The organism is Gordonia sp. CPCC 205333, from assembly GCF_048537885.1.
Classification (GTDB): domain Bacteria; phylum Actinomycetota; class Actinomycetes; order Mycobacteriales; family Mycobacteriaceae; genus Gordonia.
On record NZ_JBCLVI010000001.1, the window covers coordinates 741,620 to 1,201,875 of the forward strand.

Annotated in this window: 395 protein-coding genes, 2 pseudogenes and 1 riboswitch; of the genes and pseudogenes, 259 read left to right on the top strand and 138 right to left on the bottom strand. The window is 62.7% G+C overall.

Annotated elements, in window-relative coordinates:
* The first annotated feature begins 131 nt into the window (after positions 1–131).
* From rplK to AAFP29_RS03575, 3 genes are all read left to right on the top strand, one after another.
* Positions 132–566 (top strand): 50S ribosomal protein L11, encoded by a 435-nt coding sequence (rplK, locus tag AAFP29_RS03565; RefSeq protein ID WP_419215924.1) that lies wholly within the window; start codon positions 132–134, stop codon positions 564–566.
* Positions 567–697: 131 nt separating this feature from the next.
* A complete protein-coding gene (rplA, locus tag AAFP29_RS03570; RefSeq protein WP_419215925.1) occupies positions 698–1,414 on the top strand; it encodes a 50S ribosomal protein L1 in 717 nt (238 codons plus the stop codon).
* Between the two features lie 153 nt (positions 1,415–1,567).
* Positions 1,568–2,485, top strand: coding sequence for an LLM class flavin-dependent oxidoreductase (locus tag AAFP29_RS03575; protein WP_419215926.1), 918 nt, complete (start codon positions 1,568–1,570; stop codon positions 2,483–2,485).
* 8 nt (positions 2,486–2,493) lie between these two features.
* On the opposite strand, the gene AAFP29_RS03580 is transcribed toward AAFP29_RS03575, so the two are convergent.
* Entirely contained in the window at positions 2,494–2,904 is a 411-nt protein-coding gene (locus tag AAFP29_RS03580) for a hypothetical protein (protein WP_419215927.1), read from the bottom strand.
* A 166-nt stretch (positions 2,905–3,070) separates the two neighbouring features.
* Here AAFP29_RS03580 and AAFP29_RS03585 point away from each other — a divergent pair, with 166 nt between their 5' ends.
* The 7 genes from AAFP29_RS03585 (at position 3,071) to AAFP29_RS03615 (ending at position 9,566) form a co-directional block, all read left to right on the top strand.
* Complete coding sequence (locus tag AAFP29_RS03585) at positions 3,071–3,889, top strand: SDR family oxidoreductase (protein WP_419215928.1); 819 nt, start codon at positions 3,071–3,073, stop codon at positions 3,887–3,889.
* 47 nt (positions 3,890–3,936) lie between these two features.
* The gene (locus AAFP29_RS03590; RefSeq protein ID WP_419215929.1) at positions 3,937–5,142 is read left to right on the top strand and encodes an acyl-CoA dehydrogenase family protein; all 1,206 of its coding nucleotides are present in this window, start codon (positions 3,937–3,939) and stop codon (positions 5,140–5,142) included.
* Positions 5,139–6,299 carry a phosphotransferase family protein gene (locus AAFP29_RS03595; protein ID WP_419215930.1) on the top strand — a complete coding sequence of 387 codons (1,161 nt, stop codon included), beginning with the start codon at positions 5,139–5,141 and terminating at the stop codon, positions 6,297–6,299. The genes AAFP29_RS03590 and AAFP29_RS03595 overlap by 4 nt, the downstream gene beginning before the upstream one ends.
* Positions 6,300–6,444: 145 nt before the next feature.
* Positions 6,445–7,119: a TetR/AcrR family transcriptional regulator gene (locus AAFP29_RS03600; protein WP_419216332.1), complete on the top strand. Its 675-nt coding sequence runs from the start codon at positions 6,445–6,447 to the stop codon at positions 7,117–7,119.
* A 101-nt stretch (positions 7,120–7,220) separates the two neighbouring features.
* Positions 7,221–8,051 (top strand): DUF2786 domain-containing protein, encoded by an 831-nt coding sequence (locus tag AAFP29_RS03605; RefSeq protein WP_419215931.1) that lies wholly within the window; start codon positions 7,221–7,223, stop codon positions 8,049–8,051.
* A complete protein-coding gene (locus tag AAFP29_RS03610) occupies positions 8,048–8,758 on the top strand; it encodes a TIGR04338 family metallohydrolase (protein ID WP_419215932.1) in 711 nt (236 codons plus the stop codon). Before AAFP29_RS03605 ends, AAFP29_RS03610 begins: the two co-directional genes overlap by 4 nt.
* Positions 8,759–8,813: 55 nt before the next feature.
* Entirely contained in the window at positions 8,814–9,566 is a 753-nt protein-coding gene (locus AAFP29_RS03615; RefSeq protein ID WP_419215933.1) for an ABC transporter permease, read from the top strand.
* 13 nt (positions 9,567–9,579) lie between these two features.
* Here the strand turns inward: AAFP29_RS03615 and AAFP29_RS03620 are convergent, their stop codons facing one another.
* The 4 genes from AAFP29_RS03620 to AAFP29_RS03635 are packed head-to-tail and all read right to left on the bottom strand — an operon-like array spanning position 9,580 to position 13,444.
* Positions 9,580–10,557, bottom strand: a complete 978-nt coding sequence (locus tag AAFP29_RS03620; RefSeq protein WP_419215934.1) for a hypothetical protein — start codon at positions 10,555–10,557, stop codon at positions 9,580–9,582.
* 17 nt (positions 10,558–10,574) lie between these two features.
* Entirely contained in the window at positions 10,575–11,375 is an 801-nt protein-coding gene (locus AAFP29_RS03625) for a hypothetical protein (RefSeq protein ID WP_419215935.1), read from the bottom strand.
* On the bottom strand, positions 11,372–12,427 hold the full coding sequence (locus AAFP29_RS03630) for a hypothetical protein (protein WP_419215936.1): 1,056 nt from the start codon (positions 12,425–12,427) through the stop codon (positions 11,372–11,374). Before AAFP29_RS03630 ends, AAFP29_RS03625 begins: the two co-directional genes overlap by 4 nt.
* A 9-nt stretch (positions 12,428–12,436) precedes the next feature.
* On the bottom strand, positions 12,437–13,444 hold the full coding sequence (locus tag AAFP29_RS03635) for a hypothetical protein (RefSeq protein WP_419215937.1): 1,008 nt from the start codon (positions 13,442–13,444) through the stop codon (positions 12,437–12,439).
* 333 nt (positions 13,445–13,777) lie between these two features.
* Between AAFP29_RS03635 and AAFP29_RS03640 the strand changes: the two genes are divergently transcribed.
* From AAFP29_RS03640 to AAFP29_RS03690, 11 genes are all read left to right on the top strand, one after another.
* Positions 13,778–14,635, top strand: coding sequence for an MlaE family ABC transporter permease (locus AAFP29_RS03640; protein WP_419215938.1), 858 nt, complete (start codon positions 13,778–13,780; stop codon positions 14,633–14,635).
* A gap of 4 nt (positions 14,636–14,639) precedes the next feature.
* Positions 14,640–15,674: a hypothetical protein gene (locus tag AAFP29_RS03645; RefSeq protein ID WP_419215939.1), complete on the top strand. Its 1,035-nt coding sequence runs from the start codon at positions 14,640–14,642 to the stop codon at positions 15,672–15,674.
* Positions 15,671–16,684: an MlaD family protein gene (locus AAFP29_RS03650; protein WP_419215940.1), complete on the top strand. Its 1,014-nt coding sequence runs from the start codon at positions 15,671–15,673 to the stop codon at positions 16,682–16,684. Before AAFP29_RS03645 ends, AAFP29_RS03650 begins: the two co-directional genes overlap by 4 nt.
* Positions 16,672–17,736: an MCE family protein gene (locus AAFP29_RS03655; protein ID WP_419215941.1), complete on the top strand. Its 1,065-nt coding sequence runs from the start codon at positions 16,672–16,674 to the stop codon at positions 17,734–17,736. Before AAFP29_RS03650 ends, AAFP29_RS03655 begins: the two co-directional genes overlap by 13 nt.
* 3 nt (positions 17,737–17,739) lie before the next feature.
* Entirely contained in the window at positions 17,740–18,858 is a 1,119-nt protein-coding gene (locus AAFP29_RS03660) for an MlaD family protein (protein WP_419215942.1), read from the top strand.
* Positions 18,855–19,889: an MlaD family protein gene (locus AAFP29_RS03665; RefSeq protein ID WP_419215943.1), complete on the top strand. Its 1,035-nt coding sequence runs from the start codon at positions 18,855–18,857 to the stop codon at positions 19,887–19,889. Before AAFP29_RS03660 ends, AAFP29_RS03665 begins: the two co-directional genes overlap by 4 nt.
* A complete protein-coding gene (locus AAFP29_RS03670; protein ID WP_419215944.1) occupies positions 19,886–20,860 on the top strand; it encodes an MlaD family protein in 975 nt (324 codons plus the stop codon). Before AAFP29_RS03665 ends, AAFP29_RS03670 begins: the two co-directional genes overlap by 4 nt.
* Positions 20,861–20,930: 70 nt before the next feature.
* On the top strand, positions 20,931–21,680 hold the full coding sequence (locus AAFP29_RS03675; RefSeq protein WP_419215945.1) for a hypothetical protein: 750 nt from the start codon (positions 20,931–20,933) through the stop codon (positions 21,678–21,680).
* 3 nt (positions 21,681–21,683) lie between these two features.
* A complete protein-coding gene (locus AAFP29_RS03680) occupies positions 21,684–22,523 on the top strand; it encodes an MlaE family ABC transporter permease (RefSeq protein ID WP_419215946.1) in 840 nt (279 codons plus the stop codon).
* A 34-nt stretch (positions 22,524–22,557) separates the two neighbouring features.
* On the top strand, positions 22,558–23,898 hold the full coding sequence (locus tag AAFP29_RS03685; RefSeq protein ID WP_419215947.1) for a TetR/AcrR family transcriptional regulator: 1,341 nt from the start codon (positions 22,558–22,560) through the stop codon (positions 23,896–23,898).
* A gap of 55 nt (positions 23,899–23,953) precedes the next feature.
* A complete protein-coding gene (locus AAFP29_RS03690) occupies positions 23,954–24,385 on the top strand; it encodes a hypothetical protein (protein WP_419215948.1) in 432 nt (143 codons plus the stop codon).
* Positions 24,386–24,392: 7 nt separating this feature from the next.
* Here the strand turns inward: AAFP29_RS03690 and AAFP29_RS03695 are convergent, their stop codons facing one another.
* Together AAFP29_RS03695 and AAFP29_RS03700 are read right to left on the bottom strand one after the other, a co-directional pair.
* Complete coding sequence (locus AAFP29_RS03695; RefSeq protein ID WP_419215949.1) at positions 24,393–26,423, bottom strand: CocE/NonD family hydrolase; 2,031 nt, start codon at positions 26,421–26,423, stop codon at positions 24,393–24,395.
* Positions 26,424–27,739: 1,316 nt separating this feature from the next.
* Positions 27,740–28,927, bottom strand: coding sequence for a glycoside hydrolase family 76 protein (locus AAFP29_RS03700; protein WP_419215950.1), 1,188 nt, complete (start codon positions 28,925–28,927; stop codon positions 27,740–27,742).
* A gap of 263 nt (positions 28,928–29,190) precedes the next feature.
* On the opposite strand from AAFP29_RS03700, the gene rplJ reads away from it, so the two are divergent.
* The 15 genes from rplJ (at position 29,191) to AAFP29_RS03775 (ending at position 50,870) form a co-directional block, all read left to right on the top strand.
* A complete protein-coding gene (gene rplJ / locus AAFP29_RS03705) occupies positions 29,191–29,718 on the top strand; it encodes a 50S ribosomal protein L10 (protein WP_419215951.1) in 528 nt (175 codons plus the stop codon).
* Positions 29,719–29,832: 114 nt separating this feature from the next.
* Positions 29,833–30,219, top strand: a complete 387-nt coding sequence (rplL, locus tag AAFP29_RS03710; protein WP_419215952.1) for a 50S ribosomal protein L7/L12 — start codon at positions 29,833–29,835, stop codon at positions 30,217–30,219.
* 376 nt (positions 30,220–30,595) lie between these two features.
* On the top strand, positions 30,596–31,861 hold the full coding sequence (locus AAFP29_RS03715) for an ABC transporter ATP-binding protein (RefSeq protein WP_419215953.1): 1,266 nt from the start codon (positions 30,596–30,598) through the stop codon (positions 31,859–31,861).
* On the top strand, positions 31,858–32,664 hold the full coding sequence (locus AAFP29_RS03720) for an MlaE family ABC transporter permease (protein WP_419215954.1): 807 nt from the start codon (positions 31,858–31,860) through the stop codon (positions 32,662–32,664). Before AAFP29_RS03715 ends, AAFP29_RS03720 begins: the two co-directional genes overlap by 4 nt.
* A gap of 5 nt (positions 32,665–32,669) precedes the next feature.
* Complete coding sequence (locus AAFP29_RS03725; RefSeq protein WP_419215955.1) at positions 32,670–33,542, top strand: MlaE family ABC transporter permease; 873 nt, start codon at positions 32,670–32,672, stop codon at positions 33,540–33,542.
* A gap of 3 nt (positions 33,543–33,545) precedes the next feature.
* Entirely contained in the window at positions 33,546–34,883 is a 1,338-nt protein-coding gene (locus tag AAFP29_RS03730; RefSeq protein ID WP_419215956.1) for an MCE family protein, read from the top strand.
* Entirely contained in the window at positions 34,880–35,965 is a 1,086-nt protein-coding gene (locus tag AAFP29_RS03735) for an MCE family protein (protein ID WP_419215957.1), read from the top strand. The genes AAFP29_RS03730 and AAFP29_RS03735 overlap by 4 nt, the downstream gene beginning before the upstream one ends.
* 2 nt (positions 35,966–35,967) lie before the next feature.
* Positions 35,968–37,131: an MlaD family protein gene (locus AAFP29_RS03740; protein WP_419215958.1), complete on the top strand. Its 1,164-nt coding sequence runs from the start codon at positions 35,968–35,970 to the stop codon at positions 37,129–37,131.
* Complete coding sequence (locus tag AAFP29_RS03745) at positions 37,131–38,471, top strand: MCE family protein (protein WP_419215959.1); 1,341 nt, start codon at positions 37,131–37,133, stop codon at positions 38,469–38,471. Before AAFP29_RS03740 ends, AAFP29_RS03745 begins: the two co-directional genes overlap by 1 nt.
* Positions 38,471–39,796: an MCE family protein gene (locus tag AAFP29_RS03750; protein WP_419215960.1), complete on the top strand. Its 1,326-nt coding sequence runs from the start codon at positions 38,471–38,473 to the stop codon at positions 39,794–39,796. The genes AAFP29_RS03745 and AAFP29_RS03750 overlap by 1 nt, the downstream gene beginning before the upstream one ends.
* On the top strand, positions 39,796–41,040 hold the full coding sequence (locus AAFP29_RS03755; RefSeq protein ID WP_419216333.1) for an MlaD family protein: 1,245 nt from the start codon (positions 39,796–39,798) through the stop codon (positions 41,038–41,040). Before AAFP29_RS03750 ends, AAFP29_RS03755 begins: the two co-directional genes overlap by 1 nt.
* Before the next feature lie 142 nt (positions 41,041–41,182).
* Positions 41,183–41,896 carry a hypothetical protein gene (locus AAFP29_RS03760; RefSeq protein ID WP_419215961.1) on the top strand — a complete coding sequence of 238 codons (714 nt, stop codon included), beginning with the start codon at positions 41,183–41,185 and terminating at the stop codon, positions 41,894–41,896.
* Positions 41,896–42,978 (top strand): hypothetical protein, encoded by a 1,083-nt coding sequence (locus AAFP29_RS03765; RefSeq protein ID WP_419215962.1) that lies wholly within the window; start codon positions 41,896–41,898, stop codon positions 42,976–42,978. Before AAFP29_RS03760 ends, AAFP29_RS03765 begins: the two co-directional genes overlap by 1 nt.
* 351 nt (positions 42,979–43,329) lie before the next feature.
* Positions 43,330–46,821, top strand: a complete 3,492-nt coding sequence (locus AAFP29_RS03770) for a DNA-directed RNA polymerase subunit beta (protein ID WP_419215963.1) — start codon at positions 43,330–43,332, stop codon at positions 46,819–46,821.
* A 92-nt stretch (positions 46,822–46,913) separates the two neighbouring features.
* Positions 46,914–50,870, top strand: a complete 3,957-nt coding sequence (locus AAFP29_RS03775) for a DNA-directed RNA polymerase subunit beta' (protein ID WP_419215964.1) — start codon at positions 46,914–46,916, stop codon at positions 50,868–50,870.
* Positions 50,871–51,019: 149 nt separating this feature from the next.
* On the opposite strand, the gene AAFP29_RS03780 is transcribed toward AAFP29_RS03775, so the two are convergent.
* From AAFP29_RS03780 to AAFP29_RS03815, 8 genes are all read right to left on the bottom strand, one after another.
* On the bottom strand, positions 51,020–52,081 hold the full coding sequence (locus AAFP29_RS03780; RefSeq protein WP_419215965.1) for a threonine aldolase family protein: 1,062 nt from the start codon (positions 52,079–52,081) through the stop codon (positions 51,020–51,022).
* The gene (locus AAFP29_RS03785) at positions 52,078–54,165 is read right to left on the bottom strand and encodes a DUF6421 family protein (protein WP_419215966.1); all 2,088 of its coding nucleotides are present in this window, start codon (positions 54,163–54,165) and stop codon (positions 52,078–52,080) included. The genes AAFP29_RS03780 and AAFP29_RS03785 overlap by 4 nt, the downstream gene beginning before the upstream one ends.
* A 128-nt stretch (positions 54,166–54,293) precedes the next feature.
* A complete protein-coding gene (locus tag AAFP29_RS03790; RefSeq protein WP_419215967.1) occupies positions 54,294–55,547 on the bottom strand; it encodes an MFS transporter in 1,254 nt (417 codons plus the stop codon).
* Positions 55,544–56,875 carry an LLM class flavin-dependent oxidoreductase gene (locus tag AAFP29_RS03795; protein WP_419215968.1) on the bottom strand — a complete coding sequence of 444 codons (1,332 nt, stop codon included), beginning with the start codon at positions 56,873–56,875 and terminating at the stop codon, positions 55,544–55,546. The genes AAFP29_RS03790 and AAFP29_RS03795 overlap by 4 nt, the downstream gene beginning before the upstream one ends.
* A gap of 138 nt (positions 56,876–57,013) precedes the next feature.
* Positions 57,014–57,910 (bottom strand): ABC transporter permease, encoded by an 897-nt coding sequence (locus AAFP29_RS03800; RefSeq protein WP_419215969.1) that lies wholly within the window; start codon positions 57,908–57,910, stop codon positions 57,014–57,016.
* On the bottom strand, positions 57,903–58,727 hold the full coding sequence (locus AAFP29_RS03805; protein WP_419215970.1) for an ABC transporter ATP-binding protein: 825 nt from the start codon (positions 58,725–58,727) through the stop codon (positions 57,903–57,905). The genes AAFP29_RS03800 and AAFP29_RS03805 overlap by 8 nt, the downstream gene beginning before the upstream one ends.
* On the bottom strand, positions 58,724–59,797 hold the full coding sequence (locus AAFP29_RS03810; protein ID WP_419215971.1) for an ABC transporter substrate-binding protein: 1,074 nt from the start codon (positions 59,795–59,797) through the stop codon (positions 58,724–58,726). The genes AAFP29_RS03805 and AAFP29_RS03810 overlap by 4 nt, the downstream gene beginning before the upstream one ends.
* A 193-nt stretch (positions 59,798–59,990) precedes the next feature.
* On the bottom strand, positions 59,991–60,758 hold the full coding sequence (locus tag AAFP29_RS03815; protein WP_419215972.1) for an IclR family transcriptional regulator: 768 nt from the start codon (positions 60,756–60,758) through the stop codon (positions 59,991–59,993).
* A 229-nt stretch (positions 60,759–60,987) separates the two neighbouring features.
* On the opposite strand from AAFP29_RS03815, the gene AAFP29_RS03820 reads away from it, so the two are divergent.
* The 6 genes from AAFP29_RS03820 to AAFP29_RS03845 all read left to right on the top strand — a co-directional run bounded on the left by AAFP29_RS03820 (position 60,988) and on the right by AAFP29_RS03845 (position 67,481).
* Positions 60,988–61,941, top strand: coding sequence for a TauD/TfdA dioxygenase family protein (locus AAFP29_RS03820; RefSeq protein ID WP_419215973.1), 954 nt, complete (start codon positions 60,988–60,990; stop codon positions 61,939–61,941).
* A 43-nt stretch (positions 61,942–61,984) separates the two neighbouring features.
* A complete protein-coding gene (locus AAFP29_RS03825; protein ID WP_419215974.1) occupies positions 61,985–62,914 on the top strand; it encodes a TauD/TfdA dioxygenase family protein in 930 nt (309 codons plus the stop codon).
* Positions 62,915–62,955: 41 nt separating this feature from the next.
* Complete coding sequence (locus AAFP29_RS03830; RefSeq protein WP_419215975.1) at positions 62,956–64,005, top strand: ABC transporter substrate-binding protein; 1,050 nt, start codon at positions 62,956–62,958, stop codon at positions 64,003–64,005.
* A 157-nt stretch (positions 64,006–64,162) separates the two neighbouring features.
* Positions 64,163–65,791, top strand: a complete 1,629-nt coding sequence (locus tag AAFP29_RS03835; RefSeq protein WP_419215976.1) for an acyl-CoA synthetase — start codon at positions 64,163–64,165, stop codon at positions 65,789–65,791.
* A gap of 66 nt (positions 65,792–65,857) precedes the next feature.
* Complete coding sequence (locus AAFP29_RS03840) at positions 65,858–66,367, top strand: nitroreductase family deazaflavin-dependent oxidoreductase (RefSeq protein WP_419215977.1); 510 nt, start codon at positions 65,858–65,860, stop codon at positions 66,365–66,367.
* A gap of 76 nt (positions 66,368–66,443) precedes the next feature.
* Positions 66,444–67,481: a hypothetical protein gene (locus AAFP29_RS03845; RefSeq protein ID WP_419215978.1), complete on the top strand. Its 1,038-nt coding sequence runs from the start codon at positions 66,444–66,446 to the stop codon at positions 67,479–67,481.
* Between the two features lie 3 nt (positions 67,482–67,484).
* On the opposite strand, the gene AAFP29_RS03850 is transcribed toward AAFP29_RS03845, so the two are convergent.
* The gene (locus tag AAFP29_RS03850; protein WP_419215979.1) at positions 67,485–67,862 is read right to left on the bottom strand and encodes a VOC family protein; all 378 of its coding nucleotides are present in this window, start codon (positions 67,860–67,862) and stop codon (positions 67,485–67,487) included.
* A 225-nt stretch (positions 67,863–68,087) separates the two neighbouring features.
* Here AAFP29_RS03850 and AAFP29_RS03855 point away from each other — a divergent pair, with 225 nt between their 5' ends.
* The 6 genes from AAFP29_RS03855 to AAFP29_RS03880 all read left to right on the top strand — a co-directional run bounded on the left by AAFP29_RS03855 (position 68,088) and on the right by AAFP29_RS03880 (position 73,231).
* Positions 68,088–68,975, top strand: a complete 888-nt coding sequence (locus AAFP29_RS03855) for an endonuclease domain-containing protein (RefSeq protein ID WP_419215980.1) — start codon at positions 68,088–68,090, stop codon at positions 68,973–68,975.
* 94 nt (positions 68,976–69,069) lie between these two features.
* Positions 69,070–69,858 carry a DUF427 domain-containing protein gene (locus tag AAFP29_RS03860; protein WP_419215981.1) on the top strand — a complete coding sequence of 263 codons (789 nt, stop codon included), beginning with the start codon at positions 69,070–69,072 and terminating at the stop codon, positions 69,856–69,858.
* 25 nt (positions 69,859–69,883) lie between these two features.
* Positions 69,884–70,966, top strand: a complete 1,083-nt coding sequence (locus tag AAFP29_RS03865; RefSeq protein ID WP_419215982.1) for a DNA polymerase IV — start codon at positions 69,884–69,886, stop codon at positions 70,964–70,966.
* Complete coding sequence (locus tag AAFP29_RS03870; protein WP_419215983.1) at positions 70,963–71,910, top strand: esterase/lipase family protein; 948 nt, start codon at positions 70,963–70,965, stop codon at positions 71,908–71,910. Before AAFP29_RS03865 ends, AAFP29_RS03870 begins: the two co-directional genes overlap by 4 nt.
* An 86-nt stretch (positions 71,911–71,996) precedes the next feature.
* On the top strand, positions 71,997–72,422 hold the full coding sequence (locus AAFP29_RS03875) for an anti-sigma factor (protein ID WP_419215984.1): 426 nt from the start codon (positions 71,997–71,999) through the stop codon (positions 72,420–72,422).
* 2 nt (positions 72,423–72,424) lie between these two features.
* On the top strand, positions 72,425–73,231 hold the full coding sequence (locus tag AAFP29_RS03880) for a SigB/SigF/SigG family RNA polymerase sigma factor (protein WP_419215985.1): 807 nt from the start codon (positions 72,425–72,427) through the stop codon (positions 73,229–73,231).
* A 44-nt stretch (positions 73,232–73,275) separates the two neighbouring features.
* Here AAFP29_RS03880 and AAFP29_RS03885 read toward each other — a convergent pair whose 3' ends face one another.
* On the bottom strand, positions 73,276–73,812 hold the full coding sequence (locus AAFP29_RS03885; protein WP_419215986.1) for a Dps family protein: 537 nt from the start codon (positions 73,810–73,812) through the stop codon (positions 73,276–73,278).
* Positions 73,813–73,962: 150 nt separating this feature from the next.
* Here AAFP29_RS03885 and AAFP29_RS03890 point away from each other — a divergent pair, with 150 nt between their 5' ends.
* Both AAFP29_RS03890 and AAFP29_RS03895 read left to right on the top strand, forming a co-directional pair.
* Positions 73,963–74,385, top strand: coding sequence for a ChaB family protein (locus AAFP29_RS03890; RefSeq protein WP_419215987.1), 423 nt, complete (start codon positions 73,963–73,965; stop codon positions 74,383–74,385).
* Positions 74,386–74,556: 171 nt separating this feature from the next.
* Positions 74,557–74,796, top strand: coding sequence for a CsbD family protein (locus tag AAFP29_RS03895; RefSeq protein WP_419215988.1), 240 nt, complete (start codon positions 74,557–74,559; stop codon positions 74,794–74,796).
* A 66-nt stretch (positions 74,797–74,862) separates the two neighbouring features.
* On the opposite strand, the gene AAFP29_RS03900 is transcribed toward AAFP29_RS03895, so the two are convergent.
* Together AAFP29_RS03900 and AAFP29_RS03905 are read right to left on the bottom strand one after the other, a co-directional pair.
* On the bottom strand, positions 74,863–75,717 hold the full coding sequence (locus AAFP29_RS03900; RefSeq protein WP_419215989.1) for an SDR family oxidoreductase: 855 nt from the start codon (positions 75,715–75,717) through the stop codon (positions 74,863–74,865).
* A gap of 149 nt (positions 75,718–75,866) precedes the next feature.
* Positions 75,867–76,544, bottom strand: coding sequence for an ANTAR domain-containing protein (locus tag AAFP29_RS03905; protein WP_419215990.1), 678 nt, complete (start codon positions 76,542–76,544; stop codon positions 75,867–75,869).
* Between the two features lie 120 nt (positions 76,545–76,664).
* Here AAFP29_RS03905 and AAFP29_RS03910 point away from each other — a divergent pair, with 120 nt between their 5' ends.
* Both AAFP29_RS03910 and AAFP29_RS03915 read left to right on the top strand, forming a co-directional pair.
* Positions 76,665–77,198, top strand: coding sequence for a DUF6328 family protein (locus tag AAFP29_RS03910; protein ID WP_419215991.1), 534 nt, complete (start codon positions 76,665–76,667; stop codon positions 77,196–77,198).
* A 459-nt stretch (positions 77,199–77,657) separates the two neighbouring features.
* Positions 77,658–78,065, top strand: coding sequence for an STAS domain-containing protein (locus AAFP29_RS03915; RefSeq protein WP_419215992.1), 408 nt, complete (start codon positions 77,658–77,660; stop codon positions 78,063–78,065).
* A gap of 64 nt (positions 78,066–78,129) precedes the next feature.
* Here AAFP29_RS03915 and AAFP29_RS03920 read toward each other — a convergent pair whose 3' ends face one another.
* The 3 genes from AAFP29_RS03920 to AAFP29_RS03930 form a co-directional block, all read right to left on the bottom strand.
* Entirely contained in the window at positions 78,130–78,813 is a 684-nt protein-coding gene (locus AAFP29_RS03920; RefSeq protein ID WP_419215993.1) for a methyltransferase domain-containing protein, read from the bottom strand.
* The gene (locus AAFP29_RS03925; RefSeq protein ID WP_419215994.1) at positions 78,794–79,108 is read right to left on the bottom strand and encodes a hypothetical protein; all 315 of its coding nucleotides are present in this window, start codon (positions 79,106–79,108) and stop codon (positions 78,794–78,796) included. The genes AAFP29_RS03920 and AAFP29_RS03925 overlap by 20 nt, the downstream gene beginning before the upstream one ends.
* Positions 79,109–79,215: 107 nt before the next feature.
* Positions 79,216–79,701, bottom strand: coding sequence for a SixA phosphatase family protein (locus tag AAFP29_RS03930; RefSeq protein WP_419215995.1), 486 nt, complete (start codon positions 79,699–79,701; stop codon positions 79,216–79,218).
* A gap of 125 nt (positions 79,702–79,826) precedes the next feature.
* Between AAFP29_RS03930 and AAFP29_RS03935 the strand changes: the two genes are divergently transcribed.
* Both AAFP29_RS03935 and AAFP29_RS03940 read left to right on the top strand, forming a co-directional pair.
* Positions 79,827–80,345, top strand: a complete 519-nt coding sequence (locus tag AAFP29_RS03935; RefSeq protein ID WP_419216334.1) for an OsmC family protein — start codon at positions 79,827–79,829, stop codon at positions 80,343–80,345.
* Positions 80,346–80,429: 84 nt separating this feature from the next.
* Positions 80,430–81,353 carry a DMT family transporter gene (locus AAFP29_RS03940; RefSeq protein WP_419215996.1) on the top strand — a complete coding sequence of 308 codons (924 nt, stop codon included), beginning with the start codon at positions 80,430–80,432 and terminating at the stop codon, positions 81,351–81,353.
* A gap of 18 nt (positions 81,354–81,371) precedes the next feature.
* On the opposite strand, the gene AAFP29_RS03945 is transcribed toward AAFP29_RS03940, so the two are convergent.
* Positions 81,372–81,824 carry a flavodoxin domain-containing protein gene (locus AAFP29_RS03945; RefSeq protein WP_419215997.1) on the bottom strand — a complete coding sequence of 151 codons (453 nt, stop codon included), beginning with the start codon at positions 81,822–81,824 and terminating at the stop codon, positions 81,372–81,374.
* Between the two features lie 210 nt (positions 81,825–82,034).
* Between AAFP29_RS03945 and AAFP29_RS03950 the strand changes: the two genes are divergently transcribed.
* The 4 genes from AAFP29_RS03950 (at position 82,035) to AAFP29_RS03965 (ending at position 86,566) form a co-directional block, all read left to right on the top strand.
* Entirely contained in the window at positions 82,035–83,579 is a 1,545-nt protein-coding gene (locus AAFP29_RS03950; protein ID WP_419215998.1) for a CoA-acylating methylmalonate-semialdehyde dehydrogenase, read from the top strand.
* A 29-nt stretch (positions 83,580–83,608) separates the two neighbouring features.
* On the top strand, positions 83,609–84,784 hold the full coding sequence (locus AAFP29_RS03955; RefSeq protein WP_419215999.1) for an acyl-CoA dehydrogenase family protein: 1,176 nt from the start codon (positions 83,609–83,611) through the stop codon (positions 84,782–84,784).
* Between the two features lie 175 nt (positions 84,785–84,959).
* Complete coding sequence (mmsB, locus tag AAFP29_RS03960) at positions 84,960–85,829, top strand: 3-hydroxyisobutyrate dehydrogenase (RefSeq protein ID WP_419216000.1); 870 nt, start codon at positions 84,960–84,962, stop codon at positions 85,827–85,829.
* Positions 85,830–85,984: 155 nt separating this feature from the next.
* Positions 85,985–86,566: a GNAT family N-acetyltransferase gene (locus tag AAFP29_RS03965; protein WP_419216001.1), complete on the top strand. Its 582-nt coding sequence runs from the start codon at positions 85,985–85,987 to the stop codon at positions 86,564–86,566.
* Positions 86,567–86,584: 18 nt separating this feature from the next.
* On the opposite strand, the gene AAFP29_RS03970 is transcribed toward AAFP29_RS03965, so the two are convergent.
* Positions 86,585–88,027 carry an MFS transporter gene (locus AAFP29_RS03970; protein WP_419216002.1) on the bottom strand — a complete coding sequence of 481 codons (1,443 nt, stop codon included), beginning with the start codon at positions 88,025–88,027 and terminating at the stop codon, positions 86,585–86,587.
* A 113-nt stretch (positions 88,028–88,140) separates the two neighbouring features.
* Between AAFP29_RS03970 and AAFP29_RS03975 the strand changes: the two genes are divergently transcribed.
* Positions 88,141–88,758 carry a TetR/AcrR family transcriptional regulator gene (locus AAFP29_RS03975; protein WP_419216003.1) on the top strand — a complete coding sequence of 206 codons (618 nt, stop codon included), beginning with the start codon at positions 88,141–88,143 and terminating at the stop codon, positions 88,756–88,758.
* A gap of 11 nt (positions 88,759–88,769) precedes the next feature.
* Here AAFP29_RS03975 and AAFP29_RS03980 read toward each other — a convergent pair whose 3' ends face one another.
* Positions 88,770–89,636: a helix-turn-helix domain-containing protein gene (locus AAFP29_RS03980; RefSeq protein WP_419216004.1), complete on the bottom strand. Its 867-nt coding sequence runs from the start codon at positions 89,634–89,636 to the stop codon at positions 88,770–88,772.
* Positions 89,637–89,688: 52 nt separating this feature from the next.
* Complete coding sequence (locus AAFP29_RS03985) at positions 89,689–90,183, bottom strand: MarR family transcriptional regulator (protein ID WP_419216005.1); 495 nt, start codon at positions 90,181–90,183, stop codon at positions 89,689–89,691.
* A 184-nt stretch (positions 90,184–90,367) separates the two neighbouring features.
* Here AAFP29_RS03985 and AAFP29_RS03990 point away from each other — a divergent pair, with 184 nt between their 5' ends.
* The 4 genes from AAFP29_RS03990 to AAFP29_RS04005 all read left to right on the top strand — a co-directional run bounded on the left by AAFP29_RS03990 (position 90,368) and on the right by AAFP29_RS04005 (position 93,814).
* A complete protein-coding gene (locus AAFP29_RS03990; protein WP_419216006.1) occupies positions 90,368–92,029 on the top strand; it encodes a hypothetical protein in 1,662 nt (553 codons plus the stop codon).
* A gap of 148 nt (positions 92,030–92,177) precedes the next feature.
* Positions 92,178–92,372 (top strand): hypothetical protein, encoded by a 195-nt coding sequence (locus AAFP29_RS03995; RefSeq protein ID WP_419216007.1) that lies wholly within the window; start codon positions 92,178–92,180, stop codon positions 92,370–92,372.
* Between the two features lie 9 nt (positions 92,373–92,381).
* Complete coding sequence (locus tag AAFP29_RS04000) at positions 92,382–93,260, top strand: DUF3558 family protein (protein WP_419216008.1); 879 nt, start codon at positions 92,382–92,384, stop codon at positions 93,258–93,260.
* On the top strand, positions 93,257–93,814 hold the full coding sequence (locus AAFP29_RS04005) for a DUF3558 domain-containing protein (RefSeq protein WP_419216009.1): 558 nt from the start codon (positions 93,257–93,259) through the stop codon (positions 93,812–93,814). Before AAFP29_RS04000 ends, AAFP29_RS04005 begins: the two co-directional genes overlap by 4 nt.
* On the opposite strand, the gene AAFP29_RS04010 is transcribed toward AAFP29_RS04005, so the two are convergent.
* Entirely contained in the window at positions 93,777–94,655 is an 879-nt protein-coding gene (locus AAFP29_RS04010) for an acyl-[acyl-carrier-protein] thioesterase (protein ID WP_419216010.1), read from the bottom strand. The genes AAFP29_RS04005 and AAFP29_RS04010 overlap by 38 nt on opposite strands.
* A 101-nt stretch (positions 94,656–94,756) precedes the next feature.
* Here AAFP29_RS04010 and AAFP29_RS04015 point away from each other — a divergent pair, with 101 nt between their 5' ends.
* From AAFP29_RS04015 to AAFP29_RS04035, 5 genes are all read left to right on the top strand, one after another.
* Complete coding sequence (locus tag AAFP29_RS04015) at positions 94,757–96,433, top strand: FAD-dependent oxidoreductase (RefSeq protein ID WP_419216011.1); 1,677 nt, start codon at positions 94,757–94,759, stop codon at positions 96,431–96,433.
* A 42-nt stretch (positions 96,434–96,475) separates the two neighbouring features.
* Entirely contained in the window at positions 96,476–97,720 is a 1,245-nt protein-coding gene (locus AAFP29_RS04020; RefSeq protein WP_419216335.1) for a glycosyltransferase family 4 protein, read from the top strand.
* A gap of 56 nt (positions 97,721–97,776) precedes the next feature.
* The gene (locus tag AAFP29_RS04025) at positions 97,777–98,505 is read left to right on the top strand and encodes a class I SAM-dependent methyltransferase (protein WP_419216012.1); all 729 of its coding nucleotides are present in this window, start codon (positions 97,777–97,779) and stop codon (positions 98,503–98,505) included.
* Position 98,506: 1 nt separating this feature from the next.
* Positions 98,507–99,550, top strand: a complete 1,044-nt coding sequence (locus tag AAFP29_RS04030) for a prenyltransferase (RefSeq protein ID WP_419216013.1) — start codon at positions 98,507–98,509, stop codon at positions 99,548–99,550.
* 542 nt (positions 99,551–100,092) lie between these two features.
* Positions 100,093–100,938: an LLM class F420-dependent oxidoreductase gene (locus tag AAFP29_RS04035; RefSeq protein WP_419216014.1), complete on the top strand. Its 846-nt coding sequence runs from the start codon at positions 100,093–100,095 to the stop codon at positions 100,936–100,938.
* A gap of 93 nt (positions 100,939–101,031) precedes the next feature.
* On the opposite strand, the gene AAFP29_RS04040 is transcribed toward AAFP29_RS04035, so the two are convergent.
* Positions 101,032–101,715, bottom strand: a complete 684-nt coding sequence (locus AAFP29_RS04040) for an MspA family porin (RefSeq protein ID WP_419216015.1) — start codon at positions 101,713–101,715, stop codon at positions 101,032–101,034.
* Positions 101,716–101,936: 221 nt separating this feature from the next.
* Here AAFP29_RS04040 and AAFP29_RS04045 point away from each other — a divergent pair, with 221 nt between their 5' ends.
* Positions 101,937–105,794: an AAA family ATPase gene (locus AAFP29_RS04045; protein ID WP_419216016.1), complete on the top strand. Its 3,858-nt coding sequence runs from the start codon at positions 101,937–101,939 to the stop codon at positions 105,792–105,794.
* Positions 105,795–105,797: 3 nt separating this feature from the next.
* Here AAFP29_RS04045 and AAFP29_RS04050 read toward each other — a convergent pair whose 3' ends face one another.
* Positions 105,798–106,214: a pyridoxamine 5'-phosphate oxidase family protein gene (locus tag AAFP29_RS04050; protein ID WP_419216017.1), complete on the bottom strand. Its 417-nt coding sequence runs from the start codon at positions 106,212–106,214 to the stop codon at positions 105,798–105,800.
* An 87-nt stretch (positions 106,215–106,301) separates the two neighbouring features.
* Positions 106,302–106,961 (bottom strand): class I SAM-dependent methyltransferase, encoded by a 660-nt coding sequence (locus AAFP29_RS04055; RefSeq protein ID WP_419216018.1) that lies wholly within the window; start codon positions 106,959–106,961, stop codon positions 106,302–106,304.
* A 98-nt stretch (positions 106,962–107,059) separates the two neighbouring features.
* Here AAFP29_RS04055 and AAFP29_RS04060 point away from each other — a divergent pair, with 98 nt between their 5' ends.
* From AAFP29_RS04060 to AAFP29_RS04070, 3 genes are all read left to right on the top strand, one after another.
* On the top strand, positions 107,060–108,028 hold the full coding sequence (locus tag AAFP29_RS04060) for an NADPH:quinone oxidoreductase family protein (RefSeq protein ID WP_419216019.1): 969 nt from the start codon (positions 107,060–107,062) through the stop codon (positions 108,026–108,028).
* 83 nt (positions 108,029–108,111) lie between these two features.
* Positions 108,112–108,387, top strand: coding sequence for a DUF2277 domain-containing protein (locus AAFP29_RS04065; protein ID WP_419216020.1), 276 nt, complete (start codon positions 108,112–108,114; stop codon positions 108,385–108,387).
* A gap of 187 nt (positions 108,388–108,574) precedes the next feature.
* Positions 108,575–109,771, top strand: a complete 1,197-nt coding sequence (locus AAFP29_RS04070; protein ID WP_419216021.1) for an RtcB family protein — start codon at positions 108,575–108,577, stop codon at positions 109,769–109,771.
* A 73-nt stretch (positions 109,772–109,844) separates the two neighbouring features.
* Here AAFP29_RS04070 and AAFP29_RS04075 read toward each other — a convergent pair whose 3' ends face one another.
* Genes AAFP29_RS04075 through AAFP29_RS04105 form a run of 7 tightly spaced genes read right to left on the bottom strand, consistent with a single transcriptional unit; the run spans position 109,845 to position 116,616 of the window.
* On the bottom strand, positions 109,845–110,858 hold the full coding sequence (locus AAFP29_RS04075; RefSeq protein WP_419216022.1) for a TIGR03617 family F420-dependent LLM class oxidoreductase: 1,014 nt from the start codon (positions 110,856–110,858) through the stop codon (positions 109,845–109,847).
* 13 nt (positions 110,859–110,871) lie between these two features.
* Positions 110,872–111,819, bottom strand: coding sequence for an amidohydrolase family protein (locus AAFP29_RS04080; protein ID WP_419216023.1), 948 nt, complete (start codon positions 111,817–111,819; stop codon positions 110,872–110,874).
* Positions 111,816–113,141: an alpha/beta hydrolase domain-containing protein gene (locus tag AAFP29_RS04085; protein WP_419216024.1), complete on the bottom strand. Its 1,326-nt coding sequence runs from the start codon at positions 113,139–113,141 to the stop codon at positions 111,816–111,818. Before AAFP29_RS04085 ends, AAFP29_RS04080 begins: the two co-directional genes overlap by 4 nt.
* Position 113,142: 1 nt before the next feature.
* On the bottom strand, positions 113,143–113,529 hold the full coding sequence (locus AAFP29_RS04090) for a carboxymuconolactone decarboxylase family protein (protein ID WP_419216025.1): 387 nt from the start codon (positions 113,527–113,529) through the stop codon (positions 113,143–113,145).
* A 1-nt stretch (position 113,530) separates the two neighbouring features.
* Complete coding sequence (locus AAFP29_RS04095) at positions 113,531–114,397, bottom strand: NAD(P)-dependent oxidoreductase (protein ID WP_419216026.1); 867 nt, start codon at positions 114,395–114,397, stop codon at positions 113,531–113,533.
* A complete protein-coding gene (locus AAFP29_RS04100; RefSeq protein WP_419216027.1) occupies positions 114,394–115,122 on the bottom strand; it encodes an SDR family oxidoreductase in 729 nt (242 codons plus the stop codon). The genes AAFP29_RS04095 and AAFP29_RS04100 overlap by 4 nt, the downstream gene beginning before the upstream one ends.
* A gap of 30 nt (positions 115,123–115,152) precedes the next feature.
* Positions 115,153–116,616, bottom strand: coding sequence for an aldehyde dehydrogenase (locus AAFP29_RS04105; protein WP_419216028.1), 1,464 nt, complete (start codon positions 116,614–116,616; stop codon positions 115,153–115,155).
* Between the two features lie 60 nt (positions 116,617–116,676).
* Between AAFP29_RS04105 and AAFP29_RS04110 the strand changes: the two genes are divergently transcribed.
* The 8 genes from AAFP29_RS04110 (at position 116,677) to AAFP29_RS04145 (ending at position 123,780) form a co-directional block, all read left to right on the top strand.
* The gene (locus AAFP29_RS04110; RefSeq protein WP_419216029.1) at positions 116,677–117,297 is read left to right on the top strand and encodes a TetR/AcrR family transcriptional regulator; all 621 of its coding nucleotides are present in this window, start codon (positions 116,677–116,679) and stop codon (positions 117,295–117,297) included.
* Positions 117,298–117,366: 69 nt separating this feature from the next.
* On the top strand, positions 117,367–118,596 hold the full coding sequence (locus AAFP29_RS04115) for a cytochrome P450 (protein WP_419216336.1): 1,230 nt from the start codon (positions 117,367–117,369) through the stop codon (positions 118,594–118,596).
* A complete protein-coding gene (locus AAFP29_RS04120; protein ID WP_419216030.1) occupies positions 118,596–119,390 on the top strand; it encodes an SDR family oxidoreductase in 795 nt (264 codons plus the stop codon). Before AAFP29_RS04115 ends, AAFP29_RS04120 begins: the two co-directional genes overlap by 1 nt.
* On the top strand, positions 119,387–120,841 hold the full coding sequence (locus AAFP29_RS04125) for a cytochrome P450 (protein WP_419216031.1): 1,455 nt from the start codon (positions 119,387–119,389) through the stop codon (positions 120,839–120,841). The genes AAFP29_RS04120 and AAFP29_RS04125 overlap by 4 nt, the downstream gene beginning before the upstream one ends.
* Positions 120,842–120,843: 2 nt before the next feature.
* The gene (locus AAFP29_RS04130; protein WP_419216032.1) at positions 120,844–121,035 is read left to right on the top strand and encodes a ferredoxin; all 192 of its coding nucleotides are present in this window, start codon (positions 120,844–120,846) and stop codon (positions 121,033–121,035) included.
* A 30-nt stretch (positions 121,036–121,065) separates the two neighbouring features.
* Positions 121,066–121,611 carry a nuclear transport factor 2 family protein gene (locus AAFP29_RS04135; RefSeq protein ID WP_419216033.1) on the top strand — a complete coding sequence of 182 codons (546 nt, stop codon included), beginning with the start codon at positions 121,066–121,068 and terminating at the stop codon, positions 121,609–121,611.
* On the top strand, positions 121,608–122,897 hold the full coding sequence (locus tag AAFP29_RS04140; RefSeq protein WP_419216034.1) for a hypothetical protein: 1,290 nt from the start codon (positions 121,608–121,610) through the stop codon (positions 122,895–122,897). The genes AAFP29_RS04135 and AAFP29_RS04140 overlap by 4 nt, the downstream gene beginning before the upstream one ends.
* Positions 122,898–122,901: 4 nt before the next feature.
* Positions 122,902–123,780 carry an SDR family NAD(P)-dependent oxidoreductase gene (locus AAFP29_RS04145; RefSeq protein ID WP_419216035.1) on the top strand — a complete coding sequence of 293 codons (879 nt, stop codon included), beginning with the start codon at positions 122,902–122,904 and terminating at the stop codon, positions 123,778–123,780.
* Here AAFP29_RS04145 and AAFP29_RS04150 read toward each other — a convergent pair.
* On the bottom strand, positions 123,764–124,408 hold the full coding sequence (locus AAFP29_RS04150; protein ID WP_419216036.1) for a class I SAM-dependent methyltransferase: 645 nt from the start codon (positions 124,406–124,408) through the stop codon (positions 123,764–123,766). The two genes, AAFP29_RS04145 and AAFP29_RS04150, sit on opposite strands and share 17 nt — an antisense overlap.
* A 9-nt stretch (positions 124,409–124,417) precedes the next feature.
* Positions 124,418–125,275 (bottom strand): PaaI family thioesterase, encoded by an 858-nt coding sequence (locus AAFP29_RS04155; protein WP_419216037.1) that lies wholly within the window; start codon positions 125,273–125,275, stop codon positions 124,418–124,420.
* Positions 125,276–125,584: 309 nt separating this feature from the next.
* Here AAFP29_RS04155 and fadD1 point away from each other — a divergent pair, with 309 nt between their 5' ends.
* Positions 125,585–127,156 carry a fatty-acid--CoA ligase FadD1 gene (fadD1, locus tag AAFP29_RS04160; protein WP_419216038.1) on the top strand — a complete coding sequence of 524 codons (1,572 nt, stop codon included), beginning with the start codon at positions 125,585–125,587 and terminating at the stop codon, positions 127,154–127,156.
* A 16-nt stretch (positions 127,157–127,172) separates the two neighbouring features.
* Here fadD1 and AAFP29_RS04165 read toward each other — a convergent pair whose 3' ends face one another.
* From AAFP29_RS04165 to AAFP29_RS04175, 3 genes are read right to left on the bottom strand one after another with little or no spacing between them, the layout of a single operon-like run.
* Positions 127,173–127,439 (bottom strand): F0F1 ATP synthase subunit C, encoded by a 267-nt coding sequence (locus AAFP29_RS04165; RefSeq protein WP_419216039.1) that lies wholly within the window; start codon positions 127,437–127,439, stop codon positions 127,173–127,175.
* Entirely contained in the window at positions 127,436–128,698 is a 1,263-nt protein-coding gene (locus tag AAFP29_RS04170) for a glycosyltransferase (RefSeq protein ID WP_419216040.1), read from the bottom strand. The genes AAFP29_RS04165 and AAFP29_RS04170 overlap by 4 nt, the downstream gene beginning before the upstream one ends.
* Positions 128,695–129,333, bottom strand: a complete 639-nt coding sequence (locus tag AAFP29_RS04175) for a TetR/AcrR family transcriptional regulator (protein WP_419216041.1) — start codon at positions 129,331–129,333, stop codon at positions 128,695–128,697. Before AAFP29_RS04175 ends, AAFP29_RS04170 begins: the two co-directional genes overlap by 4 nt.
* Before the next feature lie 116 nt (positions 129,334–129,449).
* Here AAFP29_RS04175 and AAFP29_RS04180 point away from each other — a divergent pair, with 116 nt between their 5' ends.
* The 11 genes from AAFP29_RS04180 (at position 129,450) to AAFP29_RS04230 (ending at position 142,613) form a co-directional block, all read left to right on the top strand.
* Entirely contained in the window at positions 129,450–130,238 is a 789-nt protein-coding gene (locus AAFP29_RS04180) for a TIGR03084 family metal-binding protein (RefSeq protein ID WP_419216042.1), read from the top strand.
* Positions 130,238–131,956 (top strand): acyclic terpene utilization AtuA family protein, encoded by a 1,719-nt coding sequence (locus AAFP29_RS04185; RefSeq protein ID WP_419216043.1) that lies wholly within the window; start codon positions 130,238–130,240, stop codon positions 131,954–131,956. Before AAFP29_RS04180 ends, AAFP29_RS04185 begins: the two co-directional genes overlap by 1 nt.
* Positions 131,957–131,977: 21 nt before the next feature.
* Positions 131,978–133,138, top strand: a complete 1,161-nt coding sequence (locus AAFP29_RS04190) for an acyl-CoA dehydrogenase family protein (protein ID WP_419216044.1) — start codon at positions 131,978–131,980, stop codon at positions 133,136–133,138.
* Positions 133,135–134,733 (top strand): acyl-CoA carboxylase subunit beta, encoded by a 1,599-nt coding sequence (locus tag AAFP29_RS04195; RefSeq protein WP_419216045.1) that lies wholly within the window; start codon positions 133,135–133,137, stop codon positions 134,731–134,733. Before AAFP29_RS04190 ends, AAFP29_RS04195 begins: the two co-directional genes overlap by 4 nt.
* Positions 134,734–134,738: 5 nt before the next feature.
* Entirely contained in the window at positions 134,739–136,772 is a 2,034-nt protein-coding gene (locus AAFP29_RS04200) for a biotin carboxylase N-terminal domain-containing protein (protein ID WP_419216046.1), read from the top strand.
* Positions 136,773–136,785: 13 nt separating this feature from the next.
* Positions 136,786–137,946 (top strand): acyl-CoA dehydrogenase family protein, encoded by a 1,161-nt coding sequence (locus tag AAFP29_RS04205; RefSeq protein WP_419216047.1) that lies wholly within the window; start codon positions 136,786–136,788, stop codon positions 137,944–137,946.
* Between the two features lie 10 nt (positions 137,947–137,956).
* Positions 137,957–138,751, top strand: coding sequence for an enoyl-CoA hydratase family protein (locus AAFP29_RS04210; RefSeq protein ID WP_419216048.1), 795 nt, complete (start codon positions 137,957–137,959; stop codon positions 138,749–138,751).
* The gene (locus tag AAFP29_RS04215; RefSeq protein WP_419216049.1) at positions 138,752–139,357 is read left to right on the top strand and encodes a TetR/AcrR family transcriptional regulator; all 606 of its coding nucleotides are present in this window, start codon (positions 138,752–138,754) and stop codon (positions 139,355–139,357) included.
* A 59-nt stretch (positions 139,358–139,416) separates the two neighbouring features.
* Positions 139,417–139,594, top strand: a riboswitch (cobalamin riboswitch).
* A gap of 57 nt (positions 139,595–139,651) precedes the next feature.
* Positions 139,652–140,683 (top strand): ABC transporter substrate-binding protein, encoded by a 1,032-nt coding sequence (locus tag AAFP29_RS04220; RefSeq protein WP_419216050.1) that lies wholly within the window; start codon positions 139,652–139,654, stop codon positions 140,681–140,683.
* Entirely contained in the window at positions 140,680–141,729 is a 1,050-nt protein-coding gene (locus AAFP29_RS04225) for a FecCD family ABC transporter permease (RefSeq protein WP_419216051.1), read from the top strand. Before AAFP29_RS04220 ends, AAFP29_RS04225 begins: the two co-directional genes overlap by 4 nt.
* A gap of 80 nt (positions 141,730–141,809) precedes the next feature.
* Positions 141,810–142,613 (top strand): ABC transporter ATP-binding protein, encoded by an 804-nt coding sequence (locus tag AAFP29_RS04230; protein WP_419216052.1) that lies wholly within the window; start codon positions 141,810–141,812, stop codon positions 142,611–142,613.
* Between the two features lie 40 nt (positions 142,614–142,653).
* Here AAFP29_RS04230 and AAFP29_RS04235 read toward each other — a convergent pair whose 3' ends face one another.
* On the bottom strand, positions 142,654–143,325 hold the full coding sequence (locus AAFP29_RS04235; RefSeq protein WP_419216053.1) for a class I SAM-dependent methyltransferase: 672 nt from the start codon (positions 143,323–143,325) through the stop codon (positions 142,654–142,656).
* Between the two features lie 93 nt (positions 143,326–143,418).
* Entirely contained in the window at positions 143,419–144,051 is a 633-nt protein-coding gene (locus AAFP29_RS04240) for a Pr6Pr family membrane protein (RefSeq protein WP_419216054.1), read from the bottom strand.
* 166 nt (positions 144,052–144,217) lie between these two features.
* Here AAFP29_RS04240 and AAFP29_RS04245 point away from each other — a divergent pair, with 166 nt between their 5' ends.
* The gene (locus tag AAFP29_RS04245) at positions 144,218–145,546 is read left to right on the top strand and encodes an ammonium transporter (RefSeq protein WP_419216055.1); all 1,329 of its coding nucleotides are present in this window, start codon (positions 144,218–144,220) and stop codon (positions 145,544–145,546) included.
* A 97-nt stretch (positions 145,547–145,643) separates the two neighbouring features.
* Positions 145,644–146,186 (top strand): dihydrofolate reductase family protein, encoded by a 543-nt coding sequence (locus tag AAFP29_RS04250; RefSeq protein ID WP_419216056.1) that lies wholly within the window; start codon positions 145,644–145,646, stop codon positions 146,184–146,186.
* Positions 146,187–146,484: 298 nt separating this feature from the next.
* Here the strand turns inward: AAFP29_RS04250 and AAFP29_RS04255 are convergent, their stop codons facing one another.
* The 4 genes from AAFP29_RS04255 to AAFP29_RS04270 all read right to left on the bottom strand — a co-directional run bounded on the left by AAFP29_RS04255 (position 146,485) and on the right by AAFP29_RS04270 (position 152,537).
* Positions 146,485–147,594: an NDMA-dependent alcohol dehydrogenase gene (locus AAFP29_RS04255; RefSeq protein ID WP_419216057.1), complete on the bottom strand. Its 1,110-nt coding sequence runs from the start codon at positions 147,592–147,594 to the stop codon at positions 146,485–146,487.
* A 42-nt stretch (positions 147,595–147,636) separates the two neighbouring features.
* Positions 147,637–149,136, bottom strand: coding sequence for an aldehyde dehydrogenase family protein (locus tag AAFP29_RS04260; protein ID WP_419216058.1), 1,500 nt, complete (start codon positions 149,134–149,136; stop codon positions 147,637–147,639).
* Positions 149,137–149,611: 475 nt separating this feature from the next.
* Positions 149,612–151,246: a helix-turn-helix domain-containing protein gene (locus AAFP29_RS04265; RefSeq protein WP_419216059.1), complete on the bottom strand. Its 1,635-nt coding sequence runs from the start codon at positions 151,244–151,246 to the stop codon at positions 149,612–149,614.
* 37 nt (positions 151,247–151,283) lie between these two features.
* Positions 151,284–152,537 (bottom strand): CynX/NimT family MFS transporter, encoded by a 1,254-nt coding sequence (locus AAFP29_RS04270; RefSeq protein ID WP_419216337.1) that lies wholly within the window; start codon positions 152,535–152,537, stop codon positions 151,284–151,286.
* Between the two features lie 61 nt (positions 152,538–152,598).
* On the opposite strand from AAFP29_RS04270, the gene AAFP29_RS04275 reads away from it, so the two are divergent.
* The 6 genes from AAFP29_RS04275 (at position 152,599) to tuf (ending at position 159,194) form a co-directional block, all read left to right on the top strand.
* Positions 152,599–153,288, top strand: coding sequence for a FadR/GntR family transcriptional regulator (locus AAFP29_RS04275; RefSeq protein ID WP_419216060.1), 690 nt, complete (start codon positions 152,599–152,601; stop codon positions 153,286–153,288).
* Between the two features lie 30 nt (positions 153,289–153,318).
* Positions 153,319–154,212, top strand: a complete 894-nt coding sequence (locus tag AAFP29_RS04280) for an exodeoxyribonuclease III (RefSeq protein ID WP_419216061.1) — start codon at positions 153,319–153,321, stop codon at positions 154,210–154,212.
* A 587-nt stretch (positions 154,213–154,799) separates the two neighbouring features.
* The gene (rpsL, locus tag AAFP29_RS04285; RefSeq protein WP_419216062.1) at positions 154,800–155,171 is read left to right on the top strand and encodes a 30S ribosomal protein S12; all 372 of its coding nucleotides are present in this window, start codon (positions 154,800–154,802) and stop codon (positions 155,169–155,171) included.
* A gap of 2 nt (positions 155,172–155,173) precedes the next feature.
* Complete coding sequence (gene rpsG / locus AAFP29_RS04290) at positions 155,174–155,644, top strand: 30S ribosomal protein S7 (RefSeq protein WP_170194679.1); 471 nt, start codon at positions 155,174–155,176, stop codon at positions 155,642–155,644.
* A 113-nt stretch (positions 155,645–155,757) separates the two neighbouring features.
* Entirely contained in the window at positions 155,758–157,863 is a 2,106-nt protein-coding gene (fusA, locus tag AAFP29_RS04295) for an elongation factor G (RefSeq protein WP_419216063.1), read from the top strand.
* A 140-nt stretch (positions 157,864–158,003) separates the two neighbouring features.
* On the top strand, positions 158,004–159,194 hold the full coding sequence (tuf, locus tag AAFP29_RS04300) for an elongation factor Tu (RefSeq protein ID WP_419216064.1): 1,191 nt from the start codon (positions 158,004–158,006) through the stop codon (positions 159,192–159,194).
* A 450-nt stretch (positions 159,195–159,644) separates the two neighbouring features.
* On the opposite strand, the gene AAFP29_RS04305 is transcribed toward tuf, so the two are convergent.
* Complete coding sequence (locus tag AAFP29_RS04305; protein WP_419216065.1) at positions 159,645–160,400, bottom strand: amino acid ABC transporter ATP-binding protein; 756 nt, start codon at positions 160,398–160,400, stop codon at positions 159,645–159,647.
* Positions 160,397–161,860 carry an ABC transporter permease subunit gene (locus AAFP29_RS04310; RefSeq protein WP_419216066.1) on the bottom strand — a complete coding sequence of 488 codons (1,464 nt, stop codon included), beginning with the start codon at positions 161,858–161,860 and terminating at the stop codon, positions 160,397–160,399. Before AAFP29_RS04310 ends, AAFP29_RS04305 begins: the two co-directional genes overlap by 4 nt.
* Before the next feature lie 141 nt (positions 161,861–162,001).
* Between AAFP29_RS04310 and AAFP29_RS04315 the strand changes: the two genes are divergently transcribed.
* On the top strand, positions 162,002–162,895 hold the full coding sequence (locus tag AAFP29_RS04315; protein WP_419216067.1) for an SHOCT domain-containing protein: 894 nt from the start codon (positions 162,002–162,004) through the stop codon (positions 162,893–162,895).
* Between the two features lie 187 nt (positions 162,896–163,082).
* A complete protein-coding gene (locus tag AAFP29_RS04320) occupies positions 163,083–164,018 on the top strand; it encodes an alpha/beta hydrolase (protein WP_419216338.1) in 936 nt (311 codons plus the stop codon).
* Positions 164,019–164,072: 54 nt separating this feature from the next.
* Here the strand turns inward: AAFP29_RS04320 and AAFP29_RS04325 are convergent, their stop codons facing one another.
* A complete protein-coding gene (locus AAFP29_RS04325; RefSeq protein WP_419216068.1) occupies positions 164,073–165,086 on the bottom strand; it encodes an EamA family transporter in 1,014 nt (337 codons plus the stop codon).
* Positions 165,087–165,117: 31 nt separating this feature from the next.
* Between AAFP29_RS04325 and AAFP29_RS04330 the strand changes: the two genes are divergently transcribed.
* Positions 165,118–165,672, top strand: coding sequence for a CGNR zinc finger domain-containing protein (locus tag AAFP29_RS04330; RefSeq protein ID WP_419216069.1), 555 nt, complete (start codon positions 165,118–165,120; stop codon positions 165,670–165,672).
* 18 nt (positions 165,673–165,690) lie between these two features.
* Positions 165,691–166,440: an alpha/beta fold hydrolase gene (locus tag AAFP29_RS04335; RefSeq protein WP_419216070.1), complete on the top strand. Its 750-nt coding sequence runs from the start codon at positions 165,691–165,693 to the stop codon at positions 166,438–166,440.
* A gap of 94 nt (positions 166,441–166,534) precedes the next feature.
* Here AAFP29_RS04335 and AAFP29_RS04340 read toward each other — a convergent pair whose 3' ends face one another.
* On the bottom strand, positions 166,535–167,440 hold the full coding sequence (locus AAFP29_RS04340) for an oxygenase MpaB family protein (RefSeq protein WP_419216071.1): 906 nt from the start codon (positions 167,438–167,440) through the stop codon (positions 166,535–166,537).
* Positions 167,441–167,532: 92 nt separating this feature from the next.
* Here AAFP29_RS04340 and AAFP29_RS04345 point away from each other — a divergent pair, with 92 nt between their 5' ends.
* The 11 genes from AAFP29_RS04345 (at position 167,533) to AAFP29_RS04395 (ending at position 176,917) form a co-directional block, all read left to right on the top strand.
* Positions 167,533–168,492, top strand: coding sequence for an o-succinylbenzoate synthase (locus AAFP29_RS04345; RefSeq protein ID WP_419216072.1), 960 nt, complete (start codon positions 167,533–167,535; stop codon positions 168,490–168,492).
* 117 nt (positions 168,493–168,609) lie between these two features.
* Positions 168,610–169,947, top strand: coding sequence for a cytochrome P450 (locus AAFP29_RS04350; RefSeq protein ID WP_419216073.1), 1,338 nt, complete (start codon positions 168,610–168,612; stop codon positions 169,945–169,947).
* Positions 169,947–170,537: a TetR/AcrR family transcriptional regulator gene (locus AAFP29_RS04355; protein ID WP_419216074.1), complete on the top strand. Its 591-nt coding sequence runs from the start codon at positions 169,947–169,949 to the stop codon at positions 170,535–170,537. Before AAFP29_RS04350 ends, AAFP29_RS04355 begins: the two co-directional genes overlap by 1 nt.
* Positions 170,538–170,561: 24 nt before the next feature.
* A complete protein-coding gene (locus AAFP29_RS04360; protein ID WP_419216075.1) occupies positions 170,562–171,443 on the top strand; it encodes an SDR family oxidoreductase in 882 nt (293 codons plus the stop codon).
* A 186-nt stretch (positions 171,444–171,629) separates the two neighbouring features.
* Complete coding sequence (locus AAFP29_RS04365) at positions 171,630–172,211, top strand: hypothetical protein (protein ID WP_419216076.1); 582 nt, start codon at positions 171,630–171,632, stop codon at positions 172,209–172,211.
* Positions 172,208–172,735, top strand: coding sequence for a hypothetical protein (locus AAFP29_RS04370; protein WP_419216077.1), 528 nt, complete (start codon positions 172,208–172,210; stop codon positions 172,733–172,735). Before AAFP29_RS04365 ends, AAFP29_RS04370 begins: the two co-directional genes overlap by 4 nt.
* A complete protein-coding gene (locus tag AAFP29_RS04375) occupies positions 172,735–173,355 on the top strand; it encodes a hypothetical protein (RefSeq protein WP_419216078.1) in 621 nt (206 codons plus the stop codon). Before AAFP29_RS04370 ends, AAFP29_RS04375 begins: the two co-directional genes overlap by 1 nt.
* The gene (locus tag AAFP29_RS04380) at positions 173,352–173,879 is read left to right on the top strand and encodes a hypothetical protein (protein ID WP_419216079.1); all 528 of its coding nucleotides are present in this window, start codon (positions 173,352–173,354) and stop codon (positions 173,877–173,879) included. Before AAFP29_RS04375 ends, AAFP29_RS04380 begins: the two co-directional genes overlap by 4 nt.
* Positions 173,880–173,934: 55 nt before the next feature.
* Complete coding sequence (locus AAFP29_RS04385) at positions 173,935–175,131, top strand: NAD(P)/FAD-dependent oxidoreductase (protein ID WP_419216080.1); 1,197 nt, start codon at positions 173,935–173,937, stop codon at positions 175,129–175,131.
* The gene (locus tag AAFP29_RS04390) at positions 175,128–175,850 is read left to right on the top strand and encodes a DNA alkylation repair protein (RefSeq protein WP_419216081.1); all 723 of its coding nucleotides are present in this window, start codon (positions 175,128–175,130) and stop codon (positions 175,848–175,850) included. Before AAFP29_RS04385 ends, AAFP29_RS04390 begins: the two co-directional genes overlap by 4 nt.
* Before the next feature lie 113 nt (positions 175,851–175,963).
* Positions 175,964–176,917, top strand: coding sequence for a hypothetical protein (locus tag AAFP29_RS04395; RefSeq protein ID WP_419216082.1), 954 nt, complete (start codon positions 175,964–175,966; stop codon positions 176,915–176,917).
* A 31-nt stretch (positions 176,918–176,948) separates the two neighbouring features.
* On the opposite strand, the gene AAFP29_RS04400 is transcribed toward AAFP29_RS04395, so the two are convergent.
* The 3 genes from AAFP29_RS04400 to mftR form a co-directional block, all read right to left on the bottom strand.
* Positions 176,949–177,332, bottom strand: a complete 384-nt coding sequence (locus AAFP29_RS04400; protein WP_419216083.1) for a hypothetical protein — start codon at positions 177,330–177,332, stop codon at positions 176,949–176,951.
* 18 nt (positions 177,333–177,350) lie between these two features.
* Positions 177,351–178,409: a 2Fe-2S iron-sulfur cluster-binding protein gene (locus AAFP29_RS04405; RefSeq protein WP_419216084.1), complete on the bottom strand. Its 1,059-nt coding sequence runs from the start codon at positions 178,407–178,409 to the stop codon at positions 177,351–177,353.
* Positions 178,410–178,509: 100 nt separating this feature from the next.
* On the bottom strand, positions 178,510–179,136 hold the full coding sequence (gene mftR, locus AAFP29_RS04410) for a mycofactocin system transcriptional regulator (RefSeq protein ID WP_419216085.1): 627 nt from the start codon (positions 179,134–179,136) through the stop codon (positions 178,510–178,512).
* 114 nt (positions 179,137–179,250) lie between these two features.
* Between mftR and mftA the strand changes: the two genes are divergently transcribed.
* The 6 genes from mftA (at position 179,251) to AAFP29_RS04440 (ending at position 184,077) form a co-directional block, all read left to right on the top strand.
* Positions 179,251–179,346: a mycofactocin precursor MftA gene (gene mftA / locus AAFP29_RS04415; protein WP_083837347.1), complete on the top strand. Its 96-nt coding sequence runs from the start codon at positions 179,251–179,253 to the stop codon at positions 179,344–179,346.
* On the top strand, positions 179,346–179,759 hold the full coding sequence (gene mftB / locus AAFP29_RS04420) for a mycofactocin biosynthesis chaperone MftB (RefSeq protein ID WP_419216086.1): 414 nt from the start codon (positions 179,346–179,348) through the stop codon (positions 179,757–179,759). Before mftA ends, mftB begins: the two co-directional genes overlap by 1 nt.
* Positions 179,756–180,991, top strand: a complete 1,236-nt coding sequence (gene mftC, locus AAFP29_RS04425) for a mycofactocin radical SAM maturase (protein ID WP_419216087.1) — start codon at positions 179,756–179,758, stop codon at positions 180,989–180,991. Before mftB ends, mftC begins: the two co-directional genes overlap by 4 nt.
* Before the next feature lie 45 nt (positions 180,992–181,036).
* Positions 181,037–182,254, top strand: a complete 1,218-nt coding sequence (mftD, locus tag AAFP29_RS04430) for a pre-mycofactocin synthase MftD (protein WP_419216088.1) — start codon at positions 181,037–181,039, stop codon at positions 182,252–182,254.
* A 123-nt stretch (positions 182,255–182,377) separates the two neighbouring features.
* A complete protein-coding gene (locus AAFP29_RS04435; RefSeq protein WP_419216089.1) occupies positions 182,378–183,178 on the top strand; it encodes a mycofactocin-coupled SDR family oxidoreductase in 801 nt (266 codons plus the stop codon).
* Between the two features lie 35 nt (positions 183,179–183,213).
* Positions 183,214–184,077: a hypothetical protein gene (locus AAFP29_RS04440; RefSeq protein WP_419216090.1), complete on the top strand. Its 864-nt coding sequence runs from the start codon at positions 183,214–183,216 to the stop codon at positions 184,075–184,077.
* Between the two features lie 88 nt (positions 184,078–184,165).
* On the opposite strand, the gene AAFP29_RS04445 is transcribed toward AAFP29_RS04440, so the two are convergent.
* A complete protein-coding gene (locus AAFP29_RS04445) occupies positions 184,166–185,278 on the bottom strand; it encodes a CaiB/BaiF CoA transferase family protein (protein WP_419216091.1) in 1,113 nt (370 codons plus the stop codon).
* 238 nt (positions 185,279–185,516) lie between these two features.
* Between AAFP29_RS04445 and mftE the strand changes: the two genes are divergently transcribed.
* The 7 genes and pseudogenes from mftE (at position 185,517) to AAFP29_RS04480 (ending at position 193,381) form a co-directional block, all read left to right on the top strand.
* Entirely contained in the window at positions 185,517–186,227 is a 711-nt protein-coding gene (gene mftE / locus AAFP29_RS04450; protein ID WP_419216092.1) for a mycofactocin biosynthesis peptidyl-dipeptidase MftE, read from the top strand.
* The gene (mftF, locus tag AAFP29_RS04455; protein ID WP_419216093.1) at positions 186,224–187,654 is read left to right on the top strand and encodes a mycofactocin biosynthesis glycosyltransferase MftF; all 1,431 of its coding nucleotides are present in this window, start codon (positions 186,224–186,226) and stop codon (positions 187,652–187,654) included. The genes mftE and mftF overlap by 4 nt, the downstream gene beginning before the upstream one ends.
* Positions 187,655–187,657: 3 nt before the next feature.
* Positions 187,658–188,986, top strand: coding sequence for a mycofactocin system GMC family oxidoreductase MftG (gene mftG, locus AAFP29_RS04460; RefSeq protein WP_419216094.1), 1,329 nt, complete (start codon positions 187,658–187,660; stop codon positions 188,984–188,986).
* A 32-nt stretch (positions 188,987–189,018) separates the two neighbouring features.
* Positions 189,019–190,383 carry an FAD-binding oxidoreductase gene (locus tag AAFP29_RS04465; protein ID WP_419216095.1) on the top strand — a complete coding sequence of 455 codons (1,365 nt, stop codon included), beginning with the start codon at positions 189,019–189,021 and terminating at the stop codon, positions 190,381–190,383.
* Positions 190,380–190,808, top strand: coding sequence for a PPOX class F420-dependent oxidoreductase (locus AAFP29_RS04470; protein WP_419216096.1), 429 nt, complete (start codon positions 190,380–190,382; stop codon positions 190,806–190,808). Before AAFP29_RS04465 ends, AAFP29_RS04470 begins: the two co-directional genes overlap by 4 nt.
* A gap of 34 nt (positions 190,809–190,842) precedes the next feature.
* A complete protein-coding gene (locus AAFP29_RS04475) occupies positions 190,843–192,045 on the top strand; it encodes a lipase family protein (RefSeq protein WP_419216097.1) in 1,203 nt (400 codons plus the stop codon).
* A 101-nt stretch (positions 192,046–192,146) separates the two neighbouring features.
* Positions 192,147–193,381 (top strand): annotated as a pseudogene (locus tag AAFP29_RS04480) (hypothetical protein).
* A gap of 8 nt (positions 193,382–193,389) precedes the next feature.
* Here the strand turns inward: AAFP29_RS04480 and AAFP29_RS04485 are convergent.
* The 3 genes from AAFP29_RS04485 to AAFP29_RS04495 form a co-directional block, all read right to left on the bottom strand.
* The gene (locus AAFP29_RS04485) at positions 193,390–193,872 is read right to left on the bottom strand and encodes a hotdog fold domain-containing protein (protein WP_419216098.1); all 483 of its coding nucleotides are present in this window, start codon (positions 193,870–193,872) and stop codon (positions 193,390–193,392) included.
* Positions 193,873–193,923: 51 nt separating this feature from the next.
* The gene (locus AAFP29_RS04490) at positions 193,924–195,573 is read right to left on the bottom strand and encodes a DUF4153 domain-containing protein (protein ID WP_419216099.1); all 1,650 of its coding nucleotides are present in this window, start codon (positions 195,571–195,573) and stop codon (positions 193,924–193,926) included.
* Between the two features lie 123 nt (positions 195,574–195,696).
* On the bottom strand, positions 195,697–195,897 hold the full coding sequence (locus AAFP29_RS04495) for a hypothetical protein (RefSeq protein WP_419216100.1): 201 nt from the start codon (positions 195,895–195,897) through the stop codon (positions 195,697–195,699).
* A 453-nt stretch (positions 195,898–196,350) separates the two neighbouring features.
* Between AAFP29_RS04495 and rpsJ the strand changes: the two genes are divergently transcribed.
* From rpsJ to rpsQ, 11 genes are read left to right on the top strand one after another with little or no spacing between them, the layout of a single operon-like run.
* Positions 196,351–196,656, top strand: a complete 306-nt coding sequence (gene rpsJ, locus AAFP29_RS04500; protein ID WP_007318892.1) for a 30S ribosomal protein S10 — start codon at positions 196,351–196,353, stop codon at positions 196,654–196,656.
* 15 nt (positions 196,657–196,671) lie between these two features.
* Positions 196,672–197,331 carry a 50S ribosomal protein L3 gene (rplC, locus tag AAFP29_RS04505; RefSeq protein WP_419216101.1) on the top strand — a complete coding sequence of 220 codons (660 nt, stop codon included), beginning with the start codon at positions 196,672–196,674 and terminating at the stop codon, positions 197,329–197,331.
* Positions 197,328–198,041, top strand: a complete 714-nt coding sequence (gene rplD / locus AAFP29_RS04510; protein WP_419216102.1) for a 50S ribosomal protein L4 — start codon at positions 197,328–197,330, stop codon at positions 198,039–198,041. Before rplC ends, rplD begins: the two co-directional genes overlap by 4 nt.
* 2 nt (positions 198,042–198,043) lie before the next feature.
* Positions 198,044–198,349: a 50S ribosomal protein L23 gene (gene rplW / locus AAFP29_RS04515; protein WP_419216103.1), complete on the top strand. Its 306-nt coding sequence runs from the start codon at positions 198,044–198,046 to the stop codon at positions 198,347–198,349.
* Positions 198,350–198,383: 34 nt separating this feature from the next.
* Positions 198,384–199,223 (top strand): 50S ribosomal protein L2, encoded by an 840-nt coding sequence (rplB, locus tag AAFP29_RS04520; protein WP_419216104.1) that lies wholly within the window; start codon positions 198,384–198,386, stop codon positions 199,221–199,223.
* Positions 199,224–199,241: 18 nt separating this feature from the next.
* A complete protein-coding gene (gene rpsS / locus AAFP29_RS04525) occupies positions 199,242–199,523 on the top strand; it encodes a 30S ribosomal protein S19 (protein ID WP_007318897.1) in 282 nt (93 codons plus the stop codon).
* Between the two features lie 2 nt (positions 199,524–199,525).
* Positions 199,526–199,930 (top strand): 50S ribosomal protein L22, encoded by a 405-nt coding sequence (rplV, locus tag AAFP29_RS04530; RefSeq protein ID WP_419216105.1) that lies wholly within the window; start codon positions 199,526–199,528, stop codon positions 199,928–199,930.
* Positions 199,931–199,932: 2 nt separating this feature from the next.
* Positions 199,933–200,748, top strand: coding sequence for a 30S ribosomal protein S3 (rpsC, locus tag AAFP29_RS04535; RefSeq protein ID WP_419216106.1), 816 nt, complete (start codon positions 199,933–199,935; stop codon positions 200,746–200,748).
* A 2-nt stretch (positions 200,749–200,750) separates the two neighbouring features.
* Entirely contained in the window at positions 200,751–201,167 is a 417-nt protein-coding gene (gene rplP, locus AAFP29_RS04540; RefSeq protein ID WP_419216107.1) for a 50S ribosomal protein L16, read from the top strand.
* Positions 201,167–201,397, top strand: a complete 231-nt coding sequence (gene rpmC, locus AAFP29_RS04545; protein ID WP_007318901.1) for a 50S ribosomal protein L29 — start codon at positions 201,167–201,169, stop codon at positions 201,395–201,397. The genes rplP and rpmC overlap by 1 nt, the downstream gene beginning before the upstream one ends.
* Positions 201,394–201,693, top strand: coding sequence for a 30S ribosomal protein S17 (gene rpsQ / locus AAFP29_RS04550; RefSeq protein ID WP_419216108.1), 300 nt, complete (start codon positions 201,394–201,396; stop codon positions 201,691–201,693). The genes rpmC and rpsQ overlap by 4 nt, the downstream gene beginning before the upstream one ends.
* A gap of 257 nt (positions 201,694–201,950) precedes the next feature.
* Here the strand turns inward: rpsQ and AAFP29_RS04555 are convergent, their stop codons facing one another.
* The 8 genes and pseudogenes from AAFP29_RS04555 to AAFP29_RS04590 form a co-directional block, all read right to left on the bottom strand.
* Entirely contained in the window at positions 201,951–202,328 is a 378-nt protein-coding gene (locus tag AAFP29_RS04555) for a PPOX class F420-dependent oxidoreductase (RefSeq protein WP_419216109.1), read from the bottom strand.
* Positions 202,329–202,364: 36 nt separating this feature from the next.
* Positions 202,365–202,640 (bottom strand): pentapeptide repeat-containing protein, encoded by a 276-nt coding sequence (locus AAFP29_RS04560; RefSeq protein ID WP_419216110.1) that lies wholly within the window; start codon positions 202,638–202,640, stop codon positions 202,365–202,367.
* A gap of 78 nt (positions 202,641–202,718) precedes the next feature.
* Positions 202,719–202,973: pseudogene (locus tag AAFP29_RS04565) on the bottom strand (pentapeptide repeat-containing protein); the annotation flags it as partial.
* Positions 202,958–203,305, bottom strand: a complete 348-nt coding sequence (locus AAFP29_RS04570; RefSeq protein ID WP_419216111.1) for a GNAT family N-acetyltransferase — start codon at positions 203,303–203,305, stop codon at positions 202,958–202,960. The pseudogene AAFP29_RS04565 and the gene AAFP29_RS04570, both read right to left, overlap by 16 nt.
* A gap of 79 nt (positions 203,306–203,384) precedes the next feature.
* Positions 203,385–203,810 (bottom strand): aspartate 1-decarboxylase, encoded by a 426-nt coding sequence (gene panD / locus AAFP29_RS04575; protein WP_419216112.1) that lies wholly within the window; start codon positions 203,808–203,810, stop codon positions 203,385–203,387.
* A gap of 114 nt (positions 203,811–203,924) precedes the next feature.
* A complete protein-coding gene (locus AAFP29_RS04580) occupies positions 203,925–204,761 on the bottom strand; it encodes an ABC transporter permease (RefSeq protein ID WP_419216113.1) in 837 nt (278 codons plus the stop codon).
* Positions 204,758–205,540: an ABC transporter permease gene (locus AAFP29_RS04585; RefSeq protein WP_419216114.1), complete on the bottom strand. Its 783-nt coding sequence runs from the start codon at positions 205,538–205,540 to the stop codon at positions 204,758–204,760. The genes AAFP29_RS04580 and AAFP29_RS04585 overlap by 4 nt, the downstream gene beginning before the upstream one ends.
* A 23-nt stretch (positions 205,541–205,563) precedes the next feature.
* The gene (locus AAFP29_RS04590; RefSeq protein ID WP_419216115.1) at positions 205,564–207,156 is read right to left on the bottom strand and encodes an ATP-binding cassette domain-containing protein; all 1,593 of its coding nucleotides are present in this window, start codon (positions 207,154–207,156) and stop codon (positions 205,564–205,566) included.
* Positions 207,157–207,536: 380 nt separating this feature from the next.
* On the opposite strand from AAFP29_RS04590, the gene AAFP29_RS04595 reads away from it, so the two are divergent.
* The 5 genes from AAFP29_RS04595 to AAFP29_RS04615 all read left to right on the top strand — a co-directional run bounded on the left by AAFP29_RS04595 (position 207,537) and on the right by AAFP29_RS04615 (position 266,745).
* Positions 207,537–215,564, top strand: coding sequence for an amino acid adenylation domain-containing protein (locus AAFP29_RS04595; RefSeq protein ID WP_419216117.1), 8,028 nt, complete (start codon positions 207,537–207,539; stop codon positions 215,562–215,564).
* Positions 215,561–249,103 carry a non-ribosomal peptide synthase/polyketide synthase gene (locus tag AAFP29_RS04600; protein ID WP_419216118.1) on the top strand — a complete coding sequence of 11,181 codons (33,543 nt, stop codon included), beginning with the start codon at positions 215,561–215,563 and terminating at the stop codon, positions 249,101–249,103. Before AAFP29_RS04595 ends, AAFP29_RS04600 begins: the two co-directional genes overlap by 4 nt.
* Entirely contained in the window at positions 249,096–265,883 is a 16,788-nt protein-coding gene (locus tag AAFP29_RS04605) for an amino acid adenylation domain-containing protein (protein ID WP_419216119.1), read from the top strand. The genes AAFP29_RS04600 and AAFP29_RS04605 overlap by 8 nt, the downstream gene beginning before the upstream one ends.
* Before the next feature lie 33 nt (positions 265,884–265,916).
* Positions 265,917–266,156, top strand: a complete 240-nt coding sequence (locus AAFP29_RS04610) for an MbtH family protein (protein WP_419216120.1) — start codon at positions 265,917–265,919, stop codon at positions 266,154–266,156.
* Between the two features lie 283 nt (positions 266,157–266,439).
* The gene (locus tag AAFP29_RS04615; RefSeq protein ID WP_419216121.1) at positions 266,440–266,745 is read left to right on the top strand and encodes a hypothetical protein; all 306 of its coding nucleotides are present in this window, start codon (positions 266,440–266,442) and stop codon (positions 266,743–266,745) included.
* A 67-nt stretch (positions 266,746–266,812) separates the two neighbouring features.
* Here the strand turns inward: AAFP29_RS04615 and AAFP29_RS04620 are convergent, their stop codons facing one another.
* Complete coding sequence (locus AAFP29_RS04620) at positions 266,813–267,586, bottom strand: SGNH/GDSL hydrolase family protein (RefSeq protein ID WP_419216122.1); 774 nt, start codon at positions 267,584–267,586, stop codon at positions 266,813–266,815.
* A gap of 77 nt (positions 267,587–267,663) precedes the next feature.
* On the opposite strand from AAFP29_RS04620, the gene AAFP29_RS04625 reads away from it, so the two are divergent.
* Positions 267,664–271,002: a GH92 family glycosyl hydrolase gene (locus AAFP29_RS04625; RefSeq protein ID WP_419216123.1), complete on the top strand. Its 3,339-nt coding sequence runs from the start codon at positions 267,664–267,666 to the stop codon at positions 271,000–271,002.
* Here AAFP29_RS04625 and AAFP29_RS04630 read toward each other — a convergent pair.
* Both AAFP29_RS04630 and AAFP29_RS04635 read right to left on the bottom strand, forming a co-directional pair.
* The gene (locus tag AAFP29_RS04630) at positions 270,932–271,420 is read right to left on the bottom strand and encodes a DUF4190 domain-containing protein (RefSeq protein WP_419216124.1); all 489 of its coding nucleotides are present in this window, start codon (positions 271,418–271,420) and stop codon (positions 270,932–270,934) included. The genes AAFP29_RS04625 and AAFP29_RS04630 overlap by 71 nt on opposite strands.
* Before the next feature lie 153 nt (positions 271,421–271,573).
* Positions 271,574–272,080, bottom strand: coding sequence for a DUF4878 domain-containing protein (locus tag AAFP29_RS04635; protein ID WP_419216125.1), 507 nt, complete (start codon positions 272,078–272,080; stop codon positions 271,574–271,576).
* Positions 272,081–272,261: 181 nt separating this feature from the next.
* Here AAFP29_RS04635 and AAFP29_RS04640 point away from each other — a divergent pair, with 181 nt between their 5' ends.
* Together AAFP29_RS04640 and AAFP29_RS04645 are read left to right on the top strand one after the other, a co-directional pair.
* Positions 272,262–273,356 (top strand): LLM class flavin-dependent oxidoreductase, encoded by a 1,095-nt coding sequence (locus AAFP29_RS04640; RefSeq protein WP_419216126.1) that lies wholly within the window; start codon positions 272,262–272,264, stop codon positions 273,354–273,356.
* A 5-nt stretch (positions 273,357–273,361) separates the two neighbouring features.
* Positions 273,362–274,012 carry a CE1759 family FMN reductase gene (locus tag AAFP29_RS04645; RefSeq protein ID WP_419216339.1) on the top strand — a complete coding sequence of 217 codons (651 nt, stop codon included), beginning with the start codon at positions 273,362–273,364 and terminating at the stop codon, positions 274,010–274,012.
* 6 nt (positions 274,013–274,018) lie between these two features.
* On the opposite strand, the gene AAFP29_RS04650 is transcribed toward AAFP29_RS04645, so the two are convergent.
* The 3 genes from AAFP29_RS04650 to AAFP29_RS04660 form a co-directional block, all read right to left on the bottom strand.
* Positions 274,019–274,729 carry a cutinase family protein gene (locus tag AAFP29_RS04650; protein WP_419216127.1) on the bottom strand — a complete coding sequence of 237 codons (711 nt, stop codon included), beginning with the start codon at positions 274,727–274,729 and terminating at the stop codon, positions 274,019–274,021.
* A 146-nt stretch (positions 274,730–274,875) separates the two neighbouring features.
* The gene (locus AAFP29_RS04655; protein ID WP_419216128.1) at positions 274,876–275,103 is read right to left on the bottom strand and encodes a hypothetical protein; all 228 of its coding nucleotides are present in this window, start codon (positions 275,101–275,103) and stop codon (positions 274,876–274,878) included.
* A complete protein-coding gene (locus tag AAFP29_RS04660) occupies positions 275,103–276,116 on the bottom strand; it encodes a pirin family protein (RefSeq protein WP_419216129.1) in 1,014 nt (337 codons plus the stop codon). Before AAFP29_RS04660 ends, AAFP29_RS04655 begins: the two co-directional genes overlap by 1 nt.
* Positions 276,117–276,129: 13 nt before the next feature.
* Between AAFP29_RS04660 and AAFP29_RS04665 the strand changes: the two genes are divergently transcribed.
* Positions 276,130–276,399: a hypothetical protein gene (locus tag AAFP29_RS04665; RefSeq protein WP_419216130.1), complete on the top strand. Its 270-nt coding sequence runs from the start codon at positions 276,130–276,132 to the stop codon at positions 276,397–276,399.
* Positions 276,400–276,515: 116 nt separating this feature from the next.
* Positions 276,516–276,866, top strand: coding sequence for a LuxR C-terminal-related transcriptional regulator (locus tag AAFP29_RS04670; RefSeq protein WP_419216131.1), 351 nt, complete (start codon positions 276,516–276,518; stop codon positions 276,864–276,866).
* Here AAFP29_RS04670 and AAFP29_RS04675 read toward each other — a convergent pair.
* From AAFP29_RS04675 to AAFP29_RS04685, 3 genes are read right to left on the bottom strand one after another with little or no spacing between them, the layout of a single operon-like run.
* Positions 276,844–277,626 carry an acetoacetate decarboxylase family protein gene (locus AAFP29_RS04675; protein WP_419216132.1) on the bottom strand — a complete coding sequence of 261 codons (783 nt, stop codon included), beginning with the start codon at positions 277,624–277,626 and terminating at the stop codon, positions 276,844–276,846. The two genes, AAFP29_RS04670 and AAFP29_RS04675, sit on opposite strands and share 23 nt — an antisense overlap.
* Positions 277,627–277,634: 8 nt before the next feature.
* Positions 277,635–278,474 (bottom strand): SDR family oxidoreductase, encoded by an 840-nt coding sequence (locus tag AAFP29_RS04680; RefSeq protein WP_419216133.1) that lies wholly within the window; start codon positions 278,472–278,474, stop codon positions 277,635–277,637.
* A 32-nt stretch (positions 278,475–278,506) separates the two neighbouring features.
* A complete protein-coding gene (locus AAFP29_RS04685) occupies positions 278,507–279,391 on the bottom strand; it encodes an alpha/beta fold hydrolase (RefSeq protein WP_419216134.1) in 885 nt (294 codons plus the stop codon).
* Positions 279,392–279,445: 54 nt separating this feature from the next.
* On the opposite strand from AAFP29_RS04685, the gene AAFP29_RS04690 reads away from it, so the two are divergent.
* A complete protein-coding gene (locus AAFP29_RS04690) occupies positions 279,446–279,868 on the top strand; it encodes a MerR family transcriptional regulator (RefSeq protein WP_419216135.1) in 423 nt (140 codons plus the stop codon).
* A 143-nt stretch (positions 279,869–280,011) separates the two neighbouring features.
* Here AAFP29_RS04690 and AAFP29_RS04695 read toward each other — a convergent pair whose 3' ends face one another.
* A complete protein-coding gene (locus AAFP29_RS04695) occupies positions 280,012–280,998 on the bottom strand; it encodes an alpha/beta hydrolase (RefSeq protein WP_419216340.1) in 987 nt (328 codons plus the stop codon).
* Between the two features lie 287 nt (positions 280,999–281,285).
* Between AAFP29_RS04695 and AAFP29_RS04700 the strand changes: the two genes are divergently transcribed.
* The 8 genes from AAFP29_RS04700 to AAFP29_RS04735 all read left to right on the top strand — a co-directional run bounded on the left by AAFP29_RS04700 (position 281,286) and on the right by AAFP29_RS04735 (position 288,646).
* Positions 281,286–281,594 carry an urease subunit gamma gene (locus AAFP29_RS04700; protein WP_419216136.1) on the top strand — a complete coding sequence of 103 codons (309 nt, stop codon included), beginning with the start codon at positions 281,286–281,288 and terminating at the stop codon, positions 281,592–281,594.
* Positions 281,594–281,944, top strand: a complete 351-nt coding sequence (ureB, locus tag AAFP29_RS04705; RefSeq protein ID WP_419216138.1) for an urease subunit beta — start codon at positions 281,594–281,596, stop codon at positions 281,942–281,944. Before AAFP29_RS04700 ends, ureB begins: the two co-directional genes overlap by 1 nt.
* Positions 281,944–283,647 carry an urease subunit alpha gene (locus AAFP29_RS04710; protein ID WP_419216139.1) on the top strand — a complete coding sequence of 568 codons (1,704 nt, stop codon included), beginning with the start codon at positions 281,944–281,946 and terminating at the stop codon, positions 283,645–283,647. The genes ureB and AAFP29_RS04710 overlap by 1 nt, the downstream gene beginning before the upstream one ends.
* Positions 283,648–283,656: 9 nt before the next feature.
* Positions 283,657–284,346 (top strand): urease accessory protein UreF, encoded by a 690-nt coding sequence (locus tag AAFP29_RS04715; protein ID WP_419216141.1) that lies wholly within the window; start codon positions 283,657–283,659, stop codon positions 284,344–284,346.
* Complete coding sequence (gene ureG, locus AAFP29_RS04720) at positions 284,339–285,103, top strand: urease accessory protein UreG (protein WP_419216142.1); 765 nt, start codon at positions 284,339–284,341, stop codon at positions 285,101–285,103. Before AAFP29_RS04715 ends, ureG begins: the two co-directional genes overlap by 8 nt.
* Positions 285,103–285,831 (top strand): urease accessory protein UreD, encoded by a 729-nt coding sequence (locus AAFP29_RS04725; RefSeq protein WP_419216143.1) that lies wholly within the window; start codon positions 285,103–285,105, stop codon positions 285,829–285,831. Before ureG ends, AAFP29_RS04725 begins: the two co-directional genes overlap by 1 nt.
* Entirely contained in the window at positions 285,821–286,861 is a 1,041-nt protein-coding gene (locus tag AAFP29_RS04730; protein WP_419216144.1) for a HoxN/HupN/NixA family nickel/cobalt transporter, read from the top strand. The genes AAFP29_RS04725 and AAFP29_RS04730 overlap by 11 nt, the downstream gene beginning before the upstream one ends.
* 99 nt (positions 286,862–286,960) lie before the next feature.
* Positions 286,961–288,646, top strand: coding sequence for a purine-cytosine permease family protein (locus AAFP29_RS04735; protein ID WP_419216145.1), 1,686 nt, complete (start codon positions 286,961–286,963; stop codon positions 288,644–288,646).
* A 135-nt stretch (positions 288,647–288,781) separates the two neighbouring features.
* On the opposite strand, the gene AAFP29_RS04740 is transcribed toward AAFP29_RS04735, so the two are convergent.
* A complete protein-coding gene (locus AAFP29_RS04740) occupies positions 288,782–289,612 on the bottom strand; it encodes a hypothetical protein (RefSeq protein WP_419216146.1) in 831 nt (276 codons plus the stop codon).
* Between the two features lie 280 nt (positions 289,613–289,892).
* Between AAFP29_RS04740 and rplN the strand changes: the two genes are divergently transcribed.
* From rplN to pucL, 9 genes are all read left to right on the top strand, one after another.
* On the top strand, positions 289,893–290,261 hold the full coding sequence (gene rplN / locus AAFP29_RS04745; RefSeq protein ID WP_419216147.1) for a 50S ribosomal protein L14: 369 nt from the start codon (positions 289,893–289,895) through the stop codon (positions 290,259–290,261).
* Position 290,262: 1 nt separating this feature from the next.
* Positions 290,263–290,580, top strand: coding sequence for a 50S ribosomal protein L24 (rplX, locus tag AAFP29_RS04750; protein WP_007319190.1), 318 nt, complete (start codon positions 290,263–290,265; stop codon positions 290,578–290,580).
* A 1-nt stretch (position 290,581) separates the two neighbouring features.
* Positions 290,582–291,160: a 50S ribosomal protein L5 gene (gene rplE / locus AAFP29_RS04755; RefSeq protein ID WP_419216149.1), complete on the top strand. Its 579-nt coding sequence runs from the start codon at positions 290,582–290,584 to the stop codon at positions 291,158–291,160.
* 1 nt (position 291,161) lies between these two features.
* Positions 291,162–291,347 (top strand): type Z 30S ribosomal protein S14, encoded by a 186-nt coding sequence (locus AAFP29_RS04760; protein WP_007319192.1) that lies wholly within the window; start codon positions 291,162–291,164, stop codon positions 291,345–291,347.
* Between the two features lie 121 nt (positions 291,348–291,468).
* Positions 291,469–292,029: a nucleotidyltransferase family protein gene (locus AAFP29_RS04765; RefSeq protein ID WP_419216150.1), complete on the top strand. Its 561-nt coding sequence runs from the start codon at positions 291,469–291,471 to the stop codon at positions 292,027–292,029.
* Positions 292,030–292,142: 113 nt separating this feature from the next.
* Positions 292,143–294,119: a 2-oxo-4-hydroxy-4-carboxy-5-ureidoimidazoline decarboxylase gene (gene uraD, locus AAFP29_RS04770; RefSeq protein ID WP_419216151.1), complete on the top strand. Its 1,977-nt coding sequence runs from the start codon at positions 292,143–292,145 to the stop codon at positions 294,117–294,119.
* A gap of 50 nt (positions 294,120–294,169) precedes the next feature.
* Positions 294,170–294,700: a 2-oxo-4-hydroxy-4-carboxy-5-ureidoimidazoline decarboxylase gene (gene uraD, locus AAFP29_RS04775; protein ID WP_419216152.1), complete on the top strand. Its 531-nt coding sequence runs from the start codon at positions 294,170–294,172 to the stop codon at positions 294,698–294,700.
* The gene (gene uraH / locus AAFP29_RS04780; RefSeq protein ID WP_419216153.1) at positions 294,697–295,020 is read left to right on the top strand and encodes a hydroxyisourate hydrolase; all 324 of its coding nucleotides are present in this window, start codon (positions 294,697–294,699) and stop codon (positions 295,018–295,020) included. The genes uraD (AAFP29_RS04775) and uraH overlap by 4 nt, the downstream gene beginning before the upstream one ends.
* A 12-nt stretch (positions 295,021–295,032) precedes the next feature.
* Positions 295,033–295,941: a factor-independent urate hydroxylase gene (pucL, locus tag AAFP29_RS04785; protein WP_419216155.1), complete on the top strand. Its 909-nt coding sequence runs from the start codon at positions 295,033–295,035 to the stop codon at positions 295,939–295,941.
* Here pucL and AAFP29_RS04790 read toward each other — a convergent pair.
* The gene (locus tag AAFP29_RS04790) at positions 295,938–297,335 is read right to left on the bottom strand and encodes a guanine deaminase (RefSeq protein ID WP_419216156.1); all 1,398 of its coding nucleotides are present in this window, start codon (positions 297,333–297,335) and stop codon (positions 295,938–295,940) included. The genes pucL and AAFP29_RS04790 overlap by 4 nt on opposite strands.
* A 59-nt stretch (positions 297,336–297,394) precedes the next feature.
* Between AAFP29_RS04790 and AAFP29_RS04795 the strand changes: the two genes are divergently transcribed.
* From AAFP29_RS04795 to AAFP29_RS04815, 5 genes are all read left to right on the top strand, one after another.
* Complete coding sequence (locus AAFP29_RS04795) at positions 297,395–298,195, top strand: FAD binding domain-containing protein (RefSeq protein ID WP_419216157.1); 801 nt, start codon at positions 297,395–297,397, stop codon at positions 298,193–298,195.
* On the top strand, positions 298,192–300,936 hold the full coding sequence (locus AAFP29_RS04800; RefSeq protein ID WP_419216158.1) for a molybdopterin-dependent oxidoreductase: 2,745 nt from the start codon (positions 298,192–298,194) through the stop codon (positions 300,934–300,936). The genes AAFP29_RS04795 and AAFP29_RS04800 overlap by 4 nt, the downstream gene beginning before the upstream one ends.
* Positions 300,933–301,922, top strand: a complete 990-nt coding sequence (locus AAFP29_RS04805; RefSeq protein ID WP_419216159.1) for an XdhC family protein — start codon at positions 300,933–300,935, stop codon at positions 301,920–301,922. The genes AAFP29_RS04800 and AAFP29_RS04805 overlap by 4 nt, the downstream gene beginning before the upstream one ends.
* An 86-nt stretch (positions 301,923–302,008) precedes the next feature.
* Positions 302,009–302,299 (top strand): hypothetical protein, encoded by a 291-nt coding sequence (locus tag AAFP29_RS04810; RefSeq protein WP_419216160.1) that lies wholly within the window; start codon positions 302,009–302,011, stop codon positions 302,297–302,299.
* Positions 302,299–304,266 (top strand): ATP-binding protein, encoded by a 1,968-nt coding sequence (locus tag AAFP29_RS04815; RefSeq protein WP_419216161.1) that lies wholly within the window; start codon positions 302,299–302,301, stop codon positions 304,264–304,266. The genes AAFP29_RS04810 and AAFP29_RS04815 overlap by 1 nt, the downstream gene beginning before the upstream one ends.
* Here the strand turns inward: AAFP29_RS04815 and AAFP29_RS04820 are convergent.
* The 7 genes from AAFP29_RS04820 to AAFP29_RS04850 form a co-directional block, all read right to left on the bottom strand.
* A complete protein-coding gene (locus AAFP29_RS04820) occupies positions 304,247–304,996 on the bottom strand; it encodes an anti-sigma factor domain-containing protein (RefSeq protein WP_419216162.1) in 750 nt (249 codons plus the stop codon). The genes AAFP29_RS04815 and AAFP29_RS04820 overlap by 20 nt on opposite strands.
* Positions 304,993–305,559 (bottom strand): sigma-70 family RNA polymerase sigma factor, encoded by a 567-nt coding sequence (locus tag AAFP29_RS04825; protein WP_419216163.1) that lies wholly within the window; start codon positions 305,557–305,559, stop codon positions 304,993–304,995. The genes AAFP29_RS04820 and AAFP29_RS04825 overlap by 4 nt, the downstream gene beginning before the upstream one ends.
* Before the next feature lie 107 nt (positions 305,560–305,666).
* Complete coding sequence (locus AAFP29_RS04830) at positions 305,667–306,449, bottom strand: ABC transporter permease (protein WP_419216164.1); 783 nt, start codon at positions 306,447–306,449, stop codon at positions 305,667–305,669.
* Positions 306,439–307,452 carry an ABC transporter ATP-binding protein gene (locus tag AAFP29_RS04835; protein ID WP_419216165.1) on the bottom strand — a complete coding sequence of 338 codons (1,014 nt, stop codon included), beginning with the start codon at positions 307,450–307,452 and terminating at the stop codon, positions 306,439–306,441. Before AAFP29_RS04835 ends, AAFP29_RS04830 begins: the two co-directional genes overlap by 11 nt.
* Positions 307,430–307,705: an MbtH family protein gene (locus AAFP29_RS04840; protein ID WP_419216166.1), complete on the bottom strand. Its 276-nt coding sequence runs from the start codon at positions 307,703–307,705 to the stop codon at positions 307,430–307,432. The genes AAFP29_RS04835 and AAFP29_RS04840 overlap by 23 nt, the downstream gene beginning before the upstream one ends.
* Position 307,706: 1 nt before the next feature.
* A complete protein-coding gene (locus AAFP29_RS04845) occupies positions 307,707–321,245 on the bottom strand; it encodes an amino acid adenylation domain-containing protein (protein WP_419216167.1) in 13,539 nt (4,512 codons plus the stop codon).
* Between the two features lie 387 nt (positions 321,246–321,632).
* On the bottom strand, positions 321,633–322,397 hold the full coding sequence (locus tag AAFP29_RS04850; protein ID WP_419216169.1) for an LppX_LprAFG lipoprotein: 765 nt from the start codon (positions 322,395–322,397) through the stop codon (positions 321,633–321,635).
* Between the two features lie 234 nt (positions 322,398–322,631).
* Here AAFP29_RS04850 and AAFP29_RS04855 point away from each other — a divergent pair, with 234 nt between their 5' ends.
* The 3 genes from AAFP29_RS04855 to AAFP29_RS04865 all read left to right on the top strand — a co-directional run bounded on the left by AAFP29_RS04855 (position 322,632) and on the right by AAFP29_RS04865 (position 327,592).
* Positions 322,632–324,200 (top strand): fatty acid desaturase, encoded by a 1,569-nt coding sequence (locus AAFP29_RS04855; protein WP_419216170.1) that lies wholly within the window; start codon positions 322,632–322,634, stop codon positions 324,198–324,200.
* Between the two features lie 122 nt (positions 324,201–324,322).
* Positions 324,323–325,690 (top strand): 3-oxoacyl-[acyl-carrier-protein] synthase III C-terminal domain-containing protein, encoded by a 1,368-nt coding sequence (locus AAFP29_RS04860; RefSeq protein ID WP_419216171.1) that lies wholly within the window; start codon positions 324,323–324,325, stop codon positions 325,688–325,690.
* 21 nt (positions 325,691–325,711) lie between these two features.
* Positions 325,712–327,592 carry an ATP-binding cassette domain-containing protein gene (locus tag AAFP29_RS04865; protein WP_419216172.1) on the top strand — a complete coding sequence of 627 codons (1,881 nt, stop codon included), beginning with the start codon at positions 325,712–325,714 and terminating at the stop codon, positions 327,590–327,592.
* 69 nt (positions 327,593–327,661) lie between these two features.
* Here the strand turns inward: AAFP29_RS04865 and AAFP29_RS04870 are convergent, their stop codons facing one another.
* Entirely contained in the window at positions 327,662–328,432 is a 771-nt protein-coding gene (locus AAFP29_RS04870) for a DUF2127 domain-containing protein (protein ID WP_419216173.1), read from the bottom strand.
* Between the two features lie 41 nt (positions 328,433–328,473).
* Here AAFP29_RS04870 and AAFP29_RS04875 point away from each other — a divergent pair, with 41 nt between their 5' ends.
* Both AAFP29_RS04875 and AAFP29_RS04880 read left to right on the top strand, forming a co-directional pair.
* Positions 328,474–329,145: a hypothetical protein gene (locus tag AAFP29_RS04875; protein ID WP_419216174.1), complete on the top strand. Its 672-nt coding sequence runs from the start codon at positions 328,474–328,476 to the stop codon at positions 329,143–329,145.
* Positions 329,142–329,825: a trimeric intracellular cation channel family protein gene (locus AAFP29_RS04880; RefSeq protein ID WP_419216175.1), complete on the top strand. Its 684-nt coding sequence runs from the start codon at positions 329,142–329,144 to the stop codon at positions 329,823–329,825. Before AAFP29_RS04875 ends, AAFP29_RS04880 begins: the two co-directional genes overlap by 4 nt.
* Here AAFP29_RS04880 and AAFP29_RS04885 read toward each other — a convergent pair whose 3' ends face one another.
* A complete protein-coding gene (locus AAFP29_RS04885) occupies positions 329,826–330,683 on the bottom strand; it encodes a mycofactocin-coupled SDR family oxidoreductase (protein ID WP_419216176.1) in 858 nt (285 codons plus the stop codon).
* A 766-nt stretch (positions 330,684–331,449) separates the two neighbouring features.
* Here AAFP29_RS04885 and rpsH point away from each other — a divergent pair.
* From rpsH to AAFP29_RS04935, 10 genes are all read left to right on the top strand, one after another.
* Complete coding sequence (gene rpsH, locus AAFP29_RS04890; protein ID WP_419216177.1) at positions 331,450–331,848, top strand: 30S ribosomal protein S8; 399 nt, start codon at positions 331,450–331,452, stop codon at positions 331,846–331,848.
* A 15-nt stretch (positions 331,849–331,863) separates the two neighbouring features.
* On the top strand, positions 331,864–332,400 hold the full coding sequence (gene rplF, locus AAFP29_RS04895) for a 50S ribosomal protein L6 (RefSeq protein WP_419216178.1): 537 nt from the start codon (positions 331,864–331,866) through the stop codon (positions 332,398–332,400).
* Positions 332,401–332,403: 3 nt separating this feature from the next.
* Positions 332,404–332,805: a 50S ribosomal protein L18 gene (gene rplR, locus AAFP29_RS04900; RefSeq protein ID WP_419216179.1), complete on the top strand. Its 402-nt coding sequence runs from the start codon at positions 332,404–332,406 to the stop codon at positions 332,803–332,805.
* A gap of 46 nt (positions 332,806–332,851) precedes the next feature.
* Positions 332,852–333,508 (top strand): 30S ribosomal protein S5, encoded by a 657-nt coding sequence (gene rpsE / locus AAFP29_RS04905; RefSeq protein ID WP_419216180.1) that lies wholly within the window; start codon positions 332,852–332,854, stop codon positions 333,506–333,508.
* The gene (gene rpmD, locus AAFP29_RS04910) at positions 333,508–333,687 is read left to right on the top strand and encodes a 50S ribosomal protein L30 (RefSeq protein WP_419216181.1); all 180 of its coding nucleotides are present in this window, start codon (positions 333,508–333,510) and stop codon (positions 333,685–333,687) included. Before rpsE ends, rpmD begins: the two co-directional genes overlap by 1 nt.
* 3 nt (positions 333,688–333,690) lie before the next feature.
* Entirely contained in the window at positions 333,691–334,131 is a 441-nt protein-coding gene (gene rplO, locus AAFP29_RS04915; RefSeq protein ID WP_419216182.1) for a 50S ribosomal protein L15, read from the top strand.
* A gap of 251 nt (positions 334,132–334,382) precedes the next feature.
* Positions 334,383–335,717, top strand: coding sequence for a preprotein translocase subunit SecY (secY, locus tag AAFP29_RS04920; RefSeq protein WP_419216184.1), 1,335 nt, complete (start codon positions 334,383–334,385; stop codon positions 335,715–335,717).
* Positions 335,714–336,265, top strand: a complete 552-nt coding sequence (locus tag AAFP29_RS04925; RefSeq protein WP_419216185.1) for an adenylate kinase — start codon at positions 335,714–335,716, stop codon at positions 336,263–336,265. The genes secY and AAFP29_RS04925 overlap by 4 nt, the downstream gene beginning before the upstream one ends.
* Positions 336,266–336,279: 14 nt before the next feature.
* Complete coding sequence (map, locus tag AAFP29_RS04930) at positions 336,280–337,074, top strand: type I methionyl aminopeptidase (protein ID WP_419216186.1); 795 nt, start codon at positions 336,280–336,282, stop codon at positions 337,072–337,074.
* Positions 337,071–337,853, top strand: a complete 783-nt coding sequence (locus tag AAFP29_RS04935) for a TetR/AcrR family transcriptional regulator (RefSeq protein WP_419216187.1) — start codon at positions 337,071–337,073, stop codon at positions 337,851–337,853. Before map ends, AAFP29_RS04935 begins: the two co-directional genes overlap by 4 nt.
* Here AAFP29_RS04935 and dtd read toward each other — a convergent pair whose 3' ends face one another.
* Entirely contained in the window at positions 337,854–338,312 is a 459-nt protein-coding gene (gene dtd / locus AAFP29_RS04940) for a D-aminoacyl-tRNA deacylase (protein WP_419216188.1), read from the bottom strand.
* Positions 338,313–338,368: 56 nt separating this feature from the next.
* Between dtd and AAFP29_RS04945 the strand changes: the two genes are divergently transcribed.
* Positions 338,369–339,214, top strand: coding sequence for an LLM class F420-dependent oxidoreductase (locus AAFP29_RS04945; RefSeq protein WP_419216189.1), 846 nt, complete (start codon positions 338,369–338,371; stop codon positions 339,212–339,214).
* 75 nt (positions 339,215–339,289) lie between these two features.
* Here the strand turns inward: AAFP29_RS04945 and AAFP29_RS04950 are convergent, their stop codons facing one another.
* Together AAFP29_RS04950 and AAFP29_RS04955 are read right to left on the bottom strand one after the other, a co-directional pair.
* On the bottom strand, positions 339,290–340,051 hold the full coding sequence (locus AAFP29_RS04950) for an SIMPL domain-containing protein (RefSeq protein ID WP_419216191.1): 762 nt from the start codon (positions 340,049–340,051) through the stop codon (positions 339,290–339,292).
* A 34-nt stretch (positions 340,052–340,085) separates the two neighbouring features.
* Positions 340,086–340,469, bottom strand: a complete 384-nt coding sequence (locus tag AAFP29_RS04955) for a phage holin family protein (RefSeq protein WP_419216192.1) — start codon at positions 340,467–340,469, stop codon at positions 340,086–340,088.
* 122 nt (positions 340,470–340,591) lie between these two features.
* Between AAFP29_RS04955 and AAFP29_RS04960 the strand changes: the two genes are divergently transcribed.
* The 8 genes from AAFP29_RS04960 (at position 340,592) to rplQ (ending at position 345,010) form a co-directional block, all read left to right on the top strand.
* Entirely contained in the window at positions 340,592–340,873 is a 282-nt protein-coding gene (locus AAFP29_RS04960) for a hypothetical protein (protein WP_419216193.1), read from the top strand.
* A 148-nt stretch (positions 340,874–341,021) separates the two neighbouring features.
* Positions 341,022–341,243: a translation initiation factor IF-1 gene (infA, locus tag AAFP29_RS04965; RefSeq protein WP_007616247.1), complete on the top strand. Its 222-nt coding sequence runs from the start codon at positions 341,022–341,024 to the stop codon at positions 341,241–341,243.
* 97 nt (positions 341,244–341,340) lie between these two features.
* Positions 341,341–341,454: a 50S ribosomal protein L36 gene (gene rpmJ, locus AAFP29_RS04970; RefSeq protein ID WP_005207978.1), complete on the top strand. Its 114-nt coding sequence runs from the start codon at positions 341,341–341,343 to the stop codon at positions 341,452–341,454.
* 177 nt (positions 341,455–341,631) lie between these two features.
* On the top strand, positions 341,632–342,000 hold the full coding sequence (rpsM, locus tag AAFP29_RS04975) for a 30S ribosomal protein S13 (protein ID WP_419216194.1): 369 nt from the start codon (positions 341,632–341,634) through the stop codon (positions 341,998–342,000).
* Complete coding sequence (gene rpsK / locus AAFP29_RS04980; protein WP_007319244.1) at positions 342,000–342,407, top strand: 30S ribosomal protein S11; 408 nt, start codon at positions 342,000–342,002, stop codon at positions 342,405–342,407. Before rpsM ends, rpsK begins: the two co-directional genes overlap by 1 nt.
* Positions 342,408–342,430: 23 nt before the next feature.
* The gene (rpsD, locus tag AAFP29_RS04985) at positions 342,431–343,036 is read left to right on the top strand and encodes a 30S ribosomal protein S4 (RefSeq protein WP_419216195.1); all 606 of its coding nucleotides are present in this window, start codon (positions 342,431–342,433) and stop codon (positions 343,034–343,036) included.
* An 82-nt stretch (positions 343,037–343,118) separates the two neighbouring features.
* Positions 343,119–344,171 (top strand): DNA-directed RNA polymerase subunit alpha, encoded by a 1,053-nt coding sequence (locus AAFP29_RS04990; protein ID WP_419216196.1) that lies wholly within the window; start codon positions 343,119–343,121, stop codon positions 344,169–344,171.
* An 80-nt stretch (positions 344,172–344,251) separates the two neighbouring features.
* Positions 344,252–345,010, top strand: coding sequence for a 50S ribosomal protein L17 (gene rplQ / locus AAFP29_RS04995; protein WP_419216197.1), 759 nt, complete (start codon positions 344,252–344,254; stop codon positions 345,008–345,010).
* Between the two features lie 43 nt (positions 345,011–345,053).
* Here the strand turns inward: rplQ and AAFP29_RS05000 are convergent, their stop codons facing one another.
* Positions 345,054–345,347 (bottom strand): response regulator transcription factor, encoded by a 294-nt coding sequence (locus tag AAFP29_RS05000; protein ID WP_419216198.1) that lies wholly within the window; start codon positions 345,345–345,347, stop codon positions 345,054–345,056.
* Between the two features lie 125 nt (positions 345,348–345,472).
* Here AAFP29_RS05000 and truA point away from each other — a divergent pair, with 125 nt between their 5' ends.
* Positions 345,473–346,306 (top strand): tRNA pseudouridine(38-40) synthase TruA, encoded by an 834-nt coding sequence (truA, locus tag AAFP29_RS05005; RefSeq protein WP_419216199.1) that lies wholly within the window; start codon positions 345,473–345,475, stop codon positions 346,304–346,306.
* A gap of 16 nt (positions 346,307–346,322) precedes the next feature.
* Here truA and AAFP29_RS05010 read toward each other — a convergent pair whose 3' ends face one another.
* The gene (locus tag AAFP29_RS05010) at positions 346,323–346,907 is read right to left on the bottom strand and encodes an NINE protein (protein WP_419216200.1); all 585 of its coding nucleotides are present in this window, start codon (positions 346,905–346,907) and stop codon (positions 346,323–346,325) included.
* Positions 346,908–346,944: 37 nt separating this feature from the next.
* On the bottom strand, positions 346,945–347,958 hold the full coding sequence (locus AAFP29_RS05015) for an alpha/beta fold hydrolase (protein WP_419216201.1): 1,014 nt from the start codon (positions 347,956–347,958) through the stop codon (positions 346,945–346,947).
* A gap of 155 nt (positions 347,959–348,113) precedes the next feature.
* On the opposite strand from AAFP29_RS05015, the gene AAFP29_RS05020 reads away from it, so the two are divergent.
* The gene (locus tag AAFP29_RS05020; protein ID WP_419216202.1) at positions 348,114–348,785 is read left to right on the top strand and encodes a DedA family protein; all 672 of its coding nucleotides are present in this window, start codon (positions 348,114–348,116) and stop codon (positions 348,783–348,785) included.
* On the opposite strand, the gene AAFP29_RS05025 is transcribed toward AAFP29_RS05020, so the two are convergent.
* A complete protein-coding gene (locus AAFP29_RS05025) occupies positions 348,735–350,006 on the bottom strand; it encodes an AAA family ATPase (RefSeq protein ID WP_419216203.1) in 1,272 nt (423 codons plus the stop codon). The genes AAFP29_RS05020 and AAFP29_RS05025 overlap by 51 nt on opposite strands.
* A gap of 211 nt (positions 350,007–350,217) precedes the next feature.
* Between AAFP29_RS05025 and AAFP29_RS05030 the strand changes: the two genes are divergently transcribed.
* From AAFP29_RS05030 to AAFP29_RS05075, 10 genes are all read left to right on the top strand, one after another.
* Positions 350,218–352,017, top strand: a complete 1,800-nt coding sequence (locus tag AAFP29_RS05030) for a long-chain-acyl-CoA synthetase (protein WP_419216342.1) — start codon at positions 350,218–350,220, stop codon at positions 352,015–352,017.
* 89 nt (positions 352,018–352,106) lie between these two features.
* On the top strand, positions 352,107–352,427 hold the full coding sequence (locus AAFP29_RS05035) for a hypothetical protein (RefSeq protein ID WP_419216205.1): 321 nt from the start codon (positions 352,107–352,109) through the stop codon (positions 352,425–352,427).
* A 21-nt stretch (positions 352,428–352,448) separates the two neighbouring features.
* Positions 352,449–352,775: a YbaB/EbfC family DNA-binding protein gene (locus AAFP29_RS05040; protein ID WP_419216206.1), complete on the top strand. Its 327-nt coding sequence runs from the start codon at positions 352,449–352,451 to the stop codon at positions 352,773–352,775.
* Position 352,776: 1 nt separating this feature from the next.
* Positions 352,777–353,082 carry a type VII secretion target gene (locus tag AAFP29_RS05045; RefSeq protein WP_419216207.1) on the top strand — a complete coding sequence of 102 codons (306 nt, stop codon included), beginning with the start codon at positions 352,777–352,779 and terminating at the stop codon, positions 353,080–353,082.
* Positions 353,082–354,419, top strand: coding sequence for a hypothetical protein (locus AAFP29_RS05050; RefSeq protein ID WP_419216208.1), 1,338 nt, complete (start codon positions 353,082–353,084; stop codon positions 354,417–354,419). Before AAFP29_RS05045 ends, AAFP29_RS05050 begins: the two co-directional genes overlap by 1 nt.
* 44 nt (positions 354,420–354,463) lie before the next feature.
* On the top strand, positions 354,464–354,778 hold the full coding sequence (locus AAFP29_RS05055) for a WXG100 family type VII secretion target (RefSeq protein WP_419216209.1): 315 nt from the start codon (positions 354,464–354,466) through the stop codon (positions 354,776–354,778).
* A gap of 22 nt (positions 354,779–354,800) precedes the next feature.
* Positions 354,801–355,094 (top strand): WXG100 family type VII secretion target, encoded by a 294-nt coding sequence (locus AAFP29_RS05060; protein WP_419216210.1) that lies wholly within the window; start codon positions 354,801–354,803, stop codon positions 355,092–355,094.
* A 112-nt stretch (positions 355,095–355,206) separates the two neighbouring features.
* Entirely contained in the window at positions 355,207–356,127 is a 921-nt protein-coding gene (locus AAFP29_RS05065; RefSeq protein ID WP_419216211.1) for a cation diffusion facilitator family transporter, read from the top strand.
* Positions 356,128–356,346: 219 nt separating this feature from the next.
* Complete coding sequence (locus tag AAFP29_RS05070) at positions 356,347–357,891, top strand: amino acid permease (protein ID WP_419216212.1); 1,545 nt, start codon at positions 356,347–356,349, stop codon at positions 357,889–357,891.
* Positions 357,892–357,961: 70 nt separating this feature from the next.
* Positions 357,962–359,233, top strand: a complete 1,272-nt coding sequence (locus AAFP29_RS05075) for a hypothetical protein (RefSeq protein WP_419216213.1) — start codon at positions 357,962–357,964, stop codon at positions 359,231–359,233.
* 333 nt (positions 359,234–359,566) lie between these two features.
* Here AAFP29_RS05075 and AAFP29_RS05080 read toward each other — a convergent pair whose 3' ends face one another.
* Positions 359,567–359,794: a hypothetical protein gene (locus AAFP29_RS05080; RefSeq protein ID WP_419216214.1), complete on the bottom strand. Its 228-nt coding sequence runs from the start codon at positions 359,792–359,794 to the stop codon at positions 359,567–359,569.
* Between the two features lie 637 nt (positions 359,795–360,431).
* On the opposite strand from AAFP29_RS05080, the gene AAFP29_RS05085 reads away from it, so the two are divergent.
* The gene (locus tag AAFP29_RS05085) at positions 360,432–362,963 is read left to right on the top strand and encodes a LuxR C-terminal-related transcriptional regulator (protein ID WP_419216215.1); all 2,532 of its coding nucleotides are present in this window, start codon (positions 360,432–360,434) and stop codon (positions 362,961–362,963) included.
* Positions 362,964–362,974: 11 nt separating this feature from the next.
* On the opposite strand, the gene AAFP29_RS05090 is transcribed toward AAFP29_RS05085, so the two are convergent.
* A complete protein-coding gene (locus tag AAFP29_RS05090) occupies positions 362,975–364,810 on the bottom strand; it encodes an alkyl/aryl-sulfatase (protein ID WP_419216216.1) in 1,836 nt (611 codons plus the stop codon).
* A gap of 158 nt (positions 364,811–364,968) precedes the next feature.
* On the opposite strand from AAFP29_RS05090, the gene ahcY reads away from it, so the two are divergent.
* The 3 genes from ahcY (at position 364,969) to AAFP29_RS05105 (ending at position 368,477) form a co-directional block, all read left to right on the top strand.
* Positions 364,969–366,444: an adenosylhomocysteinase gene (gene ahcY, locus AAFP29_RS05095; protein WP_419216217.1), complete on the top strand. Its 1,476-nt coding sequence runs from the start codon at positions 364,969–364,971 to the stop codon at positions 366,442–366,444.
* A gap of 46 nt (positions 366,445–366,490) precedes the next feature.
* Complete coding sequence (locus AAFP29_RS05100; RefSeq protein ID WP_419216218.1) at positions 366,491–366,871, top strand: VOC family protein; 381 nt, start codon at positions 366,491–366,493, stop codon at positions 366,869–366,871.
* 70 nt (positions 366,872–366,941) lie between these two features.
* Positions 366,942–368,477: a DHA2 family efflux MFS transporter permease subunit gene (locus tag AAFP29_RS05105; RefSeq protein ID WP_419216219.1), complete on the top strand. Its 1,536-nt coding sequence runs from the start codon at positions 366,942–366,944 to the stop codon at positions 368,475–368,477.
* A gap of 492 nt (positions 368,478–368,969) precedes the next feature.
* Here AAFP29_RS05105 and AAFP29_RS05110 read toward each other — a convergent pair whose 3' ends face one another.
* Positions 368,970–369,605, bottom strand: coding sequence for a dTMP kinase (locus AAFP29_RS05110; RefSeq protein WP_419216221.1), 636 nt, complete (start codon positions 369,603–369,605; stop codon positions 368,970–368,972).
* A 32-nt stretch (positions 369,606–369,637) separates the two neighbouring features.
* Here AAFP29_RS05110 and AAFP29_RS05115 point away from each other — a divergent pair, with 32 nt between their 5' ends.
* The 4 genes from AAFP29_RS05115 to AAFP29_RS05130 all read left to right on the top strand — a co-directional run bounded on the left by AAFP29_RS05115 (position 369,638) and on the right by AAFP29_RS05130 (position 374,251).
* A complete protein-coding gene (locus tag AAFP29_RS05115; protein ID WP_419216222.1) occupies positions 369,638–370,084 on the top strand; it encodes a YdeI/OmpD-associated family protein in 447 nt (148 codons plus the stop codon).
* Positions 370,085–370,167: 83 nt separating this feature from the next.
* Positions 370,168–370,845 (top strand): MtrAB system response regulator MtrA, encoded by a 678-nt coding sequence (gene mtrA / locus AAFP29_RS05120; protein ID WP_040524131.1) that lies wholly within the window; start codon positions 370,168–370,170, stop codon positions 370,843–370,845.
* A complete protein-coding gene (gene mtrB, locus AAFP29_RS05125) occupies positions 370,842–372,497 on the top strand; it encodes an MtrAB system histidine kinase MtrB (RefSeq protein WP_419216223.1) in 1,656 nt (551 codons plus the stop codon). The genes mtrA and mtrB overlap by 4 nt, the downstream gene beginning before the upstream one ends.
* Entirely contained in the window at positions 372,494–374,251 is a 1,758-nt protein-coding gene (locus AAFP29_RS05130; RefSeq protein WP_419216224.1) for an LpqB family beta-propeller domain-containing protein, read from the top strand. Before mtrB ends, AAFP29_RS05130 begins: the two co-directional genes overlap by 4 nt.
* Before the next feature lie 11 nt (positions 374,252–374,262).
* On the opposite strand, the gene AAFP29_RS05135 is transcribed toward AAFP29_RS05130, so the two are convergent.
* A complete protein-coding gene (locus tag AAFP29_RS05135; RefSeq protein ID WP_419216225.1) occupies positions 374,263–374,922 on the bottom strand; it encodes a ComF family protein in 660 nt (219 codons plus the stop codon).
* Between the two features lie 397 nt (positions 374,923–375,319).
* On the opposite strand from AAFP29_RS05135, the gene hpf reads away from it, so the two are divergent.
* Positions 375,320–376,081, top strand: coding sequence for a ribosome hibernation-promoting factor, HPF/YfiA family (gene hpf / locus AAFP29_RS05140; protein ID WP_419216226.1), 762 nt, complete (start codon positions 375,320–375,322; stop codon positions 376,079–376,081).
* A gap of 83 nt (positions 376,082–376,164) precedes the next feature.
* Here the strand turns inward: hpf and AAFP29_RS05145 are convergent, their stop codons facing one another.
* Positions 376,165–376,401 carry a helix-turn-helix transcriptional regulator gene (locus AAFP29_RS05145; RefSeq protein ID WP_419216227.1) on the bottom strand — a complete coding sequence of 79 codons (237 nt, stop codon included), beginning with the start codon at positions 376,399–376,401 and terminating at the stop codon, positions 376,165–376,167.
* Between the two features lie 192 nt (positions 376,402–376,593).
* Between AAFP29_RS05145 and secA the strand changes: the two genes are divergently transcribed.
* From secA to AAFP29_RS05180, 7 genes are all read left to right on the top strand, one after another.
* Positions 376,594–379,422 (top strand): preprotein translocase subunit SecA, encoded by a 2,829-nt coding sequence (gene secA / locus AAFP29_RS05150; RefSeq protein ID WP_419216228.1) that lies wholly within the window; start codon positions 376,594–376,596, stop codon positions 379,420–379,422.
* Between the two features lie 58 nt (positions 379,423–379,480).
* On the top strand, positions 379,481–380,029 hold the full coding sequence (locus AAFP29_RS05155; RefSeq protein ID WP_419216229.1) for an Rv3235 family protein: 549 nt from the start codon (positions 379,481–379,483) through the stop codon (positions 380,027–380,029).
* 41 nt (positions 380,030–380,070) lie between these two features.
* The gene (locus AAFP29_RS05160) at positions 380,071–381,531 is read left to right on the top strand and encodes a wax ester/triacylglycerol synthase family O-acyltransferase (protein WP_419216230.1); all 1,461 of its coding nucleotides are present in this window, start codon (positions 380,071–380,073) and stop codon (positions 381,529–381,531) included.
* Between the two features lie 12 nt (positions 381,532–381,543).
* On the top strand, positions 381,544–382,041 hold the full coding sequence (locus AAFP29_RS05165; protein WP_419216231.1) for a DUF6912 family protein: 498 nt from the start codon (positions 381,544–381,546) through the stop codon (positions 382,039–382,041).
* A 99-nt stretch (positions 382,042–382,140) separates the two neighbouring features.
* Positions 382,141–383,262, top strand: coding sequence for a ferredoxin reductase (locus AAFP29_RS05170; protein WP_419216233.1), 1,122 nt, complete (start codon positions 382,141–382,143; stop codon positions 383,260–383,262).
* A 90-nt stretch (positions 383,263–383,352) separates the two neighbouring features.
* Entirely contained in the window at positions 383,353–384,621 is a 1,269-nt protein-coding gene (locus AAFP29_RS05175) for a fatty acid desaturase family protein (RefSeq protein ID WP_419216234.1), read from the top strand.
* A 33-nt stretch (positions 384,622–384,654) separates the two neighbouring features.
* Entirely contained in the window at positions 384,655–385,878 is a 1,224-nt protein-coding gene (locus AAFP29_RS05180) for a fatty acid desaturase family protein (protein WP_419216235.1), read from the top strand.
* 14 nt (positions 385,879–385,892) lie between these two features.
* Here AAFP29_RS05180 and rsgA read toward each other — a convergent pair whose 3' ends face one another.
* The gene (rsgA, locus tag AAFP29_RS05185; RefSeq protein WP_419216236.1) at positions 385,893–386,948 is read right to left on the bottom strand and encodes a ribosome small subunit-dependent GTPase A; all 1,056 of its coding nucleotides are present in this window, start codon (positions 386,946–386,948) and stop codon (positions 385,893–385,895) included.
* A complete protein-coding gene (gene aroA, locus AAFP29_RS05190) occupies positions 386,945–388,228 on the bottom strand; it encodes a 3-phosphoshikimate 1-carboxyvinyltransferase (RefSeq protein ID WP_419216237.1) in 1,284 nt (427 codons plus the stop codon). Before aroA ends, rsgA begins: the two co-directional genes overlap by 4 nt.
* An 88-nt stretch (positions 388,229–388,316) precedes the next feature.
* On the opposite strand from aroA, the gene AAFP29_RS05195 reads away from it, so the two are divergent.
* On the top strand, positions 388,317–388,799 hold the full coding sequence (locus AAFP29_RS05195; RefSeq protein WP_419216238.1) for an NUDIX domain-containing protein: 483 nt from the start codon (positions 388,317–388,319) through the stop codon (positions 388,797–388,799).
* A gap of 45 nt (positions 388,800–388,844) precedes the next feature.
* On the opposite strand, the gene AAFP29_RS05200 is transcribed toward AAFP29_RS05195, so the two are convergent.
* From AAFP29_RS05200 to AAFP29_RS05250, 11 genes are all read right to left on the bottom strand, one after another.
* Positions 388,845–390,023, bottom strand: coding sequence for an ABC transporter ATP-binding protein (locus AAFP29_RS05200; protein ID WP_419216239.1), 1,179 nt, complete (start codon positions 390,021–390,023; stop codon positions 388,845–388,847).
* A gap of 71 nt (positions 390,024–390,094) precedes the next feature.
* The gene (locus AAFP29_RS05205; protein ID WP_419216240.1) at positions 390,095–391,576 is read right to left on the bottom strand and encodes a PH domain-containing protein; all 1,482 of its coding nucleotides are present in this window, start codon (positions 391,574–391,576) and stop codon (positions 390,095–390,097) included.
* Positions 391,563–392,063, bottom strand: a complete 501-nt coding sequence (locus tag AAFP29_RS05210) for a PH domain-containing protein (protein WP_419216241.1) — start codon at positions 392,061–392,063, stop codon at positions 391,563–391,565. Before AAFP29_RS05210 ends, AAFP29_RS05205 begins: the two co-directional genes overlap by 14 nt.
* Before the next feature lie 22 nt (positions 392,064–392,085).
* Positions 392,086–393,072, bottom strand: coding sequence for an ABC transporter substrate-binding protein (locus AAFP29_RS05215; protein ID WP_419216242.1), 987 nt, complete (start codon positions 393,070–393,072; stop codon positions 392,086–392,088).
* A 49-nt stretch (positions 393,073–393,121) separates the two neighbouring features.
* A complete protein-coding gene (locus tag AAFP29_RS05220; RefSeq protein WP_419216243.1) occupies positions 393,122–394,231 on the bottom strand; it encodes a hypothetical protein in 1,110 nt (369 codons plus the stop codon).
* Positions 394,228–394,782, bottom strand: coding sequence for a TerD family protein (locus tag AAFP29_RS05225; protein ID WP_419216343.1), 555 nt, complete (start codon positions 394,780–394,782; stop codon positions 394,228–394,230). The genes AAFP29_RS05220 and AAFP29_RS05225 overlap by 4 nt, the downstream gene beginning before the upstream one ends.
* Before the next feature lie 5 nt (positions 394,783–394,787).
* Positions 394,788–395,249, bottom strand: a complete 462-nt coding sequence (locus AAFP29_RS05230; protein WP_419216244.1) for a hypothetical protein — start codon at positions 395,247–395,249, stop codon at positions 394,788–394,790.
* A gap of 60 nt (positions 395,250–395,309) precedes the next feature.
* Positions 395,310–396,575 (bottom strand): toxic anion resistance protein, encoded by a 1,266-nt coding sequence (locus tag AAFP29_RS05235; protein ID WP_419216245.1) that lies wholly within the window; start codon positions 396,573–396,575, stop codon positions 395,310–395,312.
* A 21-nt stretch (positions 396,576–396,596) separates the two neighbouring features.
* Positions 396,597–397,535: a TerD family protein gene (locus tag AAFP29_RS05240; protein WP_419216246.1), complete on the bottom strand. Its 939-nt coding sequence runs from the start codon at positions 397,533–397,535 to the stop codon at positions 396,597–396,599.
* A gap of 8 nt (positions 397,536–397,543) precedes the next feature.
* Positions 397,544–398,731 carry a DUF475 domain-containing protein gene (locus AAFP29_RS05245; RefSeq protein WP_419216247.1) on the bottom strand — a complete coding sequence of 396 codons (1,188 nt, stop codon included), beginning with the start codon at positions 398,729–398,731 and terminating at the stop codon, positions 397,544–397,546.
* The gene (locus AAFP29_RS05250) at positions 398,724–399,302 is read right to left on the bottom strand and encodes a TerD family protein (RefSeq protein ID WP_419216248.1); all 579 of its coding nucleotides are present in this window, start codon (positions 399,300–399,302) and stop codon (positions 398,724–398,726) included. Before AAFP29_RS05250 ends, AAFP29_RS05245 begins: the two co-directional genes overlap by 8 nt.
* A 281-nt stretch (positions 399,303–399,583) precedes the next feature.
* Between AAFP29_RS05250 and gdhA the strand changes: the two genes are divergently transcribed.
* Both gdhA and AAFP29_RS05260 read left to right on the top strand, forming a co-directional pair.
* Positions 399,584–400,933: an NADP-specific glutamate dehydrogenase gene (gene gdhA, locus AAFP29_RS05255; RefSeq protein WP_419216249.1), complete on the top strand. Its 1,350-nt coding sequence runs from the start codon at positions 399,584–399,586 to the stop codon at positions 400,931–400,933.
* Positions 400,934–401,008: 75 nt separating this feature from the next.
* Positions 401,009–401,371, top strand: coding sequence for a PLD nuclease N-terminal domain-containing protein (locus AAFP29_RS05260; protein WP_419216250.1), 363 nt, complete (start codon positions 401,009–401,011; stop codon positions 401,369–401,371).
* Between the two features lie 15 nt (positions 401,372–401,386).
* Here the strand turns inward: AAFP29_RS05260 and AAFP29_RS05265 are convergent, their stop codons facing one another.
* From AAFP29_RS05265 to AAFP29_RS05275, 3 genes are all read right to left on the bottom strand, one after another.
* Positions 401,387–402,607 carry a serine hydrolase domain-containing protein gene (locus tag AAFP29_RS05265; RefSeq protein ID WP_419216251.1) on the bottom strand — a complete coding sequence of 407 codons (1,221 nt, stop codon included), beginning with the start codon at positions 402,605–402,607 and terminating at the stop codon, positions 401,387–401,389.
* Between the two features lie 15 nt (positions 402,608–402,622).
* Entirely contained in the window at positions 402,623–402,910 is a 288-nt protein-coding gene (locus tag AAFP29_RS05270) for a hypothetical protein (RefSeq protein ID WP_419216252.1), read from the bottom strand.
* A 66-nt stretch (positions 402,911–402,976) separates the two neighbouring features.
* The gene (locus tag AAFP29_RS05275; protein ID WP_419216253.1) at positions 402,977–403,366 is read right to left on the bottom strand and encodes a hypothetical protein; all 390 of its coding nucleotides are present in this window, start codon (positions 403,364–403,366) and stop codon (positions 402,977–402,979) included.
* A 167-nt stretch (positions 403,367–403,533) separates the two neighbouring features.
* Here AAFP29_RS05275 and AAFP29_RS05280 point away from each other — a divergent pair, with 167 nt between their 5' ends.
* Positions 403,534–405,414: a propionyl-CoA synthetase gene (locus AAFP29_RS05280; RefSeq protein WP_419216254.1), complete on the top strand. Its 1,881-nt coding sequence runs from the start codon at positions 403,534–403,536 to the stop codon at positions 405,412–405,414.
* 10 nt (positions 405,415–405,424) lie between these two features.
* The gene (locus AAFP29_RS05285) at positions 405,425–405,946 is read left to right on the top strand and encodes a methylated-DNA--[protein]-cysteine S-methyltransferase (RefSeq protein ID WP_419216255.1); all 522 of its coding nucleotides are present in this window, start codon (positions 405,425–405,427) and stop codon (positions 405,944–405,946) included.
* A 51-nt stretch (positions 405,947–405,997) separates the two neighbouring features.
* Here the strand turns inward: AAFP29_RS05285 and AAFP29_RS05290 are convergent, their stop codons facing one another.
* Both AAFP29_RS05290 and AAFP29_RS05295 read right to left on the bottom strand, forming a co-directional pair.
* Positions 405,998–406,708, bottom strand: coding sequence for a T3SS (YopN, CesT) and YbjN peptide-binding chaperone 1 (locus AAFP29_RS05290; RefSeq protein WP_419216256.1), 711 nt, complete (start codon positions 406,706–406,708; stop codon positions 405,998–406,000).
* Between the two features lie 54 nt (positions 406,709–406,762).
* On the bottom strand, positions 406,763–407,704 hold the full coding sequence (locus AAFP29_RS05295; protein ID WP_419216257.1) for an NADP-dependent oxidoreductase: 942 nt from the start codon (positions 407,702–407,704) through the stop codon (positions 406,763–406,765).
* Positions 407,705–408,031: 327 nt separating this feature from the next.
* Between AAFP29_RS05295 and AAFP29_RS05300 the strand changes: the two genes are divergently transcribed.
* From AAFP29_RS05300 to AAFP29_RS05310, 3 genes are all read left to right on the top strand, one after another.
* The gene (locus tag AAFP29_RS05300) at positions 408,032–408,505 is read left to right on the top strand and encodes a hypothetical protein (protein ID WP_419216258.1); all 474 of its coding nucleotides are present in this window, start codon (positions 408,032–408,034) and stop codon (positions 408,503–408,505) included.
* Between the two features lie 62 nt (positions 408,506–408,567).
* Positions 408,568–408,765 carry a hypothetical protein gene (locus AAFP29_RS05305; protein WP_419216259.1) on the top strand — a complete coding sequence of 66 codons (198 nt, stop codon included), beginning with the start codon at positions 408,568–408,570 and terminating at the stop codon, positions 408,763–408,765.
* Between the two features lie 35 nt (positions 408,766–408,800).
* On the top strand, positions 408,801–409,421 hold the full coding sequence (locus AAFP29_RS05310; RefSeq protein WP_419216260.1) for a hypothetical protein: 621 nt from the start codon (positions 408,801–408,803) through the stop codon (positions 409,419–409,421).
* Between the two features lie 17 nt (positions 409,422–409,438).
* On the opposite strand, the gene AAFP29_RS05315 is transcribed toward AAFP29_RS05310, so the two are convergent.
* Positions 409,439–409,888 carry a MarR family winged helix-turn-helix transcriptional regulator gene (locus AAFP29_RS05315; RefSeq protein WP_419216261.1) on the bottom strand — a complete coding sequence of 150 codons (450 nt, stop codon included), beginning with the start codon at positions 409,886–409,888 and terminating at the stop codon, positions 409,439–409,441.
* A gap of 167 nt (positions 409,889–410,055) precedes the next feature.
* On the opposite strand from AAFP29_RS05315, the gene AAFP29_RS05320 reads away from it, so the two are divergent.
* The 6 genes from AAFP29_RS05320 (at position 410,056) to AAFP29_RS05345 (ending at position 416,663) form a co-directional block, all read left to right on the top strand.
* Positions 410,056–410,328, top strand: a complete 273-nt coding sequence (locus tag AAFP29_RS05320) for a GlsB/YeaQ/YmgE family stress response membrane protein (RefSeq protein ID WP_419216262.1) — start codon at positions 410,056–410,058, stop codon at positions 410,326–410,328.
* Between the two features lie 108 nt (positions 410,329–410,436).
* Positions 410,437–411,123, top strand: a complete 687-nt coding sequence (locus tag AAFP29_RS05325; RefSeq protein WP_419216263.1) for an NAD(P)-dependent oxidoreductase — start codon at positions 410,437–410,439, stop codon at positions 411,121–411,123.
* Positions 411,120–412,223, top strand: coding sequence for an NADH:flavin oxidoreductase (locus AAFP29_RS05330; protein ID WP_419216264.1), 1,104 nt, complete (start codon positions 411,120–411,122; stop codon positions 412,221–412,223). The genes AAFP29_RS05325 and AAFP29_RS05330 overlap by 4 nt, the downstream gene beginning before the upstream one ends.
* Entirely contained in the window at positions 412,223–413,584 is a 1,362-nt protein-coding gene (locus AAFP29_RS05335; RefSeq protein WP_419216265.1) for an FAD-binding oxidoreductase, read from the top strand. The genes AAFP29_RS05330 and AAFP29_RS05335 overlap by 1 nt, the downstream gene beginning before the upstream one ends.
* A gap of 68 nt (positions 413,585–413,652) precedes the next feature.
* Positions 413,653–414,993, top strand: a complete 1,341-nt coding sequence (locus AAFP29_RS05340; RefSeq protein ID WP_419216266.1) for an MFS transporter — start codon at positions 413,653–413,655, stop codon at positions 414,991–414,993.
* 71 nt (positions 414,994–415,064) lie between these two features.
* The gene (locus AAFP29_RS05345; protein WP_419216267.1) at positions 415,065–416,663 is read left to right on the top strand and encodes a serine hydrolase; all 1,599 of its coding nucleotides are present in this window, start codon (positions 415,065–415,067) and stop codon (positions 416,661–416,663) included.
* A gap of 8 nt (positions 416,664–416,671) precedes the next feature.
* On the opposite strand, the gene AAFP29_RS05350 is transcribed toward AAFP29_RS05345, so the two are convergent.
* Positions 416,672–417,115: a hypothetical protein gene (locus tag AAFP29_RS05350; protein WP_419216268.1), complete on the bottom strand. Its 444-nt coding sequence runs from the start codon at positions 417,113–417,115 to the stop codon at positions 416,672–416,674.
* A 132-nt stretch (positions 417,116–417,247) separates the two neighbouring features.
* Here AAFP29_RS05350 and AAFP29_RS05355 point away from each other — a divergent pair, with 132 nt between their 5' ends.
* Positions 417,248–418,726: a flavin-containing monooxygenase gene (locus AAFP29_RS05355; RefSeq protein WP_419216269.1), complete on the top strand. Its 1,479-nt coding sequence runs from the start codon at positions 417,248–417,250 to the stop codon at positions 418,724–418,726.
* Between the two features lie 5 nt (positions 418,727–418,731).
* Here AAFP29_RS05355 and AAFP29_RS05360 read toward each other — a convergent pair whose 3' ends face one another.
* From AAFP29_RS05360 to AAFP29_RS05370, 3 genes are all read right to left on the bottom strand, one after another.
* A complete protein-coding gene (locus AAFP29_RS05360; protein WP_419216270.1) occupies positions 418,732–419,355 on the bottom strand; it encodes a DUF1345 domain-containing protein in 624 nt (207 codons plus the stop codon).
* Positions 419,356–419,517: 162 nt separating this feature from the next.
* A complete protein-coding gene (locus AAFP29_RS05365; RefSeq protein WP_419216271.1) occupies positions 419,518–420,324 on the bottom strand; it encodes an SOS response-associated peptidase in 807 nt (268 codons plus the stop codon).
* Positions 420,325–420,395: 71 nt separating this feature from the next.
* The gene (locus AAFP29_RS05370) at positions 420,396–420,878 is read right to left on the bottom strand and encodes an aminoacyl-tRNA deacylase (RefSeq protein WP_419216272.1); all 483 of its coding nucleotides are present in this window, start codon (positions 420,876–420,878) and stop codon (positions 420,396–420,398) included.
* A gap of 96 nt (positions 420,879–420,974) precedes the next feature.
* Between AAFP29_RS05370 and AAFP29_RS05375 the strand changes: the two genes are divergently transcribed.
* A complete protein-coding gene (locus AAFP29_RS05375; RefSeq protein WP_419216273.1) occupies positions 420,975–421,754 on the top strand; it encodes a sigma-70 family RNA polymerase sigma factor in 780 nt (259 codons plus the stop codon).
* Complete coding sequence (gene rsrA / locus AAFP29_RS05380; protein WP_419216274.1) at positions 421,751–422,089, top strand: mycothiol system anti-sigma-R factor; 339 nt, start codon at positions 421,751–421,753, stop codon at positions 422,087–422,089. Before AAFP29_RS05375 ends, rsrA begins: the two co-directional genes overlap by 4 nt.
* A gap of 257 nt (positions 422,090–422,346) precedes the next feature.
* Here the strand turns inward: rsrA and AAFP29_RS05385 are convergent, their stop codons facing one another.
* The gene (locus tag AAFP29_RS05385) at positions 422,347–422,421 is read right to left on the bottom strand and encodes a 50S ribosomal protein bL37 (protein WP_369758845.1); all 75 of its coding nucleotides are present in this window, start codon (positions 422,419–422,421) and stop codon (positions 422,347–422,349) included.
* A 146-nt stretch (positions 422,422–422,567) separates the two neighbouring features.
* Between AAFP29_RS05385 and AAFP29_RS05390 the strand changes: the two genes are divergently transcribed.
* Positions 422,568–422,804, top strand: a complete 237-nt coding sequence (locus tag AAFP29_RS05390; protein WP_419216275.1) for a biotin/lipoyl-binding carrier protein — start codon at positions 422,568–422,570, stop codon at positions 422,802–422,804.
* Between the two features lie 33 nt (positions 422,805–422,837).
* The gene (locus AAFP29_RS05395; RefSeq protein ID WP_419216276.1) at positions 422,838–424,319 is read left to right on the top strand and encodes a sensor histidine kinase; all 1,482 of its coding nucleotides are present in this window, start codon (positions 422,838–422,840) and stop codon (positions 424,317–424,319) included.
* A 122-nt stretch (positions 424,320–424,441) separates the two neighbouring features.
* On the opposite strand, the gene AAFP29_RS05400 is transcribed toward AAFP29_RS05395, so the two are convergent.
* Together AAFP29_RS05400 and AAFP29_RS05405 are read right to left on the bottom strand one after the other, a co-directional pair.
* Positions 424,442–424,696, bottom strand: coding sequence for a WhiB family transcriptional regulator (locus AAFP29_RS05400; protein WP_007315962.1), 255 nt, complete (start codon positions 424,694–424,696; stop codon positions 424,442–424,444).
* A gap of 316 nt (positions 424,697–425,012) precedes the next feature.
* Positions 425,013–425,969, bottom strand: a complete 957-nt coding sequence (locus tag AAFP29_RS05405; protein WP_419216344.1) for a diacylglycerol/lipid kinase family protein — start codon at positions 425,967–425,969, stop codon at positions 425,013–425,015.
* A 107-nt stretch (positions 425,970–426,076) separates the two neighbouring features.
* Between AAFP29_RS05405 and AAFP29_RS05410 the strand changes: the two genes are divergently transcribed.
* Entirely contained in the window at positions 426,077–426,517 is a 441-nt protein-coding gene (locus AAFP29_RS05410; RefSeq protein ID WP_419216277.1) for a hypothetical protein, read from the top strand.
* Between the two features lie 70 nt (positions 426,518–426,587).
* Positions 426,588–427,388, top strand: a complete 801-nt coding sequence (locus AAFP29_RS05415; RefSeq protein ID WP_419216278.1) for a ParA family protein — start codon at positions 426,588–426,590, stop codon at positions 427,386–427,388.
* Between the two features lie 4 nt (positions 427,389–427,392).
* Here the strand turns inward: AAFP29_RS05415 and AAFP29_RS05420 are convergent, their stop codons facing one another.
* Together AAFP29_RS05420 and AAFP29_RS05425 are read right to left on the bottom strand one after the other, a co-directional pair.
* Entirely contained in the window at positions 427,393–428,658 is a 1,266-nt protein-coding gene (locus AAFP29_RS05420; RefSeq protein ID WP_419216280.1) for a hypothetical protein, read from the bottom strand.
* 33 nt (positions 428,659–428,691) lie between these two features.
* Positions 428,692–430,353 carry a DEAD/DEAH box helicase gene (locus tag AAFP29_RS05425; protein WP_419216281.1) on the bottom strand — a complete coding sequence of 554 codons (1,662 nt, stop codon included), beginning with the start codon at positions 430,351–430,353 and terminating at the stop codon, positions 428,692–428,694.
* Positions 430,354–430,681: 328 nt separating this feature from the next.
* Between AAFP29_RS05425 and AAFP29_RS05430 the strand changes: the two genes are divergently transcribed.
* Together AAFP29_RS05430 and AAFP29_RS05435 are read left to right on the top strand one after the other, a co-directional pair.
* Positions 430,682–431,359, top strand: coding sequence for a ferritin-like fold-containing protein (locus AAFP29_RS05430; RefSeq protein WP_419216282.1), 678 nt, complete (start codon positions 430,682–430,684; stop codon positions 431,357–431,359).
* Positions 431,360–431,424: 65 nt separating this feature from the next.
* Complete coding sequence (locus AAFP29_RS05435) at positions 431,425–431,658, top strand: DUF3107 domain-containing protein (RefSeq protein WP_419216283.1); 234 nt, start codon at positions 431,425–431,427, stop codon at positions 431,656–431,658.
* A 48-nt stretch (positions 431,659–431,706) separates the two neighbouring features.
* Here AAFP29_RS05435 and AAFP29_RS05440 read toward each other — a convergent pair whose 3' ends face one another.
* On the bottom strand, positions 431,707–432,375 hold the full coding sequence (locus AAFP29_RS05440; RefSeq protein ID WP_419216284.1) for a TetR/AcrR family transcriptional regulator: 669 nt from the start codon (positions 432,373–432,375) through the stop codon (positions 431,707–431,709).
* A 109-nt stretch (positions 432,376–432,484) separates the two neighbouring features.
* Here AAFP29_RS05440 and AAFP29_RS05445 point away from each other — a divergent pair, with 109 nt between their 5' ends.
* The 3 genes from AAFP29_RS05445 (at position 432,485) to AAFP29_RS05455 (ending at position 435,894) form a co-directional block, all read left to right on the top strand.
* Positions 432,485–433,597 (top strand): DUF3152 domain-containing protein, encoded by a 1,113-nt coding sequence (locus AAFP29_RS05445; protein ID WP_419216285.1) that lies wholly within the window; start codon positions 432,485–432,487, stop codon positions 433,595–433,597.
* A gap of 71 nt (positions 433,598–433,668) precedes the next feature.
* The gene (gene moeZ / locus AAFP29_RS05450; RefSeq protein WP_419216286.1) at positions 433,669–434,844 is read left to right on the top strand and encodes an adenylyltransferase/sulfurtransferase MoeZ; all 1,176 of its coding nucleotides are present in this window, start codon (positions 433,669–433,671) and stop codon (positions 434,842–434,844) included.
* Positions 434,845–435,039: 195 nt separating this feature from the next.
* Complete coding sequence (locus tag AAFP29_RS05455) at positions 435,040–435,894, top strand: TIGR02569 family protein (protein ID WP_419216287.1); 855 nt, start codon at positions 435,040–435,042, stop codon at positions 435,892–435,894.
* Here AAFP29_RS05455 and AAFP29_RS05460 read toward each other — a convergent pair.
* Complete coding sequence (locus AAFP29_RS05460) at positions 435,891–436,193, bottom strand: MGMT family protein (RefSeq protein ID WP_419216288.1); 303 nt, start codon at positions 436,191–436,193, stop codon at positions 435,891–435,893. The two genes, AAFP29_RS05455 and AAFP29_RS05460, sit on opposite strands and share 4 nt — an antisense overlap.
* Positions 436,194–436,196: 3 nt before the next feature.
* Positions 436,197–436,982, bottom strand: coding sequence for an alpha/beta fold hydrolase (locus tag AAFP29_RS05465; RefSeq protein WP_419216289.1), 786 nt, complete (start codon positions 436,980–436,982; stop codon positions 436,197–436,199).
* A gap of 213 nt (positions 436,983–437,195) precedes the next feature.
* On the opposite strand from AAFP29_RS05465, the gene AAFP29_RS05470 reads away from it, so the two are divergent.
* The 4 genes from AAFP29_RS05470 to nudC all read left to right on the top strand — a co-directional run bounded on the left by AAFP29_RS05470 (position 437,196) and on the right by nudC (position 446,033).
* The gene (locus tag AAFP29_RS05470) at positions 437,196–440,573 is read left to right on the top strand and encodes an ATP-dependent helicase (protein ID WP_419216345.1); all 3,378 of its coding nucleotides are present in this window, start codon (positions 437,196–437,198) and stop codon (positions 440,571–440,573) included.
* Positions 440,566–443,958, top strand: coding sequence for a UvrD-helicase domain-containing protein (locus tag AAFP29_RS05475; protein WP_419216290.1), 3,393 nt, complete (start codon positions 440,566–440,568; stop codon positions 443,956–443,958). Before AAFP29_RS05470 ends, AAFP29_RS05475 begins: the two co-directional genes overlap by 8 nt.
* A 90-nt stretch (positions 443,959–444,048) precedes the next feature.
* Positions 444,049–445,119, top strand: coding sequence for a potassium channel family protein (locus AAFP29_RS05480; RefSeq protein ID WP_419216291.1), 1,071 nt, complete (start codon positions 444,049–444,051; stop codon positions 445,117–445,119).
* Positions 445,116–446,033, top strand: a complete 918-nt coding sequence (nudC, locus tag AAFP29_RS05485) for an NAD(+) diphosphatase (RefSeq protein WP_419216292.1) — start codon at positions 445,116–445,118, stop codon at positions 446,031–446,033. Before AAFP29_RS05480 ends, nudC begins: the two co-directional genes overlap by 4 nt.
* Before the next feature lie 19 nt (positions 446,034–446,052).
* Here the strand turns inward: nudC and AAFP29_RS05490 are convergent, their stop codons facing one another.
* Both AAFP29_RS05490 and AAFP29_RS05495 read right to left on the bottom strand, forming a co-directional pair.
* Complete coding sequence (locus AAFP29_RS05490) at positions 446,053–446,277, bottom strand: mycoredoxin (RefSeq protein ID WP_419216346.1); 225 nt, start codon at positions 446,275–446,277, stop codon at positions 446,053–446,055.
* A gap of 23 nt (positions 446,278–446,300) precedes the next feature.
* Positions 446,301–447,593: an esterase/lipase family protein gene (locus AAFP29_RS05495; protein ID WP_419216293.1), complete on the bottom strand. Its 1,293-nt coding sequence runs from the start codon at positions 447,591–447,593 to the stop codon at positions 446,301–446,303.
* A gap of 108 nt (positions 447,594–447,701) precedes the next feature.
* On the opposite strand from AAFP29_RS05495, the gene AAFP29_RS05500 reads away from it, so the two are divergent.
* The 3 genes from AAFP29_RS05500 (at position 447,702) to AAFP29_RS05510 (ending at position 450,603) form a co-directional block, all read left to right on the top strand.
* A complete protein-coding gene (locus AAFP29_RS05500; RefSeq protein WP_419216294.1) occupies positions 447,702–449,765 on the top strand; it encodes an ATP-dependent helicase in 2,064 nt (687 codons plus the stop codon).
* Between the two features lie 175 nt (positions 449,766–449,940).
* Positions 449,941–450,147, top strand: coding sequence for a hypothetical protein (locus AAFP29_RS05505; RefSeq protein ID WP_419216295.1), 207 nt, complete (start codon positions 449,941–449,943; stop codon positions 450,145–450,147).
* Between the two features lie 150 nt (positions 450,148–450,297).
* On the top strand, positions 450,298–450,603 hold the full coding sequence (locus AAFP29_RS05510; RefSeq protein ID WP_419216296.1) for a WhiB family transcriptional regulator: 306 nt from the start codon (positions 450,298–450,300) through the stop codon (positions 450,601–450,603).
* A 103-nt stretch (positions 450,604–450,706) separates the two neighbouring features.
* Here AAFP29_RS05510 and AAFP29_RS05515 read toward each other — a convergent pair whose 3' ends face one another.
* The 3 genes from AAFP29_RS05515 to AAFP29_RS05525 all read right to left on the bottom strand — a co-directional run bounded on the left by AAFP29_RS05515 (position 450,707) and on the right by AAFP29_RS05525 (position 454,496).
* Complete coding sequence (locus AAFP29_RS05515) at positions 450,707–452,029, bottom strand: ABC1 kinase family protein (RefSeq protein WP_419216297.1); 1,323 nt, start codon at positions 452,027–452,029, stop codon at positions 450,707–450,709.
* 57 nt (positions 452,030–452,086) lie between these two features.
* Complete coding sequence (locus tag AAFP29_RS05520) at positions 452,087–452,977, bottom strand: hypothetical protein (protein WP_419216298.1); 891 nt, start codon at positions 452,975–452,977, stop codon at positions 452,087–452,089.
* Positions 452,978–453,080: 103 nt separating this feature from the next.
* Positions 453,081–454,496 (bottom strand): zinc-dependent metalloprotease, encoded by a 1,416-nt coding sequence (locus AAFP29_RS05525; protein WP_419216299.1) that lies wholly within the window; start codon positions 454,494–454,496, stop codon positions 453,081–453,083.
* Positions 454,497–454,612: 116 nt separating this feature from the next.
* On the opposite strand from AAFP29_RS05525, the gene AAFP29_RS05530 reads away from it, so the two are divergent.
* A complete protein-coding gene (locus tag AAFP29_RS05530; protein WP_419216300.1) occupies positions 454,613–455,713 on the top strand; it encodes a PDZ domain-containing protein in 1,101 nt (366 codons plus the stop codon).
* Between the two features lie 16 nt (positions 455,714–455,729).
* On the opposite strand, the gene AAFP29_RS05535 is transcribed toward AAFP29_RS05530, so the two are convergent.
* Positions 455,730–456,359 (bottom strand): PPA1309 family protein, encoded by a 630-nt coding sequence (locus AAFP29_RS05535; RefSeq protein ID WP_419216347.1) that lies wholly within the window; start codon positions 456,357–456,359, stop codon positions 455,730–455,732.
* Positions 456,360–456,598: 239 nt separating this feature from the next.
* On the opposite strand from AAFP29_RS05535, the gene AAFP29_RS05540 reads away from it, so the two are divergent.
* Entirely contained in the window at positions 456,599–459,568 is a 2,970-nt protein-coding gene (locus AAFP29_RS05540; RefSeq protein ID WP_419216348.1) for a UPF0182 family protein, read from the top strand.
* 48 nt (positions 459,569–459,616) lie between these two features.
* Here AAFP29_RS05540 and AAFP29_RS05545 read toward each other — a convergent pair whose 3' ends face one another.
* Positions 459,617–459,907 (bottom strand): hypothetical protein, encoded by a 291-nt coding sequence (locus AAFP29_RS05545; RefSeq protein ID WP_419216301.1) that lies wholly within the window; start codon positions 459,905–459,907, stop codon positions 459,617–459,619.
* Positions 459,908–460,256: the final 349 nt, after the last annotated feature.

Sequence of the window (460,256 nt, forward strand, 5' to 3'; positions counted from 1 at the left end):
AACCGGCGCCGGAAACGAAGCGAGCGAAGCCGAACTACTTCGGTCGCGACGAATTTAAGACTTTCGTGTCTCCAGCGGGCACGAAACTGGCTGGCAACAGCCGCACACAAGAACACCAAAGGAACTAGAAGATGCCTCCCAAGAAGAAAAAGGTCGCCGGGATCATCAAGCTCCAGATCGAGGCAGGCAAGGCCAACCCGGCTCCGCCTGTAGGTCCGGCGCTTGGTCAGCACGGCGTGAACATCATGGAATTCTGCAAGGCGTACAACGCCGCGACAGAAACCCAGCGCGGCAATGTCGTGCCGGTTGAGATCTTCGTTTACGAAGATCGCTCCTTCGACTTCAAGTTGAAGACCCCGCCGGCAGCCAAACTCCTCCTCAAGGCCGCAGGCCTGCAGAAGGGTTCGGGCGTTCCGCACACTCAGAAGGTCGGCAAGGTCACCATGGACCAGGTCCGTGAGATCGCCAAGACCAAGGCCGAAGACCTCAATGCCAATGACATCGACCAGGCCGCGAAGATCATCGCCGGTACTGCACGGTCGATGGGTATCACTGTCGACGGCTAGAAAGCTGCTGATCGAGTAGTCACGTTCGAGCGAAGCGAGAGCGCGGCGTATCGAGATCACTCGTGGGAGGGCCGGCTCGGTCCACAAACCACTAACCCGAACTCAGTTGTAAACGGAGAAAGAACAGAGCAATGGCACAACATAGTAAGAAGTACCGCGAAGCTGCGGAAAAGATCGACAAGTCCAAGCTGTACAGCCCGCTGGAGGCTGCGAAGCTGGCCAAGGACACCTCGTCGCGCAACGCTGACTCCACCGTTGAGGTCGCGATTCGACTGGGCGTCGATCCCCGCAAGGCTGACCAGATGGTGCGTGGCACCGTCAACCTGCCGCACGGCACCGGTAAGACCGCTCGCGTCATCGTGTTCGCGGTCGGCGACAAGGCCGCCGAGGCTGTCGCAGCCGGAGCCGACGAGGTTGGCGCCGAGGATCTGATCGAGAAGATCCAGGGTGGCTGGCTCGACTTCGACGCAGCGATCGCGACCCCGGATCAGATGGCCAAGGTCGGCCGCATCGCCCGCGTGCTCGGCCCGCGTGGTCTTATGCCCAACCCGAAGACCGGCACGGTGACCCCCGACGTCACCAAGGCTGTCAACGAGATCAAGGGCGGCAAGATCAACTTCCGCGTCGACAAGGCTGCTAACCTGCACTTCGTCATCGGTAAGGCTTCGTTCGACGCCGAGAAACTGGCGGAGAACTACGGTGCTGCGTTCGACGAGATCATGCGTGCGAAGCCGTCGGCTGCTAAGGGGCGCTATGTCAAGAAGGTCACCGTGTCGACCACGACGGGTCCGGGCATCCCGGTTGACCCTTCGGTGACGCGTGACTTCGCCGAGGAGGCGCAGGCGTAAGCCTCGCTTTCACGCGAACTACATAGGTTCAGGCCCGACGTCGATTACGGCGTCGGGCCTGAACCTTTCTGGTGGGTTGTGAGTGTCGTAACGTTATTCGGATGACGAAACCTCGGCGAAGACATCCGCGAGCGAGCATAGGTAGGTAATCCCATGTCGGACAACGGAATTCGAATCAGTGTCTCCGTCCGCACCGGATTCGGTGCGGGGGATGGCCGGGCTGGGATGGCCGCGCTGGTCAATCGGGTTCGTGCCTCGCGCGACGCTGGGCTGGCCGGACTCTATGTCGGTGACCATCATTCGCAGGCGCCGGATAGGTATTACCAGAACGTGCCGACGCTCGCCCGGCTGGCGGCCGAATGGCCCGACGCCGACCTTGGCGCGTTATTCCTTGTGCCACTGTGGAATCCGGTGCTGTTGGCTGAGCAAGTCGGCGTCCTATCGACGATGACCACGGGGCGGTTGTCGATCCAGCTCGCAGTTGGCGCGGGCGAGGCACAGTTCGCCGCGATGGGTAAGTCCCTGGAAACGCGACGTCGGGATCTGGAAACGTCGATGCGGATTATCCGCGGACTGCTGGCCGGTGAGACCGTATCGGTCTCGGGCGTGACGACCGGCGCGTCGATTGCACCGATCCCGCCGGAGCCGGTCGAGATGTGGATGGCCGGGCATGCGCAGCCGGTACTTGATCGGGCCGCGAGGGCCGACGGCTGGCTCGCCGGACCGGGAGCGTCGGATGCCGAGCTGGCGCGGATGCTCTCGCTCTACCGTGACTCGTGTGAGCATCACAGGCGGCCGATCGGTCGGATCGCGCTACGCCGCGACGTCCATATCGGGGTCGATGATGCTGACGCCGGGCGAGTCGCAGACCCCATCCTGACGCAGGGATATCGCGGCTTCGATCCTGCGGTGACCGTGGTCGGCGGTCCGCAGCGGGTCGCCGACCGGGTGCGCTCGTATCAAGACATGGGTTTCACCGATATCCTGATCCGGCATCTGGCCGGAGATGAGTCGCAAGTGTTGGCGTCGACGGCGCGTTTCGCGAAGGTACGAGAACTGTTGGGGCAGTAGGCCCGAACTCACCGGCCTCGGACGCTTGCGACCTTCTGCTTCTCGTCGAACCACACGTGATTCTTCTTGCCGGTGATCACCAGTGACGTCTGATCCACCACGTGATAGGTCAGATCCCATTCGTCGGCGTAGGTGATGTAGACGGTTTTGCCGCCGGCTTTGGTCACCTTCGCGATCGGGACACTGTTTCCGGCGCGCTTCTTATTGTCGAAGCCGCGGTATTGCAGCCGGCCGTCGCTCTCGAATTTGCAGATCGATGCCGACTTGCTCTTGGTCTCCACCGAGGCGATTTCGGTCTGGTAGAGGCTGCATCCGGTACCGGTCGCCGCCGCCGGACCTGCGGTAATGGTGGCAACGCCGATGACGGCGATACCCGCGGCCAGTGCGCCCGACGCAGCGCGGCGCAGAGAAGTCTTCACGTTGTGCACTCCTTAGATGTGGTTGGGGTCAAGTGTCTCATTTCGAGGTTAGGTGACACTAACCAGCCCGGGTCGAGCAGGAGAATTCTGGGAAACAGTCGAACTTGAAGTCGGATTCAAGTACTGTTCGTCCTGTGAATAGAACGCGATCGGCAAGGGGCGAGCAGTGGACGTAGCGGGGAAGGTTGCCATCGTCACCGGAGGTGCGGGCGGCATTGGTGCGGCAATCGCACGCCGGCTGGTCGCCGATGGAGCCAAGGTGCTCGTCGTCGACCTCGACGCCGCGCGAGTGCGGGCGACGGCTGACGAGATCAATGCGGTGCACCCCGATTGCGCGGCGTCGGCGGCCGGCGATGCCTCCGACGCGGAGGCAATCGATCGGTGGATCGCCTTGGCGGAGAAGGCGTTCGGTCCGGTCGGCATGTATTTCGCCAATGCGGGTATCGGCGGCGCCCCCGGTCTCGAGTTGTCCGACGATCAGTGGGCCCAAGTGATCGACATCAATCTGCTCGCCCACGTACGCGCTGCACGTGCGCTCGTTCCAGCCTGGGAGGAGCGTGGTGAGGGCTACTTCGTCTCGACGGCGTCGGCGGCCGGCCTGCTCACCCAGATCGGGTCGGCCGGCTACTCGGTTACCAAACACGCCGCCGTCGGATTCGCGGAGTGGCTGTCGATCACTTATGGCGACAAGGGAATTCGTGTCAGCTGCCTGTGTCCGATGGGCGTCGACACCAAGTTGCTGCGGCCGGACGAAGGCGCCGAAGACGGTATCGGCAAACTCATGCAAAATGCGGTCGAAACCGCTGGACGTGTGCTGAGTCCAACACAGGTAGCCGACGACGTTGCCGCGGCCATCGTCGACGAGCGCTTCCTGATTCTGCCGCACCCCGAGGTGCTAGATATGTACCGGCACAAAGGCTCTGACTACGACCGCTGGCTTTCCGGTATGCGTCGCTATCAGCAGACGCTATTGGGCGCCGAGTAACACGCCAGCTGACTTTACTTCAAACCCCAACCCACACAGGAGGATCCGTGACGATTCCTGAGTTTTCCGATCGTAGCAAGGCCTATCGCGAGGACCTGCTCGATTTCATGGACAAACATGTCTACCCGGCCGAAGTCGTCTACCACCAGCAGATGCGCGAAGCCGGCAACCCACATTTCCACCCGCCGATCCTCGAAGAGCTTAAGGCGGAAGCGAAGAAACGCGGGTTGTGGAATCTCTTCACCCCCCATCCTGATTTCGGTCCGGGGCTGTCGAATCTCGACTACGCTCCGCTCGCGGAAATCATGGGTCGCAGCGAACTCGGGCCCGAGGCGTGCAATTGCAATGCTCCCGACACCGGCAATATGGAAGTCCTGATGCTCTTCGGCAGCGATGAGCACAAAGAGAAGTACCTCAAGCCACTGCTCGACGGTGAGATCGCATCGGCCTTCGCGATGACCGAACCCGCGGTCGCCAGCTCCGATGCGTCCAATATTGAGTTGCGGATGGTCCGCGACGGGGACAGTTATATCCTCAACGGCCGCAAGTGGTTTGCCTCCAATGCGATGCATCAGCACTGCAAGGTGCTCATCGTAATGGGGAAGACGGACCCGGAGGCGTCCGCGCACCAACAGCAATCGATGATGGTTGTGCCGATCGATGCCGCTGGCGTCACCGTCGTACGCAACCTTCCGGTATTCGGCTACCAGGACCGAGAGGGTCACGCCGAGATCACCTTCGAAGACGTCCGAGTGCCAGCGTCAGATGTGCTCAAAGGTGAGGGGGAAGGCTTTGCCATCGCGCAGGCCCGTCTCGGGCCGGGGCGGATCCACCACTGTATGCGCACCATCGGAATGGCCGAGCGCGCACTGGAACTCATGTGTAAACGTGCGGTCGAGCGGGTCACCTTCGGTAAGCCGCTCGCCACTCGGGGGAATATCCAGGATTGGATCGCCGAGGCTCGTATCGAAATCGAGATGGTTCGCCTGCTGACGCTCAAGGCCGCGCACATGATGGACACCGTCGGCAACCGTGAGGCAGCAACCGAGATCGCCGCGATCAAGGTCGCGGCACCCGAGATGGCGCTCAAGATTCTCGACCGAGCCATTCAGGTGCACGGCGGCGGCGGAGTTACCGACGACTTCCCGTTGGCGTCGGCTTACGCTCATATTCGTACGCTGCGGTTGGCCGATGGACCCGACGAGGTCCACAAGCGGACCATCGCCAGAAGGGAACTGAGGGCTCACGCATGACCGATGCCGCCAACGGCTTGTCCATCCCCGACGTCGACTCGTCGGCCTTCCTGAATTGGCTTGGCGGACAAGGTGTTCACCTCGCCGCGCCGATCACCGCGAACCGCGTCGGGATGGGGCAGTCGAATCTGACCTATCGGATCACCGGGGCGAGCGGAGCGACGGGGAATGGTAGCGGGGCGAGCGAAGCGACGGGGAATGTAACCGGGGCGAGCGAAGCGACGGGGAATGTAACCGGGGCGAGCGAAGCGACGGGGAATGTAACCGGGGCGAGCGAGAGCCTGGTTCTGCGTCGTCCGCCGCAAGGGCATCTGCTGGCATCGGCGCATGACGTGGCCCGTGAGGCGAGGATCATGTCGGCGCTCGGACCGTCGGCGGTTCCGGTGCCCAAGATCATTGGTGTCTGCGATGACGGTGCCGTCGCGCCGGTGCCGCTGGTGGTGATGGAGAATGTCGACGGGCTAGTGCTCGATAGCGTCGATGTCGCGCGGGCGCTCAGTGAGAAGACACGTAATCAGGTCGGTACCAACATGATTGCGGCGCTTGCCGCAGTTCACGACGTCAATCTCGACGAGGTCGGGTTATCCGATTTGGCCAGTCATAAGCCGTATGCGCAGCGTCAGCTCAAGCGGTGGACCGCCCAGTTGGCGGCGTCCAAGACGCGGGATATCCCGGCACTAGACGATCTGACTGCCAAGTTGACCGCGAATATCCCTGAGCACCAGTCAATTTCACTAGTGCATGGCGATTTTCACATTCGCAACGTTATCGTCGGCGGCGAGGACGGAGAGATCCGCGCAATCCTCGATTGGGAGTTGTCGACGCTGGGCGACCCGCTGGCCGACATGGGCAGCATGCTCGCGTATTGGACCGAGGCCGGCGAGGAGTTGCTCGGTCCGTCGGCGGATACGTTGCCCGGCTTCCCCAATCGGGCCGAATTGTCGAAGTTGTATCTCGATGCGACCGGCCGCTCGCCGGAGTCGTTGTTGTACTGGCATTGTCTTGGCTTGTGGAAGTTGGCGATCATCGCCGAGGGGGTGCTGCGTCGGGTCACCGACGTCGCGGAGAACGCGGCGCAGGCCGGTGTTCCGACGGCTGATCTCGTCGACCGCGTCGTCGAGCGTGCCAGGGCGGTCGCCGCGCAGGCGGGGTGGTAGTACCGAGGTGACCGGGGCGAGCGGAGCGACGGGAGATGTCGCCGGGGCGAGCGGAGCGACGGGGAATGTCGCCGGGGCGAGCGGAGCGACGGGGAATGGTAGCGGGGCGAGCGGAGCGACGGGAGATGTCGCCGGGGCGAGGTCGCTGACGCCGCGTGGGGAACGTACCCGCGCGGCGCTGGTGGCTGCGGCGCGAGTGATCTTCGAGCGGGACGGATTCGCCGAATCGCGGTTGATCGACATCACCGGTCAGGCCAACTGTGCCGCCGGATCGTTCTACACGTATTTCGCGAGCAAGGAAGAAATCCTGCGGGCGGTGCTCGCAGATGCCCAGGAAGACATGCTGCATCCGGGGGAGCCGCATGTGGAGGTCGATGAGGATGATCCGACCGAGGTGATTGCTGCGGCCAACCGCGCATATTTTGAGGCGTATGCGCGTAACGCGCGGCTGATGGTGGTCTTCGATCAGGTGGCGGCCACCGATCCCCGGTTTCGGCGGTTGCGTCGCGAGCGGACCGAGTTGTTTGTGCGTCGCAATGCCAAACGTATCGAAGATCTGCAGGTGCGCGGTCTGGTCGACCCGGAATTGCAACCGGAGATGGCGGCAAGTGCGCTTTCGGCGATGGTGTCGCGGATGGCTTATCACTACTTCACGCTCGAGGACGCCGATCTGTGGGATGAGATCGCTGGCCAGCCAGCGTTGGACGGTCTGGTCTTCACCGCGACCCGGTTGTGGGTCAACGCGATCGGGCTACGGGACTGGCGCCGTTCCCCGGGAAAATCTGGAAATAGTCACCCAGGCAAGGGCATATTGCCCTAGCCGGGCAACTATTCGGACGAATTTCTCGGGGTGGCGGGGGCACATGCCGAAATCCTCTTGCCGGCGCGGAACCGATTGGTGGGTTTCGTAGTCTAAGACATATGCGCGACGACAAACTTCTCTCTCGGATCTCTGCCCTGCTTCGCCAGGCGGAGGGCACCGACAATGAGCATGAGGCGCAGACCTTCATGCAGGCGGCTCAGCGATTGGCCACTGCCGCGTCGATCGATCTGACGCTGGCCCGCGCACACGATCCGGCGGCTCGTAGGAATATGTCGCCGGTCTCGCGGCAGATCACCATCGGGGAGCCGCGTAAACGCGGACTCAAAACCTACGTGCAGCTATTCGCGGCCATCGCATCAGCCAATGATGTGACCGTCGACGTCGCGCATAACGCCACTTTCGTCCTGGCCTACGGTTTCGAATCTGATATCGACACCTGTGAGGCGCTCTACACATCCCTGATCATCCAAATGGTCGCGGCATCGGATGCGTATCTGAAGTCGGGCGCATACAAGGCTGGAACCGCGCAGCGGGTGGTCACCAAGGACTACGGCTGGCGTTCGCGCAAGGTGGTCGAACAGACCCAGCTGTCGCCGATCACGGCGCGACTCAACTTTCAGTCCGCGTTCGCGGTGCGGATCGGGACCCGGTTGTCGCAGGCGCGCGACGCCGCTCGCGATGAAGCCCTGGCCGCACAGTCCGACGGACCGCGAACGTCGGTGTCGACCGCATTGGCATTGCGCAATAAAGAGATTGAGGTACAGGACTTCTACTCTGAGCAGTCGACGGCGCGGGGGAGCTGGCAGCCGTCGAGTGCGTCCGCCGGCTATTCCGAGGCGGCCCGACGCGCGGGCGACCGGGCTGGCCGACGCGCGAAGATTGGTCCCGGCCGTGAATTCGGCGGCAGTGCGGGTGCGTTGAAGGCGTGAGCGAGATCGACACTGGCCGCAGCGCGTTCTATGCGGCGGAGAAGTTGGTGCTCAACCTCTTCGATCGTGCCGGGGCGAGCGCAGCGACGGGAAATGTCACCGGGGCGAGCGCAGCGACGGGAAATGTCACCGGGGCGAGCGCAGCGACGGGAAATGTCACCGGGGCGAGCGCAGCGACGGGAAATGTCACCGGGGCGAGCGCAGCGACGGGAAATGTCACCGGGGCGAGCGCAGCGACGGGAAATGTCACCGGGGCGAGCGCAGCGACGGGAAACTTAACAGCGACCTTGGCCGGTACCACCGTCACACTGCCGCCGGAAGCGAAATTCGCGTCCGTCGAATCGATTTCGCGTTATGTCGACGATGTGTTGGCTATGCGGCCGGTTCGCGAAGCTTTCGCGCGTGCGGATGTGCCGCTGACAGTGCGCCCCCGCAACGGATTTCGGGCCGCTGAATATCGGCGAGTGGCCGACGACGACGCGGCCGGCGGCGAGATCGCCATCCCGCATCGTGGTGCCGGGTCGTGGGCGCTTCGCGAACTGGTTGTCCTGCATGAGGTTGCCCATCACCTCGACGACACCGGTGGGGCTGCGCATGATGCCGGCTTCGCCAATACATTGATCGCCCTGGTTGGTCTGGTTCTCGGACCGGAGGCAGCCTTTGTGTATCGAGTGATTCTGCACGACGCGGGTGCGGTGCGTCGGTGACACGTCCGACGGCGTGACGCCGCTAAGCTGGCGGGCGGACGAAAGGTGATAACCGATGACGCCGCTCGCGACAGTCAACTCCGAGTACATCAAGCTGACCTCCACGCGGTCGCCCTATTGGTGCGTCGCGATCGTCGTCGTGCTCTCCATCGGCATCTCGACGCTGATCGGTGCGGTGCTCGCGAGTACGCCGGACACGGGTTTGGGGATTTCTGATTATCTGCTGGGGCTCAATCAGTTCGGCGTTGTGGTGTTGATGATTATGGCGGTTCTCGGGGCGACCAGTGAGTACCGCTTCGGCACCATCCGTGCGACCTTCATCGCGACCCCCCGGCGCGCGCGGGTGTTGATCGCGAAGGCCGTGGTCTTCGGCGGTCTGGCCGTTGTGCTCAGCGCCGTTCTCGCGGTGATCAGCCTCGGTGCGGTGAAGGCGCTGGCCGGCTCGTCGAGCAAGTTCTCCTTCGGTGATGCCGATGCGCTGCGGCAACTCTGGGGAACTCCGATCTGGGCGTTGCTCTGCGTCATCGTCGGATTGGGCGTTGGCGCGCTGGTGCGTCACACCGCCGGGGCCGTGGTGATCATCCTGGTGTGGATGCTGGTTGCGGAATCGATTCTGGCGGTATTGCCGAAGGTTGGTTCGGCGATTGGTCCATTCCTACCGTTCCGCAATGGTTCGCGGTTCCTGAGTTCCACCGCGTCATCGCCCGACTACCACTGGAATTCTTATGTGTCCCTTGGGTATTTCGCGCTATTCGCGGTGCTGGTGTTCGTCGCCGCGATAGTCGTTGTGGAGCGCCGGGACGCCTGAGCCGCCGGAGCGGCTACTCGTAGGTGTTGAACTGGCCCGGCCTGCTCAGGGACGCCGTCTTGACCTTCTTTCCCTTTGCGGCACTGATGATCTGACCCTGCCATGCGACCAGGCAGGCGGCCTGGGGTGACTGGTAGATCCGGGTGAGAATCGGGGCCAGCACCTTGGCTAGATTGCCCTCGGCGGCCAGGAACTGCGACCGATAGGGCCCATAGAATGGGAGTATCGCTTCCAGCACAACGGTTTCGGCGCCCTGCACCTGCTTGATGATGGGGTTGATCCAGGAGATGTTGGCGTTGATCACCGGTTCGATCTCGGCCAGGATCGGACCAGCCAATTGCATCAGTGGCTGGTACACCGAACCTAGTGCGAAGGCTTCGGAGGAAAACGGTCCGGCCGCGGGTGCCAGCAGAATCATCGACGCCAGCCCGCCACTCTTTTCCGGCTTGGGCCAGCCCAGGGGGCAGGCGGCCTGGCCGGTCAGCGGCTCGGCGGATAGTCCAGCGATGCCAGTCGAGTTGGGATCGATGGCCACCGAGTTACCCGGTTTGGCGGTGCCAGAGGGAACTGTTCCGCTCGGCGAGCCGCCGATCGGGACGGTGCCAGTGGGCGCGGTCCCGGTTGGTGAGTTACCGATCGGAACCGACGCCGCCGGGGCGGGGCCGGTTGCCTTGGGAACAGTCACCGGCGCACCGGGTTTGGCTATCGGACCGGTGTTGGGGGTCTGGGCTTGATTCAGTGCGGCCGGGGTACTGGTGACAACGTAATGCGTCGGTCCGCTGGTCGCATACCAGGTTGAGACGAACAATGCGACGAGGATTGCCAGGGTGCCCCCGGCCCGAACGGCCGGGATCAGCGGCCGACGCCGATGGATCTGCTCGGCCGGACTGTCCTCGACGGCGTCGAAAGCTGTTGCGGCACCGGCCACTTCACCAAGATCCAATTGATCGGTATCGGTGTCGTCTGTTGCGCTCGGGGTGATGTTGGTCATGAGAGTCCTTGCGTGAGTTACGAAGTGCTCGACGGCCCAGCGGCCTCGGGACGATAGGTGCCGGTCAAATGCCAGACTCCGGTGAACCCGTTGAACGGCCCGCCGACAATGAGGCTGGTCCATTGCAGGGTGTAGGTCTTGGTATCCGAATCGAGAGTTCCGGTAGCTGCCGGGCCGGTGCCCGCGACGGTGGCGTCTTGACGTTCCCACTGGTTACGAACCCAGTCCCAGGCCCGTTTCGCCTCCGCGGCGCCGGGCACCTGTGCGCTGGCTTTCGCCGGCGGCTTGGGCGCGCCCTGGTTGAATTCCTGGTTGTTCCAGGATGCCGCCCAGGACACCAATTGCCCGGTGAGTGTACCGCCCGCGTTCGTCACCGTCGGTGGTGCGAGCTTGTGTTTCGTCTGCGGGTCAACGGGATTGGTTGACGTACCGAATAGTACGCCGAAGAATCTCGTGGGCTTCATGATCGAACCGGCCAACGAATCACCATTGCGGAAAGCGGGTTTCGGCTCGGACTGATAGCCGCCGAGACGAACTCCGCGTTCGCTACCGGGCTCCAGTAGTGTGACGCTGCCGCCGTCGACTGGCGAATCACCGTTGGGCATATAAGGACCCGCGTCGGCGGTGCCACCTGGCTGCACCATCTTGAACCACGAACCGCCCAATTTACCGTCCTTGAACGATCCAGGGCTCAGTTCCAACAGGCCGGTCAATTCGCCGTCGGCGACCGGGGTGGACGACGAACACGACGTCAGCCCGACGGCCAGCAATGCGGCACACAACGTCGCGCAGAAGGTGTGTCGAATGGAAATACTCACGTGGATAGAACCTTTCGCGATGAATCTGGGGTGAGTGCCGCGACACCGACGGCGAGGCCGATCAGGCCTGCCGCGAATAGCAACCAGGGCAGGGCGGCGAAGGCGCCGAAACCCAGTGGGCGCGTGCGATTGTCGAGGGAAGCGACGCCGTCGAAGTTCTTGAGGTTGTCGTTCATCACGCCGATCAGGCCAGCGAAATCCGACGACATCGGCTGCCACCGTTGATTGAGCTGGCCGACCTGGGCAACCGCGACATCGGGAGCTTTCGATGAGGCGCGAACCGCTGGAAGGTAGCGGCTGTCAACGTCGCCGACCGCGCCGACCAGCACGACGAAGTAGCCCTGCACCTCCCGAACCTTCTCGGTGGTCATGATCGGCTGTAGCGATTTCAATAGTGCCCCACCGGAATTCGCGTTCGATGCCAACCCGGTGAGGAATGGTGATGCGGCAAGTACCACGGCAACCGCGATGATTGCCGCGCCTACCCGCCGTGTCCCAGCCTTCCGGCTGCGGCGTAGTCCCCACACCCCCAAACCGATGAATAGTAGCCCGGCGCCGACCGGAATGAACGGCACACCCGCGATCGAACGGATCGCCGCGAGATGATCGTAGTCATCTCGCGCGGAATCGATCTGGTCGATCATCGCTGACATATCGGCATGGATTGCCGGGTACTGCTTGACGAATTTCTGTAGTTGGGGATAGCGCGCGGTGTCGATGCCGGTGGCGTCGTCGATGGCGACGACGCCACCGCGTACCGTCTCCAAGGTCGCTAGATCCGATTGAAACTGTTGCAGCGTAGTAGATTTCGTGTATGGCGCGAAGTCGGTGATCATTGCTTGGGCTTGGGCTGCCGGATAGAAGAATCCACCGGCAATAGGGGCGATGACTAGTGCGAGTCCCACGACGATTGCTGCGAAGAACGGCCAGCGGCGCCGCGGCTGGTTCGGAGAGTTGACCGGAGTCGGTGTTGACTCCGTGGCGTCAGCGGCTGATTTGTCCGTCGGCGCACCTGGATAGGCGGATAACTCGATACTACGGTCGACACTCATCGGTCTCCTTTAGTCGGAGCCGCGGCGGCGGGAGAACAGTCGATCAGCATTGGTCAGCAAAGCCGCTGCCACCGCGGTGATTACCACCAGGACAGGCAGCAGCCAGCGCGGTTGTCCGCTGGATGCGGGCACGTCCAGTGACTGCACTGTCGTCTGCGGGTTGCCTGCCACCTGAGTCACCGTAGCGTTGGGATTGCCCGCCGGCTGCGCGCCGGGCACTGCCGGCGCGGTGGTGGCACCCGGTGCGTTGGTCTGTCCCGGTACTGGAGCCGGCGTGGCGGCCGGATTAGCTGGTGCCGCAGCAGAATTCAGCCCGGTGCCGCGGAAGGTTCCGGTGAGATGCCAAAGCCCGGTGAAGTTGTTGAATGGCCCGCCGACGATCTGCGAGGTCCATTCCAAGACGAACGCACCGCTTGCGGGATCGATGGTGCCTCGCACCGGGGTGGTCTTGCCTGGTAGACCGCCGCCGGGCTTGGGGGCACCTTGATTGAAGACCTGCCGATTCCAGGTGACACCGAAACTGGACAGGTCCCCGGAGAGGGTTGTGCCGTCGGCATAGATCTGCGGTCGAGACGTACCTCGGGCGGTCTGCGGGTCAGTCGGGTTGGTGGCGGTGGCAAAGCCGACGCCGTAGAACTTCACCGGTCGCGTGACGCTGCCCGATATCGCGTTACCCGAACCGTCGAAAGCATTCGACGGCTGCGCCTGGTAGGTGCCGCTTGTGAGTCCTCCCGCGGTCCCGGGTGCCAGCGGCGTGACGGTCTTATCTGAACAGGTCGAGTCGCTATTGGATAGGAATGGGCCGCTGGTATTGCCGGCCGGCAGGATCATGCGGAAGAAGGAGCCGGTGACTGAGCCACCCGAGCAGACACCGGATTGCAGAGCGAATGATCCCTGCAATGCCGACGGTGCGGCATCGGCCGGTGCCGCGGCGAAGAGTGCGGGTGCGGCGATGATGCCGACGGCCGCGGTCAGCCGGGCGAGCCGGTGACGGGATGAGGTAAGGACGGACTTCACTAAAGGCTCCAAGATCACGGCGCACCAATGGATTGAAATGCGCATTCGTTGTCACAAACTAGCCGGTCGACCGGCCAGCGGGAGGTTTAGAACCTGGGTGATTCTGGCAGCCTCCCCAGGGGCCTTTCATAAACCGAATTGGTCGTCAGTCCTAACCTGGCAGCGGCCATCTACTGCGCGAACGTTCGGTCGGCAAGGCTCAATTTATGCGCTGTGAACTGTATGGAAGGTGATCATATGAGATATATTTCTCGGTTTTTACCCGTTCAGGGTGTCACTCGTGTAGCTTTCGCTGAGACGTAAATCACTGCGGAAATCGAACGAGGGATGTGGATGGGAAGTCCAGCGGCATATCGCCCTCGTGGGCTCGGTTGGCTATACCGCGGTGCCGACGACGCGGAAACGGTACTAGCCGACATCGGCCATCTCGTTTCGTTCGTCTACTACGCGCTCCGCTACGCGCCATCCGCGATGTGGAGGTTTCGCGCGCAGACTGTTCGTACGGTCACCGACCTCGCATGGGGTCGTGGCGCGATTATCGTCGGCGGCGGCACCGCGCTGGTGATGGCGGTATTGGGACTCGCGGCCGGTGCGACGGTCGCGATCGTCGCGCACGGCACGCTGAACATGCTTGGACTTGGCTCAGTCGCCGGATCGGTGTCGTCCTTCGCGATCACCCGTGAGTTCGCGCCGCTGCTGGCCGCACTCGGATTCGCCGTCCAGGCCGGCTGCCGAATGACCGCGGAGATCGGATCGATGCGGATCAGCGAAGAGATCGACGCCTTGGAAGTGGTCGGGGTGCATTCGATCGCATTTGTGGTGTCCACCAGAGTCATCGCCGGAGTCATTACCATCATCCCGACCTTCCTGGTCGCCGTCATCGCCAGCTATCTCAGCAGTTCACTGGTGGTTCGTATGCGGGGTGAGTCGCCAGGTGCCTACGCACATTATTTCAACCAATTCGTGAACTTCCCCGATTTGGCGCTCGCGACGTTGAAGGTGACGATCTTCGTGATCGCCGTCATCGTCATTCATTGCTACAAGGGCTATTTCGCGGCCGGCGGTCCAGAGGGTGTCGGGGTGGCATCGGGTCGCGCGATCCGCGCGAGTCTAGTGGCGATTGTCGCACTCGACCTCGTTCTCACCGTCGCGTTCTGGGGCATCAACTCGCCCTTCACATTCCGAGGATGAGCTGATGCCAGACTTTCGTGCACCCGGTATGTCCGCGCCTCGGCGGGTATTCGCTCGCCGTGCGGTGTTCTTCCTTGCCGCTTCGGTGGTAATTCTCCTGGCGACGATCCTCGTGGTAAAGCTGTTGCCCGACAACAAGACTGTAGTCACTATGCATACCGACACTCTGGCCGGTGGCATCGTCGACGGGGCGGCGGTGGTGCTCAATGGCGCCGAGGTCGGCACGGTTACCTCACTGACAAAGGTATCGCCGGGCAAATACGAGATCGCGCTGGCGATCGACAACAAGTTTCTCGGAAAGCCAGGTTTATTGAGCAGCGCGACCCTAGTCTCGTATGCACCCAAGAATCTCTTCGGCATTGCCGCCGTGGTACTCAAGTCGCAGCCCGGCGGTGACCCGATCGGCAACGGTGATGACTTCTATCCCGACCAACCGGTTGACGCCACGCTGACGACGTTGTTGCGCAACCTGAATGACTTGCAGACCGATGCCTTCGCGCCGTATATGGGCGACATCCTCAGGTCGGCCAACCAGGCGACGATGGGGCTGCTGCCGATCATCGGCGTTCTCGGCAAACTCGCGAGCGATATCGCCGACACCCAGAAGATTCCGACGGCGAAATCGCTGCCGAGGTTCAAAGAATTGATCGCACGACTGCGCGACACCACCGGGTTGGTGTTCCCGTCGCTGGTGAGCCTCGTTCACTGGGACGCCCCACAGCAGCCCGGCTACGTCGAAAAGCAGCACAGGGGATTGAGCTATGTCAGCACCACCACGATGGAAGACGTCGGAAATCTTTTGTCCAACAAGGAACTCGGCGGAGTTCTCGTCGTCGCGCCGACCGGAGTGCAACTTCTCGACCGAATCATGAAAACCTTTCCCGAGGCGCGCAAGAACGGCATCCAGATCGCGACCCTGATCGATCGGATCAACGCCGCGCTTCGGCCCGGCCCACAGGGGCCGGTGATGACCGTCGACGTGGTGCTCGCCGGTATTCCCGGCGTCGCCGCCGCACTCGGAATCGGAGGGAAGCGATGAAATCACCGCTACGATCGCTCATCTATCTGATCGTGTTCGCGATCGTCGCGGTTGGCGGCGGCCTGTTCATCGCGAATGGCATCTCACGTCCGGTCGCCGGTCAAACAGTCACTTACACAGCCGAATTCACCAATGTTTCGGGGCTGCGCGTTGGCAACGACGTCCGCTTGCTCGGGACCCGGGTCGGCAAAGTGACCGGCGTCGAACTGTCGTCGGATGACACGATGGCGTTGGTTACCTTTACCCTGCTCGGCGACCAGCACGTATACGGCGACTCAAAGCTCGCGATCCGCTATCTCAACCTAACCGGTATCCGCTATCTCGACTTGCAACAGCGGTCCGGGCAGGGAACGCCACGATCTCCGCAAGTGCCGATCGGCGTGGAATCGACCACGCCGTCATATGACATAACGACGGTATTCCACGGTCTCGCACCGGTTTTCGCGGTAATGGACCCCGCCGACATTAATCATTTCTCGGAAAGTCTGCTGGCCCTGATCCAGGGTGACGGCACCGGTTTCGGTGAGGTCATCGACTCGTTGACTCGCGTGTTGCAATTCGTCGACAACCGTTCTGCCCTGGTGAACACCTTGATAGACAACCTCTCTCAGGTGTCCGGGGCGATCGGTGGCCGCGCGGGATTCGTCGGCCAACTGATCGGTTTTCTGAAGGAATTCGGCTTCGCCGTCGCGAAGGCGATTCCCTCGGTCCGTGAGTATGCCGACTCGACCGGCAATGTCATCATCGCGATCGATCGGCTGTTCGCGGCGATGGGATTGCGGCCCAATAACACCCCCGACGCCAACGCGGTGGTGCGCCAGGTGATGCCGATCGCTCGCAGCGTGGTCGGGGTGATGTCGCTCGCGCCAGGCCTGCTGAACGCGCTGAACAATATTCTGCCCGCTGGCGGGCCGACGGCGCCGCTGACGTGCTCCAAAGGCCGTGCCCAACTGCCAGCCAGTGTTGCTGTCTTTCTTCGGGGAACGCAGGTGACGTTGTGCAAGAAGTGAATTCGAGCGCATGGTCCAAAGTCGTGGGATCGCCGGGCCGTGTACTCGCACGCATAGTCGACAAGCCGGCGCTCACCAACGCGCAGCGTGAGCGCGGCGAAGTACGTTGGGGCATCGCGGCAGTTGTGCTTGCAGCCGTGATCGGGTTGGTCGCCGTCGGGATCTATGTCCTGACCCCTGGCCAGTACCGAATCACCGCCCGATTCGCCGAGGCTGGCCAAATCCGAGTCGGCGACAATGTGCGGGTCGCGGGTATCCCGGTCGGTTCGGTGCACCGGGTCACCCTCGCCGATGATCATGTCGACGTCGAGATGTCGGTCAGCAACGATGTACGGATCGGGTCCGAATCGAGGGCGGACGTCAAGATGCTCACAATTGTCGGCGGATCCTTCGTGGATATCACCTCCAGCGGAGATATGCCGTTGGGGGATAAAGCTATTCCCGTCGATCAGACCTCGATCCCATATTCGCTGATGGAGACCTTTCAGATCGCGCAGCCCAAGCTCGCGCGTATCGACGCGGCGCCGCTGCGTGAGGTCCTGGTACAGATGCAGACCGGCCTGTCGGACAACCCTGGAGCACTGCGGCGCGACTTGACCACCATGTCGTCGATGCTGCGCAACGTCAACGCACGCCAGGATGAGTTCGGGGCGCTGCTACGACTGGCCGCTCAGTACACGCGCGAACTGAATGTCAACGGCGATGTGGTGACGGCGGTCGTCCGCAATCTCAGTGCGTTCATCTCCGAACTCGAGTCGGTTGGCGTTCGCGCTGCCTACGGTGTTGGTGCACTCGCCGGCATGCTTGAACGCGTCAAGGGCCTGGCGATCGAATATGCGAAGGATATCGATCCTCTTGTCCGGCAGGTCGATTCCATCGGCCGTGAATTCGGGCCGGCGCTGCGGCGCTACACCCCGATGATCGATTCGGCACGTGCGCTCATCAAACGTCTGGAAGGCATGGTCGGTCCGGATGGCAGTGTCAAGCTCAGCTCGGCACCGTTGGTGTTGTCGTCGGATATCTGTGTCCCCTTGCCGGGAATGGGGTGCTGAGCGATGTTGAGCAGAATTCTCGGCTCCAAGTGGCTGGTCACCGGCGCAGTGCTAGTACTGGCAATCGGGGCTGTTGCCGTCGGTACCTTCGGCGGCAAGCTGACTCGGTCCGCGACCACCTATTGTGCCGAGATGAGCGACGCCGTCGGCATGTTCGTGGGCAATCCGGTGACCAAACGAGGCGTGTCGATCGGTGAGGTGACCAAAGTCGAGTCGGTCGGTGATCACGCGGTGATCACCTTCACTGTTCAAGACGGCCAACGTATTCCGGCGAATATCAAGGCCGCGACGGTATCCCCGTCGATTATCGCGGTTCGTCAATTGGCGCTACTCGACGGTGACGCTGGCGGGCCGTCGCTCGCAGACGGGGCCTGCATCGCCCGCGACAACACCAGCACTCCCGTATCGATCAGTAAGGCGCTGGAGAGCGTATCGAAACTAGGGCAACAACTGACCACCGGTGGCGGCGTGGAACAGATGGTCAAGGTCTTCGGCAGCATCCGCACCGTGAATACCGAGCTGGCCGGCACCGGGCCATTGCTTAACTCGATCATCAAACAGTTGGCAGTGCCCGGCCGTACCCCGATCAACGGCGCACTTGCCGACCTGGCAACCGTCATCGACAACACCAGCGGATTGACGAAAGGCCTGGCCGGCAACCTGCCGTTGATGCGTGAATTCGTCGAATCGATCAACCCCACCTTTGTATCGTCGGTCGGAATCCCGCTGTTGGACAACATCAGTCGGGTCGTGCTCGCGTTGCCAGAGACCGTCAACGTCGCAGCCGACGTACTTTCGCGCTACCAACATTTCGCGTGGCCCGCACTCGACGTCGTGGTACCCATAGCCAGGTTGGTCGGCGCAGGTATGCGCAACTTTGGCGATCTGCTCGGCATCGTGCCAGTGCTGATCCGGGCCTTCAACATCTCCTTCGATCAGCAATCCCTCGGGGTGCGGATCTCGTACACACCGCCGAAAACTCGTGTCCCCGCAAAGAATCCGTCATTGACCTGTGCCAATGTCAACCGGATCTTCCCCGGACAATGCCATGTCATCGACCCCGGTCATCTCGAGGTCGACGCATTGCGACTCGCGCTATTGCTGACGGGGGTGGCACGATGATCGCGCTGCGAAATCGACTGACGCAGATGTTGATCGGGGTCATCGCCGTAGTGAGTCTGACCGGATGTTCGGCGGCCTTCTCGCCCGAGCGGCTACCGACCGCGGCGGGTATGCGGGACGGCTGGACGATGCATATCCGATTTGGGACGGTGATGAACCTGCCGAACCAATCGAAGGTAATGGTCGATGGCATCGATGCCGGTGTGGTGTCGGCGATCCGGCCCGATCACGACGCGGCCGTCGCGACCCTCACCATCAATCGCGGAGTGGTAGTCGGCGCGAAAGCCGTTGCCGAGCTTAGGCAGGACACCCTGCTGGGGGACACTTATGTGTCGTTGGCCAACCCGTCCGATGCCTACTCCCAGCCCCTCGCGTCGGATGCGACACTCGGTCCCCAGCAGGTCAAGGCGCCGGTGCAGATCGAAGATCTATTCGTCAGCCTGTCCAATTTCCTTGGCGGCGGCGCGCTACCCGAACTCGGCAGCTCATTCGCCAAGGTCAATGGACAGTTCCCCGACGATCCAGCCGTAGTGCGAAGGCTCACTGCAACTTTCGCGGAAACGCTCACCGCCTGGGGCGACAATATCGGCGACCTCAACGGCACCTTGCAGCAGCTCACCGAGATGACAGCGACTTTGGCGAATTACTCGTCGACGTTGAGTTTCGCCCTCAGCCCGCCGGGAATGACCCAGGTCAAGGGACTCACCGATCCACGCCTGCTCGGTGATCTGGTAGTTGGGTTATCGCGCAGCATGCGGCCGATGGTCCCGGCGATTCCCCTGTTGAAGTCGTTGACCCGGATGATCGACAGCGTTGTCATTCCGTATCTCGTTCCCGGCTGGCCGCAGTACGCGGGACAAGACTCCAATGCGACACGGCTGGTGGATCTGTTGACCAACAAGGTGATTCCGTTCCTGAAGAATATTCCCGCGGTGAATGTGCGTAGTGTCGCGATTGAGGGAGGGGTTACCGATCGCGAGTTGGCCGATCGGTTGGTCAAGGTTTTCCGGACGATGGGGATGGTTCGATGAAGTCGCGGGTCGCGCGTGAGTTCTCGGTCAACGTCGCGGTGTTCGCCGTGGTGATCATTCTGGGTGGCGTATACCTGGCGGTCAATGTCTACGAATGGCGGCCGGGAACCCGATACCACTCGGTGACGATGTCGATGACCGACACCGACTTGGTAGCGGTCGGTACCGGGGTATTCGTCAACGGGATGAACGTCGGAGAGGTGTCGGCCGTCGAGCTGGAACCAACGGGTGCCCGGTTGACGATGAAATACCCAAGTAGTCAACAGATTCCGGCCGATACCTCAGTGGAGGTTGGCATGCAGTCAGCGCTGGGCGAGCCGTATGTGAATTTTGTGCCGAAGACATCGAAGGGCCCGTTCCTCTCCGATGGTGCGGTGATCTCGGCTGACCGGATTGCCGAACCGGAGTCGATTCCCGGCATTTTCGAGATGATTTCCGACCTGTCGAGTGTCACTGCCGCCGATCCCCTTTCTGGAGTATTGAAGACGGTCTCGCAGGCACTTGCCGGTACGGACGACGCGATGGGCCGGATCAGTGACGGCAGCCGACTTATCGCCGGCGTCTTGATGTCTCGGTCAGCGCAACTGAGGTCGATGTTCGCCAATACCCAGATCTACACCGGCGATATCGAATGGCTGGTGGACGCGCTACCCGGGTTTGGCAGCGCGGTGGACACCATTTTCGTGCGCTATCTCGGCACGCTTCACGCGCTGGAATCCACCTTCGCCAAATCCGATCTCCACCAGAAATTCAGTGAGGTCATCGACCCGTTCCTGGTGAAGCTCAACGGGTACCTCACCGACGTCATCCCGAATGTTGTCGACGCCATCGGCCCGATGATGCCAATAGCGACAGCTCTCAACGAGACTCTGCCGATGATTGACGTCAGCGAATTGCTCTCGCGCGCATTGCAGATGATGGGGTCGGGCGACAGCGCGCGATTCGTGATCAGACCCTCGGCGCCCAACTAGCCTGGCGCCCAAGTATTTCGGTGACGCGGCCTCCGGTTGCCGCACCCGCGAACCTATGGAAGGGAAGCACATGATTGATCTCGACAAGCCGACTGCACAGGACGAGGCTGACATCGACGAGGCTGCGGACAACGCCACCGTCGAGGTCCAAGCGGATACTGCTGAGTCGCCCGCCGCGAAGACTGAGCTGGTGAAAGCCAGACGCCAGCTTACGGTTTCGTTGAGTGGGTTGGTTGCCGGCGTGGTTGGCACCGCGATCGTCGCGGCCCTGGTCGCCGCATTGGTGATCTTCATGGTTCGCGACTTTTCCGCACGTGATGACTTGGACGCCATGCGGGCGGATATCGCCGGTCGCGCCAATGCGGAGAAGATCGCCGGACAGTATGCGGTGACCGCCGCGACTCTCGACTACCGCGACCTCACGCCGTGGATCGCGAATATGAAAAAGGGCGTGAGCGACGATCTGCGCAAACAGTATGACGTGATCGGACAGGCGATGGAGCAGGTACTCACCCCGCTGCGAATGCAGACCACCGCCGATCTGGTGGTGGCCAAAACCGTTGCGGTGAACGGGAATATGTATCGGGTGCAGGCCGTGGTGAATGTGAACACGAAAACTGTCCAGACTCCGAACGGCGGGTCTACGACCGCTGTCTACGCATTGACTCTCGACAAGGGCCGCGACTGGACCATCACATCGGTCGGTGACCCGACATCGGCGATCGGAAATATCAACCCCAACGCCAATCCCGGTGGCAACCAAGCAAATCCGGTGCCGAGCGCGACGTCGTCGCCGACCACCCCGCCCGCCGGGGGTTAACCGATGACCACTGTCGCGGCGGGAGCGCTGAACAACCGGGAAATCCTGCTGACTAACCTGCGGGACAACGCTGTGGGACCGGTGCGGACCCTCGGTCGTACCTTTTCGCTCGCCGTCACCGCCGTCGCGCAAATGGTCATCGATGTTCTCCGTGGTCGACTGAAAGTCAAAGAGACGGTGGTGCAGGCTTGGTACATGGTGAGCGTCACCGCGCTGCCCGCCTTCCTGATGGCGATCCCGTTCGGTGTCATCGTGACGATCCAGATCGGCAATGTGATCAATCAGCTTGGCGCCCAATCACTTCTCGGAGCCGGCAGCGGTTTCGCGGTGATCCAGCAGGCCGCGCCGCTGGCATCGGGGATGTTGCTCGGCGGCGCCGGAGCGTCGGCGATCGCGGCCGACCTGGGTGCGCGGACGGTACGGGAGGAAATCGACGCGATGCGGACGATGGGGATCGACCCGGTACAGCGTCTGGTGGTGCCGCGCATTATCGCGTCAGTGATCGTGGCACCTCTACTCGCTCTGTTCATTATCGGCGTCGGGGTGATCGCAGCGTTCTATCTGGCGATTACGCTGCAAGGCGTCGGTCCGGGCAGTTACTGGCAGTCGTTCGGTGCGTTCGCCTCGCTCCGCGACATCTGGCTCGCGATGATCAAAGCTGTGGTGTTCGGGTTTATGATCGCGGTGATCGGCTGTCAGCGGGGACTGGAAGCGCGTGGCGGCCCCCGTGGCGTAGCCGACGGCGTGAATGCGACGGTGGTGGTGTCGACGGTGGCGATCATAGGCGTGAATCTGGTGATGACTCTGGTCTATTCGGTATTCTTCCCACTGCAATTGGGGTGAGGGGACTAACTTTCGGAGAGGTGGTCGCAGAACTGTGACGCAGGTGTCGGGGAGTCATACCGAGCTGCCACGCGGCCGCGGCCGGCCGCCGGTTCAGGGATTGTGGGACCGCCGACGCGAGGAGATCGTGACTGCCGCAATCGAAGTCATGTCATCGGTGGGTTATGAAGAAGCGTCGATGGCAGAGATCGCCCGGGTGGCCGGGATTGGCTCGGCCACCATTTATCGATATGTCGGAAGTAAGCGGGAACTACTCGACGACGTCTTTGAAGCGGTGACCCGACAGGTGGTGGCAGCCCTGCTTCCCGCGCAGCCATCTGTCGATTCCACGGACCTGGACATCATCGACCAGGCGAGTATTGTCGGCGGACGACTCTACGATCTGATCGAATCGGATCGCGCTCTCGTCAAACTGCTTGCGGTACAAGCAAGTGCCGTCGACAAGGGGTTGCAAGAACGGGTGCTGCGGATCAACGCATTGATCAACGCGCAGATTTCGGCCTCGCTCGGACGGGTCACCATCGGTGCGGCCCGACCCAGGTCGAAGGCTGAGCGTGACCTGTTCGCCCGGCTGATCGTCGGGCTTGGCGTGCCCGGTGCGGTTGTCACCACCAGAGGAACGACAACGCCCAGGCATCGGCGCGGATATGTTCGGTCGATGAAATCGATTGCGCTGCAAGGGATGCTCAATCCAGACGAGCGAGTCACGGCCGTGGTCCTCGCGCGACTGTCGAGGCGACTTGCCGATTCCGGAACGGCCCGGGCGGTGGAAGCGTCAACTCGACCGGTGTCACGTCGGTCGGAGATTCTCGACGCGGCGCTGGAATGTTATGCGGCGCAGAGTTATCGGGAGACGGGAGCGTCGGCGATCGCCGAACGCGCCGGAGTGAGTCACGGAACCTTCTACAATTATTTCGACAACCGGCGCGAAGTGGTCGATCAACTGATCGCCCGTGAGACGCGAAATCTTATGGCGCTGATCGAGTTCCAGCGACCCCGGCCACGTACCGCCGTCGAATTTCAGATCGGACTGGCCGCCATCGTACGACGACTGGGCAGCTACGCGGCCAAGCATCGTACCGCCCTCGAATTCATCATCCTGGAGGCGCCAGGCGTCGACGACCGTGCGCTGAACGCGCTGCTCGAGCTGTGGGAACAGTTGCTGTGGCTATGCGAGGCATATGTGCGATCGGGTGTCGCCGATGGCTATCTGCGCGCCGACGTCGAAGCGGATTTCCTCGCCGAAGCCTTACTGGCGGTGCTGTATACGTCGATCACCGCCACGGTGGTTCGGCCGACGGCGTCGGTCGACTTCGACACGCGGGTGGCGACGACTGTGGCGTTTGCCTGTCATGGTTTGCGTTCGCATGGCTAGTGTGGAGTTAACCTGGGCGCCGCGTGCGCCATGTCACCGACGAAAGGCTTGAGATATGTCCTTATTGTCCGTCCGCCGCCGCAACACTCCCGTGCCGGCCGCTGAGCCGCCGGTAGTCGTCGAGGCGCCGGAATCAGAGTCATCGCGCGGAATCGAAGGCTGGACCCGTATCGGTGGAGCCGGCCTCGCGGGTACCGGACTACTGCATTTCGCGGCGCCGAAACTGTTCGTGCCACTGACGCGAGTCGCGTTTCCCGAGCAGACTGAGCGTTTCGTGACCGTGAACGGCACGCTGGAGACTCTGATCGGTACCGCGTTGCTCTCGGCGCGCACCCGCCTGTTCGGCTATATCGGACTGCTGGTCTACCTGTTCTACTTGGGCTTCAACGCGAAGACCACTCGCGAAGAGGCTGCGGTCGCCAAGGCCACGCAGCCGAATGTGGTGCCCAGCGTGGTCCCGGCGCCGACAGTCGCCGACACGGCGTAGTCAGCGACTACGTCAGCGGAGCGCTCGCCAGCAGCGTCAGGTAGCTCGGTTGATCGGGATCGAGGACCAGGCGCTGATGGCGCCCGCGTGCTTTGACCAGATCGGGGATGACCGTCAGATATCGCGGGACACTCGCGGCATAGACGTCGACTCTCAACCGGTGGCCAGCTTCGATGATGGCATCGGTTGGTACCAGGTCGACGTCGATCTCGACGGGCCGATCGGCGGGGACCGGAAGTTTGGCTTCCCGCGTCAAATAATGGTGAGCCGCGATGAGTACGCCGTTGTCGTCGTAGGTCGACTGCGTCTCGTCAATCGCACGGTTGGAGACGGTGAGTGCGCCGTTGGTCAACACGGTCGAACAGCCATCGGGGGCGACGTCGTTGACCGTGACCGCCCAGATCCCCTCGTGACCGCTGGTCTCGACATTGAGGTGCAGGTTCATCGAGCCGCTAATGGAAACCGAATCGGTCAGTGGCGCGGTGCTGAAACTCAGGCCGCCGCGCTCCTGCGCGCGAGCGTCGACACTGAAGGATTTGCCGAGGGCGATGGTAGCTCCGGCGGTGACCTGCGATGTGTCGCGGGAGGCGATGCTATGCCGGTTGGGGCGAACACTGTGCGACGAGAAACGTTGCGTCGCATTGGAATCCAATGAGCCATCGAAGTGGCTGTGCGGCGCCGACGCGGATGTCGTCGACGTCAAGAACACCTGCTGGGTGCTGACGCCCGGTCGGGGGAAACTCTCGCCCGACGTCCATGAACCGCCCTGTTGCATCATCGTCACCGGGCCGTAGTGCTCGACGCCGTTCTCGGTGTCTTTGAGCCAGCGGTCAAACCAGGCGCGTTCGAGGACGTCGAGGCGCGGCGGGGCGAACTTGCCGTCGAAGCCTGAACCTACGTCGAGGTGATAGCCGTCGCCGACGATCACCTGTTTGCGTCCGGGAGCGACTTTGAGCCGGTTGTAGACGTTGGTCGCGCTGTGTCCGAACAGGTCATGCCACGCGCCGACGGTGAACGTCGGGACGTCAATCTGGTCGACTTTGGGGTCGCGTTCGTCGAAATACGGATCGTCGAAGATGCGGTCATCGCGCGCGGTGAGGAATCCCCAAGCGAGCGAAGGTAGTTCGGTGGCCGGGGACTTGATGCGATCACGTAGCCAGCGGGCGGTGTCGCCGCGGACGAGGTCGCGGACCGGCGTCGCGGGGTTGGGCACCCACTTGAGCAGGTTGACCGCGGAGAGCCAGACCGGGATGAAGGCGGACGGCATGCCGCCGGTGATGTAGATGTCGCGGACGATGTCGTCGCAGCCCTCGATGGCGAAGACCGCGCCGAGTGCCGGGGGGCGTTTGTCGGCGGCTTGCAGCGAGTTGATCGCCGAGTATGACCAGCCGGCCAGGCCGACTTTGCCATTCGACCAGGCCTGCGTCGCGGCCCAGTCGATGACCTCGACCGAGTCCTGTTGCTCACGAGTGCCGAGGATCTGCCATTTGCCCTGGGACGCGCCGGTGCCGCGAACATCGACGATGACCTGTGCGTAGCCGCTGCGCACGAGATTGCGGTTGATGCCGAAGACATCGAGGGCGCCGCCGGCGACCGTGCGGGTGAGCTGGGTGAGACCTTCGAGTGCGGTGCCGGTGCCGTCGATCGCCGCCGACGCCGAACTGATCGCGTGACCGATGACTGGTGCGTGCAGTGTTTTGTCGATGCCGCCGATGACCGCCCGGTTGTATGGATTGATGTTGACGATCACCGGGTAAGGCGTGGTGATCGCCTGACCAAACCGATTGGCCGGGCGGACCACTGTCGCGCGCAGGCGGATGCCGTCGCTCATGGTGATGATGGCGGAACGGTCGATGTTGACGCGTGGATACCGCTGCTTGCCGTCGACCAGCTTGCGCCAGTCGCGGGCGTTGGCCCCGCCGGTCGGATCGCCGAGGGGGAGCGCCTGAATGGCGCCGCGCGGGCTGGATTGGGCAGACGCGCGACGAGCCTTACGCGCGGTCGCGCGTCGGCCGGGCGTATCGAGTTGATACGTCATCGGATCATCACCTCGTTGTGTCGGATCGAGTTTGGCGAAGCCTATTCAGTCCCCTGAAGAATGGCTGTGGCATGCGTCACTCGACTGCTTGTAGCGAAATCTACCCCAGGGCTCATAAAGGTCCGCTAACTAGGGGGTCGCATTTTGGTGTTGATCCGCCAACGAGAATCGGCGATATTGGCACTAGCTGCAGCTTTGGACAGTTGGACAAATGACTATGTGGGCTGCGGTGATGTTGCGGGCGTCAGTCAGGTGACGTAGGGGATGTTGGGTTGGTTGGTGGTGTCTGGCACTGCTAGCTGGGTGCTTGCTGGGTGCTTGCGAGCGTGGGACTGATGAGGTTGTTGACTCCGATGGTGTGTTGACGGCGTGTCGTATGTTGAACCGATACCTGCGTACCTGCGCATGTAGCTGGCTATGACTGTCGGACGTCGAGAAAGGGTGTGCGTGGTGAATCGCATTTACGGCTTGGCCTACAAGCTAGGAGTGACGCCGTGGGAGGACGCTGGCCCGCAGTCGGGCTTCCGTAGGCAACTCGCAGCGTTCCTCGATGAGGAAACGAGCCGAACGTCTTTTCCCCGAGCTCTCGATATCGGTTGCGGCACAGGAGATCACAGCATTGAAATGGCATTGAGGTTGGCGCGCCACCGGCCTGGATGTGGTGCGGCCGGCCATCGACCAAGGGCGGAGGAAGGCGCGCGATGCGGGAGTTGATGTCGAATTCGTGGTGGGTGACGTGACCGACTTACCCGACTCGAGAAGGTGTTCACCGGGTGGCGACTCGCGGCGAGCGAGGCTGCCAATACGGACGGTCTGGCGAGGCCGATCAGAAGGGCCAATCCGAGCTGGTTCCGGCTGATTCGGAATTGAGGCCGATGGATAGCCTGCTGTGTCAGGAACGCTGCAACAACGGTACGCACCAGCGCATCGTCTGCGTTGATCGATCAGGCCACATGTCGACCGTCCTTCTGGGAGCGACGCCTCTATGAGTCGTTTCGTTGACAACCGCCCATTCTTGAGTGAACCTTCCGGCCCGCCACGAACCCTGTCGATCGTTCTGAACAGGCTGGGCGTCGAGTTTGAGTCGGAAGATGTGCCTCGCAAGACTGTTGCCGCCTGGCTGCACACTACGAGCCCACCGCCCACCTCGAGGAGTCAAGGAGCGCATTGACCGACGAGATCCTTCGAGCTGAACTGATCGTGCACAAGACGCGCAGGAGGCGACCGACGCCCGACGTCGGGCGAGAAGCCGCTGGGGGGGCATTAGCTACCGGTCACCGAACATGAAGCCAAGCTTTACCGCGCTGCTGGCCCGACTAACCCCCAACCTCCGCCCGCCCCAACTCAACCGCGGCCGCCGCTTCCAGCACCATCCAGCCACTGAGCTGCACCGACAGATCCCGCTCGGGAATCTTCGATGAATGCACCGCGCCCTCGATGAATTCGGCGTCGCCGCCACCAGTGGTCGGCACCTGCGCGGGCTTGGCCCAGTCCGGGCCGAAGAAGATACGCCCCGACGCGTCGACAGTCCGGTTGGCCCACGCGGCATCGGCATTGACACGCACAATCGCAGCCGCCCGCTCGCGCAGCGCGGGAATATCCGCGTGATCACCGCGCAGGTCGGTCGCGACCAGCGCTAAGTACCTGGCGAAGACTCCGCTGAACAGCCCGCCATCCCCGCCGCCCGACGACGGAATGATCCCGTCGCGCAGATGATGTTGTTCGATGGCGTCGAGTAGTCGGGCGATCCGCTCGACGTGCCGCGCCTCGCCGGTCAGCCGATACGCCTCCACTTCGGCGCCCAGCACGACGCCCTGGCAATAACTGTAGATGGCCGTCACGCGCTCGAATTTCGAAGTGTCCGAACCGGATTGAGCAGCCGGCTTGATTCCGTCGATGACCAAATGCGTCGTCGGGTCGATGAGGTTGGCATCGAGCCAATCGCACATGGCAATGGTGCGCTCGGTATGTCCGGTGCGTGCCACCAGGATCGCGGCCGGGCCATTCGCTGGCGCGTTGAAGAATAGATCCATTGTGCGCCAGGGGATTCCGCCACCACGCTGAGGTATCCACGACGACAGCATGCGGTCGGTCAATACGCGAACCGCGCCCTCGCGGCCGAGGTGGAAATGTCGGTCGGCACGTTCGGCGGCGAGTCCGAGCCAGGCCATATCGTCGTAGTAGTTATTGGTCCAGCGCCCGAGGTTGCGGATCCTGATGCCACGCAACATGCGATTGACGGTGAGCGCACCATCGGGGGAGGGGCGGTGCAACTCGGCGTCAATCAATAGGTCAGTCAGATGCGCCTGCCACCAGTAATGCCACATGCCCTTACGCTGCCGATACGTGGGCATCGGCCAGGCGATTCGGCTGATCCGGGTCAACGGAAGCCCGAACGCTCGCGCCAGATTGCGGTCGACGATCGACTCCTGGGCGAGTGCGGCCCGCTCGTTCGCGGTCTGCTCCGACGGCGTTGGTGACGACGATTTGGATACGTTCGGCATGGTCCGGTAGCCTATCTCCTTGCTGCGTCATGCATCCGCGTGCCGCTGCGGGTTCACCAAAGACCGTTGGTCAACAGATCTCACGATCTGTACGAAGGTTCGGCAATGCCGACGACCCACGCAGGATGAACGAGGATCTGCGATGAATTCATCGCCTACGCCCCGTGCCTCCTGTGCATGGGGCGTTTTGCATTTCGCTTCCTCTTCGACGCCGGCGGAAATCTGGCGGACCACTCACTTCGAGATATGAGAGGAGGCGAAGTATGGCCAAGTCCGAAAAAGTCACCGCAGTCGCGGAGATCACCGAGCAGTTCAAGGGATCCACGGCAGCAGTCGTCACGGAATACCGTGGTCTGTCCGTTACCCAGATCAGCGAGCTGCGCCGGTCCCTCGGCGAGGGCGCAACCTACTCCGTCGCCAAGAACACCCTCACCAAACGTGCCGCTGCCGAAGCGGGCGTGGAGGGACTCGACGAGCTGTTCACTGGCCCGACCGCGATTGCCTTCATCGAAGGTGAGCCGGTGGTGGCTGCCAAGGCGATCAAGAACTTCGCCAAGGAGAACAAGGCTCTGGTCATCAAGGGCGGTTATATGGACGGCCGCGCGCTGTCCATCGCCGAGATCGAGCAGATCGCCGACCTGGAGACCCGAGAGGTTCTGCTGGCCAAGCTCGCCGGTGCCATGAAGGGCAACTTGGCAAAGGCCGCAGGGCTGTTCAATCAGCCCGCATCGCAGGTCGCGCGTCTCGCCGCGGCTCTGCAGGACAAGAAGGCGGCTGCGGGCGAGGAGTAAATCCTCACCTAGTCATCTGCCACCCAAACCCACATCCCCGCTCCGCGTGGGGATGACTCCCCAACAAGGGGAATCACCACAGCCCTGTTGGGGCACTAACGGAAGGACGCCACCATGGCGAAGCTCACCGCTGACGAGCTCATCGATCAGTTCAAAGAACTGACTCTGCTGGAGCTCAGCGATTTCGTGAAGAAGTTCGAAGAGGTCTTCGAGGTCACCGCAGCCGCTCCGGTTGCCGTCGCCGCTGCCGGTGCTCCGGCTGCCGGTGCCGAGGCCGCTGCTGAGCAGGACGAGTTCGACGTCGTGCTCGAGTCGGCTGGCGACAAGAAGATCCAGGTCATCAAGGTCGTCCGCGAGGTCGTCGCTGGTCTGGGCCTCAAGGAAGCCAAGGATCTCGTCGAGGGTGCTCCCAAGGCACTCCTGGAGAAGGTCGACAAGGACGCCGCCGAGGCTGCCAAGGCCAAGCTCGAAGAGGCCGGCGCCAAGGTCTCGCTCAAGTAAGACTGAGTTCGTAAGAACTTCTTTGCGGGACTGCCCGCAATCTGCGCCCCGAGCGAATCAGATCTGATTCACTCGGGGCGTAGTGTTTTCCTGGGAACTAGCAGGTCACGAGTGGTTTTGAGTCTTGGTCTTAGGCAAAAGTTCACATTTGTCACTGTGAGCTTGGCCGCAGGCCGGACATGGGTTAGTCTTAGGCCTCGTTAAGGTGCTACCCGCGAGTAACGTCACCCCGGCGGTGGTCGCGGACTTTACCGAACTTAAGTATTGGCGAGGTGCGCCAGTGGGCTAGAGTGACTCCAACCACAATGGTTCATGCATAACAAGTGCACCACACTCAGGACAATGGTCCCGGGGAAGATCGTCTGGAGGAAAAGCAGTGGGTGTTGAGGTCAGCGTTACCGGGCTAACAAAATCGTTCGGGTCACAGAACATTTGGCGGGATGTCTCTCTGACAATGCCAGCAGGTGAGGTGAATGCCCTGCTGGGTCCGTCGGGTACCGGTAAGTCGGTGTTCTTGAAGACCCTGATCGGTCTGCTGCATCCCGAACAGGGATCGGTCTTCATCGACGGTACCGACATCACCCAGTGTTCGGCCAAGGAACTCTATGAGATCCGCAAGCTGTTCGGTGTGCTGTTCCAGGACGGTGCACTGTTCGGTTCGATGAGCCTCTACGACAACATCGCCTTCCCGCTTCGTGAGCACACGAAGAAGAAGGAAACCGAGATCCGTCGCATCGTGATGGAGAAGGTTGAGATGGTCGGTCTGCTTGGTGCCGAGGACAAACTCCCCGGTGAGATCTCCGGTGGTATGCGTAAGCGTGCCGGCTTGGCCCGTGCGCTGGTGCTGGACCCACAGATCATCCTCTGCGACGAGCCCGACTCCGGTTTGGACCCGGTCCGTACCGCCTACATCTCCCAGTTGCTGATCGATATCAACGCGACCATCGACGCGACGATCCTCATCGTGACGCACAACATCAACATCGCTCGTACCATCCCGGACAATATCGGCATGCTCTTCCGTAAGGAACTGGTCATGTTCGGTCCGCGTGAGGTCCTGCTGACCTCCGAGCAGCCCGTCGTCAAGCAGTTCCTGGCCGGCGACCGCTTCGGCCCGATCGGCATGTCCGAAGAAAAGGACGAAGCCGTCGCCAAGGCCGAGGCAGAGATGCAGGCAGCCGGTATCTCCGGTGGCGGTACCCAGGACGACTTCTCCGAGATCATCGCGCAGGTTCAGCCCAACCCGGGAATGCCGGTTCGACATGCCGCGGTACGTCACCGCCGCAACGTCGAGCACATCCTGCACACCTTGCCGCATAACGCGCAGGAAGCCATCCGAGGCAACTTCGCGCAAGACGAGGCCGACGTCGCCGAAGGCATCGCTTCCACGACGACGGTCGCCGCAGTCGAAGCGTCACGCAACGGCTACGCCGAATACGGTGGCTTCGACGTCCCAGCGATGACGGTGACCGGCAACGCCGTCGAGAGCGCACCCGCGCAACAACCCGCACACGCGGGCGTCGGCCAGCAGGCCGTCGCGCCGTCGGATGCGCCGACCGAAACTTGGATCACTCCGGCCGCGGGTGATTCACCGACTCAGCCAATCTCCACCACCAAGGACACTAGGGGTTCTGCAGGATGACCAGTGCCACCACGCGTGGCATCGACAAGGTAGCTAAAGCGGGCAGCGGAGCGCTTGAGCAAACCGGCAACATTGTTCAGTTGTTCGTCGATGTCGTACGTCAGTCTGCGGTGCGCCCATTTCAGTGGCGTGAGTTCATTCAGCAGGCATGGTTCATCGCAAGTGTGACCATCCTGCCGACCGCACTCATCGCGATCCCCTTCGGGGCGATCGTGTCTTTGCAGACCGGCTCACTGATCAAGCAGATCGGTGCCGAGTCCTACACCGGCGCGGCCAGCGTGCTCGTCGTCATCCAGCAGGGTTCACCGCTGGTGACGTCGTTGCTGGTAGCCGGTGCCGCCGGTTCGGCGGTCGCGGCCGACCTCGGTTCACGAACCATTCGTGAAGAGATCGACGCGATGGAAGTACTCGGTATCAACCCGATCCAGCGTTTAGTCGTGCCACGCGTGTTGGCCATGGTGCTCGTCGCCATCCTGCTCAACGGCCTGGTCGCCGTCGTCGGCATCGGTGGTGGTTACTTCTTCAACGTGGTGGTGCAAGGCGGAACGCCGGGCGCCTACCTCGCTTCATTTGGTTCGCTCGCCCAGCTGCCCGACCTCTATATTTCGACGTTGAAGGCAGCCATCTTCGGTGTGATCGCCGGCATCGTGGCAGCCTATAAAGGCCTTCACCCCCGTGGCGGCCCCAAGGGAGTCGGTGACGCGGTCAACCAGAGCGTTGTCATCACCTTCCTGTTGCTGTTTTTCGCAAACCTGATCATCACCGCGGTCTACCTGCAGATCGTCCCGGCGAAGGGATCGTAGACTTCATGACCGGAGGCGCGACAATCGCGAAGTCTCGGTCCGAATACATCGGATACGAGGCGAAAAAGCAGCTCGGCAAACCACTCAAGGTGCTCGACGGCGCCGGCGAGCAGATGTCCTTCTACGGACGGGCGCTGCTGTGGATCCCCCGCACCATCACCCACTACTACCGCGAAGTCCTGCGACTTCTGGCAGAGGTGGCATTCGGTTCGGGCGGTCTAGCCGTGATCGGCGGAACCGTCGGCGTGATGGTGCTGATGTCGGGCTTCACCGGCGTTGTCGTCGGCCTGCAGGGTTATGCGGCGCTCGACCAGCTCGGTTCGCAAGCATTGACCGGATTCCTCTCGGCCTATGTGAACACCCGCGAGGTCGCACCGCTGGTCGCCGGCCTATCGCTGTCAGCGACGGTTGGTTGCGGTTTCACCGCGCAGCTCGGCGCGATGCGGATCTCCGAGGAGATCGACGCGCTGGAAGTCATGGCTGTGCCGTCGGTGCCGTATCTGGTCACCACTCGCGTGATCGCCGGTTTCGTCGCCGTCATCCCGCTGTACGTCCTGGGCCTGCTCGCCGCCTATCTGGCGTCGAGGACCATTAATACGGTCTTCAACGGTCAATCCAGCGGCTCTTACGACCACTACTTCAACCTGTTCCTACCGCCCGAGGACGTCTTATGGTCCTTCGGCAAGGTCCTGATATTTGCCTTCGTCATCATCCTCGTCCACTGCTACTACGGTTACTACGCCTCCGGCGGCCCGGCCGGCGTTGGCGTGGCAGTCGGTCACGCGGTGCGAACAGCGCTGGTGCTGATCGCGGTACTCGACTTCTTCCTCGGTCTCGCTATCTGGGGAACTTCGACGACGGTTCGGGTGGCGGGCTGATCTATGGCGATAATTCGACGCAGACTTCTGGGCCTTGCGTTCTTCCTGGTCATCGCGCTGTTCCTGGGCGGGACGATCATGAAGTTCCAAGGTGCCTTCACCACCACCGACGATGTGACCCTCAAGACCGACTCGGCGGGTAATTCGCTCTCCCCGAACGCCGACGTCAAGGCGCGCGGCATGGTCGTCGGCACGGTGAAAGAGATCAAGCAGAGCGACGACGGCAACGTCGAGGTGGTACTGGCCATCAGCCCGGACAAGATCTCGCTACTGCCGGCGAACACCACGGCGCGAGTCCTGCCCAAGACGCTGTTCGGCGAGCGCTATGTGGCCTTGCAGGTTCCGCAGGACGCGTCATCGACGCCCGCGCTGACCGGCGGCTCTATCATCCAGACCGATGCCAGCGGCAATGCCAAGGAAGTGCAGGATCTGTTCGATCGCCTGCTGCCGCTGCTCAAGGCGATTCCGCCGCAGGACCTCAATGTCACGCTGACGTCGCTGTCGCAAGCACTGTCCGGACGCGGGGAACAGCTCGGCACGACGTTCGAAGAGCTCAGCCAGATCTTCTCCAGGATCAACGACAACACCGATGAACTGCAGGGCACCTTGCGTGGGTTGGCGAGCTTCTCGCAGACCTACTCCGAGGCGTTGCCCGACGTTATCGACGGTCTGGACAATCTGCGCATCACCGGCAACACGCTGGTTGAGCGGCAGGACGACCTGCGGACGCTGATCGCGACGCTCGGCGTCGCGGCCACCGACACCACCGCATTCCTGCGGACCAACCGGGTTGATCTGATCAACCTGTTCATCGGGTCGAAGGACTACCTGTGGGGTTTGGCTAACCAGTCGCCGGTATTCGGCTGCACCTTCAAGAACTTCGCCGACTTGATTCCGGAGTCGCGCAAGATCGTCGGTGAAGGTACCCCCAATCCCGGTGTCCGAGTTGGACTTCAGTTCGTCAATCCGCGTGGTCGGTACTTGCCGAACCAGGATGAGCCACGCAACTTCGAGGTCAATCGTGGCCCGACCTGCTACAAGCCGCCGACCAACGGTCGCCCGTTCCCGCAGTATCCGGGTGGCGGTCTGGCCGACGGCTCGTATCAGCCGCCGTCGCGCAATCCCGGACCGCGCAATATTCCGGGTATGCCGCGGGCTCAGTTCTCGGCGACCCCGGCCGGAAATATCAAGGCCACCAACCCATTCGATGACCCCACTTACCGTGCCCAGCTTCAGGTGATCTACGGCGGCGCTGCCGGTGTCGAGCCCGGCAAGGTCCCCGCCTGGGTGACGCTGATCGGCGGCACGGCACTGCAGGGAGCGCAGGTCACCATCAAATGAAGTCCCTATTCTGGCCGTTGTTCAAGCTGATCACCTTCGCGGTGATCACCGTGTTGGCGACGAGTGCCCTGGCACTTACGATCGCCAACTCCGGTGCCGGCGGCGACAACGACTACAAAGCTGTCTTCTCCGAAGCGCAGATGCTCAATCCGGGCGACGACGTCCGCATCGCGGGTGTGCGCGTCGGACAAGTCAACGACGTCGCGGTATACGACCGCAATCGCGCGATGGTGTCATTCAGCATCGACCGTAACAATCTGCCCGAAGGCACTCAGGTCTACATCCGCTACCGGAACTTGACCGGCCTGCGTTACCTCGCCCTGGACAAGGGAGCCGGCAACTCGACGAAGTCCCTCGCTCCCGGATATACCTTTGGCGCGCTGCCGGGGGAGAATGACACACATCCGGCGGTGAACCTCACCGAACTCTTCAACGGATTCAAGCCACTGTTCCGGCAGCTTCAGCCGTCGGACGTAAACAAGTTGGCGGACTTGATCATTCAGGTTTTCCAGGGCGAAAGCGGTTCGATCAGTTCGTTGGTCTCCAACACCTCCGAGCTGACGAACGCACTGGCCGACAAGGACAAGGTGATCGGCGATCTGATCACGAACCTGACCACGGTCCTCGACACGGTCAACACCCACGACCAACAGTTCACCGATCTGCTCACCAATACCGAGAAATTGGTGACCGGCCTTGCCGCGCAACGTGGTTCGGTCGGCTCGGCAATCACCTCGGTGTCGAAGCTGACCTCGGTGACCGGTGACATCCTGTCCAAGACGCGGCCCGCGATCCAGGGTGATATCGCCGGACTGAAATCACTCTCCGATCAGATCACCGCACGCGACAAGGACGTCGAGGCGATTCTGACGAACTTGCCGGTCAAACTCGAAAGAATCGGCCGCGCAGCGACATTCGGTTCGTGGTTCCAGTTCTATCTCTGCGGCGTCGACGTCGTCGCGGGTAATGGTAAATCGACGCTGCTTACGCAGCCGTTGATCCCGCTGCCCGATATCAACCATGTCCTCTACACCAGTGCCGCGACGCGCTGCTGGCGTAACAACGACCGACCGGGAGGGTGAAGATGAGCGACAACACACCTTCGCCCGACGACGCGACCCAGCCGATCGAGATTCCCTCGAACGCTGCGGGACCGACACAGGGTGCACAGACAACAGCGGAGCCGGCAACCGCTCCGGTGAATCAGCAGCATAAGAGCCGACGTTTCGGCGGTCGGCGCAGCCCGGTCAGCATCGGCGCCATGGGCATCATGATCCTGCTGATGGTCGCGCTGTCATCGTTCTATCTGACGCAGCTTCCGCTTATCGGAGCCGGCGCGCGCTACACGGCGAAATTCACCGAGGCGGCCGGACTCAAGTCGGGTAACGAAGTCCGCGTAGCGGGCATCAAGGTCGGCAACGTGGAAAGCGTGAGCCTCAACGGCGATCGCGTCGACGTGAAATTCCGCGTCTCGAATACCTGGATCGGTAATCAGACTCAGGCGTCGATTCAGATCAAGACGGTTCTCGGCCAGAAATACCTTGGGCTAACGCCGCGCGGTTCCACGCCGCTCGATCCCGATGACGCGATCACCGACACCATCTCGCCCTACGACGTGATCGACGCGTTCTCCGACGCCTCCGATCAGATCGAAGAACTCAACACTGATCAGGTGGCGAAGTCGCTGACCACGCTGTCGGAGGCCTTCTCCGGCACCGCCGGTGATATCGGCCCGTCGCTCAAGGGCATCAGCCGGTTGTCGCAGACGATCGCCAGTCGTGACCAGGAAGTCCAGAAACTGCTCAGCGCGACCAAGAAGACCTCGAAGATCCTCGCCGATCGCAACGAGGAGTTCACCCGGTTGATCGCCGGCGCGGGCCAGTTGCTCGACGAACTGAATAACCGGCAGAAGTCGATCTCCGCACTGCTGTCGTCGACGACGACGCTGAGTACGGCGCTGTCCGGGATCGTCAAGGACAACCAGGAGCAGATTGGCCCGGCGCTGCAATCAGTTCAACAGGTCGGGGCACTGCTGACCAAGCAGAATGCCAACCTGCGCAAGACAATTCAGTATATGGCGCCGTTCTATCGGATTTATGCGAACGTGCTCGGAAATGGCCGCTGGTTCGAATCCGCGGTCACCAACCTGCTGCCCCCCGCGTTGCCGCAGCAGAACACGACACGTCCGCCGAATATGAACAAGTCCGGCGCGCAGCAGCAAAACAACGGTGGAACGGCGGCCGGATGATGAGTACTCCCGACCTGACCCAAACCCAAGGTCCAGGCCGCTGGTTCACTCCGCGGCATATCGTGGTTCTGGTAATCGGACTGATCGTCGCGCTCGTCGTGGCTTCGGTCCTGTGGTGGCTGTTCAGCGGCATCGGCACGACGAAGATCAATGCCACCTTCAAGCGGGCCGTCGGCATCTACGCCGGCTCCGACGTGCGGGTGCTCGGCGTGAAAGTCGGCGAGGTTGACGAGGTCACCCCCGACGGTGACGTCGTGCGGGTGAAGATGACCGTCGACCGCGGCGTGAAACTGCCGACCGACGTGCGCGCGCTGGAAGTCGTGCCGTCGATCGTCGCCGACCGGTTCGTGCAACTGGCACCCGCCTACTCGGGCGGTGAACAGGCAGGTCGCGACATCACCCTCACCAAGGATCAGACGATGGTCCCGGTCGAGGTGGACGATCTGTACGCGAATCTGCAGAAGCTGTCCCAATCGCTCGGCCCCAACGGTGTGAATAAGCAGGGTGCGTTGAGCGATGTCGTCAAAACCGGCGCCGACAACCTCAAGGGCAACGGCGCGCAGCTCGGCGAGGCCATCACCAATCTGTCGAAGGCATCGACCACGCTGAGTGATTCACGCGGCAATCTGGTCGACACCATCAAGAATCTGAATGTCTTCGTAGGTGCGTTGCGCGCCAACGACACTCAGGTTCGTCAGTTCAACTCGCAGATGGCGTCGTTCACCTCCTTCCTCGCCGGTGAGCGTCAGCAACTGGGACTGTCGCTGAACAAATTGTCGATCGCGCTGGGTGATGTCGCCGGATTCGTCGAAGACAACCAGCAGGCGTTGGGGGATACGGTGCGTTCGCTGCAGCCGACCACCAAGGCGCTTGCTGACAACAAGGAACACCTGAAGGAAATCTTCACGGTGCTGCCGGTGACTATCAACAACCTGATCAACGCGTATGACGCGGAGTCGGGCACATTGGCTATGCGATTGACGCTGACGGACCTGCAGGATCTGATCGGCGCTCAGTGCCGCCTGCTCGACCTGGGCAAGCTAATGCCGGGTAACCCCGCATTCACCCAGTTCAGCAACACCCTGCGGCCACTGATCTCGCAATGTGAGGCGATCGGGCAGCAGATCAACAAGGGTGTGCTCCAGCCGCTGCTTCCGGTACTGCCTTTCGGCATCATGAGCAACGACAAGACACAGCGTTATCCGGTGCCCGGCACTCGCGGTTCCAACCCGGACCCGAATGCACAGGTCGGACCGGGGGCTACCAAGAAGCCGTCGGCCTCGACGACGAAGACACCGTCGTCGACGACCAAGAAGCCCTCGCAGCGAGGTGGAAACTGATGCGCTTACGTGCTCGCCTAGTCGCCCTCGTTGGCGCGTTGACGGTCGTCGCGACGGTTGCCACCGGCTGTGGTGGCATCCAGTCGGTGCCGCTGCCCGGCGGCGTCGACACCGGGTCGAATCCGCGGACCTACCTGATCAAATTCGACGATGTGCTTGACCTGGTTCCGCAGTCCACGGTCAAACGTGATGGCGTGACCGTCGGCCGCATCGTCGACATCTCGATCCCCAAGGATCAGTGGCAGGCCGTAGTCAAGATCGAGGTCCGCAACAATGTCGACCTGTCGAATCAGTCGCATGCGGCGATTCAGCAGACCGCATTGCTCGGTGAGAAATTCGTCGGACTGAGTGAGCCGGACGGATCGGCCAGTGCGCCGCGTCAGGACGAGTCGGTGCCGATCAGCGGGCTCGACGACAAGGGGCAACCGCGAACCCGTACCGCGACCGACATCGAACAGGTGCTCGGCGCGCTGTCGATGCTGCTCAACGGCGGTGGCCTCAATCAGCTCGAACCCATTGTCCGCGAACTCAACAAGGCGATGGGACATACCAACTCCTATGGCGGCGACGACAAGGGTAAGAACAGTCTCAAATCGCTGATCGGCAACGCCGATCAGCTGATCGCCAATCTGAACAAGCAGCGCGACGACATCATCTCGGCCATCGACGGTCTCGATAAATTGTCGGGCCGCGCGGCCAATCAGAAGGCGCAGATCAGTCGCATTCTTGAACAGTTGCCCGGTGCGGTAGCCGTCCTGGAAGAGCAGCGGCCGCAGTTCGTCGATTTGCTTACCAAGCTCGACAAACTCGGTCAGGTCGGCGTGGACGTGCTCGGCAAGTCGCGTGAAGCGATCATCGCCGATCTCAAGGCGCTGCGCCCGGTTCTGTCGTCGTTAGCCAAGGCCACACCTGATCTGATCACCGCGGCCCCGCTGATGCTGACGGTGCCGTTCCCGGACTGGTTGACCCCTGCGGCGCACGGCGACTCGGTCAACCTGTTTATGACGCTGGATTTGCGGTTGCTCAACCAGCTCGAGGCGCTCGGCGTCGGGCAGGGCAACCCGATCTATTCGCCGCCGAAGGCCAAGAACATTCCGGTCGATCCGAATAATCCGTATTACAAGGGCAGCGGCGCCCGATGGGGCTGGCCGACGATCAGTTTGCTGCCGCCGGCGCCGAACTCTCGGCTGGGGCCGAATACGCCACCGTCGGGCGGGCGTTACCCGGCAGCCAAGCGTAAGCAGCAGTACTCGCTACTGCCGCCGCCGATCCCCGGTCAGACCTATCTCGACGGTCCGTTCGCGATGATCGGGGCGCGTCGATGATTCTCACTCGCCTGGTGAAGATCCAGCTGATCGTGTTCGTGATCATCGGCGTCATCACCCTCGTCTACGTGGCTGGCAAATACGCGAAGGTCGATCGCCTCACCGGGTTGAGCGAGTACACCGTGACCGCGCAATTGCCCGAGTCATCCGGTGGCATCTTCACCAACGCCGAGGTCACCTATCAGGGTGTGCCAGTCGGCCGGGTGTCGAAGCTCGATCTGACCAAAAGTGGCGTCAACGTGGTGATGCGGCTCAACAAGCGCGGACCCGACGTTCCGGCGTCGGCCGTCGCGGTGATCTCCAACCGTTCGGCGATCGGTGAGCAATTCGTCGACCTGCAACCGACGTCGGCGTCGGGGCCTTATCTTTACGACGGATCGGTGATCACCAAATCGTCGATCCCGCCGCCGCTGGAGGATGTGGTCAATTCGGCCCTCGACTTCGCGGAGTCGGTGCCGGTCGAAGACTTGCACACCGTCATCGTCGAATTGGGTAAGGCATTCAATGGGCAGGGTGAGAACCTCACCCGGCTGGTCACGTCGTTGGGCAACCTGTCGAAGGCCGGTGTCGAGAGTCTGCCGGATACCATCTCGCTGATCCAGGATTCCAACGTCGTACTGGCGACGCAGGCCGAGCAGTCAGATCAGATTCTCACCTGGTCGCGCAGCCTGGACTTGGTGACCGCGACGCTCGCCGCTGCCGACCCCGACATTCGACGGCTGCTGACCACCGGCACCGCGACATCGACCCAATTGTCGAATCTCTTGCAGAAGCAGGGTGCCGACATCACCAAGGTGGTGCACGACCTCGGTTCGACGTTCAAGACCATCGAACCCGCGGGCTGGGCGACCAACTCGGCTGTCGCGATGTTGTCCGCGCTGTCGGCCGGTTCGCATTCGCCTGCGCGCGGTGACGGCCAGATCCACTTCGGCATCGTGCTGGAGACCAATAACCCGGCGGCATGTACGCAGGGTTATGAGAGTACCAAGGCGTTGATCGCGAAGATGAAGGTAAACAACCCCAATTTCGACATCAACAACGATGATTTCCCCTTCAATACGAAGGCCGAATGTACTGTGCCGCAAGGTTCGCCGACCGGCGTACGCAGCGCACGGCGGGCGGCATTGGGCAACCCGGCGTATCCGCAGCCGTGGGATAACAAGCCTAAGAAGGATCCGGACAAGTTGAATCTCAACCCGCTCGCGACCCAGTTGGCATTCCTGTTGGGTGTTCACGCTAAGTGAGTGATCCGATGATGCACCGGGCGGCGGCATCGCCCGGTGCATCGACATGTGGGCCGATGGCCTGCGATTTTGACAGTGGCCGGCGGTCGACGCCGGTCAGCGATTCGACCCGGGTCAGCTCGGGTCGCTACAGTGGCGGCCGATGAGTTCAGCACGAAAGAAGCAAACGTCGATACGGCGTGAGGAAGGTACACCCGAGGCGGGTGACGGCACGCGAACTGGTGTGACGCCCGGTCCCGACGGCACGCCGTCGAAGGGTGTCGTCGTCGGGTTTGCGGTTGCGGCATTGGCGTTGATTGTGGCGATCATCGCGCTGGCCGGGTTCGGATACCGCGCGTACGACGTGTACTTCAACGAGAAGCCTGCGCAGTCCGCGCGCGATGCGGCGGTGGACTCGGCCGAGCTGGCGATCCTGAATGTGCTGACCATCAAAACTAGTGATCTCAAGGATTGGCAGCAACGGATCGACTCGTCGCTGACCGGTGATGCGCGTTCGCAGGTCACCGGTGATCAGATCTCCGCGCTCACGGCGCAGTTCCAAAAAGGTGGCCAGAACGCCGCGTCTCTCGAAGCGCGCCTCGTTCGCAGCGCGCCGGTGGAAGTGAACGCCGACGAGGGCACCGGGAAGGTGCTGGTGTACGTCAACGCGACGTCGAAGATTCCCAATCAGGCCGGCGTGACCAAGTTGATGGGCTTCGAGGTGTCAGTACTGCGTGGCGAGGGCGACGTATGGAAGGCAAACGTGATTCGGTCGCTGGACTCGCTGGCACTGACCGATCAGACCGGCACCGATCAGACCGGCACCGATCAGACCGGGCAGGCACCTGCCGCTACGACAACTCCGGGTGGTAACTGATGGCGGTACGTCGGCCCAATAAGAAATCCGCGTCGACCGCCGCGAATCGTAAGACCGTCGCGGGACGCAAGCGTCCGACGGCTCCGGCCACCGAATCTGGCGTCGAGCGGGAGGCCGAGGGCACGCCGGCGCAGGTTGCGCCCGAGCCGCTTGCGGCTGAGCAGGCTGAGCCGGAGCAGGTTGAGCTAGAGCAGGCTGAGCCAAAGCCCACGACGTCAGAGCCGATCGAATCGGCGGCGGCTGTCGAGGCGGCCGACGACTTCGTGTCGGTCGACGAACCAGCGACCGACGAAGCTGAAGCCGACACCGAAGCCGCCGACGAGACCGGAACCGACGACGACACCGACACCGACGCCGAGTCGACTGCGGAAACCGTTGTCGCCGAAAAGGTTTCATTGGGCAAGCCGGACAAGTCCGAGGACCTTGACGCCGCTAAACCCACCGGGAAGCCTCGACGTCCCGTCTCGCGGGTATCGACGATCAAGGCCGACGCGAACCGTTCGGCAACACCGTCGGACGACGCCGCGACGTCGACGACCAGCTGGGCCACACGGGTCACACCGACTTCGGTGCCGTCATTCATCAATGCCCGGTTGGCGGTGCGGCTCGCAGTAGCCGCCGTCGTGATCGGTCTGTTGGCATTGCTGCTGGCATTCACGCCGGGTGCGAAGATCGGCGACAACAAAGCATTCGTCGACCAGTCGGCAACCGATGAATTGATGGGCCAGGCGCGCGGCAAGGTCTGTTTGCCGGTCGCGGTGACCTCGAAGAATTTCGAGGGTTGGTCCGGTCAGGCCCGCGCGGTACTGGTCGGCACCGCGTTGAAGAATTTCAACGAATATTTGCCGACGCAGAAAAAGGTCATCGAGCAATCCAAAATGGTCGCCGACTGCAAGGTGGATTCGATCGGTGTGCGCGAGCTCACCGGCTCGGGCGACGACTCTCGGGCCAAGGTTTTGGCGAACATTCTGGTCAGTCAAAACCTCGATCAGCAGGTGCTCAACAGCGCATCGGTGCGAGTTGACTACACCTTGGAGAAACACGGTGACGACTGGAAGATCAGCGGCATCGAACCGTTCTGAGTCACGGTCAGGTGAGGCAATTTCGGTAAAAACTGCGCGTAGCGCTTGACGCGGAGCGCTCGGGGGGCCACGCTATTGCCAACGATGTGTTGGGTCAGCATCCACCACCTCCGAGGTCGCCAGCCTGGGGTGAAGAGTGATACGAGACGGGGCTTGGTGTTCCCGTCTTTTTTCTGATATCGTTGGACGTTGCGCTGGCTGCCTCCTGTCCAAACTACGATCCGCCACTTTCGGCCACTATTGTGTGCTGCGAGATGTGTTTCTCCCTTAGCAGGTTGCCACCAGCCAAACGATGAGCTACGAGCGAGACGTTCGCAGCAGTAGACACCATAGTGTTTGGAAGGACGCATCTTGGCACTCGACCGCCAGTCCACCTCAGCCACCATTCCCGGCGCGCCTACCCGCGCATCGTTCGCAAAGATCAGCGAACCTCTGCCCGTTCCCGGTTTGCTCGATTTGCAGCTGGATTCGTTCCAGTGGCTGATCGGCTCGTCGGAGTGGAAGGCAAAGGCCGCAGCCCGCGGCGTCGACAACCCCACCGGTGGTCTCGAAGACATCCTGCATGAGCTGTCCCCGATCGAGGACTTCTCTGAGTCGATGTCACTTTCGTTCTCCGATCCGCGCTTCGACGAGGTCAAGGCCTCCGTCGATGAGTGCAAGGACAAGGACATGACGTACGCGGCTCCGCTGTTCGTCACCGCCGAGTTCATCAACAACAACACCGGCGAGATCAAGTCGCAGACCGTCTTCATGGGCGACTTCCCGATCATGACCGACAAGGGCAGCTTCATCATCAACGGCACCGAGCGTGTCGTGGTGAGCCAGTTGGTGCGTAGCCCCGGCGTGTACTTCGACGCCTCCATCGACAAGGCCACCGAGAAGACCCTGCATTCGGTCAAGGTCATTCCGGGCCGTGGCGCTTGGTTGGAATTCGACGTCGACAAGCGCGACACCGTCGGTGTCCGCATCGACCGCAAACGCCGTCAGCCGGTCACCGTGCTGCTCAAGGCGCTCGGCATGACCACCGAGGAGATCACCGAGCGGTTCGGCTTCTCGGAGATCATGATGTCGACGCTGGAGAAGGACAGCACCAGCAACCAGGACGAGGCGCTGCTCGAGGTCTACCGCAAGCTGCGTCCGGGCGAGCCGCCGACCAAGGAGTCGGCCGAAGCGCTGCTGGAGAACCTGTTCTTCAAGGAGAAGCGTTACGACCTGGCCCGCGTCGGTCGTTACAAGGTCAACAAGAAGCTGGGTCTCACCGAGAACCCGATGAACGGTCCGTCGGTGCTGACCACCGAAGACATCATCACCACGGTCGAGTACCTGGTCCGTCTGCACGACGCCGACCCGCATGTGCTGACCGAGATGGCCGGCCCCGGTGGGGTACAGGTGCCCGTCGAATCCGACGACATCGACCACTTCGGTAACCGTCGTCTGCGTACCGTCGGCGAGCTGATTCAGAACCAGATCCGCGTGGGTCTGTCGCGTATGGAACGTGTCGTTCGTGAGCGTATGACCACCCAGGACGTCGAGGCGATCACCCCGCAGACCCTGATCAACATCCGTCCCGTCGTGGCGGCGATCAAGGAATTCTTCGGAACCAGCCAGCTGTCGCAGTTCATGGACCAGAACAACCCGCTGTCGGGTCTGACGCATAAGCGTCGTCTGTCCGCGCTCGGCCCCGGTGGTCTGAGCCGTGAGCGTGCCGGCCTCGAAGTGCGCGACGTGCACCCGAGCCACTACGGCCGCATGTGTCCGATCGAGACTCCGGAAGGCCCGAATATCGGCCTGATCGGTGCGCTTTCGGTGTACGCGCGGGTCAACCCGTTCGGCTTCATCGAAACGCCGTACCGCAAGGTCATCGACGGTGTGGTCTCCGATCAGATCGAGTACATGACCGCCGATGAAGAGGATCGTTACCTCATCGGTCAGGCCAACACGAACTACGACGCCGACGGCACCATCACCGACGAGCGTGTGCTTGTTCGCAAGCGTGGCTCGGAGGTGGAGTTCGTCTCCTCCGAGGCGGTTCAGTACATCGACGTCAGCCCGCGCCAGATGGTGTCGGTCGCGACCGCGATGATTCCGTTCCTCGAGCATGACGACGCCAACCGCGCCCTGATGGGTGCCAACATGCAGCGTCAGGCGGTGCCGCTGGTCCGCAGTGAGTCGCCGCTCGTTGGTACCGGCATGGAACTGCGTGCCGCCGTCGACGCCGGTGATGTCATCGTTTCGACGAAAACCGGTGTGGTGGAAGAGGTTTCGGCCGACTACATCACCGTTATGGACGACGATGGCACCCGCGAGACCTACCGGATGCGCAAGTTCGCCCGCTCGAATCACGGCACCTGCGCCAACCAGCGTCCGATCGTGGACGAGGGGCAGCGCGTCGAAACCGGCCAGGTGCTGGCCGACGGTCCGTGCACCGAGAACGGTGAGATGGCGCTTGGCAAGAACCTGCTTGTCGCGATCATGCCGTGGGAGGGTCACAACTACGAGGACGCCATCATCCTGAGCCAGCGGCTCGTGGAGGAAGACGTACTCACCTCGATCCACATCGAAGAGCATGAGATCGACGCCCGCGACACCAAACTTGGTGCCGAGGAGATCACTCGGGATATCCCGAACGTCTCCGACGAGGTCCTTGCCGACCTCGACGAGCGTGGCATCGTGCGAATCGGTGCCGAGGTCCGCGACGGCGACGTCCTGGTCGGCAAGGTCACCCCGAAGGGCGAGACCGAGCTGACCCCGGAAGAGCGTCTGCTCCGCGCGATCTTCGGTGAGAAGGCCCGGGAGGTTCGCGACACGTCGCTCAAGGTGCCCCACGGCGAGACCGGCAAGGTCATCGGCGTGCGCGTCTTCAGCCGCGACGATGACGACGATCTGGCTCCCGGCGTCAACGAGCTCGTACGCGTGTACGTCGCTCAGAAGCGCAAGATCCAGGACGGCGACAAGCTGGCCGGCCGCCACGGCAACAAGGGTGTTATCGGCAAGATCCTCCCCGCCGAGGACATGCCGTTCATGCCCGACGGCACCCCCGTCGACATCATCCTGAACACCCACGGTGTGCCGCGTCGTATGAATATCGGCCAGATCCTGGAAACCCACCTCGGGTGGGTCGCCAAGGCCGGTTGGAATATCAACGTCGCATCCGGTGTGCCGGACTGGGCGTCGAAACTGCCGCAGGACATGTTCTCGGCTGAGCCCGACACCAACACCGCGACCCCGGTGTTCGACGGTGCCAGCGATGACGAGCTGACCGGACTGCTGTCCTCGACGCTGCCCAACCGCGACGGCGACGTGATGGTCAATGGCGACGGCAAGGCAACCTTGTTCGACGGCCGCTCCGGCGAGCCGTTCCCGTACCCGGTGTCGGTCGGCTACATGTACATCATCAAGCTGCACCACCTCGTCGACGACAAGATCCACGCGCGTTCGACCGGTCCGTACTCGATGATCACCCAGCAGCCGCTCGGCGGTAAGGCCCAGTTCGGTGGCCAGCGCTTCGGTGAGATGGAGTGCTGGGCGATGCAGGCTTACGGTGCCGCCTACACCCTGCAGGAACTGTTGACGATCAAGTCTGACGACGTCGTCGGCCGCGTCAAGGTCTACGAAGCCATCGTCAAGGGCGAGAACATCCCGGAACCGGGCATCCCCGAGTCGTTCAAGGTGTTGCTGAAGGAACTTCAGTCGCTCTGCCTGAACGTCGAGGTGCTGTCCTCCGACGGTGCCGCCATCACGATGGCCGACAGTGACGACGAGGATCTGGAACGCGCTGCGGCCAACCTCGGTATCAACCTGTCGCGTAACGAGTCGGCCACCGTCGACGACCTCGCCAACTGATTGCGCGGGGGCCACATCTCCACTGTGCTGTGGGGCCCCCGTGCTCGCTATCAACTTTCTACTTTTCATAGAGTTCCTCAGGAAGGCATCGAGTGCTCGACGTCAACTTTTTCGACGAACTGAAGATCGGTCTGGCTACGGCCGACGACATTCACAACTGGTCCTACGGCGAGGTCAAGAAGCCGGAGACCATCAACTACCGCACGCTCAAGCCAGAGAAGGACGGCCTGTTCTGCGAGAAGATCTTCGGACCTACTCGCGACTGGGAGTGCTACTGCGGTAAGTACAAGCGCGTCCGCTTCAAGGGCATCATCTGCGAGCGTTGCGGCGTCGAGGTCACTCGCGCCAAGGTGCGTCGTGAGCGGATGGGTCATATCGAGCTGGCTGCTCCGGTTACCCATATCTGGTACTTCAAGGGCGTCCCGTCACGCCTGGGTTACCTGCTCGACCTGGCGCCGAAGGATCTGGAAAAGATCATCTACTTCGCCGCTTATGTCATCACCACGGTCGACGACGAGCTGCGTCATAACGAGCTCTCGACGCTGCAGGCCGAGATGGAGGTCGAGAAGAAGACCGTCGCCGATCAGCGCGATGCCGACCTCAACGAGCGTCAGCAGAAGCTGGAGGCCGACCTGGCCGAGCTCGAGGCCGAGGGTGCCAAGGCTGATGCGAAGCGCAAGATCCGCGATGCTGGCGAGCGTGAGATGAAGCGTATGCGCGACGCCTCGCAGCGTGAGATCGACGCCCTGGAGAACCTCTGGGATACCTTCGTCAAGCTCAAGCCGCGCGACCTCATCATCGACGAGCGCGTGTACCGCGACCTGCAGGATCGCTACGGTGAGTACTTCACCGGCGCGATGGGTGCCGAGTCGATCAAGAAGCTCCTGGAGACCTTCGACATCGACGCCGAGGCCGAATTGCTCCGCGAGACCATTCGTAGTGGCAAGGGTCAGAAGAAGCTGCGCGCGCTCAAGCGACTCAAGGTCGTGGCCGCGTTCCAGCAGTCGGGTAACTCGCCGCTGGGTATGGTCCTCGACGCCGTGCCGGTGATCCCGCCGGAGCTGCGCCCGATGGTTCAGCTCGACGGTGGCCGCTTCGCGACGTCGGATCTCAACGATCTCTACCGTCGTGTCATCAACCGCAACAACCGCCTCAAGCGACTGATCGATCTGGGTGCGCCTGAGATCATCGTCAACAACGAGAAGCGGATGCTGCAGGAGTCGGTCGACGCCCTGTTCGACAACGGTCGTCGTGGACGTCCGGTCACCGGACCGGGTAACCGCCCGCTGAAGTCGTTGAGCGATCTGCTCAAGGGCAAGCAGGGTCGTTTCCGTCAGAACCTGCTGGGTAAGCGCGTCGACTACTCGGGCCGTTCGGTCATCGTCGTCGGTCCGCAGCTCAAGCTGCACCAGTGTGGTCTGCCCAAGCTGATGGCTCTCGAGCTGTTCAAGCCGTTCGTGATGAAGCGTCTGGTCGATCTGAACCAGGCGCAGAACATCAAGTCGGCCAAGCGCATGGTCGAGCGTCAGCGTCCGGCCGTGTGGGATGTCCTCGAAGAGGTCATCGCCGAGCATCCGGTTCTGCTGAACCGTGCACCTACCCTGCACCGCCTGGGTATCCAGGCCTTCGAGCCACAGCTCGTCGAGGGTAAGGCCATTCAGCTGCACCCGCTGGTGTGTGAGGCCTTCAACGCCGACTTCGACGGTGACCAGATGGCTGTGCACCTTCCGCTGTCCGCTGAGGCGCAGGCCGAGGCACGCATCCTGATGCTGTCGTCGAATAACATCCTGTCGCCCGCGTCGGGCCGCCCGCTGGCTATGCCGCGTCTGGACATGGTGACCGGTCTGTTCTACCTGACCACTCAGAAGGACGGGAAGGTCGGCGAGTACACGCCTGCGTCGAAGGATGACGTCGAGCGTGGTGTCTACAGCTCCCCGGCCGAGGCCATCATGGCCGTCGACCGCGGCGCGTTGACCGTGCAGTCCAAGATCAAGGTGCGGCTGATCGATCAGCGTCCGCCGGCCGAGATCGAGTCCGAGTTGTTCCCGGATGGCTGGAAGTTCGGTCAGCCGTGGGATATCGAGACGACGCTGGGTCGCGTGCTCTTCAACGAGTTGCTGCCTGCTGAGTACCCGTTCGTCAACGAGCAGATGCCGAAGAAGCGTCAGGCCGTGATCATTAACGATCTGGCCGAGCGCTACCCGATGATCGTGGTCGCGCAGACCGTCGACAAGCTCAAGGATGTCGGCTTCTACTGGGCGACCCGTTCGGGTGTCACCGTGTCGATGGCCGACGTGCTCGTGCCGCCGGCGAAGGCGGAGATCCTCGAGCGTTACGAGGAGCGGGCCGACGGACTGGAGCGCAAGTTCCAGCGTGGTGCCCTCACCCCGGACGAGCGTCGCGACGCATTGGTGGAGATCTGGAAGCAGGCCACCGAAGAGGTCGGTAAGGCCATGGAGGATTACTACCCCGAGGACAACCCGATCACGATGATCCCGAAGTCGGGTGCGACGGGCAACATGACCCAGGTTCGTAACCTGTCGGGCATGAAGGGCCTGGTGACCAACCCGAAGGGTGAGTTCATCCCGCGTCCGATCAAGTCCTCGTTCCGTGAGGGCCTGACCGTTGCCGAGTACTTCATCAACACGCACGGTGCCCGTAAGGGTCTGGCCGACACCGCGCTGCGTACCGCCGACTCGGGTTACCTGACCCGGCGCCTGGTGGACGTGTCGCAGGACGTCATCGTGCGCGAGACCGACTGTGGCACCGAACGCGGCATCTTGGTCTCGCTTGGCGAGAAGCAGGCTGACGGTTCGATCATCCGCGACGCGCATGTCGAAACTTCGGCATACGCCCGCACCCTGGCCGCCGACGCGGTCGACGCTGACGGAAACGTCGTCGTTGAGCGCGGTCACGACCTGGGCGATCCGGCCATCGAGGCTCTGCTCGGAGCGGGTATCGACCAGGTCAAGGTTCGTTCGGTCCTCACCTGCGGCACCGGCACCGGCGTCTGCGCCATGTGTTACGGCCGTTCGATGGCGACCGGCAAGCTCGTCGACATCGGTGAGGCCGTCGGTATCATCGCGGCTCAGTCGATCGGTGAGCCCGGTACCCAGCTGACGATGCGTACCTTCCACCAGGGTGGCGTCGGTGACGACATCACCGGTGGTCTGCCGCGTGTCCAGGAGCTGTTCGAGGCCCGTGTCCCCAAGGGCAAGGCCCCGATCGCCGAGGTCTCCGGCCGGATCCGTCTCGAGGACGACGATCGGTTCTACAAGATCACGATCATCCCTGACGACGGTTCGGAAGAGGTTGTCTACGACAAGATCTCCAAGCGTCAGCGTCTGCGTGTCTTCAAGCACGAGGACGGCAGCGAGCGGTTGCTTGCCGACGGTGACCACGTCGAGGTCGGCCAGCAGCTCATGGAAGGTGCTGCCGATCCGCACGAGGTGCTGCGCGTGATGGGTCCCCGTCAGGTGCAGGTGCACTTGGTCAACGAGGTCCAGGAGGTCTACCGCAGTCAGGGTGTGTCGATCCACGACAAGCACATCGAGACGATCGTTCGTCAGATGCTGCGTCGCGTGACGATCATCGACTCCGGTGCAACCGAATTCCTGCCCGGCTCGCTCACCGAGCGCGCCGAGTTCGAAGCGGCCAACCGTCGCGTCGTATCCGAGGGCAACGAGCCCGCGGCCGGACGTCCGGTGCTGATGGGTATCACCAAGGCATCGTTGGCGACCGATTCGTGGTTGTCCGCGGCGTCGTTCCAGGAGACCACTCGTGTGCTTACCGATGCGGCTATCAACAGCCGTAGCGACAAGCTCATCGGTCTCAAGGAGAATGTCATCATCGGTAAGCTCATCCCGGCTGGTACCGGTATCAACCGTTACCGCAACATCCAGGTGCAGCCGACTGAAGAGGCGCGGGCCGCGGCATACGCCGTCCCGAACTACGACGACACCTACTACAGCCCGGACGGCACCTTCGGTGCTCCGGCCGGCGCTGCGGTGCCGCTCGACGACTACGGTTTCAGCAACGATTACCGGTAGTTTCTAGCTGATCTCGGCCCCGACACCGTAAGGTGCCGGGGCCGATGTCGTCTGTCCCGCAAACCCCACCCTGTCCGCAAACCCCACCCGCGCGGACATTCCCGACCCACTTTTCGGGTCGGGGATGTCCGCGTGAGTCGGGCTTGCGATTAGGCCCCGACGCCGAGTTCGCGCCGCACCAGCTCGGCGAACCCGCGCACGTCTTCCTCGGTGGTATCCCACGAGCACATCCAGCGCACCTCGCCGCGCGTCTCGTCCCAGAAATAGAACGGCACCTGCTCCATCAACCGCCGCGACACCTCATGAGGCAGCGTTGCGAATACCGCGTTGGATTGCACGACCTGAGTCACCTCGATGCCGGTTAGTTCACGAACTGACCCGGCCAGCAGCGCCGCCATCGCGTTTGAGTGTCGCGCCACCCGCAGGTAGAGGTCGTCGTCGAATAGGGCCAGAAATTGGGCTGCGATAAACCGCTGCTTAGATGCCAACTGCATCAACGTCTTTCGCGAATATTCGACGCCTCGGACCGCGTCGGCATTGAGGACCACTACCAATTCCGCAGCCAGTAGTCCGCTTTTGGTACCGCCGACACTCAATACATCCGCCCCGACGTCGGCGGTCAATTCTCCCAACCCAACGTTGAGATGTGCTGCGGCATTTGCCAATCGGGATCCGTCGAGATGCACCGACCATCCTCGCCCGTGTGCGTACGCGGCAAGTTCGGTCAGTTCGGCTATCGAATACACCGTCCCCAGCTCCGTCGCCTGCGCCACCGACAGCACCCGTGGCTGCGCCCAATGCTGATCACCCGCGCGATCGGGTATCGCGGCATCGATGCCGGCTGGTGTCAGCTTCCCATCCGACGTCGGTACGGTGAACAGTTTGAGGCCGGACACTTTTTCCGGGGCACCGCCCTCGTCGACGTGGATATGCGCTGACTCCGCGCATACCACCGACTCCCAGCGGTCGGCCATCGCGGACAACGCGAGCACATTTGCGCCAGTCCCGTTGAATACCGGAAATACTTGCGCCGCAGGCGAAAATAGCTCGTAGACCCGTCTTGTCAGTGCCTCGGTATATAGGTCCGCACCATAGGACGACTGGTGCCCGACGTTCGCGACCGCGATGGCTTCGAGTGCTTCGGGCAGTATGCCAGCGTAGTTGTCGCTGGCGAATCCTCGACGCTGCTCATCGTGCAGCCGCTCAATCATGCTGCCTCCGAGGTGATTCCACGTGTTGAGTCGACGACGGCCTGCATCTTTCGTTTCAGTGCCTCATAGAAGACATTGAGGGGGAACTCGTCCGATGCGACCAGGTCGACCAACTCGCGGGGCGGACCGCTCAGTGGCAGTTCGCCTTTCGCCCATGCTGATCCGGCGGCGGGCTCCACAAACGAGCTCACGAAGCGGTAAGTGGCCAGCCATTGCCCTACCTTCGAACGGTCGATGCCGCTGCGATATAGCTCCTCGATCTGTTCGCCGAGCGAAATCACTTGTGGTCCAACCTCTTTCCAGTCGAATGACAATCGGTTATCCCGCCAGTGCAAACTTCCGTTGCGGTGCAGATACCCGAACAGCAGTTGCCCACCCAGTCCATCGTAGTTGCGTACCCGATCACCGGTGATGGGGAATCGGAATAGACGGTCGAAGAGTATTGCCTGTTGGACGGGTTGTCCGTATGGATGGCCTTGCTGCTCAAGTTCATTCGCGATCCGGTAGGTAGACAGATCGCAGCGTAGTTCCTCCAGCGAGTATAACCAGTACGGCATTCGCTGCCGGATCATAAACGGATCAAATGGCAATTCACCCCGGCTGTGCGTTCTATCGTGCAGCAGATCCCACATCGCGAAGGTGGACTGTGCCAGAGTTTGGGACGCGACCAACCGCTCGCCGGTTGGTGGCAGTTCCAGCGACAGCAGCTTCGACGCCTCGCCGACCACCCGCCGGAAACGAGCAGCCTCTCGATCGCAGAAGATTGCGCCCCAATGGAATTCAGGTTTCTCTGCTACTGACACGGTCTCCGGGAACAGTACCGCCGAGTTGGTGTCGTAACCCGAGGTGAAATCTTCGAATTGGACGGGCAGAAACTGAGGGTTGTCATACGACGCCTCGACATCAGCGAGCCATTGCGGCCACATCACCCGCGTCAGCACCGCTTCGAAGGCGCGTCCGGCGTGGCCATTCTGGGTGTACATCGGAAACACCACCAGATGTTCGACGCCGTCGGCGCGCTGGAGATCGGGGCGAAACGCTCGTAACGACTCGCCGAAGTCGGGTCTGCCGAAACCGCCTGCGGCCCAGCGTTCGAGGTCACGACGCACGGTGTCGAGATAGTCGGCGTCGTGCGGAAACAGGGGCGTGAGGCTTGTGATCGCGACGTCGATCTCACCGCAATATCCGGCCGCCTGAGTATGCGACTCCAGTTGGCCGATGCTGCCGTCGTCGTCTTGCAAACCGCGGAGCGATTCGATCGAAGCCTTGAGGGACGACCATTCCGGCCGCGCGGCGGCAGAGGTGGCTCCGACAGTGACTATCTCCTGTCTTACCCCGCTGCCGGCCCAGGTGACGACATTCGACCATAGCTGCCGGTGGTCGAACTCGTCGATGGAATCGTCGCCGAACAGATCGGAGTCGGCGAAAATGACGACCCGGCCGAGGCCCGCGCGAATAGATACGGCGAGCGCGGCCCCGGCTGGCCAGGCCGACGTGCTCGTCCGCGCCAACACGGTCGCGTCCGTTTCCGCTTCGACCTCCAGCACGCCGGTGCGATAGAAACATGCCGAATCCACCGCAGACAGAATGCCCTGCCCGTCGATGAGGTCGGCCCGTACCCACGTTGCGTTCCCGCTGACACGTCGGTCGCCTGGTGACTCCTGCACCACCAGCGACCGAATCCCGATGCCGAATCGCGCCGCCAGGTCGGCGAGGTTGTTGCCCGACGTCGCGGTATCGCACTCAGCCAGCATCACCAGACCGCCACCGGCCCGTACGTACCCGTCAATCGCGTCGAGTTCGTCGGTCGAATATACCGGCGGTAGATCACCTGTTACGTGTTCGACCTCCGGCGACGCGAGATGCGGAATCACGTATACGTCGACGTCGTCGAGTATCTCCCGAGTCAGTGTGATCGGTGCGGAGTCGCGCACCGAGATCCCTCGCCGTCGAAGTACCTCGACGGCGAGGGATAGCGACGAGTCGCCGGGGTTGACGGGCGACATCTCGCGCGCGCGGGCAACGGTCGTGGCCCATGCACAACTTCGAGCCTGTTCGATCAGCACCACCGGAAAATTCGACATCGCGCCTCCTCACCTGATGCCGCCATTGTCCCCCTCGGCCTCCACACGCGCAGCCCAGCGCGCCAGCCGTCACCGAAAATCTGGAGACTACTGCCCAGCGCGAGGGCAAACTGCCCTCCTGAGGGTGGCTATCGTCCCGATTTTCGGGGATCGGCGGTGCCGCTCGGATGCCGATCGGGCGGCCGCGTGTACTCCGGGACGTATCGTGCCAGTACTCCCGCACCGATTCCAGATAGTCCGGCGACCGTGAAGACCGCCGCTGCCAAGGGGAATAGCGCCGCCGCCAACGCGATCGACAGTGGGCCGGCGAGGAACCCGGCATCGTGGGTCAATCGCCACACAGCCAGGAACTCAGCTCGCCCGGTTGGCGGCGCGACATCCGCGCCGATGGTCATGATCACTCCGTTGCCGAATCCGTTGCCAACCCCCAGAATCACCGCGACGACGGTGAACGTGGCGACGGTCGCGGTGAACGGCAGGATGAGGTAGCCGACGGCCAGCACGACGATTGACGGCACGGCTACAAAGGTCCGGCCGAATCGATCCATCAGGTGCCCGGCGGGATACGCGCACAACACATCTGCCGCCGCACCGACACCGAATAGTAGACTTGACGTCGCGGGTGAGAGCCCGATGTGGTTGGCCCACAACGGAAGAATCGCGTCGCGTGTGCTGCGCGCGATACCCAACAGCAGTGAACCCGCGCCGAGTGTGGCAAATAGTCGGGCGTGATCCCGGCATACCGTCGTCAGACCGAGTGGCGATGCCACCGCCCCGGCCCCTGGTGGGTCGGCTAACCGGGCCATCAACGATCCCGCGACTACGATCGCGATCAGTTGCACCACGAATCCGCCGCGGGTTCCGATCACCAGGATGGCCGCGGCGCCGATCAGCGGTCCGACGAAGAATCCGAACCGCATGGCTCCACCGAATAGCGACATCGCTCGGGCCCGCCAGGCGAATGGCACGCTCAGTGACAGGTAATTCTGCCTGGCCAAGCCCCACACCGCGTTAGCGAGGCCGACGGCGAAGATCCCCGTGCACAGCATCCATACCGTCTGTGCGGCAAGGCAGGTCAGCGATCCGACGGCCGCGAGACTGCTTGCGGCGATGATAGATTTGCGTTCGCCGAGCCGAGCGACAATCTGGCCCGAGCAGGTGTCGCCGACGACCTGACCCAGCCCGATCAGCGCCACCGTCAAACCGGCCAACGCGGGCGATGCCCCCAGATTCAGTGCGGCCAACACCATCACCGGGGCGGCCGCGCCCTGACCGACGCCGTATGCCGCCGCGGGCAGATATACGGTGCCGATCAGGGAGCGGAGCGGATGGTCAACTCCCGCTTGGACTTTCTGGGATTGCTCGTCATCGACCGATGTCATGCGGACGCGGGAACCGCTTCCGCACGATGCGCTGGCAATTCGATGCCGTAGTGGCCGCGCAACGTCGACGCCGAGTAGTCGGTACGGAAGCGGCCGCGTTTCTGCAGAATGGGTACTACCTGATCGACGAAATCTTCAAGTCCGCCAGGCAGATACGGTGGCATGACGTTGAAACCGTCGGCCGCGCCGGCATCGACCCATGCGATCAGGTCGTCGGCGATCTCCTCGGCGGTGCCGGCGATGGTGCGATGGCCACGACCGCCGCCTAGTTTTCCCAGGAGTTCTCGGGTGGTCAGGTTGTCATTCGCCGCCAACTGCCGTACCAGAGTCGAACGACTCTTTTGCCCCTCGATCTCCGATTCGGGTGGCAGATCGGGTAGCGGCGCGTCCAATGACAGTTCGGTCAAATCGACATTGAACACATGTGAGAGCTGCCGCAGCGCGTAGTCGGGGGAGATCAGTTCGGTGAATTCTCGTTCCAGCGCAACGGCTTCGGCGTGCGTTGCGCCGATGAAGGGGACGATACCGGGCAAGATTTGCAGGTCGTCGACGTTGCGGCCGAAGCCGATCAGTCGACCCTTGAGGTCGTCGTAGAACTCCCGGCCTTCGGTGATCGTTCGTTGCGCGGTGAACACCACTTCCGCGTGTCGTGCGGCGAGATCCTTCCCCGGCTCGGAGGACCCGGCCTGAACCAGTACCGGCCGACCTTGTGCGGATCGAGGCGAGTTCAGCGGGCCGCGAACCGAAAAGTGCTCTCCCACATGGTCGATGGTGCTGATCTGATCGGCGTCGGCGAATATCGCCTGCTCGACGTCGAGTACCACTGAGTCATCACCCCAGCTGTCCCACAGCTGGTTGGCGATGTCGACGAACTCTTCGGCTCGACGGTACCGCCCGGCGTGATCGGGAATCGAGTCGTAGCCGAAGTTCGCGGCTTCTTCTTTGCCGGCGGACGTGACGATATTCCATCCGGTACGACCGCCACTGATGTGTTCGAGCGACGCGAAGGCGCGAGCCAGCGTAAAGGGATGGTTGTATCCCGTTGACGCCGTGGCGATTAGGCCGACGCGGCTGGTTCCGCCCGCAATGGCCGCGAGCAGGGTCAACGGCTCGAATATGGCTGCGACGTTTCGCCGAGGATTGGGTCCGATGGCCAATGTGTCGGCGAAGAACACCGAGTCAAGTCTCCCTCGTTCGGCGATCTGACCCAGCCGGACAAAGTGATTGATGTCGAGGACGTCATGCTCATTGGTGCGCGGATGACGCCACGCGGCCTCGTGATGTCCGACGCCCATCAGAAATGCGTTGAGATGTAATTGTCGAGCCACAGTTATTTCCTTCTCTTTCAATCGAATTAATGCATGCCACCCACTGCTCGTCGAGTGCCGTCGTCCGAGCTTGCGAGGTCGCCGGTGTATCGAGACGCCGTGAGCCGTTCTCGATACCCGGCCACGCCACCTACCAGCTCAGTTCGACGGCACGCGCCACCGCGAGAAGCGCCGTTCTATCGTCACCAGAACCAGGTTGAAAACCAGCCCTACCAGCGCGATGGTGACGATCCCCGCGTACATTTGCGGGATCTGGAAGTTCAACTGGCTGGCCATGATCCAGTACCCGAGCCCCGACCTCGCCCCGACCATCTCGGCCGCGATGAGCACGAGGATCGACGCTGCGGCGGCCAACCGGATACCGGTGAAGATCGTTGGCAACGCGGCGGGTAGTACGACCTTCTGGAACAGTCGCCAGGCGGGAAGTCCAAGGGACCGAGCCGATTTGATCAGTAGCGGATCGACGTTGCGTACACCGGAAATGGTATTGAGCAGGATTGGGAAGACGCACGCGTAGATAACCAACGCCACCTTCGACGTCTCGCCGATACCGAGGATCAGTACGAATACCGGCAGCAGTGCCAGTGCGGCGGTGTTGCGGAACAGTTCGAGGGCCGGATTGAGGTATTGCGCAACAGGTTTGTACCAGCCGATGGCGATGCCGAGCGGTACCGCGATAATCACCGCAACGACGAATCCTTGCACCGCGCGTGACACGCTGGCCCAAATATGTTCCTGCAGTTGACCACTGGCGGCTGCATCACCCAAAGCGCCGATTACCGAAGAGAATTCGGGCAGGAACGTCCGGTCGACCAAACCGAGACGCGGAGCCACCTCCCAGAATGCCACGAGGGCGGCTAACACCACCGAAGATCGCAGCAGCCACTTTCCGCCGTTGCCGACTCGCCCGGCCAGCACTCGGGTCCGTTGGCGTGCGGGTGTACTCGGCGCCGGGGTATCCGACGCCGGAGGCGTCGGAACTTTCGCGGGCTCAACGGAAATCGAATTTGGTGGAGCCAGAGTGCTGCTAGACATGGGACGCTCCGATCAACGTGGCCGATGCAGGGCTTTCGGGAGTGTTGGACTGTGCGCCTGGCCGCAGTGACAGCCAGATGCGATGCCGGTAGTCACGGAACTGCTCGGAGGAACGCAGGTCTTCGGCACTGTCGCGATCGATCTCGATCGGCAGTACCTCTTTGATCCGGCCAGGGCGTTCGGATAACACCGCGACTCGATTGCCAAGATAGATCGCTTCGTCGATGCCGTGGGTGATGAACAGGATTGTCTTTCCGGTGGCCTTCCAGATCCGCAAGAGCTCGTCTTGCAGCGACTCACGAGTCTGGGCGTCGAGGGCGGCGAACGGTTCGTCCATTAACAGTACTTCTGGGTCATACGCGAGGCTTCGAGCGATTGCCACTCGTTGTTTCATGCCGCCGGACAGTTCGTGTGGATAGTGCTCGCCAAATCCATCGAGACCGACGAGGGCCAGATACTCGTCAGCTACTGCACGACGTTGTCGTCGAGCGATACCTTTTGCCTCCAAACCGAATTCGACGTTGCCGCGTGCGGTACGCCACGGGAGCAGCGCGTATTGCTGGAATACGACGCCGCGATCGAGTCCCGGGCCGGTGATGGGCCGGCCGTCGAGGAGTATCTCGCCCGACGTCGGGGTGGTCAGTCCGCCGATTAGGTCGAGTAGCGTCGACTTCCCGCTTCCGCTTGGCCCGACCAGTACGAGAAATTCTCCTTCAGGTGCCGAGATAGTGATGTCATCGATTGCCACGAAGTCGGGTTTTCCACTGGTGGAGAACACTTTTCGAACATTGCGCAGTTCCAGCTTCGGGGCGGTCATGATGCGGCCTTCGCGGGTTTGCCATCCGGGCCGGACGTCGGGGGATAGGTCCCGTTGTCGAATGGGTTGAATTCGTTGGTGTAGAGATCAGCAGGTTTGAGCTGCCCCTGTTTGAGCTCGCCGTTACGTACCAGCCAATCGATCCACAGCTGGAATTCAGCCGGTTTGATTACGCCGCCCGGCGTGGGGATCGACGAGCTCTTCCAGTACTCGGCCAACTCGGGGTCTTCACCGCGTCCACGCTCGGCGAGGATCTTCTTGAATCGTGCGACTACCTCGGTTCGCGGAGTTACCTGCAGCCAGCGAATGGCGCGGGCTGTGCCTTGAGTGAAATCCTTCACCGCATCGGGATGTTTGGTGATGAGGTCGGTGCGCACGACAACTGTGCCGTAGCTGAAGTCGCCGAAGACGGCGTCGGTGAACAAGACCCGCAGTCCGCCCTTGGTCAGCGCACGGTCGCGGAAGATGCCGCTGAACGCACCGACATCGATCTGACCTTGGCGCAGAGCAGATTCGGCGTTGATCGGTGGCACCACCAGTAGCTGTACCGACGCGATCTCGTCCTTGGAGAGCCCCTCACGCGAAAGCCATTCGCGAATCACGAACTCGCTATGCGCGCCGAGTGTGTTGATGCCGACCTTCTTGCCGATCAGGTCCCGCGCCGTGCGGATCGGGGAGCCGTCGAGCACGTAGAAGCCGTTGAATGTCTGCGAATCGGCACCATAGGAGTCGACGATCGCCTTGATCGGCGATCCTGCCGAGGCGAGTTTGACGATCGCACCGTTGAAGGCCGCACCAAAGTCGGCATCGCCGGTTGCGGCTGCCTGGATTGACGTCGGTCCGCTGCTGGTTTCACCGACAGACTTCAGCGCAACTTTCGAGAAATAGCCGAGGTCGGCGGCGAGTTCGGGAGTCGTCACCACCGATGGCTGACTCAGGTAGCGAAGTTCGGTTTTTCCGTCGGCATTGACCGTGGTCTCGTCGGACGAGCCGCAGGCTGCGATCGTCGTCGCCAGGGCAAGTACGAGGGAGGCGGCGGCATAGTGGCGCCACCTGCGGGTGGTCTTCATGTGTTCCTCTCGAGCATGGTGAATGCGGGGTAAGTCAAATAGACATTTTCGAGTTCCTTGAATCGAGATAGAATTAAGTGCGTTTGAATGTCAACGCATCTGCAGTCCGGCTTAGATCCAATGACGAATATTGTCGGTCGTCCTCGACTCGGTCTGCTAAGACCATTCCACAATGTGAAAAGCCCAGTGGTGATTAAATCGTGGCGCGTAAAACCGCTTCCACTGAAGAATCGATGTCTGCGACATCGCGAAGGAATTCTGCGGTATTCCGCATCATCGGATGAATGGCACTGATCAAGTTCTGGTTGAGCCGCACGCTGCGAGCCTGAACGCCGATGGAGGCCCGGACCTGACCGTCGGCGCCGAATACCGGCACGGCAATCGCGGTGACACCGTCGGCGGTCGCGACCGAGTAGCCGCGGCGCCTGGATTCGGGAATGTCGGGAAGCGGCGAGAGTTGCCGCTCGCGGCGTTGGCCGAATGCGACGATCGCCTGCCCCATTGCACTGTGTTCGATGGCGCTTCGCCGGCTCGGCAACTGATGGTCGCAGAACATCGACGGTGGCCGCGCCGAGTAAACGGTGACGGCTTCGCCGTCTTCGACGACGCCGAGACTGGCCGTGATTCTGATCTCGGAAGACAATATATGCAGGTGAGGGGCCATTGCGTCGATGTCGACCCGGCGCGATGCTGCGTGGGCGAGGGCGGCGATGCCGTCACCGATCAGGTATGAGTTGTGGCCGTCGCGGGCAAGGAGTCGACCGCGCACCAATGCCTGTGCGATGCGATGTGCCGTACTCACCGGCAATCCGACCCGCCCGGCGACCTCGCTGATTGACAGGGACCGGCTCTCGCCCTCGAATGCGTACAACACATTGATCGCGCGCTCGACCGACTGTGAGCCGGTGCGGGGCTGACCGTCGACTCGCGGCGCTCGCTGCGGGCTGCGCGGAATGGTCATGGCTGTACCTCCAGGGCGGATGCAGGTTGACGAAATGATCCCGTTAGCCACTCGATCGACCTATATTTCGACGCGCGCTGAACATATCTCGGCTCGAATTGCCGTGAACAAATACAAATTTGTGCCGAGTTCTCACATTGTGGAAGTGGATATTGCGGCGTGTTGTGCGGACTGATGATCATTTCTCTGGTCACCGAACGAACATGATTACCTAAAGATTGGAAAAGCCATGACCGCATTGATTGATAATTCAGCGACTACCGTCGAGTTGGCCGTTGAGCCTATCGCGGGCTACCTGGGGGCGGAGATCTCTGGCGTGGATCTTGCGAAGCCGGTCGACGAACCGACCGCGCAGCGACTGCGTGATGCGTTGTACGCGCACAAGGTGTTGTTCTTTCGCGATCAGCCGATCGACCATGCGCAGCAAGTCCGATTCACCCGGTACTTCGGTCCGGTGACCGACGCACATCCGCTTGGCTACACCGATAAGTCGCCCGCAGGCTTCCCGGAGATTCTGGAAGTTGACTCACGCACCTATGCCAGCCGCGGGGGAGCGCGCAAGTACAGCTACGCCAGCTTCTGGCATAGCGATGTCACCGCGTTGATCAATCCGCCCGCAGTGACGGTGCTGCGGGCCGAATTGGTGCCCGACGTCGGGGGCGACACGAGTTGGGCAGACCTCGGTGCAGCATACGATCGGCTGCCGGCGTCACTGCAACGCTTCCTCGAGGGGTTGTACGCCGAGAACCGCTTCGGTGGACGCGAAAAGCGTTGGGAGAGTGCGTCTGAAGCCGAACGCCTGACTGCCGAGACCCCGATCGTCAGCGAGCATCCGGTGATCCGGGTGCATCCGGTCACCGGCCAGAAGCTCATCGCCGTCAACCCCGGTTTCACCAGCCGAATCCTGGGAGTCAGTGCGCGACAAAGTGATCGACTCCTGGACCTGCTGTTCGACGAGATCACCGATCCCTCGCTCACGGTTCGGGTGCGCTGGACTCCCGACAGCATCGGCGTCTGGGATAACCGCGCGACCGTGCACCAGGCACCGACCGATCTCGACCACCTCGATGTCGTACGGGTGCTGCATCGCACGACCGTCGAAGGGGAAATCCCGGTCGGCGTCGATGGCTTGAAATCCCGATCCGTCTCCGGCGCACCGTTTTACGCCCGCACAACCGCCTGAATTCACCGACCGCTCCAGCCCACTTATCGAGAAGGATATTGACATGACCGTCACCGATCACATCGCAACCGACCTGAGATTCGCACCCGTCGCCGGCCATATCGGCGCTGACGTCGGCGGAGTTGACTTGCGAGAGCCGTTGAATCCCGAACAGGTTCAGGCTATTACCGATGCACTGCATCGGCACAAGGTGCTGTTCTTCCATGATCAGCAGATCGACCACGCCCAGCAGATCGCGTTCTCGCGGACCTTCGGCCCGGTGACGGCTTCACATCCCTATGATGACGACGCGCCGACCGAATTCCCGGAGATCCTGCAGATCGACAATCGGAACTACGAACGCAAGTTCGGTGTCAAGGCGGCGAGTTACACCAACCATTGGCATACCGACGTCACGCCGTTGGTCAACCCGCCGGCGGTAAGTGTGTTGCGGGCCAATGAGGTTCCCGACTTCGGCGGCGACACCAGCTGGACCAACCTCGCCGCCGCGTACAACGGCCTGCCCGATTCGCTCAAGAGACTTGTCGAGACTCTGCGCGCCGAGCACCGCTTCGGCGGTCGGAACCCGATCTTCAAGGCGGACAGCAGTTATGGCGAGAAGATCCGCAAGGATCCGTTGGTCAGTGAGCATTCGGTCGTGCGCGTGCATCCGGTCACCGGGGAGCGTTTGCTTTTTGTGACACCGGGTTTCACCAGCCGGATCGTCGGATACTCGCAGCGCCAGAGTGACGCGCTGCTCAACCTGCTTTTCGAAGAAGTGGCCAATCCCGCGTACACGGTGCGTTTCCGCTGGCGCGCGGGAAATATCGCGGTGTGGGATAACCGGGCCACTGCCCACTTGGCACCCGGAGATATCAATCATCTCGATGTGACGCGCACGCTGTTCCGGACCACCATCGAAGGCGAGGTGCCAGTCGGGGTCGACGGCAGGCCGTCGGTAGCTGTCTCCGGTGAACAGTTCACCGGCAAATAGTCGGCCACTGACCAAATACTAAGGAGCACAAGGGAACTATCATGACTAGAACACGATTTTCCGTCTCGATCGCCCTGGCCGTTGCTGTCCTAGCGCTCTGGACGACGTCGTGTTCGAGTGCATCGGACGGCGATGTCACCGCCGACGGCAAGACGATCATTCGGTACCAGGGGTCACCGGCATCGGTTCAGTGGTCCGAACTCGCGGAATCCCTCGGCTACTACAGCAAGATCAAGCTGAAGTGGTTGGGGGACACCACGAGTGGACCGCAGGATATCCAATCGGTTGCAACGGGCGCGACCGATACCGGCGCCGCGTTCAACGGTTCGGTCGCGAAGTTGGTGCACGCCGGATCGAAAGTGACCGCGGTCGTGTCCAGCCAGGGCTCGGACGACAAAACCTTCTTTGGCTACTACTCGCTGGCTGGAAGTGGAATCAATACCGCACGCGATCTCGTCGGGCGCAAGGTCGGGATCAATACGCTCGGTGCGTATCACGAGTACACCATCAAGGCGTGGCTCCAACGCCAAGGCGTTTCCGCTGCCGACATCGACAAGGTGAATCTGACTGTGGTGCCGCCGATCAACACCGAGGCCGCGTTGCGACAGCGACAGATTGACGTCGGCAATCTGGGTACCGTCTTCAAGGATGTCGCAGTTGCCAGTGGCGGGTTGCACGAGGTCTTCCGTGATACCAGTCTGGTCGGAAATATCGCGATCGCGACCCAAGTGTTCCGCGACGACTACATCGCCGAGCATCCCGATGCCGTCGCCGACTATGTGCAGGGGTACGCCCGCGCGATTCGGTGGGCCCAACTGCACCCACGACAGGAAGTGATCGACAAGTTCGTCTCGATCATTTCTGCTCGCGGACGCAACGAGGACACCAAATTCGTCAAAACCTGGAAGAGTGCCGGAGTTTCGGTGCCGGGCGGGGTCGTCGCGCCAACTGAGTTCAGCCTGTGGCTCGACACTTTGTCGCGCCTCGGCGACCTCCCGTTCGGTATCAAGGCCGAAAGCCTCTACACCAACCGGTTCAATCCGTACGCGAACGGCACCTACCGGGCGACCGCGAATGAGCAGGGGGTGTAGGCAGGTCTGAGAAAATCGTCCGAATAGTTCCGCACCGAGGGCAATCTGCCCTCGACAGCCAACTATTCAGACGATTTTCTCAGTCGCGGGCGGCCTCAGCACATACCCTGAGATATCAGACAACCGATGTTCTCAGACTTGTGGAGGGCGCACGCCGATGGCGATTCGCGATGCATACGAAATGGTTTCCGACGCGGTCGGCGCGATCAAGGTCTTGCAGCGGTCAGGAGCGATCGACCTGCGTCGACCACTTGAAGTGGTGCAGGCGGCCAAACGAGCGAAAACGATCGGACCGGCGTCGACGGTGATATTGCACGGTGCGGAGAATTATCCGGACGCACCGGCGATCACCGACGAGCGCGGCACCCTGACCTTCGCCGAAGTCGACCGGCAGTCCAACGCCCTCGCCCACGAATTGCTAGCCTCCGGACTCACCCCCGGCGATGTCGTGGCCGTACTCGCCCGCGATCACCGTGGACTCATCGTGGCGCTGAGCGCTACTGGTCGGGCTGGATTTCGGCTGGCAATGATGAACACCGGATTCGGCAAGACCCAGTTCGTCGAAGTCGTCGAACGCGAGCGGGTCCGGGCGGTTCTCCACGACCAGGAATTCGCCGAACTCGTCGACGCACTTCCCGCGATGCCGCGTGTTCTCACCTGGGTGGACGATGACAGGGCGGCGCCCGCCGGAGTCAAGAATCTCGACGAGATCGTCGATACGGGGGATACCTCGATGCCGCCGACCCCCAACGCCTTCGGCGGCTTCGTCATTCTCACCAGCGGTACCACCGGATTGCCGAAGGGCGCACAGCGGTCCAAGATGTCGCCGTTTACCAGTGCACTGCTGTTGGATCGAATTCCATTGCCGCAGAACGAAACTATGGTTATCGTTTCGCCGATCTTCCACTCCACGGGGTTCGCGGTGTGGGGCGTCGGCACGGCGCTGGGGAACCAGACGGTGGTGATGCGACGTTTCGATGCCGAGAAGACCCTTGCCGCGCTGGCCGAGTACCGCGCGCAGACGCTGGTCGCGGTCCCGACCATGTTGCATCGCATGATCGCGCTCGGTCCCGACGTCATCGCGAAATATGATCTGTCCGCTCTGAAGATCATTGTCATTGCGGGATCAGCACTTTCGCCGACCCTCTCCGAGGCGGTACAGGACACCTTCGGTGATGTCCTGTACAACATGTACGGCTCAACCGAAGTGGCTGTTGCATCGGTTGCCCAGCCACATGAGCTGCGACAGGCTCCCGGCACCGTCGGCCGTCCGCCGGTGACAAGTCGGTTGGCCCTCTACGACGACAATGATCAGCCGATCTCTGGAATCGATGTCCGCGGAAGGCTTTTCGTGCGCAATGGCGCACCGTTCGAGGGATATACCGACGGACGTAACAAACAGATCATCGACGGCTACATGGCCACCGGCGATATGGCCCGGTTCGACGCCAACGGACTGATGTTCATTGAGGGCCGCGACGACGACATGATCGTGTCCGGCGGAGAGAATGTCCATCCGCTCGAAGTGGAGAATCTGCTCGCCGAACATCCCGGCGTCGCCGACGTGGCCGTGATCGGCGTCGATGACGAGCAGTTCGGGAAACGACTGCGCGCCTTCGTCGTTCGTAACCCCGACGCCGATCCGCAGGCCGACGAATTGCGGCTGCATGTCAAGGTCCACCTGGCGCGGTACAAAGTGCCGCGTGACGTTGTCTTCGTCGACGACTTGCCGCGCAATCCGACTGGGAAACTGGTACGCCGCGAACTGCCGACCGGCCCCCTGTGAGCGCGACTGTCGAACGATCTGGACAAAGTACGCGGTGCGGCGGGAGTCACCGTCTACCGTGGAGGGGTGACTCCTCAACGCCCATTCCCCGACGTCCGGTGGGGTAGCGAAGCCAGCTTTCTGCGCACACCCTTGGTCAAATTCGCCGCCACCGCGCCGGGGTCGGCAGCAATCCGCGCGTTGGCTCCCGCCGACCGATGGTTGCTGAATAAGTCCCGTGGTCGGATGACGGTGCTGGGACCGATTGGCGCACCGACGCTATTGCTCGCGACGACCGGTGCCAAATCGGGTGCGCGTCGCGTACAACCATTGCTGTACTACCGGGAGGATCCGGACATCTTCGTCATCGGATCCAACTTCGGCGGTGACCATCATCCCGCCTGGACCCATAACTTGTTGGCCGGTGGCGCGGCGTCGGTGATCATTGGCGACGAGATTCCGGTAACCGCAACGCTTCTCGACGACTCGGAACGCGAACGTATCCTCGGCGAGTTCGTCAAGATGATCGACGTCTACCAGACCTACCTCGGCCGCACCGACCGGAAGTTGCGAATCTTCCGACTCTCCGCTCAGTAACAACCCGGAGGATCGCCGGAGTCGATCCACCGGTAATCTCCCTGTTCGAACTATCAAACATCGAGCAGGGGGATCTATGAGAGCCGCCGGATTTCTGAAGTCGGCCGCGATTGCGGGCGCTACGGTCGCGGTACTGGGAGTCGTAGTCGGTTGCGGCGGCGGTGACGAGAAGCCGTCGACCGCGGGCGCGAAGTACAACTTCTCGCAAGCCTGTGATGTCGCATTTGGCTCGGCTGCCAAACTCGCCACCCCGCTGAGCGCCTATGTCTACGATCAGCCGATGTCGGAGCCCATCCAATCTTCTTCAAACCCATTGCAGTACATCGATCCCGCGGACCCGAAACAAGTCGAGTTGAAGGCGATGGCTCAGGATATCGATGCGCAGGTGGAACCGCTCAGCGCCGCGGTCAAAGCCAAAGATGTCACCACCATCAACCGACTCCGGACTGAACTGAAGAAGCCGTACGACGGGATCATCGCCCTGTGCAAAGACTCCGGCTCGAAAAGCACCGAGACCGTCGGCGGCCTGCGCAAACTACTCGATCAGCAGCCCGTGTCGTCGTCCGGCGTTCCGACAACGACGACACCGACCTCGAGTGCACCGCCGTCGTCGAGTGCCGCGCCCAAACCCGTGGTGATCACCAAGGCCGGCACCCGAGTGAAATTCGGTCAGCCGGTGACGCTCGAACTTACGAAAAATGGACAGAAGACCGCGTTCACCTTCCGGGTGACCAGTGTCGACAAGGCGACCGCCGCAGATCTAAAGCTGCTGTCAGCGGACACGCTCAAGAATGTGAAACAGCTGGTCTACGTCAGAGCTGAGGCAAAGACGGTCAAGCAAGACGAGTCGTACGTCGCCGGTAAGCCGTCGCTGAGCGATCTCGAGCCGAGTTTCGACATCGCAACTTCGGACGGTAGCCAATACGGACCGATGATTCTCTTCGGCACCTTCAAGCCGTGCGATGACGGTCCCGCGCTTCAGGCCGATTCGCGGACCTATTGCGCTCCGTTCGGTCTCGTCGCAGACTCGGCGACTGTCCCGGTCGTCGGCCTCACCGGCGTGCAATCCGGTAAGTCCGACCGCGACAAGCCGCTCTATATCTGGACGCGTTGAGTCTTAGCCCTGGCCGTAGCGGTAGGGCAGGTATTGCACCGACCACTGGTTGTCGTCGGGATCGGCGAAGTAGACGAAATGGCCCCACGCTTGCTCGTCTACTTCGCTGACTTCGGCACCCGCGGCCAGCAACTGGTCGCGGGCCGCGTTGATATCGGAGACGCAGACGATGAGTCGGTTCTTGGTACCGGGCGCGGCGTCGGTCAGACCCTTGCCGAACGCGATGGAACAGTTCGATCCGGGCGGCGTCATCTGAACGAAGCGGACCTCGTCGCTGACGGTGTGGTCGTGGTCGGCATTGAACCCGATGGACTCGTAGAACGCCTTGGTGCGGTCGACGTCGGTGACAGGCAAGATGGCGACTTCGATGGTCCAGTCCATAGTGATCTCCGTGTTGGTGTGAGTGTGTCCCACTAGTTGTATCGGTTCTACCGGTCGCGACTTGTCCGCTTTGCAAAATCGCGAGGAATTGGCTACGCGCGAAATCTCATCCCCGTGAGCGTGGTCAAAGGGCATATTGCCCTTGAAAGCTGTTGAGGGGGAAGAGATTTCATCTTCCGTCTAGTTGGATGAAACCGTTTGTCTTCCGGCCGCGTCCAACTAAGTATGACCGCGGACTCAGGTGTTTTCACGCTGCAGGAACTACTGACGCTGGGCTGGTCGATGGACCAAATCAGGCGGGCCACGCGTGCGAAGACGCTGATCCCCCTCGCACACGGTTGGGTGAGTTCGGTGGGCGCCGACCCCCGCGTCGTCGCCGCGGTCTCCGCCGGAGGTGCGCTGACCTGTGTCGGTGCACTGGCCTTCCACAAAAGCCACGGTGTCCCGGCGATCTGGATTCCACCCGGATATCCGGAGACCCATGTCCGCCTGAGCAAACATCAGAAGACGAAAGCTCGACCGACCGGCCCGTTTCGTTGGTGCCAGGGCTTTGGGCGTCCGTTGCCGGTTCTCACCGCCGTCGACTCGATTCCGGTGGCCCTCGGATGCGCGGCACGGTGTCTGACACCCGAGCAATGGATTGCTGTCGTGGACTCCGTCCTGAACACGACGTCGCTCACCATCCCTGATATCCAGGCGGGGATGGGGGTGGTGACCAAGTCGATCATGGCGAAATTCGATCGCTGCGACGCACGGTCACAGTCGGGGACCGAGACGGTGGCGCGCCTGCGCCTGATCGCCGCGGGGTTCGACGTCGTGGTTCAGCCGGAAATTAACAGACACCACCACGCCGATCTGGGGGTCGGCGCATTGCTGATCGAATGTGACGGCAGGCTCTATCATTCCGACGAGCAGTCCTACCGCAATGATCGCGCCCGTGATCGTGTGACGCTTATCGATCGGTGGTTGACCATGCGGCTCACCTATGACGACGTGCTTTACGGCTGGGATCAAGCGCTGGAAGACATCCGCGCGGTCACGCGAGCGGACCGGCACCGCATCCGTCGCAAGAATGATCCACGGCTCGAAATGAAATCTCGTCCCCCTCAGTGACATGGAAGGGCAATATGCCCTCCTGCCCTATTGAGGGGGACGAGATATCGCAGGCAAGGTTGAAAAGCCGTTCGGCCGAGCGGAGGATCGACTCATGGCCACCCAATTGGACAATCTGCTCCGACTCGCGCTGGGGGACACCCGATTCCAACCGACCCGCAAGCGAGTGCGCGTGATGATCGACGGCGAGGTCGCCGCCGACGGCCTGGGGGTGCTGGTCTGGGAGCCGAGACGCGTTGTGCCGACTTATTCGCTGCGGGACTCTGACGTGATCGCGACGCTTGACCTCGCCGACGTCTCTCCGGTTGCCGTGGACCGTTCGATTCTGTATCCGAGCGACCCATTCAGCGCGCATACGTCCGCAGGCCAGCCGCTCGACGTCGTCACTAACTCCGGGCGCCGCGAGGCCGCTGCGTTCGCGCTCACCGACCCCGACGTCGCCGGCCTGGTTGCTTTCGACTTCGGGGCCTTCGACTGGCTCGAAGAAGACGAGGAGATCTTCGGACACCCACGGGATCCGTTCCACCGCATCGATATTCGACGCGGTTCGCGGACCGTCCGCGTCGAAGCGGCCGGTGTTGTTCTCGCCGAATCCAGTCGTGCGCTGGCATTGTTCGAGACGTCGATACCCGTTGTCCGCTACTACTTCCCGCCAGATGACGTGACCGTCGAACTGACCCCGACCGATACGAATTCCTATTGCGCCTACAAAGGCAGCGCGTCGTATTTCTCCGCGACCGCGGCCGGCACCGAACTGCCCGACGTCGCCTGGGCATATCCCGATCCGCTTGTCGACGCCACTGTGATCGGCGGCTTGATCGCTTTCTATCAGGAGCGTCTGGAGGTTTTCGTCGACGGTCAACTGCAAGGCGGCGCCGATTGAACAGTCACCCGACTACCCTGACACCGTGACCGCCGCGCGCCGATTCGACGACATCCTGCACGTGGACCTGGATCAATTCCAGGTCTCCGTGGAGCGTCTGCGATCCCCCGAACTCGTCGGAGTTCCCGTGATCGTCGGTGGCAACGGCGACCCGACCGAGGCCCGCAAGGTGGTCACCTGCGCGTCCTATGAGGCGCGCGCCGTCGGCGTCCGCGCGGGTATGCCACTGCGCGTGGCTCACCGTAAGATGCCCGAAGCCGTGTACCTCCCGCTCGACGCCCCCGCCTACGACATCGCCTCGGCCGATGTGATGGATACTCTGCGCAGCTTCGGCCACCCGGTCGAAGTGTGGGGCTGGGATGAGGCATATCTCGGTGCCGACGTCGACGATCCGAGGGCACTCGCGTCGCGAGTCATCACCGAGATCGCGGGCCGTAATGGACTGCGCGCTTCCGTCGGGGTAAGCGATAACAAGCAGCGTGCCAAGATGGCCACCAATTTCGCGAAGAGGCAAGAGGTGAAAAGTGCTGAGACCCAACGTGTTTTCCGCCTCAACGCCGACAATTGGATCGACTTGATGGGCGACGGTCCGACGAAAGAATTGTGGAGTGTCGGTCCCAAGACCGCGAAGAAGCTCTCCGACAACGGTATTGACACAGTCAACCAGCTGATCGCCGTACCGAAGGAATCCCTTATCGAAGTCTTCGGTCCGCACCAAGGGAACTGGCTCTATGTGCTCTCCCGCGGTGGCGGCGATTCGACCATCACCGCCGAACCGTGGCTCGCCCGATCACATTCCAAGTCCCGAACCTATGCCACCGACATTTCCGATCGGGACGAACTCCACTCCGCGATTTCGGAGTTGACCCGCGAAGTCCTCCGTCAGGTACTTGCCGAGGCGCGAGTCGTCTTTCGAATCGGAATCACGGTGCGCACCAAGACCTTCTACACGCGGACCAAGTCTCGCAAACTGCCGGCGCCAACGATCGCCCTCGATCACATCGAACCGGTCTGTCATGCTCTGCTCGACCAATTCGAGCTCGATCGCCCGGTCCGGCTGCTCGGGGTGCGATTGGATCTGGTCACCGATGACGAGGATCGGCGATGAGAATCCTGCGAGTTGTCGCGGCCATACTATTCGGTGGTGCGATTGCGGTATCGGCGGCACCAGCTCACGCAACTCCCGCGAAGCTGCCAGTCACCTACAACTTCCTCGCCGGCATCGACGCTGAGTTGCGTGATCCGGGTGGATCTCTGCCGGGCAGCAATGACTACTCATGCCGCCCGTCGGCCGCGCATCCGCGTCCGGTGATTCTGGTCCACGGCAGCGGGGGTGGACGGCAGACCAATTGGGGCACATTGGTGCCGGTGCTGCGCAACGAAGGATATTGCGTCTTCGTCCCTACCTATGGCGAGCTGAGTAACGTATGGCCGGCTTCGGCGATCGGTGGGATGGGGCCAAAGCTCGCAAGCGCCTGGCAGGTCAAGTATTTCGTCGACGACGTGCTCGCCCGCACCGGTTCGGATCAGGTCGACATCGTCGGGCACTCCCTCGGCACCGAGATACCGACGTACTGGATCAAATATCTAGGCGGAAAAGGCAAAGTGCGACACTATGTTTCGCTCGCTCCGTACTGGCAGCAGGGACCTGACGAGGATGACGCACGCAGTGACTTCGTCGCGTCCATCCAGCAGAGGTTGGGCATCAGTCAGCCGCCGACGTCATGCATGGGCTGCGCCGAACCCGCTACGAATCTGAACTTCAATCGGGCAGTCCGCGAGCCCACGCCATATGTACTCGGCATCGCGTATACGAATATCTCGACCCGTGACGACGAGGTTGTCACTCCGTACTCGGTCGGCCAACTAGCTGGTCCGCCGGGTATCGACGTCAACAACATCGTTGTGCAGCAGGGGTGTCCGCTGGATCGGTCCGACCATGCATCGATCACGTCCAACAGACGTAGCGCGGCGTTGGTGTTGAACGCGTTGGATCCCGCTCATCCCAGAGCGACTCCCTGCATTGCGGTGGCACCGTTCACGGGCGGCTGAAATGTCTGGGAGTTCTGAGGTTTGACGAGTTATTGGCCGGGGTAGCCTGAGTTCACCGCATTGTAGAACGCGTCGAAGGCGACCAAATGAACCAGACAGACCGAGACGGGGAGCGTGGGATGGCGAGCGAGGTAGCGGTTGACGACGTCGTTGAGCTGACGGTGCCCGCGCAACTCGGACGTGTGCCGATTGTGCGCAGCCTGGTGGAGAATGTCTTGCTGACCGACGATTTCAGCCTGGACACGGTCGCGGACCTCAAGGTCGGCGTTGACGAGGCCTGCGGCGAACTCATCGCCCGGACGTCGCCGAGTGCGCGGCTGAAGGTCATCATTGCCACCGCGCCGCAGGACGTGCGGATAGAAATCTGCTGCGAGGTGGGCAGCGATGTTCTGGATGAAATGAGTTTCGGCTGGTACGTCATCAAGTGTGTCACCGACGATGTGACGGTCACCTACATCGACGGTGATCGACGCCGCGAAGCGCAGATCGTCCTCACCGCGCTGAGGTCCTAGTCTTGGCCGTATCCGCACGGGATAACGCAGCCGACGATGAATATGCTGTTGTCGCAACACTTCTCGCTGAATCCGCGGCGTCGGGCAGTCCGACTCGTCGAGACGAGCTTCGTGATGAGGCGATTGCCCATTGCCTACCGCTGGCCGACCATATCGCCCGACGGTTCGCCGGTCGCGGCGAGCCGTTCGATGATCTGGTTCAGGTCGCTCGAGTCGGCGTCGTCAACGCGGTCAACCGTTTCGATCCCGGTCTCGGGGCCGACTTCCTCTCGTTCGCGGTACCGACCGTTATGGGTGAGGTCCGACGACATTTTCGAGACAACACCTGGTCGGTCCGCGTTAGTCGGCGTGCCAAGGACACCGCCCAGGCGATCGCGCGGGGTACCGATGAGTTGGTTCAGAAACTGGGCCGATCGCCCAAACCCAGTGAACTCGCAACACATCTCGACTTGCCGCAACAGGAGGTAGTCGATGGATTGCTGGCACGTTCGGCGCATACCACCACATCTCTCGACGCGGGATCCGATGAAAGTGCGGAATTCGTCGGCCGGCCGCTAAGGGAAACGCTCGGCGACGACGATCAGCAACTGTCGCGGATCGATGATTTCGCCACCCTCGGCCCGGCCCTGCAAGCGTTACCCGAGCGTGAACGCACCATCATCGAGTTGAGATTCTTCGAATCGAAGTCCCAGAGCGAGATCGCCAAACACGTTGGTGTGTCTCAAATGCATGTCTCCAGATTGTTGTCGAGCACCCTGCGCAGACTCCGTGACGACGTTTCCGGTGTCTCGAGCGAAGAGGAGAAATGAGGGCGGCTGTCGAATGACAGCCGCCCCCTGATCTCTTCGCGTGTCTACCTCGCGGCGGCCGCCGCGCTCACCTCGGTATGCGTCTCGCCGTGCGGCAAACCGCCGGCGGCGCTCTCCAGGTGAGCCCGCACGAACCATTGGAATTTCTCCAGTTCGGCGGTCTGTCCGATCAGAATGTCTTCGGTGACCGGGTCGATCGACCCGGTGGCGGCGATCGCTTCGCGGTGAGATGCGACGAATCCGTCGTAGACGAGGTCAACGGCGGCGAGATGTGCTTGCACGGTATCCCGACCGATCGAGTAGTCGTCCCATGACCGTTCGCTCTCGATGGCGCGCGCGGTGCCCTTGGGTGAGCCGCCAAGTGTCGCGATCCGTTCGGCGACCACATCGGCATATCCACGCACCAATGCCACCTGTGGATCGATCATCTCGTGTACGCCAATAAAGTTGGGACCCACCACATTCCAGTGAATATGCTTGAGGGTGAGGTGGAGGTCGTTGAGTGCGCTTAGCCGCTCTTGAAGCGTCCTGATGAGCGTCGCGGCGTCGTTGTCGCTGATTCCCGGTGCTGTAAATGTCATAAGTGAGGCAATACCCGTGCGGCTGCGCCGCGAAACATCGGCCCCTCGGGATCGCGCCGGTCAAACTCCCGCCGCATATGACGTTTGGGCGGTCGTTGAGTCGGGAATCCCGACTCTGGTCGGTGACACCCGTTTCGAGGAGTTGATGACATGCCGAAAACAACCGCAACCGGATCGGCGAAGAAGTCCGAGCTGCCGTCGACTATCGCGCGCTCGTCGAAGAAGGCGCAGCGGACCTTCGCCAAGGCTCACGACTCCGCGCTCGGTGAGTATCACGATGAGAAGCGCGCACACCGAGTGGCGTATAGCGCGTTGAAACATTCTTACGAGAAGGTCGGCGATCATTGGGAGGCCAAGACATCGGCAGGACCATCGGATCAACGGGCGCGCAGCGGCGGCCCCAATCCGTCCGGCGAGACTGCGGAGGGCGTCAACGCCGAGGCGACAAAAGATCACCTCTACGAGGTGGCGCGTCGGCTCGAAATTCCGGGGCGATCGAAGATGACGAAGTCGGAACTTGTATCGGCAATAGAACGCGCCAACCGGCGTCGTACGGCCAGCAGCAGATCGTGACGACACAGCTCGGCCGTCCGGCAGCCGCCCACGAAAATCTTTGCAGCACAACAGATTTATTGTGATGTGTCCCACCGCATGTTTGAGGTTCGGATTGGTGGGAACCCTAAGTCCAGATGGGTCGATCACTCATCGGACGAGATCTTTGACACGAAAGGAAGTGAGGTTGGCATGAGCGAGAACAATGCACCCTCCGACACGCTCAAGGGAGCCGTGGAGCAGGTGAAGGGAAAGGTCAAGGAGGCCGTCGGCACCGTCACCGGTCGTGATGACGTTATCGATGAGGGGCGCGCCCAGCAGGAAAAGGGCGAGGCCACCACTGAGGCTGGCAAGGCCGACCTTGAAGCGGCCAAGGAACGAGCGAAGGCCGAAGCCGCGCGTGAGCGCGAAGAGTTCCACCAGGACAAGTAGAGACTGCCTGTCGAGTACGGCCCGCCGGATACCCCCGGCGGGCCGTGCGCTGTGCTCGCGGCTGGCTCAGCCGGGAACGATTTCACCGCCAACCGGTGCCAGCACCTGTCCGGAGTAGTACGAGGACAGGGAATCGGCGGCGAAGAATACATACGACGGCGCGATCTCGTCGGGCTGGGCGCTGCGGCCAATCGGAGCTTGCGTACCGAAGTCTTCCACGAGGTCAGCTGGCATCGTCCCCGGTGTGAGAGGAGTCCAAACAGGACCGGGGGCAACACAATTCACTCGAATGCCATCGTCGAGGAACGCCTGCGCCAGCGAGTAGGTCAATGCGGTGACGGCCCCTTTGGTGGCCGAATAGTCGATGAGTCTCGCGTTGCCGCGCAAGCCGTTGATCGAGCCGGTATTGATGATCGCATCACCTTTTTCCAGATATGGGAGCGCGGCGCGGATGGTGTGAAAATAGCTGTCGATGTTGACCTTGAACGTGTGCGTCCACTGTTCGGGGGTGATATCGGCGAAGCTGTCGACGGGGGACTGGAAGGCCGCGTTGTTGACGAGGATATTCAGGCCGCCGAGATCGCGGGTCGCTTTATCGACCAGCGCGGTGCAGTTGTCCGGCTGGGACAGATCGATGCGATATGCGTGGCCGCGTTTACCGGGCTTCTCGATCAGTTCGCGGGTGTGATCCGCATCGGGGGTTTCGCGTTCGTCGAGGTAGGCGAAGGCGACGTCGGCTCCCTCTTTGGCGAACGCGATCGCGACGGCACGGCCGATCCCGGAGTCACCGCCGGTGATCAGGGCCTTCTTTCCGGCGAGGAGATCGCGGCCGACGTAATCATGCATTTCGTCGCGCGGACGTGACGGCATTTCCTCGGTCCGACCAGGGTAGGGAATGGTGTGGTTCTGAGGTTCGGGCATGTCTATCGCTCCTTTAGGTCCCGCGTCTATGGCGGATCGCCACAGAAATAACCGGGTACCCGATCTGCCGGGTCCTACACATCTCAGTGAAATATGCTGCTAGACAACATATGTGGAGCCTGCATTGGAGACGTGACCGCTAGCGCCGATCAGCCCGACGCGGGCTGGTCGGTGTGTTCGTGAACGGTGAGCAGCACATGATCGAAACGGGCGCGGGCCTCCGGTGATACCGAGGTCGACGCGAGCTGATCGACCAGCGCCGCGGCCAATTCGCGCAGCTTGGTATTCGTCTCCTGTGAGCGCCAAGTCAGCAGGTCAAAGGCCTGTTCATCGTCGAGCTGGTAGATGACCCGTAGCGCGCCCTTCGCCTGTTCGATAGCCGCGCGGTCCTCGACGACCTCACTCACCCGCTGTTCGACGCTGCGCCGCACCTCGGGCGTGCTAGCTGTGGGCGATGGGCGATGGTCGCTCAGTGCGATGTAGAACCCCGACGTTCCTGCGCCGCCGTCGATGGTGTCAGCTACAACGACCACCGGGACTACCTTGCCCGACAGGTGCACGATTCGGTGCTGACCGCTAAACGGTGCACGGGCGTCGCGTACCCGCGTGATCAACTCTTCCACTCGCGCTTTGTCTTCTGGATGTTTGTGTCGCAGTAGGAGACTCGTAGTCGGGTCAACCGCATCGGCGTTCTGGTAGCCGTGCATTTGGGCGAGTTCGTCAGACCACACCCAACGGTCGTCGTCGAAGTAATACCAGAATCTGCCAACGCTGACCGTGCGTGGAAGCGTGGAGTCGGCCATGATCGAATCTCGACCGTTTGTCATTGACTCAGGATACCGGCTCCCGTATGTGGCCCACCATGTTTGGATCGCCTTGACCGTGGGAATTTACGATGCGGGGAAGCAAAGTTATACCTCGGGGCGATGCCGCGAAGCAGGTGGAATGTGGGAATACTGAGTGATCTGTTGCGGCTGCATCCTGTTGCCGCCGACCGGGACGACGTGCGTTGGAATGAACGAGCGCGCGGAGAGACGGAAATCCAGCGCCTCGACCGCAACTGGGCGTCATTGGTTCAGGAATTGCGCGTGCTCCAGACCGGAGTGCAACTACTGGCCGGCTTTCTGATGATAGTTCCATTCCAGCCGAGTTTTAGCTCGCTCGGCAGTGGCGGAAGAGTCCTGTATATGGTCACCGTCGGCGCTGCGATGCTGGCGGTGACAGTGCTGCTTGCTCCAATCGCTATGCACCGCTTGCTATTTCGTCGCCATCAGCTGGCCACGGTGGTAGTCGCGGCCCATCGGTATGTATTGGTGGGGATGGCGATGGTCGCGGTCTCGATCGCGGGTGCGGCCTCGATGATCGCCCTGGTTGCCCTCCGCTCGGCGTGGGCAGCCGTAGCGGCAGGTGGTGGCATCTTGACCGTCGTCATCGTGTTGTGGGCGTGGATACCTGTGCATATGGCACGAATGACTCGATAATCCCCGCCTGCCGCCATGCTCGATGTGGATACCGAAAGTGCTGTGCGGCAAGGGGAGTTAGCCGAGTTAGCCAGGAATTACGGTCGGACGTGACGGATCGGGGCTGGGGTCGGGTTGTCCAGGTGGCGCGGGGCGGGGAACGGGCGAGGGTATTGGTGGCTGGGGCGGCGGAATGGCGGGATCCGGTTGTGGCACAGCGGGTTCAGGTGGCAGCGGCGGTTCCGTTGGCCGTGGTCGCGGTATCGGGCCACCGCTGTACGGGTCAGTGAGCAGTGTGTGATCCATGTCAAAGCTCCAATGTCGGTTCCGCGAGAGTTTCGCGACTTGGATACCCGCGGTGGGCCAGCGTGAAACCTCTCAGCACTCGCCATCGAGCGTTGACGTTGCTAGGCTCGAGATCGCGGTTGAACACCACAGCCGCCCGGGCGACTCGGTCGCCACAAAGACGGAGTTACCACTGTGTCTGATCTCAAATCTCTTCTTGTACAGGACGCCGCAGCGCATCGGCCCAGGTCATGTGCCGCGCATATCGCCACTTTCGATGGGATCACTGTACTGAGCGTGACTGGCGTCATTGATGCGTGCAGCATCGACAAGTTCAGTGATCGCCTGTCCGCGGCTCGCGCCATCGGTACTGAACGCCTGGTGCTGGATATGAGCGGAGTTGAATTCCTCGGCGTCGGTGGTCTTGCGCTTCTGCAGGACGCCGCGCAAGCGTTGATCAACGCTGGCGGCGCCTTCGCGGTGTACGGTGACCGTCCGGTCACCCGACCGTTGCGTCGTATCGGCTTAACTCGGCTGATTCCGGTATTCGATTGGTTGCCAATGGCATTCGACGCCGTCGGTGGTCGGGCACCAGCGGCGTGATGGTTGGGAACGTTTCCTGCATCGGTACCTGAGACCGGTGAGATCGAGCGCCACGGCCGCCGGGCTACGGTGCCGTGGCCTCGATCACCACGAGTAATTCGGTCCGACACCCGTGCTCTAAAAGTTCCTGCGCTTCAAGCCATTTCGCGCGAGCGATCAATACCGGGCCAAACGGTATCCGCGCTTGCGTTACGATTCGCACGGCCATACCCGCCGCGATCAATTGGCGTGATGTGGCCGCGACGTCGGCGAACTCGGATTGCACAATCAACATTGCGCCCCCGGGCCGTAGAAGTCGTGGACCGATAGAACAGACCGCGTCGAGCACCAACCGACCGTCTGGGCCGGCATCCCAGCTGTGACTGGGACCGGGCGGGTGTAGTGCGGGGTCGGCGTTCGGCGGCGTCGGCACATACGGCGGGTTGCATGTGACCAGGTTGAATGTGGGCCGTGCCGGGAGAGTGCTGATATCGCCGCAGATTGTAGTGATGTGATCGCTCAAGCCGGTGCGGTCGTTGACGCGTTTGGCGTGGGCGATGGAATTCGGGCAGTCATCGACCGCGACGACGATTCCGGCGCCGTTGCGAGCGGCTTGCCTCGCGATGACACCCGAGCCGGTACATAAGTCGGCCACTGAGTCGTCTGCTGTGAGCCGACAGTGTGCAAGCGCTTCGAGCAGGAGCAACGTATCGGCCTGAGGCCGATAGACCGCCTGCTCACGCGCTGGCTCAGTGATCGGTGTGGTCATCACGTCGGATGTCGCGTCCGTGGTAATGCGCCTCGTATTCGGCCGCCTCGTCCGGTGTGACCTCTGGCTGGAGTGGATCCTGCTCCGGGCGATTGTCGATCGGCCGTCGGATCAAGATGAGCCTGCTCACCGTAAGCGCGCCGGCGGCCACGATGAGCACACATGCTGCGGCGATCCCCGCCCACATGCTATTCGAGTGGTCACTCGCTGCCATCCCGATCCACAGCACCAGTAGGGCCACTCCGATAAGTAGTGCGGCATATCCGCATAAGCCCAAGAACTTTGGAAATCGCATGTCATTCTCCTCGGTTGGCGTCGACCATCGAGCAGCCGCCGGGACGGTCACTCACCTTTCGGGTACCCGGCCACGGCTCTGGATAAACCCGATCCGACGGGGGCGCGCTAACGCGGAATGCGCATCGCCCGCAACGACGCCGACGAATCGGGAGCCAATCCGATCTGCGCCCACGGCACCTCGACATCGACGACCGCATACGCCGACGTCGGGAACCGTTCGATGTAACACAGGGGGTCGAGCGTCAGGGCGGTCTCCGGCATTCCTGGTTCGTGCCCGATGACGAGCACGGTCGTCGCGTCGGTTGGCGCGTGAATCCGCAGAGACTCGAAGACTTCGTCCGGGGTGCCACCGTAGATATCGTCGAGGAAGGTAGTCGGTGCTTTGATTCCGGTGCGCTGCAACGTTTCCCGCGTTCGGGTGGCCGTCGAACACAACACCGCGTCGACGGTCAGCCCGTCCTTCGCGATCCACTCGCCGGCAAGCGCAGCCTCGCGCCGACCCCGGCCGGCCAGCGGCCGCTCATGGTCGGTGACCCCGGCCGGATAACCGGACTTTCCGTGGCGCATGAGTATCAGTGTCCGTGCGGTCATTGCGTATCCCTGGCTCGACGATGGCTCGCCATTACACTCGCACCAATTCAAACCCTGTGCCACCCTTGCGCCCGGTTCTAGCGTCGAATCCCATGACGACAACTGTTTCTTCTGCCACCTACCCCCTGCCATCGGCGGACCTCCCGCTCAATGCCATCACCACCGCGACATCGGCGGCGGTCGAGGCCAATGTTGCCAACGCGCAGGTGCTCTTCACCGGCACGGTGCGGCCGCAGGGAACCGTCGGCAGCGATATCACGCTGGGGAGCTATCACGTCCAGGTCGATGAGCCGCCAGCACTCGGTGGCGAAAACACCGCTCCCAACCCGGTCGAGTACTACCTGGCGTCGCTGCTGTCCTGTCAGGTGGTGACCTACCGATTCTGGGCGCAGCGGCTGGGCGTCGAAGTCGATTCACTCTCTGCCCGCGCCGAGGGCGACCTCGACGTACGCGGCTTCTTCGGCCTCGACGATTCCGTTCGGCCGGGCTTCACCGGCGTGCGTGTGATCGTCGACGTCGCGGGGCCCGAATCCGAAGAGCGGTACCGCGAGTTGCAGCGTGCCGTCGACGCGCATTGCCCGGTCCTGGATCTGACAACCCGTCAAACCCCGGTCGTAACCACACTGAACGTTGAGGCCCGCTGACTGCATCGTCGGGCTGATCCCGTCGGCCACGCCGCATGACGATGCGATTCGTCGCTATCGGCTATGGCCGTTAGCCTTGACGACGTGGAAACGTGGCTGCCGGCCGTACTCGCGGTGAGTGCGGCATTTCTGATCGCCGGCGGCACCGTTCTGCGCCAACGGGCATCGGCGGCCTCGGGCGCGATTACCCGCGGTTGGTGGGTTGGCGCGATCATCGCCATCGCCGGGTTCGGATTGCAGGCTGCTGCGCTCGGTCTCGGGACCATCCTGTTGGTCCAGCCGCTGGTGGTGCTGGCCGTCCTCTTCTCGTTGCCATTCGAGGCGTGGGCCGACCATCGCCATCCCGAACTGCGTGAATGGGCCTGGGGCGCGGTGCTGGTGGCCTGCGTCGTCACCTTTCTCTTAATCGCTCGGCCGACGCCCTCCCTGCGTCGACCCGACCTCACCCTGATCGGTATCACCGTCGTCTCGGTGATCGGTGTGGTCATCGCGTTCGTGATAATCGCTGAACGCTCCAGTCCGCATTATCGGGCGCTGTTCTACGGTTTGACGGCCGGCGTGCTGTTCGGAGTTTCGGCGTTGCTGATCAAGACCGTGATTTATCAGGCGATCCATTTTCCGCTCGAGATGTTTCGCCATCCCGAGGTCTATCTGCTGGTTATTGTCATCGTCGGTGCCATCTCCGCTCAGCAACGTGGATTCGGAGCGGGCGATTTGCAGACGTCGTTCCCGGCGATGGTGGTGATGGAACCGGTGGTCTCGATGATCCTGGGCATAGTACTTCTGGGCGAGGATTTGAAGGTCAGCACAATGACTGCGCTCTTCCTCGGCGTCATTCTGGCCATCCTGGCGCGCTCGGTCATCGAACTCGCGAAGACATCCGCGTTCCGCGGCCAGCCGGTAGCAGAATCGGCAGAAGCTCTACTGGCGGCCGATGCCGATCCGGTGGCGCCGTACCGCTTGACGGCCGAATATGACGATGAACCCGGTCGCGACCGGTGGCCGTGACCGGAGACTAGGGAGAGGTCAGCCTTCGTCGATGACCGACGTCAACTCTTCGGCCCATTCCTTGGCTTGTACCTGTGGTTTGACCTTGCCGGAGAGGTCGTGACGGCCGTGGTGGCCGACCTGAGTGGCGCCAAGCGCGGTCAGTCTTTCCGCCATGATTTCCCCGCCGCGGTTGAAGGTTTCCCCGTAGACCGTGTCGCCGAGACCGAAGACCGCGAACCGCAGACCGGTGAGGTCGGGTTTGACTTCGTCGAGTTCGTCGGCGAAAGGTTCTGCGCCAGTGGGGAGTTCACCTTCGCCGTAGGTCGAGCAGACCACCACGAGGAAGTCCTCGGTGTCCAGATCCTCGACCGCGAACTCCGTCATGTCGTAGATCGACGGGTCGTGTTCGGCGGCGAGCACATCGGAAATCGCATCGGCGACGAGTTCGCCGGTGCCGGTTTCAGTGCCATAGAGGATGACGGTGGACATGGTTTCCTTTCGGGTGATTGCTAAGGGTCACCTTAGTTCGCGGGCTATTTTACGGTCTTGGGCGGGTGGATGACGAATCCGGTGCACAATGGGCCCGCCGTGGGGCCGAAAGTGCGCGGGTCAGCCCGGCGCAGAAACTAGGGGTTGCAACTAATTACTAGGAGGTCCTAGAATGGTGTTGTCCGCCTCACAGCCGTGTCCATGTAAAGGATGATCCTCGCCGTGACTACCGCAGCACCCCGTATTCCGCATTTCCTCGATGGTCGCCGCGTCGACGCGCCCGCCGACTCACGTACCTCAGACGTCTTCAATCCAAGCACCGGCGAAGTCCAAGCGGTAGTCCCATTGGCCACCGCCGCCGAGGTCGACGCTGCTGTCGAGTCAGCGCAGGCCGCCCAGCGCGAGTGGGCCGCGTGGAACCCGCAACGTCGAGCGCGCGTGCTGATGAAGTTCGTCCAACTCGTCGCCGACAACTCCGACGAGCTTGCCGAGAAACTATCCCTAGAACACGGCAAGACTTTCGAAGACGCCAAGGGAGACATTCAACGTGGCATCGACGTCATCGAATTCGCGGTAGGTATTCCGCACCTCATCAAGGGGGAGTTCACCGAAGGCGCGGGCGCAGGCATCGACGTTCACTCGATCCGTCAGCCCCTGGGCGTCGTGGCGGGTATTACCCCGTTCAACTTCCCCGCGATGATCCCGCTGTGGAAGATCGGTCCCGCGCTCGCCTGCGGCAACGCTTTCATCCTCAAGCCATCCGAACGCGACCCGTCAGTGCCGGTCCGTCTCGCCGAACTCTTCGTTGAAGCCGGCCTGCCGGCCGGCGTGCTGCAGGTGGTCCACGGCGACAAAGAGTCAGTCGACGCACTGCTCAACAACGACGATGTGCATGCCATCGGGTTCGTCGGCAGCTCCGACATCGCGCAGTACATCTACGAGAACGCAGCGCGAAACGGCAAGCGCGCCCAGTGTTTCGGCGGTGCCAAGAACCACATGATCATCATGCCCGATGCCGACCTCGACCAGGCCGTCGATGCGCTGATCGGTGCTGGATATGGCAGCGCCGGAGAGCGCTGCATGGCGATCTCCGTCGCGGTCCCGGTTGGCGAGGAGACCGCGAACCGATTGCGCGCCAAGCTCATCGACAAGGTCGAAGGTTTGCGCGTTGGACACAGCCTCGATCCCAAAGCTGACTACGGGCCGCTAGTGACAGCGGCCGCGCTGGAGCGAGTGAAGAGCTATATTGGCAAGGGTGTCGAAGAAGGTGCCGAACTGGTCATCGACGGCCGGGACCGCGCCAGCAACGACCTCACCTTCGCAGACGCGAGCCTGGAGAAGGGATTCTTCGTCGGCCCAACGCTTTTCGATCACGTCGGCAAGGATATGACAATCTATACCGACGAGATCTTCGGCCCGGTACTGTCGATCTTCCGCGCCGGCGACTACGAGGAGGCGCTCGCGCTGGCCACCGATCATCAGTACGGCAACGGGGTCGCCATCTTCACCGCCGACGGAGACACGGCCCGCGACTTCACCAGCCGGGTCCAGGTCGGCATGATCGGCGTGAACGTGCCGATCCCGGTGCCGGTGGCATACCACAGTTTTGGTGGTTGGAAGCGTTCGGGATTCGGTGACCTCAATCAGCATGGGACCGCAGCGATTCAGTTCTACACCAAGGTCAAGACCATCACCACCCGCTGGCCGCGCCAGGGCGATCAGCCCGGAGCGTCCTTCATCATGCCGACGCACTGACGCGCGGGCATCGAGAACGACGGGCGACTATGACTCAAACTGTTCCGACGTCGACGCCGACCGGTCTGGACGAGACCGATCGGGTGATCGTCGAGACCGCTGCGGCTTTCGCCGCCAAACACCTTGCGCCACATGCGGATGAGTGGGACGAGACCGGACATTTCCCGGTCGACGAATTGCGGATCGCCGCCGAGCTGGGCATGGGAGCAATCTACTGTGCCGAGGAATTCGGGGGCTCCGGCCTGCGTCGTATCGACGGTGTACGCATCTTCGAGCAATTGGCCCACGCGGACCCGACGACGGCTGCGTTCCTGTCCATCCACAATATGTGCACCTGGATGGTCGACAGTTACGGGACCGATGAGCAACGCGCTCAATGGATCTCGCGGCTCGCGTCGATGGAGACGATCGCCAGCTACTGCCTCACCGAGCCGGGTGCCGGGTCCGATGCCGCCGCGCTCACCACCAAGGCGGTTCGCGACGGTGACGACTACGTCCTTACCGGGATCAAACAGTTCATCTCCGGTGCCGGCTCGTCGGATCTCTACGTCGTGATGGCGCGGACCGGCGGACCGGGGCCCAAGGGCATTTCGACCTTCCTAGTCGAAAACGGTACGCCCGGACTGAGTTTCGGTGCGCAGGAGAAGAAGATGGGTTGGCACGCTCAGCCGACCGCGCAGGTGATTCTGGACGAGGTTCGCGTGCCGGGCGCCGCGCTGCTCGGTGCACAGGAGGGGCTTGGTTTCGGAATCGCGATGAACGGACTGAACGGTGGCCGTATCAATATCGCGGCCTGCTCGCTCGGCGGCGGCCAAGCGGCATTCGACCGGGCCGCTACCTACATCGCGCAACGAGAAGCGTTCGGCGGCAGTCTGATCGACGAGCCGACGATCCGGTTCACCCTGTCGGATATGGCAACTGGCCTGCATACATCGAGACTGACGCTGTGGGACGCGGCAGCGGCCTTAGATGCCGATGCGCCGGATAAGGTGGAGAAGTGTGCGATGGCCAAGCGCTATGTCACCGACACTTGTTTCGCCGTCGCCGATCAAGCCATCCAGTTACACGGCGGCTACGGATATCTCCGCGAATACGGTGTGGAGAAAATCCAGCGAGATCTGCGGGTGAACCGCATCCTGGAAGGTACTAACGAGATCATGCGAGTGGTCCACGGTCGGGCCATCGCCGCGCGGTACAAGGTTTGACCGTCGACTATGCGCGAGAGAACCGCGGGTAGAGGTGAGAGTACTGGGTGGTCGAGTGCACCGCGAGGCGCTAGCCGGGTAGAGGTGAGAGTGCTGGGTGGTCGAGTGCACCGCGAGGCGCTAGCCGAGCGGTGTGTATCGAGACCCCGATCCACAACAACGAAAAGGAGTCTCGATGACGACAATCGCTTTCCTCGGCCTCGGCCATATGGGCGGACCGATGGCAGCCAACTTGGTGAAAGCCGGCCACACCGTGCGCGGCTTCGACCCTGTGCCAGCCGCGGTCGACGAAGCAAAAGCCAACGGTGTCACCATGTTTCCCGCGGGGATCGAAGCTGTCGCTGGTGCTGAAGTCGTCATCACCATGCTGCCCAATGGCGCGTTGGTGAAGCAGTGTTACGAGGAGATCCTGCCTGGCGCGCAAACCGGTGCCCTATTCATCGATAGCTCGACCATCGCGGTCGATGACGCACGTGCGGTCAACGCGCTGGCGGCCGATCACGGTCTGGCGCAGATTGACGCGCCGGTGTCCGGCGGCGTCAAGGGCGCGGTTGCGGGAACCTTGGCCTTCATGGTTGGCGGCTCCGACGAGGCAGTCAATGCCGCGCGATCGACGCTGGAACCGATGGCCGGCAAGGTGATTCATTGCGGCGGCGCCGGAGCGGGGCAGGCGGCCAAAGTCTGCAACAACATGGTCCTCGCCGTGCAGCAGATCGCCATTGGTGAGGCTTTCGTCCTTGCCGAGAAGTTGGGCCTGTCCGATCAGGCGCTATTCGACGTCATCACCGGGGCGACCGGTAATTGCTGGTCGGTGCACACCAACTGTCCGGTGCCCGGGCCGGTTCCGACTTCTCCGGCAAATAACGACTTTCAACCGGGCTTTGCCACCGCCCTGATGAATAAGGATCTCGGGTTGGCGATGGATGCGGTACGGAGCACCCATTCGAACGCACCGTTGGGCACGCATGCCGCCCAGCTGTATGCGAAATTCGCCGAGCAGAACTCCGGTCTCGACTTCAGCGCGATCATTCAGACACTGAGATAGGCAGCAGGGCAGCAGTCGCCCCGTTGTGTGAAAATTTCGTCCCCATCACCTTGCCCCAAGGGCATATTGCCCTTCAATCCCCTTGAGGGGGATGAGATTTCATGCGCTGGCTGTTGGCGTGTCGGTTGGCGTGCCAATCCGGCTAGGATGGCGGAATGGGATCTGAACTCCGTATCGTCCCGATCGACGACGGCAACCGCGAAGAGTCCTACCGAGTGCTCGCCAGAGCGTTCGCCGACGATCCGGTCATCCGTTGGCTGGTCTCCGACCCGGCCCGCGACGTCGGCATGTTTCGCTTCCTCGATCGCGCCACACATGGAGCGCCCGATAGCGCCGACCTTGTGTTCGACGCCAACCGCGCCGTGGGTGCCGCCTACTGGGATCCGCCTGGGCATAAGCAATCGGCGTGGACTATGTTCCGTGAGTTTCCCTTGTTATTCAACGTCTTTCGCACGAGACTGCGCCGCGCCGGCGAACTTGAGCAAATCTTCGGCAAGCTCCGTCCCAAAGAACCGCACTGGTACTTGTCGACGATCGGCGCGGTCGAGTCGGGCCGGGGAATTGGCACCTCGTTGCTGCGCCACCGTCTGGACACCTTGACCGGGCCGGCCTATCTGGAGAGTTCGAAGCGGGAGAACCTACCGCTCTATGAGCGGTTTGGCTTCGAGGTAACCGATGTGGTGACGCTGCCCGGTGGTGGCCCCCAGGTGTGGCCGATGTACCGACGGGCACGTTAGGCCACACCTGTGGTCGGACTACACCCGAGCAGGTTCCTCGACGGCTCGCTCGACCGCAGTTGTGTCGTCAACGGACGCTCGACGTCGCAGACTGACCGCGACGGTGCCAACCAACGCGATCGCTACGGCGACGCCGCACATGATCGCCGAGGTTGTGAAACCTTGGGATAGCCCTGGAACGACTTGTCCGGCAACGCCGTGTGAGGTGTAGACCGACACGATGATCGCCAGCCCGACGGCACCGCCGAGTTGTTGCATGGTCTGTAGCAAACCCGACGCCGAGCCGGCATGTTCGGGATCCACCTTCGACAGGACGATGACCGTTGTCGGCATGAACGCCAGACCGGCGGACAAGCCGTTGAGGACCATCGGGCCGAGCATTCCGGCAGCGTAGGACGTTGACGTGTCGATACCGCTGATCCACAGGAATGAAACGACCATGCCAGCCGTTCCGGCGAGCAACAGTGGCCACGCACCGAACCGGGACACTAGGCCGGCGCTGATTCGGGAGCTGGCGAAAATCGCCAATGATAGTGGGAGGAAGGCGAATCCGGCTTGCAACGGACCGAAGTCCAGCACTCGCTGTACGTACAGGATCGCCAGGAAGAACATGGAGAACTGCGAACCGACGAGTAGTGCGATTACCGCGAGAGCACCGGCCCGCGACGGCAGTTTCAGCAGACTCAACCGGAGTAGGGGATGTTCGACGCGCGTTTCGGCGACAACGAAGATAACGAGTAGGGCCGCTGCGCCACCGAGAAGGCCGAGGGTCGTGGCCGACGTCCAGCCGTGGTCGGGCGCGGTGACCAAAGCGTAGACCGCACCGACTGCCGCGCCAGTGACGGTTATCGCACCGAGGAAGTCGAAACGTCCTGCACGCCTGGGGGTTTCGTCGAGGAATCGTCGAGTGAGAGCGAGTACCGCCAATCCGATCGGCACATTGATCAGTAGCGTCAGGCGCCACGATCCGAGGTCGGTCAAGATACCCCCGACGATAAGTCCGAGTGAGGCTCCGGCCGACGACACCGCCGTGAACAGCGCCAGTGCGCGGTTGCGCGCCCGATCATCCGGAGCTGACGTCGTGAGCAGCGCCAGCACACTCGGTGCCGCGAGGGCTGCGCCGATGCCCTGAAGCGCCCGCGCGACAATGAGGAAGGCGCCGTCGGTCGCGAATGCGCCGGCCAGTGATGAAACGGTGAATAGCGCGAGCCCGATCTCGAAGACGCGGCGCCTACCAAAAACGTCGCCCAGTCGTCCGCCGAGCAACAGCAGGCCGCCGAACGCGAGTGTGTAGGCATTAAGTACCCAGGAAAGATTCGCGGCGGAAAAGTCGAGATCTTCCTGGATATGTGGCAGGGCCACGTTAACCACGGTGGCGTCCAGCACAAGCATGAGCTGGGCGACGAGCACGATGGCGAGACCAACCGTGCGCCGCCGTTCGGCGGGAATTCGGATCGACATGAGTGTCCTTCGCAAGAAGAGGTAGGCTTATGTGGAGTGGTCCTCCGATTAATAAAGCGGAGAGTCCTTCCGGTTAGGAACGATACGGAGACTATCTCCGTTTAGCAACAGGGATGGTGTTTGCAGTGGGTACGACGTCGTCGGCGACCGAACGGCCGATGCGCGCCGACGCGCGCCGCAACCGGGACAAGCTGATCGAGGCCGCGCGAGAGATCTTCCGGGAGCGGGGTTCGGAAGCATCGCTCGATGACGTCGCAAAACGAGCCGGCGTCGGACCGGGCACGCTGTATCGGCATTTCCCCACTCGCGACGACCTGATCGACGCGGTTATGCGTGATTGGTCGATCCGCATCGAAGCCGACGCCGAATCTGCGGCGGCTGATACGCGCCCGGCGCCCGAGGTCTTGCGGGACTGGTTCGGCCGGTTCGTCGACAATGTCGGCATCTACCGCGGCGCGGCGGCCAAACTCATGTCGGCGATGGACGACGAATCGTCGCCGATCTATCGCAAGTGCCAGGTGCTGGTGGCCGCAAATGCGAATGTCCTTGGCCGCCTTGCGGATCGGGGGGAGTTGCGCGAGGGTGTCGACGACCGCGAGGTGATGCGCTTGATCAGCGGGGTGGCTTCGGTCGCCGACAACGTCGGCCTGAGTACCGTCGAGGCGTCAGGCATGCTCGACATCGTCATCATCGGCATCGTCAAACCGGGTGATATCGCCGACGGAGACTAGGCCGACGCGCCCTACCGCTCGGACGAGAAACGCACCGCTGCTTTCAGTTGTGCCGCGACCGACGATCCGACTCGCAGTGGCCACCTGTGCATCACGTATTCCGCTGCCTGGTCGACGTGTAGCTGGCGGGTGGAATTGCCTGAGCGGACCCAGAATTCGCTCGGTGCGTTCTTGCTCGGCGATAAGTACACCGGCCGCGGTGACGCCGACACTCGCACCCGGCAGACCGGCCGGGTCACGCCGGCGGGATCGGTCAACGCTTCAACTGCGATGAGGACTTCGGCCGCCGTGGTCTGCCCCAGGCTGGTGGTCAGCAGGTCGCGTAGCCAGAGTTCGAATCGGTCCGCATCGGGCACTTTCAGTGTCTGGTAGTCGGCGTCGAGGCCGAGGGGCGCGCCACCGTCGTCGACGCCGATGAGCAACGTTCCGCCGTCGGCGTTAAGGAATCCGGCAACGGTCTTGACGATCACCTGCTCCATGCGCGGATCCTTGTCGCCGGATCGAAGATTAACGCGCGCAGTAGATTTGAACTCGATGCGGTCCGATTCCCCGGCCGCGATCAGATCTGCCAGCGTCTCTCGCTGCGGCTTCTGGAAATGTGCGACGACGGCGCTGTATGTCGCAATGGTCGCTACCGAAAGTGCCAGGCATAGCAGGATCGACAGCGGATCACGAAGGTGCGCAACGGGTCTGATCACGCTCGCCAGTAGTAGGCCGAGTGACGAGCCGAAGATCGACAACACGATCGACGTCGACATCTGCAGGTGCGCGCGACCGCTCAGGACCCACCGGGCAATCGCGCTGAAAGCCAGCGCGAATGCGAGGATGATCAGCAGCGCTACCGCGATCATCCACAGTGGTTCACGTAGTTCGTCCATCAAAGGCCTTCTCGCCGATACGTTTTCGCGGGTAAGTGCGCAACTTTCGTTCTCAAAAATCCCCGTTGTGATGTCGCAGCGAATGGATTGCGGAGACAAGTCCGTTGATCTCCCCATCGTTCATTCCGACGTCGGAGAACACGTCTCGATTCAGCGTCGTCGTCGCATCCTCGACAGTCGATCGGCCGATATCGGTGATGGCAACCAGCGTTGTTCGTCCATCGGTCGGATGCGGCACTCGGCGTACCAATCCGTTGGTCTCCAGTCGTCGAATCGCGTGGGTCACCGACGTGACGTGGACTTGGAGACGATCGCTGGCTTTGGTGATTGGCATTGAGCCGGTTCGAGAGAATGCGAGCAGGCGCAGCAATTCGTATCTCGAGAAGCTCAGGTCGTAGGGACGCAGGGAACTCTCCACCCGGGCGAGCAGGATCTGATGCGCGCGCATCACCGAGGTGACCGCCACCATTCCGTCCGCGACGTCGCCCCAACCGGAGTCTGTCCAATTGTGGCGGGCGAGGGCGATCGGGTCCACGCGGTCGTTCATAGCGGTAACCCTATCGGGTCAATTCGGAGGAAGAGGTTCGCTGGGATAACGAAATAGCTTCTGACTTGGACAAATGACCTAAGAAAAACCTGAGAGGAGTTCGGTGATTTAGATCTCATAGTGCCGATGTGACGTGGTTAACTACTCGGCGAATTCACTTTTCTGTTCGAGAGGCAGGTGCCACATGAGCGCCGGACGTCATCGTCAAGGACCGGTCCCATTGATAGATCGACCGATCGCGGCCAAACCGCGAAAGCCGCAGCCGCGATGGATGGCCGGTTTCCTGGCCATCGTGGTGACCGCGGCCGTGAGCATGGCTCTGGTCGGGGGGCAAGGGCAGGCGCGGGCAGCGCTGGACCCGGGGAACAGTTCGGGCTCATCGCTTTCCGACATCATCAACAACATCGCCAACGGTGTCCTGCAACCGGTCGCCGATCAATGGCGAATCCAGATGTGCTCGTCCGGTGGTTCCAACGGCGGCGCGGATTGCTCCCAGTCGACGAATGTCGGTATCGCGATGGTAGTTCCCGGAACCATCGAATTGGTCCCGCGATTGCCATACGACCTCGCTCAGGCGGCGACCGTGTTCCCGATCGACCTGCTGGGAATCATTCCTGATCTCCCCAATGCCCCTGAGGCACAAGGCACGGCCAAGGTCATCGGCGACGGCGTGAAGTTCGCACTCGCCTCGACCGGCGGCAATGCGACGGCGATCGCGTTACTTCCGTTGAGCGTGGCCACTGCCGGGGCGAGCGGTGGCCGCACCGCAATCGCGTTCGCGGTTCTCGGCATTGCCAACGCCTGGACAACCGACGAGATCAAGACGTCAATCCTGAGCATCGAAACGCCGATCTCGATCCCCGGCATCGAGCGCGTCGACTGCTTCGGGGTTGTCACCGCGGCATACGCGGAAAAGGTTGGCGCCTGCGCGAATATCCTCGGTACCTTTGACGCGAAACTGGATCTCAAGAAGAACCAGCTGCAGTTCGGGCTCACTAACCCGGCCGGCCTCGCTGACGATCCGACGAGTATCTTTTCCGAGCTGATCTCATCGCTGCTGACGACGGGCAACCTGCCGGCCCTCAGCACGCTTCTCACCGAAGACTTCGGTCGGCTCTACCTCGGCGGCGACGAATTGCTCGGCTTCACAAGCGATTACGGATTTTCCGAGCCGGTCACCGTCAATTGGCTCGGTCAAAAGGTCACCCTCTTCCCGAAGATGACCGCGGCGAATGGTGAACAGCGGCCGAATTATCTGGGCCTGCCGACCTTCACCGCAGGCGCCTTTGACGCCACGCAGCTCCTGCCGACCATCACCGCCGGACCGTTCAAAGTACCGTTCCTCGACAGCCCGTTGAACCCGACTAATCTCACCTCGACGTCGGACAGTGCGACGACCATCCTCGCCGCGAAGAAGTCATCCCCGACAACGTTGACGGCCAAGGTTGACGAAAACAAGGCCGACGAAGACAAGGCAGACGAAGAAGGGGTTACCCCGACGTCGTCGGATCAGCCGGCGACCGAGACGCCGGCCGCGTCGGAGAATCCGGTCGACGACACGTCGACCGCGAAGTCAGGCGACGGAATCTCGGCGTGGAAGGCGCGTCAGCGCGAGAAATTCGGCAACGGCGGCAAGTCCGGCAACAGCTTCGGGTCGACACTCGACAAGTTGCGCAAGAATCAACAGCCCGGCGGCTCGACGACCGGCTCCACTGGCAACACTGAATCCGAAGGTGACAAGCCCGGCGGCACCAAGACCGAAGGTGACGAGAACGGCGGCGACAACGCCGAGTCCGGTGACTCGTCGAGTGCGGATTCGTCGGCATCTGACGGCGGCGATAGCTAAACTCCGCCAACATCATTCGGCGTCGCATTCGTTCGCGGATGCGGCGCCGAGTGCGATTCCAGGCCGCCGATGAGCGTCCGTACACTCCCTTTGTCATAGCATTTCGCTACAGTGTGGGCAGACCGCACCGCAGTTAAGGAGTCCGGCGATGGGGGTTGATCCCGCCAAAAGCAAGGCCGTTTCGCAAGTCGTTCGACAGCATCCGGTGATGAGTGTGGCCGCGGTGTCGCCGGCAATCGTCATTTTTCTGTTGCTGTGGTGGCTGACCAACCCTCCGGTCGCGATCGTCGTTGGGCTAGTCGCAGCGGGTGTGGGCTACTACCTGTTAGTCCGGCAGAAGTAGCAGGCGCAGATGGGGACCCGCGTCGATAGCTGGATCTGGGCGATCCGCCTGACCAAAACCCGTTCGGCCGGCGGTGCCGCGTGCCGCGCCGGGCATGTGCGAGTCAACGGGGCAACAGCCAAGCCCGCTCAGCTAGTCGGTATCGGCGACACGGTGGAGGTACGCCTGAGTGGGACCGTTCGCATCGTCGAAGTGACGCAGTTGATCAGCAAGAGAGTTTCGGCTCCGCTGGCCGCTGCAGCCTATATCGACAAGTCACCCCCACCGCCACCCCGCGAGATCGTCGCCAGCGCGCCCCGCCGTGATCGCGGCGCTGGACGTCCGACCAAACGTGAACGTCGTGAGCTGGAAAAGTTTCGCGGTGCTCTCGTCACGATGCTTCTTGTCGTCGCGGCATTGTTGGTGGCCGGTTGCGGTTCCAATGACGTCGATGATTCGACCACGCCGGTCACCAAGACTCAGGCGAAGTCTGGGCCATTCTTCGGTGAGTGCGGCGGTGTCACCATCGAAGAAGTCAAGAAAGAAACCGGCTTCACCGGGCTGACCGCGACTGTTGACAACGCATCGGTGTGCGAATGGGCCAGCGACGACCTGCGCCTCGGTGCGACTGCGTCATTCAACTGGTACCGAGGTTCGCCGATCGACCGGGAGTACGCCACCGAGAGACTCACCCGGGACGTTGCCAAGGACATCGAGATCAATGGGCATAGCGGGTTCATCGCCTACGTCGCCGGGATCTGCGAGGTCGGCATCCAGTTCGATGACGACTTCTTCGAATGGTCCGTCAGCGCGGGCAGCGTGATGACATCGTCGGTGCCGTCAACCGAAAGTCTTTGCGCGGCAGCGAAAAATCTGTCCCGAATGTCGATCGAGAGGTCTACCTCATGATCCGCCGATTCCGGGCAGGCAAGTTGGCTACTTTCCTCGCGATGGTCGCCGCCGTCTTGTTGAGTATCAGCAGTTGCACCGTCGACGGAACGGCACATCCCATCGGCGGTGGCAGTGCCAATCAGTCAGGTGGATTGCAGACCGATCGCTTCGAACAACTCCTGCTCGAATGCGACATCCTCACTCCCGCGCTGGTCGCCAAGTCGGTCGGCGGCAGTTTTGCCAGCCGTAACTTCAATGGCGCGATCTGCCGCTGGACGGTGTCGGGGAGCACCACCACGGCGGTCACCTTCAACTGGTTCGAGTGGGGTTCGATGGCTGTCGAACAGCGCACCGCGAAGAAGCTCGGCTACACCACCGAGAACATCAAAATCGCCGACACCTACACGGCGTTCACCCAACGCGACCCCAAACGTCCGGCGATGTGCGGAGTCACCTCTAAGGCGCCGGGGCGCGGTGTGTACACGTGGTGGGTCGAACCGCGCGTGGTCTCGGGGGATTCGTGCGCGGCCGCCGTCAAGCTGATGACACTGGTCTTACGCGGCGCGGCGTAGTCACTGAAGCTAGTGCGGTTTGCGACTCGGCCGCGGGCAACAACGTCACCGACACGGTCGACGCAACCTGCTGGTCGTCGCCGATGAGAATCCACACTTCGAGCCTGTCGCCGGTCCGACGACGGCGCAGCGTCAACTCGGTACCCGGCACGATGGGGCGAAGGTATTCGATGACCAGGCGGTGTGGTTTGTCGACCAGGTCGGGGTGATCGACGAGTTCGTCTTCGATCGCCTCGAGATAGGCGGCGTTGTTCAGGTGTTTGAACGGGTCGAAGTCGGTGATACGCAACGGATGTGGACGGTCGGGGAGTTCGACCTCGTCAGGTGCCTTGTCCGTGTTCATCGATTTCCAGCGCAGGCGATGTTCGTCGGTCATCTGCGCCAACATCTCGAATGCCTCGTCGGATAGCCGCGATGGCATGCCCTGGTCGTTCACATTGATCCAGAACGCTTCGGTCTCGATCAACCCGGTGGGCCGATCCTCCGGGTTGAAGCGGTTGGTCTCATGCGTGGCGGTCAGCCGCACTCGCATATTGGTCCAGCGGGTCGACAGAGCACCGCACCACCGCTGCGCGTTGACGGTGCCCGGCCATGAGATCGGTTCGATGACATCGATGATCGTGCGCCGAACGATCCAGAACGGGTCGGTGTCGGAAAACTCCGTAGCCTCGATGTTGTCGTTGGCGACGTCTTGTAGATAGCGCGCGACGGCATCGAGCCGCACCCGCATTTCCTGGTCGACGTCGTCGGTGCGGATGCGGTAATCGACCTCGAAGAACCGCGCGTTTTCGTTGCGGTCGCCGAGCGGTTCGAGCGAGACAGGAGTATCGATTGTGCTCACCGAGCGTCCTCACTGTGGGCGATGATGGGATTTGAAGTTAAGGTACAGTTAAACGGCGAAGTAGAACGCGTTCTACAAGACGAACTGCGAGGTAAGGCCTGATGGCGCACGTAATTACGCGGCCCTGCTGCAACGATGGTAGTTGTGTCAGCGTTTGTCCGGTGAACTGCATCCACCCGACACCCGATGAACCCGAGTTCATGACCGCGGAGATGCTCTATATCGATCCGGAGACCTGCATTGACTGCGGTGCGTGCATAGACGAATGCCCCGTCGAGGCAATCTTGCCTGATGACCAGCTCGAGGATAAAGACGAGCCGTATCTGCAGATCAACGCCGACTACTACAACGATCACGACGTGGACGGCGGGCTCGTGCCGCCGCGCAAATCGCCACCGCTGCCGGATAAAGAGCTCCATGTCGCGATCATCGGCGCGGGTCCGGCGGCCTTCTACGCCGCGCAGCATCTGGTCACCAAGCAGTCGGTGAAGGTCGACATGTTCGACCGGCTCCCGACGCCGTACGGTTTGGTACGCGCCGGCGTCGCTCCCGATCATGCCGCGACCAAGGGGGTTGAACGCACCTACGCGTCGACCGCCAGTAAGCGCAATTTCGACTACTTTCTCAATGTCGAGGTGGGTAAACATGTCACCCACGAGGAGTTGACCGAGCGCTACCACGCGGTGGTGTACGCGGTCGGCGCTGCCACCGACAAACGCCTCAGCATCGATGGTGAGGATTTGCGAGGTTCGATTTCGGCTACCCAATTCGTCGCCTGGTACAACGGTCATCCTGATTACGCCGACTTCGAGGTGGACCTGTCCGGTGAGCGCGCGGTGGTCGTCGGGAACGGGAATGTCGCTCTCGATGTCGCCCGGATCTTGGTTTCCGATCCGGACGTTCTCGCCAAGACGGATATCGCCGACCACGCGCTGGCACGACTGCGTGAGTCCAACATCAGCGAGGTGGTGTTGCTCGGTCGGCGCGGTGTCGCGCAAGGCGCTTACACGAACAGTGAATTCCTGGCCCTCGGTGATGTCGAGGGGGTCGACGTCATCATCGACCCGGACGAGCTGATACTCGATCCAGCGTCGGCCGCCGCCGAAGCCGACGGAACCCTCGATTCGACGATCGCCACCAAGGTACGGTTGGCTCGCGAATTCTCCGAGCGGTCGGCCACGGCCGGAAATAAGCGAATCGTATTCCGCTACTTGGCATCTCCGCTCTCGATTGAAGGCGACGGTGCGGTCGACAAGATCATCTGTGTCCGCAACGAATTCGTCGACGACGCCGATCGGGCCGCCGTCACCCCCTCTGGTGACGCCTTCGAACTGGCGGCCGGCCTCGTTCTGCGCTCCATCGGATATCGCGGAACGCCGATGGGGGACTTGCCATTCGACGCGAACCGGGGCGTCGTACCCAACGACGCCGGGCGGGTGACCACCGAGGCAGGCGGCGATGTGGTACCAGGGCTGTATGTCACCGGCTGGATAAAACGTGGCCCGACCGGCGGCATCGGCCGAAATCGCTTGTGCGGGGAGGAAACCGCCGCCGCGGTACTCGCCGACTTCATCGCCGGTTCGTTGACCGATCCGATCAAACCGCGCGACGACGTGGACGCCCTCGTCGCGGGCCGGGGTGCGCATCGCATCGCGCTCGCGGGCTGGAAGGCGATTGATGCCGCCGAAAAATCGGCGGGACGAACTGCCGGACGACGCCTGCTGAAGATCGTGTCGGTTGAGGAATTCGAAAAGACCGCTGCCGCGGCGGAGGGCTGAGTGCGCATGTCAGAATCGAATGGCATGTCGGACAAGAGAATACTGCGCATCGCGTTGCTCTCCTATCGGAGCAAGCCGCATTGCGGCGGACAGGGCGTATACGTCCGCCATCTCTCCCGCGAACTCGCGTTGCTCGGACATAGCGTCGAAATCCTGTCCGGGCAGCCATATCCGGAACTGGATCGGTCGGCGATCGACGCCGGCGTAACCATCACCAAGGTGCCAAGCCTGGACCTCTACAACGACGCCGATCCGTTCCGGACGCCCAGGCTCCGTGAATTCCGCGACTGGATCGATCTCCTAGAGGTCGGCGCGATGTGGACGGCTGGCTTCGGTGAGCCGTTGACCTTCAGCCTGCGCGCCGCGCGTCTTTTGAAGAGTCGTCGGGCCGACTTCGACGTTGTGCACGACAATCAGTGTCTGGGCTACGGGCTGTTACGAATTCAGAAGTTCGGTTTTCCGCTGATCGCGACGATCCACCACCCGATCACCCGAGATCGGAGTCTGGCCGTGCGAGCGGCCAAGGGGTTCAAGAAGGTTACCGCCTGGCGCTGGCATTCGTTCTTGCGGATGCAGGGCATCGTCTCCAGACGGATACCCGAGCTGCTGACTGTTTCGCGCAGCAGTGAAGTAGATATCCGCAAGGCATTCGACATCCCCGACGGCCGAATCACCACCATTCCGTTGGGGGTCGATACCGACATATTCTCTCCGTCGGCGGACCGGATACCCGGACGAGTGGTGTGTGTGGCCAGTGCCGATGCGCCCCTCAAGGGAGTTGGCTATCTGCTGGAGGCGATTGCCAAAGTGGGTGCCGAACGCCCGATCGAGTTGGTACTGGTGTCGAAACTGGATCCCGATGGCCCGTCCGCCAAGCGAATCGACGATCTGTCGATCGCCGAGAAGGTGAGTGTGGTGTCAGGGATCGATGACGACGAACTGGCAAATCTGCTCGCAACGGCTGAGATAGCTTGTGTGCCTTCGCTGTACGAAGGGTTCTCATTGCCGGCGGTCGAAGCGATGAGTTGCGGAACTCCGCTGGTCGCGACGAGAGCAGGGGCGATCCCTGAGGTCGTCGGCGAAGACGGGCAGGCGGCAATCCTTGTGCCGCCACAGGATTCGGGCGCGATTGCCGTTGCGCTCACTACGCTGCTCGATGATGCCGCGTTGCGTCAACGTTTGGGCGACGCCGGCCGACGCCGAGTCGAGGAGAACTACAGCTGGGCCGCGGTGGCCGCCAAAACGGCGGCACACTATCAGTCGGTCTTGGAAAAGCAACGCGAGTAAAACCGCCTCGCACCCCGACAATCCAATAGCTATTACCCCCAACTGGAGGAAACTCAATGCTCACAGTGGATTTCGACCGCCTCGGCGTCGGCCCCGGCACCACGGCTATCGATATCGGTGCTGGGCAGGGGCGCCACTCCTTTGAGATGTTCCGTCGTGGTGCCGACGTCGTCGCCTTCGACATGTCGGAATCAGATATGGCCGATGTCGGCGAGATGTTCGATGCCATGATGGCCGAGAATCAGGTTCCCGCGTCGGCGAAGGCGCGGGCGGAAGTCGGTGACGCACTACGACTTCCGTATGCCGACGACTCTTTCGACGTAGTGCTGATGTCGGAGATCCTTGAGCACATCCCGTCCGACGAGGCGGCGATCTCGGAGATGGTACGGGTGCTCAAGCCAGGTGGTATCGCAGCCGTCACCGTGCCCAGATACTGGCCGGAAAAGGTATGTTGGGCGCTGTCGGATGCGTATCACGAGGTCGAAGGTGGTCACGTCCGGATCTACAAGGCGTCGGAGCTGTCGGGGAAGTTGCGCGACGCCGGACTCGAAGTCACCGGAACTGACCACGCCCATGCCCTGCACGCTCCGTACTGGTGGCTGAAATGTGCTGTGGGCGTTGAGAATAATGACAATTTTTTGGTGAAGGGTTATCACCAAATGCTGGTCTGGGACATGATGAGCAAGCCGTGGCTGACCGTGCGCGGTGAGCAGTTGCTCAACCCTCTGATCGGCAAATCTGTTGCGCTGTATCTGCGTAAGCCGTCGGAGAATGCGGACGCCTGAGGTGACCCGCCAGCCCGCGGTGCCCGGAGTCTTGTCTGCACAGCAGGCGGCCGCCACTGGTTCGGCGATCGTCGGTATGCAGACCGATTCCGGTGCGCTGCCGTGGTTTCCGGGCGGAAAGACCGATCCGTGGGATCACGTCGAATCCGCGATGGCACTGTCGGTGACCGGCTTCATCAACGAAGCCGAGGCTGCGTACGGGTGGTCACGTCGTATGCAACGCGCCGACGGATCGTGGCCGATGGAGTTCCGTGGCGACGATGTGGTTGATGCCAACACCGATAGCAATTTCTGTGCGTATATCGCGGTCGGCGTATGGCACCACTATCTGATCACCGATGACGACTCTTTTCTCCGGGCCATGTGGCCAACGGTGCGTCGGGCGATCGATTTGGTCTGCATGTTTCAACGGCCCGACGGTGCGTTCCGCTGGGCTCAGGACTTCACCGGCCGGACGATGTTTGACGATGCGCTGCTGACCGGCAACGCCAGCATCTACCACGCCTTAGACTGCGCGATCAGCATCGCGGAAAACCTTGGGCACCAACCCGATCGGTGGATACTGGCGCATACCGAGCTAGGCGAGGCATTCGCCAACTCGATGAATGTGTTCAAGCCGCCGTCGGAGCATTCGATGGATTGGTATTACCCGGTGCTGGGTGGCGCGCTGCGCGGTGCGGTCGGGATGCGGCGGATCGACGAGCGATGGTCGGAATTCGTGGTGGCGGATAAGGGGATTCGGTGCGTGAACCACCGGCCGTGGGTGACTGGCGCGGAGACGAGCGAGTTGGTGCTGGCACTTGACGCGTTGGGTGACACCGAGCGGGCGGTTGAGCTGTTGGCGTCGATACAGCATCTCCGCGATCCGGACGGATCGTATTGGACCGGACTGGTTTTCGCCGACGGCAAGCGCTGGCCGGTGGAGAAAAGTTGCTGGACCTCGGCGGCGGTCGTACTCGCTGCGGATGCGGTTAGTCGGACGTCGTCGGGTAACGGAATCTTCCGGGACGTCACGCAACGTCAAGTGACAGTACCGGTCCACTGAGTTCCCAAGTGGTGCAGAGGTTTCGCGTGGAGGTTGCGGGGTCTCGATACACCTCGTCGCTAGCGCTCCTCGGCACTCGACCGGCGATGGTGGCTTGCGGGGTCTCGATACACCTCGTCGCTAGCGCTCCTCGGCACTCGACCGGCGATGGTGGCTTGCGGGGTCTCGATACACCTCGTCGCTAGCGCTCCTCGGCACTCGACCGGCGATGGTGGCTTGCGGGGTCTCGATACACCTCGTCGCTAGCGCTCCTCGGCACTCGACCGGCGATGGTGGCTTGCGGGGTCTGGATACACCTCGTCGCTAGCGCTCCTCGGCACTCGACCGGCGATGGTGGCTTGCGTTGGCCTGCTGCTGGTCGAGTGCCGACGAGCTTGCGAGTCGGTGTATCGAGACCCCGCAACCCGACCTCGAAAAACCTTCCACCGCAACATATCCACCACCCGGCCCGTACATTCGCGGGGAAAATCGCCGAAACCCTGGACCGTGCGAAACCAGCCACCTAGACTAGTGTCCAGTCAAATGTCTGAGAGGTCATGGGAATGGAATTCGGAATCGTTCAGTTCACCAGCGATCGGGGGTTGAAGCCGCATGTGCTCGCGCCGATGATCGAGGAGGCTGGCTTCGCGGCCTACTATGTGCCCGAACATAGCCACATTCCGACCAAACGCGAGGCGGCCCACCCGGGTACCGGTGATTCGTCGCTGCCCGACGATCGCTATATGCGCACCCTCGACCCGTGGACGTCGTTGGCGTCGGCCGCGGCGGTGACCTCACGGATTCGCCTTGCGACCGCCGTCGCGCTCCCTGTTCAGTCGGATCCGCTGACCCTCGCCAAAACACTCGCCACCCTCGACCACTTATCCGACGGCCGCGTAACCCTCGGCGTCGGATTCGGCTGGAACCTCGACGAATTGTCCGATCACCATGTCCCTGCGGGGCGTCGTCGCACCATGCTGCGTGAGTACCTGGAAGCGATGCGTGCGCTGTGGACGCAGGAGGAAGCCTCGTTCGACGGTGAGTTCGTGAAATTCGGCCCCAGTTGGTCGTGGCCGAAGTCGACTCAGGCGCATATTCCGGTCCTCGTCGGCGCGGGCGGTACCGAAAAGAACTTCGCCTGGATCGCGCGCAGTGCCGACGGGTGGATCACCACCCCTGGTGAAGCCGATATCGACGGGTCGGTCACACTGCTCAACAAAGCTTGGGCCGATGCGGGCCGCGAGGGTAAGCCGCAGATCGTCGTCCTTGATACCCGGCCCGACGAACAGCGTCTCGCACACTGGCGCGAACTCGGTGTCACCACGGTGCTCTACGGCGTCCCCGACGACGACGTCGAGAAGGCCGGGGCATATCTCGCCAAGCGGGCCATCCAGCTCGGGCTGGGCTAACAAACGAAAGAGCGGTCGGTTGCGGCGCCCCCCGACGGCACCGCAACCGACCGCACCCCTCGTGGGGTTCCCATTCTCAGTTGAGTCTGGGGCCTACACCCGGCGGGTATTTCCGTAAGCGTTGAGCACATACAGTCCCTTGGCGGTAGTGACTGTGATCGTCGCGAACGGGCGTACCGATACCGGTCCCACAGCGCCGGTGACCGAGAACTGCACTCCGTCGAGGAACAGTTCGATCTCCGGTTCGGTCATAGTGATCTCCCCGGTTTTGACTTCGGAGATCTTGCCCGGGGCGACCTTGAATTCGAAGTCGGCTGCCGGGATGATCGTCGATTCCGCGCCGACGTCGGCACCGATATCGGTTCCGATCTTGGCGGTGGGTCCAGCCGCGGCGATATCAACAGACGGCGACACCTTCGCGTTCAGCCCGCCCTTCAGTTTCAGGTCAGGTGTGTGCAGCGTGACCGTCACGCCGTCGGGTGCGACGGACACCGGGTAACCGAACTGATAGCCGACGACGACCTTCGCACTCAGCTTCTTGGCCTTGGCGATGTCGGAGATGCGGGCGCGGAAGTCGGAGGTGATGAACGCTTCTTTGGTCAGCGGGTTGGAGTCGAGCGGTGCGCCGGCCCGCACCTTCGATGTCTCCGCGGTGATCGAGACCCGGTGCCCGTCCGTGGTGGTCTTCGTCGCACCGACGGCTGGCGCCACAACCACGACCCCCGTGGCGATCGTCGCGGCTAGCGCCAAGACCGCCGACGTCACTAATCTCTTCATGTCAATTCCCGTGTCTTCCCGATGTCTATGCGGCCGATCCCGCAGAATTCCGGCCCGGCGTCGATGCCGAGCGATGTGCCCACAGCAAACATCAAGAAACCTCCAAGTGCCGCATCGAGAATTCCGGATCAGCATCTTTGCGCAGGTCAAAGCTCCGATCCGGAATTCCGGACCGGAAAGAGAAGTTGGCCCAATCCTGGTCTGGACCTATTCTGACGCGTGTGACCCAGAGTTTTGACGCCGATCCGGTCGGCCGGTTCGGCGATCAACTGATGGCACTATTCGCCGTCGCCGGGTCGCCGACGCTGGCGGCTGTCGCCGTGGGGGCGGCAAAGGTCGCGCCGGGCCGGCCATCGGTGTCGGTCCAGCGAATCAGCGACTGGCGTCGCGGTCGGCACCTGCCAGCCAATTTCGAAGTACTCGAGCCGGTCCTCACTTGGTTGACGCTGCAAGCGCAAATGCGTCCGGAGGCGCCCGACCTTCCGTCGCTTCCGCAATGGCGCGAGTGGTGGGACCGGACGCGCATATCGACACCCGCACAACCGCAGGCTGTGCCCGCGGTCGTGCTGCCCGACGAACCGTATGCCGGTCTCGCCGCGCTGACTTCCGATGATCGCGCGGTGTACTTCGGCCGGGACGAGGTGCTCGCCGACTTGGCTGAATTGATCGAACTCGCGGCAGTCGAATCCGGTACCCCCGCGCTTGTCGTCGTCACTGGAGTTTCCGGTGCGGGTAAGTCCTCGCTCCTCGGCGCGGGCCTCGCCGCGCTCGCCGATGATCCGTCTCGCCGCTGGACCGCCCATGCCACGACCGCGGCCGAGCTCACCGGCGACGACCAGTCCGACGTCGATGAGAATCAGCTCCGGATCGTCGCCGTCGACCAACTCGAAGCTGTCCTAGTCGGCGCCGATGATGCGGGTGCCGGTGATCTCGTCGACTCACTCGCCGCATTGGCCACCCTGCCGCGAACCGTCGTGGTACTCGGCATCCGCGCCGATATGTACGAACGCTGCGCGGCGTTGACGCCGATTGCCCGCGCGTGGCAACGCCGATCATTAATCGTGCCGCCAATGACTGATGCACAGCTGGAAGAGGTCATCAGCAAACCGGCCCGCGCCGCCGGACTCCGAGTGGAGAAGGGGCTAGCGGCCACAATGATCGCCGACCTGCACGCCACGACGTTGCAGTCGGCGACGGGTGAACCGGTGACAACGCGCGCCGGTCAATTGCCGTTGCTCGCGCAGGTGCTCTCGGTGATGTGGACCCGGCGGCGAGGCGGAGCGCTCACAATCGCCGGGTATCGCGCGACCGGCGGCGTCGAATCCGCGATCGCTGACGTCGCGGAGCGCGCCTGGGCCGATCTCTCGCCGCGAGCGCAACACGTTGCATGCCGGCTGTTGTTGGCAATGGTGCATATAGACGAACACACGGTGGTCCGCGTACAGACCGACGGTGGCACGCTCTCATCGGTCATCGCCGACGCCGCGCTGGTCACCGAGGTCGTCGAAACCTTTGCGCAGGCACGGTTAATCACGATCGGTCAGGGACATGTCGAACTCATCCACGACGCGGTGCTGACGGCCTGGCCGCGGATGGTCAAGGTGATTGATGGAGTGCGTAGCAGCGCGCCGCTATTGCAACGCGTGAGCTCTGACGCGCGCGAATGGGATGAGGCCGGCCGTAGTGCCGCATTGCTCTATCCGGCCGAGCGCTATCACCGCGCCACCGTCTTGGCCGACGATCCGCTACTTGGAGATCTGGCCGAGCGTTTCCTCGCCGCGACGGGTGAGCACCTGGAAACCCGGCAGCGTCGACGCCGGGTCGCGCTGGTGTCGGTGGTGGTGCTCGCAGTGGTGTCGGTGGTGGCGGCGGTCTTGGCGATCGTGTCCAACGTCGCGTTGAGTTCTCAGCGCGACGACGCGCGGTATTCCGCGCTGATGGCGACCATCGGCCGCCTCAGCTACACCGATCCTGGGCTGTCCGCGCAGTTGGCGGTGGCGGCTCTGCATATGCGACCCGACGATCAGCGAGCGCAGCTTCGAGTGCTGCAGACTCAACAGTTGCCGTTGCCCGCGTCGGCACCTAAGGGGCATACCGCGGCCGTCTATGATCTCGCTACTAAGCGGTCCGGTCCTAAGACGATGGTCGCGACTGCGAGCAACGATCGTACTGTTCGTCTCTGGGATGCCTCCGTTCCACGCGAAACAGCCAGCTACCCAACTGCTTTGACGGGATATCAAAGTTTTGTCACCTCGGTGGCCTTCGCCCCCGATACGTCGCTGCTGGCTACCGCGTCGGGGGACGGTACGGTGCCGATCTGGGATGTCGTGGATCCGGCCGCACCTGTACGACGCGGTGTGCTGCGGGCGCCGGACGGGGTGGGTGCTACCTATATTGTCCGGTACAGCGCGGATGGCGCTCTGTTCGCCACCACCTCGGACAGTGGGGCGGTTACGTTGTGGGACACCAGGAATCCCGGAGTCGGTGGCGAGCCGTATCGGCCTCTCGGCGTGGTGAAGGAACACAAGCGGCCGGTTCGCTCGGTCGCGTTCAGTCCGACGGCGCCGTTACTCGCCCTCGCGAGCGATGATGCGACCATGTCGCTCGTCGATATATCGAATCCCAACGCGCCGTTGACGATTGCCACCCTCGACGATGGCGGCGAGGCTGGCTGGCATTCGGTGTCGATCTCGAGCAACGGTCGGTTTCTCGCAGCGGGCCGCGACGACGGTGCGGTCGCCGTTTATGACATCGCCGATCCGCGTCGTCCAACTTTGATCGCGCTGCGTTCCGAAGCGCATCTGGCGGCCGTGTGGTCGGTCGGATTCTCGGCCGATAGCGCCACGATGCTGTCCGCATCGCTCGACGGGACGGCGCGCCGGTGGGATATCGATGGTGCGGGGCGCCGAGCGTCACCCGCGCGACTCGACAGTATTGGTGAACCCATCCGGACCGGCAACGGTGCCATCAATACTGCTCATTACCTGAGCGACGACGTAGTGCTCACGGCGGGAGCCGCCGGACTCTTACAGGCGTGGTCGGTCCCGGTCTCGCCGATACCAGCTCACCCGCTGCCTATCATGCGGCCCGCGGTGACCCCGGACCGTAGGCTATTGGCAACTGGCTCGGCGGATCAGTCAATTGACCTGTGGGACACCAGTGATGCGCGCCGACCGGTGCATCGGTCGACTATCGAGCGGCGAGTGGGGACCAGCGGTGGGTATTACGCGGCATTTGATCGGACCGGTCGGATTCTGGCGGTCGCCTTCGGCGGTGGCCGGCATATTCAGCTATTCGACGTTGCTGATCCGACGCGGCCGCGGCCATTGGTCGAGCTGACGGTAGCAACGAGATATACAGCACCGCTTGCCTTTTCGCCGACGCGCGATGAACTGATCACCGGCGATACCGATGTGTCGCTCACCAGATGGAATGTGACCGACCCGGCCAGGCCGGTGCGGATAAATGGATCGCTATCGGGGCCAACGGGTTTCATTCAGCGGGCGATCTTCAGTCCCGATGGCGGCCAGCTGAGCGCCGCCAGCGCCGACGGTCGGGTGTATCAGTGGTCGACGCCCGATACCGGCGCGGTGAAGGCCTCGACTCCGCTCGACGCGCATCGACGCGGGGTGAACGACATCGCCTATGCCAAATCGGGCAGATATCTGTACGCGGCGTCGGATGACGAGACGATCTCCGTGCACGATCCGCAGGGTAACCAGGTGTATTTGGCGCAGGTTGGCAATCGTGTTGCGGCGCTGTCGGTTTCCGACGATGGCAGCACCCTCGCAGTCGGGACCGACCAGGGGCTGGAGATCTGGGATCTGCACGATCCGGCCCGACCGCAGCGTCGAGGCGACGGCGGTCCACTGTCGTTGACGTCGGCGATGACGAGGTTCACGACCTTCGTCGGGAATCAGACAATCTATACCGGTGGGCAGTCGATGCTGCAGTGGTGGAATACCGACGTCGAGTCGGACGTGCGGCGGGTGTGTGAAACCACTAACGGGACTTTGAGTCCGGCACAGTGGCAAGCGGTCGCGCCAGACGTTAGGTATGAGCGACCCTGTACGAGCTGATCGTTACCCGATAAGAGCGCCAAGCCAATGTGTCGGCTCCATCCACACCGTCACATGCTCCCCCAATTGGTCGTGGGCGAAGGATAGGTAGCTGGCCAACGCATCGCCCCCCAGGTACCGCGCGGCAACCTCTTCGATCTGTGCATCGGTTGACGGTGCGACGTCGGCGACGACGCCTTCGACAGACACGTATTTCACTTGCGGCACAACGGTATCGACCATCAGACTGAACCGCCCGGCGGCGTTGATGGCGGCCATCTTCTGTGACGACGGCAATGTGGTGATCCACGGTTGTTCGCCAGGTGTGTAGGCGTACCAGATCGGCACGGTGAGCGGGCCGCGCCCGGCTAGGCTGACGGACAAGGCGGCCACATGTGGCTGCGCGAGAAATTCTTGCTTTTCAGTGTGGGTGAGGGCCATCTGCCCATGATGACAGTCGAACCGCTGGAAGTGTCCCGCTCACGCGATCACGCGGCGATATAGCGCCTGCTCCCCCAGGGGGCAGTTTCAGCGCCGCTGGAGCACCCGTAGCGATCGGTGACCGCCGACCTCGCTGAAGTCTCCGGATTCCAAAGCCTGGCAATAGATTTCGTATGGCGGTCGTCCGCCGTCGGCTGGGTCGGGGAATACATCGTGAATCAGCAGCGCTCCGCCGGGGCGCACCCACGGTGCCCAGCCGAGGTAGTCGGCCTGTGCTGCCTGCGAACTGTGACCGCCGTCGATGAATACGAAGTCGGCAGGTGCGCCCCACACTCGCGCGGCGTCGGTTGACTTGCCGAGTAATCCCAGGACAGTGCCCTCCAGATTGGCGTCGTAGATGGTGCGGCGAAAACGAGCGGAGGTGTCCAGGGTGCCGGTGTGCGGATCGACGAGCGAGGTGTCGTGGTACTCCCAACCGGGCTGATGTTCTTCGGAGCCGCGGTGATGGTCGACCGTCACGATCAGTGCATCCGCCTCGAGTGCCGCGGCACCGAGAAATACCGTCGACTTTCCGCAGTAGGTACCGATTTCGACGCCGATGCCGACCGAATCCGGTCGGCCGAGGTAATCCTGCGCGACGTGATAGAGGGCCATAGCCTCGTCGGTCGGCATGAATCCGGGGGCCGCATCGGCGGCGGCGAGACGAACCGGGGTCAGCTCGGAGGCGGTGGACGGGGCTGTCGACATGCGCCCGATCTTACCTGTAACGCGTTCTACTTCCGCGTCGAGTCGGTATCGCTGGTTGTCGACGAATCGGTGTCGCGGCGCGCGTAGGGTCGAAAACTATGAAGGCGCAGCTGCTCACCGAAGAATCCGGCCCAGCCGGTTTGTCCCTGACCGAGGTCGATGATCCGACACCCGGTGCCGATCAGGTGCTCGTCGACATCAAGTCATGCGGTATCTGCTTTCCCGACTTGCTGATGAGCCAGGGCAAGTATCAGTTACGCCCGCCGCTGCCGTTTACGCCGGGTACCGAGGTAGCCGGGGTAGTGCGTACCGCCCCGGCCGATTCGAAATTCCAGGCCGGCGACCGAGTTATCGTGGCGTCGATGGTCGGCGGGTTCGCCGAGCAGGTTGTCGCGCACCCGGCGCAGCTGTTGCCCATCCCCGATGTCATAACCTTCGACGAAGCGGCGGCGATGGGAATCAACTTCCAGACCGCGCTATTCGCGCTGAAGATGCGAGCACAGACCGCGCCGGGCGAGATCGTGGGCGTGCTGGGTTCTGCCGGCGGTGTGGGAATCGCATCGATACAGGTTGCAAAAGCTATGGGCACCAAGGTAATTGCCGTCGTGCACCGCACCGGTGCCGAAGAGATGCTGCGCGCGGCGGGCGCCGACGAGGTGGTGCAGCTCACCGAGGGCTGGGGCAAGCGGCTCAAGCAGTTCGCGCCCGAGGGCGTCGACGTAATGATCGATCCGGTTGGCGGCGACGTCTTCGACGAGGCGCTTCGGCAGGTGGCTCCCGACGGACGATACGTGGTGATCGGGTTTGCCGCGGGCGGCATTCCAACCGTCAAGCTCAATCGAGTTCTGTTCCGAAATATCGCTGTGACCGGCGCAGCCTGGGGTGAGTATGTGCGGACCCACCCGGATGTTCCGGCGCTCTTGCACGACGAGTTGGTGGAGATGGTCGACGCCGGCATGCGCCCGCCGGTGAACGTCACCTACTCATTGGCAGAGTTGCCGCAGGCACTCACGGATTTGGCCGAAGGTCGGGTTCGCGGCAAAGCGGTCGTCCGCATCGCCGATTAGTTTGGTACCAGGAACTGGTCTGTCTTGTGAGTCCGGCCTTGTGAATCCGGCCTTGTGAAACATAGTCAATTTGGAGGTTAGCCATGTGTCGCAATATCACTGAGCTGCGTGGACTTGAGCCGCCGGCCACCGAGGATGAGGTGGAGGCCGCCGCGCGCCAATACGTGCGAAAGATCAGCGGAATCCGTCATCCGTCGGCGGCCGTCGAGGAGGCATTCGAGAAGGCCGTGGCGGAAGTTACCGCGACGACCCGCGAGTTGCTTGGACAGATGCCCGCACGGCGCCAGCCGCCGAAGACGGTGCCGCCGTTGCGTAGGCCCGAGGTGCAGGCGCGGATCGCAGCCAGGGCCGGCGGCTGACGGGCACGTAGCTCGTCGTCGTAGTCTCGTCCCCGCGAGTATGCCCGGAGGGCACTATGCCCTCCGATGCTCCTCAGCTGGACGACATTTCATCAGCATCGATCTGGTGGCGGTAAATCGATTGTCCGCCAACTCATTACCCCGTACTGTCCTGCAGGCAAACAATTCGTCAAGGATAGGAAAGGTAATGAATGGCTACCCGGTGCAGTTGTCCGGCGCACCGAATACGTTGATGTGGGCACACGAGTATGAGATCGAAGCTCAGGCTCTCCAGCAACTACGAAATATCGCCACACTCCCGTGGATTCACGGGCTCCGCGTCATGCCCGACGTGCACTTCGGCAAGGGGGCAACAGTCGGTTCGGTCATCGCCATGCGTGACGCGGTCTCGCCATCGGCGGTTGGCGTCGACATCGGCTGCGGTATGGAAGGTGTACAGACATCGCTGACCGCCGCAGACCTGCCAGATAACTTGCGTGCGTTGCGTTCGCGCATCGAGACGGTTGTCCCGGTTGGATTTCGGATGCACGACAATCCGGTTGATCGCCACAAGATGTCGACTGCCACCAAGTGGCATCTGAACGAGTTGTGGGACTCTTTCGCCGATCTCGACGAGAAGGTCCACAATCGTCGTACCCGTGCGGCCAAGCAGATGGGCAGCCTCGGCGGCGGCAACCACTTCATCGAAGTGTGCCTCGACGAGAACGACCGCGTGTGGTTGATGCTGCACTCCGGATCGCGCAATATCGGCAAGGAGATCGCCGAGCGGCATATCGGCGTGGCAAAGACGTTGCAGCACAACGTCGACCTTCCCGATGCCGAGTTGTCGGTATTCCTCGCCGGTACGCCGGAGATGGACGCGTACCGTCGTGATCTGACGTGGGCGCAGAACTATGCCGCCAAGAATCGTGCGGTGATGCTTGACCTGGTGAAGCAGGCGGTACTCGATGAATTCCCCACCGCCGGAGTAAGTTTCGGCGAGCAGATTTCCTGTCACCACAACTATGTGGCCGAGGAGGTCATCGACGGCGAGAAGATGTACGTGACCCGTAAGGGGGCGATCCGTGCGGGTGCGGGAGATCTTGGCTTGATTCCGGGCTCGATGGGCACCGGATCGTATGTCGTACGCGGGCTGGGTTCGGTGGACTCCTTCGCCAGTGCGTCACACGGAGCGGGCCGAAAGATGTCGCGTAACAAGGCGAAACGATCGTTCACCGTCGAAGACCTGATCGCTCAGACCGTCGGTGTCGAGTCCCGTAAGGACCAGGGGGTTCTCGACGAGATCCCAGGTGCGTACAAGGACATCAACGAAGTTGTCGCCGCACAGAACAATTTGGTCGAGGTAGTCGCTTTCCTGCGCCAGATAATCTGCGTCAAGGGATAGTGACGCCGCTGAAATATGTCCCCTCGTGAACTGAGATGCCCTATTGCCATCTCACCTGCGCACAGGGCATATTTCAGCGGATCGCGGCGGCCAAAGCGGCCAGGATCGCATCATCTGCTTGATATGGGGTGTTGAAACCCAGTCGATCGACCACCCCGCCGAACCGCCGCGCCAGTTCTGTCGCGCCCGAGGCCGGATCAGTCACTGTCACCGCGATGGTATCCACTAGCCCGTCGTCAACGAGATCTGCCATCTCAATCCACTTGCCCTGTTTCGATAGCTCGCGCAGTTGGGGACCGATCGCTGCCCGGTCGTGTAATTCCAGGATGGGCCAGTACGCGGGAGTCGACGCATAGAACGAGATCTGTTTGCGAATCGCCTCGCGTGCCGCCGCCCGGTCGTCCGCGCTCGCGCCGACGATGACCATCGCCGAGTGGTGAATGTCGACGACGGTCTCGCGATCACGCGAGGCCGCCCCCGTGCCCAGCGTCGGGACCGTGACCTCCCGGAGGAAATCGCCGGTGGCCAGCGGATGTGACAGGAATCCGTCGGCGACCGCACCGGCCGTTCGCGTCATTTGCTCGCCTATTCCCGCCAACCATATTGGGGGAGTGCCGCTTTCAGCGACGACGGTCGGATCCGGCATGAACAGCGGTGTCATCAACGTGTGCTGATAGAACTCGCCGCGATGGTCGAGCCGTCCGCCAGTGAGCCAACTGTCCCAGATCGCACGAACGGCGTCGATCATATCCGCGATCCGCGCGGCCGGTCGACTCCACGGCATGGAATAGCGGCGCGTGATATGCGGTTTGATTTGGGTGCCGAGCCCCATGATGAACCGTCCGCCGGAATAGGCCTGCAGATCCCAGCCCATCGTCGCCAACAGCATCGGGTTACGCGCGAACGCCACCGCGATCGACGTTCCCAGCGTCACCGTCCGGGTATGTTCTGCGGCGAGCAGTAGTGGCAGGAACGGGTCGTGGGACCCCTCGAAGGTCCAAATACCTTGGTAGCCAGCGGATTCAGCTTTCGATGATGCGGCGGCCATATCTCGAAGGTCGCAGGTCAGCGTGACATCGACCTTCATGAGCCGGTGACCCTCACGACTCGACGCCGAACACCCGGGCCGCGTTGGCATACAACACGCCACGCAGCCAGTCGTCACCGAACTCCAGCCGCACCAATGCGTCGAGGGCATGGCGGTAACCGTATGGAATATTAGGGTAATCGCTGCCGAATAGAATCCGGTCGCCCAGGTCGACCAATCGTGGGTATGCGTCGTTGGGGAATGGGACCAATTCCTCACTGAAGTCGGTGAACGACATAGTCGTATCGAGCAGGACTGATGGGTACCTGTCGGCGAGGTCGAGGAATTCGACGAATTCCGGGGTACCCATATGAGCGATGATCAGCCGTAGCGATGGAAAGCGGTGCAGCACATCGGCTATCGGGCGTGGTCCGGTGAATCGTCCTGGCGCGGGGCCGGATCCGCAATGGATCACCACTGGAATCTGTGCATCGGCTAGCTGCGCCCAGACTCCGTCGAGGAGCGGGTCGGTCGGGGAGTAGTCGCCGACCTGGATATGCGATTTGAATACTCGCGCACCCGATTCGATGGCTTTGCCGACATACGCCGGCGCCGATTCCTCGGGATAGAATGTCGACGTTTGCAGGCAATCGCGGTGGCGTGTGGCGAAATCTGCAGCCCAGCCGTTGAGCCATTCGCCCATATTGGGCTTGTGCGGGTAGATCATCGACGTGAACCGTCGAACTCCGAACGCGGCAAGGCCTGCGACGCGTACATCCTCGTCGGCGCGATAGTTGATCGGCCACTCTCGGCCTACCATCGGTCCGACCGAATCGAAGTAGGCCCAGACCTTGTCCATGACATTTCGCGGCATGAAATGCGTATGGACATCGATCAATCCGGGCAGGCCAAGGCCCTGCCACACCGCGGTGACCGAGCGTGCCTCTTCGTCGCTGAAGGGTTCGTGATTCGTCACGTTGGTCAGACTACGCCCGAGATGCGGATGCGGAGGTGATGTCATGAGCCAAGCAGCTCAGGATGTGCGTCTGCGATGACCTCCGCTCGATCAGCTTCTAGCACAAAGCCTTCCGCGATCGCGTTGGCTGTCGCCGCGCCATAGGCGTCGAGATAACTCTCCTGACTGCCGTACCGAGCGAGGAGATCGCCGGGCTCGATCGCACCGGTCGCGCCGAACAGCAGGCAAATCCTCGATACCGGATTTCTCACCACGCCGGTGAGTATTTGTGTCGGCACGTCAACACAGGGCGTACGAACTCCGCCCCGTACATTTCCAACCTCGTCGGTGACGAAGGTCTGCTGGTCGTCGGCGAGTTCCAGAGGTGCCGCATGTGGTGGCGCGGTGCCGTCAGTGACCCATATTCGCAGATGAGACAGCGCGGCGCGCAGTACGAAACGTTGCTGTCCGCGGTTGACCGGGTCCGGGCAGCCAAGGTACTCCTCGTATTGCCCGATCTGAAAGTGGTCGGCATGTGCGCTCCCGGTGACTTCCCACGTCCGCAGGCGATCGGTGTCGGCCTGTCGCGCGCGGTGAAACTGGAAATTGGTCAGGACGTCGGTCTCGGATTGGACGATGAATACCGGTGATCCGACCTCGTCGGGAATGGTGACTGGGTTACCTGAGAATGTCGCATCCACGTCGATTCCCGTTCCGACCTCGCCGAGTGGCAACTGCGATGCGGCCCGACTGTGTATGAGGAAGCCATCGAATGTGTGGTCGGGGAATGCCGTCACAAAGGTCGTCAACGCCATCGCCGACTGTGATTCGCCCACCGCGAGGACCCGTTGGACGGCTAAGCCCGCGAGCGGATGTGCGGTGGTGTCGGTGTTCCGCAGTTGCCGACCGATCAGCTCAAAGATGTTGTAACAGTATGCATCGCCAGGGTGGTGCAGTTGGCCGTAGCGGTCCGGATCTTTGCCTGCCAACGACTTTGGTCCGGCATGGCTCAAGCCGACCGATCCGACACCTCCCTCCACACCGTCGTACTGGGCCGATACGCCGACCCATGCGTATCCGCCACGCACCAATTCCTCGGCGAGGTAGGTGTATTCGGGTGCGCCATCGGCACCACTGCTGACGTTGAGCCATTCCACGACGGTCGTACCGTTGAAGTCGGTGCCGTCCAACGGACGTCGTGCGACGATCCGCGTGGTGAACTGCGCATTCTGCACCGGACCATCGGCGGTGCGGCCCACTGTAAAACCGTGAACCGCGAACTCGGTATCGGAATAGCCGGCAGCGGCTAGATCCGGGGCAGGAGCCGCCGACAGTAGCGAGCAGCCATTGCCACCCGACAGTTCGGTGAATGCGACGGTCGCCACCATCTTAGGACTCCTTGTCGTGGTTAGTCTTCCGATACTTCTTGCTTACACCCCCGAACATCATCGTGAGTTTGCTGCCCAGCGGCCAGCCGATGTAGTAACACAGGAATAGGCCGATCTCGTCGAGATCGTCGGGGGTCAGCTCCCCGTTGCCCAGTGCTGCTCCCGCTTGAATTTCGGCGACATCGACTTGGTTGGTCGCCGCCAACGCACCTAAGAGCAGCAGACGTCGATCTCTGATCGACAGGCCATCCCTGGCCCATACCTCGCCGAATACATGGTCGGCGGTATGAGCGAAGAAGTCGCCCGGGCCGTCGGCCATCTCCCAGCCATAGACCTTCGACATCATCTCGAGGCCCTTGCGGCGCTGCGGTGTCATCTCGTCGGTCATCTTAGGGAGAGCCTTTCTCGATATGTGGAACGCCAAGCCATTGAGCGAGATTCGGCAAGACAATGTTGCCGAGCGGTGTGTCGACGCCAAGTTGCGTACCCAATCCCGTTGCCAGGAGGAGGTCTTTCTCGCCGAGGTCGCGCACATGCGTGAAGACGTCGTACCAGAAGTCATCCTGCTCGATCGGAGCAGTATTGTCGCGCAACATGATCGCGCCCGCACCGCCGGTGATCGCATCGGTATGGCGAACGACCCGTCCCAGCTTGCCGAGGTCGATCCCGGCCGCCTCGGCTAACCGCGCGGCTTCGGTGGTGGCGGCGAAGGAGATGAAGTGCAAGAGATTGCGCGCCAACTTCATCTCGGTGCCCGCGCCGACGCGGTCGCCGGCGTGCACCACCATATTGGACACCGGCTCGAATGCGGGTTTCACTCGCTCGTATGCCGCGCGGGGGCCGCCGACCATGATCGCCAGGCGTCCCTCCGAGGCGCCTTGTGCCCCACCGGAAATCGGTGCGTCGAGCACCACCACTCCGCTGGCCGACGCGGTTGACGCCAATTCCACCGCGGTTTCCGGGCTGATGGTCGAATGGATCGCGATGACGGTTCCCGCTGGTGCGGCGGTAAGTAATCCGTCGACTACGGTTCGCACCTGTGCGTCGTTGAGCACGCAGATGGATATGACGTCGGCATTCGTACCGAGGTCGGCGAGTGAATGCGCTGCTGACGCTCCGGCGTCGACCAGTTTGGCCACCGCAGCATCGTCAAGGTCGAAGACAGTCACCGGATGGCTGCCGGAGACCAGCTTTTCGGCCATCGGGCCGCCAATATTGCCCAGCCCCACGTAGCCCAGACGAATGTTGGCCGTCACGATCTAATCACCTGTCCGCCATCGACATTGAAGATCTGGCCGGTAATCCACTGGGCTTCGTCGGACAACAGGAAAAGGCACATGCCCACCAGGTCCTCGGTCGTGCCCATTCGCTTCAGCGCGAGCCCGTTGACGATATCTTTGACCATATTCGACGGCGTGGTGGTGCGGGTCGCCTCGGTGTCAATCGGTCCGGGAGCGATCGCGTTGACTCGGATATTCTGTCCGCCCAGTTCGACGGCGAGTTGTTGCGTCAGACCATTGATGCCGACCTTGGCCAGGCCGTAGAAACCGCTGTAAAGCCATGCTGCGGTGGAGGATTGATTGATTATTGCGCCGCCGGCGTTCATCTCGGCGTACGCGGCGCGGGTCACGTTGAGCGCACCGTCGAGGTTGACGCTCATGAATTTCTTGTAGTAGTCCCAGGGGACCGTGATCAGGAAGTCGAGTTTCATTCCACCGTAGATGGCGGCATTGTTGACCAGGTAGTCGATCTTGCCGTAGGTCTCGACCGTCTGTGCGACAAGGTGTTTCGCTGAGTCCTCGTCGGCGACATCGGTGTGGATATATGTGCCGCCGATGTCGGCGGCGACCTTCTCGCCGAGCTCATCGTTGACGTCGGCGACGACAACGCGTGCGCCCTCGGCGGCGAGCCCGCGTGCGTAGGCCTCGCCAATACCGCCGGCGGCGCCGGTCACTATAGCTGTCTTGTTTTCGAATCGCATTGGGGGAGTGTCCTTCTCGTGTTGTGGGTACTAGGCGGGGTAGGCGACGGCTTTCGTTTCCAGGTACTCTTCGAAGCCGGCCACACCCATCTCGCGGCCGATCCCGGAGGCTTTGTATCCGCCGAACGGGATATCGGCGGAATACCAAATGCCGCCGTTGACTCCCAGTGTCCCTGTGCGAATACCGTTGACCACCTTGTTGATTCGTGTCTCGTCGGTGCCGTACACCGCTCCGGACAGGCCATATGGCGAATCATTCGCGATCCGAATCGCGTCGGTATCCCCGTCGTAGGGGAGGATGACCAAGACGGGCCCGAACACCTCCTCTTGAGCGATGCGCGCGGAGTTGTCGACGCCGGAGATTAGGGTGGGTTCGACGAAGTACCCGGTTCTTTCCGGCGCTTTGCCGCCAGTCTCGATCACCGCGCCGTCGGCGCGGGCATCGTTGATGTACTTCAGGACGCGGTCGCGTTGACGGGCCGAAGCGACTGGGCCGCAGATGGTTCCGGGTTTGGTTGGATCGTCGGCAGCAAACCCGGCCAGTGCGGTCCGGGTCAACTCCACTGCCTGCTCGTACTGGTCCCGCGAGACGAGCAGTCGGGTGGTGATCGCGCACCCCTGTCCCGCGTGGGTTACGACAGTGAAAGCAGCCATCGAGCATGCTCCGGCCAAATCGGCGTCGTCGAGAATCACGAAGGCTGATTTTCCGCCAAGTTCCAGGAATACCTTCTTCAACGTCTCCGATGCGGCGGCCATCACTTGGCGGCCGGTCGCGGTCGAGCCGGTAAATGAGATCAGGTCTACCCGCGGGTCGGTGGTCAACTGGGTGCCGAGCGCGTGGTCGGTCGAGGTGACGATATTGATCACGCCCGGCGGAATGTCGGTTTCCTCGGCGATGACTTTGCCGACCAACGCCGCGCACCAGGGAGTGTCCGGGGCGGGTTTGAGAACCACGGTGCAACCGGCTGCCAACGCCGGTCCGATCTTGGCGAAATTGATCTGGTGGGGGAAGTTCCACGGTGTGATCGCTCCGACTACGCCGATGGCTTCGGACCGCAATTCTCGTCGGGTGTTAATACCCATCGGCGATGCCTCGCCGAGATCGGTTGTCCACGAATAGGATTCGGCCAGGTCGGCGAAATAGCCCAGATCACTGACAGGCCCCTCCAATTGGGGGCCGTGCGTGAGAAATATTGGGCAGCCGACTTCGGCGACAGTCAACTCGCGCATCTCGTCAGTATGTGACTGCAGCGCGTCGCGCAGTTGCCGTAGGCAGTTGGCGCGAAAGGCGTGATCGCGTGACCAACCGGTGGTGTCGAACGCGTTGCGCGCGGCGGCGATCGCGGCATCCATGTCGGCCGCGGTGGCGTTTGCGGCGTATCCGATGACCTCTTCGGTCGCCGGGTTGACGACATCGAATACTCCGCCGGAACCGGCTACAAGCTTGCCGTCGATCAGCAGTTCGGAACTGTCGGTTGGGCGTAAAACACTCACTGGACCTCCATCTGGACAGGTGTCTGGACTCAGGTTCAAACGTAGTGTAGCGTCGCTCACATGTCCAGCACGCAACAGACATCGATCGGCATAGCTACTCCCAGCGCTTCCCTCGCACAGGAATCGACACGCCGCCGCCTCTCAACGCAGCAGGCCGAGACAGTCGCCAAGTTGACCGATGCTGCGGTAGACGTCCTCAACGACGTCGGCTTCGACGGCCTGACCGTTCGGGCCGTCGCCAAACTCGCGGGTGTGGCCCCGGCTACGGCGTACACCTACTTCTCGTCGAAGAGTCATCTCGTTGCCGAAGTTTTCTGGCGACGTCTGGCCGACGGCGTTCCCGAACCCGACCCGGCAAGCGCACCCGGCGAACGGGTGGCTCAAGTGTTGCGGGCCGTCGCGCTCGTGGTGGCGGGTGAAGGGCAACTCGGCGGTGCGGTCACGGTCGCGCTGCTCGGCACCGACCCCGACGTCGAACACCTACGGCTACGGATCGGCGGCTTCATCCGGGTCCGGCTCGCGCAGGCCCTCGACGTCGATCCGGAAAGCCCAGGCCCGGTCGTGGACACCCTCGAACTTCTCTACGCGGGAGCGCTCGTGCACGCCGGGATGGGACATCTCAGCTACGAGGCGACCTCGGAACGACTCGTTGCCGCCGCGCTGCGAGTACTCGACAACTGACATTTCTTGTGCAACAGCCCAGATGATCTGAAGGAGTCCGGCGTGTCCGACATCGCCACCGCGACCGGCATGGAACACCTCATTCCATTCGACCCGTATGCCTACGATTTTCACGACGATCCGTACCCGACGTATCGGCGACTGCGTGCTCAGGCGCCGGTATACCGAAATGCCGGAATGGATTTCTGGGCGCTCGCCCGTCACGCGGATGTGCGTGCCGCATTCCGCGATGCCACAAGGCTTTCCAACAGCTGGGGCGTCTCGCTGGACCCGGCTTCCTATACGCCCGATGCTCATCGGTCCATGTCGTTTCTCGCTCTCGATGATCCCAAACATCTGCGGATACGCAAGCTGGTCTCGAAAGGGTTCACGCCGCGACGCGTCAACGAATTGTCCGGCCGGATAACGGCTTTGACCCATGAGCACTGGAGTAAATGTCTCGACGCCGGTGAATTCGACTTCGTCGGCGACTTCGCCGGCCTGCTGCCGATGGACGTCGTGAGCGAATTGCTCGATGTGCCGTCGTCGGATCGTGCGTTTCTGCGCGAACAGTCGGACCTGCTTATCCATCGCGAAGAGGGAGTGCTCGACGTTCCCGAGGCCGCGGTGCACGCCTATATCGCGCTATTCCAATACTATTCGGACCTACTCGGTGGACGTCGAAAGCAACCTGGCGACGATCTGGTGTCCGCGCTCCTCGGCGCCGAGATCCACGACGATGCGACTGGCGAACTCATGCGCCTCACCGATGACGAAATTATCGGTTTCATGATGCTGATGGTCGTCGCGGGCAATGAGACGACCACCAAACTCCTTGCCAATTCGATCTACTGGGGGTGGCGATTCCCCGATCAGCTGGCCAAACCGCTGTCCAATGTTGACGTCGTGCCAGAGTGGACCGAAGAAACCTTGCGCTATGACAATTCGACGCAGATGCTGTTGCGCCGGGTCCTGGAGGATGTCGAATATGGCGGATATACGATTCCGGCCGGTGACCGGGTGCTGCTGCTCGTCGGTTCGGCCAACCGCGACGAAGAGGTCTTCGGGCCCGATGCGGAAGAATATGTCGTCGGACGTTCCGGCACGGATGGTTCGGTTGGTCAGGCACTGACGAGTTTCGGTCTGGGAACGCATTTCTGCCTTGGCGCGCATCTGGCCCGGCTGGAGGCGAATGTGGGTCTCACCGAGGTTGCCCGGTCGATTCGTGACATTGACATCGACATCGATAGGGCCGAGCGGGTGCATTCGGTCAACGTGCGTGGATTCGCAACCCTCCCGGTGAAAGTGACGGTGCGCTGATGCCTCGTTTTGGACCCCACCCCGTTCGCCGCCCGGTTCTGATCGCTGGTGCGTCGTCGGGTATCGGTGCCGCGACAGCGCAATTGCTCGGCGCCGCAGGCTATCCGGTTGCACTCGGCGCTCGCCGAGTAGAGAAGTGTCAGGAGACCGCGGAGCAGATCAGTGCGGCCGGCGGCGAAGCGGTCGCGGTTCCGCTGGACGTCACCGACACGGCCTCGGTGCTCGAAGCGGTCGCGAAATCGCAAGCGGCACTTGGTGCTTTGGAGGTCGTCATCTCCGGTGCTGGCGACCTCGCCGTTGGCCGTGCCCATGAGATGGACTCCGCGGCATGGGCCGAACAGATCGACATCCACTTGGTAGGTGCACACCGGCTCTATCGAGCAGCAGTACCGGATATGATCACTCGCCGTCGCGGTGACTTCATCTTCATCGGCTCCGACGTTGCGATCCGCCCGCGCCCGTGGTCGTCGGCATATGTGGCGGCGAAGACCGGCATCGAAGGCTTGGTAGCCACCGCCCAGATGGAACTCGAAGGAACTGGTGTGCGCGCGAGCGTGATTCGGCCCGGACAGACCCTCACCGGGATGGGGATGAACCTGGACCCGACCGAAACCGAGGCGATGCTAGGCGACTGGGTCCGATTCGGCCTGGCCCGACACGGCAACTTCATGACCCCCGACAACGTGGCCCAAGCCGTCAGCTCGGTCATCGCCATGCCGCCGGGAGCGCATATCCGAGTGCTCGAAGTCGAAGCCGAGGGCAAACTGACCACGATTGAGGAGGAACGCAGATGACATCAGCAGCCGCAGAACAGCTTTCGACGCCGCGCCGGGTATCCGGCGGTGAAGTCGAATACGGTCACCTCGATGAACTGGCGACCGACCCGATCGGACTGTTCGCACGAGTTCGGAACGAATGCGGCGACGTCGGGCAGTTTCAGCTCGCCGATCGTGAAGTTGTCCTGGTATCCGGTGCCGCGGCGAATGAGGAATTCTTCCGCGCATCCGATGAAATCCTTGATCAGGCAGCGGCTTACCCGTTCATGACCCCGGTCTTCGGTGAAGGCGTCGTCTTCGACACCAGTCCCGAGCGTCGTTCGGAGATGTTGCACAACCAGGCCCTCAAGGGCGCACATATGAAGCAGCACGCGATCACCATTCCCAATGAGGTGGAGCGGATGATCGCCGAGTGGGGTGAATCTGGCGAGATTGACTTGCTGGAGTTCTTCGGTGAATTGACGCTCTACACGTCATCATCGTGTCTGATCGGCCGCAAATTTCGCGAAGAATTATCCAAACACGTCTCCGAGCTCTACCACGATCTGGAAAAGGGGACCGATCCGCTCGCCTATGTCGACTACAACGCCGATATCGAGAGCTTTCGGCGTCGCGATGCGGCTCGGGCCGAATTGGTCGAATTCATCGCGGGTGTGTTGGATGGTCGAGTCGCGAATCCCCCTGAGAATAAAGAGGATCGAGACCTGCTTGATGTGCTCGTCTCGCTGAAGAATGATGACGGCACACCGATGTTCAGCGCCGACACCGTAACTGGGATCTTCATCTCGATGATGTTCGCCGGCCATCACACGACACAGGGTACGGCCGCATGGACTTTGATCGAACTGCTGCGCAATCCCGACTATCTGGATCAGGTCGTCGCCGAATTGGATGAGATCTATCGACCGGGTGCAGATGCCGATGTCGAGACCGTAGATGGACGGGTGCCGTACAGCTTCGCGGCGATGCGTCAGATCCCCAAGTTGGAGTCGTCCCTGAAAGAGGCCTTGCGGCTACATCCGCCGCTTATCATTCTGATGCGAGTTGTGCAGGAGGACTTCCATATTCACGGTGAGGGGCCGGACGGTTCGTCGACCGAGTACACGGTGAAAGCCGGACAATCGATCGCGGTCTCACCAGCCGTGTCTAACCGGCTGCCCGCCGACTTCCCCGATCCGAACGAGTTCAACCCAAATCGCTATTTCGAACCGCGCCAAGAGGATCTGGTCAATCGCTGGACTTGGATTCCATTCGGCGCGGGCCGGCATCGGTGCGTCGGAGCGCAATTCGCGATCATGCAACTGAAGGCCATCTTCTCGGTCCTTCTGCAAAACTACGAGTTCGAGATGGCCCAGCCCGCCGATTCCTATCACAACGACCACTCGAAGATGGTTGTACAACTGGCTCAACCGTGCCGAGTGCGCTACCGCCGTCGCAGCGAACCGGGTCCGCGCTGCGCGGAGGTGTGATCATGCGAGTCGTCGTCGACTTGGACCTATGCCAGGGGCACGGTATGTGCGAACTGGAGGCGTCCGACGTATTCGTAGCCGATCGTGATCACGTCGAGGTCCTCGACGATCACCCCGATGAGAGTCATCGATCCGAAGTTGTTGCCGCCGTGCGGTATTGCCCTACCCAAGCCCTCAAGATCGTCGAAGACTGACGGTCGACCACACCTTCTTAGGAGCTGATGATGTCATTCGATCGTGCTGAATTGGAAGAGATGAAACAACGTTGGCTGGCAGCCAACATCGAGTGTGAGAAGGCTGGTGACTGGAAACCGTTGGCGCAGTTCTACACCGAAGATGCGACATACGGCTGGAACTACGGGCCGACCAAGGATTTCATGGCGGTTGGGCGCGACGAGATCCGTGAACTTGCGCTGGGCCAGGAGATGGAGGGGCTCGAAGGCTGGACCTACCCGTATCAACAATGGGTGATCGACGAGAAGTCCGGCGATATGCTCGGGTTATGGAAGCAGGTGTACGAGCGTACGCGCCCGGACGGCTCGCACTACGCCCTGGACGGCATCCAGGGTAGCTGGTTCAAGTATCGTGGCAACTTCCAATTCGGTTGGCAGCGAGACTTTTTCGACTACGGAAACGTCTCCGCGCTCTTCCTGGAGATGCTTACCGACAAGGTGTGCAGCGATGGGATGCTCAAGCGAATAGAGAAGTCGGCGCCGGGTGATCTGCCCGGTTGGTACCCCTATGGCAAGGCTCCGGTGAAGATCTGGTGAGCGGCAGCGCCGGGTCATCCGCCGGGGCGATATCCGGGCGGGAGTCATATACGGAATTGACGCAGGAGCAGTTGGCGACGATTCTGCCGGAGTTGCTGCTTTCGGGTCAATTGATCGACCGCAGCGGGATGGCTCATCTGATCAGTGCGTTCGGACGAGATGTGATGGCGCAGATCGCGATTGAAGAATGGATGGCGGCCAGTCCGGTATATACCCACCGGATGCGGACCGCGTTGGGGATTGCCGGCGATGGTGTCGAGGACATGTTCAAATGTCTGCAACTCGACATTGGCGCGCCCCCGCAGTTCATGGATTTTCGATACGAGATCACCGACAAGTACCACGGGTCATTCGTGCTGGCGCACTGTGGGGCGCTGATGGATGTCGAGCCGATGGGCGACGACTACGTCACCGCGATGTGTCATGACATCGAAGATCCGACTTTCGACGCTACCGCTATCGCGACGAATCGGAGGGCGCGGATCAGGCCGGTGCATCGGCCACCTCGGCTACCGACAGATCGCTCGCCGCACTGCGCGTGGACTGTAACCATCGAACCGGACCGTGACGAGCTTCCGTTGCCACCAGATGCGGAGTGGATGTTCGGAATGGCCATCGCCGCAACGGAATTGACGCCTATCGATGAATTGGCGACCGACGGTGTCGTCGACTATCGAGGGCCGTTGTTCGAAGATCTTCAATTCCGCCAATGGTCGCGCTCGGCCCTGGTGCGGATCGCGCAGGAAGTCGCGCTGCAACACCAATTGCTGGCACTGGGTTTCGAGCGTGCCCTGGCGCGGCGGGCCGTCGACAGCAAGCAGCGTGACGACGTGTTTCGGAAACAGCTCACCGGTATCGCGGGGATAACCGCTGAACGACTAAGTGCTGCTTTGGGGCTCCCCGGCGATGCCGAAGGTCTGGCGACCGTCCTCACTTTGCACCCGGTTCTTGGACCGGCGCAATATACCGGTGTGCTCGCCGAGGTCGTGAATGATCAGGTGCGGGTGCGTATCCCGCAAGATTCCGCGGCGATGCGCGACGGCGGGTGGATGACACTCCTGACTGCCGACCACCTTGAGCCACTACAGGCCGCGGCAACCGCGGTCGAGTCGCACTGGACCGTCGGTGACGCAACTATTCGTGACGGTGCATTGGAAGTCGTTATCGCACCGGGGGACTCGCATCAAGAATCGGGAGAAGTGGCGATTGTGCGCTTCAGTTCGGGGGCGACCTTCGAATTCGTCAACCGCGGCATTCCGCTGTCGATCACCCCCGTGAGCGGATAGCGCAATGTCGTTGGCGGGCAAGGTCGCAATTGTAGCCGGTGCGAGCAGAGGTATCGGACTAGCCGTGGCGCACGCCCTCGCCGGGCGCGGTGTAAGCGTGGTGGTGAACGGTCGAGACGAAGATGCGGTCTCCCATACCGTCGCCGAGATCACCGGCGGCGGTGGCTTCGCGGCCGGCGTGGTTGGTTCGGTTGCCGACGACGGTGTCGCCGACGAGTTGGTCGCGGTTGCCATGACGCGGTTCGGCGCACTGGATATCGCGATCAACTGTGCCGGTATTGCTGAACCGGTGTCGTCGACCGTACTGACCATTACGCCGCCCCAGTTTCGCGAACAGCTGGACGCGCATCTGGTCTCGTCGTATCAGCTATTGCACAGTGCGGGCAAGCATTTCGCCGAGCAGCGGTCGGGAGCTGTCGTGCTGACCGGATCGGCCGCATCGACTGGAGTATTCGGTGGTAGCGGGTATCCAGCGGGCAAGGGCGGCGTGAACGCATTGGCCCTCGCCGCCGGAGCCGACTTGCGGGAGTTCGGCGTGCGGGTGAACGTAGTGATGCCCGGAGCGCGATCTCGACTGTCCTCAGGTGATGACTACATCAGCCATATCGAGGAGTTGCATCGTCGGGGGCTTCTCGATACGACAGTCCGCGACGCGGCTCTGGATCCGGCGCCAGCGGAGTACGTCGCCGCGTTGTACGTCTACTTGGCGAGTGATCGAGCGGCGGCGATCACCGAGCAGATCTTCACCGCCAGTGGCGGATTCATCGGGAGATACGAACAATCGGCGCCGACCCTCGTGGCCTATCGCGATCACCGGGACGCGCCGCCGTACACGCAGGATGAGCTTGCGGAGCTGTTGAGCAGGGCTACGTCTGCGAGGTAGTCGTCGAACTCTTGCGCACGATGACAAATGCCTGTGGTGTCCGCTCGTTGTGAGCTGCCCGTACCGTCGTCGCGAACTCGACGAAGCCGGATTCTTCCAGCAGTGCGACGACCTGTTGCGGCTGCCGGCGGTGGAATACCAAGCTAAATTCGGCCCCGAACGCACCGTCGAGCACAAAGGGGTCATCGCCCACTTGGAAGCCAAGTAGCGCAACGCCATTCGGTCGGAGGACCCGATTGAATTCGGCGAACGCGAGGGGGAGGTCGGCGTCCTCGAGATGAATAGTCGAGTACCAGGCGAGGACGCCGTTCAGTGATTCGTCGGGGATATCCAGCGCCAGCATCGATCCCACCCGGAAGTCCAGGGCGGGACGGCGGGTGCGGGCCTCCGCTACCAGGACCGGTGACAGGTCGACGCCGAACACCTCGGCCCCGGCGTCGCTCAGCATTTCGGTGACCACGCCCGAGCCGCAGCCGATGTCGGCCACCGGGCCGTTCGCCAGTTCGGCGAAGGTGACAATCAGCGCTCGGTCGAGTGGACGGGTGTCAAATACCGTCTCGAAGAGGTCGGCGAATCCCGCCGCGCCGGCATCGTATCCGCTGCGGGTCGCGTCCTCATTCGATGGCACCCTGTGAGGCTACCTTGGGGTGAACCGTACGTCCGCGGTGGCGCGGGCGAGCAAGGTCCGATCATCGGTGCGCATATTGGCCTCGAAGGAACCTATTCGACGTCCGACCTTGATCGGCGTCACATCGACGTGGACGGGAGTGCCGTCAACCGCCGGAGAGCGATAGAAACCGATGTCGAAGTCGAGGATCTGGTAATCACTGCCCGGCTGGGTATGTGCTTGTGCGCCAAACGAACATGCCAACGCCCCGATGGTACCGATCATGCCGCCGTGCATTGTGCCCATCATATTGGCCATCCACGACGCGGTGATCGAGGTGAAGCGAGTCGCGCCGTCGCGGACGGATACCGAGCCGTCGACAAGTTCGGCGATCGGTCCGATCGGATGGTCGCCGTGGGCGATGGCTTCGATAATCTTGTGCCCGGCCAGGTTCGGATCCGTTGCCGGCAGTTGCCGGGGTGCAGGATCTGTGAGTGTCCCGATCTCGTCCCGGCTATTACTGGTGCGTCCGACCCGCACATTGCGGGTCAGGCCGGTGGTGACCAGAAGGCCGGCAGTGGTGGTGATGTCGGCGGTCGTGGTGCCGTATCCGTCGTCGCTCATGCGGATTTCCGCCGAGCCAACGAGTCGATCGGTTACCGCCGGTCGATGCAGCGCGGACATGATCACCCGGGCCTGTAGTGACGAAGCCGATTCGTCCAGGTCATAGAAGGGGCGGCCACCAATGGTGTCGAATAGGACCGCGAGAGCCGACAACTCGATGAGGCCGCGATGGTCGGCGAGTGCGCCGCTGAGCTGCTGGCGAAGCTGCTTGCCGTCGGCGATGCCGATTCCGAAAGCGTCGAATGGGTTGCGCGGAGTGTTCATCTATCCGTCCTATCAGGGCGGATGAGTGCGCAGCGAATCGGCGGGAGATGGTGAGAGTGAGGTCACACCGGGGCGGTCCACAGTCCGTACAGGGTGTATCTACCTTGTGTCGCGGGGTGGGGACATGTGGGGGAGCTTTCGCAGATGCTCGCGTCGGCGAATCCTCGCAAGAATCGCCACCACAGCTGAAAAGGGTTACGCGACAATAATTGTCGTGTAACCCGAACTAGTTGTCGGGAAGTTTCCGGCAGTCCCGGTGTGCGTGGTGAACATGCCGCGCGGACCTGCAACGGGTTCTAATATTGGGTTATGGCCAACACCGTAACCCAGCTCTTACAAGCTCGAGCTGACGACGACACCACAGCGATACGATTCGCCGACGACTCGTGGACCTGGCGTGAATATATCGCCGCAGCGGCGCGCCAGGCCGCCGCTGTAATCGGCGTCGCAGATCCCGCACGCCCGATGCACGTTGGAGTATTGCTGCCGAATACGCCCGCGCTGCTGACCGCGTTGGCCGCGGGCGCTCTCGGTGGCTATGTCACGGTGGGGATCAACAACACCCGCCGAGGAGTGGCTCTTGAGGCGGATGTACTTCGCGCCGATTGCCAGATACTACTCACCGACCCCACGCAGAAACCAATACTTGACGGGTTGAGCCTGCCCGGCGTGCGCGTGATAGACGTCGAGTCAGCCGACTGGACCGAACTTCTGCGATCCGCGGGAGAACTTGTGCCGCACAGCATTCCGACGGCGATGGACACCTTTATGCTCATCTTCACCTCGGGCACGAGCGGCAATCCCAAGCCGGTCCAGTTGGCGCATATGATGATTCCGTTCGCCGGGCCAGTGTTGGTGGAGAAACACCACATCGCCACCGACGATGTGTGTTACCTCTCGATGCCGCTGTTTCATTCCGCGGCGATCCTAGGCGGCTACTGTGTCGCGCTGTGCAGTGGTGCTGCGATGGTGCCGGCTACATTTTCCGCGACCGGCTTTCTCGACGACATTCGTCACTACGGCGTGACCTATATGAACTATGTGGGCCGACCGTTGTCCTACATCCTTGCCACCCCGGAGAAGCCCGACGACGCCGACAATCCGCTGCGGACGGCATTCGGAAATGAAGCCACCGATCGCGACATCGAAGACTTTAGCCGTCGATTCGGTTGTACCGTCGCCGACGCATTCGGCTCAACCGAACTCGCCATCATCATCACCCGCGAGCCCGGAACGCCGGCGGGGTCTATCGGCAAGGGCTACCCGGGTGTCGCTGTCTACCACTCGGAGACCGGGAAGGAGTGTGCCCCAGCGAAATTCGACGAGACAGGGGCGCTGACCAATCCTAACGACGCGATCGGTGAAATCGTCAACACGCAGGGAGCAGGACTTTTCGTCGGCTACTACAACGACTCCGACGCAACCGCTGAGCGAGTTCGTGACGGCAAGTACTGGTCCGGCGACCTCGGCTATCGTGACGAGAACGAATGGATCTACCTCGCCGGGCGCGCTGGAGATTGGATGCGTATCGACGGCGAGAATATCGCCGCAGGCCCAATCGAGCGAATCCTGATGCGTGAGCCCAAGATCAGCCGCGTCGCGATCTACGGTGTTCCCGACGATCACGTCGGAGACGCGGTGATGGCCGCGATCGTGTTGCGTGACAACGAGATTCTGACTCCGGGGGAGTTCGCCGAGTTCCTCACGGCGCAGGCGGACCTGTCGCCGAAGGCCTGGCCAAGCTATGTCCGGATCGACGCCGACCTGCCGTCGACGGCGACCAATAAGATCCTCAAGCGGGAGCTGAAAGCGGACGGCGTTGCGGGTGCGGCGTTGTGGCACCGGGTGTCTCGGTCACGGGAGTATCAATCATTGAACTGATTCGGTGCACATCGAACTACAGGTGCGGGGTCGCGAATACGAAAAGCGCCATGAAAGCCAAGTTGATGAAGTAGGCCGCCTCAACCAGACTCACCGTAATGAAGAATGGCACCAGGAGGCGCTTTTGAGCTTCCGGCTGTCGGCCGATGCCTTCGACGAGTTTCGACCCGGCCATTCCGTCGCCGATACCGGCACCGACCGCCGCACCGGCCATGATAAGTCCACCGCCGATCAACGCTCCCGCCGAGATGATGGCGTTGACGAGGTCGGGATCCGCGTTCATCGCAGCACGTTCGAATCGGAGTTCAGCAGCCGCTCTACGACGGACGCAGCGGCCCGAATACCGTCCTCCGTTGCCAGTCGGGCGGCGATCTCCTTACTGCGAATCTCGTGCTGCTCGGTCAGATCAGAGAGCGCGGCGGTAAGCCCATCGGCCGAAAGTGAATGCCGGGGAAGCGGATTCGATGCCACGCCGAGTCGGTGCAACCGCTCGGCCCAGAACGGCTGATCCATGATCCCTGGGACCGGAATGGTTGGAATACCGGCACGCAGGGTCGCTGCGGTGGTACCGGCACCGCAGTGATGTATCGCGGCCCCGACACGGGGAAACAGCCACGAATGCGGTACGTCGTCAATGGTCAGAATGTCATCACTCGATCCGGCGTCGAGGTTAGCCCAGCCGCGTTGGACGATCCCGCGCCGACCCGACGAGCGAAGGGCTTCCACAACAATCGCGCTCACTGATTCACCATGAGCGGTGGCGGTACTGCCGAGCCCGACGAATACCGGCGGTTCGCCTGCGTCGAGGAAGGCGACCAGTTCAGGTTCCGGTGTGAAGGCTGCCTCGGTAGGCCACCAGTAGCCGCAGATGTGCGTGTTCGCCGGCCAGTCGGCCGGTGCCGGCAGCACGGCTTCGCTGAAACCGTACAGCGTGCTCCAGCTGTTCATGCTGCGGCGCAGCGCCTTTCGCGTCTTCGTTGGCAAACCGAGTTCGGCTCGCAGGCCATCGACTAGTGGGTCGAATACCTTCGCCCCCGACGCCGCCAACCGCCACACCAGCCGGTTTCCGAGGCCTCCGAACGAACGGGTTCCCAATGCCGGTGGTGCGAACGTGCCGGTGGGCGTTGCCGGCTGCAGGTGGACAAGCGCACTGTCGACTTCGAGTGCTTCAGCCACGTGGGCGCTCAGTAGCGAACCGACCGGGCCCTCGAAAAGAACCAGGTCGGCATCATGGGCCGCGGCCGCCATCGCCTCGCCGACACCGGACAACTGGTCGCGCATCTCGGCGAGTGCATTCTTATCGGGTCGCATCCTCGCGCCATCTACGAGTCCTTGTCCGAATGTCGATGAGCGCGTTTCGGATTCGGTGTCGTGGGGGAGCTGACGGAATTCGAGACTGGCATCGGTGACCATCGCTTGGTAGGTTTGCTGCGCGGCGATCACGACATGGGCACCGAGCCGCGACTTCAATCCGGCGCCCAGTCCGGTCAGCGGGGCGACGTCGCCTCGGGTGCCGAATGCCTCGATGACGACAGTGGTCATATCTGAGCTCCAATCGAGTTGAGAAACAGTGTTTTCAGGGTCTCGGTGAATGCGAGAACGTCGTAGCCGGGATCGCGGAACAGATCCCTGACCGCACCGTCGAGCGCGCCCCGCAGTGCGTTTTTTACTAGCGCCGGATTCAGGTCACTTCGGAATTCCCCTGTGGCGACGCCCATTTCGATGATCGCCTGAGGGTCGAGCATCGCGAATTCCGGTGGAATGCCGTCGGCGTCGACCGACTTCTGTGCCTGCTGATCAAGTCGCAGCCCCTCCGATGATCGGAAGCTCAGTGAGATTTCGAACAGTGTGACGGCGGCATGGCGATGCTTGCGAAGGAACTCGCCGTTGGAGTCGATATATGCCGCGAGCTTCGCGGTGGCCGAGTCGGCCCGAATGATCGCCGGGATCATGATTTCGGCGGCCTGTGTGAAGACCGACGTCACGATTTCTGCCACCAGTTCGTCCTTGTTGGTGAAGTGGTACAGAACCACACTCTTGGCGATGCCGGCGCGTTCGGCGATCTTGGCCTGCGATGCCTGCGGGTACCCGATCTCGGCGATCAGGTCGATGGCGCAGTCGACGATCTGGCGACGCCGAGCGTCTTCGGTGAATGTTCGAGATTGCTTAGACCGCATGGACCAAAATTAGACCGCTCGGTCGAAATATGCAACGGTGCTGGTACCGTGGCTGTAGGTGGGCAAAACAATCATGCACGCTTGCTTTTTCTGAGGCCCTGTGTGACGCTGGCCCAATGGCTGTAGTCGACAACCTGGTAGCAGACCTCGCGACCGAATCCGATGTCCTCGACGACGTGGTCGCTTCCCTCGACGATCCCGCGTGGGCAACGTCGACACCCGCGCCGGGCTGGACCGTTGCGCATCAGATCGGTCATCTCCTGTGGACCGACCGGGTGTCCCTGATCGCGGTCACCGACCCGCAGGGTTTCAGCAGGATCGTCGAAGAGGCCGCGCAGAATCCGCTCGGCTTTGTCGACGAAGGCGCCGAACTCGAGGCTAAGCGTCCGCCGGCCGAACTCCTCGCCGACTGGCGCGCCACCCGCGCGAAACTCGGCGGTGCGCTGATCGCCGTGCCGCCGGGTACCAAGCTCGACTGGTTCGGTCCGCCGATGTCGGCCGCGTCGATGGCGAGCGCACGCATGATGGAAACCTGGGCGCATGGCCTCGACGTGTTCGACGCGGTAGGAGCTACTCGTGCCGAAGGCGATCGGATCAAGGCGGTCGTCAACATCGGTGTGCGCACCCGCGACTTCTCCTACCTGGTCAACGGTAAGACCGCCCCCGCACAACCGTTCCGATACGAGATCACCGCGCCGTCGGGTGAGCTGTGGTCCTGGGGGCCAGCAGACGCGACGAATATCGTGCGCGGACAGGCCGTAGATTTCGCTGAACTTGTCACGCAGCGACGCAACCTCGCCGATCTGAGGGTCGAGTTGATCGGCGACGACGCTCTCGAATGGTCAACCATCGCACAGGCTTTCGCCGGAGCGCCGGGCGCGGGCCGCGAACCGAAAGGGCAGTGATGCCAACAAATCGATCAGTCGTGCGCATCGGCAATGCGTCCGGCTTCTACGGTGACCGTTTCGCGGCCGTGCGCGAAATGCTCGACGGCGGCGACCTCGACTATTTGACCGGCGATTATCTCGCCGAACTCACCATGCTCATCTTGGGTCGAGACCGCCTCAAGGACCCAAATCTGGGTTATGCCAAGACCTTTCTGCGTCAGATGGAAGGCAGTCTCGGCCTGGCGATGGATAAGGGGGTGCAGATCGTCGTCAACGCCGGGGGCCTCAATCCGCACGGCTTGGCCGTCGCCCTGCGGGAACTCGCAGCGAAGCTCGGTCTCGACACCCAGATCGCCTTTGTCGACGGCGACGACTTGGTATCGCGCGCAGAAGAACTCGGCCTCGGCACCCCACTGACCGCCAATGCCTATCTCGGAGCTTTCGGGATTAAATCCGCTCTCGACCGTGGCGCAGACGTTGTGGTCACCGGCCGCGTCACCGATGCCTCCCTCACCGTCGGCCCGGCGGCATCGGCCTTTGACTGGGGTCATCGCGATCTCGACGCACTCGCCGGAGCAGTGGTCGCTGGTCACATCATCGAATGCGGCGCCCAGGCCACCGGCGGCAACTACTCCTTCTTCAACGAGTTGAAGAGCATGGGCCACTTAGGGTTTCCCATCGCCGAGATCAGCGCCGACGGGTCTTCGGTCATCACAAAACATGAGCAGACCGGCGGTGCGGTGACAGTTGGCACCGTAACCGCGCAGTTGCTCTACGAGATCGGCGGACCTCGCTATCTCGGTCCCGATGTGACCACCCGAATGGACAGCGTCAATCTGGCCCAGGTCGGCGACGACCGCGTTTCCGTTTCCGGCGTGCGCGGAGAAAATCCGCCATCGACGCTAAAAGTGTCACTCAACCACCTTGCCGGCATCCGCAACGAGGTCGACGTGGTGCTCACCGGTCTCGACATCGAAGCGAAAGCTGCTCTGTTCCAAGAACAATTCACCGCGGCGCTGCCCGCGAAACCGGAGCAGCTGGATTGGGAACTCTCCCGTCTCGACCGCCCCGATGCCGATACTGAGGAAGGCGCGAGCGCGCTTCTGCGCTGCGTGGCCCGAGACACCGACCCCAAGAAGGTCGGCCGCCCGTTCTCCGCGACCGCGGTCGAACTGGCGCTGGCCACCTATCCCGGATTCACCCTTACCGCGCCGCCCGGAAACGGCATGCCGTTCGGCATATTCGTGCCCGGTTACGTCGATGCCGCGCTCGTCGAACACCGCGTCACCCAGCCCGACGGAGTATCGGTCCGAATCGAACCCTCGCCACTACGCGGCGTTGTGGAATCCGACGTCAGCGAACCGGGCAGGCCATCCCAAACAGACTGGGGCCCAACTCGAATCGCACCGCTCGGTGAGATCGCCGGAGCTCGCAGCGGAGATAAGGGTGGCACCGCCAATATCGGCGTATGGGTACGTTCCGACGACGAGTTCGCCTGGCTCGATGAGACTCTCACCGTCGAGCGAGTGAAAGCACTGCTCCCCGAAGTCGCCGGCCTCACCGTTCACCGTTACCGTTTACCGAACTTGCGGGCCATCAACTTCGTCATCGAAGAAGTGCTCGGCCGGGGTGTCGCCGACAATGTCCGGTTCGACCCACAGGCAAAAGGCATGGGCGAATGGTTGCGCTCACGCCACGTCGCACTACCTACTCGCTTCGCCCGCGCAGCGAACTGACTCTCACAGGAAGGTCCACCAGTGCCGATCGCCAGCCCCGTCTGGGACTCACCCGAACGCACCGAATTACGTTCCACCATCCAAGGATTCGTCAAACGACATATCCTCCCGTATCAGGATCAGTGGGAAGCAGACGGACTGATTCCCCGGGAACTTCACAAAGAAGCCGCACAACTTGGACTCTTCGGTCTCGGCGTCGATGAATCGATCGGTGGCAGCGGCGGCAATCTCATCGACGCGTCGATTCTCGGCGAGGAGTTGCACTACAGCGGCGCCGCGGGCGGGATCTTCGCGTCATTGTTCACGCATGGCATTGCGTTGCCGCACTTGATCGCAGCCGGTGACCAGGCGCAAATCGATCGCTGGGCCAGGCCAACACTGGCCGGCGAGAAGATCGGTTCTCTCGCGATCACCGAGCCCGGTGGCGGCAGTGACGTCGGCCACCTGCGAACCACCGCCGTTCTCGATGGTGACGAATACGTGGTCAACGGGTCGAAGACGTTTATCACCTCGGCATACCGAGCCGATTTCGTGGTCACCGCCGTCCGTACCGGCGGTCCCGGTGCGTCCGGTGTCTCGCTACTCGTAATCGAAAAGGACACACCGGGGTTCACTGTCGCCCGGAAACTCGACAAGATGGGCTGGCTCTGTTCCGATACCGCTGAGCTGTCCTTCGTCGATGCTCGCGTACCCGCTACCAACCTCGTCGGACCCGAGAACTCCGGATTCGCTCAGATAGCCGCTGCTTTTGTCACCGAGCGCTCGTCGCTCGCGATTCAGGCATATGCCAGTGCGCAGCGTTGCCTCGACCTCACCCTCGACTGGGTGCGTGAGCGGGAGACCTTCGGAAAGCCGCTGATCGCCCGACAATCGGTACAGGACACCGTAACCGAGATGGCACGACGCATCGACGTGGCGCGTACGTACACCCGGTCGGTTGTCGAGCGGAAGGTCGACAGTGGCGACGACCTGATCGCCGAAGTCTGCTTCGCGAAGAATACTGCGGTGGAGACCGGCGAGTGGGTGGCAAACAAGGCCGTTCAGCTCTTCGGCGGGATGGGCTACATGCGCGGGACCGAGGTGGAGCGGCAATACCGCGACATGCGCATCATCGGTATCGGTGGCGGCACAAACGAGATCCTTCTCGGCCTGGCAGCAAAACGATTGGGGTATCAGTCATGACAGTCCTGCGTTCCATCATCGACACCTCCACGGACGAATTCGGAGCCAACGCAGCTGCGATGAACGCGAAACTCGACGAACTGCAAGCCGAATTCGACAAAGCGCTCGCCGGGGGCGGCGAAGCCAAGGTCGAGCGGCATCGCAAGCGCGGCAAGCTGACCGCGCGTGAACGTATCGAACTGCTCGTCGACCGAGATAGCCCGTTCCTGGAACTATGCCCGTTGGCGGCATACGGCTCGGCTTTCCAGGTCGGCGCCTCGGTGGTCATCGGTATCGGCGTCGTGGAAGGTATCGAATGTATGATCGTCGCCAACGATCCCACCGTGAAGGGCGGGACGTCTAATCCGTGGACTCTCCGTAAATCGTTGCGCGCCAACGCGATAGCGATGGAAAATCGGTTGCCGTGTATCGCCCTCGTTGAATCGGGTGGTGCGGATCTGCCGACTCAGAAGGACGTGTTTGTGCCCGGTGGCCAGATGTTCCGGGATATCACCCGGCTCTCGGCGGCTGGAATCCCCACCATCGCATTGGTTTTCGGCAACTCTACCGCAGGTGGCGCCTACATCCCGGGGATGAGCGATCACACTGTGATGATCGAAAATCAGTCAAAGGTATTCCTCGGCGGACCGCCCCTGGTCAAAATGGCGACCGGTGAGGAGAGTGATGACGAGTCATTGGGGGGAGCGTCGATGCACGCTCGCCAGTCCGGCTTAGCGGACTACTACGCACAGGACGAGCAGGACGCGGTACGTATCGGACGCCGCATCGTCGCGAGATTGAACTGGCGTAAAGGGGGACCCGGTCCGGTTGCGAAATCCCTTCCGCCACGGTATGAACCAGACGAATTGCTGGGCATCGTGCCGCCCGATCTCAAGATTCCATTCAACCCCCGTGACGTGATAGCCCGCGTCGTAGACGACAGTGACTTCGACGAGTTCAAGCCGGAATACGGTAACTCGCTCTGCACCGGATGGGCCCGGATCAACGGCTATCCAATCGGTATTCTGGCTAATGCGCAAGGCGTGTTGTTCAGTGCGGAATCGCAGAAGGCGACCCAGTTCATTCAACTGGCGAACCGATCCAATACGCCACTATTGTTCTTGCACAATACAACCGGCTATATGGTTGGCAAGGAGTACGAGCAGAACGGCATCATCAAACACGGTTCGATGATGATCAACGCGGTGTCCAACTCCAAAGTCCCGCATATTTCGGTTCTGGTCGGTGCGAGCTACGGCGCCGGACACTACGGAATGTGTGGTCGCGCGTTCGATCCTCGCTTCCTGTTCGCATGGCCCAGTGCCAAATCCGCGGTGATGGGCGGTGCGCAGTTGGCTGGTGTCATCTCGATTGTTTCCCGTGCCGCGACCGAGGCGCGCGGCGGCACTGTCGACGAAGATGCCGACGCCGGCATGAGAGCCATGATCGAAGCTCAGATCGAGAAGGAATCGTTGCCCGCGTTCATGAGTGGCATGCTCTACGACGATGGGGTGATCGACCCCCGCGATACCAGAACGATTCTGGGGCTGTGTCTTTCGGCGATCGACAATGGGCCCGTCGAGGGTACCGACAGCTTCGGCGTCTTCCGGATGTGATTGATATGACCACAGTGCTCCAAACCGATGGGAACGAACCAACAGTGATCACCTCCGTGCTGGTGGCGAACCGTGGCGAGATCGCCTGCCGGGTTTTCCGGACGTGCAAAGATATGGGAATCGCGACCGTCGCGGTGTATTCCGACCCCGATGCCGACGCTCCACATGTCCGGGCCGCCGACGCGGCCGTACCTCTACCCGGCTCGTCTTCGGCGCAGACATACCTGCGCGGTGACCTGGTGATCGCGGCGGCGCTCTCGGCGGGTGCCGACGCCATCCATCCCGGGTACGGATTCCTCTCGGAGAACGCCGAATTCGCGCAGGCGGTCATCAACGCCGGGCTGACCTGGATCGGGCCGCCGCCGGCCGCGATCACCGCGATGGGGTCGAAGATCAACGCTAAGGAGTTGATGTCTGCCGCCGGTGTGCCGGTACTCGGCGATATCGATCCGGATTCGGTGACCCCGGACGATCTGCCACTGCTGATCAAGGCTTCCGCCGGTGGTGGCGGGCGTGGCATGCGTATCGTGCGCGACGTCTCCGAACTCGCCGATCAGGTATCGGGCGCCAAACGTGAAGCCGAATCGGCATTCGGCGACCCGACGATCTTCTGCGAACCCTACGTGGAACGGGGTCATCACATCGAAGTGCAAGTGATGGCCGATCAACATGGTGCGATTTGGGCTGTGGGGGAACGGGAATGCTCAATCCAGCGCAGGCACCAAAAGGTGGTCGAAGAAGCACCGTCTCCGTTGGTCGAATCCCTCGGCGGTAATCTGCGTGAGCGGCTGTTCGATGCGGCCCGGAAAGCGGTCGCGGCTATCGGCTACACCGGAGCGGGAACGGTGGAGTTCCTGGCAGACGGTCAGGGGCGCTTCTATTTCCTGGAAACCAATACCCGTCTGCAAGTGGAACATCCGGTCACCGAGGAGACCACCGGACTGGATCTGGTTGAGTGGCAACTGCGGGTGGCTATGGGGGAACACCTCGATAGCGAAACGCCGGTAACGACCGGCCACTCGATCGAGGTTCGACTCTATGCCGAGGACCCGTCGGCCGACTGGCAGCCGCAGTCGGGCACCGTGCACCGATTCGCGATTGATACGCGGCCCGGCATCCGGGTGGACTCGGGTATCACCGATGGTTCGGAGATCACGACCTTCTACGACCCGATGCTGGCGAAGGTCATCGGTACCGCACCGACCCGGACACGCGCTGCTCGACTATTGGCAGCGGCACTGGCCGATGCTCGGTTGCATGGGCCGGTGACCAATCGAGACATGCTGGTGAACACCTTGCGTAGCAAAGAATTTCTTTCGGGCGACACCGATACCGGATTTATTGACGAGGTCGGCTTGGATGTGCTCGGCGCCTCGGTCGCCGACGCTGGTGATCGACGGCTGGCCGCCATCGCCGCCACCCTGTCGGACTCAGCCGAGCAGCGGTTGCGGGCAACCGTGTTGGGCGACCTGCCATCGGGATGGCGGAACCTGGCGTCGGGATACTCGACACGCAGATTCCTCCCCGGGATAGCGCAAGCATCGCCAACCGAAGACGCCGGTCAACTCGAAGTGCGCTACCGGCACAGCCGTCATCGTGTCGAATTACCGGATGACGCAACGATTTCGATCACCTCGACGACTTCGTCGGAGGTCACGGCCGAAGTCGACGGCGTGCGGCGGACGCTGAGTGTAAACCGCTACGGCACCAGCGTATTCGTGGATTGGCCGGGTAAATCCGTTGTGCTGAGCGATGTTCCGCGATTCGTCGATCCATCGTCGGTACAGCGCCCCGGATCGCTGCTGGCGCCCATGCCCGGCGCGGTTATCCGGGTTGCTGTCGCCGAGGGGGACCGGGTGGCCGCCGGACAGCCGCTGCTGTGGCTGGAGGCGATGAAGATGGAGCACACCATCGCGGCACCCTCCGACGGCGTGGTCGCGACATTGTCGGTGGCTCCCGGACAGCAACTCGCGGTGGGCGAAGTGCTCGCCGTGATTGTTGGCGAAGACACCGAAGAATCCGCAAGTTCCGAGAACTGAAGAAGGACAACGCATGACATACACACCGGAAACTCCAGAACGCGCCGCACTGCGCGAGGCGGTCTCGGCATTCGCCAAGAAGTATGGCCATTCGTATTTCGCCGAGTGCGCCCGCAGCGGTCGCAAGACCGACGAGATGTGGCTGGAGGCAGGCAAACTCGGCTTCATCGGCGTGAACCTGCCCGAAGAATACGGTGGCGGCGGCGCCGGCATGTACGAGTTGTCGATCGTGATGGAAGAGATCGCCGCCGCCGGAACCGGCTTGCTGATGCTGGTGGTCTCACCAGCTATCTGCGGCAACGTCATCGCACGATTCGGAACCGACGAGCAAAAGCAGTCGTGGCTACCGGGGCTCGCCGACGGCACCAGAACGATGGCGTTCGGTATCACCGAACCCGATGCCGGCTCGAACTCGCATAAGATCACCACCACCGCTCGACGTGACGGGTCGGATTGGATCCTCAACGGACGCAAGGTGTACATCTCGGGCGTCGACCAGGCAGACGCCGTCCTCATTGTCGGCCGGACCGAAGACTCGAAAACCGGCAAGCTCAAGCCGGCGCTTTTCATAGTGCCGACGGACGCGCCCAATTTCGAATACACCCAAATCGAGATGGAACTGGTCAACCCGGAGAAGCAGTTCCAGTTGTTCCTCGACGATGTGCGGCTACCCGCCAATGCCCTCGTCGGTTCGGAGGATGCGGCACTATCGCAGCTCTTCGCGGGGCTGAACCCCGAACGCATCATGGCGGCGGCCTCCGCGATCGGCATGGGTCGCTACGCACTCGACAAGGGAATCGCCTACGTATCGGAGCGGACAGTCTGGAAGGTACCGATCGGCGGGCATCAAGCCATCGCACATCCATTCGCGCAAGGCAAGATTCAGTTGGAAATGGCCAAGCTGATGATGCAGAAGGCAGCGTCACTCTACGACGCGGGGGACGATTGGGGTGCGGCCGAGCCGGCCAATATGGCCAAATACGCGGCCGCGGAGGCGGCCGTCGCGCTGGTCGATCATGCTGTTCATTCGTTGGGCGGCAATGGGTTGACTACCGAATACGGTCTTGCTCCGATGCTGAGCTTGGCGCGAATCGCGCGAGTGGCACCGGTCAGCCGCGAGATGATCCTCAACTTCGTGTCGCAGACCAGCCTCGGCCTGCCCAAGTCGTACTGAGGTACCGATCATGGCTGAACAACTCGTCCACGCCTCGGTCGAGACCGGCGTAGCGACCATCACGCTCGACTCGCCGACGAACCGGAATGCGCTGAGTGCGACGCTCGTCGGACAACTCGCCGCGGCATTGGAAAGTGCGCGCGACGACGAACAGGTCCGGGCGGTGAAGCTGACGCATACCGGCGGAACCTTCTGCGCCGGAGCGGATCTGGGGGAAGCGTTGAAACGCGGGCTATCGCCCGAACAGGCGACGGCCGAGGGGACGTCGGCGATGAGCGCCCTCATGCGGACGATCCTCACATTGCCCAAGCCGGTCCTGGTGGTGGTCGACGGTCATGTGCGTGCCGGTGGATTCGGCATTCTCGGTGCGGCCGACATCGTGCTGGCCGGCCCGGCGTCGACTTTCGCACTGACCGAAGTACGGCTGGGATTGGCCCCGGCTATGATTTCGGTCGTGTTGCTGCCCAAGATGTCCGCGCGTTCGGCCGGTCGGTACTTCCTCACCGGAGAGATGTTCGATCAGCGGGCCGCCGAACGTATCGGCCTCATCACCGTCGCGGCGGATTCGGCCGAAGAGCTAGCGGCACGTACAGATTCGATCCTGGACGGAATCCGCAAGGCATCGCCACAGGGGCTGGCCGCGTCGAAGTCGCTGACCACCGCCGATATCCTCACCGATTACGACACACGAGCGGCGGCGCGGGCCGAACAATCCGCGGGATTGTTCGCCAGTGTTGAAGCACGCGAGGGTATGACCGCGTTCTTCGCCAAACGCAAACCGAGCTGGGATGTCAGTGGTGAGTAGATGACGTCGGTGCGTGAACCGCAGCAAGATCGCTCGCGAGCGACCCGCGAGCGGTTGCTGGGGTCCACTATCGAGATGTTGGCGGCGAATGGCTGGGCGGCCACTACCGTCGCCGCAGTCGCCGAATCGGCTGGGGTTTCTCGCGGTGCGGCACAACATCATTTCCCCACCCGCGAGTCGCTGATCACCGCGACCCTGGACGCGATGTTCGAGCAATTGACGGTCAGCATCGCAGAACCGATGGCGCACTTGCCATCGGGTGCCGAACGCATCGACGCGGTGGTCGGCCGTGCGGTCGAGATCTACACCGGGGTGCCGTTCAAGGCGGCATTGCAGGTGTGGGCGGCAGCGGCTTCCGATGCTGTTCTGCGCGAGCAGATCTTGCCCCGGGAGGAGAAGTTCGCCCGTGCCGCGCATCGCATTACCGTCGCCGGGCTGGATCCGACCGGCGACAATCCGAACGCGCATCGACTGGCGCAGGTGACACTTGACCTCGCCCGTGGACTGGGCCTGGCCGACACGTTGTCGGATGACTCGCGTCGCCGAGCGCAGGTGGTGGCGACCTGGTGTGCGCAGTTGAAGCTGGGTCTGGGGCTGGGACTGTAGAGAGTGCGGCGGACGCGCGGTGATCGACGGCTCCGGCGCGAGAGTGCCGCATCCCCGCTGGTAGAGTCAGGCACGCCAGCCAACCCGTGGGGTAGGGAACCCGGCGCGAATCCGGGACTGACGCGCAGCGGTATGGGTGAGGGCGTGCACTTGTGAGCCACTGGACTTGAGGTCCGGGAAGGCGTGTACGCCCGGCGAACCCGAGTCCGAAGACCTGCTGGCGCTCTCGGCCAGCACGGCCGCAGAGGTACATCGCGGGCTTCGCGTGCCAAGTCCCGGCCTCGAAGGAATACCGTGTTTCGTCGTCGAATGACGTTGGCCTATTTGCTGTCCGCGGTCGCGACACTGTCGATCGCCGCCTGTGGCGCAGAGACTGTGGATGATCCGGCCGCAAGCGAGGCGTCGGGGTACCCGATCACCGTTGCCAACTGCGGACGGGACGTCACCGTCAGATCCGCACCGCAGCGCATCGCGTCGCTCAATCAGTCCTCGACCGAGATTCTGCTGTCGCTGGGACTGGCCGATCGAATCGCTGGCACGTCCACCTGGACCGATCCGGTGCTGCCAACGCTTGCCGCAGCCAATTCCAAGATCAACCGGATATCGGATAACTGGCCGTCGTTGGAGGCTGTGCTGAATGTCGAGCCTGACTTCGTCACGAGTTCGTTCACCTCAACCATCGGGCCGGCCGGAACGGTGACCACTCCAGAGCGTTTGCGCGGCTTCGGAATCGAGTCCTACACCTCGCCGTCGGATTGTGACGACAAGATCGCCGACGATGGCGATGGCAGTCGGAGCAAAGCGCTCACTCTGGATATCGTCTACCGCGAGATCACCGAACTGGCGAGGCTCACCGGTGTGCCGGCTGCCGGGGTGAAACTCATCGCTTCGCTGAAAGAGCGTGCTGCTAACGCCTCCAGCACCAAGGCCGCGGGGCAATCCGCATTGTTCTGGTTCGCGAATTCCGAGTCGCCGTATATGGCCGGATGCTGCGGTGCCCCGGGGATCATCGCCAACGCGGTTGGTCTACGCAACGTTTTCGAAGACACCAAACAGGAATGGCCGCAAATCAATTGGGAGGAAGTCGCTAGCCGTAACCCCGACGTGCTGGTACTCGGTGACCTGACCCGGCGTGATCAATCAGCGGAGTCGGCCGAAACGAAGATAAAGTTTCTCGAGTCCCATCCGGTCACGAAGCAGATGGATGCGGTACGCAACAAGCGCTACATCATCGTGACCGGTGCTGAACTCAATCCTTCGCTACGGACCGTGTACGGCATCGAGAATGTCGCGGCGGGGCTGTCGCGCCTCGGCCTCAGGCGGTGAGCCTGGTCCTCGCTCGGCGGATGCCGTCGGTGCTGGCATTCTGGACTATTGGGATCGCGACACTCGTGTTGTCGATGGCCGTAGCGGTGACGATCGGTTCGTCGTCGGTTGGGGCGCGGGATGTGTGGCAATTGGTCTGGGCCGAAATCAGCGGTGGTAGAACCACTCTCGGACCGATTCAACGAGGCATAGTCTGGGACCTGCGGCTCCCCCGGTCGTTGCTCGCAGCGGTATGCGGTGCGGGGCTCGCGCTGTGCGGCGCGGTATTGCAATCATTGCTGCGCAATCCGCTGGCCGATCCGTTCGTGCTCGGTGTGTCCTCTGGTGCATCTACCGGCGCGGTGAGTGTTGTCGTCCTCGGGATCGGCGTTGGAGCGGTCGGTATGGCTGGCGGCGCGTTCATCGGTGCGATGGCGGCGTTCGGTTTGGTTCTGTTGCTCGTCAGGCTGACGGGCACGGGGGCCGCGGATACCGTGATCCTCGCCGGAGTGGCTGCTACCCAGTTGTTTTCAGCGTTCACCTCGTTCATCGTGTATACCTCAGCCGATCCGGAACAGACCCGAGGAGTGTTGTTCTGGCTACTCGGGTCCCTGGCGTCGGCGCAATGGTCGCAGGTTGTGGTCTGCGCGGTCGTCGTCGGATTCGGGTTGTTGGTTTGTGTGCTCCATGCCGGCAATCTAGACGCTCTGACCTTCGGCAACGACTCCGCCGCATCACTGGGTGTGCGGGTCGCGCGTACCCGGACAGTCCTGCTGATGATGACCGCGCTGATGACGGCGGTCATCGTTAGTACTTCGGGCGCAATCGGTTTCGTCGGGCTGGTGCTGCCACATATCGCTCGCGCCGTGGTCGGAATGGGGCATCGGATATTGTTGCCCACCGTCGCCCTACTCGGCGCGATTTTTCTGGTGTGGGTTGACGCCGCGGCCCGCGTCGTCATCGCACCGCAGGAATTGCCGGTCGGGGTGGCCACCGCACTAATCGGTGTCCCCGTATTCATCGCGATTTTCGCGATGCGCGGGCGGTCGATGGGACGGCAGCGATGAGACTGCGGAAACCGGCGAAACGGCCGAAACATAGCGTGGCAGTGCCTTCCGGGGCGGTGACGGGCATCTCGGTGCGAGACGTGGGATTGAACACTTCTGGTGTACGCATCCTCGACGGAGTCTCAATGGAGGTCCGGCCTGGTCGCGTGACCGGCATCATCGGACCCAATGGCGCCGGTAAGTCGTCGCTCATGCGGATCCTCGCCGGCATCAGGCCACCAACTTCAGGTGAGGTCATCTTCGACGGCATGCCCGTCGCGAAGGTCGGGCGACGCGCGATGGCACGGAGGGTTTCCTTTGTGGCACAAGAAGAGTCGACTGAGCTAAGTCCAACAGTCCGAGAAGTGATCGATCTGGGCCGGCTCCCGCATCGGCGGTCATGGTCCGGCGCTTCCGCGGACGACGTCGAGGCATTGATGCGAGCCGCGTCTGTCACTGGCCTTGTCGACCGACTCGATCAGCGGTACGCGAGCCTGTCCGGCGGGGAACGGCGGCGCGTGCAGATCGCGCGTGCGTTCGCGTCTGCGCCGGAAGTGCTGATACTCGATGAACCGACGAATCACCTTGATGTGCAATACCAATACGAGGTACTTCGGTTGTCGACGTCGTTGGCGGCGACCACCGTGGTGTCGTTACACGACTTGAATCTCGCCGCGGCGTTCTGCGACGACATAGTGCTGCTGGACGCCGGCTGTATTCGCGCCGCCGGGTCGGCGACGGATGTGCTAACCGAATCACTGATCGGCGAGGTGTACGGCATGCGCGCGCGGGTTTCCAGCGACGAACATGGGCTGTGGGTACGGATCTTGCGCGATACCGACAAGTCGCGCTGGCCGTCCGATCGCGATAGCGCGCCCGTCCAGTGGGGAACGAACGCCAGCTAGCGCTGGCTGCTGGCCGGTGTCGCCGCGGGTATCGATGAACTCACCTGCGTCGCAATACAATCAAACTGTCGGTTCGGTCGATTTCCTGGCCGTCGGGGCGGCCGATCGTTATCGGCACCAGATCCCGCCGGGCGACCGTCCACTCGCCGTCGAGGTTCAGCTCAGTCAGGACCTCGTCGACCGACGGGAAGTTGAAGTCATCGGGTGCATCGGCATTCCAGTGCGGGACGCCGTCGTGGCCGATGATTATCAGCACGCCGCCGGGGTTGACGGCTGCGGCTGCCTTGCGCAAGATCTGTGATCGACCCAGGTCGACCGGTGAGTGGAGGTAGCTGGTGGTGACGAGATCCCAACTGCCGGTAGGGAACGCGGTGTCAAGGTCGGCTTGTTGCCAGTGGATACGGTCATCGACGCCTGCCGCGCAAGCGGATTCGCGACCGTGCTGCAACGCCGCGGTGGAGATATCGACGGCGGTGACGCGTAGGCCCTGTTGGGCGAGAAAGATGGCGTCGGCACCTGACCCGCAACCGAGATCGGCTGCGGTGGTTCCGGTGACGTGGGGTAGGGAGGTGATGGCGTCGACCAGAACCTCGTTCGGATTTCCGGTCCACGGTCGAGTGTCCGTCGAGTAGAACTCTTCCCAGAATTCGGACGGTGTGGCATCCCCGGCGTCGGGAGCGGTGTGCTGATGCTGATGGGTGGATGAAGACACGATGCTGGCACTCCTGCGGTCGCGGAAACTGGACTGTCTCCATTGAACGGTCAGATCGCGTTAGGCGCAATAGGTATTGCTGCATTGGCAAGATCACTTCGCGGTGCGACCCCAGGTGCCAACCCAGTACACCCCGACAGCCAGGCCCACCATGCCAACGAAGACCACGACCAACGAAATCGTCATCGAGGCATATCCCTGCACACGCGGATCGATGAACGGATACGGATACCAGTCGACGAACGCGCCGCGCGTCAGCGTGTAGACGCCATAGACGAGAGGGGCGAGAAGCCAGGTGAGCCAACTGCGGTCAGGAAGATTACGGGGGCGGATAAGCACCCAGTCGAGCAGGACCAGGAGCGGCATATAACGGTGCATGGTGTCGTTGATCCACTGGGTCTGAAGCTGTACGTCAATATTCGCCAGCAATAGCGCGTACACGATGCCGGTGATGATCATGCACGTCGTCGTCAGGCCCCGAACCCAACCGAACCAACCGGTATTCGGCGCCAGGAGAGCGCCGACGACGAATACCGCGACTGCGAGCACATTGCTCAACACGGTGAAATAGCTAAAGAAATTGGCGATCGAGAAGGTGTCGCCGGACTGGACGATCGTCGCGATCAGCGCACTGGTTCCCAGGGCGGCGGCCGCGAACCGCAGTAGGCGGAACCACCATGACCGCGCCGTTGAATCGGTGCCGGCGGACTCGGCGTCGACGATCATGGTGCACAGTCTGGCACGCGGATCGAGACGGGAGTGCCGGAATTGCCGTAGTCCACCGCTCGGTCGCACAACTTCGCGATTCGGACACTAGCGGTGTGCGCTGCGTAAACGGTATCGGCATGCCGTTAGACTTTCGTCGCTCAACTGGCGAAGGAGTGCGCACAACATGTTTCCGAAAATCGGCCCACCCGACGGTGCTGACACCGCGTGGATGCTCGTCGCGTTCGCATTAGTACTGCTGATGACGCCCGCGCTCGGTCTCTTCTACGGCGGGATGGTGCGCTCGAAGAGTGTGCTGAACATGATGATGATGTGCCTGTCGGCCATTCCCATTGTGTGGATCATCTGGGTGGTCTTCGGATACTCGCTGGCCTTCGGCGCCGACGAGGGCGGAGTCATCGGCAATCCGTTCACCTTCGCGGGTCTTCGCGGACTATTCGGCGACTACGGGCCCGCCGGTGCCGACACTGTGCATATGCCGCTGGTCGGCGACATCCCCGCGGTACTCTTCGTCGCGTTCCAAGCAGGTTTCGCGATGGTCACCGTCGCGCTCATCGCGGGTGCGGTCGCAGACCGAATGCGGTTCGTCTCGTGGCTGATCTTCGCGGGGTTGTGGGCGACCCTGGTATACATTCCCGTCGCGCACTGGGTTTTCAGCGCTCCCGGTGTGACAAGCGAGAATGGTGGCTGGATCGTCTCGCATCTCAAGGCGATCGATTTTGCCGGCGGCACCGTTGTCGAAATCAATTCGGGTGCTTCGGCTTTGGTGATAGCCCTACTCCTGGGTCGCCGTGCGGGCTGGCCCAAAGACCCGATGCGGCCGCATAACCTGCCGTTCGTCATGCTCGGTGCTGGCCTGTTGTGGTTCGGATGGTTCGGATTCAACGCCGGATCAACACTGGCCGCGAATGGTTCGGCCGCCCTGATCGCGGTGAATACGCTTGGCGCGGGCGCGATCTCGATGGTCGCCTGGCTTGTGGTGGAGAAGGTTCGGCACGGTCGGCCGACGTCGTTCGGTGCGGCGTCGGGTGTGATCGCCGGGCTGGTCGCCATCACGCCGTCCTGTTCGGCGGTGACCCCGATCGGCGCGCTCGCTGTCGGCGCCGTCGCGGGCGCGGTGAGTTCCTATGCGATCGAACTCAAATACCGTTGGCGCTATGACGATTCGCTCGATGTGGTGGGTGTGCACTTCGTCAGCGGCGTGGTCGGCACGTTGATGATCGGTCTGGTTGCCAGTTCGTCGGCTCCGGCAGGTGTGGACGGACTCCTCTACGGCGGCGGATTCGACCAACTGTGGCGGCAGGCCGTCGCGGTGATCGTGGTCTGTGCGTATGCCGCTGGCGTCACCGCGATCATTGGCCTTGCCCTGAAATACACCATCGGTTTGCGTGCTGATCGCCAGCACGAAATGGACGGTATCGACGACGGCCAGCACGCCGAGACCGCCTACGACTTCCACAGCCCACGCGGCGGTCGGGTGGATTTGCCGGGCTAGGTGGCCGGTTCGAACCTGAAGCCGCACAGTCAGCGATTAGTTTTCCGGGCGAGGCGAGTCAATATGGGCGACAACAGTCCACTCGAAAGGAAACCTCATGTCTCGGAAAGTCATCGCCCACCTGTTCAACTCGGTGAACGGCGTCGTCGAGTCGCCTGACCAATGGCAATTCGATCAGTTCGGCGCCGAGGAAGGCGAGCTGATGGGGGCGTCGATCGGTGGCGTCACCGACGTCATCATCGGCCGCAAACTCTGGGACGAGTGGTCGCAGTACTGGCCCGGCAATGACGATCCCTTTGCCAATTTCATCAATCCAGTGCGTAAGCACGTGGTGTCGTCAACGTTGAGCGGCGAACTCGACTGGAATAGCGTCGCGATCGACGGCGATCCGGTGGACTATGTGAAAGCGCTGCGCGACAACGGTTCCGACGGTGGGATCTCGGTCACCGGAGGTATTGAGACGGTCCGCGGTCTATTCCTCGGCGGTGCGATCGACACGTTGACGCTCACCACGCATCCCGCAGTCGGCGTCGGGCGGCGGTTGTTCGACGAGACCGTACCGATCACCCGTCTGACGCTGGTCGATTCGACGGTGACGTCGTTGGGCAATGCGGTGCTGACATATTCGTTGCGCGACTGAGTCTTGGCTGGTTGTCGACGTCGGGTTGCGTGGTCTCGATACACCGACTCGCAGGCTCGTCGGCACTCGACCATCGGGGGTTGGTCGGCACTCGACCATCGGGGGTTGGTCGAGTGCCGGTGGTCGAGCTTGCGAGGCCGCCGGTGTATCGAGACCTGGTGAGGTGGACTTCGGTCGTGACCACGTCGGGTTGCGTGGTCTCGATACACCGACTCGCAGGCTCGTCGGCACTCGACCATCGCGGGCTCGTCGGCACTCGACCATCGGGGGTTCGTCGGCACTCGACCGGCGAGTTTTCTCAGCTGTGGATGAGTACACCTCGAATGTTGTTGCCATCGCGCAGATCCTGGTAGCCCTGATTGACCTGCTCCAGTGAATACTCCTGCGTCACAAGCTCATCGAGCTTGAGCTGTCCGGCATCGTAGAGTCGCAATAGGCGGACGATGTCGTACTGCGGGTTCGACGATCCGAATAGCGCACCCTTGATGGTCTTTTCGTTAAGGGTCAGATCGGTGCCGGAGACGTGGACGGTCAGCTTGGTCGGGTCGGCCAAGCCGGTGATGACGACCGTGCCGCCTTTGCCGATAACTGCGGTCGCCGCCGAGACGACTTCCTCGTCGACGGTGCCGACCAGAATAAGTGCGGCATCGGCACCTTGACCCCAAGTCAGTTCAGTGACCTTCGCCTGAGCCTCGGCCGCGGTCGCAAACGCATGTGTCGCACCGAATTTCAGCGCGGTATCGCGTTTGAGTGCAACCGGATCGACGACGACGACATATTTACATCCCGCCGACACCGCGCCCTGGACGGCGTTGATACCCAGGCCGCCGATGCCATAGATGACTGCGGTGTCGCCGGCTCGAAGATTGCCCGAGTTCACCGCGGTACCCCAGCCCGACGGCACCCCGCAACCTACCAAGACTGCCTTCTCCAGTGGCAACCAGTCGTCGACCTTGACTACCGAATGCTGGCTGATGGTCGCACGTTCGGAGAAGGTGCCCAGCATGCACATGGCGCCGAAATCCATTCCGTTGCCGTGGAATCGGAAGGAGCCGTCGGGCATCGAACCCTCCAGAATGGTGGCTCCCATATCGCATAGATTCTGGCGCCCTGTCGAACAGTAGCGGCAGGTGCCGCAGTTCGGGATGAAGCTACAAACGACATGGTCGCCCGGCTTTACCTTGGTGACGCCAGGGCCAACTTCTTCGATGATGCCCGAGCCTTCGTGACCGCCGACGATGGGATAGCGGGGCGGAAGATCTCCGTCGGTGAGGTGCAGGTCTGAATGGCACAGACCCGCCGCGGTGTATTTGATCAGTACTTCTCCGTCGCGCGGGCCGTCGAGGTCGAGTTCCATGATCTCGAATGGTTTGCCGGCCTCGAGAAGTACGGCTGCTTTGGTCTTCATTGTTACTCCTTGGTGGGAAATGTTTTCCGGTGGAAGTGATTGTCAGAGTGCGATATTGACGGCTTTGACCTGTGTGTAGAGGTCGATGGCGGAACCGCCGAGCTCACGACCCCAACCGGATTGCTTGAATCCGCCGAAGGGGAGCGCCGTGTCGAAGCCGTTGTACTGGTTGACCCACACCGAGCCGGCCTTGACCGCTCGTGCGGTGCGGTGTGCCTTGGAGATGTCTTTGGTCCAAATGCCAGCTGCCAGACCGTAAATGGAGTTGTTGGCTGCCTTGGTGACATCCTCCTCGCCGTCGAACGGCAGGGCCGCTACGACCGGTCCGAAGATCTCCTCCTCGACGATGGAGAACTCGGGCTTGACGTCGACGAAGACAGTCGGCTCGATGAAGTAGCCCTCGCTGCCCCAGCGGTTGCCGCCGGTGAGCGCGCGAGCGCCGTCGGCGAGACCCTGCTGGATGTAGCTGTTGACTCGATCGAATTGTTCTTGGGAGACAAGCGGTCCCAGTTCCGTTGACGGATCGAGTCCGGGACCGATCTTTGTCTTCGCCGCCGCCTCGGCGACCGCGGCGGTGAACTCGTCGAAGATCGGCCGCTCGACGAAGAGTCGGGTGCCGGCGACACAGCACTGGCCGTGGTTGAACATCCACGCGGCGACCGAACCGGCGACTGCCGCCTCGATGTCGGCGTCAGCGTAGACGATATTGGGGCTCTTGCCACCCAGTTCCAACGACACCTTCTTGAGGTTGCCCTTCGCGGCGTCGACGATGAGTTTGCCGACTTCGGTCGAACCGGTGAACGCGACCTTGTCGACGTCCATATGCGCGGACAGTGCGGCACCGGCATCACCGTATCCGGGGACGATGTTCACGACACCCGGCGGGAAGCCGGCCTCCTCGAAGAGTTCGCCGAGCATGAGTGCCGAAAGTGGTGTCTGCTCAGCGGGTTTGAGGACGACGGTGTTGCCAGCGGCCAAGGCCGGCGCGATCTTCCAAGTAGCCATCAGAATCGGGAAATTCCACGGCACAATCTGGCCGCAGACACCGACCGGCTCCCGCAACGTGTAGGCATGGAATTGACCACCGGGCGCGAACGGCATCGACACATTGACGCTGTCTCCGTTGATCTTGGTGGCGAGCCCGGCGTTGTAGCGGAAGACATCTGCCGACCACGCGACGTCGACCGCGGTCGCGATTGTCGCGGCTTTGCCATTGTCGAGGGCCTCGAGTTGGCCGAAGATCTCCGCGCGCTCGCTGAGTAGATCACCGACCCGCCAGATTAACCGTTCCCGTTCGTTCGGCTTCATCCGTGACCACGGACCTTCTTCGAAGGCGATGCGCGCGGCCTTGACGGCCTTGTCAACGTCGGCAGCAGTGCCATGTGCCACGCCGGTTATTCGCTGACCATTCGACGGGTCGAAGGTGTCGAAGGTCCGGCCAGACTCGGCGTCGACCCATGCTCCGCCGATCAGCATCCTGCGGTCACGGGAGATAAAGTCACGCACAGCGGGTAGCAGTGCCGTATCGGCGGTGATTGTCATGGTGCCTCCAGGCGAATCGACGAGGTTAATCTGATGTGAGCGGGGCCACAATGTGGTCCATGTCATTTTTCGCATGTACCCGGCGGACTGAACTGTCCAGAAACTGAACAGTGCTCGGAACCGGGCATAGTCGAGAGCATGGTTCTACGCGCGCCCGACGATGTTGTCGCCTACCTTCGACGGCCGCGCGATTGCGCCGATCGGCATTTCGCGCAGCCGCTTCGGTTGTAGCTACTGGTCTCGGTTGCGGGGGATGAGCGAGTACCACTTCCATCGGTTATTCGTGGCGACCAATGGCGTGTCGCCAGCCGAGTGCCTCTCCCGGCGGCGGATCGAGCGCGCGCGGAATCTACTTCGGGCGGCCAATCTGACTGCCGCCGGAAATCTTTGTGACAGTGTGCTTTTCGAGGCTAGGATCATTCAGTTCGCGATTCACCGACTTCGTCGGTGAATCCCCGTCGCAGTTTTGTCAACGCTATGGCAACGGTGCCCCGCGGATGCCGAGTGCGCGAATGCGGGAATAGAGCGTCGTCCGGCTGACTCCGAGAGCCTTGGCGGCATGCACTTTGTTGTGACCGGCCGCGTCGAGGGCGTCGATGATGGCCTGTCGCTCAGCCTGTTCGCGTCCGGTCAGGCGTGCCGCGCGAGTAATACTTCGATACTGCGAGGGGAGGTCATCGACGTCGACTTGGCGCGCGGCGCGGTGCAATGTTGATGTGGCGGCGTGGTCGATCACCACGTGCAACTCGCTAAGGTTACCCGGCCACTCAGCTGACGCCAGAGCATCGGCTGCGGCTGTTGACAAATCTAGACCCGGGTTGACGTCGGCGAGCATCTGTTGAGCCAATGACACGATCTCACCGACTCGTTGACGCAGTGGCGCCAGGTCGATTCTCTTGCGGCACACCGAGATCAACGCGTTGACCGATGGTCGTGCGATTGTGCCGGGGCCGGTCACAACCACCAGCGACGGACCCGACTGGCCGGCTTGGGTAATCAATTTGTGTAGCAGCAGGATCGAGTGGTCGTCGAGCATGTCGGCGTCGTCGATCACGAGGGTCTGGCCTAGTTGCCGGGCGTTGGCGATCAGATGAGGGAGGTCCACACGACGTCCGGTGATGAGGCTATCGGCGACATCGACAAAAAGGTGCTCGGACATTCCGGTGGATGTGGCGGTGGTCCGGCCGGTACCGGGTTCGCCGGTGATGGCGAGCGAATCGACGGTTGGTGCGATCGATGTCCGCGTCGTTGACGATAAGCCCTGTGGTGCAGAAGATTCCACTGGGCGCAGTCGAAACAGTGCGGCGTCGCGTACCCCGGGTACCCGCTCGATGACAACCTCGGCGATGCTGCCGGTGCTCAGTGTCAGCTGCAGGCGGTTCGCCGATGTCGGAGTCTCGGCGGCGACCATCCGGAGTGTGCCGAAGTCTGCCGGGCTCAGTAGTTGCGCGGCAAGGGAATTGGTGAGTTGTAGGTCGTCGCCGATGGCGGCCACGGCGATATCGCGACGGGGCGCAGCGCGGCCGAACGCGTCGATCAGGGCGCGTTGCTCGGCGCGTGAGCGGTCGAGTAAGCGGTCCTGGATATCGTCGACCAGACCGTTGACGAACGGCGTCGAGAGGGGATTGGAGCGCGGCCCGACTTCGGTCATGCAAACAGTGCCGACGAGACGTCGGGTCGCGGGGTGCACGATCGGCCGACCGAAACAACTCAACTTCTTGAACTGTTCGAGGTAATGCTCTGAGCCGTTGATGACTATTCCATCGCGCGTCTCGCTCGGGGTACCCAGCGCTGTGGTGCCCATGATGTCTTCGGCGAACATCGCCCCGGTGGTCGCGCCCAAGCCGTCGAGCGCGCGCTCGACGGCAACACCGGAAACCACCCGTGAGACCAGTTGGCAGTTGTGGTCGACGAGTAGCAACGCGGTTCCGGTGTCGGCGAGTTCGTCGCCGGCCTTACGGAGAATCGGGCGCGCGGCATCGAGCAGCGGATCTGCCGACGTGATGTCGGAGATGACGGGCGTCGGGCGACAGTCGGGAGTCAGGCCCGACATCTCCGATCGACGCCACGACGCGGCTATGACATTTCGACGGGGTATTGCCTGGGGCATGGTTGAGGTGCACCTCCACCACACACTGTGGCATACATCACTGCCGGGAGGCGAGGCTGTCTTCGAGGTACCTCGGCTTGCATGCCGCATAAGCGCCGACGATCAGAACCACGGTCGTAGCCAAGAGGAATGCAAACGGCACCGTCCACCCATGTGTCCAGGTGTGCAACAGGCCGAAGAATAATGGCCCGCTGCACGCCAGCAGGTAGCCGACGCCCTGGGTGAAGCCTGACAGCGACGCCGATCCACTCGGGGTGCGGGTCCGCAGATTGATGAGGGTCAGTGCCATCGGGAATGTTGTCGGGCCAAGGCCAAGCAATGCCACCCACAACACGGTCGCGTGCAACGGCGCCCACAGCAGGCCCGCGAAACCGGCGAGCATGCATGAAACGAACACCAGCACCCAGCCGAATGGGTTCGCGAAGCGAGCGGTCACCGTCGGCGCGAACAGAGTTGCAGCGAAACCGACCGCGGAGAACACGGCTACCATCGCGCCGCCGAAACTCTCCGAGGCACCGGCGTCGGTGAGGATCCGCGGAACCCACGCGAACATCGAATAGGTCACCAGGGATGTCATGCCGAACATCAAAGACATTCCCCAGGCCAACGGCGCGCGCCAGACCGGTAGGGACGGCCCGCTTGATTCGCCTGTGCGGTCGGCGACGTCGTGGCCGCGTCGCGCGCGGACCACCCACACCCACGGAAGTAGCGCGGCTAACGGAACCAGCGCCCAGATGGCGAGTGAGGCGCGCCAGCCATGGGCGTCGGCCAGTGGGACCGCGATCGCGGCTGGTACGGCCGTGCCGAGCTGCACGCAGGTGATGTAAACCGTGCTCATCATCGCGACCCGGTCTCCGAAATAGCGTTTGACCAGTGGCGGGATGACGATATTGCCAACGCCCATGCCGGCCAGAGCGACTCCGGACAGGATCAGTAGCGCCCACGTACTCGACACGACAGATCGTGCCGCGATACCGATCACGGTCGCGGCGACGGCGACGAGGGTGAAGCGCTCGAGGCCGAACCTGCGCCCGAGGGCGGGGGAGACGATGCCCGCGATACCGAACATCGCGGTAGGCATCATGCCGAACACACCGATCATCGCGTCGCCGAAGCCGATTTCGGTGGATATGCGCGACAGCAATGGCGCCATCGATGTGACCGCCGAGCGAAGACTCAGCGAGAACAGGACGATCGCTACGAGAACGATCGCGCGGCCGACGAATAGGGACTGTTTCGTCGGCGTGGACGGAGCGGACTCTCGTGCGGCTATCGGCGCACTGGATGTCATCGACATTGGGAAATCATAGGATGAATGGTCGTATCTGCACAACGTGATTTAGACTGGTCTGGTGCAGACGGTTAAGAAGCAAAGTCTCATCGCGCAGGTCACCGAACAGTTGCGAGGGGAGATTACCGCGGGACGGTGGGGTGTTGGCGAACGAATTCCCACCGAGCCCGAGTTGTGTGAGATCACCGGGACGGCGCGCAACACGGTGCGCGAAGCGGTGCAGTCGCTGGTCCACGGGGGGTTGCTAGAACGTCGTCAAGGTTCTGGGACCTACGTGATCGCCACCGACGAGCAAGAGGTCCTGCTCGGCGGATATTTCGGAGCCGCTCGACGTCAGGACCTGCTGGAGTTGCGCGAGGCGCTCGACGTCACCGCGGCGGTGCTGGCGGCCCAACGACGCGACGCCGACGACATCGCGGCGCTCAACCAGATACTCGACAATCGCAACCGACTCTGGCGTCGCGACGGCATCGACGATCCGGTCGAGCGTGACGAACTCATCTCCGCTGATCTCGAATTGCATCGGGCGATCGTTGTCGCCAGCCACAATGCGATCTACCTCTCCTTCTACGACTCCCTGCTCCCGACTGTGCGCACGTTCATCGCCGAGAACGGGGTCGGGTCCGACTTGTCACACGAGGCAAGCCACACCGGCCTGGTGCGGGCGGTAATAGCTGGCGATGAGATCGGAGCGGCCGCCTCCGCGCGGTCCCTGCTGCGATGCCTGGCGGCGCGGCCCGTCGGAGAGTAGGTACCGGACCCGCCGACTACGGTTGTCGCCATGCGCATCGCCACCTGGAATGTGAACTCGGTGACCCCACGTGTCCCACGGCTGCTGCCGTGGCTTGACCAGCGACAGCCCGACGTCGTCTGTCTGCAAGAGACCAAACTCGGGGCCGACGCGTTCGGGGACTTGCTCGGTGCCGAATTAACCTCTCGCGGTTATCAATTCGCACACAACGGCCAAGGGCAATGGAACGGGGTGGCGTTGTTGAGCAAGGTCGGCCTCGACGATGTGCGGCACGGATTGCGGAACGGCCCGGGCTTTCCTGAGGCGGATGGGCCGCAGGAGGCCCGGGCTATATCCGCACTTTGCGGAGCGGGTGACTCGCAGGTGCGCGTCTACTCCGTGTATGTGCCCAACGGTCGGGAACCTGATTCAGATCACTACCGTTACAAGCTGGCCTGGCTGGCGAAGCTCAAGGGCGACGTCGCGCAACACGCGGCGACGTCATTGATTTGCGGCGATGTGAACATCGCGCCGTCCGACGCCGATGTATTCGATCCCGGCGCATACGTCGGACACACGCACGTGACCGAGCCTGAGCGCTCGGCGCTCGCGGCGATCGAAGCCGAAGGGCTGGCCGACGTCGTACGGAACCGCTGGCCGTCCGAGCGGGTATTCAGCTACTGGGACTACCGCGCCGGCATGTTTCACAAGGACCTCGGCATGCGTATCGACCTGATCCTGGCCGGCGAATCGGTGACCCCGCGTGTCAAGGCCGCGTGGGTCGATCGCCAGTCGCGCAAAGGAACCAAGCCAAGCGATCATGCGGCTGTCGTCGTCGACCTCGACGTCGCGCCCGACGGCGACGTCGGGCCGATGGTTCCGCCACCGTCGAATCCGGCCAAGCGTGGCGGCGCGAGAGTGAAGTTGCCCCAATCGGCGGACTGAAATCTCGTCCCCGTGAGAGTGCTCGAAGGGCAATATGCCCTCTGCGGCCCGTGACGGGGACGAAATATTCAGGCATTGCCGGGTGTTGGATAGTTGTGGCCAGCGGGGGGCGACTGCGCGTTCACCCCAAGCCAGGCCACACCCATTTTTGGAACAACCGGGATGCGATCGCCTCCCGTGCGGTGCGGGTACTCGCGGTGCGCCAACGGGCAGGCCGGATTCGCCTGTTGTTCATGTTGTGTTCGCCCTGCCTGACGGCGATTTTGACCTGTGCATTCGGGGTCGGTAGAGTGTTTCGGCGGTGCCCGGCAAATGCCGGGCCAGTCTGCATGCTTTTGGCAAGGGTTGGAATCATTTCGATTCTCGTGCCCGAAACCACGGGCGTGATCAGGCTGACATGTGATGCCGGGGCTGGTCGTGTGACACGCCCGACCCCGGGGTGGCAATAGATGTACTGACCAGTGCGAAAGCTCTGGTGGGGCGAGTTGTAGAGGTAGCCGAAACACCGTTTGGTGCACGTCGACTACTTGCCCGGAGCAACAACTGCAACGACTTGAGAAGTTCGAGACCAAGGAAGAAAGAACTCAGTGCCAACTATTAATCAGCTAGTCCGTAAGGGCCGTCAAGACAAGGCGACGATCAAGAAGACCGCCGCACTTAAGGGCAGTCCGCAGCGTCGTGGCGTGTGCACCCGCGTGTACACAACCACCCCGAAGAAGCCGAACTCCGCTCTGCGTAAGGTCGCCCGTGTGCGTCTGACCAGTGGCGTCGAGGTCACCGCCTACATTCCCGGTGAAGGCCACAACCTGCAGGAGCACTCGATGGTGCTCGTGCGCGGTGGTCGTGTGAAGGACCTCCCCGGTGTTCGTTACCGCATCATCCGTGGTTCGCTCGACACCCAGGGTGTCAAGGATCGCAAGCAGGCTCGCAGCCGCTACGGCGCCAAGAAGGGAAGCTAGTCATGCCACGTAAAGGACCCGCTCCCAAGCGCCCGCTGATCAACGACCCGGTCTATGGTTCGCCGCTGGTTACCCAGCTCGTGAACAAGATCCTGCTTGACGGCAAGAAGTCGACCGCCGAGCGCATCGTGTACCAAGCCCTCGAGCAGGCGCGCGAGAAGACCGGTACCGACCCGGTTCTGACGCTCAAGAAGGCGCTCGACAACGTCAAGCCGACCCTCGAGGTCAAGAGCCGCCGCGTCGGTGGCGCCACCTACCAGGTGCCGATCGAGGTCAAGCCGGGCCGTGCGAACACTCTCGCGCTGCGTTGGTTGGTCACCTTCAGCCGTCAGCGTCGTGAGAAGACCATGACCGAGCGTCTGGCCAACGAGTTGCTCGACGCCAGCAATGGCCTTGGTGCCTCGGTGAAGCGTCGTGAAGACACGCACAAGATGGCCGAGGCCAACCGTGCGTTCGCTCACTACCGCTGGTAATTCGCTAGAACTGCTGCCGGCGGGCGCGGAACACCCGCGCTCGCCCGGCAAGCGGGAATCCTTCCCGCTGACACAAACAGACTTAGTCCAAAGCCTTTCCCGAAGGGAACCGAATGGCACAGGAAGTGCTCAGCGACCTGAACAAGGTTCGCAACATCGGCATCATGGCGCACATCGATGCTGGCAAGACCACCACCACCGAGCGGATTCTGTTCTACACCGGTGTGAACTACAAGATCGGTGAAACCCACGACGGTGCATCGACCACCGACTGGATGGAGCAGGAGAAAGAGCGCGGCATCACGATCACGTCTGCCGCCGTGACTTGCTTCTGGAACAAGAACCAGATCAACATCATCGACACCCCCGGCCACGTCGACTTCACCGTCGAGGTGGAGCGCAGCCTCCGCGTCCTCGACGGCGCGGTTGCGGTGTTCGACGGCAAAGAGGGTGTTGAGCCGCAGTCCGAGCAGGTGTGGCGGCAGGCCGAGAAGTACGAAGTTCCGCGTATCTGCTTCGTCAACAAGATGGACAAGCTCGGTGCGGACTTCTACTTCACCGTGCAGACCATCAAGGACCGCCTCGGTGCCAAGCCGCTGGTCCTGCAGCTGCCGATCGGTGCCGAGGACGAGTTCGACGGCGTCGTCGACCTGATCGAGCAGAAGGCCATCACCTGGCGCGGCGTCGTGCCGACCGGTGCCGAGCCGACCATCGAAGAGATCCCCGCTGATCTCGTCGACAAGGTTGCCGAGTACCGCGAGCAGCTCCTCGAGACCGTCGCCGAAAGCGACGAAGCACTCATGGAGAAGTACTTCGGTGGCGAAGAACTCACCGTCGAGGAGATCAAGGGCGCGATCCGCAAGCTGACCGTCACCCGCGAGCTCTACCCGGTGCTGTGTGGCTCCGCGTTCAAGAACAAGGGCGTTCAGCCCATGCTCGACGCGGTCATCGATTACCTGCCGTCGCCGCTCGACGTCCCCTCGGTCGAGGGTCACGCCGTCGGCAACGAAGAAGAGATCCTGTCGCGCAAGCCTTCTGCTGATGAGCCGTTCGCGGCGCTGGCGTTCAAGATCGCTTCGCACCCGTTCTTCGGCAAGCTGACCTTCGTGCGTGTCTATTCGGGCCACATCACCGCGGGCACCCAGGTGCTCAATGCGACCAAGGGCAAGAAAGAGCGCATCGGCAAGCTGTTCCAGATGCACGCCAACAAGGAAATGCCGGTCGAGGACGCGACTGCGGGCCACATCTACGCGATGATTGGTCTGAAGGACACCACCACCGGTGACACCCTGTGTGATTCGGCTGCGCCGATCGTGCTGGAATCGATGAGCTTCCCGGACCCGGTCATCAACGTCTCGATCGAGCCGAAGACCAAGTCCGACCAGGAGAAGCTGGGTACCGCGATCCAGAAGCTCGCCGAAGAGGATCCGACCTTCTCGGTGAAATTGGATGACGAGACCGGCCAGACCGTCATTGGCGGAATGGGCGAGCTCCACCTCGACATCCTCGTCGACCGGATGAAGCGTGAGTTCAAGGTCGAGGCCAACGTGGGCAAGCCCCAGGTGGCCTACCGTGAAACCATCCGCAAGACGGTTGAGAAGCACGATTACACCCACAAGAAGCAGACGGGTGGATCGGGCCAGTTCGCGAAGGTCATCATCAAGCTTGAGCCTCTCGTGGATGCCGAAGACGGCGCGACCTACGAGTTCGTCAACGCTGTCACCGGTGGTCGCGTACCGCGCGAATACATCCCATCGGTCGACGCCGGCGCGCAGGACGCTATGCAGTATGGCGTTCTCGCTGGCTACCCGTTGGTGAACCTGAAGGTCAGCCTGCTCGACGGTCAGTACCACGACGTCGACTCTTCGGAAATGGCCTTCAAGATTGCAGGATCGGCAGCCCTCAAAGAGGCTGCGAGAATGGCGAGCCCCGTCATCCTCGAACCGATCATGGCCGTCGAGGTCACGACACCCGAGGACTACATGGGTGAAGTGATCGGCGACCTGAACTCCCGCCGTGGCCAAATCCAGGCCATGGAGGAGCGCAGCGGTGCGCGTGTCGTCAAGGCACTGGTTCCGCTGTCGGAGATGTTCGGCTACATCGGAGACCTTCGGTCGAAGACCCAGGGCCGGGCAAACTACTCCATGGTCTTTGACTCGTACGCCGAAGTTCCGGCGAACGTGTCGAAGGAGATCATCGCAAAGGCAACGGGCGAGTAATTCCGTCCGCTGTCTGCGCCGGGAGCGCAGCGAGCGGGCCGCGTAGAGTTGCGGGGTCCGCGCCACGGCGCGAAAACAACCAATAAACACAACACTGTCGGGATCCACTCGACAGCGACAACAGTCCAGGAGGACATCAAGTGGGCAAGGCGAAGTTCGAGCGGACCAAGCCGCACGTGAACATCGGCACCATCGGTCACGTCGACCATGGCAAGACCACCACCACGGCAGCTATCACCAAGGTGCTCGCCGATCAGTACCCGGATCTCAACGAGAGCTTCGCGTTTGATCAGATCGACAAGGCTCCTGAGGAGAAGGCTCGTGGTATCACGATCAACATCTCCCACGTCGAGTACCAGACGGAGAAGCGCCACTACGCGCACGTTGATGCGCCGGGTCACGCCGACTACATCAAGAACATGATCACCGGTGCTGCTCAGATGGACGGCGCGATCCTCGTCGTCGCCGCAACTGACGGTCCGATGCCGCAGACTCGCGAGCACGTGCTGCTCGCTCGTCAGGTGGGTGTTCCTTACATCCTCGTCGCACTGAACAAGGCCGACATGGTCGACGACGAAGAGATCATGGAGCTCGTCGAGATGGAGGTCCGCGAACTGCTGGCCGCTCAGGAATTCGACGAGGATGCCCCCGTCGTGCCGATCTCGGCGCTCAAGGCTCTTGAAGGTGACGAGAAGTGGGTCAAGTCGATCCAGGACCTCATGCAGGCCGTCGACGATTCGGTGCCGGACCCAGTCCGCGAGACCGAGAAGCCCTTCCTCATGCCTGTTGAGGATGTCTTCACCATCACCGGTCGTGGCACCGTTGTCACCGGTCGTGTGGAGCGTGGCGAGGTCAAGGTGAACGAGGAAGTCGAGATCGTCGGCATCCGCGAGAAGAGCACCAAGACCATCGTCACCGGCATCGAGATGTTCCACAAGCTCCTTGACTCGGCTCAGGCTGGCGACAACGCCGGTCTGCTGCTCCGTGGCCTGAAGCGTGAGGACGTCGAGCGTGGCCAGGTCGTCGTGAAGCCGGGTACCACCACCCCGCACACCGACTTCGAGGGCCAGGCGTACATCCTGTCGAAGGATGAGGGTGGCCGTCACACCCCGTTCTTCAACAACTACCGTCCGCAGTTCTACTTCCGTACCACCGACGTGACCGGCGTCGTTACCCTCCCCGAGGGCACCGAAATGGTCATGCCGGGCGACAACACCGAGATGGTCGTCAAGCTCATCCAGCCGGTCGCCATGGACGAAGGCCTGCGCTTCGCTATCCGCGAGGGTGGCCGCACCGTTGGTGCCGGCCGGGTCACCAAGATCATCGCCTGATCTCTAGATAACAGCGCGAGGGGCGCCCAACCACGAAAGTGGTTGGGCGCCTTTTGTTTTGGTCGGCCTAGCGGTATCGCTAGCGATCGGGGCGGGCTTCGTCGGGCGTGGACGAGGTTCGGTTGAGCGGTTGGTGGCTGGATTGAAACTGCGTTGTAAGGCCGTGCGGGGGAGACCTTCCTCCGTCGGACGTCGGGCCGCAGGGTTCAGTCGCGCAGGATGAAGTCTGCGCCCACGCTGAGGGCAGGGTGGTTGCTCCCTCGTCGGACGTCGCGCCGCAGGGTTCAGTCGCGCAGGATGAAGTCTGCGCCGACAGATTGCGCGGAGTAGATAACCCCTTGCCCGACGTCGCGCCACATGTTTCAGCCGACTGAAGCCTGCGCCCGGGAGACAGGCGAGGTGAATCTTCCTTCGCGTGCGTTCCATCGGCAGTTTCAGCCGACACCCTTCCTACAGCGGATTCAGAATCCGGTCGAGGAACTGCCGGGTCCGCTCCTCCCGAGGGTTGTCGAGTACCTGGGCGGGTGTGCCGCGTTCCAGGATCACCCCTCGGTCGGTGAACAGCACTTGATCGGAAACCTGTCGCGCGAATTGGATCTCATGCGTCACGATCACCAAAGTCCAGCCTTCGACGGCGAGGTCGCGGATCACCGCGAGGACTTCACCGACCAACTCTGGGTCCAACGCCGACGTCGGCTCATCGAACAGAACGACCTTGGGTTGCAACGCAAGCGCCCGTGCAATGCCGACGCGCTGCTGCTGTCCGCCCGACAACTGGTCGGGGTACTGATCGCGCTTATCGGCCAGGCCCACCCGATCGAGCAAGTCGATGGCTTCTGCGCGCACCTTTTCGGCCGATCGCCGCTGTACGACGAGCGGGCCCTCGGTCACGTTGCCGAGTACCGTCTTGTGCGGAAAGAGGTTGTGCGACTGGAAGACCATGCCACTTTGCGCCCGATACTCACGCAGCTTGGCATCGCTCACGTGGCTGTCGAAATCAATCTCGACGTCGCCGACGCGCACTACTCCGGCGTCTGGACGATCGAGTGCGTTGAGCGATCGCAGCAGAGTGGTTTTTCCTGACCCCGACGGTCCGACGATGGTGGTCACGGTGCCGCTCGGCACCGTGAAGGAGATCCCTTTCAGAACATCGTTGTCGCCGAACGACTTTCGGATGTCGCGTGCGTCGATGCGGTTGTCGGTCATCGGGCCACATGCCTTTCCAGTCGGGTTTCGAGTCTGTTCTGCGCGAAGGAGAGGATCATGCAGATTACCCAGTAGTACGCTGCGGCCGTCGCGTAGAGCGCGAAGAATTCGTAGGTTGGGGCGGCGGCGATCTGAGCCGTACGCAGCAACTCGGTCACCAGGATCGTCGACGCCAGCGAGGTGTCTTTGACCAGGGCGATCAGGGTGTTCGACAGCGGCGGCACCGCGACGCGCGATGCCTGCGGAAGGATGATCCGGCGGAGTGTCGTCGCGTATCCCATGCCGATGGTGCCGGCAGCTTCCCACTGCCCCTTGGGAATTGACGTGATAGCGGACCGAATGATCTCGGCCGCGTAGCCACCGACGTTGAGACTGAATGCGATCACCGCCGCCGGGAACGGGCTGATCTTCACGCCCAATTCGGGCAGTGCGAAGAAGACGATGAACAGCTGAACCAACAGCGGTGTGCCACGAATGATCGAGATATAGAAGCGCGCGAACGCCCGCGGGATTCGCTTCGACGACATCCGACCCAACGCGACCACCAAAGCGATTGCCAGGCCGACGATGAAGCTGATGACGGTGAGCGGGATGGTCATCGTAAGTGCCGCCTTGGCCAGCGGCCACAGATTATCGGCGATGAGCTGCCACGTCGAGCGGGAGGTTTTCGCGGACTGCTGGTCACCAGCGGCGTTGGCTTTCAAGTACTTATTGGAAATGGCGGCGAGAGTGCCGTCGGCGCGCAACTCGTCGAGAGCCTTGTTGATGCCCGGCAGTAGGCCACTGTTCTTGCGCGCCGCGAATCCTTGCTCGCTGCGCTCATCGGTTTGTGCGGCGATATGCACGGATTTGTCGCCGGTTTCGGCGAGGTACGCGTAGACCGCGATGCTGTCGTTGATGATCAGGTCGATACGCCCCTGGTTGAGCAACTTGATCGCCTGAGTGAACCCGTCAACACTTTGGACTTTCGCACCCCGAGCGGCAGCGAGTTGTCCCCAATTGCTGGTGACCGTCTGGCCGGCGGTCTTGCCGCGAATATCGTTGAGCGACTTGATGGAACTGTCTTCGGTCCGGGTGACGACGACACCTTCGCCGATCGCGTACGGGTTCGACAGATCGTATTTCTCTTGTCGCTCCGGAGTGATGGTGACCTGATTTGCGACGACGTCGAATCGGTCGGCGTCGAGGGCGGCGAAGATCGAATCCCACGGTGTTTCAACGAATTCGACTTTGCGGCCAAGCTTCTTGCCGACAGCTCGGGCAACCTCGACGTCGTAACCGGTGAGCCGATTGGTAGCCGGGTCGTGAAAGCTGAACGGCGCGTACGTACCTTCAGTGCCGACGCGCAGGACTGAGTTGTCAGAGCCTCCAGAACCGGTAGTGCTTGAGCATCCGGCCAGGGAAACGAGAGCGAGAACCGCGAAGAAGATCAACGGCAGCCGCCGGAATCGGTGAGTCACCGCCAGAACTTAGCAACGACCGATGCCGGGATGAAGGATTAACGTCGGCGTGGTCGAGTGTCCGCGTGCGGCGTGTCGTTGACGTGGAATCCCGCCCAACCCGTGATCGGTAGCGCCCGAATAGTCGTAATCTTCGTAGTTATGACGACAATGTTCGGCGAGGCCGGCGCCAAATCGACCGGTGGCAGCGGTTTCCTCGGTGCGTTCCTGAAATCATTGGCGTTCATCATGGTGTGCGGCATCGTCGGACCGATCTTCCTCGTTATGTATTTCGTGATTGATGAGCCGGGTATCGGATGGATGCTGTGGACCGGATTGGGCGTCACGATTCTCAACGTGGTGATCGCCTTTTTCGTGGCTCGGGGGTCGGCTAACTTCACAGCGAAGATGACGCGAATGCAGGCGACGGGTCATATGGCCCTGGCCGACATCACGTCGCTACGCCAGACCAATATGCAGATCAACGACCAGCCGGTGATGCAGTTGGGTTTGCGGATCCACGGCGACGGAATCCCGACTTTTGACGTCGACATCCGCAAGACCGTGCCGATCGTCGCACAGGCGATGCTGCACCGTCGGGTGCTGGCGGTGTTGGTGGATCCGGCCACCCGTGAATTTGAAATCGATTGGCAGGCAACGGGAATGATCACTGGATCGGTTCCGGCACAGTTCACCTCGAGTGAAGACGGCCGTACCTATGATCTCACCGGGCAGCCCGAACCCCTCATCAAGATTCTCGAAGTGCTCCGCAAATACGGAGTGGGTAACAGTGGCACAATCGACCTGCGCGGCAACCCCCTCGCCCGCGCTGAGGTAATGGCGATCGTGCGGCAATACGGCGCTGGCGCGCAATCGGCGACGTCGCCGTATGGCGGTGCGGGGCAGGCAGGTGTTGCGCCGACGTCGTTGACCAAGCCGACGCCGCACCGGTCGCTGACCGAACGGCTCGCCGAGCTCGACAATCTCTATTCCGCGGGGCGGATCGACGCGGCCGAGTATCAGCAGGCGCGCCAGCGTGTGCTGGGCGATCTCTAACTGACTCAAGCGACCGCAGACCCCAAAAACCTCATACACCACTTGAGTAACATCAGTCACTTTGGTAACTGGATGGTATCGAACCGATTCTCGTTGCGACACAAGCGTTGTCCCACGTCAAGAGGGCGATTAGGTTTCGTTCGTGCCCAGTCATTACCCCTCGCCGCTTCGTGCGCGGCGCCGCCGCATGTTCGGTATCGCTGTCGTCGGTCTTTCCTTAGTGCTTGCCGCGGTAACTATCAGTGCGGTCGGAGCGGGGGACGGTGACGCCGCTACACGTCAGCGGTTCTATGTAAGCGGCTGCGGAATGCCGACCAGCCCCGTCGACATGTGGACCCGCGGCGGCAACTACAAGACGGCGATCGCGCTCGACGGCCTCCGTGCGACCAACGACATGAGCGGCTGGCGACACAACACCCGCATTCAGAACATGGCCGACCACGGTGTGAATGTCATTGAGCCCGTTGGTGGTTTGGGCAGTTTCTATACGAACTGGGATAAAGCGAGCAAGCTGAGTAAGGTCAAATACCGCTATCGGTGGACTTGCCGACTGGACACCATCGTCCGCGAACTCGACGCTCGCGGTCTCGCGGTGGGCAAGTGGGGCAAATACGCCCTGATGGGCATCTCGATGGGCGGCAACGCCGCGATGATCTACGCGGTCAACCATCGCAAGCGGATCTCGCACGCGTTCTCGATGTCGGGGTACCTGAATCTCTCGGCTCCCAGTATGCGCGAGGGAATTCGCGCCGCACTGGTCGACGCTGGCGTCCAGGCCGGAGTTGGTCCACTCGACGCCGATTCGATGTGGGGGCCACCGTGGAGTAAGCGGTGGCTCGACAACGATCCCTTCTTGCAAACGCAGCGGATGAAGGGCATGAAACTACGAATCGGCGCCTCAACTGGGCTGTGGGGTGTTCACGACCGTGAGCCGGTGTCGGCGGTTAAGGGCACTCCGCTGGAGTTGCTGGCGCTCGCTCAGACGCGAGCTTTCGAAGTATCCGCGTTACGCGCCGGCGTCGATGTCTCCAGTGATTACCCGACACAGGGGACCCATGACTGGGGTTACTGGAACGACATGGTCTGGCGCGCCAAGAACAGCGGCTGGTTCCGGGACCGATAGGTCACCGATCCGACCGCGGCCGGGGAAGGCGCACAGGTACCGGGGCTCGAACCGTCAAATATCAACCGCGAGCGGTGTATTCGACGGTGACCCCGGTATCTGAGCGTGGCCGACCTCGTCCGGCGCACCCTTCGGCTCACCAAGCTTCACCACGATCACACCGGCGAGAATCAATGCGCCGCCGAGCAATTGAACTGCTGCCGGCACCTGGCCGAGTAGTAACCAGGCGAAAACTATCGCCGCCACGACCTCGGCGAGTGCGACAAACGAGGCTAGTCGGGATCCGAGGCGTCGGGCTGCGGCAATGCCGGTTACATATGCGACCGACGCGGTGATCACTCCCAGCGTCAGAACTGCTGCCCACCAGTCGAATTGGAGCCGCCCCAACGTGACGTCGGCTGTGCTGGTCGACATCGGCAGAATGCCTACAGCGCCCAGTGCGCCCAGCCCGATGGCTGCGGTGAACAGTCCGCCGCCGGCCAAAGTCACGGCTGGAACTGGTGTGCGCAGTGTGCCCGACATGATGAAGTATCCGGCCGCTCCGATAGTTGCTCCCAACGCCCATGCGACGCCAACGGCGTCGAGCCGAATTCCGCCGAAGAGTTGTAACACCAGCGCCAGTCCGGCTGCGGCTACCGCGGCACCGACCAGTGTGCGCCAGGTGGGGCGCTGCCCGTGCCGCAACCACATCCATCCGACGACCACCACCGGCGCAAGGTACTCGATCAACAGCGCCACACCGACCTGCAGCGTTTCGACGGCGTAGAAATAGCACAACTGCGGCGACGCGACCGCTACCGCGCCATATGCGGCCATTGCGCCGAGGGTTTTGGGGCGGACCAACTCACGTATTCGCCCGGTCATCTGACCGATGGCGAGCGGTGCAAGAACTAGCGCGGCGATGGCGATGCGGATTGTGACCGCGGCTGGCGCCGACCAACCGGTGTCGAGGAGTGCGCGGGCGATCGGCCCTGACAGGCCGAATGACGACGCCGAGATTAGCGCGAAGACGAGGCCGTTTCGGGTGACGTGACGTGCGCTGTCATTGGCTAAAGTCTTCACGGCCATTACGCTAGAGGGGGCGATGTAAGGTGTCAACATGTTCAACGCTGATGACACCGTGAGTTCGCTCGAGTCGGCGGTCGCGCTTGTCAACGGCGCAGTCGGCGATACCGATCCCCTCGCATCGATCGATACCCTCGCAGAGCATTACGCTTCCTTCGGGTACACCGGCCGTCACGATCGCACCGTGACCGAGCTCGACGCGGTTCGCGCCGTGCGCCCACGACTGCGGGAACTGCTGACCAGCGACCGCGATAGTGCGGCACTGATCGTCAACGACTTGCTGGTTCAAGTGCGCGCGGTGCCGCGGCTCGCGCGCCACGGCAGCGTCGACTGGCATCTCCACGCGGTGTCACCCGAAGCGTCGCTGGCCGACCGGATCGTCGGTGAGACCGCCTTGGCGATGATGGATCTGATTCGCGCACAGGAAGTTTCGCGACTCGGAATATGCGCGGCCGATGACTGCGACGACATCGTCCTGGATCTGTCGCGTAATCGATCAAAACGATTCTGCTCGACGCGGTGTACCAACCGCGTTGCGGTCACCGCATATCGAGCGCGCCAGACGCGCGCACAGGACCGCGGGGAATGATCGGCTAGGGTCGGGATCATGCGAATACTTCACCGGCACACCGACGGCGGGAGTCTTCGTCTTGCTGCCGCCTGTTCCGGTGATCTATCCAGTCGGCCCGTCGTGCTGGTACACGGCATGGCCAGCGATCACACGACTTGGGCCCCGCTGCACCGGGAACTTCGCACGGTCGGGCGGTCGGTGGTGTCGGTGGATCTACGTGGACATGGACGTAGTGGGCGCGCTACGAGATACCGCCTCAACGACTTTCGTGACGATCTCGCTTTCGTCGCCGACGAACTCGGTCTCGACGAATTTGATCTCGTCGGCCATTCGCTCGGCGCGCACACCGCGCTGCGGCTGGCGATGGAGCTGCCGGGGCGGGTGAGAAGGCTTGTGCTGGAAGAGTGTCCGCCGATGCCGAGAGATCAGGCTGATGTTGACGAGAAGATTGTCCCCACCGCGACACTCGGCGAGAAGATTCGCGGCGTTTCAGCGCTCGTCGCAAACCCGTTGCCGCTGTTGCGATTCGACCGTTCGTTGCCGAATATGGTCGGGCGGGAGTTCGAAGTCGCCGCTCCGCGATGGTGGGCCGATCTTGCCGAGTCGCCGGCCTCGACTCTGGTGATATCCGGCGGCGACCGGAGTTTCCTGCCGCCCCGGCATCTGAGATCACTGGCAAATGCGTTGCCGGAAGCTTCTTTTCGAACAATCGAGGCTGGGCACAGTGTGCACCGCGACCGCAGTCGAGAGTTCACCCGGGCGGTATTGGATTTCCTCGCCGAGTGACGGTTGTCGGCGGCTGGTCGAGTGCCGTCAGTGGTTGGTCGAGTGCCGAGGAGCGCTAGCGGCGAGGTCTATCGAGACCACCCAAGCCGTGGGCCTACCCGTTGTGCAGCGGTCGCGGATCGACGCCCATCGCCTTCCAGCCTTCGTATGCCCACGGCACGTACAGCCACTTGAGCGGAAGCCGGTTGATCGCCGGATTGATTAACCGCATGAACGCGGCGAAGCGATCGAACCTCTTCTGTTTCCCCTCGTCCCACTCCAGGTCGCAGACGTCGCGCATCTGTTGGGGCAGCGTCCCGACGACAACTGTGCGAATGAAGCCGTTCAACGGTGCAGAAGCTATGCGCCACAGCGGTTTCGGAATCTGCTTCGGGCCGGGGATACCTAGGCGGATGTACCCGGTCGCGTAGAGGATGGTCCGCGTTGGGACGAACTGGTCGAGCATCGAGTCCCAGTATTCGACGAACTCGTCATATGTCTGCGGTTGATTTCGCGAACTCACGCCGTAAAGCTCGTACCAGACTTTGGATTCTTCGAAGATTTGCACCTTCTCGTCGTAGGAGAGTCGTCGGATGAAGGTGTCGGTGATATAGAGGACCTGGTCGACGAATGTCGCGTGCGCCCAGTAGAACAACTCGGGATTCAGTGCGTGATAACGGGATCCGTCACTGATAGTGCCTTTGATGTCGCGATGGAAGTCGCGCACTTTGCGGCCCCAACGGTGCGGGTCGGTGCTATAGACCGTCCGCATGATGGGCGGTCCACTGCGTCTGGCTCGTCCCAGGAAGTCGCTGAAGATGATCGAGTGATCTTCGACCGCTTTGCCGAGTTGTTCGATGCAGTTCTCGGTGCCGGCGAGTCGTTGGAATCCGAGCACGCCGCGGGAGTCGCCGTAGAACTTCCACACGAGCGAGTCGGCGCCCAGGCGTGGTTTCGCGTCGGCGACGTCGTCGGCGACGACCATCGGGATTGCTTCGCGCATGCCTTCTTGCACTGTCATGAGTCGAGAGTAGCCCACATTGAAACAAAAGTGGATATGTGTTCCAAACTCGCCACGAGGCCTGCGCCGCGCCCGACTTCTAGAGTTGGGGAATGACCCCGCTGCCCGACGTTGCCGACCTGCTCTCCTCCGCCCGCGTCTGTGCATTGCCGATGCGGATGAGGTTTCGCGGAATCACCACCCGCGAGGTGGTTATCTTCGAGGGGCCGGCGGGCTGGGGCGAGTTCTCTCCCTTCGTCGAGTACGACGACCTGGAGGCGTCGTCGTGGCTGGCCGCAGGTATCGAATCGGCGTATCAGGGGGCACCGCCGCCGGTGCGCGACGTCATCGAAGTCAATGCGACCGTGCCCGCCGTACCCGCGGACCAAGTCGCCGCGGTTCTCGCGCGATATGGCGGTGCGACCACGGCGAAGGTCAAGGTGGCCGAGCCGGGGCAATCGTTGTCCGACGACGTTGACCGGGTGGCGGCCGCACGCGAGCTGGTATCGAATGTCCGCATCGATGCCAATGGCAAATGGACTGTGCCGCAGGCGATTGAGGCGATCGCCGCGATTGGTGACGTGCAGTATGTCGAGCAGCCATGTGTCAGCGTCGAAGAACTCGCACAGGTGCGACGGGCGGTGTCGGTGCCGATTGCAGCCGATGAATCGATTCGCCGCGCCGACGATCCGATGCGCGTCGTGGCGCTCGCCGCCGCCGACATCGCGGTGCTCAAAGTTGCTCCGTTGGGTGGGATGCGCACGGTACTTCGGCTCGCCGAGCAGATGGCTATGCCGGTGGTGATCTCGAGTGCGTTGGATTCGGCGATCGGCATCTCGGCCGGTGTTGCGGCGGCGGCGGCGTTGCCCGCCCTGGAGTTGGCATGCGGCCTTGGTACGGGTGCGTTGTTTGTCGACGACGTAGCCGAATCGTTCCGGCCGGCGGGCGGAATCGTGTCGCCGCGTGCGGTAAACCCGTTCGACGAGTTGCCCTTGGCCTCGACTGACCGCGACGCGTGGTGGCGTGAACGGATCGCGCGATGCCATCGAATCTTGTCGGAGCTTCCTCGCTGAATCCGCCAACTCGCCGGATTGAAACAGATCTCGACATTTGTTCCAATGCGCGCTACGGTGAGGTATGTCACTGGCAGCCCTGAGCCGTGCGACCCCTCGTGAACTGGAGTTTTTCTGATGACCGCAGTCTTCGCCAAAGCGCCCGAAGGTAGTGAATTGCGGGAGGTCCCCAAGTCCGATCGGAACGGCATTCTGGAGATCATGCAGATGCGCCGCGACCCATTCGGGTACTCGGACGAGAAGCTCGCCCAATACGGAAAGACGTCCGCGCTCAACGCATTCGGTATCAAGATCGTCACCGCGAGTGGTGCTCGCGCGGCCGAACAGATTTTGATGAACAAGGACAAGGCGTTCGCCAACGGTCCCGCTTGGAGCTATTTTATCGGCCCATTCTTCAACCGTGGCGTGATGCTCCTCGATTTCGACGAGCATCGCCACCATCGGCACATCCTGCAGCAAGCCTTCACTCCGAAGGTTCTCAAGGGCTACATGGACGAGATGCAGCCGATGGTCGAAGATCGTATGTCGCGTTTTCCGACTGGAGAAGTGAAGCTGTTCAGCGAGTTCAAAGAGCTCACCCTCGACGTCGCGCTGGAAGTTTTTCTCGGTCTGGAATTGCCGAAGGACGAGGCCGACAAGCTCAACAAGGCATTTATTGAGACCGTCCGGGCGGGTGTCGCATTCGTACGCAAGCCGGTTCCGGGCGGACGCTGGTGGAAGGGTTTGCGTTCGCGCAAGATCCTCGAGGAATTCTTCTATGCCAACATCGCGGCGAAGCGTGCGACGCAGACGCCCGATCTCTTTTCGGTGCTATGCCACGCGGAAAGCGAAGAGGGCGATCGCTTCACGGACGAGGACGTCGTCAACCACATGATTTTCGTATTGATGGCCGCACACGACACCTCCACCATCACGATGACCCAAATGGCCTACCGGATGGCCAAGTCGCCGGAGTGGCAGGACAGCGCGCGAGCCCAGTCGATGGAACTCAACGCACAGCTCAGCTACGACGACCTAGCCAGTCTCGATATCCTCGACGTCGTCATGAAGGAATCGTTGCGGATGTGTCCGCCGGTGCCGGCGCAACCTCGAATGGCCATCAAAGATACTGAGGTACAAGGCTTTTACATCCCCAAGGGCACGCTCGTCAGTGTGCCGCAGTTGACCAATCACCGCGATCCGGAGTTCTATACCAACCCCGACATCTTCGATCCGGAGCGGTTCAGCAAGGAGCGCAAAGAAGATAAAGGCCATCGAATGGCCTGGATCCCGTTCGGAGGCGGTGTGCATAAGTGCATTGGCTTGTACTTTGGACAGATGGAAATCAAGACGATCATGCACCATTTGCTGCGCGGCTACGAGTGGTCGGTCCCCGCAGGTTACGAGATTCCGATGGACTACAGCTCATTGCCGGTGCCCAAAGATAAACTGCCCGTCACCATTCGGCGTCGTTGATGGCAGCGACCCGGAAAGCTCGCAGTACCGCGACGCCCGAAAATCAGGAGGCATCAATCCTGTCGGCCGCCGCCGCAGAATTCGCTGCCGTCGGCGTGCGTCGCGCGAATATGGACGAGGTCGCCGCCAATGCCGGCGTCAGTCGCTCAACGCTCTACCGTCGTTTTCCGAATAAGGACAACCTGCTCATCGCCGTCGCCACTCAGATATACGAGGTCGGAATGAAGCAGTTGGAGGAAGCGGTCGAGGGCTTGTCTGCCCAAGACGCGCTTATCGAGGCGTTCGCCGTTGGCGCGCAAATGATTTCCGAGGACCCGCTGCTTAACCGCATGGTGCTCGAAGACTATGAGGTGCGCAGTGTCACCGCGTCGATGAGTTCGCTGTTTATTGATATGGTCACCGCCCGAGTCGCTGACACACTGCGCGCCGCGGGAGCAACTATGCCCGACGCCGACTTGACGCAAGCTGTGGAACTTCATGTGCGCCTGGTGATTTCCTACCTCGAAGTGCCGGGTTCGGACCCAGCGGCCCGGACCCCGGATGGCGCACGGGAGTTGGCGTCGAAATTCCTAGCCCCGATGATCTGGTAATTCATTCCTACCCAGGAGTTTTCAATGGCACTGCGTGACCTTCCTCGATCCCTGACGCCCTCGGCACGAGCCGATGCGCGACTACGTACGATACGAGAATCATTGGGCGGCAAGGTTATCGCGGTGACGGGTGGAGCTCGGGGGATAGGTTTCGAGACGGCTACCCAGTTGCTCGCGGCCGGTGCGAAGGTGGCGATCGGCGATATCGACGAGGACGCGGTCGGCAAGGCTGCCGCCGATCTCGGTGTCGAGGGACTGCATCTCGACGTGACGGATCCGGCGTCGTTCGAGAAGTTTCTCGATGGTGTCGAGAAGGCGTACGGACCGGTTGATGTGTTGATCAACAACGCCGGAATCATGCCGGTCGGGCCGTTCCTGCAGTACAGCGAGGCGCTGGTGCGACGCACCTTCGACATCGACACAGTCGGCGTGATCTTCGGCGCCCAGGCGGCTGGACGTCGGATGTCCGCTCGGGGCAGAGGGCAGATCCTCAACATTTCTTCCGTCGCCGGACGCCTGCCGATGCCCGGGCTGTCGATCTACAATGCTGCCAAGGCCGCCGTCATCGAACTCACCGAAGCGCTCGACGCCGAATTGTCGCCGTCCGGGGTGCGAGTCAGCACCGTGATGCCAACCTTCACCAACACCGGACTCATCACTGGGTTGTCGACCAACAAGTTCATCGCGACCGTTGAGCCGAAAGATGTAGCTGCCCAGGTCTTGTGGACCATCGCCAGGCCCAAGGTGCGCGCGGCCGCGCCACGGTCGATGGCATGGGTGCACGCGAATACGCTGACGCCGCAGCCGGTTAAGCGAGCGGTGCGGCGAATGACCAAGCTCGACACCATCTTCCTCACCTACGACGAAGCAGCTCGCGGCGAGTATTCCAAGCGGATCGGGCAGTAGCTTTGTTGGAGGCGGGGGAGGCAGCCGCGACTTCCGGGTGACTGTAAGTTGACGACGGGCAGTCGCTACTCCGATCGGGCGGTGCGTGCCTCGGACGCCTGCGTCGGGCACACTCTATGGTGTACCTCACACAAACTAGAACGTGTTCTAGTTTGTCGGTAAGGTGGCCGCACCAGAAAGAGGGTTATGACCGACGACCGCGCACTGCTCGCCGCCTACCGATCGGCGCGCGCCGACCAGGCGCGTGCGTCGTCGGCTCTGGCTGACGTCGAAGTTCTCGCAGGTCGCCGCAAGCCGCTTCGGCGCTGGCCTATTCGGATCGCGGCACTCGCCGCAGTAGCGGCCATCGTGTTCGCGGTTATCGGAATCGTCGGTTGGCTGCGCTCCGACGACGGCTACTCCGATGCCGACTACGTCGATGCCGCCACCAAACGCATCGAGCTTCTGCTTAGCCCCGACTATCGGCAGCCCGAACGGGTCAAGCGCGTACTGGCGGGAGCCACTGGTTCGTTCTACGACGAGTTCGGCCAATCTGCCGACGCGTACACCACCTTCGTGACTAAGGCCGGAACGATGTCGACCGGTCGGGTGGTCGGTGCCGGGGTGTCGCGCCGAGTCGGCGACGACGCCGAAGTGCTAGTTGCCGCAACGGTAGATCTTGCCGCTCAAGCCGAGCGGCCGGCATCGTCACGTGAATTCCGGTTGCGAACGGTAGTCACTCCCGAGGATGGAGTTCTCAAGATTTCAATGGTGCAGTACCTGCCATGACCGATGACATTGTCCGGTCAACTCGATCGGCGCGAGCCGATGCTGCCGCGTCGACCTCGGACCGACGCAGGGCGACTCTGCTCGCCGCGCTTGTCGTCATCACTCTGGTGCTCGCCGGATTGGTGGCCTGGCAGTGGACCCGGCTGGCAGGGGAGCAGGCGATAGACGATGCCAGATCGCAGCTACGTGCCCAGGCGGGAATCGTTGTGTCACAGGTGCTTTCCCGTGGATTTGAACGGGAAGCTGACCGACGTCGAGCCCGCGGTCTGGTCACCGATGCCTATGCGCGGCGCACTGAACTGGATAAGACCCCTCTCGTGGCGGTCGGTGACCTCGAGGTGCGCTGGGAGTCCACGACGGTGGCAGTCGTAGCCGCCGACGCTAACTCCGGGACGATGCTGATCGACGGGAATTCGATCAGGGTAAATCACGGCTCGCCGACGTCGACTCCGCAAACTCTGACCGTCCAATTTGTGTCACTCGATCACCGCTGGCTCGTAGATCAAATCGACGTGGTGCGCTGATGGCAGCCGAAGTTGATGCCTCGCAGCGGTTGATCGCCGCCCGCGTCGATCTGGACAAGGCAACGCGCACAACGCGGTTGGCCGCCATCAATGCCGGGGATGCGCTCCGGCGACGGGCCCGGCGTCGGCGCCGGCGAATGATCGTAGCCACCGTCGTGACAGCCATGGTCGTACTGGCTCTTCTGATCCTTGTGGTGCTGTTGCCTCTTCGGGTCTCCGCCGAGCAGGAGGTGGCGCAGCGTAACGACGATGTGCTGAACGCGGCATCTGCTGCGGTGACCTCGATGCTCACCGCCGACCCGAAACAAGCTGAGCGATACGCGGATTCGGTGATCTCGGTTAGCGTCGGAGAACAGCGGGAGCGGGTATCGGGTACCCGACGAGAACTGATCGACGAGATCTCGCGGCAGGATGCGGCAAGCACGGGAGTTGTATTATCCGCGGGTCTCCTGACCGACCCATCCGATGCTGCTGACGCCACCGCTGATGTCCTCCTCGTCGCCGAAGCCACCAATCCAGCGATCATCGGCGGTGATCCGGCACGCAGGCGGATGCCGATTGTCCTCACTATGCGCTTGGTTGACCAGGTGTGGAAAGTTGCGAAGGCGAGACTGGGATGAGTCGATCGATCTACCGATGGCGAGTCGTTTGCACACTTGTCGCACTCGCGCTTGTGCTCGCGGGGGTCGGTGTCGCGGGATTGGTCGCGGCACATCGCAACAATGCCAGCCACCCAACCGCGATTGAGCGGACCGGCGTGCAGCAGGCCGCAGCCGACGCCGTCGTCGCGTTAATGACATTTGCCCCCAATGACCCTCCGACCCGACCGGCGGTTCTGGCGCAGCTGACCGGACGTCTGGCCGCCGAATATCGAACGCAGGGACCGGATCTCATTTTGCCCAACGCCGTGGACTCGCGAACGTCCATGTCCGCCAAAATTGTCGGCGCGGCCGTCAATTCCTATTCGGCTGATGCCGCGCGGGTGCTGGTATTCGTCGATCAACAGGTCGAGGTACCGGGGCTGACTCGCGCCGACGACGGGAGCGGGAAGGTCGCGGTGTCGCGGTGGGCGGTGATGCATCGAGATGGCGGTGTGTGGCTGCTCAGTGATCTGACCCTGGTGGACGCGGGCGGCGACTCGTGACCGGCACGGATAGAGAACCAATTACACTGCGTAACAACGAAACAAGGGAATTCTTGTGAGCGAAGAAAAGGGCGTAATCATCGTCGGGGCCGGACTCGGCGGCATCCGAGTGGCCGAGAACCTGAGGTCAGGTGGATACACCGGACCGATCACCCTCATCGGTGACGAGATCCATCCACCGTATGACCGTCCGCCGCTGTCGAAGTCGGTGCTGTTGGGCAAAGACGACCGAGTCGACCTGAAGCCGGCAGAATTCTTCGCGGAGTCGACGATCGCCCTCCGCACCGGCCAGCCGGTTGTCTCGGTGTCACCGGCCGAGCGCACCGTGGCACTCGGATCCGGCGACGACGCACAGACATTGGAATACGACAGTTTGGTGATCGCGACCGGCCTTCGGCCACGGACCTTTCCCGGCGCTCCCGCAGAGGGCGTGCATGTCATACGCACTGTCGATGACGCGCTGGCACTGCGAGCCGAGTCGGAATTCGCGTCGAATGCGGTAGTCATCGGTGCGGGCTTCATCGGCTGCGAGGCGGCGGCGAGCTTGCGAACCCGTGGACTCGCGGTCACCCTGGTCGAACCGGCGCCCACCCCGCTGGCGGCAGCGCTCGGTGCGAAGATCGGCGATCTGGTGACCCGGCTGCATGTAGCGAACGGCGTCGACGTGCGGAGTGGCGTCGGCGTGGATGCGATTGTCGCGCATGGTGATCGGGTGTCGGCGGTCCGATTGTCAGATGGTGTCGAAGTACCGGCCGACCTCGTCGTCGTCGGCATCGGGTCGACGCCGGTCGTCGAATTTCTCGACGGGTCCGGCATCGAATTGGCCGCGCGCGAGAACGGTGGCGGCATCGCCTGTGACGAGGTCGGGCATACGGTAGTCGATGATGTGTATGCAGTTGGCGACGTCGCGAATTGGCGTAATCCATCAGGTGTTCCGGTGCGCGTGGAACATTGGAACCACACCGTCGAGCAGGCGGCGATCGTGGCGGGCCAGATCCTCGGCAACGACGCCGACGTGGCACCTGCGGTGCCGTATTTCTGGAGCGATCAGTACGACGTCAAGGTGCAGGTACTTGGCTGGCCGAGGGCGACTGACGACGTGCATATCGTCGATGATGATGGAAAGAAGTTCGTCGCGTACTTCAGTCGTGACGGCGTGCTGACTGCGGTTGCCGGTGGTGGCAAAGCAGGTGCGGTGATGAAGATGAGGGCTAAGTTGCTCAATTCGACGCCGATCGCGGAGTTGCTATGACCACGGAACTTAGTGCGGCAGCGGTACAAGAAGCGTTGGCGGAGTTGGCCGATCCGCAGCGCGCGGTGTCCTCGGCCGGATTCTTCAAAACGGGCCCCGGTCAGTACGGTGCGGGCGACGAATTCATCGGAATCACGGTTCCGGCACAACGTAAGGCGGCCAAGCGCTTTCGCGGACTTGCCGCCGACGAGATCGATCTATTGCTCGACAGTCCGATTCACGAACATCGGCTCACCGCCTTGATCATCATGCGGACGGAATATGAGAAAGCGACTCTCGGCGACAAACCGTTGTGGATTGAGCGATACCGCGCGGCGGTCGACCGAGGCCGTGTGAACAATTGGGATTTGGTTGACTCGTCGGCGAATATTCTCGGGGATTGGTCTCTGGCACAAGGCAATTCGACGATCTTGTGCGACTACGCGGTCCAGCAGGACCTGTGGCGTCGGCGGGTGGGCGTCGTCGGGACCTATGCATATCTGACGGCTAGTGACGCGTCCGCGACGCTGGCGGTCGCCCCCATCGTCATCGACGATCGCCGCGACCTGATTCAGAAAGCCCTCGGCTGGATGTTGCGCGAGATGGGCAAGAGGGTGGATCGGGCGGTGCTCACCGAATATCTGGACGGTCATGCTGCCGAACTGGGGCGGACGGCCCTGAGCTACGCGACCGAACATCTAACGCCCGAGCAGCGCAAGGCGTATCGGTCGATGCGGTAGCGAATTCACCTCGTTCCCTCGAATCCACCTCACTCACCGCGCGAGGTGGATTCGGGCAAACGAGGTGAATTTCTGGGCGGAACCGACTGTCGCGCCATTTCGTCTAATACGTCATGACGTTCCAGATTGCCATCGACGTCAATCAAACCCGGCGCGAGTTGAATGCGCTTGGATTTAACGATGATGCCATCGCCCGCGCACTCGTCCGCGGCGACGTCGACCGGATCGGGCCGGGCCTCTATGGTCCGCCACGCGGACAACTGCCCTCGCGAGAAGAGAAGCATCGTGAGCGCGCCGTCCTCGTCGCGCGCAAAGCACGGCTTCGAATCGATGGAAGCAGAGCGCTTGCTGATGTCTCGGCAGCCGCTGCATTCGGGCTTCCGTTGTGGGGCTTGCCCATACAGCGCGTTGTCGTCCACGACTTTACCCGGCCGCCTGGTACTCGGCAGAGCGGCGTCATGCGGCTGGTAACCGATCTGCGTGCGCCGGATCTGGTCTCGCTCGACGACGTCGAGTTGCCGCTAACCACGCCGGCCAGGACCGTAGTCGACATCGCACGCCGGCATGCGCGGATACCAGCGATTGCGCTGGGTGACGCAGCGTTGCACGCGAAGTTGTGCAACGTCGAGGACCTCAATAGGGAACTCGGCCGCGCACGCGGAATGACCGGGATTCGTCGGGCTCGCGTTGCCGTAACCCTGATGGACGGGCTGGCCGAGTCGGTCCTGGAGTCTCGGAGTCGCATCGAAATGCTGGATCTCGGGTTGCCCATACCGGTTCTCCAACACCAGGTTTACGACGCGGCCGGCGAGTTTGTCGCACGTATCGACTTCTATTGGCCTGATTGTCGATTGATCGGCGAAGCCGATGGCGAACTCAAATACGAGAGCGATCCCACCGCCGTCCGGAGGGAAAAGGCGCGCACGGATCGTCTACACGAGTTGGGTTTTCGAGTGGTGAGATGGGGATGGTCGACGGTCAACCGCCCCGAAGAACTACGCGAGAAGATCGCACGAATGATGGGTAGCGGATCCACCTCATTCCCTCGAATCCACCTCGCCGGATGAGTGAGGTGAATTCGGGCAAACGAGGTGGATGTCAGGCGCGCTCGGCGGGTGCCGAACCTCGGTACACCTTGACCGCGGCCAGCACCATTGGAATCTGTAGCGGCAGACGCAGCCAGGCGATGGTCTTCATCCACGCCGGTTTGTCCTGCCACAGACGGACCATGTTGATATTCGCGGGGAAGACCGCGATGAATAGCGCGGCCGCGCCCGCCGCAGCGAGACGGCGGGTTCGCGGAAACAGCAATCCGCCGCCGATCGCGGCTTCGGCCACACCGGACGCGTAGGTCAGTGTGCGCTTGTCGCCGGGGATCTCATCGGGGATCAACGCATCGAATGGTTTGGGCGCGACGAAGTGCAACACGCCCATGAAGATCAGGGGGAAGGCCATGATGTGGGAGAGGCGTTGAGTGCTCACGATGCAGAGCCTACGTGATCAGAACTCGATTTTGAGGGTGTCCGATGTCGGACGTGCCTGACAGCCGAGGATGTAGCCGTCGGCGATGTCGTCGGGATCGAGAGCGCCGGAGTTCTCCATGTCGACACTACCCTCGGTCAAAGTGCAAGCGCACGAACCGCATTCGCCCTCCTGACAGGAGTAGGGAGCGTCCAATCCGGCGGCGAGCATGATGTCGATGAGGGTTCGTTTACGCGGCCAGGAGAGTTTATGTGTTTCGCCGTCGAGTTCTACTTCGACGCTGGCAGCGGTGGCTTGATCCTCTTCGGATACTTCCTCGAGTTCGACATTCTCGAATGGATCACCAGATAGCGAGTTGTACACCTCCGAGTGCACATTGTGATGGTCGAATTTGGCTTTGGCCGCGGCGGCGTGAACGGCGTCCATGAATGGTCCGGGGCCGCATACGTAGAGGCTGTGGGTCTGACTCATCGGCGCGAACAGAGTCGCCAGCGCCTTTGTCGAGGGCAACCCTTGGACCGATTCCAGCCAGTGAATGATGGTCAGTCGGCCGGAGTGCGCGGCATGTAGCTCGCGGAGTTCGTCGGCGAAGATGACGTCGTTCTCGCTGCGATTGGCGTAGAAGAAGGTGATCGGTCCGGTGCCCGTGCGTAGCGCCGTCTTAAGGATCGACATCACCGGGGTGACACCTGAGCCGGCCGCGATGAGCAGCAGCGGTAGGTGAATATTGTGCGGCGTGAATACGCCGGATGGGGGCAACGCCTCTATTTGCGAACCCGCAGTTAGGTTGTCGCACATCCAGTTTGAGCCGTAGCCGGCCGACGTGCGTTTAATCGTCACCTTGGGTAGCTTGTCGGCTCCAGGCGACGACGACAGGGAATAGCAACGTGCGACGGAACCCGTTTGATCGCTGGGGATTCGCAGTGTCAAGAACTGGCCGGGAAGGTAGTCGACGAATTTATCGGTGTGGTCGGTCGGTATGTCGAAGATGACCGAGCGCGCATCAGCAGTCTCATCGACGACGTCGTTCACCGTCAAAATGACGCTGCGCGCACTATGCGGAGTCAGGTCTGTCATCACATCGACTTTCTGGCGAATGAGAACGTGTTCTAGTTTCTAGATTAGCCTACCTGGCGCGGCGTCGAAACTCGCGGACCTCCGCATTCTGCTCGTCGGGTTAGCCGAGGGCTGCGACTCCCTCGGACAGGATACGACTCCCTTCGGTTAGTAGGGCGTTGAGATCGCCGTCGGGGGAGTCGAGCCATTGCTCATAGGCTGCTAACGCGGTGCCCAGAGTCATCCAGGCGATGGTCTGCGGCACCGGTGCGGTGGCGTCGACGCGCAGACGCCGCGCGCAGAACTGTGCGATGACCTGACGCCACTCGGCGTACATCAGCATCGAATGTGCCTGTAGCGCAGGAACTCCCAGAAGGAGCGCCATTCGTCGCCGATGTCGTGGCAATTCGGTTCCGGGAACGTTGTTGAAGTCGATGAGCGCGCGTTGGAGGGCGTCGGCGATAGGCAGTTCGGCCGGTATCGCGTCGAGTAGCGCGCGCAGTTCGTCGAGGTAGATATCGAAGTCGCCCCAGGCGATGGCGTTCTTCGACGAGTAGTACCGGAAGAGGGTGCGGCGCGCGATCCCGGCGGCCGCGGCGATGTCGTCGACACTGGTGTCGTCGAATCCGTCGCGAGCGAACAGGTCAATGGCGACTTCGGCGATATGAGTCATCGTCGTGACGCGTTTCCGTCCGACCGGGGCGGCGCGCGACTCTGGTGAAACATGCTGGTCATTGCCGGGCACCAAATGTGTCCTTCCCCTGGTTTTCGACCGATTGTGATGTAGGTCTAGCTTTTATGCACTGAGTGCCATTATAGTCTTTGGTGATCCACATCACTATAGGAAACAGGAGGTTGGATCATGGCAGATCACGCGGCAGAGGTCGTTGAAACCGAACTCGTTGGCGAGTCCCTCGTAGAAGAGGTGTCGATCGACGGGATGTGCGGGGTCTACTGATGTCGACCGCGACATCAACCGTGCCCGGCGGCCGCGCTGCGCCGGCCGCCGGGGGCGCACCCGCCCAAAACTCCGGGACCAAGGCGGCGCGGCCCGCCGCCGACGTCCCCGCCGCAGCAGCGTCTGGCTTCGACTCGACGCTGGCCTGGCAGCTCAATTCGAAGGTCGCCCTGCGACCCGAACCGTTCGGTGCGTTGCTGTACCACTTCGGCACCCGGAAGCTGTCCTTCCTCAAGAACCTCACGGTGGTCGGCATCGTCGCATCGCTGGCCGAGCATTCCAGCGCCGACGCAGCGCTGTCGACCGCCGGAATTGACGTCGTCGAACGCCCGCTGTACCTGCAAGCCCTTGGTGCACTGGCTGATTCGGGGATGATCGTGCGACAACCAGACCCAACGGAGGCATCGATATGACCACCATCGAACGTCCGCGCACTGACGCGCCAGCCAAGGTCGGTCGGCTGGTCGACCAGTTCGAGAAGGGGCTCGACGCGCCGATCTGCCTCACCTGGGAACTGACCTACGCGTGCAACCTGTCGTGTGTGCATTGCCTGTCGTCGTCGGGTAAACGCGACCCGCGGGAACTGTCCACCGATCAGTGCAAGGCGATCATCGACGAGCTGCAGCGCATGCAGGTCTTCTACGTCAATATCGGCGGCGGTGAACCGACCGTGCGTCCGGACTTCTGGGAACTCGTCGACTACGCGACGAGCCACCAGGTGGGAGTCAAGTTCTCCACCAACGGTTTACGCATAGATCAGAAGGTGGCGCAACGACTCGCGGAGTCGGACTACGTCGATGTGCAGATATCCCTCGACGGCGCGACCGCAGAGGTCAACGACGCCGTTCGCGGTCGGGGATCCTTCGACATGGCTGTGCGCGCGTTGGAGAATCTGCGCGACGCCGGGTTCAAAGACGCCAAGATCAGCGTAGTGATGACGCGTCACAACGTCGACCAGCTTGATGAGTTCAAGGCACTGGCCGACCGATACAACGCGACGCTGCGCATCACTCGCTTGCGTCCATCCGGACGTGGTGCCGACGTCTGGGATGATCTACATCCTCGGCCCGAGCAGCAACGAATCCTGTACGAATGGCTTGTCGCACACGGTGATCGGGTGCTGACCGGCGATTCGTTCTTCCATCTGTCCGCGTTCTCCGGTGCCAGCGGTGGTGGCGCGCTCCCAGGTCTGAACCTATGCGGAGCGGGGCGCGTGGTGTGCCTGATCGACCCGGTCGGCGACGTATACGCCTGCCCGTTTGCGATCCACGAGAACTTCCTCGCCGGAAATATCGAGTCCGACGGTGGCTTCCGAGAGATCTGGCAGCGCAGCGACCTATTCACCGAATTGCGTGAACCCCAGAGTGCCGGTGCCTGCACCAAATGCAATCACTTCGACGCCTGCCGGGGCGGTTGCATGGCAGCCAAGTTCTTCACCGGTCTGCCGCTCGATGGCCCCGATCCCGAGTGTGTGCAAGGCTTTGGAGAGCAGCTGCTTGCCGGTGAGCGGTCGAAACCCACTGCGAACAAAGACCATTCGCGTGGCATTCCACTCAAGCTTATGACTCGGCCCCCCTCCCGCAACTGCGACGAGGATCCCCTCGCCGGGTTCACCCCGTCGTCGTTGACCATCACGCCGGTCTGAACCACCACCGAGCACGATCAGAAGTACCAGAGGAGTAGTAACACCATGTCCAAATTCGCCGAGCTGTTGGAGCAGAATCCGTGGCGCCGCAACCCGTGGTTCGAGACGGTGCTCGAGGCGCAGCGTCGAGCAAAGAAGCGGTTGCCGAAGTCGGTCTACTCCTCCCTGATAGCGGGAACGCAGGAAGGGGTGACGATCCACGACAATGTCGAAGCGTTTTCCGAACTCGGTTTCGCACCGCATGTCGTCGGTGCCACTGCCGAACGAGATCTTGCCACTTCGGTTATGGGACAAGATATTTCGTTTCCAGTTCTGATCTCGCCGACTGGTGTGCAAGCCGTCGACCCAGACGGTGAAGTTGCGGTGGCGCGTGCCGCCGCAGCGCGCGGCACCGCAATGGGGTTGTCGAGTTTCGCCTCCAAGCCGGTCGAAGAAGTCACAGCGGTGAACGACAAGATCTTCTTCCAGATCTATTGGCTGGGTAGCCGCGAAGACATCCTCAATCGTGCGCAGCGCGCCCGCGAAGCGGGGGCCAAAGGTCTGATCGTCACCACCGACTGGGTGTTCAACACCGGCCGCGACTGGGGTAGTCCGGAGATTCCGGAGAAGGTCGATCTGCGCGCGCTGGCGAAGCTCGCGCCGGAGATCGTCACCAAACCGCGGTATGCGCTCGACTGGATTCGTGACGGCAAGATTCTGATCCCGGATCTGTCGGCACCCAACCTGGTGCATAGGGGCGAACAGGGGCCGACGTTCTTCGGTGCCTACGGTCAGTGGATGGGAACCCCCCCGCCCACGTGGGAGGACTTGGAGTGGCTGCGCAAGGAATGGGGCGGCCCATTCATGGTTAAGGGGATCACCCGTCTCGACGATGCCAAGCGTGCGGTCGACATTGGTGCAACCGCCATCTCAGTGTCGAACCACGGGGGCAACAACCTCGACGGCACGCCGGCATCGATCCGCGTACTCGGCCCGATCGCCGACGCAGTCGGGGGTGACATCGAAGTGCTGCTCGACGGCGGCATCCGTCGCGGAAGTGATGTCGTCAAGGCACTTGCGTTGGGCGCCAAGGCCGTAATGATCGGCCGCGCCTACCTGTGGGGTCTGGCCGCCAATGGACAGACCGGCGTCGAGAACGTTCTGGACCTGCTTCGAATGGGTATTGACTCGTCGCTAATGGGGCTCGGTCGGGGCAGCGTCCACGAATTGTCGCGTGACGACCTGCTCATCCCGGACGAGTTTGAGCGGAGTTTCGGGGGATAGCCCGACCAGGCCCGCGAGAGGCCCGACACCGAATAGGTGCCGGGCCCGCCGAGGTCTGATTCGTCGAACCAGCCCACTAGAACGTGTTACAGTTTTGTCAAACTCGTCTATTGGGAGATGCGCATGGGAACCTTCGACGGCCAGGTCGTCTACATCACTGGTATCGCGCGCGGACAGGGCCGCAACCATGCAATTCGCTTCGCCGCCGAAGGTGCGTCGATCATCGGCCTGGACATCGCGGGACCGGTCGCTGATCACATGACCTATCCGTCCGCGACGTCCGACCAACTGGCCGAGACTATCCGTCTGGTGGAGGAGGTCGGCGGCAAAATACTTGCGCGCCAGGGCGATACGCGCGATCTTGCCTTTCAGGCACAGTTGGTCGCCGATGGCGTTGAGCAGTTCGGGCGGCTCGACCACGTGGTCGCGAACGCTGGCATCCTCTCGTGGGGACTCACCTGGGAGCAGTCGGAGGAACAGTTCGCCGACGTGATCGACGTCAATCTGATTGGCACCTGGAAGACGCTCAAGGCCACCATTCCGGCGATGCTGGAAGCTGGTAACGGCGGGTCCATCACCGTGATCAGTTCGGTCGCCGGCCTTAAGGCGATGCCGGTGCAGTCGGGTTACGCGGCGTCGAAATTCGGTCTCCGAGGGTTGGCGCAAACAGTCGCGAAAGAGTTGGGCGACAAGCGTATTCGTGTCAACACGGTTCATCCGTATGCGGTGAATACGCCGATGGGTATGGGGGATTCCACGGCGTTCAAGGTCTTCGAAGAGTATGGTCGCCATTTCCCATCGCTGATGGACCACTACCCGGTCGCCAGCGTCGACGACTTGACCGATGCGGTGGTGTATCTGGCGACGGCGAAAGCGGTGACCGGAGCGGAATTCCAGATCGATATGGGCAGTTCAAAAGTGTAGTTTCCTTCGGCGTGAATTTGCGATAGCGTATCTGCGTGGAAATGACCTGGCAGGACCTTGAACTACGCGCCGAGGCCGGTCTGCGATTGCCGATCACCGGGACGGTCGTTACCGAACCGGACTACCAGGAAGGCATCTTCGGCTTATGGGGGCGTGTCCCGGTCAGGCTGACCGAGCGTCGAGGTGCGCATCGACTGTGGCGCTCCGATGGAAACCTACGGTTGGATTCGGTTGAATCGGATTGGCAGCTGTGGATTGACGACCAAGATGTTCATATCCGCAATGATGGAGTGGTGCAACAGTTTTCCAGTGTCGGGTTCGTCGGAGCGCCGGCGGCGATGATGCGCCCCGGCTTCAAGACGATCTTCGACGCCAGCCCGATCGAAATCGTCGAGGTCGACTACCGTGGGCGACACTGTTGGCAGGCAAGCCAAGGGCATCGGCACCTCATGGTCGACGTCGACTCGGAGGTGCCGATCGCGCTGCGTGATTCCGAAGAGTGTGTGGACCTGGAAGGTATTGATTTTCCGGCCGCTATCGATCCAGATGTGTTCCGGCACAATGCCAGCGAACCGCTCACGCCTGCGCAGTGGCTTCGGCGTAATGTCGCCCGGCGAGTCACTGCGCCGCACGAGGATGCCGCCGGGGCCTGGAACTACCCTGTGCTGGATGCGCTATCGGTCGAGGAGGGGAAGACGACGAAAGTCGAGTTACAAACCTCCGACGGTATCCGGCTTACGCTGTGGCGGATAGACAAGGGAACTGTGTCGAGTATTCCCGCAGCTGCCACCCGCTTCTCGACCACGGACTACGACTGGGCGATGCTGGCGATCACGCCACCCAATTTGGATCTCGCTTCGATAATCGCGCAGATACGAGACAGTTCAGCCCGACAATGAATTCTCGTCCCCCTCAATGGTATTCGAGGGCATATTGCCCTTCGACCACGCTGAGGGGGACGAGAATTTCGCGTGCTCTCGCTAGCGCTCAGTCTTGCCAGACCGTCGCCGGATCCGTGGCGGTGCGGGCCGGCCCGGTCGGCGTCTCGGTGACTGACCGGGAGAAACGCGGAGCAACCTGCGCCTGTGTCACGCCGTCGATCTCAACGAGAGTGCCGCGAGCGGCGAGGTGCGGATCGCTGGGGGCCTCGGTGAAATCGAGGATGCCCGAGGTGCACGAGTCCGTTCCGTCGAAGATGGCCGACCACTCGTCGCGAGTCTTGGTCTTGAACTTGTCGACGAAAATCTGCTTCAACTCATCCCAGCGTCCAAAGTCGTTCTGCGCCGGGATATCTGCGTCGGTGAGCTCGAGTCCGGTGAGCAGTTCGGCATAGAACTGCGGCTCGATGGCGCCCACTGCCATGTATTTGCCGTCGGAGGTTTCATAGACCTCGTAATAGGGTGCGCCGGTATCAAGGAGGTTCACTCCTCGACGGTCTTGCCATAGCCCAGTGCCTCGGAAGGCCCACATCATCTGGCCCAGGACTGACGCGCCGTCGACCATCGCGGCGTCGACGACCTGCCCCTTACCCGACGTCTGGCGCTCGATGATCGCGGCGAGAATGCCGAAGACGAGGAACATCGAACCGCCACCGAAGTCGCCGACGAAGTTCAGTGGCGGCGTCGGCTTCTCGTCGCTGCGGCCGATCGCGTGCAGCATGCCGGTCAGCGAGATGTAGTTCATGTCGTGCCCGGCGAGGTTGGCGCGTGGGCCTTCCTGGCCCCAGCCGGTCATGCGGCCATAGACCAGCGCCGGATTGACCGCGGCCAGGTCATCCGGGCCAAATCCCAAGCGCTCCATGACTCCTGGCCGGAAACCCTCGATGATTGCATCAGCCTTCGAGATGAGATTGAGGATGGTCTCCCGGTCCGCCGGGTTCTTCAGGTTGGCTTCGACGACGCGACGGCCCCGAAGTAGCGCGTCCGCGTTGCGGCCCTCGGCGGGCAGTGTGCCCGGCCGTTGTACCCGGATGACATCGGCACCCAGGTCGGCGAGCAGCATGGCGGCGTGCGGTCCCGGCCCAATGCCGGCGAACTCGATGACTCGTACGTTGTGCAGTGGCCCTTTTCGGCCGGAATCGGCTCGATTCGAACTGGTCATTTCTGAAGCCTCCTGGTCTGAGCTGGCCGCGGCGTAGACGCGGTCGCAGCCCCGCACGACGCGGGGGAACGTGTCGAAAGCGTGGTCGCTATCACAATCCGCATCCAGCATTACACAACCGATCGAGCGCTCGTACAACCGGCCCTGAGCGACATGTACCGAGACTTTTACCGCGGTGGCAAGGATTAGCCTGATTTTGGGGTTAACACCGTCGAGCGAACTGACTACAGTGGTGCGAATGACACGTTCGGCGCAGCTGGGTCATCGCACCTGGCCGGAGTTCGACGGCGCAGGGGTGATCGTGCTGGTGCCGATCGGCGCCACCGAGCAGCATGGTGAACATCTCCCGCTCGGCACCGACACTCAGGTGGCACAAGCCGTCGCCGACGCCGTGGTGGCTGGTGCGCAGCTCGATTCGCTCGTCGTCGCCCCGGCGATCAATTACGGAGCTAGCGGTGAACACGAAGGATTTCCCGGCACGATCTCGGTCGGGCGGGACGCACTGAAGATGATGCTCGTCGAATATGGTCGCAGCGTCTGCCGGTGGGCGTCGCAGGTGGTCTTCGTCAACGGTCATGGGGGCAATGTGTCGACATTGATCGACGCGGTAGGCCTACTCCGCTATGAAGGTCGCGATGTCGCGTGGTTTCCCTGTGCTCCGGCGCGTGGCGATGCTCATGCGGGGCGCACCGAGACTTCGCTGCTGTTAGCCATCTCGCCGTCGCTGGTGGTTACCGAGCGCGCACGCGCCGGTAACACGACGCCGATTGGCGATTTGATGAAAGACATTGCAGAACAGGGGGTTTGCGCGGTGAGCGCGAATGGTGTGCTCGGCGACCCGGCCGGCGCGACCGAGGCTGAAGGCCGCCAGTTGATCGGCGGAATGACTGCTGCGCTGTCCCGCCGCATCGATGTGTGGCAGGTCGATGAGCGGGGCATGCTCGCATGACGACCGTTGCGGGGTCGGAGCCTGACGTCGACGCGACGGACACGACGGAACTGCCAGACGGCTTCCAGGTGCAAATCGATTCGGCCTGCATCCGCGGTGACTTGCGTTATCTGGTTGGCGGATCGCCGACGCGGTTGCTGCGGATGAGCGACCGCGCGTTGGGTATGACTTCGGCCGATGGCCGGATCGAAGTCTGCGACGCGGCGACCCGCCAGCTCGCGCGCACTCTGCTCGCGTCCGGCATCGCCAATCCGCGCCCGATGTTCGGCCCGTCGAGCGATCAGGTCACGGTGGTAATTCCGGTGCGCGGCAACCAATCCGGCGTCGATCGCCTCATTGCCGCCCTGCCCGTCGGCGCTCCGGCGATCATCGTTGACGACGGATCGCAGGTGCCGATCACCGCGGACCGGGCGGGTACCACCGTGCTGCGACTCCCGGAGAATCGTGGCCCGGCCGCCGCCCGCAATGCCGGTGCGGCCGCCGCGACGACCGACTTCGTCGCATTCGTCGACTCCGACGTCGTGCCCTCGGCGGACTGGTTGACCATGCTGATGGGACATTTCTCCGACCCCTTGGTGGCGATCGTCGCGCCGCGGATCGTCGGCCTACGGCGAAATACGCGGTCGCCTATCGAGCGCTACGAGAACGGCTACTCATCGCTTGACATGGGACCGCATGAGGGGGCAGTGATTCCCGGCACCCGTGTTCCATATGTGCCCAGTGCGGCGATGATTGTGCGGCGCAACGCATTTGCAGGTTTTGATGAGTCGCTGCGGGTCGCCGAGGATGTCGACCTGTGCTGGCGGACCCACCGATCCGGCCAACTTGTCCGCTACGACCCGGTGGCGACTGTGGCGCATGATCACCGGACAACCCTGCGCGCGGTACTTGATCGACGTCGCTTCTATGGCACCGGAGCGGCATCGTTGGCCCAGCGGCATGACGACCTCGCCGCACCGGTGGTTATGCGCATTCCACTGGCGCTCGCCGTGGTCGCACTACTGTCACGCACTCGGATCGGATTGACGATCGCCGTCTTCTGTATCGCACAGATGAGCTGGCGGCTGCGTCGTCGGTTGGGTGAGCTGCCGTCGGGCGAATTGGTCACCGCCGAGATGATGAGTAAGGCAATCGGTTTCGGTCTGCTCCAGACCGCAGGTGCGGTCTGTCGGCACTATTGGCCGGTGACCGTGGCTGGTGCGCTGATTTCCAGTAGGTTCAGATTGCTGGTGCTGCAGATCGCGGTCGCCGAATCCCTAACGCTGTGGATTCGATCGGCGCTGGTCGAAGACCATGCGCCAACGGTTGGCCCGCTGACCTACTTCGTATTGCATCGCTTGGACGATTTGGCCTACGGTGCCGGACTCTGGCAGGGCGCGGCCCGCGCGGGTGACTTCTCCGCTCTTCGGCCTCAATTGATTCCCTAACGCGTGCTGACAACCGACCGCGCCGACGTCGTCATCGTCGGTGCGGGAAGTGCCGGAAGCGTATTAGCGGAACGGCTTTCGCGGGATTCCCGACGGCGGGTGCTGCTGCTTGAACGCGGACCGTCGACTCCGCCTCGCGACGCCGGGCTATCCCGACTACCAATCGGTCCCGGAGCGAGGCATACCCGCGGATATGAGACCGCCGACCCGACGCTGTCAGTGGTGCGTGGTCAGGGGCCCGGTGGTTCATCGGCGGTGAACGGTGGCTATTTCATGCGCTGGCACGACGATGATCTTCGTGACCTGGTCGCATCCGGGCCGTGGTCGGCCGCCCGGATCGCCAGCGCGTACAGCGAACTCGACTCTGTGGCCGGCACCATGCGGGTCAGGCCCTGGCGAGACGACGAACTCACCGATGTCGCGTCGGCTTTCGAGGAGTACTGGGCCGCGCGGATGCCAGTCCGGGCGGCAACGGGCCGACGGCCGATCGTCGGGGTGAATCGTGTACTGAGTAATCAACTTGGTGGACAACGGGTTTCATCGTTCGACAGTTACCTGCAACCGGTGCTGGATCGGGAGAATCTCACCGTCGTTTTCGACGCCGAGGCCCGCGCGCTGCGGACCGTCGGTGGCCGGGTGGCCGACGTGGAGGTACTGGTCGACGGCCGACTCGAGTCGGTCCAGGTGGGAGAGGTGATCTTGTGTGGCGGGACGTTGGGCACCGCCGAAGTACTGTTCCGATCAGGGCTGTTCGCTGGCGAACTGACCTTGATCGAACACCGGGAGGTGCTAGTCCGCTACCGGCGACGTCGGGCGGCGAGCGCCGCCCCGGCCTTGTTGCAAACAGTGGTCCACGATGATGGCGGATGTGAAATACGTTGCTACTCAGATGATTTCGCCCGATTCATCGATTGGATACCGGCATCGGGCCCCGCGGTAGGCGTCGCCGCGATGACGCCAGGGGTGTCCGGCCGGCTGAGCTGGGCCAATGATGCCCTGATGATCGATCTGGGATCCCGGAACCCAGCGGACTGGCCCGGCGGCGACGCGGTGGTACGCAGCGTGGACTCGGTGGTGCGAATGCTCGGGTCACCCGAGTTTGATCCCATCGTCGAGCCGAATTCCGTTGCAGTGTCTGAGGTTTCGTCGACATCGCAGCATGCGTGTGCGACGCTGCCGATAGGTACGGCGACTGATTGGTCTGGCGCCGTCAAGGCTATCGATGGACTACGGGTGATCGATGGGTCCATCCTTCCACGCGCGGGTCGTAGCGGCCCCCACGAAACCGTGATGATGCTCGCGTGCCTGATCGGCGATGGACTCATCGGCTGACGCGAGGTGATTCGGTAGGGCAGTATCGGGGGATGGCCGTCGATATTTCAAGCCTTGTGTCCGCCCTGCCGTCGGGGCGCGTCGTCACCGATCCCGATGTGCTCGGGGCCTATCGTTTCGATCGTGCCAACGACCCGGACGCCGGTACGCCCATCGCGCTCGTCCGGCCGGCCGACACCGACCAGGTCCAAGCCGCAGTGCGATGGTGCGCGCGGAATTCGGTGCCGATTGTCATTCGCGGCGCCGGCACCAGTCTGTCGGGTGGGTCGACCGCGGTCGACGGCGCGGTGACGATTTGCACCGAACTGATGACGTCCATCAGCGTCGACGTGGCGACCCGTACGGCGGTAGCACAGCCGGGTGCGTTGAATGTCGATGTGAAAGCTGCTGCCGCAGAACATGATCTGTGGTATCCGCCGGATCCGTCGTCATTTGAGATCTGTTCGATAGGCGGCAACGTCGCGACGAACGCCGGCGGGTTGTGCTGCGTCAAATACGGTGTCACGGTTGAGTATGTGCTCGGTCTGGAAGTGGTGTTGGCCGATGGTCGTGCGGTGCGGCTTGGCGGACGACAGCTCAAGGACTCGGCTGGTCTGCCGCTCACCAAATTGTTCGTCGGCAGTGAGGGAGTGCTCGGCATCGTCACCGAAGTGACTCTGCGGTTGCTGCCGCGCCAGGCGACGCCCGCGACGGTGGTCGCGAGTTTCCCGTCAGTCGTCGAAGCCACTCGCGCTGTCCTGGATATCACCGCGCAGATTCGACCCGCGATGCTGGAGTTCATGGATTCGGTGGCGATCAACGCCGTCGAAGACATGCTGAAGATGGACCTCGATCGATCTGCCGGAGCGATGCTCGTGACGCAGTCCGATGCCGCCGGGGCGGCGGCAGATCACGAGCTGTCGATTATCGAGGCCGCGTTCGGTAGATACGGCGCCACGGAGTGTTTCGCGACGACCGACGCCGCGGAAGGCGAGGCGTTCACCGCGGCACGTCGTGCGGCCATTCCTGCGGTCGAACGGCTTGGCCCGCTACTGCTCGAAGATGTGGGGGTACCGCTGCCGCAACTGCCGGATCTGGTTGCCGGTGTAGCGCGGATAGCCGAACGGAACGACGTAACAATCTCGGTGATCGCGCATGCCGGGGACGGAAACACGCATCCGCTGATTGTGCACGATCCGAGTGACGCCGACGAAACCCGAAGGGCTAATGAGGCATTCGGTCAGATCATGGATTTGGCGATCGAACTCGGCGGCACGATCACCGGTGAACACGGCGTCGGGCGGTTGAAGAAGGGATGGCTGTCGAATCAAGTCGGTGCCGACGTCATGGAGATGACTAGAAGTATCAAGAATGCCTTGGACCCGCAAGGCCTACTGAACCCAGGAGTGGTGTTATGAGCTACGCATTCGACGACCCGGCGATCCAGGCATTTCTCGCGGAGGGAACCAGGACCGGGCACCTTGCCTATAAGGCTTCCGACGGGCGGCCGCTGACCGTTCCGATCTGGTTTGTCGTCGACGGTGATCGTCTTGCCTTCAACACTGGCGCGACAAGCGCGAAAGCTCGTGCCATGCAGCGTGATTCGCGAGTCGCGCTTTGCGTGGACCTGCAGGAGCCGCCCTATGGCTTCGTCACCGTGCAGGGAACCGTGGAGCTATCCGAAGACTTGGCCGAGGTCGGGCGGATTGCCACTGCCTGCGGCGGTCGCTACATGGGGGCTGATCGAGCGTCGGAGTTCGGCACCCGCAACGCGGTACCGGGTGAGTTGGTCGTGTGGATCACGCCGACCAAGGTAATCGCGCAGCTGGACGCCACCGCATAATTAGTTAGCTTATCCTTGGTGTACCGTTTTCGGTATGTTGAAACCAGGCCCGAGGACGAATTGTCGTCGTGCGGTGTGCCGGGCGGCGACGCGGCTCGGGTTGCTGACCGTTGCGGTCGCGACGCTGGTGTCGATGGGTTCGGTGGCCTCTGCCGCGGCGCGCCCGACCGCTGGCGCCGTGATTGCGTCGGAAGATATTACTGCGCAACCGAACTCGCGCATCGTGAACGCCCGGCGGGTGGTCGCGATGACCTATCTTTCCGAGGGGCCGCACGGGAATCTGGTGCCGGTGCGCGGCTCGGTGTCCATCCCCGCCAGACCCGCCGGAGGGTGGCGGCTGGTGGCTTTCGGACACGGCACCACCGGCCTCGGGGATAAGTGCACGACTACCGATCGGATGGGCAGCAAGGTCGGCGGCAAGGGAGTATTCGACGACTGGTTCGGGCAGTGGCTGGGGAGTGGATATGTCTTTGCGACAACGGAATACGCTGGAATTGGCGGTCCGGGCGTGCATGCCTATTCGGATGGCAAAGTGGCTGGCAAGAACCTACTCGATGCCGCTCGCGCGGCTCGCGCAATTGTCAAGAAGTACACCGGCGGCGATGTCGGCAAGGGGTTTGTCACCGTCGGCGGATCCCAAGGCGGGCAGACCTCGCTCTGGGCCGGGCGGCAAGCCCCCTCGTATGCTCCCGAGTTAAAGAATGTCGGCACCGTCGCTCAATCGGTGCCGACTGAGATTGCGTCGATGTTGTCGGTGATCCGGCCGGGTATTCCGCCGGTCCCGGTTCCCGACTACGTCACCTATGTGTCCTATATCCTTGCCGGCGTCAAGGTGGTGCGCCCCGACGTCGATGTCGACTCCTATCTGACCCCCTTGGGCAGGCGCGTTGTCGAAGACGCCAAGACGCTCTGCTATCCGAATCAAGGGCGCGCGACCAAGGGACTTGGTGTGGGCCAACTGGTCTCGAGGCCGCTCGCTCAGGGCAATTTGATCGACGCCATTCGGCAGATCACCAGTGTGCCCAACTCGGGTTATCGCGAACCAATTCTCATCTACCAGGGACTCTACGATCCTGTTGTGCCCATGCCGTTTACGGACGACTTCGTCGAGATACTGCGACGCAACAACGCGGTCCCGGTCGACTATCGCAAGGTGCCGACGTCCCATGGATTGGAGAGCTCGGTTGAGACGCAAGCACTCCGGTGGGCGAATAGTTTGCGCTGGCCCGCGCGGTAGGAGAATTTGCGGTCAGGCGATACGCCCGGCTAAGTAACCTTCCCGTTGGGGACGGCACGCCATAACCTCGGTCTATGGGCGCTCCAGAATTCTCGAAGGTCATGCGACGCTTGATGATACTGATTGCGGCGGTCGCGATGCCGACGCTGTCGATCGCCGCCCCCGCTTCGGCGGCGCCGCAGGGATATGCGCCACCACCGGGGTGCGCCTGGCAACTGATGTCGAACAGCACTGACCTCAACGTTGCGTTTCCCGACGCCAACGCCACCTATTGGATCTTGCCGTATGTGCTGGCCGGCGGTGATTCAATCAGCCTATCCGGCACCTATCCGACGGCCCGATACTTTTCGCTGAATACCTATGGAACCGACTTCAATACGGTTGATACGTTGCGCGACAACCAAATTAGACCAATCTCCGGCGGGAATCCCTATGCGTCAACAGCTGCGGCGTCGAGACTGGGGTGGGGAAGTGGCAAGCGACGGTCGTCAACCGCCCGGCCGATCACTCGCGAAACGAGATACGTGGTCTACCGGCCGCGGGCAAACAGCGGATTCCGTTGGGGTTCCTGATCATTCGGGTATATGTTCCGCGTAACGCGGTGTCGGCGAACGGGGGTGTGACGCTGCCCGACGTAACGATGCACCTGGGCGGAGCCGCAGTGCATTTGCCACCGTGTGCGGTTCCATTTAACCCGCGCGCTTATCGCGGTCCGATCGCGGCGGCACTGACGTCGGTCTTCGACAAGGCGATCGGGAATGCCGCGGCCAATTCATTTCCGGCGAACTCACCGGAGGCGACCTTTGTGAATCCGGCGAGTACGGCGGGGCTATTTCCCAACGGGGACAACAAATATATCGGCGCTGCGCTGACCTACCGCCCCGGCCGCGTCGCAGTGGTCCGCGGCAAAGCTCCGAGCTTTCCCAACACCCGCGCCGGCGCGTCACCGGCACAACCTGGCGTCGACTTGCGGTACTGGTCGATGTGCCAGAACGACAAAGTCAGTCCGTATCCGGTCGTCGCGTGTGCGGCGGATTTCCAGACGCGACTTGACGCTGCTGGCTACTACACGTATGTCGTTGCGGCACAGCAGGATATGGCGGCTACGTCGAATCCGGCGTTGACACTGGTCCCCTGGGGCTCGACGTCGGTCCCGAAGAAGGTGGTCTTCCTCAGGTACATGCTGCCATCGTCGTCGTTCTACCCGTCGACGGTGCAGGCCGAACAGGCCAATCGAACCGACCCGGCATCGACTATGGGTGCCTACTACCCGCGGGCGACGTATTGCGATGTGACAGTGCTGCGCAGCCGGGGCTGGCAGGCGTGTTTCGAGTAACGGAGCCGTCAGGCCGGGGTCACCCAGGTGGTGATATCGCAGTGCACGACCTCGGTTCCGGCCGTGTCGCGAATCGCGATATTGACCACGACGTCGGTGCCGGTGGTGATGGCGTCGAAGTCGATATCGTCCAGGCGGGCCTCGGCGGTGAGTCGTGTGCCGGCCTTGGCGAGATATTGAGTGTTCATCGCCTTGGGGATCCAGCGGTGGGTCGACGGGGTGGTGGCCTCCATGAGCATGCCCATCGCGGCTTCGGCGAGATTACACGCGGCAATCGCGTGGAACGTGCCGATGTGGTTGTGTACGCCGAACCAGTTTGGGGCGGTGACCTTGCAGTAGCCGGGTTCCATATCGGTGACCAGCGGCAGGACGGTGCCGAAATAGGGGACGCGAGCGACCATACCGATGGAGAACAAGGTGTTTCCGAGGGCGTTGTTCGGCAGCTTCTTGCGTAGTGCGTAGGTGGCGCTGGTGGTGCGCTTGTCAGACATGCCCACTATCTTACCGCACAGTAAGATAGTGGGCGATGTCGCCGATCGGCCCTACCGATAACCGCGGTGAATACTGCAGTTCGTTTGGTAGTACGACCGGTCGTCGATCGTCGGAGCCGCTGGGGTATGCCTCGCGAAACTGAACTCGCGCCAACTTTGATTGTCTGGCTTTTGGGCGTAGCGCCATTCGGCGCACTTGCGCAAATCCGTTGGGAGACGGTCGAATTGGCTGGCCGCATCGGCGGAAAGGCCGCCGAGGAAGTAGGCGTCGACTTTGCCGGTGGACTCATACCGCTCCACGTTGTAGTGGGCGATATACCGCTCGGGATTGAACAGTGCGAAGCCGAGCGTCGCGAATATGCCCAGGGCGACCAGTGTCCGGGTGAGGCCGGCGATGTTCATCCGAGCGCCCGCGACCAGGAAGCCGATCATCACCATGCCGACCAGAAGTTCGACGAAGATGCCGAAGATTCGGTCCTCGGTCATCCCATAGGCGTTGATATACCGCGTCATCCGATGGATAGCCGAGGCTCCAACGGCGAGTGTCGCGACACAGAGTCCGCCGAGGAGGACTCGCGCCGAAATGCGTGAGCGCGGGTCGTCGACGTCGACGAAATACCACGCAATGATCGCGACCCCGATTACCAGGATGCCGACGACGAGCAATTGCCAGAAGCCCTGGACCGCGTACTGCGAATAAGTGAGGCCCGCGGTTTTCTGGACGAAGTCGTCGCCGCCGAACATCGCGGTCGCCTGAACACCGAGAAACAGTACGAACATCGCCAGCAGTGCACCGACGGGTACGGCCCACGCCCATGGCGGCGGCAGGTCTCGTTCGGGGCGGCTCGGATAGCGGGTGCCCTGGGCGGTAAGGAATGCGCCGCCCAGGGTGAACAGCGCGATAACTACGCCGGCGATCAGCGCTGCGGCAAGGTCGGGGCCGACCGGATTTGTGAGGTCGAAGTCGAAGAGGGAGCCGAAAGTGGCGTCGGCGCTTGCGAACAACGCGCCGAACACGATCAGCAGCAGGATTGTCGTGACCGCGACGAACAAGATCAACGCGGAATGCTGCCGAGCGTCGGGCCGGGGTGGCTTGGGTGGTCGTCGGAACAGTGCCGCGAAGCCCGCGACCGGCGCGAAGAGCGGGCTTAGCGCGGCGAGCCACAGCCCGCGAAGGCCATGTGCCTCGACGAATAACACCGCACCCGCCGCGATCGCCGCGACTATGCACAGCGCGCTGACCCAATCGGCGTCGCGGAACGTCGGTACCGCCACCAACCCGAGAATGCCGACGGTGATGACGACCCAGTAGGGCGAATTCCGCGTGCGAAAATCGGCGGGTGCGGTGGCGAGTACGGCCGCCAGTGCGGCGATGCCGGTAAGAGTTGTGCCGATGCCCGTTTCATCGATACGCCAACAGACTGCGCCGACGATCCCCATCGCGGCGACCACCAGGAGCGTCGTTCGGGGGAAGATGACGTTGGATTCGTACCATGTCCACCAGCGGAGACGTGGCGGCAACGTTGGTATCGGAGCTGGATAGGGCGGGATGGGTCCCGGCTTCAGCACGGGCGGGGTCGGAGATGTGGTCGGGGTGGGTGATGCGGTCGGGGTGGTGTCCGACGGGGATGTTTGCGATTGCGTCGAATCGTCGGATGCGGATCCCGGCGTCGAAGGGCCGGGCTCAGAGTTCTCGGGCATATCGGGATGGACCTTTCTGGATCCGAAAACGGTGAAACCCGTTAACGACGGCCACATCGATCTGGTTCCCGAAAGTGAATTATAAGAATTCCTTAGTAAACTGGGGTGGGTCTGGGGTTAGGTTTAGCCGTCGGGTTGGCGGCCGTCGGGTTGGTGGCGGCTGAAATCTGCGATTTGGCGGAGGCTGCGGGGCGCGGGCGCCTCGCTGCCGTCGACTACGCAGAAACTAGCCGGGTCGGTGTCGTCGATGACTGAACTCTGACGCGTGACCGCCGTCGAGGGAAGGTGGCCCTCGCCGACGTTGAGCGCGCAGACTTCAGCCACGTCCTGCCGCCGGCTGAATCCTGCGGCTCACCCCTCGCTGAGGGGGCAGTTCCCTCGCCGACGCCCACCGCGGGAGGAACCAGCGTCACGCGCGCGGCCGATGAGGTCTGTCGACCCCAACAGCGTCGATTTGGCCTGTCGCGCCAGATGGTGCATACTTGTCGGGTTGCCTTGATGGGGTAGTCGCTATTTCGCGGCCTCGATCAGGTAGGTGACTGCCAGCCCGAGATACTCGGATTGAGCGTGAAACGCGCTGAACCAGCTTCAGCGGACCGACACGCCCGACCGCGTGGACCGGAGCCCGCCGGGGTGAACCCGGCAACGTACAACGACAGATGAACAGCGTAGATCTTCGGAGTTGCCCGAGGTCATGTGCACCCACCCGAGTGTGTTCGGGCCAGGTCACGCGGTGTTTGTCTGTCGAGAGATTAATCTGACGGAAGAGGACACAGCGTGGCGGGACAGAAGATCCGCATCAGGCTCAAGGCCTACGACCACGAAGCGATCGACGCATCTGCGCGCAAAATCGTGGAGACCGTGACCCGTACCGGGGCACGGATCGTTGGCCCGGTGCCGTTGCCCACTGAAAAGAACGTGTATTGCGTCATCCGCTCGCCGCATAAGTACAAAGACAGCCGCGAGCACTTCGAGATGCGCACTCACAAGCGACTCATCGACATTCTCGACCCCACGCCGAAGACGGTTGACGCGCTTATGCGCATCGATCTTCCGGCGAGCGTCGACGTCAACATCCAGTAGGCGAGGGTTGCAGCTATGACTACACAGAATGCTACGAAGGGCATCTTGGGTACCAAGCTTGGTATGACCCAGGTGTTCGACGAGAACAACCGCGTTGTCCCGGTGACGGTTATCAAGGCCGGCCCCAACGTGATCACCCAGATCCGCACCGCGGAGCGCGACGGCTACACCGCCGTTCAATTGGCTTATGGCGCAATCGATCCCCGCAAGGTGATCAAGCCGGTTGCCGGCCAGTTCGCCAAGGCGGGCGTGACCCCGCGTCGCCACGTCGCGGAGATTCGCGTCAACGACGCGGCTGAGTTCGAGGTCGGCCAGGAGCTGACCGCCGAGATCTTCGCCGACGGCGCGCTCGTCGACGTGACCGGCACCAGCAAGGGCAAGGGCTTCGCCGGCGTTATGAAACGCCACGGCTTCGCCGGCCTGGGTGCCAGCCACGGCGTGCACCGCGTGCACCGTGCACCCGGCTCGATCGGTGGCTGTGCCACTCCGGGTCGCGTGTTCAAGGGCATGCGCATGGCGGGTCGCATGGGTAACGACAAAGTGACCACGCAGAACCTCACCGTCCACAAGGTGGACGCTGAAGCAGGACTGCTGTTGATCAAGGGTGCGATCCCCGGCCGCAAGGGCGGCATCGTGGTCGTGCGTGATGCAGTGAAGGGTGGTGCCCAGAAATGAGTGATGCAGTGAGCACCGATCTGGCCAAAACTAACCTCAAGCTGGACGTCAAGACCGCCGACGGCAAGACCAACGGAACCGTTGAGTTGCCCGCCGAGATCTTCGACGCACCGGCAAATATCGCCCTGATGCACCAGGTCGTCATCGCCCAGCAGGCGGCGGCTCGGCAGGGTACCCACGCGACCAAGACTCGCGCTCAGGTTTCCGGCGGTGGCGCAAAGCCTTACCGCCAGAAGGGAACCGGTCGTGCGCGTCAGGGTTCGACTCGTGCGCCGCAGTTCGCCGGTGGTGGCGTTGTGCACGGTCCGCAGCCGCGTGACTACAGCCAGCGCACCCCCAAGAAGATGAAGGCAGCGGCCCTCCGTGGCGCGCTGAGCGACCGTGCTCGTAACGATCGCATCCATGTCATCGACGAGTTGGTTGCCGGCCAGGTGCCGTCGACCAAGGTGGCGCGCAAGTTCCTCGACGTTCTGTCCGAGCGCAAGAAGTTCCTCGTGGTCCTCGGCCGCGAAGATCTGACCGCGTGGAAGAGCGTCGCGAACCTCGAGTTCGTTCTGCCGATCGCTCCCGATCAGCTGAACACCTACGACGTCCTCGATTCGGATGAGGTTGTGTTCAGCGTCGAGACGCTGAACGCGTTCATCGAGGCGAACACCAAGCGGTCGACTGAGCCGACGGCTCCCGTCGCAGACGAAACGAAGGAGGCCTAGGCATGGCTACGCACGCAGATCCGCGTGACATCATCCTGGCGCCGGTGATCTCCGAGAAGTCCTACGGGCTTATCGAAGACAACGTCTACACCTTCGTGGTGGCGCCTACCTCGAACAAGACCGAGATCAAGATCGCGATCGAGAAGATCTTCGATGTCACTGTCACCAGCGTTAACACCGCCAACCGCCAGGGCAAGCGCAAGCGCACCCGCACCGGTTACGGCCGACGTAAGTCGACCAAGCGCGCAATCGTGACGCTGGCCGCCGATTCCAAGCCCATCGAGATCTTCGGAGGACCGGTCGGCTGACGCCGATTGGACCTTCAGATAAGGACTAAGACTCATGGCTATTCGTAAGTACAAGCCGACGACCCCCGGTCGTCGTGGCAGCAGCGGCTCGGACTTCGCCGAAGTCACCCGTAACCATCCGGAGAAGTCGCTTGTTCGCCCACTACACGGTCGTGGTGGACGAAATGCGCACGGACGCATCACCACTCGTCACAAGGGTGGCGGCCACAAGCGTGCCTACCGTCTGATCGACTTCCGTCGTCACGACAAGGACGGCGTCAACGCCAAGGTCGCTCACATCGAGTACGACCCCAACCGCACCGCACGCATCGCACTGCTGCATTACCTCGACGGCGAGAAGCGCTACATCATCGCGCCGAAGAACCTCAACCAGGGCGACATCGTGGAGAGCGGCGCAGGCGCCGACATCAAGCCAGGCAACAACTTGCCGCTGCGCAACATCCCGACCGGTACCACCGTGCATGCGGTGGAGCTGCGTCCGGGTGGCGGTGCCAAGATGGCCCGCAGCGCGGGTGCCGGCATCCAGTTGCTCGGTAAGGAAGGCGCTTACGCCACGCTGCGTATGCCCTCCGGCGAAATCCGTCGTGTCGACGTGCGCTGCCGCGCAACCGTCGGCGAGGTGGGTAACGCCGAGCAGAGCAACATCAACTGGGGCAAGGCCGGCCGTATGCGGTGGAAGGGCAAGCGCCCAACCGTCCGTGGTGTCGTGATGAACCCGGTTGACCACCCGCATGGTGGTGGTGAGGGTAAGACCTCCGGTGGTCGTCACCCGGTCAGCCCGTGGGGTCAGCCGGAAGGCCGTACCCGCAGTAAGAACAAGGCGAGCGACAAGCTCATCGTCCGGCGCCGTCGCACCGGCAAGAACAAGCGATAACAAGGAGGGAGTTAGAGAATGCCACGCAGCCTCAAGAAAGGCCCGTTCGTCGACGACCACCTCCTTGCGAAGGTGGACACGCAGAACGAAAAGGGCACCAAGCAGGTCATCAAGACCTGGTCACGCCGTTCGACCATCATCCCCGACTTCATCGGACACACCTTTGCGGTGCACGACGGCCGCAAGCACGTCCCGGTGTTCATCTCGGACAACATGGTCGGCCACAAGCTGGGCGAGTTCGCCCCGACACGTACCTTCAAAGGTCACATCAAGGATGACCGGAAAGCGAAGCGTCGGTAACCATGAGTACACAAACCGAGAATCCGACCGCTAAGGCAATTGCCAAGCACGTCAGCGCGACGCCGATGAAGGTACGTCGTGTGCTCGCACTCGTGCGCGGCAAGAACGTCGACGAGGCACTGGACATCCTGCGGTTCGCTCCGCAGGCTGCCAGCGAACCGGTCTACAAGGTGCTCGCCAGCGCGATCGCCAACGCGGAAAACAACCTGGGTCTGGATCGTCGCACCCTGGTCGTCTCCGAGACGTTCGCCGACGAAGGCCCGACGCTCAAGCGGTTCCAGCCGCGTGCGCAGGGTCGCGCATTCCGCATCCGTAAGCGCACCAGCCACATCACCGTGATCGTGGAAAGTGTCGCCAAGGCCGAGGGTGGCCGCGCTCGTTCGCGCCAGCCCAAGAAGGGAGCCTAGTAGTGGGCCAGAAAATCAACCCGCACGGCTTCCGTCTGGGCATCACCACCGACTGGAAGTCGCGGTGGTACGCAGACAAGCAGTACGCGGAATACGTGAAAGAGGATGTCGCCATCCGCAAGCTCCTGGCCACCGGCCTTGAGCGTGCCGGCATCGCCAAGGTGGAGATCGAGCGCACGCGTGACCGCGTCCGCGTCGACATCCACACCGCCCGACCGGGCATCGTCATCGGTCGCCGTGGCGCCGAGGCTGACCGGATCCGTGGCGACCTGGAGAAGCTGACCGGCAAGCAGGTGCAGCTGAACATCCTCGAGGTGAAGAACGCAGAGTCCGAGGCCCAGTTGGTGGCCCAGGGCGTCGCTGAGCAGCTGAGCAACCGGGTGGCATTCCGTCGCGCGATGCGTAAGGCGATTCAGTCGGCGATGCGTCAGCCGAATGTGAAGGGCATCCGGGTTCAGTGCTCGGGACGCCTGGGTGGCGCAGAGATGAGCCGCAGTGAGTTCTACCGCGAGGGACGCGTGCCGCTGCATACGCTGCGCGCCGACATCGACTACGGACTTTACGAAGCCAAGACCACCTTCGGCCGTATCGGTGTGAAGGTCTGGATCTACAAGGGCGACATCGTCGGTGGTAAGCGTGAGTTGACCGTGGCCGCAGCGCCTGCCGACGACCGTCGTTCGCGTCGCCCCAGTCGGCCGCGTCGCAGTGGTGCTTCGGGCACCACCGCGACCAGCACCGAGGCAGGACGTGCCGCTGAGGCACCTGCCGCGGTCGCGACCGACGCACCGGCGTCGACCGAAGCGAATCAGGAGAGCTAGCCATGTTGATCCCACGTCGGGTTAAACACCGCAAGCAGCATCACCCCAGCCTGAAGGGCCAGGCGTCGGGCGGCACCAAGGTGACGTTCGGCGAGTACGGCATCCAGGCTCTGCAGGGTGCGTACATCACCAACCGTCAGATCGAGTCGGCACGTATTGCCATCAACCGGCACATCAAGCGTGGTGGCAAGGTGTGGATCAACATCTTCCCGGACCGCCCGCTGACTAAAAAGCCCGCCGAGACCCGCATGGGTTCCGGTAAGGGTTCGCCCGAGTGGTGGGTCTCGCCGGTCAAGCCGGGGCGCGTGCTATTCGAGCTGAGTTATCCCGATGAGGCAGTCGCTCGCGAGGCCCTGCGCCGCGCGCAGCACAAACTGCCCATCAAGACCCGCATCGTGACTCGAGAGGAGCAGTTCTGATGGCATTGGGAACCGCCGCTGCCGAGCTCCGTGAGCTCGGTGATACCGACCTCGTCGATCGCCTCAAGGAGTCGAAGGAAGAGCTGTTCAACCTTCGTTTCCAGATGGCTACCGGCCAGCTCGACAACAACCGCCGTCTGCGCACCGTGCGTCGCGAGATTGCCCGGATCTACACGGTCATGCGCGAGCGTGAGCTCGGCTTGGCTGCCGGACCGGAGGCTGACGCATGAGTGAGGACCAGAAGGTGACAGTTAATACAAGCGATACCACTGAGGAGCGCGCCCGCCGTAAAGAGCGGATCGGGTACGTCGTCAGTGACAAGATGCAGAAGACCATCGTGGTCGAGCTGGAAGATCGTAAAAGCCACCCGCTCTACGGCAAGATCATCCGCACGACCAGCAAGGTCAAGGCACATGACGAGAATGGTGACGCCGGCATCGGCGACCGCGTTCGTCTGATGGAGACCCGTCCGCTGAGCGCAACCAAGCGCTGGCGTCTGGTCGAGGTGCTGGAGAAGGCCAAGTAGGTCTGTCCGGCTCTCAAGCCTAAGCAAACAAGCGGCCCAGTCCCGAAAGGGATTGGGCCGCTTTGTTTTTGGGGCGATGCCGACGTCGCCGGCCTGTCCGTCAGTCTTGTCCGTCGGTCCGTCGATCTGTCGGTCCGTCCGTCCGTGCGTCTGTTGAAAATCGTCCGAATAGTACCCAGCCAAGGGCAACTTGCCCTTGCCGAGACACTATTCGGACGATTTTCACGGGCAGGGCAGGGCAGGGCAGGGCAGGGCAGCTACGCGGCCGAAATCTCCAGCCCCACATTCTTGTTCATGCCGCCGCGCAACTTGCTGAACACGTTGAACACTTTCCCGACGATGCCGTACCGACGACCGATGGCGTCGTAGACCTCGCCGTTGCGGGATTTGTCGAGAATTACCGCGGTGGCTTCGACGGCGTCGCCTTTGACATTGCCGCGGGCATCGCAGACAGCGACGGTGACCCGTGGAGTGTTGCGGATGCGTTTGACCTTCCACGCCGACCCCTCGGTGATGACGAGGAGTTTGTCGCCGCTGGGGGCGGCCCAGATCGCGGTCGGCTTGGGCCGGCCGTCCTTGGTGAAGGTGGTGAGCGAGATGTACTTGGCTTTGGCGACGTCAGCGAAAGTTGGCATGTACCAACTGTAGTTGTGCTGCGACATCGGCGTCGATCAGTCGCCGATCCGCAGCCCGTACGCCATCGCGAACTCCAGTGCGTGGTGCGGGTCGACGCGCGCGCCGTCGACCTTGGCCTGGCGCCACAGCGTCGGGTCGATGCGGGCGCCGTGCAGGGTCGTATCGCGCAAAATGGCACCGATGGCACGGACCGACGACAGGTCCGCACCCGACAGGTCCGCACCGGTGAGGTCGGATTCGCCGAGGTTCGCTTCCCGCAGCCGGCAGCCGGTCAGCTCGGCACGGAGCAATCGCAACCCTGCGAGCGACACGAGTGTCAGGTCGCAATCGGTGAGTTTCCAACGCTGCGTTCGTGATTCGGAGATTACCGACCCGACGAGCGAGCAGTCCGACATCGTGATGGCAGAGAGTTGAGTGCGCCGGAATATGCAATTGCGAAACGCGCTCGACCGATGCGTCGAATCCGCGAGGTTGGCGCCGGTGAAGTCGCAGCCGTCGAATACGACGGAGGTTGTCGTCAGGTCGGAGAGGTCGGCGTCGAAGAACGTACAGTCGGTGAACGCCCGCTCGGTCCAGGTCTCACCGGCGAAATTCTCATCGGCGAAATTCTGGCCGATCGCGTCGTCGGCTATGGCTGCAGCCAGGTGAGGACTTCGTCGGTTACCGGACGCGACGCCTCGGCATAGTCAGGATTGTTGGTCAGGAACATTGCGACGAGGGGACATACCCCGACGATCAGTTTGTTCTCGGCCCGTGTGGCGTCGAGCGCTTCCTTGACGAGAATCGTGGCGAGGCCGCGTCCGCCGAAGGCTTCGCCGACTTCGGTGTGGTAGAAGATTCGTTCGGCGGCGCCGTCGTAGTCGCGATCGCGATAGACGGTAAATCCGGCAAGCTCACCATCGGCGTAAACCTCGTAACGACGGAGGTCGGGGTTTGCCGAAATGGTGACTTGGGCGCCTGTTTTGTCGGTGGTCACTCGGATGAGTGTAGTAGTGGCAAGCCGACATTGAACGGCGAGGCATTACCTCGACGTGTCGGCAGAGATTGCGGGGGAGTTAGGCGTTGACCAGACTTGGGCGGCGCGGATCGAGCAGATCCGACCCAGCTGGCACGTCCGCGGGGTCGTTGCCCTCGGTCAGTACGCGGTTGTCAGCGTCTACAAATACGACATGCGGCGAATATTCGCGGACCTCGGCCTCGTCCATGATGCCGTAGGCGATGATGATCACGAGGTCGCCGGGGTGGACGAGGTGGGCAGCCGCACCATTGATGCCGAGTACTCCAGATCCGCGTTCACCGGCAATGACGTAGGTTTCCAGTCGCGCACCATTGTCGATATCGACGATGGTCACCTGTTCGCCCTCGCGCAGGTCCGCTGCATCGAGGAGATCGGCATCGATAGTCACGGATCCGACGTAGTGCAGGTCTGCCTGTGTCACGACCGCTCGGTGGATTTTCGATGTCATCATGGTTCGAAACATGGGTTTCGCGCCCTTCCGTTTGCCTGCTTCCTCGATGCTACATCGGGAGCAGGGCGGTATTCGTTACGATTTTCGGCCGATCAGTGTCCGTAGTCAACCCGCCCGACGTCGGATCTAGCGGTCGGTTGCGGCCTTGCGGTAGCCGCGCAGCGCCGGGTAGGTGGTGAGCGCGAGGATCGCGACCGCCCAGATCGCGACGATAATCAGGTTCTTGGTGATTGGACCGCCGATGGCGAGTGATCGCATGACCTCGATGGCCGGCGTCATCGGCTGGTATTCGACGATCGGCTGCACCCAGGTCGGATACGACTTCAGCGGAACGAAACCGGAATTGAAGAACATCATGAAACTCGACAGCAGCGAAAGCAGTGGGACCAAAGGGGCACCCGGTTTGGCGCTGACCGCAAGGGCGAGCACCAACATCGAGAATGATGCCCCGTAGAGCAATGCGACACCGACGATGCCGATTGCCGGTAGCACGCCCTGGGTGAAGCGGAATCCGATGAGGTGGCCGGCCGCCAGCAGCACCAGGGTCGTGACGAGGACTCGGAACAGTTCGGCGACGAGCCGCGAGGTGATATCCGCGCCACGATTGATCGGCATCACGTACAGCCGGCCCAAGAGCCCTGAGCCGCGTTCCTGGTTCAGTCGGACGGCGGCGGCCATCGAGCCGAACATCGCGCCGACCAGAATCACTAGCGGCACGGTGCCGTAAGCGCTGTTCTGCCCGGTGGTTTGGGCGATGGAGTCGCCGAGGACCACCTTGAACATGATCATCGACACCGCGGGCATCAGCAGGCTCTGCATCATCGTGACCGGATCGCGGAACCAGACCATCAATTGCCGCCCGACCAGCGGCCCCGATTGGGTGAACCAGGCGCGAATACTGCCTTCACGCGGGGTGTCGGGGTTGGGGAATCCGGCGGGATCCAGGTATTTCGGCGCTGTCATCGTCGCACCCTCCGGTTTCCGAGAACAACCACGATGACCGCGAAAATGCTGAGACCGATACACCACCACACCGTCGGCCCGACGTTGTACCAGGTGATGTCACCTTCGTCGAAGGCGCGCATCGCGTTGGTGATCTGCGAGACGGGTTGGTTACGTGCGAACGGTTGGATCCAGTCGGGGAACTGGTCCTCGGTGACGAATCCGGTGGAACACATCCCCAGGATGAGTAGCGGCAACGCGAGTGCCTGGCTGGTCGCTTCCGGGCTACCCGACAGCAGGCCGATTCCGTCGCAGAGCAAGCTGACGATCACGCCGACGCCGATAGCGACGCCGTATAGGCCGACGATCCCGACGATGCCGCCCTGCGGTCGCCAGCCGATGACCAGGCAGATGATCGACGCGAACACCACCGACACCGTCAACAGGGCGGTGTTGGTGGTCAGTCGGGCGAAGGTCGGCACGGTCGCGTTCATCGGGAGCACGCGGAACCTGGTGTTGATGCCCTTCTGGCCGTCGATCGACGCGCGCATCGCGGCCGCCGACGCCGTGAAGGCGATCGACTGCAACACGATGACCGGCATCAGGTACTGCGCGTAGTCGATGCCGCGGGTTTCCATGATCGACCGCAGGGGGAGATAGAAACAGACAGCCAAGAACAACGGCGAGACGATAGCGAAGATGAATTCGCCGTTCTTGATGATGCTGGTTATCCCGCGCCACGACAACGCACGCCACTGTTCGAGTGTGCTGATCCGAAGTTCACGCGCGGGTGTGATCAACGGTTGCGAGGATGAACCCAACGTCAACTCCCGTCCCTGGCCGGATCGGTCAGATGCAGGAAGACTTCGTCGAGTGAAGGTCGGCGCATGGTGATGTCGGAGAGTTCAAGACCTGCCTCGGTGGTTCGTCGAACCACTTCGACGAGGGTATTCGCTCCATCGGGGGCCGGTACCGAGATCGTGAGGTCGTCGGGGTTGGAGATCTGATCGCCCACCAGATCGGCCAGCAGATGCCGCAGCCGGGGGAGGTCGGCTCCGTGTTCGGGTGTGACATCGCAATACGCCGCACCGGTTCGGGTCTTGAGATCGTCGGAGGTGCCCTCGGCGATGACACGGCCTTTGTCGATGACGACGATATTGTCCGACAGCATGTCGGCCTCTTCGAGGTATTGCGTAGTGAGCAGGGTCGTCACGCCGGTGGCCTTGAGGCTTTGGATCAACGCCCAGACATCCTGGCGGCTGCGCGGATCGAGGCCGGTTGTCGGTTCGTCCAGAAATACGACCTTGGGCGATGTCACCAGTCCGCAAGCGATGTCGATCCGACGGCGCATTCCGCCGGAATACTGGCCGACGCGTTTACCGCCGGCCTCGGTCAGCGAGAAATGGTCCAGGAGTTCATCGGCGCGGGCCTTGGCCTCCGACTTGCGCAGGCCCAAGAGTCGACCGAACAGGATTAGGTTTTCCCGTCCGGTGAGCGACTCGTCCAATGCGGCGAATTGCCCGGTCAGCATGATCGACTTGCGGACGTCGGATGCCTGTTTGACGATGTCGTGTCCGCCGACGACGGCATGGCCGCCGTCGGGGCGCAGCAGTGTGCACAACATATTGACGGTCGTCGTCTTGCCCGCACCGTTGGGGCCGAGTAGCGCGACAATACTTCCGGTCGGAACCCGGAAACTCACATCTTCGACGGCGACCATGTCTTTGAAGCGTTTGTGCAGATTGACTGCTTCGATGGCGTAGTCGCTCGATGCCGCGAATCTTTCTTCGGCTCGCGGATCGGGTAACCAGGAGGCCGCTAGCGGCCCGTCTCGAAGTGATTGATCCGCGGTTTCATATTGCGCCGCAAAGGGTTCGGGTCGTCTCGGTGGAGCCGACGCGAGTGGTGGAATCGGGACCGCTGGCGCAACCGGCGGCGCCGGTTCGAAGGTTTGCCACGACGTAGTGGGAGCCGGTGACTCGGCAAGGTGCTGGGTAGCCGAGCCGGTCGACGCCCCGGCAGGCGGTTGCGGCGGGGGCGAGTATCTGTCAGGTGCGTGCGCCGATCGTGCGCCGATTGTGCGCCGCGGGCGGGCGGGCTCAGAGTCCAGAGGTGCCAACACCGGCATACTGTGCCGGCCCGCGTGAGTGGTGAACCGATCAACTGGATCGGCATCGCGCGCGCGGCCGGGTGCCGGCGTCCACGGATTGTGTTTCGGATTCGACGCACGAGGGGAGGTGGGTGTGGCCTGACGCAGATTGGCCGGAGGCGTGGGTATGGGTCGTGGGCGCGGTATGGGGCCGCCGTCGGCGATGCGCTGATTGGACTCCCGCCACAGCTGAAGTTGCGCTGCGATCGGATCGTCGAACGCGTCGTCGCCGGGAGTCGATTGGCGCCTGACATTCACGTCCGACACAGTCGCACTCCTTCTCGATGATTCGTTGGCGAGGCACCAGTGCCGCGAAAAACGTGCCCAGTGTAGTCAATGTAAAACCTACGCAGTCCATCGCTCGAAAGCGACGCGCAGTTACTTTTCGATCCCGCCGATACAGTTGAACAGGGATGGTAACGCTGTGAGTACTGCCCGCGAAATAACTATGCGGCGCTGGCCTGGACCGTGTATTTACAGTGGTCAAGACACAATTCGATATGGAGATGATTACGACCTGATCAGTACTCGGCCCGCGGTTAGGAAACACGCGGATACTCGCAGGGTTCGAGTTGCCGGTCAGGTGATTAGATTTCGACAGTCGGCGCGATAATCGTTACTGACTAGACCATTGGGAAAGGGAATCAATGACAACGGCGGATCAGTCAGTCGGTCCCTCCGACGGTGCTCCGACGGTTCTGCCGCTCACCGCCGCCCAGCGCGGCATGTGGTTCGCCGAAACCCTCTCCGCCGACTATTCGGTCAACATCGCGCAATACCTCGACATCCGGTACGCGCCGGGCGAACTCGATCACGACCTGTTCGCCCAATGTAATGAGGCGGCGGGCAAGGCCGCCGAGTCGCCGTATCTGCGTATCGTCGAAAACGACGGAATACCCGGTCAAGTCGTCGACGTCGACTATGACCAGCACGTCGACATCATGGACCTCCGATCCCATGCCGATCCGGTTGCGGCCGCCCTCAAATGGATGCGGGCCGAGTACAAGCGCCCGGTCGATCTACTCAACGACCAGCTCGTGGTTTGCGTGCTGCTCCGCGTCGCCGACGACCGTACCTTCTGGTACACACGCGGCCATCACATCATCATCGACGGATTCGCCGCGCTCACGCTGACCCGGATGACCGTCGAGCGCTACAACGCGGCGCGGCGAGGCACCGAACTGGCGGAGAAGCCCGGTGCGACGATGGCCGAAATCGTCGCCGACGAGCACAAATATCTCGACAGCACTCGCCGAGTCTCCGACGCTGAGTACTGGCAAGAGCGTGTGCGCGGCATGCCCGAACGAGTCACCCTGTCAAAGGTCGCCGGTACCGCCCCGGTTTCGCCCGACAACGTGGTCGCCGGAAGTGTGCTCGACGCCGAGCTGCAAGGGCGGATCGAACAGCTCGCCGCCGACGCGAATTCATCACTCGCGGTCATCCTGACCGCGGCGTTCAGCGCGTTCCTCGGTCGGATGGCCGCTACCGACGATGTGGTTCTCAGCCTCCCGGTGACCGGCCGCTCGACAGCGAAGATCAAACGTGCTGGTGGCATGCTGTCCAATTTGTTACCGGTCCGCGTCACCGAGCTGGCCGAACGCAGTGGACGTGACCTCATCGCGGCGACCCAACTGGAGCTGACCGGCGCGCTGCGTCACCAGCGTTATCGCTCCGACGATATTCGGCGGGACGCTGGATTCGACGGTGGCTCTTATGCTTTCGGCCCGTCGATCAACATGGTGTTCTTCGATGAGCCGGTCGAGATCGACGGCGCGACGGTCGACTATCGCATCCTCGCCTCGGGCATTTTGGAAGACCTGCTGATCAACCTCTACCAGGCGAGCCCCGGTGCGCCGCTGGTGGTCGACCTGCATGGCAATCCGAATCTCTATACGCCGGGTGAACTGCAAACGCACCACCGACGTTTCATCGCCTTTGTCGACCGGTTCGTCGCCGATCCCGACCGGACCATCGCCGACATCGACCTATTCCTCGACGGTGAACGTGACGTCGTGGAGAAATTCTCCGTCGGCGAGCCGCCCGCGGTGAGCAGGGTCGCGCCGGCCACGGTGGTCGGGGCGTTCGTCGCGGAGGTCGCGACTCATCCCGATCGAGTGATGGTCACCGACGGCGGGAAGAGCTGGACCTTCGCGCAATTCGATTCGCTGGCAAGGGATTTCGCGCAACGACTGGTCGGCGAAGGCGTTGCTCCCGGTGATCGTGTCGTCGTACAGCTCGATCGCGGGATCGCGCAGATGGTCGCGATTTACGGAACCTTGTACGCTGGCGCGGCTTATGTCCCACTTGATCCCTCGGCGCCGCAGTCTCGTCGGGCAGCGGTCATCGAAACGGTGTCGCCGCGTCTGATCGTCGATGCGAGATATGTCGAGAGCGAAACCTTCGACGCGGCGAACGCGACAGGTTCTTTTGTGCCGCAACGAGTAGCGTCGTCGATGCCAGCCTATGTTCTGTTCACGTCGGGGTCGACCGGAACGCCGAAGGGTGTGCAAGTATCCCACGCGGCCCTTACCGCGTTTCTGCGCTGGCACCTCGCGACTTTCCCGATGGAATACCCCGAGGTGATGCTGCAGAAGGCGCCGTTCATCTTCGACGCATCCGTCCCGGAAATCTTCGGCGGAGCAATCGCGGGCTGCCGAACGGTGCTGGTCCGCCCCGGCGGCCATGCCGATCCCGCATATCTCGCCGATTTGATTGCGGCAGAGCATGTTACGTTCGCTCAGTTCGTCCCGTCGTTACTAGATGCCTTCTTTGATGTTGCTGAGGCCGAGCAACTGAGCCGACTCGATTCGCTGCGGTATCTGATTCTCGGCGGTGAGGCGTTCGACGCCAAACTCGCCGCTCGCGCGACCGCAGCGCTGCCCGGCACCGTTGTCGTCAACGCCTACGGGCCAACCGAGGCGACGGTCGACATCACCGCCCATCGAATCGGCGACCATCACGGCGCGACGGTGCCAATCGGCCGACCGGTCAATAACGCGGTCGCCCGAGTACTCGACGCCCAACTGGGGCCGGTGCCGGTTGGCGTCGCGGGCGAACTCTATGTCAGCGGGGTGCAGTTGGCAGATGGCTACCACGGCCAGTGCGCACTGACTGCGGAACGGTTCGTCGCCGATCCCACATCCGTTGGCGGACGGCTGTATCGGACGGGTGACCGAGCCAGGTGGAATGCCGACGGCACACTGGAATACCTTGGGCGCGAAGACTTTCAGGTGAAGATTCGCGGACAGCGGGTGGAACTGGGTGAGATCGAGGCGGTGCTGCGCGCCCATTCGGCGGTGGACACCGCAGTCGTGGTGGTTCGCGCCGATGGTGCCACCAACGTGCTGGTGGGATACGTCAAGAGCCTGCGCGATACCCACGAGTTATCCGGCGACGATCTGCGCACCTGGAGCGCGCAACATCTGCCGTCGCATATGGTGCCCGCGACGATTGTGGTACTCGCCGAGATGCCGTTGACGCCCACCGGCAAACTTGATCGGGCAGCGTTGCCCAATCCGGAACTGACCCAGGCGGCCTACGAGTTCGTCGCGCCGCGATCGGAAATCGAACTCACGTTGGCCGCGATGCTTTCTGAATTGCTCGGTGTCGAGCGGATCGGTATGCGCGACAATCTGTTCACACTCGGCGCCGATTCGCTTGTCGCCGCGCGGCTGGCCTCGCGCCTGCGCACGAGTGAGAAGATCAACCTGCCGCTGACCGATGTGTTCGCCAGTCGGGATATCGGTGAACTGGCTCGTGCCGCCGAGGCGGCGGGCGCGGCTCCTGACCGAATTCCGTTGGCGCCCATGCGTCGTGGTGATTCGATCCCGTTGTCTTATCCGCAGACCCGACTCTGGTTTATCAACCGGATGGACCCAACGTCGTCGACCTATAATATGCCCGGCGCAGTGCGCCTGGGTTCTGATACCGATTCGGCGGCGATGACCTCGGCGGTGGCCGACCTGCTGATCCGCCATGAATCGTTGCGTACGCGGTTTCCAGCGGTCGACGGTGAGCCGGTGCAGGAGATTCTCGACGTCGAGGAACTCGGTCCCGAGACCGCGTTGCGTGTAGTCGCCGTCGCCGAAGCCGAACTCGCGGCGAAGGTGGACGAGGAGGCCAAGGCCGGCTTCGATCTCATCGGGTCTACACCGATGCGGAGCACCCTGTTCGTAGTGACGAATACCGCTGGTGTGCAGGTAGATTCGGTGCTGATGGTGGTCCTGCATCACATCGCCGGCGATGGTGCGTCGCTCCGTCCGTTGATCACCGACTTGCTGACGGCCTACGCCGCTCGTCGCAATTCGCTTGCGCCGGACTGGGATCCGCTACCCATTCAATATGCCGACTTCGCGATCTGGCAGCGGGATATGCTGGGCGCCGCCGACGACCCAACATCGCGCCTTGGTACGGAGATCTCGTTCTGGGAACGCGAATTGGCAGGCATGCCTGACATTCTCGCGCTGCCGACTGATCGACCGCGACCGCGCGTCCCCTCCGGGGTCGGCGCCTATTTCGACACCGAGTTGCCCGCCGAACTGGTGCCCCGCATCCGGGGATTAGCCGCCGCGGCGGGGGTCACTACATTCACCGTCCTGCACGCGGCGCTGTCGCTGGTGCTGAGCCGGCTCGCCGACACCGACGATGTGGCGATCGGCACGGCTGTCGCTGGCCGCGATGAGCCGGAGACCGCCGATCTAGTTGGCATGTTCGTCAATACGGTGATCCTGCGCAGCGCGGTGACGCCCTCGGCGACGGTCGCCGACGTCATCGCCGACGCCCACCGCGTCCGGACCCGTGCCCTGGAACATTCGAACGTGCCGTTTGAGCAGGTGGTCGATGCGGTCGCGCCGTATCGTTCGCGGTCGCATAGCCCGCTCTTCCAAGTGGCGCTTATCCTGCAGCGGGACAGTATCTCCGCGCTGACCGGCGGGGACACGATAACGTGGCTTGACGCACGCCCCGACGCCGCGAAGATGGATCTGGAGATCTCGGCAACCGAAGTCGTGGGTACCTGCAACGACGCGTTGTCCGTGCAATTCTGTTATGCGACAGATATTTTCGACCGTTCCACGATCGAGGAGATTTCCGGTCAGCTCACCCGGATGATCACCGCGATGGTCACCGACCCCGGGCAGATCGTCGGTCGGATCGACATCGTTGATGACGCCGAGATCGGTCGGCTCACCGCCGCGCCGGCGACCGTTGAGTCGGCTCAGACGGTGCGTGCGCTCATCGCTGCGGGAGAGGCTACCGCGGACCCGATGGCCGCGGCGATCATGGGTAATGGCTCGATGACCTACGGGCTATTCACCGCTCGCACGAATCAGCTTGCGCGCGAGTTGATTTCGCGAGAGATCGGTGCCAACGACGTCGTCGCGATCAGCATTCCGCGATCGCATCACTCGGTAGTAGCGATGGTCGCGGTTGCCAAAACAGGTGCCGCATTCGTCATGATCGATCCGCGTCATCCCGCCGACCGTCGTGCCGAGTTGATCGCCGAAGGTGGTGCGGTCCTTGGGCTTACCGTCGCCGAGGTATCCGAACCGGCGTCGACGCTGAGTTGGCTGGTCCTCGACGATGCGAATGACGAACTTCAGCTCGCGGGCCACAGCGGCCGAACAATCGCCGACGACGAACTTGTCCGCCCGCTGCATCCCGACGACATGGCCTACATCCTGTTCACGTCGGGATCGACGGGTAAGCCGAAGGCAGCCGTCGTCAACAATCGCGCGATCAGCCACCTCGCGGCCAATGCGGTGGCGAAGTGGGGTTTAGACACCTCGTCGCGAATGCTCCATGTCGGCGCACCTAGTTTCGACGGTGCGATGGGCGAATTGTGGCCGGCGATGTTCGCGGGCAGCGGCATCGTCGTCGCGGATTTCGACAGTTATGCCGGTGAGAGTTTGGAACACCTCATCGCTGAACACGGTGCCACTCACGCCTGTATGACGCCCGCGGTCGTCGCGACGCTCAACCCGCTGAATATCCCGACCTTTCGCGATGTGGCATGCGGCGGTGAGGCACTGCCGCCTGAACTCGTGCATCGCTGGGTTGAACTTGGCGATCGTCGGATCTACAACATTTACGGGCCAACCGAAGTCGCGGTGTGGGCGACCTGTGGTGGTCCATTCGAACTGAATGAGGACGTCACCATCGGGATGGCGGGTCGGGGCGTCGGCGCATTGGTCCTTGATCGCGGCCTGCGCCCGGTACCGGTCGGAGTGGTCGGCGAGTTGTACCTAACCGGCGATCAGGTCGGACTGGGCTACTTCAAACGCCACGATCTCACGGCCGGGCGCTTCGTCGCCGACCCCTTCACGGTCGGTCAGCGCATGTACCGCACCGGTGATCGCGTCACGCGACGGGCAGACGGCAGATTCGACTATCACGGCCGCAACGATTTCCAGCTCAAAATACGCGGGCAGCGCATCGAGCCGGGGGAACTCGACGCGGCGTTGATGAAACATCCGGATGTCACCAACGCGGTCAGTGTCGGCGTACCCGGCCCAGCGGGGGATAAGGTCCTCGCGTCGTATGTGACTGTCGTACCCGGCGCGATCGTGAACAACACCGATCTCGTCGACTACATCGCGACGCATCTGCCGGAGTTCTTGGTGCCGCGGGCCATCAAGATCGTTGACGAATTTGCGCGGACACCGATCGGAAAGATCGACCGTAAGCAACTGCCGCCGATCGACTTCACCTCGACCGACGCGTTCGTCGCGCCGCGTACGCAGCTCGAGGCGGTCGTCGCCGACATCTTCGCTCAGGTCCTCGGCCTAGACACGGTCAGTGTCAACGAGAGCTTCTTCGACCTCGGCGGAAACTCGTTGTCGGCAACCAAGGTCACCGCGCGAATCGCCGCGGCGGTCGATCGCGAGGTTCCGGTCGCCGCACTTTTCGAGGCGGAAACAGTCGCACGGCTGGCCGAATACATCTCCGGGCTGATGGCAGGTCATCCGTCAGTGCCGCTCGGTCCGCGTCCGCGTGCCGAAGTCGTACCGCTGGCTGGCGTCCAGCGCGGTATGTGGCTGCTCAATCGGGCCGACCCCGCGTCCCCCGCCTACAACGTCGCACTGGCGCTGCGCCTGACCGGCGATCTGCGGGTCGACGCATTGGCCGAGGCGATTGGCGACCTGGTGCGGCGCCACGAAACGCTGCGCACCAGCTATCCGATGATCAACGGTGAACCGGTTCAGGTGATAAGCCCGGCTGATGCCGTCCTGGCCGATCTCGACGTCGCACCGGTGACGGTCGAGGGTGACATGAATGCGGCGATCATGGCAGTCACCGGCCAAGGCTTCGACGTCACCGAGGCCGCACCGGTACGGCTGGCCCTACTCGACGTTGCCGACGACGACCACGTACTGGTTTTCGTCGTACACCACATCAGCGCCGACGGTTCGTCGATGGCGCCGCTGGCACGGGATCTGATGATCGCCTACGCGGCGCGCTCGGCAGGACATGCGCCGCCCTGGTCTGCTTTGCCGGTGCAGTACGCGGATTTCACGCTCTGGCAGGCCGAGCGGCTGGCCGCGGTTGATCACGACGGCCGCACCGAAGCCCGACGGCAACTGGACTATTGGAAGCAGCGACTGTCCGGTGTGCCGGAGACGATCGACCTGCCGACTGACCGGCCGCGTGGCAAGAATCCAAGTTTCCGCGGCGGCCAGATTGATTTCGAAATCTCCGCCGATCTGGTGGGATCGCTGGAATCGATTGCGCGCGAGCATAATACGACGCTATTTATGGTGACGCAGGCGGCCTACGCGGTACTCCTCGCGCGGTTGGCAGGCCGTACCGATCTGGTGATCGGAACGCCGTATGCGGGCCGCGGTGAACAGGCTCTCGACGGTATCGTCGGCATGTTCGTCAACAGCCTCGCATTGCGTACCCGCGTCGACGCCGGAGCATCGTTCACCGAACTTCTCGCGCAGGTTCGTCGAGACGATCTGGCGGATATGGCCAACGCCGAGATCGCATTCGATTCGATTGTCGCGGAAACCGTGAGTGCTACCGCCACTTCCCATAATCCGCTGTTCCAGGTCATGTTCTGGTTCCAGAATATCGACTTCCCGACGCTACGCCTTGGCGACCTGGAGGTTTCGCCGATAGCGGAGGAGTTCGTCCCGGCCAAGGTCGACCTGCAACTGACCTTGTATCCCAATGATCCGGCCAGCGAGTCCGGCAAGGGGGAGCGTGCGATGAAAGCGCAGCTCATCTATGCCACGGACCTATTCGACGAGTCCACCGCGGCCACGATCACCCAGCGGTATCTGCGTGTGCTGGAGGCCGTTGCCGCCGACACCGAATGTATCGTGGGCGACATTGTGATTCTCACCGCCGAAGAGCAGATCACGGCCGTCGCGCCGACGGCCGATATCGCTCTGACCGATCTGGTGGCCGCGGCGACGAACGCGGATCCGACGGCCGAAGCGCTGAGTCCGGGGATCACGTTCGGGGCGTTGTCCGCGATGATCACGGCGATGGCCGCGGCACTTCCGGGGTCCGACGCCGACGCCGCACTCACGATGGCTTTGATGAGCACCGTCCCCGGTCTCGCGGCCGGCGGTCCGGCCGCCCTCGACGACGCCCTCGGCAACTTGCGATCCAATGCCGCCGCACTTACCGGAATGACCGCCGACCTGTCAGAAGGAAATAATCGAACGTGACCGCTGTCGATTCTGGTGCTGCCGATTTCTCGCGTGGCTGGGGTAAGAATCCGTCGACCGTAGATCTGATCGCGTTCGCCGCGGCGAACGATCCGCTGGCCGTTGCATTCATCTCGGCGTCGGGCGCGGTGTCCTTCGGACAGTTACACGATCAGGTATCGATGACCGCGGGGGTGCTCGCGGCGCAAGGGTTGGATACTGAGGCCGCGGTGGGGGCCAGCGTGACCGGGCAGCTCGACAACGCGGGTAAGTCGCCGGAACAAATCGCCGCCGGTATGCGCGGCGCACTCGATCAGATTCGCCGGGGCGCCTTCGAGTTCGTCGGTAGCAGCGATGTCGGATCACTGTCAGGTCTTTTCCGTTCTGCGGCATACCGATTCGGCACTCGGACGGCGCTAACCGACCTGCGCGGATCGTCGCTGACGTACGCCGAACTCGACGTTCGCTCGACCCAGCTGGCCGCCGGTCTCATCGCCGCCGGTGCCGGCCCTGAAAGCCTGGTCGGGGTAGCACTCGATCGCGACGCCGACCTAATCGTCGCGTTGCTCGGCATCATCAAATCCGGTGCCGCATACCTGCCGCTGGACCGCTCGCATCCACTCGATCGACTCACCGCGATCGTCGACGACGCGAAACCGCTTGTGGTGCTGACCGATCAGGACACCGCGATCGCCTGGGCGAGTCTAAACGCGCCAATGGCGACCGCAACCGACATCGCCGGACGTGGCGGCCCCGAACATGTCGCGGCCATTCCGGCGAGCATCGACCCGGCGCACCCGGCCTATGTCATGTACACCTCGGGTTCCACTGGCAAACCCAAGGGCGTCGTGGTGACTCATGCCGACGTCGTGACGTTACTGTCGGCGATGGGCCGGGAATACGACTTCAGCCCCCAAGACGTGTGGACGATGTTCCAGTCCTACGCGTTCGACGTCTCGGTCGGCGAGATCTGGGTGACGTTGGCATTCGGCGGACGCCTGGTGGTCCTCGACTACCTCACCACCCGCTCGCCGGGGGACTTCGTCGAAGTTCTTGAGCGCGAACAGGTTACCGTCGTCAACCTGACACCGTCGGCCTTTTATCAACTCGCTGGCGCGGTCCGCGCGCCGGCCGGACGGCATGCGACACCGCCGGGTCGCCTCGCGCAGTCGATCAGGTACATGATCTTCGTCGGCGAAGCACTCGACTTCGAGCAGGTCCGGCGCTGGCACGCCGATCGTCGTACCCAAGACGGCAATGACGGCCCACAGCTCAACAACATGTACGGCCCAACCGAGGCGACCGTGTACATGACCCGCCGGACCCTCACCCCGGAGTTCGTCGCCGCGACCCTGGCCAGTGATGTCGGTATGCCGTTGGACCGGACGCGCACCTATGTCCTTGACAGCAGGCTCGCGAAAGTACCCGACGGAGTACCCGGCGATCTGTATATCGCCGGCGACCAATTGGCGCGTGGTTACGCTGGCCGATTCGCCCTCAACGCAACACGTTTCGTCGCCGACCCATTCGACGACAAGGGTCGCCGGATGTATCAGACCGGCGATGTCGCGATCGTGCGTAACGGATCGCTGGAATTCCTCGGTCGCAGCGACGGCCAGGTCAAGGTCCGCGGCTTCCGCATCGAACTCGGTGAGGTTGAGGCCGCGCTACTCGCCGCGCCGGGCGTGAACGCCGCGGCCGCGACGGTCTATCAACGCGATGACGACGTGGTCCAGTTGGTCGGCTATGTCGTGGGCGTCGGTGCCGATGGCGCCGACCTCGACGTTGGGCAGGTGCGGGCCGCCGCGGGCGCGAAGGTGCCCGACTACATGGTGCCCGACATCATCATGTCGTTGGAACAACTGCCGCTGAACGTCAACGGCAAACTGGACCGAAAAGCGTTGCCGCGACCGGTAGCCGAGGCCACCGTCGAATTTGTCGCTCCGCAGGGGCACGCGGAGACGGTCATCGCCGGAATCTTCACCGAAGTGCTTGGCATCGAGACGATTTCGGCTGTCGAGTCGGTATTCGACGTCGGCGGCAATTCGCTGCTCGCGGCCCGGATCGTCGGCCGTGCCTGCGAGGAACTCGGTGTCGAACTCAATCTGCGTGATCTGTTCGAGGCGCCGACCGTCCGCGGATTCGCCGAGCGAGCCGGGAATGTCGAGGTCGGCTTGCCGCCGATCGCCGCGGTAGTTCCACGGCCGGATCAGATTCCGCTATCGTTCGCACAGTCGCGGATGTGGTTCATCAACCAATTCGATCCGACCGAATCGACCTACAACATCCCGGCACTTCTCCGGTTGACCGGCAAACTCGACGTCGCGGCATTGCGGATGGCCGTCGTTGACGCCGTCGTCCGCCACGAGGTGTTGCGAACCACATTCCCGGCGAAGGACGGCGTACCGGTCCAGATCGTCGATTCAGCCGAATCTGTTGACCGACAGCTGGATTGGCAGATCACCTCGTCCCGCGACGATATCGTCGCCGCGGTTGCCGGCGGTTTCGACGTCACCGCTTCGTGGCCGATCCGAGCCCGTCTGCTGACCGAGCCGGACGGCGGCTATGTCTTCGCGCTGGTGGCTCACCACATCGCAACCGATGGCGAATCGATGTTACCGTTGATCGCCGATATCGTGACCTCCTATACCGCACGCGTGCGGGGTGAAGTACCGGAATTCGCGCCGCTCACAGTGCAATTCGCTGACTACGCACTGTGGCAGCATGAGGTACTCGGTTCAGCCGATGATGCCGAATCGGTTATTGGCAAACAACTTTCCTACTGGCTCGACCAGCTCGACGGGCTGCCCGAACGACTGGACTTGCCGGCCGACCGGCCCCGGCCACGGGCGGCGTCGCATACCGGTGCGCAACTCGCCTTCGATATACCCGCCCAGGTCGGCGATCGGATCGCCGCGCTCGCACATGAGTCGGGCACTACGGCATTCATGGTCACCCATGCGGCATTCGCCGTACTTCTCGCGCGGATGAGCGCCACCGACGACATCGCGATCGCCACACCGATCGCCGGACGTGGGCAGGCAGCCCTCGATCATCTGGTCGGGATGTTCGTCAACACCCTGGTGTTGCGCACCCCGGTCGACGTCACCGAATCATTCGACAGCCTGCTGGCGCGTGTCCGCACCGCCGATCTCGATGCTTTCGCACATGCCGACGTGCCTTTCGAGAGCATCGTCGACGCGCTCGATCCGGTGCGCTCAGAAGCGTTCGCGCCGTTGGCCCAGGTGATGCTGTCCTTCGATCCGGCGGCTTCGGCACAGCGGCTCGCGGTCTCGGTTGCCGGCGTCGAATTCGAACAGATCGATGCTCCGGTGGTACCCGCGCAGCTTGATTTGTCCGCGATCATCCGCTCCGGCGGGTCGGGTCAGCCGTGGGCTGGCACGCTGGTCTACGCGACCGACCTGTTCGACGAGTCGAGCGTCGCCGCGTTGGCCGAGTCGTTCGTCCGGGTGCTGGGGGAATTGACTGCGACTCCGTCGACAGTAGTCGGCGATGTGCCACTGGCGTCGCCGCAAACGCGGGCCGACGCGATCGCACATTCGACCGGGCCTGCAGTCGGCGTGCCGCCGATATCGCTGGCCGACGCCGTCGCTGCACGGGTGGTGTCCACCCCGACGGATATCGCGCTGGTATTCGACGGCCGCGAGGTCACCTACGCGGAATTCGGTTCACGAGTGAATCAGCTCGCGCGCCAACTCATTTCGTACGGAGTTGGGCCCGACGTCGCAGTTGGCGTCGTGATCGACCGTGGCGTTGAGATGATGGTCGCGGTCCACGCCATCGTCACCGCTGGCGGTCACTACGTACCCATCGATATCGCTGCTCCGCCTGAGCGGGTGCGCTATATGACGATCACGGCGGGTGTCAATACGATCTTGATCGGCGGACAGACGCCGGCTGCTGTCGTTGGTCTCGATGGAATCCGTGTACTCACCGTCGACACCGAGACAACGCCAAACGAGTCCGGTAATGCGATCACCGACGCCGACCGACTCGCGCCGCTGAGATCTGAACACGCCGCCTATACGCTGTTCACTTCGGGATCCACCGGCCGCCCCAAGGGAGTAACCGTCACCCACGCGGCGATTGTCAATCGGCTGGCTTGGATGCGCGACGGGTATGGCCTCTCGGCTGCTGACGTGTTCGTGCAGAAGACCCCGTATACCTTCGATGTTTCGGTGTGGGAGTTGTTCCTGCCCCTCTCGATTGGTGCCAGGTTGGTCATCGCCGGCCCGGACGCTCATCGTGACCCCGAGCAGGTCGCCGATCTCATTGAGACGCACTCGGTTTCGATCGCGCATTTTGTTCCGTCGATGCTCTCGGTCTTCGTTGAGGTACTTGACGGGCGATTGTCGGAGCTGGCAAGTCTGCGATGGGTATTCGCTTCCGGCGAAGCGTTGACCAGTGGTCCGGTGCATGAACTGATGCGGGCGAATGCCGCCGTCTCGGTGGTGAATCTTTACGGACCGACCGAGGCCGCGGTCGATGTAACCGAATACACCGTGCGGTCAGGCGACGCGGTGATCCCAATCGGTGAACCGGTTTGGAACACAACGACATTGGTACTCGATGCACGCCTGCGCCCGGTGCCCGTCGGGGTTCCCGGCGAGCTGTATCTCGGCGGAGTGCAACTCGCACGCGGCTATGCCGCGCGCGGCGATCTGACCGCGGACCGCTTCGTCGCGGACCCGTTCTCGACGACCGGCTCGCGACTCTACCGAACCGGCGACCTGGTGCGGTGGAATACCTCTGGCCAGATCGAGTACTTGGGCCGCACCGACTTTCAAGTCAAATTGCGCGGCCAGCGAATCGAGTTGGGCGAGATCGAGGCGGTGCTGGCCGCGGCGCCGGGCGTGGTGCATGCTGCTGCGACTGTTGTCGAGGCACCTGGTGGCGGCGAACATCTTGTCGCGTATCTGGCTGGGGCACATCAGCATCCGGTTCTCGAGGACGTGCGGGCTGCGGCGGCGGCAGCGCTACCGTCGTATATGGTCCCGTCGGTGTGGACTCTGCTCGACGAGATCACTCTGAATAGTGCCGGAAAAATTGATCGTCGTGCTCTGCCTGCGCCGCAATTCTCCGACGCCGATTCAGGTTTCACCGCGCCGCTGGGGGCCGTCGAGGAGCAACTGGCAGCGATGGTTGCCGGTGTACTCGGACGCGATCGAATCAGCGTCACCGAATCTTTCTTCGCGCTCGGCGGCGACTCCATCATGTCGATTCAACTGGCTGCCGCGGTGCGTGCGGCTGGGCTGCACCTCTCGCCCCGCGAAATCTTCGAGCATCGGACCGTGCGTGCGATGTCGGCTGCGATCACCGCCGCTGAGCGGCGGATTCCGGCGCTCGAAGAACTGCCGGGCGGCGGCGCGGGTGAGATGATCATGCCACCCGCGGCTTCCTGGATGCTCGAATTCGCTGATACGCCAACCCAATTCGCCGACTTCTCGCAGGCGGTCGTCCTCGTCGCACCGCCGGAACTCACCCCCGAGTCACTGTCGGATCTACTCGCTGAACTTGCAACTCAACATCCGATGCTCACCGCCAGCCTTTCCGATGGCGAGTTTGGACCCACGCTGGTCGGGGGTAACGACGTCGATCCGGTCGCCGTCGACGTTGTCGAATCCGGTTATGACATCGGCGATCCCCGATTCGACGCCGACGTGGTCGCGGCGCATTCGTCGGCAACCGCCCGGCTCGACCCATCGGTTGGCCGGCTGATCGGAGCGACGCTTGTTAAGGCTCTGAATGGCCGTGGGCGCATAGTAATCGCGATCCATCACCTCGGCGTCGACGCGGTCTCCTGGCGCACCATCGTCGAAGACCTCGCGACCGGCTGGGGGCAGATTGACGCCGGTGAGTCTCTTCGGATACGCGGCGAAGCAACTTCGGCGCGTGCCTGGTCGGCCGCTCTATCCACCCAAAGCCCAGCGCGGACAAGGGAATACGACTATTGGCTCGACCGCCTGCCGGCTCAGCCGACGGATTTCGGGACGCCGCCCAAGCGAGCGCGCGACCGAGAATACACATCGTCGGTGCTGACCAGGATGATCGATCCGGAATTGACCGCTGACCTGCTGCGCAGCGCCCCGGATGCGTTCGGCGGCAACGTCAACGACGTTTTGCTCGGCGCATTCGCACGTGCGGTTCGTTCCTGGCAACACGATCGGGGAATCGTCGATGCCGCGCCGGTATCGGTACTCGTTGAGGGCCACGGTCGTTACGAAGAAGTACTCGCCTCCGGACCTGACGCTCGCCGCGCCGATCTATCGCGGACCGTTGGTTGGTTCACCACGCTGGCGCCGATGAACCTGGAGCCCGGTACCGACATAGTTCATGCGGTCAAAGCCGCGAAGGAAGAACGACTCGGCCGGCCCGACGAGGGGATCGGGTTCGGTCTGCTCCGGTACACCGACGACGCCGAATTGCGTTCGCGCCCACTACCGTCGGTGATCTTCAACTATCTCGGCGCAACCGCGGGTGGCGCGGGTGCCGTCGCCGAAGTCGGATTCGTTCCGGATCTGACCGCGCCCGTGCTGCCCGCGTCGCCGTCCGGTGCGATGGCCGCGATGGCCGCCCTGACCATCAATGTCGACACCACCGTGGTCGACGGTCAACCGTCGTTGCGGGCGTCGATGCGGTTCCCGGGCGCCATGCTCTCCGACGCCGATGTCGCCGACCTCGCCGACCGATGGTCGATCGAGTTGGCGGCGGCGGCCGAGGCGGTCGCGCAGGCGAATCCAGGCCTGTCGCCATCGGATGTGCCAGGGGTCGCGGTGACGCAAGGCGACCTCGACGCTCTTGCCGCGCAATTCGGCGACGCGGCGATCTGGCCGCTCGCACCATTGCAGCGTGGGCTGTACTTCCAGGCCGAGATGGCCGGTGACGGCGCAGTCGACGTCTATGTGACCCAGGCGGTCCTCCATCTCGGCGCAGATGTCGATCTCGCCCGGCTACGTGAATCGGTCGGCCAACTTGTGGCCCGGCACCGCGTGCTGCGATCCGGCTATGTTCGTACCGCGAGCGGTGCGGTCGTAGCGGTGGTACCCGACGCGGTCGAGGTTCCGTGGTCGGTGGTCGATACCGCCCATCAGGACGCCGAAACCGCTGCCACCTCGGTTGCGCGGATCGCCTTGGAACAGAAGACGATTCCGTTCAATCTCGCGCAGCCACCGTTACTGCGGGTTGTCGTCGTACGGCACGGCGAGGGGGTGGATGTGGTGATCACCAACCACCACATCCTCTTCGATGGATGGTCGGGACCGCTTGTCCTTGCTGATCTGATGGCGATCTACGCCACCGGGCAGGCCTACACCGCCGATCCGGCCGACGCGGACTTCGTCGACTTCCTCGAACTCGTCGCACATACCGAAGTCGCAGCGGGCCTCTCGGCCTGGCGTGAGGTGCTCAGTCGCGTGGACGGTCCCACACTGGTCGCTCCCACCGTGGCGGCGACGGCTGAGTCGATGCCGCGCGTCGCCGGGGTTGTCCTCGATCAGGAGTTGATTCAAAAGCTCGAATCGGTTGCACGGCAACACAATGCGACTCTCGCGACGGTGCTGCAGTCGGCGTGGGCGATTCTGCTCGCGCGAGTGACCGGCAATCGGGTGGTCACTTTCGGTGAGACGGTATCGGGTCGTCCGGCCGAACTTGCAGGTGCGGAATCCATCGTCGGTCTGTTCATCAACACGTTGCCGGTCGTCGTCGACGTCGACCCCGCCGCCGACCTCGGTTCGATCGTGGAGCGGTTGCAGCGCGACAAGATCGCTGTCCTCGACCACCAGCATCTGGTTCTGCCCGATATCATCGCCGCTGCCGGTGTGCCGGTTGGCTTCGACACCCTCACGATTCACGAATCGTATCCGGTCGATACCGAATCGCTCGCCGCGTTGAATGCTTCCGCGAGCGGCGATCTCGACATCCGTGGGATCGATTCGACCGATGCCACGCACTATCCGCTCAATATGGTCACCTCGCCGACGACCGACGGTCTTGCGATCGAATTGAAATACTTGCCCGGCGCATTCGACGACGATCAGATCAGGGTCTTCTCGGCGGCGTTGGCGGAGATCCTGCGGGTATTCGCCGACCGCCCGCAGACTCGTAGCGGCGATGTCGAGTTGATGGACGAGGCAGTTCGTGCGGAGGTCCGTGCACTTGAGTGGGGCGCCCTAACTCCACTGGCGCCGGGAACGGTCGCCGATGTCGCCGCGGCGTGGGCACTGCGATCGCCGCAGGACACCGCGCTGTGGTTCGAAGGGCGCGAAGTGTCTTACGGTGAATTCGCTGCGCGTGTGAATTCACTTGCACGCAAACTGATTTCGCTCGGAGTCGGGCCGGAGTCGGCGGTAGCCGTCAGCATCGGACGGTCGGTGGAGATGATGGTCGCGGTGCATGCCGTGGTCGCTGCCGGCGGTCAGTATGTGCCGATGGATATCGGTGCGCCAGCCGAACGCGTCGAATATATGGTCGCGACCGCCGGAGCGCGCGTGATGCTGGTGTCGGCTGAGACGGCCAACTCGACCGGTGCGAAGGTCGCGGCATCATCGGGTGTGCGGGTAGTGGAAGTCGATACTTCGGCAGACGTGGATCTGTCGGCTGCACCGATCGCGGACGCCGAGCGGGTGGCGCCGTTGCGGCCCGACCACGCCGTCTACACATTGTTCACATCGGGATCAACCGGGCGGCCGAAGGGCGTGACGCTGTCGCATGCCGCGGTGGTGAACCGGCTGTGGTGGGGTCTGGACGAGCTGCCCATCGGCGCTTCCGACGTGGTGGTGCAGAAAACGCCGTACACATTCGACTGCTCGGTACCGGAGTTGTTCGCGCCGTTGATGGTTGGCTCCACCCTGGTGGTTCTCAAGGACGGCGGACACCTCGACCCGCTGTACGTCGCCGATATCATCGAGCGGACGGAGGCGACGATGGTCCACTTCGTTCCGTCGATGCTTTCGGTGTTCGCTGAGATCGTCGGACAAACGCGAGTACGCGCAATGGATAGCATCCGAATCATTTCGACGACCGGCGAAGCCCTCCCGCCGGGGTTGGCAGCACAGCTCCGCGAGTGGCTGCCGGAGATCCTGTTCTACAACTTGTATGGACCGACCGAAGCGGCCGTCGAGATCACCTACGAGAAGATCGAGCGGATCAGTGCCGACGATGTGACGGTGCCGATCGGTGTTCCGGTCTGGAATTCGTCCGCGGTGGTTTTGGATTCGCGATTGCAGCGGGTTCCGCCCGGCGTTCCGGGGGAGCTTTATCTGGGTGGTAATCAGTTGGCGCGCGGCTACGCCTCGCGCGGCGATCTCACCGCGGACCGCTTCATCGCCGACCCGCTGGGCGAGCCCGGTGCTCGCCTCTATCGAACCGGTGACCTGGTTCGCCGGACCGTCGACGGCAACATTGAGTACCTGGGCCGCACCGACTTCCAGGTGAAACTCCGCGGCCAGCGGGTGGAACTCGGCGAAATCGAGTCTGTCCTTGCCGGTGCGCCGGGCGTGGTCCACGCCGCGGCAACAGTTGCCGATGGGCCAGGAGGTTCGCAGCATCTGGTCGGGTATCTGGCCGGCCGCGGCGGTCAGGCGCTTGACCTGGACGGGATCAAACATATTGTCGCGGAATCACTTCCGGTCTACATGGTGCCAACCGTTTGGATGGTGCTTGACGACATCGCACTCAACAGTGCCGGCAAACTCGATCGAAAAGCATTGCCCGAGCCGGATTTCGGCGGCGTAGCAGCCGAGTTCGCCGCTCCAGCGACCGAGGACGAGGCGTCCCTCGCGCGGGTCTTCGCGGACGTGCTGGGTGTCGAGCGGGTCAGCGTCGCCGATTCATTCTTCGAACTGGGCGGAAACTCGTTGTCCGCCATGCGGCTCGCGGCCCGCGCCGGTGAGGTACTCGGTGTCGACCTGTCGGTCCGGGATCTGTTCGAAGCGCCGACCGTGCGGGCACTGGTCGCGGCGGCGGCTACCGGACCGGCGGCAGCGGCCCCGATCGTGGCCGTGGTCCCTCGACCGGATGTGATTCCGCTGTCCTTCGCTCAGCAGCGGATGTGGTTCATCAACCGATTCGAACTAGACTCGCCGGTGTACAACCTTCCCGCCGTCTTGCGGTTGACCGGCTCGCTCGATGCGCCTGCACTGCGTGCGGCGGTTGCCGATGTTGTCGCGCGACACGAGATTCTGCGGACGGTATACCCGGCGGTAGACGGTATTCCGTGCCAGCAGGTTTGCGCGGCAACGGAATTAGATGATCGGGAGATCTGGCGAACGGTCGGGACCGAAGGCGAGTTGTTCGCCGGGGCGATGGCCGGTTTCGATCTTGCCGACCAGTGGCCACTGCGAGTCCTGCTCCACAGCCGTGGCGACGAGCACATCCTCGCGGTGGTCTCACATCACATCGCGGCCGACGGCGAATCGTCGCTGCCACTGGTGACCGATCTGTTGACGGCCTATGTCGCCCGCTCGACCGGTAGCGCGCCGATATTCGACCCACTTGAGGTTCAGTATGCCGACTACGCGCTGTGGCAGCATCGGGTACTCGGCTCACCCGAGGATCACGAGTCGGTGGTCGGTCGCCAACTGTCGTATTGGACAGACCAACTGGCCGGGTTGCCCGATGTCCTCGATCTGCCGACCGATCGTCCGCGAGCTCAGGCCGCGTCCCATCGCGGGCAGACGGTCGAGTTCGCCGTCCCCGCGCATATCGCGTCCCGGATCGATGAACTCGCGCAGTCGCATGGTGTCACCGCGTTCATGGTGTTGCACGCGGCATTGGCCGTCGTGCTCGCTCGCCTCAGCACGTCAACCGATATCGCGATAGCTACACCGGTATCCGGCCGCGGTCATCAAGTTCTCGAACGGCTCGTCGGCATGTTCGTCAACACCCTGGTGTTGCGAACCGAGATCGATTCCGCGGCTTCGTTCGATGAGTTGCTGCACGAGATTCGGGCCACCGATCTCGACGCTTTCGCCCATGCCGACGTGCCGTTCGAGACGGTGGTCGACGCGGTCGATCCGGTGCGCAGTGAGGCCTTCGCGCCGCTCGCCCAAGTGCTGCTGTCATTCGATCCGGGAGCTTCGGTAGCCGGCGTCGAACATTCGGTCGCCGGGCTCGGTATTTCGCCGGTTAAGCCGGAAGATGTTCCGGCACAACTCGATCTGTACGTCACGGTGTCGACCGGCCGCGATGGCGCCGGATGGCCGGGTTCGGTGACCTTCGAGACCGATCTATTCGACGCGGCGACGGTCGACTCGATGATGGCGGGTTATGTTGGCGTTCTTGACGCGGTGACCGCCGATCCGGATCTTGCCGTGGGCGATATCGCGATGCTGTCGGCCGGGCAGGTGGCCGTGATCCGCGGCCGGGAATTCGGTGCGGATATCGGGTTGCCTGACGTCGCCACCTTGCCTGATGCGGTCGCACGGCAGATCTCGCTATCGCCGGAGCATGCCGCCCTGGAGTTCGCCGGCCGATCGGTGTCGTACCGCGAATTCGGTGCGCGCGTGAATGCGCTTGCCCGCGAACTCATTTCGATGGGCGTCGGGCCGGATGTCGCGGTCGCCCTGTCGCTGCCGCGGTCGGTGGAGATGGTTGTTGCCATCCACGCGGTGATCACGGCGGGCGGCCAGTACGTGCCCATCGACACCGCTGCGCCTGCCGAACGCGCAGCATACATGATGGATACCGCGGCCGTCGCGGCTCTGCTGGTCACCGATCCGGAATCGGCGGCCGCCGTCGTAACCGCCGCAGCCGATCGCGGCCTTCGGGTTATCAGGGTCGATACCTCCGGCGACGTCGATCTCGCTACCGAACCGGTAACCGATACCCTGCGATTGTCGCCGTTGCGCGCCGACCACGCGTGCTACACACTCTTCACCTCCGGTTCAACCGGACGGCCCAAGGGAGTGACCCTGTCGCATCGCGCGGTGCTTAACAGGTTGTGGTGGGGCCTGGGCGAATTGCCGATCGATCAGACCGACACGGTAATGCTCAAGACTCCCTACACGTTTGACGTATCGGTGCCCGAATTATTCGCGCCGTTGATGGTTGGTGCGCGGATGACGATCTTGGCCGACGACGGGCATCTGCGGCCGTTGTTCGTGGCCGACGAGATCGCCCGGACGCAGACCACGATGGTGCATTTTGTGCCGTCCATGCTGTCCGTGTTCTGCGAAGTCGTCGGGCGTGAACGGATTTCGTCGTTGACGTCGATCCGGATCGTCTCGGCGACCGGTGAGGCGTTGCCGCCAGCGGTGGCAGCCGAACTGCGGACGGCGCTGCCATCACCGCTCTTCTACAACCTCTACGGGCCGACGGAGGCCGCCGTGGAGATCACCTACGAGAAGATCCACTCGGTCGATCCGACCGCAACCTCGGTGGCTATCGGTGTGCCGGTATGGAATTCGTCATCGGTTGTGCTCGACTCCCGGCTCCATCGGGTGGCCGACGGAGTTGCCGGCGAACTGTACCTTGGCGGTGTTCAGCTCGCCCGCGGATACGCCGGCCGACCCGAGTTGACCGCCGACCGGTTCGTGGCCGATCCATTCGGCTCCGGTGACCGGCTGTACCGAACCGGCGACCTGGTGCGCCGTCGCGGTGACGGCGTGCTGGAATACCTGGGCCGCACCGACTTCCAGGTCAAGCTCCGTGGACAGCGCATCGAGTTGGGTGAAATCGAATCCGCATTGGCAGCGGTCCCCGGTGTGGTGCACGCAGCCGCGACAGTCATCGACGCCGCCGAAGGTGTGCAGCACCTGGTCGGTTATGTATCGCCATCAACCATCGACGTGGATGCCGTGAAAGCATCGGTGACGCAGTCACTGCCGGTCTACATGGTGCCGTCGGTGTGGGTGGCGTTCGACGACGTGACGTTGAACAGTGCGGGCAAGCTGGACCGTAAGTCATTGCCGGAGCCGGTATTCACCACCGACGACTACGTGGCGCCCACCGGTGCGATCGAACACGAATTGTCGCAGATCTTCGCCGACGTGTTGGGTGTCGAGCGGGTCAGTGTCACCGATAGCTTCTTCGATATCGGCGGCAACTCGCTTTCGGCGATGCGGCTGGCCGCGCGTATCGGCGAGGCGTTGGGCACCGAGGTCGGTGTACGCGACGTATTCGCACATCCCTCGATCCGCGACTTGGCCGCTGCCGAACTTGCTGGAGTGGCACGTCCGCCGATCACCGCCACCCGGCCGCGCCCCGGCCGGGTGCCGTTGTCGTTCGCGCAGCAGCGTATGTGGTACGTCAATCAGCTCGATCCAGAGTCCTCGGCATACAACATTCCGGTGGTTTTGCGGTTGTCAGGGCCACTCGATGTGGCCGCGCTGCGCACTGCGGTCGGCGATCTCATCAGCCGACACGAGGTAATGCGAACGCTATTCCCGGCCGAGGATGGCCAGCCCGTACAACAAGTGCAGGAGGCGTCGCGGGCCGATTCTGAAATCGATTGGCAGATAGTCGATTCAGAAGAGGCTGTCGCCGCCGCGGTGACGACTGGATTCGATGTCAGCGCGCAGTATCCGATCCGGTTGCGGCTGTGGCCGGTGGCAAGTGACGAGTATGTTCTCGCAATCGTCACCCAGCACATCGCCGCCGACGGCGAATCGTTGGCTCCGCTGGTAGCCGACCTGGTCGCTGCCTACCTGGCTCGCGTCGACGGACGTGAACCCGAATTCGTCCCGCTGGCAGTGCAATTCGCCGACTACGCGATCTGGCAGCATCGGGTGCTTGGCGCCGCTGACGACTCGTCTTCGGTGGTCGGACGTCAATTGTCTTACTGGACAACGCAGTTGGCGGGATTGCCGGACGTCATCGAGCTGCCCACCGACCGGCCACGTCCCGCGGTCGCGTCGCAATCCGGTGCGCAGGTGACCTTCGAGATTCCGATGGCCACATCGGCGCGGATCGCGCGGATCGCGCAGGAGGCCGGTGCGACCAATTTCATGGTGGTGCACGCAGCACTCGCCGTTCTGCTGGCCAGGACCAGCGCTACCGACGACATCGCGATCGGTACCCCCATCGCCGGCCGTGGCCAGCAGGTTCTCGATCCGCTTATCGGCATGTTCGTCAACACGTTGGTGCTGCGGACCCGGATGGACGGCGGCGCCTCCTTCGCCGACATCCTTGCCGACGCGAAAGCTACCGACCTGGACGCGTTCGCTCACGCTGACGTGCCATTCGAGACAGTTGTCGACGCCGTAGATCCGGTCCGGTCGGCGTCCTTCGCGCCACTGTCGCAAGTCTGGCTCACCTTCGACCAGACGACGGTGCCCGAACTCGCGGGGGCCGGGCTGACCTCGGGTGAGGTTGCCGGGCTGCACGTGAGTCCGGTCGCCACTGACACGGTGCCGGCGCGTGTCGACCTGCTGGTCAATATTGTTCCTACACAAGATAACCCGTGGCAGGGGACGATCGTCTACGCCGTCGATCTCTTCGATGCCGCTACCGTGCGGTCTTTCGCCGCGCGACTGGTGAATGTGCTCGATAGCGTGGTCGACGACACCGGCATCGCGATCGGCGACATCCCGCTCGACGGTCCAGCGCAGTTCGTCGCGTCGCTAAGTCCGTCGGCCGCGCCCGAGGAAATACCGGCCGCCCCGGTGATAGCTGAGAACGCGGCAGTCGTCACCGGCGGCGCTGGCACCGCACCGGCGCTGCTGGCCGAACTGTTCGCGACAGCGGCCAGGCAGCATGGGATGCGCCAGGCGGTGGTGGATTCCGCCGGTGACAGCCTCACGTACATCGAACTCGATCAACGGTCGAATCGATTGGCCCGCTGGCTCATCACGCAAGGTATCGGACCGGAGAAGCTGGTCGCGCTGGCGATCAAGCGCTCGACTGCACTGCTCACCGCGATCTGGGCGGTAACCAAAACCGGCGGCGGCTACGTACCGATCGACCCCGACTATCCGGCCGAGCGGGTCGCGAACATGGTCGAAGATTCGGGTGCGGTACTCGGGCTGTCAGTCGACGACACCGGCGATCTCCCCGAGCACGGATTTGACTGGGCCCGTCTCGACGATCCGGCGACGGCAGCCACCATCAGTGGATTGTCGGCTGATCCGATCAGCGACACCGATCGGCTTGCGCCGGTGCGAATTTCCAATACCGCGTATGTCATCTACACCTCCGGGTCCACCGGGCGGCCGAAGGGCGTCGCAGTCACCCACTCGGGGCTGGCCAACTTCGCGACCGAAGAGATGCGCCGATCAGGTGCCGATGAGTACTCGCGCGTGCTCGGCTTCGCATCGCCCAGTTTCGACGCATCGGTGTTGGAATACCTCCTGGCGACGATCACCGGCGGTGTACTGGTCTATCGGCCGTCCGATGCGGTCGGTGGAGAAGTGTTGTCGGACTACATGATGCGGCAGGCGGTGACTCACACCTTCCTGACTCCGACGGTGTTGTCCACCCTCGATGCCCCGGCACTGCCGGCGCTGCGAGTGGTGTACGCCGGTGGCGAGGCGGTTCCGCAGGCGCTGAAGGATCAATGGGCTCCGTTCCGCCGGATCCAAAACCTTTACGGCCCAACCGAAACGACCATCGGTGTAACAATCGGCGGGCCGATGTCGGTTGGCGAACCGGTGACTCTCGGCGGTCCTATCGCGGGTGTCGGGCTACTCGTTCTCGACAGTCGGCTGCGGCCAGCGCCGGTCGGCGTGCCAGGCGAATTGTATGTGTGCGGCGGTGCGCTGTCCCGCGGTTACCTCGATCGCCCGGGCCTCACTGCGGATCGATTCGTTGCGAATCCGTTTGGGACCGAAGGTGATCGGATGTACCGCACCGGCGACGTGGTCCGCTGGCGCCGCGACGCCGCCGGTCAGGCGGTTATCGAATACTCCGGTCGCAGCGATGACCAGGTTAAATTGCGCGGACTGCGGATCGAACTGGGCGAGATCGAAACCGCGCTGGCCGACCATCCGTCGGTTTCGGCTGCGGTGGTGGTCGGCGTTCGCGGTGATGGCGGGATTGTCGACTCGGGGGAGTCGGTCATCTCCGCCCTGGCGGGATATGTCGTCGCCGATTCCGACGTGGACGTCGCCGCGTTGCGTCAGTGGCTCGCCGATCGGCTGCCGGAATATATGGTTCCGGGCAGTATCGCGGTCCTCGAATCGCTGCCGCTGACACCGGTCGGCAAGCTGGACCGTGCGGGTCTGCCCGCTCCCGAGCTGGGGTCGTCGGCGACCTACGAGGCGCCGGCCACCGCTGCCGAAGAGCAACTTGCCGCGATTATCTCCGGCTTACTCGGAGTGGATCGGGTTAGCGTCGCGGAATCGTTCTTCGCACTCGGCGGCGACTCGATCATGTCGATCCAGCTCGCTTCGGCGGCCAAATCCGCGGGTATTGTTCTGACCCCACGGCAGATCTTCGAACACAAGACAATCCGGGCGATCGTTGCGGCGGTGGGTTCTGGTTCGGCTCGCCTGCCTGAGTTAGCTGAGCCCGCCGACGGTGCCCCCGGCCCGGTGCCACTCACGCCGATCGTGTCGTGGATGCTCGAAAAGAGCGACTCGGCAACAGATTTCGCAGACTTCTCACAATCGGCGGTTCTGCAGGCGCCCGATGAGCTCAGTGACGGAGTACTGGCCAATCTGTTGGACGCGGTCGTGTCCGCACATCCGATGCTGTCGGCGACGCTGGAACAGACAAGCGGCGGATGGGAATTCACAGCAGGTACGCCGGCCAGGGCGCAGGTGACCGAATTCGAGTCGCCGCACCGAATCGGAACTGAGGACTTCGAGGCCGATATTGTCGCAGCGTTCGAGCAGGCGTCGGCGCGATTGGACCCCAGTGTCGGCCACAATGTGGCTTCCGCGCTGGTCCGTGATCCGGACGGGGCCGGGCGGGTGGTGTTGGTAATTCACCACCTGGTCACCGACGCGGTGTCCTGGCGTGCGGTGATCGAGGATTTGGTAACCGCGTGGGCGCACTATGTTGCCGGGCAAGAGATTTCACTGCGTGCCGAGGGGACATCGATGCGGGCGTGGGCCGGCGCGCTTGTCGACCGGATCGACGCGCGGGGCGACGAGGTTGACTATTGGCTTGCCCGGACTCCTGAGGTCCCTACCGACTTGGGTGTTCACCTCGACCGTGCTCGCGATCGTGCGCATACCGTCGAGACGGTAGTCGAAAATGTTCCGGCGGACGTGACCGAAGCGATTCTCACAACGGTCCCGAAGGCATTCGGCGGGGCGGTGAACGACCCGCTGGTCGCCGCGTTCGCTCGTGCGGTGCGGTCGTGGCAATCCGATCGGGGCATCGTCGACGACACCCCGGTGTCGATTCTGTTGGAAGGTCACGGGCGCTATGAAGACGTGCTCGCGCAACCGCCGAACGCGGTCCGCGCGGACCTTTCGCGCACCGTCGGGTGGTTCACCACGATCGAGGCGATGCGGATCGATCCGTCCGCCGACATCGCCCATGCGGTCAAGGCGGCCAAGGAAGAACGCCTGAGCAAACCGGCCGACGGTATCGGTTTCGGGCTGTTGCGCTATGGCGGGGACTCCACGCTGGCCGCCCGGCCACTGCCGCCGATCACCTTCAATTATCTGGGCAATGTGGCCGGCGGACAAGATACTTCCGGCGACCTACTGCCGGCGGCCGACGCGCCGCGTTTGCCCGGTACGGTCCGCGGTGACATGGTCGCCGCGAATGCTCTGACAGTGAATGTCGATACCGTCCGGAACGCCGACGGCCGCACCTTCTCGGCCGTATTCGGTTTCCCGCGTGCGCTATTCACCGCCGACGATATCGCCGATCTGGCCCGGCGCTGGACTCGGGAGCTGCGCTCGATCGTCGATCTGGTCGCGGCGGTAGGGAATCTGGGACTGTCGCCGTCGGATGTGCCTGGCGCGGCGCTGACGCAACACGACCTTGACGCTGTCGCGACGGCCTACCCAGATGCTGTGGTCTGGCCATTGTCACCGTTGCAGCGGGGCTTCGTCTTCCAGGCCGAGATGGCGGCCGGCGACTCGGACGCGGTGGATGTCTATATCGCGCAGGCGACGCTGGAACTCGGTGGCGACATCGACATCGATAGGTTGCACGCCGCCGCCGATGCATTGCTGGCCCGACATCGTGTGCTCAGGTCTGGCTATGTCCGCACCGTCAGCGGTGCGGTTGTTGCCGTGGTCCCGCCGTCGGTGACCGCTCCCTGGACAGTGGTCGACCTGCGGGGCGTCGATGCCCACACGGCCGCCGCGCGTCTCAACGAGGTCGTCGATAGCCAGCGCATCGAACCGTTCGACCTGACCGCACCGCCGCTGATGCGTTTCGTGTTGGTGCGCAACGACTCCGACGTGCGCCTGGTGGTGACGAGCCATCACATTCTGATCGACGGCTGGTCGAGCCCGTTGCTGATCGCAGACTTGCTTGCGTTGTACGCGACAGGGGAGACCTATACCGGGACCATTAACACCTCGGGCAACGATTTCGGCGACTTCCTGGCGCTACCTGGTGCGGCTGACGACGAGGCCGGACTGGCCGCTTGGCGTGAGGTGCTGGCGCCGTTGGAGAGTCCGACGCTGGTGTCTCGCGGTGCCGCGGCGACCCATGACCAATTGCCCGCCGATCACACGGTTCTACTCGATGCCGGTCTGTCCGCGGAAATTGAATCGATGGCACGCTCGCGCGGTGTAACCGTTTCGACCATAACGCAATTCGCGTGGGCGATGCTGCTGTCACAGTTGACCGGCAATCGGGTCGTCACCTTCGGTGAAACCGTTTCGGGGCGCCCGGCCGATCTGGACGGTGTCGATGCGATGGTTGGTCTGTTCATCAACACTCTTCCGGCGGTGGTTGATGTCGATCCGACGGCCACGATCGGCGAGGTACTCGACCGGCTGCAGGCGGCCAAGGTTTCGGTGCTCGACTATCAGCACGTCGGGTTGCCGGAGATCACCGCTCTGACCGGACTACCGGTCCTCTTCGACACGCTCGCGGTCCACGAGTCCTACCCGATCAATACCGAATCACTGTCGCAGGGTGCGGAATTGCCCGGCGGCGCAGTGTTACGCGATGTCATCGCCCGCGATGCGACTCACTATCCGCTCAACCTTGGCACTACCCCCGCCGGCGATCGCCTCGAGGTCAAGATCAAGTATTTGCCCGGTGTATTCGCGCAGGACCAGATCCGGGTATTCGCCGATGTGATTGAACGGGTGCTGCGGGCCGTCGTCTACGACGCCGACGCGCAGATCGGCAGCTTCCATCTCGTCACTGCCGCCCGGGAACGCGACCTGCGGAACTGGTCGGTTGGCGAGGCGACACGTGTCACCCACAAGACTGCGGCGGATCTTATTGCCACACAGGCGAATAACTCGCCTGGTGCCGCTGCGCTGCGCTTGGGTGAGCGCACGGTGAGTTATGCCGAATACGGTGTTCGTGTCGCGACGCTGGCGCGCCAACTCATCGCGTCCGGGGTAGGACCCGATGTCGCCGTCGCCTTGTGTGTGCCGCGTTCGGTTGAGATGGCAGTCGCTATCGGAGCGGTCGTCGCCGCGGGAGGTCATTACGTACCTGTCGACGTGGAAACGCCGGTTGACCGCGTGCAGTACATGTTCGATACGGCCAAGGTGGCGGTATTGCTGGTTCATCAGAACATGCCAGTGGTTCCCGCGGTACACGTGGCAGCCCAGGCTCAGCTTCCAGTCGTGACAGTTGGTTCCGGTGAAGAACCGGACTGGTCGACGGTACCCATTTCGGCCACCGAGCGACTTTCGCCACTGCGCCCGGACCATGCGGCGTACACATTGTTCACCTCGGGTTCGACCGGCCGGCCCAAGGGCGTCACGGTTACCCACCGTGCGTTAATATCCCATCTGACCGCCGATCAGGCCTGGTACGGATTTGACGCCTCCGATGTATTCCTGCAAGTACCCGAATACACCTTCGATCCGTCGGTCGCCGACTTCTTCCGTCCGCTCATGGTCGGTGGCACGCTGATTCTGCTCGCGCCGGGTGAACACCGAGACCCGCACCGCATTGCCGAGGCGATCGACAGCTTTGGCGTGACCTCGGCGATCCTGGTGCCGTCCCTGTTGTCGGCAATGGTCGATACTCTTGGGGGTCAGGGTGATTCGTGGTTCAGATCGTTGACCCGGATTCACACTGGTGGCGAGCCGACCCCACCGGCCCTGCTCCGTCGGATCGGCGAACTCTGGCCGTCGGTGACACTGCACAACCAGTACGGTCCAACCGAGACGACGATCTATGTGACCATCCAGCAACTGCTCGCCGACCGGGCCGCCGCGGCGATCGGTCGGCCGGTCGCGAACAGTAGTGTGCTGGTGCTTGATTCGCGGTTGCGTCTGGTGCCTGCCGGGATTCCGGGCGAGTTGTACCTGGGTGGCGTGCAGGTCGCGCGCGGCTATGCCGGTCGGCCGGGGCTGACAGCTACGCGATTCGTACCTGATCCGTTCAGTGAATCCGGTGCACGTCTATACCGATCTGGCGACATGGTCCGGTGGTCCACCACCGGCGAGTTGGAATACCTCGGACGCACCGACTTTCAGGTCAAATTGCACGGACAGCGGATCGAACTCGGTGAAATCGAAGCCGCTCTACTGGCCCGGCCCGACATTGTGCATGCGGCTGCGGTGGTTGCTGCCGCGGGCGGCGACGACCACATCGTTGCCTATGTGGCGCCTGCGAGCGTCGACGTCGATGCGGCGAAACATGCTCTCGCACAAGTTCTGCCGGAGTTCATGCGTCCCACCGTTTGGATGTCTCTGGAGGGGTTGCCCTTCACGGCTTCGGGCAAAGTTGACCGAAACGCCCTGCCGGAGCCAGTCATCAAGGCGGGCGAGTACATCGCTCCCGTCGATGAGCGGGAAGCCCTGGTCGCGGAACTGATCGCCGATGTGTTAGGTACGCAACGGGTCTCGGTCACCGCGAGCTTCTTCGACCTAGGGGGCAACTCACTATCGGCAACTCGCGTTGCCGCGCGGGTATCGGATGCCTTCGACGCCGACGTGTCGGTCCGTGACCTCTTCGCCGCGCCGTCGGCTCGGGAACTGGCCGCGGTGATCGTCGGCGGTACCGCGATAGTGCCACCGGTTGCCGCGGTGGTGCCCCGCCCGGAAACCATTCCGTTGTCCTTCGCGCAGCAACGAATGTGGTTCATCAACCAATTCGATACCACGGCACCGACATACAACATTCCGATCGGTCTGCGGCTCACCGGCACGCTCGATGTCGACGCCGTGCGCGCGGCCATCGGTGACGTGGTGGCGCGTCACGAGGTACTGCGTACGACCTTCCCAGCGATTGACGGCGTACCCATGCAATTGGTGCACGCGGCGAAATCGCCTGCAGCAGCGTTAGATTGGGCATTGGTGCATTCGGAGGAGGATCTTGTTCGAGCGGCCGCGACCGGCTTTGACGTCTCGCGCGATGTCGGCCTGCGAGTGCGGCTACTGCGGAAATCCACTGACGAACATGTGCTGATGGTGGTTATGCACCATATCGTCGGCGACGGTGAATCAACCACACCGCTGGTGACGGATATGGTGACGGCCTATCTCGCCCGTGCGGCAGGTACGGCGCCGGTGTTCGGCCCGCTGCCCGTGCAGTTTGCCGACTACGCCATCTGGCAGCACACCGCGCTTGGTTCGGTCGATGATGCCGACTCGATCGTCGGCCGCCAGATGAACTACTGGACAACGGCTTTGGCTGGGCTGCCGGATGTGCTGGAGTTGCCGACCGTTCGTGCCCGGCCGGCGGTGGCGTCTCATCGCGGTGAACGGGCCGAGTTCGCGATCCCGCGCGATGTCGCGATGCGGATCGAGGATCTGGCCCACCGGAATGGTGTGACTCCGTTCATGGTGCTGCACGCGGCGCTTGCGGTGTTGCTCGCGCGGACATCGGGAACCGATGACATCGCAATTGGCACCCCGGTCGCCGGTCGCGGCTCGGCGGTACTGGACCCGATGGTCGGCATGTTCGTCAACACCCTCATCCTGCGGACCCATGTCGACTTGGGGCACTCGTTCGCCGACCTGCTCACCCAGGTGCGCACCACCGATCTGAATGCTTTCGGCAACGCGGATCTGCCTTTCGAGGCGTTGGTCGATCGACTGAATCCGGTTCGTTCGCAAGCCTTTTCGCCGCTGGCGCAGGTAATGCTGAACGTCTCGGACGAACTGGATGCCGACCACCTCTTCGATAGCGGAGAGCTGTCTGTCGCCCCGATGGAGATGGCGTCGGTCCCTGCTCAACTGGATCTGACCTTTAGCGTCGCCGTCGCCGGATTCGGCGAAGCCTGGCATGGATCACTCATCTACGCCACAGATCTATTCGACGAGCCGGCGGCCCAGGGGCTGATCGAACGCTGGTTGATGGCGCTCGATGTTCTCACAGCGGGGCCGGATACCACCGTGGGTGATGCACGATTTGTGCCAGGCGCGGCGCTCGAGCAGGTTCGCCAATGGTCCGCCGGGACTGTCGACTCGTCGCTGGCCACCGAACTGAGACGAGGCAAGTCCGCGAAGGCGGCTCTGGTCGTGGGCGAGCGGAAGGTGCCGTTCGCCGAGTTCGACGCACGGGTAGCGATTTTTGCCCGCGAGCTGATCGCGACTGGTGTCGGTCCGGATATCGCTGTGGCGGTGTGCATTCCGCGCTCGGTCGAGATGATGGTCGCCGTTCATGCGATCTTCGCGGCCGGCGGCCAGTATGTGCCGATTGACATCGACACACCGGCCGACCGCGTGAAGTACATGCTTGATGTCTCCGCTGCCTCGGTTGTCTTAGTGGCCGGTGACGGAACGGTTGGGTCGGTCGCCGCCGCCGCTCGGCACACTGGAGCGCGCCTGATTACGGTCGACGCGAGCACCGATGTCTCGCTGGTGACCGAGCCGATCACCGATGCCGAGCGCGTCGCGCCGGTTCGTGGTGACCACGCCGCTTACACGTTGTTCACTTCGGGCTCTACCGGACGCCCCAAGGGAGTGACGGTTTCCCGGGCGGCGTTGGCCAACCGACTCGGCTGGATGCACGCGGCCTATCCGATCGCTAAGCGTGACGTCGTGCTGCAGAAGACGCCGTACACCTTCGACGTCTCGGTGTGGGAGTTGTTCTGGCCCTTGCAGGTTGGCGCGACCCTGGTGATCGCTGAACCCGGACGTCATGGTGACGCGCAGTACCTGGCGCGCCTGATCGACGCACATCGGGTGACCGTCCTGCACTTCGTGCCGTCGATGCTGTCGGCATTCGTCGACGTGCTCGGCGAGCGGCTGAACAGTCTGGTGTCCCTGCGGTATATGTTCACCTCCGGTGAGGCATTGACACCCGCGGTCGCACAGGCGGTCGTTGCCAGCCTGCCTCGACTCGAACTGCACAACCTATACGGGCCGACCGAGGCGGCCGTCGACGTGACGAGTCACCAGGTTCTCGCGGGCGAGCAGATCGTGCCGATCGGTCGGCCGGTACCGAATACCGCCTCCTATGTTCTCGACACTCGCCTGGCGCCGGTTCCGGTCGGCGTACCCGGCGAGCTATACCTCGGCGGTATCCAGGTGGCTCGTGCCTACGCCGGACAGTCCGGACTGACATCTGAGCGTTTTGTGGCAGACCCCATCGGGCCGGCGGGTAGTCGGTTGTATCGCACGGGCGATGTCGTTCGCTGGAATGCCAACGGAGAGTTGGAGTACCTGGGCCGGTCCGACTTCCAGGTGAAGCTGCGCGGCCAGCGCCTCGAACTCGGCGAGATCGAGTCCGTCGTCGGCGGCGTGCCGGGCGTGGTGCATACGGCGGTGACCGTCGCGCAGACCGCCGCCGGGGAATTCCTCGTCGGCTACGTGAGTCCGGCGAATGTCGACGTGACCGCGCTGGATTCGGCTGTGGCGCAGGCGTTGCCGGAGTACATGCGTCCGACGCGATGGATGCGACTGGACGCCATGCCGTTGAGTACGGCGGGCAAGGTCAACCGGAAGGCGCTGCCCGCGCCCGAGTTCGAGGCCACGAGTGCGGAATTCGTCGGTGCCGACAACGACACCGAGCTGATCATCGCCGACGTCTTCGGCGATATCCTCGGCATCGACGAGGTCAGTGTGACAACGTCATTCTTCGATCTCGGCGGCAATTCACTGGCCGGCACCCGGCTGGTCGCCCGCCTCGCCGATCGGCTGGATGCCGATGTGTCAGTTCGGGATCTCTTCGATAACCCAACCGTCCGTGGGCTGGCCGGCGGCATAGTGAGCGGTAGCCGAACGGTCGCCCGTCTCACCCCGCAGCCTCGTCCCGAGCGTATTCCGCTGTCGGCCGCACAACGCCGAATGTGGTTCATCAACCAATTCGACGTCGAGTCAGCGACCTACAACATTCCGCTTCCCCTTCGGCTGCGCGGTGGCATCGATGTGGCTTCGCTTCAGGCCGCGTTGCTGGACGTCATCGGCCGCCACGAAGTACTCCGAACTGTCTACCCATCCGACGACGGTGGACCGCGCCAGCAGATCGTCGATATCGATACGGCCGCCGCGCAATTGGTTTGGGTGCGAGCTGCACACCGCTCGGACCTCACGGAGGTCGCGGCGCGCGGATTCGATGTGAGTGTCGATCTGCCGATCCGAGGTGCTTTCCACGAAGAAGGCGACACCGTGGAGATCGTGCTCGTCGTCCACCACATCGCCTTCGACGGCGAGTCGATGCAGGTGCTGGTCACCGATCTGGTGACCGCGTACGCTGCCCGCGCCGCGGCCGATATACCCCAGTTCGCACCGTTGCCGGTGCAGTACGCCGACTACGCGCTCTGGCAAAGCGGCGCACTCGGATCGATGGACGATCCGGAATCGGAGATTGTTCGGCAGCACCGCTATTGGCTCGACGCCCTCGACGGTTTGCCGGACGTCACCGATCTGATGATGGATCGACCCCGTCCCGCAGTGCTTGACCCCGCTGCCGGGAGTGTGCGGATCGACGTCGATCCTGTTCTCGCCGAGAAGATTCCGTCCTTCGCAACCGAACATGGGGTCACCGGCTTCATGGTCTTCCACGCGGCGCTGGCGATCACCATCGCGCGACTGGCCGCCACCGACGACGTGGTGATCGGCGCCCCGATCGCCGGCCGTGCCGACGCGGCGCTCGATCGCGCCGTCGGTATGTTCGTCAACACGCTGGTATTGCGAACCCCTGCGGCTCCTGGCCAAAGCGCGGCCGAATTGCTTTCCGTGGTCCGCACCACCGACCTCGACGCCTTCGCGCATGCTGACGTCCACTTCGAGCAATTGGTCGATGTACTGGCGCCGCAGCGTTCGACCGCGCATGCACCGTTGTTCCAGATCGCCCTTACGCACACCGCCGGGGCGCTGGATTCGGGACCGATCGATCTGGCCGACCTGGGAGTATCCGTCGAACCGATGCTCGACCTGGGAACAACCGAGGCGAAGGTCGATCTGGCGGTCAGCGTGCACGAGTCCGCCGAACGCATCTCTGCCGAATTTTCTTACGCCACAGCTCTATTCGACGAATCGACGATCGCGCGTTTCGCGACGGTATGGTCGCGGGTGCTCGACGCGGTGGTGACTGATTCGTCGATCCCGATCGGCGACATACCGCTGGCAGAGCGTTCGTCGCGTGCCGCGATCCCGGCACCGACAGCGGCACCGTCGGCGACGCGCGCGGTCAGCGCGGACGGAACACTTGTCCACCATCTGCATCGACGTCGACTCGATCCGACGCACCCCGCGTTGATCTGCGGTGACCAGACGCTGTCGTATCGCGAATTCGAAGAGCGCACCAATATCGTCGCCCGAGAAGTCATCGCGCGCGGCGCGTCACCAGACGACGTCGTGGCCGTCGCCATCGAACGGTCAATCGAGTCAGTCGTCGCCGTCTGGGGTGTCATCAAATCGGGTGCGGCGTACGTGCCGATCGATCCCGGTTATCCGGCCGAACGCATCGAGTACATGATCGCGGACTCGGGGGTGCGGCTAGGCATCACCGTGCCGCATACCCGTGATCAACTCGGACAGTCCGGGTGCACCTGGCTCGATCTCGTGGATTTGGAAGCAGCGCAGCGGGATTCGGGTGAGATTGATCCGGCCGAACGCAATGGCTCGGTCACCCTGGACAACCTTGCCTACCTCATCTACACGTCGGGTTCGACCGGCCGGCCCAAGGCCGTCGCGGTGTCCAACCGCGGAATCACCGATTTGATGGCCGCGCATGCTCAGGTGTCGGGGACCCGGGAAGACGGTCCGGATACTCGAATCCTGCACCTCGCGTCACCTAGTTTCGATGCCTCATTCTTCGAGATGATCTGGGCTATCGGTGCGGGCCACACGTTAGTGGTGGCCCCGGCCAACGACTATGCCGGCGAGGCGCTGCAACATGTGCTGACCGACGCGCGCGTCACCGATATGGTCATCACGCCGTCCGTGCTCGCATCCCTCGAACCGGTCGCCGTCAAGTCGGTGCGCAATCTGGCGACCGCGGGCGAGGCGTGCCCGCCCGAGCTCGTCGAGCGCTGGGCGGCGCTCGGTCGGCGCGTGTTTAACTTCTACGGGCCGTCGGAGACAACCGTGTGGGCCACCCGTGGGCGGATGTTGCCGGGTAGCCCGGTCACCATCGGGCGGGCCATCGCGGGTTTCGAGACCTATGTGCTCGACGCGCGCCTGCACGAGGTTCCGCAGGGGGTCGTGGGCGAGTTGTATCTCGCGGCGGCGGGCCTGGCCCGCGGCTATCTGAGCCGGTCAGGTTTGACGGCGACGACATTCGTCGCCAACCCGTTCGGTGTCGGCGGCAGCCGGTTGTATGCGACCGGGGATATGGTGCGGTACAACGCATCCGGTGAGCTCGAGTTCGCCGGCCGGGCCGATCATCAGGTAAAGATCAACGGTCAGCGCGTCGAACTCGGCGAGATAGAGAATGTGCTCGGTGATCAACCCGGCGTGGAGCAGGCTGTCGTCCTCGGTGTCTCCGAGGGGGAACGCACCCGCCTGGTCGGATATCTGGTCGGTTCGGATGTCGACGTCGCCGAGGTCACAACCGGTGCGCGACAACGACTTGCCGGGCATATGGTGCCAGCGCAACTCGTGGTCATTGACGAGTTGCCGCTGACCCCGGCCGGCAAATTGGATCGCGCGGCGCTGCCCGCAGCGGATAAGCCCGAGCAAGTTGAGGTCGTCTCGGCCGCTACTCGCGGCGAGCATCAACTCGAGCGCATCGTGGCCGCGTTGCTCGGCCGCGACGAAGTCAGCGTCACCGAGTCATTCTTCACCCTCGGTGGTGATTCCATCCTGTCGATCCAACTGGCATCAGCCGCGAAGGCGGCGGGTATTGCGCTGACGCCGCGCCAGATCTTCGAACATCGGACCGTCCGGGCGATGGCCCAAGCGGCTGCGATGGGTGAGAGTCGACCCGTGTTGCCCGAACCGGTCGACGGTCCGGTCGGCGAAATTTCGGTGTCGCCGATAGCGGCCTGGATGGTCGAACATTCAACGGCGCCAGCGGACTACGCCGACTTCTCCCAGGCAATGGTATTCGCGGCCCCCGAGTCGTTGACACTGTCGGTGTTGCGTGCCATCGTCGCGGCGGTCGTCGCCGCACATCCGATGCTGACCGCCTCGCTCGACATCGACGAGGGAGCGGTGCGAATGCGCGCGGGCAATGAGTTCGCGCCCCGCCGGGCGGTCACCGCGGTCATGTCGGGCGCACTCATCGGCGAATCTGAGTTCACCGAAGACCTGTGCGATGCACATGCCCTGGCGCTGGGCCGGATGAACCCCGCTGCGGGCCAACTGGTCTCGGCAGTTCTCGTCGCGGATGCGGACGGCGCGAAACGAGTCATATTGGCAGTCCACCACCTTGGCGTCGATATCGTCTCGTGGCCGATCCTCATCGAGGACATCGCGACCGCATGGTCGCAGTCTTCGGCGGGCGAGACCATCGAGATCCGCGCCGAGGTGACGTCGGCGCGAGCTTGGGCGTCGGCGGTCGAAGCGCGGGCAGCCGGACTGACTGGCGAAGCGGACTATTGGCTTGATCGTCTTCCGGTGCGGCCAACGGTATTGAGCGCTGGGGCGACAGATGATGTATTGCCGCGGACCGACCGTCTTGAACAGACCGAGACTCGCAGTCACACAATGGATTCCGAGGTGACCGAGAGCGTTCTGGGCGAACTTCCGGGGAGATTCGGCGGCAGCGCCGACGATATGTTGCTCGCAGCGCTGGCGCGGGCCGTCCGGTCGTGGCAGCGGGACAACGGGATTGACGACGATGCCGACATCTCCATCCAGGTGGAGAGCCACGGCCGCGACGAGCGGATCGTCGCAGGCGACGACGATGTGGCAGCTGACCTATCCCGCACTGTCGGATGGTTCACCACTATCTCGCCGATCAGCATCGACCCGTCCGGCAGTCGAATCACCACGGTCAAGGCCGCGAAGGAGGAACGTCTGGGCCGCCCAACTGCGGGAGCCGGATTTGGTGTCCTGCGCTATCTGGCCGACGTTCCGGCGCTTCGTGACCGTCATCTGCCCAGTATCGGATTCAACTTCTTTGGTGCGCGGGCGGCGAGCGCCGGGGACAACATTGAGGATTTGCGCGATCTCGCCATCCTGCCCGCTCCGGATGCGCCGGCATTGCCGCCGACCGTATCCGGCGCGATGCTCGTGCCAAACATTCTGAGCATCAATGTCAATACCGAAGTGGACGCCGGGCAGCGCTGCTTGAATGCTGAATTTACCTATGTATCAACGATATTGACGGCTGACTCGGTTGACGATCTGGCTTTCCGGTGGGAGCGTGAGCTAGTCGGCCTGGCAGCCGATCTGGCTGACGGTGCCGATGTCGGGCTTTCGCCTTCGGACGTGCCGGGCACCGGAATCACCCAGGCCGATCTAGATCAACTAGCTGCTCTCGCGCCTGGCGCCCTGATACTGCCTCTGTCCCCATTGCAGCGCGGGCTGTACTTCCAGGCCGAGATGGTTTCAGGTGGCGATGACGGGCCGGCGGACCTCGATTCGGTTGACGTGTACGTCACGCAGGCTGTCATCGACCTGGCCGGTGATATCGATCCCGAGCGGATGCGTGCCGCCGCTGATGCGCTCCTCGCTCGTCATCAGGCCCTGCGGTCGGGATTCGTGCGGACCGCCAGCGGCGCGGTAGTGACGGTCGTGCCACCGCATCTCATCACTCCGATGAACGTCGAAGATATGAGCGGGGTCGCGCAACAAGAGATTCCCAGGCGAGTCGACGCGATCGCCGACGAGCAACGGATATTGCCTTTCGACATGTCCGCACCGCCGCTGCTGCGGTTGGTTCTGGTACTGCACGACGACGGTGCCCACCTTGTCGTGACCAACCATCACATCCTGTTCGACGGTTGGTCCGGCCCGTTGGTGCTCGCCGACCTACTTGCCCTTTACGCGACGGGCGAGTCGTATACCGGCACCCAGCACCGCGGATCCACCGACTTTGCCGACCATGTGTTGCGTCTGGCGCGGGCCGACCACGGGGCGGGACTGCGCGCCTGGCGTCAGATCGTCGCGCCCCTGGAGGGACCGACACTGGTCTCCAACGGACTGGAGGCGACGGCTCAATCGTTGCCCCGCGACTACACGGTATTCCTGGATGCCGAAAAGACCGCCGCAGTCGAACAGATCGCTCGCACCCACGGCGTAACTCTCTCGAACGTCCTGCAGTTCACCTGGGCGGTGGTGTTGTCACGGTTGACCGGAAACCGGGTGGTGACCTTCGGCGAAGCCGTCTCCGGGCGGCCGGCGGACCTCGATGGTGCCGGTTCGATCGTCGGCCTGTTCATCAACACGCTGCCGGTGGTCGTCGATGTCGATCCAGTCGCGACGATTGCCGATGTACTCGCAAAACTCCAGTCGGACAAGGTATCGGTACTTGACCACCAGCACGTCGCGTTGTCGGAGATCATGGCTGACGCGGGTATCCCGGCACTCTTCGACACGCTCTTCGTGCACGAGTCCTATCCGGTCGACACCGACTCGCTGACCGGTGCCGACGTAAGCGGGCCGGGGGAGATGGCGGTCCGCGCTGTCGATTCGCGCGACGCGACGCATTTCCCGCTGTATCTGAGCACCGCACCTGCGGGCGATCGGCTGGCAATCACGCTGAAATATTTGCCCGCCGCGTTCACCGATGAGCAGGCGACGATTTTCGTCCACGCTGTGGACGCGATTCTAGACACGGTGGTTCGTTCTCCGCAGGCGCTCACCGCGGATATCTCGCTCCTGGTTCCGCAGGACAGCCAGTTGGTCGACCGGTGGTCACGGGGACCCATCGTGGAGATGCCCACCCAAACGACCGTCGACCTGCTAGCAGCCCAGGCTACTCGAACTCCCGACGCCGTCGCACTCGTCTATGGCGATCGCGAAATGTCGTATCGCGAGTTCGCGGCGCGAGTGTGGGCGTTGGCCCGAACTCTCATCGGGCACGGTGTCGGCCCGGAAGTGCCGGTGGCACTGTGTATTCCACGGTCCGTCGAGATGGTTGTCGCAATCCACGCGGTCGTTGCCGCGGGCGGTCAATACGTTCCGGTACACACCGACTCGCCGGATGAACGCGCGGACTACATGCTCGAAATCTCCGGTGCGGCAATGCTATTGGTCAGCGACCGCGACGAGGTCGCATCGGTGATCCGGGTGACCGCTGATCGTGGTCTGCCGGTACTCGACATCGATTGCGCCGGCGATGTTGACCCGGGCGTCAGGCCCGTCACCGACGCAGATCGCCTCGCGCCGCTGCGTCTCGACAATCCGATGTACACGCTGTTCACCTCCGGGTCGACCGGACGTCCGAAGGGAGTGACGACGCCGCACCGGGGAATTCTGAACCGGCTCTGGTGGGGTATCGGCGCCATGCCCATCGACGCGGCCGATCGGGTTGTGCTCAAGTCTCCATACACCTTTGACGTATCGCTGGCAGAACTCTTCGCACCGATCATGGTTGGCGCCCGCATTGTCATCCTGAAGGCAGGCGGTCACCTGGATCCGCTGTATCTTGCCGACGAGATCGCTCGGACGGGCGGCACTACCGCCCATTTCGTGCCGTCGATGATGTCGGTATTCCTGGATGTGCTCGGGCAACAGCGGGTGAGTGCCCTGACGAGTATGCGGATCATCTCGACCACCGGCGAGGCGTTGCCGCCCGCGATGGCCACGACCGTCCGAAGGTGGTTGCCGCAGGTACAATTGGAGAACCTATACGGACCCACCGAAGCTTCGGTGGAGATCTCCGGGCATGACGCGGAGAATGTTACTGCCGACGACCACACTGTGCCTATCGGAACTGTCGTCTCCAACGGCGAAGTCGCAGTGCTCGATTCGCGGCTCCGGCCGGTCCCGGCGGGTTTCCCCGGCGAACTCTATATCGGCGGTGTGCAAGTCGGCCGCGGCTACGCGGGGAGGCCGGACCTGACCGCCGATCGCTATGTCGCCGATCCGTACGGCCGCGCGGGTGCTCGCATGTACCGCACCGGCGACCTCGTCCGCTGGAATACCAACGGTGAGTTGGAATACCTGGGCCGCACCGACTTTCAGGTCAAACTGCGCGGCCAGCGCGTGGAACTCGGGGAGATCGAGTCGGTCATCGCCGCCGCGCCCGGCGTCGTGCATGTCGCGGCGACCGTGTTGGCGTCGCCGACCGGTGACTCGTTAGTCGCCTGGGTGGCACCCGCAGCCTCCATCGATATGGACGAGGTGACTGCTGCGCTGGCCGCGTCGCTGCCGGAATACATGCGCCCGTCGGCTTGGGTAGTGCTGGATTCCATGCCGCTCAACAACTCCGGGAAGGTAAGCCGGCAGGAACTGCCGGCGCCAGTCTTCACCGAATCGGAATTCGTCGCCCCGGTCGGACCGGCCGAAGAGGCCATCGCCGCGATCGTCGCGGACGTGCTCGGCGTCGAGCAGGTGAGTGTGATCGAGTCCTTCTTCGATCTGGGCGGGAATTCGTTGTCGGCGACACGCGTCGCGGCGCGGGTGTCCGACGCGTTGGCGGCCGAAGTGTCGGTGCGGGATCTATTCGCCAAACCGTCGGTGCGCGCACTAGCTTCATCGGTGGACGTCGGTGTGCAGAGTCTCCCGCCGGTCACCGCAGTCGTGCCACGCCCCGCGCTCGTGCCGCTGTCCTTCTCCCAGCAGCGAATGTGGTTTATCAACCAATTCGATCCGTCGTCGCCGACATACAACATTCCGGCCGGCCTTCGATTGACCGGGCACCTCGACGTGGCGGCATTGCGAATGGCGGTCGACGACGTGGTCGCGCGCCACGAGACGCTGCGTACCACCTTCCCCGCAGTAGACGGCGTACCGTCCCAACTCGTTCACGAGGTGGGTTCGGTAGGCGCGCAAGTCGATTGGGCGCAGGTATCAGCCGACGACGATCTCACGAAAGCCGCGACGACGGGTTTCGACGTCGCGGTACGGGCGGGATTCCGGGTGCGGCTGCGGCAGGTGGCGGACGATGAGTACATCTTGCTCGTCGTCTTGCATCACATCGCGGGCGACGGTGAGTCGATGACTCCATTGGTGACAGATATGGTCACGGCATACACCGCGCGGTCGGCGGGGCGGATCCCCGAGTTCGCGGCGCTTGAGGTTCAGTTCGCCGACTACGCACTGTGGCAGCAAGCCGAACTCGGCTCACCGGACGACTCATCGTCAGTCGTCGGGCGTCAGATGGACTATTGGACAACGGCATTGGCCGGTCTACCGGATGTGCTGGAACTGCCAGCCGACCGTTCGCGGCCGCCGGTGGCCTCCTACCGGGGTGGGCTGATCGCGTTCGAGATTCCGGCCGATGTCGCGAGTGGAACAGCTGAGCTCGCGCGCCGACACGGCGTCACATCGTTCATGGTGATCCATGCGGCTCTCGCGGTGCTGCTGGCGCGACTGTCGGCGACCGAAGACATCGCGATCGCAACCCCGATCGCTGGGCGCGGTCAGCAGTCGCTCGACCCGTTGATCGGCATGTTCGTGAACACCTTGGTGCTTCGGGCCGATATTGACCCGGCGATGAGTTTCGCCGCCTTGCTCGAACAGGTTCGCATCACTGATCTGGATGCCTTCGCGAACGCGGAGCTGCCGTTCGAGGCACTGGTCGAGCGGCTGAATCCGGTCCGATCCCAGGCCTTTTCGCCTCTCGCTCAGGTCATGCTCAACTTGGCGCAGCCGTCCACTCGGGAGACGGTGCCGATCGGTGGGAACCTGTCGGTGGCGCCGATGGACCCGCTGCTGGCTCCCGCTCAGGTAGATCTGACCTTCACTATCGCCACCGCGGCCGACGGGCAGGTGTGGCCCGGATCGCTGACCTACGCCGCTGACCTCTTCGACGAGAGCTCGGCTCAGCGGATCGCGACGCGTCTGGTCCGGTTGCTCGGTGCGCTGACCGCGTCGCCGGATTCGCCGGTCGCCGATGCTCCATTGATTGATCAGGCCGAGCGGCACGAGGTATTGAAGTGGTCGGTCGGTACTCCCGATCCGAAGTTCGGCGGATTGCTGTTGGATTCGTTGTCGACCGTCGCCGCCGAGGGTGGAGTGAGCGATACAACTGTGAGTGATAGTCGAGGTGAGTGATCAAGTGTCCGATGGATCGGTGACGCGCGACCAGGTGATACGAGACCCGGCGGCGACCGCACTGATATTCGCCGAGCGCGAAGTGTCCTACGGTGAGTTCGATACTCGCGTGCGAGTTCTGGCACGGGACTTGATCGGCATTGGCGTTGGGCCTGAAGTTGCTGTGGCGGTGTGTATTCCGCGCTCGGTCGAGATGCTGGTGGCCATTCACGCGGTCGTTGCGGCCGGCGGTCAATATGTGCCGATCGACACCGACGCGCCGACCGAGCGCGCGAGATACATGCTCGACACCGCCGCGGCGCGGGTGTTACTCGTTGTCGCCGACACTGCCGGCGGGGACGTCGCGACGGTGGCGAATGACAGTGGCGTGCAGGTGCTCACAGTCGACGCCAGCGGTGACGTGTCAACGGAAACGTATGGGATTGGCTTTGCCGAGACATCGGCGCTGCGTACCGAGCATGCCGCCTACACGCTGTTCACCTCGGGTTCGACCGGTCGGCCCAAAGGTGTAACGGTGTCGCATAACGCGATCCGCAACCGCATCGCGTGGATGCAGGAGACGTTACCGGTCGGTCCTGGTGATGTGGTCTTGCAGAAAACGCCATACACCTTCGACGTATCGATCCCAGAGCTGTTCTGGCCCTTGCTGACCGGGGCGACCCTCGTCGTCGCCGAACACGGCCGTCACGGCGATCCGCGTTATCTTGCCAGTCTCATCGCCGAACGCGGTGTCACTGTGACCCACTTCGTTCCGTCCATGCTGTCGGTATTCCTCGATGTGCTTGGCGAGCGGATCAGTGCGCTTACGTCGCTGCGAATCATGTTCACCTCCGGCGAGGCATTGCCGTCGGCCCTCGCGCAGCGAGTGGTGTCTCGGCTGCCGCAGATCGGTCTACACAACCTGTACGGTCCAACCGAGGCCGCCGTCGAGGTAACCCGACATCAGGTGCTGCCGGGGGAGAGCCTGGTCCCGATCGGCAAGCCGGTGGCCAATACCACTGCCTACGTTCTTGATTCGCGGCTGCAGATTGTTCCGGCAGGCGTACCGGGTGAGCTGTACCTCGGCGGTGTTCAGGTGGCGCGCGGCTATGCCGCCGCGCCCGCACTTTCGGCGGAACGGTTCGTCGCGGATCCGCTTGGCCGGCCCGGCGCGCGGCTGTACCGCACCGGTGATCTCGTTCGGTGGAATAACGCCGGAGCGATCGAATACCTGGGCCGGACCGACTTCCAGGTGAAGCTTCGCGGGCAACGTATCGAACTCGGCGAGATCGAATCGGTGTTGGCCTCGGCGCCCGGCGTGGTACATGCAGCGGCGACGGTCGCGCGGACATCAACCGGCGAATTCCTGGTCGGATACGTGAGTCCCGCGTCAGTCGACCTTGCCGAGGTCGCTGGCATTGTGGCCGATTCGCTGCCGGAGTATATGCGCCCAAGTCAATGGGTCGCGCTCGACGAGATGCCGTTGTCGATGGCGGGCAAAGTTGATCGCAAGGCGTTGCCCGAACCCGAGATCGGTTCGGTTGTAGCTGATTTCGTGGCGGCCGGATCCGAATTGGAGGCGACGATAGCCGCAGTCTTCGCCGAGGTACTGGGGACCGAGCCGATCAGTGTGGTGGAGTCCTTCTTCGATCTTGGTGGCAACTCACTGTCGGCCACGCGAGTCGTGGCTCGAGTCTCCGACGCCCTCGACGCGGATGTCGCCGTTCGCGATCTCTTCGACGCGCCGACTGTCCGCGCGTTGGCGCGGCGAGTCGGTGAGATCAGTGGCACCGCGCTCGCCCCGGTGGCCAGGGTTGATCCGCGCCCCGACATTGTGCCGCTATCTTTTGCGCAGCAACGGATCTGGTTCATCAATCAGTTCGACCCGACATCGTCGGCATACAACATTCCGGCCATTCTACGACTCACCGGTCGACTCGACACCGCCGCGCTGAAGGCGGCGGTCGCCGATGTCGTAGCACGTCATGAAGTGTTGCGGACCCGCTATCCGAGCATCGATGGTGTGCCGCGGCAACAGATTTGCGACGCGGCAGAAATCGAGGATCAGTTGGACTGGGCGGTCGTCGACTCTCCGGAGTCGGTCGAGCGTGCGGTCATGACAGGCTTCGATATTTCGACGCAATGGCCGCTGCGGGTGCGACTTGCTCAGGCCTCGACGAACGAACATGTGTTGGCCGTTGTGGCCCACCACATCGGTGCGGACGGTGAGTCGATGACTCCGCTGGTGCGCGACGTCGTCGCCGCTTATATCGCCCGCAGTGCCGGGCACGAGCCGCACTGGCAGCCGATGGCGGTGCAATTCGCCGACTACGCTATCTGGCAGCATGACGTGCTTGGCTCCCCGAACGACTCCGATTCTGTTGTCGGAAAACAGCTTTCCTATTGGGCTGATCACTTGGGTGGATTGCCCGATGTGTTGGCCCTACCCGCCGATCACCCACGTCCCGCAGTGGCTGACTACTCGGGCGGCGTGGCATCGCTCGCAATCGACGCGAAACTTGCCAGTCGGATCACCGCGTTGGCCGCAGAGCGCGGTGTCACGGTGTTCATGGTATTACACGCGGCATTCGCACTGCTGCTCGCGCGCCTGTCGACGACCGACGATATCGCGATCGCTACCCCGATCGCCGGACGAGGGCAGCGCGAGCTCGAAGCTGTCGTCGGGATGTTCGTCAACACACTGGTGTTGCGTACCTCCGTCGATAGCACGGGATCATTCGCCGACCTCCTCGATCAGGTTCGGGCGGTCGACCTGGATGCGTACGCGCACGCCGATGTGCCTTTCGAAACGATCGTTGAGGCACTGAATCCGATTCGCTCGGAGGCCTTCTCGCCCCTCGCGCAGGTCATGTTGTCCCTCGACCCGGCGGCGTCGGCCGGAGCTGGCGCGGCGGCGCTCGGTGAGTTGACGGTCGAAGCGGTGCAGCCACCGGAAGTCACTTCCCAGCTTGATCTCACCCTCACCGTGATGACCAGCCCGGAAGGGCCGTGGACCATGTCGATGGTCTACGCGAGAGCATTATTCACACCGGAATCGGTGCGGCGATTCCTCGACCGGCTGACCCGCGTACTCGATGTAGTGACCACCGCGCCAGATGTGGTGATCGGAGACGTGTCGCTCATCGATGTCGAGGAACACCGAGCGCTCTCGTCCGCCGCGCAGGGCGTGTTCGTCGAGGTAAATGGTTCTCCGGCAACAGGATTGACTGTTCCGACGGTTGCGAGAACGGCAGCCGGTATCGCTCTCATATCCGGGACGCGCAACGTCACCTACACGGAATTCGACGCCCGTGTGGCGGTATTCGCTCGCGAATTGATCACCGTGGGGGTCGGACCGGACGTCGCGGTGGCAATATGTCTGCCGCGTTCGGTCGAGATGCTGATAGCCATCCACGCCACGCTGGCGGCCGGCGGGCAATATGTACCTATCGATACCGAGGCGCCGATGCAGCGCGCCGAGTACATGCTGCGTCGGTCCGGTGCCACGATCCTCGTCGTGGCGGCTCATGCCTCGGTGCCGTTGGTGACGGGCGCGGCCACTGATATCGGCATTCCGGTGATCACGGTGGATTCGACTGTACCGGTGGATGATTCGGTCGTCCCACTCGTGCAGGCCGAACTGCTCGCACCGGTTCGGCCGGACAACGCAGCCTATACCCTGTTCACCTCGGGCTCGACCGGTGTGCCCAAGGGCGTGACTGTTTCACGTATCGCGGTGCATAACCGCCTGCGCTGGGGACTCGACGAATTTGGCTGGAGCACCGACGACCGAGTGATCCTTAAGACCCCGTACACCTTTGATGTCTCGGTGCCTGAACTATTTGCTCCGCTGCTCGTCGGCGCGACCGTGGTGATCGCGCGACCCGGTGGTCACGCGGAGCCGGCGTATATAGCGGATCTGATCGCGGCGACGTCGGCGACTTCGGTGCATTTTGTGCCGTCGATGCTGTCGGTATTCGTCGATGTGCTTGCCCCTGAGCGGATTTCGGCACTGACGAGTCTAAAATGGGTGTTCGCCTCCGGCGAGGCATTGCCGCCAGCGGTCGTGCACAAGACGCGTGCGCTATTGCCGAATGTAGGTATCCACAACCTATTCGGGCCGACCGAAGCGGCGGTGGAGGTCTCCTGGTCGGATGTGACAGAGGTATCTGAACCCGTCACCATCGGCACACCGGTATGGAACACCACGACGCACGTACTGGATGCCCGGCTGCGAATGGTGCCCGTCGGTGTGCCCGGCGAGCTGTACCTCGGTGGCGTACAGGTAGCGCGCGGCTACGCCGCGGCACCATCGTTGACCGCCGATCGGTTCGTGGCGGACCCGTTCGGAGTATCAGGTGCACGCCTCTACCGGACCGGGGACCTGGTGCGCCGCAACGCTACCGGTGAAATCGAGTACCTGGGCCGCACTGACTTCCAGGTGAAGTTGCGCGGACAGCGGATCGAACTCGGTGAGATCGAATCGGTGCTCACGGCGGCGCCGGGAGTAGTGCACGCGGCGGCAACCGTCGCTACGGATCCATCCGGCGGACAGCAATTAGTTGGCTACGTCAGTCCCTCGACGGTGGATGTCGAGGCGGTGCGAGCGGCCACGGCCAGGTCGCTGCCGGTGTACATGGTGCCGTCGGTCTGGGTCGCCTTCGACGACGTGACACTGAATTCGGCGGGTAAACTCGATCGCCGGGCGCTACCCGAACCGGTATTCACCACCGAGGAACATGTTGCGGCTGAGTCGGCGACCGAAGTTGCTCTTGCTCAAGCTTTCGCTGAAATCCTTGGTGTAGAAAGGGTTTCGGCGACCGCAGGATTCTTCGACATCGGTGGCAATTCACTGTCGGCGATGCGGTTGGCCGCGCGTGCCGCCGACATCCTCGATGCCGAAGTGTCGGTGCGAGACCTATTCGAAGCGCCGACTGTACGTGAACTCGCCGAACGTATCGACAGTGGAAGCCGACAGCGAGCCCGGCTGGTGCCGATGCCGCGTCCGGATTTCATCCCGCTTTCGGCCGCTCAGCAGCGGATGTGGTTCATCAACCAGTTCGACCCGTCCTCGACGCTCTACAACATTCCGATGCCAATTCATCTGCCCGGCGACGTCGATCTGGACGTGGTGGTGGAGGCACTGATCGACGTCGTCTCACGACACGAGGTTCTGCGCACCGTCTATCCAACGGCGAACGGCAATCCCCACCAACAGATCTTGCCAATCGAGGCGATACCTGGCCTGCTCGACTGGGCGTTGGTTAACACCGCCGACGAACTGGTCGACGGCGGCGGTTTCGATGTGACGACCCAACTGCCGATCCGGGCACGAGCTCACCGCATCGACGGCGGCGGCACCGATGTGATCGTTACCGTGCACCACATCGCCTTCGACGGAGAATCCACCGGGGTCTTCATCGACGATGTGCTCGCCGCGTATCTGCGTCGTACCGATCCGTCCGCCCCCGCGCCCGACCCGCTGCCGGTGCAATACGCGGATTACGCGTTGTGGCAGGCCGAGGTACTTGGAGCCAGCGATGATCTGGACTCGGCGATGGGCCGTCAGCTCGTCCATTGGCGGAATACGCTGGCGGGCATTCCTGCCGTCACCGACCTCCCGGCCGACCGGCCCCGGCCGGCAGTCCTGGACACCGCGGGCGCGACTCTGCATACCACGGTTCCGGCCGAGATTGCCAGTGGGATAAGCCAGTTGGCGCACTCTGCGAGTGTCACCAGCTTCATGATCTGGCATGTGTCGCTCGCGATCACCGTTGCGAGTCTGGCGGCGACCGACGACGTGGTGATCGGTACCCCGATCGCCGGGCGCACCGACAGCGCGCTCGAGCGTCTGGTCGGAATGTTCGTCAACACCCTGGTCCTGCGCAGTCGGGTAGATCCGGGTATGACGGTCGCAGAGCTGATCAACCAGACGCGCGCCACCGACCTCGATGCCTTCGCCAACGCCGACGTGCTGTTCGAGCAACTGGTGGAATACCTCGCACCTGAGCGATCGACATCGCATACGCCGCTGTTCCAGATCGCGCTGACCCATTTCGCCGGTCCGGTATCGCGCGAATCGGTGGAGACGGCGACTGCCGATGTCGAGGCGAAGGTCGATCTCACGGTTACCGTGGTTGACGGTGTCGATCACGCGAGCGTCGAATATGTCTATGCAACAGCGCTTTTCGATGAGTCGACGATCCGGCGACTGGCGGCGGTGCACCGACGGGTGCTGGCTGCGATGATCGCCGATCCGCGCACCGCGATCGGCGACATCGACATCGCAGGCGGGGTCGCAATGGCCGCTCCGTCACACGAACAGGTCATCCATCGAGCCGCCCTCGCGTCGGCGTCCGGTTCAACCGAAGACGGCACGCTGGTGTCGATTCTCGCGCAACGTGATCTGGACCTATCCCATCCCGCGATCATCTGCGCCGACGTCGAACTCAGTTATGCCGAATTCGAGGAACAAACCAATCGCGTCGCGCGGGCACTCCTGGCCCGTGGCGCCGCACCGGACGATGTCATCGCGGTCGGACTTGAGCGGTCTGTGGAATCGGTTGTGGCCGTATGGGGTGTCATCAAATCGGGTGCCGCCTATCTGCCGGTCGACCCGGCGTACCCGACCGACCGAATCGCCTACATGCTTTCCGATTCCTCGGTGCGCTGGGGGATCACCGTCGATGGTATGCGAGACGTTTTTCCGGACGGAGCATGCGACTGGATTGATCTCGGCGAGCTGGCAGCTCAGGCAGATACCGCGCATCCGATCGCCCCGGCCGATCGTAACGGCTCGGTGCGCCTGGACAGCCTCGCCTATCTGATCTACACCTCCGGTTCGACCGGTCGGCCAAAAGCGGTCGGCGTGAGCAATACCGGCATTGCCGATCTCGTTGTGGCACACGTGAAGGTGACCGGTTCACGCGACGACGACCCGGATACCCGTGTGCTGCATGTCGCGTCGCCGAGTTTCGACGCCGCGTTCTTCGAGATGATCTGGGCGATCGCGGCGGGACACACACTCGTCATCGCCCCCCATGCCGCCTACGCCGGCGACGCCTTGGGTGCGGTGTTGTCAGCGGGCGAAGTGACCGACATGGTCATCACCCCGTCGGTGCTTGCATCCGTCGACCCGGCGCAGGCCGATACCGTTCGGAACCTGGCAACAGCGGGCGAGGCATGCCCGCCGGAGTTGGTGGAACGTTTCAGTGCTCGTGGGAGGCGGATTTTCAACTTCTACGGTCCATCCGAAACAACGGTCTGGGCGACCCGCTCTCGAATGACAGCGGGTAAGCCGGTGACCATCGGCCGGACCATCGGCGGTTTCACCGCGTATGTCCTCAACCAGCGGTTACATCCCGTGCCGGCAGGTGTCGTGGGCGAACTCTATCTGGCCGCACCGGGTCTGGCCCGCGGCTATCTGGGCCGGCCGGGGCTGACTGCCTCTCGCTTCGTCGCCGACCCGTTTGGCGCGCCGGGGCAGCGGATGTACGCAACCGGAGACATGGTGCGCCTCACCGGATCCGGTGATCTCGAATTCGCCGGCCGCGCCGATCATCAGGTCAAAATCAATGGTCAGCGCGTCGAACTGGGGGAGATCGAGGCAGTCCTGGCCGATCAGCCAGGAGTGGCGCAGGCCGTCGCGATAGGTGTGACCGACGAGGAATCCGGTCGTACCCGACTGGTCGCGTATCTGGTCGGGAGTGGCGATATCGACACCGCTGCGGTGGAAAGTGCTGCGGCGCAACGGCTCGCGGCACATATGGTGCCGTCGAAGACCGTGCTGGTCGATGCCATACCGCTGACGCCGGCCGGCAAACTCGACCGTCGGGCGTTGCCTGAGGTCAGCTTCTCGTCCGAAGCGTCCTATGTAGCACCGGATTCCGAGCCCGAACGCAAACTAGCCGGAATCGTGTCGGCATTGCTTCGGCGCGACCGCGTTAGCGTCACCGAGTCGTTCTTCGCGATGGGCGGCGACTCGATCATGTCCATCCAGCTCGCATCCGCTGCGAAATCTGTCGGCCTGACCTTGTCGCCGCGAGAAATATTCGAACACAAGACCATTCGTGCGATGGCGCGCTCGGCCGGCCACTCGGCTCAGTTGGTGGCGCTGGAGGAATTGGCCGGCGGGGCGATAGGTGCGGTGACGCTGACACCGATCACGTCTTGGCTGCTCGAACACGCCGATTCAGCGGCGGATTTCGCGGACTTCTCCCAGTCCACGGTACTGCGCTTGCCGGCCGGAGGAACCGCACACGACATCAGAACTGTTCTCGCGGAAGTGGTTTCGAACCACCCGATGATCAGTGCCAGCCTGCGCCGCACCGAGTCGGGCTGGGTGATGCGCTCCGGCGAAGGCTTCGACGCCGACGCCAGTGTGACTGAGACTATTACCGCCGACCCCGCAGCGGCAGTTGTCGATGCGCACCGGGCCGCCCTGCTGGCACTCGATCCGGCCAACGGTCGGGTAATACACGCGGCGGTCCTGAGCGACGATGCGCGCGGCGAAGGTCGAGTGGTGCTCGTAGCGCATCACCTGAGTGTTGACGCGGTCTCGTGGCCGATCCTTATCGAGGATCTAGCCACCGCCTGGTCACAACACGTTGCCGGAGAACCGATTTCACTTCGCCCCGAAGGCACTTCGATGCGTCGATGGGCGCAATTGCTCGCGGACTCGGTCGACACACGGACCGCCGAGACCAGCTTCTGGTCCAGGCGACTACCGACTGCGCCCGCCACCTTCGGTACCGCCTTCGATCGTTCTCGCGACCGCCAGCACACCGCGCGCACCATATCGCACCTGATCGACACGGCGACGTCGGAAGCGCTGCTTACCACGATTCCCGAAGCGTTCGGCGGCAGCGTCAACGACGCCCTGCTCGCGGCACTTGCGCGCGCGATCCGTGGCTGGCAGGACGACCACGGCGTCAGCCCGGACGGGCCGGTGTCGATCTTGCTCGAAGGTCACGGCCGCGAGGAACAAATCGCCGCCGACGGCGAACGGGAGAGCCGACGCGCGGTCGATTTGTCTCGAACGGTTGGGTGGTTCACCACCATCGCCCCGGTGTCGATCGATCCGTCGGGCGATATCGCGCGAACAGTCAAGGCGGCCAAGGAAGAACGCCTCGCGGCCGCCGACCACGGCATCGGATTCGGAATCCTGCGTTACCTCACGAATTCTGCGGTGAGTGCCCGGCCCTTGCCGGATATCGGGTTCAACTATCTCGGCAACACTGGTGGCGGAGGCGACGACGTCGAGGGAATCGCCGACGCGCTGCTGCCGGCTCCGGACGCGCCAGCGTTGCCGGGATCAGCCAGCGGTGCGCTGGTAGCGGCGAATGCACTCAGTATCAATGCCGCTGCGGTCGCCGGGCCGGACGGCCGTATCCTGGCCGCCGACTTCTCCTACGCGCCAGGCGTATTGACCGAAAGCGACGTCAGCGATATCGCCCGGCGCTGGCAGGAGGAACTGCGTGGAGTAGTCGAATACGTGGCACGCGTGGGGGATCCGGGGCCCAGCCCGTCGGATATTTCGGGTGCCGCGGTAACCCAGGACGATCTGGATGCGGTAGCCCGCACCTATCCCGGTGCGGTGATCTGGCCGCTCGCCCCTCTGCAGCAGGGGTTGTATTTCCAGGCTGAGCTCGCCGCCGGAGATCAGTCAGGCGAGGTCGATGCCTATGTGACACAAGTGATTCTGCGCCTTGGTGGCGAACTGGACACCGATCGTCTGCGGGGAGCCGCGCACGGCCTGTTGGCCGCACATCGGGTACTCCGGTCGGCATATGTCCGAACGATAAGCGGAAACGTTGTCGCGGTGGTTCCGCGCGAGGTCGAACTTCCGTGGCGGGAAGTCGATCTCGACCGGTTCGACGATGAGCGGGTCTCGGCGATCGCTCGTGCCGAAGAACTCAGTCCGTTCGACATGACGGCACCGCCCCTCGTGAGATTCGTGCTGGTGCGACATGGTGATTCGGCGAGTCTGATAATCACTAACCACCACATTCTGCTCGACGGTTGGTCGGGCCCGCTGGTACTGGCCGACTTGCTTGCGCTCTACGCCACCGGTGCAACGCATACCGGACAACATGAGTCCGCTGACTTCGGCGACTACCTCAAGTGGGTCAGCCGTATCGACCGCGAACAAGGGCTTGCCGCCTGGGACGGGGTCCTCGCACCCGCCGACGGCGCCACCTTGGTTGCGGCCGGTGCCAGTGCGACGGCCGACGACCTACCGCAGAACTACACCCGGCTGCTGCCGGTGGACCTCACCCACCGCATCGAACAGCTGGCGCGTGGCCGCGACCTTACGCCGTCGAGCGTGCTGCAATTCGCGTGGGCGGTCCTGTTGTCGCGGTTGACCGGCAACCAGGTGGTGGCCTTCGGTGAGACGGTGTCGGGCCGCCCCGCCGACCTGGACGGTGTCGAGACGATCGCCGGCCTGTTCATCAACACCGTGCCGACCGTCGTCGATGTCGATCCACGGCGCAGCATCGGTGACGTGCTGGACATGATGCGTGCCGACAAGGTCGCGGTACTCGATCACCAACACATCACGCTGCCGGAAATCGTTGCGCAGTCCGGGAATTCGATTCTGTTCGACACATTAACCGTGTATGAGTCCTACCCGATGAACACGCAGTCGCTCTCCAGCGTCGACGCGGCGTTGACCGGGGGACTCACCGTGACCGACGTCGTCGCGACCGACGCCACGCACTACCCGCTGTCGTTGATCGCGGCACCGGTCGCCGATCAGCTCGAACTCAAGATCAAGTATCTGCCAGCGGCTTTCAGTGCGGAACAGATCGCGGTATTCGAGCGATGCCTCGAAGAAGTCCTGCGGATCGCGACCGCCGATCCGCGCATGCTGACCGCCGACATCTCCCTGCTCGCCGACGATGACCGCGAGGGTATCGACTCGTGGTCGGTGGGAACGCGGGTCCTCTTGCCAGAGCGCACCCTCGGCGACGCGGTGGCGCAACAATGCGCGGCGACGCCGGAGGCACCCGCTCTCTGGTTCGTCGACCGAACGGTCTCCTATCGTGAGTTCGGTGCGCGAGTGGCGACCCTTGCGCGAACCCTGATCGCTGCCGGAATTGGGCCGGATGCGGCTGTGGCGGTGTGTATTCCGCGATCAGTGGAGCTGATGATCGCGGTGCACGCCGTGATTGCCGCGGGCGGCCAATACGTTCCAGTGGACACCGAGGCGCCCGCCGACCGGGTGGAGTACATGTTGTCGACTGCTCGGGTCGGCCTGCTGCTCGTACACGGCGGGACATCCCGACCGGCGGCGCTGGCCGGATCTGCCATCCGCGTGATCGAAGTCGACGCCGATGGGCCGGTTGATCTCGCCACCCCCGCGATCAGCGATCGTGACCGGATCGCTTCGATTGGTCCCGACAACGCCGCCTACACCCTGTTCACTTCGGGATCGACCGGCCGACCCAAAGGTGTGACGGTGAGCCACCGCGCGGTCGACAACCGGCTGCGGTGGGGGCTGGCCGAATATCCGTGGGGGCCAACGGATCGAATCGTCCTCAAAACGCCGTACACCTTCGACGTCTCGATCCCCGAGATATTCGGCCCGCTGCTGGCCGGTGCAACTGTCGTCATCGCCGAACCGGGTGGACATACCGATCCGAATTATCTCGTCGAACTGTTGGCCAGTACCGCCGCGACGTCGGTGCATTTCGTGCCGTCGATGCTTTCGGTATTCGTCGATGTGGTCGACGCCGGACGACTGCGCGCGCTATCCGGTCTGAAGTGGGTATTCGCCTCGGGTGAGGCGCTGCCGGCCGCGACGGTGCACCAGGTGCGCGCGGCACTGCCAACGGTGGGTATTCACAACCTCTTCGGTCCGACCGAAGCCGCCGTCGAAGTCTCGTACTCCGACGTAACCGAAGTGGACGAGGTCGTGACTATCGGCCGACCGGCGTGGAATACCGCGACCTACGTTCTCGATGCGAGGCTCCGAAAGGTGCCAACGGGCGTGCCCGGAGAACTGTATCTGGGCGGCGTGCAACTCGCGCGCGGATATGCCACCGCACCGTCGCTGACCGCGGATCGGTTTGTCGCCGACCCATTCGGATCGACGGGCGGACGGCTGTACCGCACCGGCGATCTGGTGCGCTGGAATAGCCAAGGCGAAATCGAATATCTCGGCCGGACTGACTTTCAGGTGAAGCTTCGCGGGCAGCGCATCGAACTCGGTGAAGTGGAAGCCGCGCTCGCCAAGTCGCCCGGTGTCGTGCACGCGGCGGCGACCGTTGTGACCGCTCCCGACGGCGGACAGCAACTTCTCGCCTATCTCGCTGGCTCCGAAGGCGGATATGCCACTGTCGATCTCGACGCGGTGAAGAAGTCGATCGCAGCGCGACTGCCCGACTATATGCGGCCAACCTTGTGGACAGTTCTCGACGACGTTCCCCTCAACAGCGCGGGCAAGCTTGACCGCCGGGCGCTGCCCGCACCCGAATTCGTCGCGGGTGACTACGTGGCGCCCGCAACGGTGACCGAACAGGTTGTCGCGGAGATAGTTTCCGATGTTCTCGGCATCGAGCAGGTCAGCGTTGTCGACTCGTTCTTCGAACTCGGCGGCAACTCGTTGTCGGCGATACGTGTTGCCGCGCGGGTCAGTACGGCACTCGACGCGGACCTGTCGGTACGCGACGTGTTCGAAGCGGCGACGGTACGTGCGCTTGCGACGACGGCGGATGAGCGTGGTGCCGCGTTGCCGCCAGTGACCGCGATCATTACCCGCCCCGAGCGCGTTCCGCTTTCCTTTGCGCAGCAACGCATGTGGTTCATCAACCAATTCGATCCGGCGTCGCCCACTTACAATGTGCCGTCGGTGATGCGATTGACCGGTGCTCTCGATGTCGATGCGCTGCGGGCGGCGGCCGTCGACCTCGTCATGCGCCATGAGGTCCTACGAACGACCTTCCCGGCCGATCGCGGCGTGCCGTTCCAGTCCGCTTCGCCTGCTCAGGATGTTGCGGCTGAAATCGATTGGGCAGTGGTCGGAGGGCAGAGCGAGATCGAGCGCGCGGTGACCGATGGCTTCGATGTGACGCGTCGGTGGCCGATCAGATTCCGGTTGTGGCAAACAGGTTCGGGGGAAGCCGTACTGGCCGTCGTCGCACATCACATCGCCGTTGACGGCGAGTCGCGCGGGCCGCTGATCGCCGACATGGCTCTGGCGTATGCCGCCCGCCGCGGTGGGAACGAACCGTATTTCGCGCCGCTTGAGGTGCAGTTCTCCGACTACGCGATCTGGCAACGGGATGTCTTGGGCAGCCGTGACGATCCGAATTCGATTGTGGGCACGCAGCTTTCCTATTGGACTCGGCAATTGGCCGGGCTGCCCGATGTGCTGGAGTTACCTACCGATCGGCCTCGGCCCGCGGTCGCGAGTCATCGCGGCGCGATGATCGACTTCGAGATTCCAGCCGATGTCACGACGCGTATCGTCCATACCGCCGCGACACTGGGTGCGTCGGGTTTCATGGTCGTGCATGCCGCGCTGGCGGTATTGCTGGCGCGGATGTCGGGTACCGCCGACATCGCGGTCGGTACGCCGGTGGCCGGGCGCGGCCAAGCGGTGCTCGACCGGTTGGTCGGTATGTTCGTCAACACCTTGATCCTGCGCAGCGATATCGACCCGGCCGAGAGTTTCGCAGATCTCGTCGGACGAATCAGGGGCATTGATCTGACGGCAATGGCCAACGCCGACGTTCCGTTCGAATCGATCGTCGAAGCAACAAGTCCGGTGCGCTCGGAAGCATTCGCGCCGTTATCGCAGGTGTGGCTGACCCTCGACGCAGATGTGTTGCCGGAGTTCACAAGTGCGTCGGCCGCAGTCGACGTAGGGGGCCTGACGATCGCGCCAGTCGGGCTGCCGGAGATTCCGGCGAAGGTCGACCTCTTGGTTGGGCTGGCGGCGTTGACCTCCGGGCAAGTGACGCGAGGGTCGATCACCTACGCGACGGATCTGTTCGATGCGGCGACGGTCGAGCAGGTCGGGCGACGATTCGTCCAGTTGCTCGGGGAGTTGACCGCCGATACGGCTCGCGCGGTCGGCGACGCGTTACTGGTCGACGTCGGTGCGTACCGGCGAGCATTGACCGCGCCGGTGACGCATACAGTCAACGCGGGCAGGTCGCTGGTCGATCTATTTTCCAATTCCGTTGTGGCGCATGAGAGGGCCGCCGCTGTTTCGGTGCGGGGCGAGTCGTTAGCCTACGCCGATCTCGACGAACGGTCATCGGCGGTCGCGGCCGGACTGATGGCACGCGGCGTACGGCCCGGTGATCTGGTTGGTATCGCAACGGCGCGATCCGTCGACTTGGTTACCGCCATCGTCGGTGTATTGAAGGCCGGGGCGGCATATCTGCCGCTGGACACCACGAACCCGGTCGAGCGGCTTGCATTCATCGTGTGCGACGCTGCTCCAACGGTGGTTGTTTCCGATGATTCCACTGCGGGACTTAAGCTTTGGGATCGCTTGCCCGAGCACACCGTTGTCGCCGACGTGGGCGAGTTGGCGGCCTCGTCGGCATATTTCGTCCCCGTGCCAGTACATCCCGATGCACGCGCGTACGTGATCTACACCTCGGGCTCGACCGGGCAGCCGAAAGGTGTCGAGATCACCCATCGTGATGTAGTGACACTGATGGACACGGCGGCAGGCGATTTCGAGTTCCGGTCCGACGACGTATGGACGATGTTCCACTCGTATGCCTTCGACTTCTCGGTGTGGGAGTTGTGGGGTCCGCTGCTGACCGGTGGCCGGCTGGTGATCGTCGATCGAGATATTGCCCGTGATCCGGATGAATTGATCAGGGTGCTTGCGCGGGAACGGGTGACGGTGCTATCACAGACACCGTCGGCCTTTTACCAGCTTGCGCAGGCGCGCCGTCGCGCGTCGGGGCCCGGTGAAGGTCCGATGTCGTTGCGGTACATCGTGTTTGGCGGGGAAGAACTCAGTTTCGAACAGGTGCGCCGCTGGTTCGACGACTACCCGGATGATCCCGTGCAGTTGGTGAATATGTACGGCATCACCGAGACGACCGTTCACGTGAGTTTCCGTGCGCTGGATGCGAACTCTGTCTCCGCTGACGATCCGAGTTTCATCGGCCGGCCGTTGGCGTCGTTGGGGATCCATATTCTCGACAGTCGTCTGCGGCCGGTACCCGACGGGATGATCGGCGAAATGTATGTCGCCGGAGGGCAATTGGCGCAGAGTTACCTGCGCCGCGCCGGATTGTCGTCATCGAGATTCGTGGCGAATCCTTACGATCAGGCTGGTTCGCGGATGTACCGAACGGGCGATCTGGCCCGTCGGGTCGGCGTGGATATCGAGTATCTGGGTCGGGCGGACGCGCAGGTCCAGTTGCGCGGCTTCCGGATCGAGTTCGGCGAGATCGAGGCCGCTCTGCTGGCATCACCCGGCGTGAGTGCGGCGGCGGCGCGAGTCGTAGAACTCGCGGGGCGTGGGGAGCAGTTGGTCGGCTACGTCGTGCTCGACGATTCAGAGCGACTCGATACCCACCGGATACGTGCTGCCGCCGGCCAATTGGTGCCCGGCTATATGGTTCCGGATCAGATCGTGGTCGTCGACGCGCTACCACTGACCGCGAATGGGAAGCTGGACCGAAAGGCGTTGCCACTGCCCGATCCGAACCAGTCCGCGGGAGAATATGTGGCACCGGCCAGCAGCGTCGAGGAGTCTATCGCCGCGGTATTCGCCGACGTGCTGGGCGTCGAGCGGGTCAGCGTCGTCGACTCGTTCTTCGATCTGGGTGGCAATTCGTTGTCGGCGACTCGAGTTGTTGCCGGAGCACATGACCGGGGCCTGCCGTTCGAACTGCGTTGGCTTTTCAGTGATCCGACGGTCCGTCAGCTCGCCACACGAGTGGAAGAGGGGACCGGCCTGGCCGACGATGTTCTGATCACGTTGCGTGGCGGCGGGTCGTTGCCGCCGCTGTTCTGTGTCCATCCGGCCGGCGGACTAGCGTGGTTCTACGGCGGATTCGCACCGTATATCGCAGATCGGCCGCTCTACGGCCTGCAGGACCCGCATGTCGTCAGCGACGAACCTACGGTGACCGATGCCCATACGCTCGCCGCGCGCTATGTCGACGAGATCCGCCGGGTACAACCCAGCGGGCCATACCACCTCCTCGGGTGGTCAGTTGGCGGAGTGATCGCGCATGCGATGGCGACGCTGCTGCAGTCACACGGTGAACACGTCGCGTATCTCGGCATAATGGATTCACTGCCCGAGGGCGACTTGGTCAAGGAACCCACCGTTGATTTCGGTCCGCAGATTCCCATTGATGTAACGCCAGCGAGCGATGTGACCGATGTTCTAGGTGGTTGGCGGGATCTGTTCGATCTGGACGAAACCGTGAACGCGGTGACTCCGGAAGATGTCGCGGGCATCATCCGGGGACAGATCGCCGGGATGGGCTTGTTGGCCGATACCGTGGTCGACTCGATTATGGAGAGTTTCGCGGCAGCGCCGGATATCTCCGTCGGCTATCGGCCGGCGCTGTTCGCCGGTTCCATCCAGGTGTTCACAGCCATCGGAGACAAGGCGGACCCGCGGATCATCGCCAATGGTTGGCGGCTCTACGTGACGGGAGTGATCGAGAATATCGACGTCGATACCCATCACCTCGGCATGGCCGATGCACGGGCGCTCGCGATCATCGGGCCACGCGTGCAAGAAGCCCTCGAGCGGTCGGAAGTTAGGATAGCCCAACCCAACATCGTGAAGCGTTCCCGTGAGCACTAACCTAAGTACTGAGCAGAAGGAGAACTGAGAGACATGACGAACCCATTCGATGACGAAAACGGCCGCTTCTTCGTGCTGGTGAATGACGAGAACCAGCATTCGCTATGGCCGACCTTCGCCGACATTCCAGCCGGCTGGACCAAGGTTTTCGGTGAGGACAGCCGCGAGGCGTGCTTGAAGTATGTCGAAGAGAACTGGACCGACCTTCGGCCGAAGAGCCTCATCGACGCTATGGAGGCCGACGCCGCTTCCCGAAACGGTTCGGCTACCTAATACCGCGTTGACGATGCTTGGTTGTGGTCGCATCGATTCCGTCACAGCCAGGCATCGAGTTATGTCTACCCTGCTGGCACGGCAGTCACACTGATAACATTGATGGTGCTCAGTCACAAGCCAGCAGCAGTGATGTTGCTCACAAATCGAAATTTGATCGCCAATACCAGACATTTGGCTTCGCGGGAATGTTCAGCGCATGGCAAACTGAACCCCAATACCCACCGTCATTTAGTGGGAGTACCCAACTAGGCAGATCGGCAAACCGTCGCCGGAGGTAGCAATGAACGAAGTGCTAGGACACATCCAGCACCGTGCTGAGATCACGCCTACCCTGACCGCCGTACGGCATAGCGGTGACGCAGTCAGTTTCGAACGCCTCGATTCTGTTATCGGTGACTATTCGAACGTCGTTACAGCGCACGGTTTGAGTTCCAGTTCCGCTCTGGTCGCCGGTCTTCTGAATGCGATGCCCAATGTCGCGAGACTGTCGGCGCCGCAGATTGGCGATGCGATCCGAGACATGGTGATGTGGCTCGGCCGCGACATTGAAGGCGGTTCGTCTGGCCGCCTGCATGCGGTCGGCTGACGCGAGCCTCCAACTTTTCCGAAGATCCCCGTCCGCACCCGCTGCGGACGGGGATTTCTTTTCGCCGTCAGACTAAGTCGCCCGATCGGACGTACTCCGGGTATCTCGGGGTCAACCCGTCTCCCGACGAGGTGCCGCGCAGGCGTCGCCCGATCCACGGCAGGAGAAATTTGCGGGTCCACACCGCATCGTTGATTCTGCGTGAGACAAGCGAGCTCGACGGCTGCGGCCCCAATGCCGGGCGTGGCGCGGAATGCTCGACGCCGAGTACGTCGAGAACATTCGCGGCCATTAACGTATGGCCCGCAGTGTTCAGGTGAAGGCGGTCCCACGACCACATCCGCGGATCATCGAAACCGTCGAATGCGAAGAAGTCGGCAAGTGTGCCGTTATGTCGTCGCACCATTTCCCGGATGGCCGCGTTGAACGGTAGTGCCCGGCCGCCAAGGTGACGGAAGACCGGGAATGACGATCCGTCGACCATGGTGAACACGACGATCTGGGCGCCGGTGGTTGCCAGTCGGCTCAGCAGCGCGTCGTATCTGGCGATCACGGCGTCGACGTCAAAACCGGGCCGCAGCATGTCATTGCCGCCCGCGGAGATGGTGATCAGATCGGGTTTCAACTCGATGGCTCGATCCAGCTGGGTGTCCACGATCTGATCCAGGAGCCACCCGCGGATAGCGAGATTGGAGTATTCGACGTCGTGGGTGCGGCCGAGTTCCTCGGCGACCCGGTCGGCCCAGCCGCGGACCCCGTTGGGGCGAGCCAGGTCATCGTCACCGACACCCTCGGTGAATGAATCGCCCAATGCGACATACCGGTAGGCGCTCTTGGCCATGACAGTTTCCCCTCTCGTGCGCGTCGACCATCTTATCGAGCCGCTCACGCGCGGAGTCATGTGCTAGGTGTAAAGGCGTGAGCAGCACACGAGCAACCCTCAACCGAAGCGACGGCCCGGCGCATCCGGTGAATGCCAAGCCCGGTGTCGGATTCACTTCGATGCGCCCATGGTGTTATGACGTCTCAGGCCGCGCCGGTGAGCTGGTCAGGCTGACCATCGAGTCGACGGGGCTCGAAGGCGTGACCATCGCGCCCGGCATGCGGATTTCTTATGTCGTGCACCCGGTCTTCGACGCCACCGAACTTGACGTCCGAGATTCCTATGCGGCGACCTCGGTGTGTCTCGACATCGTATTCGCTGACCGCTCGCGCCTCTCCGCCACCGACATCGTTGATCAGCATGGTGTGCCGGCCACTCCTGGCGCGCAGTACGACTCCAAGTCCATCGCGGTCGATCAGTGGACACGAAAGTCATTCCCGCTCAACAGCTTTGTCGGTGCGACAATCGACAGCGTCGAATTGACGGTGCTGATCCCGGCCAGTGTCGTCGGCGCGTCCGCGCGACGTCGCCTCATCGGCTATCTGGACTCCATCCGAGTCGATTCCGCGGCCAGGACACCGGTCGACATCCTCGACCACGTCCGTACCACCCGCGGCACACAGTCCTCGGATCGCTTCTCGCGGGGTAACTGTGCGCCGCTCGTCGCGGGCGGACCGCACCCCTTTGTCTTCGGACTCCCGATGACCGACGGCGGCAATCGGGGCTGGCCGTATTCCTATCACGAGGCATCGAGGGTCGACTCTCGCGTACGGCCCCATCTGCAGTCCTTCGCGACCTCCCATATTCCGTCCCCGTGGATGGGGGATCGCGGTGTATTCCAGTTCTTTCCGAGTCCGTCGGCGTATCCCGATCCCAGCCGGGAGGCACGGGCCCTCGCCTTCGACCACGACACCGAATACGACCGCCCGCATCTATACGCTGTCACCCTCGACGTCGGCGATGGGCAAACGTTAACCGCCGAACTCACCGCGGGTACCCATTCGGTGTGGTTGCGTGTCACCTACCCGAAGGCCACCGGTGACGGCGCGGCGATCAGTGTCGGATCGATCATCTTCGATCAGTTTGATGCCGATGGTGCACTTATGTTGTCGGCCAGTGCGATCACCGGCTATGTCGACGGCCCGGGCGGTATGGTTCGCGTGCCGCGGATGTATGTCTACGCCGAGGTCGACTCGAAAGTCATTGACACGCATACCTATCCCGACAGTGATCGTGCTGCGGTACTTGGCTCGATCACCGTCGATGCGGCAGCTGGTCCGGTGACCCTCGCCGTCGGCACTTCCTTCATCGGCGTCGACCAGGCGCGACGAAACCTTGAACTCGACCGTGCCGGCGGAACTTTCGACGATGTGGTGCGGCGGGCGCGGCAGCGTTGGCTCGACGCACTATCGGTACTCGACGTCGACGGTGCCAGCGCGGATCAACTGACCACGTTGTACTCGTCGCTGTATCGCCTAAATCTGTATCCCACAACCGCCGCGGAGAATCGCGGCGACGTCGCACAGCCGGACTGGTGCTACGCCACCCCGTTTGGCGATCTGGCCGAACCGGATCAGGCCACGCGGACCGGACGGGCGATCGTCGACGGCCGGCTCACTGTCACCGACGGATTCTGGGACTCCTATCGCACCAGCTGGCCCTTGCGAACTCTGTTGTCGCCCAACAAGACCGCCGAACTGTTGAACGGATTCGTCGAACACTATCGCTCGGGAGGTTGGGTAAGTCGCTGGTCGGCACCGGGGCCCGCGGACATCATGACTGGCACGTCCAGTGATGCGGTCTTCGCCGATGCGGCATTGGCCGGGTTGGGTGAGCGTGGCTTCGACATCTTCGAGGCCTACGACTCCTGCCTGCGCAACGCTACGACGCCGTCGGATGACCCACGCGTCGGGCGCAAAGGAATTGATCGGTCACTTTTCACCGGCTATGCCGATACACGGATTCACGAGGGGATGAGCTGGACGGTCGATGCCGCCATCAATGACGCGGCGATCGCCGCGTTCTCCGGGTATTTGGGGCGGCGGTATCCGGGGCATCCGCGCCACACCGAGTTCGTCACCAACGCAACGTGGTTCACCGCTCGGGCCGGCCGGTACGCCGTCATGTTCGATACCGAGACCGGCTTCTTCCGCGGCCGAGAGCCGGACGGGTCATGGCGGGATGAGTCATTCGATCCGCGCCGCTGGGGTACCGACTACACCGAGACCAATGCTTGGGGAAGCGCCTTCACCGCGCCCCAGGACGGCGCTGGGCTGGCAGCTCTGCACGGCGGCAACGCGCCGCTGGAAGCCAGACTCGATACCTTCTACGCGTTGGCGGAGAGCGGTCGCGAAGAGTTTCGCGGTGGTTATCCGGTGATCATTCACGAAATGCGTGAAGCGCGAGACACCCGGATGGGAATGCTCGCCCTGTCGAATCAGCCTGCCCATCATATTCCGTACATGTACGCGTTCGCCTCCCGGGCGGGGTCGCGGGCACACGCGAAGACGCAGCGTATCGTCACCGAGTCCGTGCGACGGCTATTCCTCGGATCCGAAGTGGGGCAGGGATATCCGGGCGACGAGGACAACGGCGAGATGTCGGCGTGGTACTTGTGGGCGGCATCGGGCCTATACCCGCTGACCATCGGCAGTGGCCAGTACGTGTTGTGCGCGCCCAGTTTTCGTCGAATGTCGTGGCGACTGGAGAACGGGTCAGTTATTGACATCGTCGCGCCAGATGCTGATCGCCACAACATCTACATCCAGGCCGTTCGTATCAACGGTGAACCGTGGTCGGAGATCGTCGTCGACCGCGCGCGATTGGTACATGGCGCGCGCATCGACTTCGAGCTGGGGCCGCAGCCCTCGGAATGGGCGGCGTCCTCGACGCCACCATCGATCACCGCACTAGGTGAATTCCCTTTCTTTCCAGCCGATCTCACGAGTCCCGAGAATGCGCAGCGATCCGCGTCGGGTGGCGAGAATGCGGCGAACGCCTTTGATGATGACTCATCGACGCCCGGTGCGGTGTTGGCACCGAACGAGTTCGTGGCCTGGAGCTTCGATGAGCCGACGCGGATCAGTCACTACACCATCACGCCGAAGGTTGCCGGAGCGCTCGCGTGGAATGTCGAAGTGCTTGACGCACAAGACCGTTGGCAGGAGGTCTCGACCGGCAGAGCGGAGTTCCGGTGGGAACGTCAGACGCGAGTCTTCGCGGTTGGCGATCTTCCGGAAGTACTCGGTGTGCGGATTCGAGTGGACCGGGCGGCCACCGTGGTGCAATTGGAATGGCTTGAACTCAGGCACCAAACAATGCCATCGTCAACAGCATCAGCAGAGTGCCGACCAGCGTCGTCGAAAGGCCAATAGCGATCGATGCGGCGGCGCGACCGGTCCCTCGGTAGCGATCCGATGAATTGACCTGTGCCACACCCACTATGCCCAGCACCACCGCGACTACGCCAAGGATCGCGCCGAGCCCGCACAGGACCAGCAATGGGATCGAACTCAGCGCGGCGGCAAAGGCCCACGAGACTGCCGGCGCCGTCTTCATCGGAAGGACTGATGGCACGAACGACGCCGTCGTGACGATACGGCGAGCCTGCGGTACCGGACTGATAGCGGTCGGCGTTATCGGTGGCGATGGCAGCGGATCGGGATGGTTGAGATCCCAGAAGTCGCCGACGGCGGGTAGCGGTCCATCATCGGGCAATGCGCTATAGGCATGCGGAAGTGTCGACGGCCGCGGGGGGAACTGTGTTGTCTCCGGGGGGTGGTCAGGCGACACCGCGGGTAATCCTTTCGCTCCCGTCGCGGCGAGTAGCGCGCTACGGCTCCGTCCAGCCTACGCGCGGGAAACGCTCAAATCCCCTGCTCGCGACAGCGAACAGGGGATTTGGGAGGTGATCTCAGGGGAATTTCAGTGATATCCCCGAGTGGATCAGTGACCGTGGCCACCGGCCATCGACGACAATTGGGTGACCGCGTCGGCGGACAGCTTCCACGCGCCGTCGTCGGTCTTGACGTAGGTCAGTTTGATGTCGACGGGCTGCGGTGCATGGGGGCTGGCGACCGATACGGTCGCGACTGCCTTGTCCGCACCGTCGGCGGCGACGGATTTAACGGTGAAGATCTCCGGGGTGTAGCCGCCCATCGATGCACCCTTGGCGAATAACTGCAGCGCGGCCTTGGTGCCGGAGTTGGTGGTGTCGACAACGGCGTCGAGGTCAGCCGAAGAAGTCTTCGGGTCGATCGCCTTGCGGAGTGTGACCTGGGCGTCGGCCGCGGAGAGTTCGGCGGCTGCGGCCGAGGTGGTGCTCGAGTCGGTAACCACGCTGGGCGTGGTGCCCGTCGTGTCGCTGGCCTCCTCGCTATTGCTACAGGCGGCGACACCGAATACGGCGGCTCCGACGATGGCGGCTGCGGCGGCAGTCTTACGAAGATTCATTCTTCCAACTCCTCAATCGGTTAGTAAGCACAGCCTAAACCCGCAGTCCGACAACGCGGCGTGCAGCCCCGGTGATCTGTATCTCGACGTCGGGCTGCGCGTCGGCTATGCCGGGAATTATTCGGACCACGGTCCGGTTGATGGATATGTAACTCAGATTTGAGCAATCGAGGAGGAAGACATGCAGTTCGGCATCTTCACCGTCGGCGACGTCACGACCGACCCGACCAATGCGACCACGCCAACCGAGCATGAGCGGATCAAGGCGACGGTGGCCATCGCGAAGAAGGCCGAGGAGGTCGGCCTGGACGTCTTCGCGACCGGCGAGCATCACAACCCGCCGTTCATCCCGTCATCGCCGACGACGACCCTCGCCTATATCGCGGCGCAGACCGAGAAGCTGCTGCTTTCGACGTCGACCACACTGATCACGACCAATGACCCGGTGAAGATCGCCGAAGACTATGCGACACTTCAGCATCTAGCCGACGGCCGGGTGGATTTGATGATGGGCCGTGGCAACACCGGGCCGGTTTATCCCTGGTTCGGTAAGGACATCCGCCAGGGGATCGCACTCGCGATCGAGAATTACGCGTTGCTGCGCAGGCTGTGGAGCGAAGACGTCGTGGATTGGGAAGGAAAATTCCGTACCCCACTGACATCGTTCACCTCGACGCCGCGACCGCTCGACGATGTCGCTCCGTTCGTGTGGCACGGATCGATCCGGTCGCCGGAGATCGCCGAACAAGCGGCTTACTATGGCGACGGCTTCTTCGCGAACCACATCTTCTGGCCGAAGGAGCATTTCGCGCGGCTGATCGACTTCTATCGTGAGCGTTACGAGCACTACGGACACGGCGCGGCGAATCAGGCAATCGTTGGTCTCGGCGGACAGTTCTTCATCCGCAAGAATAGCCAGGATGCGGTGCGTGAATTCCGGCCCTACTTCGATAATGCTCCGGTGTACGGCCACGGGCCGACGCTGGAACAATTCACTTCGCAGACTCCGCTGACGGTCGGGAGCCCACAGGAATTCGTCGACAAAACGTTGAGTTTCCGCGAGACATTCGGGGATTACCAACGTCAGCTATTCCTTGTCGACCACGCCGGGCTGCCGCTCAAGACGGTACTCGAACAGCTCGACGAACTGGGTGCGGTGTTGCCGCAACTGCGCAGGGGATTCGCCGACGGGCGGCCGGCGCAGGTGCCTGACGCTCCGACCCACGCCTCCCTCGTCGCGTCGCGCGCCGCGGAAAATGCGCGGGTGCGGCTATGACCGAAATGTCGAGTCGGCGGCTGGTTGTCGTCAACGCCGGGTTATCTAACCCGTCGTCGACGAGGCTGCTGGCCGATCGACTCGCTGCGGACGTCGTCGAAGCTGTTGCCGGGCAAGGGGATCTGCTGGAGGTGACGGTGCTGGATGTGCGCGACCTGGCCGCCGACATCGCCAACTCGGCGACATCCGGGTTCGGCGTAGGTCAGGTTCAGGATGCGCTGGACGCGGTCTATCGTGCCGATGCCCTCATTGTCGCGACGCCGGTATTCAACGCGTCCTACAGTGGGCTATTCAAAAGCTTCTTCGACCTCGTCGAAGTTGATCGGATGGCTGGTAAGCCGGTACTCATCGCGGCCACCGGGGGCAGCGCGCGGCATTCGCTGATGCTCGACTACGCGATGCGGCCGCTTTTCAGTTACCTACGAGCCGTGGTGATGCCGACGGGTGTGTACGCCGCGTCCGCTGACTGGTCGGGCAGTACCGGTGACACGGCGATGCTCAGTGACCGAATCCGTCGTGCCGCAAGTGAATTGGCGCTATCGATCGGGAGTGTTGGGGCTGCGTCCGGTACTAAGCACTCTGCGGCGTCGCGTATACACGTCGACGCCGCAGAGTCAGATGGGATCAGTAACTTCGCGAAACTGCTCGGTTCGTAATATCCGCTACAGGCGTGCGGCCGTGAAGCGCGCCCCGGCGAAGGCATCGCCGTTCACCGTGTAGAGCACATGTAGTGCGTTGGGCTGTCCTAGTGGAGCGCCGTTGCAGATGGTATCGCCCGGGATGCAGTAGCGGACGGTCTTACGGGCGTAGAGCCGATCGATCTGGACCGGCGGTGCTCCCGCGTCACGGATGAAGCGAGCCGACGGCGGTGCGAACAGCACCACCGAAGCCACGTGCTTGGCGACCGATGCCGGCAGTCGTGCCGGGGCGTACCGCCGGTACTTCTCATACTGTGCCGGGACCGGGATGCCGGGGTTGAGGGCGTAGCCAATGACGACCGCGCCCTGCGAATAACCGCTCAGCACGATGCGGGTGCGTGGGCAGACCGCCGCGATGTATTTGATGCGGTTCTGAGTGACCTTGATTCCGTTCAGAACTTCGTGAGCGAAGGCCAGCCGGTTGCCGAAGTTGCCACTCGCCGGGTATTTGACGCCGTATTCGGCGACCGACTTGCCGGGCAAGGTGCTACGCAGTGCGGCGGCGAACGCGAGGCCGGTAAGGCCCATCGGTGCGCCCGGCTCGACCGTGCCTCTAGCCGAGATCACCTCCACATTCGGGCAGCCAGCGGCTGCTGCACGGGGGGCCGTGGCTAGGGTAGACGCCCCCAGTACCATCGCCAGGCCACAGATAACTATCAGTATTCGTCGCGTCATGGTGACGTATCCTACGGGACATTTGTGACATTGACCCGGTCCTTCACTCGTTAAGACCGAAGGTATCGGCGGGCGATCAGTCAGGCCGCCACCAACATTGACATCCGCGTACTCAAATATCCGTCTGACCTGCGGTGAGTGCAGGTTCAGTCGCCGGGTGACGGTGGAGAGCCGAGGGCCAGCACCTCATAGGCAAGGGCGCGATCCACGATCTCGACCGGGCTGAGATCGTCCCAGAAGATCAAGTCGCTGACATTGGGGTCGGGAACCGCGGCCTGCAACTCATCGAGCCACCGGTCGATCGAGTCATTCGCGGGATCGTCTTTGATGCGGGTGACTAGTGCGATGAGCGCCGCGCGGTTATGGCCGGCCATCACGCTCGCCCCGGCTTGTTATCTCGAGTCCGCAATCGCGTTCCGGGCAACGTCGGCGCTGGAAGATGCTGGATTTCGCCGTCGTAGCCGCGCACCTGGCCGAACCGCTCCGAATGGGCCATCCACTCCTCTCGGGCGACGACCATCTCGTCATGTGTGCGGCCGACGAAATTCCACCACATGATGATGTCCTCGCCCAGCGGTTCGCCGCCGAGCACAATCAGGCGCACCGGTTCGTCGCCGGTATTGATCAGCCCAATCACCTTGGCGCCCAAGCCGATATAAGCCATCTCGGTCCGCGCGACGTCGAGCGGTTCGATTGCATTCGCAATGCGCAGCGTCCCGGAGTCGACCAGGATTCCGTGTTCGAATGTCGGGTCGACGTCGAGGTCGATATTCGCCCCTGCGTCGACGACGAGTTCCGCCCCGAGTAGCGGACTGAAGGTGGTCACTGGTGAGCGCGAACCGAAGAGTTCGCCGAGGAACACTCGCGCCATGGCACCGCCGACGTCGACTGACGGTGGGACATAGTGGGCGAAGTCGCGGTCGACGTTGGTGGCGTGGGCCGGCAATGCCACCCACAGCTGAACACCGTGCAGCACAGTGGTTTCCGGGGTCGACACTTCAGTGTGGGCGATGCCGCGTCCGGCCGTCATCAGGTTCAGTTCGCCCGGGCGGACCATCGCGTGGACGCCGTTGGTGTCTCGATGTTCGATCTCGCCACTGAAGAGCCAACTGACTGTCTGCAAGCCGATATGCGGGTGCGGCGGCACGTCCATCCCGGGGCCAGCGCCGGCTGATACGTCCTCTGGGCCGTAATGATCGGCGAAACACCATCCGCCGATGAGCGACCGCTCGCGCTGCGGAATAGTGCGGTGAACGGTCATCGCGCGCGGACCGCCGAGTGGTACGTCACGCGAGGTCAGCAACTGAACGCGCAGGCCAGCGGGGGTGGCATCCGACGTTGTTGGCGAGCAGATTATCTCGGCGGGGGCTGATTCGAGATTACTCATATGGCCAGTTTAGGTGGGGTTTCGGTCAAACTTCTCGACGATTCGGTTACCCACGAGGATCGCGCTATGCCGCCACCCCGACGATACTCAGTGGATACGGGTCGTTGAGCGAGTGCGTGCGGCGCCGATCAGGGAACTTGCGATTGTGCCCAACGGGGCGTCGATGACAGTGCGCATCCTGCCACGTAATCGTGAAGTCATCGCAACAATGCTGGTCAATTATGGTTCGCAGGTGACCCACCGGGAGTTTCGGCTGGGGTCGACGACAATTGCCGGAGCGTGATCCGCTAGTGTCCCCCTAACTGGGACTACCAGTCTCAAGCTGAGAATCGCCAGAATTGTCTTCTATGGCCGTAGTTGTGGCCGTATGCGGAAAGCTTAGAAAAGTAGGAGCGAGTCGTGACTGTCAGCCTTGAGCGAGCCGGGATGGCACCAGAGTTGAATGCGGCGTCGAATGTCGTAGCCCTACGACGACCGCGGGACCTTCGCGCGGTCGACGATGTCGCCGTGGTGCGACGGGTCCCGCGTCCGGCGCTGTCGCAGCGTGAGATCGAAGTGTTGTTGGCCTGGCTGGTCACCGAATCCAAACGAGATGCTGCCCAGGCGTTATTCATCTCGCCCGCGACGGTGAGCACGCATGTGTCGCGAATCCGCGACAAGTACGCGGAGATCGGCCGCCCGGCTCCGACCAAGGCGCATCTGCTCATTCGCGCCTTGCAGGACGGCTTTACCTCGATCGAGGATTGGTAAGCACCTGCGGCTCCTCGAATGACATCGAGATGTGGTCGACCGATGATGCCATCAGGGCGTGACGCGACAGTTTCAGCGCACGAAGTTCGTCGGCGATCGGCCCACTCCCCAGAGAGAGTTTCGCACCTCCAACCCGGGTGCGAGTGCCGGTCGTTTCGGTCAGCCGCCACTCAGTGGCCCGCGTGATGCCATCGAGATGTGAATAGGCATGCAGCACAACGTTATCCGAGGCCGATGAGGTGGGCATCGAAATCCCTCGGCGCACACTGAGGTCGACGACGAGTTGGCCGTCGGAAACCACGACGCCGCGTTTGGTCGGGTCGTCGTGGACCACGGTGAAGTCGGCGAGTGTTTTGGGGAAACCCCAGATGCCCCGGCCCGCGGCAAGGGTGAATTCACCGTCGACCGGAAGATGATGCACAAGTGCTCGGGCGTCGCCAGCGACGAGTGCCCTCATGGCGGAGAGCGATCCCTTCGCTTCGGCTTCTGGCGGATTCACCAGGAAACAGACTCCGAATTCGTTGTAGGGCCCCAGATCGCCGTCGATGTAGTCGACGAAGACCAGCATGCACATGGTGCGACCTGGACCGGTCAGTCCGGGGCGGATGCGCAACGGGGTCAATCCGGTGTGGGCAATTGCAGCGGCAGCGGCGCCGGCGTCGGCGGTGAACGCCGCGACGAAACATCGAGCGTCGCGGATCTGTACTGGCATCGTGACGGTCGTGCCGGCGATCTGGTGCGTGACGGGGGCGGTTGTCATCGTGAGGTTTAGCGCGTGGCCTCGGCGACCACGCCGCGCAGGCCGTCGTCGCCGAAGAGTGGGGCAAGCATGGACGAGAAGTCGGGTCCGCTGCGAAGCATCTGGCCGCCGTCGACGTTGATGACCTGACCGGTGATCCAACTGGATTCTTCGCCGAGAAGGAAGCGGGCAAGGTTCGCGACGTCGGCAACCTCACCGATACGCGGCAACGGTGTGTTGTCGGCGTAGTTCTTCGAGAGTTCGGGACTCTCGGTGATCGCGGTGACCAGTTCGGTGCGAGTGAGCCCAGGCCGAATCCCATTCACCCGTACGTTGGACGGACCGAGTTCGTCGGCGGCGAGCGCGACCAGATGGTCGACCCCCGACTTGGTGACGCCATAGGCTCCGAACCAGCGGTGGGTGTTACTCGCCGCGATTGACGAGATCGCGACAATCGATCCACCACCGCCCGCGACGAGAGCGCGGGCGCCGTGTTTGACGGTGAACATGGTGCCGTTGATATTGAGGTCGACGGTGCGCTTCCAGGCATCGGAGTCGATCTGGGTGACCGGACCGATGGTTTCACTACCGCCCGCGCAGGCGACGATGCCGTCGAGTCTCCCGTCACCGTGTGCGACAGCGGTCGCGACCAACTCGGCGACTTGGGTTTCGTCGGTCACGTCGGTGGTATGTGCGGACGTCGAGTCTGGATGGGACTGGTTGATCGCCGCAGCGACGTCGGCGAGCCGATCGGCCCGCCGGCCGGCGATGGTGATCGTCGCGCCGTGTGCGGCCAGGTCCGCTGCGATACCCGCGCCAATTCCGCTTCCGCCGCCGGTGATCAGAAAGGACTTTCCCGAGAGGTACATGCGGCGAGCCTAAGCCAAAACAGGAACGAGTTCTAGTTTTTCGCCGAATGTCGACCATTACCGATGGTGCCGGTTCGAGCGAACCATTCGTCAAGGGCATCCCCGACCTGGATAGGTGCTTCGACCGGTGTGAGGTGACCGGCACCCTCGACACGAACGACGGGGTGCTGCCCGGGAAGTCGGTCCCGCAGTTGAGTCGCCTGGGCGAAGGGGAGCCACGGATCTTCGGTGCCCCAGCCGATCTCGACCTCACAGCGAGTTCGCGGCAGACGATCGGCGATGGTCTCGGTGTGCTCAGGTCGCAGTGCGGCGATTTGGCGATAGAAGGCACTTTGGCCCGATTCGCCGAACCACGGTTGGCATAGGCGTTCGCGCCAGTCACTGCCGAGTCGATGGTGCGCTGCCGCGCAGATGTACTCCTCGACCAGGGCTGCGTGCAGTGGACCGGGGAGCTGAGTGAATACCTCGCAGTGATCGGCGACGAGGCGAAAGAAGGGTGAACCCCAGGGGGCGAGAGTCACAGCATCCCAGAGGAATAGCGCGGCGTAGTCACGCTCGTGGAGCAGGTGCGCGCCGAGGGCCACGGCTCCGCCGATGTCGTGCGCGACGACGTGCGGTCTGTCCAGTTCCCAATGGGCGAGCAAGGCGCTGAATCTCGACATCTGTGCCGGAAGGTCGATCGGAGTGTCGACCGGTCCGATCGACTGGCCATATCCGGGCATATCCCACAAGAACACGCGGTGGGTGGACCTCAGTCGGTCTGCGACGTCGGCCCACACCTGCGCCGACCACGGGGTGCCGTGGCAGAACACCACATCGCCAACCGGTCGTTCGGGTTCGAGTACGTACGTCGCCACCGGTGTCCCGGCAAGGTCGATGTATTGCGGGCTCGGCAATCGTGAGTCGGTCGGCTGCATGTCGCTGAATCTAGAACCTAAGGTCGACCTGAGGTCAAGGTGCATGATGAAACAATGAAGATCGGACAGGCGGCGCAGCGGGTGGGAGTACCAATTCACGTGCTCAGACATTGGGACGAGATGGGAGTCGTGGTGCCCGGCCGCATGACGTCGGGCCACCGTGACTACACCGAAGAGCATCTGCGCCGGCTACAGGTATTGCAGGCATGCCAAGGTGTCGGCATGAGTCTGTCCGACATTCGCCAGGTGCTGCACCGCCATGAGTCGGGCAGGACCGGAACAATTGAACGGCACCTTCGTCGCATCAAGGATCAGCGGGCCAGGCTCGAGGAAGCCGAGCGCTTCTTGGAACATGTGATCGGCTGCGAGCATGACCTGCTGACCCGGTGTGGCGAATGCGCAACCTACGCTTCGACCGGATCGTCGTCAGAGCGCGAGCGTTTCGCCAAGACGAGTCATACCTTGCGGACGATTTAGGTCGCAGATCCCGCAGTCGAAAATCTCGTCCCCGTCAGGACAGTCGGAGGGCAATATGCCCTTCAATCACTATGAAGGGGACGAGATTTGGGCCCCAGACTTCACGCGGCGAGGATATCGATCGCGGTAGCAGTCGCGACCGCTTAGGCAATGCGGAGGTCGCGCGCCAAATATGGCCACGTGCGATATAGGTCGTCTTCCCAGTACCCCCAGGAGTGCGATCCGGTCGGCCGCTGAGTGACTCGCGCGGGGATACGCAGTTGCGCCAGCCGAGCGGCCATCGCGGAGGTGCACTGGTCGATTCCCGCTTCGATGATACCGCCGAGCACTACCTGGTTTGCCAACGTCGACGAGTCGCCGTTGATGGCCTTGTCGGTCAGTTGCTCATGGCGTCCCGGTAGGCCGGTGCCAGTCGTCATGTAGATCTTCAGGCCTCGCAGTCTCGCTGCGTTCAGATACGGGTCGTTCGCACGCCAACCCGGACCATTCAGCGGGCCCCACATGTTGGTGACGTCGCCGCCGCCGCGACTTTCCACAACCATCCGGATGTAGGACTGGCCGACAGGATCACTGGTGCGCGCGCAGCCGCTGAACGCAGCCACTGATCGGTACAGTCTCGGAGCGGCGATGGCGAGGTTGAACACCGAAGTGCCTGCCATCGAAATGCCCGCGACGGCGTTGACCCCATTGGTCTTGTAGTGCGAATTAATAAGCGGCGGCAGCTCTTTGGTCAGGAACGTCTGCCACTTGTTCACCCCGAGTACCGGGTCTCGACGTTGCCAGTCGGTGTAATACGAGAAGGCGCCGCCGATCGGCGTCACCACGTACACATTCTTGGCCGCGAAGAACCGCGTGTAATTGGTGCGGGCCGCCCAGGTGGCCGAGTCCTCGCCGCCACCAGCGCCGTTGAGTAGATACAGGGTGGGCGCGGGCTTGGACGTGTTGCGCGGCTTCAGAATGGTCACCGCGACGGTGCGGCGCATCGACGCGGAGTAGACCAGCGCGGTGTCTTGTTGCGCGGTGTCTTTGTCGATAGTCACGATCGAACTGCTCGGCGCGGCCTGGGCTGGGACCGCGCCGAGGCAAGCCACGGTTAGGGTCGCGGCGACCACGGTTGAGAACGCGAACATGCGGTGGAGCGATTTCACGCGGATGGGCCTTTCGATCGGTGACCTGAGGAGAGTGTAAGCGGTGGGCCTGGCAGTCGGTCCCGATCGGCGGCGATGTCGACTGTGCGCAAGACGGTCCGGCGTTACCGCGATGTTTCGCGACCGTACCGATCGTGTTAGCCGCTGGGCGGTGACCGGCGCAAACGGCGTCGAATGGCTACGTCGTGGTGCGACGTCGCGCGAATCGGTGGCAAACTCATCGGCATCTGCACCGCGACGAGCGGTGCCATACGCGAAATGGACTCTCGATGCATCTGACTCCGGGTGACACCGAAAAGCTGTTGCTCGCGGTCGCGGGTATGGTCGCGCGTGATCGGTTGGAGCGGGGAGTGTTGCTCAACCATCCCGAAGCGGTGGCGTTGCTCTCGACGTGGGTGATTGAGCGCGCCCGCGACGGTGTGGGTGTCGCCGACCTGATGACGTCGGGGCGATCGGTCCTGCGTCGCGATCAGGTGATGACCGGTGTCGCGGAGATGATCACCGATATTCAGGTCGAGGCGACCTTCCCCGACGGTCGCAAACTCGTGACGCTGCATCATCCGATCGAGGAGGCGTAATGGCAGGTGTGTCTACGAATGGGCCCGGAGCGATCCGGGTACGGCCGGGAACAATCGAACTCAACGCGGACCGCACTGCGGAACAACGGATTACACTTGTCATCGTCAATGAGGGTGATCGGCCCGTGCAGATTGGTTCGCATCTACATCTGCCAGATGCCAACGCCTCGTTAAGATTTGACCGTAAGGCCGCATACGGTTTTCGGCTCGACATTCCGTCGGGGACGTCGCAGCGGTTTGAGCCGGGGGCATCGCGGCGCCTTGACGCCGTCACCATCGCGGGTGCGCGGCGCGTGCCGGGGCTGCAACGAGGCAATAGTGCTCACCCGGAACTCGACGGGATCCGCTGATGGTATCGATCAGCCGGGAACGTTATGCCGCGATCTACGGACCGACCGCCGGTGACCAGGTGCGACTTGGTGATACGGATCTCTGGATCGAGATCGAAGTGGATCGGACGGTCGGCGGTGACGAAGCCGTATTCGGTGGCGGCAAATCGATCCGCGAGTCGATGGCCCAGTCCATTCGATCCCGCGCCGACGGCGCGCTCGACACGGTCATCACCAATGTCGTTGTGTTGGATTGGTGGGGTATCGAGCGAGTCGACGTCGGCATCCGCGACGGTCGGATCGTCGGCTTGGGTCGAGCCGGCAATCCTGACGTCGCCGACGGTGTGGCTCCGACTTTGGTGATCGGTCCGTCCACCGATGTCATTGCCGGAGAAGGCAAGATCCTCACCGCGGGTGCGATCGATTCCCACGTCCACCTGTTGTCGCCGTCGCAATGCCACGAGGCGCTGGCGACTGGAATTACCACGATCGTCGGCGGTGGGACAGGTCCGTCGGAGGGATCGAAAGCTACCACGGTCACCCCCGGCGCGTGGCATCTGTCGACGATGCACCGCGCACTGGATTCCCTGCCGCTCAACGTATTACTCCTAGGCAAAGGAAATACGGTCTCAGTCGACGGACTGGCTGAGCAAGCGCTGGCCGGTGCGGCTGGATACAAGGTGCACGAGGACTGGGGCTCCACCCCGGCAGCCATCGACGCCGCGTTGACCGCCGCGGGTGAGTGGGGGCTTCAGGTCGCACTGCACTCGGATTCGCTCAATGAGGCCGGCTTTGTCGAGTCGACGATTGACGCGATCGACGGACGATCGATCCACGCCTTCCATGTCGAGGGCGCCGGCGGCGGTCACGCGCCGGATATCCTCTCCATTGCTGGACTGCCGCATATCATTCCGGGATCGACCAACCCGACCTTGCCGCACACGGTCAACACAGTGGCCGAACATCTCGACATGCTGATGGTGTGCCACCACCTCAACCCGGCGGTACCCGAGGACCTTGCCTTCGCTGAGTCCCGCATCCGTGCGACAACCATTGCGGCAGAAGACATCTTGCATGATCTGGGGGCGCTGTCGATCACCTCGTCGGATGCTCAGGCGATGGGGCGCATCGGTGAGGTGATCACTCGCACTTGGCAGGTCGCGCATGTCATGAAGGCGCACCGGGGATCGCTCGGTTCCGCATTGCCCGCCGACAACGAACGGGCCAGGCGCTATGTCGCCAAATACACGATAAACCCGGCCATCGCACATGGCATCGACCACGAGGTCGGCTCGGTGGAGGTTGGCAAACTCGCCGATCTGGTGCTGTGGGACCCGAAATTCTTCGGGGTTCGACCGTCGGTCGTGATCAAGGGAGGCGGCCTGGTGTGGGGTGCGCTCGGCGATCCCAACGCGTCAATCCCTACGCCACAACCGATTCTGATGCGCCCGGCGTTCGGCGATGCGATCGGCGCCGACCTGTCGGTATCCTTCGTCGCACCCGCCGCGCTTGACGACGGACTGGCGCAGCGACTCGGACTTCGCCGACGGCTCGCCGCGGTGCGTCCGACCCGAGACGTCGGCAAGGCGGATTTGAAGAACAACGATGCCCTGCCGCGTATCGATATCGCTCCCGATACCTTCGAGATCGTCATCGACGGCGAACCGGTGACCCCCGCCCCGGCATCGATTCTGCCGCTGGCACAACTCTATTCGATGTTCTAGCGGCACATCATGAGTGAGTTACGCTTTCCCCTGCCGTCGACCACCGTTGCGATGTTGCTCGCCGATGCCCGGCTGCCCTCGGGGGGACATGCGCATTCCGGCGGCCTCGAACCCGCGTTGCGTGGTGGGATGCAGGTCAGCGACGTACCCGACTTCCTGATGGCGCGCGCCCGGTCGACCTGCCTGGTCGAAGCTGGAACCGCCGTCGTCGCAAGGCATCTGGCGCTTGTCGACCCCGCCGGATTGCACTATGTGGTGCACGCGTGGGCAGCACGGACACCGTCGAATGTGCTGCGCGATGCCGCGCGCCACCTTGGACGCGGCTATCTCCGACTCGCTCGGCATCTCTGGCCATCGTCGGAGCTGCTGGTCGAAATTGCCTCGTGGGATCGCCCGCCGCCACGTTCGGTGGTACTCGGCGTGATCGCCGCTGAGGCCGGAATGGATCCTGCCGACCTGGTGCGGTTGGTGATCTACGACGAAACCGCAAGTGCGGCAGCGGCTCTATTGAAACTCGAACCTCGCGATCCCGCCGAAGTCACCGGCTGGGTTTTGCGAGTGTGTGCGGCGCTTGACGACGCCGTAGACGGTGTGGCCGTCATCGTCGATCCGGCAGCGATTCCCGCGGCCGGTGCCCCGCAAGCAGAGGGGTGGGCACAGGCCCATGCCCTCCTGACTCAGAGGTTGTTCCGTGCCTGAAAATTATTCCAACCCAACTGATTCCGTTGCGCAATCGCCATTGCGAGCATTGCGGCTGGGGGTGGCCGGCCCGGTAGGCACCGGAAAGTCGTCATTGATCGCGACAGTGTGTCGGGTGCTGGCCGACGAATTGCGGCTCGGGGTGATCACCAACGACATCTACACCGACGAGGACGCGAAGTTCCTACGATCGGCCGGGGTACTTGATCCTGAGCGAATTCGCGCTGTCGAGACCGGCGCCTGCCCGCACACCGCGATTCGCGATGATGTGACTGCGAATCTCCTTGCCGCGGAGGACTTGGAGCGCGATTTCACGCCGCTCGACGTCGTGATCATCGAATCCGGCGGTGACAACCTCACTGCCACCTTCTCGCCGGCCCTCGTCGACGCGCAGATCTTCGTGCTCGACGTGGCCGGCGGCGGCGATGTCGCCCGCAAGGGGGGACCCGGTATCGCACGGGCAGATCTGTTGGTAGTCAACAAGACCGATCTGGCTCCGTATGTCGGCGTCGATGTGGAATTGATGGTCGCCGACGCGACGTCGGCGCGTGAGGGCAGCCCGGTGCTGGCGCTCTCGCGCACCGACGAGGCGTCGGTGGCGGCCCTGAAGGAATGGGTGCTTGGCGTCCTCACGGCATATCGGTCCGGCGACCATACGGCTATCGATCCGGGACCGATGGCACCGCATTTCCACGCGGACGAAGACGGCGGTCACACGCACACCCACGACGACGCGAATCACTCGCATTCACACTGATGCCGTTGACCCGAGTGGCCATCCGAGCCGGTGCGCAGGTCGCATCGGTTCAGATGGCATCCGGTTTGCTTGTGCCGCGGCTGATTTCACGCACGGCGTCGGACGCCACGATCGCGTTGGTTGCCGGCGGCGCCCTACTCCTCGGTGGTGACCGGGTGGAAATCGAGATCACCGTCGGTCCGGGGTGCAGGCTGGAGCTGACCGATATCGGCGGCACGGTCGCGTACGACGCTCAAGGCGAGCCATCGTCGTGGGCGGTGCGAATTGTCGTCGGCGTCGGAGGCGTGCTGTGCTGGCACGGACTGCCGCTGGTGGTCGCAACTGGTGCGAATGTCACCCGGACGATGCGAGTTGACCTCGCCGAGGATGCGCGAGCGGTGGTGCGAGAGACTTCTGTACTCGGCCGGGCCGGCGAGCAGGGCGGCCGAATGTGCCTGCGAATGGACGTTATTGGTGGCGGCCTGCCGATTGTCGTCGAATCCGTCGAGATTGATCCGCGCCGCCGTGAGCCGGGAATCCTTGGTACGCAACGTGTTTTGGATACCGTTCTCGCCGTGGGTTTTCGGCCGCCGACATCGGACGTGGATTTGAGGCTTGAAGAGCCAGGCGCCATCGCACGATATCTTGGTGCGCAGACACATACGAGCACGTTGGATCAGGTGTGGGAACAGTGGCGCGGTGCGGTATACACCGCCGACGAGAGTCTGGAGGAACTGGATGTTCGCTGAGTCGCGCGCCAATGTGAGCGGACTGGAACGAGGGTCGGTGATCGCTGTACTGACGATCGCCGCCCTGCATCTCATCGGTTGGGGCGGATTATTGCTCCTGGTGGTGCCGTCGGGTGTGAATCTCGGTGACACCGCCGGCGGATTGGCAACGCTCGGAGTGGGATTGACGGCGTATGCGCTGGGTATGCGGCACGCCTTCGACGCGGACCACATCGCCGCCATCGACAACACCACCAGGCGCTTCATCGATCGTGGACGTCCCTCGTCGGCGGTGGGATTCTGGTTCTCGCTCGGGCATTCGACCATCGTGTTCGTACTCTGCGTCGTGCTGACCGTCGGGATCAGTGCAGCCGGGTCGGCGTTGCGTGACGATGACTCGTCCTGGATGGTGGCGACCGGAATGTGGGGGCCGACGGTGTCGGGGCTATTTCTGCTCGTCATCGCAGCGGTCAACGTGCGGTCGCTGGTCGTGCGTCGGCGTGACGATGGAGCCGCGTCGGCGTCGGGTGGACTGATGTGGCGGCTACTGGGTTCGTTCGATCGGGTTGTCGACCGCCCGTGGCGGATGTATCTGGTCGGACTGCTGTTCGGACTGGGTTTCGACACCGCAACCGAGGTCGGGCTGCTCGCGCTGGCCGGCGCGGCAAGTTTGAGTCATGTGCCGTGGTGGGCCGTGCTGACCCTGCCGGTGCTATTCGCAGCGGGAATGTCGCTCTTGGACACCACCCAGGGCGCGGTGATGCGTCGCGCCTACGCGTGGGCGCCCGACGGACCGGATGCCACTCGTCGGCGCTCGCGGGCGCAGACCTATTCCATCGCGATGACGGGCCTGTCGGTGGTCGTCGCAGTGGTGATCGGCGGCGTCGAACTGGCCGAAGTCGCGACCACCGCGTTCGGGTGGGGTGGGCCGGTGGCTTGGCTCGGGGCACTCGACATCGACGATCTCGGCCTCTGGCTGACAGGTTTGCTATTGGCGACCTGGGCAATTGTCTTCGTGAAGACTCGCCGAGAATCGGCTCCGGCAGCCTGATGTTTCCTGCCTGAAACATTTCAGACGCACGACCACAACATCGCATTCATATGTTCTTCTCGTTGCGGCGTTTTCACCGCGCGGAAAATGGAGAACCGGATGACTGAACAGCTTGACGCCGTTACGTCCCGCACAGCCGTTGATGTCGGCGAGCGGGATGCTCTGAAAGAGACCCTGGAAGATTACACATTGCGGTTCGCGCCGCGCAGTTATCGCAAATGGGGTCCCGCCGTGGTGGCGACGTCGGCGCTGGGCGGTATCGCCTATCTCGCCGATTTCTCCATCGGCGCCAATATCGGCATCGCCAACGGTACCGGAAATGCGCTATGGGGAATTCTTTTCTTCGCGGTCGTGGTGGTGATCACCGGATATCCACTCGCGTATTACGCCGCGCGCTACAACATCGATTTGGATCTGATCACCCGCGGCAGTGGGTTCGGCTACTACGGATCGGTATTGACCAACCTGATCTTCGCGTCATTCACGTTCATCTTCTTTGCGCTGGAAGGGTCGATCATGGCCCAGGGACTGGAGTTGGGACTGTCGATTCCGCTGCCGGTCGGGTACCTGGTGTCGTCGGTTCTGATCATCCCGCTGGTGATCTTCGGGATGAAGGTTCTTGCCAAACTCCAGGTGTGGACGACGCCGTTGTGGCTGATCATGATGGTTGGTCCGTTCCTGTACCTGCTTATCGCACACCCTGATTCGGTGGAGACCTTCCTGTCGTTCAGCGGCGTCGACTCCGAAGGCAACCCACTCGGCAAGGGTGTGAGCTTTGCAGGTGTGATGTTGGCGGCCGGTGTGTGTCTGTCGTTGATCGCGCAGATCGCCGAACAGATCGACTATCTACGTTTTATGCCGCCCAAGACACCCGATAACAAGCGCCGGTGGTGGACCGCAGTGCTGTTGGCCGGTCCGGGATGGGTGCTGTTCGGCGCGATCAAGCAGGTCGTCGGGCTATTTCTCGCGGTTTATCTCATCGCCAATGTGTCCGGCGGCTTCGGCTTCGCTAATCAGCCAGTGCATCAATTCCTGGTCATTTACGAAGATATGATGCCGCACTGGTTGGCGTTGACTCTGGCAGTGATTCTGGTGGTTATCTCGCAGATCAAGATCAATGTCACCAATGCGTATTCCGGCTCATTGGCCTGGACCAATTCGTTTACCCGCGTGACGAAGACTTACCCCGGTCGACTGGTTTTCGTGATCGTGAACGTGGCGATCGCGGTGATTCTGATGGAAGCCGATATGTTTAGCTTCCTTAACAGCCTGCTCAATTTCTATGCGAACTGCGGTATCGCGTGGATTGTTGTGGTGGCGACCGACATCGTCGTGAACAAGTATCTGTTGAAGCTTTCGCCCCTTGCGCCGGAATTCCGTCGGGGCATGCTTTACGACGTTAACCCGGTGGGATTTGTGTCGGTGATCGTGGCGGCCGGTGCATCGATCGGTGTGTTCTTCGGTGTGTTCGGGGAGACGATCAAGCCCTATTCGCCACTGGTCGCCGCGGCCCTCGGATTGGTGCTCCCGCCACTCATCGCGATCGCGACCAAGGGGAAGTACTACCTACGTCGCACCGACGACGGCATCGACCTGCCGATGTACGACGAATACGGCAACCCCAGTGATGCCAAACTGCTGTGCTGTGTGACCGGCATCGAATTTGAGCGTCCGGACATGATCGCGTCGGCGGTGCCCGGCCCGAACGGGGAAAAGCAGTACATCTCGTCGCTGGCTCTGTCGTGCGACAAGACCGGCGAACACGTGCTGCCGGCGCAGAAGTAGGGGGCTGGGCCTCGGGCGTCTCACGCCTCGTGCCTCGGGACCCGGGAATCGGGAAAATCGTCTGAATACTGCCGCGCCAAGGGCATATTGCCCCAGGTAGGTAGGATATCGGACGATTTTCCCGGTTGGGGCGACCTAAGCGCCCCGACGGCGTCGATGTAAATCGGTGGCGGTGATGTCGCGGATATCCGCGAGGATCTCCGGCCAGCAATCGATGATGTCCCAGTAGTCGACGCGGAGGACCGGCCAACGCCCGATCAGGGACTTACGGTCGCGGCGATAGTCGTTTCGTCGATCAGTGCGCTGGCTGTGGTGAGCTTCGGAATCGCACTCGATAATCAGTCGACCGAGCAATAGGTCGACACGGCCGACGGTCGGGATGTTGGGTTGGACTTGAACGCGAAAGTTCAACGCGCGCAGACGAAGTCGGACCAGCGTCTCTGTTCCCGACTGAGACCGCGGATCGCATTTGGTAAGCATGGATCGCACCCATTCGGGTGTTTGGCCCCATGCCTGTTCCAGGTCGGCGATAGTGATCATCCGTTTGTTGAGTGCATTGTCGACCGCGGCGATCCACTGCTCCTCGGTCATACAACGCGCGGCACTCGCCAATGCGGCCGGCAGCGTATCGAGCGCTGCCGCCGTCGGAGGAACTGGGCCGAAAGCGTGGCAACGTCGGATCCCGACGGTCTCGCCGTGTTTGCTCTTGCGCACATGAACCTCGTCGCCAAAATGAGGAGGGACCCATACGTGCACGAGATCGAGCGCGGTGACGCAACTTGCGATACCTCCGGCTCGCACGGCGGCGACTATCCGGGGATCGGCGCCTTCAGTTGCGTACCAGCCGTGCCGGAGTCGGGTGATGAAGCCTTGGTCGGCGGCGGCCTCGATCTCACGATAGGTGGCTTGGAAATGTCGAACGAGATATTTCGCACGGTAGACGCCTGGTCGCAGACTGTTGTCCATCTGTATTCGACGCAGCGCGGCGAGGTTCGGACGATTTTCACGAAGGGGGTGCACGAAGGGGGTGGGCGGAAGGGGGTGGGCAGGGGCGACGCGGATTTGGTTCCGACCTGCGGTTTCGCCTACACTTGAGCGGTTGCCTGCGGCGTAGATGCGCCGCGAATCGGCTCGCGAACCCACTGGGGTGCAAAACCCCAGGCAGGCGCGTGTTTCGGTGGCAGCAGACCGTGCACGTCGGGTCGGTAATCCGGCATGCATTTACACATCGGTTCAAGGAGAATCAGTGATTCAGCAGGAATCGCGCCTGCGAGTCGCCGACAACACCGGTGCCAAGGAAATCTTGTGCATCCGCGTGCTCGGAGGCTCGGCACGGCGCTACGCAGGCATTGGTGATGTCATCGTCGCCACTGTCAAAGACGCCATCCCCGGCGGCAACGTCAAGAAGGGCGAGGTCGTCAAGGCGGTCATCGTGCGCACTTCTAAAGAGCGTCGCCGCCCCGATGGCTCCTACATCCGCTTCGACGAGAACGCCGCAGTCCTCCTCAAGAACGAGAGCGACCCGCGCGGTACCCGCATCTTCGGACCCGTCGGTCGCGAGCTGCGCGAGAAGAAGTTCATGAAGATCGTTTCGCTGGCTCCGGAGGTGCTCTGACATGAAGGTGCACAAGGGCGACACGGTTATCGTCGTCTCGGGCAAGGACAAAGGCGCTAAGGGCAAGGTCATTCAGGCTTTCCCGAAGACCGAGCGTGTCCTCGTCGAGGGCGTCAACCGCATCAAGAAGCACACCCCGAACTCGGCCAACGAGCGCGGCGCGGCCTCGGGCGGCATCGTCACGCAGGAAGCTTCCATCCACGTGTCCAACGTGATGGTCGTCGACTCCGATGGCAACCCCACCCGCGTTGGCTACCGGACCGATGAGGAAACCGGTAAGCGCGTTCGCATTTCCCGCAAGAACGGGAAGGACATCTGACATGAGCACCTCTGAAAAAGTCCAGCCCCGGCTGAAGCTGCGCTACCGCGCGGAGATCAAGGACTCCCTCAACGAGGAGTTCAACTACGACAACGTCATGCAGATCCCGGGCGTCGTCAAGGTCGTGGTGAACATGGGTGTCGGCGACGCCGCCCGTGACGCCAAGCTGATCAATGGCGCGGTCGCCGACCTCGCCCTGATCACCGGCCAGAAGCCCGAGGTCCGCCGGGCCCGCAAGTCCATCGCCCAGTTCAAGCTGCGCGAGGGTATGCCGATCGGTGCGCGCGTCACGCTGCGCGGCGATCGCATGTGGGAGTTCCTCGACCGTCTCGTGTCGATCGCACTCCCGCGTATCCGCGACTTCCGCGGTCTGAGCGACCGTCAGTTCGACGGAAACGGCAACTACACCTTCGGTCTCAACGAGCAGTCGATGTTCCACGAGATCAACATCGACAACATCGACCGACCACGCGGTATGGACATCACCGTTGTCACGTCGGCCTCCACCGACGACGAAGGCCGTGCGCTGCTTCGCGCACTGGGCTTCCCGTTCAAAGACGCGAACGCGAAGGACAACTGATATGGCAAAGAAGGCTCTGGTCAATAAGGCCAACAAGAAGCCGAAGTTCGCCGTGCGTGCGTACACGCGCTGCAACAAGTGCGGTCGTCCGCACTCGGTCTACCGCAAATTCGGTCTGTGCCGTGTGTGCCTGCGCGAGATGGCACACGCTGGCGAACTGCCGGGCGTGCAGAAGTCGAGCTGGTGAGCTCACTTCGCGGCTGACAAGCTGAGACAAATGCCCCGACCCGTATTGGGTCGGGGCATTTTGCTGTCCGAAGGTCCCGCTGGACGGGGCGATCTCGATCCGAACCTGCCACAATTGACCGATGACTGTCGTCGGCATCCTTCTCGCCGCCGGTGCTGGCCGCCGATACGGAATGCCGAAAGTGCTTGCCGAACAAGGCCGATGGCTCTCAAATTCGGTGACCGCCCTCGACGTCGGCGGCTGTGACGGTGTGATCGTCGCGCTCGGTGCGGCACTCGTGGATGTTCCTGAGCCGGCGACTGCGCACTACGTCGCGGACTGGTCGCAAGGAATTGGCGTCACGTTGCGCGCGGTGCTCACCGCGGCGCGCGGCCCCGACGTCGATGGTGTCTTGATCCACCTCGTCGACCTGCCCGATGTCGATCATCGCGTAGTGGCTCGGGTCCTCGAAGTCGCGCAGGCGGGTCGAGACATCCTGGCGCGGGCGACATTCGGCGGCCGCCCCGGACATCCGGTCTATCTGGGGGCCGCGCATTTCGATGCCGTGCTCGACGGGCTCTCCGGCGATGTCGGCGCTGGCCCGTATCTGGCGGAGCGCGGCGATATCGACCACGTCGAATGCGCACAATTCGCAACCGGAGTCGACTGTGACGTACCTTCACCAAAACGGAAACGTGGTTGACACACGCGAAACTTGCCCGAAATAGCAGCAATCTAAATTCTTCCCACGGGTGTTCTCACACAGCCGCATCTAGCGCTGTGAGATTCAGGACCCGATGAGGAAGGAAAACTGCCATGACCGCTGACGCGAAGCCTATCGCCGCGACCACTAAGCGCAAACGGGTACATCCGGTCGATCAGGTGCCGCCGCCGGGGCAGCTGATCACCCTGGGGGCCCAACACGTCATCGCGTTCTACGCGGGTGCCGTATTGGTACCTCTGCTGATCGCACGAGCCATCGACCTCGATTCCGAAGCGTTGACCATGTTGATCACCGCCGACTTGTTCACCTGTGGCATCGCATCGATGCTGCAGGCGGTCGGCATCTGGAAAATTGGTGTACGCCTGCCCCTGCTGCAGGGCGTGACATTCGCGACGTTGGCTCCGGTTATCAAGATCGCCAACGAGCATGGCGGTGGCCGGGTCGGCTTGCTCACCGTCTACGGCGCGGTTATCGCGGCCGGTGTGTTCGGCTTTCTCATCGCCCCTTTCTTCGCGAAGCTGATCCGCTTCTTCCCGGCAGTGGTCACCGGTTCGGTAATCACCATTATCGGTGTCGCACTCTTGCCAATCGGCGCGGGTGACGCCGTGACGAATCCCCATGAGGGACTGCATGACCCGGGGAATCCGCGGTGGCTGCTGTACGCGGTCGGCACGCTCTTCGCCATCGTATTGATGCAACGCTTCTTCCGCGGCTTCTGGGCCACGATCGCGGTGCTACTCGGCCTCATCGCGGGTACCGCGATCGCCTGGATCGCCGGCGATGCCTCCTTCGGCAGCGTCGGCGAGGCCGGCTGGTTCGGTTTCACTGTTCCCTTCGCCTTCGGTACGCCGCGTTTCGACCTAGTCGCGATCGTCTCGCTGATTGTCGTATTCCTCGTTACCGCAGTTGAATCCACCGGATCGGTGTTCGCGACCGGGGAGATTGTCGGCAAGCGGATCAAGGCGAGTGACATCGCCGCGACGGTCCGCGCCGACGGTCTGGCAACTGCAATCGGCGGCATGTTCAATTCCTTTCCATACACTGCGTTTTCGGAGAATGTCGGCCTGGTCCGCCTCACCGGGGTGAAGAGTAGGTGGGTGGTCGCGGCGGCCGGTGTGATCATGATGGTTCTCGGCATCATGCCCAAGACGGCGAAGATCGTCGAATCCATTCCGGCTCCGGTACTCGGTGGAGCGGCACTGACACTCTTCGCGACCGTCGCCATCGTAGGTATCCAGACGCTCACGAAGGTCGACTTCACCGATCATCGCAATCTCATCATCGCCAGCACGTCGCTGGCGATGGGTCTGTATGTCGAGCATGAGCAATCTTCAGCTCCGTCAACGGTTTTGGAGAATGGGCAGCGGATTTCGGTACCCGCGCAGCCAGGTGTGGATCAGGCTGTGCCGGGTATCTTGCAGATCCCGTTCAGTACCGGCATCACGATGGCGGCCATTACCGCGATTCTGTTGAATATCTTGTTCTTTCATCTCGGCGGACGCGGCGTAGCGGTTGCCGGCGGCGGCGATATCCGACTCGACGAGGTGAATAAGATGTCACTGCAACAGTTTCGGACGACCTTCGGTGATGTTGTGCAGTCGGTGACCTGGGTCGCCGACCGAGCGTACGAGCAACGCCCATTCGCCGATGCACACGACCTGCGCAGCGCCTTTCAAGAGGCGATGCTCACCGGCAGCGATGCCGAACAACTGGAGCTGATCACCGCGTTCCCGGATCTCGGTGCCGAGGATGACATCGGCGATATGACCGCCGTCGATCACAAGAGTCTGCAACATCTCGACGACGAGGAGTTGCAGCGAGTGGTGGAGTTGGCGACCGCGTATCGGGAGAAGTTCGGCTTCCCGCTGGTCGTATGTGCTCGGGAAGCCGAACGGTATGAGCGCGTGTTGCGCAATGGCTGGAGCCGAATCGACAACTCGACGTCGAGCGAACGGGCCTTCGCGCTGATCGAGATCGCGAAGATCGCCAACTACCGATTCGACGATCTGGTAGCCGATGCCAACCCGCTGACATCGGCCAGGTTCGGCCGTATACCGGATCAGTCGTAGCGGGGCGAAACCGACTGTGGCCGTTGGTAAGAGAGAACGGAGGCATCAATATGCGTCGATTGGGATGGCGCGGCATTGAGAGCGTCAACGAATTGCGCGAGTCGCAGGCGATCCACTGGTTCTACGAGACATGCTCGTCCCGTATTTGGGCAGTCCGCGTCGCTGCGGGCCGACCGTTCCGCGATGCCCAGGCACTGTACAACCGTGCGGATCTGATCCTGGCGGAGTTAACCGACGCCGACCTCGACGAGGCGCTGGCGGGGCATCCACGCATTGGCGAACGCTCCGATAGTGCGGCATCGACACGGGAACAAGCCGGCGTGAGCGGCGCAGACGAGCAGACCCTTGCCGAGTTGAAGAAGTACAACGTCGAGTACGAGGACAGGTTCGGACATGTCTATCTGGTGTTCGCCAATGGGCGTCCCGCGGACGAACTGCTGCAAATCCTCCGAGAGCGAATGGATAACCCCCCTGATGTGGAAAGACGGGTAATGCGAATGGAATTGGCCAAGATCAATCGTGCTCGTCTCGAACGCGCGCTCACGCCTGTCCACCAGCTGGCCGACGGCACGACGCGATGAGTGGTCTGAGTACCCATGTCCTTGATGCGGTCTCGGGCGGCCCGGCCGTCGGGATCCGGGTGGTGCTTTACGGGCCGGATGGATCCGAAATAGCTGTGGGAGTGACTGATTCCGATGGCCGGATCACTGACCTGTCCGAGCGGCAACTGGCGCCCGCCGACTATCTGGTGACATTCGCGACCGGAGAATGGTTCGCCACCAACGGAATCGACGGATTCTATCCGTCAGTGGATATCGCTTTCACCGTCCGGGACGAGAGTCACTACCACGTGCCGCTGCTGCTGAGTCCGTTTGCCTATTCCACCTACCGGGGAAGCTGAGGAGAGTACTTCATGTCAATTGTTCTGGGAGACAACCAATACGGCAAGGCCGAGAATCGTGTGGTCCGAATCAATCGGGATAGCGACCGACACACCATCAAGGATGTCCGCGTGGGATCGTCGCTGCGCGGTGATTTCGCGCAGGCGCATATCGCTGGCGACCAGCGCCGGGTGCTGCCAACCGATACCCAGAAGCAGACTATCTACGCGTATGCCAAAGAGGTCGGAATAGATACCATCGAGGACTACGGTTTGGCGTTGGCCAGGCATTTCGTCGACGATGTCGAACCGGTTGACGCCGCCCGGCTGGAGATCGACGAATACGCCTGGGAGCGAGCGATTGTCGACGGCGCCGAGCACGATCACACATGGGTACGCAGCGGTTCGGAGATTCGCACCGCCGACATCACCGTGGACGGCATAGGCGACGCCCAGCGGACCTGGGTGCTCAGCGGCCTCAAGGATCTGGTCGTCTTGAAGTCGACGGGGTCGGAGTTCAAAGACTTTCTCGTCGACGAATACACGGTGCTCGAACCAACAAGTGACCGGGTGATGGCGACGTCGCTACAGGCCAAGTGGCGCTACGTGGGCGTCGATATTGATTGGGACGCAGTGTATTCCGGCGTGCGGTCGATCATCGTCGCCAAGTTCGCGCAGGTGCATTCACTTGCCTTGCAACAGACCCTGTATGAAATCGGGAAGGCCGTATTGGAGGCATACCCGCAGATCGTCGAGATACGTCTGTCGGCACCGAACAAACATCACTTCGTCTACGATCTGAGTCCATTCGGATTGGAGAATAACAACGAAGTCTTCCATGCCGACGACCGGCCCTATGGCCTGATTCAGGCGACGGTACTCCGCGATGATGTTCCCGCGGCCCCGGCGGCATGGATCGGGCAGCTCGGCTGGTTGTCCTAGTGTGGCACCGCACTGACGACCCGTCCGGCCACCACCACTGTACTGATCGCTTCCTCACGCAGCCTCATCAGCAAGGTGAAAAGCGTTTGGGCGGTGGCCGACTCGGCATCTTCGGCGCGTTCGGCGTTGGTCAGCGCGGCAGCGAGCGCCGGCGAGCGGTCGGGGTCGATTACCAGCAGGTCGGCGTCCTTGCCGATGTCGAAGTTGCCGAATGTGTCCTCCCGGTCGAGCGCACGTGCCCCGGCCAGGGTCGCCGCGAACAACAAATCGGCCGGGTGCAGCGATACCGCAGCATCGCCGGGTTCGGACATGTGCACTTTGAAACAGTCGTTGGCGACTCTCGACAGCAACCACTCGTCGCCCGCACCGACGTCGGTACCGAGCGCAACGGTGACACCCGAGTCTTGGGTGCGCCGCCACGGCATCGTGCCGGAACCGAGGAACAACTGCGACGTGGGGCAATGCGCGATGGAAGTTCCCGTCTCGGCCATTCTGGTCAGCTCGTCATCGCCGCAATGCACGGCATGGGCAAGGATGCTGCGGCGTCCCAACAGAGTTGGGCCACCGATAGCGGAGCCGGGAAGGAAGCGTCCGTCGTAGGTGTCGAGGTAGGAACGCACTCCGTAGCTGGACAGCGTCGCATCTACCTCGCCGGTGCCCGGACGAGCATTTTCGTTGAGATGGCTGTGAAAGTACACACCGTCGCCGCGCACCTCGCTGTACAGCTCGCCGAGCGCCGCCAACGTCGCGGTATCGACCGACAACGAAAAGCGCGGCACCAGAGCGACATCGGACAAGTGGCGGCCATGCCAATCGTTGATCTCTTTGCGGCACAGTTCGATCGCCTCGGCGGTGGTCGTCAGCAGAGCCCGAGCGGACTCTGGGCCGACGGTCTGAATGCCACGCCCGGAAACGGTTCGCAGTCCGGCCGCTTCGGATTGGGCGAACAGGGCGTCTTGCGCGGTCGGAAAGGCCGATCCGAACACCATCGCCGCGGTGGTCCCGCTCGCGAGTCGGCGACTACAGAACTCGCTGGCTGCCTGATCGGCGAAATCGGCCTCAGCGTAACGGGATTCGGCCGGAAAGATGCACTGCGTCAACCATTCGAGGAGCTGCCCGCCGCCGAACGAGTCGACGCAGTAGGTCTGTGGAAAGTGGATATGGGTATCGACGAAACCGGGAATAAGAAAGCCCGGTCGATGGTCGGCAACCGTCCAATCGGCCAGTTCATCGGGCAGCGCCCCGGCGCTGCCGCAATAGATGATCGTGCCGTCGGCTCCGACGGCGAGCGCGCCATCGGGAATCGAACGAAGGGCGTCAACGGCGCCGGATGCACTTGGCGCACCGGCGATGTCGAAAATATGACCGCGATAGACGGTCGGGGTGTGTGCCATGCGGTCAATGGTGGGCCACGATCACCCGATTCGCATGACGAAGGCGGGAGGGATGAGTCGTGGACCTGCCGATGATCGATGAATGGATCACCGCGCGCAGCCGCGCGGACCTGAGGGGTCTGTCCGCGTCGGATGCCGTGGTCGCCGGTGGTACCTGGTTGTTTTCGCAACCGCAGCCGAACCTGCGTCGACTGGTGGATCTGACCGGTCTGGGCTGGCCAGACCTGACCATCTCCGACAGCGGATTGGAGATCGCCGCCACCTGCACGATCGAACGGCTTGTCACACAGGGCTATCCAGCAGCCTGGCGGGCCGGGCCGCTGTTCGCCCAATGTGCTCGTGCACTGCTTGCGTCGTCGAAGATTTGGCGATCGGCGACGGTCGGCGGCAACCTCTGCCTGGGATTGCCGGCCGGCGCAATGATCTCGCTATGTGTGGCGCTGGACGGCTCGGCGGTTATCTGGCGTGCCGACGGCAGTGAGTATGTCTGTGCCGTAAGCGACTTCGTTCGAGACATCGGTATCACCGAATTGGAATCGGGTGATGTGTTGCGTGCGATTCGACTGCCTGCTTCGGCCCTGACCGCCGAAACCGCGATGCGAAAAGTCGCCTATGCCCCGTTGGGTCGTTCGGGAGCGTTGGTAATCGGACGGCGCGATGCGACCGGCCTGCACGTATCGGTGACGGCCGCGACCAGGCGTCCACTCGTAGTCGAGGCGCCGGATTCCAGTGGGGTCATGGCTGCGGTTACCTCGTTGTCGGACGACGAATTCCACACCGATGCACATGGGCGGGCGGAGTGGCGTCGTGCGGTGACGACTCGTCTGGCCGCCGATGTGATCGGGGAGTTGGCGTCATGAAAGTCAACGGCGTGTTGGTCGACGAGTCGCCCCGGCCAGGTCAGTGCCTGCGGACCTACTTGCGTGAGCACGGCAACGTCGAAGTCAAGAAGGGTTGCGACGCGGGCGACTGCGGCGCATGTTCGGTACTCGTCGACGGCGCGGCGCGACACTCGTGCATAATTCCCGCACAGCGCGTCGCAGACGCCGAGATCACGACGGTCAGCGGACTCGGCACGTCGCGGGATCTGCATCCGGTCGCGCGACGATTCATCGACCATGCCGCATTCCAATGCGGATTCTGCACCGCCGGAATGATAGTCACCGCAGCACAATTGGCCGAGGATGAGGTAACCGATCTCGGGCAGGCGCTCAAGGGAAACCTGTGCCGATGTACCGGGTATCGGCCCATCGTCGCCGCCGTGCGCGGTGAGGTGCCAGTCGATGCCGACACCGTTGGTACAGAAACACCTTGTGGGCGTTCGATTCCGGCCCCTGCCGCGACCCGGGTGGTCACCGGAACTGAGCGATACACAATGGATGAGCAACCGGCGGACACTGGTGCGATAGCGGTTTTGGGCAGTCCGTCGCCGTCGGCGCGGATCAGGCGGATCGACACAACGGCGGCCGCGAATCTGCCCGGAGTGCGTGCGGTGCTCACCTATCGCAGCGACCCGGGAGTGGCCTTCTCCACCGCGAGACATCAGGACCGCACCGACGATCCGGACGACACGCTCGTCTTCGATCGGATCCTGCGATTCGTCGGTCAGCGGGTGGCTGCCGTGGTCGCCGACACACCGCAGATAGCGGCGCGGGCGCTGACGATGATCAGTGCCGAATTTGAGGAATTGCCAGCGGTTTTCGACCCCGAACAGGCTCGATCGCCCGGAGCCCACGCGGTACACGGCGACAAAGGTGCCGACGCGCGTATCGCCGCTCCGCAGGACAATATCGTCGCAGAAGTACACGGTGAGGTCGGTGACGTCGCGGCTGGTGTCGCGTCGGCGAGGGAGTCGGCCGGCGCGGTGGTCTCCGGTGTGTGGCAGACCGCGCGGGTTCAGCATGTGCATCTTGAAACACATGGCGCGGTCGGGTGGCGGGATGAATCCGGGCGATTGGTGATTCGGTCGAGTACCCAAGTGCCGTTCCTGGTTCGCGACGAACTGTGCCACATTTTCGGACTGACGGCTGAGCAGGTTCGGGTCTTCGCACCTCGCGTCGGCGGTGGTTTCGGCGCGAAGCAGGAGATGCTTACCGAAGATCTTGTGGCGCTTGCGGTGCTGGTGACCGGGCGGCCGGCCGCGTACGAGTTGAGCCGCAGCGACCAGTTCACCCTCGCGCCGTGTCGGCATCCGATGAGCGTGCGGGTTACCGCCGCGGCTGACCGGGACGGGACGCTCACCGCGTTGGCGATCGATGTGCTCTCTGATGCCGGCGCATATGCGAATCACAGTGTGGGCGTGTTGTTTCACGGGTGCAACGAGTCGATGGCTCAGTATCGATGCGCGAATAAGAGAGTCGATGCCCAGGCGGTTTACACCAATAACCTGCCGTCGGGCGCATTCCGCGGGTACGGCCTCGGTCAGGTGTTATTCGGAATCGAATCCGCGATGGACGAGTTGGCGTCGCGCCTGCGAATAGATCCTTTCGAATTCCGGCGGCGCAATGCTCTGCGTGCCGGGGAACCTTTCGTCAGTTGGGAGGTTGAGGATGGCGACCTGCGATTCGGCAGTCACGGGCTGGACCAATGTCTCGATGACGCGCGCCGGTTGCTGATCGACGGACGGGGCCAATCTGCCCGTGCCGGAGCGGATTTCGCCGTTGACGGCTGGCGGCTAGGCGAGGGGATGGCCATGGCGATGATCGCAACGGTGCCGCCACGCGGACATTTCGCCGACGCCACCGCGCGACTCGACGGCAGCGGACATTTTCAGGTGGAAGTTGGCACGGCCGAGTTCGGCAATGGCACCTCCACGGTGCATACCCAGATCGCGGCGCAGGTGCTGAGCTGCGATCCGTCTCAGGTGCGCCTGATTCAGGCCGATACCGATGTCGTCGGATTCGACACCGGCGCATTCGGTTCGGCCGGTACGGTCGTCGCCGGGTTGGCGACCATGCGTGCGGCCGAGGCGTTGCGTGCCGAGATCGTCAGTGCCGCCGCGCGGGAGTTTGGCTGTGCAGCGTCGGATATCGAAGTCGACGCCGGGGTGGTGCGCGGAGCCGGCACGGAGATCTCATTGTCGGAGCTGGTCACGTTGTCGGACAAGGACTTTGTCGGCTCCGGGCGACATGACGGCACACCGCGTTCGGCCGCATTCAATGTCGCGGCGTTTCGGGTCGCGGTCCATCCGGGCACCGGCGAGGTGCGAATCCTGCAGTCGGTGCAGACTGCCGACGCTGGGTATGTGATGAACCCCCAGCAGTGCCGAGGCCAGGTGGAAGGCGGTGTGGCGCAGGCTATCGGGTCCGCACTCTATGAAGAGATGGTAGTCACTGGCGGCGTCGTCCAGACCGATACGTTGCGGAACTATCACATACCGCAGGTGGCGGATCTGCCCGAGACGCAAGTGGGTTTCGCCGATACTCATGATGAACTGGGTCCGTTCGGAGCGAAATCGATGAGTGAATCACCCTATAACCCGGTTGCTCCGGCTCTGGCGAACGCCATCTCCGATGCCGTGAGCGCACGGATGTATCAACTGCCGATGACCCCCGCGCGAGTGTGGGCTGAGATGGCGTCGGGGAACGAGGTACGACAATGATCCGAACTGTGTTGGCGCGGTTGATGTCTGCGGCTGCCGTCGAACGGGTGGCGCTCGCCCGCGTTATCGATGTGCGTGGATCGAGTCCGTGCCCACCGGGCAGCGCGATGGTGGTTACCGCGTCGGGGGAAGTGATCGGATGTCTGTCCGGTGGATGTATCGACGCCGATGTTGCGGCGCGCGCGGTCGGCGTGATCGGCGACGGAGTGGCCGAGCGGATTCGATTCGGCGCGTATGCCGACGATCCGGTGGGGCTTGGGCCGGCCTTGACATGCGGTGGCGAGATCGAAGTATTCATCGAGCCGGTCGATGACGCCGCGATACCGCTGCTAACGCGGCTACACGACGCCATTGCCACCGGAACACAAGCGTCTTGGGTGACCGAAATCGGCCCCCGGCCGAGCTGGCAATTGGGGACAGCGGAAACGGCCGACGATGCGCATCGCTTTGTGCAGCGATTCGCAGCAGCACCGCGGATGATCATCGTGGGTGCGAACGCCTACGTGGAATCGTTGTGCCAGATGGCGATTCAGGTCGATTATCGGGTGACCGTCGTTGACGCGCGGCCAGCATTCGCCACCGCCGATCGGTTCCCCGGTGCGCGGACTGTTGTCGATTGGCCGCAGCGGTATCTGACAGATGAGCTCGAGGCTGATCGAGTGGACGAGCACACCGTGATCTGTGTGATGTCGCATGACTCGCGCTTCGACGTCCCCACTTTGCGGCTGGCGCTGGAGTCTCCGGCGGGCTTCGTGGGTGCCCTCGGCTCGCGGCAGACCAGCAAAGAACGCCTAGACCGGTTGCGGGAGTCCGGAGTTTCCCAAGCAGCGCTTACTCGACTGCATAGCCCGCTCGGCCTTGACCTCAATGCCGCTACGCCCGCGCAGACCGCAGTGTCGATCCTCGCGCAGGTCATCGCGGTTGCGGGCGGGGCAACCGGCACCGCGCTGGAGGAACGGTCGGGGCCGATTCACCAGACGGCATGAGTTGGCCCCGGACACGGCACGCTTGGCGGTCGTGACATCATAGATGCCGGCCGAGACGGCGAATGGTGTAGGAGGGCGCGGCGATCATGCAGGACCCCGACGATCGAACCACCCAGTCGTTACGCCCCCGAATCGTCTCGACCTACTACACCCTGGCGAGTCGTCCCGGCGCGTGGGTAGGCATCTCGCAACTGCGTGCGGCCCTGCCCGACGTCGATCGCGGTGCTCTCGATGCCGAATTGGTTGTCTTTCAACGTCAACCGGGTGTCAGCTTGGTCCCACAAGAGAACCGTCGTCTGTTGTCCGACGATGATCGCGCAGCCGCTGTCCCAGTGGGGGCGCAGCTATGTCATCTGTTGGCCATTGAGGAGGCATGATGGACGACGTCACGCGTAGCGCGCTGGAATCCATCCGGCTCGATTGGGCGGTCACCCCCGACGATGTCTGGGAACCACGTGCGTCACTGCATGTGCCGGGCCTACACGAGGCGGCACTCGCGGAGGTTCTACGTGCATTCGACGACGCGCGGCGCAGTTCCGGGGCAAGCCCACTGGGAGTAGCGATCCGAGGTCCCGCCGGCTCGGGAAAAACGCATCTCCTCGGCCAGCTTCGTGAGCAGGTGCAAGCTGCGGGCGGCTACTTCTTTCTCATCAAACTCCTTGACGGAGAAAACTTCTGGCGGTCGATCCTGGTTGCCTTGCTCGAAGACCTCAGCCGAGGATCGCCGACGCATCGCTCGCAGTCGGTGCAGTTGATCGACCGGCTGGGCCGGGCCGCCGATGTGGCCGACGACGATCTCGCAGCGGTAGTCGGTGAGGCTCCGCTCACACGAAAAGCGTTGGACGCGTTCGTGAATGCCGTCTACCGACGGCACCCCCGCCACCGACGTCGCTCGCAGCATATTCTGCGGGCACTGGTGCTGACCGAATCTGACGACTTCGACCAGCAGGACGTCGGCACGGCGTTGCTGCTGGCGGATGTCGACGACAGCGGCGACTTCGCCGCGTGGGGTATTCAGAACGCCCGGCTGGGCTATCAGGAAATCGTCGAGAATATCTCCCGCATCATCGCGATGGATGATGCGGCGGTTGTCGCCGTCGACCAGATCGACACCCTGATTGCGACCAACCATGCCAACGACGAATCCGACGAGCGCGCGGTCAACCGGGTGGCACATGGTCTGATGACGTTGCGAGAGAGTATGAGTCGCACCATATCGGTGGTGTCATGTGTATCGGCGGCATGGGACTATCTGGAAGCTCACACGCCGCAGTCCGTCATCGACCGGTACCGGATCCCGGCGCGACTACAGCGTCCGTCGTCGGTGGATTTCACACGCGCCCTGTTGGCCAAAAGGTTCGCGCAGTTTTACACCACCGCGGATTTCGTGCCACCGTATCCCACCTGGCCGGTGACCGAGGAGGCACTGGCGACCTCGATCGACTTCACGCCCCGTGATGTGATGCGAACTGTCGACCGCCATGTCAGTAGTGCGTTGCGTACCGGGGAATTCGCCGAATTGATGCGGTTCGAAATCGCCTTGCCGGACACAGCTGCACCAGTGCGGCAATCGAATTGGGATCCATCGCAGATCGATCAACTCGGCAGGCTGGACCGCCGATTCGCCGAGTTGGTGTCAGCCGCTGATCCACGAGACGCCTTTGACCATCTGCTCGAGGATGCAGTGGTGCCGCCGCTGCTCGCCGACGGATTGGCTACGTGGATCGACGCGCGGATCAGCGGCGGCGACATGTACCAGCAGGACGCCAAGCCGGGGCGTAATCCGGCGCTGCACGCTCGACTGCGCCGCACGATCGACCCCCTGACCGACGCCGAACAGTCGTGGGCGTTCCGAGCGATCGGCGCGTCGCATTTCCGTGCGGTGCAGTCCAGGCTCGACAAGGCCGGCATCGCCTCCGGTGTGGACAATTCCATGCGTTCGTTGATTCTGCTGCGACGTGATCCGTGGCCCCGCGGGGCGAAGACGGTCCAGATGTTGCGAGACCTCCGTGATCGCGGTGCCGCGCTGGTGATGTGGACGGCAGACGACGTGAAAGTGTTGATGGCTCTCGCGGCGATGCGCGCCGAACGGTCGGAATTTCTCGCCGAGTGGATTCTCTCCCGTAACCCAGCCCAGCAAGTGGGCTTCCTCGCCGAAATAACCGACGCGGCAACGCAAGTCATCGCGCAAACGCCCGCGGTACGTCCGAGTGCGGCGGTGCGGTCGGGTGGGCGCTCAATCGCCAATCGACTGGCCGACGCCGCGATGACTGGTGGATTGTCGGAGTCGGCCGCCAAGCATCTGTTCGCTTCGGGGCCCGGGCCTATATCGGGATCTGGGTGAGCAGGGGTGTCGACGGCGCTGGTGAACCGCCCCGTGGTTCGAGGGTGACCGCGATCGTCGTCGTACCGTCGACCTGATCTATCAATAGCGGCGGGGCCGAATCGGAATCGACGATTCCGGCGGACACCGGCGCGGCAGCTTTGCCGACGAGCCACAGTTGCAGACTGCGGTCGGGTGGAACCGGGTTGGTGATACCGCGCAGTACCGCGACCGCCTGATTCTGCTTGCGCGATGATACGACGACCAGGGTGCCGCGCTCGTCGGTTAGTTGTCCCCGCGCCAACGTCGCGTCGGGGGCGGACAGAACCGCTGAAACCGCGTCCGCCTGAACCGTTTGTGTCGTCGGTGCCGTCGTTCGTCCGATGAATACCCCCGCGCCGATTGCGGCGGCGACCACGACGGCAGCGGCCGCGACCAGCGCGACGAGTCGCTGTTTGCGGCGCGCGGAGCGCAGTGGAATGACGCTTGCCGGTGCGCTGTCGTCACGTTGCAGCCGAGCCGCATAGTCGGCGAGTACCCGCCCCCGAACTTCGTCGGGGGCAGCGACAGCGAACCGGCTCGCGTAGCCGGCCATCGTCTCCTGGGTCTCGACGATCGCGGTGTTGTACCGGTCGCGCTCCGCGGTCGGCAGATTGGCCAGTTCGTCGTGGGCACGACGATGCTCGTCGATGGGAAGGCCGTCGATCGCGTACAGCTCGACGTGGTCGTCCAGCCAGTTTTGGTCGCTCACCGTTCGTCGCTCCTGACGCAATGGCGCAGTCTGCGTAATCCGTCACGGATGCGCGATTTGATGGTGGGAAGGGGAGTCGCGGTATGCGCAGCCACTTCGGGATAACTCATGCCGCTGAAGTATGACAGTTCGATGCTGTCGCGCTGCAGATCAGTTAATCTCCCCATGCATTCTCGTAGGGTCAACGACTCCTCATTCTGCAACACCAGGTCGAGTGTCGGCGGTTCGGAAACCGGACCGTTGGCGGCGACGTATTGCTCGCCGCGGCGGCGACCCAGTTCTTCGGTGCGAATGCGGTCGACCGAACGTCGATGGGCGATAGTCATCATCCAGCTGATGACCGATCCGCGACCGGTGTCATATTCATGCGCACGTTGCCAATACTGCAGGTATGCCTCTTGCACGACTTCTTCGGCGTGGCCGCGGTCGTGCAATATTCGGAGCGCTAAACCATAGATACGTGAACTGGTGAGATCGTAAAACCGGGCGAACGCTGCGCGGTCGCCGTCCGCGGCGCGGGCCAGCAAAATCGAGAGATCGTAATCCTGGTCCACTGTGCTCATTGACGCTCCTCTGCGAATCTGGCCGCCGAACCTGGTCCGGTCCGAGCGGTCGCTTACCGACCCGTTCGGTAGGGGTACCACGTTCACCACATCTGTAAACCCATCGGTCATCGTTGGGCAGACCGCCGGTACAGAATGAGTGAGACCGGCACGCATATCACCAGGATGGACACACACCAGATCACCGCGTACACCAATGCGTGCTCCGCGGGCCAACCGCTCGCCGCAGGGAAGTCCGGCGGTGCCGCGTTACCAAAGAGGTCCCGGCACGCGGTGGCGACGGCAGTGACCGGGTTCCACTCGGCGATCGCCCGCAGCGGGCCCGGGAGGCTCGCAGCTGAGATGAATGCGCTCGATAAGAATGTCACCGGGAACATCCATAGGAAGCCGACGCTCTGCGCGACTTCGACATTCTTGGCTGCCAGGCCGGTAACCGCTCCGACCCAGGCCATCGCCAGAGCGAAGAACAACAATAGGGCGAAGGCGGCGATGGCATCACCCGAACTGCCGCGGATCCGCCAGCCGATGGCATACCCGCAGGCGACCATGACCGCCAGGCCGATAACGCCGAGCAACATATCCGAACTGACGCGGCCGGTGATCACCGCCAGTCGTGACATGGGCAGCGAGCGAAGGCGATTGACAATTCCGTCAGACATGTCGTTCGCCAGTCCAACGGTGGTGAACGCGGCGTTGAATAGTGCTGTCTGAGTGAAGATTCCGGCCATCAGGAACTCGCGATACTGTCCACCGCCGAGGGTGGCGCCGAAGACATAGGCGAACAGGAAGACGAACATCAACGGCTGTACCGTCGCACTGATCAACAGTGTGGGTATGCGGCGGACCGTGAGCAAATTACGTTCGATCAGAACGGCGGTGTTAGACAACATCGGCGGCCTCCCGGTTGGCGTTCGATCCGGTCAGTGCGAGGAAGACCGCATCGAGCGTCGGTGCGGTGACAACGGCGTCGATACATTCGACGCCGCGGTCTTGCAGTACCTGCACGGCGGCTACCGCGCTGCGTGTGCCCGCGTCTATCGGGACCTCCCAATTGCGGTCGTCGAGTCGTTGGGGCTCACCTGTGCCGACCTGCCCGAGCGCCGCGGCAATCTCGTCGGCGCACGCTGCCGCCGGCACCTCGATTCGCAGTTCGGACCGACCATATCGGGACTTGAGCGACTGTGGGGTGCCTCGCGCCTGCACGACGCCGCCGTCGATGAGAGTTATTTCGTCGGCGAGTTCGTCGGCTTCTTCGAGATATTGGGTGGTCAGCAGCACGGTGGTGCCCGACTGCACCAGTTGATCGATTACCTCCCAGATCTGGCGCCGGCCGCGTGGATCCAATCCGGTTGTCGGCTCGTCGAGTATCACCAGGGATGGCCGGTTGATTACGGCTCCGGCCAGGTCAAGGCGCCGTCGCATGCCGCCCGAATAGGTTCGCATCGGTCGGTCGGCGGCTGCCGTCAGATCTAGTTCATCAATCATCTCGCGAGCACGTGAGCTTGCCTCGCGTCTGGAATGTCCATACAACTGGGCGACCATTCGCAGATTCTCGAAGCCGGTCAGATTGCCGTCGACGGCGGCGTACTGGCCCGATACGCCGATGATGTCGCGTACCCGACCGGGATTCGCACGGGCGTCGATGCCACCAACGGTGATCTGGCCGGCATCGGGCTCGAGGAGCGTGGCCACCATCGCGACGCTGGTGGTTTTGCCCGCGCCATTGGGACCGAGCAATGCGTGCACTGTTCCGACCGGCACATCGAGGTCGAGTTCGCGCACCGCCTGATGCTTGGCTCCGCGACCAAGTAGCCCGGATCGGTATGTCTTGCTCACTCCGCGCATAGTCAGCGCGGCCTCGCGGGGCGACTCAGCCATTCTGTGTTGTCCCATTGGCTTCCTCTCCCGATGCTCGCTGGCGGCTCCGGTCGTCGGCCGAACGTGTCATCGCCGCGACGAGACTCGCCGGGCGCATGTCGCGCCAGTGCTCTTCGACGTAGTCGAGGCAGGCGTCGTGGCCGTCGGGACCGAAGGCGCGAGTCCAGCCATCGGGAACCGGTGCGAAATCGGGCCAGAGTGAGTGCTGCCCTTCGTGATTGACGAGTACCAGGAAAGTTCCGTCGGTATTGTCGAACGGATTGGTCATGTCAGTGTTCCTTTCGGTGGTTGGCGATACGTTTCGGGCGGTCGACCGATGGCGGAGGTGTCGTACCGATCACCCAGGCGAACTGTGTGACGTTCTCCGGCAACAGCATTCGAGCGTGACTGCAGGATGCAGCGACATCGGCGATCCGCCCGGTTATCCGGTCGACCCAGTCCATGCGCGCTCCGCCGGCGTTCACCGTTGTTCCGGTGGCACTCACGAAGACCGCATCACCGACGAAGGTCCGGGGCTGCCAGGTGGCCGCGAGCGGACCGGCCGCGGAGAACACCGAGTGGATCGCAGCAAGATCGTCGGCGGACAGGTCGGCCAACGGTCCGCCGCCCGCTCGTACCGCGTTCAGGGCGCTCGTCAGGTTCGGCTCACCGGTCATCTCGGATGTGTCGAATCCCAGTTCTCCCAACAGTTCCCGGATCGACTCCGGTTGCTGACGATCTGGGTGATCGGCCAGCACGTAGGAATCGAGCAGGATCAGCTTGCCGACAGTGTCGCCGCCGCGCTGTAAACGAACCGCCATTTCCTGCGCGATCAGTCCGCCCAGCGACCATCCGAGCAGGTGATAGGGACCCTGGGGTACCACTTCCCGGATGCGCGCGACGTAGTCGGCGGCGAGTTCACCGATATCACTGGCCGGTGTCGCACCGGTCAGCGCCGGATTCTGCAGCCCGTAGACCGTACGTGCCGGATCGACATGCGGCAGCAGACTGGTGAAACTCCACGACAGCCCGATGGCGGGATGGACGACGATTAATGGCGGATTATCTTGCGAGACAGGCTCTGTGCCGTTGCGCAGGGTTAGCAGCGGAGCCAGCGCGGCTGACGTGGCGGCGCCCTCGCCGTCGAGGGCGGCGGCCAGCTCGGCCGGCGTCGGTGCGGCGAAGACATCGGGTACCGCGACCGTGTCACCTTGCTCGCGGAGGCGAGTCACCACCGTGGTCGCGAGTAGTGAGTCACCGCCGATATCGAAGAAGTTGTCATCGGCCCCGACCGATTCGACGCCTAAGACATCGGCGAAGATGCCGGCCACCCTGGCTTCGGCCGCTGATTCCGCGCGCCGACCGATCGTTACCCGTGGAGCGGGTAATGCCGAGCGGTCCAGTTTGCCCACCGCGTTGATCGGCAGCGCGGTCAATTCGGTGATCGAGGCGGGCACCATATGACGGGGCAAGACGTGGGCTACCGCGCGTCGCAGTGCCGCGGTGTCGATTTCGGCTCCGTCGGCGGTTACATAGCTGTGCAGCACAGTGGAACCCGACGTTGTGTCGGCGACAGTTACCGCCGAACGCACCCGCGGTTGCGAACTCAGCGTGTTATCGATCTCGCTCAATTCCACCCGGAAGCCGCGAACCTGGACCTGGTTATCGGCGCGGCCCGCGTAGTCGAGGGTGCCCTCGGCGCTCCACCGAACCCGATCTCCGGTGCAGTACATTCGCTGGCCGGCGTATTGCTCTCCGAGCACCATCGGCGCTGACACGTATCGGGTGGCCGTCAACTGCGCGCGCCCGTGATAGCCCCGGGTGACCTGATCGCCAAGTAAATAAAGATCGCCGACGACCCCGGCCGGTACCGGATGCAGCCGCCCGTCGAGGACCACCGCTCCGACGCCGTTATGCGGTCCGCCGATGGTGACATCGGCGTCGGGAGCCAGTGGCTCGGACTCAGTGGTGATGATCGTGGTCTCAGTGGGGCCGTACACATTTCGGATGTCGCGACCGACTGCCCAGCGTCGAACCAGTTCTGGGGCGACCGCCTCGCCGCCGACCGCGAGCGAGGTCAGTTCGGGAACGTCGCTCGGTGTCATACTCGCGACCGCGGCCGGGGTGATGAACGCATGTGACACGCGATGACGTCGCAGGAAGTCAGCCAGATCAGCGCCGCCGAAGGTGGTCGTCGGTGCGATGACGAGCGTGGCGGCCCCGGCGGTGGCGAGCAGGAATTCGAGCACCGACGCGTCGAAGCTGGGTGAGGCGAATTGCAGCACCCGCGAATCGGCGGCTGGCCGCATCGTCTCGCCGAGCGCGTCGTGGACCGCAGCCAACCCTCGGTGCGGAACGAGAACTCCCTTGGGCGTGCCAGTTGATCCCGAGGTATAGATGACGTAAGCGAGCTGATCGGCGAGTATCGGCCGGCCCCGGTCAGTATCGGTGATCGGTGTCGTGGATTCTGCTGAAATCTCCTGCGCGACAGCGGGGTCGTCGATGACGAGCCGCGGTGTATCGGTGGGAAGCGCGTTGGCATGCGCACGCGTGGTGACTATCGTGCCCGCGCCGGAGTCATCGATCATGTGGGCGATTCGCTCGGTCGGGTAGGTCGGATCGACGGGCACGTAGGCGCAGCCGGCGCGCACGATCGCCCAGATAGCCACCAGCGCGTCTATCGAACGTGGAATGGCCATCGCGACAACTGTTTCCGGCCGGTCAGCCAGTCCTCGGGTGATCAGCAACCGGGCCAGTCCACTACTGCGGGCGTCGAGCTGGCGGTAGGTGACTTCAGTGGTGGCACCGGTGGAGTCTTCGCCGATCGCCGCGATACCGGCCGGGTTTCGGCGAACGGCATCCTCGAGTAGTTCGGCGAAGGTACGCGGCGTCGCTGCCGGCGGTCCGGAAACCGGGCACAAGGCGGCGACTTCGAGTGGGTCGGTGACCCGGATATCGCCGACCGTGCGCTGCGGGTCGGCGGTCAGCGCCCGCACCACGCGCAGTAGCCGCAGGCCAAATTGCTCGGCGGTATCACGGCGGTAGCGATTGCGTGCGTAGGTCAGTGACAGGGTCGGCCGGCCGGCTTCCGCGCTCATTCCGGTGGCCGTGAACTGCAGGTCGAATTTGGCTGTCGGAGAATCTATTTCGGAGACTTCTCCAACCAGACCGGTGGCGATCGGCAGCCGCTCGCCAGCGATCGAATCAGCATAGTCGTGTACCGACAACGCGACCTGGAACAACGGATGCCGACCAGGCAGCCGCGGCGGATTGACCGCGGCGATCACATCGTCGAACGGTGCGTCGAGGTGATCCCACGCATCCAGATCGGTATCGCGGACCGCGTCGAGGAGATGCTGTGCGGTGTCGGCCGGATCGACGGCGGTGCGTAATGCCACCGTGTTGACGAACATGCCGACAACCCCGCCAAAGTCTCCGTGCGAGCCGGCAGGTGCGGACCGGTTGGCAACCGGCGTACCGACGACGATATCGGTTCCGACGCCGAGTCGATTGAGCAGAATCGTTGTCGCGCAATGGAGAATGGTGAACACCGACGTAGAGTTGCGGCGAGCTGCCTCGACGATTGCGTCGCGGAGGTCGGTGTCGACCGGGATGGTGACACTTCCGCCCCCACTACGATCTCCGACGCCTGGGTCGGCGCTGGGACTCGTCTGCGCTGGCGCTCCGGTCAATCGCTCGGCCCAGTAGCTCAGGTCGTCGCGCTCACTGGCGACGTGGCGCGCGCTGGCGAGCGCATAGTCGGCGAAGTCGAGTCGCGCGGGTTGCCATGTCGCCGAACGTCCATCGACGCGCTGTGTATACGCGGCGATCAGATCGGCGACCAGAATCGGCAACGAGGCGCCATCGGCGGCAATATGATGGATGACCAGGATCAGTGAGTGCGCGGTGCCGATCGACGTCAGGGCGGCACGGATCGGTGCATCGGCGCTCAGGTCGAATGGCTGTTGAGTGAGCGCTTTGATTACCGTCTCGGGATCGTCGGCGGTGGGGCGCAGCGACCCGATCACGGTATCGGCGTCGTCGCCGACGATGCCGACCGGGCCATCATGCGTTTCGGGGTAGACGGTCCGCAACACCGAATGTCGCGTGACGATGTCGACGAGTGCGCCACGCAGGGCGTCGGCGTCGAGTTCGCCGGTCAGATTCAGGCGCAGCGGTATCGCGTAGTCAACCGAATCCGGTGCGCTCCGGTAGAGCGACCACAGACGTTTCTGCATGGGGGCCAGCGGAATTCGGCCCGGCCGCGTCCGGTCGGCCGGTGTGCCCGCATCGTCAGATTCCGCTTCGAGGGCGATAGCGCCTTCGATGTCGAGAAGCTGAGCCAATCGCTCGACGACTGGATTGTCGAAGACGTCGCGAACCCTGATCGGTTCGCCGCGGTGGACCGTATTGATACGGCTCACCACGGTGGTCGCCTGCAGTGAGGTGCCGCCAGCGTCGAAGAAGTCGTCGTCGGCGCCGACCGGACGTCCCAGCGTGTCGCTCAGAATGTCGACGAGCAACCGCTCGGCGGCCGTTCGGGGTTCGCGGGACTCGACCGACTCGGTAACCAGCGGATCGGGTGCGGGCAATGCGGCACGGTCGATCTTGCCATTCACCGTGGTCGGAATCGTCTCCAGGACAGTAACCGTGGACGGAACCATCTGGCGTGGCAAACGCCGCGCCGCGTAGTCGATCAGCGCGCGTTGCGAGAGCGGTTCCCCGTCGCGGACGGTTACATACGATGCCAGGGTGGCCGAGTCGCCCGTGCCGTCGGTCACCGTCACGGCCGTCCGGACACCCGGATAGCTTGCCAGCGCCGAGTCCACTTCATCGAGTTCGATGCGGAATCCGCGCACCTTGACCTGACGATCACTGCGACCGTGGTAGGTGAGGACACCTTCGGTATCCATCGAGGCGATGTCGCCGGTGCGGTACATGCGGGTCCCGATCGTGGCCGACGAAGCGGCTGGTGCGGCGACGAAGCGGCTCGCGGTCAGTCCCCGTCGGCCGTGGTATCCGTCGGCCAAGCCGGGCCCGATCAGGTACAGGTCACCGGGAGTGTGCGGCGGCAGGACGCGAAGCCGGTTGTCGAGGACCAACGCGTGGCTGTCGGCGACCGTGGTGCCGATGGTGATCGGATGGCCGGGCAACAGTTCGGACATGGTGGCCACGATGGTCGACTCGGTCGGCCCGTAGCAGTTGAGGAAACGACGGCCCTCGATGCTCCATCGCTCAACCAAATCAGAGCCGAAGGATTCGCCGCCGACGGCCAGGCATTCCAGGCTTGGCAAGTCGCGCGCGGCAGCCGGCGCCAACGCGGCCGGCGTGACGAATGCATGGGTAACATCTTGTGCGGCAAGGAAATCAATCAGTTCGTCGCCGCCATAGATATTCGACGGAGCGATTACCGTCGTGGCGCCTGAATCGACCGCGAGCAGCAGTTCGAGCATCGCGGCGTCGAAACTCGGCGACGCGAAATGTAGGGCGCGGCTCTCGGCGGCGATACCGTGGCGCACGGTTTGCGACGCTGCGAAGGCAGCGAGGCCGCGGTGGGTCACCGATACGCCCTTGGGTGTCCCGGTGGTTCCGGATGTGTAGATGATGTACGCGCGACCGCCGATATGTCGATGAGTCCTCGTCGAGCCGGTCTGCCCGGCGGACAGGTCCTCGGTTCGTACCCACCAGATAGCGCGCGGCACGGTGTCGAATAACGCGTCGGAGGTGATCCCGAGAACCGCGCCGGAATCAGAAATCATATGTTCGACCCGCTGCGCGGGATACCGCGGATCGATCGGCAGGACCACTGCGCCGGCCTTTGCGACCGCCCATACCGAGATGACCGATTCGATCGACCGGTCCAGTGCGACCGCGACAACGTCGTCGGCGCTGATGCCGAAGGACACGAGCGTGTTGGCCCATCGGTTCGCCATGTCATCCGCGGCGCGGTAGGTGAGCACGGTGGTGCCATCATCGATCGCGTGCGCCTCGGGACGCGTGTTCACCGCGTGTTCGATCAGATCGGCAAGGTGTCGTGGCTGGACCGCAGCGGGCGTGCCGGCTGATGCGACGGTGGGGTCGGTCGGCAGGGCAAGCGAATAGTCGCCGATCTTCCGGGTGGGATCGTTGGCTACCAACTTCGCGAATGCGGTGAATCGGCTGGCCAGATCGGCGATTCGGGCTCGGCTGAAAACTGTTGTGTTATAGGTGAATCGGGCGATGCCGTCTCGAATCCTGATCTCGAGGTCGAAGCGGGCCGCGCCAGTCTCGACTTCCATCGCGGACACCTGCACGCCGTCGAAGGCCGGCATATTCGCCTGAGCGGATGCGAATGGTGTGTCGTCGAACGTCAACGCGATCTGGAACAGCGGGTGCCGACCGGTCCGTGGTGGTTTCACTGCCGCGACGAGTTGCTCGAATGGCATGTCGGAGTGCGACAGAGCGTCGAGGTCGGCGCGTCGGATCTCGGCGAGTAGATCGCCGAAGGTCATATCCGTATGGACCTGAGCACGCAGCGGCACCGAGTTGACGAACATGCCGACCAGGCCGGCGAGTCGGGGATCGGCGCGACCGGCAACCGGCGTCCCGATGACGAGATCGCTTCTGCCCGAACCGATGTGTACCTCAGCGTCGGCATGTACCCGATGCAGTACAGCCGCCAGGATCGCATGCACCGTCATGAACTCGGTTGTGTCGGAGCCGATCTGGGTGCGTAACGCGGCGCGTATCGAGTCATCGAAGTCCACCTCGACCGAATCGGCGGCGACGTCGGGCAGCTGCCGTGGATTGGCGTCGGCCGCCAGGATCGGACTGCTGTCGACGCCCGCGAGTTCGTCACGCCACCAATCGGCGAGTTCGTCGATGCGGCGTGGTGCGTACGATCGGTCGTCGTGGCTACCTTGCTCGTCGCGCTCCTCGTGATATCCCAATGACGCGGCCTGCCAGCGCAGATAGTCCCGGTAGGAGATCGACGGTGCGGCCTGCGCGGGTGTGCGCTGTGCGTGCAGGTCGGCATAGGCCACGGCGATATCGTGTGCCAGGGGGACCAGCGAGGCACCGTCCGCGGCAATGTGGTGGATGACGACCGTCAGCCGATGCACGATGTCGGAGTCTGCTGTGCCGCAATCGATTCGGTGCAGTCGTGCCCGCAGGGGAGTATCGACGGTCAAGTCGAATGGGGTAGCGGCGAGTGCCCGTGAGCGAGCTTCCCAGTCGGACTCATCGACTGTCTCGGGTTGTAGTGATATCTGGACCGCCTCAGCTGGGGCTATCCGCAGCGTCGGTTGCCCGTCGAGCGCGGGATATGTGGTGCGCAGCGGTTCATGCCGCTTGACGACGTGGGTCAGCGCACCGGCCAGTGCGTCGACGTCGAGTTCGCCGCGCAGGTCGAGTGCGAAGGCAATGTTGTAGGCACCCGTGGCGACGTCGTCGGAGCTTGATCCGTCGAGTTGATTGAGGAACCACAACTGCTGCTGGGCAGGCCCCGGCGAGACTTCTGCTACTGGATCGTGGGTCAGTGGCACCAGTGCCGGCCCGTCGGATGTGACGTCGGCGAGTTTCGCGATCGCACAGATACGGGGGTCGTCGAATAGGGTCCGCACGGAAATTCGTGATGCGGCGCGCCGCTCCAGCTCTGCTGCCAACTGTGTTGCCAGCAATGAGTTTCCGCCGAGCTCGAAGAAATCGTGTTCGCGACCGACCGTCGCGACGTCGAGTCCGAGCAGCCCGGCCACTATCTCGGCGACCGCCAACTCGGATTCGGTACGCGGCGGCTCGTGTTCGCCGGTCGGCGCCTGCGGGGTCGGTAATGCGCGCAGGTCAACTTTGCCGATAGGCGTGGTCGGGATCTTGTCGAGGGCAACGACGGTTGCGGGCACCATATGCTTGGGCAGACGGTTCGCCAGGTGGTCACGCAGGGCGGCGGTGTCGTCGACGCCGAGGTCCGTGCCAGCGACATAGGAGACGAGCCGGGCCGAATCTCCTTCTCCGGCAACCACGGTGACGGCTTCGTGGACATTTTCCGCGGTGACCAGTGCGGCGTCGATTTCGCCGAGTTCGATCCGGTAGCCACGCACCTTCGTCTGGTGGTCGGCACGTCCCCGGAACTCCAGGGTGTGATCGGAGCGCCAGCGCACGAGGTCACCGGTGCGGTACATCCGCTCGCCGGGTTCGGCATACGGGTTGGCGACGAATCGCTTGGAGGTCAGTGGACGGACTCCGTGATAGCCACGAGCCAGATGTGTTCCGCACAAATACAATTCACCGGTGGTGCCCGGCGCTACCGGCCGCAGTCGCTCATCGAGGACGAGCGCGGCTACACCGCGGATGGGGCGCCCGATGGTCACGCTGTCGGCAGGCGAGATGTCCTGCGACATTGTGGCGACAACTGTCGCTTCGGTCGGGCCGTACGCGTTGAATAGATGTTTGTCGCCCGACCACAGCCGAACCGACTCGGGATTGGGATGTTCGCCGCCGATCACCAACGTGTCGAGGTCGGGCAGATCGTCGGGAGACATGGTGTGCAGCAGCGACGGCGTGAGGAACGCGTGGGTGACGCGAGCGGTTGCCATCACCTCGGACAGTTCCCGGCCGCCGACGATGCCGGGTGGCACGATATGCATCGAGGCCGCCGCGCTCACGGCCATCAACGCCTCCAGCACCGAGGCGTCAAAACTTGGCGACGCGAGGTGCAGGGTACGACTTCGCGGGGTGAGCCCAAGGCGTGAAACCTGTTCGGCGGCAAAGTCGGCGAGGCCGCGATGGCTGACGATGACACCCTTGGGGACCCCGGTCGTGCCGGAGGTGTAGATGAGATACGCCGGTTGATCGACTTCCACCGGTGTGTGCCGATCGTCGTCGGAGATCGGATTGGCAGGACGCGATTCCCAGTCGCGGCGGGTCGCGGAGTCGTCGAGATCGATGACGGTGACACCGTCAACCGCAGCGGATTCCGGAGTTTGGTTGCCGTGAGCGGTGACCAGTAGTCGTGCTCCCGAATCTTCGAGCATGAACGCGGTCCGCGCCGCCGGATAGCCCGGATCAATCGGAACCCAGGCCGCGCCTGAACGCACTACCGCCCACATCGCAACAACCCACTCGATTCCGCGCGGCAGTGAGAGTGCGACGAAGTCCTCGGGTCCGGCGCCCGCATCGATCAGCAAACGGGCCAATCGATTTGATGCCGCATCGAGTTCTCGGTAGGTGAGACTGCGACCGTCGGCGGTGTCGATGACCGCGGTGTGTTCGGGTTCGGCCGCCACCGCGCCGGTCAGGAGCCGAGAAAGGTGTTCGGCCGGCCGAGGTCCGGTACCGGTGGCCGGCACCAGGTCGAAGCGTTCCGATGGGTCCAACACGCAGGTATCGCCCACGCTGGTGTGCGGGTCGGTGGCAACGCGACGCAAGAGCCGGGTCAGCCGTGACGCCATACCGGTCATCGTCGACCGATTGAAAAGAGCTGTGGCATAACCTATTTCGATAGACAGTTCCGCCTCGCCACGATCGGTGAACGTGAATTCGAGATCAAATTTGCCGGTTTGCGTATCGATCCGGGCAGCAGTCGCGGTTAACCCGGCGAAGTCGAGCTCGACCGGCGGTGTGTTCTCGATAGCTACCGACACGTCGAAATAGGGCTGACCGCTACTGCTCCGGGGCGGGTTGAGTTCGGTGACCAGGCGGTCGAACGGGACATCCGCGTGATCGAATGCCTCGAGGTCGCGGGCGCGCACCACTGAGAGCAGGTCGGAAAACGACGCGTGCTTGTCGACCGGAGTACGTAGTACGAGGGTATTGACGAACATGCCGACGAGGTCGTCGAGATCGCCGTCGCCGCGCCCGGATACCGGTGTACCGACAACAATGTCGTCGGTCCCGGACATGCCCCGCAGCAATGCCGCGACCGCGGCGTGTAGCACCATGAACATCGTCACGCCCTGATCAGCGGCGAGGTCCGCCAGACGGCGCCGGGTAGCGCCGTCGATCGCAGCGCGGACAATCGCACCGCCCCGATCGGTGTGACCTGATGGCAGACGGTCATACGGCAGGTCCGAGTCGACCGGCGCGTCGGCGAGTGTCTGCGACCAGAAATCGATCTGCTGCGCAGCTGTCGACTGTGGATCGTCCAGCCACGCAGCACGATCCGCGCTGATCTGTCGATAGGTCACCGGCAGTTCGGCAGGCTTCGGCGACTGGTCAGCGAGGCGAGCCCGATACGCATCGGCGAAGTCGCGGGCGAACGGGGCCAGCGACCAACCGTCGGCGGCGAGGTGGTGAATGACCACCGCGAGGGTGTGGTCTTGCTCCCCGTGCCGGATCAATCGAGCGCGGATGGGCAGTTCGGCGGCAAGGTCGAAAGCCAATGCGGCATAGTCGCGGACACCTTCGGGGTCGGCATGTGCCGAGCTGATCAGCGGCACGTCGAAGTGGACGTCGTCGACCTCGATGACGTGTTGGAAAGGGCGACCGGATTCGTCCATTACGGTAGTCCGCAGGGGTTCGTGCCGCGCAACCACGTCGGCCAGCGCCGAACGTAGTGCGTCGACATCGAGTGCGCCGATCAGTCGAACGGTGAACGGCATGTTGTAGATCGCCGACGCGGTCGGGTCGAGTTGAGCCGCAAGCCACAGGCGATGCTGAGCTGGGGACAGCGGCACCGGGCCGTCAATCAGGACATGAGCCGACGCGGCTGCCACATGATCGAAGTCGCCGGAAACGCCGAGTTCGTGCACAGCCTCGGCGATGCCGCCGATATCGCCGGCATCGAAGATCGCGCGAAGGCCAAGGCGGGTACCGGTCGCAGCCGACAGCCGTGCGGCGATACGAGTGGCCGATAGCGAATTGCCACCCAGCTCGAAGAGATTGGCGGTCATCGATGCCTCTGGCAGACCGAGAACGGTGCAGACGGTGTCGTGTACAAGTCGTTCGAGCGGCGTTGCCGGGGAACGATATTCAGCCGTCGTGAGGACCGGGGTCGGCAGGGCGCGCCGATCGAGCTTCCCGCTCGAGGTTGTCGGCAGCGATTCGCATATCATCACCACCGTCGGAATCATGTGCTCGGGCAACAGCGCGGCGAGTTCGTTTCGCAGATCCCGTCCGTGCAGTTCATTGCCCGCGACGTAGCCGACTGCGACGGAATGGGCCAGGAGGTCGTCGCGTACCACTACAGCGGCGGTGCGTACGCCGGTCAAGGTCGACATCGCCGCTTCGATTTCGCCGAGCTCCACCCGTTGTCCGCGAATCTTGACCTGAGAGTCGCTGCGGCCCAGGTATTCCAGGGTGCCATCGCGACGTCGGCGGACCAGATCGCCGGTGCGATAGAGACGTTCACCGCTGCCGAAGGGGTCGGCGACAAAGCGGTCGGAGGTCAAGCCAGGGCGGCTCTGATAGCCGCGAGCCAGCTGAATTCCACCGAGATAGAGGTCTCCGATCGCGCCATCGGGTACCGGGGACAATCGGCGGTCGAGTAGCTGGGCTCGGGTATTCCACACAGGCCGCCCGATCGGAATGATGGAATCGGTTGCTGCGCAATCATTGTGGAAGGTGACGTCGATCGCGGCCTCGGTTGGCCCGTAGAGATTGTGCACTGGCGACTGCGTAATCTCCGCAGTCGCGCCGACGGTCTGCGGTGTGAGTGCCTCACCGCTGGTGAAGATCCTGCGAAGAGTCTTCAGTGCGGTCGGGGTGTCCGGATCGGTGCTCAACACGTCGGAGAACGCGGACAGCATGGATGGAACGAAATGTGTTGTCGTCACCCGTTGCTCGGAGATCAGTGTGCGCAGATACCACGGATCGCGATGACCGTCCGGTCGTGCGACGACGAGCGCGGCGCCGGTGATCAACGGCCAGAAGTACTCCCAGACCGAGACGTCGAAGGTTGATGGGGTCTTCTGCAAGACCCGGTCCGACGGTGTAAGGGGATAGGTGTGTTGCATCCAGAGCAGACGGTTGACGATCGCCCGGTGGCTGATGAGTACACCCTTGGGTGCGCCCGTGGAGCCGGAAGTGAATAGCAGATAGGCGCCGTTGTCCGGGAGTGGCGACGTTGATTCGGTGGCCTTCCCGGTCTGGAGCTCGCCGATAGTTGTTGTCGGGAAGTCGATGTGGTGATCGGTGCCGTCGGCGGTGATGATCAGGGCCGGCCGGGCGGTTGCCAGGATGTGATTAAGGCGTTCGTCGGGCTCGGCCGGATCGAGCGGGACGAAGACAGCTCCCGCCTTGATGATCGCGTGCAATGCCACGACCTGTTCGGTGCTGCGCGGAAGCATCACGCCGACAACGGATTCGGCGCCGATACCGCGCTCGGATAGGGCGCCGGCTACCGCAGCGGTGCGGGCGTCGAATTGCTCGTAGCTCAGCGTCTGACCGTGTGGATCGATGACGGCCGGTCGATCGGTGAACCGGACCGCCGCACCGTGGAGTAGGCCACGCAGCGTAGTTGCACCGAGTTCGATAGTCTCGCCTGCCGAGTTCTCGGTAGCCCTCGCGGCCTCGTCGTCGGCGAGCATGCGTAAGTCGGTGGCGCGCAACGTTGTCGCGGATTCGACGAATCGGGTGAGGAAGTCGATCAGGCGACGGTGATGGGTGGCGACCGCAGCACGGTCGTAGACATTCGGATTGGCCTCCAGGTCCAGCCGCATGCCGCCGACCATGCAGTCGTATACGTTGACCGAGGTGTCCTCCACCGGTCCGGTGGACAGGATGTTGAGCGCGCCGTGCAGGGTGCCGAAGTCGATGTGCTCGAAAAACAGCATAACGTTGACCATCGGGCCGAAGAAGCCGCGGCGTCCGTTCGCCGCCCCAAGGACGTCGTGGGTGATGTCTTCGTGGCGGAATCGTTGATGCCGCAACGCACCTTTGATCTCCGCGTTGACCTCGCGAACCAAGTCACCAACCTGAAGTGGGCCGTCGTGGTCGATGCGACTGCGGATCGGGATGACATTGGAGGTCAGGCCGGCCGAGGTGCGCAGGATCTGGGTGTCGCGTACCGCGACCGGGAGGCTCAGCATCGCCTCGTCGGTGTTGTTGTAGCGAGCGAGGTAAAGGGCCACAGCCGCGGTGATTACCGATGCGGGCCGGACGCCGAGGCTCTCGGCCATCTTTCGGACTCCATCAACGACGGCGTCGTCAAGGGGCGCCGAGCAGATGGTCGCGACCGGTGCCGCTGCGTCGCTGTGGGTCGAGAACGAGGTGACCTGCGGATCGTCGGCGAATTGTCGACGCCAGTGGTCGCGGTCGTCGGTGAAGCGCGTCGACGACCGGTACTCGCTATCGATTGTGGCGATCTGTGCCATCCCGGCAATGTCGGCGTCGGGGACCGACTCGTCGGCGGCAAAAGCGGTGTAGCGCTGGGCAACGCGCACCATCATGTACATCGCCGCATATCCGTCGAACGCGAAGTGGTGCCCCCAGCAATACCAAATGCTGTGGCCGTCACCAAGATTCAGCAGGTAGGTCGCCAACATCGGGTCGGTAAACAGGTCGACCGTCTGGGATCGGTGGTCGTTCATCCAGGCCAGCGCGGCCGCGCGAGGATCGTCGGAGCCGGAGAAATCCCTGCGCCCCAAGTGAATATGACGCTCCAGATCGACGATGACCTTGGGTTCGACATCGTCGTCGGACTGGTGGACCAGCCGAAGGAGCGCCGCCTCAGTTTCGATCCCGGTGTCGCGTACCGCGTGGTCGAGTAGGTCGGCGTCGACGTCGCCGTGGAACTCGACGAACGCCGAAACCGACATCGGTACGTCGGGATCGATCTGCTGCGCGTAGTAGATACCTCGTTGCGCAGCGGTGAGTGGCAGTGCGTAAGTGTTCTGGACGGCCTGTTCGATGGTCACGCGATCCTCCTCGTGTTGCCGTAACACAAGTGCTTCGGACGGGGTGGGAGCGCGGATGGGTGTGAATCGAAGAAATTTGAGAAATATCCGGACGTGATGAATATTGCCGTTGACTATCCTGAAATGCACCCCGTTGACCTGGGGAATGTCGAATATGCGTGAGTGTGCGTGCGATATTCCATATTGCGAATCACATAGTGAATGCGCACTATTGCAATTGCAATAGTCAACATCTGTGATTTCCCTAAGGCTATCTGACGATAATCCCAACGTTAATGCAACTAAATAGTCGGGCGGCTTCGACACAGCCACTTGCGATTTCGCCAATTAAAGAGGCCCCGCCGCAGCCGGTACGGCTGCGACGGGGCCTGCTGAGGGTTGGCGAACCTAGATCGGCTTGGTGATGTCGACCTTCTCTTGCCACTTGTCTGTGGTCAGGGAGATGTCACCGTTGTCGGTGGTGATCGTCAACTGGACCAGATTGTTCGGCGCATCCTCGGCGATCCAGACAGTTGCCGGATGTTCGCCCTTCAGCTGACCGTCGCCGCGCGTCGGGAAGATCGCGTCGAAGTCGTTCGCATCGAGTTTGCCGGTAATCTTCACCGCCTTCACGCCGTTCTTGGTCTCGGTGCCGGTGATTTTGGGATCGATGAACTTGGCCAGAACATTTCCGATGCCCTTTTCCTGATCCAGCACGACGGACGGATCGTAGGACTTCTGGCCGCCGCCGGTGATATTGCCGGCATCCTTCCAGCTTGCGCCCGGTTCCATCGTGTACAGCTTGCCGCCGACGATGACGAAGTCGATCTTCTTGTACTCCTCCTTCACACGGAAGGAGCCGGAACCCTTGGCCGCGGGCGACGGCTTGGTGACGACCGTGCCGTCGAGTTCCTGCACCGGCAGGCCCTGGACCTTGGGGTCGACGCTGAGTTTGAGGTGGACGGCCTCGGTGAGTTGGGTGGTCTTCGACGCCTGGTCGAGCAACGCCTTGGCGTCAGTGGTCGACACTGACGGTGGCGTCCCCGAGCGCGTGGTGTCCTGGGTGGGCGGCGCCGAACTCGGCGCGTCCGTCGAATTGGAGTTGTCGGCCGTCGAGCAGCCGGTCAAAATCGCAGCGGCTACAGCCGCGGCCGCGACGGCCGGAACCGCCATACGCTTCAGTCGAGAGCTGATTGATGATTCAACAGGTGTCACGCGTCGGTACACTACCCGAGAATTGAAGCCCTGATGTCCTAAGCTTGAATAGTCTGTGGATAGATACTTCAATCGAATGATGCCTGTGTATGAAGCTAATTCGACCGAATGAACGCGCGGGCCGGGTAGTCGATGATAGGTGCAGCGAGGCGTCGATCGCCGACCCTCGCCGAGCACGGAGGAAATCGGATAATGACAACGGATGACCCAATCGCACTGGTGCCCGAGGTGTCCGAGGTAACTGAATCGGCCGAGACTTCCGAGGCGGTTGGCGCAGCCGCACCGGAGACGTCCGCCGGTGATTCGTCGGACAGTGAGCGTCCCGATCCTGACCTGGGGCGCAAGCCGGGTCCGGGCGGTGGCCCGCGGCTTTCGAATGTGTGGGTCTACAACGGTCGGGCATACGATCTGACCGATTGGATTTCGAAGCATCCCGGCGGCGAATTCTTCATCGGGCGCACCAAGAATCGCGACATCACCTCGATAATCGGCTCCTATCACAAGGATCCCGCCCGAATTGCCCGAATGCTGGAGCGATACTCGCTGGATCGCGAAGCGGTAATCGAGGACGTGCACCCCAAGGCGAATGCACCCGACTTCCTATTCAAGGACGGCTTCGATAGTTGGCGCGATACACCGCGTTACGACTTCAGTCGCAAGGATGATCTGCTGCACGCGGTCAAGACTCGGCTGTCCGCGCCGGAAATGGTTAGCAAAGTCAAGCGAATGGACCGCATCTTCGACGTGGTCGCGATCACACTTTTCCTCGCATATCTCGCCGTCCAGGGATTGAGGCTGTACGACACCTCCTGGATGCCGCTGCCACTATTCGTGTTGCTGATGGTTTTGCTGCGCAGTTCACTCGCCGGAGTAGGGCACTACGCCATCCACCGGGCGCAAAAAGGGTGGAACAAGATATTCGTCAATGCCTTCGACATGAACTACGTCGCACTGTCATTCGTGACCGCAGACGGTCATGCGCTGTTACACCATCCGCACACGCAAAGTGAAGTCGACATAAAGAAGAACGTCTTCACATTCATGATGGACCTGCCGCGGCTCTGGCGAATCCCGATCCACACGCTGCACAAATTCGGACACACAATCACCGGCATGATCATCCGAATGCTGGAGATATGCAAACTGACCAGGCAGGTCGGCATCGCTGATATGTACGGCTCCTGGAAAGGTGGACTTCCACATTTCATCGGCGCCTTTGGAATGCGATTTCTACTACTTGGGGAAATGGTGGTATTTCTCGTCGCCGGCGACTTCTGGGCCTGGCTCCTGCAGTTCATCGCGACACTGTGGATCTCGACGTTCCTCGTCGTGGCGAGCCACGACTTCGACTTGGACACTGACGAAATCGAGTCGGATACCGACGACTGGGCAGTGAACCAGGTAGAGCAGGCATACGATCTCAAGGTCCTCGGAAACCGGTACGTCGATTGCTTTCTCTCCGCTGGTCTCAGCTCGCATCGGGTACACCACGTGGTTCCGTATCAACGCAGCGGATTCTCGAATATCGCGACTGAGAATGTACTGCGCGAAGAATCTGCGAAATTCGGCGTCGAATGGCTGCCCGCCAAGAGTTTCTTCACTGATCGCCTACCCAAACAGGTGAATGTATACCTCATCGCGAAATCACGACCCGCGCAAGAGAATCAATGGGGATTCTTCCGCGAACACTTCTCGCCGTCAGCGTTGAAGACCTGCGGCGACTATACGATCAAGGGATTCACCGGGATAGGCACGGTGTGAGCATCATATTCATTTGTTCAGCCGACAGCGCCATTCATTCGTCGAATCGACATGGGTTGTCATCACCGCGCGGTGATCGGCAATGATGGGATATAACAGCAAGTGTGAGAAAGGACGACGCGATGGCGCTAAACACTGGACCGGATATCGTATTCGGTCAACCCGGGCATAACGAAACCCCCGGCCCGCTCGCTTCGCTCCCGGCGCAGGGCGAACCCGGCCCGCTCGCTTCGCTCCCGGCGCAGGGCGAACCCGGCCCGCTCGCTTCGCTCCCGGCGCAGGGCGAACCCGGCCCGCTCGCTTCGCTCCCGGCGCAGGGCGAACCCGGCCCGCTCGCTTCGCTCCCGGCGCAGGGCGAACCCGGCCCGCTCGCTTCGCTCCCGGCGCCGCCAACAACCGTGGCGGTCATCGAGTCGATTGCCACTGGGGCACCGGAAACCATCTACTCGCAGGCTGATGCCGCCGAGCAGGTGGCTGCGCTCTTCGACGACCCGGCTCAGCGGGCACGCATCCCGCGCGTATATGCCAACACCCGCATAAACACCCGGCATCTCGCGATCGACCCGCTCGACCCGGAGTTCCTGGAATACAGCCGTCGGCCGGCGACCATCCGTGAGCGCATGACTCGCTTCTTCGACCTGGCTGTTCCGCTTGCCCTTGACGTCGCCCGGCGCGCTATCGCGGGTGTGCCGAATCCGACCACCGACATCGGTCTGGTCGTATTCGTCACCAGCACCGGCTTCATCGCACCCGGCGTCGACATCGCGGTGATCAAACAGTTGGAGCTCGCGCCAACCGTGAACCGGGTCGTCGTGAACTTCATGGGATGCGCCGCCGGAGTCAACGGAATCCGCACTGCCACCGACTACGTGCGCGCCAACCCGGACCGTAAGGCCCTGGTCATCTGCCTGGAGTTGAGTTCGATCAACGCGGCCTTCGGCGACAACGTCGTCGAGGTGATCACCCACAGCCTCTTCGGCGATGGATGCGGCGCGGTCGTCGTCGGAGCGAGCGAAGTAGGTCACCCACTGCCCGCCGGGCACGTTGTCATCCGGTCGACGTTCAGTCACCTCCTCGACGATGCCGAGGACGGAATTGTGCTGGGCGTCAACGACAATGGCATCACCTGCGAGCTCGCGCAGGAGTTGCCGCAGTACATTGTCGACGGTGTCGCACCGGCCATCGACGCGGAGTTGAGCAGTCAGGGAATGACTCGCGACGACGTCGAACTCTGGGCGATCCATCCCGGCGGCCCCGCGATCATCGAGTCGTCTGCGCGGTCGCTGGGAATTTCCGCGGAGCGCGCCGGGCCCAGCTGGGATGTACTCGCCGAATACGGCAATATGCTCAGCGTTTCGTTGCTCTTCGTCTTGGAACAGATGGTGGCACAGCGAGATTCGGGCACCAGGCCGGTCTCAACCGGCGTCGCCTTCTCCTTTGCCCCTGGGGTCACACTAGAGGGCATGCTCTTCGACATTATCCGCGGTTAGCGGTCGCGAAAGGTCTCCACAATGAAGCTCATTCGCTTCCTGTTCGCCGTCTCCTGGGTCGGCATCTTCGCGGCCGTCGTCATGGGGCTTATCGGCGGCGCGGCCAACGCGTTCCTGGTGACCCAGATAAACGCGGTCGTCGGGCCGGAGGGCGATTCGGGTTCGTGGCAGAAGTTCGCGCTCACCATCGCCGTGGTGATCGCCGCGGGCCTGGCATCGCAGATCCTATTGATCCGCCTGGCGCAGGATGCCATCTACCGACTACGCGCGAAACTGAGCGCCGGTGTGGTGTCGGCACCGCTGGAACATTTGGAACGTCTTGGCACACACCGGCTTCTGGCGACATTGACCGAAGACGTTCGTTCGCTGTCGATGGCGGTCAGTGCGATACCGAGTATGTGCGTCGACGTCGCGACCATCGCTGGCTGCCTGGTATTCCTGGCAATCCTGTCCGGCCCACTATTCGCGATCACCGTGGGATCGACGCTCATCGCAATCGGTTGTGTCGAGACAGTGCTGAAATATGTTCGCGCACTATTCCGTTCGGTCCGCGAACACGAAGATGACCTGATCAGCTCATTCCATTCGGTCAGTGTCGGTATCAAAGAGCTCAAACTACACCGTGGACGTCGTCGTGAGTTCATGGACGACAAGCTGCTCGGCACCGCAGAACAGTTGCGGCGCAAGAACATCGACGCCGGTACGAAATTCGCGATCGGCCAGGGACTCGGCCAGGTGTTGCAGCTGGCGACGATGGCCGCGATTCTATTCGGCGTCGCAGTCGCGATGGATCTGCCGCAGGAGACGCTGATCGGCTACGTCATCGTCACCACCTTCCTGGCCATGCCGATGCAGAATTTCATGCATCGCATCCCCGACCTGCTGCGTGGTGATGTGGCGCTCAAGAAGATCCAATCGCTGGAATTGTCGATGGAAGCCCTGCACGACGAGCAGGCGTTGCCGTATGTGCCGCGACCCGTCGTCGAAACCGCGCGACTGGAACTGACCGGCCTTGGGTACACCTATCTCACCGAGCAGGGGCCGCTCGGTCCGCCGCCACCGCCCGGCGTCGAGCCCGAGGAGGCCGAACTCGTGTTGGGGCCTCCGCCGCAGAGCATCGCGCACCCCGACGTCAACGGCTCTGACGGCGGCCGCGCCGAACTGGTGTCCGACGGTCCGTTGCTGCAGCGCCCCAGTCGTCGTGGCCGTCCCAGTGGACCGCCGCCCGGACGGCAGGGCCCGCCACCGCCGGACGGTCGTGGACCGGGTGGGCCGCACCTGGGCGGTCCGCCGCCCGGACATGGATTTCATCTAGGCCCGGTCGACGCGGTATTCGAACCCGGCGCGATCACCTTCATCGTCGGCGGCAACGGCAGCGGAAAATCGACCCTCGCCAAATTGATTACGGGACTCTATGTGCCGCAAACGGGTTCGCTGACACTCAACGGTGAGCGGATAGATCATCAGAACATCGAATGGTTCCGGCAGAATACGGCGGCGATCTTCACCGACTTCCACCTGTTCGACGACTATCTCGGATTCGACGGCCCCGACCTAGACGACCGTGTGCGGCACTACCTGCAGATGTTGCGTATCGACGACAAGGTAACCGTCCGCGACGGACATCTCTCGACAGTGTCGTTGTCGCAGGGGCAACGTAAACGCCTGGCGCTGGTGACCGCGTTGCTGGAGGATCGCCCGATCTATCTCTTCGATGAATGGGCCGCCGACCAGGAGCCGCAGTTCCGGGACACTTTCTACCGCGAAATCCTCGCCGACCTCGCCGCTCGCGGCAAGACCGTAATCGTGATCACACACGACGACCGCTACTTCGACATCGCCGACCGATTGATCAAGCTGGAGGTCGGGAAAGTCGTGGAGTCGTCGGGCGCGCAGGTGTAGCTGCCCCGCCCACCCGTGAAAATCGTCTGAATAGTTGCTCACCGAGGGCATATTGCCCTTGCAGGGCAACTATTCGGACGATTTTCCGGGGGACAGGGCCGCCCGCTCCACGGTCAACAGACTCTCGGAATGGTGGATCGCCGCATAGGCCGCGACGCCGCCGCGCACCCCGAACAGATGTTTGCTCCAGATCAGCCACACCACCGCTGCCACATTGACGAGCAGTAAGCAGATCCGCAGTGCGGTAACCTTTTCGACGATTTCGTAGATCTCGAGCGGGATGAACAGACTCGTAACGACGACCGCGAAGTATTCGCCCCAGCGTTTCATCAGCCAGAGCCCGGTCGCCTCGACGAACTGCGAGATGGCGTAGGCAAGGATGAGCGCCGCGACGACAGTCAGCGTCGTCGTCGACAGCGAGAACGACTTCTCGATATAGGTGACGAGCTTGGAATCGTCTATGTTCCAGCCGATTTGGTCGGCGAGAGGGCGAAGCAGCGGGAGTTCGGCATCGAATTTCTCGCGAACCGACCCCTGGCTGGTGCGGAACTGGAAGACGACGAACGCGGCAGCGAGGAGCAACAGTCCACGGATCGCTCGTTCGGCAGCGAGCAACCGCATGATGACCCGATCGCGAAGCATCGCACCCCGTGGCACTTCAGGAGCGTCTTGCGCGCGGCCGCTACCGGCCGGATCGCCGAGTACGAAAGTGCCACAGCGCAGGCAACGCCAGGCGGTGCCGACTGGAGTGTCGGCAGTGAGTCGTGCTCGCAAGTCGGCTTCGGTTGGGGCGTAGGTCTCGTGACCGTGCCAGGCGCATGCGCGCAGGGACCAATCCATGCGATCACAGTAGTCGAGTGTCGGCGTCCTACCATGACAACGTGAACGAACAACCGACACAGGTGATCGCGGCACTGTGGGACGTCGACGGCCTGCTTGAGTGCGACATTCGCGACTCGTTGGCCCGCCGGGGTGCCACGCGACTGCAGGTGAACATCTCCGACGACATCGTGCGCGGCGCGATGCGAATTACGCATTTTGAGCGCCCAATCGAGGCGGTCGTTTCGGTCGCCGGCGGCGAAGCGGAAGCGGTGCTCGATGAGCTGCGCGCGATTGCCGGAACGATAGCGGCGTGGGAGGTCGTGCGACGGGCACCGCTGGACCCGACGTTACCGACCGGCGAACGCATCGATGCCCTCGCCAATATCGCGTTTCTGCGTCATCCGGTTGAACTCACCTACGATCAGTGGCGCCAACGTTGGCTGGACGATCATACGCAAGTCGCCATCGACACCCAGGCGACCTTTGGCTATTACCAAAATATTGTGTCAAAAGCGTTGACGGACAATGCTTTAGGTGTGGATGCCATCGTCGAAGAGTTGTTTCCGATAGCAGCCGTCGATGATATTCACGCATTCTACGGAAGTGGTGGTGACAAGCGGGAATTGAATGAGCGGGTGACCACGATGATGGCGAGCGTCGCGCGCATCGGCGCGGATCACAATCTTGATCTAGTGCCAACGTCGCGTTTCGACTTTCCCCTCGGAGTATGAGCGGCGCAACGGATCTGGTGATCGCCGCGGACCTCGAGTCCGCGGCGACCTGGGTGCAACACTACGGAGAGTTGATCGGCACCGTTGCGTTCGCGGCGTCGGGCGCGTTGGCCGCGGTGCGCCGCAATCTCGATATCGTGGGCATCGTCGTGCTGGCGAGCGCCACGGCGTTGGGCGGCGGAATCATGCGCGACGTGCTCATTGGTCACACTCCGCCGACGGCCTTCACCGACTTGATCTTTCTGATCGCAGCCACCGCAATGGCTTTGGTGATTTTCGTGAAACATCCGGGCAACCGCCTCACCAGATGGCCACTGCTGCTGACCGATGCCGTTGGTCTCGGATTGTTCTGTGTCACAGGCACTGTCGTCGCCTACGACGCCGGTTTGGGAGCGCCGACGTCGGCGCTGTTGGGGGTGACGACCGGCATCGGCGGCGGTGTGATCCGGGACGTGCTCAGCGGGCAGGTGCCCGGTGTGTTGCGTCCCGACGAGTCGCTGTATGCGATTCCCGCGACGTTGGGCGCCATCGTCACCGCGGTGCTGCTCCACCTGGGCGTCTACAACGCCTGGGCTGGGTTGCTCTGTGCCGCACTGATTATCGCGTTCAGACTGCTCGCCTTGCGATACGGCTGGAATGGCCCGCGACCGCACTATGTGCGCCGCGGTGACTCCGCGTGACTAGCCGCCGAACTTCGCGCTGGCACCCAGATCGACGGGAATGGCCGCGCCGGTGATGCCGCGCCCGGTGTCGGCGACGAGGTACAGCACGGCGTCGGCTATCACTTCGGCCTCTACCCACGGCACCGGTAGGAGGTTCAGCTTGCCCATCACTTCGGCGGTGTCATCGAGGACCGGATCCGCCAAGTCGGGACGAAAGCCGCGGACCATTGGTTCATTGTCGATCATCGTGGTGCGGACATTGCCCGGGTGGATTGAGTTGACGCGAATGTTGGCCCAGCCCAACTCATTTGCGATGGATTTTGCCATGCCGGCGACGGCGTGTTTCGCACTGGAATAGTGGACGATGCCGGGGATGCCGCGTAGTCCGGCCATCGACGAGACCAGAATCACCGAGCCGCCGCGATTGCCGGCCATGATGTGCGGGATCGCCACCTTGGTGGTCTGCCAGACGCCAGTGACGTTGATATCCAACATCTCTCGGAATGCATCTGGGGTCAGGTCCCAGGAGAGGGTGGGGGATGCGGCGATGCCGGCGTTGGCTATCGCGATGTCGAGACGGCCGAAACGCGCGACGCCCGCGTCGACCGAGGCTTGGAGTGAATCAAGGTCCCGGACGTCGGCGACCGATGCGGAGATCTCGCGACCGGTTGCTCTGACGAGCTCAACGGTTTCGGCGAGGTCGGCTTCGGTTGCCATGTTGTAGCCGGCGGTGTCGACGTCGGCGCACCGGTCGACGGCGATGATGTCGGCACCTTCGGATGCGAGTTTGACCGCATGTGCGCGTCCCTGTCCGCGCGCCGCACCGGTGATAAAGGCGACCTCGCCGGTGAGCTTGCCCATCATTCTCCCTGTCATCGAGCTGCTTTGAGCAAAACTAGAACGTGTTCAGTCTGTCATGTATGGGAGTTGGGGTGGTGTGCGGGGGAGGTATTCCCGTGGCGGGGCTTGAGGCGCGGACTTCAGTCGTGGCGTCTGAAACCTTGCGGTGTCAGGACGCCTGGGGGAGGTATCCCTCGGGGTGGCCGGCGCCGCAGGTTTCGACAGGGGGCAACTGAAGCCTGCGCATCGACCTCCCGCGAGGGAGTTGTCCGCTCGGCGACGCTGAGTCGACAGTTTCTGGCTGTGGCGGTGGATGACTGAAGTCCGTGGCGTGACTTGACCCGAGGGAGATGATCCCTCGGCGGGGCTTGGGGTGCAGGTTTCAGTCCAGGCGATGGGGTGGGCCAGTTGGCAATTCGGCCGGCGGGCGTCTCGATACAACGAAACTCGCAAGCTCGTTTCGTCACTCGACGTTCGGCGGGGCAGTGTGACTCGACGGTCGGGTCACACTCGACGTTCGGCGGGGCAGTGTGACTCGACGTTCGGGGTCACACAGCACCCGCCCGACCACGATTTGGGATCTAGCAGCAAGTTCTCTACACTAGAGCGGTTGCCTGTGCCCTGATGGCTCCGGCTGCTCACAACTGAATAGTCTCCGGTGCCGGCGAAAAGCCAAGGGCATCGGCGGCGAGAACCTTATGAACAACTATCCACTTCGTAGTAGGCCCACCGGAGAATCTGGACGAGAGTCTGGAAGATACCGCTGCATGGGAACCGCCACGAGAAAGGTTGACGGTCAACCATGACCATGACTGATCCGATCGCAGACTTCTTGACACGTCTGCGCAACGCCAACTCGGCGTATCACGACGAGGTGAAACTGCCCGCGTCGAAGATCAAGGCCAATATCGCCGAGATCCTCAAGCGCGAGGGCTACATCACCGATTACCGGACCGAGGATGCCGAAGTCGGCAAGAGCCTCGTCGTCTCCCTCAAGTACGGCCCGAGCCGTGAGCGCAGCATCGCTGGTCTGCGCCGCGTGTCGAAGCCCGGCTTGCGGGTGTATGCAAAATCCACCAACCTGCCCAAGGTGCTGGGTGGCCTGGGCGTGGCGATTATCTCCACGTCCTCGGGTCTGCTCACCGATCGTCAGGCAGCCAACCAAGGCGTGGGCGGCGAAGTCCTCGCCTACGTCTGGTAGGGGAAGCGTAGATAAATGTCGCGTATTGGTAAGAATCCCATCGAAATCCCGGCCGGCGTCGACGTTGCCGTCGACGGCCAGGACGTCAAGGTCAAGGGCCCCAAAGGGGAATTGAGCCTGACCGTCAGCGAGCCCATAGCCGTTGCCGTGGAAGAGAAAAGCATCCTCGTCACTCGTCCCAACGACGAGCGTCGTAACCGCGCCCTGCACGGGCTCAATCGTTCGCTGATCAACAACCTCGTTGTCGGCGTCACCCAGGGTTACACCACCAAGATGGAAATCTTCGGTGTCGGTTACCGCGTGCAGGCCAAGGGCAAGGACCTCGAGTTCGCCCTCGGTTACAGCCATCCCGTTCCGATCGTGGCTCCCGACGGCATCAGCTTCGCCGTCGAGTCGCCAACCAAGTTCTCGGTCACGGGTATCGACAAGCAGCAAGTCGGCCAGATCTCGGCGAATATCCGCCGCCTGCGTCGCCCAGACCCGTACAAGGGCAAGGGCATTCGCTACGAAGGCGAGCAGATCCGTCGCAAGGTCGGAAAGACGGGTAAGTAGAAAATGTCTGAAACAACAACAACTCGACGCAAGCCCGTCGGCAAGGACGTCTCGACTCGACGTCGCGTCTCCAACAGCCGTCGCCACTTCCGCCTTCGCAAGAAGGTCTCCGGCACCGCCGAGCGTCCCCGCCTCGTGGTCAACCGCAGCAGCCGCCACATTCACGTGCAGCTCGTCGACGATCTCGTCGGCAAGACGCTGGCCGCCGCGTCATCCATCGAGGCCGACGTCCGCGCAGCCGGTGGCGACAAGACCGAACAGTCGAAGAAGGTCGGCGAGCTGATCGCAGCCCGTGCCAAGGCCGCAGGCGTCACCACCGTGGTCTTCGACCGCGGCGGTCACGACTACCACGGTCGTATCGCGGCGCTGGCCGATGCCGCCCGCGAGGGAGGGCTCGACTTCTGATGAGCATGTTCGCAACTTTCACCACCAAAACCGGAGGAGTCCTCTGATGCCCGGACGTCAGCGTGACGGCGGGAACGGACCCGCCGGAGATAACAACAACAACAACAATGCGGGCGGCGGCAACGACCGTCGTGGCGGCGGTCGCGGTCGTCGTGACGACCGCAACAACGGTCGCGATCAGGATCGCAACCAGCTTGAGCGCGTCGTCGCGATCAACCGCGTGTCCAAGGTCGTCAAGGGTGGACGTCGGTTCTCCTTCACCGCCCTCGTCGTCGTCGGTGACGGCCAGGGTCTGGTCGGCGTCGGATACGGCAAGGCCAAGGAAGTTCCCGCGGCGATCCAGAAGGGTGTCGAAGAGGCTCGCAAGAACTTCTTCCGCGTTCCGCTGATCGGCAGCACCGTTACCCACCCGGTTCAGGGTGAGGCAGCGGCCGGCGTCGTGATGCTGCGTCCGGCCAGCCCCGGTACCGGTGTTATCGCCGGTGGCGCGGTGCGTGCCGTGTTGGAGTGCGCGGGCGTCCATGACGTCCTCGCCAAGAGCCTCGGCTCGGATAACGCGATCAACGTCGTCCACGCCACGGTGGCAGCACTCAAGCAGTTGCAGCGTCCCGAAGAGGTCGCCGCACGCCGCGGGCTGCCGATCGAAGATGTCGCACCTGCGGGCATGCTGCGCGCACGCGCACTGAGTCAGGGAGCTAAATGATGGCAGAGCTGAAGATCACCCAGATCAAGGGCACCATCGGTACCAAGAGCAACCAGCGTGACAGCCTGCGGACCCTTGGCCTTCGTGGCATCCGCAAGTCGGTCACCCGCGAGGACACCCCGGCCAACCGCGGCCTCATCAACGTGGTGCGCCACCTCGTGACAGTCGAAGAGGTTTAAGCAATGACCATCAAACTTCACCACCTTCGCCCCGCTCCGGGGTCGAAGACCGAGAAGACCCGCGTGGGTCGCGGTGAGGGTTCCAAGGGTAAGACCGCGGGTCGCGGCACCAAGGGCACCAAGGCGCGTAAGAATGTGCCTGCCGGCTTCGAGGGCGGGCAGATGCCGATCCACATGCGTCTGCCTAAGCTCAAGGGCTTCACCAATCGCAACCGGGTCGAGTACCAGGTCGTCAACGTCGGCGATCTCGCCGAGCTGTTCCCGACCGGTGGCACCATCGGCGTCGAAGAACTCGTCGCCAAGGGCGCGGTCCGCAAGAACCGTCTCGTCAAGGTGCTCGGCGACGGTGAACTGTCGGTGGCTCTGAATATCACCGCCAACAAGTTCACCGGTTCGGCCAAGGAAAAGATCACCGCGGCCGGCGGCAGCGTCACCGAACTGTAGTTGTACCGCCGTCGGGCGACAGTACGGGGACTTGCCTGCTTCGCAGGTCAGGACCGTGTGTCTGTCGCCCGACGGTTTGTCTTTTCGTGTGCTGTTAGAGTTTCAAGCGTTGCCGCTAGACCTAGCGGGGGACGGGGTACTGCCCGCTAGTCAATTCGCGGGCAGTCTCGTCCCGAGAAGAACTTGTTGTCAGCCGTCGGCGGTGGAGCGTCATTACCAGACGCGACGCCGACGCAGCCTAGGAGGAATTAGTGCTCTCGCCCCTCATCGCGGCCTTTCGCACGCCCGATCTGAGGAAGAAGATTTTCTTCGTCATCGGCATCTTGGTGCTGTATCGCCTGGGCGCGACACTGCCATCGCCTGGTGTTGACTATCGCGTCGTCGACGCGTGTCTGACCGAGGTCAGTAAGGGCAGTTCGGCTGACATCTACTCGCTGATCAATATGTTCTCCGGTGGCGCGCTATTGCAGCTTTCGGTGTTCGCGATCGGCATCATGCCGTACATCACCGCCAGCATCATCGTGCAGTTGCTTACCGTGGTGATTCCGCGCTTCGAGCAGTTGCGCAAGGAAGGCCAGTCCGGCCAGGCCAAGATGACGCAGTACACGCGTTATCTGACCGTCGGCCTCGCGATCCTGCAGGCCACCGGCATCGTGGCACTGGCGGCGCGTGGCGACCTACTACAAGGTGGCCAGGGCCCCAACTGCGACCCGACCGCCATCGTCTCTGACCACTCCATCTTCGCCCTGTCGATCATCGTGATCGTCATGGTCGCGGGTGCCTGCCTGGTCATGTGGTTCGGCGAGCTGATCACCGAGCGCGGTATCGGCAACGGTATGTCGCTGCTGATCTTCTCGGGTATCGCGGCTCGTATTCCCGCTGAGGGCAAGACCATCCTCGACTCGGGCACACTTCGGTTCGTCCTGGTGCTGTTTGCGGCGCTAGTCATCCTCGCTGGCGTCGTCTTCATCGAGCAGGGTCAGCGTCGTATCCCGGTGCAGTACGCCAAGCGGATGGTCGGCCGCAAGATGTACGGCGGCTCGTCCACGTACCTCCCGTTGAAGGTCAACCAAGCCGGCGTGATCCCAGTGATCTTCGCGTCGTCACTGCTGTACCTGCCGCAGTTGATTCTGCAGCTGACCGGCGGTTCGACGGACGGCGAGCAATCCGGCTGGCAGAAGTTCATCAGCAATTACCTGACTGACCCTGGCAACTGGGTCTACATCGTCGTGTACTTCGCGATGATCATCTTCTTCACTTACTTCTATGTCGCGGTCACCTTCAATCCGGAGGAACGCGCCGACGACATGAAGAAGTACGGTGGCTTCATTCCGGGTATTCGCCCCGGTCAGCCGACCGCTGACTACCTCGGCTATGTGCTTTCGCGTATCACTCTTCCGGGCTCGATCTATCTCGGTATCATCGCTGTGTTGCCTAACCTATTCCTGGAGATCGGCAACTCGGGCGTCCAGAACATGCCGTTCGGCGGTACCGCCGTGCTGATCATGGTGGTCGTTGCGCTCGATTCCGTTAAGCAAGTCAATAGCCAGTTGATGCAGCGTAAGTACGAAGGATTTCTTAAGTGAGACTCGTTATCCTGGGACCCCCCGGAGCCGGTAAAGGCACTCAAGCAGAATTGCTGTCAGAGTCGCTCGGCATCCCGCATATCTCCACCGGAGATCTGTTTCGTGCCAACATCTCGCAGGGCACCCCAGTCGGTATCGAAGCCAAGCGTTACCTCGACGCGGGCGATCTAGTGCCGTCGCAGATCACCGTCGACATGGTGCGTGCGCGTCTGGCCGAACCGGATGCCGCCAAAGGTTTCATCCTCGACGGCTTCCCGCGTTCAACCGGGCAGGCTGACGCGCTCAAGGAGATCCTCGCTGATCTCGACACCGCGCTCGACGCAGTGTTGTCTTTCGTCGTCGACTCGGACGTCGTTGTCGAGCGGATGCTCGCGCGTGGCCGCGCCGACGATAGCGAGCAGGTCATCCGCAACCGCCTGTCTGTGTACGCGAGTGAGACCGCGCCATTGCTGGAGTACTACGGCGACGAGGTCACCACGATCGACGCCATCGGCGCGGTCGACGAGGTGCATCAGCGCGTGTTGGGTTCACTCGGCGTCGCCAAGTAGCCGGCGGATATTCGATGGGCTTTCGCGGCCGTAACAAACAGGTGCCGTTCCGATCGGCGGGTGAACTCGACGCCATGGCGGCGGCGGGCGCCATTGTCGGTGCCGCGCTGGTCGCGGTGCGCGAGGCCGCCAAACCCGGTGTAAGTACGCTCGATCTTGATGCGATCGCCGAGGAAGTGATCCGCTCGGCAGGTGCTGTGCCGTCGTTCAAGGGTTACCACGGCTTTCCCGGGTCGATCTGTTCGTCGGTGAATGACGTTGTGGTGCATGGCATTCCGCGAGCCGACGTCAAGCTGGCAACGGGTGACCTGGTGTCCATCGACTGTGGCGCGATCCTCGACGGCTGGCACGGTGACTCGGCATGGAGTTTCGGCGTAGGTAAATTATCGGCAGCCGACGCCGATCTGAATGAGGCGACGCGCCTGACTATGGAGGCGGGAATCGCCACCATGATCGACGGCGGGCGGCTCACCGATATCTCCCACGCGATCGAAGTCGCCACTCGCAACGCGGAAAAGAAATTCGACCGGCCGTTCGGAATCGTCGCCGGATTCGGCGGTCATGGCATCGGACAGGAAATGCATATGGAGCCGTTCTTGCCGAATGAGGGCAAACCCAACCGCGGCCCTCGGCTGGTGATCGGGTCGACGCTGGCGATCGAGCCGATGCTCACGCTCGGTACCACCGAGACATCCGAACTTGACGACAACTGGACCGTAGTCACCGACGACGGGTCGCGCGCGGCGCACTGGGAGCACACGGTCGCGGTAACCGCTGACGGACCGCGGATTCTGACGGCGCGCCCATGACCGACGGAACCGAAGCATCGGTCAAACGGCGACAGATCACCGTCGAGGAGCTGCGTCGGCGCATGTTGGATGCCGCCCTGGAGATGGTCGGCGACAATGGACTCACCGTCGGTCTGTCTCATCTGAACATGGAAGAAATCATCAGGCTCGCGGGTGTACCGCGCAGTTCGGTGTACCGCGAATGGGATACCAAGGAAGACTTCTACGTCGAGCTGATGATCGCGTTGGTCGAGCCGGGCCCCGCGCAGGCCAAGGCCTTCGACGTCGAGACCTTGCGACTGGCCGCCGAGGTTGTCAGCGACAACGTTGAACGACTGACTACACGGGGTGGCCGTCACGCGGTTCTCGCCGAGGCAATTCGAGTCGCGGGGGAGCGAAACTTCCAGGCGCTCAACGAATCTCTGACGTATCGGACGGTTACCGCGCTGGTCGCGGCGCTACCCACATTCGATGATGCGCAGCGCGAGAAGATTGCTAAAGCGCTCACTGATTCGGAAGTTTACTACCCCGAGCGGGTCGCGCAATTTTACAAAATGTTCTTACCGCTCATGGGTTTTCGTGTGCGCGATGGATTCTCCGAACGGCAACTCGCGATCGCGTCCGCGTCAGTGGTCGAGGGAATGACGCGTCGCAGTTTCACCACGCCCGATATCGTGAGCGCGCCCGTCATCTATCCCGGCATCGACGGCGAACCGGTGAACTGGCATTTCGCGGCGCTTACCTTGTTGGGCGTCGTCGAATTCATGATCGAACCCATCGCGGACTGGCTGCCCGAGTAGTCATCGCGGCGGTGAGTCCAGCACGATCGTCACCGGTCCGTCGTTGACTAGATCCACGTGCATGTGGGCACCGAAGGTGCCGGTCGCGACGGTCGCACCCGCGCCGCGCAGTGCATCGACGACGGCATCGACGAGTGGTTCGGCCACCGGCCCAGGGGCCGCAGCGTTCCACGACGGGCGCCGTCCTTTGGCGGTGCTGGCGTAGAGCGTGAACTGGCTGATGACGAGGATCGGAGCGCCGCGGTCGGCGGCGGATTGTTGGCCGCCGTCGAGGCCGTCGAGGATACGCAATTGCCAGATCTTATCGGCGAGCCAGGCGGCGTCGGCTGCCGTGTCGTCGTGAGTTACGCCGATCAAGGCGACCAAACCCTGTGCAGCGGAATCTAATTGGAGCTCGCCGACGATGTGCCCATCGACGCTGACCGATGCCTGGCTGACTCGTTGTAGAACCGCTCGCATGAGATCAACGATGCCAGAGCGGAATAGTCGCGCGGTCGGCGCGGTTGGCTAGGACTATGAGCCCAGACACAGATGTGCGTGTAGAAGCAATCAAGCGATTCGGAACCTATGGCGCATGGGGGTGGTTCAAGCAGTTCCCCGCCGATCAGGTGGCACGGCTGGAGGAGCAAGGTCTGGGCACTATCTGGCTCGGCGGGTCGCCCAAACACCTCAAGCCGATCCGCGATGTGCTCGCCGCGTCGTCGACGATCACCGTCGCCACCGGCATCGTGAATATCTGGAACACCGATGCACGTGCGATCGGTGACGAGTGGGTCGCGTTGGAAGCGGATTTTCCGGGGCGCTTCTTCCTCGGCATCGGGGCGGGGCATCCCGAGGCCAATGCGGATTACTCGTCGCCATATGACTCGGTCAGCCGGTATCTCGACGTACTCGACGAGGCCGGGGTGCCGGTGCACCGCCGATTGCTGGCGGCGCTCGGCCCGCGGATGCTGCGGCTTTCTGCCGACCGTTCATTGGGCGCGCACCCGTATCTCACGCCGCCAGCGCATACGAAGATCGCGCGGGAGACCGTCGGTAACGGGGTATTGCTGGCTCCCGAACACAAAGTGGTTGTGGATAGTGATCCGGTAGCCGCCCGTGCGGTTGGACGTCCGCCGGTCGATCAGCCCTATCTGCACCTGCGCAATTACGTCAGCAACCTCAAGCGGTTGGGCTATACCGACGCCGACATCGCCGACGGCGGAAGCGATCAACTGATCGACGCGCTTGTCGCACACGGTGACGCGCAAGCGGTGCATCGCCAGCTTGACGAGCACCTGGTGGCCGGCGCTGATCACGTTGCCATTCAGGTACTCGGCTCGAAGGATCCGAGCGTCGAACTCGCAGCGATTCTCAACTGAAAATGTCCCCTCAGGGCGAGCAGATGGCGATATGGCGCCTGCTTGCGTCAAGGGACATTTCCAGGAACCTGATCGCTAGTCCAGCTGGTATTTCACCGTCACCGTGAAGGTCAGCGTCTGCTGGCCGGGTTCGACCGGCACCGGAGCGGCGGAGACGCCCTCGGAGCGGTACATGGTGTCTAAGTTCTTGGCCGACTGATCCTGCCCCGACGTCGCCTCGGTAATCGTCAGGACCTTACCCAACGAGTCGTCGGCGAGGTCGGCATATTGTCCAGCGCGCGAACGTGCGTCTTTGAATGCCGCTTCGCGGGCTTGCCGCATCAGGTCGGAGTCGTCGTCGATGGAGAAGGACACATTCGAAATTCGGGTGTTGTTGCCGCCGGCATTCGCCGCCGCGGCCAGGACTGCCGATGCCTTCGCGATGTCGCCGATGGTGATGCGCAGCGAATTCGACGCCTGATATCCGGAGATCTGCGACGTACCGCCGGGAACCGGGGCCGCGTACTGCGGACTCAACGACACATTCTGGGTTGACACATCTTTGCGTTCCGCGCCCGCCGCGACGACGGCGTCGGTGACCTTGCGGACCTTCTCACTCGCCTGGTTCAGCGCCGATGACACATCGTCGCCCTCTGCCTCGATCCCGACGTCGGCCTTGAGAGTGTCGGGGGTTCCGGTCACCTTGCCGTTGCCGACGACGGTGATGCTGCGGGCCTGATCGACCTGGGTGTCACTGCCGCAGGCCGCGACGCCACCGATGAGAACCAACGCTCCGCAGGCCGCAGTCAATCGTCGAGACCAGCTCTTGCGGGCGAACGAAGCGACAGAAGATGTCATCGATGAACCTTTCGAGTCCAGTAATACAGCGGGTCTATTCCTTGGAGGTCAGGATGGACAGAGCCCAACTGACGAGAGAGATGACGAGTGCGCCGAAGATCGCCGACCAGAAGAAATCGTCGACCTGCAGGCCCCAATGAGTGGTGTTGTCGGTGATCCACGCCGTGATCTCGAGCATGAATGCGTTGATGACAATATGAATCAGGCCGACGGTCAACACGTACAGCGGTATCGCGATGATCTGTACCAACGGCTTGATCACTGCGTTGACGAGCCCGAAGATCAACGCGACGAAGAAGATGATGCCAGCTTGCTGCCAATTGTTGTCAGCCCCGACGAAGTCGATTCCGGGAACGATGAGAGACGCGATCCACAGGGCGAAGCCGGTGAGAACGGTGCGAATCAGAAATGGACCCATACCGGAGATACTGCCATGAACGGACGTGACGATGTCGGGGCCGCGCCAGGGGTGCCGCCGGGGTAAGCCGGAGGGTCGACTTGGGGGGCAAGTGGTATTGGCGTGCCGGGCGGTCGTGCGGCATGCTGTTCGGCGCCACGGGAATCGCGCTGGTCGGGTTGGTGGCCGCGATCGTCGGCGCGATCACGCAGGACTGGATTTCGCTAATCGGATGGGGATTGGCTGGTCCACTCGCCATCGTCGTGCTCGGCCTTTTCGTGGCCGCGGACACCAAACGACAAGCCGAGCCGGCCGGCGTCTGGCGATTCCGCGTGCTGGGGGATCGATTCGACAGTCTCGGGGATGGCCGCGCGATACGGGGTGAACGTTTGAGCTCATTTGGACCAGCCGCGCGCGTGGCGTAATATTGATCGTTGGTGCGCGCAGCGTGCCGGTTTTCGCGCGTGAGTAAGCAGTCGCGATCTTCGGTGGCCGCATGTATCGACAGGTAACGAACCACCAGTAATTGGCTACCACAACGCACGACGTCGTGGAGCCGGGATCGCGGAGGATATGGCGAAGAAAGACGGGGCCATCGAGGTTGAGGGACGTGTAGTCGAACCTCTGCCCAATGCGATGTTCCGCATTGAGCTAGAGAACGGCCACAAGGTTCTCGCCCACATCAGCGGGAAGATGCGGCAGCACTACATCCGCATCCTGCCCGAGGATCGCGTCGTCGTCGAGCTGTCGCCCTATGACCTCGCACGCGGTCGGATCGTATACCGCTACAAGTAGTTTCGGACTTCCTGGCGTCCGCCAGGGGCAATAAAAAATCTCGGCGCTTGGCACAAGTCGTGTCCCGGCGTCGAGTGGGACAACAGGAGAAGCTGACGTGAAGGTCCAGCCGAGCGTCAAGCCGATCTGTGAGAAGTGCAAGGTGATCCGCCGCAACGGTCGGGTCATGGTGATCTGCGAGAACCTGCGTCACAAGCAGCGTCAGGGCTGATCAGCGCCTTTCACAAGGTCGCTTGAGTATCTAGCACCACAACTGAATATCGAAATGAAACTTCCAGCACCAGCGGTGACATACGGGTCACCGCCTACCTTCGGACCAGAGGCCGGAGCCTGAAAGCAAACAGGGCGGACTGGGAGCAGACCTCTGAAAAGTTAAGGAAATACCCACATGGCACGTGTTGCTGGTGTGGATCTTCCCCGCGAAAAGCGGTTGGAGATCGCACTTACCTACATCTATGGAGTTGGTCGTACCACCTCCAAGGAAATCTTGGCGGGCACCGGTCTTTCGGCCGACCTGCGCGCCAAGGATCTGACCGACGCAGACGTTTCCAAGCTGCGTGAATACATCGAAGCCTCGGTGAAGGTCGAAGGTGACCTGCGTCGCGAGGTTCAGGCCGACATCCGTCGCAAGATCGAGATCGGCTGCTACCAGGGTCTGCGCCACCGTCGTGGCCTGCCCGTTCGCGGTCAGCGCACCAAGACCAATGCCCGTACTCGTAAGGGCCCGAAGAAGACCATCGCCGGGAAGAAGAAGTAATGCCTCCGAAGTCACGTAGCGCAGGCCCCAAGAAGGGCACTCGCCGTCGCGATAAAAAGAACGTTCCGCACGGCCACGCGCATATCAAGTCGACGTTCAACAACACCATCGTTTCGATCACCGAGCCCAACGGCAACGTGATCAGCTGGGCCTCCTCGGGCCACGTCGGCTTCAAGGGATCGCGTAAGAGCACCCCGTTCGCCGCACAGCTCGCCGCCGAGAACGCTGCCCGTAAGGCGCAGGAACACGGCGTCAAGAAGGTCGATGTATTCGTCAAGGGACCGGGTTCGGGTCGTGAGACCGCGATCCGTTCGCTGCAGGCCGCCGGACTCGAAGTCGGCACCATCTCTGACGTCACCCCGCAGCCGCACAACGGTTGCCGCCCGCCCAAGCGGCGCCGGGTCTAGCGGGAAGGTAAGGAAGACAGAAAATGGCTCGTTATACCGGACCAGCAACTAAGAAGTCTCGTCGTCTGCGCGTCGACCTCGTCGGCGGAGATCAGGCGTTCGAACGTCGTCCCTACCCGCCGGGCCAGCACGGCCGCGCGCGGATCAAGGAGAGCGAATACCTGCTCCAGCTGCAGGAGAAGCAGAAGGCTCGCTTCACCTACGGCATCATGGAAAAGCAGTTCCGCCGCTACTACGAGGAAGCCAACCGTCGCACCGGCAAGACCGGTGACGAGTTGCTGAAAATCCTCGAGACCCGTCTGGACAATGTCGTCTACCGTGCCGGCCTGGCCCGTACCCGTCGTCAGTCCCGCCAGATGGTCAGCCACGGCCACTTCACCGTTAACGGTGTGAAGGTCGATGTGCCCAGCTACCGCGTCAGCCAGTACGACATCATTGATGTTCGGCCGAAGTCGCTGGCCACCACGCCGTTCCAGATCGCCAAGGAGCTCGTCGGCGATCGTCCGATTCCGGCTTGGCTGCAGGTGGTTCCCTCGACGCTGCGCATTCTCGTGCACCAGGTGCCCGAGCGCGCTCAGATCGAGGTTCCGCTGACCGAACAGCTGATCGTCGAGTTCTACTCGAAGTAAGAACTCATCGCCGCTCGGCAACCGCCGATCGGTCCACTTCTAGGGCGTCAAATAGCGGTCGTCCACAAGGAGAAGCAACACAATGCTCATTTCACAGCGACCAACTCTGTCCGAAGAGGTATTGGCCGATGATCGCTCGAAGTTCGTCATCGAACCCCTCGAGCCCGGCTTCGGCTACACCTTGGGCAACTCGCTGCGGCGCACGCTGCTGTCGTCCATTCCGGGCGCAGCGGTTACCAGCATCCGCATCGATGGTGTTCTGCACGAATTCACCACTGTCCCTGGCGTGAAGGAAGATGTCACCGACATCATCCTGAACCTCAAGGGCCTCGTGGTGAGTTCGGAAGAGGACGAGCCGGTCACCATGTACGTCCGCAAGCAGGGACCGGGTGCGGTCACCGGTGCTGATATCGTGCCGCCGGCCGGTGTCACGGTGCACAACCCCGACCTGCATATCGCGACCCTGAACGACAAGGGCAAGCTCGAAATCGAGCTCGTCGTCGAGCGTGGCCGCGGCTATGTGCCGGCCGTACAGAACAAGGCCAGCGGTGCCGAGATCGGCCGGATTCCGGTCGACTCGATCTACTCGCCGGTCCTGAAGGTGACCTACAAGGTCGAGGCCACTCGTGTGGAGCAGCGCACCGACTTCGATCGTCTGGTGCTCGACGTGGAGACCAAGAACTCGATCACCGCTCGTGACGCCCTGGCGTCGGCGGGCAAGACCCTGGTCGAGCTGTTCGGTCTGGCACGCGAGCTCAACGTCGAGGCCGAGGGTATCGAGATTGGGCCGTCGCCGGCCGAGGCTGACCACATCGCGTCGTTCAGTCTGCCGATCGAGGACCTGGAGCTGACCGTGCGCAGCTACAACTGCCTCAAGCGCGAGGGTGTGCACACCGTGGGTGAGCTCGTTGCCCGGACCGAATCCGACCTTCTCGATATTCGTAACTTCGGTCAGAAGTCGATCGACGAGGTCAAGGTCAAGCTGCACGGACTGGGTCTGTCCCTCAAGGACAGCCCGGCCAGCTTCGATCCGTCGCAGGTCGCCGGTTATGACCCGGCCACCGGCACCTGGAGCGATGACGCGCAGCTCGACGCCGACGGTGGCGAAGACTTCGCCGAGACCGAGCAGCTGTAGTAGAGACCATCACCTGATCGTCCGGCCCACGACTGGGCCGGGCGATCACCTCCAAGACATCAGGACTAACGGAGAACACAATGCCCAAGCCCACCAAGGGTCGCCGCCTCGGCGGGTCGGCCAGCCACCAGAAGGCGATTCTGGCGAACCTCGCCACCGCGCTCTTCGAGCATGGCCGCATCACCACCACCGAAGCCAAGGCCAAGCGCCTGCGCCCCTACGCCGAGAAGCTCATCACCCACGCGAAGGTCGGCAAGCTGGCCAACCGTCGCGAGGTGCTCAAGAGCATCCGTGACAAGGACGTCGTGCACGTCCTGTTCGCCGAGATCGGTCCGTCGTTCACGGATCGTCCGGGCGGCTATACCCGCATCATCAAGACGCTGCCACGTAAGGGCGATAACGCCCCGATGGCAGTGATCGAGCTGGTCACCGAGTCGACCGCGTCGTCGGAGGCCAGCCGTGCCACCCGTGCGGCCGCATCGAAGAAGGCTCAGGCCAAGGCAGCCGACAATGTCGTCGCCGACGTCGAGGCAGATGCCGACGACGCAGCGGTCGCCAACGCGGACGCTGTCGCCGAAGGTGTCACCGACGAGTCGTCGGCCGCAGCGGCCACCGAGCTCGTTGATACTGACGCGCCGGCCGGTTCGCACGCACCGCTCGACGATGACAGTGAGCCCGAGGGCTTCCCGATCAAGGGCAACGCGCAGTCCAAGCTGTACCACCGTCCCGGCACCCGGTTCTTCGACAGCACCGTCGCTGAGATCTGGTTCGCGACCGAGGCTGACGCCGAGGCCGCTGGTTACCAGCTGCCGCCGTCACAGCGTGACGAGGCCAAGTAGTAAGGCCCACTGAGATCAACTCTCGGATACAGCCCGCCATCGGTTACCGATGGCGGGCTGTGTTGTTTTCGTAAGTCTGTAGCCACAACGCCACCTCTGCGCGTCGGGTCAGGTCGAGTCTGGTGAGGATATTGCGGACATGCGATTCCACGGTCCGCACCGACAGGAATAGTCGCGTCGCGATCTCTTGATTGGTTGCGGCGAACTCAGATTGTTGGCGACGGGTATCACGACCGGCAACACGCGCCGGGAAATGCGCTCGGCGGCATCCCTCGATGTCGAGCACTATCCAGAGATCCGGGTGGCAATAGCGCGGGTGGACCGGTGGCCCCTGCATATGCGTGCACCGGCGGTTCTTGTCGGACGCTACCTGGATATCGAAGTGCCCCTTCGGCTGCGGCAGATAGGCTGACTACGGTAGGTCCGGTGGACCGATAGCTCTCTCACATCTGAAAGGTCCTCGTGCGCATCCGTATCGACGTCGGCTACGACGGAACCGACTTCGCGGGCTGGGCGCGGCAGCCCGGCCAACGCACGGTATGCGAGGTCCTGGAGGACCGTCTTTCGACGGTATTGCGGATCCCGGTTCGGCTGACCGTCGCCGGGCGTACCGACGCTGGCGTCCATGCGACGGGGCAGGTTGCCCATTTCGACGCCGCCGACGGCGCATTCGATACCCGCTCGATCGGTGGCGACCCTGCCAATCTCGTTCGGCGGCTAGCCAGGATGCTGCCTGACGACGTCCGGGTCAAGACCGCGACGCGGGTGAGTGATGACTTCGATGCACGTTTCTCGGCGCTGCGTCGCCACTATGTGTACCGGTTGACCGACGCGCGTTTCGGTGCGGAGCCGATGTTGGCGCGCACGACAGCCGAATGGAACCGAGTCCTCGACGTCGGGGCGATGAACGCCGCATCGCAGAAGTTGTTGGGGCTCAACGACTTCGCCGCGTTCTGTCGTCGCAGAGAAGGCGCGACCACCATCCGGGATCTGCAGCGCTTCTCCTGGGAGCGTGATCCCGACGGCGTGCTGATCGGCACGGTGAGTGCGGATGCGTTCTGCTGGTCGATGGTGCGTTCGCTCGTGGGCGCGGTCGCATCGGTCGGGGATACCCGGCGAACCGTGCAGTGGTGCGCCGATCTGTTGACCGAACGTTCCCGCAGCGCCCAGGTTCCGGTGGCACAGGCCAGGGGGTTATGCCTGGTCGGTGTCGACTACCCGGACGAATCGGAATTGGCCGCGCGTAACGAGGTGACCAGGGATGTGCGGTCCCCGTCGTCGGGCTGCTGTTCCTAGCGTGTAGTAGAGCCAGCTAGTTGCGGAGCTTGCGTCCCTGGGTGTCTTTCACGCTTCCGGTGAGCATCATGATCCCGTCGACCAGTGCCCAGATGCCGACGCCGATCACGATAAAGATGCCGACGATGAGGATCGACGTGATCCAGCCGAAGATGGTGAGCCCCAGCATGATGCCGCCGATCTTGTTGTCGCCGATATAGAACCGGCCGACGCCGAATCCGCCGAGGAAGATCTGCAGAAGCCCGGCGGCGACCTTCGACTTATCCGACAGTGGTTCGCCGGTGTACGGATCGCGTCCGAACGGTGCCATCTGATCGGCGCCGGGGTAACCGCTATAGGCCGGTTGCTGCCCATAAGGCTGTCCGCCGTAGGGAGATCCGGCGGGTTGCTGACCGTACCCGGGTTGCTGCTGACCGTACCCGGGTTGCGCGCCATAACCCGGCTGTTGACCATAGGTCTGCGGATCGGTTGCCGGCGGGGGAGTGAACGACTGTCCGTAGGGCGATTGGCCGCCGGCGGATTGGCTGTAGTCCGGCGTTGCCCCGGTGTCGGGCTTACTGAAGTCGATCGACGGTTGGTCGTTCGAATCGGGAGTCGTCATACCTCGATGGTCTCATATGTCGGTGTTCGGGTGGTTGCTATGTCGCGCTCCGCTCGGCTTCGAACACTTCCAATACGGCATCGACGGTGTTGACATCGCCGGCTAGTTTTGTCGACTGTCTGCCATCTGCGAGCAGTCGGCGCCACGCGACCGCGTCGAACGGTGTAGTCGGCGTCGATGACACAAATTCGACGATCAGATCGGCGAACCGCCTCGGGTCATCGCGGAATGGGAAATGTCCACTGCCGCTGAATGTTTCGAGCCGGGAATGGCCAATGGCGGCATGCGCGAGCAGTGCGTGCTCATAGGGGATCACGGCGTCGTCGTCGCCCCAGATGATCAGCACCGGCAATTGCGCGGTGAGATAACTGCGGTCGAGCATTGTGACGATCTGTCCCCGCCAGTCGACCACTGACCGCAGCGTCCGCTGAAAGGCGGCGCGCGCGGATGAATCGGTCAGTCCGGACAGGATGCGAATCAGGTCGGGATGATCGCCGAAGTGATATGACGGCGAGTAGCTGGGAAAGCGCGTGATCGCCGGGGTCGCCGCGGCGAGTCGCGCAATCCGATCCACCAGGGGAAGGGCACCGGGGATACGCAGCAGGCTCAACATCTGTGGAGCGAATGGCAACGACGCGGCGCGGAGCGCGGGCGACACGTCGCGGGTCACGCCTCCGGCTGCGACGAGCACCAGGCGTGACACCATCCGTGGGAATTGGTAGCAGAACTGCATCGCAACGCCCCCGCCGAGTGAATGCCCGACGACGGTGACCCGCTCGTATCCCAGGACCGACAGCAGGTCGCGAACTCCGTTGGCGAACGCCGCCACCGAATAATCGGCGCGTGGCTTGTCCGACTGTCCGTGTCCGAGCAGATCGGGAGCGATCACGGTGTAGTCGCGTGCGAGGAGCCCGATGATCTGATCCCAGGTGGACGAGTTGTCGCCGATACCGTGGATCAGGACCAACGCCGGGCCACTACCCGCTATGCGATACGCGCGCCGGTAACCGTGCACGGTTCGGTACTCCACGCGGATTTCTGGCTCGATCACGTCTCTCCGGTTCTCTATAGATGTGGGCCCGATCACGAGAAGAATGACAGGGCGACGACCATCTGGTTGTAGCTGAGTTAACCGCAGATGCCGACTGGGCGCGCGCCGAGTTGCACAGTGTTAACGCAGCATGGGCATGGTTACGCTGGAAATTGATGAATCCATTCGAGATCAACGACTTCCTGGCCACCGGTGGCCTGATCGCCCTATGCGTGCTGATTTTCATCGAGACCGGGCTGCTTGTCGGGTTCATCTTTCCCGGGGACTCGGTGCTGTTCACAGCCGGAGTGCTGATCGCATCGCCGGATCCGTTCACTCCGTTATGGCTCGCGTGTGTCCTGGTGTCGGTGTCGGCCGCGCTGGGCGATCAATGCGGCTACTTCATCGGTCGCCGACTGGGGCGGGGCATGTTGCAGGGCCGACTAATGAGGTTGATAGGGCCCGAACCGTTGGAAAAGACTCACCGCTATTTCGAGCGGTACGGACCACTCACCGTATTCTTCGCCCGATTCATCGGAGTGGTACGAACGTTGACACCGCCGGTGGCCGGATTCACCGGAATGGCGCATCGCACGTTCACCCTCTTCAGCGCATTGGGAAGTTTCACCTGGGCCGGGGGGATCATCCTGCTCGGGTACTTCCTCGGGCAGGTTGCGCTGATTCGCGATCACTTGGACGTGTTGATCTTGGCTTCGGTTGGCACGATTGTGATTCCGGTCGCGTTCCACTTGATCCGTCGTTGGCGTGCGCTACGCCGCGAAGCGCACGCCGCCTCGCTAGAACTGGCGGACCGGCCCGCCGAAGTCGTCGGCGATGACCGCGGCTAACTCCAATAGGGCGTTGCGCGCCGACTTGCCGACGAGTTCCAAATCGACGTCGGAGCCTTCGGCCAGGTGATCGTCGAACGGAATGGACTGAACCGCGCGGCAGCGGGACAGGAAGTGCGCGGCGAGTTGCTCGGTGTCGATGGTCGATGATCCCGGGCGCGACGAACTGAGCACCAACACCGATCGCGGCACCAGATGTCCATAACCGTGGGCCTCAAGCCAGTCCAAGGTGGCGCTCGCACTTCGTGCGCCGTCAAGTGCAGGGGAACTGACCAACACGATCGCGTTCGCGGAGTTGAGTACGCCTCGCATCGCGGAATGGCTCAGGCCGGTTCCACAGTCAGTGATGATGATGTTGTAAAAGCGTTGAAGGATCTCCATCACGCCTTGGTATTCCTGCTCGTTGAACGCTTCGGCCATTGCCGGATCTCGTTCGGAGGCAAGCACTTCGAGCCGGCTCGGCGCCTGAGAGGTATGTGCCCGCACATCGGAGTACCGGTGAACGGCTTCATCTGCGAGTAGGTCGCGCACCGTAGAATTGGTTTGCTGGGGTACGCGTTGGCCCAAAGTTCCGAGGTCGGGATTGGCGTCGACGGCGATCACCCGATCGCCGCGCAATGAGGCGAATGTCGATCCGAGGCCGACGGTGGTGGTGGTCTTGCCAACACCGCCTTTAAGCGACAGGACCGCGATACGGTAGTCGCCCCGAACCGGGCGATTGACACGGTCAACTAGGTGCTGATGGTTGATCTCAGTCTGTGACTCACCGGGATTCACCCGACCACCGGTTATCCGGTGTATGGTGCGTCGCCAGCCGTGTCCGGGCGCCTTGCGGGCCTTCCGGAGCAATGTCGCGTCGTCGAGATTGGGCGGAGCGGCCAGCGGCGGTTGTTGCACCGGGGGTCCGTACCCGGGGCCGGGGGCGAACTGCTGCGGGCCGGGCTGTTGCGGGCCGGGAGTGAACTGGCCCGGCGGTGGGGCGAACTGGCCAGGGTCTGGCTGCTGTGGGGCGAACTGCGGCGGCCCAACCTGCTGCGGCGGGAGAGGCGCGGAATACTGGGTGGGCGGTACCGGCGGCGCGTCAACCGGTGGCTGTGTGACTGGTGGCTGCGCGCCGGTCGGGGGTGCGGGCTGCGCGTTGGAACCCTGCAGCCAAGGTGGCAGCGATGCGTCGGCAACAGGCGCCGGGCCTGGAGCGTTGGTGTGATCGTCGTTGCTCACGATTCCCCCTGAACACGGTTCGAGTCTCGGCAGGTCGCAGACCCGCCTGGGCGAATGCGAGTCTAGCGGTTCCATCCGACAGGCAGGCCTGTCGAGGTCGGTTATGCGAGCGACACTGGGTCACCCTGCAATGGACTTTGGAACAAATTACAAAATTTGTTCCGAGAAGCTATTCCCACCCGAGGTTTGATGGGGTGTACTACGAGGCGTGATAAGCAACACAGCAGCACTCGCACCCACCGCCGACGCAGGGCAGTCATCGGCTCACCGCATCACACTTTCGTCGATGATTCGCGGTATCTGGGAGATGCGCCATGACCTGCCCATGATCGCTCGACAGTTGCCGGTGATGGCGAACCACAACCCGGACCGAAAGTGGACCATCGGGTTTGCCTTCGAGAAGGCAGCCGCAGCTCATCCGGAACGGCCGTTTTTGCGGACCGCCGAGGCTAGCTGGACCTATGGCGAATGTAATCGCCGAGCGAACCGCTGGTCTGCTGTGCTGACGTCGCAGGGTGTTCGACGCGGCGATGTCGTGGCCATCTCAGCGCATAACAGTCCCGAAGTGGTGATCGCCATGCTCGCCGTCGTGAAACTTGGTGCGGTCGCGGGAATAGTCAACTACAACCAGCCCGGTGATGCGCTGAGTCATAGTTTCGGATTGCTCGCCGGGGCGAATCAGGCTGGCGCCGCAGCGACCATTCTGGTCCTACACGACGACGACACCGCGGCCGGTCTGGCCGGCATCGACCCAGAATCGGCGAAGGTGACCGGGCTGTCCTTTGCCGAACTCGATACCGCCGCAGATGATCTCGTCGCTCGGGACGGAATGGTAAACGCCAACCCGGCAATCACCCGCACGCTCACCGCGGGCAGCCCGGCCTATTACATCTTCACCTCCGGCACCACTGGGTGGCCCAAAGCCAGCATCATGAGCCATTCTCGCTGGCAGGCCGCGATGGCCGGTATCGGCGGCGCCGGAATCCGACTGCGCGCGGATGACACGATGTACGTGGCGCTGCCCTTCTATCACAACAACGCGTTGACGATCTCTATCTCGGCCGCGCTCACCGCGGGGGCATGTCTGGCTATCGGCAAGAAGTTCTCGGCGTCCCGATTCTGGGATGACGTGATCGCCAATGACGCGACGGCCTTCTGTTACATCGGTGAGCTCTGTCGCTACTTGCTGGCGCAGCCGCCCAAATCCACCGACCGGGCGCATCGGGTGCGGTTGGTCGCCGGCAACGGTTTACGTCCAGAGATCTGGGATGAGTTCGCGCGGCGTTTCGGTATTTCGCGGATCGTCGAGCTCTACGCCGCCAGTGAGTCGAATATCGGGTTCATCAATATCTTCGGACAGTCCAAGACGGCCGGCTTCTGTCCGCTGCAGTATTCGGTAGTCAAGGCCGACGAGGAGACCGGGCAGCCGGTACGCGACAGCAGGGGGCGAGTCATCAAGGTACCCAAGGGAACTCCGGGTTTGCTGCTCGGTCAGATCAACGACCGCGCCCGGATCGACGGCTACACCGACCCGAAGGCCACCGAGACAAAAATCGTGCGCGACGCGTTCAAAGCGGGCGACGCGTACTTCAACACCGGAGATCTGGTGGCCGAGCAGGGTTTTCGGCATATCGCCTTTGTCGATCGGTTGGGTGACACTTTTCGGTGGAAGGGTGAGAACGTCGCCACCACCGAGGTTGAGGCGGCGCTCAACGCGGTTCCGGGTATCTCCGCGTCGGTGGTGTACGGGGTGGAGGTTGCCGGCGCCGACGGTCGGGCCGGGATGGCCGCCATCGTCGTCGACGACGACTTCGACCCGGTCGGCCTCGCGGCGGCGGCACGAGAACGCCTGCCGCACTACGCGGTTCCGCTGTACCTGCGCGTCGTCGCCGAGCTGGCGCACACCTCGACCTTCAAAAATGTACGGACAGAATTACGGAAACAGGGATATCGCGCTGCCGGGGACGACCAGATCTTCACCCTGGCTGACGGAGGGTACGTTCGGGCCTGACCGGGGGAAAACTTGGGTGGAACCAAACTCCGCGCCGCTGCGTCCAAGTAGGTACAGATCACCGATGAGGTGCTTACCGAGGGGGATGCATGGACAACAGGTCAGTCTTCGATGCCGCGACCGCGCCGTCGTGCGCACGATCGCGATCGGGTGCCATCGCGGTCACCGCCACCCCGGCGGGGCTGCCGACGTCGATTGTCATTGACGATGCCGAGTTGCGCCGCGACCCGGACCGCCTGGCGATGCAGATTCTTCAACTGTGCCGCCAGGCCGCTCTCGTCGCCGGTGTTCGATTGCGGGAAGAGCTGAGCCACACCGGATTCGACGCCGACGCGCTGGCGGTGGCCGGATTGCCGACGGTCGATGAACTTGCCGGCGCCGAGCGCGCCGCCGACCTTGCGAAGTTGTAGGCGACGGCAATGGGGTGGGCGATGGACGAGCTCGAAGCGCGAGCACACCGTCAATTGGAGGCTCTGCATAGCGTGCAGGAGAGTATCGGCGCGGTCCGCACTGTTGAGGAGTCCGACGATAGTCGGGTGTGGGTTGAGGTTGACGGTGCGGGAGGACTTGTCGGACTGAGGATTTCGCCGACCGCGTCCCAGCTCGGCGGGGCAGGCCTGGCCCGAGTGATCGTCGAGACCGCAACTATCGCGGCCCGTCGAGCGCTAGCCGAGCGCGCGGTGATCACCACGGACTTCGTCGAGCAGTTCGCCGACCTGGTCTCCTGCCCGACAACACAATCCGACCGGAGGAACTGACATGGACACACTCACTATTTCCCCCGAAGCGTTGCAGGGGTACGCGACGGCGACCGCATCAACCGCCGCGCTGGTGGCGTCGGCCGGAGCGGTCAATGCTGCCGCGAATACCACCGCGATGATCGGTGTATTCGGGTTGATCGGCCAGGAGTTTCTCGCTGAATTCATTGGTGCACAGGCGAATCACTTGTTCTCGATAGGCAGTCTCGCGGCGGTTCACGCTGGTACTGCGGCGACCGCGCTAGCTGGTTCCACCGACTACCGCTCCGCCGACGCCGCCGGTGCGGTGGGGATAGGTGCGCTCTGATGACTAAGTGTGCGATCGCTGTTCCGGCAGACACCCACCTCACTATCGGGCAGCTCGTCGACGCCACACCGCTAGGAAAGATTCTGGATACCCCGGTATCCGACGTTCTGGCGGGACTGCGGTTGCCGCCGCTGCCGTCGTTGCCAACGCTGCCGTCGATCGATGGCTTGCCGAGTCTGCCGCCGCTGAATCTGGACCTCATCCTCAAGCCGCTGACGGACCTGTTGAACAGCTTTGGCACCGGGAATCTGTCTGCGGCGCCGGTAGATCCGAGCAAGGTTCTCAGCTCGCTCTCGCAGATGCTGGAATCGTCGCTGTCGATGGGATCGGCGGCATTGCGGGCCCTCGATGGCCTGTGGTCGGGGACAGCAGCCACCTCGGCAACCGCCAAAACAGTCAAGACTGGAGCAGAGACCACCGCCGTGGCGACGCAGGGGAGCGGAATGTCGATCGATATCGGCGTGGCGGCGACCATCGTCGCGGCCGGGCTGGCGACCATGCAGGGCATAGTCGTGAAGACGGTGGGTCTGTTGGTTTCTACGCTGCCGCTGATCACAACGCCCATCGGTCAGGGGATGGCGCTGGGCTTCCTCACGACCGGGCTCGCCGAGGGGGCCGCGGCGGTCGCCGCGACACGTGCCCAATTGCTAGGCCCCACAACGCATATGGGAGCCAATGGCGCTCCGGTCAAGATATCGGGTACGCCGGCGAGTACCGGCAGCACGTCCCCGTTCGCCATCGCGGCCAATTTACTCGACGCAGTCGGAACTCCGATGAAGTCGGTGACTGGCACGCTCACCCAACTCGTCAGCTCAGTAACGTCGACTACGGGATCCCCGGCCCGAAAGAAGTCGACGCCGACCAAGGCCGGCGACGAGGCGGACCGGCCAAAGACTAAGGGGGATAACGAGAATAGATGTTCCGACGACAAGTCGCCTGCGTCTACTCATCCGGCTGGGATCGGCGGCACGGGACAGCTATCGGCGGGTGCGGTACCATCCGCTCCGCTGTCGGCACGTCCGTCGACTGCTGCCATCGTCACCGAACCAGCCTCTGTCGCAACAACTCCGACTCCGGTGCGCGCCGCCGCGCCGACAGCATCGGCGATGCCGGGCGTGATGGCGCCGATGGCCGCATCGGGTTTCCGATCCGGCTCGGCGACCAGCGCGCCAGTCTCGGACCACCTGATCAGTCAGGCGAACGGCGTGCGTCTGCTCGGCGCGGCCGAAACCGACCCCGTGCCAGCCGTTCTCGGTTACGACATGTCTCAACCGGTGTCGGCGGATATCGATCTCAGTCTGGTCGATATCCGATTCGACTCTTCGCTGCGACTGTAAACCTGGCCGGGCGCCGCCCGACCGCGATGAAGGAGGAAACACTCATGCCCACCCAGGGACTCAACCTCGACGTCTCAACCGGCCTGTCCACTACCAAATCGGTGGCCGGCATCGTCGACGAGATGCAGCAGGTCATCCGCTCCATTCAGACCTCGTCGACCGAGGCGGTGTCGATGTGGAAGGGGCGCGCATCGTCAGCTTTCGACACCACCCAGGCCGACTGGAACTCGTCGGCGACCAAACTCCAACTGGCGCTCGACGACATCAAGGTCAAACTCGCGTCATCGTTCGGCAATTACGGCGACCAGGACGACCAGGGCGCGTCGGGCTTCGGCGGCGTCGGCAACCTCAACCTGTGAACCACCCGGAAAGGACATCGCAATGACCCTCATCAAATACGATTTCGCGTCACTCGAACGACTCACCACCGACCTCGGCGGCCAGTTTCAGCGGTTGGAGACATTGGCAGCCGACCTCAAGCGGCAGGTCACCGCGCTCGGTGAGAACTGGCAGTCGGCGCAGGGTGCGACCAGCTATCAGCAGGCACAGGCGACCTGGGATCGGGTTTTCGCCGAGGCGCGCGGCAATCTGACCAGTCTCAAGACCGCAGTGCATAACGCGTCGACCAATATGAGTTCCACCGACCTGTCGGTAGCTCGCAACTTCGCGGTGTAGCTCTGGTCATTGGCGGCGCGGGGTTTGTCGGATTCGTCGACTACCCCGCGCCCGTCGGCTCTCACTCACATAGAGTGAGAGCCGATTTTGGTGCGGAGCTAAGGAGATATTCGTGTCGGCTGAAGGATCCAAGAAGGCCATCGTCGCGGCATTACTCGCCAATGCGGGTATCGCCGCGGCGAAATTCGTCGGCTTCGCTATTACCGGGTCGTCGTCGATGCTGGCCGAAGGAGTCCATTCGGTCGCAGATACGTCGAATCAGGGGCTACTGCTACTCGGCCAGAACCGTGCGGCTAAGGCGGCTGACAAGTTGCATCCATTCGGCTACGGACGCGCTCGCTACTTCTACTCGTTCGTCGTCGCCTTGGTGTTGTTCACCCTCGGCTCACTATTCGCGCTCTATGAGGGTTATGAGAAGATCACCCACGCCGACGACCACGCGCTGACGTCGCCGCAGGTCGCGGTGGTCATTCTGGTAGTGGCGATCGGCCTGGAGTCCTATAGTTTCGCGACCGCGTACCGCGAGTCGAAGCCGCTCAAGGGTGACGCGACCTGGTGGCAATTCATCCGAAATTCCCGCACGCCGGAACTCCCTGTCGTCTTACTCGAAGACACTGGCGCGCTGATCGGTCTCGTTCTGGCCCTGGGCGGCGTGGGACTGACGGTGATCACTGACAACGCGGTCTGGGATGGCGTCGGTACGGTCGCCATCGGCGTGCTGCTCGGCATCATTGCGATCGTGCTGATTGTCGAGATGAAGAGCCTGCTGATCGGCGAAGGTGCCACCGAAGCGGAGGAGACGGCGATCGTCGGGGCGCTGGAGTCCGCAGCTGGCGTAGAACGCGTCATCCATCTCAAGTCGCAGTACCTCGGTCCGGACGAACTGCTGGTGGCCGCGAAGATCGCTATCCCGTCGGGTTCGGACGCCCTCCACATCGCAGCAGCTATCGACGACGCGGAATCTCGAATCCGCGAGGCAGTTCCGCAAGCTCGAGTCATCTATCTGGAGCCCGACATCGACCGAGGCGTGTAGCACCTAGAGTGTCGCTCCGGACACTATTCCACTCAGCGATGCCGTCATAGATCGTGGGCAGCGTCCGTCGGTGTGACACGCCGCGGTCGATCGCGCCATTTGCCGCTCTAAATCTCGTTTGTTTCGCTACCGTTTGCGAAGGCGTCACCCGGCACATGGTGGCGACACCCTGCCCGGTCGGTCACCTCCGGCCCGCTCGAGAACAATCTGGGAGGTTTGATGACAAACCCGTTGACGCGCACCAAGTCCGTCGAACAATCGATGGCCGACACAGACGAGCCGGGCCACCGCTTACGCAAGAGTCTTGGCGCCTGGGACTTGACGGTATTCGGTGTATCGGTGGTGATTGGTGCTGGCATCTTCACCGTCACCGTCTCGACAGCCGGTGACAAGGCTGGCCCCGCGATCTCGCTGGCTTTCGTGATGGCCGCGGTCGCCTGCGCGCTCGCCGCTCTGTGCTACGCCGAGTTCGCGTCCACGGTTCCGGTCGCGGGATCGGCATATACCTTCGGCTACGCCACCTTTGGTGAATTTCTCGCGTGGATCCTCGGCTGGGATCTGATCCTCGAATTCGCCGTCGGTGCCGCCGTGGTGGCGAAAGGATGGTCGAGCTATCTGGGCAATGTCTTCGGCTTCGACGACGCGGTTGTCAGAGTGGGAGGCGGGGTCACCTTCGACTGGGGCGCTGTCTTCATTGTCGCCGTGGTAGCCATCCTGCTGGTGTTGGGCACCAAGATCGCCGCCTGGTTCAGTGCGACGATCACCGCGATCAAGGTCGCGGTCGTGGTGATGGTCATTATCGTCGGGTTCTTCTACATCAAGGCAGCGAACTTCACGCCGGTCGTCCCGGCGGCGGAGAAGGCCGCCAGCGACGCGAAACCGATTGACTCATCGCTGTTTTCGTTGATTACCGGTGGCGGTGACACCAGCTATGGCTGGTACGGCGTGTTGGCTGCGGCATCGATTGTGTTCTTCGCGTTCATCGGCTTCGACGTGGTGGCAACCACGGCGGAGGAGACGAGGTTCCCTCGCAAGGACGTGCCGCGCGGCATCCTCGGCTCGCTGGCGATCGTGACTGTCCTCTACGTCTTGGTGACGGTCGTTGTCACCGGTATGGCCAGCTACACCCAGCTGAAGACGACGACGAATGCGGATGGCACTTCGAATCACAAGAATCTCGCCGACGTCTTCGAAATGAATGGGGTGACCTGGGCGGAGAAGATCATCGCCGTCGGCGCACTTGCCGGCCTCACAACGGTGGTGATGGTGTTGATGCTCGGCCAGTCGCGTGTGCTGTTCGCGATGTGCCGCGACGGATTGTTGCCCCGCCCCCTTGCCAAGACCAGTGACCGATTCGGTACACCGGCACGTCTGACGGTCATCATCGCGGTTGTGGTCGCGGTGGTGGCAGGCTTCTTCCCAATCAACAAATTGGAGGAAATGGTCAACGTGGGAACGCTATTCGCGTTCGTTGTCGTGGCCGCCGGCGTCATCGTGTTGCGTAAGACCAGGCCGGATCTGCAACGCGGATTCAAGGTTCCGGGTGGGCCGGTGTTGCCGGTTCTAGCGATTATTTCCTGCCTGTGGTTGATGCTCAATCTCACCGCGTTGACTTGGGTTCGATTCCTGGTCTGGATGGCCATCGGTGTCGTCGTCTACTACTTGTACGGCATGCGGCATTCCGTCGTCGGCAAGCGTGCGCGTGGTGAGATGCCGAGTTGGGACAGCGACAAGAAAGCGACCTCCCTCGACAAGACCGAGTAGCCGCGCCATGTGGTGATCTCATCCCGTTCGGATGGTCACCTGCCTCCCGGCACGGGCGACACTGGCAACTATGGACCCGTTGGACAGCGAGGAGCGCGCCGAGCTGGCGCGGTTGAGAGCGCAGGCCGCTCGTCCTCGGCCGCGCGGTAGGTCGATCATCGTCTGGTCGCTGGTGGTCTTATGCGGAGTGCTCGCACTGTTGGCGGTGTCAACCCGGTTTGTTCGTAGTCAGGTGCTCGACTCCGAACATTATGTGGCCACGGTCGCGCCGTTGGCGTGGGACCCGGCAGTCCAAGGGCAAATCGCCGATAGTGTCACCGATGCGATCGTCGGCCAGATCGATCTGAGTGCGCTGGTGGCCAACACGATGGCAGAGCTGAGCGAACTCACTCCGGCCGATCGTCCGCGCATCGACGCCGCACTCGCCAAGCTGGCGCCGCTGCTCGCCAGTCAGGCGGAAACCCTCATTCGGTCCACCGTGAATCAGTTCGTCGGCTCCGAGCAGTTCGCCGACCTGTGGGTCGCGGCCAATCGCGCGGCCCACCAGGCGCTCGTCGCGGCAGTCACCGGGCAAACCCCGCACGGTGCGGTCCGCATCGGTGACGACGGCACAGTCGCGATCGGATTAGGCCCCATCATCGATGCAGTCAAAGGCCTTCTCGCGCAACGGAATTTCGGATTCGCGGAGCAGATACCGGTGATCGACAAAGAGTTCGTTGTGTTCAGTTCGCCGCAATTGGCGCGGGCGCAGTCGCTGGTGCGCGTCCTCGACCGAGTGGCGACGATCCTGCCGTGGCTGGCGCTCGCTGCCGGAGCCGGGGCTATCGCGCTCAGCAGTCGCGGGCGACGTTGGCGCACACTGAGTCTCGTGGGCCTTGCGATCGTGACCGCGATGCTGTTGCTCGCGCTGGGCATTATGGTCGGTCGGGCCGTCTATCTCGGCGAGATCCCAACTGCCGCAATATCGCTCGATGCGGCGCGAGCGATCTTCGACACAACGATCATGCCGTTGCGTATCGCGTTGCGTGCGGTTGCCGCGGCCGGTCTGGTGGCGGTCATAGTGGGATTCGCCGCTGGCGGGTCGCGATCGGCTCGAAGATTGCGGTCCGGCATTGGTCGAGGTGTTGCCCTAGTGGGATCACGACGTTCGGACCGGGCACCCTCGGCGGTGGAAATGTGGGCATGGCAGACGCGCAACGTATTGCGGATCGCGGTCGTGCTGGTGGCCGCGGCGATCGTGATGTTCTGGCCATATCCGTCCGGAATGGTCGTCGTGTGGACGGTGATTGTGGCCTGCGTGGTGTTGGTCGGTCTCGAATTGCTTATCCAGCCGGCGCGGTGAGCGCCAATATAACTGCAAACCAACACAATTCACGGACTTGAAACAGGGTTGCGTTCGAGTCGACTGCCGCTGGTTTGGTCGACGCTGCCGCAGCACTTCTCAGCGGCGCCGGGAAGGTCCGAAGCGATGACGACTACATCTTCTTCAACCAACCTACGGGCCAGGTGTCGCGATCAGTGCCGCTCATGTGATCGACTTAGACCTCGACCTGATCCCGGCCGATGTGAACAGGGTTCTCATCACTGGGAGCACCGAAGCGCATGGCGTGAGTTTCGTTGCGGTGCAAGGCCTTTCTATCCAGATCAGCGGAGCATCGGAGCATCTGTTCCGGCCTTACGCCCTGACCGCCGAGACTGTGCTTGGCGTATCGATGCGATCGGTCAGGGCTATCAGGAAGGTCTGGCCGCGTTCGCGACCGATCACGGGATCATCGTCGATGAGCGGCAATGATCGCAATGCCTTCTGGGCGACTATCTCGATGATCGACGTGCAAGACGGAATTCTCACCGTCGAGGGGGAGGCGAGATACAGTCGAACACTTTCCGAAGCGATGCCCGGCATTGACTCGAAAGGTAAGAGGACGCGCGTGCGCCCAAGGGCGGCCGCGCGGCCAGAGCAAGAAGCGGAATAAGGGGCAGGGGTTGAGTCACTACGCGAGACGCTGCGCGTGAATCTAGAGTTTGCAATCGACTATTCTTTGTTCGGAATGGAAGCCCAGTAAGTCAAGCTGAGTTAGCGGATTGAGAATGTTGAAATGTGTAGCGGTATTGATCTCCTAATCAAGACCGCTCACTAACATTGGCGCTGTGAGCAGGAGGTTTGCAAAGTTGCAGGCTTTGCTGAAAACGCGATCCGCTGTGCCCTCAGCCCTCGGCGCCTACTCGCGTCATCGAAACAAGATTTAGTCCCAAAGTCTCGCATCGCGCCATGACGCCATATAGCTGTGGACTGTCATTAATGAGACAAGAGAACTCCGTCGCATTAGACTCCACTATTGTGCTCAGCGGATGAAATGTGGCAATCAGTTCCGGGCTTAGGGCTCCTTCGACTCGGAATCGATAGATGTCTGACATCGTCGCCACCTTGCCGCCGTCACATGATCAAACCCGTACTGATCAGCATTGCCCCGCAGGCCAAGCCTGAGGTCATGCGAAAAGGATGAAATCGGCCGTATGGATCGCGGAGAACGGTGGCGATGATGACGGATCGACTCAACGTGAGCCGAGGTTCGGTAAGGCTGACTCGTCCGGTGGCGCGCAACGTCGTATCCCGGCCGCGCGTCCTTGAGATATTCGATAATGCCCGGATACTCCCGTGTGTACTGCTCTGCGCGCCGGCCGGCTACGGCAAATCGTTGGCCGTCGCGTCATGGCTCGATGAGCGGGGCCTCAGCGATGCGGCGTGGGTGAATGTCGGCGCCATCGGAGATAACGAGTCGTCGATCTGGGCGGGGATCGTCGACGCGTTGGCCCGACGGGGCGACGATACCGATGAACTTGAAGAGGTCGTGGGTTTGGCGGACCGCGCGCCGAGCGAAGTTGCCCGACGCCTCGCCCGGTGGATAACCCAGCGGCCCGATGAGGTGATCATCGTGCTTGATGATCTCAACGGCGTCACTGGTGAGAAGATCCACGATCAAGTGGTCGAATTCATCGCCGCGGGTGGTCCGAATCTACATCTGGTGGCAATCACACGTCACGACCCGCCGTGGCCGCTGCATCGTATGCGGGCCGATGGGATGCTCATCGATATCCGCACTGATGTGCTGCGGTTCAACAACAATGAGGCGGGATCGCTGTTCGCACAACTCGATGTCGGATTGAGTGGTGACGAACTGACGGCCATTGTCGGGCGGACCGAAGGCTGGGCGGCCGGACTCAGGCTCGCGGCTCTCGGCCTAACCGGGGCTGACGATCCGACGGCGTTCATCGCGGACTTCTCCGGGTGTACCGGCTACATCGCCGACTATCTGATGAATGAGGTCTACCTCGGCCTGCCGAAGCGCTGGCAGGACTTCTTGGCCCGCGTGAGCACCGTGGATGAAGTCTGCCCGGATCTTGCCGCAGCGCTCGGCGGCGGACCGCACAGTTCCGACATCCTTTCCGAACTGTCACACCTCAACGCATTCATTCACGAACTCGGCGACCACCTTGGCTGGTATCGCATTCATCCACTCCTGTTGGATTTCTTGCGGTCGAGGGTGACCGACCGCCTTCGGCGCGTCGAGTTACACCGTGCCGCGGCCACTTGGTATCACGACCAGGATGAACCGTTGAGTGCGCTGCATCACGCGTTGTCTGGTGAGGACTGGTCGTTCGCCGCGGAGTTGGTCGGTATCAACGTCGTGACCTGGACGGTGCGGCAGTCGCCGATGGACCTCATCTCGATTCTGGCCGCTGTGCCGCGGGAAATGATGTTGCTGCATCCGGGCTTTGCCGTGGGAACCGCTGCGGCACAGGCGATGGCGGGTGCGGCGTCGGGACTACGCGAGTTGGCAGCAGCCACGCGAGCGGAGTTGCATCGGGTCGGCGAGGAAGAGCGACGACGGTACGAATTCTTACTCGATCTCATCGAATTGGGTGTAATGCGTTGGGCAGGAGACTTTTCCGGAGTTCTCGCCGGCTGTCGGGCGATGCCGACCGACGCCCGGGTCCTGGCCGGCCTCGGCATAGCCGACTGGTCGGCATTGCGGGTACTGCTGAAGAGCAATGCGGGTACTTGCGAGCTGTGGCTCGGCGACATCGCTGCCGCCCGCGGGCATCTGCTCGACGCCGCACAGCCGAGCCTCGGTGTGAAAGCCGTACTTCCGGTACATAACGCGCGGGCTCACCTTGCCTATTTGTGTTGGGAGGCAGGGGAATTGACTGCCTCCGCCAGATGGGCAGCCGAGGCGATAAGCGGGTTCGCCGCTGTCGGGATACCCGACGACTCGAGGCAGGCGGTTGCCTTCTTGGCGCTCGCCGGGGTTTCGCTTGATCGCGACGAACTCGACGAGTCGGCCCGCTGGCTTGACAAGGCCGCGTCGGCCGCCACAGACCCCGCGACCCTATTCGCAGTAGTCCTGATGCGGACGCAGTTGGCGCTAGCGATCGGTGACGCATACGGCGCGGCATCGATCCTGAGAACCGGACGATCGGAGATCGCCGAATCGATATTGCCGCCGTCGCTCATCGAAAACGCTGCTCGTGTCGACGAGGTCATCACGGTGAGGCTTGCCAGTAGCCGACATCCGAGCGGTCCGACCAACGTCCGCACCACACTCGCCAGCGCGGCCGCGCCGCGCCACCTACTCGAGGAGCTGCTAGATGACGTCGTCGCCGCGACGTCGCTGGGCGACAAGCTCGACGTCCTAGAACAGGCCCTGACATTCGCGAGTGATGTCGACCTCCGCCGCCCATTTCTGGCCCGCGAGAACGAGTTACGCATTTTGCTGTCGCAACGTATCGAGAACGGGACGTCGCAGACCGCGTTCGCACTGGATTTGTTGAGTCGGATGTCGGCGGCCGACATTCGTAGATCTGGATCGGCCGAACTGTTCGTTCCGCTCAGCGACCGGGAGATGAACGTGCTGCGGTACTTGGTCAGTTCGCTGACTACCGCCGAAATCGCTGATTCGCTGTACATCTCGGTAAATACCGTGAAGACCCACCAACGGTCGATCTACCAGAAGCTGGCGGCCAGTGGTCGACGCGAGGCCGTCGTCCGTGGTCGGGAATTGGGCCTCGTTTGAGACCTGTTCGGCTACGGCACGATGATCTCGAAGGCGGGGTCACCGGGATCGAGTACGCCGAATATTCGCGATAGGGCGGTCAGATCACCGTCGATGGTCAACCCCGCTGATTGTGCTCGGGGAAGATCGGCCATTGCCAGGGCGGCCAGCGCCGCTCTGGGGACGGTCAGCGTCGCGTCGACCGGCCCCGGCGAATCGGCGTTATGGCTGAATACACCGTTTCGCAGGCGGGTGCGCAGTACAGTCCCGTGGTCCGGAAAAACCCACCGCAGTGAGACATTGAGGTCCCATGCCCGCGGCCCGTCAATTTGAATAGCGACGGCGTCGAAGAACATCTCCGGAGCGAGGACGGCTAAGACATCGGTTGGCGAGCTGGCCGTCGGCGTTCCGAGATTGCCATTGCGCAACTCCGTCGCCGCAGACAGGTAGACATTTCGCCATGTTCCGTTCTCCGAGCCGAGTCCGAGTGCTTCCAAGGTCTCGGCAAACAGGGCGCGTCCTGCCGTATGGTTCGGTTGAGCGAAGATCACATGGTCGAGAACCTCTGCGGTCCAACGTAAATCGCCGTCCTCCTTAGACTTTCGGGCCTTGGCGACGACGGCATCGGCCCCGCCCATGAAATCCACGTAGCGCTTGGCGGCTTCGGCGGGGGCATGCCGCCAGAGTCGCGCGGGGTTGCCGTCGTACCACCCCATATATCGCTGGTAGATGGCTTTCACGTTATGGCTGAGCGAACCGTAGTAGCCGTGGGTCGACCACATCTTGTCCAGGGCCGGTGGCATCTCGATACGATCGGCGATTTCGGTACCGGTGTAGCCCTTATTGATCATGCGGACAGTCTGATCGTGCAGATAGCCGTAAAGGTCGCGTTGCGCTGCCAGGAAGCCGACGGCGCGGTCGTGATCCCATGTTGGCCAATGATGTGACGCGAAAACCACGTCGGTGTGGTCGCCGAACATTTCGATGGCCTCGCCGAGATAGTGAGCCCAGATATGCGCGTCCCGAACGACCGCGCCGCGCAAGGTCAAGATGTTGTGCAAGGTATGTGTGGCATTCTCAGCGATGCATAGAGCCCGGTGGTCGGGGAAGTGGAAATGCATTTCGGCCGGAGCTTCGGTACCCGGTGCGAGTTGGAAGACGATGCGCACACCGTCGATGGTCAGCTCCTGCCCGGTCTCGGTGATGTCGACGGTCGGCGGGATGAGCGTGACGGTTCCAGTCGAGGTGGTTTGACCAAGGCCCGCGCCAACACTGCCGTGCGGGGTGCGTGGCAATGCCGCACCGTACATATAGCCCGCCCGACGAGCCATCGCCGTTCCGACGTAGAGATTCTCCGCGATAGCCGGTTCGAGGAAGCCTGCGGGCGCGATGATCTGGACCCGACCGGCGTCGACGTCCGCCTGGGTAGTCACCCCTTTCACACCGCCGAAATGGTCGACGTGACAATGCGTGTAGATGACCGCTATGACCGGCCGGTCCCCGCGATGCTCGCGGTACAGTTTCAGCGCTGCCGCCGCGGTCTCGGTGGAGATCAGCGGGTCGATGATGATGATGCCGGTATCGCCTTCAACGAAGGTGATATTCGACAGGTCGAAGCCGCGCACCTGATAGATGCTGTCGAGGACCTTGAACAGGCCATGTTTGGCGACCAATTTCGACTGTCGCCACAGGCTGGGGTGAACCGTCGGTGGAGCCTCGCCGGCGATGAAATCGTATGAGTCGCAATCCCATACGACCTCACCCCGATCGTTGGTGATCGTTCCCGGTGACACCGAAGCGATGAATCCTCGGTGGGTGTCCTCGAAGTCTTGGGTGTCGTCGAACGGGAAGATCGATTCTGCGGACAAGGTGAGACCTCCAGCGAGTTCAGTGGGTGCGTCTTCCACGCTAGGGGCTGTCGGTACTCATTCTCCTCACCCGTTCGGGGTGAAGGTAACCCTAAAGAGACGGTCCGATAGCCTGAGCGGAGCAAATCGCCGTCCGTGAAGTTTTATTGGGGAGATAGATGACAATGGTGCGCAAATCTGACCCGACGGTCGATACCCTTAACGGAATCGACTTCAAAGTCGCTGATCTGTCGCTGGCCGACTTCGGCCGCAAAGAAATCGAACTCGCCGAGCATGAGATGCCCGGCCTGATGTCGCTGCGTCGTGAATACGCGGATGTGTTGCCACTCAAGGGCGCCCGAGTGTCCGGCTCACTGCATATGACGGTGCAGACCGCGGTCCTGATCGAGACTCTGACCGCGTTGGGTGCCGAGGTCCGCTGGGCGTCGTGCAACATTTTCTCAACCCAGGATCACGCCGCCGCGGCGATCGTCGTCGGGCCCAACGGCACCGTCGAGGAACCCAAGGGCGTGCCGGTCTTCGCGTGGAAGGGTGAGACCCTCGAAGAGTACTGGTGGGCCGCCGAGCAGATGCTCACCTGGCCCGACCAGCCCGCCAACATGATTCTCGACGATGGTGGTGATGCCACCATGCTGGTGCTGCGTGGCGCCGAGTTCGAGAAGGCCGGTGTGGTTCCGCCCGCCGACGACGCGAACTCCGCCGAATACAATGTCTTCTTGGAGTTGCTGCGCAACAGCTTTGAGGTCGACAAGACCAAGTGGACCAAGGTGTCCGAGTCGGTCAAGGGTGTCACCGAGGAGACCACCACCGGCGTGCTGCGGCTCTACCAGTTCGCCGCCGCAGGAGATCTCACCTTCCCGGCGATCAACGTCAATGACTCGGTCACCAAATCCAAGTTCGACAACAAGTACGGCACCCGCCACTCGTTGATCGACGGCATCAACCGCGGCACCGACGTGCTCATCGGCGGCAAGAAGGTGCTTATCTGTGGTTACGGCGACGTCGGCAAGGGCTGTGCGGAATCCTTGGCCGGTCAGGGCGCCCGCGTGCAGGTCACCGAAATCGACCCGATCAACGCGCTGCAGGCGCTGATGGACGGCTTCGACGTTGTGACCGTCGAAGATGCGATCGGCAACGCCGACATCGTCATCACCTCAACGGGCAACCTGGGCATCATCACCTTCGATCACATGAAGCAGATGAAGAACCAGGCCATCCTGGGCAATATCGGTCACTTCGACAACGAGATCGACATGGCCGGACTCGAAAACGCGCCCGGTGTCACCCGCGTCGTCGTCAAGCCGCAGGTCGATCAGTGGATCTTCGAAGACGGCCACAGCATCATCGTGTTGTCCGAAGGGCGTCTGCTCAACCTGGGTAACGCGACCGGGCACCCCTCGTTCGTGATGAGCAACAGTTTCTCCAACCAGGTCATCGCGCAGATCGAATTGTGGACTAAGCCCGACGAATACGACAACGAGGTCTACCGCCTGCCCAAACACCTCGACGAGAAGGTCGCACGTATCCACGTCGAAGCGCTCGGCGGCACGCTGACCAAACTCTCCAAAGAGCAAGCCGAATACATCGGCGTCGACGTCGAAGGCCCCTACAAGCCAGAGCACTACCGCTACTAACTCGGTAGTGAGCAATATCGGACGCACTAACGTTTAGGGTGGTGTCGTGGTCGAGATTCTGAGCAGCAGGTTGATCCTGCGCCCGACTGACTACAACACCACCCTTGCGTTTTACCGAGACCTGCTTGGACTGGCGATATTCCGTGAATATCCGGGCGGCACAGTCTTTTTCGCGGGACAGAGTCTCATCGAGGTTGCTGGCCACGGCAACTCGACGTCGACGGGGTTCAGCGGGGCGATCTGGTTGCAGGTGCGCGACGTCGGGGTCACGGCCGAGCAGTTGCGCGCCGCCGGCGTCGACATCACCCGCGCCGCACAGACCGAACCGTGGGGTCTGATCGAGATGTGGATCGCCGATCCCGACGGAGTGCAGATCGTCCTCGTCGAGGTGCCGGAGAACCATCCGCTGCGGCGCGATCTTCGCTGAGAATAGCTTCACCGAACTAATTCTTTTCGGCGCGACCGCGAAGCGAAACGAATCGTGGCAGGCTGTGCCGATGACTTCTTCCTCTTCATCACAGGCGGGCGCGACCACCCCGCCGGACGGGCTCGATGCCCGCGTCCTGAAGATCGCCGGAGTGGTGATTATCGGCGCGATCATGTCGATCCTCGACATCACCGTTGTCAACGTCGCGATCCCAACCTTCCAGGATGTCTTCTCGACCAGTTACACCTTCGCGGCCTGGTCGATGACGGGTTACACCCTCGCGCTGGCAACGGTGATTCCGTTGACTGGCTGGGCGGCCGATCGGTTTGGTACCAAGCGCCTGTACATGCTCGCGCTGGTGTTGTTCGTACTCGGCTCGGTGCTGTGCAGCACTGCGTGGAATATTCAGTCGCTCATCGGATTTCGGGTAATTCAGGGGCTCGGCGGCGGCATGCTCATGCCGCTGGCCATGACGATCATGACGCAAGCCGCCGGCCCGGACCGTGTTGGGCGGGTGATGGCGATCATCGGCATACCTATGCTGCTCGGCCCCATCGGCGGACCGATTCTGGGTGGCTGGCTGATCGAAGACTTCAGTTGGCATTGGATCTTTCTGATCAACGTGCCGATCGGCATCGTCGCACTCACTCTCGCCGCGCTCGTGCTCGAGCCCGACAACCCGCAGCCATCACAATCCTTCGACTTCCTCGGCATGCTGCTCGCCTCGCCGGGACTCGCGCTATTCCTGTTCGGAGTGTCGTCGATCCCCGGCGAAGGCCGGGTGATCGCGGTCAAAGTCCTGCTGCCCGGCATCGTCGGACTTGTGCTGTTGGCTGGCTTCGTTTTCCATGCGTTGCGCACCGAGCATCCGCTGATCGACCTGCATCTGTTCAAGAATCGTGACCTGACTTTCGCGGTGCTGACCATGCTGTTCTTTGTCATGGCGTTCTTCGGCGCTGCGCTCTTGTTGCCCACGTATCTGCAGCAGGTACGCGGGGTGTCAACGCTGACCGCAGGTCTGTTGATCGCTCCGCAGGGGCTCGGCGCGATGATCACGATGCCGATAGCCGGGCGGCTGGTCGACAAGATCGGGCCCGGGCGCATTGTCCTGACCGGAGTCGTCGTCATCTGCATCGGACTGTCGTTCTTCACCACGATTGGTGCGGATACGCCGATGGTCGCGATCGAATGCGCGCTGTTTGTCATGGGACTCGGTATGGGTGCCACCATGATGCCGACGATGACTGCCGCTCTGGCGACCCTCAATCATCAGCAGGTCGCGCGTGGTTCGTCGCTGATGAATATCGTCAACCAGACCGGTAGTTCGATCGGTACGGCGACGATCGCAGTCGTTCTGACGACGCTGCTGGCGCGTCACGAATTCGCGCGGCCAGCCATTGCGGCACAGATGAATCCGGCACTGGAGGCGAAGATTCCGCCGAAGATCTTCAACGAGGGTCTTGATCAGGCGGCGTCGGCGTTCGCGCACACCTGGACGGTGTCGTTATGTCTGGTTGTGGTGACGCTGGTGCCCGCGTTCTTCCTGCCGAGACATAAGCCGAAACAGTCGAGTGCGGTTGACGGGATGCGTCCGATCGTCGAGTGACGAGGGTCGGGGGTCGGGGCCGGGGCTGGGTTTCGAGTTCGTCTCACTGCGTCTCGATACACCGAAACTCGCAAGCTCGTTTCGGCACTCGACGACCGGAGGGGCTCGTTTCGGCACTCGACGATCGGAGGGCTCGTTTCGGCACTCGACGACCGGAGGGGCTCGTTTCGGCACTCGACGATCGGAGGGCTCGTTTCGGCACTCGACGACCGGAGGGGCTCGTTTCGGCACTCGACGATCGGAGGGCTCGTTTCGGCACTCGACGACCGGAGGGGCTCGTTTCGGCACTCGACGATCGGAGGGCTCGTTTCGGCACTCGACGACCGGAGGGGCTCGTTTCGGCACTCGACGATCGGAGGGCTCGTTTCGGCACTCGACGACCGGAGCTATTTGGTTGGTCGAGTGCCGTCGTGCGAGCTTGCGAGCCCGGCGGTGTATCGAGACTGGTGACGTGTCTTCGGAAGCCAAGTGGCGGTGCGCTCGACGATCGGATCAGATGCCGGTCAGTTCCTCGATCACCGGATCGTCTGCTTCGCCGTTCGTCACCGACCACGGTGAAAACCATTGTGCCGCAGCCAAAGAGCGATAGGCGAAGTCGACCCGGGTTTGAAGATCGTCGTCGCGTTCGTAAGCGTCACGTGCCCGCGACGCATCCGACTCTGCCCGCCCGCGGGCCCGCTCGGCTGCCACCGAGGTCGGAACCCCAAGGAACACTTGGTGATTGGGAACCGGCAGGCCGAAACGCCCGAACTCGAGGTCGGCTACCCAAGTTACCGCAGAACCGTCCACCGGCTCGCCTAATCGTGCAGCGCTGTACGCCGCGTTCGACGCGACGTAGCGGTCGAGGATGACGATGTCGTGCGCGACGACGTCGGCGCGGATCTGAGCGGCGGCATCGGCACGGTCCAGCGCGAACAGCATTGCCATGGCGTAAGCCGAGGAGGCGAGGTCGCCGTGGCGTCCGTGTAGCGCCTCGGCGGCGATGTCGGCGGTAACCGCCGTTCCGTAACGCGGAAAGGCGAGAGTTGACACCGACATCCCGCGCGCCCGCCAGCCGGCGACCAGTGATGTCACCAATGTGTTCTTGCCTGCGCCGTCGAGGCCTTCCACCGCGATGAGTTTTCCCACGCCCTAAATCGTAAGGTGGCATGCTCGGGCGCATGGTGTTGCACGTCCAAACGACCCTCGAACCTGTCGGCCCCGCCACCGCGATCGAGCTGACCGACGCCCAAGTCGACGACCTCGGCGGTGGGAAACGAGCCGCGGTTCTGGTGACGATCGGAGCGCGTCAGGCGCGGTTGCGCCTGGCAGTGATGGGCGGCGCGAACCTAATCGGACTGTCCAAGGCGGCACGCGCCCAACTTGGTGTCGATATTGGTGACACCGTCGATGCCGCAATCGAACTCGACGCCGCGGCCCGTACGGTCCAGGTGCCCGACGATCTGGCCGCGGCGCTGGCGGAAGCATCGTTGCGATCGGCGTTCGACGCCCAGACCTACACCCGCCGCAAGGAAGGTGCGCGGTCAGTCGCCGAGGCCAAACGGCCCGAGACCCGCCTTCGACGCATCGAGAAGGTCATCGCGGAGTTGAACCAGGGTGCTGGCTGATATGGATGCATTGCGGCCGGCGGATATCGGCCCGCGCGGCGTGCCGTCCGGACAAGAGGTCACGGGAATGTCACCATATGATCATGAAGCCACGCATCCTTGTCGTCGATGATGACGCCGCGCTCGCGGAGATGTTGACAATCGTGTTGCGCGGCGAGGGTTTTGAACCGTTCGTCGTCGGTGATGGAACGCAGGCGCTCACCGCGGTCCGGGAGATTCGCCCCGACCTGGTCCTGCTCGACCTGATGCTGCCCGGCATGAACGGTATCGACGTGTGTCGGGTGCTGCGTGCCGACTCGGGTGTCCCGATCGTGATGCTCACGGCCAAATCCGACACGGTCGACGTCGTGTTGGGCCTGGAGTCCGGTGCCGACGATTACATGGTCAAACCCTTCAAGCCGAAGGAACTAGTCGCACGCGTACGCGCCCGTCTGCGTCGCACCGACGATGAACCGGCCGAAATGCTGTCCATCGGACCCGTTGAGATCGATGTTCCCGCCCATAAAGTCACCCGCGATGGTGTGCCTATCTCGTTGACTCCGTTGGAGTTCGATCTACTCGTCGCGCTGGCCCGCAAGCCACGTCAGGTGTTTACTCGTGACGTGCTGCTCGAACAGGTTTGGGGCTACCGTCATCCCGCCGACACCCGACTCGTCAACGTGCATGTCCAGCGGCTGCGCGCGAAGGTCGAGACGGACCCGGAGAATCCTGAAGTAGTGCTCACGGTGAGAGGGGTCGGCTACAAGGCCGGACCGCCGTGATCTCTCGCCCGCGATTCGGGCCGAGACGCCGCGTCAACTCAACTTTTGGCCGCATCACCCGTGCGGCCGGTCGAGTGGGGCGCGGCTTCGGCCATGTATGGCGACGTTCGCTTCAACTGCGCGTAGTTGTTTCTACGTTGGCCTTGTCGTTCGTCGTGATCCTGATTCTGGGTTTCGTACTGATTTCACAGATCACCGACCGCCTGCTCGACGCAAAACTTGCTGCGGCTACCGAGGAAATCGACCGGGCGCGGGTTGCCGTCGAACGTGGACTCACCGCATCCGATGCCAGTTCGTCGGTCCAGGTGCGATTGCGGCAAACTCGTGCGTTGCTCACCGAGCGTGACAGTGACTCGTCGCAGACCACCGGTGCGGTGGGTGCATTCGACATTGTGTTGCTGGTCCCTGGCAGTGGCGGCGCGACCGACTCCGGCGTCGGCCCGACGTCGGAGATTCCGACCACCTTGCGGGCGATGGTGCAGGGCGGACAGGTGGCCTATCAGTACTCGACGGTCGCTGCCGAGGGCGGCAGTTCCGTGTCGGCCCTGATTATCGGCACACCGACCAATTCCGCGGTATCCGGGCTGGAGTTGTATCTGGTCTTCCCGTTGACCAACGAAGCCAATACGGTCTCCCTGGTGCGCGGCACCCTGCTCACCGGCGCGATCGTGCTGCTTGGGCTATTGGCCGCGATCGCCTGGCTGGTGTCGCGGCAAGTCGTGCTCCCGGTTCGCTCGGCGTCGAGGATCGCCGTGCGATTCGCCGACGGCCGACTCAAGGAACGAATGCCGGTCCGCGGTGAGGACGATATGGCCCGGCTAGCTATGTCGTTCAACGATATGGCCGAGAGTTTGTCCAAACAGATCACCCACCTCGAAGAATTCGGCGGACTGCAACGCCAATTCACCTCCGACGTCAGCCATGAACTGCGTACTCCGCTCACTACCGTTCGGATGGCCAGCGATGTGCTCTACGAATCACGTGACGATCTTGAGCCGGTACTCAAACGATCGGTTGAACTGCTCAACAAGGAGATCGACCGATTCGAGACGTTGCTTGCCGAACTGTTGGAAATTTCGCGACACGACGCCGGGATGGCCGAGCTGGCATCGGAGCGGATGGACATGCTCATCCCGATCGAAGGAGCATTGGCGACCGTCACCCATCTGGCCGCCGAATCCGATACCGAACTGGTCCTCGACTTCCCGCGCGAACCGGTGATCGCCGAGATTGATCCGCGCCGAATCGAGCGCGTGCTGCGAAACCTGCTGGCCAACGCGATCGACCACGGCGAGCACAAACCGGTCACGTTGACCATGCGTTCGGACGGTGACGCGGTCGCCCTGACCGTCCGCGACCTGGGCATCGGTTTACGTCCCGGTGAAGAGCGCCTGGTGTTCAACCGATTCTGGCGATCTGATCCGTCTCGGTTCCGACGATCCGGTGGTACCGGACTCGGCCTGGCGATCAGCGTGGAAGACGCACGCCTGCATCAGGGACGGCTAGAAGCTTGGGGGGAGCCCGGGAAGGGCGCGAACTTCCGGTTGACCTTGCCATTGGTACGCGGTCACAAGGTGCTCGGTTCGCCGTTGCCGCTCAAGCCGACGTCGGCGCGCGGTGGACGCGCCGCACCGTCGGGAGGTCCCAAGTGACATTTCGTTCGACCGTACTGCGCCTGGTGATCGGATGTGCCGTCGTGGTGCTCGGGCTGTCTGGATGTGCTTCGATCCCAACCGATTCAGCGCCGCAGCCGGTTCAGCCGTTCAACCGGCAAGTGCCGACGAGTGCATTGCCGACGCCGCAGAATGACATGGATCCCGAGGCGCTGGCACGTGCGTTCCTGCGGGCCACCGCCGATCCGCGGAACGCCCATGCCTCGGCCCGAGCTTTCCTCACGCCGACGGCGGCCAAGCAATGGGACGATCGCGGCGACACCGTGGTGCTCGACGACGCATCACTGCTCGTCGACGAGCGCACCGACACGTCGGTCACCATGCGGCTGATCGCGGACAACAGCGGCATCTTGAAGGTCAACGGACAACTTCTACCCGCGAACGGTCGGGTGGAAACCACCATGACGATGACGCGGACAACCGCCGGCTGGCGGATCGACGGTGCGCTGCCGTCGGGTGTCATGCTCGACCGTCGGCAGTTCGAGTCGACCTATCGGCTGGCGATGCTGTACTTCACCGATCCGCCGGCGGCCTTGTCGGGTGCGGGCAATGCGCGCCTGACACCTGATCCGCGGTGGTTCTACCTGGGTAACTACATGCCGACCGATCTGCTCTCCCGGTTGATCGCCGGCCCGACGTCGGAGCTCGACGGAGCAGTGGAGAGTTCCTTCCCCTCTGGCGCCCGGTTGAATGGCCGTGCCCAGGTGATCCGCGGCGCCGGGATGAAGGTAGATTTCGGCGGGCTGGGTGAGATGTCGGGGTCGGCGAGGAATCTGCTTGCCGCGCAGGTGATTTGGACTCTGCACGACGCCGATGTCGCCGGTCCGTATACGCTGACCGCCGACGGCGGTCCGCTGGTGCCCGGCCACTCGGACGAGTGGCGTATCACGGATGTGGAATCGTCGAATCCCAATGCGGTGCAACAGACATCGGTTGGTCTCAACGTCTTGCGCGCGGGGGCGCTTTACACCATCAACGACCAGGGAGCTTCGCCGGTGGCTGGCCCGCTGGGGACCGATCGACATCTGATGGCCGCGGCGATTTCCGCAGATGGAACTCGAGTCGCGGCGGTGCAACAGTCGGCTGATTCGCCCCGCGTCACGCTGCTTGCCGGCGCATACGGCGGCACGGTGAGCCCGCTGGCCAGTGGTGCGACTATCTCACGGCCCAGCTTCGGGCCGAATAACTACACGGTCTGGGCGGTGGTCGACGGGAAACCGACCCAGTGGGTATTTGCCGACAGCGGTACCCGGGTCACCGTTGCCGACGCGTCGTCGATTGCGACTGTCCTGCGTGGACCGATTGCCCAGCTGAAAGTGTCACCCGACGGCGCGCGCGCGGCGCTGCTGGTCTCCGGGCAACTGTTGTTTGCTTCGATTGTGACGTCGCCCGACGGCTCAATTGCGCTGACGTCGCCGCGGATCGCCGCCTATAACCTCGGCAACGATTCCACCGGAATCGACTGGGCGACTCCGACGACATTGATGGTTGCTCGTGATACTCCGGAGGCGCCGGTCGCGCAGGTCTCGATCAGCGGGTTGCCCGCGGTGGGATTACTCAGCGGCAATCTGACTCCACCGCTGCGCTCTGTCGCGGCGAATGCCACGACCGTCTATGTTGGCGATGCCCGTGGCGTTCTGCGATTGGGGAGCACCGACGGACAGCCGGACCGTTCGTGGACCGAAGTCGACGGCGCGATGTCGCCAGATGCGATGCCGGTGTTGCCGGGCTGACTGCGGCGTCCTCATGCGCCGGCCACCACAGCGGCGCACAGTATGGAAATGCCATGTGCAGCAAGAATTCTGACTGATTCGGCTGCGGTTGCCCCGGTGGTGAGCACGTCATCGACGAGGACGAAGGGGCGATCGTGGAGGCCGGACGGTATCGCTCGTATTCGGATCGCGCCGGACATATTCGACGCGCGGTGCCGGGCGTCGAGCCCCATCGAGTCACGTGCCGATCCGGCGGTGTGCAACAGCGGGGTGACCGACACCCCGGGACCGAGTCGTGCTGCGGCGACCCGCGCGAATGCGGTGACGGTGTCGCCGCCGCGGCGGCGGGCGGCGAGCGTCCGGGTAGGTGCGGGGACGAGGTTCAGGTGGCGCGCATCGGGCAGCTCTGACCACTGCGCGAGCGTGCCGAGCATGGCGGCGAGCGCGTCACCGATCGGCACCGCCAGGTCCGAACGGCGGTGCTCCTTCATCGCCAGTACCGAGGTCGCGAAGGGGGCGCGGTAGCGGCCCAGTGCCCATACCGGCACCCCGACGTCGATCCGCGGCGTCAGTTCGATCGGGGCGTCGCGTATCCGCGTATTGCAGCGGTCGCACCACCGGGTGCCAGTTCGTCCGCAGCCACCGCAGTCGATCGGCACGATGAGATCAGATAGCGCCGTGAGCATCCGCATGTACACAGATTCTCCCGACGACGGTTCGCGTGATTGTCGACGATGCGATGGTTGTCCACAACGTCATCGAATTGGGCAAAACTGTGGATATCGGGCATGGGTTGGCCGCCGGTCGGTGTCTTGGAAAACACAGTTGAGACATACGTGGTTGGAAACGTGGCCGATTGGCAAACTTCGGGCTACGGTCGTAGGCAACACATCGATCGCCGATGTTTGCGTGTGTGCTCCCCAGGAGGTGATGCCGCTGCAACTGAGCGTCAGCCGTCGGCTGCCGCGTTACCGAGTCCAGTGCTGCGCTAGGCGTGAAAGATATTGCGCGACAATTGCTTTCAATCACTCACGAATCAGCGTTGAGAGCGCGGAGTTTCGCTGGACGGTACAACAAGGAGGAGAGTGAATGTCGACAGTCATCCACCGCAAGGGTCACCGTGAATCCAAGGTCGCAGAACCGCGACCCAGCGAAGCGGAGGTGGTAGCCAAGGCTTTCGAACCCCCGCAGGGGCTGGTGGAAGCCACCGAGCCTGTCCAACCCGAGGCCACGGTTACGTACAACGGCCGCAACGTCGAAATACCCGATCACTACCGAATCTATGTCGGCGACAAGCTTGCGCGGCTTGAGCGCTACGACTCCAAGATTTCCCGATTCGACGTCGTGCTGTTCCACGAACGCAATCCGCGCCAGGCCAAGGCGTCACAGCAGGTGGAGATCACCGCGACCGGCAAGGGGCCGGTGGTGCGTGCCCAGGCATGTGGTGAGAATTTCTACGCGTCCCTGGAATCCGCGCTGGACAAACTGGATTCGCGCCTGCGACGGGTCAAGACCCGTCGTGAGGTCCACTACGGAAATCGCACCCCCAAGTCGGTTGCCGAGGCGACCAGTACGACGGTCGAGGCTGATCTCGCAGCGCTCGCGGCGACGAATGGCAACGCTAGCGGATTGGTCGACACCGAGTGGGATGACGGCGTTGCCCCGCACACGCCGGGCCAGATTGTGCGGATCAAGGAGCATCCGGACAATCCGATGACCGTCGATGACGCGCTCTACGAGATGGAATTGGTCGGACACGACTTCTTCCTCTTTCACGACAAAGAGACAGATAAGCCGTCGGTGGTCTATCGCAGGCATGCGTTCGACTACGGACTGATCAGACTGTCCTAGCAACTCATCTGATATCGGCGGCCGTGGAGCTCAGCGCTCTGCGGCCGTCGATGTATTCGATTGTCGGACAACGTGATCGGGCATCATCGCGCCGCGCCGACCAGCCGGCGTCGGAACCGTTTGTGTACCGCTTGCCGGCTGACGCCCAGTGCCGCCGCGATGGCCTCCCAGCTGACTTTTTGTTCTCGCAGTGCCAGTACCAGGAAGTACTCCTCACGTTCGAGTTCGCCGCGTTGATCGGCAATGGAACGCAATTTCTTCAGGCGGGTGACCGGGTCGTCGTCCGAGGGTCCGTCTGCGTCGAAGGCCGTTTTGGTCATGCTGTCATCCTAGGTTGACAGAGTGAGTTTGTCATCCAAAGTTGACGGTCGGAGGAGGCCGCGCCGCGCCGCCTGCGCAGCATCGCTGAGTCGACCCGTACCATGTCATGGGGTCTGTTGATCAACCGTGCGTATCGGGTGGGCGGCAGACGAGAAACTTTCTCAGCAAGAAGTCAACTAGAGGGATTACCAGTGCTCAACAAGCTGCTCCGGGTCGGCGAAGGTCGAATGGTCAAGCGATTGGATGCGATCGCATCGCATGTCGAGTCGCTTTCGGACGAGATCGAAGCGCTGACGGACGAAGAACTTCGCGGCAAGACCGACGAGTTCAAGGAGCGCATCGCCGACGGTGCCTCGCTAGATGAGTTGCTGCCCGAGGCATTCGCCGTGGCGCGGGAAGCGGCATGGCGAGTCCTCGACCAGAAACACTTCCATGTGCAGATCATGGGTGGCGCGGCCCTGCACTACGGCAATATCGCCGAGATGAAGACCGGTGAGGGTAAGACCCTGACCTGTGTACTTCCGGCATATCTCAACGCGCTTTCCGGCGACGGCGTTCATGTCGTCACCGTGAACGACTACCTGGCCAAGCGTGACTCGGAGTGGATGGGTCGCGTCCACCGGTTCCTCGGCTTGGAGACCGCGGTGATTCTCACCGGAATGAGCCCGGATGCGCGCCGGGTCGCCTACGCGGCCGACATCACCTATGGAACCAACAATGAGTTCGGCTTCGACTACCTGCGCGACAATATGGCGCATTCGTTGGAGGAGCTCGTCCAGCGCGGCCATAACTTCGGCATCGTCGACGAGGTCGACTCGATCCTCATCGACGAGGCTCGCACGCCGCTGATCATCTCCGGACCGGCCGAAGGTTCGAGTAAGTGGTACACCGAGTTCGCCCGACTCGCTCCGATGCTCAAGCGCGACGAACACTACGAAGTAGACATCAAGAAGAAGACCATCGGTGTCCACGAGGCCGGTGTCACCCTGGTCGAGGACCAGCTCGGCATCGACAACCTCTACGAGGCAACCAACTCGCAGCTTGTCAGCTACCTGAATAACGCGATCAAGGTCAAAGAACTCTTCCAGCGTGACAAGGACTACATCGTCCGCAAGGGCGAGGTCGTCATCGTCGATGAGTTCACCGGGCGTGTCCTCGATGGTCGGCGTTTCAACGAGGGTCTGCACCAGGCGATCGAGGCCAAAGAAGGCGTCGAGATCAAGGCGGAGAACCAGACTCTTGCCACGATCACCCTGCAGAACTACTTCCGGCTCTACGACAAACTCGGCGGCATGACCGGTACCGCGGAGACCGAAGCTGCCGAATTCGACCAGATCTACAAGCTGGGCGTGCTGCCAATCCCGACCAATAAGCCGATGATCCGCAAGGACCAGACGGACTTGATCTATAAGACCGAAGAGGCGAAATTCGACGCCGTCGTCGACGACATCACCGAGCGTCACGAGAAGGGCCAACCAGTCCTGATCGGTACTACCAGCGTCGAACGTTCGGAGTATCTGTCGCGTCAGCTAGAGCGTCGGGGTATTCCGCACACCGTGCTCAACGCGAAATTCCACGAACAGGAAGCGCAGATCATCGCCGAGGCCGGCCGCACCGGCGCGGTGACGGTTGCCACCAACATGGCCGGCCGTGGCACCGACGTCGTGCTCGGCGGTAACCCCGACATCATCGCCGACACCCGTCTGCGTAAGGCCGGACTCGACCCGGTGCACACTCCCGAGGAATACGAAAAGGCTTGGGAAGAAGCAATTTCCGTCGCCCGGGAGAATGCCGCGGACGAGGCGGAGAAGGTACGCGAAGCCGGCGGCCTCTACGTTCTGGGCACTGAGCGGCACGAATCGCGCCGCATCGACAACCAGCTACGTGGCCGGTCGGGACGTCAGGGCGACCCGGGCGAATCCCGGTTCTACCTGTCGCTCGGTGACGAGTTGATGCGCCGCTTCAACGGTGCCGCGCTGGAAGCGATCATGAACCGCGTCAACCTGCCCGACGACGTGCCCATCGAAGCGAAAATGGTCACCAAGGCCATTCGCAGTGCGCAGACGCAGGTTGAGCAGCAGAACTTCGAGGTGCGTAAGAACGTCCTCAAATACGACGAAGTGATGAACGAGCAGCGCAAGATCATCTACGGCGAGCGCCGCACCATCCTGGAGGGCCAGGACCACGGTGAACAGGTACAGCAGATGATCGACGACGTTGTGGGCGCGTATGTCGAAGGTGCCACCGAGGTCGGCTACGCCGAGGACTGGGATCTGGACGAACTGTGGTCGGCGCTTAAGTCGCTGTATCCGATCAACCTCGATCCCAAGAAGGTCGTCGGTGAGAATGAATACGGCGAGCGTGAGGATGTCAGCGCGGAGGATCTCAAAGAGGTGCTGCTCGCCGACGCGCACGCCGCCTACGATCGCCGCGAGGAAGAGATTTCCGAGATCGCCGGTGACGGTGCCATCCGACAGCTTGAGCGGTCCATCCTGATGAGCGTCCTTGACCGCAAATGGCGTGATCACCTCTACGAGATGGACTATCTGCGCGAGGGAATCCACTTGCGCTCGATGGCGCAACAGGATCCTGTCGTGGAATACCAGCGCGAGGGATTCGACATGTTCAGCGGCATGCTCGAGGGACTCAAAGAGGAAACCCTCGGGTTCCTGTTCAACGCGCAGGTTGAGGTCGAGGCGCCGGCAGAGCCGACGCTGAACGTGCCGACCGGTCGCGCCGAGCCGCTGTTGCCGGGTGCCCCGGAGCCGGTGACGGTTGAGAAGGGCGACAAGACCGAGGCGCCCGCGGCACTGCGAGCGCGGGGCGTCGCCGAGCCAACCGAGGTGCCGATGACCTATTCCGGTCCAGCCGAAGATGGCGGCACCGAGGTGTCGTCGCAGGCAGAGGAGACCGAAGATCCCGCGTTGGCCGCTGCGAGTCGTCGGGAACGTCGGGCCGCGGCCCGATCCGGGACGAAGACGTCGACCAAACCGCCCAAGTCGAAGAAGAAGCGTCGCTGACCGAAATATCTTCACGATAGGTGGAACCGAACGGCGGGTTCGCCGCGTCAGATAGTGCATGGAAACGACGCACCTGCTGGCTCGGCCCGCGCCGCGCTACGAACACTCCGGGCACTGGTACGGTTCGCCGCAGCTCGGCTTATCGGTGGAGCTGGTGGCGCCCGCAGCGCGTGCGTCACGACCGTCCGCCTCGGCGGAGCGTGCACCAGAGCCGACCGCGCGCGATGCCAGAACGTTCGTCGTATCTGCGATGACGCAGGTGCTCGAAGTCCTCGACCGCCGTCGACCCGTGGCACGAGTGGCGGAATTGGTAGTGCCGCATGTCGTGGACCAGATCATCGCACTGCAGCGGATCTACGAGGTTGCGGCGGCCGGCGCTGAATCCGCGCCGTCAACCGCAGCCCTACGGCGGGTTCATATTCAAATGTGCGGGCCGGGCGAAGCTGAGTTCTTCGGCAATTACCTGCGCGGGGAGCGGGTACTCGCTTTCGCCGGACGGGTTGAGCACGTGTCGCAGCGGGTTCGTAAGACGCCCGGCACAGAGCCGTATCGGCGGTCGAAGCGTACCGAGTTGCGTTGGCGGATAAGGTCGATCGCACTGGGATAGTCGATGTAGTTCCAGGCCACCGACTAAGATCGGGTTTCATCATGGTGAATCGACTGTCCCCGCGCGATGCGATGTTCTACTTTCTCGACGAAGCGGGTTCGACGACACATCTGGGCGCATTGATCGTGCTGGAGAAGATCGCACCAGACGAGACTGATTCGTCGGCGGCTCCGGAATTGGACTACCCGAGTTTAGTCACCCTGGTCGAGAATCGGCTGCAGTTTGTTCCGCACTATCGGCAGATGGTCAAAACGGTGACATTGGGCCTGGCTCGCCCGGTGTGGGTGGACGATCCCGGGTTCGACATCAATTTCCACGTTCGCCGCGCGGGCCTGCCCCGGCCGGGTGGATATGAGCAGTTACACGATCTGGTCGGCCGGATCATGTCGAGGCCACTCGACCGCAAACGTCCGTTGTGGGAGCTGTATTTGATCGAAGGTATCTCCGACGGCAGGTTGGCGATACTCACCAAGACCCATCGAAGTCTGATCAACGGTGTCGATTCGCTGGAAATCAGTGAAGTGCTCCTTGATCGTGATCGAGCGCCGCGGGCATTTACCGAAGATTTGTGGATGCCGGGGTCGGTGCCCGGTGATGTCTCCCTGGCGATGGGGGCGGTCGCCGATGCACTCGCACGACCGGGGGAGATGGTCGACGCACTGGTCAGCGGCAACGGCCCGGTATCTGATTTCCGTTCTCGCGCACAAGAATCGGTACGTACAGTCGGCGGATTCGTCCAGCAGGCGATCAGCGGAGCGCCGGAAAGTCCGTTGAACAACGCGACGACGTCGACGCGGAGTTTCACCGCGGCATCGGTCTCATCGACCGATTGCGCTCTCATCGCCCAGCGGTACGAATGCACGATCAACGACGTTCAGTTGGCGGTGATCACCGGGGTGATGCGACGGTGGATTCTGTCGTCGACCGATATCCTCCCGGGCGGCATGTCGATCCGGGTGGCATTGCCGCTATCCGCGCGTGGGGCTGACGAACCGGTCGACGTGGATGCGTCGCCGAGTTGGTTCGCCGACGATGCGCGCGGCTTTGTCACCGATCTTCCAGTGGCAGAAGCCAATCCGATGGTCCGCCTCGCGCAAGTCGCTGGTTTGGCCAATCGGTATGCGCATTCCTCTCGACGGCAGGCTCAGGGGGCACAGCCATTTTTGCCCGAGCTTGGCATGGTGCCGTTCGCCGACTTCAGTTCGAGACTGTTCAGCAGCTTCAGCCAGCGGACCTACAATTTGCCGATCGCCATTGCCGAACAGCCGATTTCGCGGCGATACCTCTCCGGTTGGGAGGTCGTCGAGTTCTATCAGGTGCCAGTTCTGTTGGCGCAGCGGGCGTTGGCGGTCAGCGTGGTGGTCTACGCGGACCGCGTTCAGTTCGGCTTCCTCGGCGACCGTGGAGTGCTCGCCGATCTACCCTCGCTGGCAGGCTATGTCACCGAATCGTTCGACGAGTTGCTGGCCGCGTCGCGTAACGCCACACCGAGTGAAAGTTGAGATGTAGGACGTATGAGGGTTTATCTGCCGGCAACACTGGAAATGCTGACGAGTCTGTCTGGAGCAGGGGAGTTCCGGCCGGTCGGTGGCACGGCATTCGCGGTGACCCCGACCCTGCGTGAGGCGTTCACCGCGGGCGACGATGACGAACTGGCCGAGGTGGCGATGCGGGAGGCTGCTCGTGCCTCGTTGCGGCTGTTGGCGGCGCAAGATGCCGGTGAATTGCCGATCCGCCGCGCGGTGGTTTCGGCCGACGTCGACGAGGCCACCTTGCGACCGGACCTCGACGACGCGGTGGTCAAGGTTGTCGGTCCCATCCCGCTGAAATCCATTGCGGCAGTTCATGTCGACGGCGCCGACGCCGAAGAAGCGGTGCGTCGGGCGAGTGACGTCGTCGACCAGGCCGACTTAGGTGACGAGGATGCCGAGTTGGCGATCGGTGATGCCGAGGACTTCGACCTGGGCTGGTATGCGACCCAGGAACTGCCGTTCTTACTCGAGTTGTTGTAGGGCGGCCAGGCTCATCTTCGCCGGGCGTGGGGTCCGCTGGATTTGAGGTAACCTACGGAAGCGTAACCTCTACTGGTCTGCGCGAGAAGGAAGGTTGTCATGGGTTGGCTCGAGGCTTTCGAAGCGCCGGTCGAAGGGGTCGCCGCTCGGTATCGCGGCACGCATTGGGCGCGCGCTGCCCTCGCCCGGATCACCACGCCGTTGCTTCCCGACGACTATCTGCACCTGGCGAATCCGCTGTGGTCGGCGCGCGAACTGCGCGGCAAGATCGTCTCGGTCACGCCGGAGACCGACGACACCGCGACCCTGGTGATTCGGCCTGGTTGGGGATTTTCCTTCGACTATCAGCCTGGCCAATACATTGGCATCGGCGTACTCGTCGATGGCCGATGGACGTGGCGCTCCTATTCACTGACCTCGACGCCGGCGACGTCGGACGGTGGGCAGGCGAAGACGGTCGCGGTGACCATCAAAGCGATGCCGGAGGGGCGGTTGTCCTCGCATCTGGTTAACGGTGTGCGGCCCGGTACCGTCGTGCGTCTGGCAGCTCCGCAGGGCGAGTTCGTCCTGCCCGATCCGCTGCCCGAGACGATTGCATTCATCACCGCGGGCAGCGGCCTGACGCCGATCATCTCGATGCTGCGCACAATGCGACATCGCAACCAGCGCACCGACATTCGCGTGATTCACTCGACGCCGACGTCGGAATCGCTGCTATTCGCCGACGAACTCGCCGGGTACGCGAGCGACGGCCTCATCGACCTTCACGTCCAATACACCCGGACCGATGGCAAACTCACCGAGCAGCGTCTCGAGCAACTCTGTGCGGATTGGCGAACCCGGCAGACGTGGGCATGCGGCCCGAGCGGTTTCCTCGATCTGCTGCACCGAACCTGGCGAGATGCCGACGTCGAAGACCGACTTCATATCGAACGCTTCGCATTGGAACGGGGCGCTGTCGGCGCGCAGGGCGGCACGGTCACTTTCGGCCGCGGTGGTAAGGAGGTCGCGGTGGATGGCGCGACCACCCTGCTGGAAGCCGGCGAAGAGGTAGGTGTGCTCATGCCGTTCGGTTGTCGGATGGGGATCTGTCAAAGCTGCGTTGTCATGCTCGACAAGGGGTGCGTGCGCGATCTGCGCAGCGGGGCCGAGCATGTGGAGGGTGAGCGAATCCAGACTTGTGTGAGTGCGGCCGCGGGCGATTGCACGTTGGACGTCTGACCAATCGCCCATCGCTTGCGGCCTGTACCTACGGTCGCGTAACCTACGATTGCGTAGGTTACGACGAAGTAGGTAGGAGGATCACCTTCCGTGGCAATCTCAGACATCCTCGAATACGCGCACCTCTCGCATAGTGACATCGAGGCACTCGGTGCCGAACTCGACGCGATCCGCGCCGACATCGAGGCCGATCGCGGCGAACGCGACGCCCGCTACATTCGCAACACCATCCGCTTCCATCGCGGTCTGGAACTCACCGGGCGCGCGCTGATCTTCGGATCGACCCGGCGCTCGATGTGGTGGGCCGGCGCAAGCGCGCTCGGCATCGCCAAGATCATCGAAAATATGGAACTCGGCCACAATGTGATGCATGGCCAATGGGATTGGATGAACGATCCCGAGGTGCATTCGACGAGTTGGGAGTGGGACAACACCGGACCCTCGGCGCACTGGAAGCACACCCACAACTACATCCATCACAAGTACACGAATGTCCTCGGCATGGACGACGACGTTGGCTATGGCCTGCTCCGCGTCACTCGCGATCAGCGTTGGCGCCCGTTCTACCTCGGCAACATCTTCTACAACACCCTGCTCGCGATGTTCTTCGAATATGGCGTAGCCGCACAGCATTTGGAGCTCGGGCGTAAGCGTAAGACCGAGGCGGACCGACTCGCTCTCAAACGCGACCTCGCCGACGTCGGCACCAAGGTTGGCCGTCAAATCGGCAAGGACTACGTCGTATACCCGGCGGCGGTTGGGCTCGTAAAGCGGTCACCCAAAGCCGCCACCAAGGCGATGACCGCCAATCTGCTGGCGAATATCATCCGCAATGTGTGGACCAACGCGGTCATCTTCTGCGGTCATTTTCCCGACGGTGCGGAGAAATTCACCAAGAAGGATATGGCGGGTGAGTCGCAGGCGCAGTGGTACCTGCGTCAGATGCTCGGCAGTGCGAATTTCCGGTCCGGCCCGGTGCTCGGGTTCATGAGCGGCAACCTGTCGTATCAGATTGAGCACCACCTGTTCCCAGACTTGCCGAGCAACCGGCTGGCGGAGATCTCGGTCCGGGTACGCGCGCTGTGCGAGAAATATGACCTGCCTTACACCACCGGCAGCCTGCCGGTGCAGTACGCCAAGTCGTGGCGCACCATCGCCAAGCTATCGCTGCCGAATAAGTACCTGTCCGCGACCAGTGACGATGCCCCGGAAACGGCGTCCGAGCGGCGTTTCGACAACCTTGGCGCCGACGACAAGCGGCTGTTTCGCACCATTGACTCGACGACCGGGCGGCGTCGTGGCCTGCGTTCGGCGATCGCCGCGGTGCGCTCGGGTGCCAACGCGAAATCGGCGGCCTGATCAGAATGCGTTTACCCCGTAGGATGGATGCCGATGGCAATCACCGACGTTAATGCGTACGCCCACCTCACCGATGCTGACGTTGAGGCGCTGGGTGCCGAACTCGACGCCCTGCGACGCGAGGTCGAGTCCGATTTAGGTATACGCGATGTCCGCTATCTGCGGCGCACGATCTTCGCTCATCGCGCACTCGAGATCGTTGGCCGCGCAGCGCTTTTGGGCAGTCATCGCCGCTCGCTGTGGCTGCTCGGTACGACCGCGCTCTCGCTGTCGAAAATCATCGAGAATATGGAACTCGGCCACAATGTGATGCACGGCCAATGGGATTGGATGAACGATCCCGAAGTGCACTCCACCACCTGGGAGTGGGACATGGTGTGCGCGGCTCCGCATTGGAAGCATTCGCACAACTACATCCATCACAAGTACACGAATATCATCGGGCTCGACGATGACGTAGGCTACAAGCTTTTGCGCGTCACCCGCGACGAGCCGTGGGAGCCTCGTCGGCTACTGCAACCGCTGTCGAATATCATGCTTGCCGCGACCTTCGAGTGGGGGATCGCGCTACACGATCTGGCTCTCGGTGATGTCATCAACGGTACGAAGTCCAAAGAGATCGCGATCCCGCAGATCAAGGAATTCGTCCGCAAGGTCGTGCGGCAACTCGGTAAGGACTACATCCTGTTTCCGGCGTTGACCGGACCGAATTTCAGGCACACGCTGACCGCCAATCTGACCGCGAATCTGGTCCGCAATGTGTGGGCTTACCTGGTGATCTTCTGCGGTCACTTTCCGGACGGAGCGGAGAAGTTCACCCTCGAGTCCCTCGATCATGAGACGCCCGGTCAGTGGTACCTGCGTCAGATGCTCGGCACCGCGAATTTCGATTCCGGGCCGGCGTTGGCCTTCCTGTCGGGAAACCTCTCGTATCAGATCGAACATCACCTGTATCCCGACCTGCCAAGCAATCGGCTGCCGGAGATCGCGGTCCGCGTGCGCGAACTGTGCGTCAAATACGATCTGCCGTACACAACCGGCCCGATGTCGGTGCAATATCTGCAGACGTTGCGCACCATCAACAAACTCGCTCTGCCGGATCGCTTTTTGACGGCGACGGCCGACGACGCCCCGGAAACGGCGTCAGAGCGTCGTTTCGCCAGTCTCACCGAGCGTTCCCGCGGCCTTAAGACCGCGATCGCCGACCTGGCTGCACAGCGTCGTGCGGCACGTCGGGCCCGACGCTCCCGGCACTGATCTGACGGTCGGCGCTACTCGTCGGGCTCGGCGTCGACGGCCTCGGTGGTCGTCGACCCACCGACTGCGGCGAGAAGTCGCCGCACCGCCATCGCACGACGATGTGAATGGCCGTGTAGCTCGTCGAGGGCGCATTCGGGATCCGCGGGCGGGCCAAGGTGAGTACACCCACGCGGACAATTCTCGATGGCACCGCGCAGATCATCGAAGGCATCGACGATGTCGTCGGCCCTGACATGTGCCAATCCGAATGACCGGATACCCGGTGTGTCGACGACCCAAGCTTGCGGTTCGTCTGCGGTGGCGGGCAACGGCAACGCAACCGACTGGGTTGACGTATGTCGCCCCTTGCCGACGCCGGATACCACTCCGGTCGCTCGATGGGCTTGTGGCACAAGGCGATTGACGAGGGTGGACTTGCCGACGCCGGAATGCCCGACCAATGCCGTCAGGTTGCCGCGCAGAATCCTCGACACGTCGTCGAGCGGATCGGAACGCCCGGCGAGTATCACCGGTAGATCCAGATCGGCAAATGCGGCCCGGAAGTCGACGGCATCGGCCAGATCCGACTTCGTCAGACATAAGACCGGCGACAGGCCGCCGACATACGCTGCGGCCAGTGCCCGTTCGACGAAGCCGGTGCGAGGCGGCGGATCGGCGAGCGCGGTGACGATTAGTAGTTGATGTGCGTTGGCTACGACGATCCGCTCATAGGGATCAGTGTCGTCGGCGGTGCGACGCAATACGGTAGACCGATCGGCCACTCGCACGATACGCGACAGAGTATCGCGACGTCCGGTGACATCTCCGACCACGGATACGTTGTCGCCCACCACAATTGGTGTCCGTCCCAACTCGCGGGCCCGCATGGCGACGACGATCTTCTCCGGATCGCCATCTACCGCGCACCCCCACCGGCCGCGATCAACCGACACGACCATCGCATCGACGGCGTCGGCATGTGCCGGGCGAGTCTTGGTGCGCGGCCTGGACCCCTTGCTGGGGCGCACCCGCACGTCGGATTCGTCGTAGCTGGCCGCGTCGCGACCGCCGCGACTGCGCCCGCTCACCGCGAGCCGATCATCGCGCTCCACATTCCGGGAAAATCGGGCAATGTCTTACTGGTCGTGGCGATATCCTCGACGCCGACGCCGTCGACCACCAGCCCGATCAGGGCGCCGGCGGTCGCCATTCGATGGTCGGCGTAGGACTTCCAGATGCCGCCGTGCAATGGTCGTCCGACGATGCGCAATCCGTCGGCGGTTTCCGTACAGTCGCCGCCGAGTCGGTTGATCTCGGTGCTCAGTGCGGCCAGGCGATCGGTCTCGTGACCGCGCAGGTGCCCGATTCCCGAGAGCACCGACTCACCATCGGCCAGGGCGCATAGTGCCGCAATGGTCGGGGTCAATTCGCCAACCGCCCGCAGATCCGCGGTCAGTGGGGCCAGCCGGTCCGGGCCGGTGATGCTGAGCAGCCCGTCGGTCAGTGAACTGGTAGCGCCCATGTCACCCAGTAGGTCCACGATCTGAACGCCGGGCTGTGTCGTCGCAGTGGGCCAGCGCGGAACCGAAACGGTTCCGCCGGTCGCGGCAGCCGCGGCGAGGAATGCTCCGGCGTTGGACAAATCCGGTTCGATCTCCCAGTCGACGGCTGAGATCACACCGGGCGCGATTCGCCAGGTATTTGCGTCGCGGACGTCCACGTGGACGCCTGCTGTGGCGAGCATGTCAATCGTCATCTCGATATGCGGCATCGACGGAACTGGTTTTCCACTGTGCCGCACGGTGATTCCCGCGTCGAAGCGCGCCCCCGAGAGCAACAGCCCGGATACGAATTGCGACGACGCGGACGCGTCGATGGTTACCTCGCCGCCGTGCACGGTGCCGGTGGCGGTGACGATGAATGGCAATCCGGAGCCGTCGATATCGACTCCGAGGTGACGTAGGGCGTCCAGGATGGTGTCGAGTGGCCTCGTCCGGGCCTGTGCGTCACCGTCGAAGCTCACCTCGCCGATAGCCAGTGCGGCAACTGGCGGCAGGAAGCGCATCACCGTCCCGGCCAGCCCGCAGTCGATGTGAGCCGCGTGCAATGGGCCGGGGGTGATGGTCACTCGTGTGGCGTCAGCGGGATCTGCCTCGACACCCACGCCCAGCGCCGATAGTGCGGCCAACATGAGGTCGGTGTCACGGCTGCGCAGTGTGCCGGTGATGGTGCTCACGTCGTCGGCGAGTGTGGCAAGTATCAAGGCGCGGTTGGTGATCGACTTCGATCCAGGCAACTCGACGGTGGCAAAGACCCCTTTGCCCACGGTCGGGGCTTGCCAGATGGGCCGATCACTCACTGCGGTCATGACTTCCAGTCTGTCATGTGCGAATTGAGTAGTGACGAAATGTCGATGCGGGGTGACCGTTCCCGCCCGTGGATGCAAGAATATCTCCGTGCCACGATCCCGATTGCCAAGCGCTGGAATACTGCTTTTCCGGCTGCGCGCTGGAGCTCCCGAATTCTTGATCGTCCACCCCGGCGGCCCACTTTGGTCCAAGAAAGATACCGGTGCCTGGTCGATTCCCAAGGGGGAGTACCGCCCTGACGACGACCCGCTTGAAGCGGCGCGGCGTGAGTTCACCGAGGAGACCGGCTTCCCGGTACCCGATGGGCCGTTGATCGAACTGGGTGATGTCACGCTCAAAAGTGGCAAGGTTGTTACCGGGTACGCGTTGGAAGGCGACGTCGACGAGAAGGCCATCGTCAGCAATAAGTTCGAACTCGAATGGCCCCCACGCTCGGGCCGCACACAGTCATTTCCCGAGGTTGACAAGGCCATGTGGGCGACATTCGCCGCGGCCCGCCGCAAACTGAACCCCGCTCAGGCAGAATTCTTGATCCGCTTGCTCAGCGTCGAACTGCCGTCATCGAACTGAAACGTAATACGTTGGCACACAACGGAATTTGAACTACTTGGGCGGTCAGTCATCCCGCTCCACCAGTGCGCAGGACGCCGGCGGCAGTTTTACGCCGACCCTGGCGCCAACTAGATAGATGGCCCGCCCGGTGACGTCGGCCCGTAGCGGCTGCGCAGCGATGCCGTCCACAGCCAAGGTAAGTCGGGTCACCGTACCGCGCCATACCGAATCGGTCACCCGTGCGGGCAACGCGCCACTGTCGGTCGGCGAACACACGTCGATGTCGTGCGGTCTGATGCAGAGATATGCCGGTGACCCAGGTGCCCATCGCGGTGCCCCGGTAGAAGACGGGTGCGCGAGTGCGGACAACATCCGGTCGCCGACCGCGACCAACGCGGAGTTGCCATAAACACGGCCGACAGTGCAGGCGATGAGATTCGCGGCGCCGAGAAGTGTCGCGGCAAAACTGCTCGGCGGCTGATCCCAGAGGCGTTCGGCGGTGTCGACATCGACCAGTCGGGTCTCGCGCATGATCGCGATCCGGTCAGCCAGTGCGAGTGCTTCGTGCCGATCCTGTGTCGTGTACAACATTGCGGTTTCCCCGAACGCCGTGCGCAATTGTCGCAACTCGGTCAGTGCCGAGTGCCGCGATCGGGCGTCCAGCGCCGCCAGTGGCTCGTCAAGTAGGAGCACGGCGGGTTTGACGACCAACGCGCTGGCGATTGCCACGCGCCGTTGTTGCGCACCGGATAGCTCTCGCGGCAGCAGCTTCGCGCATGACCGCATGCCGACTATGTCGAGTGCTTCGTCTACTCGTGCGGCAACCTCGGCCCGACGATAGCCACGCGCCTTGAGGGCAACGGCGACATTATCGGCGACCCGCATATTCGGGAAAACCGCGAATGAGTTCGAAACAATGCCGACGCTGCGGTTGGCAGGCGGAAGGTCGGTGACATCGCGATCGCCCAGCAATATCCGTCCGCGAGATGGTTGGACCATCCCGGCGAGTGCTTTGGCCACGGTGGATTTGCCGGCACCGTCGGGCCCCAGCAAGACGACTGTCTCACCGGCGGCGACCCGCAGGGTGAAATCGGCCAGCGCCGTGATCGTCGCCCGGCCGCGGCGGTACGTCACCGACAACGACGCGAAAGTGACGGCTGGTGGCCGGGAAACGGCCTCGGCAACAGAATCGGCCGCTATCGGTTCTGCGTCAGGCTGATTGGTGTGTAGCTGCCTGCCCATTGCTGCAGAATGATTGCCTTCGGCATACAGTCGGCAACGTCGAACCCAATACGCGGCGGAAACTGCGAGAACTACTGACTGAGTGCGCTCAGCGCCTTGATCTCAGCGGGCTGCAGTTCGGCGATCAACGCACTGGCGTCGGCGTCGGCCAGATCGATTGCCGAATAGCCTTCCGATCCGGCCGCCGTCGCAACGATTACCGTACTGACTCCGGCGCGTCGCTGGAAGAAGGTCTGTTGAGTCATCGTGCCGATGACGCCGTCACGATGCAGCACCCGACGTTGGCGCGCGATGGTCGGCGGTGCGAACACCACCGACGACGCGGTCACGTCAGTACCCAGATGCCGGTACCGGGGTGCGCCGAGTGCGGCCAATCCGGCCGCGATGACCACCGCGACAGGGAGTGCAGGCCACGCAGAGGGCGCTAACACGACAACGACGACGACCGCGGCCACGATCACCACACCCGGCACGGCGGCGCGAGTCAGCCGACGTCGTCGGGCGGCCCGACCGTGCGGACGGAGAGTCTGGTTCAGTTCGGACGAGTCGCCGGAAACCGCCTCCGCGACACGGACAGCTTCGGCGTGCGGAGCGGGCGGAAGGAGCAGTGGATGCTTGTCGGAACCGGTCGCGATCGCCGATAGTTTCGCACCGTGTACCGGTCGCATCAATACCGGTTCGTGTAGGTGCACACCGTGGACCCGGTCTTCGTCGAGAGTCGTCGAATTGGTCGTCAGCAGACCGCGGGTGATATGCAGCGACCGGCCGCTCGACGTGGTCGTCCGGGTGACCGAGAAGTTCCAATATGAGAGCGCATAGCCGATGAGCGACAACAACGTCGCGACCACAACCACACTCACCACGATCAGCACTATCAACAGGGCCCGCGATGATTCGAACCGTTCGGCGATCCCGCTTGCGGCTTCGACTCCGCGTTCGCCCAGGTCGAGATCGTTGATCAGTTGAGCGCCGATACCGACGATCGCTCCCGCTGCCGCGAAGCCGGCCAGTGAGAACGGCGCGAACCGTAACCACCCCGGCGTGAAACGCGTCAATTCGACCGAGCTCGGCTGGGGCGAATAGCCACTCTCGGACGGGCGCGTGAGGTCGGACCGCCAGGTGATCAACTGCTCGCGCAGCGCGACGGCGGCAGGGGTGGAAATGGCATTGATCTCGACGACGGTGTCCGCCGTGTCACCGCCGGTACCGATACGTACCTTCGATAATTTCAGGATGCGGTGTGGCAATGTCGCCGACAATTCGACGCTGCGTATCCGATCGCGCGGCGCGCTGGCGGTTTTGCGAGTGACGAGTCCACTGCGCACTGACACCCGTTCGTCGGTCACCTGATAACGGGTCGTGAGCCACGGTACGACGGCGATCACCGGGATACCGACGGCCGCGATGATGGCGCCGAGCATCGGGGAGGTACGGCCGGTCAGGAACACCGCGATGATCACCGGAATGAGGGATGGCAGCATCTCGACCGGCTTGACTGCGATCATCCACATCGACAGGCGGTGCCACTGCTCACCCTGATCAGGTTGCGTCATCGCCGCGGTTTTCGATTCGGACAGTCAGATCGGATGCGATCTGACGCGCCAGCGCGGCGTCGAGGCCCGCGATGTGGACGGTGCCGGCCGACGATGCGGTAGTGACCTTGACCCGCGCCAGGCCCAGGAGTTGTTCGAATGGCCCGGCGGCGGTGTCGATCACCTGCACGCGCGAGATCGGGATGATCACTCGCGTTCGGGTGAACCAGCCGGCCTGGCTGTAGATGACCGTGCCGGTCACTTCCCAGCGGTGAAAGCGGTATCGCCACGCGGGCACAACCGTCGCGTAGAAGGCCGTGACCGCGCCGACGACCAGCGCGGCGATCCCCGTCGGTATCCGTGCGGGTTCGACGAAGACGGCGACGATGATCAGCGCGAGGAAGATCGGCACGCCGAACACCAGCGGAACGATCCGCCATAGTGTCCGCGCGCGCGGGTCAACCAGATAAGCGGGATCACGCAAACTCGGGTGTTCGGAAATGGTCATCGACGACCATTGTGCCGTGTCCCTATTTGAAGTTGGCGGCGGCAGGCTCGACCAGGGTGATGGCGTAGGGCACCGAAAGGATGCTCGGGTAGTTGAACGCGGCCTGCGAGGTGTTGTCCAGGTAGGTGACGGTGTTGCCCTTGACGGACTTCAGTTCGGACCAGCCGGGCAGCTTCGTCGCCAGACTTTCCGGGCTGCCCTGGCGGATCCACATCAATAGCAGGTCGCTGGAAAGTACGTCCATCCGCTCAGGTGAGATGAACGCGCGACCGGATTTCGAACCGGAGACCGATGCGACTCCCGGATCGAGCCGCAGACCCATCTGGGCGAGCAGCAGGCTCGACGGGTCCTTCGCGTTGGTCACGACGCCGATCTGGCCCTCAGGGGTCGCAGTACCGAAGGTGAAGGTCTTGCCCTGTGCCGCGGGGTACTTCTGCTTGAAGGCGCCGAGTTTGTCGTCGACACCCTTGATCAGTTCGGTCGCTTTGTCCGACTTCGCGAAGATCTTGCCGCCGGTCGTGGTGAGTTCCTGCCAGGTGTCCATCACCGCTTCTTTGCTGATCACCGGGATGGTCGGTGCCAACTTGCTGAGCTGGTCATAGATCGCCTTGCTGCCGAGGTAGCCGGCCAGGATGACGTCGGGTTTGAATGCCGCGAGTTTGGTCAGGTCGACGTCTGCGGTCGAGTTGACGTTGATGACCTCGCTCTTGTGATCGGGGGTCCACGGCGTCTTGCCGGCCGGCGCGCCGTCGGAGAAGAGGCGGTACTCGGCGACGATCGGGACGTCGAGTGCGACGAGGGTGTCGGTCCAGTTACCGCCGACGGTGATCACCCGCTGGGGAAGGGCGTCGATGGTGGTTGAGCCGTACTGATGAGCGATGGTGACGGGTGTGTACGCCCCGCCCGACGACGAGGACTCATCGTCGGGAGAACTGCACGCGGAGAGTACGAGCAGAAGTCCAAGGGGGAGAACGACAATGCGGGACCAGCGACGCAGGACAGTCAACATGGAAGTTAGCCTAGGCTTATGGCGCCGTCGGTGCCAAGTCGGAAGATTCTCAGCTGATCGGTGTCCGCGCGTCGAGCCACGAGATGGAATCGAATCCGAACGACCGGCTTGCTTCCCGGAGCGAGCCGCCCATCGGCTGGTTCTCCGCGCGCAGTACATACTCGCCCGCGACGTTGTATATCGAGGCGATGATCGTGGTGGGCGACTGCGGGGTTGCGTCGATCGGGATATCGACTCGTCCGCCGCCGAAGGTGGTCAGGCTAAGGGTGCCCGTCCAGTCGATGACCTCGCCGGTCGCCGAGGTCGCGACGACGATCAGTCGACTCAGCTCTCGCGCGCGGCGCAGGTTGATTCCGAACTTTCCAAAACCATTGCTAGAGAAGGTGACCAGCGGATCGGTATTACTCGGCGGCGGCGGTGAATGTGGATGCGTTGGGTCGACCACACGCGATTCGCCTTCGGCGTCGGTGACAACACACGCCAGCGCGAGCGACGGGACGGTGGGGGCGTGCAGTTCGATGTCGATGCCGCCGACACCTGATTGCACGCGGGTGAGTGCGAGTGTCGGCCGGGTCGGCGACAGCAGTTCGCGGTCGTCGCCAGCCAAGCGTCGCACCGGGTGGATCGACGGAGGTTGTGCCGCAGCGTTTTTCGGTGGTGTCGAGGTATTTGGTTGGTCGGGAACGCTCGGTGAGCCTCCCGAAAGGTCGAGCAGATTGTCACCGGGTTCAGCGACAGGTGACGGTGCGGCCGGGTGCGCGCCCGGCGCGGGCGTCGCCAGGTCTAATGGGTTGGTGGCGGGCTGATTTGGTGTGGGGGGAGTGGGTGTGGCCGGAGTGGGACGTGACAGGTCGAGTGGATTGGCCGCGCCAGCGGGTGTGGGGGTCGGTTGTGAGGGCGCCGGTGCCGGTGTGGGCGGCGTGGGATCCGGGTCGCGCCGTTCGGGGTGCGTGTAGTCGATTCCGCTGCCAGTGTTGGCCGGCGTGCCAGTGGAATTCGCCCGCGGCGCCCGACGAACGTAGTCGACCCCGCCACCTGTCGTCGTAGTCGTCACTGTCGAGGTCGGTTCCGCGGGTGTCGCGGCAGCGCGCGGGCGACTACGCGTGGTGAGAAAGCCGAGGTCGGTTCGGCGCGGTGCCGTGGCCGGGTCGCCGATCACAGGGGTATCCGGTAGTCGGCCGCGATTCCGCGAATCCCGGTGGTGTGGCCTTGTCCCAGCACTTTGAACTTCCAGCCACCGCGATGACGATAGATTTCGCCGAGTGTTGCCGCAGTCTCCGAATCGAATGCCGGAGCCAGATCCTCGGACCGAACCAATTCGACGTCGTCGTCGTTATTGACCACTCGTAAGACGCAACGTCGGAGTTGACCGAGGCTGCGACGTCGTGAGGTGCCCTCGTTCAAGTAGAGAACCGCTACGATTCGGTTGATCGATTCGGGAACCGCGTGCAGATCGATGTCGATCTGTTCCTTGTCGGGTCCGAGTTTCGAATCTAATTGCTGCACAGAAAGATTCGGGTCGGAGAGCTGATTGAAGAAGACGAAGTCGCCAGCCGAGCGGGCGTGACCGGCCTCGTCGCACAGGATTGCCGCGAACACCAGGTTCTGGTCGATGATCGTCTCGCCGCCGGAATACCAGTCGATGCCAAGCATTACGTGGGCCAGTGTCGGGATCTCGCGAGTCAGTTCGACGTTCGCGCCGCGTTGCATGGTGGTCACAGTTGCAGATCCGATCGGGAGAACTTGGTTCGGAGGAAGTTGCCTTGAGTCCGCAGCGCGTCGAGGTCGCGCGACTTCGCGGCGGCGAACACCTCAGCCGCCGAATCCCAGAGGAGATTGAGCTGCTCGTCGAGTAACGCGGCATTCGGATCGGTGCGGTCGGTCGTCGACCCACCCAATGTCTGTGCGGCGGCGAGGTAGGTACCCAGTGACGTCCGCAGATAGTCCGAGGCGATGGCCCGCACCGAGATTACCGCGTAAACGTCGAGTTCACGCGTAGTGGAGGTCGCGATGGTTGCGGTCAGCAAGTCGCACACATATCGCGAGGTGACAACGGCCTGATTCGGCAACCGACCGGCGTGGGCGTTGATATACCAGACGAGTTCGGTGACCATCCGGTTCAGCTCGGCAGGAGAGTCTTCACCCAGGCCGGTCGCACCATCGGTGGCGGGTGTCACCGACGGTGCGTCAGCCTGGTCTGAACCTCTGCGGTTGCGACGAAACCACGAGGCCAACGATCAACTGCCGATCTGACCGGCCGCGCCCGGCGATTGCGCCTGACCACCTTCGGCAGTCTGTTGCTGAATGCGGGCCAGGTAGGGCTTGGCCTGTTCGATTTGACCTTCGAGTGCGATTACCGTTTGCGACATCGAATCCACCGCCTGAGCACGGAAGGTATCGACCGCGTCCATCGCCTGGAAAACGTTGTTGAAGGCGATCTGCAACTTCTCGACGTCGATCATCGCGCCAGCTGCTTGTTGATTGATCTCGGTGCCTTGAATCCGCAGCTGATTCGATGTCTGTTCAATGAGATTCGACGTCGTGGTGTTCAGGGCGTTGATCTGATCGAGGACCAGTTTCTGGCGAGCCAATGCCTGCGAGACGATGACCGCGGTACGCAGGGCCGTGATCGTGGTGGTCTGCGCACGATCGACACCCTTGATGAGTTCAAGGTTGTTCTTACGAACCAGGTCCAGGGCCATATACCCCTGCACGTTGACCGTCATCTGGGTCATCAGGTCTTGGCGTCGCTGACGAATGGCGAACAGGGCATCGGACTTGAGAGTGTTGGCGTCGTCGGCACGTCCGGCGGCGTCCAGCTGTGCGACCTTCGCCGTAACCGCCTCGTCGAGCGCACCGGCGAGTTCGTTGTACTCGGCGAGCTTGCCCATCAGAGTCCACATATTGGACTTCTCGGTCTCGATGGCCGCGTTGTCCTTGCGCAGTTCGTCCTGTCCGGAGTCGAGAGCCTTGATGATGGCATTCAAATGTGTTTGCGACGCTTGGTATTTCGCGAAATACCGGTCGATCGCGTTGCCGCCGGGAATGAAGCGCAGCAGCTTCTTCTTGCCCGAGAGTTCGGCCTGCCCCGGATCGAGCTCGGTCACCGTGTTGCGAAGGTCGTAGAGCGTGTTGGCCACGCGAGTCTGCGCATCGCCGCCACCGCCGCCCTTGGAGTTGCGCACGGTCGCGGCCGGACGCTCCAGAATCCGATTGGCCACCCCGGCCGATGCCCGCATCTCACTGGTACCCATCGCGGTGATCGAGGAGACTTTCGCGGTGAACTCGGGTGAGCGGGTGTCGAGTGCGACCAGGGAGTCGGCGAATTCCGACGCCTTTGCCTGAAGTTCGGTCTGGGCGGCCGCCGGTACAGCCACCGCGCCAACTGCCTGCTCCGGTTTGACCAATGTGACGGGCGCCGGAGGGGTGAGCACCAGCTCGCCGGCGGCGGGTTGGGCGGGGGTTGCCGGTACGGTGCTACCACCCAGATCGAGTTCAGACATCGAGACTGCCTCTCTTGAAACCTATTTGCGTCCTGCCGACCAGCGCAGCCCCCAGTTGTAGGCCGCGTCGAGGTGCGACTGGTCGCCTTCGACGTATCGCTCCTCACGGATGACGCGCATGTCGCCACCCACATTGTCGAGCATAGCGATCGCGCAGAAGCGCACACCGTTGCGTGGATTGTCCAGACGTACCTCGATCGCGGGCCCGGCCGCGGGGAAGAGAGTGACCACGCCGTTAGCGCTTGACCAGTTGGCCGCGCCCTCGTAGATATACGCGAAAACGAGGATGCGTCGGATCTCGTGGGCTCGCGACAGGTCGATGTGGAGATTCTCGCCGCCTGAGATGCTCCCCGAACGATCATCGCCGTCGAGTTGGAGCACATTCGCCGGTCCGCGGCGGTTGGTGAATGCGTTGCCCAGAGCCTGTACGACACCTTTACTGCCGTCGGTGAATTCGTAGAGGCAGCCGAGGTCGAGGTCGACCCGTGGTGCGGCGAGTCGCTTGAAGAACCCGCCCTGTGCCGGCGCCGCTGACCAGTTCAGATTCACCCGCATACTGCCGCCGACCGAACCCTGCTTGGTCAGTGAAACCGTCGGCGATTCCTTTGTCAGCGTCACCTTCGACAGCGAAACGGGAGGTCCCCCGGCCGGTGGTTGCTGCGGATACGCGGGTGGTTGCTGCCCGGGTGGCTGATAGGCGGGAGGTTGCTGTTGCTGCGGGTACTGAGGTTGCGGCGGTTGATAAGCCGGCGGCTGTTGTGGCGGATAGCCCGGGGCCGGCGGTTGCGGATAGCCGGGCTGCTGTGGGGGGTAAACCGGCTGCTGCTGTTGCGGATACCCCGGAGCGGGAGGCTGGGGGTATCCGGGCTGCTGCTGCGGATAACTCGGCGCGGGTGGCGGAGGAGCGGACGCAGGCGGGTTCGGTGTCGCCTTCGGACGCTTGTTGTAGTCGATGCCCATCGGGGCTCCTAAAGGTTTTTGGTTGTGGCTTGGGATACCGGTGTGTCGGGGACGCCGGACGTATCTACCGCTCGTTCGTCGTCACTCGATTCGTCCTCATTCCCGAGAGCACTTATTCGTCGCCGTCGGATGATCGAGCTCATCAGTGACAATGCGATCAGACCGACTCCCACAAGTCCTACAACAACTTCGGGGACTTCGTAGCGCATCGTCACCAGTAGCAGGACCGCCAACGCTCCGATCGCCCACATGGCGCCGTGCTCAAGGTAGACGTACTCGCTCAGAGTTCCGCGTCGGACGAGGAAGACGGTCAGCGATCGGATGAACATCGCGCCGACGCCCAGTCCGATGGCGATGATGATCGGATCAGAGGTGATCGCGAAGGCGCCGACGACGCCGTCGAAGCTGAACGAGGCGTCGATGAATTCGAGGTAGACGAAGAGGAAGAACGCGGCCTTGCCGGTCGCTACCGCCAACTGAGTGTTACCGCCCTTTGACGGTGCCTCGGCATCGAGTTCGGCTTCTTCGTCCTCTTCTTCGATGTTGAACAATTCGCCGAGCCCATTGACGAGCAAGAAGGTGATGATGCCCAGAATTCCGGACAGCAGGACCGTGGAGATCTTGTTGTCGGGAGCCAGCGTGTAGGCCGAGACGACGAGGGCCGCGAGTGCGATGACCACCGCGAGTTGATCGAGTTTGCCGATTCGCTCGAGAGGGCGTTCGATCCAGCTCAGCCAGTTGATGTCCTTCTCGTCGAATACGAATCCGAGGAAGAGCATCAACAGGAACATGCCGCCGAAGGCTGCGATCGCCGGGTGGGCGTCGTTGAGTAGATAACCGTAGGTACCGGGCGTTTCCGGGTCGCCCTTCTCCATCGCCAGCCGGAGTGCCTCGGCCGGATTGAGTTTCGCCGTGATCCCGACGACGAGCAGCGGGAAGATCAGGCGCATACCGAAGACGGCGATCAAGATGCCGACGGTAAGGAAGATCTTTTGCCAATACGGACTCATCCGCCGCAGAATCGTCGCGTTGACCACCGCGTTGTCGAAGGACAGCGAGATCTCCAGGACAGCGAGGATCGCGACGACCGCGAGACCCGTGGTTTGGCCATACCAGAAGCCTCCGATGAGGCCCAGTATCGCGATTCCGATCGACCACCCGAAGGTCCGGAACAGCGATGGATGTCCGTCAGCCAACGTTGACGCCGAAGTCGGTGGCCAGACCGTGCAGCCCGTTGACATAACCCTGACCGACCGCGCGGAACTTCCAGTCGGCACCGTTGCGATATAGCTCGCCGAAGATCATCGCGGTCTCATTCGACGCGTCCTCGGTGAGGTCGTAACGCGTCAATTCGGTGTTATCCGCCTGATTGAGCACATGGATGTAGGCGTTGCGGACCTGGCCGAAGGACTGGCCGCGTGCCTGGCCCTCGTAGATGGTGACGGCGATGACGATGCGGTCGACAGTCGGGGGTACCGCGGTTAGCGCGACTTTGAGGACCTCGTCGTCGCCGCCACTGCCGCCGACGAGATTGTCGCCGGTGTGTTCGACCGAGCCGTCGGGGCTGGTCAAGTTGTTGAAGAAGATGAAGTGTTGGTCGGAGAGCACCTTGCCGTTGGTGCCGAGTACGAAGGCGCTGGCATCGAGATCAAAATCCGCACCGCTCGTGGTTCGGGCTTCCCAGCCCAGTCCGACGAAGATTGATGTGAGACCGGGGGCCTCCTTGGTCAGCGAAACGTTTCCGCCCTTGGCCAAACTGACGCTCATATGACTTCCTCCAATTCGATGGCCGAGTGTGTGCCTATCGCCACATTCCTAACAGATGACGCAGACAATCGTGCGCTGCCAATCCTATGCGCCGCCCGGACATCGGCGCCGGGGGCCGTGAAATGCGTTCAACGCCAATGATGTTCGCCCAGGAGGTGTACGTGCGGCGTCATCTGTTCGGCATACGCGGGGGCGTGCGCGGGTCGCGAAGCACGGTGTCTAGGGTGACTGATATGCGTGCATTTGCGTGTTTCTAGCGATTTCAAAACCAGGAGTGATCAGTGGCACAGGTCGACGTAAGATTGCAGAGCCTCTTCGACGAGGTTGCCTGGAGAAACCCTGGGGAGCAAGAGTTTCACCAGGCGGTACGCGAGGTGTTCGACAGCCTCGGGCCGGTGGTTTCGCGGCATCCGCATTACGCCGACCTCGCAGTCATTCAGCGATTATGTGAGCCGGAGCGACAGATCATCTTCCGGGTGCCGTGGGTGGACGATTCCGGACAGGTGCAGATCAACCGCGGTTTCCGCGTCGAGTTCAATTCTTCTCTCGGACCGTTCAAAGGCGGCCTGCGCTTCCACCCCAGCGTCTACCTCGGCATCGTCAAGTTTCTCGGCTTCGAGCAGATTTTCAAGAATGCGCTCACCGGTCTGCCAATCGGCGGCGGCAAGGGTGGCGCCGATTTCGACCCGAAGGGGCGATCGGATGCCGAGGTGATGCGGTTTTGCCAATCCTTCATGACTGAATTGTTCCGCCATATCGGCGAGTACACCGACGTTCCCGCAGGTGATATCGGAGTCGGCGGCCGGGAGATTGGCTACTTGTTCGGCCAGTACAAGCGGATCACAAACCGCTATGAATCGGGGGTGTTGACCGGCAAGGGCCTGGCTTGGGGCGGGTCGCAGGTTCGCACCGAAGCGACCGGCTATGGGTTGGCATATTTCGTCAACGAGATGCTGCGCACGTCGGGGGAGTCCTTCGACGGGCGTCGCGTGGCGGTGTCCGGGTCTGGAAATGTCGCGATCTATGCGATCGAAAAAGTCACCGAATTGGGTGGCACGGTTATCGCCTGTTCAGATTCGTCCGGCTACCTGATCGACGAGAAGGGTATTGACCTGGAGCTGTTGAAGGAGGTCAAACTCACTCGCCGCGAACGTATCGACGCTTACGTCGCCGAACGCGGTGGCGACGCCCGATTGGGGACGTCGGGCTCGATCTGGCACGTTCCGGTCGACGTCGCACTTCCCTGCGCGACACAGAACGAACTCGACGAATTCGACGCCGCGGAATTGATCAAGAATGGTTGCCGAGTAGTTGCCGAAGGGGCGAATATGCCTTGTACCCCGGAGGCGGTGAAAGCGTTCGCTGAAACCGGCGTGTTGTTCGCCCCGGGCAAAGCCGCCAACGCCGGCGGCGTCGCGACAAGTGCGCTGGAAATGCAGCAGAACGCGTCCAGAGATTCTTGGTCCTTCGAATACACCGAGGGGCGTCTTGCTGAAATCATGCGCGGGATCCACGACCGCTGCCTGAACACCGCCGAGGAATATGGTGCCCCGGGCAACTATGCGCAAGGTGCCAATATCTCTGGGTTCGTGCATGTCGCCGACGCGATGCTGGCGTTGGGAGTTATCTGAGCCACCACGACTCGTCACATCGGCACCACCCTGCTAGATTCGTCGTACTGAAGACGGATTTTACGGGAGGGGATCATGCCTTATATCAGCCTACTAATACTGCTGGTACTGGTCATAGCGCTGATCGACATCATTGGGACCGACGAATCGCGGATCCGGGGACTGCCAAAAGTCGGGTGGGTCATCGTGGTCATCATTCTCCCGCTTGTCGGGTCGCTGGTGTGGCTGGCCGTCGGCCGTCCGACCGCCGGTGACACCGGCCGTCGGGGGCCGCTCGCCTCTGAGTACCCCGAATACGATCGGCCCGGGCGCTACATTCCCGCCGATCCGGAAGCGGACCGCGAGTTTCTCGAAGGCCTTCGCGCGCGGGCCGAGGAGCAGCGGCGTGTCGCACGTGAGCAGAAACGTGAGCAGGAACGTCGCGACGGCGACATCTGATCCTTCGGTGCCTCGTCAGCTCGCCAGTGCATGGTAGACGGCGGCTTCGAATGCTTGGTAGTGCTCGAAGCTGACCCGGTCGGCGAAGGGGAACAGCTGGGCTGCCCAGTATCCGGCGATCTTGTTTTGCGGATCGATCCAGAAGTACAGGTTCGCCAGCCCGGCCCAGCTCAATGAGCCCGCAGCGCGACCAGACGGTGCCGGTGCACCGTCCCGAGCGAATGCTAACGACCAGGATTGTGCGGGAAGGAATCTGGTGTCGTTGGACAGGGGTGGCATTGTCGAGGTGAGATCGTGCAGTTTCAGCGGATGCAAATGATCCTGGCCGGCCGCCTTGATCGTGCTCGCGGCGATGACGCGTGTCCCGTCGTCGGAGTTGCCGTCGCGCAACCACATACGCAGGAACTTGAGGTAGTCGCCGACAGTCGAGTAGAGCCCGTGCCCACCCATATGGACTTCGGGATCGGCGATCGGCGCGAACCGATGATTGGGTCTGAGTGAGCCGTCGGGGCGGCGATGGTGCAGTGTTGTCAGTCGCTCACGGCCAGCGTCGTTGACGCCGAATGCTGTGTCGGACATGCCAAGTGGGGCGAAAATGCGCTCGGTCATCACCTCACCCAGACGGGCGCCGGCTATCGCCTCGATGATCAGGCCGGTCCAATCGAGGCCGGTGCCGTACAGCCAGTCGGTGCCGGGATCGAATAACAGCGGCGTCTGAATGGATGCACGTTTACAGGTGGCGATATCGGGAACCCCGAAATCATTCGCCAGTCGCAGGTACCGGTCGCTGTAGAAGGCGTAGCCCAATCCTGAAGTGTGCGTGAGCAATTGGCGAGTCGTCGGAACTGACCGGGCGGGACGCAGTTGTTGGTTGCCCGCCTCGTCGAATCCCTCGATGACTTTGATACCGGCCAATTCCGGCAGATAGGTGTCTGCCGGTGCGTCGAGATCCAGTATGCCGTCGTCCACCAGAGCCAACGCGGTGGTCGCCGTGATCGCCTTGGTGGTCGAGAAGATACCGAAGACGGTATCGGTGGACATCGCCGCATCGGTGTCGAGGGCTCGCTGACCGCTTGCGGACAAATACACCGTCTCGGTGTCGGTAGTGACACCGGCGACGACCCCGGGGACACGTCCCTCCCCGGTTTCGGGACCATCGCACGCAGCGCGGACCACCGGATCAAGATGTAGTGCCAGATGGTCAGGGAACGGGGAGGCGTCCGTACGGGTGCTCATGGCCTCCATTCTGGGCTACGACGCCATCTGAACTTGTCCGGTGTGTAGATGGCGCTGAACGGCAATAAATTTCGCGTGCAACAGTGACCAGGTCTGCGCCTGCTCGGATGCGGTCTGGGCAGCGGTGAACTCTGCCAGCGACTGGCAATGCCGCTCGTGATCGTTCCACCGCGCCGACTGGCGTTCGGCGTGGGTGACCAGGCGCGCGACAAGTGTTGGATCGTGATGGCAGGCGAGGGCGACTTGTTCGACAGCAAGGTCGACGGACAGCGGTTGGGCGGCGGGGGTGTGGGTGATGTCCATATGCCAGACGCTAGCGCGGCCCTATGACACATCTGTTCGAGTCTGCTGCGAGATCGCTGTGGATCGTTAGCGACGCCGCGGGCTCGCGCCGGTCAGCAGGTATGACTGCGTGCCGGTGACACCTGCAAGTGTGATGCGGGTGAACTCGCCGTCGACTGTCTTGTAGAGGCGGATGTCGACGGGCCGGGATGCGACGCCGCCCGCGGCACAGTTCGGTACGCACAGCTTGGTGTATTGAATACCGTTGCCGTCCGCGGTGTTTCGACCCCACACCTTCCAGGTGATGGATCCGACCGTTATCCCGGCGTCGCCGCAGTAAACGATGATCTCAGTGGGACGGACCTGTCTCGCGCCGCCGCAGTCGTAGATGACCGTCTGTGGCACCGCTGCCGCAGGTTGGGAAGAGAGGCAGGTAGCCGCGATGGCCGCGACGACTATGCCGATGAACCTTCTCATGGGTCTACCTCGATGCGCCGGGAATTTCGTGCTGGTCGAAGTATGCGCCCGACGGCGGCGTCAATGGTTCGAAACAACTCGTGACACGCGTGAATTCGTCCGGATGGGCGACTGAGTACGCCGTGCGATCGCCTGTTCGCGCAAGATTCGGACGATAGGGTCATTGCATGAGTGGTTATGCACAGGAATTCGCCCGCAGCATCTCCGACCGCGAAGGCTTCTGGCTCGCCGCCGCAGCACCGATCGAATGGGTCACCGCACCCACGCGCGCCCTCGATGATTCCGCCGCACCTGCCTACCGCTGGTTTCCCGACGCCGAACTGAACACCAGCGTCAATGCCCTCGATCGCCATGTGGCCGAAGGCAATGGTGATCGGGCGGCGCTCATCTGGGACTCGGCGATGGTCGGGGAGCAGCGGACCTATAGCTACGCCGAACTACTCGACGAGGTCGCTCGCTTCGCCGGAGCGTTGGCTGCGCGGGGCGTACGCAAGGGCGACCGAGTCGTAATCTACTTGCCGATGATTCCGGAGGCGGCCATCGCGATGCTGGCTTGCGCACGGATCGGCGCTGTCCATTCGGTGGTCTTCGGCGGTTTCGCGGCGCCGGAATTGGCCAGTCGTATTGACGACGCCCAGCCGGTCGCGGTGGTCACGGCTTCCGGCGGATTAGAGCCGGGCCGAGTGATCGAGTATTTGCCTATCGTCGCCAAAGCCCTTGAGCTGTCGAAGAATCCGCCATCGGAAATTATCGTGAAAGATCGACCACAGGTGCCCGGCACCGCCGCTGATCAGGGCTGGCTCGATTGGGATGAGCTCGTCGGGAACGCAGTGCCGGCGGCACCGACGACCGTTGCCGCAACCGATCCGCTGTACATCCTTTACACATCGGGTACCACGGGCAAACCCAAAGGTGTGCTGAGGGATAACGGTGGACACGCGGTGGCGCTTGCGTGGTCGATGCGCAACATTTACGACATCGGCGCGGGTGATGTGTGGTGGACGGCCTCTGACGTGGGCTGGGTGGTCGGGCATTCCTACATCGTGTACGCGCCGCTACTCGTCGGCGCGACGTCGGTGATGTACGAAGGCAAACCGGTCGGCACCCCGGACGCGGGCGCTTTCTGGCGAATCATCGACGAACACAGGGTCAATGCGCTGTTCACCGCGCCGACCGCGATCCGCGCCATCCGCAAAGTCGACCCGGAGGCCAGCGAGCTGGCCAACTACGACACTTCCTCGCTGCGGACTCTTTTCGCGGCCGGTGAGCGACTCGATCCAGATACCTTCTATTGGGCTGAACGGGTTTTGGGAGTCCCGGTGGTCGATCACTGGTGGCAGACCGAGACCGGTTGGGCTATTGCGGCCAATCTGCGCGGTCTTGAGCCGATGCCCATCAGGGCGGGTTCGCCGACGGTGCCGGTTCCCGGATTTGACGTGAAAGTCGTTGATGCGCAGGGCCATCGGGTTGATCCGGGTGTCGAAGGCAATATCGTTATCAGCCTCCCGCTGCCACCGGGAACACTCGCCGGGCTATGGCGAGACGAGAAGCGGTTTCATGATTCCTATCTGTCAGCCTTTCCGGGCTTCTATCTCACCGGCGACTCCGGCTATCTCGACACGGACGGATACGTTTTTGTGCTCGGCCGCTCCGATGATGTGATCAACGTTGCCGGACACCGGCTTTCGACCGGCAGTATCGAAGCCGTCGTCGCTACGCATCCGGCAGTGGCCGAATGCGCGGTCGTAGGCATCGCCGACGATCTCAAAGGCCAACGCCCCAGCGGCTACGTGGTTCTGAAGGCCGGCGCCGAAGTCGATCCCGACGTTCTGCGGCGGGAATTGGTCACGATGGTGCGGGAGGAAATCGGTGCGGTGGCTACCTTCCGCGATGTGACCGTAGTTGCGGCACTGCCGAAGACGCGCTCGGGGAAGATCCTGCGAAAGACGATGCGGCAGATCGTCGATGGCGACGAGTATGCGATCCCGTCCACGATCGAGGATGTCGCGGTCCTCGATGTGTTGGCCGAACAATTGCGGCCACGGTGATGATTTGCCGATGATGTTGCGCCACACTGTGATCCAGAGCCCTATCGGCGAGATCGCACTGGTCGCCGACACGCAGGACGGGGTCGACTGTCTCGTCGGAGTGTATTTCCGCGGTGGTAAACAGCGCGCCGACGACGCCGACGGTCAACTGGTGGCTATCGCTGATGACGACTTCCTCGACGGTGCCGCCCGGCAACTGGCTGAGTATTTCGATGGGGCACGGGAGATATTCGAGCTGCCAGTGGCATTGCGTGGCAACAATTTTCAGAAGAGTGTGTGGGATCTCATCGCGGCGATCGACTATGGACGTACGCGGACTTACGGTGAACTGGCCGCTGATCTGGGCAGCGTGGGCCTGGCGCAAGCGGTGGGTCGGGCGGCCGGTCAGAACCCCGTTGGCATCGTGGTTGGTTGCCACCGAGTCGTCGGAAGCGATGGAAAACTGGTCGGCTACGCGGGCGGGATGGAACGCAAACGCTTCTTGCTCGAGCTCGAGGAGCCGGCCGACGTCAGGGAGGCGCGGCTATTTTGACGGCCGACGCGCCGGATGCTTGGCTCCAGAATGACGCGCCGCGCACTGCGACTAACCCAACGCGATGGTGCGCAGTGCCACTCGAAGCGCATCGCTGGTCTGCTTCCAGTCGTCGGCCGATGCCCGGTCGTGCGCGGCATCGTCTGGATCGAGGTCGTGGTCGGCATCTGAACGAAGTTGTGTCTCAAGGTTATTCGACAATGCGAGAACGTTGAGGACGGTCTGCTGGTCGCCGCGGCAGATGGCGATTACGTCGTCGGTGCTGATCTGGTTGTCGGCGTGTTGCAACTCGAAGATTGTTCGGAGAATCGTCCGCTCGCGCTCTTGTTCGTCATCGCGCCAATCCGGCTCAGGGGTATCCGCGGTTCGACCGCCCAACGCGGTCGCGATTTCGTCGCGGCTGGTGAGCGCCTGCGAAAGATGGCCCAGGATGCGCTCGACGTGCGGTGTCACGAGCGGGTCGGCGAACAGTCGACTCCCGACGATAAGCCGATCGGCGAGCAATCGAAACTTGAGTTCGGGGAATTTGTTGTTCAGGAAGTGGACGGTGAACGCCGCCTGCGCGGTGTCATTGATGGCGACCACAATCGGTGCCCACACGTCGATTGCGCGGGCGTCGTAGACGGTGCTGACATAGAGAGTGCACGAGTCGAGCTGCAGCGGAATGTCGCCGTCATCGTCTCGGGTCGGTGGCGACTCGAGCAAAGTGCCGAACACGGCGTCGACCTGTTCATCGAGTTCGTCCGGGGTGAGCTCGGGCATATACCGACCCTACGTTGTCCGACCGCCGATCATCCTCAGCCGGCGCCGACGGACTCAGGGATGCAAGATCAGCTTTCCGCGTGGATGAGCGGTGGCGAGTTCGGTGAGTGCGGTGGCGGCGTCGTCGAGGGCGAAGGTTTTCCCCACCTCGAGGGTCAGCCGGCCCGCGGCGGCGTCGGCGAGGAGCCGGGGGATAGCCTCGCGACGATTATGCTGGCTCTGCGGAGTCGATCCGTTGACCAGTACCGCGTCGGAACCGCGACCGAAGGCCGCGATGCTGACGACCCGCTTCGGGTCGGCCACTATCGCGACCGATACATCGATGGCTTCGTCGGTGCCGACGGTATCGATGGCGGCGGTGACCCCGTCGGGCGCGGCCTGACGAACACGTTCGAGCAGCCCCTCGCCGTAGGTCACCGGAACTGCGCCGAGTCCGCGCAGGTACTCGTGATTCGACGCTGCGGCGGTGGCGATTACGTTGGCGCCCTTGGCAATCGAGAGCTGGATTGCGATGGTTCCGACTGCCCCTGCACCGCCGTGGATGAGTACCGTGTCGGTGCCGGAGATTTCGGCGGTGGCGATCGCGTCGGCGGCGGTGACGCCGACCAATAGCAGGCCCGCCGCTACGTCGAAGGGCAAGTCAGTCGGCTTTTCGTGGACATCGGTCCCGTTGGCGAGAATGTCCGTGGACAGACCACCATCGGCGCGGTAAACCACCACTTCGTCACCGATGACGATTGGGCGGCCAGCTGAGTTGACCGCGTCGTCGCCGACCGAGCTAACCACGCCGGCGGCCTCGAATCCGATCGCGATGGGCAACCGCGCCGGGTCGGCGCCCATGACGCCGGAGATTGTCTTCACGTCGATCGGATTGAGCGCGCTCGCCCGTGTCGCGACGACCACCTGACCCTTCGCCGGTACCGGAGTCGCGATGTCGTGAACTTCGACGACGTCGACGGGCTGTCCGAATGCGGTTGCTACGACTCTCTTTGCCATAGCCGGTTCAAGTCGGCGGCGGTATGACTTATTCCTCAGTCCTCGCTCGAGGTCCTAGTCCCGACGAAGGCGACGAGTTCGGGCGCCGACGAGGCAATTCGATCGACCTCTTCGCCGCCGTCGCACCGAAAGAGGCCCACGGTGACGGAGTTCTCGCTACGGGACAACACCCGCCAGATCGCACCCGAGTCAGTCCATCTGAGTAGGGAGTCAACAGGGTCGGCATTCATTGTTTAGACGCTACTCGGCGCCGATGTCGAACGTGTGGGCGAAGATTGTCAGACTGCCGTGCTCTACTCAAAACAAGCCACACGAGGAGGAGCAGCCATGGCAATACCTGATCGCCACGACACCGAACATGGTCCGTCATCACCTGATATCGGCCCGTCAGCATGGCTGGGCGCGGCCGCGTGGTTGGAGGAACGTATCTGCGGTGTTCCGGTCGCCGGGGTCCTTGACGTGGGACCGCATCACGTATGTGTCGGAGATTCCTATGACGTGCACTGTGCGCAAATCCAGCGATTGGCAGGTGGTCGCCTGTTGCTGAGGTTGTCGACGATGCTGATGATCATTCCCTTGCTCGACAGTTACGCCGCACCCGACACCGAACTCAATCGTTGGCATCATGACGATCTCTTCGAAGACTGCACGCATGGATATCTGGTGACCGAGTCCGCGTCGGTGATCGCCGACTTGGTGATGGCTTGGTTCCGTGATCGTGGGGGATTCAGTTCTCCCGACGAGCTGGGCTATTGCACAACTACACCGAAGCGATTGCCCCACGGTGGGGGTATGCCCTGATCTTTCCCCCAAGTGTGCAGTTCGCTGATGATTTCGGAGCCTCTCGCGGCCACAGTGGATGCATGACTACTTCAACCTCGAATACCAATGGCACATCGTTCTGGAAGATCCTCGGCGTGATCGTCGCCGTATTGATCTTCCTCGCAATAATCGGGCCGCTGCTCAAAGGTCTGTTTTGGCTGGCGTTCGTCGCCCTCGCCGTCTACGGCGGGTTTGTCCTATTCCGCCGTAGTCGCAATGGATCATCGACGCACCTGTAATCGTTTTCGCCGCGGTTATGCGTTAGCGTGGCCCAATGGGTGAGTCGACTGATGAAATCGCGCTACTGCCGGATTCGGATCTTCTGACACCCGCGCACGTCGAAGATTTGCTCGTTCGGTGGTCTGCGCCGCATCGGCGCTACCACACCGTCGAACATCTCAAAGCTGTTCTGGCTCACCTTGATTCGCTCGCCGACCACGGTGTGCCCTTCGATTCAGAGCCGGTCTATCTGGCTGCATGGTTCCACGACGCCGTCTACGAGATCGATCGATCTGACAACGAGGCGGCGTCGGCCGAACTCGCCAGGGACATGCTGGTCGGGCGGCCCGTCGAGTTGGTGGACGAGGTGGCGCGACTGATCGAGGCGACTACAGCGCACGACGTCGATGTGGATGACCGAAACGCCGCCGCGCTCAGCGATGCCGATCTTGCGGTACTCGGCGGCACTTCGGACCAATACGAAAACTATGCGGCCCTGGTTCGCGCCGAATATGCCGATGTGCCCGAATCGGTGTTTGGCCCGGCCAGGGCAGCGATACTCGATGCGATGGTGTCGGGGGGACCGATCTACGCAACGGAATACGGACGGACACACTGGGAAGCGGCTGCCAGAGAAAATGTCACCGCGGAAATAACCCGGTTGCTGACCGCATAGCGCCCTTGTCGCCCTCACTACTTGTTTTCGACTGCCGCCGATCCGGTCAGCGCACGGGCAAGGATTTCCAGGCCTTCTTGAACCTTGGCCTGATCGCCTTCGGAGAGGGTTTCGATCGCCGAGGAAAGAACCTGTGCTTTACGCGATCCCGCGTTGGTAATCAGTTCGATGCCGGCCGGAGTGGCAGTGAACAGTCGGGCGCGGGCGTCGGCGGGATCGACCGTGCGCTCGACATAACCCGAAGTCTCCAGATTGGCCACGATGCGCGACATCGTCGGCGCGGCGACCGACTCTCGTTCGGCGATGTCGGACAGCCGAAGTGGCGGATTGTTGACGATTGTCCACAGCGCCGACGATGACCCCGCAGTCAGCCCGCCGATACCGGCGCTCGCACGTAGTGACCGACTGATCCGGATCAGATTGTGATGGAGATGGGCAGCCTTGGACGGGGTAGGTGCGGTGCTCATGTGCGCTTTCGGTCGATGGGGATACTCAATTAGTAGTTGTCGGCCGCTAAGTAATCAATCGGTAGCTCATCGTGACCCGAAACGGACATGTTCGTGCGCCACGGAGCGGTAGCGTCATCGGCGGCAGGTATGTCATATCTGTGAAGTCTCTACAGGAGGACACCGCAATGATCGGTTCAATCATCGGAACGATTATCTTCGGCGCCATCATCGGCGCGATTGCTCGCCTGGTCATGCCGGGTAAGCAGGCGATCGGCTGGGTGATAACCGTTGTGCTCGGCATCGCCGGAGCCTTGATCGGCTACTGGGTGTGGGAAGGCTTGCTGGACAAGGGAGATACCGGCGGAATCGACTGGATTCGCTGGATTATTTCCATCGCCGCCGCGGCTGCGCTCGTCGCGCTATGGGAGACGGTCGCACCGAAGGTCCTCAAAGACTGAGCCTCCGCGCGAGGTGTATCTCACCCTTCGGGCCCGGTGTCGCAGGAATGCGAGGCCGGGCCCGAAGCGTTGCACCCGGGGAGACTAACCACACGGAACGGAGCACATATGACGAAGGTGGCCATCATCGGCGGGCACGGCAAGATCGCCCTGAATGCAGCGAGACTACTGAGCGCCCGCGGCGACGAGGTGACCTCGATCATCCGTAACGCCGACCAGGCGGCCGACATCGTCGCGACTGGAGCGCATCCGCTGGTCCTCGACGTCGAGCACGCGGGGATGCAGGAGGTCGCCGATGCGTTGCGCGGTGCCGACGCCGTGGTGTGGTCGGCGGGTGCGGGCGGGGGTGATGCCGCCCGCACCTACGCAGTCGATCGTGATGCCGCGATCGAGTCGATGGCGGCGGCGGCTCGCGCTGGCGTGCGCCGCTACGTGATGGTGTCCTATTTTGGCGCCGGCCCCGATCATGGTGTACCGCAGGACAATTCGTTCTACGCCTACGCCGAAGCGAAGACCGCGGCCGACGCGGCCTTGCGGGCGACCGATCTGGAGTGGACGATCCTGCGGCCCAGTCGTCTCACCGACGAGCCCACCGCGGGCGGCATCGAGGTCAACTCCACCCAGACCCCGATCGACAAAGGTTCGGTCCGTCGATCGACGGTCGCCGAAGTCATCGCGGCCACGCTAGTCGCACCCGCCGCCGTTGGAGCGATCGTCGAATTCAACGACGGCACCAGCCCGATCGCCGATGCACTCTCCGCGCTGGAGACGACCACCGAAGGAACGCGCGCGTGACCGAGACATTCGCAAGCTTGCTCACCCCGTTCGCCGCTCGCAACCTGACGCTGCCCAACCGCGTGGTAATGGCGCCGATGACCCGAATGTTCTCGCCCGCAGGTGTGCCGGGTGATGATGTTGCCGAGTACTACCGTAAGCGCGCGGCCGGTGGTGTTGGCCTGATCATTACCGAAGGTGCCTACATTCCCGATCCCGCAGTCGGGCCGGGCCGACGCATTCCGCACCTCTACGGCGACGATGCCGCAGCAGGGTGGGCCAAGGTCGTTGATCAGGTCCACGCCGAAGGCGGAAAGATCGCGCCGCAACTCTGGCATCTTGGCGCCGTACGCGGCGATAATCCGAAATATCGACCCGAAGTGGAGTCGGTATCACCGTCGGGTCTGGCGCTGGACGGCTCACCGCTCGGTCGAGCCCTGACCACGACCGACGTCGACGCTCTCGTCGAGGCCTATGCCAGCGCCGCGAAATTCGCCGTCGAGGTGGGCTTCGACGGGCTGGAATTGCATGGCGCACACGGATATCTGCTCGATCAGTTCCTCTGGCGCAATACCAACAGGCGGACCGACGAGTACGGTGAGCCGACTGCGTTTCCGACCGCGGTGGTGCGTGCGGTACGTGACGCCGTCGGCCCGGACTTCGCCATTATTTATCGCTTCTCGCAGTGGAAGTCTGATCAATACGCCGCCCGGATCGCCGACACCCCAGGCGAATTGGGAGAGATTGTCACCGCGCTTACCGATGCGGGTGTCGATATTCTGCATGCCTCGACTCGTCGCTTTGGCGATGTCGCGTTCCCCGACGCCGACGAGCATCTCACGCTCGCAGGCTGGACCCGCAAATTGGCGTCGGTGCCCACCATCACGGTCGGCTCGGTGGGACTCGACCAAGTCTTCACCAGCAGTCAGGGAGTGGGGTCAACATCGGCGGCCGCCGCCGGAATCGACGCGCTACTAACAGGATTCGATGCCGATCAGTTTGATCTGGTAGCCATCGGCCGGGCGTTGCTGTCTGATCCCGACTGGGTGCGCAAACATGCGGAAGGACGCGCGGACGAGATCGTCGCCTACGATCCGACGTTCCGCGACCGGTTGATTTGATGACTGTCGGGGCGCTGCGGGAATTCGCGGATATCGTCGGTGCCCCGCATGTCATCACCGATCCGGACGCTGCACAGGGCTACCTGACCGATTGGACCGGCCGCTACCGTGGGAGCGCGCTGGCGGTTATTCGGCCGTCGACTACTGCGGAAGTTGTCGCTGTCGTGAAAGTCTGTGCGGCGCAGGGCATCAATATCTGTCCACAGGGTGGCAACACCGGACTGGTCGGGGGTTCGGTGCCATCCGAATCCGATTCACTCTCGATTGTGCTCAGTACCGCCCGCATGAATGAAGTCGGTGCGCCTGATCCGATCGACAGGTGCATTGAAGTTCAAGCCGGCGCGACGGTCTCCGAAATCGCCTCGCGTGCAGGTGAAGTCGGCCTTGCATTCGGGGTCGACCTCGCGTCGCGGGATAGTGCCACCGCGGGCGGTATCGTAGCCACCAACGCGGGTGGCATTCACGTGATCGCTCACGGTGACACCCGGGCGCAGGTGCGGGGGGTAGAGGCGGTTCTCGCCGATGGCACGGTCGTGCGGCGGTGGAAGCGACTGACGAAAGACAATGTGGGTTATGACCTCCCGGGTTTGCTCGCCGGGAGTGAAGGCACCCTGGCGATCATTACCCGGGTGCTTCTCGGGCTGGTGCGTCCCGCATCGTCTCGATTTGTCAGCGTCGCCGCGATCGATGAGGCGCGAGTCGCGTTCGAACTCGTCGACGCGCTTGAAGCGTCTGGACTCAGGATCGAAGCGGCAGAGTTGATGACCGCAGCCGGTGTCGATCTGGTCGGCGAGTACGGCCGTCGCCGGCCGACGACGATCCCGGGTCCGTTCTACGCGCTTGTCGAGGTTTCGGGTCCAGGAAACCTCGATACCGTTGCGGCCGAGGCGGTTTCCGAGGTGGCCGGGGTACGCGACATAGTGGGTCAGCAGGGCCCGGCGCGGGCGTTGTGGGAGATCCGTGAAGGGCATACCGAGGCGATCGCGAGAGCATCGTCGACCGTACCGGTGAAGCTTGATATCTCGGTGCCGCTGGCGGCTATGACCGACGCGCTGAATTCCTTTGCTGCACTGGGAGATTCGCAACCATACCCATGTCGGACGATTCTGTTCGGGCACATCGGCGACGGCAATGTGCACGTCAATTACCTCGACGTGCCACCCGAAGCGCAAGACGCGCTGGCCGATGCGGCGCTGGCAGTAGTCGCCGGCGCGGACGGCAGTGTCAGCGCCGAACACGGGATCGGACGCGCTAAGACGCGCTGGATGTCGACTCGTGAGCCGGCTGACGTCGCCGCGATGAAAGCCATTCGGACCGCGCTCGATCCACGCGGGCTGCTGAATCCGGGGGTGCTGTGGTGACCGAATTCCGAGAATCACTTTGATTCTTAGTCTGTCGGCAACTCGTCCGACTGCCTAGCCTCGCGTGGATGACTGCGACCGACACGAGACCGACTCAGGCGGCGATAGCTGTCAGCGACCAGCGCGACGGTGGCACTGATAATCACCGATTGCGCAACGTCGTGCTCGCCAGTCTGCTCGGCACCACCGTCGAGTGGTACGACTTCTTTCTTTACGCAACTGCGGCCAGCTTGGTCTTCAAGCCGGTCTTCTACCCCGACGCAACCGAATTCGTCGGCACGATGCTCGCATTCGCGACCTTCGCGGTTGGGTTCGTGGTGCGGCCCATTGGGGGTGTCGTCTTCGGTCATATCGGTGACCGTATCGGCCGCAAGCGGACGCTGGCTCTCACAATGGTGCTAATGGGCGTCGCGACCGCGGCGATGGGGGTGCTGCCGTCCTTCGCACAGATCGGCATCGCGGCGCCGATTTTGTTGCTGGCACTTCGAATAGTGCAGGGCTTCGCACTGGGCGGCGAATGGGCTGGAGCGGTGCTCCTTGCCGTCGAGCACAGCCCGAAAGGACGGCGCGGTCTTTTCGGCAGCATCCCGCAGGTCGGCCTCGCCGTCGGATTGGCTTTGGGCACTTTGGTTTTCGCCCTTCTTCAGCTGGTATTCGATGACGCCGCGTTCGAGTCGTACGGCTGGCGTATCGCGTTCTTGTTGAGCATCGTGCTGGTGGTGATCGGCTTCGTAGTGCGGCTAAAGGTGGAGGAGACACCAGCATTCCGGGAGGTCGACCGACTTGCTAAGAAGTCCTCGGCGCCACTAAAAGAGGTTCTGCGGCAGCCAAATACCCGCAATACAGTGCTCGGGCTGTTGGCCCGGTGGGGTGAAGGTGCCGCGTTCAACACCTGGGGAGTGTTCGCTATTACCTACGCGACGGGAACGTTGCATCTCGCCAAGGTGCCAGTGCTGATATCGGTGAGTATCGCGGCGATTGTCATGGCCGTATTGCTGCCAGTGTCTGGCCTGTTGGCCGATCGGTTCGGGCCCCAGCGGATATACCTCATCGGCATCGCCGCATACGGTGCACTCGTCTACCCGGTATTCGCACTATTCGGAACCGCCAATCTGGTGTGGGTGACCATCGGGCTGGTGCTCGTTTTCGGTGTAGTACACGCGTTGTTCTACGGTGCACAGGGCACCCTATTCGCCAGCTTGTACCCGACGCCGGTCCGCTATACCGGGCTGTCGGTGGTCTATCAATTCTCGGGGATCTGGGCGTCGGGTCTGACACCGTTGATCCTGACCGCGTTGATCGGTGCGACCGATGGCTCTCCCTGGCTGGCGTGCGGCTATCTCGTTGCGACGGCGGCCATCAGCGTGACGGCGACGGCGGCGATCCGGCGCCGGGACCTGCATCTGTAAATTCCGTTTTGACCTAATCGAGGACAGCTCGCGATTTAGAGTCTTTTCACGGGGATCCGTGAGGAGAACTGATGAATAGTCCACGCAATCGTCGTCGCGGACCGACACTCGCGGTGCTGGCCGCGGCGGCTCTGTTGGTGGCCGGATGCGGCAGCGACAACGCGCCGGCAGACTTCTCCGTAGGTTCGATGCCGCCGCCAGCCGTCGCGGGAATTCCCGCCGACCCGGCGAGGATTGACGACGCGATTGCGCAACTACCGAACCTGGCACGAAAGTTGTTGGAGCGCAGCGGTATTCCAGGTCTTTCGGTGGCCGTCGTGCGGGACGGCAAGACCGTGTACACGGGTGGATTCGGAGTCAAAGACATCCGCGAGCCCGACGGGGCAGTAGACGCGGACACCGTATTCCAGATCGCCTCGGTGTCGAAGGCCGTCTCGGCGACGGTGGTCGCCGGTCAGGTCGGCAAGCACGAAATCGATTGGACCATGCCGATTGTCGAGGGTATCGACGGTTTTACCCTCGCCGACCCCTACGTGACATCGCACGTCACGCTGGCAGATATGTTCAGTCATCGTTCTGGGCTGCCCGACCACGCGGGGGACAATCTGGAGGATATCGGCTATGACCGTCAGCAAGTGCTGGCGCGCCTTCGATATCTGGCGCTCGACCCGTTCCGCACCCAGCAGCTCTACACCAACTTCGGCGTGACAGCGGCCGCTCAAGCGGCCGCGAACAAGGCCGGCGTCGATTGGGAAAGCCTTAGTGCCAATACGCTTTTCACACCGATCGGCATGACATCGACGAGTGCGCGGTATGACGACTTTCTCACTCGGCCCAATCGCGCGGTGCTGCACGCGAAAATCGATGGGCGGTTTCAACCGCTCTATCAACGCGACGCCGATGCCCAGGCGCCAGCGGGCGGAGTGAGTTCGAATGTCAAAGATCTGGCGAGATGGATGACCCTTCTGCTGGCCGGGGGGAAATATGAAGGGCGTCAGGTTATTCCGGCCGATGCCTTGCTCGAGGCAATGACCCCGCAGCAATCCTTGTCGTCGGGCCAGGTTGACTTTCGTCCCGCAGCAACGGGTTTCGGGTTCAATGTGTCCAGCGAGCCATCCGGGCGATCGATAATGAGTCATTCCGGTGCGTTCGCGTCGGGGGCCGCCACCAACTTTGTGCTGATTCCGTCGCTAAATGTCGGCATCGTCGTATTGACTAACGGAGCCCCCGTCGGCGTACCCGAAGCGCTGTCCAAAGAGTTTGCCGATCTGGCTCAGTACGGGCGCAGCACCGCGGACTGGCTGACCGAATACGCCAAGATCATGCCGTCCTCAGAACCTGAAGGTGCGCTGGTGGGGCGCAAACCGCCGTCGAACGCGGTTCCCGCGCGGCCGTCGAATGCGTATGTCGGGGCATATGACAACGACTACTTCGGGCCGCTGACGATCGCGGGTGACGGTGCGACGTTGAAGCTGTCGATTGGCCCGAAAAATCAGACCTTCACGCTCACCCACTTCGATGGCGACACCTTCACGTTCGAGCCGAGTGGCGAGAATGCCAATCACGGGTCGGTGTCCGAGGTCCGGTTCGCCTATGAGGGGGATCGGGCGCGGTCGGTATGGGTTGAGTTCTGGGATGAGGACCGCCAAGGGACGTTCAGAAGGAGATAGTCGGTCGGCTAAACCGCCCATGCCCGGACGAAGCCAGCGAGCAGAACGGCGAATGCGCCGATTTCGCCGACGATGAGCGCGTACATGAACGGTGTGGTGCCCGGCGTTGGACGGGCAAACTGATTGTCCGTGTCGCGCATCGCGCCGTGGAGGCAGTAGCTACCGACAGCGGCCACGAAAAAGAATACGAGTACACCTGCGGCGATCAGATTGACCGCCGTCGACCACGCGCTGAATTCGACGAAGATAGCGATCAAGGCAGTCGCGAACGCGTACATCAGCGCCGCGCGGTGCGCGATATCGACGTACACATGCGCCTGATGCTGCGGTGACGTGGCGATCCCGTGGTACTTCCATACGCCTAACGCCAGGGCCCAGATGAAGATCAGCCCGGCGGCGAGCAGCGTGAACTTGGTGTCGAGACCGAGTCGGTCGATTCCAGATGAGGTCACGCGGCACTCCTGAGATCGGGCTGCTGGGCGGCCGGGTATTCCAACCGCGCCGTCGAACGATGTAATGTTAGCCACACGTTATGTGTGACCCGGAGTTACACATCAAGGACGATCACGACAATCGAGGACACGATGGAACCTGACTACGACGCGATCATCGTCGGTGCCGGCTTCGGTGGCATGGGCGCTGCTATTGAACTCAAACGCCTCGGATACGGCAATCTCGCCATCCTCGAGCGCGAGGACGACCTCGGCGGTACGTGGCACGTCAACCACTATCCAGGCCTTGCCGTCGACATTCCGTCAGTCACCTATTCGTATTCGTTTGAGCCCAATCCGCGGTGGTCGGAGTTATTCGCTCCCGGTGCGGAATTGAAGCAATACGCCACCGACGTCGCCGACAAATACGACCTCAAGCGACATATGGAATTCAATACCGTCGTCGATGGCGCCGAGTGGGATGACGAGGCGCAGCAGTGGCGGGTGCGGACTGCTGATGGTTCGGTCCGGACGGCGCTCTACCTGGTCACGGCGACCGGCTTTCTCTCTCAGCCTCATGTTCCCGATTTCCCCGGTATCGACACCTTCGCCGGCGACATCATCCACACCACCGCGTGGCCGGACGGTCGTGAGTTCACCGGTGAGCGTGTCGCGATCATCGGCACCGGTGCCACCGCGGTCCAGCTTATCCCCGAGTTGGCCAAGGAAGCACTCGAACTCACAGTCTTTCAGCGCACCCCGATCTGGGTGGTGCCCAAGACTCAGATGTCGATCCCGTCCCGGGTTCAGGATGCCTTCGCGCGAATTCCGTTGACGCAGAAGGCGGCACGATTGGTGTCGTCGGCGCTGCTCGAAGTGCTGATGGTCACCGGAGTGCTTCACTTCAAGCAGTTCACTCTCGGTAACAAGGGTGCGGCGATGCTTGCCAAGGCGCATATGCGCCGCCAGGTCCGCGATCCTGAGGTGCGCCGAAAGCTAACTCCCACATACGATTTCGGCTGCAAGCGACCCACCTTCTCGAACACCTACTTCCCGGTGTTCAACCAGCCAAACGTGGCGCTGGAGACCAATTCGATTGTGCGCGTTGAACCCGACGGTATCGTCACCGAGGCGGGCAAAGTCGCCATCGATACACTCGTCCTGGCGACCGGCTTCGACCTTTGGGATACCAACTTCCCCGCGATCGAGGTGATCGGCCGCGATGGTGTGAACCTCGGTAAATGGTGGCGCGAGAAGAGGTTTCAGGCCTACGAAGGCATTACGATCCCGAAGTTCCCGAACTTCTTGTCGTTGAATAGCCCGTACTCGTATAGCGGTCTCTCGTATTTCACGACGATCGAGGGGCAGATGAAACATATGGGGCGACTATTCGGCGAGCTCAAGCGTCGTGGCAAGCAGACCTTCGAGGTCAGTGAAGAAGCTAACGCGCAGTTCCTCGACGACGTTACCGAACGCCTCGGTTCGTCGGTCTTCTACAACGGTGACTGCTCGACATCACGCAGCTACTACTTCAACAAGGCGGGGGAGGCGGCATTGCTGCGTCCCAAGTCGACGCCGGCGACGTTACGCGAGATGGGCCGATTCCCGATCGACGACTACGGATACCGGTAGTGAGTTCATAACCCGGCGACCAGGTTGACCAGCAATGCCACGATCACCGTCCCGAAAAGGTAGCTGAGCAGGGCGTGCGCCAACGCGGGTCGTCGCATCGCCGACGACCCGAGGTCGGTGTCGGAGATCGCGAAACTCATCCCGACGGTGAACCCGACATAGGCGAAGTCGGAGTACATCGGGGCGTTGTCCTGGTGAAAGTCGATGCCGCCCACCGGGTCGGTGAAATAGATCCGCGCGTAATGAACCGCGAAGATGGTGTGGATCGCTGCCCACGACGCGACGATGCCGGCCAGCGTGGAAACCACCAGCGTGGTGTGGTCTTTGTGGGCGAGAACAATTGTTACGCCGCCGAGACTCACCAGGGCCAATACGATGACGGCGAGCATTGTCACGCCGTGGGTTGGTTCTTCACGAGATGCGTGGGTAGCGGTGTCATCGGCGTTCATTGGGCCCAACGCGATCCAGGTCCAGGCGACGAATACGCCGGCCCCCAGTGCCCAGCCGGCCAACGGAGCGTCGAATGTCGTTGTGGCGGTGACGATGACAGTGCACGTCAGGCCGACGCAGATACTGACGATCAGTCGGGTCAGCCCGGCGACGTCGCCGCGTCGGAAGTTGGGAGTCACAGCAGGAGATTACGCTCAGTCACCCGGTGTGTAGCCGAAGGCGCGGTAGTGCGTGACAACTGCGATCAGCTGCCTCGCCTGCGCCGAGGGAGCATTTACCCTGCGAATCTTCACGGCGCAGATTTGAGGCGAGACGCCGGGGGCAGTGCCTCAAACTCGTCGCTACTCCACCGCCGCAAGCAACTCGGGACCGTTATTGCTGACCCGATTCACCAGCGATGACACCTCGCGAATGTCGATCGCCTCGGCCAGCGCCAGCGCTGGAGCGTTGTACAGCTGCGCGGGGGCAGGGGTGTCGGGAGTCAGCCACGCGTCCCAATCTTCGAGCGGCATAATCAGCGGCATGCGGTCGTGGATATCGCGCAGCGGGCCAACCGAATCCGTTGTCAGAATGGTGGTGCTCAGCAGGGGCGCTTCGTCGCGGTCGGCGTCTCTCGGGCGCCACACCGACCACAAACCGGCCATGAAGAGTCGAGTGCCGTCGCGAGGATGCATGAAATAGGGCACCTTGGCGGGCTTCGACGATCCGGCAACCTCCACTTTTTTCCACTCGTACCAGCCGTCCATCGGGATCAGACACCGTTTGGATTTCACCGACCCGCGAAACGACGCCTTCTCGCCGACACTCTCCGCGCGCGCGTTGAACAGCGATCCCTTCCCGATCTCCTTGGCCCAGGTCGGCACCAGCCCCCAACGCATGGCGCGAATGCGCAGCGTCGGGTCGTCGTCGGGGTCTTCATGGGAATGCCGGGATACGACGGTCATGATCGTGGTGGTTGGAGCGACGTTGTAGTTGATGAACGGCGGGCGGGGTTCCTTGACCTCAGCCGACGAACCATCCAGCGTCAGCTGTGCTTCTTTCCCGGCATCGAGATCGGCCGGCGGTTCGGGCATCGGAACTTCGTTCACCGCATCGATTTCGGCGGCGAGCTTCGCCGGGTCCGTGGTCACCGCATAACGTCCGCACATAGCTCCATGCTGTCACGTGCCACCGACAGGTCTCATCGTTCAAGGCACCCAAACCCGGACGATTCGGCTGGCTAGACGGCGACGTCGGCGACGATGGCCCCGGTCACCGCGATCAGATCACTCGGCTTGAGCGCGATTTCCAGACCGCGTCGACCAGCACTGCACAGGACCGTTGGCCAGTTCTGCGCCGAAGAGTCGATCACCGTCGGCAGATACGTACGCTGACCGAGAGGTGACACACCACCCAATACGTAGCCGGTTGATCGAGTTACCGCTTTCGGGTCAGCCATGACCGCTTTGGGTGACCCCAACGCCGAAGCGGCCGACTTCAGTGAGAGTTGTTGTGGGACAGGGATAATTGCGACAGCTAACGAGCCGGCAAGGTCGACGACCAACGTCTTGAAGATCTGCGCGGCGACGATACCCAACATCGAGCCGAGGGCATCGACCGCTTCGGCGCCATAGTCGGTCGACCGGGCATCATGCCGATACTTGTGCACCTGATATTCGATGCCGGCTCGCTCCAGTGCGGTGATCGCGGGAGTGGCAGCCATAACTGATTTAGTGTGCCATGCCCGGGTTGGGAACAATCCGCGCCACTGATGGCGTTACTTCACCTGAGCCTGTGATCAGCGAAGGAAAGGCAGTCCATGAGTGTGGCGGCGACGACGCGTGACATGGCGATGTCCGGCGAGGTCTTCGGGTCGGTAAACTTGGCGGATATCGTTTTACCTCCGCGACGAGCATCTGCCGGGCGGAGCACCGCGACCGAAGGGATCGTAGTGACCGAACCCGCAGCCCAAGACGCGCAAGAGCCGCAAGAACACGTCGAAACCGACGATGAGCGGTCGGCACGCTTCGAGCGTGATGCGCTTCCCCTGCTCGATCAGATGTACGGCGCGGCCTTGCGGATGACCCGCAATCCCGCTGACGCCGAAGATCTGGTGCAGGAGACGTACATCAAGGCGTTCTCGGCGTTCAAGTCGTTCCGCGAGGGCACCAACCTGAAGGCGTGGCTGTACCGCATCCTCACCAATACCTACATCAACGGATACCGCAAAAAACAGCGCCAACCCGCGCAGTATCCGACCGATGAGATCACCGACTGGCAACTCGCCGCCAACGCGGAACACACCTCAACGGGGTTGCGTTCGGCCGAGATCGAGGCGCTCGACGCCCTGCCCGACGATGACATCAAAAACGCGCTACAAGAACTACCGGAGGAGTTCCGGATGGCGGTGTACTACGCCGACGTCGAAGGACTCCCTTACAAAGAGATAGCCGAGATCATGGATACACCGATTGGAACCGTCATGTCGCGACTGCATCGCGGTCGACGTCAGCTGCGTGAACTGTTGACCGACGTGGCCGCCGAGCGTGGGTTCAATCGAGCGGGGCGTAAGGCATCGACGACGGGAGCGACGCGATGACCGCGGGTCATGCGGAGCAGCAGGGCTCCGACGCCGACCCGGCGGTAGCCGACGCCGATCCGACGTTCACCCAGATCGATTGCTCGACGGTCATTGCCGATGTGTGGCTGCTCCTGGACAACGAGTGCGATCCCGGCGCTCGCAGTCGCCTGCAGGGGCACCTGGACCGGTGCCCGTCATGCCTGGAGCAATACGGCATCGAAAAGGATCTCAAGGCGCTAATCAGTCGCAAATGCGGCGGCGACCACGCGCCGGAGGGTTTGCGTGACCGACTGACGCTGGAGATTCGCAAGACGGTCATCGTGGCCGAGCAACGGTTCTCCGACGGCGGATAGGCTCCTTCACTCCACCTTAAGTCCCAGATCCGACACCGCGCAGGTGTGGGATCTGGGATTTTTTTGTGGGACTGGCCAGCTCGCGGGCGACGCTCGAGCGCGCGGTCTTCGATGCCGTCCGGACGTCGGAAATGGGCATCGCCGAATAGTCGGATGTGGGGACTTGGCGTCCGAACTCGGCTCAAACCAAAACACCCGGGTTGCCGCGAACATCTCGTTCGCCGGTCACCCGGGTGTAGTTATCTGACTCTTTCGAGTCAGGCGTTTGGCCGCTTGCCGTGGTTGGCTGCGTTCTTCTTACGAGCACGCTTCTTGCGTCCGCGCTTACCCATAACGGATCTCCTTCATGTCAGTGCCGGTCTATTCTTCCACGTTGAGCCCGCTCAGCGAAAAACGCGTCATCGAGCATTGGCGATCTTTACTGGTCAGTAGCGGTGTGGAGTCGTTCCCGACAAGGTGCGTGAGTTAGGTTAGGTGCATGGCAGATCAGAATTCCCCGCAGCCCGAGGATGTCATCGCCGAGATCGTGGCTAGTGTCCTAGAGGTTCGCGCGTCCGCCGGGCAGACGGTCCAGGTTGGCGACACCCTGGTGCTGCTGGAGTCGATGAAAATGGAGATTCCGGTGCTCGCAGAAGACGCGGGCACGCTCGCCGAAGTCAAAGTGAAGGTCGGCGATGTGATCCAGGCCGGGGATGTTATCGCCGTCTACCAGTAGCGTCGCGACCGTCCGTCGCCGGAGACGCGACTGATGTCGACACTCGCCGACCTACTGGCAGCCCACACCGCTCTGACCGACGAAGGTGCGGGGCAATTGCAGAGACTTGTTGCCGAATGGCAACTGCTCGCCGATCTTTCCTTCGCGGACCTGTTGATGTCGGTTCGCACGGTCGGCTCCGACGACGAGCCCTCGCGCGTGCTCACCGTCGCGCAGTGCCGGCCCAATACAGCCTCGACGGTCCTGCCCCGAGACGAGGTCGGTACGGTCCTCGGCGGTGATAGCCCGTCACTCGACGCGGTGTTCGCCGGGTATCGGGCCACCGACACGGTGGCCGATGGAGCCATCACGGTCGGGCGTCAACTGTGGCCGATCGGTTATGGCGGTGAAGTCATCGCGGTCCTGACCCGAGCGGTCGACGCGACTACGCAAAGCCTTCCATCGCCGCTGGAAGCCGCGTACAGCGAGTGTGCTGACGACCTATGTCAGATGGTCAGCGACGGCAGTTTCCCGCTGGCAGAGGACAACCCGACGGGCCTATCGACGCCGCGCGCCGGTGACGGCTTCATCAGACTTGATCCCGATGGCGCGGTCGTCTACGCCAGTCCCAACGCGTTGTCGGCATTTCACCGGATGGGCTACAGCGCCGAATTGTCGGGCACGCTGCTCGCCGAGGTCGTCACGACGCTGCTAACCGACGCCTTCGAGGCCGCCGACGCCGCGCAGATGTTGAAGATGGCGGTCGGCCAACGCCCCGTCGACGCCGACGTCGCGATGCGGATGGAGGTCAACGCCCGCCGTGCGACGGTGCTGATCCGCGCGGTGCCGCTACGCCCTACCTCACTCAGCACCGGCGCGGTAGTGCTGATTCGAGACGTGACCGAGGTTAAACGCCGTGACCTTGCGCTGATCAGTAAGGACGCCACGATCCGGGAAATCCATCATCGGGTCAAGAATAATTTGCAGAGCGTGTCCGCTCTGCTTCGGCTGCAGGCACGACGAACGTCGTATCCGGAAGCTCGCACCGCGCTCACCGAGGCTGACCGCCGGGTGGCGTCGATCGCGCTGGTCCATGAACTGCTGTCAGGCAGTGTTGACGAGGAATTGGACCTCGACGAGGTCGTCGACCGGTTAATGCCGACCCTGCTCGACGCCGCCGGAGGCACTCATACCCAGGTGTATCGCCGTGGCCGCCTGGGTGTGCTGCCCGCTGAATTGGCGATGCCGCTGGTGATGGTGTTATCCGAGCTGATCCAGAATTCAGTCGAGCACGGGATGTCCGAAGGTGCGCACGGTCAGATCACCATCACCGGCAATCGCGATATGCGCAGACTCAAAGTGTCCATCAGCGATGACGGTCACGGTCTGCCGCGTGGTTTCGATGTCTCCACTTCGGAGAACCTGGGGCTACAGATTGTCCGCACACTGGTGGAGATCGATTTGGGCGGCGTACTGGAACTCGGTGCCAGCGATGCGGGCGGCACGACCGCGACGGTGACAGTTCCGGTCCGCTAGGCAACAGATGCGTTGTGGTGCAACATATTTGGCTGGACAACTCGAAAGGACCCGACACGGTGTGTCGGGTCCTTTCGAGGATTGTGCCGTCGGGCTGCGACGGCGAACTTCAGATGCGCCGCTCAGACAATGCTGCGGGCGCGGGTGCGAGCGTTGCGGCGCTTGAGAGCGCGACGCTCATCTTCGCTCATGCCACCCCACACGCCGGCGTCCTGGCCCGAGTCCAGTGCCCACGAGAGGCAATCGGCTGTAACCGGGCAACGGTTGCAGACGAGCTTCGCATCAGCGATCTGAGCGATGGCCGGTCCACTGGTTCCCACTGGGAAGAACAGCTCCGGATCCTCATCGCGACAGATTGCGTTGTGACGCCAGTCCATTCCTTCTCCTTAAGGTGCCTTGGGCACCACTCATCGACTCGTTGTGAGTTCTTTGGCTGTTACCGCTAGTTCACACACGCGCACACCGAATGTTTCCGCGTTGTTGCTTGTGAATACTTTCACGAATTGACGTTAAGTCAATAGGCTTCCGTTAACACGTGGTCAAAGTCACTACACAGGGGGTACCTGAAAACCGCCCCGTACCGTTGTACTACTCTGCGAGCGATCTGACCAGGGTTTTTCGGAAAAACCCCAGGTAGGGGGTTGGATTACAAGCGTGAAGTTCGCCACACTCGGGCGCGAAACCGCAGGTAAATCAGGGTGCGACGATTTGTAGGGCCGCTTTGCGATAGCCGAATCTCACATGCTGATGGGTGCCGATGTAGTCGCCGTCCATCTGCACGTCAAGGGGTTCCGGTGCGGTAAATATCACTTCACCGACATCGTCATTCCGGTACAGATGGCCAGCTTTGGGGTCGACATTGGCGAGCAACCGATATGCCAGCGGAACGTTGCGGGCAAAGCCCATTGAAGTCGAGGCGAAGATGCCAAGCCCGTTGTCGAAGCCGGTATCCGGGTTGGTGCGGATCTCGCGCCCGCCGAGATATGTCCACGGGCTGGCGTTACTGACAAAGCCGAACGCGACGTCGGGCAGATGTACCGCTGGTGCCGATCCGTCCGGCCCCGGGTGCGGATGGACCTCGACGTCGAAGCGTCCTGCATCGGCTCGATGGCGGATGAATGTGGCGACCGTAGTGCGCAGGTAGCGGTTGGGGGTGGCCGCTTTACCCGCGTTGCGTTTACGTTCCATCTCGCGCACGACGATCGCGTCAACGCCCATTCCGCAGTTGAAGATGAACCAGCGGTCCTCGGTGTGACCCAGGTTGACCGCGCGCCTCTTGCCGGCCGCCAGCAATTCGATGAGTTGGCCGGTAGCGCGCAACGGATCGGGTTCAATGCCGACCGCTCGTGCGAAGACGTTTGCGCTGCCACCGGGGATAACGCCGACTGACGGCAAATCGTCGGCCGGGATCACGGCAGGGTTGTCGGGAGCCCCCAGTACGCCGTTGACCACCTCGTTCACCGATCCGTCGCCACCGTGGACGATGATGACGTCGCAACCGTCGGCGCGGGCGCGAGTGGCCAATTCGCCCGCGTGACCGCGGTGCGTTGTCTGCTCAACGATCAGCTCGAACCGGGAGTTGAGAGTGTTGACCAGCGCATCGCGACCCGCGGGAGTCGTCGAGGTCGCGAACGGGTTCACGATCAGCATGGCGCGCACGGCGCCAAGGATATGGGGTTGTGGACCGAACCGCATAATCGCGGCCCGGCGAACGCCCCGTGTGCGGCGGGTGTCGACCGGGCAATACCCTAAGACTTGTGCAGGATGAAGTGCCGCAGGGCCAGTCGACCGACAATCATCAGCCGCCGAAGTCGATTCTGCGAGCGGGTGCGCTCGTTGCGCTCGAGGGAGCTCTCGGCGTCATCGCCGCGATTGTCATGGTGATTCTCGGATTGCGCGGCGACGATCAATCGGTCGCCAACAGTTATGGGACCGCCGCATGGTTCGCCATCATCGGCGGCGGCGTGCTCGGTGGCGGAGTCGCTCTGCTCACGGGGCGGCGGTGGGGCCGGGCCATCGCGGTCGTCGCGCAGATTCTGCTGGTGCCGGTCGCGTACGCGCTGCTCACCGATAGTCATCAGCCCTGGTACGGTGCTCCGCTCATCATCATCGTGGTCGTCACCCTCGTACTCCTGTTCATGCCGTCATCGATGCGGTGGCTGGCAGGCGACTACGGCGACGACGCCGACGGGGAGTGACCGACGCACGGGTTTCACCGAGGTTGGGTGCGACCACCCATCCGGGGGCGTCTGCCCATACGATGTCCGTATGACCCGCACCCGCACGCTTGCCATCGCAAATCAAAAGGGTGGCGTCGCCAAGACCACCACGGTCGAATCGCTCGGCGCCGCACTTGCCGACCTCGATGTGTCGGTCCTCGTGGTCGATCTGGATCCGCAAGGCTGCCTTACCTTTTCGCTTGGTCACGACCCGGATCAGTTGCAGACGTCGGTACACGACGTGTTGCTCGGCGAAGAGGAGATCGGCGACGTCCTGCTCGACACCGAGGATAATGTGACCCTGCTACCGGCCACTATCGACCTGGCCGGCGCGGAAGCGTTGCTGTTGATGCGTCCCGGCCGTGAATACGCGCTCAAGCGGGCGCTGGCCGAGGTGTCCGAGGATTTCGACGTCGTCCTGATCGACTGCCCGCCCTCGCTTGGAGTTTTGACGCTCAATGGGCTGACGGCGGCCGATGAAGTGGTGGTGCCGCTGCAGTGCGAGACGTTGGCGCATCGTGGGGTCGGGCAATTGTTGCGTACCGTCACCGAAATCCAGCAGATCACCAATCCCAACCTTGAAATGCTGGGAGCTGTTGCGACACTTTATGATTCGCGTACGACTCACAGCCGTGACGTGCTATCGGATGTGTCCGACCGCTACGATCTACCGGTGCTCAGTCCGCCGATTCCGCGTACCGTGCGCTTCGCCGAAGCGTCGGCGTCGGGTAGTTCGGTGATGCGCGGGCGCAAGAACAAGGGGGCCGACGCCTATCGTCAGCTCGCGGATAACCTGTGGAAGCATTGGCAATCCGACGCTGAGTTGGAGACCTTCGTCTCGACCACCTAGAGGGTTAGTTGTCTAGCGGCGCCGCGCCGTATGCGTGCACGGTGTCGCCCCACTGCTCGTACAACATAGTGCCCAGCACGCTGGCCAAGACCGCTTCTCCGCGATAGTTATTGCGGGACAATGGAATTCGACGAACTTCGGTTCCATCGATTGATCTGCGCACAGTCAGACCGTCGCGGGTCGGAATGAGTAGCTGGCCACCCATCACCACTCCCGGTCCAATTGTGTTGGGAATCTGGAACAGTGGCCGGATGGTTTGCGAGTCGAGAATCACGGTACCCATTCCGGTCCAGTACGAGGTGAGTCCGCCGCGGGTGGTCGGCACCGAATCGGCAGGTGCGGCGAGCGGTCCGACTACCGAGCTATCGCCGAGTTGCGCGCCGTCCGAGTCGAATTGACGGACCATCGCACCGCGTGGCTCGGGGCTGTTGCCGCCGCCGTCGTAGACCGCGATCCCCGACGTCGACATCGCGATGATTTTAGGCGCGGGCTGCGCTGTGCCGCTGGTGATAATCGCTGACCCGTACTGCGTAACCTTCTCGTCCTTGTCGAGGGTGGTGCCCAGCACGGTGAGCCGGAATCCCGGCTCGTTGTCACAGCGTTCGATGACAGCTAGTCGCGACCCGGCTATCGCCGACGAATGGATCAGGCAGAGTTTGCCTTCGTGTGGTTGGACGTCAGGTTTCACCGGGGAATCGACGCGGCCGTACTCGATGCCGCGAACGAGATTGTTACCCCAGGTCTCCAGCCGGGTCGGGCCTTGCGAAACCATATATCCGGAATCGGTCACCAGCCGGATCGTCGAATCGGCGAGGCTTGATCGCGAGCCTTGTCGACGCCCGGACGCGGCATCGATCGTGGTCACTTCGCCGCAGCCACGGGAATTCTGATAGACACCGACTGCCAAAGCGGTACTGGCACTGCCCCACGCGGAAATAGCGCATAGTCGCAGGTCGCGCTGGTATCGCCACAGGACGCGTCCGGTGGACGGGTCACGCCCGGCAAGGACGCCGTCCTCGCCGGTCAGGACAACCGATTCGGCCGTCTGCGGCACCGATGAGGCCGCCGATCGGGCCGTCCAACGTTCGACGAAACGCTCGGGGGCAACCTCGGGGTCTACGACCAACGGCGCATCCCGGCTCGCGGGCACGCTCTCGGTGTGCCGGGCAGGGCTGAACCACCACACGGTGACGCCGACGGCCGCCAGCACGACGACGATACACAGCGACACCACAATGTCGATCGGGTGCCGGCGTTCCGGTGAGACCAAAGTTGCCCTTTACGAATCCGACTCGCGGCCGGACTAGGTCGCCGACTCGCCGTTCGTAACGCTACCGGAGTCGGCCTGCGTCGAGCCTGCCGTCGACGTCGTGTCGTTCGGACGACGTCGACGCCGGCGGCGCTTTCGCGGTGCGCCGTCGCCCGCCGGAGCTTCGGAGTTGGTGGGTGCGTCGCCCGTAGCTGCCGGCGACGTATCGGTCCCGGTCCCGGCATCGCCAGACCCTTGGCCGCCGCGGGTCCGACGTCGCTGACGATTGCTGCGCTGTTTAGCGCGGTCGGCGTCGCCCTTCTCCCGCTTGACGTCGGGGCGTTTGGTTGGAGCGCCCTCGGAAGCGCGAGGTGCGCCGACCCGGCCGGTCGCGTCGTCCGGGATATTCAACTCGGCGCGCAGATGTTCGGAGCTGGAATAGGTCTCCACTGGATCAGGCACGCCCAGGCCCAGTGCGTTGTTGATCAGTTCCCAGCGATGCAGTTCATCCCAGTCGACGAGGGTGATCGCGGTGCCGGTACGGCCGGCGCGCCCGGTACGTCCAATGCGGTGGACATATGTCTTGTCATCTTCGGGGCACTGATAGTTGATGACGTGGGTGACGTCGTCGATGTCGATGCCGCGTGCGGCGACATCGGTGGCCACGAGCACATTGATAGTTCCATCGCGGAACTTCTTGAGTGCCTTCTCGCGTGCCACCTGACCGAGGTCGCCGTGTACCGCGCCGACGGCGAAACCGCGTTCGGCCAAGTCATCGGCGACTTTCTGGGCCGTGCGCTTGGTGCGGGTGAAGACCATCGTCGCGCCGCGGTCGGTTGCCTGGAGCACGCGGGCGACCAATTCGGCCTTGTCGAGGGCGTGCGCGCGGTAGACATACTGCGTGGTGCGCTCGTGCACGGCCGAATCATTGGCGTGCTCGGCACGAATATGTGTCGGGCGGTGCAGGAATGTCCGGGCCAGGGTCACGATGGGGCCCGGCATGGTGGCCGAGAAAAGCATCGTCTGGCGGGAATCGCCGCGTTCGGGGTTGGCCTCGGGCAATGCGGACATGATGCGCTCGATATCCGGGAGGAAGCCGAGATCGAGCATTTCGTCTGCCTCGTCGAGGACGAGGATCGCGACTTTGCCGAGGATGAGGTGCCCCTGCTGGGCAAGGTCGAGGAGTCGGCCGGGCGTACCGACGACAACGTCAACGCCGGCCGCAAGCTCGGCGATCTGAGACTCATAAGGGCGACCGCCGTAGATGGCGGTGATCTTGAGCGGCCGAACTACGCCGTCGGGCAGTTCGACGGTGAGCTTCTTCGCGGCGACCTCGAGATCGCCGGTCACCTGAAGGCACAGCTCGCGAGTCGGCACGATGACCAGAGCGCGCGGTGTGTTGTCGAGGGGGCGTACACCCGATGGCTTATCCGCCTTTGCGGTCACCAGACGTTGCAGCAAGGGAACGCCAAACCCGAGAGTCTTACCCATGCCAGTGCGGGCCTGACCGATCAAATCGCTACCGCCGATGGCCAGCGGGAGGGTCAGTTCCTGGATCGCGAAGGTGTTCGTCTTGCCGTCGTCGGCCAGTGCCGAGACGATTCGATCGTCGACGCCGAGCTCAGCGAACGTCGGCGCGACATGCTCTTCGTCGACGATGGTGGTTTGGATGTCGTCGCCGGGTGGCGCCGGATTTCCGGTGGTTGTATTCGTCATGTGGGGTGTTGCCTTCCTAGGTGCTCTCGCACGCACATAAAGGCTCCCGGCCAGCAAGTTTCGGTGTGACTCGCGGCGGCATCCCGACGTCGGGGTGCTAGCGAGCAAGCTCAGGTGTGCGCGCACAATATTCGGTATCGTCACGCTCGGCGCGGCCTGCGTCGCATATCGTCTAGAGGCGATCGCGGATGCAGCGCAGCGGCGGTAATCAACACCGCCGACCATTGTAGCTGGTGAGCGTAGGTGCTGCGGTGGGCGGATCGATTCGAACCGCGGCCGCGCCAGTTGGCCGAACGTGCCCGCCAAGCCTCGCCTACCATTTACCACCATGGCGGAGAGTTCACCGGTGAAGTCGGAATTGGACGCGGCAGTCGAGCGCGGGATTACCAAACTGTTCGCGGTACTCCTTGCGGGGGAGTACGCGGCCTATACCCGGTTGATCGCGGAGTCGGCGATGGCACCCGACATCCGGAGCCGGGTAGCGATCGCACGGATGGCCAGCGCTGAGATGGGACATTTCGATCTGCTCGCCGAGCAACTCGAGCAGCGCGGCGGCGATCCGATCAAGGCGATCGGCGACTATGTCGATGTCTTCGACCGCTACCACGGTTCGACGAACCCCAAATCCTGGTACGAAGCGATGGTTAAGGCTTACGTCGGCGACGGACTGGCGGCCGATTTCTACGTCGAACTAGCCCATATGTTGCCGCCCGGCCCGCGCGATATCGTCGAAGGTGTCATGGCGCAGACCGACAATTCGCTTTTCGCCATCGATCAGGTGCGCAATAAGATCGCCGCCGAACCCGATCTTCGCGGACCACTCACGCTCTGGGGTCGTCGACTGCTCGGTGAGGCGATCACACACGCGCAATGGGTGCTTGCCGCCGAGGAAGACGTCACCGACCTGCTTTTTCAGGGCTCCGGTGATCTGCAGGCGGTATCCCGATTCTTCGATTCGATATCGGACCGGCACGCCAAGCGGATGACCGACCTCGGTCTGGCCTGAACGCAGCCTTTCGCTATCAGCGGAGCGCCTAACGCACCGATAGGGTTCTGAACTAACCTGGTGACATGAGCGTCGAAGTCAAAATTGGGATCACCGATAGCCCCCGTGAATTGACCATCCAGTCCGCAGATTCCAGTGACGATGTCTACCAGTCGATCGAGGATGCCCTCGGCGGCAAGCAGGCATTGTTGACCCTGACCGATGAGAAGGGTGCGCGATTTGTGGTACCCGTATCCAAGGTCGCCTACGTCGAGGTAGGTAAATCTGAGGCACGCAAGGTTGGCTTCGGCGCAGCCTGAGCGTCAAACAACTTCACTCACAACAACTTTCGAATCTTCCGCCGGCGATCAGTGATCGTCGGCGGAAGGCGTTTGCGGTGCCTTCACGTCCGCGAAGCCGTGCATTGGGACGCCGGACAGGCCGCCCCAGAGCAGTGCCACGGTGGTGTCGACCGCAGTCTGTTTGTCGATCGGACGTCGGGCTTCGAGCCAGTAACGCGCGTTGACTTGGCTTGCCCCGACCAGGCCGGCGGCCAGCATGCGTGAGCGATAGGGATCGAGTCCCGAATCATGCATAACCAGCCCATAGATGGCATCGACGCATGCTTCGGTCGCGCCTTCGACTCGCCGGATCACCGCCGGATCCATGGCGTCCGAGGAGAAGATCAGGCGATATCCGGAATTATCCTGATCGATGAAGTCGAAGAAGGCCTGTACGGCGGCTTGCACCCGCTGCCGGTTATCTGTGGTGCCCGATAACGCGTTGTTGACGTCGCTGACGAGTTTTTCGGCATGGGAGTCGACGACGGCGATATACATATCCAACTTGGACGGAAAGTGTTGGTAGAGGACAGGTTTGCTGACTCCGGCGTGGATCGCGATCTCATCCATGCCGGCTGAGTGGTATCCGCGTTCGACGAAGATCTCACTCGCAGCGTCCAGCAGTTGCAGGCGGCGGGCGCTCCGCGGTAATCGAGCGCTGGTACGTCCTGCGTGCGAACCGGCTGTGGAAGACATGCGGATCAGATTACTAGGGCGACGTCGGTCGACGCCGGGCGCATAAACCTGAGCCGAGACACGAGGTACCCTCCACAGCATTTACCAACGGTTGTGAGAAGGTTAACCCGTGAGCCGAACTGACGATGGTTCGACCGGACCCGCGCAGAAGTCCGACGACGGCCCTGGCGGGAGCAATCAGCACACCACACGTTCCGGTCGATCCTACGCGCCGACGAGCGGCGCTTCGTCGCGTCCGACCCAAGACGCGGAGCAATCACCGTCCCGGCGTCCGCGCCCCGATCAGCCGCTACGTGCGCGCTGGGATCCCACCGACGACAGTGGTGGTCGCAACCGGTCCGAGCGGGAGACGCAGCGTAAGAAGCAGACCGCTGTAGGCCGCTTCGTCAGCACCTACGGGTGGCGCGCTTACGCCATACCTGTCCTAGTGGTATTGACCATCGTGCTGATCGTGATCACCGTCCAACAGCACCAATCCGACGTTCCCACTTCCGAATCCACGCCGGATCCCGCCGCGCGCAATACCGATGTGACGAAAGAATCCAAACCTATCGGTGCGCCAACCGGCACGATCGCGGAAGCTTCGTTGTCCGCGGGCACCCTGCCACCGGGTGGTCCCTACACGCGCGCGGGCAAGAAGACCTATCACGTCGTGCCGGGGACAACTAAATTGGTCGGCACCGGCGGTCAGGTGTACAGCTACACCGTCGAAGTGGAGAACGGTCTCAACGGTTCAGATTTCGGCGGCGATCGGAGTTTTGGCAAATTCGTCGACGCCACCCTCGCGAACCCGCGTAGCTGGACGGGCGACGGCAAAGTGTCGTTCCGCCGCATCGACTCCGGCGAACCCGATCTGCGGATTTCGCTCAGTTCAACCAATACCACCCGTGAATTGTGCGGCTACCAGATCAAACTGGAGACCTCGTGTTTCTATCCACCGACCAAGCGGGTCACCCTCAATGAGGCCCGTTGGGTGCGCGGGGCGTTGTCGTATGAAGGCGACGATATGGGCTACCGGCAATACCTGGTGAATCACGAGACCGGACACGGGATCGGGTACGAAGCCCATCAGCCGTGTAAAGAGAATGGTGCGCTCGCACCGATCATGATGCAGCAGACATTCGGTACTGCCAACAGTGAGATCGTCGCACTCGACACCGATATCAAGGCGAACGAGGCGCTGGTCTGCCGGCCCAATCCGTGGCCGTTTCCGACCCGCTGACCTCGTCGGAATGAGCGCCGGTCCGTGCGTGTTGAGGTAGATGTTGATTTCGCACAGTTTGGAGGCACGAAGTGTCGTCGCTACCACCCCTGGTCGAACCCGCCGCAGAACTGACTCGTGACGAGGTTTCCCGCTACAGTCGACACCTGATCATCCCGGATGTCGGGATGGACGGGCAGAAACGCCTCAAGAACGCGAAAGTCCTGGTGATCGGCGCGGGCGGACTCGGTTCGCCGTCGCTTCTCTACCTGGCCGCAGCCGGCGTCGGAACCATCGGCATCGTCGACTTCGATGTCGTCGATGAATCCAACCTGCAGCGGCAGGTGATCCACGGTCAATCCGATATCGGTAAGTCGAAGGCGCGCAGTGCGCGCGATTCGATCCAGGAGATCAATCCGCTGGTCAATGTGGTGCTGCACGAGGATCGTCTCGAGCCCGACGGGGCCATCGAGTTATTCAGCGGATACGACCTGATTCTCGACGGCACCGACAACTTCGCGACCCGATACCTGGTCAACGACGCCGCAGTCCTCGCGCATAAGCCGTATGTATGGGGGTCGATTTACCGGTTCGAGGGCCAGGCGTCGGTGTTCTGGGAAGACGCGCCCGACGGTCGGGGACTCAACTACCGCGACCTATACCCACAGGCGCCGCCGCCCGGCATGGTGCCGTCCTGCGCGGAAGGCGGCGTGCTCGGAATCCTGTGCGCCTCAATCGGATCGATTATGGGCACCGAGGCGATCAAACTCATCTGCGGCATCGGCGAACCGCTGCTCGGCCGTCTGATGGTGTACGACGCCCTGGACATGACCTATCGAACGATCAAGATTCGGAAGGATCCGGCTGGCGTCGAGGTGACTGAGCTGATCGACTACGACGATTTCTGCGGGGTGGTGTCAACCGAGGCCGCGGATGCGGCAGTAGGTTCGACGCTGACGGCGGCCGAATTGAAGACCAAGATCGACGCGGGTGATCCGATCGCCCTGATCGACGTTCGCGAGCGCGTCGAATGGGAGATCGTGCACATCGACGGTGCCACCTTGATTCCCAAAGGTGAGTTCGAGTCCGGTGCCGCGTTGGCGCGCGTGCCGCAGGACCGCCAGGCGGTTATCTACTGCAAGACCGGGGTGCGCTCAGCCGAGGTGTTGGCGACTCTCAAGCGAGCGGGCTTCTCCGACGCGGTACACCTGCAGGGTGGCGTGACGGCCTGGGCACATCAGGTGGATCAGTCCTTACCGGTGTACTGAGCGCTCCACCGGGCGGGAGTCCGTTGGCCGGGCTCCAGTTCCCGCCGATCGAGTAGGGCGAGGCGCTAGCCGCGGCCGTATCGAGACCCCGCAACCTCGCCGCCCGACTTCAGCCCGCGTCAAGTCGGTCACAGGGTGCGCAACACATGGCCTGCCTCCCCGGTTATGTCGGCCCCGCTCGGTAATCTCCCAGGTGTGACGAGCGTTGAACCACCCGAGCACGTCTTGCAGACGTTTGGCCTTACCGCACACCCACCCATCGAGATGGGCGACCAGTGGACTGGCGGCTGGCGTGTTGGCGAGGTTGTGCTGTCGATGGTGCCCGACCACGCGCGTGCCGCCTGGTCGGCGACCGTCCGGGAAAACCTGTACGTCGACGGACTGCGTATCGCCCGCCCCTTCCGATCAACCGACGGACGTTATGTGGTGTCGGGGTGGCGCGCGGATACCTATATCGCCGGTGCTCCCGAGCCTCGCCATGACGAGGTCCTACAGGTCGCCGACCGATTGCACGCGGCGATCGCCGAGTTGGAGCGCCCACGCTTTCTTTTGCAGCAGCCGGCGCCGCCGATCACCGACGTTGACGTCTTCACCGCGGCCGACCGCGCTGCCTGGGAAGACGTTCCGCTACGGACTGCCCGCGCCGCGCAGATCGACGAGCCGACGACCGACGATGGCAAAGTCAGCGTCGAGATGTTGAAAACCCTTGCCACACTTCGTAAGAAGGTCGAGACACCGTCACAGGTGGTTCACGGCGACCTCTTCGGTACAGTGCTTTTCGCGGGTGCGGCGGCACCGGGTATCACCGATATCGTGCCTTACTACCGTCCGGCCACGTGGGCGTCGGCGGTAGTCGTCGTGGATTCGCTTGCCTGGGGCGGCGCGGACGAGGCGCTGGTCGATCGCTGGTCGGATCAACCGGAATGGCCGCAGATGATGTTGCGCGCCACAATGTTCCGGCTCGCGGTGCACGCGTTGCACCCGCGTTCGACGACAGGTGCGCTGCCGGGGTTGCGGCGCGTCGTCGAACTTGTGCGGTTGATGGTTTAGTACGCAATCTCCCAGCGGCATTGCCGCAATAGCACGCGACCATCGCGGATGGGAACCCCTTCTGCGCGTAGTGCTTCCAGTTGGCGCGTGGCCAAATGGGGTGCCGGTCGTCCGCTGGCACCGATGACCCGGTGCCAGGGTAGGTCGCCACTGTCGGTGCGCATGATCCAGCCAACGATGCGCGCGTTCGTAAGTCCGGCCGCGTCGGCGAGGTCGCCATAGGTGCTGACCTGCCCGGAGGGGATCGCGGCGACCAATTCTCGGACGCGCTCGACATCGTCTTCAGTTACCGATGCCATTGGTCAGAGTCTCTCGCGAATCAACGTCGCGACGAGTTCCGGTTCGATTAGCGGCACCATATGGTCGCAGTCGACGTGTCGGATATCCACTGCGGCAAGGGTTTTCGTCGCAGCTTCGATAAATTCGGCGGAAACGAACGGTGGCTGTACTCGATCAGCGACGACGATCGTCGTCGGAATATGGGATGGCGGTAGCTCTGCGGGCCGGGCCATCTCACTCCACGCCGTCGCGGCGGCGGGCTGGCTCACGCGCCAACCGACCGCATGTCCTACGTCGATCAGATGCGCCGCGATCTCGGCGTCGAGGATGTCGTCGGGAACCATCGCCCAGCCTTCGGCACGCTTAGCCGCACGCGCGGCGTCGGCATCGGGGTAGGTCCAGTTCATCATCGATTCCGTCGCGATCTGCGACGCCCACTCGGGCGGCAGGCCCTGTGCGGGGTCGAGCAGGATGAGGCCGCGTACGGCGTCGGGACGACGTTGGCTGAGTCGGATCGCCAGCGCCGCGCCGAACGAATGCCCGACGATGACGATCGGTGTCTCGGCGTCGGCGTAAGTGTCCAGAATCGGCTCGAGCGCGTCGAGATGGGCGTCGAACGACCAGGGCGCGGTCCAGGGGGAATGGCCGTGGCCGAGCAGGTCGGGTGCGACGACGCGAACGTCGGCGAGATATGCGGTGGCGAGCGCGCCCCAGCGTGGGCCGTGACCGGTGAGACCGTGCAGTGCGAGGATTGTTGGCGCGCCGGGAGTACCCGGAAAGACGGTGGTGTGCAGCGCGGGCGGGACCATGACGGAGATGATGCCGCACGACTCCGACACCGACGTCGGCGGCTCGACATCGCGTGTCGGATCGAGTCTGCGGTCTGGCCACCACCAGGGGGGGATATTCCCTCGACGGGAGTCCGGCCGCAGGGAAGAGTCATGTTGGCGAGTGGGCCCCGCACCCTGTCAGGGCGACATGATTCGATAGATCCCGTGGCAGCCCACCGCAACACCTCGGCAATGGCCGGTACCGCACTGCGGACCAGGCTGGTGTCGGCAACTACCGAGTCGGGGGAGCGTCGGACGTGGGTTCCGTCGGCGCAGCGTTTGATCTCCACGATGGTCCTGTCCGATCCAGAACAGCCGTGGCTACCCCATCGCGTTCACGGCGGGCCGGGGACCGGCAAGACATCACTGATCGTCGACGCCGCGGTGGCGCGATTGAGCAATCCCGATGTCGATCCGGAGTCGGTATTGGTACTGGCGTCGAGTCGACGCGCGGCGACCACACTGCGCGAACAGATCACTCGACGAGTTCTGGCCCACGGCGCCGTCGGCGCAGATGGGTTCCCCGCGAACCGCAAGATTCTCGGCGGTGCCCTGCGTGAACCGCTGGTCCGTACGGTGCATTCATATGCGTTCGCGATTTTGCGACTCCAGGCAGCCGTCCACGACAATCCACCGCCCCGGCTGATCACCGGCTCCGAACAAGATGTGGTGTTGCGTGAATTGCTGATGGGCGATCTGGAGGACGGAGCGGAATACTGGCCGACGTGGCTTCGTCCGGCGCTCGCCACCGACGGCTTCGCTCAGGCGTTGCGAGATCTGTTGATGCGGGCGGCCGAGCGCGGCGTCGGACCGGAAGAGCTGACGCGACTTGGTAAGGCGCACAAACATCCCGAATGGGTGGCCGCCGGACACGCCTACGCCCAATACGAGCAGAACATGTTGTTACGCGGTGCGGTCGGGATCGCCGCGCCGCACGCGTCGGCCCCCGCGGTCGACGCCGCCGAGTTGGTCGGCTCGGCCCTGTCGGCGTTCGCGACTGATCCAGAACTCCTTGCGGTGCAACGTAATCGGATTCGGCACCTCCTCGTCGACGACGCTCAGCATCTCGATCCGCAAGCGGCCCAGCTGATCCGATTGATCGGGACCGGCGCCGACTCGGCGATCATCGCCGCAGATACCGACCAGTCGATCTTCTCCTTCCGTGGGGCGAGTCCACGGTTCGTCGAATCTCTCACCGACTCGGACTCGCCGCGAGACATATTGTTGGCCAATGACTTTCGGGGTACCCCGGAGATCAACGCGGTCGGCGCGGCGCTGGCCCGTCGACTGCCCGGACATCGCCCGCATCCATATCCGCAGTCGGGAGCGGCACACTCCGGTGAGTCCGCGCGGGTTCGCGTATTCACCTCGGCGGCCAAGGAGGCGACCGCCGTCGCGGATCTACTGCGGCGTGCGCACCTGTTCGACGATGTGCCGTGGTCGTCGATGGCGGTTATCGTGCGTTCGGTTGCACTTTCCGCGCCAGCGCTGCGGCGTGCGTTCCGCTCCGCGGGAGTTCCGCTGACCACCCCGACGTCGGACCTGCCATTGCATCGTCAACGGGCGGTCGCCGCATTTCTCCTCGCGATGCGAGTTGTCGACGCGACGAGCGGCGCGCCGGATATTCTCGCCGATACCAGCGCTGAGGAGTTCGGCGCCGACGACATCGTGACACTGCTATCCGGGCCAATCGGCGGTGCGGACCCGGCATCATTGCGTCGCCTACGACGCGGTGTGCGGCGGATCGACGAGAAGGCGGTACCCGAAGCCGAGGTGGATTCGCTGGCATCGTTATGGCGAGCGCTCGGCGACCCCGAGTCGGCCGATCGGTATCTGTCCTTACTGTCCGACGTTGAAGCTCGGCCGCTGCGCCGGACACTCGAAGTGGTGAACGCGGCACGCCGTGTCAATTCGGCACACCGTGGCGTCGAGGAGACGCTGTGGGCGGCATGGCAGGCATCAGGTCTGGAGAAGCGCTGGGCGGCAAGCGCATTGCGCGGTGGACCGGTCGGCGAGCAATCAGATCGGGACCTTGATGCGATGGTCGCCATGTTCGAAGCTGCGGCGTCGTTCACCGACAATCTGCCGACCGCCGGCGTCGGAGCATTCGTGCGTCATCTGACCGCACTGCAGATTCCCCTTGATTCGCGGGTCGCGCATGCCGCAGCCGAATCGGTGACGGTGTTATCCGCACATGCCGCGGCCGGCCGTGAATGGGATGTCGTCGCGGTGGCCGGAGTGCTGGACGGGCTGTGGCCATCGCTGCGTTCACGTGGCAGCGTCCTGGCGACCGGGCAACTCATGGACATCCTCGAAGGTATCGACCCTGACGCCGTCGATACGGTGGCACGTAGCTCCATCGCACTCGCCGATGAACGTCGTCTCCTGCTGGTTGCCTGCACCCGCGCCCGCCGCAAACTCCTGGTGTCGGCGGTCGAAGATGGCAGCGGCGAATCCTCACCGTCGCGCTTCATCCCGGAGATCGCATCGGCGCTGGGGCAGCTCGGAACCGATGATTCAGATGAAACACAAACCGACACAGTCGAATTGGACCCCGGAGTCGGTCGGGTGCTATCGCTGCCGTCGCTGATCGCGACGTTGCGGTCAGAAGTGGCGGCAGGGATGGCCGCCGAATCCGAACCGAGTTCTCGGACGCGTGCGGCCGCAGAACTGCTCGCCCAACTCGCCGATTCGGATATTCCAGGTGCACATCCGCGCGACTGGTTCGGTTTAGCCGGAGCGTCGACAGATTCTCCCCTGTGGACACCGGAAGCCGGCCCGAGGTTCCTGTCACCGTCCAATGTCGAATCGCTGAGCCGGTGTTCGCTGCGTTGGGTACTGGAACGCCACGGCGGTCGTGATGGTAACGCGGCACCCGCATTAACCGGCACGCTGGTGCATACCTTGGTGCAGGCGGTTGCCGGGCAGATCGAACCGGCCGAGGTAACGCAGGCGCTGCGAGAGATTTGGGATCGCGTGGATTCGGGCGCCGAGTGGTTTTCGGCGAAGGAACTCGAGCGCGCCGAGGGCATGTTGACGAATTTCCGCGAATGGCTCGCACAATCGCGTTCGGAGCTGACCGTGCATGGCATCGAGACGGAGGTCGACGCCCAACTGCCGGCCGATCCTGACGACCCGACGTCGATCCCGGTCCGGCTGGTCGGGCGTATCGACCGGCTGGAGACCGACAGCGCGGGCCGTCCGGTTGTCGTAGACGTGAAGACCGGAAAGACAGTGATAACGGCGAATGACGCTGCCGAGCATGCCCAGCTGGCGACCTATCAGCTCGCTCTTAACCTGGGCGGGGTACCGGAGCTAGGCCCGGTGGAGACAGGCGGTGCGCGACTCATCTACGTTGCTTCGGCCAACCGTAAAACCGGGGCGGCAGTTCGTGAACAAGATGCCCTGACACCGGAATTGGTCGACGAATGGAAAACAATTCTGCGTTCGGCAGCCAAAGCGAGCGTCGGGCCGGTGTTCACCGCTACGGTGAATCCGGGGTGCGGTCACTGCCAGTTGTCCACGAGTTGCCCGGCCAGGCTGCGCGGAAAGTCGGTGGTCGATGACTGAGCCGCACAGCCCCCCACGCGTCTCGGCCACGAGTCTGTCTGCGGCGCTGGGACTTCCGATGCCGACACCCGAACAGGTCGCGGTGATCGAGGCCCCGCTCGAACCGATCCTGGTGGTCGCGGGTGCGGGCGCGGGCAAGACCGAGACGATGGCCTCGCGGGTGGTGTACCTGGTAGCCAACCGGCTCGTTGGGCCCGAGGAAATCCTCGGACTTACCTTTACCCGTAAGGCCGCCAGTGAATTGGGTGCGCGCATCAGGCGCAGGTTGTCGATGCTGGCTTCCTCACCGGCACTGGTCAATTGGGACCCCGACGGTACGTTGTCAACTCGACTGCGAAACGCCGACCCGGAGGTCAGTACCTACCACGCGTACGCTGGCCGGCTCATTTCCGACTACGGACTCCTTCTTCCGGTCGAGCCGGCTTCGACCCTGCTCAGCGAGACAGAATTGTGGCAACTGGCATTTTCGGTGGTCAGCAACTGGACCGGTGAACTCAATACGACCAAAGTTCCCGCGGGGGTAACCGAGGCGGTATTGCGGCTCTACGGCGAAATGGCAGAGCATTTAGTCGATTTCGGCGATCTCATGTCATCCGGGGACGAGCTATACGACCTGATCGACACTCTGCCCAAGGGACCTCGGCAGCGTGACGAGCCGTCGCAAAAATTGCGCGCGATCCAGGCTGTTGTCGACGAGCGACGTGAACTACTCCCGCTGGTGGCCGAACTCGTCGAACGACTACGCGAGCAGAGCGCCCTCGACTTCGGCTCGCAGATGTCACTCGCGGCGCGGCTGGTCGCGGGGAACTCCGAAGTGGTTGCCGGCGAGCGGGAATCGGTGCGGGCAGTACTCCTTGACGAGTATCAGGACACCGGGCATTCACAACGTGTCCTACTTTCGACACTATTCGGCACGAGGGGAACGAATTCGGACGCGCGCACGGTTGCGGTGACCGCGGTCGGCGACCCGATTCAGTCGATCTACGGCTGGCGCGGAGCGTCGGCGGCGAACCTGCCCCGGTTCACCACTGATTTCCCCAAAAGTGATGGCACGGCGTCGGATCGGTTGGAACTGCTCACCAGTTGGCGCAACGGTGTGCAGGCATTGCGGCTTGCCAATGAGACGTCGGAAGAATTGCGCCGCAAGGGGATTCCGGTAAGTGTCTTGCGTCCCCGGCCAGACGCGCCAGTCGGCAGCGCGCGGCTGGCGCTCACCCAGACGGTGCTCGACGAGCGAGGCTGGATCGCCGACGCCATCGAATCGCATTATCGTGCAGCCGAAGATGCCGGGCAGGCTCCGCCGACTACCGCGATTCTGGTGCGCCGCAACGACGATTCGGCCCCGTTGGCCGCCGAACTGGAGAGTCGGGGCATCCCAGCCGAGGTGGTTGGCATCGGTGGGCTGTTACATGTGCCGGAAATCGAAGATATTGTCGCGACGCTGCGCCTGATCGCTGATCCGCTGGCCGGTACCTCAGCGATGCGGCTATTGACCGGCGCCCGTTGGCAATTGGGTGCCGCCGACATTGCGGCGCTGTGGCGTAGGGCAACTGATCTCGCGGCGGTCGAATACGCGGCTTCGACTGGCGCGATGGGTAGCGTCGAAGAGCTCAACGCCGCTCTCGACGCGGCGCTTCCGGCTGAGATCGTTGATGCCGCCGGTATCGCGGACGCGCTGATCGACCCTGGTCCGGCGGACCGGTACAGCAGTGCGGGGTTCACCAGGATTCGCGCGCTCGGCGGTCAACTGGAAATGCTGCGACGGCGTATCGGACAGCCGCTGTCGGAGTTGGTCGCCGACGTCGAGAACAGCATCGGCGTGGCGGTCGAGGCTCAGATTCGTGCCCGGCGGATGCGCGGTGCGATTACCGGCCGCGAGCATCTGGATGCTTTCGCCGACTACGTGACGGCGTATGCGGATCGCCCAGGAGCCACGCTGCCCGGACTGCTCGCGTTCCTGGAGACGGCGGAGACCATCGAGAAGGGGCTGGAACCGGGCAAGATTGAGGTCGCCGAGCAGCGCGTACAGATTCTGACCGTGCATGCGGCCAAGGGGCTCGAATGGGATGTGGTGGCGATTCCGCACTTGTGCCGCAACATCTTTCCCAGCGGAAAGTCGGAAGCGACGTGGTTGGGCAGTGCCCGGGAGTTGCCCGCGGAGTTGCGTGGAGATCTCGCCGATCCGGTCGAAGCCGGTGTCAGTGAAGGGTTTCCGCCGTTGGACCTGTCCCGCGTCGGCGACCGCAAGCAACTGGAAGACGCGCTCGCCGAGCATAAGGAAGCTATTGCCCAGCGTCGGCTTGAGGAAGATCGGCGGCTCCTCTATGTCGCATTGACCCGTGCCAAAGAGGAATTGCTGATCTCGGCGCATCAGTGGTCGATGGGCGACGAGAAGCCACGCGGCGGCTCACCGTTTTTCGACGAATTGCGGGAGGTCGTCGCCGCCGCCCTGGCATCCGGCGATCCGGCGGTCTCCGACGGGCTATCGATCGACGTCGATGAACCGGAACCGCAGCCGGGAATGACGAATCCGCTTGCTGAACATGTAATTTCGGCGGCATGGCCGGCCGATGCGTTGGGTAGTCGGCGCGATACCATCAGTGCTGCGGCGACTTTGGTCACCGACGCGATCACCGCCCGTGATCAGCCCGCACTATTCGACGAATTTACCGCCGATGTGCCTGCCGTCGCGACTGATGAAGATCCGGATGTCGAGGCCTGGCGTGCTGAGGTTGACGCGTTGTTGGCCGAGCACAATCAAGGTAACCAGGCACATATCGTCGTCTCACTACCGACGCATCTGTCGGTCAGTCAACTCGTGGACCTCGACACCGACGAGGCCCGCTTTGCCGAAAGGCTGCGTCGTCCAACACCTTTCAAGCCGAATCCGTTGGCGCGGCGGGGAACGGCATTCCACGCATGGGTGGAGCGACGTTTCGGCGCTACTCGGCTACTCGACATCGACGAGTTGCCCGGTGCCGCCGACGCCGCTGCCGGCGTCGACGACGATTTCGCCGCCCTGCAAGAGGCTTTTCTCGCATCGGCGTGGGCCAATCGCACACCGATCGAGGTCGAAGTGCCATTTGAGACGGTTATCGGCGAAACCGTGGTCCGCGGGCGCATCGACGCGGTTTTCGAGGAGCGTGGCAAAGAAGAGGCGGATACTTGGCTCGTCGTCGACTGGAAAACCGGTGCCGTACCCGAGCCCGCGCAGCGTGAGTCGCTATATATCCAGCTCGCCGCCTACCGGATCGCGTGGGCGCAGTTGATGGATGTCGAGCCGAGCCGGGTGCGCGCGGCATTTCACTATGTGCGCAGCGGAATCACCCTGGAACCCGACGATCTGCCCGACGCGTCCGGATTGGCTGGATTGCTCAGCAAGTGAGTGCCGCCGCGACTTACTCCAGTGCCGCAGGTAACCGTGTGAGAGTCTAGGCTTCATTCTTGTGAATCGACCGAACGGGAGATATATCTGATGCCATCGCGCCTGCGTCGACGCTTCGGTACAGAGACCCTGACCGAACGCCCAGAGTACGCGCTCGTCGGCATCATCAAGATCCCCGAGTCGCAGAACAGTCCGGGACGGGCAATCGGCCGCCGCGTGGTATTCGCCGTGTGTGCGTTGTTCTTCACCGCGGGCGTCGTGTGGCTCGACCGGGGCGGCTATCGAGATGCCCAGGGTAATGAGTTGTCTTTCCTCGACTCGCTCTACTACTCGGCGGTGACGCTCTCGACGACCGGCTACGGCGACATCACGCCGATCACACCCGGTGCCCGCCTGATGAACGTCTTGATCATTACCCCGCTACGCGTGCTGTTCCTGATCGTGTTGATCGGAACGACACTCGAAGTGCTCACCGAACGGTCCCGCCAGGCCCTCAAGATCCAGCGTTGGAGGAATAAGTTGCGTAACCACACCGTGGTCGTCGGATACGGCACCAAGGGCCGTACCGCCGCGGCGGCAATGATCGCGGACGGAGTAAAGCCCGCCGATATCGTGGTCGTCGACGAAAATGCCGCCGTCCTCGATACTGCGGCAGCCGACGGATTGGTCACCGTTCGCGGTGACGCCACCAAATCCGATGTGCTCCGCCTCGCCGGGGTCGCGCACGCGGCGAGTATCGTCATCGCGGCCAATCGCGACGACACCGCCGCGCTGGCGACCCTGTCGGCGCGTGAATTGAACAAGAACGCGAAGATCGTTGCGTCGATTCGCAATTCGGAGAACACGCACTTGATGCAGCAGTCCGGTGCGAACTCCGTCGTGGTTTCTTCGGAGACCGCGGGCCGGTTGTTGGGTCTGGCCACCATGACTCCGACGGTGGTGGAGATGATCGAAGATCTGCTGACCCCCGACGAGGGGTATGCGATCGCCGAGCGTGAGGTTGAACCCAGCGAGACCGGCGGGTCGCCGGCACATACCGCGGACATCGTGCTGGGCGTGGTGCGTAACGGGACCCTCTACCGGATCGGCGACTCGGAGGTTGAGGCAATCGAATCGGGCGACCGCCTGCTGTACGTGCGACGCGGTCCGGCCGACAAATGACGGATTTCGTCCTGCGTGCATTGCCGCTGTTGTCGCGCGCAACGTTCGATCGCGCGCATAATCTCCGTGAAGATCCCGCGGCACTTGCCGCCGGATGGGCCGGCGCACGGATACTCGATATCGATTACCAAGGGAAGTTTCCGATCACCGACGACGGTCATCTCCGGTGGGTGAGCGCCACCGGCGACGTCGACGAGACCGCGGTGCTGCTTGGCGTTGCCGAACGGCATCTCTGGGCGCGCCGCGTCCGGGAGATCGAGGGAGCCAGCACCGATCCGCGCCTGGGTGCGGTCAATCTCGAGGCCGACGAGGCCGGATTGCTGGCGACAGCACTCGGCATGCTCAATTGGCATGACACATCACGGTTTTCGCCATCGTCTGGCTTCGAAACGCATAGTGACAAGGGCGGCTGGATACGGCGCGACGCCAACAGCGGCCGCGAAGAGTTTCCGCGCACCGACGCCGCGATCATCACCGTCGTGCACGACGGCGCGGACCGGGTATTGCTCGGGCGGCAGGCGACCTGGCCGGATCGTTGGTATTCGACGCTCGCCGGTTTCGTCGAACCCGGGGAATCGCTGGAGCAATGCGTCGCCCGCGAAGTCTACGAAGAAGTTGGTATCGCGGTCCACAGTCAGCGCTATCTGGGCAGTCAGCCGTGGCCGTTCCCGCGATCGCTGATGTGCGGATTCGCCGCGATCGCCGACCCGAAGGAACCGCTACGCTTCCTCGACGGTGAGATCGGCGACGCGCACTGGTTCCATCGGGACGAGGTACTTGAGGCATTGGCCCGCGGCGACGACTGGGTTCGAGTCGATGGGACCGTCGACGACTCGACCAGTGGTCCGCGGCTCCGATTGCCCGGCTCGATCTCAATCGCACGCACCCTGATCGAGGCGTGGGCCGCTTCGTAACTGAGAGATTCTGGGATCGTCAGAGACCCAGCTTCTTCTTGACGTCGGCGATCGACGGATTGGTCGCGGTGGACCCGTCGGTGTATTTGACCGTCGGTACCACATGATTTCCGTTGTTGACGCTGCCGACGAAGTCGGCGGCGGTCGGATCCTGTTCGATGTCGACTTCGTCCCAGGCAACCCCGAGGCTCTTGAGCCCAACCTTCAGGCGGCTGCAGTAGCCGCACCAGGAGGTGGTGTACATGGTCAGGGCTGCGGTATCGGTGCTCACGGTGTTGTTAACGCTGCCGGGAGCGCAGGTATTTCCCGGTCGGCGGCTGCGGTTTTCGTCGCTTGGCTCACCCACGTCTTCAATTGTTCGTAGACGTCGTCGTTGTTGAGCAGCGACATGTGGTGGGCTCCGGGGAGATGGAAACCGGCGGCATCGCCGAAGCCGACGCGACGTGCTCGGGTACGCCCAGATGCGCTGCCGCGCAGTACCAGGCCGTCGCCGATCAAATAGCCGAGCGGATTGCGGCGGCTGGTACCCACCGACGCTGACACAAAGCAGTGCATCGCGTTGGCGAGCAGCGGCACCTCGGTGGCCGCGGCCCGCGCAAGCGAATCTGCGTCGCGTCCGTGCCAATCTTCGTCGACCAGCGATCCCTGCCGCAGGTCGCGAATACCTGCGCTTCGGCGACGAAGGAGGCGTCCGAACGGCGCCGTCTCCGGCATCCGAGTGAGCAGCGAACTTCCGACATGCGCCAACTGTTCCAACGGTGCGCCGTGATGTGGTGTGCCAAGACTGACGGTCAACGAAGTCGACTTTGTCCAGTCCATTCCCGCTCGGGAGGCGTGGTGAGCCGCGCTGCGCGCGACCAGTCCACCCATCGAATGGCCGATCAGAGTGATGCCGGTGACCGGAACCGGCCAGTTCCGTACTGTTGCCGCCAGCAGGTAAGACAGTGCACGTCCGTTCGCTGAGATATGGCGTCCGGTGTTGTAGCGGACCTCGATGGCGGTGGTATCGAGGTCGGAGTTGAGGCGTTGCGCATATGTCGGAGCGCCGCCGAGTCGCCATGCGTATTCGGTCTCGACCAATCCGTGTAAGAACACGACGAGGTGGCCCGATGCGTCGGGAAACGCGCGATGCAGTTCCGCCCGGCTGGGAGACACGACGGTGCCAGCCACTCGGATGGCCATCGGATCGGCGGCGAGTGGTGAGCCGCTTTCGTCGAGTGTGTCGCCGATCAAACCGTTGATGATGCCGATCGCGGCTGCTCCGCGCACCGTCTCCGACGGTGCCGGCCAGGAGCGTTTACTTGGCATCGCGCGCCCGGCAACCTCGCTGGCCGCGGTGGAGGCGATCTCGATGGATTGGTATATGCCGTCGGTGATGCCATCGTGGAGTGCCTTAATCGGTGTGACCGCGCCACCGGTCCCTACGCGCATCCCCGCGAATACGCGGTCGGAGATCGCGCGATGCACGTTATGGATCCCGCCGGCGGCAACGCCAACTTCACGCAGACCGAGTTCGGCCAGTGCGCGTACTTCGGCGTTGCTCTGGGCGGCTGACGTCATGGCGCCAGTGTACATATGTTCACTGAATTGGAAAATGTGAGAACGGCCATGTGTTTCGACACACCCCTTGGCCGCTGGACTGTCATATAGCGATGGGAGACTGGGTTGGTGGCCGACTCCGACATGCTTGCCGACCTGGACCCGCAACAACGGGCTGCCGTCCTTGCACCGCGTGGCCCGGTCTGTGTTCTCGCGGGGGCGGGGACCGGCAAGACTCGGACAATCACCAGGCGTATCGCTCACCTCGTCGATTCCGGACAGGTCAATCCGTCCCAAGTGCTCGCCGTGACGTTCACCGCGCGGGCGGCGGGCGAGATGCGAACGAGATTGCGGTCGTTGGGTATCGCCGGAGCGGGAAATGCCGTGCAGGCGCAGACATTTCACGCCGCGGCGATGCGCCAATTGCGTTACTTCTGGCCGCAGGCATTCGGCGATCGGCGGTGGCAACTGCTCGATCGAAAGATTCCGGTGCTGGCCGGCGCCGCTCGTCGAGCGGGTGTGGCCACCGGCAATGACATGTTGCGCGACCTGGCGTCGGAGATCGAGTGGGCCAAAGCGTCGTTGCTCGGTCCGGGCGACTACGCGGAGGCCGCGATCGGATTCGACCGGGATGCTCCGGTCGATCCGGCCAAGGTCGCCGACGTCTGGTCCAACTACGAACGTCTCAAACAGGCTGATCCCGACGAGTGGTATCTCGACTTCGACGACATGCTCATATACACGGCACAGATTCTGCGTGATGTTCCGGGCGTCGCCGAGGAATTCCGTTCGCGCTACCGGTGTTTCGTGGTCGACGAGTATCAGGACGTGACGCCGGTACAGCAGGGGCTGCTCGATATGTGGCTGGGCGAGCGCGACGACCTCACCGTCGTCGGCGACGCCAACCAGACGATCTACACGTTCACGGGGGCCACCCCAAAATATTTGCTCGACTTCTCCCGACGATTCGCGCACGCCGAGGTGGTCCGCCTGGAGCGCGACTATCGCTCGACGCCGGAAGTCGTTGACCTTGCCAACCGTGTCATCGGCGCTGCTCGCGGACGGATCGCGGGTACGCGGCTACGGCTGATCGGACAGCGTGATCCCGGACCCGAGCCGACGTTCACCGAATACGACGATGAACCGGCGGAGGCCGGTGGCGCGATAGCGGAGATCAAGAGCCTTATTCGGCGCGGGGTTGAACCGGCCGAGATCGCCATCCTGTACCGCGTCAACGCACAGTCGGAGAATTTCGAGCAGGCGCTCACCGAGGCTGGGATCCCCTATCAGGTGCGCGGCGGCGACGCCTTCTTCCAGCGAACCGAGATTCGGCAGGCGTTACGCCAGCTCGACGTCGCGGCCCGCCAATTGGATCAGACAGCGGACGGCCCGACAGGGGAGGAACTCACCGACGTGGTCGCGGCGGTCCTCACGCCACTTGGCCTCACCGACGAGCAACCGTCCGGTGCCGAAGCGCGGGCACGGTGGGAATCCCTGCGCGCATTGTCGGTGCTGACCGACGATATGGTCACTGAGAATCCCAATCTTCTTCTGGGACAACTCATCTCCGAACTCGCTGCCCGCGCCCAGGCGCGTCATCCACCGACGGTGCAGGGGGTCACGTTGTCATCGTTGCACGCCGCGAAGGGGTTGGAATGGGATGCGGTATTCCTCGTCGGGGTTACCGACGGTTCGCTGCCGATCAGTCAGGCGATCAACGGTTCAGCCGAAGATATCGAAGAGGAACGGCGTCTCCTGTACGTCGGAGTGACCCGCGCGCGTGAGCATCTGAATATCTCGTGGGCATTGTCGCGAAATGAGGGCGGGCGGCGCGGGCGTCGACGCTCACGATTTCTCAACGGCATCGCACCCGATGATGAGCGTCCGACTGGCCCGGCGCGTGCGACGTCGGACAAAGCGGCTCGCAAACAGGCCCGTACGCAGGCATTGGCCGAGTTGTCGTCGGCCGATACCGAACTATTCGAGGCACTCAAGTCCTGGCGTCTCGACCAGGCGCGGGAGCAGGCAAAACCACCGTTCGTGGTGTTCAGCGACCGGACGCTGATCGCGATGGCGACCGCCCGTCCAACGACGATCGCGGAATTGGGGAAGATCAGCGGTGTCGGATCGTCGAAACTCGAGTCGTACGGCGAGGATGTCGTGGAGATCGTGAACGCAGCGTCGGGCGACTAGTCGCCCGGAAAACTGCAGGTCAAAAATAGGTTGTGCGAATTGTGGGCTTCCCGCTAGTCTCGTTAGCGTCAAGTTCGAGCGGAACTGTCGCATGCGCGCGGTGTCCGGTTGAAACGGAATCGGGCCGGTTGCTTTGCCGCTGGTGGCCCTGGGATACGCAGAAAGGAGTGGAATCGTGAACGGATCAATGAATCTCGCCGAACAAAATTTGGCGACCGCACGCGTCCATTTCTGGGAGGCGTACACCCATCTGGCACCGTGCGCTATCGCGCGTCCCAAGGCCGACGGCTTCCTGCCCGCGGCCCTGCGCGCACCGGCAGGCGTAGCGCGAGCGCCGCAGCGATTCCCCGACGTAAACCTCCACGGGAGGTGTCTGGTCTAGACATCTCACAGGCTGGCTAGCAGACCTCAAGGTCACGGGCGAATCGCGAAAGCGAGACCCGTGACCTTTTGTTTTGGCAGTCACCGCAAGCCATTTCAACAGTCTCGGGTCGCGAAACGAAACCGTTCAACACCACACCATGGAGACCTAATGACTTGCGTTCTCGAACCTTGTATAGACCAGACCGAATTCTCAACGACCGGATCGACGGAGACCCTGGCCGGCCGTCTCGACGTGCCGTGCCAGGTCGCCGACCCCGACATGTGGTTCGCGGAGAACCCGCGTGACCTCGAACAGGCCAAGGCGCTCTGCGCTGACTGCCCATTGCGGGCCGAATGCCTGGCAGCAGCGCTTGATCGCGCTGAGCCCTGGGGCGTGTGGGGTGGCGAGATTCTGGAACGGGGCGCCGTCATCGCACGCAAGCGCCCGCGTGGCCGGCCACGCAAGACTGCGTGAGGACCGCGACCGGGGATGAATCCGGGGGAGGAGTCAGCTGCCCGCCGTCACACACCGAGAAGGTGTACGACGGCGGGCAGTTTGCTATCTGGGGCGAGCGGGGTCAGGATTCTTCCGCGACGCCGGGGACCCACTTTTCGAGAATCGCCCGATATGGCGCGTACGCCTCCAACTGCGAGGCGATCCCGACGCAACCCATCAGAACGCGGAACACCATCACGTACTCGGTCGGCACATTCAAGTTGCGCGACGTTTTGTATACCTCGCCGCGCATATCGGTGGCCTGGCCAGCAGCACGCTGCAACCATTTGCGCGTGAAGTGAAACGACTCGCTATAAAGCGGATCGACATAGGGCTTGAGGTACGCCGCGATGTTTTCGGGTGTCACCTTGTCGGCATGGGACCGCTGGATGAAGTTTGTCTGGACCATCAGCTCACGGAGTTCGTCGTAGCGCTTGTCACGCGCCAATGCCAGAATCCGGCCGGTGGCTGCGGGAAAACCGCCCTCGTAATGGCCGACGGCGCCAAAGTCGAGGATGCCGAAGCGGCCGTCGTCGGCGATGAAGAAGTTGCCCGGGTGGGGGTCGGCGTGCAGGAGTCCGACCCGTACCGGCGAACTGAACTCGAAAGTCGCCATCTTCAAGGCGGCGTCGTTGCGCTGCTCCTGCGTGCCGTTGGCGACGATCTTCGACAGTGGGATGCCGTCGAGCCATTCGGACACCATCACCTTCGGTGAGCTCGCCACTACCTTTGGGACGACGAAGTCGGGGTCGCCGTCAAACGCCTTGGCGAAGGCGCGCTGGTTCTCAGCCTCGGCAAGGTAGTCCAGCTCGTCTTCAGTGCGGTCGATCAGTTCGTCGATCATTGCTTTGACGTCGGTGCCGGGTGACAGTTTCTGGATCAGGCCGGCCAGTCGCGACAATGTCTTCAAGTCGGCGCGCAAGGCGTGGTCGGCGCCGGGATATTGCACTTTGACCGCAACCTGACGACCGTCAGACCAGACGCCCTTGTGTACCTGGCCGATGCTGGCTGCCGCTGCCGGGGTGTCGTCGAATGATTGAAAACGATCCCGCCACTTGGTGCCGAGCTGCTGGTTGAGTACCGCGTGCACCTTATCCGCGGGCAGCGGAGGAGCCTCGGCTTGCAGCTTGGTCAGTGCCTCGCGGAAGGGCTCGCCGAATTCGTCGGGGATGGCGGCTTCCATGATCGACATGGCCTGGCCGACTTTCATCGCGCCGCCCTTGAGCTCCCCGAGTACGGAGAACAACTGCTCGGCAGCCTTCTCCATCATTTCTTGGTTGACGTCGTCTTTGCTCTTACCTGCCATGCGCTTGCCGAAGCCGGCTGCGGCGCGCCCGGCCATACCGATCGGCAAGGACGCCAGTTTGGCATTGCGTCGTCCTTGCCCTCGCGTGATTTCGCTCATGGGAGAAGAATAGTTCACCGGCCTGACCGGAGGGTGAGCGATACTGTGGCGCGGGTCTCAAAGCTGAGCGGCACCGCATGTGCATGAGGGATGTGCGGGCCATCGTTTGCGCCGAAGTCGCACCGGATTCGGGTGAAACTCCAGGGTGTGGTCGATGAGATCGGGTTGTTCGGCCAGAGCAGACTGCTTCGGCTCCGACAGGCCGGCGACAATCTGTTCGACCTGTTCATGCGCCAGCGCGACGGTCGCCCGGATCGTGGCCGCACTCGCGTAGCCGGATTTTCCGAGCAGCTGGGCGGCGATCATCGGCCATTGCGGGTCGAGTGTTGCGCGGTGGTGATCAGCGCACCGTAGACAACTCGACATGCCCGGCAGGACCAGCGGTCCAATGATTCCGACACCGTCGCGCAGACGCACCACGAGATGCGGAATACATTGTCGCATAAGGATATTGACGATGGCAGGGTCGTGCGCGTGGTAATCGGTGAGGATGGCCAGCTGAGTGCCGGTCCAGTTGTTACGGCCGCCGAGCCGGGGCCGCTGCACCGAATGGGTGGTCGGTAGCCCAACGTCGCGCAACTCCACGCCAAGTTTCTCCGCGATTGGCCCGCGTCCGTGGATTCGCACCTTGAGCTGACTGACTCGGAGGCCACCGGGATACGGCAACACGGCCCCGCAGGCGGCGAGCTGATCGGCAAGTACCGCGAAATCTGCCACGCTCAGTCCGATGGTGCGGAGATAACGCAGAAGCTCGGGACGGGTATGCGGATCGTCGAGATAGCGCAACAGCGCGACCACGGTATCGGCGGTTACCGGTGGAGTCAGGTCGAGGATCGTGCTGCGATCGGGATCGCAGCCGATCTGGATGCGGTCCGGGCGACGCACCAAAATCGCCGTACCGGGCCGCAGGACCGGCAGGGGTGTGGAGAGCTCGCTCGCAGCCGTCATAGCAGCGATCGTGCCAGTGACCCCTTCGGGAATCGGTCGCTCGCAACTAGTTATCCACAGGTGGATTCATGGCTCCACCTGCGGATATCTACGTCAAACCAAATTACGACGTCGCTGGCCCGGTGTCGTCGCCGTCGTCCTTCTTCTGCTGCTCTTCCGCACGGGCACGAGCCTCGTCCGCGATGGTCTTCTCCAGAGCGGCCATCGGGTCGTCGAAGGCGCTGACGTCACCGCCGATCACTCGGTCGATGAATGCGGCCGGATTGTCGAGATCGTCGGCGTCGGGCAGCAGATCGGGATGCTCCCAGACTTTGTCGCGGGTCGCGACATCGGAGCTGTCGAGCAGTTTGCTCCAGAGCGCGGATGCTTCGCGCACCTTGCGGGGCCGCAGTTCCAGTCCGATCAGTGTGGCGAAGGTCTGTTCGGCGGGACCGCCGGACGCGCGGCGGCGGCGCATGGTCTCGGTCAGCGCGCCGACACTCGGGATCCGATCGGAAAGTGACTGGGACACAACGTGTTCCACCCACCCCTCGATCAGTGCCAGGAGTGTTTCGAGCCGGGTGAGTGCGGCCTGCTGCTCGGGTGTCGTGGTTGGGGTGAACGCCGTCGACGCACCCATCAACTCTTCGAGTTTGGCGGGGTTGGACAGTAGTTCGTTTGGATCGACGCCGCTGGCCATATCGGTGATGCCACTGAAGTCGATGGTGATGCCGCGGGCATATTCCTCGATGGTGGACAGGAGGCGCTGACGGAGCCATCCGACGTGGGTGAACAGTCGAAGGTGTGCGGCTTCGCGAGCTGCGAGGAAGACGATGATCTCTTGCGCGGGCTGTTCGAGACCGTCGGCGAATGCGGCGATCGCCTCCGGCAACAGTGCGGCTGTGCCCTCGGGAGCGAGTGGTAGGCCGATATCAGTAGAGGTCAGGACTTCTTTGGCGAGTTGGCCGAGCCCCTGCCCGAGTTGCGTACCGAACATCATTCCGCTCATCTGGGTGAGCATGCCCATCATCGGGCCGGCGAATTGCGCGGCTTCGGCCGGCATGCCGGACTCCATCGTCTGTGACAGGCCGGCGGCGATCGGATCGCACAGGCCCTTCCACGTCGGCATCGACTCTTCGAGCCATTGCACCGGGGTCCAGGCGAGCGAGCGCGTCACGCCCGACGGCAGCGTCGTCGCGTCGTCGAGCCAGACTTCGGCGAGCCGCACGGCGTCGGAGACCGCTTGGGTTTCCTTGTCCAGCACGGGTGTGAACGACCCGATCTGTTGACGCGCGAGATTGGCGGCTACCTCGTAGTTGACCGGCCCGCCGGCGTTGCCCGAGGTGAATCCGGCTCCCATACCGCTGAGCATGCTGCCCAGCTGAGAGAACATCTGACCGAGCGAGGCCGGGTCGAATCCCTCACCGCCGACATCGAATCCGAACGGATTGTTCGGATTATTGCCGCCGTTGTCCTTGCGGTCGTCGTCGCCGCCGTCGTCGCTGTTGGGGGACGAGAATCCGAAGGGCAAATCATTCATACTGTCAACGGTACCGGCAGTGGTGCCCGAAAAGCCCACCTCAACTGTTCGCCGTTAGCGGAGTCAGGCACGCGGCCGATCCTGCGAGCCGATGCCACTCCGTTAGGCTCGTCGGAATGAGCGTGTCTCCCGCGTATCGCCGGATAGCTGCCATCGCCGTGACTGTTGTGGCGGTGATCGCCCTCTTTTTCGTCGGCTTTTATGTTCAGGTGCCCTATGTCGCAATGGGGCCCGGCCCGACAGTCAACACTCTGAGTGATGTCACCGTCGCCGATCCCGCACCGGGCCAGGCCGGAAAAGACGGCAAGACTGTGCAGAAGCAGGAACCGGTCGTCATGATCAGCGGAGCTGAACTGGATAAGACCGACGGTCACCTCAATCTCACTACCGTCTCGGTCTACGACGGCCTGAGTCTCTTTGACGCGCTTGGGAAGTGGGTGTCGGGACGCTATGCGCTGGAGCCGCGCGAACAGGTGTACCCACCCGGTCAGAGCAACCAGGAGGTCCGCGAACAGAACGCCGTGCAGATGACGGATTCCGAGGCCAACGCCCAAGCCGCCGCCCTGCGCTACCTACACCGCCCGACCAAGCTGACAATCGCGGCGGTTGGTAAGGACGCGCCGGCGTCGAAGGCGCTCAAGGTCGATGATCAGGTGGTGGCAGTCTCGGGTACCCCGGTGGCGACGACCGTCGAACTCCAGAAGGCGATACGCGGACACAAGCCCGGCGACACCTTGCAATTGGCGATTATCCGCGACGGCAAGCCGCAGACGGTCGCCGTGAAGCTCGGACAGTGGCCCGACGGCGCTCCGAAAGAAGTGGCCGGGACCGGCTACCTCGGCGTGACACCGCAGGTGCTCAATGCCGACCCGAAACTGAAGATCGACTTCAACGTCGGCGACATCGGCGGGCCGTCCGCTGGCCTGATGCTGACGTTGGCAGTTGTCGACCGGCTCAGTCCGGGCAGCCTCACCGGCGGAAAGTTCATCGCCGGCACCGGAACAATCACCGACTCCGGCGTTGTCGGCCCGATCGGCGGCATTACGCATAAGACTCTCGCAGCCCGGGAAGCCGGGGCGTCGATGTTCCTGGTACCGGCGGCCAACTGTGCCGAGGCGAAGTCGGATATCCCCGATGGACTGGAGTTGGTGAAGATCGACTCGCTGGACGGGGCCGTCGGTGTGCTGACCGGGAAGACGGCCAAACAGGGTTGTTGACGCGATCGGGACGGACTCAGTCGTCAGGCTGATTGTCCAGCGTCGCGGCAAGCGCCTCCACCAGGTTCGGTGCTAGGTCTGGATGAGACAACAGCTCGATCTGGCCGTCGTCGACGTCGTCGAGGGGACGCAGCTGCAGGAGCGAGAGCGTGCGGCCGTCACGCAATGCGCCCGCGATGAGTCGGGCAGGCTGCGATCCGGGGTGGGCCAATGCGGTGGAACGAGCGGCGGCATCGGCGGCTGCCGGGTCGGACAGAAGCGGCTCGAACGCCTCATCGAGGTCGGACTCCGCTTCGGGCGGTAGTACGACAATCTCCTGAACGAGGGCGCATCCGGCCACGGCTTCGGGCCAACTGGTCGTCGCCAGAATATGTTCCAACTCGGCGGATTGAATGGCCTGATCGGCGCTTGGCCCGACTTCGGAGGTGAGCAGCGGGTCCTGCGCAATCGGGCTGAGTTCCGAGGTGTCGTATTCATCGACCAGGTCGGGCTGGGTCTCGGCGAGGACCGATGTCGGGACCAGAGCGAACAGCGTCGGCGGTTGATCCCAACCCGCCGCATCAACGAATTCGACGACGTCGCGCAGGGCGCTGCCGAGGGCATCGGGGGATAGATTGCCGGTCGCGGGCGTAGTCACGGTGTCTATTGTGCCCGTCCCGCTACGTCATGCGGGAGTCGCCTCCGCCCCGAATCGGGGCGGGCTATCGGGTTGAGGCCGAGTGACGGCACGGCATGCGGCGACGCAACAGGTAACCTCGCAGCCGAGGGGTCGACGCCGACGACCCGGTCGTCGGCCGCCCAGTACAGTGGGTGGAAATTCGGACAGAGTTCGCACGCGGTGTTTCGACGCGCCGGTATGCGAACAAGATCGCACAGGAGATTCTGGTGGGAGAACGCGGGCCGGCGACTATGCCGACTTTGTCGCGACGGAGCAAGATCGCGATCGGGGTCGGTGTCGCGATCTTGGTGCTGCTTCTGGTTGGGCCACGGATCGTCGGTGTGACCACCGACTGGATGTGGTTCTCGCAGGTGGGCTTTTCGTCGGTGTACTCGCGAATCGTGTGGACGCGAGTCGCGATGTTCCTGGTGGCGGGGATCGTCGTCGGGCTGATCGTGTTTGCCGCGCTGGCCGCCGCTTACCGTTCACGGCCGGTATTCGTGCCCGCGTCGAGTGGGGTGGATCCACTGGCCCGGTACCGCACGACCGTGATGACCCACCTGCGCTGGTTCTCCGTCGCGCCGGCCGTCCTCGTCGGCGTGCTGGCTGGGCTGGTGGCGCAGGGGTCGTGGGCAACACTCCAGTTGTTCTGGCACGGTGAGGAATTCGGGAAGACCGACCCGCAGTTCAATCTCGATATCTCGTTCTACGCATTCGATCTGCCGTTCTACCGATTCCTGCTCAACTTCTTCTTCGTGGTCGTCGTCGTGGCGTTCCTGGGCAATCTGCTCACGCACTATGTCTTCGGCGGTATCCGCTTGGGCAATGGTCGTTCCGGTGGAGGTTTGACTGTCGCGGCCCGCGTCCAGCTCGGTGTGCTGGCCGGAATCTTCTTGCTACTCAAGGCCGTTGCGTACTGGTTTGACCGCTATGCATTGCTGTCCGGCGATCGTCGGGGCGACATCTTCATGGGTGGCACCAACACCGACATCAACGCGGTGTTGCCGTCGAAGCTGATTCTGATGGCGATCGCGATTATCTGCGCTGTAGCGTTTTTCGCCGGAATAGTCATGCGCGACTTGCGGATTCCGGCCCTGGCAACGGCACTCATGCTGCTGTCGGCATTGGCGATCGGTGTGCTGTGGCCAGCCGCGGTTGAGCAGTTCTCGGTGAAACCCAATGCGGCGCAAAAGGAACGCGATTACATCGAGCGCAATATTACGGCGACGCGCGATGCTTATGGCATCGGCAGTGACAACGTCACCTACGTGCCGAATTGGACCAGTAAACCGCCTAATCCGGCGGCGGTGAATTCGGATACCGCGACACTGTCCAATATCCGTATCCTCGACCCGAATGTCATCTCCCCGGTGTTCACTCAGCGGCAGCGGCCCAAGAGCTTCTACGGTTTCCCAGGGCAGTTGGCGGTCGATCGTTACCGAGTCGACGGTCGCCTGCGTGATTACGTGGTCGCGGTAAGGGAGCTGGACCCCGCCAATTACGGTGACAATATTCAGAACTGGATCAACAAGCACACCGTCTACACGCACGGGAACGGTTTTATCGCGGCGCCGGCCAACACGGTCGATGAAGCAGCGTCGCAAACTGATAGCGACCGTGGTGGCTTCCCAATATTCCAGGTCAGCGACTTGTCCACCTATCAGACCGACAAGTATAAGGCCGAGGCTCCCATTAAGGTGAAGCAGCCAAGGATCTACTACGGGGAATTGATCGCGAAGGTCAATCCGGACTACGCGATTGTCGGTTCGGTCGGTGGCGACAAGGAATACGACTCGGACGGCAAGGGATATACCTACACGGGTCCCGGCGTCTCATTGGGGAACTGGTTCAACCGCTTCCTCTACTCGGTGAAGTACACCGAGCGAAATATCTTGCTGTCAAACGCGATCAACGAGAATTCGAAGATCATTTACAACCGTGACCCGCGAGATCGGGTGAAGAAGGTTGCGCCGTGGCTGACTGTCGACTCGAAGACCTACCCGGCCGTCATGGCGGACGGTTCGATCAAGTGGATCGTCGACGGGTACACCACTCTCGATAACTATCCCTATGCCCAGAAGACTTCGCTGCAGGAAGCGACGACGGACGCGCAGGATCTGACACCCGGCCAAACGGCGCGTGCGCAAGCGAACCGCCAGATCGCCTACGCCCGAAACTCGGTCAAGGCGACGGTCGACGCGTACTCGGGTGAGGTCGAACTGTACCAGTTCGACACGAAGGATCCGGTCCTCAAAACCTGGATGAAAGTGTTCCCTGGAAGTGTGAAGTCGCGTGCTGAGTTCGACAAGCATAAGGACTTGGCCGAACACGTTCGTTACCCCGAGGATTTGTTCAAGATTCAACGGGCATTGTTGGCGAAATACCATGTGAGCGATCCGGACACGTTCTTCCGGAGCAACGATTTGTGGTCCGTTCCAGCTGATCCGACCAAGGACAACCCGGGGAAGCTGAAGCAGCCACCGTATTACTTCACCGCGGCTGACCCGACCACCAAGGAGGCGGCGTTCCAGCTGACTACGGTGATGTCGGTTTATGGTGAAAATCAGAAGGCGTTGGCCGCGTATCTCACCGTGGCGTCGGATCCGAAGAATTACGGGAAGATCACCATAAACACCCTTCCGTCGGATACTCAGAACGTTGGACCTGAGCAAGCTCAGGAGAATATGAAGAACTCGACCAAACTCGCGGGGGACCGCACTTTGATCGAGGGATCGACGAAGGTCACCTACGGAAACCTGTTGACCTTGCCAGTTGGTGACAACGGGTTGCTCTACGTGGAGCCCATGTACATCGAGTCGAAGACCGCGGGTGCGGCGTTACCTAAACTGTATCGAATTCTGGTCTATTACACGGGACCTGACGGCATCTCCCGAATTGGTTACGACTCCACGGTGGCCGGTGCGCTTGCGCAGGTTCGTATCGATCCAGACAAGGTGACTGTGCCAGGTAGCACGGCGCCGGTCGAAGGAGATGCGACGCCGGAACCCTCGACGCCGGAGACCCCGGCAGGAACGTCCAACGGTTCCTCGCCACAGCGCGATGCGGCGGTCAAGGCGATCGGCGCGGCATTGGGAACACTGCGCGACGCCCAGACCAAGGGTGACTTCAAGGCCTACGGCGATGCGCTGGCGAATCTAGACAAGGCGGTTAAGGACTACGAGGCGTTGGGCAAGTAGTGCTGACGGCCGGTCTGGTGGCCGGCCGTCAATCGTCGAGTGTTGGTGTTAGCTGCGGTACTCGCCGAGGTACCGGGTGGCTTCAACTTCGGTGTTGTCTGGAATCAATGGGCTGTGGTGCACTTTGCGGGTCAGCGTCGTCATTATCACCGTGGCGCTGACGAAGGCGCAGGCCGTCAGGATGCCGAAGGTGATGGCCAAGTTGGTATTGCCGCTGGCCAGGTGAACGAGCCACAGCGCGGCGCTGGCGAATCCGCCGAGGATGAGTACATATCCGAGAACGCTCATCGGATGGTTGCCGTGGCTTTCCCGGTGGTGGACTACGTGTGAGGTCGACATCGCAACTCCTGGGCGAGACGAATGCGGGCGCTTGCTCGGCATCGTGCCCGCGCTTCCACTCTAACCATTTTGAGACCTGCGTCACAGCATTGCGGGTTTGTTAACCGCTCGTCTTTGCTGGCGACCGGGGTGTAACGGTCGTAACATCAGCCAAAGGTCGGGTGAGTTCTGACCGCGCGGGTTACGGACCGATGGCTTTCGAGCAGATCCACGAGTGGGTTTCTCCCGTGTCTTGGATCTACGGAAGAAAGGTGTCGATCGCCGATGCCGCCTCTTGGTGTTTTAGAGCGTGTGCAGATAGTTCTGCTGATCGTGTTGGGTGTTGCGGCGACGGTGTTCGCGGGTGTGC

Excerpts from the sequence above, each read along its gene's own strand:
- rpsQ (WP_419216108.1), top strand. The coding sequence starts at position 201,394 with ATGAGTGAGGACCAGAAGGTGACAGTTAATACAAGCGATACCACTGAG.
- rpsD (WP_419216195.1), top strand. The coding sequence starts at position 342,431 with ATGGCTCGTTATACCGGACCAGCAACTAAGAAGTCTCGTCGTCTGCGC.
- AAFP29_RS03895 (WP_419215988.1), top strand. The coding sequence starts at position 74,557 with ATGAGCGAGAACAATGCACCCTCCGACACGCTCAAGGGAGCCGTGGAG.
- AAFP29_RS03845 (WP_419215978.1), top strand. The coding sequence starts at position 66,444 with ATGAGAGCCGCCGGATTTCTGAAGTCGGCCGCGATTGCGGGCGCTACG.
- AAFP29_RS05315 (WP_419216261.1), bottom strand. The coding sequence starts at position 409,888 with ATGAGCACCGCACCTACCCCGTCCAAGGCTGCCCATCTCCATCACAAT.
- AAFP29_RS04465 (WP_419216095.1), top strand. The coding sequence starts at position 189,019 with ATGGCCGTCGATATTTCAAGCCTTGTGTCCGCCCTGCCGTCGGGGCGC.
- AAFP29_RS04270 (WP_419216337.1), bottom strand. The coding sequence starts at position 152,537 with ATGACATCCAGTGCGCCGATAGCCGCACGAGAGTCCGCTCCGTCCACG.
- AAFP29_RS04335 (WP_419216070.1), top strand. The coding sequence starts at position 165,691 with ATGCGAATACTTCACCGGCACACCGACGGCGGGAGTCTTCGTCTTGCT.
- AAFP29_RS03820 (WP_419215973.1), top strand. The coding sequence starts at position 60,988 with ATGACCGCATTGATTGATAATTCAGCGACTACCGTCGAGTTGGCCGTT.
- AAFP29_RS04800 (WP_419216158.1), top strand. The coding sequence starts at position 298,192 with ATGAAAGTCAACGGCGTGTTGGTCGACGAGTCGCCCCGGCCAGGTCAG.
- AAFP29_RS04470 (WP_419216096.1), top strand. The coding sequence starts at position 190,380 with ATGAGCTACGCATTCGACGACCCGGCGATCCAGGCATTTCTCGCGGAG.
- AAFP29_RS05050 (WP_419216208.1), top strand. The coding sequence starts at position 353,082 with ATGACTAAGTGTGCGATCGCTGTTCCGGCAGACACCCACCTCACTATC.
- AAFP29_RS04610 (WP_419216120.1), top strand. The coding sequence starts at position 265,917 with ATGACGAACCCATTCGATGACGAAAACGGCCGCTTCTTCGTGCTGGTG.
- AAFP29_RS04735 (WP_419216145.1), top strand. The coding sequence starts at position 286,961 with ATGACTGAACAGCTTGACGCCGTTACGTCCCGCACAGCCGTTGATGTC.
- AAFP29_RS05280 (WP_419216254.1), top strand. The coding sequence starts at position 403,534 with ATGAGTGGTTATGCACAGGAATTCGCCCGCAGCATCTCCGACCGCGAA.
- AAFP29_RS03885 (WP_419215986.1), bottom strand. The coding sequence starts at position 73,812 with ATGACATTTACAGCACCGGGAATCAGCGACAACGACGCCGCGACGCTC.
- AAFP29_RS05135 (WP_419216225.1), bottom strand. The coding sequence starts at position 374,922 with ATGCGGATGCTCACGGCGCTATCTGATCTCATCGTGCCGATCGACTGC.
- AAFP29_RS05460 (WP_419216288.1), bottom strand. The coding sequence starts at position 436,193 with ATGGCATCGGTAACTGAAGACGATGTCGAGCGCGTCCGAGAATTGGTC.
- infA (WP_007616247.1), top strand. The coding sequence starts at position 341,022 with ATGGCGAAGAAAGACGGGGCCATCGAGGTTGAGGGACGTGTAGTCGAA.
- AAFP29_RS04740 (WP_419216146.1), bottom strand. The coding sequence starts at position 289,612 with ATGGACAACAGTCTGCGACCAGGCGTCTACCGTGCGAAATATCTCGTT.
- rplQ (WP_419216197.1), top strand. The coding sequence starts at position 344,252 with ATGCCCAAGCCCACCAAGGGTCGCCGCCTCGGCGGGTCGGCCAGCCAC.
- AAFP29_RS04790 (WP_419216156.1), bottom strand. The coding sequence starts at position 297,335 with ATGGCACACACCCCGACCGTCTATCGCGGTCATATTTTCGACATCGCC.
- AAFP29_RS03825 (WP_419215974.1), top strand. The coding sequence starts at position 61,985 with ATGACCGTCACCGATCACATCGCAACCGACCTGAGATTCGCACCCGTC.
- mftD (WP_419216088.1), top strand. The coding sequence starts at position 181,037 with ATGTCCAAATTCGCCGAGCTGTTGGAGCAGAATCCGTGGCGCCGCAAC.
- AAFP29_RS03660 (WP_419215942.1), top strand. The coding sequence starts at position 17,740 with ATGTTGAGCAGAATTCTCGGCTCCAAGTGGCTGGTCACCGGCGCAGTG.
- AAFP29_RS04675 (WP_419216132.1), bottom strand. The coding sequence starts at position 277,626 with ATGACAACCGCCCCCGTCACGCACCAGATCGCCGGCACGACCGTCACG.
- AAFP29_RS04255 (WP_419216057.1), bottom strand. The coding sequence starts at position 147,594 with ATGAAGACCAAAGCAGCCGTACTTCTCGAGGCCGGCAAACCATTCGAG.
- AAFP29_RS04855 (WP_419216170.1), top strand. The coding sequence starts at position 322,632 with ATGACAACGGATGACCCAATCGCACTGGTGCCCGAGGTGTCCGAGGTA.
- AAFP29_RS04075 (WP_419216022.1), bottom strand. The coding sequence starts at position 110,858 with ATGAAGGTCGATGTCACGCTGACCTGCGACCTTCGAGATATGGCCGCC.
- AAFP29_RS05240 (WP_419216246.1), bottom strand. The coding sequence starts at position 397,535 with ATGGGCATCGACTACAACAAGCGTCCGAAGGCGACACCGAACCCGCCT.
- AAFP29_RS04100 (WP_419216027.1), bottom strand. The coding sequence starts at position 115,122 with ATGCGATTCGAAAACAAGACAGCTATAGTGACCGGCGCCGCCGGCGGT.
- AAFP29_RS04655 (WP_419216128.1), bottom strand. The coding sequence starts at position 275,103 with ATGGCCGGCCATAACCGCGCGGCGCTCATCGCACTAGTCACCCGCATC.
- rplE (WP_419216149.1), top strand. The coding sequence starts at position 290,582 with ATGAGCACCTCTGAAAAAGTCCAGCCCCGGCTGAAGCTGCGCTACCGC.
- AAFP29_RS03640 (WP_419215938.1), top strand. The coding sequence starts at position 13,778 with ATGGGAAGTCCAGCGGCATATCGCCCTCGTGGGCTCGGTTGGCTATAC.
- ureB (WP_419216138.1), top strand. The coding sequence starts at position 281,594 with ATGGCAGGTGTGTCTACGAATGGGCCCGGAGCGATCCGGGTACGGCCG.
- AAFP29_RS05145 (WP_419216227.1), bottom strand. The coding sequence starts at position 376,401 with ATGACCAAAACGGCCTTCGACGCAGACGGACCCTCGGACGACGACCCG.
- AAFP29_RS04885 (WP_419216176.1), bottom strand. The coding sequence starts at position 330,683 with ATGACAGGGAGAATGATGGGCAAGCTCACCGGCGAGGTCGCCTTTATC.
- AAFP29_RS05275 (WP_419216253.1), bottom strand. The coding sequence starts at position 403,366 with ATGAGAAGGTTCATCGGCATAGTCGTCGCGGCCATCGCGGCTACCTGC.
- AAFP29_RS03925 (WP_419215994.1), bottom strand. The coding sequence starts at position 79,108 with ATGCGATTTCCAAAGTTCTTGGGCTTATGCGGATATGCCGCACTACTT.
- AAFP29_RS03815 (WP_419215972.1), bottom strand. The coding sequence starts at position 60,758 with ATGACCATTCCGCGCAGCCCGCAGCGAGCGCCGCGAGTCGACGGTCAG.
- AAFP29_RS03875 (WP_419215984.1), top strand. The coding sequence starts at position 71,997 with ATGAACCAGACAGACCGAGACGGGGAGCGTGGGATGGCGAGCGAGGTA.
- AAFP29_RS05465 (WP_419216289.1), bottom strand. The coding sequence starts at position 436,982 with ATGGTCCCGCCCGCGCTGCACACCACCGTCTTTCCGGGTACTCCCGGC.
- rplD (WP_419216102.1), top strand. The coding sequence starts at position 197,328 with ATGAGTGATGCAGTGAGCACCGATCTGGCCAAAACTAACCTCAAGCTG.
- rplP (WP_419216107.1), top strand. The coding sequence starts at position 200,751 with ATGTTGATCCCACGTCGGGTTAAACACCGCAAGCAGCATCACCCCAGC.
- AAFP29_RS05035 (WP_419216205.1), top strand. The coding sequence starts at position 352,107 with ATGGACAACAGGTCAGTCTTCGATGCCGCGACCGCGCCGTCGTGCGCA.
- AAFP29_RS03835 (WP_419215976.1), top strand. The coding sequence starts at position 64,163 with ATGGCGATTCGCGATGCATACGAAATGGTTTCCGACGCGGTCGGCGCG.
- fusA (WP_419216063.1), top strand. The coding sequence starts at position 155,758 with ATGGCACAGGAAGTGCTCAGCGACCTGAACAAGGTTCGCAACATCGGC.
- AAFP29_RS04645 (WP_419216339.1), top strand. The coding sequence starts at position 273,362 with ATGTCGAGTCGGCGGCTGGTTGTCGTCAACGCCGGGTTATCTAACCCG.
- mmsB (WP_419216000.1), top strand. The coding sequence starts at position 84,960 with ATGACGACAATCGCTTTCCTCGGCCTCGGCCATATGGGCGGACCGATG.
- AAFP29_RS04070 (WP_419216021.1), top strand. The coding sequence starts at position 108,575 with ATGAATGGCTACCCGGTGCAGTTGTCCGGCGCACCGAATACGTTGATG.
- AAFP29_RS04005 (WP_419216009.1), top strand. The coding sequence starts at position 93,257 with ATGATCCGCCGATTCCGGGCAGGCAAGTTGGCTACTTTCCTCGCGATG.
- rplL (WP_419215952.1), top strand. The coding sequence starts at position 29,833 with ATGGCGAAGCTCACCGCTGACGAGCTCATCGATCAGTTCAAAGAACTG.
- AAFP29_RS04040 (WP_419216015.1), bottom strand. The coding sequence starts at position 101,715 with ATGAAGAGATTAGTGACGTCGGCGGTCTTGGCGCTAGCCGCGACGATC.
- AAFP29_RS04065 (WP_419216020.1), top strand. The coding sequence starts at position 108,112 with ATGTGTCGCAATATCACTGAGCTGCGTGGACTTGAGCCGCCGGCCACC.
- AAFP29_RS05040 (WP_419216206.1), top strand. The coding sequence starts at position 352,449 with ATGGACGAGCTCGAAGCGCGAGCACACCGTCAATTGGAGGCTCTGCAT.
- AAFP29_RS04475 (WP_419216097.1), top strand. The coding sequence starts at position 190,843 with ATGTTGAAACCAGGCCCGAGGACGAATTGTCGTCGTGCGGTGTGCCGG.
- AAFP29_RS05525 (WP_419216299.1), bottom strand. The coding sequence starts at position 454,496 with ATGAATGATTTGCCCTTCGGATTCTCGTCCCCCAACAGCGACGACGGC.
- AAFP29_RS04195 (WP_419216045.1), top strand. The coding sequence starts at position 133,135 with ATGACAGTCCTGCGTTCCATCATCGACACCTCCACGGACGAATTCGGA.
- AAFP29_RS03920 (WP_419215993.1), bottom strand. The coding sequence starts at position 78,813 with ATGACCACACCGATCACTGAGCCAGCGCGTGAGCAGGCGGTCTATCGG.
- AAFP29_RS04060 (WP_419216019.1), top strand. The coding sequence starts at position 107,060 with ATGAAGGCGCAGCTGCTCACCGAAGAATCCGGCCCAGCCGGTTTGTCC.
- AAFP29_RS04490 (WP_419216099.1), bottom strand. The coding sequence starts at position 195,573 with ATGCCCGAGAACTCTGAGCCCGGCCCTTCGACGCCGGGATCCGCATCC.
- AAFP29_RS05470 (WP_419216345.1), top strand. The coding sequence starts at position 437,196 with ATGGCCGGTACCGCACTGCGGACCAGGCTGGTGTCGGCAACTACCGAG.
- AAFP29_RS04365 (WP_419216076.1), top strand. The coding sequence starts at position 171,630 with ATGACCGACGACCGCGCACTGCTCGCCGCCTACCGATCGGCGCGCGCC.
- AAFP29_RS03665 (WP_419215943.1), top strand. The coding sequence starts at position 18,855 with ATGATCGCGCTGCGAAATCGACTGACGCAGATGTTGATCGGGGTCATC.
- AAFP29_RS03900 (WP_419215989.1), bottom strand. The coding sequence starts at position 75,717 with ATGCCCGAACCTCAGAACCACACCATTCCCTACCCTGGTCGGACCGAG.
- mtrA (WP_040524131.1), top strand. The coding sequence starts at position 370,168 with ATGAAGCCACGCATCCTTGTCGTCGATGATGACGCCGCGCTCGCGGAG.
- AAFP29_RS04080 (WP_419216023.1), bottom strand. The coding sequence starts at position 111,819 with ATGACATCACCTCCGCATCCGCATCTCGGGCGTAGTCTGACCAACGTG.
- rplC (WP_419216101.1), top strand. The coding sequence starts at position 196,672 with ATGACTACACAGAATGCTACGAAGGGCATCTTGGGTACCAAGCTTGGT.
- AAFP29_RS04085 (WP_419216024.1), bottom strand. The coding sequence starts at position 113,141 with ATGGTGGCGACCGTCGCATTCACCGAACTGTCGGGTGGCAATGGCTGC.
- AAFP29_RS04210 (WP_419216048.1), top strand. The coding sequence starts at position 137,957 with ATGGCTGAACAACTCGTCCACGCCTCGGTCGAGACCGGCGTAGCGACC.
- AAFP29_RS04115 (WP_419216336.1), top strand. The coding sequence starts at position 117,367 with ATGGAACACCTCATTCCATTCGACCCGTATGCCTACGATTTTCACGAC.
- AAFP29_RS05300 (WP_419216258.1), top strand. The coding sequence starts at position 408,032 with ATGGCAATACCTGATCGCCACGACACCGAACATGGTCCGTCATCACCT.
- AAFP29_RS04830 (WP_419216164.1), bottom strand. The coding sequence starts at position 306,449 with ATGTTGTCTAACACCGCCGTTCTGATCGAACGTAATTTGCTCACGGTC.
- AAFP29_RS05495 (WP_419216293.1), bottom strand. The coding sequence starts at position 447,593 with ATGACGTCAGCCGCCCAGAGCAACGCCGAAGTACGCGCACTGGCCGAA.
- rplA (WP_419215925.1), top strand. The coding sequence starts at position 698 with ATGGCACAACATAGTAAGAAGTACCGCGAAGCTGCGGAAAAGATCGAC.
- rpsK (WP_007319244.1), top strand. The coding sequence starts at position 342,000 with ATGCCTCCGAAGTCACGTAGCGCAGGCCCCAAGAAGGGCACTCGCCGT.
- AAFP29_RS05415 (WP_419216278.1), top strand. The coding sequence starts at position 426,588 with ATGACCCGCACCCGCACGCTTGCCATCGCAAATCAAAAGGGTGGCGTC.
- AAFP29_RS03800 (WP_419215969.1), bottom strand. The coding sequence starts at position 57,910 with ATGTCTAGCAGCACTCTGGCTCCACCAAATTCGATTTCCGTTGAGCCC.
- AAFP29_RS03850 (WP_419215979.1), bottom strand. The coding sequence starts at position 67,862 with ATGGACTGGACCATCGAAGTCGCCATCTTGCCTGTCACCGACGTCGAC.
- rplB (WP_419216104.1), top strand. The coding sequence starts at position 198,384 with ATGGCTATTCGTAAGTACAAGCCGACGACCCCCGGTCGTCGTGGCAGC.
- AAFP29_RS04245 (WP_419216055.1), top strand. The coding sequence starts at position 144,218 with ATGTTTCCGAAAATCGGCCCACCCGACGGTGCTGACACCGCGTGGATG.
- uraH (WP_419216153.1), top strand. The coding sequence starts at position 294,697 with ATGAGTGGTCTGAGTACCCATGTCCTTGATGCGGTCTCGGGCGGCCCG.
- AAFP29_RS03700 (WP_419215950.1), bottom strand. The coding sequence starts at position 28,927 with ATGCCGAACGTATCCAAATCGTCGTCACCAACGCCGTCGGAGCAGACC.
- rplW (WP_419216103.1), top strand. The coding sequence starts at position 198,044 with ATGGCTACGCACGCAGATCCGCGTGACATCATCCTGGCGCCGGTGATC.
- AAFP29_RS04180 (WP_419216042.1), top strand. The coding sequence starts at position 129,450 with ATGGCTGTAGTCGACAACCTGGTAGCAGACCTCGCGACCGAATCCGAT.
- AAFP29_RS04380 (WP_419216079.1), top strand. The coding sequence starts at position 173,352 with ATGAGTCGATCGATCTACCGATGGCGAGTCGTTTGCACACTTGTCGCA.
- AAFP29_RS03955 (WP_419215999.1), top strand. The coding sequence starts at position 83,609 with ATGACTCAAACTGTTCCGACGTCGACGCCGACCGGTCTGGACGAGACC.
- AAFP29_RS03630 (WP_419215936.1), bottom strand. The coding sequence starts at position 12,427 with ATGAGTGTCGACCGTAGTATCGAGTTATCCGCCTATCCAGGTGCGCCG.
- AAFP29_RS03730 (WP_419215956.1), top strand. The coding sequence starts at position 33,546 with ATGGCGATAATTCGACGCAGACTTCTGGGCCTTGCGTTCTTCCTGGTC.
- AAFP29_RS05370 (WP_419216272.1), bottom strand. The coding sequence starts at position 420,878 with ATGGCTGCCACTCCCGCGATCACCGCACTGGAGCGAGCCGGCATCGAA.
- AAFP29_RS03830 (WP_419215975.1), top strand. The coding sequence starts at position 62,956 with ATGACTAGAACACGATTTTCCGTCTCGATCGCCCTGGCCGTTGCTGTC.
- AAFP29_RS05310 (WP_419216260.1), top strand. The coding sequence starts at position 408,801 with ATGGGTGAGTCGACTGATGAAATCGCGCTACTGCCGGATTCGGATCTT.
- AAFP29_RS05045 (WP_419216207.1), top strand. The coding sequence starts at position 352,777 with ATGGACACACTCACTATTTCCCCCGAAGCGTTGCAGGGGTACGCGACG.
- AAFP29_RS03980 (WP_419216004.1), bottom strand. The coding sequence starts at position 89,636 with ATGGACGAACTACGTGAACCACTGTGGATGATCGCGGTAGCGCTGCTG.
- AAFP29_RS04640 (WP_419216126.1), top strand. The coding sequence starts at position 272,262 with ATGCAGTTCGGCATCTTCACCGTCGGCGACGTCACGACCGACCCGACC.
- rplJ (WP_419215951.1), top strand. The coding sequence starts at position 29,191 with ATGGCCAAGTCCGAAAAAGTCACCGCAGTCGCGGAGATCACCGAGCAG.
- AAFP29_RS04765 (WP_419216150.1), top strand. The coding sequence starts at position 291,469 with ATGACTGTCGTCGGCATCCTTCTCGCCGCCGGTGCTGGCCGCCGATAC.
- AAFP29_RS04185 (WP_419216043.1), top strand. The coding sequence starts at position 130,238 with ATGCCAACAAATCGATCAGTCGTGCGCATCGGCAATGCGTCCGGCTTC.
- AAFP29_RS03595 (WP_419215930.1), top strand. The coding sequence starts at position 5,139 with ATGACCGATGCCGCCAACGGCTTGTCCATCCCCGACGTCGACTCGTCG.
- AAFP29_RS04990 (WP_419216196.1), top strand. The coding sequence starts at position 343,119 with ATGCTCATTTCACAGCGACCAACTCTGTCCGAAGAGGTATTGGCCGAT.
- AAFP29_RS03975 (WP_419216003.1), top strand. The coding sequence starts at position 88,141 with ATGGTGTTTGCAGTGGGTACGACGTCGTCGGCGACCGAACGGCCGATG.
- AAFP29_RS03765 (WP_419215962.1), top strand. The coding sequence starts at position 41,896 with ATGGCGGTACGTCGGCCCAATAAGAAATCCGCGTCGACCGCCGCGAAT.
- AAFP29_RS05480 (WP_419216291.1), top strand. The coding sequence starts at position 444,049 with ATGCCATCGCGCCTGCGTCGACGCTTCGGTACAGAGACCCTGACCGAA.
- AAFP29_RS04345 (WP_419216072.1), top strand. The coding sequence starts at position 167,533 with ATGACCCCGCTGCCCGACGTTGCCGACCTGCTCTCCTCCGCCCGCGTC.
- rplX (WP_007319190.1), top strand. The coding sequence starts at position 290,263 with ATGAAGGTGCACAAGGGCGACACGGTTATCGTCGTCTCGGGCAAGGAC.
- AAFP29_RS05390 (WP_419216275.1), top strand. The coding sequence starts at position 422,568 with ATGGCAGATCAGAATTCCCCGCAGCCCGAGGATGTCATCGCCGAGATC.
- dtd (WP_419216188.1), bottom strand. The coding sequence starts at position 338,312 with ATGCGAGCGGTTCTACAACGAGTCAGCCAGGCATCGGTCAGCGTCGAT.
- AAFP29_RS05475 (WP_419216290.1), top strand. The coding sequence starts at position 440,566 with ATGACTGAGCCGCACAGCCCCCCACGCGTCTCGGCCACGAGTCTGTCT.
- AAFP29_RS03740 (WP_419215958.1), top strand. The coding sequence starts at position 35,968 with ATGAGCGACAACACACCTTCGCCCGACGACGCGACCCAGCCGATCGAG.
- AAFP29_RS04715 (WP_419216141.1), top strand. The coding sequence starts at position 283,657 with ATGAGTGAGTTACGCTTTCCCCTGCCGTCGACCACCGTTGCGATGTTG.
- AAFP29_RS05000 (WP_419216198.1), bottom strand. The coding sequence starts at position 345,347 with ATGCAGGGGCCACCGGTCCACCCGCGCTATTGCCACCCGGATCTCTGG.
- AAFP29_RS04370 (WP_419216077.1), top strand. The coding sequence starts at position 172,208 with ATGACCGATGACATTGTCCGGTCAACTCGATCGGCGCGAGCCGATGCT.
- AAFP29_RS04660 (WP_419216129.1), bottom strand. The coding sequence starts at position 276,116 with ATGAGTAATCTCGAATCAGCCCCCGCCGAGATAATCTGCTCGCCAACA.
- AAFP29_RS03760 (WP_419215961.1), top strand. The coding sequence starts at position 41,183 with ATGAGTTCAGCACGAAAGAAGCAAACGTCGATACGGCGTGAGGAAGGT.
- AAFP29_RS04860 (WP_419216171.1), top strand. The coding sequence starts at position 324,323 with ATGGCGCTAAACACTGGACCGGATATCGTATTCGGTCAACCCGGGCAT.
- AAFP29_RS03950 (WP_419215998.1), top strand. The coding sequence starts at position 82,035 with ATGATCCTCGCCGTGACTACCGCAGCACCCCGTATTCCGCATTTCCTC.
- AAFP29_RS04000 (WP_419216008.1), top strand. The coding sequence starts at position 92,382 with ATGGGGACCCGCGTCGATAGCTGGATCTGGGCGATCCGCCTGACCAAA.
- AAFP29_RS04680 (WP_419216133.1), bottom strand. The coding sequence starts at position 278,474 with ATGTACCTCTCGGGAAAGTCCTTTCTGATCACCGGCGGCGGAAGCGGA.
- AAFP29_RS05180 (WP_419216235.1), top strand. The coding sequence starts at position 384,655 with ATGGCAATCACCGACGTTAATGCGTACGCCCACCTCACCGATGCTGAC.
- AAFP29_RS03995 (WP_419216007.1), top strand. The coding sequence starts at position 92,178 with ATGGGGGTTGATCCCGCCAAAAGCAAGGCCGTTTCGCAAGTCGTTCGA.
- AAFP29_RS05395 (WP_419216276.1), top strand. The coding sequence starts at position 422,838 with ATGTCGACACTCGCCGACCTACTGGCAGCCCACACCGCTCTGACCGAC.
- AAFP29_RS04650 (WP_419216127.1), bottom strand. The coding sequence starts at position 274,729 with ATGACGCGACGAATACTGATAGTTATCTGTGGCCTGGCGATGGTACTG.
- AAFP29_RS03785 (WP_419215966.1), bottom strand. The coding sequence starts at position 54,165 with ATGTCGAATTTTCCGGTGGTGCTGATCGAACAGGCTCGAAGTTGTGCA.
- AAFP29_RS04690 (WP_419216135.1), top strand. The coding sequence starts at position 279,446 with ATGAAGATCGGACAGGCGGCGCAGCGGGTGGGAGTACCAATTCACGTG.
- AAFP29_RS04390 (WP_419216081.1), top strand. The coding sequence starts at position 175,128 with ATGACCACGGAACTTAGTGCGGCAGCGGTACAAGAAGCGTTGGCGGAG.
- AAFP29_RS04835 (WP_419216165.1), bottom strand. The coding sequence starts at position 307,452 with ATGGGACAACACAGAATGGCTGAGTCGCCCCGCGAGGCCGCGCTGACT.
- rpsS (WP_007318897.1), top strand. The coding sequence starts at position 199,242 with ATGCCACGCAGCCTCAAGAAAGGCCCGTTCGTCGACGACCACCTCCTT.
- rplO (WP_419216182.1), top strand. The coding sequence starts at position 333,691 with ATGACCATCAAACTTCACCACCTTCGCCCCGCTCCGGGGTCGAAGACC.
- AAFP29_RS04700 (WP_419216136.1), top strand. The coding sequence starts at position 281,286 with ATGCATCTGACTCCGGGTGACACCGAAAAGCTGTTGCTCGCGGTCGCG.
- AAFP29_RS05440 (WP_419216284.1), bottom strand. The coding sequence starts at position 432,375 with ATGTCTTCCACAGCCGGTTCGCACGCAGGACGTACCAGCGCTCGATTA.
- AAFP29_RS05520 (WP_419216298.1), bottom strand. The coding sequence starts at position 452,977 with ATGACGGCTGCGAGCGAGCTCTCCACACCCCTGCCGGTCCTGCGGCCC.
- rpsG (WP_170194679.1), top strand. The coding sequence starts at position 155,174 with ATGCCACGTAAAGGACCCGCTCCCAAGCGCCCGCTGATCAACGACCCG.
- AAFP29_RS05405 (WP_419216344.1), bottom strand. The coding sequence starts at position 425,969 with ATGCTGATCGTGAACCCGTTCGCGACCTCGACGACTCCCGCGGGTCGC.
- AAFP29_RS04485 (WP_419216098.1), bottom strand. The coding sequence starts at position 193,872 with ATGTCTGACAAGCGCACCACCAGCGCCACCTACGCACTACGCAAGAAG.
- mftE (WP_419216092.1), top strand. The coding sequence starts at position 185,517 with ATGACACGTTCGGCGCAGCTGGGTCATCGCACCTGGCCGGAGTTCGAC.
- AAFP29_RS03620 (WP_419215934.1), bottom strand. The coding sequence starts at position 10,557 with ATGACCAACATCACCCCGAGCGCAACAGACGACACCGATACCGATCAA.
- AAFP29_RS05210 (WP_419216241.1), bottom strand. The coding sequence starts at position 392,063 with ATGACCATTTCCGAACACCCGAGTTTGCGTGATCCCGCTTATCTGGTT.
- AAFP29_RS05335 (WP_419216265.1), top strand. The coding sequence starts at position 412,223 with ATGACTGTCGGGGCGCTGCGGGAATTCGCGGATATCGTCGGTGCCCCG.
- AAFP29_RS04840 (WP_419216166.1), bottom strand. The coding sequence starts at position 307,705 with ATGACCAATCCGTTCGACAATACCGACGGAACTTTCCTGGTACTCGTC.
- AAFP29_RS05070 (WP_419216212.1), top strand. The coding sequence starts at position 356,347 with ATGACAAACCCGTTGACGCGCACCAAGTCCGTCGAACAATCGATGGCC.
- AAFP29_RS04340 (WP_419216071.1), bottom strand. The coding sequence starts at position 167,440 with ATGACAGTGCAAGAAGGCATGCGCGAAGCAATCCCGATGGTCGTCGCC.
- mftC (WP_419216087.1), top strand. The coding sequence starts at position 179,756 with ATGACCACCATCGAACGTCCGCGCACTGACGCGCCAGCCAAGGTCGGT.
- AAFP29_RS04305 (WP_419216065.1), bottom strand. The coding sequence starts at position 160,400 with ATGACCGACAACCGCATCGACGCACGCGACATCCGAAAGTCGTTCGGC.
- AAFP29_RS05295 (WP_419216257.1), bottom strand. The coding sequence starts at position 407,704 with ATGGCAAAGAGAGTCGTAGCAACCGCATTCGGACAGCCCGTCGACGTC.
- AAFP29_RS04330 (WP_419216069.1), top strand. The coding sequence starts at position 165,118 with ATGTTCAACGCTGATGACACCGTGAGTTCGCTCGAGTCGGCGGTCGCG.
- AAFP29_RS05305 (WP_419216259.1), top strand. The coding sequence starts at position 408,568 with ATGACTACTTCAACCTCGAATACCAATGGCACATCGTTCTGGAAGATC.
- AAFP29_RS04555 (WP_419216109.1), bottom strand. The coding sequence starts at position 202,328 with ATGCCAACTTTCGCTGACGTCGCCAAAGCCAAGTACATCTCGCTCACC.
- AAFP29_RS05075 (WP_419216213.1), top strand. The coding sequence starts at position 357,962 with ATGGACCCGTTGGACAGCGAGGAGCGCGCCGAGCTGGCGCGGTTGAGA.
- aroA (WP_419216237.1), bottom strand. The coding sequence starts at position 388,228 with ATGACCGCAGTGAGTGATCGGCCCATCTGGCAAGCCCCGACCGTGGGC.
- AAFP29_RS05345 (WP_419216267.1), top strand. The coding sequence starts at position 415,065 with ATGAATAGTCCACGCAATCGTCGTCGCGGACCGACACTCGCGGTGCTG.
- AAFP29_RS04325 (WP_419216068.1), bottom strand. The coding sequence starts at position 165,086 with ATGGCCGTGAAGACTTTAGCCAATGACAGCGCACGTCACGTCACCCGA.
- rsrA (WP_419216274.1), top strand. The coding sequence starts at position 421,751 with ATGACCGCGGGTCATGCGGAGCAGCAGGGCTCCGACGCCGACCCGGCG.
- AAFP29_RS04110 (WP_419216029.1), top strand. The coding sequence starts at position 116,677 with ATGTCCAGCACGCAACAGACATCGATCGGCATAGCTACTCCCAGCGCT.
- AAFP29_RS04695 (WP_419216340.1), bottom strand. The coding sequence starts at position 280,998 with ATGTTCGCGTTCTCAACCGTGGTCGCCGCGACCCTAACCGTGGCTTGC.
- AAFP29_RS05215 (WP_419216242.1), bottom strand. The coding sequence starts at position 393,072 with ATGTTGACTGTCCTGCGTCGCTGGTCCCGCATTGTCGTTCTCCCCCTT.
- AAFP29_RS05515 (WP_419216297.1), bottom strand. The coding sequence starts at position 452,029 with ATGAGCGAAATCACGCGAGGGCAAGGACGACGCAATGCCAAACTGGCG.
- panD (WP_419216112.1), bottom strand. The coding sequence starts at position 203,810 with ATGTTTCGAACCATGATGACATCGAAAATCCACCGAGCGGTCGTGACA.
- hpf (WP_419216226.1), top strand. The coding sequence starts at position 375,320 with ATGTCGACAGTCATCCACCGCAAGGGTCACCGTGAATCCAAGGTCGCA.
- AAFP29_RS04815 (WP_419216161.1), top strand. The coding sequence starts at position 302,299 with ATGGACGACGTCACGCGTAGCGCGCTGGAATCCATCCGGCTCGATTGG.
- AAFP29_RS04685 (WP_419216134.1), bottom strand. The coding sequence starts at position 279,391 with ATGCAGCCGACCGACTCACGATTGCCGAGCCCGCAATACATCGACCTT.
- rpmC (WP_007318901.1), top strand. The coding sequence starts at position 201,167 with ATGGCATTGGGAACCGCCGCTGCCGAGCTCCGTGAGCTCGGTGATACC.
- AAFP29_RS03905 (WP_419215990.1), bottom strand. The coding sequence starts at position 76,544 with ATGACAAACGGTCGAGATTCGATCATGGCCGACTCCACGCTTCCACGC.
- nudC (WP_419216292.1), top strand. The coding sequence starts at position 445,116 with ATGACGGATTTCGTCCTGCGTGCATTGCCGCTGTTGTCGCGCGCAACG.
- AAFP29_RS03745 (WP_419215959.1), top strand. The coding sequence starts at position 37,131 with ATGAGTACTCCCGACCTGACCCAAACCCAAGGTCCAGGCCGCTGGTTC.
- AAFP29_RS05225 (WP_419216343.1), bottom strand. The coding sequence starts at position 394,782 with ATGCAACGCGGCGCGAACGTCGAACTGACTCGCGAGATCCCGACACTG.
- AAFP29_RS04050 (WP_419216017.1), bottom strand. The coding sequence starts at position 106,214 with ATGGCCCTCACCCACACTGAAAAGCAAGAATTTCTCGCGCAGCCACAT.
- AAFP29_RS05200 (WP_419216239.1), bottom strand. The coding sequence starts at position 390,023 with ATGGGCAGGCAGCTACACACCAATCAGCCTGACGCAGAACCGATAGCG.
- mftB (WP_419216086.1), top strand. The coding sequence starts at position 179,346 with ATGTCGACCGCGACATCAACCGTGCCCGGCGGCCGCGCTGCGCCGGCC.
- ahcY (WP_419216217.1), top strand. The coding sequence starts at position 364,969 with ATGACAATGGTGCGCAAATCTGACCCGACGGTCGATACCCTTAACGGA.
- AAFP29_RS03990 (WP_419216006.1), top strand. The coding sequence starts at position 90,368 with ATGAGCGCCGGACGTCATCGTCAAGGACCGGTCCCATTGATAGATCGA.
- AAFP29_RS04850 (WP_419216169.1), bottom strand. The coding sequence starts at position 322,397 with ATGGCGGTTCCGGCCGTCGCGGCCGCGGCTGTAGCCGCTGCGATTTTG.
- AAFP29_RS03675 (WP_419215945.1), top strand. The coding sequence starts at position 20,931 with ATGATTGATCTCGACAAGCCGACTGCACAGGACGAGGCTGACATCGAC.
- AAFP29_RS04130 (WP_419216032.1), top strand. The coding sequence starts at position 120,844 with ATGCGAGTCGTCGTCGACTTGGACCTATGCCAGGGGCACGGTATGTGC.
- AAFP29_RS03780 (WP_419215965.1), bottom strand. The coding sequence starts at position 52,081 with ATGATTGAGCGGCTGCACGATGAGCAGCGTCGAGGATTCGCCAGCGAC.
- AAFP29_RS03855 (WP_419215980.1), top strand. The coding sequence starts at position 68,088 with ATGACCGCGGACTCAGGTGTTTTCACGCTGCAGGAACTACTGACGCTG.
- AAFP29_RS04615 (WP_419216121.1), top strand. The coding sequence starts at position 266,440 with ATGAACGAAGTGCTAGGACACATCCAGCACCGTGCTGAGATCACGCCT.
- AAFP29_RS05160 (WP_419216230.1), top strand. The coding sequence starts at position 380,071 with ATGGTGAATCGACTGTCCCCGCGCGATGCGATGTTCTACTTTCTCGAC.
- AAFP29_RS05435 (WP_419216283.1), top strand. The coding sequence starts at position 431,425 with ATGAGCGTCGAAGTCAAAATTGGGATCACCGATAGCCCCCGTGAATTG.
- AAFP29_RS04260 (WP_419216058.1), bottom strand. The coding sequence starts at position 149,136 with ATGACAATCACCGCCGATACGGCACTGCTACCCGCTGTGCGTGACTTT.
- AAFP29_RS03970 (WP_419216002.1), bottom strand. The coding sequence starts at position 88,027 with ATGTCGATCCGAATTCCCGCCGAACGGCGGCGCACGGTTGGTCTCGCC.
- AAFP29_RS04435 (WP_419216089.1), top strand. The coding sequence starts at position 182,378 with ATGGGAACCTTCGACGGCCAGGTCGTCTACATCACTGGTATCGCGCGC.
- rpsE (WP_419216180.1), top strand. The coding sequence starts at position 332,852 with ATGCCCGGACGTCAGCGTGACGGCGGGAACGGACCCGCCGGAGATAAC.
- AAFP29_RS03690 (WP_419215948.1), top strand. The coding sequence starts at position 23,954 with ATGTCCTTATTGTCCGTCCGCCGCCGCAACACTCCCGTGCCGGCCGCT.
- AAFP29_RS05265 (WP_419216251.1), bottom strand. The coding sequence starts at position 402,607 with ATGAGCACCCGTACGGACGCCTCCCCGTTCCCTGACCATCTGGCACTA.
- AAFP29_RS04375 (WP_419216078.1), top strand. The coding sequence starts at position 172,735 with ATGGCAGCCGAAGTTGATGCCTCGCAGCGGTTGATCGCCGCCCGCGTC.
- AAFP29_RS04825 (WP_419216163.1), bottom strand. The coding sequence starts at position 305,559 with ATGAGCACAGTGGACCAGGATTACGATCTCTCGATTTTGCTGGCCCGC.
- AAFP29_RS04960 (WP_419216193.1), top strand. The coding sequence starts at position 340,592 with ATGCTGTTCGGCGCCACGGGAATCGCGCTGGTCGGGTTGGTGGCCGCG.
- AAFP29_RS04880 (WP_419216175.1), top strand. The coding sequence starts at position 329,142 with ATGAGCGGCGCAACGGATCTGGTGATCGCCGCGGACCTCGAGTCCGCG.
- AAFP29_RS05105 (WP_419216219.1), top strand. The coding sequence starts at position 366,942 with ATGACTTCTTCCTCTTCATCACAGGCGGGCGCGACCACCCCGCCGGAC.
- AAFP29_RS04580 (WP_419216113.1), bottom strand. The coding sequence starts at position 204,761 with ATGACAGCGCCGAAATACCTGGATCCCGCCGGATTCCCCAACCCCGAC.
- AAFP29_RS05425 (WP_419216281.1), bottom strand. The coding sequence starts at position 430,353 with ATGACGAATACAACCACCGGAAATCCGGCGCCACCCGGCGACGACATC.
- AAFP29_RS05355 (WP_419216269.1), top strand. The coding sequence starts at position 417,248 with ATGGAACCTGACTACGACGCGATCATCGTCGGTGCCGGCTTCGGTGGC.
- AAFP29_RS04595 (WP_419216117.1), top strand. The coding sequence starts at position 207,537 with ATGACAACGGCGGATCAGTCAGTCGGTCCCTCCGACGGTGCTCCGACG.
- AAFP29_RS04725 (WP_419216143.1), top strand. The coding sequence starts at position 285,103 with ATGCCGTTGACCCGAGTGGCCATCCGAGCCGGTGCGCAGGTCGCATCG.
- AAFP29_RS05060 (WP_419216210.1), top strand. The coding sequence starts at position 354,801 with ATGACCCTCATCAAATACGATTTCGCGTCACTCGAACGACTCACCACC.
- AAFP29_RS03810 (WP_419215971.1), bottom strand. The coding sequence starts at position 59,797 with ATGAAGACCACCCGCAGGTGGCGCCACTATGCCGCCGCCTCCCTCGTA.
- mftA (WP_083837347.1), top strand. The coding sequence starts at position 179,251 with ATGGCAGATCACGCGGCAGAGGTCGTTGAAACCGAACTCGTTGGCGAG.
- AAFP29_RS05375 (WP_419216273.1), top strand. The coding sequence starts at position 420,975 with ATGAGTGTGGCGGCGACGACGCGTGACATGGCGATGTCCGGCGAGGTC.
- AAFP29_RS04710 (WP_419216139.1), top strand. The coding sequence starts at position 281,944 with ATGGTATCGATCAGCCGGGAACGTTATGCCGCGATCTACGGACCGACC.
- AAFP29_RS03725 (WP_419215955.1), top strand. The coding sequence starts at position 32,670 with ATGACCGGAGGCGCGACAATCGCGAAGTCTCGGTCCGAATACATCGGA.
- AAFP29_RS04215 (WP_419216049.1), top strand. The coding sequence starts at position 138,752 with ATGACGTCGGTGCGTGAACCGCAGCAAGATCGCTCGCGAGCGACCCGC.
- AAFP29_RS04165 (WP_419216039.1), bottom strand. The coding sequence starts at position 127,439 with ATGAACGCGGATCCCGACCTCGTCAACGCCATCATCTCGGCGGGAGCG.
- AAFP29_RS05080 (WP_419216214.1), bottom strand. The coding sequence starts at position 359,794 with ATGCCGGGCATCGCTTCGGAAAGTGTTCGACTGTATCTCGCCTCCCCC.
- AAFP29_RS05340 (WP_419216266.1), top strand. The coding sequence starts at position 413,653 with ATGACTGCGACCGACACGAGACCGACTCAGGCGGCGATAGCTGTCAGC.
- uraD (WP_419216152.1), top strand. The coding sequence starts at position 294,170 with ATGCGTCGATTGGGATGGCGCGGCATTGAGAGCGTCAACGAATTGCGC.
- AAFP29_RS04320 (WP_419216338.1), top strand. The coding sequence starts at position 163,083 with ATGTTCGGTATCGCTGTCGTCGGTCTTTCCTTAGTGCTTGCCGCGGTA.
- AAFP29_RS03805 (WP_419215970.1), bottom strand. The coding sequence starts at position 58,727 with ATGACCGCCCCGAAGCTGGAACTGCGCAATGTTCGAAAAGTGTTCTCC.
- AAFP29_RS05020 (WP_419216202.1), top strand. The coding sequence starts at position 348,114 with ATGAATCCATTCGAGATCAACGACTTCCTGGCCACCGGTGGCCTGATC.
- AAFP29_RS04265 (WP_419216059.1), bottom strand. The coding sequence starts at position 151,246 with ATGCCCCAGGCAATACCCCGTCGAAATGTCATAGCCGCGTCGTGGCGT.
- AAFP29_RS04145 (WP_419216035.1), top strand. The coding sequence starts at position 122,902 with ATGTCGTTGGCGGGCAAGGTCGCAATTGTAGCCGGTGCGAGCAGAGGT.
- rplF (WP_419216178.1), top strand. The coding sequence starts at position 331,864 with ATGTCGCGTATTGGTAAGAATCCCATCGAAATCCCGGCCGGCGTCGAC.
- AAFP29_RS05365 (WP_419216271.1), bottom strand. The coding sequence starts at position 420,324 with ATGTGCGGACGTTATGCGGTGACCACGGACCCGGCGAAGCTCGCCGCC.
- AAFP29_RS05270 (WP_419216252.1), bottom strand. The coding sequence starts at position 402,910 with ATGGACATCACCCACACCCCCGCCGCCCAACCGCTGTCCGTCGACCTT.
- AAFP29_RS04355 (WP_419216074.1), top strand. The coding sequence starts at position 169,947 with ATGGCAGCGACCCGGAAAGCTCGCAGTACCGCGACGCCCGAAAATCAG.
- AAFP29_RS05290 (WP_419216256.1), bottom strand. The coding sequence starts at position 406,708 with ATGCCCGAGCTCACCCCGGACGAACTCGATGAACAGGTCGACGCCGTG.
- fadD1 (WP_419216038.1), top strand. The coding sequence starts at position 125,585 with ATGGCCAACACCGTAACCCAGCTCTTACAAGCTCGAGCTGACGACGAC.
- AAFP29_RS05250 (WP_419216248.1), bottom strand. The coding sequence starts at position 399,302 with ATGAGCGTCAGTTTGGCCAAGGGCGGAAACGTTTCGCTGACCAAGGAG.
- AAFP29_RS04015 (WP_419216011.1), top strand. The coding sequence starts at position 94,757 with ATGGCGCACGTAATTACGCGGCCCTGCTGCAACGATGGTAGTTGTGTC.
- AAFP29_RS04135 (WP_419216033.1), top strand. The coding sequence starts at position 121,066 with ATGTCATTCGATCGTGCTGAATTGGAAGAGATGAAACAACGTTGGCTG.
- AAFP29_RS04760 (WP_007319192.1), top strand. The coding sequence starts at position 291,162 with ATGGCAAAGAAGGCTCTGGTCAATAAGGCCAACAAGAAGCCGAAGTTC.
- AAFP29_RS05205 (WP_419216240.1), bottom strand. The coding sequence starts at position 391,576 with ATGACGCAACCTGATCAGGGTGAGCAGTGGCACCGCCTGTCGATGTGG.
- AAFP29_RS04280 (WP_419216061.1), top strand. The coding sequence starts at position 153,319 with ATGCGCATCGCCACCTGGAATGTGAACTCGGTGACCCCACGTGTCCCA.
- AAFP29_RS04870 (WP_419216173.1), bottom strand. The coding sequence starts at position 328,432 with ATGGATTGGTCCCTGCGCGCATGCGCCTGGCACGGTCACGAGACCTAC.
- rpsM (WP_419216194.1), top strand. The coding sequence starts at position 341,632 with ATGGCACGTGTTGCTGGTGTGGATCTTCCCCGCGAAAAGCGGTTGGAG.
- AAFP29_RS04205 (WP_419216047.1), top strand. The coding sequence starts at position 136,786 with ATGACATACACACCGGAAACTCCAGAACGCGCCGCACTGCGCGAGGCG.
- AAFP29_RS04170 (WP_419216040.1), bottom strand. The coding sequence starts at position 128,698 with ATGACCACTGTCGTCATCGAGGCATTCGGCACCCGAGGCGACGTCGCC.
- rpsH (WP_419216177.1), top strand. The coding sequence starts at position 331,450 with ATGACCATGACTGATCCGATCGCAGACTTCTTGACACGTCTGCGCAAC.
- AAFP29_RS04955 (WP_419216192.1), bottom strand. The coding sequence starts at position 340,469 with ATGGGTCCATTTCTGATTCGCACCGTTCTCACCGGCTTCGCCCTGTGG.
- AAFP29_RS05400 (WP_007315962.1), bottom strand. The coding sequence starts at position 424,696 with ATGGACTGGCGTCACAACGCAATCTGTCGCGATGAGGATCCGGAGCTG.
- AAFP29_RS03860 (WP_419215981.1), top strand. The coding sequence starts at position 69,070 with ATGGCCACCCAATTGGACAATCTGCTCCGACTCGCGCTGGGGGACACC.
- AAFP29_RS03670 (WP_419215944.1), top strand. The coding sequence starts at position 19,886 with ATGAAGTCGCGGGTCGCGCGTGAGTTCTCGGTCAACGTCGCGGTGTTC.
- AAFP29_RS03645 (WP_419215939.1), top strand. The coding sequence starts at position 14,640 with ATGCCAGACTTTCGTGCACCCGGTATGTCCGCGCCTCGGCGGGTATTC.
- AAFP29_RS04200 (WP_419216046.1), top strand. The coding sequence starts at position 134,739 with ATGACCACAGTGCTCCAAACCGATGGGAACGAACCAACAGTGATCACC.
- AAFP29_RS04125 (WP_419216031.1), top strand. The coding sequence starts at position 119,387 with ATGACATCAGCAGCCGCAGAACAGCTTTCGACGCCGCGCCGGGTATCC.
- AAFP29_RS05010 (WP_419216200.1), bottom strand. The coding sequence starts at position 346,907 with ATGACGACTCCCGATTCGAACGACCAACCGTCGATCGACTTCAGTAAG.
- AAFP29_RS03735 (WP_419215957.1), top strand. The coding sequence starts at position 34,880 with ATGAAGTCCCTATTCTGGCCGTTGTTCAAGCTGATCACCTTCGCGGTG.
- rplR (WP_419216179.1), top strand. The coding sequence starts at position 332,404 with ATGTCTGAAACAACAACAACTCGACGCAAGCCCGTCGGCAAGGACGTC.
- AAFP29_RS03965 (WP_419216001.1), top strand. The coding sequence starts at position 85,985 with ATGGGATCTGAACTCCGTATCGTCCCGATCGACGACGGCAACCGCGAA.
- AAFP29_RS03650 (WP_419215940.1), top strand. The coding sequence starts at position 15,671 with ATGAAATCACCGCTACGATCGCTCATCTATCTGATCGTGTTCGCGATC.
- AAFP29_RS04175 (WP_419216041.1), bottom strand. The coding sequence starts at position 129,333 with ATGCGGTCTAAGCAATCTCGAACATTCACCGAAGACGCTCGGCGTCGC.
- AAFP29_RS04865 (WP_419216172.1), top strand. The coding sequence starts at position 325,712 with ATGAAGCTCATTCGCTTCCTGTTCGCCGTCTCCTGGGTCGGCATCTTC.
- AAFP29_RS03575 (WP_419215926.1), top strand. The coding sequence starts at position 1,568 with ATGTCGGACAACGGAATTCGAATCAGTGTCTCCGTCCGCACCGGATTC.
- map (WP_419216186.1), top strand. The coding sequence starts at position 336,280 with ATGGGCTTTCGCGGCCGTAACAAACAGGTGCCGTTCCGATCGGCGGGT.
- AAFP29_RS03890 (WP_419215987.1), top strand. The coding sequence starts at position 73,963 with ATGCCGAAAACAACCGCAACCGGATCGGCGAAGAAGTCCGAGCTGCCG.
- AAFP29_RS04315 (WP_419216067.1), top strand. The coding sequence starts at position 162,002 with ATGACGACAATGTTCGGCGAGGCCGGCGCCAAATCGACCGGTGGCAGC.
- AAFP29_RS04620 (WP_419216122.1), bottom strand. The coding sequence starts at position 267,586 with ATGGCCAAGAGCGCCTACCGGTATGTCGCATTGGGCGATTCATTCACC.
- AAFP29_RS04635 (WP_419216125.1), bottom strand. The coding sequence starts at position 272,080 with ATGAATCTTCGTAAGACTGCCGCCGCAGCCGCCATCGTCGGAGCCGCC.
- AAFP29_RS05260 (WP_419216250.1), top strand. The coding sequence starts at position 401,009 with ATGCCTTATATCAGCCTACTAATACTGCTGGTACTGGTCATAGCGCTG.
- AAFP29_RS04360 (WP_419216075.1), top strand. The coding sequence starts at position 170,562 with ATGGCACTGCGTGACCTTCCTCGATCCCTGACGCCCTCGGCACGAGCC.
- AAFP29_RS04945 (WP_419216189.1), top strand. The coding sequence starts at position 338,369 with ATGAGCCCAGACACAGATGTGCGTGTAGAAGCAATCAAGCGATTCGGA.
- AAFP29_RS05490 (WP_419216346.1), bottom strand. The coding sequence starts at position 446,277 with ATGTACACCACCTCCTGGTGCGGCTACTGCAGCCGCCTGAAGGTTGGG.
- rpmD (WP_419216181.1), top strand. The coding sequence starts at position 333,508 with ATGGCAGAGCTGAAGATCACCCAGATCAAGGGCACCATCGGTACCAAG.
- AAFP29_RS05085 (WP_419216215.1), top strand. The coding sequence starts at position 360,432 with ATGACGGATCGACTCAACGTGAGCCGAGGTTCGGTAAGGCTGACTCGT.
- AAFP29_RS03790 (WP_419215967.1), bottom strand. The coding sequence starts at position 55,547 with ATGACATCGGTCGATGACGAGCAATCCCAGAAAGTCCAAGCGGGAGTT.
- AAFP29_RS05170 (WP_419216233.1), top strand. The coding sequence starts at position 382,141 with ATGGGTTGGCTCGAGGCTTTCGAAGCGCCGGTCGAAGGGGTCGCCGCT.
- AAFP29_RS03605 (WP_419215931.1), top strand. The coding sequence starts at position 7,221 with ATGCGCGACGACAAACTTCTCTCTCGGATCTCTGCCCTGCTTCGCCAG.
- AAFP29_RS04035 (WP_419216014.1), top strand. The coding sequence starts at position 100,093 with ATGGAATTCGGAATCGTTCAGTTCACCAGCGATCGGGGGTTGAAGCCG.
- rplK (WP_419215924.1), top strand. The coding sequence starts at position 132 with ATGCCTCCCAAGAAGAAAAAGGTCGCCGGGATCATCAAGCTCCAGATC.
- mftF (WP_419216093.1), top strand. The coding sequence starts at position 186,224 with ATGACGACCGTTGCGGGGTCGGAGCCTGACGTCGACGCGACGGACACG.
- AAFP29_RS05320 (WP_419216262.1), top strand. The coding sequence starts at position 410,056 with ATGATCGGTTCAATCATCGGAACGATTATCTTCGGCGCCATCATCGGC.
- AAFP29_RS04025 (WP_419216012.1), top strand. The coding sequence starts at position 97,777 with ATGCTCACAGTGGATTTCGACCGCCTCGGCGTCGGCCCCGGCACCACG.
- AAFP29_RS04950 (WP_419216191.1), bottom strand. The coding sequence starts at position 340,051 with ATGACATCTTCTGTCGCTTCGTTCGCCCGCAAGAGCTGGTCTCGACGA.
- AAFP29_RS03615 (WP_419215933.1), top strand. The coding sequence starts at position 8,814 with ATGACGCCGCTCGCGACAGTCAACTCCGAGTACATCAAGCTGACCTCC.
- AAFP29_RS04350 (WP_419216073.1), top strand. The coding sequence starts at position 168,610 with ATGACCGCAGTCTTCGCCAAAGCGCCCGAAGGTAGTGAATTGCGGGAG.
- AAFP29_RS04090 (WP_419216025.1), bottom strand. The coding sequence starts at position 113,529 with ATGACCGACGAGATGACACCGCAGCGCCGCAAGGGCCTCGAGATGATG.
- AAFP29_RS03720 (WP_419215954.1), top strand. The coding sequence starts at position 31,858 with ATGACCAGTGCCACCACGCGTGGCATCGACAAGGTAGCTAAAGCGGGC.
- AAFP29_RS04405 (WP_419216084.1), bottom strand. The coding sequence starts at position 178,409 with ATGACAGACCTGACTCCGCATAGTGCGCGCAGCGTCATTTTGACGGTG.
- AAFP29_RS04240 (WP_419216054.1), bottom strand. The coding sequence starts at position 144,051 with ATGATCGTCGACGCCGAGTCCGCCGGCACCGATTCAACGGCGCGGTCA.
- AAFP29_RS03695 (WP_419215949.1), bottom strand. The coding sequence starts at position 26,423 with ATGACGTATCAACTCGATACGCCCGGCCGACGCGCGACCGCGCGTAAG.
- AAFP29_RS04445 (WP_419216091.1), bottom strand. The coding sequence starts at position 185,278 with ATGACCAGTTCGAATCGAGCCGATTCCGGCCGAAAAGGGCCACTGCAC.
- AAFP29_RS04935 (WP_419216187.1), top strand. The coding sequence starts at position 337,071 with ATGACCGACGGAACCGAAGCATCGGTCAAACGGCGACAGATCACCGTC.
- AAFP29_RS04805 (WP_419216159.1), top strand. The coding sequence starts at position 300,933 with ATGATCCGAACTGTGTTGGCGCGGTTGATGTCTGCGGCTGCCGTCGAA.
- AAFP29_RS03930 (WP_419215995.1), bottom strand. The coding sequence starts at position 79,701 with ATGACCGCACGGACACTGATACTCATGCGCCACGGAAAGTCCGGTTAT.
- uraD (WP_419216151.1), top strand. The coding sequence starts at position 292,143 with ATGACCGCTGACGCGAAGCCTATCGCCGCGACCACTAAGCGCAAACGG.
- AAFP29_RS04120 (WP_419216030.1), top strand. The coding sequence starts at position 118,596 with ATGCCTCGTTTTGGACCCCACCCCGTTCGCCGCCCGGTTCTGATCGCT.
- AAFP29_RS04250 (WP_419216056.1), top strand. The coding sequence starts at position 145,644 with ATGTCTCGGAAAGTCATCGCCCACCTGTTCAACTCGGTGAACGGCGTC.
- AAFP29_RS05155 (WP_419216229.1), top strand. The coding sequence starts at position 379,481 with ATGGAAACGACGCACCTGCTGGCTCGGCCCGCGCCGCGCTACGAACAC.
- AAFP29_RS05285 (WP_419216255.1), top strand. The coding sequence starts at position 405,425 with ATGATGTTGCGCCACACTGTGATCCAGAGCCCTATCGGCGAGATCGCA.
- AAFP29_RS04155 (WP_419216037.1), bottom strand. The coding sequence starts at position 125,275 with ATGAACACTCCGCGCAACCCATTCGACGCTTTCGGAATCGGCATCGCC.
- AAFP29_RS04395 (WP_419216082.1), top strand. The coding sequence starts at position 175,964 with ATGACGTTCCAGATTGCCATCGACGTCAATCAAACCCGGCGCGAGTTG.
- AAFP29_RS05430 (WP_419216282.1), top strand. The coding sequence starts at position 430,682 with ATGGCGGAGAGTTCACCGGTGAAGTCGGAATTGGACGCGGCAGTCGAG.
- AAFP29_RS03985 (WP_419216005.1), bottom strand. The coding sequence starts at position 90,183 with ATGAACGACCGCGTGGACCCGATCGCCCTCGCCCGCCACAATTGGACA.
- AAFP29_RS04055 (WP_419216018.1), bottom strand. The coding sequence starts at position 106,961 with ATGTCGACAGCCCCGTCCACCGCCTCCGAGCTGACCCCGGTTCGTCTC.
- AAFP29_RS05325 (WP_419216263.1), top strand. The coding sequence starts at position 410,437 with ATGACGAAGGTGGCCATCATCGGCGGGCACGGCAAGATCGCCCTGAAT.
- AAFP29_RS05235 (WP_419216245.1), bottom strand. The coding sequence starts at position 396,575 with ATGTCTGAACTCGATCTGGGTGGTAGCACCGTACCGGCAACCCCCGCC.
- AAFP29_RS05165 (WP_419216231.1), top strand. The coding sequence starts at position 381,544 with ATGAGGGTTTATCTGCCGGCAACACTGGAAATGCTGACGAGTCTGTCT.
- AAFP29_RS03750 (WP_419215960.1), top strand. The coding sequence starts at position 38,471 with ATGCGCTTACGTGCTCGCCTAGTCGCCCTCGTTGGCGCGTTGACGGTC.
- AAFP29_RS05055 (WP_419216209.1), top strand. The coding sequence starts at position 354,464 with ATGCCCACCCAGGGACTCAACCTCGACGTCTCAACCGGCCTGTCCACT.
- AAFP29_RS03680 (WP_419215946.1), top strand. The coding sequence starts at position 21,684 with ATGACCACTGTCGCGGCGGGAGCGCTGAACAACCGGGAAATCCTGCTG.
- pucL (WP_419216155.1), top strand. The coding sequence starts at position 295,033 with ATGTCAATTGTTCTGGGAGACAACCAATACGGCAAGGCCGAGAATCGT.
- AAFP29_RS05115 (WP_419216222.1), top strand. The coding sequence starts at position 369,638 with ATGGTGTTGCACGTCCAAACGACCCTCGAACCTGTCGGCCCCGCCACC.
- AAFP29_RS03870 (WP_419215983.1), top strand. The coding sequence starts at position 70,963 with ATGAGAATCCTGCGAGTTGTCGCGGCCATACTATTCGGTGGTGCGATT.
- AAFP29_RS05545 (WP_419216301.1), bottom strand. The coding sequence starts at position 459,907 with ATGTCGACCTCACACGTAGTCCACCACCGGGAAAGCCACGGCAACCAT.
- rplV (WP_419216105.1), top strand. The coding sequence starts at position 199,526 with ATGAGTACACAAACCGAGAATCCGACCGCTAAGGCAATTGCCAAGCAC.
- AAFP29_RS05530 (WP_419216300.1), top strand. The coding sequence starts at position 454,613 with ATGAGCGTGTCTCCCGCGTATCGCCGGATAGCTGCCATCGCCGTGACT.
- AAFP29_RS04810 (WP_419216160.1), top strand. The coding sequence starts at position 302,009 with ATGCAGGACCCCGACGATCGAACCACCCAGTCGTTACGCCCCCGAATC.
- AAFP29_RS04730 (WP_419216144.1), top strand. The coding sequence starts at position 285,821 with ATGTTCGCTGAGTCGCGCGCCAATGTGAGCGGACTGGAACGAGGGTCG.
- AAFP29_RS05510 (WP_419216296.1), top strand. The coding sequence starts at position 450,298 with ATGACTTGCGTTCTCGAACCTTGTATAGACCAGACCGAATTCTCAACG.
- AAFP29_RS03945 (WP_419215997.1), bottom strand. The coding sequence starts at position 81,824 with ATGTCCACCGTCATCCTCTATGGCACTGAAACCGGCACCGGCGAACTC.